The organism is Bartonella machadoae (assembly GCF_022559585.1).
Classification (GTDB): domain Bacteria; phylum Pseudomonadota; class Alphaproteobacteria; order Rhizobiales; family Rhizobiaceae; genus Bartonella; species Bartonella machadoae.
In genome coordinates this window covers 281,579-742,951 of record NZ_CP087114.1, presented here as the reverse complement: position 1 = coordinate 742,951, position 461,373 = coordinate 281,579, and the positions used below count along the sequence as shown (strand labels likewise).

Below are 461,373 nucleotides of genomic sequence, written 5' to 3'. Positions count from 1 at the left end.
CATATTATGGTTGATTATTTACGGATCAACAAAGATAGGATAGAACCGTGCCAATTAATTTTGGCACGGTTTTATTTTATGCAATTGCACAATAAAAAAGGCAACGTTATAAAAACGCCGCCTAAATAGAGCCTTGCCTTATCAAACAGACAAAATCATTTTGAGTTTCGCAGTTTTTAAATAGCATCATTTTAATCAAAACACAACATCATAATGATGAGATACAAAAAAGCCCTGTCATGTAAAAACATAACAAGGCTAGTCAATTTCTTAATGTTTTCACGATATCACACTCTTTTTAAAAGTACAATATGATAAGAATAAACTTGTTTTTTATCCACAATTTAGTTATATAATTAGGGAACCAACATGTATTGCAAAAGAAAGCCGTGTCAAAACTAATTGGCACGGCTTCATTCTTAAAGGGGATAGTATTTTAACCTAAAGAGCGGCTAAAAATGCAACGCTATAAACGTTGCGAATTAACAGTAGCATAATTCATTTTGAGATACAAATTGATAAAAACAATATTGCGTTTTTACACAAAATATGTAATTTGTTTGTGGTCATTGTTATTTTTCTTGTGTAAAATGGTTTTTGCAGAAATGCCGTATCAATTCATTTTGGTACGGTTTTTTTGTTCTAGACTCTTGAATCTTTTATGCATTTTGTGTATAAACTGATTATAGTTTTTTTCTCTTTTTTTTATACCTCCTTTTTCTTAAACTTAAAGCCGCGTCGTTATATGACACGGCTTTTTTTTGCACTAAGAAAGGCGCCCCCCGCGCCGTTATTTATGCTGCTTTGTTTATATGGTGTACATTATCATCACTGATATCAGGGCTATAAACTTTCAACAATTTAGCTATTGATTGCATTGGTTCAGATTTACCAAACTCTGTAATAATTGCTAAGACTTTTGCAACATTTGGAATTTCGTTTTGTAATTTTAAAACCAAAACTTTTTCAATATCAGACATAAGTTCTACTAAAGCATCGCTATATTGATCTTCAGTATAATTACTGTTAACTTCCTTAAACACAGCCATCCATAGATTGCATAAAAAATCAGTTGTTATATTGAATTCGTTGTTTTCCATTGGAAAAACCTTTCTTGTAAAATGCGTTTTTGATTTAAAACCCTATAAGGGCATCGGGCGCTCAAAAACACGGTCACAAGTCCGTCGTTATGCTTTCCCCATGAAAGGGTATTGTATGGCATAACCACACCCGATGTAACCAATATATGCTAATAATAGCATAAAAGACAATCAGTATTTTAAAAGCAGGGGAATAATCTTATCGTGATTAACCCGCTTGTGATTTTCGTGTTTTTGAAGCACTTGTGATTCTGTTAACATAAGGGGTTGTTAATGTCAATATGAGTTTTTAAAAATTATTGCGATTTTCCGTAAAGTTCTTCTCTTAAGCAAGCCAATCCTTTTGACGTTATTTTAGTTGATGGTAGCAACTTTTCTGTACCATCTGGCTTTTGAATCATGATGGTCGTGCAATCCATCAGACCTTTTTGGATTTTATCTTGATAAGGTAATAATGGGCTGCCTGGTCCCCTTCTATAAGCCCATCCATATCTTCTTAAGTAATCACTTAAGTCCTTAGGTTTTACTTCTAATACTTTAGCTGCCTCTATAATACCAAATAAGCCATCTGAACGTTGCAAGTGTTCAAGAGCCATTGCCTTTGGTTCTAATTCTGCAATCACGTTATCTTTTTGATCTATTTGCCCTTGTAAATAATTCAAAAATCCCATCATTGCTTGTGGACTAGAGTAATCGATTTGCGGTGCTGCTACTTGCTGTTCTAATTGTTGCCATCGGTCAATTATCTTTGCTCTTAATGCTGTGCTATAACCTGAGACAAGAATTAAACACTCACGCTTTGGAAGGTAATAACAAGGGCGTGGTTTCTTTTGTTCATCAATATAACTGCCTAAAAAATCCGCCACCCCAAATTTGGGGGCGCTAAGTTCTTCAAGCATTTTCTTGATATCACGCATAACATGGTCATGCCGTTTACCACACAATTCTGCAATTTCAATACTCGACATGGTTTGAACTGTTGAATCGTTAAATTTGTTTTGATTATCAATTTGATTGTTATTGAAGTAAATTAAATTAGTCATAATTTCACCTTGCGATATTAATTGTTTTTGATTAACACTCTCAAAGAATGCCGGGCGCTCCAAAACACACAGCGGAACGTGCATTGTTATGCTTTCCCCTCGAAAGGGTCTTGTATGACATAAACACACCCGGCAATCCCCTCATCATATGCTACAAGCACATTATGAGAAAAACACTTTACAATTTGCGGTAAAAAGATTATTGATGAGAATCATACTTTCCCGCTTTTAAAGTGTTTTTGGAATGTATGATTCGCAAATATCCTATTCGTGTTTTATTGTCAACACGTTTTTTTCATTTTGTTTTTTACCCAATTGAATATCAAGCGCTTTTTCCAGTTCCTTATCGATATCATAAGCATGTGAATGTGAATAACTTACCTCACCATCATCTGTAATTTTACAAACCAATGGTTCATAACCTTGCTTCGGTATCGTTTTGTTTATTTCGTCTATCAATGCTTCGTAATTCAATACTGATGTTGGTATGTTACCACCGTATAGCCATGCTTTCACTTGCGCTTTGGTACTGTAATCTGCATTTTGAGGTATCTCGTGATATTGTCCACCTTGCAATTCCTCATATTCTCTAGAGCCATCCTCATACTCGTAAAGATTGTAAAAACATTCACTAACTCCTAATCCCCATGGGGCATGCCCTCTTGCCGTTGCAATAAACTTTTTCTGCGGTTTTTTACGTTTTGTTAAGAACAGATCTCTAAAAATTGCCATGCTTTTAGTCCATAATTTTACCTATTGGTCTATTTGCCTCAAAAATGACTGTACAAAGCGTTTTTAAATTTTTATGTGGTTTGTATCAAAAAATCTTTAAATCGCTTTGTACGGTCTCTTTTTGTCGATTTAAACACATATCAAATTGCAAAATGATCAGCATTTTTCACTATTTTGCTATCTCGTCTTCAAGACCCTTTAAAACTTCACTCAGCTCTTTTTGAAGCTTTTCTAAGCGCTCTGGTGCTAAAGGTGTCTCCTTTCCTTTGTCCTGTCTCTCAGGTTTTTCAAGGCTCCTAACGATGTAATCGATATTCTCGCGTATGTTGCTTTCAAGCTTTTCACAGTAACGATAAAAATCGGCTGTTGATGGCATAAAAGTTGCGTTTAAACCTTCTGCTTTGCCTCTCAAAGCGTCCTTTGTTGCCGTTTGCAATGCCCAGCTGCTTATACCGTCAAGGGTATAAAAATACGCAAGTGCTGTTGCTTTTTCATCATATTCTGATGGGCTTTTGAGACCATTTGATAACACAAGATACGTTGTTTGGATTTCCTCTTCAGTTGCTTTGTTTTCAAGTTTTTTCAACGCATCATTGGCTAGTGAGGTAATTCGCTCCGCTTCTGCAATCGAGGGTTTTTGTCCCTGTAACCAAAGGAATGGTGGTTCTTTCATCGTCCTCGAATAAAAACTTGTACGCACTGTCTGAATTTTTGATATCGGACATGTATTGTGCAACTCGATAAGATTTGCCACGCTGTTGTTCTGTTTGTGCAATATTGGGTTTTCCATAATTTCTTCCTTTCGTTAAATCATCAATAGCCCTTCGCACCCAATTGCGCCATGTTGCTTGCCAATTGGTTTTGGTTGCATTGGCTCCGGTTTTTGAACACCAGTAATCTCGGAATTTTGCGATTTCGACTTTCACACGTTCTGGAGGCAATCCCTCTGCAATTGCGAAATCGTAATCCGGTTCAAAATCGTCCGGTAATCGACAGCCGCGGTCAGTTCTAGACGGCTTGGCTTTTTTGGGAATGTTTTCTTGCTCGTGAATAGCAGGTTGATCCTCTGCTACCGTTTCGATTGCATCTGCTAGCTTTTCGCAATCATGATCTTCTGATGGTTCATAAGCCTCATCAACAAATTCGCTATTTTCAAAATCGCAATCGTTTTCTTTTTTTGATAACACGATAGTGTTATTTTTTTTATTATATATGTTAATGTTATTGTTATGTGCATCGCCAAGCATAAAATTTTCTGCACGAGCATCATTTTTTGATGCATATGCATCATTCGATTGTGCACATGCATTTTTTGATGTGTGATTTTTATGCTCATGCATTTTTTGTGTGTTATTTTTCTCCTCATCCCATCTTGCTTTTGCTGCTTTTGCTGCTTTTACTGAGGCCTTGCTTAAATTTTCATTGGAATTATTGAGTTCTTCTTCAACTTCTAAACTCCACAAACGTCCATCTTCTAAACGTATGATTTTTTTAGTACAGAGCAAAGCAGTAAGTGCTTTATTGAAAGCCTTTTCTGAACAGCCAACATAACGAGATAATAAGAAAGTATCCTCGTCAAGAGGTTCATGTGTTTTGCGCATAAATAAACTGAGAGTAAGATAAACAGCTTTTTCCATCGGTTTCATACAAGAAACATCGATTATCCATTGATCAGTATTAAGTCTTGTCCAAGCCAACTTAGTTGACATATTTCACCTCCATTTCTTCATTATTATTAAAGGCAAAACTGTCTAACTCTTCACTGAGGCTATTCAGTTCCTCTTCAACTTGTAAACTCCATAATCGACCATCTTCTAAACGTATTAGCCTCTCATCACTTAATAAAAAATCTAGCGCTTTATTAAAGGCTTTTACTGAGCAACCAGAAATACGTGCTAATACAGAGACATTCTCACGAATTGGCTCTTTCTTCTTATACATAAGTAACACCAACATCATATAAGTTGATATTTGATGTGACGTCATTCCACTAGCATCAGATATCCAATCTGAAGGAAAACAACGAACCCAAGCTAACTTAGTTGACATACTTTCCCCCCTTGGCTCCAATATTAAGGGAATACTTACCTAGCTCTTCACTAAGCGATTCAAGTTCCTCTCCAACTTTAAAACTCCACAAATGACCATCATCTTGAAGAATGAGGTGTCCAGTTTCCAATAAATACTCTAGCGCCTTTTCAAATCTTTTTACGGAACAACCAGTAAAATGAGACAATGCTCGTGTATCATTCAAAATAGGTTCACCAACATAAAGCATTTGCAACCGCAATTTGAGATAAATAGCGCATTCAATCGCTGGTAAACAAGCAATATCAAGAAGCCATTTATCTGCAAAAAGACGCGTCCATGGAAATTTAGTTAACATGCATTTCTCCTGTTTTATGCTTATGCCATCTCGCTATCGCTGCTTTCGAAGCGCGCTCGGTAAATCTATTATAACCATGTTCAAAAGAGGCGGACCCATGCCATAAATCGCCATTCTCTAAACAAGCGATATGATCCGTGCTTATTAAAACATCTAATGCCTTTTTAAACGTTCTTACTGAACACCCACACCAGCCTGCTAAATAAGACGCATTATTTACAAGAGGCGCTTGCTTTTCTGTCATAAGCAACACTAATGTTGTGTAAACGCCTTTCTCCGTTGCTTGTAAACCTGTAAGCTCTTTTAAAAACTGATTGGAATAAAATCTTACGCAAGGAACTCTACTAATAGACATTACCGTCCTCCTTTCCTTTCACTAAATATAAAATTGCTAAAGCATCCGCTTCATTATCATCCTTAGGCTCGTGTCCTTTGATACACATTGCCTTAATCATCTCTTCTTTTGAGGCATTCCCCTTTCCCGTCGTTGCCTTCTTTATCGTACTAACAGGGATGCCTTCATAAGCTATCTGATGATGCTCGCACCATGTTGCTAATGTTGCTAACAAACCACCGTAAACATGCGCCGCATCTGTACCAACATGACGCCTCACCTCTTCAAAATACACGGCATCAATATCACCAGCTGTTGATTTCATTTCTGTAAGCCATTGCTTAAAGCGCAAATAACGCATCCCACCGCCTTCAAAACGGCGTGATTGAAAATTGACCGTGCCACTAAAGATGTGACCATCCACACCACGTATTGCCCACCCCGTTTTGGTACCTAGATCAAGACAAAGAATTGTGTTATTCATCACCGATATTCAATCAAAATGTATTTTATGAAATTATTTTTCAAAAAACGAAGAAAGAGATAAAATTAACTTCAATGAGCTAAAGACATAGAAAAATCTTTTTGGAACTTCTAATTAAATAGTCTGTATTGCTGTTCAAGCCCTTCTAATTTTTTATGTAAAATTGTAAGCTGCTCTTCCATTAAAGTTTTCTGTTTATCTATTAATTTCTCTTGATCTTTAATTATTGTATCCTTGGCATTAATCATTTCATCATTGTGCTCTATCTGTTCTTGTAGATCAGAAGCTTTAAAACGATAGTATACAGCCAACATTGTAACCACAATAATTGGAATGTTTCTTATGATATGACCTATAATAAATGATGCTATATCTTCCATCTCTACCTCCTCACTTTTTCTTCTTATGGGATGGCGCTTTAATTGCTTTATCTTTTGAATTTCGTACTTCACTCTTAAGACGGTCATCATGCCCTATCTGTTTTGCTTCGCATTCCATTAAGAAAACAAGACAACACACCGCATGTGCCAAGTGTGATAAATCACTCTCGCCATCCTTCGTTTCTCCACCAAACCATGCGAATAAATGACGCAAAGCAGCGCCGTAAAACCGGCTCCACGCCATGCCATTACGCCAGTTGTTTGCTCCGTATTTCTTTGCTCCGAATTCTAAAACTTTACCGATTTCAATCAGTGTTGACGGGGGGATAAGGTCTAAACGTGCCTTGCCATCATCTGCCTTATGCGCTTCGTTTGTGCTCTGTGAAACGTGTTTACGCATGTAAACTTCTTCACTATCGCGAAAATCTTCATAGTCACAAACGTCCGCATTACCGTAAATCTTGGCATTCTCTCTAATCTTGGCATGCCCGTAAACTAACGCATTGTCATAAACTTTAGAATTCTCAAAAACATGAGCATTGCCATAAACCTTGGCTTGTCCGTAAACGCGTGCTTTGTTGTAAACCTTAGCATCCCCATAAATGCGAGAATTGCCGTAAACTTCTGCTTGTCCTTTTACTACTGCATTGTCATAAATTTGCGCTTGACCATGAACATGCGTATCATAATTATAAATCTCTGCATTACCGTAAATCTTTGCATGATCATAAACAGACGCACGGGAGGAAATTCGTGCATTTTCGTATACTTGTGCATTCCCAAAAACACGAGCCATACTACAAACACGTGCATCTCCAAAAACACGTGCATTACCATAAACAAAGCCACCATCAAAAGGTTTATCGGAACCAGCTACCCAGCAATTGCCATCATGTGATAAGTTGCCCTCATGCTCTATAAAGCCACCTAGGTCACCTTTCTTGACGTCACCAAAATCCCTTAATGCTTTAATACGGTAGATAATTCGACCACCAACTGCGATTTCTTCATTAGTAAGTTCATATTTTTTTTCTACAGCCATCATTCTCTCCTTAAGACTGCAAAGCGTCGCCATGTTCACGAGTGCCATTAGCACTGGAACTTTTTACAAATTCAGTCATTGGGGGGGTTGTTTCTCTTGCATTAATAACTGCAAGCGTTCTGGATAAAAAAAATCTTCAGGGCGTAAATCTATGTTGTTTCTACGAGCATAGTCTAAAAGTATCACTTGATACTTCGCCGGAATAATACCACCTTTACCTTCTCTTTTTCCGAAAGGGTAAGTCCATTTATAAACAGCCGATACATGGCGTTTAACAAGCAACGACACATGCTTAGCGCCACCTAAGTATTTTATAATCGTAACTGCTGTAGTAGCCATGTAATTACAAAATTCCTTCATATATTTACGTTTAACGAAAATATAAACAAAGTTTTCGCAAAACGCAACATTGATTATTTAATAATTTTAAGAGAGAAAAATATTATGAGTTTTCAAAAGCTAATAAAAATATGGATAAATGAGAAATTAAACGAAATGGGACATGGCAGTCGTAAGGCTTTAGGAAAGCACTTAGGATTAGGTCCATCGTCTATTACACGTTTATTATCTGTTGATGACTCTGATCCTAAAGCTTACCGAGACATTAGCGCAGAAGAGCTAGTAAAACTACATAGCTTCTTCAAGGAGTATCCTCCGTATCCGGCTTTAAGTACAATAGATCAAGATTTTTATGATCTATATTCATCTTGTAGTGAAGAAGAGCGGAGGGCAACTTTAGCTTTCCTTCATACTTTAATCGAATCAAAAAAGCGATAGTTGCTATTTTTTCTTCATTTGACAATTGTAAAAATTTTCTTTTAGCAGCTTTATAACCTTTCATAAAATCTCCAAATATTTACAAAAAACAAACTAAAATAAATAGATTTTCATAAAATAATTTTCGTTATACGGTATTTTTCATATTGACATTACCGTAAATCGAAAATATACATGTCTCCATACCTTAGAAATTATTAGTTGCCAATAGGCAGTATGGAGGCTGTTGTGAACAAACCAGTTTTTATAAATCCAGACGAAATCCTCTTAGTGATGAGTTCTGATGATAGAGATAACATTGCGCAATCCGGTCCTTTTTACGAAGAAACCGATATCATAAAATTTATCGATAATTCTTATAATGCCGTGAAAATCTTGAGAGTAGAACCAGCAACTAATCGTTGCGAAGATATCTCTGAAGATATCGCAGAGTTCTACATTAAAGAACGTGAACAACAATGCTTTGATGGCGTCATAAATCACGACTTTATTAAAAACAGCGCTGCATACGGTTTTTTTTTAGACGATATCAAACAGCTTGAATATGAAGATAAAATGTACGGGTCTTATGAAAAACAGCACCGTTTGCGCTTTTGTGATGTTCTTTAAAACTATGAGGGGCGTTTTTAAGACGCCCCCTTTCATAAAAATCATAACAAAAGACAAAGCATGCATTAAAAGGATTTCAATATGAATAATTCCCCCTTAACAACAATGGCAAATAAATACGGTTTCTCTCATGATGAATTTCGAAAAACTATCGTCAAAACTTGTATCAGTTACAATTTCTCTGATGAAGAATTCGCTGCCTTTATTTCTGTTGCTAACACTTATGGTCTCAATCCTTTAACTAAGGAAATCTACGCTCTCCCTAAAAGAGGTGGTGGCATTATTCCCGTGGTTTCTATCGACGGGTGGATTAAGATCATTAAATCTAATCCAAAATTTGATGGTATGACCTTTCAAGATCAACTTGATAAAGATGGTAATCTCATTGCTATCAAATGTGCTATTCGTCTCAAAGGCATTAAAGACCCTATAGAGGTCACTGAATATCTAGCAGAATGCAAACAAAAATCAGACACTTGGCAAAAATATCCAGCTCGCATGTTGCGTCATAAAGCTACCATACAATGTGCTCGCTATGCTTTCGGATTTTCAGGCATTTATGAAGAAGATGAAGCTGCTCGTATGAATAACACCATACAAGCTCCTTTGGTATCTCACGAGATGCTTATGCAAATCAGACAATTAATGGAACAAACTCTAACAGAAGAAAAAAAAGTGCTCTCTTTTGTAAAAGCAAACAGCCTTGCCGATATGTCTGAAGAACAAGCGCAAACAGTTTTAAACGGTTTGAAGAAAAAACAGAACTTACAAATCATTGAAACGCAGAAATTACCATCTCAAGAACAAAACGACGTTCCTATTCAAGATGCAGAATATATTCATATCCAAGATATCGAATATGCACAAACCAACCAAGAACAGACAGCGGCGGTGTGAGATGGAACAAAGATCTGCACAATGGTTTCAAGCACGATTAGGAAAAGTTACCGCTTCTAATGTGTACAACATCCTCAGTAAAACAGCTAAAGGATTACCAACAAGCAAATATGAAGATTACAAAATCAAACTCATTACAGAGCGTTTAACAGGTGAAATAAGCCCCCATTATGAAACAGAAGATATGAGATGGGGCATTGAACATGAGGATGATGCCTTGCAAGAATATGGCTTCATTTATGATGCCAATATCATAAAATGCGGCTTTATACCTCATCCTAGCATAGAAATGGCGGGGGCTAGTCCTGATGGGCTTATTGGAGAAGATGGTCTAATCGAAATCAAATGCCCACGTTCCGCAACCCATATGCGCTTTTGTATTGATGAAGAAATCAAACCTGAATATCTCGCACAAATGCAATTCCAAATGGCTTGTACAGGGCGACAATGGTGTGATTTTGTAAGCTATGACCCACGCTTTACACATCAATCATCTCACCTGCGTATGAAAGTCAAACGTGTCCACCGTGATGATGAACAAATTAACAGCATTAACCAAGCTGTTGAAGCCTTTTTAACTCAGATAGAGCAAGAGATACAAAAGATCTCGACAAAAGCTGCTTAACCTTATGGGGGTGCTTCTCTACAGCCTCCAAGCACCCCCACCCTCTCATAACAACTTTCAAGAAATGCGTGATTCACGCCATAGGCAAATTGTATCTAAGAAAGGAGGACAAACATGGCACCACGTCCCGCTGCTATAACACAACCAGCGATTGCTCGCGCCTTAAGAGAAGCGAAAAAACAAGGATGCGAATTAATAGAAATCAAACCTACTGGTGAACTTCTGATCTATCTGAAATCCGATATCCCAATACCAAAAGCCGCCGTGCATCCAAACAAATTATTAGATTTGTCAAAGAATGAATACTACGAAAATGCGCTCTCTAAGATGTGAAATTGCCATGCCAAAACCACGCCCCCCTCATCTTGTTAAACAAATTACCAAATATGGTAAAATCGTATGGTATGTGCGTATTGGTCATGGAAAACGTATTAGAGTACGAGGGACCTATGGCACTCAAGAGTTTGTTGACAATTACAAAAATGCACTTGCCGAATTACAAGGCTTCATCCCCCCTAAACCTAAAGTAGGTAAACTTGTTGAAGGTTCATTTGCATGGCTGCTTAAACAGTATTTTAACAGCGTTCATTGGCATAGCCTTGCTAAAGCTACGAAAAGACAAAGAGAACTCATCCTTATGAAGGTATGTGATGCCATAGGCAATATTCCATACAGAGAAATAAAAAAGTCACATATTACAGCGGGCGTTGAACGCCGCAAAGAAAAACCAACAGCCGCCCATAATTTTTTAAAAGCCCTTAATGGTCTTTTTAATTGGGCAATTGATCAAGGGCTTTTAGAAAACAATCCAACAGCAGGAGTAAGAAGACCAACTTACAACAACAAAGATGGATTTGCTGTTTGGACAGAAGAAGATGTCGAGGAATATTATAAACAATGGGCTTTAGGAACGCATGAACGCGTCTGGATTGATGTTCTTCTTTATACGGGTTTGCGTCGTGGTGATGCTGTTCGCATTGGTTGGAAAGACGTGAAAGATAATATCATTCATCTTAAGACAGAGAAAAGTAAATTCCAAACAGATGTTTTTCTACCCATTTTGCCTGAATTAGCAGCAACTCTTAAAATTGGTCCTATTGGAGAAAAAACATTCATTGTTGGGAAAAACGGAAATAAGCTCGTTAAAGAAAGTTTTGGCAATCTCTTTCGTGAAGCTTGCAACATAGCGGGAATTAAAAAATCGGCACATGGCTTAAGAAAATTAGCAGCAACGCGTGCCGCTAATTCCGGTGCAACAGTTTCACAACTCAAAGCACTTTTTGGATGGACAGAAGATAAGATGGCATCTCTCTATACCAAGAGCGCAGACCGCAAAAGGCTAGCTATAGAAGCTATAAAAAAGCTTCAAAAAAATGAGGGGTAACGCTACAAAAAACATAATAGAATCAATAGTCATAAGTTTCCCTCATATAGTAATAATTCATTCATTTTTATTGTAAATTATTGAACTCTTCAGGGCACCAGAGAAGCACCGTTAACAGTCTTATAACCAGTATTTTCTTTGTAACTCCCTACAGAATGGAAAATGTGCTTAGTCTTTTCTACCAAGATATCAATATGGCATTATACTAATACATTTTTGTATTATAGAACCTGATATCTTTTTAAGAGCATTTAATACTCTTTTCAATTTTTACATAATATGATCCAAATTGAAGATACTTGATCTATGGGGGTTATTACAATCGGGTATGTCGTGCGGTTCTTGAAGACATCTTCTTTTATGTATTACACGGGTTGAACACATTTTCTAGTTTTTTGATTTACTCCGCCATCATCGCCTTGTTTCTAGATCTTAGTGTTTTCTCTGAGCTTAGCTTTGGTTCTTATTTGAAAAATTTAAGATAATATGCACTTGAAACTACACACTCTTTCATAGCAACAATGTATGTAAGCCTAAATCCATCAGTAATTTAAACTGCTAAACTCTTTAAAACTTCATTTTCCATATCATTAATCTGGATACAGTTTTTTTGAGGAGCGTCATAAGTTTGATGGTAACGTTCTTGAATTATAAGATATTCTCCGATTAGGTGAATATGTCTCTTTATTATATCTTTTACTGCTGCCTTCATCCGCGCGCTCATTACAAGGATTACTGGAAAATCAAACCTTTTGCTTTGCCCATAGTTTCCTCATCCACCAAGTGAAACCCGTTTTTTCATTAAAGTTCTGAAAAATTGCCAAGCAATAACGACGCAGATTACCGTTGAGAGCCAATAATAATATATTAAACTTGAATATGGATTTAGTAATGCTGTTACAGTTATACCCGCACCTACCAATGAGGGTGCAAAGGAGATTATAGTTATCAAACTCACCATACCAAATAGATGTGGTGGCAATAGATTGAGTTTAAACATCTCGCTATGTATATATTCAACTGGAAGATATTTCTGGCTTAAAAGTGAAATAGAATGCAGAAGCGTTATAAAAGCCAGATTGGAAATGACTGTAAAAAGAACTGTCAAAAAGGTAACTGTTATAGACAGCAAAGTGAAATCCAGTTTAGGCATATTATATAATGCACCTAGAACCAGTAAACCCAACAGTATTAGCAAGTTATTATTATTCGCCCATCGCAATAACATATGATAAACGAGTGGAACTGGCTGCATTAAGAGCGGCTCTAATTTTCCTGAAAGAAGCGTATAAAAAAGTTATTTATCGACGAGGCAAAAGTGTTTAGCAATAAGGATACCACTAACATAAAAAAAATAAGGCCGTCAAATTCTTCTAGCGTCCATCCTTTCAATGAATTCGTATTTTGATAGATGGAATCAGCGTAGAATAATCTAATAAGGGTTACGATAAATGTTAAGCCAATGTACCCTACGAGATTGGCTTTATAAGCGCTGGAGTTTTTTAAACTATTTGAAACATAAGCTAGAAATTTTTCCATAATTTTAACCTCCCGCTGTTTCATATTGATTCACAGCAACTTTCCAATAAATTGCGCAAAGAATAATGAATAAAAACAGATACAAATTTAATTGAAGAGAATATGAGATTAAATTGCCAATATTGGGGTCAACAATCAATTCAGCGGGAGCGGCAATGATAAATCTGAACGGATTATAAAACATGATAGGCGCTATAGTTTCAGGCCAAAAGCTTGGGGGTAACATGGTCCCGCCTAATATACCTTGCAGCGCAGATAGCAATGCTAAAAGAAAATCAGGACGAACAAATTTAAATGTGCTAACAGCTATAAAAAGGCCAATTAAATAACATAACATTTGTGTCTCTATGATATAGATAATCGTCCAGAACCAATAGAAGGAGCTTACAGTTTTGACTTCAAAAAGAAAAAAACAAACAGCTACAATGATAACAATTGGCCATGCATAGATAACTGCACCACCCAAAAAATCCCAAAACCTTTGAACCGGAATAGGTATAGGCCAAAGTAAACGGGGCTCAAGTTCGCCAGCTTGAATGTTTCGTGCAAAATATTCAATCACACTGTAAGAATTATTAAGCCGCCAGAATGCTATAGAAATTGCAAAATAGAACATTAATTGCTGAAAATTATACCCGCTTACAATGCCCTCTGCATTGCCTACGTAAATATAGTGCCAAATAATATATTGCGTGATAAAAGGGATACTCGTTGCTAGTAAGAGATCAATTACGAGCATATATTTGTCAATAAGGATTTCCTTAACGGCTATAAAAGCAAACAGCTTTGCACAAGCAAAATACCGCCTCACTGCCTTTAGCATCAGAAAAGATTTTAAACGCATTCTTACTTATCCCCGTCCTTAAACTGTTTTAAATAGATATCTTCAAGAGAAGGCGGAGAAAATTGAATTGCAATATTTGGCTGATCAATAATAAGTTTTTGTAAACATTCAAACATTTTATCTTTGATATTTGCATCAATTAACCATTCCATTTTTGATTGTGTCATGGTTTTTGAAATTATTTCACCTTGGATTGAAAGCTGATCAACAGCCGCTTTGACTTGTTCAATAAAATCATCCGAAAATAGGTGTTCTTGTACAACAAGTGAGCTTGTGACAAAGCTTCCAACTTTTTCTGATACCGAATGAACAGAACCATCAAAAATAATTGTACCTTCCTTGAGAAGGACAATCCTAGAAGCACAATGTTCTATATCCGCCATATCATGGCTCGTTATGATAACTCCTTTATTTTGCTGCTTAACAAGACTGTAAAGATATTTGCGCAACTCATATTTAGAGAGGATATCCAACCCAACAGTCGGTTCATCTAATATCAGTAAGTCAGGGTCATGAATAAGGGCAGCAACAACTTCACATTTAACCCTTTCCCCAAGGCTTAAATTTCGAACCCGTCTATTGAGTATTGAGGACAGGCCCAAAGCTTGCGTAAGCTCTTCCAGCTTTAGCGTGAAATTTTTGCGATCTATGTCATATATTTTCTGTAATACAGTATAACTGTCTTTAACAGGCAAATCCCACCATAAGCTAGACTTATGTCCAAAAACAACACCGATTCTTCTTAAGAAATCATAATTACGATGTGAAGGGGAATAACCCAATACCTGAACTTTGCCACAATCAGCTTTTTGTAAACCGCAAATTGTTTTGACTAATGTAGATTTTCCTGCTCCATTTGGGCCCAAAAGTCCTAAACACTCTCCAGCTTTTAACTGCAGTGTTACGTTTTTTAATGCATATTTATCGTTATTTTCTTCTCTCTTTGAGGAACGAAAATAATCCCAAAAGTTTTTTTGACTTTTATAAACCTTTGAGATGTCCCTTACATCAACGAAAGTTTGTTGATTATTCCCCTTAACCATCAAACGACCTTTCGAGCTTTATTCATTAACAATTCTGCAATCGCGTTTGAAAATTCAAATCGATCCATAAAATATTAGGCTTGGGTTAATTTTAATAAGGAAAAAAGCCCCCTGCCCTTTCTATTATATTTATTCTATCTACTCTTACAATATCAAATCCACGAGTATTAACGGCATAAAGAGCCAAGGCAGTGGCCAAATTATCAAATCTCTCTGAAGGAAAAGTCCAACGTGTCCTCCATGTGGACCATTGCAAATTAGGTATGATGCACCAGAATTAAAAGCATATCTTCTATTATAAACCTTAACTTTTCCACCAACAATATCACATAATATCACATCGCTAAATAAATCTATCCAGATTTTCAAGTAAGAAACTGAACTATAAATTAGTCATCACGGTTTAACCATTTCTTTATTTCATTTAGAAATGTTTTTTACCACAAATATCTGTACTTTATTCGAGTAAAAATCCATTGTTGATTGCGCTACTAAAACTATATCTTTATTTAATAAAAACATGTTAAATTGGTTTAAGCTTTGGAAGGTATGAGTTTCTGGAATTAGAAAATTAAACTTATCCAATCGAATTATCGTAAGAATTTTATCGTGAGATCATTGATAAGAAAATATTTTTAATTATTGCGTCGTTATCTGAAGGTAGATTTGCAAGATGTATAAAGATAGAGGTAAATTCTTCAGTATTGTGTTTGACGCTTATTATTTACCGTATAATTTTGATATACGGAAAGGGATAGTGATGGCGATTGTGAGCCGTAAAACATAAAAGCTTAAAATTATTTTATATGACTGGCTTTATAAAAGCTATCCAATCGGTTCACAAAAAAGTTACATGTTATCTTAACCGCTTTAACAAATGCTATACGTGCTGAAATATTGGAAGCATCGGCCTCTAAAACGCACTCTCTTAAAGACGGACTTGCAGAATACTACTTTATACTATGTCAACATAATATGTTCCCACGATAAGTAGCGTGTTACCTTTCGCTTTATCGCGAATAGACGTTGATCTTGTTGATTATCAAGATTACCATTGCTTAAAGGAATTTAAAACGATGCGTAACCTCGCATATCCAAGTGAAGTACCTAAAATAGTTTTTTTGAAGAAATGGGGTTAATAACACAGAAATTAGCTGTCCATCTTCATGTAACAAAACTTCTCTATCAAGAGTTATTAATGAGCCTGCCTCTTTATGAGTACCGAGCTTGCCATTAAATTAGAGTTTGCTTGTTTTAGTAAAGAAAAGTTTTGGTTAGATATGCAAATGAACTATAATTTGTGGTAGACAATATAACAGGTACAGCCTTCTATTTGTCCTCTGGTTTCTGATTTTACTTAAACGCCTCTTTAATTTTATCAATGATTTTTATCGAACCTTGGCTTGTTTTAAAAGCTACAGCCTCGTTATTCTAACTTTTTTGAAGTTTTCTGATAGCTTCTACTGTTAATCATTTTTTATCAACCGTTTTAGTATAGAATGCCAACCATAAACAGACTCACTCTTTAAGCTATAAAAAGCTCCCAACATGTGAGGAATAGAATCAATAACTCTAAATTCCCTCTTTATTTATTAACGCATTAATTTTTGTTATTAAAAATCATTAACCTTGGGTAGTAAAACTTTTGCATACAGTCCCCCCAAATCAGAACGCGACAACACAAAGCTTCCACCGTATTCATTGACCATATCTGAAACAATGGCTAATCCTAAACCTGTTCCCAGCTTGCTCTCATCAAACCGCCAACCTCTTTTTAAAGCTTCACCAATTTGCTCTTCTGTTAAACCAGAACCATCATCTTCTACGAGGATACTAAAGAATTCTGCTTCTTCAATATTTTCTTCTAAGTGACAAGAGATGAGAACTTTTGTATGAGACCACTGAGCAGCGTTATCAATCAGATTCCCTACAATTTCCTCTAAATCTTCCCTTTCACCAGAAAAAATAATATCCTCAACATCCATAACAAATTGAAACTGTTTTTCAGGGTTAAGCTTTTCCATAACTCGCATCAAACGATCAATCACTGTACGAACTGACGTGTGATAAACAACACTGTCGCATTGTGCAGCAATTCGAGCACGCTGTAAGTAATGGTTTATTTGAGACTGCATCATGTGCGTTTGTTCTCTCAATAAAACTGCCTGCTCTCCACTCATCCTATCAACCTCATTCATAATAACTGACAAAGGTGTCTTCAATGAATGCGCAAGATTACCAACCTGTGTGCGAAACCGTTCAATAATACGTTGATTATTAGTGATGAGAGCATTCATCTCCTTTGCTAACGGCATAACTTCACTGACTAAATCCGTATTTACGTAATGAACCCTGCCTTCACGAATATCATTCAACGCTTGTCGGATCAGTTTTAATGGTTGAAAACTAAAGAAGATGATAGCAATGTTAATAAGAACACTTCCTATCCCAAAGCTCCAGAGAAAAATTTGTAAAGTCCGCTTAAACTCCTTCACTTGCGCATGTGCTTCATCAATATTTCCAACAAGGCGAAAACGCGCAACATGATCTTGATTATCAAGAACAACATCACTCTCAATGACTTGTAACTTTTGACCATTGTTGCCCTTTATTCGATAAGAGCGAAAGAATTTGTTGTTAAAAGGCACATTAACATCGCTCCGCGAAAATATTCTTTCTGTTCCCAATGATGGGGATGTCAATCTTCCTTTTAGATTATGTGATAGAGCAACAACTTCCCAATACCACCCCGATGTTGGATCTGAATAACGAATATCATCAATTCCCACACTCCCCCTTAAATTTCCTTGTGGTGAAACTGTAACTGTTGCAATAAGGCTATAAAGATGAGCCGAAAGAACACGCTCTAAACTTTGTTCACTTGAACGCTGATAAAACAAAATACTCACTGCAGAAATCGATGAAAGCGAAATAATAATCCATAATGTTGATAATATCATAACGCGTAAACTCAAAGATCTATTAACGAAAAAAAAGAACCTCCTAAACCCGTTATTCTTTTTTACAATATTCATTGATCACCTAGCGTTCTCACGCGATACCCCATCCCCCGAATAGTCTCAATCAAATCGACTCCAAGCTTTTTACGTAATCGACCAACAAAAACTTCCACCGTATTTGAATCCTTATCAAAATCTTGATTATAAAGGTGTTCCGTAAGTTCTGTTCTTGAAACAATCCTATCACGATGATGCATAAGATATGAAAGAAGTCTGAATTCATAAGATGTTAGTTTAATAAATTGACCATCAACGAAAACACGAGACGTTTTCGTATCCAACAAAACACTACCACAGCATAATGTGCTTACTGCATGACCAGTTGTTCGACGAATTAACGCCCGCAACCGTGCCATGACTTCTTCTAGGTGAAATGGCTTAACAACATAATCATCTGCACCTGCATCAATACCACGCACTTTATCAGACCAGCGATCTCGCGCGGTTAGCATTAAAACAGGCATGGAATATCCTTCTTGACGCCATTTTTCAATGATACGAATTCCATCCATATAGGGCAAACCTATATCGAGAATGACAGCATCATAAGACTCTGTACTTCCTAAAAAATAAGCCTCTTCACCATCGAAAGCACTATCCGAAACATACCCTGCACTTTTTACGGCTTCCGCTAATTGATGATTGAGATTCCGGTCATCTTCAACAATCAAAATACGCATTACAACACCTGCTAAGCTTTAATTAGCAGGGACAGTGACTTCAATACGACGTAACTTTTTATCTTCACGAGCAGGCGATACAACCACAATCACACACATATCTCTTCCATCCTTAACAACAGGTGTTGAACGCATTAAAACACCATTCTCTTGGTTAGCAACTTTCCTACCTACTTCGACACAACTCGCAGCTAGAACAGAGTTTGCTCCGAAAAAGACTGTTATCATTAAAAATAAAAAAACTTTTTCCATCATAGATATTTTATAATCTCTTTTCCCTGAATATAAAATGAACAATATTTTTTATTTATTAAACTTATGTATAAAGGACAATAATCCTTCTGTGTAATAAAAGAAGGGTTGGACAGTATCTCCAATTTTAATCATTTTAAAAATAACGTCTTCAGTACAGATTACACAATAATTGAAATAAAAAAATTTAACACAAGAAAAAACGAGATATATAATCCACGGTTGACTTCTTATCGTAATCTTAAAATATGCTCTTTCTCTCTTAAAACTATAGCAAAAAAATACTCTTACTCCATATAAAATATTACAGATTTGTTTGGTTGTATTATTTTGTTATAGGCTTTCTTCATATGTTTTATTTTTTTAAAAAAAAGAAAGAAAAACATAATAAATCATTTCGCAGTCCTAGATTCATTGAATTAGATGCGCTGTTTGATACAGCACTTTATCGTATCCGTTCTGCTAACCGTTTCTTTTGGAAAAAAGCAAAAATCGCCTCACAATGTTTTCATATCCGAGGAGGGAAACGTTTTATCATAGAAATTCTTGATGAAACACTAACATTAGGATTGATTGGTTTTACACTTTTTACCATTGTAGGCATTCCAGTTTTTGAATTAACCAAAAAAGATTGGTATTCTTTCAAAAAATTTTCCATTCTTTTTTTAGACCGATATGGAAATCCCATCGGTCATCGTGGCACGTTACCAGCTGCATCCATTCCTGTGGAAGAAATGCCCGATTCTGTTATTAAAGCTGTTCTTGCAACGGAGGACAGACATTTTTTTGATCACTGGGGTATTGATTTGCAAGGTCTCACCCGAGCAATCACACAAAATATGCAAGCTAAGAGTGTCGTTCAGGGTGGTTCAACCCTTACACAACAACTTGCTAAAAATTTGTTTTTAACAAATGAAAGAACCATAACACGTAAAATCAAAGAAGCTTATCTCGCCCTCTGGTTAGAAGCAAACTTCAGCAAACGACAAATTTTGCAACTTTATCTTGACCGTGCATATATGGGAGGAAATAATTTTGGTATTGCCGCTGCGGCAAAATTTTATTTTGACAAAAACATAGACAATCTTTCCCTTAGTGAATCTGCTATGTTAGCAGGATTGTTCAAAGCCCCAAGCAAATATGCTCCTCATAAACATCTCTTTGCTGCTCAAACACGTGCCAACGTGGTACTTTCTAATCTTGTTAATAGTGGGTTTATGACAGCAAGCCAAATTATCAATGCTCATCGCCATCCTGCAAGAGCATTTACAAAAATAAAAACTACTCAACCTGATTATTTTCTTGATTGGGTATTTGGCGAAGTCAAAAAAATAAGTAGCGAACTTCCAAGTTATAGTTTGATTATTCAAACGACTCTCGATCCGGATATTCAAAGAACAGCAGAAGAAGCTATCACGTATCATTTACAGCAATATGGTCAACAATACCGCGTAACACAAGCCGCAACAGTCATCCTTGACAATAACGGTGCTGTCTGTGCAATCGTTGGAGGAGTGGATTATAGTAAAAGTCAGTTTAACAGAGCAACACAAGGAGGCAGACAACCTGGTTCTTCATTCAAACCTTATGTTTACGCAACCGCAATGGAACATGGTCTGTCTCCTTCATCAATCGTCTTAGATGCTCCCATCAGTTGGGGTGGCTGGTCACCCAAAAATAATTCTGGTCATTATCTTGGCAAAATTGATCTCGCAACCGCTTTGGCTTTTTCCATCAATACCGTGCCTGTCTATCTTACCTATCACTACCTTAACCGCGATACCCAACCCATCATAGATCTAATCAAAAATATGGGAATCCATGCACATATCTTATCACACAAAACTATGGTTTTAGGCACATCTAATATGACACCTATGGATCAAGCAATTGGTTTTAATGTCTTTGCAAATGGGGGTATAGCCGGAAATCTCCATGGGTTTACACAAATCCGCACAACAGATGGACATATCGTATGGGACTTAGAACATAATGGTAATAAACTTCATCGTGTCCTCAGTGAACAAACTACCGCCTCTATAAACCAAATGATGGTGGGCGTTACAACACGAGGATCTGGTAAACGCGCAGCCCTCCCCATGACACTTGTTGCTGGAAAAACTGGAACATCACAATCCTATCGCGATGCATGGTTTGTTGGCTTTACTGGTAATTATACGGGTGCTGTATGGATGGGAAATGATAACTTTTCATCAATGAATCGCGCCTTTGGTGGTGGTGTTCCTGCCATGATATGGCATAGCATTATGCTTTCTGCACATCAAAATATTATGCTCAAGCAACTCTATGGTGTTAAAGACTCCCTTCTTCCTTATCAACCACCGACATCCCCTTCTCACAATGTTTCCAACCTTACAGTCCCAATATCCCATACGCTCTCACATGAAACATCAAATATTATACATCTGATTAATAATAGTCTGAAAAAGCCGCCTGTAACCTCTTTGAAAGGGGAAAATATAGGCACTTCAAGATTTTGAATTCGAGATCTCTTAGAATGTTTGTCAAGATTATGTCTCCCTTTTTCATTTTTGCTTTTTCCATTTTATGCGGGATATTGAGTGTTGATTATGCACTCAATTCCTTTCATCATTTTGGACGCTTTACAATTGGACAATGGAGTGCTTACCCTCAAGTTGGAACATCCAACAGTGATCCCTATACGCGCGCGCGCTGCCAAACGAGGTGATGTTTCAATTGGGCACACAGAAGGTCTCATTTTCCAAATTTGGCAAGATAACCACGGGCGTCCACTCCAACCAAATTGCCATTATTTAATAAAAGGTTATATCCCTGAAGCACGCTTTTTTACCCTTTATACAGCGGATAGATCACTCAAACCGTATACTTCATCTCAAGAAATACCTTTCGAACTCTATACCAACAATATTACCTATGAGAGCGATGGTTCATTTCTTATCAATATTTCACAAAAGCCGTCCTCAGGCAATTGGCTTGCAACGATTAGCCAAAGAGAATTTGGTCTTATTCTTACCTTATATGATACCTCAATCATCTCCGCAACGGCATTGCAAAAACTTACGATGCCATCCGTGGAACGAATTCCATCAGGACAAATAAACTGTGATTAAATTCATTTACATCGGACTTCTTTCAATCATTGGCGCTGTCATTGTCCATATTTGCGTTCTCTTTCTCATACCCTATTGGGCGCAGAATAATATATGGACAGAACTGAAAAAGTCCGGTTCCCCTTATCAATTTGTTGACTTAAATACTCAAAATCCTATTCAACAATCTACTGATCCATTTTTTCTTCTTAAAGTCTGCCGGTTTAATCTGGAAAATGGTCCTGTTCATTTAAAGGCTTTGAAAACAACACAATTTTGGTCACTTGCAGCCTACACATATGATGGAATTATTTTCTATAGCCTTAATGATCGCACCGCTCCTGACGCTACACTCGATCTCATCATTGGAAAACCAATACAAATTATAGAGCTTAAACAATCAAAGCCTAAAAACAATATCAATTCAGTTTTGGTCGCTAAAAATTTGAATAAAGGTTTTGTACTCTTACGCATTTTTGCTCCCTCTTTTCTTGCTAAGAAAGAAAGTGAAACCTTCTTTTCATCTGCAACTTGTCACATGTTAAATGAATAAAAACATATCAAAATGATTATTTGCAACCTTTATCAATTGAATACCATCATGAAGATACCATTCTTATGCAAAATTTAAAAAACTGATTTTTTATCGAAGTAAAAAATCATTCATCATGATTTCCATAACAATCACCTCTTGAAATATAAATTTTGCATATAAGGATATAAAAAATAGTATATTCATTATAAATATGCAAAAAAAGATGATCTCTTTTGCAAATAATCATCTCTTCTTCGATACAAAATATCTCTTTGCAAAAAAACAATAAAGATAGCTAAAAGTTCTGTAAAAACAGAATTTTATAAACCTGACGGTTTGGCTTCTCATTTTATTTCTATGTGATTATAAATTTTTCTCATAAAATCAGATTAACACGATAATAAACTATAAAAAGAATGATTATTATTTACCCTTTATGAATTTGCTGAAAATTTGATGAATACAACGATCCTTGACCTCAAAAACAACTGCTTTACTTTTGTTGTATGACTAGGAAAATTTTAAGATAAGGAATCTGAAAAAGCTTTTCTTAAGGGACACTGTTGAGGAGAAAAAAGTTTCATGAAAAAAAAATACGTTCGGTTCGTTTCAAGGGCCGCAGTGTGGTCTCCCCGTTTTAGTGGGTTGGCGTTTTTTATTTTATTATTTTCAGTGTTTCTACAGCGTTTTTCTGTCATCCATGTCGTTGACTTTATAATTTTAACTGTCATTTCTGCTTGCTGTATTATTGTTTCTCTTTTTCTTGCATTCAAAGCACTTTACAGTTTATGGGTGTTTGGCGCTCTGGGGGGAATGAAAGCTTTAAAAGGGATTATTTATTCATTAATTACTGGTACGCCATTAATGTTATTTTTTGGATTTTGGTTTGCTTTACCAGCTCTTCATGATGTCTCTACTGACACACAAAGACCTCCAGCTTTTTTTCGTACAACACGCCCCAATGATGCTTTACCGCTTAAGAGTGTTTTAACCGAACAAACAGCCTTACAGATGTTACAATGGCCGGAAATGTCAGGACGCCGTTATGACGGATCCCCTGAGCGTATTCGTAAATTAGTTCTCAATGTGTTAGAAACTTATGACTGGCCTATTGTGGCTCAAAGAGAGTTTACAGGCAAGGAAAATGAGATTTATATTGAAACGATGGCAAAAACTTTTTACCTCGGCTTCATTTCAGATATTGTCATCCGTTTAACTGATGAAGGGGATACAACTTTCGTTGATATGCGCTCCGCTTCTCGTTATTTGCTAAGAGATTTGGGGACAAATGCTGCTTTTATTATCGATTTTATGGATGCACTTGATACAGAAGTCGCTTCCCTCCCGCTTTCTCAAGATGATGAGTAGAGACTTAACAATAGATATTTTTTTAATAAACAGCTTATTTCTCAATGAAGTTCAATACGGACGAGAGTGAATAGATCAGCTCTAAATTTTCAATACTTACTCTATATATTGACGCGCTCTTGATTACTCTAATAGCAATTTACAGATCTCTGTCGTTGTGAGTTTAATGACTTTATTTCATTTTACTCTCTGTGCTTTTAGAAAATAAAATATCAAAATACTAAAATAAATAACAAGATATAACTATAATTAATTACAATAATTCAAAAATTTTATTTATTTACATATGTTTTAAGATATATATGAATATATTGCAGTAAAGTATAATATAAAAAGGAAAATTATCTAAAATAATTCTTATTTTATACTTTTAAAAGTTTTATATTTAAATACATAAGAAAAAATTTTAAAAATAACATTAATATATATTAAAATAAATGCTATTTTAACACTATATAAAATATATATCATAATATCATATTAAATAATATTATTAACTTAAATTAATTATATTGTAATTCTAAATTTAAATATAAATAATTATTATAAAATTCCTATATATTCAATTAATAAATTTGCAGCATAATATAATATAAAAAACACAATTGTTGATAATATTGCCCTTTTTATACTCCAGTTCTTACCTTTAAATCTTTTGAAAAAAAACGTTAAAATTCCAAATCCAATTGCTGTTACTAAGGAGCTAGTAAAAGTACTCATAACAAAAATATCCAAAATAAAATATCTATTATCATACACCAAAATATCCCTGAAATCAGTTTAGCCATAGCTTTAAAGTATGTTTGCAATATTACTGATCTCAGAAATATCTATCATAATATCATTTAAATAATATTATTAATTTAAATTAATTATATTGTAATTCTAAATTTTAAAGTTAAATAATTATTATAAAATTCCCATATATTTAACTAATAATTTTCCAGAATAATATAATATAAAAAATATAATTGTTGATAATATTGTCCTTTTTATACTCCAGTTCTCACCTTTAAATCTATTGAAAAAAAACATTAAAATTCCGAATACAATTGCTGTTACTAAGGAGCTAGTAAAAGTACTCATAACAAAAATATCCAAAATAAAATATCTATTATTATACACCAAAATATCCCTGAAATCAGTTTAACCATAGCTTTAAAGTATGTTTGCAATATTACTGATCTCAGAAATATCTTTATAGCTATTTTCTAAATAAATTAGAAACAGTGTCCCTCCATTTTACGGATGACATTGATTGTACTTATCCATAAAACCGTAAGCAGCTCCCAGTGCTCCACCTCCGGCTGCTCCTTCCGGACCAGCTAAGAAACCAATTCCTGCTCCTACGCCTCCCTTTATGAGTACTGATTTGGCATAAGCGCTTGCTTGACAACTTGGATCCGGATGGCATTGATTGTACTTATCTATCAAACCGTCAGCAGCTCCTCCTAATCCGCCTACTAGTGCTCCCGGACCGAATACTGCACCAGCTGCTGTTCCTATGCCTCCGTGTATGGCAGCTGTTTTAAAATAATCGCTTGTTTCACAACTTGGTGCCGTATAGCATTTATTGTATTTATCTACCACGGCATCACCAGCTCCTGATAGTCCACCTCCTATTGCTCCATTGACAAAGCCATTACTGACACCTTTCGGTCTAGCAAAAATACCTCCGATTGCACCAGCAACACCTCCTATTGCTGTTCCGACGAGGCCGCCCGCGCCTGCTGCTTGGGAATGAGCGCCTGCACTACAATCACTTTCTTCTGGAAAAAGCCAACTTTTTGTATGTGAGTTACTACTTGAATCATGTGATGAGCTTGAACTACCCATTTAAATCCTCCTTTTTTATTTATTAGAAACAACTGTATCATAATGATAATGTGGTAAATTCTCTACTGTTCATTTTAGAAAAAGTCAAATTATAATTTGAAAAATAATAATAAAAATAATGTATAAACAATAAATACAATATGTTTATATTATATTCATACAAAATGTATATTTTGTTGAGTAATAATACTATTTACAATACTGTTTAAATATGCGACATCTATCGCTCTTCCTCTTAAACAAAATTATAAATTCAAATGAGTCCTTCACAAGAAAAACCAGTATCGTTCTCTTGGTTTACAAAAACAACAAAGAAATATATTTATTATGTCATCGAACTCAGTTGCGTTGCTGTTGTTTTACGTTTGCTGGGCTTAGTCAATCCTTTTATTTTTCAAGCGATTATCGACCGTATTCTTCCTTTTCAGCGCATTGAAAGCCTCTATGCTATCGTTATCCTTATGATTGCTATCATGCTGTTTAGCACAGCTCTTAGCTCCCTCTCTGGCTATTTAGGGGCTTATTTAGCCAATCGACTGACATTAGAGTTTGGACGTCGCATCTACACCCATGTGTTAAGCCTCTCATTACCTGTCTTATCCACTTGGCAAGTAGGGGAACTATTCACACGAATCGGAGAGGTTGATACAATTCGTGGTTTTTTAACAGGAACCATTGCGACAACCGTCCTGAATGTTCTTTTTGCCATTATTTATATTGCTGCACTCTTTTCCATTAGTCCACAACTCACTTTTATCGTTCTTATCATCTTGCCCTTACAAATGGGCTCTTTAGCGTTGGTCGGTCCCTTCTTGCGCCGCCAATTACGCCGTACTTTCACTCTGCAAGCTGCTCATAAATCGCGCCTTATTGAAAGTTTTACCAATCTTGAAGCCATTAAAGCACACGTAAAAGAAGCTGCTCATACGATACGCATGCAAGAAACTTTAGCCCGTAGTTTAGATCAAAGCCTAACAACCAGTAAATTGCATCTTCTCAATGGAGCCATGAGTCATATTTTTGGCGATCTTTTCACTATCTTTATTATCTTCTTTGGTGCTCAAGCTGTTCTTCAAAACCAAATCACATTAGGGCAACTTATTGCCTTTCATCTCCTTGCTGGTAATGTTTCTGGTCCTATCTTAAGCCTTGCCTCTTTATGGGAAGAATGGCAGCACTTAAAAATCTCTCGCCTTCGTTTGGGTGATATTCTTAATACTCCATCAGAATGGGAAGTAGAAAAACCTCCTCTTCAGCTCACTACAACACCCCTTCTTGAAGCCAACGATCTTTGTTTTTCTTATGAAGAGAAACCTATTATCAGCCACCTTAATGTCTGTTTACAAACTGGAAAACCGATTATGTTGCTTGGTCCTTCAGGATGTGGAAAAACAACCTTGGCTAAGCTCCTTTGTGGTCTCTACCCGCCAACAAGTGGAAAGATATTCCTTAACAACCAACCTTTACAGAATTTTGATATCCGTAGCGTGCGTGAAACAATTGCCTATTTTCCCCAAAATCCTTGCCTTTTTTCTGGAACCATTCTTGAAAATATGCTTCTCGCCAAACCAGATGCCACATCAGATGAAATCAACGCTGCATTATATGCTAGCGCTTGTCACGATTTGATTGCTCAGTTGCCTCAAGGACTAGAAACACAAGTGGGAGAGCAAGGTGGATTTTTATCAGGTGGTCAGCGCCAACGCTTGGCTTTGGCTTGTTTTTTTCTCATAAACCCAAGCCTTCTTATTTTGGATGAGCCAACCTCCGCATTAGATGATATTGTCAGTGCACAAATTGTTGAGCATTTATATAAACTTTCGCAAGAACGCATCGTTCTCGTTATTACCCACAAACGTGATCTTTTTCCTCAGCACGCAACTGTCTTAAACTTTGCTGATCTGGAGATGAAAAATGGCGGATAAAACACCTCGTTTACGCCCTTTGTCACCAACGCTTCATATGGTGGTTATCGTTTTGGTCACCTTATTCCTCTTTATTGTGATTGGTAGCTTTGTCACAAAAACAGAAATCGTTGCACGAGGACAAGGAACGGTCATTCCCACCGCCTATGTTCAACTCGTACAAGCACAAAATACAGGTCGTATTGAGAAAATTCTGGTAAAAGAAGGACAATTTGTTCATCAAGGGGATCTCCTTATCCAATTGGATCAACGCGAAGCCATCAATGAACGCGCACGCGTTCAAGCCGATATTGCGCAACAAAATCTTCAAGCACAAATCGCAACAGCTATTTTAACAGCTTTACGTGAAAGTGATCCTTTAGATAAAGATTTTGTGACCAAAGGTCTTGCCTATCTACAAGTTGTCCCTTTTTCTGGAAACAAAACTGCAAGAATGGAAGGGGAAAAACTTATTAGCGCTACCCTTCAATCTCTACAAGATAAATTAAGGGCGCTAAAAGCACAAGAAAACCGTATTGAGCGCAGTGGTGCAACACAACATGCGCAATTAGATAGGTTAGAGGATGATCGTCAATTAATTCAAGAAAAACTAAAAGCTGCAAAAAGCCTTATGGAAACAAAAGTTATCAGCCAAGCAATGTATCTAGAACGTTTACACGATTTCAAAAATGTGGAACATGAAATTTTAACCAATCAAAAGCGTCTAGAAGAAAACACCGCCGAAATAGATACCCTCCGCCAACAACGACAAAGCCTCATTTCCGATGAAATTGCCCGCTATCGCCAGCTTTCTCGTGAAACAGAATTAAATCTTCAAGGGTTAAAAGCAAAACTTGATAGCACTCAATATCGTCTTGACCACTTATCACTCTACGCCCCCGTTGATGGTCGCATTGATGATTTAAGTATCCACACTTTGGGCGGATTTATCGAGGCTGGTAAAACTCTCATGCGTATTGTCCCTGTCACGGGCGGGCTCATTGTCGAAGCATTTTTTGATAACCGAGATATTGGCTTTTTAGAAAAAAACCAACGTGCTTATGTAAAGTTTTCCGCCTTTCCTCCTGAACGTTTCGGCGTTATTTACGGTACAGTTGTTAATGTAGGCGCAACAGCGCGCTATAATAAAGAAATTAATGGGGCTTATGCAGTTTTAATCAAAATTGACCAAGATCATCTCAATTTGAATGGTAAACAGCTTAAATTTATCCCCGGAATGACCGTGACAGCTGATGTCATTACAGCAAAACGGCGTTTAATTTCCTACTTCTTTGAACCTATCACTAAAATTTTAGAACAATCTCTACAGGAAAGATAAAGATAATGTCTGTAAATGAAAACCCTCCACCATCGCTCATAGATCCCCTCACAGCTTTAGGAGCTATGGTGGTTTTAATGCTTCAATCCCCCTTACACCGCCGTTGGAGAATTTGGGATATCGAATTCAATATAGGACCAGCCTTACGTACTGGACAGTATAGGCTCTATAAAAATGAACGTGGAGAATTTTGTGCGTTTATCACTTGGGCTTTTTTAGATGAAAAAAATCATCAATCTATGCTTGAAAAAGGAGAGCTTTTGCCTCATGCTAATTGGCAAGGTGGAGAATATATGTGGTTCATTGATTATGTCGCACCACACGGTAATACTGCTGGTATTGTACGCGATATGCAACGGCATGTGTTTCCTTATCAAAAATATTGCTATGCCGTCCGACGGAATGAAAACGGTGGAATACGGAAAGTTACCCGCTGGTGTTGCTATAGAGCACAAAATCCATCACTGTAGATTTCATATTCTAAGTTGATAGAATCCTTTATCCCTTCCCTCTCATACTCCTCTATGAATTAAAACTCCCAAAAATCAATTTTCTGAAAATTATTTATCTCTCGTAAGCGCAGGCGCTCTTAGTTTCAGCTCCCCATCCGTGATATTCTTTACTCAAAGACGAGAGAAATACTTATAGATAGATAATGTAAGCACTTAGCTATACCTTCACGAACTCGCTAGAGGCTTGCTCTCAAATTTCTACTTTAAAACTGATTTTATAGATGTGGCTGGGGTACCTGGATTCGAACCAGGGAATGCCGGTACCAAAAACCGGTGCCTTACCGCTTGGCTATACCCCAAAGAAAAATATCCTTACAGCGATTCTCGGACTTTATAACGATTCCTGGGAGCAGACGCAATATCTGAAAATCAAAGCTCTTATTTTTTTATCATAAAGTTTTGAAATCTTATTACTGTTGCTTTGATATAAAATTCATAAAAAACTCTGCACCGATTTACTCTCTTAACATTAAGGAAAAGCTATCAATCCATCTGTTATTTTATATTTTTTGTATTTCCTTTTATGGTAACAGAAAATGCAAATTATTGATATTATAAATTAGAATGAATTTATGTTTTCTTGATGCTTTCAAATCCTAATTCTTTCAATCAGATAGAAAAACAGAGCAACCTTGTGTGTTTAGGATTTTTTGTCTTTTTAATCGTATTCCCGATTTTTGGTTGTTCAAAGTACAACAATTTATCTTCGCCTATTGAGAAATTTGGTTAAACATGCATGGCGAACATCATTTATTGATTAAAAATAAGCGCATTGGAAATCAATATATCTAAGCTGTCATTGGGCTTGTTAAAATTTTGCCAAGATCTGTATGAAAATCAATAGTGTCTGTAAATACAACCGATAGCATTTCGTATGGTATTTGAGGGAACATTTTAGACAACAAAACAAAAGCTAATAACACTCTTTTATGGCTCTTAATGAAGTGGCATATTCTTCTTGAAAATGATCACTGCATTTTTTGTTAGGTTACAGATAGAAAAAATTTTCAAAGGAAGTATTTATAAATCAATGATATTTTAATTGTTTAGACGTATATATCCAGAAGTCTCTTTACGAAGAGATGATAATCAAATTTTAATACAAATAGATATTCAATATTTGCTTTTAGGAACAGTAAATGGCAAATTAAGTTTTTGAAATGAGCTTAACAAATAGAATCGAGGAGATTTTAAAAATGGCTTTTGAATTGGCCGCGTTGCCTTATGATTATGATGCCCTTTCGCCCTATATGTCACGCGAGACACTTGAATACCACCATGATAAGCATCATCTCGCTTATCTTACCAATACCAACAACTTTGTAAAAGATGAAGGTTTAGAAAACGAAAGCCTTGAAAATATTGTGAAAAAAAGTTTTGGCAAAAATGTTGGTTTATTTAATAATGCAGCGCAATATTACAATCATAACCATTTTTGGCATTGGATGAAAAAAGGTGGAGGTGGTCAAAAGCTTCCTGAAAAATTAGCAAAAGCTATTGAAGCTGATCTAGGTGGTTATGACAAATTCCGTACAGATTTTATTGCTGCTGCCAGTGCCCAGTTTGGTTCTGGATGGGCATGGCTTGCTGTTAAAGATGGTAAGCTTGAAATTATGAAAACACCTAATGGGGAAAATCCTTTAGTTCATGGTGCTCAACCTATTTTGGGTGTCGATGTGTGGGAACATTCCTATTACATTGATTACCGCAATGCGCGCCCAAAATATCTCGAAGCTTTCGTAGATCATTTAATTAATTGGGATTATGTTTTGAAACTTTATGAAGATTGTGGATTTTAAGCTCTCTAAATAATTTTTTACTAAAGGCTCTATAATCTAATGGGTTATCGAGCCTTTCGAAAAGATAAAGATATTTTCAATTAACAGCAGTTTTTTCCTATTATTTTTAAAATATACGCATAAATATACGCAACCTCTTCTAGCTTCGAAAATCGTCCAGCCGCACCTGCATGACCTGAATCCATATTAATGCGCAATAAAATCGCATTATCATCTGTTTTTAAGTCTCGTAATTTTGCTACCCATTTTGTAGGCTCCCAGTAGGTGACACGAGGATCAGTTAGCCCTGCCGTCACAAGCATCGGAGGATATTCTTGAGCTTTAATATTATCGTAGGGAGAATAAGATGCGATAAGATTATAATCTTCTTCTGATTCAAGTGGATTTCCCCATTCGGGCCATTCCGGAGGTGTGAGTGGAAGCGAAGTGTCTAACATGGTGTTTAAAACATCAACAAAAGGCACATTTGCTACGATTCCAGCAAAATCTTGTGGAGCTATATTAGCAATAGCTCCCATTAACATCCCTCCTGCTGAACCACCTTGAGCAATGAGACGGTCATGAGAAGTGAAGTTGTTTTCTACAAGATAGCGCCCACAAGAAATAAAATCTGTAAATGTATTGTATTTAAAGAGATGTTTTCCCTTTTCATACCATTCAACTCCTTTTTCTTTTCCTCCACGAATATGGGCAATGGCATAAATAAAACCTCTATTAACTAAAGAAAGTGCATTGCTATTGAAACTTGCAGGAATGGAGATTCCATAAGCTCCATAACCGTAAAGTAAACAGGGGGCACGACCATTTAGAACAGTAGTTTTGTGATAAAAAACTGAGATAGGAATTTTTTCACCATCATCTGCCGTTGCCGTAATACGTCGCGTTATATACTCATCCTGATTATGCCCAGAGGGAATTATTTGCGTTTTTAAAAGCGTGCGTTTGCGATTTTTCACCTCATAATCAAACACTTGATCCGGTGTTGTCATAGATGAATAGGAAAAGCGAATAGTTGGACTGTTATATTCTGCTGCGCCTTGTAGACCTAAAGAGTAAGCTTCTTCAGTAAAAGCAATGGAATGAATTTGTTGAGTGGTACGCTCCATTATTTTTATACGTGGAAGCCCTTCAAAACGTTCAATCCAGATAAGAAAATCTTGATATGCATCATGAGATAATATGAAACAACCAAGCTGATGTGGTACAAGTTCAGACCAGTTTTCTGATTGTGGAGATGCAAACGGCGTGACCATAATTTTGAAGTCTTTTGCATTATCCAAATTGGTCAGAATATAAAAAACATCACCACCTTCTGTTAGTGAATATTCAATACCTTTTTGTCGCTTCCGTACACATTGAGGAACAGTGAGTGGCGCTTCAGCTGGAATCAACCAAATCTCTGACGTTTCATGATCATGAATATTAATATAAATAATGTCATTAAGTTTAGAACCACTCACATGTAAAAAAAATCCTGGATTATCTTCACGAAAAATAAGCTTATCTTGCGATTGGTCGGTATTTAATCGGTGATAATAGAGCTCTGAAGGGCGGTGGTTTTCATCCATCTTGGTATAGAAAAAACCTTCGGATTTAGCATCCCACACAATTTGTCCCGATGTATCTGTAATGATATCCATACTATCAGACAATGTTTCTAAATTACGAATTTTAGCGGTGTAGAATTCTGAGCCTTTGTCATCATAAGTCCATACAACATGTGTATGGTCAGGAGATTCTTCAACTGAACCAAAATTAAAATATTCTTTCCCTTCAGCCAAAGCATCACCATTAAGGTAAACATTTTTTTCTCCTCCATCTCTTGGCGTACGAAAATAATGGGGTTGTTGACCTCCTGTAACATAAGAAAATCCATAAGCAAAAGGACCACGTTTTATAGGAACAGAACTATCATTCTCTTGGATGCGGTTTTTCATTTCTGCAAAAAGTGAATCTTGTAATGGTTTCGTATCAGCCATCTGCAAAGCTTGGTAAGCATTTTCCTTTTCAAGATGTTTTCTAATATTTTTATCAAGACAGCTCGGTTTTTTAAAAACATCTTGCCAATTAGAGGCACGTAACCAATGATAAGGATCTGCACGATCAATACCATGATGTCTTTCTCTATGTGCAATTTTTAATGCTTTTGGGGGGGGAAGCAAAGAGCTGTTCATGCATGATCCTATCTTAAAAGAGATTGATGATTTTACTTATATGTTAGAATCATATCATTTATGCAAGTGCATAAAAGCTGTCAGCTCTGCACACTTAACAAAAGCAAGCTGTAATAATTGTACAATGACACCATGTCCTGCTATTTATAATATACAACAGGTAACGTCTTCTATGAGAAGAATACGACTTTCATAAAAATGCTAGATTAAAAAAATAAGGCTATTTTGTAGCAGAATTAATTTTTACTTTTAAAAAGATAAATGTATTTTTAATATATAAAATACATTTTATTTTAAATAATATATAGAAAAATACAGTTTTTTATATAAAAAATTTTTATATATCGTATTGATTTGTGATTTTATTATTAGTAATAATTAAACGTTAAATTAAAATTATTTATATATTAAATATAATATTTTTCAATTATGTGATATATATACAATAAATATCTTTATTATATATTTTATTTATGATATTTTATAATAAAATCTGTTTTCTAAGAGATTAATAGTTTTATTTTTCTTATTGAAGATTATGTCTAAAAATAGGTTTTTATTTGATTTTTTTGTGTTTTAGCAATTTTATAGAATAATTGAATTGACAAAAAAGATTTTTGTACAATATGAAGCCTATGTACATTGGATCTCTTACATGAGTATATGTACTGTATCTCGATCTTAAATTACTTGATTTTAAATAAAGGAAACAAGAATGGAACATCATCCAGTCTTAGAGACTGAAAGCAATTTAGTTATTACATTGGTTGCTGATATCGTTGCTGCCTACGTAAGTAATAATTCTATTCGACCGACTGAAGTACCAAGTTTAATTGCTGATGTTCATGCCGCTTTTCGTAAAGCGGGGAATGTAGAATCAACAGAAGTCGAAGTTGAAAAACAAAGGCCAGCCGTTAACCCAAAACGTTCAATCTTTCCAGATTATCTCATTTGCCTTGAAGACGGAAAAAAGTTTAAATCTTTAAAGCGTCATCTCATGACACATTATGGAATGTTGCCTGAAGAATATCGTGAAAAATGGCAATTGGATAGTTCTTATCCTATGGTGGCTCCTAATTACGCGAAAGCACGTTCTGCTCTGGCAAAAGAAATGGGGCTTGGACGCAAAAGCAAACGAAAGAAAAACAAGTAATTGCGTTTTCTAAAAAATTAGGTATCTGTAGTCCATAAGTATATTTTTTGTCAGGTATGTTTTCTATAGTATTGTTTACTATGAGATATTTGTTTTATGCATAACTTTCGTTACGAATTCGTTCAATCATTGATTTAAGACCATTTGATCGTTGTGGTGTTAAATTTTCGTTTAAACCAAGTGTTTTAAAGAGTCCTTCAGCATCAGCATTACGAATTTCAGAGGCTTTTTTACCTGAATAGAAAGCGAGAAGAATGTAGATAAGACCGCGCACAATATGGGCGTCAGAATCACCTTGAAATGTTAATATTGGATTTTCTGAATTATTGCGTGAAGCCAAAAGCCACACTTGGCTAACGCAGCCTGGTACTTTATGAGCATCGTTTCGAGCACTTTCTGGAAAAGGTGGCAATTCACGACCAAGTTCAATCACGTAGCGATAACGATCTTCCCAATTCTCTAGAAAAGAAAAATTTTTTATAATATCATCGATCGTTTCTACCATAATCTCCATCCTGTTTATGTGATGATCATGTTAAATGCAATGGGTTGACAGATAAATACTTATTTTTCTTAGTATAACATTGTTAGGGAGCACTAAAAATTTTTATTTCAAGATAACATCATATGCTTTTTGTTTTTATGTAGATTCTTCTGTTTCTCTCTTAAATATAATATCTGGAGAAGATTTTATATTTTGACTATCCAATATACGTCCAAAATATTTGTATGCTGCTCTTGCACCATAATATGCACGTTCGCCAAGTGAACTAAAAAAAGACCTTCCGGTTTTGCAGGCTTCTATATTACGGTCACAGAATGTTCGTAAATCTTTTAAAGCTTCCTTAAAAGCAATAACTACATCACTCATTATTGTCTCATTTTCTCTTTGGATAGGGGAATGATCATTATTCGGCTTTTCTACAAAAAACGAAATAATGACAAAAACAAAAAACAAAAATAATAATAATTTGATCAAAAAACGTATCATGGGCAATCAATGCACCGTAGCTGTAAATGAAACAAAATAGCAACGTATACGCTTCTCCTTTATAAAAAATTTATAAAATGATCCTTTTATCAAATTAAGCATTTGTTTATCAGATTTACAGAATTAACTATGTTATAATAGGATATGAAGTAGCTGTGAAAAAATGAGAGGTATTATCTTTTCATTAAAAAATTAACATAAAAATTGCGCTATAAAAATAAGAATATTAAAAATATGTATGCTCGCCTTCTTCATTACATATAACAAGAGTAAAATAATGCAACGAAAGAAACTATGTATCATAAGCATAACAACATATGATGATTACAGTCCTTCATGTTTGCGATTTTCTTTTTTATAAAAAGAGCATGATATTAAATTGTAAGGACTAAACAGCTCGCTTATTTTTCACAGATATTTTTTTAGTCATTTTCATTGATATTTATGAAATATTAGGAGAATGAATTTATATGAGAACATAGATGGTATTGAAAGATAACGATGCCCATTAACATTGGGTGGAAACATAAATTATGGACATGTAAATATTTGCAAGAGCTATATCCTACTATCAGCTCGGGAGCGTGATAAGTAAATGTGTTTCAATTTCGCTTTCAAAGACTACAAAATATATAGGCAAAAAAATAAAGAAGTAACGTAGCACTTTTAATTTGAGAATGATATGCGACGCTGTCACTTACAAATGTAAATTGGTGTCATAGGGTTGTAAAATTTTTATATACACTCAAAAATGCTCTATAATATGAAATTAAGAAATTTGAATGAGAATAATTGTTGTTTTATCAGCTTATAGGTTTACACAACAGGTTTCTTTATTTTTACAATTTGAAAGAGAAAACAACAATACAAATCTCTCTCTCTTTCTGGGAGTGATAATAATTTATAAGAATATTATTGGAAATAAAAAATAAAAATAATGGTAAAAAAGCAAAAAAAACGCAGAATAAAAAACGTAAAACAGCGTAAATACTATAGTAGTATTGTTATAACATTTTTTCTTATAATCGGATATTTTCTTTTTTGGATAGCAAAAACACTTTGTTTTTATACAAGGAAAAATACTTCATTGTTTGCTGGGTTAATTCTTTTTACTATTAGTTTTGGATTTGTTTCATTTAATGCTTTATTTTCACAAATGATAATGCATCAAGATGCCTTTACTAAAATGAAGAGCGCATTTGATGCAGATATAGAACGAAACTCCCCTTTTCCTGAAAAAGAAGAAAAATTTCGCGCAGTTTCTCAAGAAACTTCTGGTCCATTTCTAAACCCTTTACAGAAAAATTCATCTGTTCCTGCTTTATCAGAAAACATACTAAAAATGCAAAAAAAGTTAGCAAAGCTAGGATTTTATGATGGTCCTTTAGATGGAAGAGAGGGACCTAAAACGCGTCGTGCCATAGCACTTTGGAAAGAACAAACAGCTCACAAAATACAAAAAAATATTTTACCTAAAACCGCAACAGATGAAATTGCCATATTAATTAAACGTAGTGAAAAAGAAATGATAAATGAAACAATAGAAACAAAAGATATGCCACGCTTCAAAGAGACTGTTTCAGAACCTCTTGTTGCAGATATTATACAAGTGCAAAAAGCTTTACGCATTTTTGGTCATCACGAGGTGGTTGTCACGGGTATAGAAGATCAGAAAACAATCGAAGCCTTAAAACAGTTTCAAAAAATGTTTGATCTTCCTATAACAGGTAAAATGGATCACACAGTCTTGGTAAAAATGTATGAAGTTGGTTTGTTAAACTGAAAGATGCATTCATCTGAGAGATGTAAGCACTGAAAATTTTACGATAATATATCCCCGTGCCTTATACTTTTTTATAAATACATCAGAGACATACTGTTTTCCCTTATCCCTACAGCTTATGGTAGATCTTCATTTTTTCTTTTAGTCAAGAAAATGAAAAATGCAGGTAAGTTATTTACCATAACACAAGCAAAATATTGATTTACAATGAGTATTCATCGTTTCTACCACTTAAAAGAAAGCAACCAATACAGAAAATTTCTTTCATTTTAACTCTTTTTATCATAAATCATGAAAGTGCGTTTTCTTTCATATTTTCAGCAGGGATGGTCCATATATCATCTTCAACTTGATCTTTATGGATTAACACAAAGGATATGTGTGCGCGCCTGTCAGAATAAGCAGACGCAAAGCCAAATGCGTCATGGTTGGGTGTTTTGCAGAGTGTCTGATAAAAAGACGAGACATCTTGCCAATCCATAGCAGGTATATTCTTAACTTTATGGCGTTGTTTACTTAAGAGATTTTGCTTTTTCTGTTGTCTGTAAATCAATATCCAAACCCAATGCAGCAGCATGTTTAAGACAAATATTAAGGCGGTTTAGGCTTTTTTAGCTGTCTCAGCTTTTGTATGCCAGATGGGAGCGAGTGTATTGCGTATATCTGTTCGTGTAATCTCTGAAACCGGTAAACAGCCTAATTTAGGGAGAATATGAAGTTTTAAAGATGAAAAACACTCACCATTTTTATCATTTCCTTTTAATTCTGCTTTACAACTTTTAAAAGCATCGAGAGCGATATCTTTTAGATAATGCAGATTACGCATTGCCTCACACTTTTGCTTGTCATGTTCTTTAATGGAGTCATGACCCTCACGAAGAACAAAACGCCTTTTTTGGGTTGCACATTCACAAGCTTGCTTTACAGAGACATCTCTTAAGGCACCTAAGCCCATTTCACGCACGATGGCGTCTGTGAATGGTATAGCGTAAAACCATTATGCACCACCATCTTTACGCTTATGAAGTAACAAGCCAGCCCCCCATCATACTATTTTTGCCAGCCTCATCATACTATTTGCCATCCCCCAATGTTGCGACGGCCTTTGGTATTTGGACGATTCATAAGAGGCATTTTTACTCCTTTCTTTAGAATTTTCACCCACACTAGCCCCGCTTATGATGTGCAAGTAAGTAACTTTAATTGATCAACATAAGGGGATTTGAGATGAGAGCATCTTACGATATTCGGGAGTCTCATCCAACATGCAAAATAAAAATTATCATTATAAATCAATGCATTAACTTGCATATTACAAGAGACATTTGCGTCGAAAAAAACACTTAAATAGAAATCAACATACCTCTTATAAGCCGCCTAAACACACAAATAGTTGCTTACTATACAATGAAAAAACTCAAAATCTTTTTATATTTTTATTGCAAGAGCCGATTGTGCTGCTGCTAAACGTGCAATTGGCACCCGAAAAGGAGAACATGAAACATAATCAAGACCATTTTCTTCACATAAGGCAATAGACGCAGGGTCACCTCCGTGTTCACCACAAATTCCCAGTTTAATTTTTTCCCGTCGTGAACGCCCCCGCTGTGCAGCAATAGAAACGAGTTCCCCTACTCCATCACGGTCAATCGATACGAAAGGATCTTGTTCTAAAAGTCCTTTTTGAAAATAGGTTGCTAAAAAGGGAGCAGCATCATCACGTGAAATTCCAAAAGTCGTTTGCGTCAAATCGTTTGTTCCAAATGAAAAAAATTCAGCTGTTTCGGCAATTTCATCCGCTCGAAGAGCAGCCCTTGGAAGCTCAATCATCGTTCCAACCATGTACTGAATATTCTGACCCTTTTCCTTGATCACTTCATTAGCAACCTTATCAATATGGGCTTTTACAAAATCAAGTTCAGATTTCAGCGCAATAAGTGGCACCATAATTTCAAGCATAACAGGAGAGCCGGATTTTTGAGCAGCTTCTGCTGCTGCTTCAAAAATAGCCCGCGCCTGCATTTCTGCGATTTCGGGATAAGTAATAGCTAAACGACATCCCCTTAATCCAAGCATAGGGTTAAATTCGTGTAATTGCTGTGCACGTGCAGAAAGCGCATCTACTGAGACACCCATAGCCGTTGCAACTTCAAAGATTTCTGCGTCTGTTTTTGGCAAAAATTCATGTAATGGTGGATCTAGTAAACGGATAGTAACAGGCAAACCACACATAATTTCAAATAATTCACTAAAGTCCGAGCGCTGCATTGGCAAAAGCTTATCCAATGCTTTACGACGTCCACTTTCATCATTACTTAAAATCATTTCACGCATGGCCACAATACGTTCACCAGAAAAAAACATATGTTCCGTGCGGCAAAGTCCAATACCTTCAGCTCCAAAGGAACGCCCCATACGTGCATCAGAGGGTGTTTCAGCATTGGCGCGAACTCTTATACGCCGTATCCCATCAGCCCACTCCATCAATTTTGCAAAATCTCCACAAAGCTCAGGTTGCAACATCGCAACTTTCCCTTTGAAAATTTCTCCACTCCCACCATCAATGGTAATAACATCACCCTCTTTAAAATTTTGCCCTGAAGCAAACATTGTCTTTGTGTTATAATCAATGCGTACATTACCAGCACCAGAAATACATGGTTTCCCCATACCACGCGCGACCACAGCAGCATGACTTGTCATACCACCACGCGTCGTCAAAATCCCTTCCGCAGCATGCATACCGTGAATATCTTCTGGGCTTGTCTCTACACGCACCAAAATAACTTTACGACCTTCCGTGGAGGCAGTTTCTGCCTCTTCTGAAGTAAAAACAATTTCACCCGTTGCTGCTCCTGGAGAAGCAGGTAACCCACGTGCAATAACAAAACGCTCTGCTTTAGGATCAAGTGTTGGATGGAGAAGTTGATCGAGTGACTTTGCATCTATTCGCAACACCGCTTCTTCACGACTGATTAATCCTTCTTCCACCATTTCAGTTGCCATTTTTAGAGCAGCACGTGCGGTTCGCTTTCCCGAACGAGTCTGTAACATCCACAATTTACCTTTTTCAATGGTGAATTCGAGATCCTGCATATCGCGATAATGCTGCTCAAGCTTCTGTGCGATCTGACACAACTTCAAAAAAGCTTCGGGCATGATTTTTTCCAAGGATGGTTTATTTGAGCCCGCAACAATACGTGCATTTTCTGTAATATTTTGGGGTGTTCGAATGCCTGCGACAACATCTTCACCCTGCGCATTCACTAAAAATTCACCGTAAAGCTCTTTCTCACCTGTTGATGGATTGCGGGTAAAAGCAACACCCGTTGCCGAATCTTCACCCATATTACCAAACACCATCGCCTGTACATTTACTGCTGTTCCCCAACTTTCAGGAATATTATGTAAACGACGATAAGTAATTGCACGTGCTGTCATCCAACTTGAAAAAACTGCTCCAATTGCTCCCCACAATTGTTGTTCAGGATCTTGTGGAAAAGGTTTCCCTAACTTCTCTTCAACATATGCTTTATAAGAAACAATGACATCTTTCCAATCAGCCGCTGTCATCTCTGTATCGACAGCATAACCATTGCGTATTTTTGCATCATCAAGAATTTCTTCAAAATGAGAATGATCTAATCCCAAAACAACATGAGAATACATTTGGATAAAACGGCGATAACTGTCATAAGCAAAGCGTTCATTATTGGTTTGTAAAGCAATTGCTTGTACAGTCTTATCATTCATTCCAAGATTAAGTACCGTATCCATCATTCCTGGCATAGAAGCACGGGCTCCAGAGCGAACAGACAGCAAAAGCGGCTTTTCTTCGTTACCAAATTCACGTCCTGTTTGTTCACCAATGCCTTTAAGCGCTTGTGTAACAGCTTCCTGTAATTCTTGTGGATATGACTTATCATGGGCATAATAAAAATTACAAACTTCTGTCGTAAGAGTAAATCCAGGAGGTACAGGCAAACCAAGATGACTCATTTCAGCTAAATTCGCCCCTTTACCGCCGAGAAGATTGCGCTCACTTGCGCTTCCTTCTGTATGGCCATCACCAAAACTATAAACCCATTTTGTCATCATAAAAATCCTCCCATAGCAGCATCAAAATAATTATTTGATTGGAGCCCATTAAAAAAATGCTTCAGTTTTAAATTGGCTAAATTAAAGAAAATATTGCCTCACAAATGCGTAAAACCAATCCTTCCAAAAGAGAAACGACGAAAACTATCAATATCCCATCTTTTGGAAAGAAGATTTAGTTTTTAAGAAAACTATCAATGACCGAAAAGAAAGATTCTACTGACATAACACCTTCATACTTATTACCGTTAATAAAGAATGTAGGTGTTGCAGTAACACCAAGCTCTTTACCACGCTCAAAAGATGCATTCACTTCATCTAAAAGTGACTGATTTTTTAGACAAGCATTAAAACTTTCGTCTGTAAAACCAGCCATTAAGCCAATTTTTCTCAATGGTGTTAAAGCATCTTTTTCCCAAACCCATTCCTGCTGTTTTTGAAATAAAACTTCGATCAAAGGGAAATAGCGGTCTTCTGGTGCACATCGTGCCAACATAAAACCCGCCGTTGCTCTAGGATCAAAAGCATAATCTCGAAAAATAAGTTTTACTTTTCCCGTTTTAATATATTTTTTACGAATTTGCGGAAGGACATTATTATAAAAATCTGCACAATGAATACATGTCAATGAAGCATATTCAACAATTGTTACGGGTGCATTCTTGTCCCCCTCAAACCTATCCTTAACCTTACCCGATTGAAGAAGTTCAACCATATCAACAGTCGCAACTGGCTTAATATCCCTAGCAGCTGCCCCCGCTACACTGATTTGGATAGCCGTTATTAAAAGAAAAATTATCCTGAAAGACAACAAAGAACGAAATTTTAGCATAAATAATACTTTTCTGTTGTTATTGAACAATAAAAAACTTAACATTTTTTACATATTAAAGGAAAAGATGTAAAATTTCTTTCTATTTATTATTTTTTTCTGCAAAAATGCAACAGCCAAGTTCATAAAGTGATTGGCGTAGACTTTCATCTTCAACCTCTTTAAGCATATTTTCTATACGTTTTTTGTCTTTTTCATTCGGACCAGACTTCATCGGTAAGTGATTTTTTAAAACAGATATACACCTTTGTTCAATCTTAATACGATCAATAGCAATATATCCAAAAAAAACATTAATTCTACGAAGCAATTCATCTGTTTCATGCATCAATTTTAAAGCAGAGAAACCTTCACATGTGACAACAAGTGTTGCTGGTTGAAAAACGTCATCTTGATGAGCGCGACATTTCCAAATAATTTTAAGCGGCATTGTATGCACAGCTATATCATGACCTGCAATCTGTGGCCAATGCTCTATAAGAGCCATGTTAAGCCCTGTCCGTTTACATAAAACCGGATCAAGCATACGAGATACTGTCTCAGAAAGAGAATAAAAATGGCGCTTTTTAAATTGTTTGCTCATTTCTCAATTTTTCAATCAACATTCAGTCATGAACTCAATTATTAAAATTTCTTTCATCTAAAGAACTCTTCCTCCAAATATCTCATTAAATATCAACAAAGTCTAATTCTCAGCTAAGCAAAATTTTTATCATAGGAGGAAAAAGAAAAATATGATTTGTAAAACAAATATTTTTTTCTTTTGCATTTTATATCTTCCTATGCTTCAAAACTATCATGTACGAAATTTCTTCGCGCCTCCTATCTTGGTACGATCAAAAGCACCGACATTTACCATGGCGGATTACCCCCAAAGAACAAAAACAAGGTATCCACCCTGATCCCTACCAAGTTTGGCTTTCTGAAATTATGCTTCAACAAACAACTGTCGAAGCCGTGAAACCTTATTTTCAAAAATTTCTAAAACTTTGGCCTGACCTTTCCTCTTTAGCAAAAGCCCCACAAGAGGATATTATGAAAGCATGGGCTGGACTTGGCTATTATTCACGCGCACGCAATCTTATAAATTGTGCTAAGCAGCTTATTGAAAACTACGAAGGACAATTTCCGCAATCCGTAAAAATATTGCAAACTCTTCCTGGTATTGGAGACTACACCGCTGCTGCCATTGCCGCAATTGCTTTTAACCACCCTGTAGCAGTGATTGATAGTAATGTTGAACGTGTTGTTACCCGCTTATTTGCTATTGCTGCAGTCTTGCCAAAAGCAAAAGCTGAAATCAGAGAAAAAACACAAAAAATTACCTCTTTAAATCGCCCTGGAGACTTTGCTCAAGCAATGATGGATCTAGGAGCAACTCTTTGCACACCACGCAATCCATCTTGTTACCTCTGCCCTCTTCAAAAGCTGTGTAGAGCAGAAAAGATGAAAAGACCGGAATCTTTTCCAGTTAAAGCACCTAAAAAAGAACGCCCTTCAAAAAATGGCGTTGCCTTTGTCGTTCTTAATGAAAAGGAACAAATTTATTTAGAAAAACGACAAGGTAAAAAACTTCTCGGTGGAATGACGCAAATTCCTAACAATATTGGAATAAACAACGAAAACAGTCTTCAAAACGCGCCCTTTATCGCCAATTGGCAATTCAAAGGGCAAGTTACACATGTTTTTACCCACTTCTCTCTAAAACTCGATGTTTATTATACTCAAAGTGTTCACGAAATGAATCGTGAAGATGGTTGGTGGTGCGATATCCAGAATCTTGCTGACGAAGCACTGCCTACTGTTATGAAAAAAGCTATTTCTGTAGCTATTCCCAATTCTTTTCGGTTGAAATAAATCTTAATATAAATAAGATATTGATTTATAACTATAATTAATCGTTTTGCATATTGAATGATACCCCCGAACATTGTAAGTTTCTCTTATTTTGAATCAATAAAAACCATACGTCTGCGCATCACAAATGAGACTGACATGTGGGTAAAAAACTCTAAAGAAAGGAGGAAAAATGCCTCTTATGAATCGTCTAAATAGCAAGGTTCATCGCAATATTGGGGGCCGGTAGATAGTATGATGGGACCGGCTTGTATCTTTTATAAGCGTAAAGGTGTGGGTGTTCAATGGCTTTATCGCTATACCATTCACGGGCGCCGTCATGAAATAGGCTTGGGTGCTTTAAGAAATGTCCTTTAAAAAAGCCCGTAAATGTGCAATACTGAGAAATATTTTTTAGTTGCATGCACAATATTTCATTCTTCATAAAAATATTTATTTATAATGAGAGTTCACATTGTACAGTTTGAATGTAAGCCTAGAATACAGCGGATTTTCTCATTTAAAATCCTCTTAATTATGCATTATAAATAAAACGTTTTCTTGCACATTATAAGCGGGGAATGATATGTGAATAACAAACACTTAGGAAGAAAACAAATATATCAAATCGTCTCAATATTAAGAACACAATATTGAAGCTCACCTAACAGATAATGATAGCACCAGCTTGCCTCTTCATAGGACGCCGTTTTTTAACATCTGAGAACGTATTATCATTCTTAGGTCATCTATTGATTTCAATCGTCCATTTTCCTCATAATACCAGAAAGTCCAACCATTACAGCTTTGTGAATCTTGAGCCTTTCGTCCCATTGCATGAATAGAACCGGCTTCACCACCATGCATAACCGTACCATCAGCCCTTACAATAGCAGATACTTGCTTCTTGCGATCATAAAGAACTTCTCCAGGATGAAGCAAACCTGCTTCAAGTAAACTATTGAATGCTACACGCGGTTCTGCTTTTTTCTTATCCAAAATTGCTAATTCCGGTTTATTTAAAGGTTTAACCGCAGCAATTCTTTCACATGCCGCATCAATGTAGTCTTGTTCACGTTCAATACCTACAAAATCACGCCCTAAAAGTTTTGCAACAGCACCTGTCGTCCCCGAACCAAAAAACGGATCAAGAATAACATCACCAGGCTTACTAGAAGCCATAATAATACGGGCTAATAATGCTTGTGGCTTTTGTGTTGGATGTAATTTGCGCCCTGCCTCATCTTTTAAACGTTCAGAACCTGTACACAGAGGGAAAAGCCAATCTGAACGCATTTGTAGATCTTCATTCGCAGCTTTTAAAGCATCATAATTAAATGTATATTTTTTATCCTTTTGATCTCGAACAGCCCAAATAAGCGTCTCATGAGCATTTTGAAAGCGGCGTCCTCGAAAATTAGGCATAGGATTATTTTTACGCCAAACGATATCATTGAGCATCCAAAAACCTAAATCTTGCAACGCCGTACCAACGCGAAAAATATTATGGTAAGATCCTATAACCCAAATTGTCCCATTGGGTTTTAAGACACGACGACAAGCAAGCAACCATGCCCGTGTAAAAGCGTCATAAGCAGCAAAACTCTCAAACTGATCCCATGCATCATCAACCGCGTCAACAAGCGAATGATCTGGACGATATAAAGCACCATCCAATTGCAAATTATAAGGAGGATCAGCAAAAATCATATCAACTGAATGTTTGGGAAGTTTTTCCAATACAGCAACACAATCTCCTTTGAAAATTTTATTGCGCCATGGTCCCCGTGAAAAAGTGTGAACAAAATCTTTTTGAAGCTGAATAACTGTCATGAAAAACCCAACAAAATGAACTGAATTTGCCCTATAATCAATCAAAATAGTTTATAGGCCCGCATTACCAATTCATATTTACAAAATAGAGTAAACGTATTGTTAAAATCCTGTAAAATTGACAGATATTTTTGCTATTTTAAGAAAAATAAAGAATTTCATACGGATAAATCCTTACTTTCTTTCCTTCAACGCACGCTTTTCGTCTCTTCATTTCGTCAAATGAATAAGAATTCACTTTAAAAGCATATTTTTATGAAATAAAATCGTCTCAATGACATTTCTATAAAAGTTTTCAAGCTATAAATAATATGTAAAGGAATATTTCATGCCTCAAATAGATCTCATTATTTTTGATTGTGATGGCGTTTTAGTCGACTCTGAATATCTCGCAGCAAAAATTGGATCTCAATTACTTAAACAAATAGGATATGAAATATCACCTGAAGAATTGGCAGAACGCTACGCAGGACTGATTTTTCGAGATATTCTTAAAAAAGTTGAACAAGAAACAGGAAAACCAGTCTCTGCTCATCTCATAACTCAAATGTCAAATCTCTTTCGAGCACAAATAACAACTGATTTACGTGCCCTTGATGGTATAAGAGAAGCTATAAAGATCGTTCAAACGCGTTATCCCTATTGTATTTGCTCTAATGCAAAAAGTGACAATGTAAAAGAGATGCTCTCTGCCGTTAATCTTTATGATCTTTTTGATGGTAAAAATAAAATATTTTCTGCACCTGAAGTTGGAACGAAAAGAACAAAACCAGCACCTGATGTTTTTCTTTTTGCAACACAACAGTTGCGTGCAAATCCCAAAAATACTATTGTTATAGAAGATTCAGTTCACGGCGTACATGCGGCTACTGCTGCAGGTATGCGTGTTATCGGCTTTACTGGAGGATCACATAGCTACCCTGGTCACTCTAGTGCACTTGCAGAAGCTGGAGCTGAAACAGTTATCGCCAAACATGATTATTTACTAGAAGTTTTAGAGGCAATGGCAGTATGGCAAGAACTATCATGAAAAACCGTCTTAGAGATCTAGCAATTCATACCCTCCATTTAGAAACATTCTTAAGACTTTAACCTCATTTAAATATACTAACTAGGGAGAAAATATAACTGCATTAGCTCGGTATTATAAACAATAGATATATAGCAATTGTTATAACCCATGAAATGTTTATCTCTTCTGAACTTATATTAACTTATGGTAAAATGATAACTTTTCCTTCTGATCATAATAAAATACAAAATTGATATACTTATAACTGAAATACGATCTGTTCTTTAATATATAAAAACAATGTAAATATAAAATTTGAACATAATAATATAGATTTTATAGCATATAATCTATAAAACTCATCACTATAAATAATAATCAACAAATATCTCTTGGTTTTAAAAACTTAAAAAATACTTTCATATAGATAATAATATTTTTTTCATTATTCAATGATGTATGATATTTTAACGCTAATTCGTACTCATACGATATATGATGTCTTTTAATTTATAGAGTGAAAAAATATTTTAAATGTGTAGTACAAAAATAACAAAAAAATACTTCTTCTTCTCTGATAACAGCTTCTCTCCTACAAACTCATATAGACATCAATTTAAAAATAAGTCTTTTTAGTAAATCATACCATTTTTAATACATAAATATCTTTAGTAATTTTTTTAAAATACCTATAGAAAGTAAAGTAAAATTTATATATCCGTTATATGTATTTTAATAAAATACGTAGTGCAAATATTACTTTATTGACTATTAATTCATAATGTAGTATACATGTGCATTATATGTAATATGATATATAGTTTTTGTTTGTTTCCTAGGTATATATAATAAAAATTATCTATTACATAATAACAAAAATTAGATAATATTTTGAGGTAAAATTATGGTTAAATTGTTTAATAAATATTCATTAAGTGTTTTTATAGCAACTGCTTTTTTTCTTTCACAAGTTGTAAATGTTCATGCAAATTACTTAAGCAACAGTTCTCAAAAAGAAGATACTGATTGCGTGATAGAACAAGTGACAAATGTAACATATACAACAGTTGATACAACTTCTCTCTCTGTTCCAGCAGTAAGTTATGAAACAACAAATGAAGCCGCTCTTGAAGGAAAATTTGAAAAGGTAGTGGACCCTATTACGGTAGGAGTAGGCGTTTTGGTCTTTGGATATGCATTCAGTTTCATCATCGGATTGATAAAAGACATCGTATCAATATTTAAATAAACCATTCAACACAAAATACTAAGAAGTAGATTATGTGTTTTATTATATTTATTTAAATCCATAATAAAACAGTTTTCTACTTCTAAGACAGCAAATCTATTTTATATATTCCACTTATTATACTTATGTATTCAATACATTAGAGTTGAAAGTAGAAATTATTTGAGGTAAAATTATGGCGAAATTATTTAGAAATTATCTATTCAATATTTTTATAGCGACTGTTTTTTTTCTTTCACAAATTGTAAATGTTCATGCAAATTCTTTGAGCAATGTTGTACAACAAGAAGAGGTTTCTGTAATAGAGCAGGTAAAAGAGAAGGTAACCCATATTACGGCTTTCTATGCTCCCAGTTTAAATTATGAAGCAATAAATGATACTACTGCTGAAGGAAAAGTTGAAAAAGTGATTGAACCCATCACACTTACGCTAGGAACCTTTGGTATTGCAGCGCTAGCTGGGTATGCAACAACTATAGTAGGCATGCTCTTAGGGTGGATGGTAAAGGGATTAATGAGATACTTCCAACCTAGCAAATAAACTTTTGAATATTTAATTCAAAAGTTTGCAATATAGCATTCTAAGTATAACCGAAGTATTTGGTCACTATATTACTGTATTACTCTTATCATGAGAACTGATAACACCTCATATATCTATCATGTTTATCGGTAATACTAATAGATTGCTTTGTTAGATTTTAAAAAATATTTGAGGTAAAATTATGATTAAAATGCTTAAAAATCATACGTTAAGTATTTTTATAGCAATTGCTTTCACTTTTTTACAAGTTGTAAATGCGCATGCAAATCATTTAAGCAGTAATGCACAACAAAAAGATATTTCTGTAATGAAGGAAATAAAAAAGAAAGCAGTTAATATCGCTACTTTTTATGTTCCAATTTTAAAACATGGGGTTGAAAATGAAGATACAATTGAAGGAGAATTTCAGAAAGTATTTGAACCCATTACAATAGGAACTTTTACGACATTAGGAGCTATGATTTTTGGTTATTTCACTGGGCTTTTTATGTCTCTATTTAGTGGATTATTAGGAATAGGAATAGGAAAAGCATAATAATTTAACTTATCTGTTTGTTTTTTCTAAAAGAAATCTTTAAATTAAATTGCAGCCTGCCTCAAATAATTGGGGCAGGCTCTTTATGCTTTATGGATGATTTTTTTATTACCTATTATACCGTGTAGTACCAAGTCGACACCATCATATTTACCGGCCCCCAATGTTGCGACAGCCCGTGCTATTTAGACGATTCATAAGAGGCATTTTTGCTCCTTTCTTTAGAGTTTTTTACCCACACATCAGCCCTGCTTATGACGTGCCAAAATATAGTTTTGATGATTGATTAAACATAAGAGGATGGGAGATGGGAGATGGGAGATGGGAGATGGGAGATGGGAGATGGGAGATGGGAGATGGGAGATGGGAGATGGGAGATGGGAGATGGGAGATGGGAGATGGGAGATGGGAGATGGGAGAATCTTACAATATTCGGGGGTCTAATTCAACATGAAAAATACTAAATTATCGGTATAAATCAATGCATTGTAGTATCAATATAGCAACTTATTAGCATAAAAACTGATCATTTAAACGGAATAAAGGTCTTTTCCAATCTACAATTTTACGTACAAATGCTATAAATTATTTCGTAAACACCTCAGGGCAAATCATAATATACGATTTTATAAAAATTCATTATTGTACACGTTATTAATTATACGAGATTAAGAAAAAATAAACGCACCAGTAAGTAAGTTTCATAAAAAAATTATCCGGTAATTGTTCGTATACCAACCATGATAGACAATAAACAATTCAAATTATAAAATAATGAAAAACAGCTTTGACATTTTATAATGTCAAAAAAACTTAATATTCAATATATTATATAAAACATCCCAAACTTATAATGTTCCTGTTTCTGTTGTCACTGATTTTTCATTATTGATAAATATAAGCAAACAAACTTTCATGCATTTAATAATTTGAATATTATAAAAAACATGAAATATATAATGTATCATTTTACTGAAAATAAATGAAAGAAAAGATTCATGAAATATATTAGCACAAGAGGTGAAGCCCCTATCCTAGGCTTTACTGAAACGATTATGACTGGTCTCGCACATGATGGTGGGCTTTATCTGCCAGAAAAATTTCCTCAATTATCACCCAATGCACTACGAGCACTACGCGGTCAATCCTACACAACAATTGCTAAAACAATTCTCTGGCCCTTTGTGAATGAGGAAATCGAATATACCTCTTTTGAAAAAATGATTGCTGAATCTTATGCCACTTTCCATCATCCAGCAATCTGTCCATTACTCCAAACTGGAGCAGACGAATTTATCCTTGAACTTTTTCATGGCCCCACCTTGGCATTTAAAGATGTTGCAATGCAATTTCTTTCCAGATTGATAGATCACGTTCTCACTAAAAAAAATAAACGGGCAACGATTATTGCTGCTACATCAGGTGATACTGGTGGTGCCGCAATACAAGCCTTTGCTGAAAGAAAACATGTAGATATTTTCATTTTGTTTCCTAAAGGACGCGTATCACCTATTCAACAACGACAAATGACGACGAACCAAAGCAGTAATGTTCATGCCATTGCTATTGATGGAAACTTTGATGATTGCCAAGCGCTTGTCAAAGCAATGTTTAACGATCATAACTTTCGACAAAAAACAGCGCTTTCCGGTGTTAATTCTATAAACTGGGCACGTATCATGGCGCAGATTGTTTATTATTTTTCATCTGCACTCTCTCTCGGTGCTCCTGATAGAGCTGTCTCATTTACTGTTCCTACTGGAAATTTTGGTGATATTTTTGCAGGTTATGTTGCTGCTCGTATGGGTTTACCGATCGCACAGCTCATCATTGCAACAAATGATAATGACATCCTCGTACGTACCTTAACGAGCGGTATTTATGAAACACAACCGATAACCCATACAACATCACCATCTATGGACATTCAAGTCTCTTCTAATTTTGAACGTTTACTCTTTGAAAGTAATGATCGTGACCCAGTATGGATTCGCAATGCAATGGAAAACTTGAGAAAATCAGGATCTTTCCATCTTAATGAAAAACAACTTAAGAATATTCGTTCTTTATTTTCTGCTGGGAAAAGTAATATAGCTGAAACAGCACAAACGATTGACCATGTTTATAAAGAAAGCGGTTATCTTGCTGATCCACACACAGCTGTTGCTCTTAAAGTAGCGCGCGAAAATAAACAACCACATATTCCAATGATAGTCCTTGCTACCGCTCATCCTGCCAAATTTCCTGATGCTATCAGAAATGCTTGTGGAATTAATGCTCCCTGTCCTTCTGCTTTGAACACTTTAATGGAATACGAAGAACGTTTTATAAGTCTTGCTAATAATGAAAAAATAGTAAAAGATTATATTTCTTTAAAATCATGCGCATCTTATTGAAGTTAGCTGCATTGAGTCAAATCAACAATCTTCCAATTGCCCTTAATATAAGGTATTTGGCTTATTTAATGGAGTCATAAAAACATGCGTGTAGATATCAGTCGCCTTAGTAATGGTATGACGATTGCCACACATACAATGCAACAAATTGAAAGTGTAGCGCTTGGAATATGGGTTAAAGTTGGCTCACGCAATGAAACCTGTGCACAACACGGAATTGCTCATCTTCTTGAACATATGGCTTTCAAAGGAACGGAAAACCGTACAGCCTTTCAGATTGCGACGGATATTGAAGATGTTGGCGGTGAAATCAATGCTACGACCAGTACTGAAACAACTGCTTATTTTGCACGCGTACTTAAAAATGATGTACCGCTTGCCATTGATATTCTCGCTGATATTTTGATGTGTTCAAAATTTGATGAAAATGAATTAGAACGAGAAAAACAAGTGGTTTTTCAAGAAATTGGTGCTGCTCATGATGTTCCTGATGATGTTGTTTTTGATCATTTTACTGAAACAGCTTTTCGTCACCAAGCTCTTGGTCGCTCTATTTTAGGAACTCCCCAAACAATTCAATCCTTTACATCTGCTGATCTCCATAATTTCATGAATCAGCAATATAGTGCAGATCGTATGATCGTCGTTGCTGCAGGAGCGGTACAACACAAAGACTTCTTGCGAGAGGTTGAAAGCCGCCTTAGCACTTTTCGCCCCCATGCAACAGCACCACTCACCAATCTTGCTAATTATGTTGGTGGAGATTTTCGTGAATATCGTGATTTAATGGACACACAAGTTGTTTTAGGGTTTGAAGGACGTGCTTATCACGCACGTGACTTTTATACTGCGCAAATTCTTTCCATTATACTTGGCGGCGGTATGTCATCACGCCTCTTCCAAGAAGTGAGAGAAAAGCGTGGATTATGCTATTCTATTTATGCTTTTCATTGGGTTTTTTCAGATACTGGGCTTTTTGGGATTCATGCTGCGACTGGACAAGAAGGGCTAAAGGAACTCCTTCCAGTGGTTCTTGATGAGCTCTCTAAGGCTAGCAAAAATATTCATGCCACTGAACTTCAACGAGCACAAGCACAATATCGTGCGAATCTTACAATGTCACAAGAGAACCCCTCTAGTCAAGCACATCTCATTGCTCGCCAAATGCTTCTTTACGGTCGTCCCATTCCCATATCTGAAATAATGGAACGCTTAGATCTCATTACCCCGACAAGATTAACTGATTTAGCACATCGTCTTTGTATCAATTCCACTCCAACATTAGCTGCTATTGGACCTGTTGGTCCTCTCATGAATTTTGATGATTTAACATCAATCCTTTCATACAAAAAGTAAGATTAAACTCAACTTTTCAAAATGCTTTCGTGCATATTAGAGATATATTTTTTTATAAAGTAACTCCCATAATATCTACAGATTTTATAATAAAATTTACCACAAAAGTTCTTTTCACTAAATAAGTTTGGGAAATATTTATCAAAGGACTGTACAAAACTACCAAACGCCTCCTTCATGTGATAAAGTAAATGGTAAGCGAAGTTGTTTCTATGAAATGTGAAAACTCATGGTTTGATTTTGCCCTACAAAAATATAAAACTCTATCAGCTTCAAACTTCACGAAAGTAAATGAGGGGTTAATCTGTTTTTGTATAAAATCTTACGACTTTTCAAAAGAAAACAATAACCGCTTGTCATGTAGATCAAAGGATAAAAGGTGGACGTTTTTTCTCGAAAATCTAAATTAAAATTAAATATCCTATAATATTGAGAGTGGGACATTGTGAAGAGTTTGCGTAAAATCATTGACATCATTTTTATTATCCTTGTCAGTTCTTTTATCCACCTTACGCCAGCACAGGCAATTGAACCAGTTAAGATTTCTTCTCAAGATGCGGCTCTTGATCTTTCAAGAGCAATAGAAATTCATCATACAAACAACTCTATCTTTCAAACAAGTACAGCTCCAGGACCAGATGGTATTGTATGGCGCATTGAGGTCCAAGCCAAAAGTGAAAATTTTTCTGGAAACTGGGCCGTGTTTTCTCTTGCAAACCCAACAGACGAACAAATCGATCGTCTTATCGTTGCCCCCCATTATCGTATGGCTCATTCAGGATTTCTTTGGCCAGATCTCGGATCAGCACGGATTCAATCCATTACTCCAAGTGAAGGCTTTTCTCTCGACCGTCAAGCAAGTACGAACTCTGATATCTTTCGTATTACGTTGAATCCTGGTGCTGTTGTTACATTTGTTGCTGAACTCAATTCTGCAAATCTACCACAAATCTATTTATGGCAACCTGAAGCCTATAAGGATGCCATCAATTCTTATACACTTTATCATGGTATCCTTCTTGGGATATCAGGTCTTTTAGCACTCTTATTAACCGTTCTTTTTGTTGTTCGTGGAACAGGACTCTTTCCTGCAACAGCGGCTATCGCTTGGGCAGTACTCTTTTACATCGGTATTGACTTTAATTTTTTAAATAAATTTTTTGCAATTACTTTAACAACGCAACCAATCTGGCGTGCTGGAACAGAAGTAGCACTTGCTGCTACACTTTTCATTTTTCTTTTTACCTACCTACGCCTTAACAGTTGGCATTATCACTTCAGTTATGGTGCAATCATATGGACCATCGCTCTTTGTGGTCTTGGAACATTTGCTGTTTATGATCCAACCAGAGCAGCTGGTATTGCCCGTCTGTCCTTTGGGCTTACTGCCATACTTGGTATAATTCTCATCAGCTATTTTTCCATTCGAAACTATGACCGAGCAATCATGATTATTCCAACATGGCTGCTCATTAGTTTCTGGTGTGTTGGAGCCTATGCATGCATAGCAGGGTCTTTAAATAATGACATTATTCAGCCAGCATTAGCAGGGGGATTAGTCCTTATTGTTCTTCTTATTAGCTTTACCGTTATGCAGCAAACTTTTTCCAGTGATGCTTTTCATGAAGGAATATTTTCCGATCTTGAACAACAAGTACTTGCCGCAAAGGGTGCTGGAAACATTATTTGGGATTGGGATGTTGAGCGTGACCGCATCATTGTACATCCAAACATGGCAACCCTTTTTGGTACTGAACCCCATAAACTCAATGGTTCTATGCGCAACTGGATTTCAGCCTTACACTACGATGATCGTGAACGCTTTCAAGCCATTTTAGATATTATTCTTAAAAACAAAAAAGGACGTATTGATCAAGTTTTTCGGTTGTCTTCTGGTGGTGGTTATTATCATTGGTTCTCCCTTCGTGCACGACCGGCTATGCAAAAAGATGGCAAAATTACGCGTGTTATTGGAACCATTGTCAATATTACCAACCATAAAAAAGCTGAAGAACGTTTATTGCACGATTCTATTCACGACAGCTTAACAGGACTTCCTAACCAACAAGTTTTCCTCGACAGACTACAAAACTATACTTCTTTGGCTAAAGCGAATATCAAAATTAAACCCACTGTCTTTATGATTGACTTTGATAATTTCCGTCAAATTAATCGCAAATTAGGAATCGCTGTTGGTGACACTGTATTGCTCATCATAGCACGTCGGTTAAGCCGCCTTATTAACTTTCAAGATACCTTATCACGTCTTTCCGCAGACCGTTTTGCAATTATTTTACTCAGTGAAACTGAACCACAGAAAATTGCAGCATTTGCTGATCATCTGCACAAAACAATCTCAGCGCCTATTTCACTTACAGAAAAAAAAATAACGCTTTCCACATCCATTGGACTCGTCACATGGAGTGAAAGTAGAGCCACCGCTAAAGATATTTTAAATGATAGTGAACTCGCAATGATCCGCGCCAAACAAAAGGGGGGCAACCATATTGAACCTTTTCGCCCCAATTTTCGTACCTTAGGCATTGAACATAATACTATGGGAAAAGATATTCATTACGCTATAAAACGTAATGAAATAAAAATCCTCTACCATCCTATCCTTAATTTGTCGGATGGACACATTATTGGTTTTGAAACAATTGTAGAATGGCATCATCCAAATTATGGAAATTTAAATGTTTCTGATTTTATCAAGATCGTAGAAAACGAACAAATGGTTATGGATTTATCCCAATTCATCATCGATAATGCCGTCCTTGATCTTACCAATGTACAAGAAAAATTTTCCCAACAATCTTTCTTTATTTCCATTAATTTACCAAGTGTGGAAATGGTTCATCCGCGCTTTATCAGTCAATTGCGCTCCACTTTATTGCGCCATCCGCTTAATAAAGGCGGATTGATGATAGAAATATCCGAGTTCGTCTTAAGAAAAAATCCTGAACAATCAGCCCATTTTCTTGAACAAATTAAAGCCCTTGGCATGAATCTTGCTCTTGATAATTTTGGAACAGGTTATTCGTCACTGGCTTATCTTGTGCGTTATCCATTCGACATGGTCAAATTAGATCGTTCGCTTATCTCAATCGACTCTCTCAAGAAAAAGCTTGTTCTTAAGTCCATTATTAATATGGCAACCGATCTTAATTTGCAAATCATCGCAGAAGGCGTTGAAAATGAAAAAGAAGCAATCTTCCTCCGTCAAGAAGGCTGTAAATATGTTCAAAGTACACTTGTCACGAAGCCAATTGCTATCGAAGAATTAATCACTCTTGTTCAAAATCATTTTCCTTATATAAGGAAAACATCATGAATAGACTATTCTATAAAATCAAAAACACTTGAAAAAGAATGAAACTCTACGCGTGCCCCATTTCAGAAGCGAGATAAGTTGGGTTGATTCCCATGCGAATTAAACTCTCATCATATTTGCGGCTTAAATTGCTTTCAAAAAGAAAACTAGGCGATGTGGAGCTAATTAACCAACCATTCGTAGAAATTTCTGCCTCGAGTTGCCCAGCTTTCCATCCAGCATAGCCTAACGCAATCAATGCATATTGTGGACCTTGTTCACAACTCATCGCTTTTAAGATATCAATCGTCGCAGTAAAACAGATTTTATCTGCAATAAGAACGGTTTCTTTACAAGCATAATCATCTGAATGCAGGACAAAACCCCGTGAAGGATCTACAGGCCCACCATAGCGTACTGGAAACTTTTTTATCGGTTCAGAAAGGCATTTTTTTTTGTCACTGTCTATGACGCCAAGGTGAAGCAAAAGTTCTGGAAAATCAATATGGTGCAGTTGATTGAGAATAATCCCCATAGCACCAGCATCAGAATGCGCGCAAATATAAATAACAGAACGCATAAAGCGTTTGTCATTCATTCCGGGCATTGCTATGAGCAACTGTCCCCCCAAAAAACCATTACACTGCTTCATCAATCTGTTATTCTCCGTAATTTACATGATAAAATTCACTTTAGTTAGTACAACAGGAAAATAAAGTTCCAATGAAAAAAATCCAAACATTTATAAGTTCACAAAATAGCGTAATTGCTCTTTATAAAAGACTGTTAGTTACTGTAAGTTTAACATTCATCATTTTAGAATTACTTAATTTCTCTGTCAGCGCTCAAACAAAACCAAACTCAGATCTTTTTGCAACATCTTGGTATGAATCAGAGGGTGGACGTATCAGATTGGCTCTTACCGAACCATCTCCCTCTGGAATAAGAGAGGGTATGATTGAAATTGTTCTTAAACCAAACTGGAAGACCTATTGGCGCAATCCAGGGTATTCAGGCATAGCAGCATTTTTTAACTTCAATCAACAAGTCTCTTATGAAATCTTTTATCCTACACCACAACTCTATGAAACAGAAAATGATTGGTCTTTTGGCTACAAAGATAAAGTCGTATTACCCTTTACTCTTTCCGGTTTAACTAACAATTTAAGTGGCACTTTAACTGTTGGATTGTGTTACAAAATCTGCCTGCCATTTACTGTTAACTTTGATTTTTCTCCATCCATTCAAAAAAAACAGCGTCTTCCTTTGTCCTTGTTAAAGGCAGCTCAAGATGCCTTACCCCGTACAACGCATCATGAAATAAAAATAAGCGCTGAAAAAAAGATAAATACCCTCTTTATCAAAATACAAAATAACGATGCAACTCCCCTTCACTCTCTCTTTTTAGATGGAGGAGACATGCAAATTGGACCAGCAAAAAAAGTACGTGAGAGCGCCAACTATATACTCTTTAGTGCTCCAATTTATTTCATACCAAATGAAGAAAACCATACTATTTTTTATACAGTTTCCTTTAAAAGCCATGCTTTAAGTGGTACATTTACACTTTATCAATAACCATCTCTTCTGATAATCCCGTAACAAAAGAGAAAGATTTATAAAAAGGATTATTTTTCAAAACATCCATTTTGGCGATATTCAGTAATTGCTTTCCGAGCGAGAGCATCTGCCCGTTCATTATCGGGGTGTCCTGCGTGTCCTTTTACCCAATGCCATCTGACGGTATGATGAGAACAAGCCTCTTCAAGAGCCTGCCATAATTCTCTATTTTTTACAGGACTTTTTGACGCAGTACACCAATTATTCTTTTTCCATCTTGCAAGCCACATAGAGATTCCGTTGCGGACATAACCTGAGTCCGTATAAAGATCGACAGAACACGATTCTTTAAGCGCCTTCAGCGCATAAATGGCTGCCATCAGTTCCATTTGATTGTTGGTTGTTTGCACTTCTCCACCATAAAGTTCACGTTCATGACCATTCCAGCGTAAAATTGCTCCCCACCCTCCAACCCCAGGATTACCAGAACAGGCACCATCTGTATAAATTTCAACGACTTTTTGTTGATTTAACATACAATTTACAAACCTAGTTCATCCAGAGAACCTACATTACTGAAAAAACAAAGCTTATGCCAATATTCCCATGGATCTTTTTTTACAACTAAGCTCTCTGACGGTGTATTAAACCAATCATAAAGGCGTGTGAGTAAAAAACGTAAAGAAGCACCACGCGCTAATAAAATCATAGCTTTCATTTCTAAAGGTATTAAGGATCTTATTTTTTGATAATTCTCCAATAAGCTCCGTGCTTTGAAAATATTATAGGAATGGTCCTGTTCAAAACACCAAGCATTTAAACAGATAGCTAAATCATAAGCCAAAAAATCATTGCACGCAAAATAGAAGTCTATAATACCAGAAAGATGATGATTTAAAAAAAATACATTATCATTAAATAAATCAGCGTGAATAATCCCTGTTGGTAAATTTGATGGCCAATTTTCTTGTAAAAAAGACAATTCTCTATTAATTTTTTGCTCAAATTCTTTTAACAACTTATCTTTGCTCTTTTTGCACTGCTCCCATAATAGTGTCCAATCCATAATAGAAAGAGTATTTTTACGGCTCATGGTAAAACTCTGTCCTGCTAAATGCAATTGTGCTAAACGCGTTCCTACCTCGCCACAATGACATATATCGGGCTGACGAATCCACATTCCCTCCAAAAATGTAATAATAGCAGCAGGGCGCCCTGCTAATTCACCAATCATTGTACCATCATTTTGCACAACGGGTTGAGGGCAAGAAATTCCACACTTCCTTAAATGCTGCATAAGACTGCAAAAAAAAGGCAAATCATCTCTTGAAATACGTTTTTCATAAAGTGTTAGAACAAACCTCCCTTCTGTCGTATACAGCATGAAATTAGAATTTTCGATCCCTTCCGCAATACCTTGATAGGATAAAAGTGAACCTATCGAATAGCGTGACAAAAATGCCTTTAAATCATCGGGATGAATATTTGTATAAACTGCCATTATTCTACTTTCGTTATAGGCGTATTCTCATTGCCATTTTTCGGTGTCTCAGCTCGGCCATTAACAAAAGCCAGATCTTGAGGTGTTAAAATGACATCACGTAATTCGCGACTCACCAAAAATTTTTCCGTTTCCACCACTGTTTCAGCCAATTCTATCGTAACATTATAGCGTGCACGAAAGGCTGAAATGATTTCATCAATAATAATTTCAGGGGCAGAAGCTCCTGCTGAAAGACTTACAACAGAAAGAGCACCCAAATGATCAAAATCAATTTCATCAACCCGCTGAACCAAAACAGCTTTCTGCGCACCAAACCTTTCAGCAACCTCGACTAAGCGTCGCGAATTAGAGGAATTTGGTGCGCCAACGATCAAAAATAAATCGCTTCCCATTGCCGCTGCCTTAACTGCATCTTGTCGATTCGTTGTAGCATAACAAATTGATTCAGCCGCTGGAGCTTCTAACGCAGGAAAACGTCGTTGTAGCACATCCAAAATCTCTGCCGTATCTCCAACAGAAAGTGTTGTTTGCGTCACAAATCCTAATTTATCCGGATCCTTTGGCTGATAATGTAAAGCATCTTCAATTGTTTCAATTAATGTTACAGCTCCCTCTTCAAGCTGTCCCATTGTTCCTATCACCTCAGGATGACCCGAATGACCAATTAATATAACATGACGGCCATGCCGTTGATGCCGTATCGCCTGCTTATGAACCTTAGAAACCAACGGGCATGTTGCATCGAGATAAAACAAATTATAGCGTCGTGCCTCTTCTGATACGGATTTTGGCACACCATGGGCAGAAAATACAACGGGTTGATGTCGATGTTTTTCTGGAATCTCATCAAGTTCTTCAACAAAAACAGCTCCCCGTTGCTGCAATCCTTCAACGACGTGGCGGTTGTGAACAATTTCATGACGAACATACACTGGAGCACCATATTTTTTTAACGCAAGAAGAACAATTTGAATAGCACGATCAACCCCTGCGCAAAATCCACGTGGACCACAAAGACGTATTGTTAAAGGAGGAAGTAAAGACATAAACCATCCTTAATATCTATAATTTTACCACAGTTTCAAACAGGTTATCGCATAGACTATTGTTATATACGATATAAACGGTATAAAGAAAAAAATGGAGAAAGACTACCTTCTCTTAGGATAGCACTTATATCTGATGCTCTTTTATCATATATTTTTTAGGCAAAGTTGTTTTTTATTCACTTTTTTCATTTTGCTCTTCTAGAAGGCAAAAAAATGCCAAACTAAGGTTTCAATTAAAAGAATTCCGAATATAGCGGCCAAATAAAATAACGAAAAGAAAAATGTTTTTCTTGCCATCAAAATCGTTGCATCATGTGTACCAGCTTTCCACAATTGATAAGAAAAATAAATAAAAATAATGCTCAAAACTGTTGAAAAAATACCATAGAAAATTCCTGCAAAACCAATAATAAAAGGTCCCGCTGCGCATATTGCCATCAAAATAGTATAAAACAAGATCTGTTTTTTTGTTGCATACACGCCCCGTACATTAGGCATCATAGGAATACCCGCTACATCATAATCAAGAGATGAAAATAGAGAAAGAGACCAAAAATGTGGCGGAGTCCACATAAAAATGATTAAAAATAAAACAAAACTCTCAATACTCACTGTACCCGTTGTTGCAGCCCATCCAATCATTGGTGGGAAAGCACCTGATGCTCCACCAATCACAATATTTTGTGGTGTTATCCGCTTTAGCCAAATTGTATAGATAACGACATAAAAGAAAATCGTGAACGCAAGAAAAAGTGCTGCAAACCAATTAATGAAAATTCCCATAATCACTACAGAAAGCACAGAAAGGGTCATACCAAAAATAAATGCCTTCTTGGCGCTGATTTTACCGGTAGGAATAGGACGACTTTTGGTGCGTTCCATTACTGCATCAATATCAGCATCATACCACATATTAAGCGCTCCCGCACTTCCTCCCCCTACGGCGATACACAAAATTGCTAAAAAACCACACAATGGACTAATCGAAACTGGCGATACAACCAGTCCAACGAGAGCGGTAAATACGACAAGTGACATAACCCGTGGTTTTAATAACGTAATATAATCACCAATACTGGGTTTGGGCGGGATTGATTTACCACTTGCCGCCGATAATTCTCTTGAAACAGACATTCCAATCAAAAACCTTTTCCATTTTTGTCATCCACAAACAAATATTGTCTTGTATAAGGGAAAAACCAGCGAATAGCACATCATTTTTGAAAACATATACAATACCTCTCCACCTCTCCTCTTCCCAAAAAACAGCTTGCAATATTTGTAATATTTTTTTGCAACACATTATTTCTCACACAATTAATACACTATATACATATACCAAACATCATAAAGCAAACGCTAAAAGCCTTGTCCTCTATGATACACTCTTTTTTCTACTTTTGTTTTGTTGATATAAATTAATCTGTTTGGGAAGATAATGGTTTGTGTTATAATTTTGGCTTGAGAATTCTTTTTTATACAAAGCTACGCATATTAATGAGATAGTTAGGATTTTCTGTGATACTTTATAAATTGATAAAAAAAACTCTCTTTGTTCGTATTATTCTCTATACACTTTGCAATATTTCTGCCCATTATGCACTGGCGCAGGCGTCTCATGTGCAAAATGTTCCTGCTCCACAAACTTATGGTGCATGGACGAAGGTGTGTTCTTTACCACTAGGTACACCTAATATACAGTGTGAAGTTGTACAAAATGTACACACACAAAGTCGCCATGACATTACTCTGCGTGTTACCTTTTATAAACTCCCTAAAAATCAAGGAGCTTTAATGCGCGTTTTTGTTCCAATCCGCGTTGAGTTACCTCCAGGTGTTGGACTTAAAATTGATGATAAAAATATGGGAAGAGTAGAATATCGCCGCTGTCTTGGTGATACTTGTATCGCTGAAGCCGTTCTTAAAGAAGACATATTACAGCTCTTTTTAAAAGGTAAAATGGCAACCTATTTTATTTTTACAACTCCTGAACAAGCTGTGGGAGGTACCTTTGATCTTCAAGGTCTTCGTGAAGCCTATATAACTTTACCAACGCAATAAAATTTACGCACATTGAAAAATTGAATTTCTGTAGCCCACTCTACAACCTCTAAAAAGAAATGGATGGAAACCTTCCAAGTATTCTGAAAATAGGATAAGCAATTATGAAATCACTCATTGACCATTTTGATGTCTCTTCCTCTAAAGTACAATCCCTTGTACAAGAAACGCTTCATCATGCTGATGATGGTGAACTTTACCTAGAATATACAGAAAGCGAAAGTCTTTTGTTTGATAATGGACAGCTTAAAAATGGTTCATTTCATCAGGATATGGGATTTGGTCTGCGCGTTGTTGCAGGAGAAACGACTGGATATGCACACTCTAGTGAATTATCCGCTGCAGCACTCAAACGTGCCAGTGAAGCAACAAAAGCTGTTACCTATCATAATCAGGCAGGACCTTATAGCGCAGCACCTCAACAAACAAATAAAAAACTTTATCAACCACATAACCCCCTTGATACTCCGTCATTTGAAGAAAAAAGCATGCTTTTACAAGAAATTGATGCCTATTTACGTGCAAAAAATAATAAATTGCATCAGGTTACAGTTTCTCTTTCTGGATCATTGCAGCATGTTGAAATCTTACGTGCTGATGGCCATCTGATTCGCGATACGCGTCCTCTTGTTCGACTTTCGATATCTGTCGTTACTGCTGAAGGAAATCGGCGTGAAAATGGCTTCTATGGATGTGGTGGACGACAAGCATTTAGCCAATTCATTCATGAAGAAAATTGGAAAAGAGCTGCCGATGAAGCGTTGCGTATGGCTCTCATAAACTTAGAAGCAGAAGCAGCACCAGCTGGAACATTCGATGTTGTCTTAGCTAATGGATGGCCAGGTGTTATGCTTCATGAAGCTGTAGGACATGGATTGGAAGGCGATTTTAACCGCAAAAAAACCTCTGCTTTTGCCGGACTTTTGGGCCAACAAGTTGCTGCAAAGGGCGTTACAGTTGTTGATGATGGTACAATTCCCCAATGCCGTGGTTCACTTACAGTCGATGATGAAGGAACCCCTTCAGGATGTAACGTACTTATTGAAGATGGAAAACTTATTGGTTTTATGCAAGACAGGCTAAATGCCAGACTTATGGGTGTTCATCCAACTGGAAATGGACGGCGTGAATCCTATGCACATGCACCAATGCCGCGGATGACCAATACAATCATGCTAGGAGGTGATAAAACACCTGAAGAAATTCTGTCCTCATTAAAAAATGGTATTTACGCTGTTTCATTTGGTGGAGGACAAGTTGATATCACTTCTGGAAAATTCGTCTTTGAATGCACTGAGGCGTATAAAGTAGAAAATGGCAAGATTGTAACACCTATTAAAGGAGCAACCCTTATCGGAAATGGACCAGATGCCATGAAACGTATCACAATGATTGGCAATGATAGTAAACTTGATAATGGTATTGGTATGTGCGGAAAAGCTGGGCAAAATGTTCCTGTTGGCGTCGGGCAACCTCATCTACGTATTAATAATATGACAATTGGTGGAACAGCACTTTCATAAAATATGCTCAATCAACTTCATTGAAAAAATCTCAACAAAATACAAAAGAGTTTTTCGATTTTGTTTAAAGTTTCCAATTTGTTTTTGCTCTGCGTTTACTCAAAACAGCAACAATTTCAACATGTTGTGACCGTAAAAATTGATCAATCGATACACTTTGTTCTCTTGTATAACCACCTGCAATATTATACATCTGAATATTAAAAATTCAACCTATTTAAAAGTGTCATGTTGCTGTGACTATGCGCGTAAAGTTCTAACCCATTGTTACCGTAGCCATACAGCAGATCCTGAACTTCTTTTACTGAATTAGCTAAATCCAAAAAGCCATTTTCCAAAAGCTTTTGATACCCTGTAACCAGTAGCTATGTTAATGACACTCAGAGAGTTCTGGAGGCTAAAAAAACACAGCAACAATCTCGCCGTTATGCTTTCCCCATGAAAGGATATTGTGTGGCATAACCACACCCGACAAAATTATTATACGCATACAGCATTATACTTTTCTTTACCGCATGTGATTTTTTATTTTTTCTAACATGCTCAAACATGCAGGATGTGTAAATAAAAGTAACGGAATAGAATTTCCAAAATTCGTTTTGGCAACCTTAAGGATAAGTGCTATTAATCATTGTACCAAAACTATAACACTCTTTTTGTATTCTACAGTTATATCACAAAATAAAATATCTGAACCATCAAAAAATTTAAAATAAATTCTTTTATACTCTACCAATTAAATATAGATAATATGGAATTGTATAAATATAAAAATAAATCATAATATACACGTATTACTTTATGAAATATTGATACTATACTGTTCCCAGAATTATTATGATTAACTGAATAATCGGATCTAACAGTTCTATTGAATAAAGAATTTACCTGATCATCATAAAATGTATTTGTCGAAAAAATAGTAGAAACAATAATAATAGATTCTTTTTTCTGAAAACCTGTTTGCTCAGACGCTTTTGCAACAGATGATAAACATAAAATAAGAGCGCATAAAGCAAAATAGTATCTTATATTCATAGTTTTTTTATCCTTATCTTATTTAATAAAAATACATAATATAATAATATTTAATACATATATTGCAATTGTTATAACTCAAAAAACAAAAATATACAATTTTTTGATAGAAAAATTTACGATTTGTATTTTACAAAATAATTAAAAATAGTGAAATAAAATTTATTTCAAATAAAAAAAATCAAATAAACTCTTCTTATCATCAGAAATAGCGCGTCATTTCTATATCTCTTAAATAATATTCTCTATAGATTTTGTATTATCCATTTTTTATACTCTCATTTAGATAGCAACATAATGAGAGTATTCTATCTTCCCTTATTTTTCTCTTCTTTATCCTAGATATATCGTAATATAAAACCTTCTTTCACAGCAAAATCTATCCTTTCTTTGGTACAATGAGAGGTGTAGTTTTTTTAACTGTAAGTGCAACAAAGGATGCAATAAATACCTTTAGAAAATCGCCAATTAGAAAACCTGATGTACTTATTAAAGCTGTTAGTAAAGGAGTCTGAGTAACATAAGCCATCCATGGGACTCCAAAAAGATAAACAATCCCAATTCCACCGACAGCATTTATCAAAAACAATATTATAAAATTTAGTCGGCGCCAAAACAACTCAACCATAAAACCAATAAAAAATGCAGCAACTGCAAAACCTATCAGATAACCACTCGTTGCTCCGAAAAAAACACCGATTCCTCCATGTCCACCAGCCAATAAAGGTAATCCAATAGCGACCAGTACAAGAAAAAGAAGAGAGGCTAAGCCTCCTCTTTTCGCTCCGAGAATAGACCCTGCTAACATCGGGCCCATTGACTGAGCAGTAATAGGAACACCAAGCAAGAAAGGAAGAGAAATAGGAGGGAAAAGTCCTAAAATTGCGTAAATGGCTGCAAATAAAGCAATATAAGTTAGATCTTTTGTATTCATTGAATTATCCCCTCACTATGAATAACTTTATCATCATCAGATATTTTATCATCAGAATGAGCATCATAAGAACGTGCTTCTAGGGCTTCAGCAACTTCTGAAGCCATCCTTATTGTTCGTATAATTAATGGCGTTGCAAGAGCAGTAATGTTCGTTTCAAATCCGCGTACCCGCTGTGTTTCACACACTTCATTGAATTTTTCACTAACAATATATAAAAATATGATTTGTTTTTAATAAAACAAATAGAATATAATAAGGATATTTTTCCTAAGTGTATCTCATTTCATTATAGCGTAAAAATAAAACAAGAAAAACTTAGCATATTTTCTTTTTATCTTCATATAGACCGCATTCCAATACCTCAATTCTAAATAAAAATTACCTTTTTTTGGGCGTAATGAGAGGCATCGTTTTTTTAACTGTAAGCGCAACAAGAGATGCAATAAACACTTTCAGAAAACCGCCGATTAGAAAACCTGATGAACTTATTAAAGCTGTTAGTAAAGGAGTCTGAGTAACATAAGCCATCCATGGGACTCCAAAAAGATAAACAATCCCAATTCCACCGACAGCATTTATCAAAAACAATATTATAAAATTTAGTCGGCGCCAAAACAACTCAACCATAAAACCAATAAAAAATGCAGCAACTGCAAAACCTATCAGATAACCACTCGTTGCTCCGAAAAAAACACCGATTCCTCCATGTCCACCAGCCAATAAAGGTAATCCAATAGCGACCAGTACAAGAAAAAGAAGAGAGGCTAAGCCTCCTCTTTTCGCTCCGAGAATAGACCCTGCTAACATCGGGCCCATTGACTGAGCAGTAATAGGAACACCAAGCAAGAAAGGAAGAGAAATAGGAGGGAAAAGTCCTAAAATTGCGTAAATGGCTGCAAATAAAGCAATATAAGTTAGATCTTTTGTATTCATTGAATTATCCCCTCACTATGAATAACTTTATCATCATCAGATATTTTATCATCAGAATGAGCATCATAAGAACGTGCTTCTAGGGCTTCAGCAACTTCTGAAGCCATCCTTATTGTTCGTATAATTAATGGCGTTGCAAGAGCAGTAATGTTCGTTTCAAATCCGCGTGCCCGCTGTGCTTCACGCACTTCATTGAATTTTTCACTAACAACCGGAATAAACCTGATTGCCATAGACAAAACCATACTAAATTTTGATGGATTTATACCAAAACATCGCAAGGGTTGAATCCATGTTTCAATTGTACTCACCATATCTGAAACTTTAGTTGTGAAAGACACAAGAGATGCCAAAAAAACAAGAAAAATTAAACGTAATATAACCTCAAAACCTGTAAGCCAGCTTTTAAAAATAACTTGAAATACAAAGATAAGTAGTAAAAATAAACTCATAGATTTAAGCTGTTTTAAAACCTTGTTGAAAGGTATCTTCGCAATTCTATACAACAAAGCTACAAACAATAAAAACAACGAGAGAACAGATATAGATGAAACCATAAATATAATAGTTCCACATAAAGTCAGAAACACCAGCTTAATCTCTGGTTTAAGCCGATGAATAAGTGTATCCCTAGGAAGGTATAAGCCGATCACGACATTCTTCTCATATATTCTTTAATAGCAACACGAGGTACATCATCAACAGCTATTTCTCCCTTATCAAAAACGAGTACTCTATCAAAGTTTCTGAGAAATTCCAAATCATGTGATACAACAATCGCTGTTTGCGACAATTCTTCTATAACTTGTGTAATACGACGCTTATTTTGCAAATCAAGTAATGTCGTTGGCTCATCAAAAATAATATAATCAGGTTTCATCGCCACTACACCCGAAATGGCAACCAACTGTTTTTGTCCACCACTTAATAAATGAACCGCATGATTTCTGAAAGCTTGGAGATCATAACGCTGTAAAATTTCATCTACACACTTCTGAATTTCACCTTTACTAAGTTTTAGATTTTTGAGACCAAAAGCTAAATCTTCTTCTACTAATGGTAAAACAATTTGATTATCAGGATTTTGAAAAACAAATCCTATTTTACGCTTCACTGCCTTTGCATCGTGCTTTGTATCAAGCCCATCAACGCTTACAAAACCATGAGATGGTAACTGCAACCCATTGATAAGACGAACAAATGTACTTTTTCCAGAACCATTTGCACCAATAATAGCGATTCGTCTTTCTGTAAGCTCTACAGTGATATCTCTTAAAACGCACAAATCACCAAAAATTTGTGTAACATTATTAAATTTTATGATCCCCAAGACTTTTCTTCCAATCACTCCCCTTATATTACACTAATGCTGCCTCTTAAGCTTATAGCCTAAAAGCAAAAGCAAACACCACAGAGGAATGATAATAACCGACAAGCTCATATCAGGCATCTGCGCAGGAATATATGATTCAACAAAGGTCGCTTTAATTCCTAACATATCGAAAATTTGAGCCATTAACCCATCTTTTCCAAAGCCACTTAAAAACATAATGCAAAATAATAAGGCAAGAAAGAACAGGCAAAGATAATTAGCGTAAGGATATAGACCAAACGCATAAATAAATGATCCTTCTTTGTCCTTATGTGCTCTTCTAAACTTTAAATGAACAATAACAATAATAGCCCAAGTAATAACTGCTGCCGCGGTCGCAAGAGCCATAATTCGCATAAAACTATTATCGGGAACAAGAATATTAACAATAACAATTATCGCAGTACATAATGATGAAAAAAGGATCGAAACATAAGGAATATGAGCAGCATTAAGCTTACTAAAAATACGTGGTGCATTTTTTTGTATTGCTAAACTATAAAGCATGCGACCATTGGAATAAACACCACTATTATAAACCGAAATAGCGGCCATAATCACCACAAAATTCAAAATATGTCCAGCTGCGGGAATCCCAACAGTTGTAAAAATAGTGACAAAAGGACTACCATCTTTTCCAATCATATTCCACGGACTTATCATCATAATGACACTGATAGAACCAACATAAAAAATGATAATTCTCCACATTACTTTACGGATAGCAGTGGGTATTGTCTTGCGTGGATTTGATACTTCCCCAGCAGCAACACCAATTAATTCTGTTCCTCCAAAAGAAAACATCACTACGCATGTAGCTAAAATGACTCCTGTTGCCCCATAAGGAAAAAAACCGCCATGGGTCCAAAGATGATGAATGCCTACTTGATATCCATCTATTCCGGTGAGAATGAGAAAAATTCCAAAAATAATCATACCAACAACGGCAACCACTTTAATCAAAGCTAGGAAAAATTCAAATTCACCATAAAAACGAACATTCAACAAATTAATCAAGGTTACAAGCAAAAGAACAATAAGAGATGACTTCCAATGATCAATCAAAATCCAATGATCAAGGTAAAATCCCACAACTGTAAGTTCAGTCATACTAACAAGAATATAAAGAAACCAATAATTCCAACCTGTTATGAAACCAGCTAAACTCCCCCAATATTTATAGGCAAAGAAACTAAAGGCACCCGATGTTGGCTCTTCTACTGACATCTCACCAAGCATTCGCATGATGAAATAGATAATAAGTCCTCCAAAGAGATATGCTAGAATAGCTGAAGGACCAGCTAATTTTATAGACTCTGTTGACCCATAAAAAAGACCTGTTCCAATAACCCCGCCTAAAGCAATCATTTGAATATGACGATTTTGAAGATTACGCTTCAACTCATTGTGCTTTTCCTCGAACATCATTCCTCCCTCATTATCTTTATCTTTGCTAAATGCAATCTAAATTTTAAGATAAAATAATCCCCTTGTTTATGCATCTTTTTCAAAAAATACAAAAAGAACGTAAACCTTCTTTTGATCATTTTTTTGATCATAATGCAACCCCTTATTCTCGTATGCATTATGTAAATATTCCGTTAAAATTATAGGAAGAAATATGCTCCGTCCTTTATTCAAATTAATGGCTTTCGTTTTCTTTACACTAACAATTATAATATTCGTGATTGATAGTGTACACTCTGTGAAAACATTACATTGGATTACAACCCCTTTCAATAAAGTGCTAGCCAACCTTCTGCAAACAGACATCCATCGTTTTAACCAATCTCTATATAATACCATACCAACTTTCTTATCCTCAATTTGCATTACTCTTACTTGTTTACCAGCGTGGTCTATCTTGGGTGCTTTCGCAACAATATGTTGTATCTTGAGTAACGAACAACAAAAATACTTTCATAAAATATTATATACAGAAGAATATATTTGATTTTTGTAAGTTTCTTCTAGAATCTCCATTCCATGCACACTCAATACATTTTAGAAAACTTAATCCTACAAGATAGCTCTAAGAGTTATTTTGTTAAGGAAAGCAGATGTATTGCCCATAATTGCTAATTGAGCTTTCTGAAAGATTTTTTTGTTTTTCAGCATCTAAGTCATATATAGAGCTTGTTTTCTCATAACATCCGTCCCTTATAAGATTTAATTTTTTGAAAAAATGAAGGAAAATTCAATCTTATAAAAGCTGTGCTTCATATCTAAAAGAGTAGACAGTAAATGACTATAAATAAAAAATTTGAAAGCTTCCAACAAATACCTAATCTCTCCTATTGATGAAGAGATGATAAAACATCTTCGGAAACACTCTGTTCTTCTAAATCTGAAAACCTCCTCATTAAAATATTAAGTTGTTTAGATATCTCATTTAAACTTTTCCATTGATCAGTTACCACGCAAGAGAGCTCATCAATCAGTTTTTCTTGATATGCTAGCTTTGTTTCTAATTCTATCAGCCTCTTTTCAACAGACATGACTCTTACTCCATTTTAAATAGAAAAATGTATTTAATTCATTACACCACTGCTTTTATTATCATTTCTATAAAAATGAAAAATAATTTTTCTACTTATTTTGCTGATCTTATCTTCATCTCATAAAGATTGATGATGTCTTTTATTCCCTCAATTTTTTGCGCAATAAACTTCTTCATTTCCATAGAAGGAAACAAATATTTTTATCTTTATGAAGAAATATTGATATCTTTTTTTCTCCAAAGATGCATTTTAATAATATTTTTAGTTTGAGAGTGGTCTTAAATTGCAAAGCATTTTAAGAGCATCAAGATCAAAAAATACTGTTCTGCGCTTGCCCTTTTCGCCCCCCTCCTCCTACCTCAAATATTAAAGCATCTTAGTAAATTATTGAGAAAATGCATACTTGCTTTTGCGCAAACTTTTGGCTAATGAATACACAAATATGCCGTATTAGCTCAGTTGGTAGAGCACATCATTCGTAATGATGGGGTCGCTGGTTCGAATCCGGCATACGGCACCATATTATTATCATAACATATTGAAATATATAATTTTTTCTTAAAAAGCTGATTTCAAACCACCTTTTAGACCACCTTCTACAGTTTATACAACTTTACCTCATTTGTTGTTATTTGCTCCTTATTTTTCTTCGGGGTAAAGGCCAAGATTTCTTTTTTCCTCCACCTCACGCTCTCCCTAGCTTATAGGGTTCAGGAAACACCCCTTGAATCACCCAATTGCGAATCGTTGTGGTTGATATGCTAAAAGTTGTGCACATTCGCGTGTTGTTACGTATCTATCACCATCATCCAATATCATCTCATTACTTTTCACTCTTGTATGTTATATAAATGGGCGGGGGTGCTGGGAGGAGAGAGCTCCCTCATGGGTTAAGCAGCTTTTGTCAAGATCTGCTCCATGTCTTGCTCTATTTCTGCTAAAAAGACTTCGACTGCTTTAGTAAGCTGTTCAATTTGTTCATCATCACGGTGGATGCGTTTGACTTTCATTCTCAAACCAGTAGATCTGCCTACAAATTGTGGATTATAGCTAATGAAATGACACCATTTGCGCCCTGTACAAGCCATTTGGAATTGCATCTGCGCTATGTATTCAGGTTTAATCTCGTCATACATAAAAAAACGAAGATGCGTTGTTGACTGTGGACATTTGACTTCAACTAAACCGTCTTCTCCAATCAAGCCATCAGGACTAGCCCCTGCCATCTCTATGGTAGGATGTGGTATAAAACCGCATTTTATGACATCGGCATCATAAATGAATTCATATTCTTTCAGGGCGTCCTCTTCATGTTCAATCCCCCATTGCATAGATGGTGTTATATAAGATTGGCTTATTTCCCCTGTTAAGCGTTCTGTCATGAGTTTGATTTTGTAGTCTTCATATTTGCTTGTCGGCAATCCTTTGGCTGTTCTACTGAGGATATTGTAAACATTAGAGGCTGTGACTTTTCCTAATCTTGCTTGAAACCATTCTGCTGTTCTTTGGTCCATATCACGCACCTAATCTTTGTTGTGCTTCAGAAGCTTGACGGTTTTGTTTCTTATACAAATTATTCAGGACGGTTTGCGCTTGTTCAAAAGTCATTTCGGAAATGCTATTTACGTTTACAGAAGCCAACATTTTTGTTTCGTTTGCATTTGTTTTTTAGACTAATCGTTTAATGTCTGCCATTTGTTGAGGCGAAGCTGGTCCTGAGAGTTTTGTTTTGTTACCATCTGTATCATCTTCTTTGCTTGCGACATTGAGAAGCATGCCTAACAAATAGCGGCGCGCATAAGTGATGGTTGATCCTATGGATTGAATATCTGTTTTATTGCCCTTCCCATCAAGAGGGAATGTTCCTTCTGTAGAGATTTTATTTCCTGATGGATGAACCAAAGTCATCTCTATAGTAACTTGTGCATGAGTTTGATTTTTAATACAGGAAAACAAAGCAAAATGACGTTCTTTTAGTGCCTCCTTGATACTCTCGATATAACAGTCGAGAGTAGCGTATTTGCTTAAGGTATAGGCGTTTGTAGATTTTGCTGTGATTTCCTTATATTTGGATTGCATATCTGAAAGATCGGAAACAAAACTTTTATAAAGCTGTCTATTGATTTCTTTTTCTCTCAAGGAGATAAACCGTTCGAGGCGATTCATATCAACATCATTTTTAATGCCCTTGTTAAAATGAAATCCATAGCTGTTGGCTTGACTTCTAAATTTGGAGTTTCTTTAACTTCTGTTAGGTTAGTGTTTTGTTCATTCATTATGTTTTCCTCCATTGCGCGCAATTCACCCGTTGCGTGAATCACGCTTTTGTTAAAAGGGTTATTTGTTGTTAAATTTTTATATCTTCAGGAATTCTCGTATTGCCGCGAATGTAAGCCAATCCACAAACCTTAGCATTTCTAAAAATCTTGACTTCATCACGGATATAAGCACTATCATAAACTTGTGCATCTCCAAGAATCTCAACACTTTTCAAAAAAGCGCCTACTACAGTAGCATGATCATAAACTTGTGCATTTTGATAAATGCGCACACTATCATAAAACCTCAGCATTGCCATAAACATAGGCATCGCCATAAATCTGAGCATCTCCCAAAACACGAGCATCACCATAAACCTTAGCATCGCCTCCAACCCAACAATTACCTTCGTGACTGAGGTTCTTTTCCCTTTCTATCCAACCCGCCTAAATCACTTTTTTTACATCACCAAAATCTCTTAAAGCACGGATACGGTATAAATAATGATCATCTATTAATTCACAATCATCAATAAATTCATATTTTTTTGCAGGTTCTTGTTTTGCAAGGGATATAGTGTCATTTGCATTGGAAACGATAACGGGAGTGTTTTTTTCTATAGATTTCATAATTAAATCTTTCTAACGGTTAAAATTTGAATTGATACCCCTATAAGGGGGCATCGGGTGCTTCAAAACACGGCCGTTAGTCCGTTGCTATGCCTTCCCCTCATGAGGGTATTGTATAGCATAGCTACACCCGACATAAATCAATATACGCTCTCAAAAGCATAAAAGAAAGTCAGTGGTGTCATATCTGATAATGCGCAAGTTTCCAATTATGCTAGCGTTTTCGATAATGCAAAGGTTTGTGATAATGCAAAGGTTTTTGATTGTGCAAAAATTTATGACAATGCCCATATTTCCAATAAAGCATGGGGTTATCATAAGGCGCGGGTTTATGGTAATGCAAAAGTATCAGGTAGTGCCCGTATTAAAGTAAAGGCAAAAGTTTATGAGAATGCCGTTGTTAATGGGGCTGCAAAAATCTATGGCTCTGTTTATGGCAATGCGAGCGTGGGTTGCCATACTGAGGTTTATGGTTTTGTATATGGTAATGCAAAAGTGATTGGTTATCACATCATTAGAGGTTTGGTACATGGCAATGCAATATTAAAAAGAGATGGTTGCTCATATATCAAGCAAAATCCTTACTATGCATATGGGATTCCTAAGGATTGTGAAATTTATGAAGGCGATAACGTTGTAAAGATTGTTGAAAATCAAGTAGCATAAATAACACCGCGGGCGTGGCGGGGGCGCCCCTCTTTAAAAGAACATTTCATTCAAAATTTATTAAATATTTAGATTGGGTTTTCTCATGACTAGTACAGTTGTAACTAAAAAATATGAATTAACAAATGAAACGCGTCTCTTTGGTAATCGCATATTGTATCGCATTCAGGCTTTAAAAAGCTTTTCCGATGTCAAGGCTGGTCAACTCGGTGGTTTTATCGAAAATGAAAATAACCTCTCTCATGATGGCAATTGCTGGGTTTATGGTAATGCTCTGGTTTTAAACTCCGGTCGTGTTTATGAGAATGCTAGGGTCTATCATAACGCTATTATCGCTGGTTATGTCTATGGCAATGCAATCGTTCTTGGTAAATCGATCATTTATGACCATGCTCATGTCTATGGTAATGCACAAATTTATGATCACGCCCGTGTCGTCAATTATGTTCATATTTGTGAAAATGCTAATAGTCACGGCATTGTTATGATTTTAGAAAAGACGCGCGATGATATTGAAACAAGGTCTTATATCGAATTGCTTTCCAATAATGAATTAAAAATCATCTGGCTGCGTAATAAAGCCTTTTTAAATCTTTAAAGCGCGGCGGTCATTCCCTTTTTCCAACATTTTCCATGCAACTTTTTTCACAAGAGAGATTGTGAGGGCTCTTATGATGTCTAAAAAATACAAACGAACCAATGAAACAAAACAACTGAAAGATAAAATTACACAAAAAATTACAACGCTTTATCGCATTCAGGCTTTAAAAAGCTTTTCTGATGTCAAGGCTGGTCAATTGGGTGGTTTTATTGAAAAGGAAGAAAATCTTTCTCATAACGGTCTTTGCTGGGTTTATGATAATGCATTGGTTTATAAACATGCCCGTGTCTATGACAATGCAAAAATACGAGGCAATGCGCAAATTTGTGGTCTTGTCTATGGCAATGCTCAGGTGCATGATAAGGTGTTCATTTCTCAATATGCAAAAGTTTATGACAATGCATTTGTTTATGATAGTGCGCATGTGGCTGGCTATGTTTATGGCAAGGCTCGTGTCTATGGCAATAGTCGCGTTTCAATTGAAGCCCATGTTTATGGCAATGCGCATCTTTCTCATCATAGTTATCTTTTTGAATATGCAAGGCTTTATGGCAACGCTAGAGTGTTAGGCTCTGCTTGTCTTTTTAGCACTGCGCATGTTTATGGCTATGCTGTTGTTAATAGCCGTGCAAAGATTTATGGCAAGGTTTATGATTATGCAAAAGTGAGTGGCTGTGCGCAAATTTATGGCTCTGTTTATGGAAAAGCTCAGGTTTCTCATACTATCAAGGTCTTTGGTCGTGCTTGTGGGCGTGCAAAACTCAATCGAAGAAGTGAGATAAGAGAGGTTCCAAAAAATAAGGAGGTTAATAAGAGCGATATTCTTATAGAGATTGTTGATACTGAAGAATAAATACCAAATGCGGGGGGCGTTGGTTTGATGCCATCTCAAAAGACAAGAGTGCAAAAAAGAAAGCCGTGCCATTTTACGTGACGCGGCTTTATGAAAATATATTAAGGAACTCTATAAAAGAAATTGATAGCAAGTGGCTATATACAAAACGTATTATATTGCAAGCTTTGTATTCGCTTTATAAAAACTTATCCAAAATAATATAAAGGAATGATTATGAAAGCGTTCTTTTAGATTATCACATTTGAATGAAAAAACATGTTAGCTCTGTAATGATTTAAAACCTATTTATACAATGCCCTCATTTTTGAGGCGGTCAATTTGAAAGAAAGCACCTTCTCAAAACGCCTCTTTAAAAGGTATTAAGCTCATTTTTTGAATTAGCAAAATTAACCACTCCAAATTTGGATGTGTTCTCTTTCTATAGCTCTCTTTAAACATCTGCGTTTAATGATGTTATCTCTCAACTTCTCTCTGCTTATGAAAAAAGATGCCCTCATTTTTGAGGAGTCCTTAATCACTCAATCCAAATTTGGATTAACCCCTTTCAAAAAAACGTTTTAAATATCTGCGTTTAAAGACACTATAATTATCTTAAAGAGGTGTCCCCAAATTTGGGGAGTCCCCTAATCACTCAATCCAAATTGCGTTTATTACTTTAAACCTATTATCAAAAAAGCTTTTGATACGTGTTTTGTGTTTATCATTAAAAGCATATCGTTTTAACAATGCGATTTATTATGATAAAAACGTCTTGTAAAATTTATGAGATGTTATGAATGATAGCTGCTTTGCATTTCATTTGAATACTCTCATGTGTTATAACATTGGCATCATGATTTGCTTTTTATGCTCTGTTTATAGATGGCTATTGTTTGTAAAAAATGGTCAATTAAATTGTGCATAAAAGTGTGGATTCATAGGTGGATTCATATAAAATAAATGCACATAATATATTGATTTTATTGTATTTTTTAACATTATACGTTGTCGCTCCAAGATTTAAACGCCATCAGTTCAAACTTAGCAAGAGAGATCTTAAAGCATAACAAGCAAGGTGAATATTTATGTGGGTGGAAACATGGCTAGAAAAAACACTAAAAAAACCACCGCGCTTACAGAAGCAGAAAAAGAAATGCTTCAAGAAATAATCATCACTTATCAAAATGTAAAAATGATGTCTCGCTTGATGAAGTGGATAGCCTTTTTTCTCTTTTTACTCATCCTTGACTTTGCTCGGATTATGGATGCAATAGACAATGTTTTTGCCCATTTAAAACAATGGTTTTCAAAGAGTTAGCTCCTCCACATCTCTCTTAAAATAGTTTCCCTTTGAAAAGAAATCTTTCCTAATAATTGAGAGAAATAATTTTTAAATATGCTAGAATCAGGGTGAATGTTCATTTGTTTCATAGGATTTTTTAGATGATTACACCCTTTGGTAAAACCTTACGCAAACTTCGCATAGATCACTCTGAACGTCTGTTAGATATGGCTAAAAAATTAGACATCTCGGTCCCATTTTTATCATCCGTAGAAATTGGCAAAAAATCTGTACCTGTTGGCATGGAAGAAAAGATCATAGAGGTTTACGCTTTAAATCAAGAGGCAGCCGCCCGTCTAAGGAGAGAATCGGATGCTTGTCGCAGCAGTTTTACCATCAAGTCGTCTGATCCCTTGTGTCGTGAAACCGTTTGTATGTTTACAAGACTTTTAAAGGTTTTTTCACAACAGGATTTGGAATCCTTCAAAGGAATATTAGAAACGATTAGAGAAGAGAAAAGCCAAAAAAATGTTCGTGTTGCGGAGGAATGTTAGAAAACCCTATTCCCTAACCTTTATTCATGTATCCCGCACCTTAAAAAAACATATGGAAAATCAATAAGTTATTTACATTTAAAGATTGAGTGGCGGAGAGGAAGAGATTCGAACTCTCGAGAGCCTTTTGAGCCCTACTCCCTTAGCAGGGGAGCGCCTTCGACCACTCGGCCACCTCTCCAAGACTGTGCATAAATGGTATCAACAGAAAGTTCAAGACCTTTTCGATTTTTTTCAAAAATATCTAAAATTTTTCTTTTTTAGTGATCTTAGAAGATAAAAAGTTAACAAAACAAAAATTGTGCCTTTTTTACCACATTCCCCTGAATAGTATATGAATATCTTGAAAAAAAGCGTTTTCATATTTGTATCTTTTTAAAAGATCAGTATAGCTAAAATGTAGGTATTGCGTATTTTTGCTTTTATGAGTTGAGCAAATTATATTCCCTAACGAAGATTAAACTACCTTTCATTGGAGATCCTTTATGAATATTAAATCCCTCTTTTTAAGTTCTACCGCAGCTTTTTTTGCAATTTCTGGAGCACAAGCAGCTCCAAAAGCGATAGCAGAACCGGAGCCTGTAGAATATATTCGTGTTTGCGATGCATATGGGAAAGGGTATTTCTATATCCCTGGAACAGAAACATGCATGCGTTTGTCAGGAAATGTTCGCGCTGATTTTATAGGCGGTGATAATATAGATGCAATAACTGACGCTCAACTATCTAAGAAAAGAAAAACCTATGGTGCATCATCACGGTTAACTCTTGTTTTTCAAGCCGCTTCTGAAACAGAATTAGGAACACTTCGTTCCTATGCACGTATCTTCTCCAACTGGGGTAATGGTAAGGACAGTGCTGGTGCAAAACTCTCAGCCGCTTATATTGAATTGGGTGGTTTCCGTGTAGGTCTTGATGATACAATTTTTAATAGTTGGACTGGTGGCTATGGGAACGTTTTTAACGATGATAGCATAGCACCAGCGGGTGTTACACGTACCAATTTCGTTTCTTATACCTTCAGTGGTGACAGTGGATTTTCTGCTATTATCGGAGCTGAACTGGGGAATGCTGATAGTCCTTACGATGACGAGAATCCTGAAAATATATACTATTACATAGATAAAGATGATAAAATTGCTAACGTTGCTGCAGATAGTCTTCCAAGTAAAAGAATAAAAAAATACACTCCTAATATAGTTTTGGGTATGAAATTTATGCAAAAATGGGGTGGTTTTTCAGCAGTTACAGCATACGATGCTTATTATAAAAAGTGGGCTGCTAAAGTACGCATGGATTTCAATGTCAATGATCGGTTAAATCTATGGATAATGGGCGGTTATAAGAACAATGTTGATTACTACACAGTAGATGAAAATGTGCTGTCACGGCAAAATACGACAATCTATGCAAACTGGGGTGGAAAATGGGCTGCTTGGGCTGGTGCAACTTACAAACTTACTCCAAAAGCAAAGTTAAATGCTCAGGTTTCCTATAGTGCTGTAAAAACCTTTGCAACTTCTGTAAATATTGCCTATACGCTGGTTCCAGGATTCGTCATTACACCTGAATTAACTTATGTTTCTTGGAATGATGATCGCACTCACAAAGGCGCAAATGGTGATACATATACACATGCTCTAAAAGGAAAAAGCGCTTTGCAAGGTATGATCCGTTTCCAGCGTTCATTCTAATTCTGTTGGATTATTTTTCTAAAAACTGGCAACATATGTTGCCAGTTTTTTAATTTTTAAAGCTCCATATAATACTCACAATACTCTCTTCAATAAAAACATTTTCCTTTTTGAGAATATTACGAGAAAGGGGACTAGATGAGTAATGATTCCCTCATAGATCTTGTATAATAATTCCAATACTGTAGATTTTGATTCAAAATGACTTTTTATAAAATTTATCTAGATATCCTCAAAATTAATCAAAAACAAACGAGATATATATTTAAATTGTCAAGCAGTGAATCGTAGAAATATTCTACGTAAAAAGAATAGAAATAAATAGCGAAATTCTTTATAAGATATATATATCTTTTTGTTGAGATATATTAAAAATATTCATTTAAGAATAACAATGATATATAGTTTTAAACTCTAAAAATGTTGCGTATATATTTTTTGCAGCGTACAATTTCTCCTTTTTTCTTCTTTAAAGTATTGTTAAATGCTATCGTGCATGCCAAATATAGAATTTATGCTTTTAGCACAAAAAATATGAGCTTCTGTTAAGCATCATTATCTTTACGCTTATAAAAATATAAAACAAATATCATTTTCCTGTTTAGCAACTTCCAATATTGCTTAACAATTCTTGCATCAAAACGATTCATAAAAGGCTTGTTACTCCTTTTAAAAACGTTCTTTATCCACACATCACTTTCACTTACGACATACAATTAGAAATCACCACATATGACGCATAACGCCTAATAATGACAATGCTTTGATTTATAATGATAATTTATTATTTTGCATGTTGAATGAGACCCCAGAATATTGTAAGATACTCTCATCTCAAATCCTCTTATGTTGAATAAATCATTATCATTTATTTGCACATCATAAGCGGGACTGGCGTGTGGATAAAAAACTCTAAAGAAAGGAGTAAAAAGGCCTCTTGTGAATCGTATTAATGCAAGAGCTGTCACAACATTGGGGGCCGGTAAATATAATGATAAAGCGATAGTATAAAATCCTCCAGAGATTCCTTTATGTTATGGCAATTTAACAAGCAAACGAACAATGCATATTTTTGATAGACTTCTTGCAGATATATTTTTCAACAAAATTAAAAAAAATTCAGCATTGTAAAGAATTGAGACATCACATTGTCTTGTAGTAGAAAGATTTTCTTTATTGCCCCTCTTAACAACGGATCTCTCTTCTTTCAATCAAAATGCACCGAGATTTTTTCTTCTAAACAGAATAAAACAATTTTGATTTTATTGTATGATAAAAATCCCCTATAATGCATGTTTTTTAAGACTAAACTGTATCAATATTTTTTGCAAAATGCGTTAATATAGAATTCTAACCTCAATAATAGCCTCAACAAAATTTTAAAGACAATAGCTGCGTTTTCTATGCATTCATTTAGAATAAAATATTTTCCTATTTGCTCGTTATTTAAAACTCCTCAGCTGTTATCTGATGACTAAAATCTACTAGCAAATACAAACACTCTATAGCATAAAAACGACACCGCCTTTAACCAAAACTATAATAATAATAACTAGGGAAGTCTTTCTATAACTCCTCAGAATTTCATTTTTAAGTTTCTACTTGCAAATACCTTTTTAAAACTAACCAAGCAGCATATTCCTGTAAGACGACACCTAACAGCGGTCGCGTATAGGGAAACATAATATGATCATCACCAAACCCTTCAATTCGTACAGTCATTGTTGCATGCCCAAGGCTTTCTTTTTGGTTTTCTAAACCTTCTAAAGAAGGCGATAAGCTAACCTTAACCTCGAGCTGTGGAAGAGCTTTCGCATTTTTTTCCGTTTGTTGAAAATATTTTAAAAGCATGGGATCACTTGCTGACCAATGTACTTCTGCATACCTCGCTAATTGCTGACAAGCAGTAGTAATTTCTGCACCAACCAAATATGGACGAAAATGATCTTCAAACTCTTCGATTAAATGCTGTGCTAAGGGTGTTGATGAATTACCAATCAGTTGTACAAGGACATAAGGACTTTTCCATAAAAAATGCCGCTCAAACGGTTCATTGGCAAAATGGCTATCAACCCAATGCGCAATAGTACTTTCATCAATTCCAATCAAAGTCCACGCATATTGAGCACGCGGTACAGTAAAATATTTTTTCTCACCGTGTTCTAAATAATGTTCTAACAATGACAGAGCCTGGGTGGGCGGACCAGGCAAGACCACAAGAGAACTCCCACTACAAGAGAGGGTGAAACCAGGTGCTGTCCCCGTAGGGTTATCAAGAACTTGTGCCGTCTCAGGAAACAACGCTTGACGGGCATTATTGGTATCCGGCGCAATCCCTAACCGTTGCAATTGACCTTTGATTGTTTGCCATACCTCTTCATGATGGACTAAGGGCTTTTGCACAGCTTGTGCAATCGCATCACGGGTTTTATCATCAGACGTTGGTCCTAATCCTCCACTGATAATGATGAGATTTTCTTGTCCAAGACAAGCAATCACTGTCTCACTGATTTGCTGTAATTGATCAGCACAAACAAAATGGCGGGTAACTTGGATGTTTCTCTTGTTCAGGCTTTGACTCAAATCCTGCAAATTTGTATTCAAATACTGTCCTGAAAGAAGTTCATCACCGACCGTAATAATCGCCGCTCGACAAATAGGGATAGGATTTACAAGAGAGTTCGTAACAGCTTCAACCATTTGACGTGTCGTGGCTACCCCCCCTAAGTCATAGGTCACCGTTTTTCCAACACGAATAACCTGATCAACACTCTCCGACAATTGTTGCGCCACCTCTTTAAAACCTAAATGATCCAAGAGTAAAGCTGTGGTATAGAGCATAGCAGAAGGATTTGCTTTATTTTGTCCAGCAATGCGCGGTGCACTGCCATGAACGGGTTCAAAATAAGCAATTTTGCTTCCCACATTTGCACTAGGCGCCAGTCCCAATCCACCCATCACTCCAGCACCAAGACCAGAGAGAATATCACCAAACATATTTTCAGCAACAATCACACCAAACTGTTCTGGTTTTGTTACAATCCATAAAGCAACCGCATCAACATTGTGAATATCTGCTTCAATCTCCGGATAATTTTGAGCAACTTTCTCAAAAATTTCTTGAGCAAATGGGCTACTTTCTCGCATGATATTTGGCTTATCAGCAAAAGTAACCCGTTTGAAACCATGTTCTCGTGCATAAGAAAAAGCATATTCAAAGATCCGCTCTAAACCAAAGCGTGTCTGCAACCGTACTGTCCATGCGGCATCTTCAAGGCTATATTTTTCTAAATTGGGATGTTTTAACCATGTTGCTTTTTCAGGAGATATACTACGAAAATCAAGCCCCGCATAGAGACCCTCGCTATTCTCTCTGATAACACAAAAATGAAAAGGCTTTCTTGGACCAATAATGTATCTTATAGGACGTATATTGGCAAATAAGCCTAACTTTTGGCGAAGTTGAATGACAGGTGAAATATAGGTCCGTTGCCTTTCTTGTAAATGTGGCGCAAGTTCCTTTAAAGCAACCTCTTTCTCTTTACTGGTCACAGCACCAAGTAAAATGGCATCACTCTCCGTTATTTTTTGCCAAGTCGCTTGAGGAATAGAATCCCCTTCCTGTTTCCAACATTCCCAACCAATAGCGCCATAGATTAATTCAATCGGCAAATTCAATTGCTCTAAGACCATTAGCGCAGCATCACAGACTTCTGGTCCTATCCCATCACCAGGAAATACAAGAACTTTCTTTTTCATAATTCACACATCCATTCAGAAAGAATTCTATTCGTCATAACGGGATTATCATCCCATAAACGCGTACCAGCATTAGCAACAATCTTATATTCATGATTCACACAATGACTTCGTGTTTGATTATCTACAGTTGCAAGTTGCGATTTTTCACCTATCAAAGCTAAAAACTTTCCAGTGTACTTGATAATCTCGTCCCTTGCATCCATTTCTAAAAGGAGTTGAAATCCCTTTTGCATACGCTCAATAGCTATGTTCTTTTTGTCAGTAGGAACCTCCAATAAAGCTCTTTTTTTTATAACTCCACGAGAGTGCATAAAAGCATTCAGTGCTTCTAGCGCTCCTGACAAATCTTTATTTTTCAAGAAATTAAGAATATGTCCAATACGCCGTTGCAAAAGCGTATCTGGATAGCCTGGCGCATTTACAGCTAGGACGGCTCGAACATTTGAAAGCCGCGCAGCTAGTATTTGTACTAATGTTCCAGCCATAGAAAAACCCACGAGAACGGAAGGCTCTTTAAAATGTCTTTCCAGTTTTTCTGTAATAAAAGACAAAATTTCTAGGGCGGAGTTATTACAAAAAGAAGAGTCACGCGGAAAAAGGGACATTGTATCGCATAGCGTAATTTGGAATCCTTTTGCTAAACATAGCTTTGTAAATGAAGAACAAAAAACGCCGTCATCCCAAATTGGCATCACAGGAGACAGAATGACAACACGAAGGTTCATTATTTATCTCCTGCATCCCTTCTCCCAGAAGATCGCCTTCTCTCAGAAGATCGATTGGAGCCAAAACTTTCCAACTGAAGATAACGATTAAAACGCAGACATTTCAGAACTCTAACACGCATAAAATCCCCTCCCTGTAAAACTGTCAAGAATAACCAATTGTATCAAAATTCAATTAAACGACGAAAAATTTTAAATATGTACAATGCAATGCGCTTAATGAGAATCCATTCTCAGCTATGGCAATCTCCATTTAAGGAAAATAACAGCAAAATGTTTACACATGACGTGCTCTTTTTTATCTCTCTCAATTATTTTCTGAATGCATAAAATCATACGCTTTGAAGATATAAATCATAAAACCCAACAGACAACACACTGCTAATAAAGCTGCCATTGTCTGCGGATTGTGCCCAGATATCTTTCCAATAACCGCAGCACTCAACGCAGCGCTCCCCAATTGTAAAGCTCCCATCATACCGGAAGCTGCTCCAGCAGCTTGTGGATGCGAAGAAATAGCCAACGCTGTCCCTAAAGGCAATAAAAAACCATTCCCAAAAGTGAGAACAGCAATAGCCATAAAACTCGTCACAAGCGGCCATGGGCTTACATACATTTGTAGAGCAAATAACAATCCACCCACAACAAAAATAATATACCCTCGCCATACGGTTCTTTCCATAGATTCTCGCTTAAAAAACCACCGTGCTACAAGATTTCCTATAATATATGGAAGAGAAACACCAATATAGCTATAACCAATATATATTACTGGCAAACCTAAAGTTGTAAGTAAAAAGGGCGATTCTACAGTATAAGCGAAATATGCCGCATAAGAAAAACACGGAATAAGCGCATAAAAAATAAATTGTTTATTTCTAAGAACGCCTAAACATCCTTTTATAAATCCTACTGAAGAAAAACGTTGACGTTTTTGAGGTGGCAAGGTTTCTGTGAGCACAAAATAACAGAGCAAAATGGTTAGAAATATAAACAAGCTTAAAAAGATAAAGGTAGCTTGCCAATTAAAAACTTGTAATAAGAGCCCTCCCACTAAAGGAGCAAGTGCTGGTGACATGCCAATAAAGGGAAAAACAATCAAGTAAAGTTTTCCGGCCGCTTTTTTATCCAATAAATCATTGATAATAGCACGGCTTAAAACAATTCCTGCACAAGCTCCAAGTCCTTGTAAAAAACGCAATCCAAGGAAAGCATGAATATTAACAGTATAAATTACACTGAGCGTGGTCAATAACCATAAAAACAAGCCAAACAGAAGTGTTTTTTTACGCCCAAAATTATCACTCAGTGGACCATAAATGAGCTGTCCAAGAGCCAATGCAAAAAGAAAAATCGCTACAGCACTCTGAATCTGAGATTCAGTAACATGGTAATATTGATGCATTTCTCCAAGTGCCGGAAGAAAAATGTCTGTAGAAATCAGACCTCCCGTTGATAAGCATACGATAAGTATAATGAATGGTAATGTATATTTATAACTCATGAGGGAAAACACAATTTGCAACTTAAAAATGAATGTTGATTAATATAACACTCTTTTTTATTTATGAACATAAATAAAAAATCTTTATTATCATATTTTTACTTTTTCTTTATTCCCCTTGAAAGTATTTATCACTTATAAAACATACCTTCTCAATCAACGGGTATGAAACGAAAGTTCCCTAAAAAAATGTTTTATTCTCATCCTTGTAATAGTCAGTATCTGTTTTCAGTGTTTTCTGCCCTTTTTAGCGCATATCTTATCACTTTTGGAACATAATTGCTAACGGGGCATTTTATCTCCAGCATCATTTGAGGAGATAAAAATATGGAAACCCGCATTCCTGAGGATACACCCTTCGATAGCCACTTTCTAGGAGAAACATCGCTAGAGACAGATTATCCCTTTTTTCAAACACCAATTTCATGGTCAGCAATCTTTGCTGGACTGATCACAGCCCTTGCCACTTCAATCTGCTTATCTTTTCTGGTTGCAGCGTTAGGGTTCAACCAAATGGACTTCACCTCTTCAACACCTTTTGCAGGAAGCTTTCTTTCCTTTGGGATTGGCTCTCTTATCGTTATGCTTATCAGCCTTGCTTTAGGAAGCTTTGTTGCTGGGCGCTTTGCTGAATCATCCGGCACACTTCATGGCTTTCTCACTTGGGCTCTGTTAACCCTTATCATGACCCTTCAAGCCGTCCACATGGTTTCAAGTACAGCAAAAATAGGCGCGAAAGCTGTTGGAGAAAGCACATCGGCACTCCAACAAACTGGAGACAACCTCAAAACAAATCTTGTCCCCTTCTTTTCACAAGCAAATGATGACAATTTTGCCAACTTTTTTCGTGAAATAAAGGACAATGGCGTTGATTTTGATAAATTGCGCAGTGAATTACGCACACTTCTCAAGAAAAGCGATATCCCTGCTCTCAATCCTGATCGTTTAAAGCAATCCTATCAAGCCGCTCTTAAAGAGATCAGTTCTGCGATAACGGCTTTTAAGGAAGATCCTTCTCACTACCGCACCACTCTGAAAGACCTCCATGATCATCTTTCTGATCGTATCGAAGATATCACAGAAGACATCAATCAAAATGATATCGTTAAAGCCCTGATGAACAATGGCATGACACGTGCGGATGCACAAAAAACCGCTAACAATGCGCTTGATCTTTATCAAACAGCAGAAGAAAAAACCGAACAGGCACTTAAAGACCTTGAAGCGCAGGCCCATACACTTTCTCAAAAGCTAGACAAAACGATGAAAGAAGCACGTCATAGTGCAGACAAAGTTGCAACGACAGCCTCTTACATGGGATGGTGGGGCTTTTTAGGAGGCTTGATTGGTGCCTTGCTTTCCAGTGTTTGTGGTTATTATGGCTATCGAAGCCATAAGGACACCTTCATGCTATAAATATACTATAAAACTGACAGGGACATAAGGCATAATACTAGAAAAAAGCTGTACAGACTGTACGGCTTTTTATTACAAACTACTCTTAATTGCTTTTTTTACTCTCTCCTGTTTATAAGATAATTTCTATCATATGCTTCGATATTCTGCATTCATTTTCATGTTGAAAGCGATATTTGTAAGAAGCCTCTATCTACCTAAAACAATGCACATTCTTATAGACATTGTTCTAGTATATAGAACAAGAACCTTACACTGTAAAAGCATTCATGAAACAATACCAATACAAAATATCTTGTCATTCTCATTTTTTTAACAAAATACGAAGGATGGAAAGAGCTATTAATTTCATAAAATCAATATCTTGAGGAACAAAATTGCGTTTGCAAAAAACATTTAGCCTCTATAAAAACAAGCGATATTTTCAATGAACATACTATTTGACAAAAAATAAAATCTCTGCTAACTTTGGTTGTCAATAACTTATTTTGGTTATCATCAATTTTTTATCAACTATCTAAGGGGGGAAATATGAATATCTCACTTCATGAATTAGAAAATATCTCTGAATTGGCTGTCGATGATGTTGCGCCACCTTTGAGCAGCACTAAATACGCTCAACGTATCGATTCTCAAGTTTTCAAAGAAGACTGCGATGTGAATGTGTTACATGAAGTTCAATAATGTATTATGGGTGCAAACCTGTATGCGTTTAGCGTATTCAGTGTAAGAAAGCTTAGCATATTTCATCGTCATGTTTAAATTGTTTTCTGAGGGCTTTTCTCAAGAAGTTTGGGCTAAGAAAGCAGCTGAATTGTCAATTACAAACATCCCTTTTCATGAAAGGGATGTTTTGCGTGCTTTAAAGCAATACGCAGAAAATCCAAATAAACTTTTAGCGCTTAACTCTCAATCTGAGGCAGTAACAGTTATTAATGGAATGCGCACCCCACGCCCTCTTCCAAACTTTCTCGTTTCGGACACTGATCAAACTATAGATGAATATATAACCCGCGTTGATCACTGTGCTGAGGGAAAAGAATGGGGAGTCATGTATTATGGGCTATACGCGGCCACCCCAATTATGTGGGATGTGGCAAAAAGATTTGCAGATCGGTTAGCACACTCTTTGGGCTTTCGACCAGGCGGACGAGTAGATATTGATTGTTTCATCGGTCGATATTCTTCTACCCATGTTGGTGTCCACGTGGATCATGCTCATAATTTCGGCTTCACTCTACGGGATGGGAAAACAATGTTCACATGGCCCAGTACACGAGATGACCTCCAAGGGCTAAGATACCCCGAATATGAATCGTATAAATCAACAGCGATCGCACTACAAAATCGTACTGATCGTGTTGCATACTTTCCTCATGATGCTTTCCATGTTGCCGAAACTGGAAAAAATATTGCCGTAAATGTCAATATTGCCTTTTGGGAAACAGCAAGTGATGCTCACAAATATAAAGAGTATATTTCTCATCTCCTCCATATTGATGAGCGGTCACGACATGATATTCGAACATCGGGTAGAGCAAGTTTAAACCCTGAGAACACTTTTCAGCTATCCGCTCTAAGCTCGGAAATTGCGAATAGTTCCCTAAAACGCCGTATGCTTATTACCCAATTAATTTGCGACACAAGTTCGCGTTTATGCGTCGGCCGCCCTCTTGTTGATGTATCTGAAATTGAGAGTGAAATTATGCTTCGCCCCTCTGCTACCCTCCAATGGGTTTTCTTACCTGAAACAAAAGAACTGCTTATTGCCGCAAATGGGCATTGTGCCAGTTTTAAATATAGCGCTCATCTAGAGAGCTTCCTGTCTCAACTTTCAGCAGGAAAGAAAATCGACTTAGCAAAACTCAATGATAAATCATACACACCTGTCATGCGGGAAGAAGTCTTAAAAACCGTAAAAGCTTTAGCATCTTGGGGAACGCTTTGATAAAGAAAAAATCCATTATTCTTGCCCAAATTTGCTTTTTTCTTGTTTTAGCTTTAAGCAGCTTTACCGATGAAACAGCGCAAGTTACATTTGCTCTCCACTTAGCAAAAAGCACAGCTTCTATTTCAATGCTCTTGCTCGCCGGACTTATCGGTGCAATTTGCGCTGGACCAGTTGCACCACGGCTCTTATATCTTCTCAGCCCCACCTATACAGTGCCTGCTGTTTTATTGTTTCAAGCAATATTTATAGCCATAGCTGCAATCGTAAACCAATTTTGGGCATACATTTCCATTTCTTTTGCACTAGGATGTGCTGGATCACTCTTTTGGTCTGCAATCCTCGTTTCTGTCCCTGAATTTGTCAAGAATGATCACCAGTTAGACTTCATCAATCGTATCATCCAAACAGTTCGCAACCTTGGTTATATTGGAGGCCCCCTCTTAGGGGGTCTGTTATACAGTTTATCAAACGGACAAAAAGGGTTGTTTGTGCTTTCAGTCATCGTTCTTTGTGCAACCTTTATCACCACATTCTGTGTTAAAATATTAAAAATACATTCAGAAAAGATCAACACATCCGAGCAAACCAAAAAAGGACTAGATGTAAGAGGATTATTGCGTAAAAAAAATGTTCTCTATGCTCTTACGCCACTCATTATCACCATCATACTCACCTCTGCTCTCAACGTTTTATCTATTGTCCGTATCCGTACCAATCTTCATTTAAGCGCGCAAACATATGGAATGATCGCAAGCATGGTAAGTCTAGGATTAGTGGTTGGTCCACTCTGCTTCTCTAGCCTTTTTAATCGCTTTGGCAATGCCGCTGGAGCATCTTTGTCCGCAACAATCATCGGCTTTGGAGTTTTCTGTTTTTCCTTAACAGATTTTGTTTGGTTGATGATGGTTTCATTTTTTATCCTTGGAGCAGCCAATGGCGTGCAAAATGCCCTCATGGCAAGCTTTATGATGAAAGCCATTGCGAAAGAACATAGAAACAATCAAATGCCAGCTTATGTCTTTATTCTACAAACATCTGTGTGTATTGGTTTTATCGGAGCAGGCTTTATTCGTGTGCATGATACCCAAAACACTCTCCTTGCAATCGGCATCGCCACAATGGTCGTAGGCACTTTAGGTTTTGTGTTAAATAGCACTGTACAAAAAAGGGAAGTTTATGATGGTTCGTAGAAAGCTGCGTTTTTTTCTAAAGTAAACAATGCAACAAGCTAAAAGGTGCACCAACTACTCGATAGAATTGTTGATTTTGAAATAATATAAACCTCTTATGAGTCAATCTTATTTCATGTCCTAAAATATATATGAACGAACAAACTTTTCAAAAGCTTTAAACCTTGAAAGAGTCCAATAAGTCGATTTAACATTATGCAACAAGACCCGATAGGTTTAAATTTTTACAATGGAACAGGCGGTTATGTATGGCAACTTGCAGACTATATGCAACATGATTGCCATGAGTACGTCCATTCCCTTGAATTGCAAAAACCTACTCCGCCGATAGCGATAAATTCTTTAGCTGTTTATTCACGTGAATTAAATCCTTTGGCACGTGTTCAATGGGCAAAGGATGTACAGATACAGAAGGAGAAGCCTGCTTTAATTGGAAAACGCCAAATTCAACCTATCACTGCTATTTTTCCGACAGGAGCAGCATTTGGTGGATTTGATTTCCAAACATCTGAAGCGCTTCGTGAAGGATGTGTTATACAATCATTGAAAAAAATACAACTTAATGGTTCTCTTTTCTCTGCTGGAATTCTTTTAATATCATTGGTACGACATGGAATCATTGAAACAGATCAAAAAGCCCTTTCAGAGGATAATATAACAGCTCTTTTACGAGAACCAACATGCTTTATCACTCACTCCCCCATCGGCTACCTTGCCATCAACCAGCTTAATAGGCGCACAATTCGGCTTAATGAAAAAACCAAGCATTTCTTAAAAAGAACTGCAACACCGATACCTATTCAACCCCCTGTAGACAATTCAATAAAGCTTTTTGTTAAAGCAGGAATGTTGCGATTTCTTCTCTTATAAGGATAAAAAGATGCCACTGATAAAACCTAGAATGGGAACAGAAAAGAGTGCTGAACTTATTGGTACACTTATTCAAATGGCAAGACCACGCACAGTTATTGAAATCGGTGCTGGCGATAGTACATGCTTTATTGCTCAAGCCCTTCAAAAAGCTAAATTATCATGGCAACAAGATAAAAGGCTTCTCGAATCCTCTCATTGGGAGGAGTGCACAGCTCTGCTTGACCCCTCAGGAATTCCAGACACTTATGAACCACGACTTATCACAATTGATGATTTTACAGCAGAAGGTCAATCTGCAGAAGAAGCATGGCAAAAACTTCTCAATGCCAATATTGAAAAAAACACTGTAACATTTATCAATGAAAATTTTTTCTCCCTCGATGAAAATACACTCAAATCTTGGGGACCAATAGATTTTGCTTGGATTGATGCTGGAACTCCAGCAGACGATGTGCGATTTATTATAACACTTTGGGAACATATCACCCCTGGTGGTTATCTCTGTCTTCACGAACCAATAATGACGACAGTCGTCACCCTTAATGGCGAACAACGGTGTACAACGCATTGATTTATAATGATAATTTACTGTTTTGCATGTTGAATTAGACCCCCGAATATTGTAAGATTCTCTCAATTCAAATCATATTATGTTCAATCAATTAAAGTCACTTATTTGCACGTCATAAGTGGGGTTGGTGTGTGGGTAAAAAACAGTTTAGAAAAGAACAAAAATGCCTTTAATGAATCGTCTTAATGCAAGGGCTGTCGCAACATTGGGGGCTGGCAAATATAATGATGGTGCCGGCTTGCTACTTCATAAGCGTAAAGATGGTGGTGCTCAATGGCTTTTACGCTATACCATCCACGGGCGGCGTCGCGAAATGGGCTTGGGTGCTTTAAGAAATGTCTCTTTAAAAAAAGCTCGTGAATTGGCAACCCAATGGCGTTTTGTTCTTCGTGATGGTCGTGACCCCATTAAAGAACGTGACAAACAAAAGCGTGAGGCAATGCGTAATCTGCATTATCTAAAAGATATCGCTTTAGATACTTTTGAAACTCGTAAAGCAGAATTAAAAAATGATGCTAAAGATGGGCGTTGGTTTTCACCTTTACAACTTCATATTCTCCCTAAGTTAGGTTGTATGCCGGTTTCAGAAATTACTCAAACCGATATACGCAATGTCCTCGCTCCCATCTGGCATACAAAAGCTGGAACAGCAGAGAAAGCTCTCATTCGTCTTAATATTTGTCTCAAACATGCTGCTGCAATGGGATTGGATGTTGATTTACAGGCTACAGAAAAAGCAAAGGCTCTTTTAGGCAAACAACGTCATAAAATCAAAAATAGACCAGCAATGGATTGGAAAGATATACCGGCTTTTTATAAAATACTTTGCAAAACACCAACTCTAACACAACTGGCTTTGCGTTTGCTTATTTTGACAGGTGTTCGTACCTATCCTTTGCGTCATATCCATAAAGATCAAGTTGAAGATGATATATGGACCATCCCTGCTGAAAATATGAAAGGAAAACGTGATGCTACAACAGAGTTTCGTGTGCCTTTATCAAATGAAGCATTAGAAATTTTGAAACAAGCGCGTCCTCTCTCTCGTAATGATTTCTTTTTTTCTGCAACTGGTCGTGGTCCTCTTGCTGATACTTGTATGTCACAATATATGAAAAAAATTGGACTTGAAGCCTGCCCGCATGGTTTTCGGTCTAGTTTACGCGATTGGCTAGCAGAAACAACCGATGCCCCTTTTGAGGTCGCAGAAACCATTCTAGGTCATGTGGTCGGGGGTAAAGTGGAGCGTGCCTACCGTCGTACTGACTATTTAGAACAGCGCCGTGTTTTATATGGATAAATGGGCGGCTTATGTCACGGGGCAATCTTAAAAGATGGGGTCTTGTACCCCATTTTTATTCCATTATCTGTGGATAACTTTCTCTCTTCGTTTGCTCACTATGACTCAATAAGACTCATAAATTATCAAATGAGAAAATACATCATAAGGTACTGTTTTTTATGATTAAACTTACTTTCAAATCTCAGTAAAATATGGTTAATAAATACTTATGATTTGTTACTCTTTTTAGATTGAAAGGATTTAGTTATGACTGAAAATGATGTGCTTCTTACAGACCGTGAAAGTGCAAAATTATTGCATATAAGCGTTTCAACATTCCGTCGCCATGTCACCAATGGAGCTTTACCAAAGCCCTTAAAGTTTGGTTCTTTATCGCGTTGGTTAAAATCGGATCTGTTGAATGTGATTGAAAAAGCCAAAACGCAACGTCAACATCTCAGTGATGTGGCATAAAAAAACCTTGTCACGTAAGGACGGACAAGGCTTTCTCTTATGAACCGATAAGAAAATAGCAAAAACCGTCCTGTGACGCAACGTCTAAGGATGAGAAAATGTATCATTTTATAAATGCTCGGGGCATTACAAATGCCTTGCGGGGTATCTGGCATGGTGCTTATGGACTAGCCCGCTGCCCTGCTCATGATGATCAAGTGCCTAGTTTATCCCTTGCCAATGGAAATGACGGGCGTCTCTTGCTTTATTGTTATGCCGGATGCTCTTTTAAAGAGATCTTACAAGCTCTTAAGAGCATTGGTCTTATCAATACACAAACATGTTTTGATAAAACTTATGATTATAGGTTTTCTCTCTCAAAACAGTTTTGTTGTGAAGATAACAAGGCAAAACAGAAAGCAGAGAGAGCACAAAAGATTTGGAAGCAAAGTCAACCGATTAAAGAGACCATAGCAGAGCTTTATTTATGCAAGCGTGGGATCACTTGTAACTTGCCTCCCTAGTTTACGTTTTCATAGCAAATGCCCCTATCCTTCTGGGAAAAATATCCCCGCGTTGGTTGCTCGTGTTGAGGGTGGTGGCTCCTTTGCAATCCATAGAACCTTTTTACAAGACAATGGATGCAAAACAGAACAGTTACCAAAAAAAGCCATGCTGGGCTCTGTTAAGGGCGGTGCTGTGCATTTATGCCAAGCTAATTCTCAACATCTGGTCATTTGTGAAGGAATTGAAACAGGTCTTTCTCTGCTGTCTGGTCTGTTATCGCAGCCTGTGACTTTATGGGCATCCCTTTCAACCAGTGGCATGGTGCATGTGAATTTACCCCATATCAAATCAAAAACCCATCTCACCATAGCTATGGATGGCGATGATGCGGGTCGTAAAGCAGGTTTTGCCCTTGCTGCCCGTGCTTATCGCCAAGGCTTCAATGTCTTGATGATGCAAGCTCCCGAAGGAGCTGATTTTAATGATTTTTTACCCTTTGAAAGGAATATCTTATGGACCACAAAAATAAAACTGATTTAACCAATAAAAATGGCAATACTTCTTTAAATGATACTGATAACGATAACACCCCTGTCTCTTTAAAGGAGCATCCCTGTTTACAAGCCATCCCTTATGAACAGGCTTTGCAACAAATGGGCTGGGGTGAATTAAAACCGATTAACACCGCTCTTTTACCGGTCGAGCCTTTTCATGCTACACAAGTTCCATTGGTCTTGGGAAGGTATATTTATGATATTGCTAACCATCAACAATCCCCTGTCGATTTTGTGGCTGTCTCTGCTATCTGTGCTTTAGCAGCTGTGATTGGCAATGGGGTTCGTATCGCTCCAAAACAACATAGTAATAATTGGAAGATTGTTCCTAATCTATGGGGGATGATTATTGGTCAACCTTCTGCACGAAAAACACCTGCCATGCAAGCCGCTTTAACACCTATCGCTCACCTGCAAAAAGAATGGTATCAAGAATGGAAAAAACAAAAAAAACGTGCAAAAATTAAAGAAATCCTTGAGGAGCTCAATCAGAAAGAAAAGAGAAAACAAGCTTCTAAAGCTCTTAAAAAAGGAGATTCTGAGGCTGCCAATGCTCTTTTGTCGGAAACCCTTTCTAAAGACAATGAAAAAGATGATTGCCTCTCTCGCTTTATTGTCAATGATGTGACCGTCGAAAAGCTTGGGGAATTACTCAATGAAAACCCGCGAGGATTATTGATGGTTCGTGATGAACTTTCTGGTTTTTTAGCAAACTTGGAACTTAAGGAATATCAAACAGACCGTGGGTTTTATTTACAAGTTTTTAATGGGGATCAACTCTATACCTATGACCGTATTGGACGTGGAACGATTCATATTCCCAATGTAATGCTTTCAATGATTGGGGGAATACAACCTTCTCGGATTATTCCTATCATTCAGGCAATGCTTTCTGGAAAAGCAGATGACGGTTTATTGCAACGGTTTCAAATGATGGTGTGGCCGGATGAAAACCAAGAGTGGGAATGGAAAGATAAAAATCCCAATCAAGAAGCCTATCAAGAATATGAAAAGGTGCTTCGTTCTTTTTATGACAAACCCTTGGGATCACCTAAGCACCCACGGATCATGCGCTTTGCTGCTAATGCTCAAGAATTGTTTCGTGAATGGTGGGAAAATCATCATAAAGAAATCAAGGAAAGCAAAGTTTCTGTCTCTTACCAAGCGCATCTTTTAAAAATGCCAAAAACCATAGCAAGCCTTGCCCTCATTATCGAACTTGTTGAGGATGGGCGTTTTGAGATCACTTTGCCTTCTCTCTCAACAGCCTTGCGTTGGTCAAACTATCTGTTAAGCCATGCGAAACGGTTTTATACTGCGGGCGATATCTTGGTAAAGGAGCGTGCAAATTTGATTATAGAACGTTGTAATTGCTTACCTGAGGTTTTTACTGCTCGTGATATCTACAGACGCTGCTGGGCGCATTTAAAAGACAAGGAAGCGGTCAAACAAGCTTTAGAGCTTTTATGCCATACAAACCACATTCGCAAAAAGTTTATAACCCATCAGACAAGTAAATCGAGTACCTACTATGAATGGCATCCTTTGGTAAAAAACGAGAATGCAAGGCAATAAAGCGAATGAACAAAAGATGATTTTAAAGAGTGCTGGCAAAAGAGAAAGATATGACCTGAATGAATAACCATAACTCAGGTCATATTCTTGTCGGTCGTTGTCGGTTGATTTACCCCCCTCATTTTAAAAAACACCTTTTAGCAAAAAGTAAAAAACATTACATTTCAATATGTTATGATATTTTTACAAAAAAACCATCCCAATAAGATGATCTGTATAGAGAATTAATGGGAATAATTGATCAAAACTTGTCTGTATTTGTCTAAAAATTGAACTGACACCATTTATGATTTTTGTGATCATAAAACACTTCAAACTATTTATTTTGATCTCTTAAAATACATATCGAATTTGTTTTTATTAACACAAAAACGAATAGTAAATTTTACTACTTTGCTGTTTATAGGCTGTTTATAATTGCAACTTGTTAAATTTTTTTGACGCATTTGATAGGTTTTCGCGCCATTTTGGTTTATTGGGTACTCGATATTTGTTCTAAATGTATTTATGAAACGCCATTGTGATTCTTACACTGTTAATGAGTCAATGTCATAAGGTATGGAGTTTCTCTATAATGTCTCAAACCATCAATTCTGATAACAAACAATCCTCTTTACGCGCTCTCTTACAGTCTTATCGCCAACAGGCAACCTCAAATGCAAAAAAAGGAAAAATCTTTGAAAGTTTTGTTACTAAATACCTTATGCATGACCCTCTTCATTATGGGCGATATGAAAAGGTTCAAAGCTATTACGAGTGGGCTAAAGAGCGTGAAGGTTGGAATAAAAATGATATCGGCATTGATTTGGTTGCTAAACTGCGTAATCGAGATGGGTATGTTGCTATTCAATGCAAATTTTATGAAGCAGACCATCAGATCAGTAAAAAGGATATTGATAGCTTTATTGCTGCCTCTGGGAAAGATATCTTCAAATATCGCCTTCTGGTTGATAGCACTGAAGTGAATTTAAGTGACAATGTGAATGCAATGATTAAAGGACAAGCGATACCGGTTTATCGCATTGACCTTCGTCATATGGAAAACAGTCGTATAGACTGGCAAATCTTTGCAACAAAAGAAGAAGTTGTCCTTAAATCGACAAAAGAACCACGCCCTCATCAGATAGAAGCAATTCAGAAAGTCTGTGATGGTTTAAAAGAAGCTAACCGTGGCAAGCTGATTATGGCTTGTGGAACAGGTAAAACATTTACAAGTCTTAAGATAGCAGAAACTCTTGCTGGTCAAGGCAAGCGTGTTTTGTTTTTAGTGCCTTCTCTTGCATTAGTCTCACAAACCATAAGGGAATGGACAGCGGATGCACAAATTCCATTGCATTCCTTTGCTGTTTGTTCGGATACAAAAGTTGGCAAGCGTCGTAAAAATCAAGAGGATATTCTTGGAATGGAAACATCCGATCTTGCATTGCCTGCTACAACGGATGCACAAGCACTTGCCAAAGAAGCTCGTGAAAACCAAGCAGATGCAATGACGGTGGTGTTTTCGACTTATCATTCGATACAAGTGATATCGGATGCACAAAAAGATCATGGTTTACCCGAATTTGATCTGATCATTTGTGATGAAGCTCACCGTACAACGGGTGCTGTGTTGGGATCAGATAAAAGTGAATCTGAGTTTGTCAAAGTGCATGATAACAGCATTATACAGGGTAAAAAACGTCTCTATATGACCGCAACCCCAAAAATCTTTACGGATAGGTTAAAAAGGAAAGCTGACTTATCTGATACTGTTCTTGCCTCTATGGATGATGAAACACTTTATGGGAAACAACTCTATCATTACACATTTGCAGAAGCTCTAGAACATAAACTGTTATCACCTTGTAAAGTGATCATATTAGTTGTCAACGAAACAGAAGTAAGCAAATCTATTCAACGTCTTATTACAGATAAAAATTATGAACTCATTCTTGATTATAGAACCAAAATCCATGGTTGTTATCGAGCCCTGACCAAAATGGATCTAAAAATTGATCTTGGCGATGACCCCAACCCTATGCGTCGCGCTTTGGCTTTTTGTAAAGATATCAAGACCTCTAAACGCATCTGTAAAAGATTCAATTCTAAAAAAATGAAAGAAAATTTGCTTGCTCTTCATGAAAGCCATAAAGAAACGCCTCCTCTTGACTGTACATTTGCCCATATTGACGGAACTGTTAGTGCTAAGGACCGTAATAAATTGCTTGATTGGTTAAAGGAAGACACTGGGGAAAATACCTGCCGTGTGTTAAGCAATGTTCGTTGTCTTTCTGAAGGTGTGGATGTTCCCGCTCTTGATGCGATACTGTTTTTACACCCGCGCAAAAGTCAAATCGAGATCATTCAAGCAATAGGACGCGTCATGCGTCGAGCAGAGGGTAAAAAAAGAGGCTACATCATTTTACCCGTTGGAATACCGGCTGGCATTCCACCAGTAAAAGCCTTGGAAAATAATCCGAAATATGATGTCATCTGGCAAGTCGTCAATGCTTTGCGTGCCCATGATGATGGTTTTAATAAAATCATTCACCATATGTCCATAAAACAAGACGTAAGCTATGCTCTTGACATTGTTGTTCCTTCTCAAAAGGCTACCTCAGAAGATACAACTGTGGTTATTGATGACTTACCGATACACTCAAAAGCAGAATATTCAGGACTGGATATTGGGTCACCAACTTATGAATCCTTTCACGCCTATAAACCAGAAGAAGAACTTGACTTATTCTCTCAATGTGCGGAGCTCATTAGAGCGGCTATTGTTAAGAAAAATTACGACCCTAGCTATTGGAAAAGATGGGCAACGAATGTTGCTGATCTTGCTCAAAATCATATCACACGCTTAACTGAAGTTTTGACGCAATCAGAAACGGAAACGCGGCGGGTGTTTAATGATTTTATGACAGAATTGCGTAGCAATTTAAACGCAACCATCTCCGAAGAAAATGCGATTGAAATGCTTGCACAACACCTTGCAACGCGTCCTGTCTTTGATGCTTTGTTTGAGGGGCATCAGTTTGTTCAAGAAAATCCCGTCTCTTGTGCTTTACAACGTGTACTCAATATCCTTGATAAAGTTACTCTTAACGAAGAATCTCAAGATTACAGAACTCTCTCTAGGAGTGTACAGTTTTACACACGAGGAATTACGAGTCTTGAAGCACAACAAAACTTAATTGTAGAGCTTTATAATGAATTTTTCCGTTATGCCTTTCCGCGTACGGTAGAAAAATTAGGCATTGTTTATACCCCTATTGAAATTGTGGATTTTATTATTCATTCCGTTGATGATGTTTTACGCAAGGAATTTGGCAAGAGCTTAGGCTCCCGTGGTGTTTCTATTCTTGACCCCTTTACGGGAACTGGTACCTTTATCACGCGGCTTTTACATTCTAATCTGATAAAACCGGAAGATATGGAATATAAATACCGTTACGATATCCATGCCAATGAGATTGTTTTATTAGCCTATTACATTGCTGCCATCAATATTGAAGCAACCTATCATGGTCTTACGAAAAGTAATTATATCCCCTTCAAACATATCGGATTAACCGATACGTTTCAGATGGTTGAAAAGCAAGATCTGATGGAGGGTTTATTAGAGGAAAACAGTGCATATTTAGAGCTTCAGAAAAAGCTGAATATTGAAGTTATCTTTGGTAATCCTCCTTATTCAACAGGGCAAAAAAGCGAAAATGACAATGCAAAAAATACCCCTTATCCCATATTAAATGACCGTATTGGTGAAACTTACGCTGCTCAGTCAAATGCAACTAATGTGCAAGCACTTTATGATAGTTATATTCGTGCCATCCGCTGGGCTAGTGACCGTATAAAAGACCGTGGTGTTATTGGTTTTGTGACAAATGCAAGTTTTGTAGATACTAAATCTATGGATGGCTTACGTAAATGCCTTGTTGAGGAATTTAGCAGCCTTTATATTTTCCACTTACGTGGTAATCAACGAACCTCTGGAGAGCTTTCTCGAAAAGAAGGTGGAAAGATTTTTGGTTCTGGATCACGAGCACCTATTGCAATCTCCATTCTCGTAAAAAATCCAGAATCCAAACAGCGCGGTAAAATATATTTCTATGATATTGGAGATTATCTCACAAGAGAAAAAAAGCTTAAGTCAATTAAGGACTTTGGTAGTGTTGATGGTATTACACGGAGTGAACACGGTTGGAAAATCATTACACCAGATAAACATGGTGATTGGGTAAATCAACGTGATGACAGTTTTAAGACATTTCTAGTCTTAGGGTATAGAAAAGGACATGATAAAAAGCTGTTTGAAATTTACTCTTGTGGTGTACAAACTAGTCGTGATGCTTGGGTATATAATTCAAGTCGTGAATCTCTAGCAAACAACATGAAGAATACGATTACGTTCTATAATAGTGAAGTAGGACGTTTTAATAATACTTATCCCCATGCTGACCGTAAAGCACGTACAAAGACTGTAGACAATTTCGTCAATTCTGACGAAAAGAAGATAAGTTGGAGTAGTAGTCTAAAACAAGAATTTGTAAGAGGCAAATGCTCTGAATTTGAAGAAAGCCGCTTTGTGCAAAGTCTTTATCGTCCCTTTACAAAACAATGGCTATATTACAATCGTATTTTTAACCATAGAGTTTTTCAAATGCCGCATATATTTCCTATGGAACAAGCAGTTGATAATAGAGTAATACAAGTTACCGGAATAGGAGCAATGAAAGGCTTTTCTGTTTTGATGAGTAAAGTTTTGCCTGATATTCATGCACTAGATACTAGTCAATGTTTTCCTCGGTATTTTTACGAAGATACTGGAACTTCAAAAGATAAAAATTCTGACCAATCTCATTTATTTGCAAATTCTACAGAAGAAACCAAAGCTGCTGGTTTACAACGTCGTGATGCCATTACTGATGAAGGATTAGCACATTTTAAAACAGCTTATCCGAATGAGACCATCACTAAAGATGATATCTTCTATTACGTATACGGTCTCTTGCATTCAGAAGATTACCGTGCTCGCTATGCTGATAATCTCTCTAAAGAATTGCCTCGCATCCCTTGCGTAAAGAGTGCTGAAGATTTCTGGGCATTTGTTAATGCGGGGCGTGAATTAGGCAATTTACACGTCAATTATGAAACGGTAGAGCCTTATCCAGTGACCTTTAAAAAAGGTGACCCTAAACTTACAAATATTCCTAATCCTGAGAAATTCTATTACGTTACAGAAATAAAATTTGCTGGGAATGGTCAAGAAAAGGATAAAACCACTGTTTTTTATAACAGTAATATCACAATAACAGATATACCTAAGGAAGCTTATGAGTATATCGTAAATGGTAAACCCGCTCTTGAATGGGTTATGGAACGTCAATGTGTAAAGACTGATAAAAAGAGTGGCATTGTTAATGATGCCAATCGCTATGCACTTGAGACCATTGGAAACCCTGCTTATCCATTGGAATTATTCCAAAGGGTTATTACGGTAAGTTTAGAAACAATGAAGATTGTTAAGAACTTACCAAATCTAGAATTAAGAGAAGCTGAATAGATTTATGAAGCATGCCAATCTCATAAGGGGTATAGATCTTATAACCATAATCTATACTCTCTTATTAGGTTGCTTACCTATAATCTTAAAAGGAATGATTTACTATGCGCTATTCTAAAAAGAGAAGCCTTGCACTTTTAGACACTCTTATTTGGATTGCTTTAAGGTTTTTAAGAAATCCCATCTTAAATAGAATGAGATTTTTTTACATTGCCTTTAAAAGATTATATCGCAATCTCAAATGATGCTATCATATCTCTCATAAGCTCTCTTTAAAGAGAATTATGCGTATTAATAGGTTGTATTTATCAAGAGAGATTGTTTTTTGAAGCATTGATAAGACTTAATATATTGAAATATAATACTTTTTATCTTTTTAGTGTTTTTTTCTTTAAAACACAAAGTTTCAAAACTCAAAACCCCCTTTAAATTGATAAGTTACTCTTTATAACACGCCTCATAACCATCTCTTGTCTTTTGAAAGGCATTTAAAGAGCCATATTTCCTCTCATAAAACATGATTTAAACACGCACTCTAATCATAACAATTGTCTTTTAAAATTTACTGACAAAATTTGACAAAACAGACAAAATGCGTGTCATTAATTGTCTATATTACTCACATTGCTTTTATACGTGATGTTTTAAAATTTTGAAAAATACTAACCTATTGAAATATAATGTTTTTATTTTATCTCAATTTTTTTAAATAAAAGGGGGGGGGTAAATTAACTGACAAAACAAACAAAAGAGACAAAAGCCCATAAAAAGGCATTTTGATAAGGATACAAGAATTCAAAATGTTTTTATAAAAATCAAAACCGCATGATCATATTATCCTTTTTATGAGAATGATGCGGTGGCTATAGAGAATGAATCAAAACAATAGATTTGAATCAAAAGCGCTGGTTATAAAGACGCGGTCTCTATAAAGCTGTTTAAATTACAAACCTCTTATAAAAAATTCACAAAAATATTCACAAGTTATCTCATAAAAATAATGATGCGTTATAAAGTTAAAAATAGGCATTATGAGAGCGTTTTTAGTTATTATGATGTTTAAAAGAGAAAAATAACGCAATTGCGTAATATAGAGTCAAATAGATGCAATAAAACAGAAACTATTCATAAGCATATGACGCATATTTATACATAATGGTATAAAAAATAATTATAAAAAACACAAAAAAGAATAAAAGATAGTTGACAATAAATACGTAATTTGTTATATAAATACTCAAGTGATCAAAACACTAATCTACAAGCGGATGGGTTACGATAAACCTAATCCCTAATCTAAAAAAACTGGCTGTCTTTTATGCTCTTGTTAGTATATTAAGATTCTGTCGGGTGTAGTTACGCCATACAATACCTTTTCGAAGGAAAAGCGTAACAACGGACTTGTAGCCGTGTTTTGAGCGCCCGATGCCCTTATAGGGTGTCAATTCAAAACTTTTATTACTACAAGGAGACACTAGCCATGAATGCTACTGTTAAAAATAGAAAATCATCCAAAAAATATGAATTAACCACTGAAAACTTCACTTTTGATGGGATTACTTTACACCGCATTCGCGCATTAAGAGATTTTGATGATGTAAAGGCTGGTCAATTGGGTGGCTTTATTGAAAACGAAGATAACCTCTCTCATGATGGCAATTGTTGGATTTATGATAATGCCGCGGTTTTTTTGGATGCCAAGCTTTATGAGAATGCTAAAATTTATCAAGAAGCTAAAGTTTTTAGACAAGCCAAGGTTTATGGAAATGCTACTGTAAATGGCAAGGCATGGGTGTTTGATTATAAAGCTCATGTTTATGAAAATGCAAAAATTAACGATAACGCTAGGGTCTGTGGTCATGTCTCTGGCAATGCCGTTGTAAGTGATAACGCTACTATTGCTGATGGTGCCAAGGTTTATGATAACGCACGGGTTTATGAGAGGGCACATATTTGTGGCTATGTTTTTGGAAATGCCCATGTTTATGGTAAATCACGTATTTATGTATGGGCACATATTTATGATAATGCCCATGTCTTTTGCAATGCCTGGATTAAGGATTATGCAAGTGTCTATGGCAATGCAAAAGTCTCTGGCTCGGCGCGCGTTGGTTGCTTGGCAAGAATTTATGATAATGCCAAGGTTTATGGTAAATCAAATATCGATCATCATGTAAAAATTTATGGCAATGCCGTGGTTAATAGCCATATAAAAATTCGTGATGATATTTGTACTAACGATCAGTCTCTTAAAGATGCTGCGTAAATAACACCGTGGGCGCGGCGGGGGCGCCCCTCTCTAAATTTCATTCAAAATTTTACTAACTATAGATTAGGAGCTCCCTATGACCACTATAAATGTATCTAAAATTGTATCCAAAAAATATGAAATTACAAATGAAACCCGTGTTTTTGATAATCATACCCTTTATCGCATTCGTGCTTTGAGAGACTTTGATGATGTTAAGGCTGGTCAATTGGGGGGCTTTATTGAAGATGAGAGTAATCTCTCTCATGAGGGCAATTGCTGGGTTGCTGATGATGCGTATGTTTTAAAACCCGGTCGTGTTTATGAGAATGCTAGGGTTTATGGCAATGCTGCGGTTGGTGGTTTTGTTTATGGCAATGCGCATGTTTATGATTTTGCCAAGGTTTTTGCCAATGCCCATGTCTATGATAACGCACGGGTTTTTGATAGTGCAAAAATTATCAGTAATGTCCATATTTATGAAAATGCAAGTGCCTATGGCATGGCTATTGTTACTAAAAATGCCTATAGCAATACAAGAGAGAATGTTTATACAGAACGGCTCTCTCCTTATGGCGAGATTTCCTTTGTAATGTGTCGTCCATAAAAAGCAGCATAAATAACACCGCGGGCGCGGCGGGGGCGCCCCCTTCTTAAGAACATTTCATTCAAATTTTATCGATTATTTAGATTGGGTTTTCTCATGATTAGTACAGTTGTAACTAAAAAATATGAATTAACAAATGAAATCAAAGAAATTTACCAAAATAAGGATGGTAAATTTGTGCCTATAAATCTTTATCGCATTCGTGCTTTAAGAGATTTTGATGATGTCAAGGCTGGTCAATTGGGTGGTTTTATTGAAAATGAAGATAACCTCTCTCATGATGGTAATTGCTGGGTTTATGATGAGGCGTGGGTTGCTGACAATGGCGTCGTGTCTGAAAATGCAAAACTTCGTAATGAAGCTGTTGTTGCTAAACATGCTAAAGCTTATGGGAATGCTGTTATTAGTGATCATGCTAAAGTTTATGGTCATGATACCCATGTTTATGACAATGCCAAGGTTTATGATCATGCTAGTATCTCAGGGAATATGTGGTTTCGAGACAAGGGATGGGTTTATGGCAAGTGCGTGGTTAATGGGAATGCCAAGGTTTGTGGTCAAGTTTATGACAATGCCGTGGTTTATGGAAAAGCCTTTATTACTATAGAGGCAAAAATATATGACAATGCAAAAGTTTTGCATAGTGCTTATGTGAATGGCTCTGTTTATGGCAATGCAAAAGTATCGGGCTCTGCTTATGTAAGTGAGGGTGCTCATATTTTTGAAAATGCTAGGGTTTATGGAAAAGCGGTTATTGAAAAAAATATCAAGATTTATGGCAATGCAAAAATATTTGGAAATGCGTATGTTCGTAATGAAGTAAGTGATGATGTTATAATCAATAATCGTGAAAAAATTATCGAAAATGAAGCAACGTAAATAACAGGCGTTGCGGGGGCGCCTGCTTTCCAAATTCTTTCATTTCAAATTTCATTCTATAAGGATTGTTCCTATGCAAAAGAAATTTGCACTTACAAATGAAACGCGTCTCTTTGGTAATCGCATATTGTATCGCATTCAGGCTTTAAAAAGCTTTTCTGATGTCAAGGCTGGTCAACTCGGTGGTTTTATCGAAAATGAAAATAACCTCTCCCATGATGGCAATTGCTGGGTTTATGGTAATGCTCTGGTTTTAAACTCAGGTCGGGTTTCTGAAAATGCTAGGGTCTATCATAACGCTATTATCGCTGGTTATGTCTATGGCAATGCAATCGTTCTTGGTAAATCGATCATTTATGACCATGCTCATGTCTATGGTAATGCACAAATTTATGATCACGCCCGTGTCGTCAATTATGTTCATATTTGTGAAAATGCTCATAGTCACGGCATTGTTATGATTTTAGAAAAGACTCGTGATGATATTGAAACAAGGTCTTATATCGAATTGCTTTCCAATAATGAAATAAAAATCATCTGGCTGCGTAATAAAGCCTTTTTAAATCTTTAAAGCGCGGCGGTCACTCCATTTTTCCAACATTTTCCATGCAACTTTTTTCACAAGAGAGATTGTGAGGGGTCTTATGATGTCCAAAAAATACAAACTAACTAATGAAACAAAACAACTGAAAGATAAAATTACACAAAAAATTACAACGCTTTATCGCATTCAGGCTTTAAAAAGCTTTTCTGATGTCAAGGCTGGTCAACTCGGTGGCTTTATTGAAAAGGAAGAAAATCTTTCTCATAACGGTCTTTGCTGGGTTTATGATAATGCATTGGTTTATAAACATGCCCGTGTCTATGAGAATGCAAAAATACGAGGCAATGCGCAAATTTGTGGTCTTGTCTATGGCAATGCTCAGGTGCATGATAAGGTGTTTATTTCTCAATATGCAAAAATTTATGACAATGCATTTGTTTATGATAGTGCGCATGTGGCTGGCTATGTTTATGGCAAGGCTCGTGTCTATGGCAATAGTCGCGTTTCAATTGAAGCCCATGTTTATGGCAATGCGCATCTTTTTCATAATAGTTATCTTTTTGAATATGCAAGGCTTTATGGCAACGCTAGAGTGTTAGGCTCTGCTTGTCTTTTTAGCACTGCGCATGTTTATGGCTATGCTGTTGTTAATAGCCGTGCCAAAATTTATGGCAAGGTTTATGACTATGCAAAAGTGAGTGGCTGTGCGCAAATTTATGGCTCTGTTTATGGTAAAGCTCAGGTTTCTCATACTATCAAGGTCTTTGGTCGTGCTTGTGGGCGTGCAAAACTGAATCGAAAAAGTGAGATAAGAGAGGTTCCCAAAAATAAGGAGGTTAATAAGAGCGATATTCTTATAGAGATTATTGATACTGAAGAATAAACAATAAATGCGGGGGGCGTTGGTTTTATACCATTTCAAAAGACAAGAGTGCAAAAAAGAAAGCCGTGCCATTTTACGTGACGCGGCTTTCATGTCTCAACTCTAATGGAGTAATAAATGCATATATACAAAACGTATTATATTACAAGCTTTGTATTCGCTTTATAAAAACTTATCCAAAATAATATAAAGGAATGATTATGAAAGCGTTCTTTTAGATCATCACATTTGAATGAGAAAAGCCTATTAGCTCTGTGATGATTTAAACCTATTCATAACAATGCCCTCATATTTGAGGTGGTCAATTTGAAAGAAAGCACCTTCTCAAAACGCTTTGTAAAGTTATATCAACTCTCAACTTCTCTCTGCTTATGAAAAAAGATGCCCTCATTTTTGAGAAGTCCTTAATCACTCAATCCAAATTTGGATTAACTCCTTTCAAAAAAACGTTTCAAACATCTGCATTTAAACAAGCCCTCATATTCAATTGCGTTTTAACAATGCGATTTATTATGATAAAAACGTCTTGTAAAATTTATGGGATGTTATGAATGATAACTGCTTTGCATTTCATTTGAATGCTCTCATGTGTTATAATATTGGCATCATGATTTGCTTTTTATGCTCTGTTTATAGATGGCTATTGTTTGTAAAAAATGGTCAATTGAATCGTGCATAAAAGTATGGATTCTGATGGGGATTTATATAAAATAAATACACCCAATATACTGATTTTATTGTGTTTTTCTTTGAAATGTGCCGGTAACGTGTTCGACGCATAAGAACCCCTCTATGGGAAGAAATCCTCTATCGACTCGATCGCTCCTATGAAGCTTTAACACTGCCCGAAAACCACAAATATCGCCAAAGTGGTCTCGGTATCATCCGTAAACGCACTAGTATTGAACAAATTGTGCGCTCACAATCATTACAATCAGAATTGAGAGAGATCAATGAACTGCCTATTCGCAATGATCTTTTACCCATGGGAAAAGAAGCACTTCATAAACGCAATACACGCAATTCTTTGATTTCTGCAATGACCTCACCTACCTTACGTGCTGTTTATGCAACAATTATACTTGGCGCTAAAAATCTTTCTGATATTCTCAAGCATGTCGATTCAGATGCCAAAAGCATTCATAAATCCATTAATCGCCTTTTGAATCTTGGTCTTATTCAAAACACAAAAGAGGGATTTCAAGTCGTAGATACATTATGGCAAGCACTAGAAGATAAAAACGTACGAAATATGGAGAATTTAGGTGACCGTTCCCTAGAAACTGAAGATATGCTTACAAAAATTAGTGAGGCATTTCAAATGGAAAAAATCTATAGCGAAACTGAAATCTCAAAGATATGCAGCCTCTTTACTGTAGATTTTGCACGTTTAAGGCGCACCTTGGTTGAAAGAGGATTTTTAAAACGGTACGCAAGCAAATATCAACGCGTGCGCTAAAAAAGAAAAAAGAGAGTGCGCCTTTCAATCGAATTTAAAAAGCAAAGTGCTTAAAGGGAGAGCTAGCGATAAACATTTTTTATGGCATAAAAAAATCTCGCGGCCTTTTTCACCAAATCATTCCAATAAAGATAGATAGAAAAAAATTGTCTTGGTTGAATCCTTAATATTGCTAAAGTTTATGGTGAGGATTATGTTCATAACCGTTGGCTTGGATAGGATTGTTAAAGCAGCGCAAATACTCAATATTCAATGATATCTCCTCAAAAATTTCTGTTTTTATGTACTCAATTCTATAAAAGCAAATACATGAGTATTATTGAATGCGAAACATTTAATCATGCGAAAATTATAACTTACTGCACAAATTGGGATAAACTTACAAAAGGTAAGCGTACTAGGTTCTAATAAAGCCACTGATGGGTTTATTATGCGCACACGTCATCAGCGCAAATTAAAAAAACTTTTGTAATATTCTTAATCTTACAGATCCTTGGGCAATAATTGTCCAATAAGATCTCTACCCATTTAGAATATAAAATCTCAAATGCCCACACGATAAATATCTGTCGAGATAAAGCATATTTAAAACAAACCTTCTCTGAAAAAAAGTCTGATAAAAAGAAAAGTGAATCTTATTGAACCTGATGTGTTCTAAGCCACACATGTCCTCTTTTATCCTGTTATTCTTAAAAGCCCAAATGAAACAGGGTAAAAAACGTATGATTTGCAAATAATCCAACAGAATTTATCACGATACAGAATTGAAAATATGAAATTAAGCATATCTAAAAAATAAACGTACAATTTTTTTTTAAATGGGAAAGTTCCATATGCTTCCCAGCCCCCCCTCTCATAACAACTTTCAAGAAATGCGTACTGCATACCACAGGCAAATTGTATCTAAGAAAGGAGAATTAAATATGATACCACGCCCTGCCACTATATACAACCCGCTATTGCACGCATCTTAAGAGAAGCAAAAAAACAAGGATGTAAATTAAGAGAAATAAAACATACGTATGAACTCCTTCTTTCTCTTAAATCCGATATTCCAATACCAAATTTAGCCACACAGCCTGTGATAACATTTGGAATTCATTAAATGATAAATACGACCTTGATATCATCTTATAAGCCCGTTCCATGTAAAAACACGCTCCCCCCTCATCTTGTCAAAGAAATCACACACCATGGTAAAATTATATGGTATGTGCGGATTGGTCATGAGCAACGTATTAGAGTACGAGGAACCTATGGAACACAAGAATTTGTTGACAATTACAAAAACGCACTTGCCCAATTACAAAGGCTGATATTTCCTAAATCCAAACCAGGAAAACTTGTTGAGGGTTCCTTTGCATGGCTGTTTTGACAATATTGTAACAGCTCAAATTAGCATAGCTTTGCTGAAGCTACAAAAAAATTCATTCTTATGAAGGCATGCGATTTAATAGGAAATATTCCATACAAAAATATTGAGAAGAAATAGTTTATAGCTGGTGTTGAACGACGTAAAGAACCACCTAGAATGGCTAGAGAGCTTTTAAAAGTACTGAATAATCCTTTTAAATGGGCAATTGATCAAGGTCTTTTAGAAGATAATCCAACTTTAGGTGTCAAAAGGCCTCCGCTCAAAAAAACAGGAGGGATTGCTGTTTGAACAGAAAAAGATGTGGAGAAATATTATAAAACATGGGCTTTAGGAACATATGAACGTGTTTGGATTGATGTTCTTTTGTACACGGGTTTGCGTCCTTTACATGGGGTTGCCGTCGTGGTGATGCTGTTCGCATTGGTTGGAAAGATGTCAAAAAGAATATCATTCATTTCAAGACTGAGAAAAGTAAATACTAAACGGATGTTTTTCCTCCTATTTTACCGTAATTAGCAGCAACTCTTAAAATTGGTCCTATTGGAGAGAAAACGTTCATTTATAGGAAACGGAGAAAAAACTCCTCAAAGAAAATTTTGATATTCTATTTTATAAAGCATGCAATTAAGCCGGTATAAAAAATCAGTGCATCGTTTGAGAAAATGAGCAGCAACATACGCTGCTAACTCAAGCGTAACAGTCTTACAACTTTACGCAATCTTTGGATGGACAGATGATAACATGGCATCCTTCTATATAAAGAGCACCAACCACAAAACACACTCAAACACAAAACATCATAGAATCAATACACATCGAATTCCTTGCTTTTAATATGGCTTATTGATTTTTATGTCTTTTCTTAATTAATAGCGGAGTTTGGTATAGAAACTTAGGAAAATATGGCGCTATAAACTGAATAACACTCCAGCTTATAAGACCGCCTAAAATTGTACCAGCCAAAACATCAAAAGGATAATGCACACCAACAAAGATACGCCCCCAAGAGATCAAACATAAAAATACCGTTGCAAACTGAGAAGCGACTTTATATCTATAAAAATAAAGACTTGCTGTATAAGATGCAATAGTCAAAGCATGATTACTAGGAAAAGAAGCTGTTGCTTTATGCTTAATCAGTGGTATTGACAATCCCGTAACAAATGGACGTGGATGAAAATAAATAAGAGAAATGAGATAACCTATAAAAAGAGACACACAAATACTCATAACAATGCTTAGTGCTACGCGTCGCTCCTTCTCTTTACCACAAAACCACAACACACAAAGATGTAATGGAATAATATAAATCAAAAATTTCGCACAAAAAATACTAAACAAAACTAAAACCGACCAAGATTGATGATTACCAGCTAGCATTTCAAAGAGTGCAACATCAATCCGGTTTAAATAATCCATTCTTCTTTTTTCCTTTATATTTATAGTTTTACAGTATCATCTTTTTATAAAAAAAGTGAATTGTATAAAAAATATATCAAAATTTAATAAATCGATTTTTTTATGCACATAAGCTTGCTATTTTCAAAGATAAGTTGTAAACGTGAAATGTTTGTTACCGGCGTTTAGCTGGAGGTTGAACGGAGGACTGAAGAGTTATCAGTAGGAAATGCAATGTTTCCGACCTCCTGTGTCTCCGCTCTCGGATGTCTCAAATTGTAAGCGCGTCCTTTCTTCTTTGGATTTCCAAAAAAGGCAAGTCGCAGAGGCTTTGCGCTAAAACCGGTAAAGTTTAATTGAAGAAAGGCAAAGCAATGGCTCTTTATGAACATATATTTCTTGCTCGACAAGACATTGCACCGCAGCAAATTGATGAACTATTAAATACCTATAAAGGGGTCATTGAAGCGCACGGTGGGAAAGTTGGGCGTACAGAAAATTGGGGTCTTCGCCCTCTCGCTTATCGTATTCGTAAAAATCGTAAAGCTTATTATGTACTGGTTAATATCGATGCACCAGCGGCGGCAATTGCTGAAGTTGAACGTCAAATGCGTATTAATGAGGATATTTTACGTTATATGACCATTCGCGTGGAAAAACACGAAAAAGAAAAATCTCCTATATTTTCACGTGTTGATCGTAATGATCACATTGGTCATGATGAAGAGCACTATCGTTCCCCGCGTCGCCAACGTGAAGATGTCATAGAAGGAGTAGAATGATGACCGATATGAATCAAACTGCAGCACGTCGTCCTTTTCATCGTCGTCGTAAAACATGTCCGTTTTTAGGTGCTAATGCTCCTAAAATTGATTATAAAGATGTCAAATTGTTGCAACGTTATATTTCAGAACGGGGGAAAATCGTTCCTTCGCGTATTACAGCCGTCAGTCAGAAAAAACAACGTGAGTTAGCGAATGCTATTAAACGTGCTCGTTTTCTAGGATTACTCCCATACGTTATAAAGTAAGATATTCATACGTTACGCAACTGGGGAAGCACCCCAGTTGCTTTTCCTATCTGATTTAACAAAAACTGATTATGGATTGTACGAAGAGTATAAAAATGCCATAAGTTGAGGTATTGTAATGCCCCTAACTGCAAACAGCAGGACAGCGATAAATGAAAAATCTTCATGTTTATAAAATTATGACCGGTATTTTGGCCGGCCTTTTTGCTGTTGTAATAGGGATGGCACTTATTAGCGTTGCAAATATTGCACCCCATTTTTCTCTTCTCCTTGGTTGCTTTCTTTCCTTGCCAATTTTTATTGTTGCATTTGGTCAAGGAACTTTAGCTAGCCTCGTTGCTCTCATAAGTGCGACGATTGTTCTTATCATAACCACTAATATCTATATTGCTCTTAGCTTTATGCTGTTATTTTTTCTTCCTGCTGTCTATGCTTCTTGGCTCCTTGGGCTTGCACGACCAGACCATAAGAAAAACACACTGATATGGTATCCATTATCATCAGTTATTTTTCATTTAACGAACTTTATCGCTCTTATAGCAACCTTCATCGGAGTTTATATTCAAACCCGTTCATCCACACCCATTATTGTACAAAAAGTCACAGCAAACGTAGCACAAGCTCTGCAACAATCGCAGTCACTCAGGGAAACTGATATCCGCGCTTTTAGCGATTTTATCATGGCAAATACAGCAACTTTAACAGCTATTGCTCTCACAGTTTATAGTTTACTTTTTCTCATTGGTAATCTTTATTTTTCGATAATAACAGCTCAACATATGAAGTGGCTGAAAAGACCTCGAGATGATTGGAGTAAAACTCTCCGTTTTCCAATTTCTGGAATTATTATTTTTATCGTTGTTTGCCTCGTATCAATGGCTGAATTGAGTGCACCTCTTAATTTGAGCACGCGTGTCTTTAGCACTGCCTATACTGTTATTATCTCGATTAGTGGTTTAGCATATCTCCATAATATTACCCAAGGAATCAATGGCCGAATTATTATACTTTCTCTTGTTTATATTGCCATTTTAACTGTTGTTTTTGCTCCACCTATTTCTTTCATGATGCTCTTGATGGGAATTTGGGGAGCGATTCAATACAACTTTCAATCACGCAAAAAACTTCACTAGATTTATTTGTTCGAAAGGAAAAACTATGGATATTATTCTACTTGAACGCATTCCTCGTCTTGGTCAAATGGGGGATGTTGTCTCCGTTAAGGATGGTTATGCACGTAACTTTCTCTTACCGCAAGGCAAAGCTTTACGTGCTAATGACGTTAATAAAAGACATTTTGAAATACAACGTGCTCAACTTGAAGCGCGTAATCTTGAACGCAAAAGCGAAGCACAAAAAATCGCTGAAAAACTTGACGGAAAATCATTTGTTGCCGTTCGTTCAGCAGGTGAAACAGGGCAACTTTATGGATCAGTATCAACACGTGATATTGCCGAAATTATAACGAATGAGGGTTTTTCTATTGAACGCAATCAGATTGAGCTGAATCATCCAATAAAAACTATTGGCCTCCATACTATCACTCTTAGTCTTCACCCTGAAGTGCAAATTTCTGTAATCATTAATGTTGCACGTTCAGCTAATGAAGCACAACGTCAAGCAGAAGGTGAAACTCTAACTTCTGCTGAAGCAATCTATGATACTCAAAAAGAATCCGTAGAAGAAAATCAGGAAGAGCCATCAGTAGAAGAAATGAACGATAATGATGTAGAGAGCATTGATCAAGAAGCTTAACTGCCATTTTTATTACCTGTCTTGCATTTTCTGTTTTTCTATCGTCTCATAATAGTGATACACAACAGAGCATTTACCCTAAAAGGCTATATGTTCTGTTGTGTTATCGTGAAACATGAATTTTTATGGCAACAATATCCATCAGTATTGTATAGAAAATTGCATACTAAAAAAACATAGTAAGCAGAAATGTTCCCATACTTTCTTCAAATAAAAACCAGAATTTCTAAACCTCTGCTTTTAAAAGAATAATTTTCTCCTAAAGGGGTACATTGGTTGTAGCATCTCCTCTCATTTAAAATATTGTCACTATAAAAAAGTAATTTACTTATAGCACTCTTAAAACCCTAGTATCCTATACCCTCAAAACATCAGAGACAGAGCATTCTGTTTTTTAGGCATTGTGTTTTTTAGAACACCAAAAGTGCAATCTAGAAAATTTACATATTTTCTAAAATTTTTATATTATGAAAATAAAATGTAAAGGAATAAGCTCCAGTAATACACAAAGGATGAATCAGAAATTGGAGAGCGCTAAAAAAGAATTGAAAAGAAGATTTGAACTTAAAATCAAGATTCTGTCTCCTTCTTCTTTCATATAAAGTGCTCGATTGATTGCCTAAACGTGAAATTTTGATGAGAAAAACTGTTATGGAAGAAACCAGCATCATTAATTTTAGCTCTTCACAAAAAGAAGATCCCTCTTCTTTTCAACAACTCCCACATAATATTGAAGCTGAACAAGCCTTGCTTGGAGCGCTTCTCATCAACAACGATGCCCATGACCGCGTTGCAGATTTTTTGAAGCCCGAACATTTTTTTGAGCCTCTCCATCAAAAAATCTATGCTGTTTTATCTCATCTTATCGAAAAAGGAAAAATTGCCGATCCAGTTACTATAAAACCCTTCATTCCAGCAGAAGAAAAAATTGCCGATATTACTGTATATAATTATGTTGTTCGTTTAACCAAAGAAGCCGTAACAATCATCAATACTGAAGATTATGGACGGGTCATCTACGATCTTTTTCTCCGACGCTCCTTGATTAATATTGGAACTCAAGTTGTCAACACAGCCTTTGATGCTCCTGTAGAACTCACACCCTCTAGGCAAATTGAAACTGTTGAGCAACATTTATTTGAACTCGCAGAAAAGGGAAAATATGGAGGGGGATTTGAAAACTTTAATGATGCTGTCAAAAAAGCACTTGAAATGGCAAGTGCGGCTAAAAAGCGTTCCTCACACTTATCAGGGATAGCAACTCACATTAAAACACTTGATGAAAAAATGGGAGGATTACAAAAATCTGATCTTATTATCCTCGCCGGGCGCCCTGGAATGGGAAAAACTTCACTTGCAACCAATATTGCTTTTAATATTGCCAATGCTTGCAATCGTGATGGAAAAACACGAGAGAATGAAGGCGGCATCGTTGGATTTTTCTCGCTGGAAATGTCATCAGAACAACTGGCAACCCGTATTATTTCTGAACAAACCGAAGTTTCTTCTTCTGATATCCGCCGTGGAAATATCTCAGAAGAGCAATTTGCAAAAATTATCCGTGCTATGAATCGTTTACAAAAAGCACCGCTTTATATCGATCAAACGGGGGGTATATCAATCACACAATTGGCAGCACGCGCACGTCGTCTCAAGCGGCAACATGGTTTAGATGTTTTGATTATTGACTATATTCAGTTAATGACAAGCAATTCAAAGCGTTCATCTGAAAACCGTGTTCAGGAAATTACAGAGATTACCACAGGATTAAAAGCATTGGCAAAAGAATTGAATATTCCCATCATTGCTCTTTCACAACTTTCTCGACAAGTTGAAAATCGAACAGATAAACGCCCACAACTCTCCGATTTGCGTGAATCTGGTTCCATTGAACAAGACGCTGACATCGTGCTGTTTGTCTATCGTGAAGAATATTATCTCAAAAATGAAGAACCAAAGATAGGCACTCTTGAATATGAAAGATGGCAGAATACAATGGACAAAGCTTTTGGAAAAGCTGACGTTATTGTTGCAAAACAACGCCATGGACCAACAGGAACCGTTCATCTTGCCTTTCAGTCTGACTACACACGTTTCAGTGATTTGGCAGATAGTAATTATCTTCCAGAGCAAATTGGTTAAATCATCATGGCACGTCACCGTCTCCAATTTATTTGCCAAAATTGTGGAACTGTTCATTCACGCTGGTCTGGGAAATGTAATTCCTGTGGCGAATGGAATTCCCTTATCGAAGAAAATGAAAATAGTGGTATTGGTGGCGGCCCTACGCAAAATATCCGTAAAGGACGTATAGTTGCCCTTACGTCTCTTTCTGGAGATCTTCAAGATGCTCCTCGTATTCATTCTGGCATCGATGAGCTTGATCGTGTTACAGGTGGGGGATTTGTTCGTGGATCGGCATTGCTTGTTGGTGGAGACCCAGGTATTGGAAAATCAACATTGCTGACACAAACAGCGGCTGCTTTATCACGCAAGGGACATAATGTCATCTATGTTTCAGGAGAAGAAGCACTTGCACAAATATGCCTTCGTGCTCAAAGACTTGGAGCTGCAAATACAGAGGTAAAACTTGCTGCTGAAACAAATGTTGAAGATATTCTTGCAACCTTAAAGGAGCATAAAAATATCGATATGGTTATTATCGATTCCATTCAAACTTTATGGTCAGATGCCGCGGATTCAGCACCGGGTACAGTCACACAAGTGCGTATTGGTGCTCAAGCAATGATCCGCTTTGCAAAAAAAACAGGAGCAGCTGTTGTTCTTGTTGGTCATGTTACAAAAGATGGGCAAATTGCCGGTCCCCGTGTTGTAGAACATATGGTTGATGCTGTTCTCTATTTTGAAGGTGAAGGGGGACATCATTATCGAATCCTTAGAACTGTAAAAAATCGCTTTGGACCAACGGATGAAATTGGTGTTTTTGAAATGTCTGATAAAGGATTACGGGAAGTCATAAATCCATCCGAACTTTTTTTAGGCGAACGAAATGAAAAAGCACCAGGTGCAGCTGTCTTTGCAGGAATGGAGGGAACGCGTCCCATACTCGTAGAAATTCAAGCGCTTGTGGCTCCTTCTTCACTTGGAACACCACGACGTGCTGTTGTAGGATGGGATGGCAATCGTCTTTCAATGATTCTTGCTGTTTTAGAGGCTTATTGTGGTGTTCGTTTTGGACAACATGATGTCTATCTTAATGTGGCAGGAGGATATCGCATATCCGAACCAGCCGCTGATTTAGCTGTCGCAGCCGCTTTGGTCTCTTCACTTGCAAATATTCCTCTTCCAACTGATCATGTCTATTTTGGTGAAATCAGCCTTTCAGGAGCCATCCGCGCTGTTGCACATTCAGCACAACGCATCAATGAAGCCAAAAAACTTGGCTTTCAAGGGGCTGTTCAACCTATTACAACAACTGAAACAACGAAAGCGTGCAATTTTCAACAAAAAACATTCTCTGACCTTCCTGTGCTGGTTGCTGCTATTACTACAGGTAAAAAATGATCTGCGCCGCACATATGATAAGAGAGAAAAAATCCTACAAAATATAAAATATCCCTGCTATAAGAACAAAAATAGCATAACTAGAAATGCATTTTTATACGAACCTAAAAGAACACAACTCTATGTATAAGGAACAAACAAATGATCATAACAGTCCTTGATGGAATTGTCGTAGTCGTCATCCTGTTGTCCGCTTTTCTCGCTATGCTCCGAGGGTTTTCACGTGAGGTGCTATCGTTAGTTTCTTGGGCAGTCGCAGCTGTTGCTACACTGTTTTTATTTAAACCTTTCTTGCCCTTTTTTGAGCAATATCTCTCTAACAAAATGATTGCATTGATCACAACATTGGTTACAATTTTTATTATTGTTCTTATTATTACTTCAATTATTACAATGAAAATCTCTGATTTTATTATTGATAGTCGCATTGGTATCCTTGACCGCACTATTGGTTTTGTTTTTGGGGCATTTCGTGGTTTATTTATTATGGTTATTGGTATGCTTCTTATTAATGCCCTTATTAAACCCGAAAACCAAGCTCACTGGTTAAAAGATGCGAAAACAAAGCCCATCTTAGATTCATTGGGACAAAAAATTTGGGACGTCCTTCCTCAAGACCTCGATACTGTTCTCGAAAAAACAGAAAATTTTTTTAAAAGAGACAGTGATAATATACAGAATAAACATCCTCATGAAAAAGAAACTCAGCAAAATAGAAAATAATTTTTCATGGGTGAAAAGTTATAAATAACATGTGATATAAATAACTTGTGGAGTATGGAATAATCATCCCCCCTATTACAACTGAAAGAATATGATGAAAAAAAACGATGTTTCCTATCAGGATTTTGCATTGGATGGCGATACTCTTCATGAAGAATGTGGGGTTTTTGGTATTCTTGGTCATGAAGATGCAGCAACATTAACAGCTCTTGGCCTCCATGCACTTCAGCATCGTGGGCAAGAAGCAGCCGGTATTGTCTCTTACCATCATAAAATGTTTCATCAAGAGAAGTATCTCGGTCTTGTCGGTGATCACTATACAAATCCTGCAACATTGGCTCGTTTACCAGGAAATCGTGCTATCGGACATACCCGTTATTCAACAACTGGAGAAATAGCATTACGCAATGTTCAACCTCTTTTCGCTGAATTAAAAGCTGGAGGAATTGCTATTGCCCATAATGGTAATCTCACCAATGGTCTAACATTACGCCGTGAACTCATTGCCTCGGGTGCTATTTGCCAATCGACATCAGATTCAGAAGTTTTTCTTCATCTTATTGCGCGATCACGTTATGAATCGTCCTCTGATCGTTTTGTTGATGCTATTCGTCAAGTAGAAGGTGGATATGCCATGTTGGCACTCACTCGTACAAAGCTTATTGCAGCACGTGACCCAACAGGAATTAGACCTCTCGTGATGGGTGAACTTGATGGTAAACCAATCTTTTGTTCTGAAACCTGTGCTCTTGATATTATTGGAGCAAAATATGTGCGCGATGTCAAAAATGGGGAAATCATTATATGTGAAATACAGAAAAATGGGGAAATTACTAAAAAAATTATAGAACCAGAAAATCAGAAACCAGAAAAACTTTGCCTTTTTGAATATGTTTATTTTGCGCGTCCGGATTCAATTGTTGGAGGACGCAGTGTTTACACGGTACGTAAAAATATGGGAATTCGTTTAGCCCAAGAAGCACCCTGTGAAGGCGATGTCGTGGTTCCCGTTCCTGATGGTGGAACACCCGCAGCAATTGGTTATGCACAAGAAATTGGCATTCCCTTTGAGCTTGGTATTATTCGTAACCACTATGTTGGTCGCACATTTATTGAACCAACACAACAAATTCGTGCTTTTGGAGTAAAATTAAAGCATTCTGCAAATCGTTCTGTCATCCAAGGAAAACGTGTTATTTTGGTTGATGATTCCATTGTACGGGGTACAACATCCCTCAAAATTGTACGAATGCTCCGTGATGCAGGAGCAAAAGAAGTGCATATGCGCATTTCTAGCCCTATGATTTTCTATCCCGATTTCTATGGCATTGATACACCTAAAGTTGAAAGCTTGTTGGCTAATCAATATCCAGACTTAAAATCCATGTGCAATTTTGTTGGTGCTGATTCATTAGAGTTTCTCTCAACTGATGGTCTCTATCTTGCTGTAGCAGGAGAAAGGCGAAATAATACTGATCCACAATTTACTGACCATTATTTTACTGGGCATTACCCTACACAGCTCGTTGATCAAGAAAGTATTCCTCAAATCCATCAATCATCTGTTCTCAAAACAAGAGATTAATGATGACAAAACTTGATTTTAGTCTCTTTGGTCGTGTTGCACTTGTTACCGGTGCTTCAAGGGGGATTGGTTACCATTTAGCATTAGAACTTGCAAAACGGGGTGCTCATATTATCGCTCTTGCACGAACAATGAGTGGGCTTACTGAACTTGACAATAAAATTCGAGAAACAGGCGCACATGTAACACTTGTTCCACTTGACTTACATCATATGGAAAATATTGACACTCTTAGTGTTTCAATTGCAAAACGCTGGGAAAAGCTTGATATTATGATCGCTAATGCGGGAATCCTCGGAACACTCTCACCTGTAGCGCATACTGAGAATATCGTATTTGAAGATGTTTTACAGATAAACCTTATCAGCCAATGGCGCTTAATGAAAGCTGTAGAACCTTTATTGCGTAAATCTGATGCTGGACGAGCAATTTTGTTATCCTCAAGCGTTGCTCATGTTGCACGCCCTTTCTGGGGGCCTTATGCTGCCTCTAAAGCTGCTTTAGAAATCATTGCAAGATGCTGGGCAGAAGAACTCAAACAAACCCCTATCAAAATCAACTGTGTTGATCCCGGTGCAACACGCACTGCCATGCGTGCGCAAGCCATGCCTGGTGAGGATCCTCAAACACTCCCTTCACCACAAGAAGTTGCAACAAAGATAATACATTTAGCCTCACCTCATTTAAAAGAAACAGGAAAACTTTTTAATGTCCGTAAAAATAGATTCATGGATTATCATGTCCCTGATTAGCTATAGACATAGAATAAAAATAACAAATCTAAATTGAACTTCGTCCTATCGCTGCTTTTCTTTGCAAACAATATAAAGTTCTATGATTTGGGGAGAGTTTTCGTGCTACTCTTTTTTTCTTCCAAAAGAGCGCGTTTATGATAAGCCACAAAACTACAGGGAAGAAAAATCATATAGCAAACAGCTGTAATGAGTAAGGTGTGCCATGTGTAAGTGGCAAGAAAACCTACATAAATCACAACGCCCAACATGCACGGTACAACAATATCACGCCTCAAATTTTGGTCGATTGTCTTTGCATTCCACACCGGTAAACGGCTAACCAACAGAAAAGCAATAATGACAGTATAAAGACTAAAAAATAATGCCCAACTCCAACTCGGCATCAAACCAAGAGCCCCTAGATACATAGGCAAAAGAAGCAATAATGCTCCTGCTGGTGCAGGAACACCAACAAAATAATTGCCCTGCCATTTTGGTGTATCCTTATTATCTAACATCACATTAAAACGCGCTAACCGCAAACAACAAGCAACACAATAAACAAGTGCTGCTACCCAACCAACTTGGTGTGCTTGAGCTAAAACAAAGGAGTAAACAATAAGCGCAGGTGCAACACCAAAATTAATGACATCAGCAAGAGAATCCATCTGTGCTCCAAAAGATGAACTGCCATCCATCAAACGAGCGATACGTCCATCAGCGCCATCTAAGATTGCTGCTAAAAGCACCATTAAAATAGCAGCCTCATAACGGTGCTCGAAAGCCAAACGAACACTGCTCATCCCTGCGCAAATCGCCAAAATAGTGATAACATTGGGAATGACATACCGCATTGGTGTAGGTGAACGCCAGCGATTGGCACCATCATCATGCTGCCCTTCAGGATTAAATGAAGAAAAGAACGAAAAGTTTTTCATTTTTTATCCTAATCAAATCTGAAATCCGTTGTAGCACTCTTATCATCAAAAGAACCTAAAACTGTTTCTCCTGCAATTGCCGTCTGACCAACTGCAACACGCAAGTTTACTTCTCTTGGGATATAAATATCAAGGCGAGAACCAAAACGAATCAATCCAAATCGCTCTCCGGTAATGACGGAATCATTTTCTTTTGACCAGCAAACAATCCGGCGAGCAACCATTCCAGCTATTTGCACCATACCAATTTTACCATGTTTGCTATCAATAACCATCCCATTGCGCTCATTAAACTGACTAGCCTTATCAAGCTCTGCATTGGCAAACTGTCCTGGACGATAAACTATAGATTCTATTGTACCACTTATGGGAATGCGATTAATATGGCACGAAAAAATATTCATAAATACGGAAATTCTGATCATTTCTTCTTTGCCTAATCCCAATTCCTCAGGTGGAATACACGGTTCAGCAAACGAGACACGCCCATCCGCAGGCGAGATAATCCAATTTGAATTTAAAGGAATGACACGATTTGGATCACGGAAAAAAAATATACACCACACCGTGAGAACAAGACCGCACCAAAATAGCGGGCTCCATATACAACCAAGAATGAGCGAAACAACAAAAAAGATGACAATGAAAGGGTAACCTTCTTTATGAATTGGCACAAAACCATTATGGATAGATTGTAAAACACTCATATAATTTCCTATTCATAATCATTTCAATAAGTCATAAACCTCTTGGTTTTTCCTTATCCTCTTGTGTATTTAACGTATATTCCCTATAAAGTTATCGGTCACATTTACATAGCTTATTTTTTACGATTAACAACGCCTATCTCATCTTCTTCACGAATTTTACGTAATTTTTCTTCAGCTTGCGATGCTTCAAGCTGCTTATTCCACATTGAAGCATAGAGACCTTTCTTATGTAAGAGCTGTGCATGCGTACCATTTTCAATAATACGTCCATTTTTAAGAACCAAAATTTCATCAGCATTAATAACAGTAGACAAACGATGCGCAATGATTAAGGTGGTCCGCCCACGGCTGACGATATCTAGGGCTTGTTGAATTTCCTGTTCTGTTGCCGTATCAAGAGCCGCTGTTGCTTCATCTAGAATAAGAAGGGGGGGAGCTTTCAACAATGTCCGTGCAATAGCGACACGCTGTTTTTCGCCTCCTGATAGCTTAAGCCCACGTTCACCTACCATAGACTGAAAACCTTCTGGAAGCATCTCGATAAATTTTGATATCTGTGCCATTTCAGCCGCTTTGCGCATCTCTTCCTCTGTAGCAGTTGGACGCCCATAGTAAATATTATATGCAATTGTATCATTAAATAATACCGTATCCTGCGGTACCATACCAATAGCTTCACGCAAACTTTTTTGCGTTACATCACGAATATCTTGTCCATCAATTGTAATGGAGCCTGAATCAACATCATAAAAACGAAAAAGTAATCGAGAAATAGTCGATTTACCAGCACCTGATGGACCAACAATTGCAACTGTTTTACCTCCAGGAACCTCAAAATCAATATCTTTGAGAATCTGGCGCGTTTGATCATAGGAAAATTTTACCTGATGAAACCGAATAGCTCCGCAACTCACTGTCAATGGTTTTGCATCTGATTTATCAACGATTTCCTGCTGAACATCTAAAAGATCAAACATGGCTTCAATATCCGTTAATCCTTGTCGAACATCACGATAAATTGAGCCAATAAAATTTAATGGAATAGAAAGCTGTATTAAAAGCGCATTAATAAAAACGAAATCTCCTAAAGTTTGTGTCTCATGAAAAACTTCATAAGCCGACATCACCATCAGAATAGCCATTCCAATACCAAAAATGAGCGCCTGACCAAAATTAAGCCAGCTCAATGATGTCCAAATTTTTGTAGCGGCTTTTTCGTAATTTTCCATAGAAGAATCAAATCGACGTGCTTCCAGAGTTTCATTGCAAAAATATTTGACCGTTTCAAAATTCAAAAGAGAATCAACAGCACGTGTATTGGCCTCAGTATCTGCCATATTCATTTCTTGCCGAATACGAATACGCCAATCGCTCGCCTTAATTGTAAACCAAGTATAAAGGCAAACCATTATGACAACTATCAGCAGATAATGCCATCCATAACCTATGTAAAAGACAAGTGCTGTCAAAATAAATTCTAAAACCGTTGGTACGGTATTGAGAATTGAAAATCTAACAATCGCTTCAATTCCTTTTGTACCACGCTCAATGACGCGAGAAAGCCCACCCGTTCGCTTTTCCAAATGAAAGCGCAAAGACAATCCATGAATATGTATAAAGGTTTTATAGGCTAACTGGCGGATGGCATGTTGACCAACGGTTGCAAACAAAGAGTCGCGCAACTGATTTAATGCAGCTTGAACAATCCGTGCAACATTATATGCCAAAACAAGCATGAGAGGAACAATATAACTGGACGATCCCCACGTAGAGGTGCTTGCATCAAGAGTATCTGTAGCATATTTAAAGAAATACGGTACAGATATGAGAATAAGCTTGGCTAAAACAAGATAAAATATCGCCCATAAAACACGCGTTTTTAGATCACGCCGATCTGCTGGCCACATATAAGGCCATAAATTATAAAGTGTGCGGAAAGTCTGACCTGTATCTGACGATACGGTTTTTGTCATTTTATTCTGTTTCATAAAACTCTTATTTCTCTATCATCCACTTAACAAGCATGGTAATGCCTCCCCTCTTGCCATTTACAGCTCATCTTTATACGCTTTTAGTAAGCATAAGCATTGGTGGCTAGGTTAGACTGTTTTTGAAAAAGGGACAAGAAATAATCCACCATAAGGTTTATTATTTTGATCTGTATTCTCATACCATTCTGCTACAAATAAAGTCTCAAGCTTTACACGCTTTTTTTTCAATTCTGCTTGAAGCCATGTTTTTGATTTACCAATCTCTTGAAGTCCATCATCTATAATTTCACCATTTTCTACTAAAATGACAGACTTCTTCCCTTCTTCCTTTTTAACGACCGAACAATCACCACTGGTTTCTAAATGAACAAAAGCAGCTTCATGTAAACTACAACCTTTAATTCGCAGCATTGTAGTCAAATTATTTACACTGATATTCAATTTTTTAATCTTATCTATTTGAAAGACACCATCTAAAACCAATGCTGTCTTTTGTCCAGTAATTAGACGACGAAAAAAAACTGAATAACGTGCTAAAAAATTAAGAGATACAATCAAAGTTTGCCAAATGAATAAAACAAGCAACAATTGAATAGTAGTAATATTGGGATTATAAACAACGCCTCCAAGAATACCCCCCATGACAAAATTGCTTACCAAATCAACGGGTGTCATTTGACTCAGACTTCCACGCCCTGTTGTTCTTAAAATCAAGAGGAAAGCGATAAGTCCTACAACCAACTTAAGTGTGACATAACCGTAATGATATAAAAATTCCATCAAACTGTCTCCCTTGTTATGGAAACTGCTAGAGTACCCGACTTATAAGTGTTGTATATCCCATACAGTTATACGCTCGCCAGTTTGTGGGTCTTTTTCATCTCTTAAAACAATCCCCCTTGCTGCAAGCTCATCACGAATACTATCCGCAGCTGTCCACTCTTTATTATGGATAAGTTGTAGCCTTTCGGCAATGCGCTGTTCGATAAATTTCGAATCAAGACGTGTTTTTTTCATAAATAATGGACACTCTGCATCCATAACCCATTCTTGACACAAGAGCCCAAATAAACGCATCGCATTTGCGAGAGCAACAGCATTACCGGTTTTATAAAATTGTCGTAAAAGAGCAAATGCATTTGGGGTATTAAGATCATCACTTAATGTGTTTATCAAAGAGTCATCAAGAAATTCCGTCTTCTCTACACATCCTTTTTCACGACGCAGCAATTCATACCAACGATACAGTTCTCTACTAGAATGCACTAAACGCTGCATTGTCCAATTTAATGGTTCTCGATAATGTGTTTGTAACATTGAAAAACGTGCGGACAAACCAGCCCAATTTTGTTTCATTTCTTTTGTTAAAATATCATTAAATTCAAACACATCATTCTCTAAAATAGAACGTATAGTAATAAAATTGCCAAGGCTTTTAGACATCTTTTGACCTTCAACCTGCAAAAAACCATTATGCATCCAAAAATTAGCCATTCGCTCCGTTCCAAAAGCTGAACAACTTTGTGCAATCTCATTTTCATGATGAGGAAAAATCAAATCAATACCACCACCATGAATATCAAAAATATTGGCTGTTGGATTATCACAAGTTAAACCACCACCATAGGGTTTTAAAAGTTTTGCCATTGACATTGCTGAACATTCAATATGCCACCCTGGGCGACCTAAAACAGGAATTCCTGCCGGCGATGCCCAACCTGGTTCTCCCTCTAGAGAGGGTTTCCATAAAACAAAATCCATCTCCTCCCTTTTATAAGCAGCAACATCAACACGTGCCCCTGCCCTCATTTCTTCCAAAGAGCGCTTTGCAAATTCCCCATAATGAGGATGATTTTTTACGCTGCTTACAGAAAATAATATATGATTTTCCGCTATATAAGCATGCCCTTTTTCAAGCAACCGTTCAATCAAACAGCGCATTTCTTCTAAATGATCCGTTGCACGGGGTTGACTAGTTGGCAACAAACAACCAAGTGCTATCGTGTCTTGTTGAAATTGAGAATAGGTTTGCTCCGTTAATCGACGAATAGCCTCATTAAGTGCTAACTCTGGATATTCGCAAGCTGCTCGTGCATTAATTTTATCATCTACATCTGTAATATTACGTGCGTATATAACGTGCTCTTTACCATAGATATGACGCAATAAACGGAACAACATATCAAAAACAATGACTGGGCGTGCATTGCCTATATGCGCATAATCATAAACCGTTGGACCACAAACATAAAGGCGTACTCTCGTTGCATCTATTGGTGTAAAAATTTCTTTTTTACGTGTAAGCGTGTTATAAAATCGCAATTCTCTCATCATTACACTCCGTTAGCGATATTACACACCGCTTTTCAAGATGAATTTTATTCCAAATCATTGCATTATGCAGTTTTAAATGAAAAACTTTTCTCTTATATAAAATTTTTAATAATTACCCCATTCCTAAGCTGTATTTATTGTTTTTCACAAAAAAACTCACTTTATTTGATTGGATAAAAGTATTCTCCTTATAAAAAGCATATTTTTTCTTTGATGAAAAAGCGCCTCAAGAAGAAATCTGCAAGACGCTCGATAAATTCATACAAACAACAGTTTGCATACGGAAAGTTTGAAGTTTTTAATCACATAAAACTTTGTAAAATCTTCAATAAATTCCCTCTCTAACGCTTTCCTTACCCTCTTTTGCGCCCTAAGTTTTATAATGCATCCGTTACTGGTAATAATATGCGGATCATTTTTGTCTTAACCTTTAACACCTGCTCTATCACAAAGCCATTTCATCTGCGATTACAATTTACCAAGTTTCATTAAAGAGGGGCAATAAAAATGCGTAACATATTGATAAAAATTCATTTTTTTATATTTTTTTTAGCTACAACTCCAACCTTTACACAACAATTACCACCCTATGAGGAAAAACTATTGCGACTAGCAGAAGTTTTGGGGTCCCTTCACTATTTACAAAATCTTTGCAGCACTCCAACAAACCAATGGTATAACTATATGAGTGCACTCATTGAAGCAGAACAGCCAGCACCACAAAGACGCGCTTATTTTTACCAAGCGTTTAATGGAGCATATCGTGCTTTCTCAGAAAATTATCATCATTGTACACAATCAGCAATTATAGCAAATCAAAGATATATTCAGGAAGGAAGGGCTTTATCTGAAAGTCTTCTCACCTATTATAACAATCAACCTGTACAAAAGTTATCACCCCCTCAGTTTGATCTATCCCACTGATAATAATCTAAAAAATGAGTAGGTCAATAAGCTTACTTTGCTATAAATTATGCTAATTTTGCAGAATGCAGAATAACACCTTAATGTGCTTTTTCCTTTGTATCATAACATCACCATAAGCATCTTTTCACCAATAAGATTATTTTACAAAATCCATTAAGTTTGTGTGCTTATGCCAAAGCTTCCATAAATTTAATAGGTTCACCTTGTGAAGGTGTAATAATTTCCCCTTCCCACATAATACGCCTACCCCGAATAATAGTCCCAACAGGCCAACCTTTAACCTTTTTACCATCATAAGGTGTCCACCCTGCGCGCGAACCAATCAATGTATTTGTAAGCACTTCTTCCCGTTTAAGATCAACAATGGTTAAGTCCGCATCATATCCAACAGCAAGGCGCCCTTTACAGCTTATACCAAAAACGCGACTAGGACCATGCGACGTGAGATCAACAAAACGTTCAAGAGATATCTTCCCTGCATTGACATGGGTTAGCATAATTGCTGCTGTTGTTTGCACACCTGTCATCCCTGAAGGTGAAGCAGGATAGGACTTGCTCTTTTCTTCAAGTGTATGAGGAGCGTGATCAGAACCTAACACATCAACGATACCCTGCTGAACACCGTACCAAAGAGATTCACGATGGTGGCTCTCACGAATTGGTGGATTCATTTGAATCAATGTCCCAAATCGTTGGTAATCATCTGCCGTTAAAGTCAAATGATGCTGTGTTACTTCAATCGTTGCCACATCTTTATGATGTTTCAAAAACGCAATTTCTTCTGCTGTAGAAAGGTGCAACACATGGATACGTGACTTTGTTTCATGGGCAATTTTTACTAAACGTTGGGTACATTTTAATGCTGCAATCTCATCACGCCAAATCGGATGTGATGATGCATCTCCTTCAACACGCAACATTTTGCGCTCTCTAAGCCTTGCCTCATCTTCAGAATGAAAAGCCACACGACGACGTGTGTTTTGCAAAATAAGACGCACACTTTCATCATCATCTACCAAAAGATCGCCGGTAGAAGACCCCATGAAGACTTTAATCCCAGCAGCACCAGGAAGTTTCTCTAACTCAGCCAATTGATGTGCATTCTCACGCGTTCCTCCAACCCAAAATGCAAAATCACAATGCATCCTATGAAATCCACGTTTCATCTTATCGGATAATGCTGCTTCTGATGTGGTTAATGGATTGGTATTAGGCATTTCAAATATCGCTGTCACCCCACCCAACACCGCAGAATAGGAGCCACTTTCTAAATCTTCCTTATGTTCATTGCCCGGCTCGCGAAAATGAACTTGACTGTCGATAATTCCTGGCAAAATATGGAGCCCTGTACAATCAATGACTTCACCAGCAGAGGCACATGTAAGATCACCAATTTCAGCAATACGACCATTGGTAATACCAATATCGCGCTTACTACTGCCATCATGATTCACAACTGTTGCACCTTTAAAAATTGTATCAAATGTTTTAAACATAGCTGAGCTCCTTACATATCCTTTCTTTATCGATTATGTAACTTTGGGTAGAAAGGCAAGAACCATGATTGAAAAACAAAATGCCATTCTCTTTAAAAACCGTAGAATTATTAAAGTTACTGGCGAAGAAGCAACGGATTTTTTACAAGTTCTTATCACGACAGATATGACAAAAATCGGTGCACAAGAAATTTTTCCTGGAGCTCTTTTATCACCACAAGGAAAAGTTATTGCTGATTTTCTTATCGGTAGAAGAAATGATGGTTATTTTATTGATATCATTGCCTCTTTAGCTGATATCTTCTATAAACGCCTGCTCCTCTATAGACTTCATAAAAAAGTGGAAATTACACAACCATTACAAGAACTTATTACAGTTTTTTGGAACAATGAATCAGAGACTTTAGATTTTGATTCAAGTTTTATGGATAAACGATTTCCACAAAAAGAAAAAGTAATCCGAATCTATGGGGAAAGCCCCTTTTCTGCTCCCGAAGACCATGACAATTGGAAGCAATTGCGTATCCGTTATGCCATTGCTGAAAGCGATCAAGACTATGAAATAGGAAAAGTCTTTCCTCATGATATTAACTACGATCAAATTGGTGGATTAGCCTTTGATAAAGGCTGTTATATAGGGCAAGAAATTGTTTCACGGATGCATCACCGTCGCGCAGCACGTCGCCGTGTTCTCATCATCAAAAGCCAGCATGAATTAACCGCAGGTTCTAGCATTGTAGCTGGAACAAAAGTCCTTGGTTTTTTGGGAACATGTGTTGCAAATGAAGCGCTCGCTTTAATGCGTATTGACCACGTCAAAGATGCTATGGACAAAGCTCTTCCATTGACAGTAGGAAATGTTCCCGTCACCGTAAGCATTGCTGAAAATATGAACTTTACCTTTCCTGAAAATCCTACGGAAACACAATAATGGCTAAAGCTGAATTATCACGACAGGGACAAGCGCGGGCTTGGCAAAGAATGCTTTCTGGCCGACGGCTTGATTTGCTAAACCCTTCTCCTTTTGATGTTGAAATTGAAGATATTGCCCATGGGCTTGCCCGCGTTGCACGTTGGAATGGCCAAACACGAGGAGACCATGCCTATTCTGTTGCACAACATTCACTTTTGGTAGAACAAATATTCCAGAAGCTTTTTCCGCAATCGCATAATGATGAACGCTTGTGCGCTCTTCTGCATGATGCACCGGAATATGTCATCGGTGACATGATTTCACCCTTTAAAGCTGTCATAGGAAAACAATATGAAATCATCGAAAAACGTATACAAGATGCTATCCACATGCGCTTTTCTCTCCCTGTCGACCCTTCTCAAAAACTTTTAAAAAAAATCAAACAAGCTGACCGTATCGCGGCATTCTACGAAGCTATCACGCTTGCTGGATTTCATAGAGAAGAAGCTCTTCGCTATTTTGGCTCTCCAAATAATATTTTATCCGATGACCTCAATTTGCAACCATGCTCTACACAACAAATTGAAAACAACTTTTTAATCCGTTTTCGCAACCTTGATACTCAGAGATCATGCTAATATTCCCCTTGCATCATTCTTCTTTTATGGCTCCCATTTTAAAAAATGAATGGAGCAAACTTCTTTTCCTTATTCCTAACTTGAATACAATCACAAAAAAATAAATCTCTTCCTTCTCTCCATTGCCCCATAAATATCTGATATTCTAAATTTTTGCTTTTATAATAACTTGTAGCTTTATGAAGTAATAAGCCGGCCCCATCTATACTCTTTACCGCCCCCCAATGTTGCAACAGCCCTTGGTATTTAGACGATTCATTAAAGGCATTTTTGCTCCTTTCTAAACGGTTTTCACCCCACACACCAACCCCGCTTATGATGTGCAGAAACATCGTTTCACTTGATTCAACATAAGGGGATTTGAGACGAGAGAATCTTACAATATTCGGGGGTCTCATTCAACAGGCAAAACGATAAATTATCATTATAAATCAATTGGTTGATTCTTTATAACAAAAAAAGCGACTGTTATTAAATGCTAAGATTTTCTGCAAAATACTATCAGTAAGAGTCTAGAAAACTTAAAAAGTGATTTGTTTCTTATAATATTAATACATAACAAGCAAAAAATCAGAGTTTAAATTGAATACGCGTAAAGGACTTATGAGAGAATACGCAATCAATTTTATCAAAGTTTCAATAATAAACTCTTTTCCGTAAAGCTTTTGTATGAACCCAAGATTTTATTTAAGTTTATAAACTTCCTTATCCGCTGGAAAAGCACGAGATGTCACATCCTCTGCATAATTCTTAATTGCGGTCTCCATTGCTTGTTCAAGAGTACCATAACGGCGTACAAATTTAGGGACAAAAGTGCCATAGCCCAACATATCTTCCATCACCAATATTTGCCCATCACATTGACGAGATGCTCCAATGCCAATGGTAGGGATAGAAAGCATCTCTGTAAGCTTTACTGCTAATGGTTCGATAACCGCTTCCACAACAACAGCAAAAGCCCCTGCCTTTTCAATCGCTATCGCGTCTTCTTCAATTTGCCGCCAATTGCTTTCATCACGCCCTTGCGTCTTAAAACCACCAAAACGATTGACAGCCTGTGGTGTAAGACCGATATGGCCCATAACCGGAATGCCACGTTTACACAAAAAATCAATTGTTTCTGCTATATAAATACCCCCTTCAAGCTTAATTGCACCACACCCTGTTTCTGCAACAATCCGTGAGGCATTAGAAAAAGCTTGTTGTGGACTTTCTTCATAAGAACCAAAAGGCATATCCACAACAACAAGAGCTTTTTGAGAGCCACGCATAACTGCCTGCCCATGCAAAATCATCATATCAACACTCACAGGGAGGGTTGTTTCAAACCCATGTACAACCATACCAACACTATCACCAACCAAAAGAAAATCACAATATGGGTCAGCAATCCGTGCACTATAAGCCTGATAAGTCGCTAAAGACACAATTGGTTCTTTTCCTTTTCTCGCTCTTATTTCAGAAGCGGTCATTCGCTTTATGGTTTTCTGTACACTCATTTTAAGCCCTTCATTGCAAAATATATTGATCAATAAGCCTAACCTCACCAAAGCGGACAGTGAGTAATAAAACGGCAGGTTTCTCTAACATCTCCTTCACTACAGATAAAGTTTCCATATCTCGTAAATCTATTGATTCTATGACCGCGCGGGATTCTTGTTGTAAAATATCGCGAACAATTTTGCATAGCTTAACAACCGATCGTTCCCCTTGGTTATAAAGCTCTTTAGCGGCTTTACCACTTTCAGGAATAATTTTTGCCGCTTTGCGATCTTCTAATGTTAAAAGTTGATTACGTGAAGAGCTTGCCACACCATCTGCTTCGCGTAAAATAGGTACTCCAACAATTTCAACAGGAAAAGCCAAATCTTCAACCATACGACGAATAATCAAAATTTGTTGAAAATCTTTTTCTCCAAAAAAAGCCTTCTCTGGTTGAACAATATTAAAAAGCTTAGCAACAACACTGGTCACACCGCAAAAATGTCCTGGACGCAATTTTCCCATCAAAATACGTGATAGTTTTTTCACCTCTACAATTGTATCATTGCCCTGGGGCCACATTTCTTCTACCGAGGGTGCAAAAATATACTCAACACCTGCGTTCTTTAACAAAGCGCAATCGCCTCTCAAATCTCTTGGATATTTATCAAAATCTTCATGGGGACCAAACTGCTTTGGATTGACAAAAATAGACACTACCACGCTCTCACACATGGCCCTTGCTTGCTGTACCAATGCAAGGTGCCCTTCATGCAATGCCCCCATGGTTGGCACAAAACCAATAGAACGTCCTAAACGTCTCTCTTCTTTGAGAGAGTGGCGTACCTCGGCAATTGTTTTCAAGATTCGCATCTTCATATTCTCTTCATTTTTATCGAATTAACAAACTAATTTTTGCCTATGGAATCGACGTTCAAATAATTCTATCAAATGAGTACGGGCGGAGGGCTGTTTTATATCCCGTGGCTCCCAAACATGACGTGTTAAAAAGAAACCTGTTAGAACAAAACCATTTATTATATCTTTAAAATCAACAGGACGGACAGTCCTTTGTACCAGAAATTGTGGTAAACGTAAAAGCTTCTCTCTCCAAGGATGCCCCGCTTCTTCACAGACAGCTCGTCCCGATTTTGGAGATACATAACAAAGCTTTTCTGAACTCCCTGTCGCTGCACAACGAGATAAATCAAGACCAAAGCCCAATTCCTCAAGAAGTCGCATTTCAAAACGCACAAGCAATTCTGCAATGACAGACGGTTCCTCAAAATTGCGCATAAAAAGATGCAACAGATCATATAATACAGGATGTGGATCACGCTCAGGAAGAAGACGCAAATGAAACGCCATCAACTGCAAAGCATAGAGCGCCTCTGGTAAGAGTATTAATCGTGCCGCATATAGATCAAGTGCTTCAAGCCTAAAAAGTCCTAAATGTTCCTCTAAACGCGCCCACCATTCAGCTTCAACCAAATTCCCAGGTTGAAGAAGAGCTGCCATGCGACGCGAACGTCCCCCTTTTACCACTCCCATATAGCGGCCATGCTGACGCGTCATAATCTCAAGAATAACACTCGTTTCACCATATTGGCGTGTCGCAAGAATAATGGCTTGTTCTTTCCATTTCATGTTATTGTAAACAATCCAACCCCATTTCACGATAACGCTCTGGATCAGTATCCCAATTATTACGCACTTTCACAAAGAGAAAAAGATGAACCTTCTGATCCATAATTTCCATTAATTCCTTACGTGCTGCCTGACCAATCGCTTTAATTGTATCGCCTTTTGCTCCTAAAACAATTTTTTTCTGACTATCACGCTCGACATAAATCACTTGGTTAATTTTAACGGAACCATCTGGACGCTCTTCCCAGTTTTCTGTTTCAACTGTTGAAGAATAAGGCAACTCATCATGAAGGCGGAGAAAAAGTTTTTCACGGGTAATTTCAGCAGCAAGATGACGCATGGGCATATCTGAAATTTGATCTTCTGGATAATACCATGGCCCCTCCTGCATCATGTTACTCAACCCATGAAGCAAATCCTTGCAACCAGACCCAGTAAGAGCCGAAATCATAAATGTCTGCACAAACTGCACATGTTCATTAATTTTAGTGGTTAACGCTAAAAGGGATGATTTAACAACTGTATCAACCTTATTCAGAACGAGAATCTTATCCTGTTTAATAGTTTTGACAATATCTAACATCGTATAAACATCATCTGAAAGACCATTTTGTGCATCAATTAAAACCAAAAGAATATCAGCACTCTTAGCACTCCCCCACGCAGCAGACACCATTGCACGTTCTAACCGCTTATGAGGACGAAAAACACCTGGTGTGTCAATTAATACAATTTGCGTCTTATCATGAATGACAATACCACGGATTAAAGTTCGTGTTGTTTGTACCTTATGTGTTACAATTGAAACCTTCGTTCCAACTAACTGATTAACCAATGTCGATTTTCCAGCATTCGGCATCCCAATAAGCACAACAAAACCAGAACGCGTTTTCATAGCGTCATCCATGATTATTTTTTCCCATTTTTCCCCATATACCCTCCCGTTGTAAAATTTTTTCAGCTGCCATTCTTTCAGCATAGCGTTTAGAGTTGCCCTGCCCAATCTCTGGGGCAAACCCCAAAATACTTACTTCTACCATAAAAACAGGATCATGATCTGGACCAGAACGTTTTATAACTCTATAATGTGGTTGTGCATTCCCTTGCATGTGCGCCCATTCCTGTAATTGTGTCTTGGCATCACGTCGCCCTGCGTCCATTTGTTTTGCTCGACTTTGCCAATATCTTTGGATAAAGGGGCGAACGCTCTCCAATCCTCCTTCTAGATACATCACAGCTATTAAAGCTTCTATCACATCAGCATGCATATTGATGAGTCGGCGTCCTTCAAAGTTTTTCATTTCAAAACCAACATGAATCATTTCAGGTAAACCCATCTCTCGCGCAATATCGGCACATGTCTGCGCATTGACCAAACCGTTTAAACGTACAGATAACTCCCCTTCGCTTGCCTGCGGAAAAAACTGATAGAGCATTTCGGCAATCAAAAGCCCTAGAACCCGATCACCTAAAAATTCCAGTCTTTCATAATTGCCCTGTTCCGAATCTTGCACACTAGAATGGGTTAATGCCCTTTTTAACCTCTTTTCATCTTGAAAACGATGCCCTGTCAGCTTTTCAAGCTGATCAATGATTGGACGCTTCATCGTTGATTCCTTGCTTGACAAGTGGCAAATCATGAACAGTATTGATCAAAGAAAATAAACGACTCCAACGCACATCAAACGGCCAACGCCAAATTTGCCAAGCACTTGAGCCATTGCTGATAGAGAAAAAAATCACACTTGCGCGTCCAATAAGATTCTCTTCTGGAACATAGCCTACATCCAGACGACTATCGTCTGAATTATCGCGGTTATCCCCCATCATAAAATAATGCCCCTGTGGAACTTCGAAGACTTTCGTATCATCAACTTGTGGAATGAAAGCTAAATCAAGTGTATCGTAGCTCACACCATTCGGCATCGTCTCACGATAAACGTCAACAGGGGAATTAACCTCTGTTATATCAGAATTATTTATCTTCCCCATGAAATGGCGCGAAACAGCCTGATCATTAATATAAAGAACACTTTGACGAACTTGTATACGATCACCCGGTAACCCAACAATACGTTTTATATAATCAATACTAGGATTACTTGGTAAGCGAAAAACCACAACATCTCCACGCTGAGGCTGAGATGCCCAAATACGCCCCGAAAAAAGAGGGGGAGAAAAAGGGATAGAAAAACGAGAATATCCATATGCATATTTAGAAACAAACAGATAATCACCCACAAGAAGAGTAGGACGCATTGAACCAGAAGGAATACTAAAAGGCTGGAAAAAAAGTGTACGAATAACCGCTGCTAAAAATAGAGCCTGTATCAAAACCCAAATAAATTCAAGAATTCCACCTTTTTCTTTCTTTTTATACATTTGTTCTTTCTGCATCATTACAGATTACCTTCCCATCACAGATATAATTCATTTTTTATCATAATATTCAAATAACAAAAGCACAATCTCCAACCAATCTCTATCCACGTGGAAGTGCTTCGATAATAATAAATGCCTGCGCCCAAGGAAAATCATCTGTCATACTCAGATGAATGACAGCTTCGCAATCGGGAGGCAATAATTTTTGCAATTGCATTTGTGCACGATCTGTAAGTGTCATAATCGGTTTACCGGAGGGCAAATTGATCACTCCCATATCTTTCCACCCTACACCACAAGCAATTCCTGTCCCTAGAGCCTTAGCACATGCTTCTTTAGCGGCAAATCTTTTGGCATAAGAAGAAGATCTCTTTTGAAGATTTTCAGACTTTTTCTGTTCAATATCAGTAAAAATACGTTGAATGAAACGATCACCATAACGAATCAACATTCTGTCAATACGTCTGATATCAATGAGATCATTTCCAAGTCCAATAATCATCAAATATTACTCGAATTCTTTTGATACAAGTGCTTTTTCATAAGCTTTTGATATCGCCTTTGTTGAAAGCGGGCAATTGCTCTATAAACACCTATGTAAGAGAGAGCACCCAAAAGAATACCTAAAAGAGTACCACCTATAATCATTGGCCTCATAATGGAATTCCAAGCGCCCTTAAAAAGCAAAGGGACATTTGAGAGTGTTAAATCATTAAACAAAAGGCGAATTTGAGAAAGAGAAATCTCGTTTACATCGCTAAAAAGTGATAAACAGAAATAACCTATCTTATAGTCGGCCATGACAATCAATAAAAATGTAAGTGGATTAGAAAAAACCGTTCCAATAATTGCTGCCGCAAAGTTTCCACGCAAAATCCAAGAAAAAAATATTGCCAAAATAATATGCATCCCAAACAGAGGTGAACAAGCTAAAAAAATGCCAATAGAAAACCCCAACGCAACTTTATGCGGTGTTGCTGATATACGCAAAATACGTTTGCGTATATAACAAAATGAACGAGAGAATGAACGACGCGGCCATAACCAAAGTCGAATACGCTTTACAAAATCTATTGGTTCTCTACGACGAAAAAGCATATCATTCCCAATACACATCTTGTGACAAGAAAATAACCCATATGTTGCAAATTCACTCCTTCAGGCCTTTGCACAAAAAAAGTGAAAGGCAATTAAATATTTCTACTTCCTGGCTTAATGGCTGGCAGCACAGCGAGTTCAGCAGGAAGTGCATCACTCGCATAAGATGCTATCTCATATTCAGCAAGTGCAATCAATGGAACTCCAACATCAACCTTACCAGCAGAACGATCAAGGATACATGCACTCGCCAATACATCTGCTCCTGCTGCTACCAGAGCCTCAACCGTTTCACGAATGGAAAGACCTGTTGTAACAATATCTTCAACAATCACAACGCGTGCACCCTTCTTAATTTCAAAACGACGCAATTCAAAGACACCATTTACGCGTTCTACCCAAAGAGAAGGTACACCAAGGTGACGTGATGTTTCGTAAGAAGGAATAAGACCACCAATTGCAGGACCAACCACATAATCTATCTTTTCTTTAATCAATTTTTTGATTTTTTCAGCCAAACCACGACATAACTTCTCTGTCAAATCAGCATGCATAAAGACTTTCGCCTTTTGCATATAAGTAGCACTATGACGACCTGATGTTAAAATGAAATGCCCTTCCAAAATAGCATCTGCTTGTTTAAATATATCAATGACCTCTTGTGTATCCATTGCAAAACCTCGCTTCTTATCCATGAACGCGCCGCACTGCACTCACTGAACCGGCTTCTTTTAACTGAGAAAAAATACGATTCAAATGTTTTAAATCCCAAACTTCCAAATCAATCATAATTTCTGTGAAATCTGGTGCTTTGTGGATCAAAGATAAATTTTGGATGTTAGCATCATGAGCGGAAATCACTTGGGTAATTTCAGCCAAAGAACCTGGACTATTAACAGCTAAAATATTCACGCGAGCAGGAAAACGTTCATTCATTTGAGCATCAATATCCCAGCGGACATCAATCCACCGCTCTGGTTGATCATCATACGCCATCAAAGCCGAAGACTGTATCGGATAAATAACAATCCCCGACCCTGGCTGCATAATGCCAACAATCCGGTCTCCTGGCACTGCTCCTTCAGGAGAAAAACGGACAGGAATATCTCCACGGGTTCCTCGAATAGGTAATGCTTTAGACTGGTGTTGCTCCGCAGTTGCATCCTTTTCATTTTCTGGAACTTTAAAAATCATCCCTTGAGCATTTTCAATGTTAAACCAACCTTCTTCCCCTGGCCTAAAAGATGACTTTTGTACAACACGGTGATCTTGATAATCAGGATAAATTGCTTTAACCACATCAGCAGAAAGTAATTCTCCACGCCCAACTGCAGCCAATACATCTTCGACATCTTTGCGTGCCAAACGAGGCAAAACTTGTTTCAGAACATCTTTTGAAAATTGTTTTCCCATATGTTCAAACGAACGCTCAAGTATACGGTATCCCAAACCTGAATATTGCTTACGTACCGCTGCGCGGGTTGCTCGGCGAATAGCTGAACGTGCTTTTCCTGTTACAACAAGAAACTCCCATGCTGCTGGTGGAATTTGTGCTTGTGAACGTATAATATCAACCTCATCACCATTTTTCAATTTGGTCATTAAAGGCATAATACGACCATTGATTTTGACTCCCACACAAGAATTACCAATGTCTGTATGAACGGCGTAAGCAAAATCAATCGGAGTAGCACCTTTTGGAAAAGCAATCAATCGGCCTTTCGGAGTAAAACAAAAAACTTGATCTTGAAAAAGCTCAAGCTTTGTGTGCTCTAAAAACTCTTCTGGATTATCCCCATCTGACAAAGACTGAATCGTTTGACGCAACCATGCATACGCATTTGTTTCATTTGATAACCTTGAAGCTGAATAATGAGAACCTTGCTCTTTATAAATAGAATGTGCTGCAACACCGTACTCAGCAACTTCATCCATAGCAGCAGTTCTAATCTGCAGTTCTACACGTTGCCTCGAAGGACCCACAATCGTTGTATGAATGGAACGATAATCATTTTGCTTGGGGATAGAAATATAATCTTTAAAACGACCAGGCACCATTGGCCACGTCGTATGGATAACACCAAGAGCGCGATAACAATCATTTACTGTTTCAACAATCACTCGAAATCCAAAAATATCTGATAATTGTTCAAAAGATAATGCTTTACTTTCCATTTTGCGAAAAACGGAATAAGATTTTTTCTGACGGCTTTTAACATCGGCTTTAATACCATACTCGAAAAAAAGTTTTGCCAACTCGTTTTCAATCCTAGAAAGCAAATCACGATTGCGCTTTGATAATTCAGAAAGTCGATTGGTTATCGTACGATAACCTTCTGGATTTAAATAAAAGAAAGAAAGATCTTCTAGCTCCTCGCGCATATCTTGCATCCCCATACGACCTGCAAGCGGCGCATAAATATCCATCGTCTCCTCGGCAATTCGCCGACGCTTCTCATCACGCATAACACCAAGGGTGCGCATATTATGAAGACGATCTGCAAGTTTGACTAAAAGAACACGAACATCATCAGAAATAGCAATAAGAAGTTTACGAAGATTCTCTGCCTGTACGGCCTTTTTCGAGACAAGATCAAGTTTATTAAGTTTTGTAAGCCCTTCAACCAACTTACCAATTTCAGAGCCAAAAAGTTGATCAATTTCTGCTCGTGTCGCACTTGTATCTTCAATTGTATCATGCAAAAGAGCAACGGCAATTGTTGCTTCATCCAACCGCATATCTGTCAAAATAGCGGCAACTTCTAAAGGATGAGAAAAATAAAGATCACCCGAAGCACGCTTTTGATGACCATGCTTTTGCATTGCATAATCATAAGCTTTCTTTAACAAAACCTCATCCACGTCAGACTTGTAACGTTGAACACGCCCAACAAGCTCACACTGACGCATCATACGAGCACATCCTTTATCTCTTTACAATTCAATCCTTACTGAACATGAATATATCCAGTCAAAAGTACAAGAGAAAAAACGACCGTTACTCCATAATAACCTATATACGCTTCCGTAACTATACATCACCGCAATCAATAATCGTCACTCTTCTCCGGAACAACCAAACCTTCAATCCCTGCTAAAAGCTCTTCTTCTGACATATGATCAAATGAAATTCCCCCTTCTTCTGATGAGGATCTAAACACATCTTCAGCTTCACCTAAATGCGTAATCAATTCATTTTCTGCTTCTGGTTCATCCACTTCCACATGCTTTTGCAACGAATGAATAAGATCTTCTTTTAAATCAGCAGGCGATAATGTTTCTTCTGCTATTTCACGCAAAGCAACAACTGGATTTTTATCATTATCACGATCAATCGTAATCTGTGCACCCTGAGAAATCTGTCGTGCTCGATGCCCCGCTAAAAGTACCAACTCAAAGCGATTATCGACTTTATCAATACAATCTTCTACTGTTACGCGAGCCATTTATATCTCTTTCTTAAAGCTTAAAAAATTTCATAACAATTATTAGAGTATATACAATAATCAAAATAAAACACAAGAAAAACAACTCAAGATTTATTTTTTGCTCAAAAAGCTTATTAAAAATTTGAACGCTTTATCAAAGTGCATAGTTCCCTCAAATCTGTTATCAGGACTATTCATAATAGAAAAATCTAAGCGCTGGATTCAAAATAGAAAGTTCTCTATTATCTGTTCAAACTCCTCTTTACCTTTTAAAATTTATCCTTTAAATTGTACCAACCATTTAAATTTATTAAAAATCTTTTACAAGAGCAATAGTTTCGCACATTTTATGATAATATCTTCTTTGAGGATAATAAAATTTTACAAATTAAACAAGATATTGATTTATAATGATAATTTACTGTTTTGCCTGTTGAATGAGACCCCGAATATTGTAAGATTCTCTCATCTCAAATCCCCTTATGTTGAATCAAGTGAAACTATGTTTCTGCACGTCATAAGCGGGGTTTGTGTGTGGGGAGAAAACCGTTTAGAAAGGAGCAAAAATGCCTCTTATGAATCGTTTTAATGCAAGAGTGGTGGCAACATTGGGGGGGCGGTAAAGAGTATGATGGTGCCGGCTTGCACCTTCATAAGCGTAAAGATGGTGGTGCTCAGTGGCTTTTACGCTATACCATTCACGAGCAGCGTCGTGAAATGGGCTTGAGTGCTCTTTAAGAGATGTCTCTTTAAAACAAGCACGTAGAATGTGCAACCCAATGGCGTTTTGTTCCCAATGGCATTTTGTTCTTCGTGAGGGTTGTGACCACATTAGATAACACGTTGATTTATAAAGATAATTTATCGTTTTGCATGTTGAATGAGACTCCCGAATATTGTAAGATTCTCTCATTTCAAACCTGCTTATCTTGAATCAATAAAAACCATCCCTTTGCACATCAAAAGTGGGATTAACGTGTGGATAGAAAACATTTAGAAAGGAGTAAAAATGCCTTTAATGAATCGTCTTAATGCAAGAGCTGTCGCAACATTGGGGGCTGGCAAATATAATGATGGTGCCGGCTTGGTACTTCATAAGCGTAAAGATGGGGGTGCTCAATGGATTTATCGATATACCATTCACGGGCGGCGTCGTGAGATGGGCTTGGGTGCTTTAAGAGATGTCTCTTTAAAACAAGCCCGTGAATTGGCAACCCAATGGCGTTTTGTTATTCGTGATGGTCGTGACCCCATTAAAGAACGTGAGAAACAAAAGCGTGAGGCAATGCGCAATCTCCATTATTTAAAAGATATTGCTTTAGACACTTTCGAAACTCGTAAAGCTGAACTAAAAAATGATGCTAAAGATGGGCGTTGGTTTTCACCTTTACAACTTCATATTCTCCCCCAATTAGGCTGCCTCCCCGTTTCAGAAATTACACAAAATGATATACGTAATGTGCTTGCTCCTATCTGGCATACAAAAGCTGCAACAGCTTATAGAGCACTAAATCGCCTTAATATTTGTCTCAAACATGCTGCTGCATTGGGTTTGGATGTTGATTTGCAAGCAACAGAAAAAGCACGCGCCCTCTTTAGGCAAACAACGCCATAAAACGCAAAACGTACCGGCTATGGATTGGAAAGATATACCGGCTTTTTATAAACACTCTGCAACACAACAACCATGACACATTTGGCTTTGCGTTTGCTTATCCTTACAGGCGTTCGTACCTATCCTTTGCGTCATATCCATAAAGATCAAGTTGATGGTGATATATGGACCATCCCTGCTGAGAATATGAAAGGAAGGCGTGATGCTACAACAGAATTTCGCGTGCCTTTATCATCAGAGGCATTAGAAATTTTGAAACAAGCACGCCTGCTTTCTCGCAATGATTTCTTTTTCTCTGCAACCGGTCGGGGTCCCCTTGGTATAAATTGTATGACTCAATATATGCAAAAAACTGGACTTGATGCTTGTCCGCATGGTTTTCGCTCTAGTTTACGTGATTGGTTAGCTGAAACAACAGATGCTCCTTTTGAGGTAGCTGAAACCATTCTAGGTCATGTGGTCGGGGGTAAAGTAGAGCGTGCCTACCGTCGTACTGACTATTTAGAGCAGCGTCGTGTTTATATGGATAAATGGGCTGCCTATGTCACGAGCAAATCTTAAAAGATGGGGGCTTGTACCCCATTTTTATTCCATTATCTGTGGATAACTTTCTCTCTTCGTTCTCTCATTCCGTTTCAATAAGACTCATAAATTATCAAATGAGAAAATACATCATAAAGTACTGTTTTTTATGATTAAACTTACTTTCAAATCTCAATAAAATATGGTTAATAAATACTTATGATTTGTTACTATTTTTAGATTGAAAGGATTTAGTTATGACTGAAAATGATGTTCTTCTTACAGACCGCGAAAGTGCAAAATTATTGCATATAAGCGTTTCAACATTCCGTCGCCATGTCACCAATGGATCTTTACCAAAGCCCTTAAAATTGGGTTCTTTATCGCGTTGGTTAAAATCGGATCTGTTGAATGTGATTGAAAAAGCCAAAACGCAACGTCAACATCTCAGTGATGTGGCATAAAAAAACCTTGTCACGTAAGGGCGGACAAGGCTTTCTCAAATTATCGTAAATTGAAAATAGCAAAACCCGTCCTGTGACGCAACGTCTAAGGACAAGAGAAATGTATCATTTTATAAATGCTCGGGGCATTACAAATGCCTTGCGGGGTGTCTGGCATGGTGCTTATGGACTAGCCCGCTGCCCTGCCCATGATGATAGGTCACCTAGTTTAGCTCTATATTCTTTTAAAGAGACCATAGCAGAGCTTCATTTACGCAAGCGTGGGATCACTTGTAACTTGCCCCCCTAGTTTACGCTTTCATAGCAAATGCCCCCATCCCTCTGGCAAAACCATCCCCGCGTTGGTTGCTCTTGTTGAGGGTGGTGGCTCCTTTGCAATCCATAGAACCTTTTTACAAGACAATGGATGCTTGCTGCCCGTGCTTATCGCCAAGGCTTTGAAGTCTTGATGATGCAAGCTCCCCATGGCTCTGACTTCAACATTTTATTATTAAATTATGAAAGCGAAAAACAATGACAAAAAATATTCTAGAAAACAATGAAAATAGTTCTGTAAATGATACTGATAACGATAACACCCCTGTCTCTTTAAAGGAGCATCCCTGTTTACAAGCCATCCCTTATGAACAGGCTTTGCAACAAATGGGATGGGGTGAATTAAAACCGATAAACAAAGCGCTTTTACCGGTTGAACCTTTTCACCCCGAACAAATGCCTTCAACTTTACGAGACTATATTTATGACGTGGCTGAATGCCAACAATCTTCTCTCGATTTTATTGCTGTCTCGGCTCTGTGTGGGTTAGCTGCCCTGATTGGTAATGGAATTCGCATTGCTCCAAAACAAAATACGCACAATTGGAAAATTGTCCCTAATCTATGGGGCGCCATTATCGGGCGATCTGCAACTCTCAAAACACCTGATATGCAAGCCGCTCTCGCTCCTCTTTATTCCTTTCAAAATGAATGGTATCAACAGTGGCGTAAACAGAAAAAACAGAAAGAGACAAAAAATCTTCTCATTGAATTAGAGAGACAAGAAAAGAAAAAACAAGCCCGAAAAGCTTTTAAAAATAAAAATAAGCAACAAGCTATCGCTCTTCTTAATGAACCTCTTGAAGATCAAGAAAGTGAGGATGAAACTCTTGTTAAACGACGTCTTCTCGTCAATGATGCAACGGTTGAAAAGCTTGGAGAATTACTGAGAGAAAACCCGCGCGGGTTATTAATGGTCCGCGATGAACTTTCTGGTTTTTTAGCTAATATGGAAAGAAAGGAATATCAGACTGACCGTTCTTTTTATCTAACGGCTTTTAATGGAAATTCTCCTTATACCTATGACCGTATAGAACGTGGAACAATTTATATTCCCAATGCAACACTTTCCATTATAGGAGGCATTCAACCTTCTCGGATTATTCCTATTGTACAAGCGATAAACCGTGGGATAAACGATGATGGTTTATTGCAACGGTTTCAACTGATGGTATGGCCCGATAACAATAAAGAGAGAGAATGGAGGGATGAATATCCCAATCAAAAGGCATGGGAAGCTTATGAAAAAGTGTTTCGTTCTCTTTATGATAAACCGGTAGGATCTTCTCAACATCCAACGACCATGCGTTTTTCTCCCGATGCACAAGAGATGTTTAGTGAGTGGTGGGAAAATCATCAGAAAGCGATCAGAAGGGATGATCTCTCTGAAGCTTTGCAATCCCATTGTGCAAAAATGGACAAAACCATCGTAAGTCTTGCTTTGATTTTTGAACTTGTCGAAGGTGGTCGTTTTGAAATCAATAAAGAAGCCCTTCAAACAGCCTTGCGTTGGGAAAACTATTTGTTAAGTCATGCGAAACGTCTTTATGCGGCGGATGATAGCTTAACAACAGAGCGTGCAAATTTGATTATAGAGCGTTGTGAATGCTTACCTGAGGTTTTTACTGCTCGTGATATCTACAGGCGCTGTTGGACGCATTTAAAAGACAAAGAAGCCGTTAAAACAGCTTTAGATGTTTTATGCCGTTGCAACTATCTTCGTAAAATCTGTGATGACAAGGAGCAAAAAGGCGGTCGTTCTAGCATACGCTATGAATGGCATCCTTTGGTAAAAAATCAGAGTATTAAGCAATGAAGAAAGCTCTTTTAAAGCTTCTCAAAACAATTTTGCAAAACTCTTTTCAATGGCATTCTGTTAGGTAACCTTCTGCAAAGGAAATGATCAGAATTCTTTTGTAAAAAGAGTTTTGTCTCTTTTGACAGTTTTGTCTGTTGATTTACCCCCCCTCCCATTAAAAAAAATTGAGAGAGAAAATAAAAACATTCTATTTCAATAGGTTAGCATTATACAAATTTTTGCAATCCAATGCATAAAAGCCATGTGAGTAAGAGAGACAATCAGTGACTTGAGTTTTGTCTGTTTTGTCAAATTTTGTCGGTAAATTTTAATAGACAATTGTTATGATATTTTGAGATCATAAAACACTTCGAAACAATCATTTTGATCTCTTAAAATACATATCGAATTTGTTTTTATTAACACAAAAACGAATAGTAAATTTTACTACTTTGCTGTTTTAGGCTGTTTATAATTGCAACTTGTTAAATTTTTTTGACGGATTTGAGTGGTTTTCACGCCATTTTGGTTTATTGGGTACTCGATATTTGTTCTAAATGTATTTATGAAACGCCATTGTGATTTTTTGAGTCTCATAAGGCAATGGAGTTTATTGAATAATGTCTCAATCTCTCAATTCTGATAATAAACAATCTTCTTTACGCTCTCTCTTACAATCTTATCGTAATAAAGCACAATCGCCCCGTGAATTAGGTACTCTTTTCGAAAACCTTGTCATGGTTTACTTGACCCATGACCCGCTGCAATGCCAAGAATACGAAAAGGTTCAAACCTATTGCGATTGGGCGAAAGAGCGTGGTGAAGATGGTCGGGATATTGGCATTGATTTAGTCGCTAAAATCCGTGATCAAGAAAGCTATGCTGCCATCCAATGCAAATGCTATGACGCCTCTTATTGCATTAAAAAAGAAGATATTGATAGCTTTATTGCTGCCTCTGGAAAAAAGATCTTCTCCCGTCGCATTCTTATTGACAGCACTGAAAGTGATTGGAGTGATAATGCTTCTCATACCTGTGAAGGACAAGAAATCCGTATTCAACAGATTAATCTGTTTGATCTCGAAAACAGTCAAATCGATTGGAGTGCCTTTGAAGAAAAAGGGGATGTTGTTCTTAAAGAGCAAAAGAAGAAAAAGCTTTTAGATCATCAGATAGAAGCACTGGACGCTGTTTGTGAGGGTTTAAAAGAAGCAGACCGTGGCAAGCTGATTATGGCTTGTGGAACAGGTAAAACATTTACAAGTCTTAAGATAGCAGAAACTCTTGCTGGTCAAGGCAAGCGTGTTTTGTTTTTGGTACCTTCTCTTGCTCTTATGTCACAAACCATCAGAGAATGGACAAGCGATACACAAGTTCCGTTGCGTTCCTTTGCTGTGTGTTCTGATACACAAGTTGGCAAGCGGCGTAAAAACCAAGAGGATGCTGCTGATTTTAACGCATCCGATCTTGTCCTGCCTGCTACAACAGATGCAAAAGAACTTGCTAGCAAAGCCAATAAAATTTTACCTGATGTGATGACTGTGGTGTTTTCGACTTATCATTCGATACAAGTGATATCCGATGCGCAAAAGAACTATGCGTTACCTGAATTTGATCTGATCATTTGCGATGAAGCGCACCGTACAACAGGTGCTGTGTTAGGTACAGACAACAGTGAATCGGAATTTGTTAAGGTTCATGACAACAGCATTGTTCAGGGAAAAAAACGCCTCTACATGACAGCAACTCCAAAGATCTTTACTGATAATGCCAAGAAACAAGCCAATGAGATTAATGCCGTGCTGGCGTCCATGGATGATGAAGAGCTCTATGGAAAAACCCTTTACACTTATACCTTCTCAAAAGCCGTTCAGAATGATCTTTTAGCACCTTATAAGATTATTGTCTTGGGTGTGAATGAAGAAGCAGTGGCTCAATCCATTCAACATCTTATGACCGATGATAATTATGAACTTATTCTTGATGATAAGACCAAAATTGTAGGCTGTTATCAAGCTCTCAGTAAAATCGATTTGAAGGTTGATTTAAGCGATGACCCCAACCCTATGCGAAGGGCATTGGCTTTTTGTAAAGATATTAAAACCTCGCAACGCATTCGTGATACCTTCAATTCTGAAGAAATTCAGGATGAATTACGGACTCTTTATGAAAGCTATAAAAAGACCTCCCCTCTTCATTGTAAGTTTGAACATATTGACGGAAAACAAAGTGCAAAAAAACGCAATCAAGCCCTTGATTGGTTAAAGGAAGATGCGGGGGAAAATACCTGCCGTGTGTTAAGCAATGTTCGTTGTCTCTCAGAAGGAGTGGATGTTCCTGCTCTTGATGCGGTGATGTTTTTACACCCGCGCAAAAGTCATGTCGATGTCATACAAGCGGTGGGGCGTATCATGCGTCGCGCCAAGGGGAAAAAAAGAGGTTATATCATTCTACCCGTTGGGGTTCCTGCGGGGATTTCTGCTGAACAGGCTTTAAGACACAACAAGAGATACAAGGTTGTCTGGCAAGTCATCAATGCTCTGCTTGCCCATGATGAGAATTTTGAGATAACCCTGAACCAGATGATTTTAGGACAAGATGTAAGTCATACCCTAGAGATTCTTGCCTTAGACAGCATGACTGCGGTTGAGGATAAAATCTCAATCTATGAAAAATCAGAAAGTGTGGGATTAAAGATAGGAAAACCCGCCTATGAACCTGCTCAAAGTGTTGGAGTACAAACAAGATTACCCTTTTTTAAAGAGTTCCGTAATGCTCTGATAACCCTTCTAACGAAGAAATTTGCCATTACGGATTATTGGGAAAACTGGGCTGGCAATGTTGCTGAGATTGCACAAAACCATATCAACCGCCTGCAAAACATGCTTGCTGATGAAAAGAGTGAAGCCTTTCATGCTTTTGAGAGCTTTTATCTCGAACTAAAGAACAATTTAAACAGTGATATCAAGCAAGAAGAAGCCATTGAGATGCTCGCACAGCATCTTGTGACGCGTCCTGTGTTTGAAGCTTTGTTTGATGGCAATCAATTTGTTCAAAACAATACCATCTCGCAAGCGATGGAAAAGATCTTAGCTGTGTTGGATGAGACCAATATTGAAGAAGAGTCAAAAGAACTTAAAGAATTCTATGATAGTGTAAAATTACGTGCTTCTGGGATTACCACCCCGCAAGCAAGACAAAACCTCATCATCACTCTTTATGAAAGTTTTTTTGCCAAGGCGTTCAAAAAGACCACGGATAGACTTGGTATTGTTTATACCCCTGTTGAGGTTGTAGATTTTATTATTCATTCCGTTGATGATGTTTTACGCAAGGAATTTGGCAAGAGCTTGGGCTCCCGTGGTGTTTCTATTCTTGACCCCTTTACGGGAACAGGTACTTTTATCACGCGGCTTTTGCAATCTGATCTCATTAAACCAGAAGATATGGAATATAAGTTCCGTCATGATATCCATGCCAATGAGATTGTCTTGCTTGCTTATTACATAGCAGCGATTAATATTGAATCGACCTATCATAGTCTTATGAAAGGAGATTATATTCCCTTCAAACATATTGGTTTAACCGATACGTTTCAAATGGTTGAAAAGCAAGATCTGATGAAGGGCTTACTAGAGGAAAACAGTGCCTATTTAGAACTTCAGAAAAAACTCAATATTGAAGTGATTTTTGGTAACCCTCCTTATTCAACAGGGCAAAAAAGTGCAAATGACAATGCCAAGAATACCCCATATCCACTCTTAGATAACCGCATTCGTGAAACCTATGCCGCTCAATCGAATGCAAGTCTTATCCGAAATTTGTATGATAGTTATATTCGTGCTATTCGCTGGGCTAGTGACCGTATTGAAAATGCTGGGATCATTGGCTTTGTTTCTGGTTCTGGTTACATAGAAAAGCCAACAATGGACAGTTTACGCAAATCTTTAGCCAAGGAATTTACCAGTATTTATGCACTCAATTTACGAGGAGATCTTCGTAAAAACATGTTAAGTGGTGGTAGAGCTCAAGAAGGAGAAAATGTTTTTGGTAATGGTAGTATGACTGGTATTGCTGTAACATTATTTATCAAAAATCCTAATGTTTCTGGAAATTGTAAAATTTATTATCATGATATTGGCAATAATCTTACGACAAAAGAAAAACTCGCGGCTCTTGAATACCTTAATAGTGTTGATGGTATTGCGGATAAATCAAGTTGGAAAATTATTACACCAGATGAGCATGGTGATTGGATCAATCAACGTGATAACAGTTTTAAAACATTTATAGCCTTAGGTGATAAAAATAATAATAAAAAGCTATTTGAGGCTTATTCCTGTGGTATCGTAACCAGCCGTGATGCTTGGGCATACAATTCAAGCCGTAAAGATTTAGCAAAAAATATGAATAATATGATTGCCTTCTATAATTGCGAAGTAAAACGTTTTAATGATGCCTATCCACATGCTGACCGTAAAATACGTATCAAAGCTGTAGATAATTTCGTAAATTCAGATGCAAGAAAAATTAGCTGGAGTCTTAATCTTAAACAACATTTAACTAGAGAAAAAGTTTTTGAATTTGAAGAAACTTGCCTTGCGCAAAGTTTATATCGTCCTTTTACACAACAATGGTTCTATTATAATCGTATTTTTAACGAAGCCATCTCTCAAATACCGCGGATATTCCCTATGAGAAAAACGGTTGATAATAGGGTGATACAAGTTACAGGCGTAGGAGCAAGATCTGGTTTTTCTGTTTTGATGACTAAAGATGTACCTAATTATCACGCGATGGATACTGGACAATGCTTTCCACGTTATTTTTATGAAGATGTTATATCTTTAAAAGATAAAAATGATAATCAATCTCATTTATTTACAAGTTCTATAGAAGAAAGAAAAACAGATGGTTTACAACGCCGTGATGCCATTACTGACGAAGGTTTAGCACATTTTAAGGCTGCTTATCCTAATGAGAACATCACTAAAGATGATATCTTCTATTATGTTTACGGGATCTTGCATTCAGAAGATTACCGTGCTCGCTATGCTGATAATTTATGTAAAGAACTCCCTCGCATCCCTTGCGTAAAGAGCACTGAAGATTTCTGGGCATTTGTTAATGCGGGTCGTGAATTAGGCAATTTGCACGTTAATTATGAAACCGTAGAGCCTTATCCCGTGACCTTTAAAAAAGGCAATCCAAAACTGAAAGATATCTCTAATCCCGAAAAGTTTTATTACGTTACAGAAATGAAATTCGCAAAAATCAAAAATAGTAAGGAAAAGGATAAGTCTACAGTTATTTACAATAGCAATATCATAATAACAGATATACCTAAGGAAGCTTATGAGTATATCGTAAATGGTAAATCTGCTCTTGAATGGGTTATGGGGCGGCAATGTGTAAAGACTGATAAAAAGAGTGGCATTGTTAATGATGCCAATCGCTATGCACTTGAGACCGTTGTAAACCCTGCTTATCCATTGGAATTGTTCCAAAGGGTTATTACAGTAAGTTTAGAAACAATGAAGATTGTTAAGAACTTACCAAATCTAGAATTAAGAGAAACTGAGTAGATTTATGAATCATGCCAATCTTATAAGGGGTATAGATCTTATAACCATCATCTATACTCTCTTATTAAGTTGCTTACCTATAATCTTAAAAGGAATGATTTACCATGTGCTATTCTAAAAAGAGATGATAAGATTTTTTACATTGCCTTTAAAAGATTAACTCGCAATCTAAAATGAGAGCATCATATCTTTCAAAAGCTCTCTTTAAAGACAAATATGCGTATTAATAGGTTGTATTTATCAAGAGAGATTGTTTTTTGAAGCATTGATAAAACTTAATATACTGAAATATAATGTTTTTTGTCTTTTTAGTGTTTTTTCTTTAAAACACAAAGTTTCAAAACTCAAAACCCTCTTTAAATCTATAAGTTACTCTTTATAACACGCCTCATAACCACCTTTTATCTTTTGAAAGGCTTTAAAGGATTATACTCCCTCTCATAAAACATGGTTTAAACACGCATTCTAATCATAACAATTGTTTGTTAAAATTTACTGACAAAATTTGACAAAACAGACAAAATGCGTGTCATTAATTCTCTATATTACTCACATTGCTTTTATACGTGATGTTTTAAAATTTTGAAAAATACTAACCTATTGAAATATAATGTTTTTATTTTATCTCAATTTTTTTAAATAAAAGGGGGGCTAGATTAACTGACAAAACAAACAAAAGAGACAAAAGCCCATAAAAAGGCATTTTGATAAGGATATAAGAATTCAAAATGTTTTCATAGCAAATCAAAACCGCATGATCATATTTATCATTTTGTTTTATGAGAATGATGCGGTGGCTATAGAGAATGAATCAAAGCAATAGATTTGAATCAAAAGCGCTGATTATAAGGAGGCGGTCTCTATAAAGCTGTTTAAATTACAAACCTCTTATAAAAAATTCACAAAAATATTCACAAGTTATCTCGTAAAAATAATGATGCGTTATAAAGTTAAAAATGGGCATCATAAGAGCGTTTTTAGTTATTATGATGTTTAAAAGAGAAAAATAACGCAATTGCGTAATATAGAGTCAAATAGAGACAATAAAACAGAAAATATTCATAAGCATATGACGCATATTTATACATAATGGTATAAAAAATAATTATAAAAAACACAAAAAATAATAAAAGATAGTTGACAATAAATACGTAATTTGTTATATAAATACTCAAGTGATCAAAACACTTACGAATAGCGGATAGGTTACGAAACAACCTTTCCCATGTCTTTGAAAATACTGACTGTCTTTTGTGCTCTTGTTAGTATATTAAGATTCTGTCGGGTGTGGTTACACCATACAATACCCTTATGGGGAAAGTGTAACAACGGACTATTCGCCGTGTTTTGAGCGCCCGATGCCCTTTATAAGGGTGTAAATTCAAAATAACCTAACGAATAGAAAGGATTTCAAATGAAATCTACAGTTAAAAACACCCCTGTTATCTCATCCAAAAAATATGAATTCACATATGATATGCAATGCGTCAATGGTCACTTATTATACCGTATCCGTGCTTTAAAAGACTTTGCTGATGTCAAAAAAGGTGACCTTGGGGGGTATATCGAAAAGGAAAGCAACCTCTCTCATGATGGGGACTGCTGGGTTTATGATCAGGCTCGTGTCTTTGAAAAAGCTCGTGTCTTTGGGAATGCAAAAATCAAAGGTTATTTTGTCGACGTTTATGGCAAGGCAAAAATTTATGGAAATGCTATTTTTGAAGGTCGTACAATAAAAGGCAATGCAAAACTTTATGGCAATGCCCATGTGCAAAATGCTGTTGCAATTGAAGGGAATGCAAAAATTTATGATAACGCCTCTGTAACGAATTATGCTCATATTTCTGATGATGCTGTGATTTGTGATGATGCCCATGTCGGGGGCAATGCAAAAATAAGTGGCGCTGCTCATATTTGTGATCATTCTCAAGTTTGTGATGATGCCGTGGTTTGTGGGGCTCTTATCTCAGGCAATTCTTATGTACATAGTGCTGCCTCTTTAACTGCTGATGATCATATTTGGGACGAGGCATATCCGGAATTGGGTAGTGAAGATGATTATTATCGTCACGAATATTATGATGATTATGGTTATGATGATGATTACCAATATGATTGCAATTCTGAAGATGCCAATCAAGCAGCGTAAATAACACCACGGGCGCTGCGGGGGTGCCCCTCTTTAAACTTCATTCAAATTTTATCGATTATTAGATTAGGAGCTCCCTATGACCACTAAAACTGTATCTAAAATTGTATCCAAAAAATATGAATTAACAAATGAAACGCATGTCGTTGGTAATCGTACCCTTTATCGCATTCGTGCTTTAAGAGATTTTTCTGATGTCAAGGCTGGTCAATTGGGTGGTTTTATTGAGAATGAAAATAATCTCTCTCATGATGGTAACTGCTGGGTTTATGATGATGCGTGGGTTGCTGACAATGGCGTCGTGTCTGATAATGCGCAAATTTTCAATTATGCTAGCGTTTTCGATAATGCAACGGTTTGTGACAATGCAAAGGTTTTTGATTGTGCAAAAATTTATGACAATGCAAAAATTGCTGATAATGCTAGGGTTTTGGGAAGGGCTTTTGTTTACAATCATGCCTGTGTTTTGAATAATTCTGAAGTTTCTGACAGGGCTGTTATAAAAGGCAATGCAAAAATTTATGAGAACGCTTTACTAACTGGCTATGCGCAAGCTTATGGGAATGCAAAGATTTTTGGTAACGCACAAGTTTGGTTTTTTGCTGTGGTTTGTGATGATGCTTGTATTTATGACAATGCTAAAATTACAGGTGGTACATACATTTGCAATAAAGTGAGTGTTTTTGGTAATTCATATATAGATACAAAAAAATTGAATGGTAAAATCAAAATTTGTGATCAAATCATAAATCAAGCAGCATAAATAACACCACGGGCGCGGCGGGGGCGCCCCTCTTTAAACTTCATTAAAATTTAATCCATTATTTAGATTGGGAACTTACCTATGACCACTATAAATGTATCTAAAATTGTATCCAAAAAATATGAATTAACAAATGAAACCCGTGTATTGGATGATTATACACTTTATCGCATTCGCGCATTAAGAGATTTTGATGATGTAAAGGCTGGTCAATTGGGGGGCTTTATTGAAAATGAAGATAACCTCTCTCATGATGGCAACTGCTGGGTATATGATAATGCATGGGTTTATGGTCATGCCCGTGTTTATGACAATGCAAAAATACGAGGCAATTCGCAAGTTTGTGGTCATGTCTATGGCAATGCCCATGTCTGCGACAAAACCCGCGTTTATCCTCATGCCCATGTTTATGACAATGCCAATATTTCCAATAAAGCATGGGTTTATCATAAGGCGCGGGTTTATGGTAATGCAAAAGTATCAGGTAGTGCTCGTATTAAAGTAAAGGCAAAAGTTTATGAGAATGCCGTTGTTAATGGGGCTGCAAAAATTTATGGCTCTGTTTATGGCAATGCGAGCGTGGGTTGCCATACTGAGGTTCATGGTTCTGTTTATGGCAATGCGAGGGTCTCTGGTTATTTCCTGATTAGAGGTAGGGTCTATGGCAATGCAATATTAAAAAGAGATGGTTGCTCATATATCAAGCAAAATCCTTACTATGCATATGGGATTCCTAAGGATTGTGAAATTTATGAAGGCGATAACGTTGTAAAGATTGTTGAAAATCAAGTAGCATAAATAACACCGCGGGCGTGGCGGGGGCGCCCCTCTTTAAAAGAACATTTCATTCAAAATTTATTAAATATTTAGATTGGGTTTTCTCATGACTAGTACAGTTGTAACTAAAAAATATGAATTAACAAATGAAACGCGTCTCTTTGGTAATCGCATATTGTATCGCATTCAGGCTTTAAAAAGCTTTTCCGATGTCAAGGCTGGTCAACTCGGTGGTTTTATCGAAAATGAAAATAACCTCTCTCATGATGGCAATTGCTGGGTTTATGGTAATGCTCTGGTTTTAAACTCCGGTCGTGTTTATGAGAATGCTAGGGTCTATCATAACGCTATTATCGCTGGTTATGTCTATGGCAATGCAATCGTTCTTGGTAAATCGATCATTTATGACCATGCTCATGTCTATGGTAATGCACAAATTTATGATCACGCCCGTGTCGTCAATTATGTTCATTTATTTATGAGAATGCTCATAGTCACGGCATTGTTATGATTTTAGAAAAGACGCGCGATGATATTGAAACAAGGTCTTATATCGAATTGCTTTCCAATAATGAATTAAAAATCATCTGGCTGCGTAATAAAGCCTTTTTAAATCTTTAAAGCGCCGTGGGGGTGCCCCCTTTTTCCAACATTTTCCATGCAACTTTTTTCACAAAAGAGATTGTGAGGGGTTTTATGATGTCCAAAAAATACAAACTAACTAATGAAACAAAACAACTGAAAGATAAAATTACACAAAAAATTACAACGCTTTATCGCATTCAGGCTTTAAAAAGCTTTTCTGATGTCAAGGCTGGTCAACTCGGCGGTTTTATTGAAAAGGAAGAAAATCTTTCTCATAACGGTCTTTGCTGGGTTTATGATAATGCATTGGTTTATAAACATGCCCGTGTCTATGAGAATGCAAAAATACGAGGCAATGCGCAAATTTGTGGTCTTGTCTATGGCAATGCTCAGGTGCATGATAAGGTGTTTATTTCTCAATATGCAAAAATTTATGACAATGCATTTGTTTATGACAGTGCGCATGTGGCTGGCTATGTTTATGGCAAGGCTCGTGTCGTATGGCAATAGTCGTGTTTCAATTGAAGCCCATGTTTATGGCAATGCGCATCTTTTTCATAATAGTTATCTTTTTGAATATGCAAGGCTTTATGGCAACGCTAGAGTGTTAGGCTCTGCTTGTCTTTTTAGCACTGCGCGTGTTTATGGCTATGCTGTTGTTAATAGCCGTGCAAAGATTTATGGCAAGGTTTATGACTATGCAAAAGTAAGTGGCTGTGCGCAAATTTATGGCTCTGTTTATGGTAAAGCTCAGGTTTCCCATACTATCAAGGTTTTTGGTCGTGCTTGTGGGCGTGCAAAACTCAATCGAAAAAGTGAGATAAGAGAGGTTCCCAAAAATAAGGAGGTTAATAAGAGCGATATTCTTATAGAGATTATTGATACTGAAGAATAAACAATAAATGCGGGGGGCGTTGGTTTCATGCCATTTCAAAAGACAAGAGTGCAAAAAAGAAAGCCGTGCCATTTTTACGTGACGCGGCTTTCATGTCTCAACTCTCAATGGAGTTATAAGTACATATATACAAAATGTATTATATTGCAAGCTTTGTATTCGCTTTATAAAAACTTATCCCAAATAATATAAAGGAATGGTTATGAAAGCGTTCTTTTAGATCATTACGTTTGAATGAAAAAAACTATTAGCTCTATGATGATTTAAAACCTATTTATACAATGCCTTCATTTTTAAAGCGGTTAATTGAAAGAAAGCACGTTCTCAAAACGCTTTGAAAGCTATATCAAGTCAATCAAAAGCAAGCGTTGGTTTTGAAAGCAATCTCTTAATAAAATAAAAAACAGCTCTTTTAAAATCAACCGGTCCAAATTTGGGCTGGTTTGGGTTGGTTAAAATTACTCACCCCAATTTTGGGGGAAGTATCTTTCTAACTTCTCTCTAACTATCTTAAAGAGGTGCCCTCATTTTTGAGGTAACTAAAATCACTCAATCCAAATTTGAATTAACCCCTTTCAAAAAAAAGTTTCAAATATTTGCATTTAAACAAGCCCTCATATTCAATTGCGTTCTAACAATGCGATTTAATTATGATAAAAACGTCTTGTACAATTTATGACATGTTATGAATGATAACTGCTTTGCATTTCATTTGAATGCTCTCATGTGTTATAACATTGGCATCATGATTTGCTTTTTATGCTCTGTTTATAGATGGCTATTGTTTGTAAAAAATGGTCAATTAAATTGTGTATAAAAGTGTGGATTCAAAGGTGGATTCATATAAAATAAATGCACTTAATCTATTGACTTTATTGTGTTTTTTTTGTATAATGTGGTTTCTTCATTAATCATCATCCATTCCTCTCTTAATTCATGAAACAAATCACTAAATGTCAGTAGTTCTTTGAAAAAGAATAAACAATGGCTTTATGTGAAACCTTATTATTACTGTTATTAAATAGTTCATTTGTATTCATTGTAATTGTTTACCAAGATATAATCCGTCATAAACCCTATAAACAGCCTAATATAATTTTTATAAGAAATGATAAATACCACCTCATGAATAGCCAATTAACATCTCTTTGCCCAGAACCGCCGAAAAATTGTAACCTATGCCCCCGCTTACACAAGTTTATCTCTGAGTGGCGTATGAAAGAACCGAACTGGCATAACGCACCAGTACGCCCATTCTTTCCTTATAAGGGTGCAGACACAACACGCCTTCTCATTGTTGGTCTTGCCCCTGGACTACGCGGAGCAAATCGAACTGGGCGCCCATTTACTGGCGATTATGCTGGGCACTTACTTTATTCCACTTTAAAAAAATTTGGTTTTGCTCAAGGCGCCTTTGAAGAAAGAGCGGACGACACTCTTCAATTGATTGATACAGCAATTGTTAACTCAGTTCGTTGTGTTCCACCAGAAAACAAACCCACGGGTGCAGAAATTAACACTTGCCGGTATTTCTTTTCTCCTCTTCTCACAAATCTTCCCAAGCTTAAAGCTGTTATCACCCTCGGCACTATAGCACACCATTCAACACTGCGTGCTCTCAATGCAAAAATTTTAGCCTATCCTTTTGGACATGGAAAAATAAACAACATTGGTAGATTACGCATTTTTTCAAGCTACCACTGTTCACGCTACAATACCAACACTGGGCGTTTAACAGACGCTATGTTTCATCAAATTTTTGAAGCAGTAAAAACATATCTGGATCAATGCTAAAATAGCTACAACATATTGATTTATAACAATAATTTACTGTCTTGCATATTGAATGAGACCCCCGAATATTGTAAGATTCTCTCAATTCAAATCCCCTTATGTTGAATCAAGTGAAACTATGTTTCTACACGTCATAAGCGGGGTTGATATGTGGGTAGAAAACCGTTTAGAAAGGAGCAAAAATGCCTCTTATGAATCGTCTCAATACCAAGGGCTGTTGCAAAATTGGAGGGCGGTAAATAGTATGATGGCGCCGGCTTGCACCTTTATAAGCTTAGAGTTATAAAAAAGAGAGACAAACTTACTTTCTCATCCATATCTCTTTAAAAGCCTTGCTTTTTCACGCCCCCAATCACGTTTCTTTTCTGTTTCACGCTTATCATGAAGCTTTTTTCCACGTGCTAGAGCAATTTCCAACTTGGCGCGCCCTCTTTCATTAAAATAAAGTTTGAGAGGAACAAGTGTCATTCCTTCACGAGAAATCGCATTAAAAAATCGTGCCATCTCACGTTTTGAAATTAATAATTTACGCAAACGACGTGGCTCATGATTAAAACGATTAGCTTGCGTATATTCAGGAATATAGCTATTGATGAGCCATAATTCCCCATTTTCAAAGCTGGCATAGCTTTCAGCAATATTTGCCTGATTGGAACGCAAAGACTTCACTTCCGCTCCCTGAAGTACAACACCGGCTTCAAGATTATCAAGAATTTCATAATTAAAACGGGCTTTACGATTGTCCGCAATTATTTTTCGTATTGGCGCGTTCTTTTTTTTGTTCATGGCTACACAATATCATTTTACTCTTTAAGCAGACCTGCATGGCGCAAAGCCGCATCAATCATTTCTTTTGTACTGTCTTTTAGTGGAACAATCGGAGAACGAACATAACTCCTACAAATCCCTAATCTCTCAGCAGCATATTTAATACCCGCAGGACTTGGTTCAATAAATACTGCACGATTGAGAGGCATCAAACGGTCATTTAATTCGAGAGCCGTTTTATAGTCACCACGCAAACAAGCCGCTTGAAGTTCTGCACAGAGTTTTGGAGCAACATTGGATGAAACCGAAATACACCCAACACCTCCATGGGCATTAAAACCTAATGCTGTACAATCATCACCGGAAAGCTGCACAAAATCTGCACCACACTTTTCACGTTGTTCACTCACACGCTCAATTTTGCTGGTCGCATCCTTAACACCAATGATATTTTTAAAATCTCGGCACAGATCTCTCATCGTTTCTACAGCTATATCAATAACAGAACGACCAGGAATATTATAAATGATCATAGGGATAGAAATAGCTTTCGCAATAGAAGAAAAATGCGTGTATAAACCAGACTGATTAGGCCTATTATAATAGGGTGTGACAACCAAAACTGCATCTGCACCAGCCTTTTGCGCATGCTGCGCAAGCTCCACTGCTTCACTTGTACTGTTTGAACCTGCTCCAGCGACAACAGGAACACGCTTAGCAACTTGCTTAACACATAATTCTATAACCCTCTTATGTTCTTCGTGACTTAAAGTGGGTGATTCACCTGTTGTCCCAACAGGGCTTACACCATTAATACCTTGTGCTATCTGCCACTCAACAAAATGACAAAATGCTTTCTCATCAATAGCACCTTCACCATCAAATGGTGTAATAAGCGCGGTTATAGCTCCCTTGAGCATGATAAACTCCCTATAATGTTCTCTTTATTTTTTTAGCCTTTAAAATTACTCGTGATAGAGCATAATCTTGCTCTCTCATTGAAGCAAGATGTATTTCATAACAGCTTTCACAATATTGAATATGGATCTCCTTCAATTTCGAATATTTTTTAACAGTCTCCGCCTCCATTAACGCGTTTTTTATGTTTGTGTTCTAAAGTCTCTTGAATATTTCCCAAAAGCAAGGTCTCAAAGTTTTTCTCTATGCGTGCACTTTCAACCCCTTTTTTTGTACAAGCCCTTACTGCACTTATACTGGAAGCAACAATTTTATTTTCAAGTGTATGTGCACAAACACGCCTTTTACATGGGAACACACCAATCCCTCTGACACGCCCTACCCCCTTTGTCATAAAAAAAGAGATTCAGAAACCTCTTAAACAGTTCTATATCTCCCCCCATGACACCCCTCTATCGATGAATAATGCCACTCTCATACAACTTAAAACGGGTTTAGATGCACTTCTAAATAACAATGTCGCAAAAACAATAAGCCTTCGTAACTCAATGGAAAAAGACAGCCTTGATCGTCATATTTTGACATGGGCAATCGGTATATCAAACCAAGCCAATGTGCCAAGTTCTGAAATATTTCATGCAATCAAAGAGCTAAAAGGATGGCCTGGCATAGACATTATGCAACGTAATGCTGAACGTGCTTTTATCAATGAAACCAATTCCGCACATCTCATCATCCAAAAATTTTCTCATCATCCCCCTCTTACAGCACAAGGTATGGCTCTATTTGCTAAAGCACTTATCGCAACGGGGCAAACCACCCGTGCTCGACAAATCATTGCGCCGTGGTGGCATAAAGAAAAGCTTAATGCAAAAGAAGAAGAGCTTATTCTTAAAAATGCAAATGCTGCGTTAAAACCTATTGATCACCTGAAACGCATGCAATTTATGCTTTATGCACATCGCTTCGATTCTGCTGAGCGCGTTGCAAAATTAGCCCATGCTCAATCCCTTTTTAATGCTTTTGTTGCCGTTGAAAAGAATGATCCTAAAGCTGCACAAAAATTACGTGCTGTGGAGCGGTCATGGCAAAACGACCCTCTCTTACAATTTGCTCGAATGCGCCATCTTCGGCGAACAGGGCAATATAATGCCGCTGCATCACTCATGATGAAAACACCAAGCGGTGTATTAAAACTTATGGATCCTTACGCATTGTGGAAAGAGCAACGTGCCCTTTCTCGCGAGATGCTTGATTTAAACAAACCTAAAATTGCTTATCAACTGGTTACCACACACCATGGTATGACATCCTCGTTGGCAATTGATGCTGAATTTCATGCAGGATGGTATGCACTACGGTTTCTTCATAATCCTCAATTAGCAATGCATCATTTTTCGCGTATTCCTCAGTTATCTTCTGCACCTCTTTCTACATCCCGTGGATATTATTGGATGGGACGAACAGCAGAAACTTTAGGTGAACATAAAAATGCCCAAAAATATTTTCATTTTGCTGCCCGTTTCGCTACAACTTATTATGGTCAATTAGCGGCAGAACGTCTTAACAAAAAAAACATCGAAATTCCTTTTCCTAAACCAACAACAAATGAGCGACAGCGCTTTAATACACGCAATACCATTAAAGCAATTCGACGCCTCGAAGCCGTTGATTATGCATATTTAGCTAAAATTTTTTATAGAGAACTTAGTAAAAAAATAGAAAGCCCTGGTGAATTAGCCCTCCTAGCTGTAATGGCAGAAAAAAATGGAGACTATTATACCAGTCTTAAAATCGGGAAAGCTGCTGCTTTTCAAGGGAAAAATGTTGGTGCACTTTCACACCCAATAGGTGCTATACCAGCCTCTGCCAATGTTTCTGCCGCAGGACAAGCGCTTGTGTATGCTATTGCACGCCAAGAAAGTGAATTTAATCCAACAGCAATATCAAGAGCAGGTGCACGAGGCATTCTCCAATTATTACCGACAACAGCAAAAACACTTGCAAAAAAATATTCAGTCACATGGTCACCCAAAAAACTGAGCAGTGATGCCAGTTATAATGCTACATTAGGAGCCTATTTTCTTAGCGAACAATTGGAACGCTTTAATGGATCTTATATATTGACTCTTATTGGTTATAATGCTGGCCCCCGTCGTGTTGACGAGTGGATAGAACGTTATGGCGATCCTCGAGGACAACCCCTTGATAAAGTCGTAGACTGGATTGAACGTATCCCTTATACAGAAACACGTCATTACGTAATGCGTGTCATGGAAAATTATGAGGTTTATAAAGCAAGGTTGGCGGGGAAAATAGACATAAAAGCGGACCTTCTTTCTGGGCGATTAAAATGATATCACTTAGTTTATCTCAAGATCATTTATTCTTGTTTCTAATTGGGGGAGAATATGAAGTTGTAAAGGTAAAAACCAACGCCCATCTTTAGCATCATTTTTTAGTTCAGCTTTACGCGTTTCGAAAGTGTCTAGAGCAATATCTTTTAAATAATGCAGATTACGCATTGCCTCACGCTTTTGTTTATCACGTTCTTTAATGGGGGCACGACCCTCATGAAGAACAAAACGCCACCCAGTTGCCAATTCACGGGCTTGTTTTAAAGAGACATCTCTTAAAGCACCCAAGCCCATTTCACGACGCTGCCCATGGATGGTATATCGATAAATCCACTGAGCACCACCATCTTTACGCTTATGAAGGTGCAAGCCGGCACAATCATACTATTTGCCAGCCCCAAATGTTGCGACAGCTCTTGCATTGAGACGATTCATAAGAGGCATTTTTACTCCTTTCTTCTCTATTTTTTATCCACACGTTAATCCTACTTGTGACGTGCAAGGGGATGATTTTGATCGATTCAACATAAGCAGGTTTGAAATGAGAGAATCTTAGAATACTCGGGGGTCTAATTCAATATGCAAAACAGCAGATTATCATTATAAATCAATGTGTTATCTTAATACACAAACCACATCATTACAGCAATGATAAAATCAGATATATGAAAACGAAACAAAAAGCCTGTAAAAATTAGCTAAATATCAATGATACTCTGATAATTTTGTTTACTTTTGATGATGGGGGAGGAGGAAAAGATCCAACCCGATGAAGGGCTGTCATAGCTAATCGATCAAGTTCCGCATCACTTGAAGAGATGACAACACGTCTAGCAAAAATATTCCCCTGCTCGCTTACTCTAAACTCTAACTTGACCGTTCCTTTTGCACGACTGACACGCTGTTTTACAACATATTCTTTTTGCATTTCTAATTGCGCCTGCACTTTTGCCAACCATTCTACTAACAAAGCATCTTCAAGTGCTGCTGTATCACCACCATAACTACTCGTAGATGAACGAACTGCCTTCACAGGGGGGCGGTTTACCATAGTTTTTCGCATTGGTATCGGTTTTTTATCGAGGACTCTATGCTCTGCTTTTTGAGGAAGAGGTTTTTCTAAAGATTTAAGAACTGCAAAATCATCCTTTTCCACAATATCCTGAGGCGCCTCAGGTTGAAGCTTATCCATTGCTTCCAATGTCTCTGATTCTTGCTCTAAAGGATCAGACTGCAACAATTCTGACTCTGTACGCACATTCGATAAATCTGTATCAATATCGGAAGAATCCGTGTCAACATCTGGATCTCCAGTCTCTTGCACAAAAGACAACATAATTGTAGACGAATGTATGCCATTGCTTACACCAGTACTGCAAGAGTAAAATTGTGCTCCCAATGCTATATGCAAAGAAAAAGCGCAAATAAACGCACCAATCCAAAGAATGAATAACCGCCTCGTATTTGTAAAAATCATCGTTTTTTCAACTACTCTTCTGAAGCACAATATTAATGTTCAAGTTTTATTAAAACAGGCTCTTTTGAAATTGCAACTTTTTTCTTGACTGATTTTATCATGTTTAATATGGTTTCCGCGTGGTTTTTTGCTGAATTAATCACTTTTGCTTGACTGCTAGTGTGTCGTCGATAAGTCAAGCGTTTTTGATATAAGTTTCAAGCGAGAGAGGGGATGTTTAAGATAAAGGTTATGATGTGTTATGCGAATAAGACGAGAGAATATTCATAAAAGCTGCGTATTTTTAAGTGCGCTGTCTGTCTTTATACCTTCATTTGTTTTTGCTCAAAGCAATGAAACAGGTTCTGTAGAACTCAAGCCAATTGTGATTAAAGGAAAAAGAATAGAGGGGAATTCAGGCTCAGTAACCATTCTAACCAATCGTAAAACTTCTAAGGATCTTGAGGAAAAGCAAATCAGCGATGTCCATGAAGTTAGCCGTCTAGATCCGTCTGTTGCCTATAACTCAGAAAAAAAGAGTTTTGTAATTCGCGGTTTAAATGGAGATCGTGTTCTCACAACAATGGATGGCATTGTTCTTCCATGGGTTAATGATATATTGCGTGGTAACAGTGGAAATGCAACTTTTGATTTTAGTGCTATTTCCACACTTGATGTTATTCATGGATCAGATTCTAGTCTTTATGGGTCTGGTGCACTGGGGGGAGTCGTCGCTTTGCGTACTCTTAATCCCGAAGACCTTATTTCTGAGGAGAAGAATTGGGGTAGCCTTATAAAAGGTGGTTATCATTCTGTTAATAACAGTTGGCGTATAGACCAAGCTTTTGCTGTACGTGCTCAACAAACATTCTTGCTCTTCCAAGGATCTCATGAGCAAGGAAATGAACGTAAGAATATGGGGACCATAGAAGGGTATTATGAAGAACGTACCCGTAAAAACCCTGCTCATTTTGATCAGAATAATTTGCTTTTTAAAGTCCATCAGTATTTCAATGACAAACATCGGCTTGGTTTTACAGCGGAACGCTTTGATCATAGTAGAAATACGCATTTGTTAAATGCGAGCAAAAGATACTCTCCTGGTTCTGTTTATGATCAAGAAAATAAACGCCGTGAACGTCTTTCTCTTTCTTATGATTATAACGGTAATGGAGATGCGCTTTTTGATACATTTCATGGGCAAGTTTATTGGCTAAAGCAATCAAATAATGATATTATGAGCGGATTTCGTGTTAGAGCACCAAAAGGAGATTATTTGAGGGATAATCTTGTGCGTCATACCAATTATGGTTTAAATGCTCATGCTTCCAAAAAAGTGAACATTGGTACTGTAAACCATACATTAAGGTTTGCCACTGATGTTGCGTCATCTCAATTTCACCATTATTTGTTAGGAAGAGATAATTGTCATTTGAAGGAAAATGCACAAGGATGTCTGTTTGTTCCTGCTAATCGATCCGATTCCCCAGATGCAAATAGCTACAATTTTGGTTTGGTTTTTGAAGATGAGATTAGCTTTTCCCATGGTCGTTTCCGTGTAACGCCTGGTGTTCGTTATGATTGGTATAAGAATGTCCCTCAGAAAACCTCCGCTTATGAGAAAGCTTTGATTTCTGATAAATTCCCTCCAGAAAAAAATGGTTCACATGTTTCTCCTAAATTACGGATGGAGTGGGATGTTCGTAATCAAATAACGCTTTACGCTCAATGGGCACAAGCTTTTCGCGCACCACGTGTTTCAGAGCTTTACGTCTCTTATATCAAACCCTCTGCCTATTATGTGAAAGGAAATCCTGATCTTAAAGCAGAAATAAGTAATGGATATGATGTTGGCATAAAATATGGGGATAAAAATTTCGGTGGTTCATTTAATGGGTTTGTCAATCAATATAAAAACTTCATAGATACCATAGATAAAGGGCCGTCAGAAGAGTTTCGTTTTGCCCGTCGGCATTATGTGAATCGTTCAAATGTACGTATTTTTGGTGTTGAAGCAAAAGGGCATTGGGTACTTAAGAGTGGATTCCATAGCAATTTTTCCCTTGTTTATTCACAAGGAAAAGATCTTGATAAAAATGAATCCCTAAGCTCCATTGCACCTTTGAAAACAGTTATTGGATTAGGATATGCAAAAGAAACTTGGGGGGCGGATGTTGTCCTCACTTCATCTGCAAAACGTGATAAAGAGACTAAAGAATCTAGCTATCCAGAAATTCCAGGATATAACGTTGTTGATATGACTGGGTGGTGGAAACCATTTGGTGAAAAAGGGTTTGTTATAAGAGCTGGTGTCTATAATCTCTTCAATACGAAATATTGGAATGTATCTGATCTTCCTTCCAGTAAAAGTGCAACACCAGATGATTATTATAGTCAACCTGGGCGTAATTTTAAGGTGTCGTTCGTTCAAAAATTTTAGTCAATTTTGTTAACTGTGAGATCAATAGAGAATTTTATCAATAAAAGGATGAATTATTGTGTTTTTGTTATCGTTGTTCTTTAAATTACAAAGACTTAAAAGAAAAGCGTTTATTCTTCCTCATTGATCGGTTTTTAGTTGTTCTGTTGTTAGGAATAGCAGCTTTATTTTGTGAAAGGTTGAGTCATTCGTTGAGAGTGATTCAACCTCATGCCTTAGAATGGTAACATTTTGAAAATTAACTCTCTAAAGTAACATAAGGAAAGGCCATGTCACCCTATACAGCCGAAATGATTCTTCGCTTGCGTGAAGAAAAAAAAGAAATACGAAATCGTGATTTTGCAGTTTCTATTGGGATATCTGAGGCGGAGCTTATTGCTGCCTATTGTACCATCGGGAAAGCTAAAAGACTAAAAGCTGATGTCGCTATATTCTTGGAAAGCGCTCCTAAACTTGGAACAGTTATGGCATTAACACGTAATGAGTATGCTGTTCACGAAATAACAGGACGTTTTGAAGAGATTGTTCAAAGCCAACATATTCCAATCACACTTGGTGAAATCGATTTGCGTATTTTTCCAAAACAATGGAAATTTGGTTTCGAATATGACATGATTGTTCTTGGAAAACCTACGAAAAGTTTGCAATTTTTTGATCAAAGTGGTGTTGCTATTTTTAAACTCTATCCTACGGATACAACAGATATGGAAGAGTGGAGTAAACTTGTTGATAAGCTTTTTCATGAAAATCAGTCCCCTGTTCTCGATATTCTTCCTGCGCCAGATTCAACTCAATGTGATATAACAGAGCTGGATGTTGAAAAATTTCGTGATCGTTGGCGGCAAATGACGGACGTACATCAGCTTCATAAAATTATTTCTGAACTGAAAATTAATCGACATGATGCTGTTAAACATATCGGTAGCGAATTTGCCGATGAATTAGCAATAGAAGCTATTGAAATTATGCTAAACAAAGCTGCACAACAAGAGATTCCCATTATGTGCTTTATTGGCAACAGGGGCTGTATTCAAATTTTTAGTGGAAAAATAAAAAATATTAAGCAAATGGGGCCTTGGATTAATATTCTTGATCATAAATTCGACATGCATTTATTGCTTTCTGGAGTTGATAAAGTATGGCATGTTCGCAAACCTACCAGTGATGGTTATGTCAGTTCTCTTGAAGTGTTTGATAAAGAAAGTGAGATGATTATTCAATTCTTTGGTTTGCGAAAAGAAGGCCAAAAAGAACGTGAGGATTGGCGCTCTTTATTAAACAGTTTGCCCTCGTACAGAGAAACGGCAATCGCTTAGATCAAGGTAAAGCCACATGCTTACATTTTTTTTTGCATAGACTGCTAAAAACTTTCTTTATTTTTATACTGTTTTCTCTTTCCATCTTTTCTCAACCCGTCATTGCTGAGCCTACAACGCAATTTTCTAAAAATGCGCGTATTGTCTCTATTGGCGGCTCTCTTACAGAAATTGTTTATGCTTTGGGAGCACAAGATCAACTTGTCGCCCGTGATAGTACGAGCGTTTATCCGCAAGAAGCGCTTAAACTTCCTGTCTTGGGCTATATGCGTGCTCTTTCACCTGAAGGTGTTTTGTCACTTGCTCCAGAAGGTATATTATTGGTTGAAGGGAGTGGACCACCTTCAACAATAGAAATTCTAAAAAAGGCATCAATCCCTCTCGTGATTATACCAGAAAACTACTCCCGTGAAAGTGTTATAGAAAAGATCCGTCTCGTTGGCAAAGCGCTTCATCGTGAGGCAGAAGCAGCAGCATTAATTAAAAAAGTAAGTGGTGACTTTGTGGACAATGATGCTCTTTTGGCAAAAGTAACAAAACCAAAGCGTGTTCTTTTTGTCTTCTCCATACAAAATGGGCGCGTTATGGCGTCTGGAACAGATACAGCGGCAGATAGTATGATAAAACTTTCAGGTGGTATCAATGCCATAAGCGATTACAAAGGATATAAGTTACTCAACAGTGAAGCGTTATTGAAATCAAACCCTGATGTTATTTTGTTTGTGACACATCGAGGGAAATCAACGAACCTTGAAAAGATTTTAGCGATACCAGCAGTTCAAGCAACCAATGCAGCGAAAAATAATGCTATTAAACAAATGGAAGTTATGTATCTTTTAGGATTTGGCCCACGCACTGCGGATGCATCAAGAGAGCTTATTAATATATTTTATGGTGCAAGCCAAAATGGTAAGAGCTGATAGAAATGGTCGAATCCATAATGTATGCACCAGAAACAAAAGAGAATAAAAACATAGACCGTGCGAATTTGAGAAAAATTGCATTATTAGGTCTTGTTATTTTCCTCATCTTCAGCATTTTTGTCGCGGTTTTGAATGGTCCTTCAAAGGTTTCATTGTTTGATTTTCTTCATGGAATGCTTACGCAAGATTTTTCAGTAACTAGTAAAACGCGTGATTATCTCGTACTTATCGATATTAGACTTCCCCGTGTTATGTTAGGATTATTGATTGGATCAGCTCTCGCTGTCTCTGGTGTTCTTATGCAAGGGCTTTTCCGTAATCCTCTTGCCGATCCTGGGATTGTAGGCGTATCAGCAGGAGCAGGTCTTGGTGCTGTTTTGACCATTGTTATCGGCATTGCCTTTCCTGCTTCATTAGCACCTTTTTTAGAACCCTACAAAGTTATCATAGGCGCTTTTTTTGGTGGTCTTCTTTCAACAATTGTTCTTTATACAATAGCAACGCACCATAGTTTTACTTCTATTGCAACAATGCTTCTTGCCGGTATTGCTCTTGGTGCTTTGAGCAGTGCTGTTATGGGAATACTTATTTTTATTGCAAACGATCAACAACTGCGTGATATTACTTTTTGGAATCTTGGCTCTCTCGCAGGTGCCACATGGTTAAAAGTTTGGCTTATTCTGCCTTTTATCTGTGTTGGCCTTCTTTTTTCACCCCTTTTATCGCGAGCACTTAATGCTCTTGCTCTTGGAGAAGCCGTTGCTGGTCATATTGGTTTTAATATTCAATGGGTTAAAAATATTTCTATTCTCCTTGTTGCCCTTATGTGTGGTAGTGCAGTTGCTATGAGTGGAGGCATTGGTTTTATTGGTATTGTTGTTCCCCATATCTTGCGTCAACTCATTGGTCCAGACCACCGTTATCTCATCCCCTGCTCTGCCCTGTTGGGAGCAGCGTTACTTATTTTTGCTGATACTTTTGCACGCTTAATTGTTGCTCCAGCAGAATTACCAATTGGCATCGTGACAGCGCTTTTTGGTGCTCCTTTTTTCCTGTGGATTCTTATATGCAAACGAGGAACAGAATTTTCATGATTGAGGCAACAAATATTTGCGTTCAACGCGGAAAAAAACAAATTCTCAACCATATAAACATTCAAGCAAATTGTGGTGATCTTACCATCATTATCGGTCCTAATGGATCTGGAAAAAGCACTTTCATTAAAGCACTGAGTGGAGAGCTTTCCTTTAGTGGCAAAATAACCTTAAACGGTTATGATGTTCGTCAGACAAAAACTTGTGAAATGGCGCAAATGCGCGCAGTTCTTCCACAATCAACAATATTGGCATTCCCATTCTTAGTTCATGAAGTTGTAGAACTTGGTCTTTCTGTAAACAAATTGGCCATTGCAAAAATTAAATTACAAAATCTTATCCAAAAAGCTTTAGAACGAGTCGGACTTGCTGACTATAGCAAGCAATATTATCATAAATTATCAGGGGGAGAACAAGCTAGGGTGCAACTTGCTCGTGTGCTTTGCCAAGTTTGGGAACCCATTGTGAATGGGGTTTCTTGTTGGATGATCTTAGATGAACCTATTGCTAGCCTTGATATTCAACATCAACTCGTTGTAATGGATATTGCTAAAAATTTTGCTCGTTGCGGTGGAGGTGTTCTTGCTGTTCTCCATGATCTCAATCTTGCCTCACATTATGCAGATAAAATGATATTGCTAAAGCAAGGAAAGGTTTATTGTGAAGGAAATGCCTCGACCGTTTTGACAACGCAAAATCTACGTGATGTGTATCACTGTCCTTTAATTGTTTCTGAGTTACCTAAAGCAGATATTCCATTTATATTACCACAAACAGCATCCTGCCTATAAGATCACCGATTTGTTTTGAATTCTGTTTTTTCATCAAAGAATTCAATGATCGAGCAAAGTAAAATGTAAAAATACGTTTAGATGTCATTTTTTCATGAATACTTTTCTGTATAGTAGATATGCTATTTTAAAAGAAGATCATGATCTTCTTTCCACCAAAATACTGTGGAAAAAAATGCGCCTTTTCAACAGTCTTCAAAATTTTCCTTAATGAAAACACTTGAAACTTTGATACGATGGCGTATTTTCTTTTTCTCACATCAATAAAAACTGTCTCTCTCTTTTTACACTCTGATCTTTATAAAATAACCTCAAGGATCCATGAGAGTGCTTTTGTAACTAATAAAGATTTGTTAAGAGAGATGTGTTATTGTTTGCTCATTTTCTATGCAATGATAGATTTACAAAAAAATTCATAACTTTCTTTACCATTCACGAGCGGCGTCGTGAGATAAGCTTGTTTTTTTCTTGTTAATCAATTGTTTTTTAAACTCTGTATCTCTTTGAAATTTCTTCCAACATATTCCAAAAGTGTTTTTTAAATACTTTCAAATATTCTTGTTCATTGAGAGATAAACCTTTTATTCCTTGCATAAAAAATAACGCGAAATGGCTCCGCGTTAATAAAAGCATCAAAAAGAGTGAAATTATTTGTCACCTGATAGTCTTCATGATTTTATAGCGTAAACAACCGTTGTATTAACAGGTCGTGTTTCGCTTTCACCTGTTGTGGAAAGTGTCGCTTTGTGCGTGTGCACGCCAGCAGGTTTTGTCGTTCCTGCCATGACGCTATAGTGATAACTTGGGTTCCTTCTACCAATATCATTGGCACTCCATCCAACTCCATCATACTGAAAATCATGCGTATGCTCACCAGCCTTTTCGATAGTGCAATCATGCGTATGTGTTTTAAAGCTATCTTGCTGTTTATCTGCAAATTTTCGACCTCTGTCTAAACCGCGACCATTATCAAAGCCACGCAAAAACATCCCTCTAAAATCAGGAACTTTAAAGGTTGTCTCACTGTCTTTTCCCCATTGATCACCTATGGCTTTGAATAGCTGCGGATAATCTTTGCGTTTATAAGTAGTACCATCACATAAAAGCCAACCATTTGGTACTTCTTGCATGGCAAATGTAGCAATAAACCCTGAAGGAAAGATTTCTACTTTTGGTGGCGGAAGAGGTGTAGGATTTAAGAGATACCAACCATCATAATCTTCCATTGAAAGATCGGTATTATATACCATTTCATAAATACCACCTGTTTGTAACTCTCCGCCTTCTAATGGTATAATACCCGTATTGGTTGCTTTATAGAGTGGTTTCTCCCCTATATTGTTAATGGCTATCGTTGTCGTACCAAGGTTTACACCACGAGACTTAAAACGTATGATCATATCATTTTTGTATTTCTCTATAGGTGAAGCTGTCTTCAACGTGATAAATGTTGTTTTATCTTCCACATTCACCATAAAACTTGAGTTAATAGAGCCACCACTATCTGCAAGATATTCACGCACACGCTGCATCATCGCTCGTGCACTATCATTGACAGAACTAGGCGGCTGCCCTTCCGCCCAATTAATGATACTATCTGAATTAGCGTTTTCATCAGCCTTTAACGACCAATCGTAAATATTAGACATTCTTCCCCCTTCATAATTCTTCTCGATTTTTTTTCTTTTTGTTAATCTCTATGAAGAAACGATTCCCCACAACAGATTCATCAATTAACAGTGATAAAATTGTAGATACATGCAAAAATATAGAAAAACGCCATCATTAGTCGATACATTATTTCTGCTCTACCCATCTCTTGCTATGATTTGTTTTTCTCTTGATCCCCCCCAATTCAATAAATTCAATTCACTATATTTTTTTATAAAAACGGCATTCCAGCCTTTGTGATTTGCAATGCAATCACTTCATTTGATAATATGCGTCTATTATTCTCTCGCTGTCATTATGCAATTCTACTTTGAAATCTTCTGTTTTCTTATAAATTTTATCAATATTATTCATAAGATTCTTTGCCATTGATCTAACATGGCTAAAGTTGAATGTGATGAACTATCGATCAAATAAAAACAAATTGATACGCTTGCATACTTTAATAAATCGTGCTGCATTTCATAGCACTCTCGCTCATTTTCAATGATTTCGTCTACAATATCTTATTCACTACCAATTATTTTGCATATGATTATGAGAGCTTTTGTAAAGAACAGCACTTTCTCAATCTGTATTGGCAAAATTTACATCGCTTATTTTACCTCATTATTGCAAAGAGATTATGATTGCTATTGTCTTTTTTCCGTATGACACAAGATAAAAGGTTTTCTTTCCGCCCTCTGCTTTCTCTACCGCATTTTTATTGCATGCAAAAACCTTTTTAAACATAAATTATTTGTCAATTTGCCCTGAGAACTGTTTTTACTGGAATAGACCAACGCTCTTATTGAGCGCTTCTTCTTTCCAGTCTAACGAACCAAAGAGGATGTATTCAATACAGACAATCATCCTACACTTCAATTTAACAACTTATGGATATCTCCTAAAGGCGCTAAAAAGTGCATCCCATATTTTCTATATATGAAAAATGCATACAATTTCTTCAGGTGAATTAAGAATTGTGAATTTACCTCCCCTGTAAAAACACGGCAATCCCCCCTACAAACCCCTTACTGTAACCGTTTCCCCCATTAACACCTCATACAGGCACCTTTTCATGTATTTTATTATATATGTTTTTTTTTTGCAAGAATAATAAATTCTAAGAAATATCAAAGTCCGTATTTGCCAAACTATTCTGTTAACTGATCCTACCTCATAAAAGCAACATCCTCATTATCCTGAAAATAAAATAACTATTGGGATAAAAGTCACTCAATATCGCTCAAAAAAGTATTTCTAAGCTTATGACTAGGACAATAAAAAATGAGCATACAACTTAAAAAAATATACAACAAACAATAGGTATAAGTCTTATCATTTTGGTAATAAATTTTTGCTCTTACCGCTCTTTATAAAAAAAAACTTTAGCATTTAAAGTTTTTCTTCATAATACCTGTTTTTATTTCTAACGAGTCTATAAAAATCGTTAAAAACATATCTTTGCGATTGACAAGACAAGTATTTAAGCCAACCATGTTCTTTCAAGTAAAAGTTTTTAAATGGGGGGTACGGATATTGCCATCAATTTTTCAATAAAGTTTCTTGGCTTTTCTCTAAGGTGTCTTGGTATAAAAGCGATATTCTATACACCGCTTCATTCAAACACATGTGATTGATAATTTGAATATATCTCCCCTTAACCTCATAACCTGTTTTTGAACTCTCTGTTTATAAGGAAAAAATTTATGCAGAAAAATATTCCATCAATCAGTTGTAGTCCTTTTCCCTCCTCACGTAAAATTTACCAACAAAGTTCTATCTTTTCTAATGTACGTGTCCCATTGCGTGAGATTTTATTGACTGATGGTAGCAGTGAGGAACCTGTAAACATCTACGATACTTCTGGACCATATACTGATAAAGATATGGTGATTGATATTACACAAGGTTTGCCCGCAATTGGCTTACCTTGGCTCTCTAAACGCGCTGATACGGAATCTTATCCTGCGCGCCCTGTTAAACCTGAAGATAATGGGGTAACCTATGATAGTTCCCCTATACCAACCTTTGAGCAAAAGCGTCCTATTTTGCGAGCAAAAAAGGACAAAGCAATTACACAAATGGCTTATGCGCGCGCAGGTATTATTACTGAAGAAATGGAATATGTCGCTATACGAGAAAATGAAGGACTTGTAAAACAAGATAAGCAAAAAGCGCAATCAAATGAAAATTTTCATGGTTCAATACCAGAAGTTTATACGGCTGAGTTTGTTCGCAATGAAATTGCCTGTGGACGCGCTATTATTCCTCAAAACATCAATCACCCAGAATGCGAACCAATGATTATTGGACGCAATTTCCGTGTTAAAATTAATGCCAATATTGGTAATTCAGCCGTTACTTCATCTATGGCCGAAGAAGTCGATAAAATGGTTTGGGCTATTCGTTGGGGAGCCGATACAGTTATGGATCTCTCAACAGGGCGGAATATTCACAATATTCGTGAATGGATTATTAGAAATTCTCCAGTACCAATTGGAACAGTTCCTCTTTATCAAGCACTCGAAAAAGTCCAAGGTATTGCGGAAAATTTAACATGGGATATTTTTCGTGATACACTCATTGAACAAGCAGAACAGGGCGTTGATTATTTTACCATTCACGCGGGATTACGATTACCTTTTATTCCTCTGACGGTTGATCGGGTAACGGGTATTGTTTCACGTGGTGGCTCTATTATGGCAAAATGGTGTCTTCATCATCACAAAGAAAGTTTTCTCTATGAACATTTTGATGAAATTTGTGATATTGCACGTACCTATGATATCTCTCTTTCCTTAGGAGATGGACTGCGCCCTGGCTCTATCGCTGATGCCAATGATGAAGCACAATTTGCTGAGCTTAAGACTCTAGGAGAATTAACAAAAATGGCTTGGGAAAAAGATGTACAAGTTATGATTGAAGGTCCTGGACATGTTCCAATGCACAAAATTAAAGAAAATATGGAGCAACAGTTAGAGCTCTGTCATGAAGCACCTTTTTATACTTTGGGTCCGCTTACCACTGATATTGCTCCTGGTTATGATCATATTACATCCGCAATTGGTGCCGCTATGATTGGATGGTTTGGAACAGCCATGTTGTGTTATGTAACACCTAAAGAACACTTAGGACTTCCCGATAAAAATGATGTTAAAACGGGTGTGATCACTTATAAAATTGCTGCGCATGCTGCTGATCTTGCTAAAGGTTTGCCTAGAGCACAATTGCGCGATAATGCTCTTTCACGTGCGCGGTTTGATTTTAGATGGCATGATCAATTCAATCTTTCTCTTGATCCAGAAACGGCCTGTGCTTTCCATGATGAAACAATGCCTAAAGAAGCGCATAAATTGGTACATTTTTGTTCCATGTGTGGACCAAAGTTTTGTTCCATGCGTATTTCTCATGATATTCGTGACGCAGCCGCAATGCAAAAAACAAAAGATGAAGGTATGATTGTTATGTCTGAGAAATATCAAAAGAATGGTGATCTTTATATAGATGCTATTCCTGCTCAAAAAAAGAGTGTTAACAGTTGAAAAATATTCTTATCAAAGGTGCCGGTGTAGGGGGATTAACAGTTGCCCTCATGTTACAGCAAAAAGGCGTTTCTGTTACTCTATCGGCTCCCCCTCATTCTCCTATAGGGTCTGCGAGTTGGTATGCGGGAGGAATGCTTGCACCTTACTGTGAAAGAGAAAGTGCTGAACAAATTGTTGAAGACCTTGGCATACAGGCTATAGATTGGTGGAATAAAACGCTTCCCAATCTTGTCATAAAAAAGGGAACTCTCGTTGTTGCGCCTATCCGCGATAGAGTAGAACTTGAACGATTTGCAATGCGCACACACAATCATAAAACGATAAATGCTGCTGAAATAGCTCTGCTTGAACCTGATCTTGCCGAACGTTTTAACTGTGCACTTTTCTATGAAAATGAAGCACATTTTGATCCTCGCCAAGCCCTTATGGCGTTAAAAGAAAACCTTATCAACAATGGAGCATGTTTTGTTGATAGAGAAAACTCTGAAACAAATTTTGATATTGTTATTGATGCAACGGGAATAGCACGTTTAGGAAAAGACAAAAATATACGCGGTGTACGTGGCGAAATGCTTCTTGTACGCAGCACAGATATTAAATTATCTCGACCAATTCGTCTCCTTCATCCACGCATTCCTCTCTACATTGTTCCTCGCCAAGATAATATTTTTATGATTGGCGCAACAATGATTGAGAGTGACTTTGATGGAGGCATCTCAGTGCGGTCAATGATGGAATTGCTCAACGCAGCTTATACCTTGCATCCAGCTTTTGCCGAAGCAGAAATTATTGAATCTGGCGTTGGTATACGACCATGCTATCCTGATAACTTCCCTTCTGTATATAAACATGGTAATCATATTTTTATTAATGGATTTTATAGACATGGTTTCCTTTTATCTCCAGAAATGGCAAAACGCGCAATGAAATTGGCATTGGAGTAAAACATGCAAATATTTGTCAATGGTGAAATAATCCAAACAGAAGTTATCACCCTCAGTCTATTGCTTGAAGAATTGGGGTATGAAGGCAATTGGCTTGCAACCGCGGTTAATGCTGAAGTTGTTCCCGTAGAGGAACGAAACCAATTTATTTTGCATGAAGGAGATAAAATTGAAATTTTAAGCCCAATGCAAGGAGGCTAAAACTATGCTGAATCTTTATGGACGTCAATTTTCTTCTCGTCTTATGTTAGGTACAGCGCAATATCCCTCACCAGCAATCCTTCGTGAGGCTATTCATAAAGCAAATACAGAAATTGTAACCGTTTCATTACGTCGAGAAACCGCTGGTGGAAAACAAAGCGGGCAATTCTGGCAATTTCTTAAAGAACTTGATGTCACCGTGCTTCCCAATACCGCAGGTTGCTACACTGTTAAAGAAGCTGTTATAACGGCTCAACTCGCAAGGGATCTCTTTAAAACATCTTGGATTAAACTTGAAATCATTGGTAATCCAGATACTTTACAACCAAATGTTTTTTCCTTAATCGAAGCAGCGCAAATCTTAAACAGTGAAGGTTTTCAAATTTTTGCCTATACAACAGATGATCTCATTGTTGCTGAAAAACTCCTAGACGTTGGATGCCGTGTCATTATGCCTTGGTGTGCGCCTATTGGTTCTGCCAAAGGTCCTCATAATACTGATGGATTACGTTCTATCCGCGCTTACCTTCCTGATGTAACTCTTGTTATTGACGCTGGAATTGGGCGCCCATCCCATGCTGCTGTTGCTATGGAACTGGGATATGATGCTGTCCTTCTTAACACTGCTGTTGCTAAAGCAGGTGACCCTGTCTTAATGGCTGAAGCCTTCTCTCAAGCCGTGCAGGCAGGGCGTATGGGCTATAAAGCAGGACTTCTCGAAGCACGTGACACAGCAATTCCATCAACACCAGTCATTGGAAAAGCCGTATTTTCATGAAACTGGATCCTTTTTATCTTATCGTTGACAGTGCTGATTGGGTTGAACGCTTGGTTCCTCTTGGAATCAAACTCATACAATTGCGGATGAAAAATGAAGACTCAAAAACGATTAGCCAACATATTAAACGCGCAAAAAATCTATGCGATAAATTGGGAGCACAATTAATTATTAATGATCATTGGTCATTAGCAATTGATGAGAAATGCAATTTTATTCATCTTGGACAAGAAGACTTAAACAATGCTGATCTTCCTGCTATTCGTAAAAACGGCATAAGACTTGGACTGAGTACACACGATGAACATGAGCTCGATATTGCAATGTCTGTTCATCCTGAATATATCGCCCTTGGGCCTATTTATCCAACAATCTTAAAAGAGATGAAGTGGAAACCTCAAGGATTAGAAAAAATCAAACAATGGAGAAAACGGATTGGTTCTCTTCCTTTAGTAGGCATTGGTGGCTTAACACCAAAACGCGCAATTGGTGTTCTAAAAGCAGGTGCGAACAGTGCTGCTGTTGTAACCGATATTATTCTTCATGAAAAACCTGAACAGCGTGCCCAACAGTGGATAAAGGCAACACAACAATGGCGTTAATTCCTTCTATTCTTATTGTTGCAGGAACAGATCCAACAGGGGGGGCTGGTATTGTTCGTGACATAGAAACAGCAGCACATTTTCAAATAAAAGCAAATCTCGCTCTTACATGCGTTAATGTACAAGATGATCACCACGTTACTGAAATTGTTCCTATGGCTGGCAAACTTATCGCCGCGCAAATGCGCTGTGCCTTAGAGGCTAATCCCATAAGCGCAATAAAAATCGGGATGACAGGTACACAAGCAATTATAGCAGCAATCTGTGATGTCTTAGAAGACTATCCCCATGTTCCCGTTATTCTAGATCCTGTACTTGTTGCGTCATCAGGAGGAAAATTAACAACGGAAACAATCATCGAAAGTATGATAAATAAACTTCTTCCTCATGTTGATCTTTTAACGCCAAATAGAGGAGAACTTGCTCTTCTTAGCCAAAGTTCATTGGCATCTGATGATGAGCAAGCAATACAACAAGCAAAAAAACTTCTTTCTTTTGGTCCACGCTCTATCTTAATAAAAGGTGGACATGCAGAAGGTCATCTCGCAACTGATAGCTTCATGAACAAAACTGAGATAATAAAGATTTCCACTCCACGTTTAAAGGGAACAATGCGAGGAACAGGTTGTATCCTTTCAACGGCTATTGCTGCACATTTGGCATTAAATGAATCTCTTATTGAAGCCGTCAAAAAAGCAAAAACATATATCCACACATTGCTGTTAAACAATAATTCAAAAAATTATTAAAACATTAATTATACTCTTATTAAATATTATTAATGCAATTTTCAGCGTGTGTATTCATTGTATTAAGTTTAGTATAATATATAAAAAATAATTATTTATTTTATTAAAAATGATAAATAAAATATACTCTTATAAAATTATATCTCACTCTTTTATAAACATATAAAATTATTATAATGTATACATATTGCATTCATTGCATAATCTTTTATTATAGAGGGGTTCAATAGGTTCTAAAAGATAAAAATAACCCATTGAAAATTGTAAACGAGTCTATTTTATAGTTTTTTTGTCAAAAAAAGAAGCTATCATTGTGTCAGATAGAAATCACGAATAAACATATCAGAAAGCCTGAAGGATAATGCAGTCTGATCTATTCATAGTCTATAGATCATTAGAAAAATAAAATGTTAAATCAAATATCGTACGCAATCTCATATGAAGAACTTTTAAACTTTTATAAAGAAAGTGGTGTGGATGCTGTTCTAACAGACTTGCCTATTGATCGTTTTAGTCAATCTGCCACTTTAGAGAAAAAATCAACACAAACTGTAAACACCTCTCATAATCAACCGATATCACCAACCATCAAGTCACATAATCATCCGCTCCCTCACCAAGATAGAGTGCAGAGTGAACCTTCCACTATAGAAATAGCAAAAAATGCTCACACACTCGATGAATTAAAGTCTGCCCTTCTCGCTTTTAATGGCTGCTCTTTAAAACTGACAGCAAAAAATACTTGTTTTTCAGATGGAACAGCAGGAAGTCCGCTCATGCTCATAGGAGAAGCACCAGGACGAGAAGAAGATATACAAGGCGTTCCTTTTGTGGGAAAAGCAGGAATGTTACTTAATAAAATCCTCGCATCCATTGGTTTAGAAAGAAAGGATGTTTACATAGCCAATACTATTCCTTGGCGCCCACCAGGAAACCGTACACCAACGCCAAGAGAAGTTGCATTGTGCCGTCCCTTCATTGAACGACAAATTTATTTAGCTAATCCGCGTGTTCTTATAGCGTTGGGAGGAATTGCTGCGCAATTTCTTACCGGATCTCAAAATGGAATTATTCGGACGCGAGGTAAATGGTTTACCTATGAAAGTGAAAATAATATCAAAATACCTGTTATGCCAACCTTTCATCCTGCTTACCTTCTTCGAACGCCCAGTCAAAAAAAGCTTACATGGATGGATTTTTTGGAAGTAAAAAATCGCTTAAACAATCTCTCGTAATTCCTTAAGCCTCCTTTACACCAAACTATAAATACCCTTTCACTCATTCACACTCTTAAATACAGACAGGAAAAAATTATGGAACAACCAAAAACGCTCCTTTATCGTTTGGAAGATTACCAACCAACGCCCTATGCTATCCCAAAAACACAGCTTTGCTTTTGTTTAGAACCTCAAAAAACCTTTGTAACAGCAATATTATGCATTGAAGCGCGCCAAAATACAAAAAAAGGAACGCCTCTTGTGCTTTCTGGAGATGATCTTACATTAATTTCCGTTGCTATTAATGGTACAAAATTGTCGGAAGATGCTTATAAAGTATCTCCTTCATATTTAGAAATTACCACCCCACCGGCAACTCCCTTTACATTACAATTGGTCACAGAACTGAATCCTGAAAAAAACCGCCAACTCATGGGGCTTTATCTTTCCAATGGTGTTTATTGTACACAATGCGAAGCGGAAGGATTTCGTCGTATTACTTATTTTTATGATCGCCCAGATGTTCTTTCTACCTATACAGTAAAAATTGAAGCAGATTCTCAGAAAATTCCTATCTTGCTTTCCAATGGTAATCTTGTAGAAACAGGAACTCTTGAAGGTAACCGTCATTTTGCTCTTTGGGAAGATCCTTATCCTAAACCATCTTATCTCTTCGCTTTAGTTGGTGGTGATCTTGATAAGTTAGAAGACAATTTTACCACTGTATCTGGTAGGCATATCAAACTTGGTATCTATGTCGAAAAAGGAAAAACAAAACGTGCAACTTATGCAATGGATGCGCTCAAACGCTCTATGCGTTGGGATGAGAAGTATTTCGGGCGCGAATATGATCTTGATGTGTTCAATATTGTTGCTGTTTCCGACTTTAATATGGGGGCAATGGAAAACAAAGGGCTTAATATCTTTAATGATAAATATGTTCTCGCAGATCCTGAAACAGCAACCGATCAGGATTATAGAAATATCGAACGTATCATTGCTCATGAATATTTTCATAATTGGACCGGTAATCGTATTACCTGTCGTGATTGGTTTCAACTCTGTTTAAAAGAAGGCTTAACGGTTTACCGTGATCAGGAATTTTCCTCAGATCAAAATGTACGCAGCTTACAGCGAATTGAAAATATAAAAATATTGAAAGCGAAACAGTTTACGGAAGATTCTGGTCCCCTTGCTCATTGTGTACGTCCTCGTCAATATAGCCAAATCAACAATTTTTACACCGCAACCGTCTATGAAAAAGGTGCTGAAGTTGTGCGTATGGTGCATACTCTTTTAGGCTCCTCTCTCTTTCGTAAAGGGATGGATCTCTATTTTCAACGCCATGATGGGCAAGCTTGCACAATTGAAGATTTTATTGCCTGTTTTGCCGAAGTTTCCCAGCAAGATTTTTCACAATTCATGTTGTGGTATGAACAAGCCGGCACACCTCATGTGACAATCGATACGCATTATAATGATGGTGTTCTAACAATTCATGCAAAGCAACATATTCCAGCAACTCCGCAACAAAACATAAAAAAACCTATGCTTATCCCTATCGCTTTTGGTTTGTTAGGACATAATGGGGAATCTCTCACATATGAATCTGATGCCGATATTCAATCAGATGTTATGCTGCTCTCCAAAGAAAACCAAACATTCACATTAAGAGGACTACGCGAAAAACCTGTTTTATCACTGCTTAGAGATTTCTCTGCACCTATCAATCTCCAAACTCCATTCAATGAAAGCGAACTCATCTTTCTTGCACAAAATGACAGCAATCAACTTAATCGTTGGCAGTCGCTTAACCAGTTGATGATGCAAGCTCTTATTGAAGCTATTCAGGATAAAACACAAGTAAAAGAGAATATACCCTCTGCTTTGCTAAAATTGATTGAAAACATCATTAAAGATGAAAGCCTTGAACCAGAATTTCGCGCATTTTGTTTAAGTTTACCAAGCGAAATTGAACTTGCCCATACCATTGGTAAAAATGTTAATCCAGAGCGTATTCACCACGTGCGCAATCAATTTTTAGCTTCACTTGCACAGACACATCAAGAACTCTTTACAAAAGTTTATAGGAAAATGGAGACCAATGAGCCCTATTCACCAAACACTGTACAAGCTGGAAAACGAGCATTACGCAATATTATGCTAGATTATCTTTCTATTGCAGAAGCCCAACCAAATCGTGCTGCTAGACAATATGCAACAGCGGATAATATGACTGATCGTATAGCTAGTCTCACCATTTTAGTGCGGCATTTTACCGAAAGTGAGCAAACACAAAATGCCTTAAATGACTTTGAAAGCCGCTATCGGCAAGACCCTTTGGTCATGGATAAATGGTTTTCCATTCAAGCAATGGTTGCAGAAGCATCAACACTTGACCATGTTCAAAAACTCATGCAGCATCCGCTTTTTTCAAAAGATAATCCCAATCGTGTACGCGCCTTGATTGGTGTGTTTGCCTCTCATAATCTAACCGGTTTTAACAGAACTGATGGTGCATCCTATCATTTCCTTTGCCAAATCATTTTAGAAATTGACAAAAAAAATCCACAGCTCGCTTCATGGTTATTAACAACAATGCGCTCTTGGAAACAATTAGAACCTGTTCGGCAACAAAAACTTGAAACTGCATTAAAAAGGATTGCAGAGGCTCCTCAATTATCAAGTGATGTCGCTGATATCATCAATCGTCTCCTTGCTTGAAATAAAAACATTTATAATCAATATGTTATGATATGTTTTAAAATCATATTAACGCACGAGATGCGAACATCTGCGCTTATAAACAGGAAATTTAAACCTGTTTATAGGTTATGTTAGGATTTCTTTTTTCTTCCATAATCCACATCAATAAAAGTAAAATTATTTTTTCTAAAAAAAGACTGGACAGAGGACTCCTGTTTTGATTCACTGCACTCCTGTGGTGTTGTTATGAATATCGAAGCAGTTTTTAAAATACATTATTGCGGAATTAAAGGAATGAGAAATGGCTAAATTGGACGCATATAATGCGCCAACAGAGGGGTATGCTGGTTCAAAATTAGACGCTCAAAACCACAAAGCACAAAAAGAGCATATTCCTCTGTTTTCTGGCTCAGTCTATCAAAAACTTCTTTTTATCGAACCTTGGCTGCGGCGTTCCATCCCATTTGTCATTCTTGCTTTTCTTGTTGTGCTGGCTGCAATTCGTTTCGTATCAATCTATGATTGGCGCCATGCGATTGATAAAAACACACGTTCTACTCTCACTCTTTTAGCCTCTCATATTACCAATATAATTGATCGGGATTTACTTTCTGCTACACAAAAAGGCAAAGTTGCTCCCCTTTCTCATAATCATTTGCAAAATATCCTCATCAATTTTAGTAATCAAAAACTTGTCAATCCCAACATTGTTATTGCCATAGTTGATCAAAAAGGCAATGTCTTAGCTTCATCAAGTTCCGAGATTATTTTAGGAAAATCCTTACAGAATTTTACCCCTGAAAGCATTGCTTTACAATCTCTGGGAAAACATGCTGGAGTTATGAAAATTACGATAGGGAAAGACGTCCCTGCTCTTGCTTCCTTTCAGCAAACAGAAAATGGACAATATGGTGTTTTCATCAGCGAAACAACGCAACATATCTCTATGGAATGGCGAAAAATTTTTTCGTTAAATATGACCCTGTTCATAGGAACAAGCGCTGTTATTTTAGCCCTCCTCTACGCCTATTATAATCAGATTATAAGGGCACGCAAGACAGATTTGATTTCAGAAAAAATTCAAAACCGTATTGATATGGCCATGATGCGTGGACGTTGTGGTCTATGGGATTGGAATATGGCTAGCGGACGTGTTTACTGGTCACGGGCAATTTATGAAATGCTCGGGTATGTGCCTCAAGATGCCCTGCTTTCAATTTCGCAAATTACCGCTATTATCAACCCAAACGATGCTAATTTTTTCGATCTTGCTCAAGAATTAATGAGTGGTCAAAAAAAGCATATTGATATTAATATCCCCATGCGTCATGCCGATGGACATTGTATATGGATGCGCATTCGTGCTGAAGTGACGGATGAAGAAGAACCCCATTTAGTTGGTATTGCCTTCGATATTAGTGAACAACGGCAACTCGCAGAAGAAACAGCACAAGCTGATCTTCGGATTCGCGACGCAATTGAAAATATTTCAGAATCTTTTGTCTTATGGGATTCCGAAGGACGTTTGGTTATGTCCAACAGCAAATTTTGCGAATATGCTGCTATCCCTAAACAGGTTTTACAATCAGGAATCCAGCGTGCAACCGTCGAAGCTATGGCGCGCCCTGCAATTAGCGAATATCCCCTCAAAGATGATGGTGATGGTAACTTAACCAGTATTCGCCAAACGGCAGATGGTTGTTGGCTTAAAATTAATGAACGCCGTACACAAGATGGAGGGCTTGTTTGCATCGGTACAGATATTTCCGAGCTTAAACAGCAGCAAGAAAAATTTGAAGATAGTGAAAGACGCCTTTTTTCTTTTATTCAAGAACTCAAACGCACTCGAGGAAGTGCGCAACAACGTGCAACTGAAGTTGAAAAACTTAATAAAAGTCTGAAAGCTGAAAAAGAGCGTGCTGAAAGTGCGAATAAAGCTAAATCAGAGTTTTTAGCCAATATGTCCCATGAATTGCGCACTCCACTTAATGCTATTCTCGGCTTTTCGGATATCATGTTACAATCTACCTTTGGTCCTCTTGGCTCACAACGTTATAAAGAATATATGCGTGATATTTACAATTCAGGAACACATCTTCTCACTCTTATTAATGATATCCTTGATATGTCCAAAATCGAAGCAGGTAGATTTTCTCTTGATTGTAAAAATATCAATCTTGAACCAATCATTAGTGAAGCGGCACGAACACTTACACCACAAGCTCAAGAAAAAAATATTTCCGTTACAACAAATATTGCTCCAGAACTGCACGCAGAAGTTGATGGCCGTGCCATGAAACAGATCTTTCTTAATCTCATCTCTAATGCGGTTAAATTCACACCTTCTGGAGGACGTATTGATATCTGTGCTTTTAAGAAAAAAAATAACCTTATTTGTAGCATTAAAGATACGGGAGTTGGGATTCCTCAATCAGCAATTCAAAAACTTGGACAACCTTTTGAACAAGTGGAAAATCAACTCACGAAAACCCATACTGGCTCAGGTCTTGGGTTAGCCATTTCGCGCTCTCTTTTAGAACTCCATAAAGGGAAACTTGAAATTTTCTCTAAAGAAATGAAGGGAACAACTGTAACAATTACAATGCCAATCAAACAAAGTTAAATCCCTCCTTTTGTTCCCGTTGTAGCAAAATCTGTTTCCGCCAAACACCCCAACGATATCCAGAAATAAAACCATTCTTGCGTATCACGCGGTGGCAAGGAATGATTAATGCTAATTCGTTACATGCACATGCATTCGCGACAGCACGAAAAGCTTTGGGCATACCAATACGTTTCGCTAATGCTTCATATGAAATTGTTGAACCACACGGCACATTACATAACGCTGTCCATACTTTCTGTTGAAAGACTGTCCCCTTTATATCTAAGGAAAAATTATATTTTCTTACCAACTGAGGCGTTTCTATCATTGCTACAATATGTGCAATTTCCCTCTGCAATCTATCATCATTTTCTACCTGTTTCGCATCACTAAAACGTACCATAAATTCTTGTAATAATTGTTCTGTAGTCTCTCCCAATGCTATATTACAAATCCCTTTTTGAGACTTTGCTACCAAAAGCTCTCCTATTGAGGTGTTTTTCAAACAAAATATTCTTTGTTGGGGAACGTTTAGCATTTTGGCTTTTTCCATATTTTAAAAAGATTTCAACATCATAAATCAACGAAAATTGTCTTACCATAGTTTTTACAAGGCAAAACAAAATCACCCTAAAAATTCATTTCCTTAATCATTTACCTAAAATCATCCTTTCCCAATTTATAGAATAATTAAGAGAACAATGAGAGGTTCTGATATCCTTACATTTGAAACTTAAACGATAAAAAATTAAACAGAATGCCTTTTAAGTTCTAAGTTTCTAGCATAATCATACTATTTACCGCCCGCCAATGTTGTAACAGCCCTTGCATTGAGATGATTCATTAAAAGAAAGGCATTTATACTCCTTTCTTTAGAATTTTTTTATCAACACGCTAATCCCATTTGTGATGTGCAAGGGAATGGTTTTGATTGATTCAACATAAGCAGAATTAAAATGAGAGAACCTGAGGATATTCGGGGCTCTTATTCAGCATGAATAAAAAATGAATTGTTTATATAAATCAATGTATTATCTAGCATATATACAAAAAATAAAAGCCCCCTTGAAAAGAGGACTTTGAAACCTTTTCATTCTGCTATACTTTAAAATTTGTATGCTACACCAACACGAAAATCATTTGTTTTGTAACCAATTTCAATTTTCTCATTTGCAAATTTCTTCCTACCATAATCTGAATAACGATATTCCGCACGCATAATAACATTATCGGTCATCGCAAAATCAATACCACCTCCAAAGGTATAACCAATCATTGTCTTTTTTTCATCATGTAAAAAATCAGACAAATTCATTGCTTTGTTTGTTGTATCTGCTGCCTTTGCAAAAACATTTTGAAGCTGCGCATAAGCAATCCTTCCTGCAAAATAAGGCATCATATGATCCACAGGAAAACCAACGCGTACTCGTGTGGCACCAGTCCATTTTTGTTTCAAAATATACTGCACAGCTTTAGTACCTGCAGCATTAGGATCATGTTGATGTGTTGTTGATCGACTCCTTTTCTCTAATGCTGCTCTATCCAGATTTTCTTGTGGCGAATGAATATTTTGTGGACTTATGTCTTTTGTATTCTTTTTACCAGTCCAAATCACATCTGTATCGATACCTACGATAAAGCCATTGTCAATACCAACATTGGAACCCGCATAGATACCACCTACCAACCCAGAAAGTTTAGGCAGAAACTCTTTGTTAAATGAAATCCATTTTCCTGAATTATCACCTCTTAAATAACTTGCACTGGTTTTACTTGAAAAATTACCAATTTGACCTCCAAGGTAAAGTCCTGTCCAAGAAAACGCAGGAACAGCAACAACAGGTACTGGTTGCTCAGGAATTATAACATCTGATGCCTGCACGACAGAAATTAAAGTTAAAGAAAAAAGAAAAGTTGTGATGAAGTATTTTGTGGTCATAATGCTCACCCAAAAGCTAATGTGACACATAATGGCTTAATATTTTCATATTTTTTTCAAAAAATCTATAGTAAAAATAATACAGATATAAAAAATTTAAATAATAACTATAAATAAAATGAAAAACTATGCTATAATTTACAATAGTTTTTATTAATTATCATTTATTATAATATTTTATTATTCTTATATTATTATATCATCAATATGCATGTGATGATAATATCAATTTCTAAAAAGAAAGTGAGATTTTCTTACATCATGAGTGAAAGCTTTTGTACTTAGTTGTTTAATATATCTCAATTATGTATATTATAAAAATATACATAACTATGATTTCTATGATATTTTATCCAATATGTTCAATAAAGAGATTCTTATATTCTGATAAAAAATTTATAATAGCATTTATATCATAAAGTAAGGAATATTGTATTATAAATCTACCTTAACTAGGCAAAATTATAAATAATATTAGCTAGTAAAATGTAAAAATACTTTTCAATTTTTTATATAAACAACAAATACTTAAAATAAGATGCTTTATTGCAAAAAGTTATCATAAACGCGTATGAGAGAAAAAATTAAAACAATTTCTGTTAATGTTTCTCTTAAAAATTATATTTTAACAACTATAAAGAAACAGTATATAGACAAAAAACGATGATAAGCCAATAATCATAATTTTTCCTTATAAAAATTATTAAAAACGAAGTAAATTATAGCATCATATAAATTTATATAAAGCAATATTAGTAAAAAATTACTTACTGTCTATTATTTAAGCATTCCCTGTTATCTATTATTTATAGATAAACTTTTTATATTTTCTATAACAATCACACATAATGATTTCCTAAGTTATTATAAGACGCATTCAATATTTCATTACACGTGTAAAAATGGAACAAACTGACTGCCCAGTTTCTTCAAGTAATTTTTCAACACGAAGCAAATCAGGCTCTCCAACACTCTTTAATAAAAGGTCGCTTAGTCCAGGCGGCATGTCATGGGAATCGAAAGAAGTATTTAAGCAAAGTCGTATCATTTGGCTTAAATTTGTATAGAGGCTATAGGCATGATGTAAATCAAAGATCAATGACTGATGAAGAAAATTGTTCGGTAACTGAGCTAAAATATCTGCTGTCGTCGCTCCAATTTTGAATGTACTCACATGTGTAATAAGAGCAAATTGAGCAATAAACTCTAAATCCATAATACCACCAGGCATCGTTTTTAAATCCCATCGATTTTCTGGCGGTTTTTCTTTTTCAATCAAAGTGCGCATTTCACATACAGCTTTTGCTACATCTTTCTTATGACGAGGAAAAGAAATAATTTCACATATTTCATTTTCTAACTTTTGTAAAAAATCAGGATCCCCAGCAATACCCCGTGCTCGGGTTAAAGCAAGATGTTCCCATATCCATGCCTCTTTGCGATAATATTTTTTAAAAAATGGAAAAGAAACAGCAACGGGCCCTTTATTTCCTAATGGCCGTAATCTTAAATCAACAGTATAAAGAATTCCTTGGCTTGTAAGAGTAGATAAAGCTGCAACTAAACGCTGTGTCAAACGGGTATAATATTGAGGAATATAAAGCGGCTTTTCTCCATCAGACATTTCCGCATCCTCATCATGCTCGTAAAGCAAAATAAGATCAATATCTGATCCCGCAGTCAATTCATAACTTCCAAGCTTCCCCATACCCAGTATGCCAACGCGTCCCCCTTTAATCTGACCATGAAGGTTTGAAAATTCTTTTTGAACCACGGCAAATGTTTTGGCAATCATAGTATCAGCAAGCGCGGTAAATGCAAAACCAGCTTTCTCTCCTGTAATGGTACCATTTAAAATGCAAATACCAATCAAAAAACGTTGCTCATCAGCAAAAATCCTTAAGTGATCAAGGGTTTCTTCATACGAAGTTATACGTTCAAGAAAACACTCAAGCCGTTTTTCTAGATAATCTTTTGTTGGCAATTCTGAAAAAAGAATTGGCTCTAACATTCCATCAAAAACATGTGGCCTACGGGTAATAATTTCGGCAAGACGTGGCGCAGCTCCCATGATAAGAACCAACATATCCAAAAGAGAAGGATTAGATTGTAATAAACTAAAAAGCTGGATTCCTGAAGGTAAACCTTGCAAAAAACTATCAAAACATAACATCACTTCATCAGCGCGTTTTGTCGCACCAAACGCTTTTAAAAGTGCTGGAGTTAATTCCGTTAATCTCTCACGTGCTTCCGCAGATTGCGTTGCTTTATAACGTCCACAATGAAGTGTGCGCATAATACGACAAATATCACTTGCTCTTTCAAAACCTAAACGATTTAATGTTACTAATGTCTCTGGATCATCTTCTTCACCCGTAAAAACTAAATTACCAATTTCTAAACCAAGTTCTTGTTCATTCTCAAACAGCGCAGCATAATGCTTTTCAACAACCCGAAGTGTTTCTAATAAATCACGGATAAAGCTGCTACTCTCTTGATAGCCCATCAAATGGGCTACACTCGTAAACTGAGAAATATCATTTGGAAGAAGATGCGTTTGTTCATCTGCAAGCATCTGAATACGATGTTCTACATTTCGTAAAAAAGCATAACTTTTTACGAGATTCTCTTTCGTTTTTTCATTAATCCAACCAAGCGTGTGAAGTTCTGCCAACATTGCAACTGTTTGACGTCCTCGTAATTGAGGAAAACGACCACCAGCAATGAGCTGTTGTGTTTGAACAAAAAATTCAATCTCACGAATTCCCCCTCGCCCTAATTTTATATTATGGCCATAAGCAGCAATTTGACCATAATTTTTATAGGCATGAATTTGACGTTTGATCGAATGAATATCAGCAATAGCAGCATAATCTAAATATTTCCGCCATACATAAGGAAAAAGCTCTTTGAGAAAGTGAAAGCCTGCCTTTTTATCGCCAGCGACTGGGCGTGCTTTAATCATAGCTGCTCGCTCCCAATTTTGCCCGCGCCCCTCGTAATAACGCAATGCAGTCCTTACTGGTAAAGCTAAAGGCGTTGAGCTTGGATCGGGTCGAAGACGAAAATCAAGACGAAAGACATACCCATCCGCAGTGCGTTCTTGAAGAATCCGAATGAGTCGGCGTACCATTTTAGAGAATACATCGATACTCTCAGAAAGATTACCAATATGCGCTGATGTTTCATCAATGAAAACAATAAGATCAATATCAGAAGAATAATTAAGTTCTCCTGCCCCCAATTTTCCCATCCCTAAAATGATTAAACCACAATCCTTTTCCGGGTCATCACGACTCGACAAACTTATCTTACCATGATCATGAGCCTCTCTTAAAAGAAAACGGAGAGCTACACTTAATGCAAACTCTCCCAAACGGGTTAACCAAGTGCATGAAATTTCGTAAGTAAAAACACCACTTAAATCAGCTAAAGCAATGAGAACATGTGCTTCCCGCTTTTTGCACCTTAAAGCAGCCATTAACGAAGTTTCCTGTATAACTTCATTCTTATCAATTGCTGCAATATCGTCTATAATTTCACCCAGTCTCGTTTCTATATCAACATTTAATAAGGGACTAAGATAAGATGGATGGGCAATTAAAACCTCACGCAAAAAAGGAGATAAGGTCATAACCGCGCTTATAAACTCAATTTGCTTTCCCTTATTTGCAATATAAGAAACCAGCGATTCTAAATTTTCCTTTTTTGCTTGTTCTTCAAGATCTTTCAGCCATTGTAAACCTCTCTCATCAAGGGGGTATAATGAGAGAAGCTGTGTTTTTAAAAAAGCACTTTTCATTTGTCCTCCCTTGAAAGATATTTCTTCTCTTTTCTTTGCAGTATAATGCAAAGAAAAAAGTGAGAGATATTAAAATAATGAAAGAGATATACCTTTAAGGAAATAATAAAACAGCCCTAAGCCCTGGATTTGCATTTTCAAGTAACAGTTCTCCACCATGAAGTTTCATAACAGCTTTTGCTATACTCAAACCAATCCCAAAACCGGGTTGTGTGCGACTTTCTTCAAGGCGAAAAAAACGTTCTGTTACTTTTTCACGTTTATCCGCTGCAATGCCTGGACCATTATCGCTAACAACAACCAATAAATGTTCACCACGATATTCCATAGATAAGCAAACCTGTGCTTTCCTTCCCTCTTTCGGTGCATATTTAATTGCGTTATCGATGAGATTAAAAATTGATTGGGCAACCAGTTCACGATTTAACTTAAGCTCTTTATCAAATGTATCTCCTAACCGAAGCAAAACACCCGATTCTTCAGCAAAAGGTTCATAAAGTTCAACGGCATCTTCAAGGATGAGTTTCATATTCATAACCTCAAGATGTTCAATCGCACTGCTCGCTTCAATGCGTGAAATCATTAAAATAGCATTAAAAGTACGAATAAGTTGATCTGATTCAGAAATGACCCCATCAAGTGCCTGACGATATTCAGATTTCGTCTTTTGTCCAGAAAGCGCTTCTTCAGCACGATTTCTAAGGCGTGTCAGAGGTGTTTTCAGATCATGAGCAATATTGTCCGATACTTGACGCAAACCAACATTTAATTCTTCAATGCGGTCTAACATAACATTAAGATTAACGGACAATCGGTCAAATTCGTCCCCTGCTCCAGAAATCGGCAAACGCCCACTGAAATCACCATCCATCAAGCGCTGCGACGCAGCTGTCACATGATCAATCCTTTGTAAAGCACGTCTACCAACAAAAAACCATATGAGCAAAGCACCTCCAAGCATTGCGACAAGAGCAAATATTACTGCTTTACGAATAACCGCTGCAAAACGTTCTGATTCATCTAAATCTCGCCCGATAAGAACTTTCATCGCATTGGGTAAATCAACAACAATGGCTAAAGCGCGATGTTCACTTGTTTTGCCATGTTCTCCAAAACGTGAATACAAAAAAGAATTTGCAATAAAACCATTATGATTTAAAAGACCTAACTCAATACGCGCAACATTGCCTGCTAAAATGCGTCCCATAGGGTCGGCAACAAGATAAAGAAAAGCGCCCGGTTGTCGTGAACGATAATCTATAGTGCGCATTAATAAAGGAAGCCCACCATAATTATAAGCATTTTCAATATACCTCAATTCTTCATGTAAAGCCTGCTCAGTTTGTTCCATTAACAATGAAGCAGAAAATGACGTCATATAAATGGAAAGCCCTGTTGCAACGAGCCCAAACAATAAAATATAAAGTGCGGAAAGCCTGAAAGCAGTCGTACGGATTATATTGATCAGACGATTCATCTTTTATTATCTGGTGCTTTCAGCATATATCCAGCTCCACGTACCGTATGGAGAAGTGGAACATCAAAATCTTTTTCAATTTTTGCTCTTAAACGGGATATATGAACATCAATAACATTTGTTTGCGGATCAAAATGGTAATCCCAAACATTTTCTAAAAGCATAGTGCGTGTAACAACCTGACCAGCATAGCGCATCAAATATTCAAGTAAACGAAATTCTCGTGGTTGCAATATGATATTTTTTTCCCCTCGTTTTACTGTATGTGCTAACCGATCAAGTTCAAGATTGCCTACGCAATAAACAGTTTCTGCCTCTTTAGGATTTTTTCGCCGTTGTAACACTTCAACACGAGCAAGAAGCTCAGAAAAAGCATAGGGTTTTGTCAAATAATCATCACCCCCAGCACGCAAACCAGTCACACGATCATTTACTTGTCCTAAAGCTGAAAGAATGAGAACTGGTGTTTCATTGCCCTTAGCACGTAATTCAGAAATAATAGAAAGACCATCACGATGCAAAAGCATTCTATCAATAACCATAACGTCATAACTTTCCGTATCAGCTAAAGTATATCCCGTGTCCCCATCATAGGCAACATCAACAGAATGTCCCGCCTCCAAGAAAGCTTTTTCGAGATAACGACCCGTCTCACAATCATCTTCGATAACGAGTATCTTCATAAAACGCATCTCCGTTATTTGAACAAATCGCGTAGTAGGACAGAAATTTCAAAAATCTCTGTCCTATATCAACAAAGTGTTATTTTTTTAAAATTGGAAGAGCGACAAAACGGTTTTGACCATTTGTTCGCACTTGTAGGAGTACTGCTTTTCGTCCTAACTTCTGAGCATTCTTGATTTCATCGACAATATCAGAAACTTTTTTAACAGCTTTATTATTCACTGTCACAATCACATCACCAGGACGTATGCCTTTATCTGATGCATCTGAATCCGAATCCACATCCGTTACGACCAATCCTACACCATCATCAGAAGGAGCTACAATCAAACCATAATCATCCAATGTTTCATCTGAATCACTGCGTTCATTTGAATGTTTTAATCCCCCTTTCTTTCCTTCATCTTCAGGCATTGAAGCAAGTTTTACTTTTATATTTTCTTCCTTACCAGATCTCCAAACCCCCAACGTTACTGTTTCATCTGGTCTAATATTTGCTATACGCTTTGCTAAATCACGAGCATCATTAACTTTTTCACCATTTACCGAAATAATGACATCCCCTGCCTTGATACCAGCTTTTTCTGCTGGTCCTTTTAATGGATCAGTGATTAAAGCACCTTTGTCTTCTTTCAAACCTATCGAATCTGAAATATCCTTCGTGACTGGTTGAATCTGAACCCCCAACCAACCGCGTTGAACGGAACCCTTTTCGATAAGTTGTTGCACAACCTGTTTTGCTGTTGCTGCCGGAATAGCAAAAGCAATCCCAACATTTCCTCCAGAAGGAGAAAAAATTGCCGTATTCACTCCAACAACCTTTCCATTGAGATCAAAAGTTGGACCACCAGAATTTCCTCTATTAACGGCAGCATCAATTTGAATAAAATCATCATAGACACCGGTACCAATATCACGTCCACGCGCTGAAACAATCCCCGCTGTCACAGTTCCACCAAGGCCAAATGGATTGCCAATCGCAACAACCCAATCACCAACACGAAGTTTTAAATCATCCCCAAAATCAACATAGGAGAATTTTCTTTTGTCGTTTACCTTCAAGACTGCAAGATCCGTTCGTGGATCTGATCCTATGAGCTTGGCATTTAATTCTGTACCATCATCAAGAACAACAGAATAACTCGTACCATCAGAAATCACATGATTATTGGTCACAATATAACCATCAGAGGAGATAAAAAAGCCAGAACCAAAAGCTATAGGACGGAGTCTAGGTGAACGTGATGGAAACTTGTTTTTAGGCTTATCCAACTCATAGAACTCTTTAAAAAATCGTTTTAAAGGATGTTGATCTGGTAGTTGGTCAATCCCTGGTCCACTAAAAAAATTGCTAAAAAACCATTCTTCTTTCTTTTTATCGCTCTTCACTTGCACTGAAACGACCGCAGGTTTTACTTGAGAAACAATATCTGCAAATCCCGGCTGTTGCACTGATGAAGAAAATATAGAACTAGCGTGAGCCGTTGTCGTCCACAAACTTGCCCCACATCCACTAAAAAACAATGCACTTTCCAACGCAGTAGAAAAGCTTACTGCGACTAATGTTTTAAAGAAAGTTCTTTTAACCATTTGGTATACGCTCCTATTCAATTTATATTTTTATCAAGACCGTTTATAAAGCAGCAGACCTTACCGTTTTCTGTCTAAATTGTTAAAGTTTTGTAAGGTTTAAAGTCATAATAACGCATCATTATCAATAAGGTTAGATACATATAAAAACCAATTTTTCCCTACCATACCTCTTCTAACATAGTAGTATTTTTGACTTTTTTTCTTCAACAACACTTAAAATCATTATTTTCACTGCTTGCGTCCTTTTATCCGAAACAATATGGCACCTGCACCAATAAAGAGAATTATTAAAGGGGACAACCATAAAAACCAAGTTGTTTTATTAAATGGCGGCTTTAAAAGAATAAATTCACCATATCGTTCAACAAGAAAATCAATCACTTCTTGATTTGTATAACCCATTTTTAACCGTTCCCGAATTAACAACCGTAAATCACGTGCGAGAGAGGAATCTGAATCATCAATTGATTGGCTTTGGCAAATCGGACAACGCAAATATGAGGAAATCTCACGTGCACGTAACTCAAGAGCTGTATCCTTTAAAACTTCATCTGGCTCCACTGCCATTGCTAACGACAGAGAAAAAAGAGAGACAAAAAAAAGCCAAAGCCACAACAGACTCTTTTTCATCTCAACGCCTTTTTAAAAAATTTAAAGCGGAAAGCTATATTTTTATATAACCGAATACGGAACCAATAACCCAAAAGAGAAAGGCATCCCCCCATAGCCATCATCAATCCCCCTAACCAAACACAAATTATATAAGGTTTCCACCATATATGGACAGCAAGCCCTTGATCATCTATACGCCTCGGCACAATATATAACTGAGATAAGCCATGATTTTGAATACCAACTTCTGTTGTTGATGTGTTTTGACTTGAATAAAAACGTTTTGATGCTGTTACACTGCGGACTGCATTTTTATTTTCATATATTGTAAAATGAAATTCCATTGTAGAATAATTTGGACCAGCACCATCGTGAACTCCATCAAAATGAAGTGTTTTGCCTGCTATTGTCACCATATCTCCTCTATGCATGGTGAGAATACGCTCTTGCGAAAAAGTTGCAGCATAGACAATACCGAACAATGTGATACCTAATCCCATATGTGCTATTGCCGCACCAAAAACGGACCATGGTAATCCAATAAATCTCTTAATTCGTACCGACAATGCTATCTTTCGCTGTCCACTCTTTTTCCAAAGATCAACCAAACTGCTCAAAAAAACAAAGGCTGCAAGCCCAACTCCTAAAGTAGCAAAAATATCACGCAAAGATGCTGTATAAAATGTTATAAAACAGATTATAAAAACGAATATAAAAATAAACCACAAACGCTCAACAACGGCAAGAAAATCACCACGTTTCCATGCCATCATCGGTCCAAACGGAACCAGCACCAACAATAACAGCATTAAAGGACCACAGGTAAGATTAAAAAAGGCAGCACCTACAGAAATTTTTTGACCAGTTAATGCTTCAATCAAATAAGGATAGAGTGTACCGATTAATATTGTTGCTGTTATTGTTGTGAGCAATAAATTATTTAAAACAATCAAACCTTCACGCGAAATTGGCTGAAAAAATTTCCCTGTTTTCAAAACAGGTACACGGAAGGCAAAAAGAACAAAAGCGCCTCCTGTGAAGAAAAATAAAAGTGCAAGTATTGCTCGTCCCCGTGCGGGATCAACCGCAAAACTATGAACAGACGTTAAAAGACCAGAACGAACAAGAAAAGTTCCCATAAGAGAAAGGGAAAAAGTCAGGAGGGCTAAAAATAAAGTCCAACTTTTTAATGTTTCCCGCTTTTCAAGAACAAGAGCTGAATGCAAAAATGCTGTTCCTGAAAGCCAAGGCATAAACGAAACATTTTCAACGGGATCCCAAAACCAATAACCACCCCATCCTAGCTCATAATAAGCCCAATAGGAGCCAACCATAATACCCAAAGTCAAAAAGCACCAAGCAAGGAGAAGCCAAGGACGAACCAAACGCGCCCAAAGCCTATCAACATGTCCCATAATCAATGCTGCTATTGCAAAAGAAAAACAAAGTGAAAAACCAACATAGCCTAAATAAAGAAGTGGTGGATGAATTGCTAATGCGATATCTTGTAAAAGAGGATTGAGATCTTTTCCCTGTAATGCCGGTGGGCTAACACGTAAAAAAGGATTCGACATAAAAAGAATAAATAAAAGAAAAGCACTTGTAATCCAACTTTGACATATTAAAATAAGCGCCTTAAACTGTTCTGGTAAATGTTGGCGAGATGATGCCATTAATGTGCTAAAAAAAACCAGACTTAAAACCCATAAAAACATAGATCCTTCATGGTTTCCCCAAACACCCGTGATTTTATAGAGCATCGGTTTTTCCGAATGGGAGTTCTCAACAACATTCAAAACAGAAAAATCAGATACAATATAGGCGTAAACGATAATCAAAAAAGATAACAACAATAATGTAAAAGTAATATATGTTAGAGGAACTCCTGTTTGCATCAACAAACGCTCTTTCCACCAAACACCCAAAGTGGGTAAAAACGCCCCTAATAAACTTACAGCAAACGCTGCGGCTAAAAAAATATGACCCAGTTCAACGAGCACGATTGAATGATTTCTCCACACTGTGACGTTTGTTCAAGCGATCAGCTGTTTCTTTAGACATATAAGTCTCATCATGTTTTGCTAAAACACGCTTACCAATAAAAAGCCCCCGTTTATCAAAATACCCTTCCACAATAACGCCCTGCCCTTCACGAAAAAGATCTGGTAAGGTGCCATTAAAAAATATTTTTTCGTGTTTTGTATGATCCGTTACAAAAAAGATAACACCCCTCTCTCCAACATATTCAACAGTCCCCTTTTCAACAAAACCACCTAAACGTAAAGGACGCCCCGTTAGAATATCTTCCCTTGTAATTTCAGATGGCATTCGAAAAAAACTCATTGTATTATGCATGACGTAGATGATAAGACTTGCCGCAATTCCTACAATAAAGAAGCACAAAAAAAACAGCAGCAATCGCTTTTTTTTTCGCTGCTTTAAGATGACTCTCAATGAAGGAGAGTTATGAAATGATTGACTGTTTATAGACACTCTACAATTCTCTTTATAAACACCGTTATAAGAGCTTCGCATATCTTATAGAGAGGTGCAACTTTTTAGTCCAACACCTTTCCCCACCCCAAAAACCTCTTCAGCATTCGCTTTTCTCTAGCATTCGCTTCTCTCTTTTATATCAAAGAGTTACTTTTTCTCCCTACTTGCCCCTTAGTATATACCTTAACTAACCTGTATCACACTCCTTTAAAGAGACATTTCTTAAAGCCCCCAAGCCCATTTCACAACGGCGCCCGTGGATGGTATAACGGTAAAGCCATTGAGCACCACCATCTTTATACTTATGAAGCAACAAGCCGGCACCATCATACTCTTTACCAGCCCCCAATGTTGCGACAGCCCTTGGTATCGAGACGATTCATAACAGGCATTTATGCTCCTTTCTAAACTGTTTTCTCCCCACACGCCAGCCCCGCTTATGATGTGCAAATAAATGATAATGACTGATTCAACATAAGGGGATTTGAGATGAGCAAATTTTACAATATTCGGGGGTACAACTCAACAGGCAAAACAGTAAATTATCGTTACAAATCAATGCATTGTCTTTATTATTAAACTTAAATGCTTCAATCTCCTCATCACGTGCATAAAACTCTTCTCGTATTACCATCAAATCCCTTGTCTGAATATCTTTTCATATTGCCTCTATTTTAATAATTTAAACTCACTACAATCACTTTTTCAATATTTTAATCGGATATATCACGTAACTGAATGATCATCGTTTCAACACGTGATCGTCCGACAAAGTCTTCAGGCATTGTATCAAGAAAATTTTGTAAAAACTGCACCGCCTGCGTAGACTTTCCTGCCTGATGAAGTGCTTCAGCGAGTAATAAACGAGGATAAAAATCTTTTGGCGCTAAATTCACTGCTTTTTGAAACGCATTTTGTGCTTCTTGCGTAATCATTCCCCCCTCATACCCCACCAATGCCAACCCATATCCAACAAGTCTTGGAGCAGACTCTCCATTCAAGCGAAGAGCATCTAAATAAATGTTTACTGCATTCTGAAATTGGCCTTCTTCTAGGTATCCTACTGCTAACGCATCTGCTAACGTGCCATCACGAGGTGCACGAAAAAAAAGCACTTGTAAACGAACAAGCTGTTCATGCTTACTAAGCTTCTTTGGATCCTTATCCATTAACTCGTTAAAAAAATAACTTTTAACTTCTGGACTCCCTGTAAGACCATAAATACTCCAAGTCATCAGAAGAACAAATAAAACACTAAGCGCGTTAAAAGTATGTCTGTTTTTATGATGCATACAAGTCTTATCAAAATCAACCGAAGACATACGACACCTATAACTATCAATGATATAAGCTCTCCCTTCTTTTTTCATTCACAGTTATGGAACAAAAAAAGAATATTTGCGAGAAAAATAAGAAAAAATGCTGCCAAAACTTGTAATAGCATCTCATTTTGATACCAATTCGAAAATCAAAAAACGTAACCAATTTATACTCTTCCCTTATTCACAAAAACTCTGATGTGAAATGATAGACTCCTACTTTAACTTATGGATAGCATCGTAAAGTTTACCATTTATTTTTCTCATAAGTGTCAAGAACATAAAAACAAATTTTCATTTCTCGATTTTAATTACAAACAGATGTTATCTCTCAAAATTACAAAAGAATACCTTCCCCTTTATATTTTATAAAAATACTGTTGTATATTTACAGATTGCCCCTCATCAGAAATGAAAGAAATTATTCTCCTAGCTTTACGCCTCTATATTCTCCCCAAATGCAGCTGTTTATCCGTTTCAGAAATTACGCAAACAGATATATACACAATACACTCGCTCCTATCTGGCATACAAAAGCTGCAACAGCAGAGAGAGCACTTATCCACCTTAATCTCTGTCTCAAACGTGCTGCTGCATTGGGATTGGATGTTGATTTACAAGCAAACAGAAAAAGCACGCGTCCTCTTCAAAAAACAACTATGACACAACTGGCTTTGCGTCTGCTTATTCTTACAGGAGTTCATACATATCCTTTGCACCATATTCATAAGGATCAAGTTGAAGATGATATATAGATCATCCCCGCTGAAAATACTGAAAGGAAAGCGCAATGCTACAAAAGAATTTTGCGTGTCTTCATCATCAGAAGCATTAGAAATTTTGAAACAAGCGCGCCCCCTATCTCGCAATGATTTCTTTTTCTCCGCAACCGGTCGTAGTCCCCTTTCTGAAAGGTGCATGTCAAAATATATGAAATAAATTGGACTAAAATCCTACCTGCATGGTTTTCGCTCTCGTTTATGGGGTCGGCTAACAGAAACAACTGATATCCCCTATGAGGTAGTAAAACCATTCTAAAGCATGACGTGAAAACAAAGTAGAGCGTGCCTACCGTCGTACTGACTATCTAGAACAGCGCCGTGTTTTTATGGATAAATGAATGATTATATCACGAACAAATCTTAAAAGATGGGGGGTTGTACCTCATTTTACTCCATTATCTGTGGATAACTTTCTCTCTTCGTTCTCTCATTCCGTTTCAATAAGACTCATAAATTATCAAATGAGAAAATACATCATAACTAACTGTTTTTTTTTATGATTAAACTTATTTTTTAGATTGAAAGGATTTAGTTATGACTGAAAATGATATTTTTCTTACAGAACCGTGCCTGAATGCAAACCTTAAATAAAGTGCGAAATTATTGCATATGAGTGTTTCGACCTTTCATCAGCACGTGACCAATGGATCTAAAACTCTTAAAGTTTGGTTCTTTATCGCGTTGGTTACAATCGGATTTTATGGATGTGATTGAAAAAGCCAAAACGCAACGTTAACATCTCAGTAATGTAGCATAAAAAACTTGTCACGTAAGGACGGGCAAGGCTTTCTCAAATGATCGCAAATTTAAGGGTGCAAAAACCGCCCTATGACGCATTATCATAGGATGAGAATATACTATACTCAAAAAACTCCCTACAATCATATTGCTTAATAGACAGAGGAAAAAATTAAGGCTTGCATTCAGATGCGTTTTTATACCTTTTACAAAACGGGCTGTTTAAGCGCTTTTCGATACTTCGTTTTGGGATGACAGCACCACGCTGACAAATGGGGAGGTTTTTATAATTATAACACCAATATGGACCGCCATATCTATCACGAAAACCTGCTTGAATCATACAAGCATCAATGGATGCCATTTGATTCAAACTGAGTTTTCTATTTTCTGAATCAGTATCAATAAGGCTCGGCATTCCACATTCTAATAAGGCTTTTCCTATCTCAGTAAAATCTGCTCCTGGCTTTATCCATCCATGGACTTCCCCTGGAGTAGGTTTGTCGATGTTTTCAATGTCACATCCAGAAATATTTAACAGAACTATCCCACTTAATAATTTAAACAGTGTATTCATTTTTTGCTCGCTGTTCTCGTTGAATGAACGTTTTTACGATGTGGTGAACCATAATGCGATGTACACTTATCACCCACGTTACTATAACAACCATGGGGACTGGGATAACAAAATACCACTTTTCCTGCCTCTTTCATTGCGTTACTACCAAGGGGACTCTGGTCAAAAGTAGCGGGATTTCCACCAAATACTACACCAACAAAATCATCAGCGTGGTTTTCCAAGTTCACATAAGTTTGCTTGCAATTACTTAAGATATATAACGTATTTGCCATCTTTTGAGCGTTATAAGCTGGACCAAAAAGATTAATACTTGTGCTTTCTGCCATATCGTGGATGCTACGCTGCTCAAAATCACGCATCCGTTACCTACTGTCAAGCTACCACGGCTATGCGCATCAACATGCAATCCTGTATTGCCATAAAGAGACATTGTATTCTGGAATTTCTTGGTTGAATTGGTCAATCCAAAAAAAGTTTACTTTCGATAAACTTCTGAAAAACTGCTACCCCAAACTCTACGATCTTGTCTTCAGCTTGAGGGAAATGTGTAAAATAAAGCGGCTCATGATCATTATCAGCTAACTGGACCGCATTACGCGCTGCGTCATCTGGTGTGTTATAAATGCCATTGTAGAACATACGCCTGATGCCATCAGAACCGGCTTTTAAATGCTGCTCTTCTTCGGGTGTTAAATAATGATACAGAGGTATTTTTCTTCCATAGCTGTCTTTTATATACTCTCCATTTTCATTGATTGCATAGACTACATTGCCATTTTCATCATGCAAAACCTCACCCTCAAAATGCTCTTTGACATATGAGATTTTATAAATTTTACCCAAATATCCAAACAACTCATTCGATAAATCATTGATCATATCTAAGCGACTATGCACTGCCCCCTCAAGCAATGTGACATCTATCGGTGCCACAGTTTGGTTGGCTGCTGCGGTGTTGCGGTTGAGAGCATCAATGATTTGTCCAGCGTCTTGCCCCATCACCCTTTGGTTTGGTTGACCGGTTACAATGATAGTACCCTCACTGATAGCGGATTTGGTTTCCCCTTCCGCTGCATCCTTGGCTTTTCCATGATCTAAAGCATTTTTGGCAAGATTTTTGAGGACACCATATGTGCCCTGTTGTAAAACACCGCCACCAGAAACACTAACCCCATGACTGCTCGCTTTTGCATGGGCACTGTTGGTAATGTCTGTGGCTGTGATGCTTCCAGTGGTCAAACTGTTTTTTTCTGCCGGTGCACTGCTGGCAATAATGCCCCCTGTCAGGGTTGTGTTATCTTTAACGTTGATATCAAAACCGCCATCACCCGCTTTGATGCCTGATTGTTCCACAACACTGTGATAATCGCTGGAGGACTGATCCTTTTGTAAGGAGAGGCTTGTTGAGCCTGCATCGAAACTTTTGCTCCCACTAAAACCAACAGAAGCAGTCTTCTGCTTGTTGGAAGTTTGTCCACTATCACTGCGACTGGTAATGGTCAAGCTTTCCCCCACATCCACTTTGACCTGATTTCTAGAAACTACAGCGCCTGCCAATGTGGTATTCCCCCCCACTGCTGGTGTGAACAGTGCCCGTGCCTATAATATGGCTGTTTTTATGTTGAACGGCAACACATTGATTTATAAAGATAATTTACTGTTTTGCATATTGAATTAGACCCCCGAATATTGTAAGATTTTCTCATCTCAAATCATTCCATTTTGTATCAATTAAAGTCACTTATTTGCACGTCACAAGCGGGGCTGATGTGTGGGTAAAAACAGTTTAGAAAGGAGCAAAAATGCCTTTAATGAATCGTCTTAATGCAAGGGCTGTTGCAACATTGGGGGCTGGCAAATATAATGATGGTGCCGGCTTGTTACTTCCTCACTAGAACCTTCCCCTTGGCTAAAAGAAGCATTGCCTGTCCCCCCTGCGCCACCAGTGCCATAGCTGTATCCAACATTGACCGAAGCGCTTTGCATATAACCTTTGCATATAACTTTGTGTGTCTTGGGTGTTTTTGGCACTTTCAAAGATGATATGCTGATCTCATGCTAGGAAGCTAACAACCATCAAAAAAAGATAAGAGGGACGATTATGACTTCGTCCTCCTTTTTCCATTCGTGTTTTTTATCTCATTACCTTTTAAGGATGAGCCTATCGATGTTGATGATTTCTTTTTAAGGGGTGCTTTGTTTGTTTGCTTCTCTTCTCATTTTCAAGTTTTTTCATCAAAGCACGCTCCTGTTCAGTTGCATTGGTCACACCAAAGGTATCATTATCAAAAAACTGCTGATATCCAGCTATCATGAGATTGGTTAGAAACGAGTCACTTTTTGGAGGTTGTGTAAAATAAATCCCTTTTGAATCTTGCAATTTGTACCGATAACCTGCTTTTTTCATGCACTCATAAACTGAGGCAAATTCACTCACACGCCCATCCATATTATCAGGAGAAGCATAAACTGGTTTCCAACCACATTGTGAAAGTGCTTTTTGGATCGCAGGCTGACTAGCACCAGGCTTTTCCCATAATGCTAAAGTTGATGGGGGTGGTTGGTTAATACATCCTGTTGTGCTTAAGAGCACTATACCGCTTAATAATTTTAAAATTTTCTTCATTTTTTCCTCCTTTAAGGGATTTGCACTAAATAAAATGGGCACAGCACCTTGTACCCGCATTTACAAAACACGTATGGACGGTATAAGAATCTGTAAATATTTTCCACATTTCTTTCCAATCATTGCTGCCAATAGGCACTGTCTTGTAAGCTATCGTCATGACCACTGGTCCATGTTCACAAAATCATCTTTATGCCCATAAAAACTGACTGTGGTTTGTTTGTCTCCACTCACATATGCTAACAGACCAGCTGTAGCTGCGGCATTGGATGCTGGGGCATAAAGATTTATCTTGGTGTTTCCTGCTCTATCTTGCACACCTTGACGTTTTAAAGAACTCAACGTGTTATAAATTGTCATAGCACAGCGACTATGAGCGTAAAGTTCCACCCCACTGCCGTGTCTATACAGCAGATCCTGTGCTTCTTGTGTTGAATTGGTCAAACCCAAAAAATTATTTTCTAAAAGCTTTTGATACCCTGCGACCAGCAGCTCTAATATGGTTGAGTCTGCTTGAGGAAAGTCAACAAAATAAAGTCGATCAGTTTGATTGTTGGCATGTTGAACCGTATAAACAGCAAGCTCTTCGGGCGATGTAAAAATCTCATTGGAAAAGACATGAACCCTGCCATCAGAGCCTTTCTGTAAAGGATCATTCTCCTCATCAGTTAAAGGATGCAATTGGGGAATTGGTTGTCCACAACTGTCTTCTAGAAGATCCCAATTTGCATCAATAAGACATTGATTTATAATAATAATTCACTGTTTTGCATGTTGAATGAGACCCCCGAATATTCTAAGATTCTCTCATCTCAAACCTGCTTATGCTGAATCAATCAAAATCATCCCCTTGCACGTCACAAGTGGGATTAACGTGTGGATAAAAAACCATTTAGAAAGGAGTAAAAATGCCTTTAATGAATCGTCTTAATGCAAGGGCTGTCGCAACATTGGGGGCTGGCAAATATAATGATGGTGCCGGCTTGTTACTTCATAAGCGTAAAGATGGGGGTGCTCAATGGATTTACCGATATACCATCCACGGGCGCCGTCGTGAAATGGGATTGGGTGCTTTAAGAAATGTCTCTTTAAAAAAAGCTCGTGAATTGGCAACTGGGTGGCGTTCTGTTTTGCATGAGGGGCGTGACCCCATTAAAGAACGTGACAAACAAAAACGTGAGGCAATGCGTAATCTCCATTATTTAAAAGATATTGCTTTGGATGCTTTTGAAAGTCGTAAAGCAGAATTAAAAGGAGATGGTAAAAATGGTGAGTGGTTTTCACCTTTAAAACTCCATATTCTCCCTAAATTAGGTTGTCTGCCGGTTTCAGAGATTACACAAACTGATATACGCAATACACTTGCTCCCATCTGGCATACAAAAGCTGGGACAGCTAATATAGCACTGATGCGTCTCAATCTTTGTTTTAAACATGCTGCTGCAATGGGATTAGATGTTGATTTACAAGCAACAGAAAAAGCACGCGCCCTCTTAGGCAAACAACGCCATAAAACGCAAAACGTACCGGCTATGGATTGGAAAGATATACCGGCTTTTTATAAAACACTCTGCAACACAACAACCATGACACATTTGGCTTTGCGTTTGCTTATCCTTACAGGCGTTCGTACCTATCCTTTGCGTCATATCCATAAAGATCAAGTTGATGGTGATATATGGACCATCCCTGCTGAGAATATGAAAGGAAGGCGTGATGCTACAACAGAATTTCGCGTGCCTTTATCATCAGAGGCATTAGAAATTTTGAAACAAGCACACTTGCTTTCTCGCAATGATTTCTTTTTTTCTACAACCGGTCGTGGTCCTCTTGCAAAAAATTGCATGTCACTCTACATGCAAAAAACTGGTCTTGATGCCTGCCCTCATGGTTTTCGGTCTAGTTTACGCGATTGGTTAGCAGAAAAAACAGATGCCCCTTTTGAGGTAGCTGAAACCATTCTAAGTCATACCGTCGGGGGTAAAGTAGAACGTGCTTATCGTCGTACTGACTATTTAGAGCAGCGCCGTGTTTATATGGATAAATGGGCGGCTTATGTCACGAGCAAATCTTAAAAGATGGGGTCTTGTACCCCATTTTTACTCCATTATCTGTGGATAACTTTCTCTCTTCGTTCTCTCATTCCGTTTCAATAAGACTCATAAATTATCAAATGAGAAAATACATCATAAAGTACTGTTTTTTATGATTAAACTTACTTTCAAATCTCAATAAAATATGGTTAATAAATACTTATGATTTGTTACTCTTTTTAGATTGAAAGGATTTAGTTATGACTGAAAATGATGTTCTTCTTACAGACCGTGAAAGTGCAAAATTATTGCATATAAGCGTTTCAACATTCCGTCGCCATGTCACCAATGGAGCTTTACCAAAGCCCTTAAAGTTTGGTTCTTTATCGCGTTGGTTAAAATCGGATCTGTTGAATGTGATTGAAAAAGCCAAAACGCAACGTCAACATCTCAGTGATGTGGCATAAAAAAACCTTGTCACGTAAGGACGGACAAGGCTTTCTCAAATTATCGTAAATTGAAAATAGCAAAAACCGTCCTGTGACGCAACGTCTAAGGATGAGAAAAATGTATGATTTTATAAATGCTCGGGGCATTACAAATGCCTTGCGGGGTGTCTGGCATGGTGCTTATGGACTAGCTCGTTGCCCTGCCCATGATGATCAAGTGCCTAGTTTAGCTCTTGCTAATGGAAATGATGGGCGTCTCTTGCTTTATTGTTATGCCGGCTGCTCTTTTAGAGAGATCTTACAAGCTCTTAAGAGCATTGGTCTTATCAATACACAAACATGTTTTGATAAAACTTATGATTATAGGTTTTCTCTCTCAAAACAGTTTTGTTGTGAAGATAACAAGGCAAAACAGAAAGCAGAGAGAGCTCAAAAGATTTGGAAGCAAAGTCAACCAATTAAAGAGACCTTAGCAGAGCTTTATTTACGCAAGCGTGGGATCACTTGTAACTTGCCCCCCTAGTTTACGCTTTCATAGCAAAGCCCCCATCCCTCTGGCAAAACCATCCCCGCGTTGGTTGCTCTTGTTGAGGGTGGTGGCTCCTTTGCAATCCATAGAACCTTTTAACAAGACAATGGATGCTTGCTGCCCGTGCTTATCGCCAAGGCTTCAATGTCTTGATGATGCAAGCTCCCGAAGGAGCTGATTTTAATGATTTTTTACCCTTTGAAAGGAATATCTTATGGACCACAAAAATAAAACTGATTTAACCAATAACAATGGCAATACTTCTTTAAATGATACTGATAACGATAACAACCCTGTCTCTTTAAAGGAGCATCCCTGTTTACAAGCCATCCCTTATGAACAGGCTTTGCAACAAATGGGCTGGGGTGAAATACAACCAATTAGCAATGCTCTTTTACCGGTCGAGCCTTTTCATGCTACACAAGTTCCATTGGTCTTGGGAAGGTATATTTATGATATTGCTGACCATCAACAATCCCCTGTCGATTTTGTGGCTGTCTCTGCTATCTGTGCTTTAGCAGCTGTGATTGGCAATGGGGTTCGTATCGCTCCAAAACAACATAGTAATAATTGGAAGATTGTTCCTAATCTGTGGGGGATGATTATTGGTCAACCTTCTGCACGAAAAACACCTGCCATGCAAGCCGCTTTAACACCTATCGCTCACCTGCAAAAAGAATGGTATCAAGAATGGAAAAAACAAAAAAAACGTGCAAAAATTAAAGAAATTCTTGAGGAGCTCAATCAGAAAGAAAAGAGAAAACAAGCTTCTAAAGCTCTTAAAAAAGGAGATTCTGAGGCTGCCAATGCTCTTTTGTCGGAAACCCTTTCTAAAGACAATGAAAAAGATGATTGCCTCTCTCGCTTTATTGTCAATGATGTGACCGTCGAAAAGCTTGGGGAATTACTCAATGAAAACCCGCGGGGATTATTGATGGTTCGTGATGAACTTTCTGGTTTTTTAGCAAACTTGGAACTTAAGGAATATCAAACAGACCGTGGGTTTTATTTACAAGTTTTTAATGGGGATCAACTCTATACCTATGACCGTATTGGGCGTGGAACGATTCATATTCCCAATGCAACCCTTTCCATTATTGGGGGAATACAACCTTCTCGGATTATTCCTATCATTCAGGCAATGCTTTCTGGAAAAGCAGATGATGGTTTATTGCAACGGTTTCAAATGATGGTATGGCCCGATAAGATAAAAAAATGTACATGGATTGATAGAGACCCCTTAAAAGATGCCTATAAAGACTATGAAGAGGTGTTTCGTTCTTTTCGCGATAAACCCTTGGGATCACCTGAACACCCGATTGTGATGCGTTTTTCTCCCGATGCACAAGAGATGTTTAGTGAGTGGTGGGAAAATCATCAGAAAGAGATCAGAAGAGATGATCTCTCTGAACCCTTACAAGCGCATTTAGCAAAAATGGACAAAACCATACCAAGCCTTGCCCTGATTTTTGAACTTGTTGAAGGGGGTCGTTTTGAAATCACTCTCCCTTCTCTTTCCATGGCTTTGCGTTGGGAAAACTATCTGTTAAGTCATGTAAAAAGGCTTTATGCTGCTGCGGATATACTGATAAAAGAGCGTGCAAATTTGATTATAGAGCGCTGTGAATGCTTACCTGAGGTTTTTACTGCTCGTGATATCTACAGACGCTGCTGGACGCATTTAAAGGACAAGGAAGCGGTCAAACAAGCTTTAGAGCTTTTATGCCATACAAACCACATTCGCAAAAAGTTCATAACCCATCAGACAAGTAAATCGAGTACCTATTATGAATGGCATCCTTTGGTAAAAAACGAGAATGCAAGGCAATAAAGCGAATGAACAGAAGATGATTTTAAAGAGTGCTGGCAAAAGAGAAAGATATGATCTGAATGGATAGTCATAACTCAGGTCATATTCTTGTCAGTCGTTGTCGGTTGATTTACCCCCTCATTTTTAAAAAAACTTTTCGATAAAAATAAAAAACATTATATTTCAATATGTTAGTAAGTTTTGAGAAAAAAAACATCCCAATAAGATGATTTATATAGACAATTAATGATATCAATTGAATAAAACCTGTCAGTATCTGTCTAAAAATTGAACTGACAGCAATTATGATATTTTGAGATCATAAAACACTTCAAAATAACTATTTTGATCTCTTAAAACACGGTTCGAATTTGTTTTTATTTCCGTAAAATGAATAGTAAATTTTACTACTTTGCTGTTTATAATTGCAACTTGTTAAATTTTTTTGAGGGAATTGATAGGTTTTCGCGCCATTTTGGTTTATTGGGTACTCGATATTTGTTCTAAATGTATTTATGAAACGCCATTGTGATTCTTACACTGTTAATGAGTCAATGTCATAAGGTATGGAGTTTCTCTATAATGTCTCAAACCATCAATTTTGATAACAAACAATCCTCTTTACGCTCTCTCTTACAATCCTATCGTGAAAAATCAATCTCAGATCAAGAAAAGCAAAAGGCTTTCGAAAAGTTTGTAATTGCTTATCTCACGCAAGACCCTCTCCAATGCCAAGAATATGAAACGGTCCAAAGCTATAGAGACGTGGCTGATGTGCATGGATGGAAAGGAAGCGATGAAGATACGGATATTGATCTGGTGGCAAAAATCCGTGATTGCAATGAGTATGTCGCCATTCAATGTAAATTTTATGAGAAAAATTATCAGATCACGCAAGAAAACATTGAAAGCTTTATCGCCATCTCAGGTAAAAATCGTTTTAAATATCGCCTTCTTATTGACAGCACGCAAGGGGAATTAAGCGAAAACGCCAATACCATGATTGAAGGACAAGCGGTTCCGGTTTATCGCATTAATCTCTTCAATATGGAAAACAGTGCAATCGATTGGGGGATTTTTGAAACAGAAGGGAAAATTGTTCTTAAAGATAAGAAACAAAAGTTGCCTTTTACTCATCAGAAAGAAGCCATTGAAGCTGTCTGTGAGGGTTTAAAAGAAGCAGACCGTGGCAAGCTGATTATGGCTTGTGGAACAGGTAAAACCTTTACGAGCCTTAAAATAGCAGAAACTCTTGCGGGTCAAGGCAAGCGTGTTTTGTTTTTGGTGCCTTCTCTTGCTCTTATGTCACAAACAATACGAGAATGGACAGCGGATGCACAAATCCCGTTGCGTTCCTTTGCTGTGTGTTCGGATAAGCAAATAGGCAAGCGGCGTTTCAATAATGATGATGATGCTGAACTGAGTGCTTCAGATCTTGCCTTGCCTGTCACAACCGATGCGCAAATGCTTGGAGAGAAAGGAAATCAAGTTTCTCCCCATGTTATGAATGTTGTTTTTGCTACTTACCAATCAATCCAAGTGATTGCTGATGCACAAAAGAACCATGATTTACCTGAATTTGATCTGATCATTTGCGATGAAGCCCATAGAACAACGGGGGCGGCTTTGGGAACGGATAAAAGTGAATCTGATTTTATCAAGGTTCATGATAACAGCATTATTCAGGGCAAAAAACGTCTTTACATGACCGCAACCCCGCGCATCTTTAGTGACAATGCAAAAAGGCGTGCGGATGAACTTGATGCCGTGCTGGCTTCTATGGATAATGAGACAATCTATGGAAAACAGCTCTATTTTTATAGTTTCTCCGATGCCGTCAAGAATGACCTCTTAACGCCTTATAAGATTATTGTCTTAGGTGTGGATGAGAGCATGGTGCATGATACAATGGACATTCCTACCAACCATAAGAATTATGAACTTCTTCTTGATGATAGAACAAAGATCTTAGGCTGCTACCAAGCTCTTAGCAAAATCGATCTGAAAGTTGATCTTGGCGATGACCCTAACCCCATGCGTCGTGCTTTAGCTTTCTGTAAAGATATTAAAACCTCGCAACGCATTCGCGATACCTTTGAAGGCAAGGGTGTTAAGAGAGCTTTCCGTAAAATCCATAAAGAACACAAAGATACCCCCCCTCTGATCTGTGAGGTACAACATATTGATGGGAAAGATGGTGCCAAGAAACGAACGGAATTGCTTGATTGGTTGGAAGATGATGCGGGGGAAAATACCTGTCGTATCTTAACCAATGTTCGTTGTCTCTCTGAAGGTGTGGATGTCCCTGCTCTTGATGCGGTGATGTTTCTCCACCCGCGCAAAAGCCAAGTGGATGTGATACAAGCGGTGGGGCGTGTGATGCGTCGGGCTCCCAATAAGAAAAGAGGTTATATCATTTTACCGGTTGGCGTGCCGGCTGGGATCTCCCCCGAATTGGCTTTAAAAAACAATAAGAAATACAGTGTTGTTTGGCAAGTTCTCAATGCTTTGCTTTCGCATGATGAGAATTTTAGCAAAACCCTTAATCAAATGAACTTAGGGCAAGATGTAAGTTCTATTATCGATATTGTCACGGTTTCTCAAAAGATGGAGATAGAAAATGTGACAACCGTTGTTGATGATGTGCCCTTACAAGCGAAAACAGAAAGTGCACATGCTTCTTTTGCTACGACTGTCCGTAAATCCCTTTCTCATCATAATGGGCAAGGACAATTGCTTCTATATAAGGCATTTCCCAATGCTTTTAGGGCATTTCTTGTCAAAAGATCTACTATGAGTGACTATTGGGAAAATTGGGCTGGCAATGTTGCTGAGATTGCGCAAAACCATATCAACCGCCTACAAAATATGCTTGCTGATGAGACAAGTGAAGCACGCCGTGCGTTTGATGCGTTTCTCAAAGAATTACAAAACAACTTAAACAGTGATATCAAGCAAGAAGAAGCTGTTGAGATGTTAGCGCAGCATCTTGTCACGCGTCCTGTGTTTGAAGCTTTATTTGATGGCAATCAATTTGTTCAAAACAATGCCATCTCACAAGCAATGGAAAAGATTTTAAAGGAATTAGACAAGACAAATATTGAAGAAGAGTCAAAAGAGCTTAAAGAATTCTATGACAGTGTCAAATTCCGTGCCTCTGGGATTACCGAACCCCATGCAAGACAAAATCTGATTATCAAACTTTATGAAAGCTTTTTTGCCAAGGCTTTTAAAAGAACCACCGATAAGCTTGGGATTGTTTACACCCCTGTTGAGGTTGTGGATTTTATTATTCATTCGGTTGATGATGTTTTACGGAAGGAATTTGGCAAGAGCCTTGGTTCACGAGGTGTCTCTATTCTTGACCCCTTTACGGGAACAGGTACTTTCATCACAAGGCTCTTGCAATCCGATCTCATTAAACCAGAGGATATGGAATATAAGTTCCGTCATGATATCCATGCCAATGAGATTGTCTTGCTTGCTTATTACATAGCAGCGATTAATATTGAATCGACTTATCATAGTCTTATGAAAGGAGATTATATTCCCTTTAAACATATTGGTTTAACCGATACGTTTCAAATGGTTGAAAAGCAAGATCTGATGAAGGGCTTACTAGAGGAAAACAGCGCCTATTTAGAACTTCAGAAAAATCTAAATATTGAAGTGATTATTGGTAATCCTCCTTATTCAACAGGTCAAAAAAGCGAAAATGACAACGCAAAAAACACCTCTTACCCCATATTAGATAAACATATCAGTGAGACTTACGCTGCTCAATCGAATGCAATTCTTCTGCGCAATCTTTATGATAGCTATATACGAGCAATTCGCTGGGCAAGTGACCGTATAAAAGACTGTGGTGTTATTGGTTTTGTTAGTAATGCAAGTTTTATAGATGCAAATTCTATGGATGGTGTGCGTAAATGCCTTGTTGAGGAATTTAGCAGCCTTTATATTTTCCACTTACGTGGTAATCAACGAACCTCTGGAGAGCTTTCTCGAAAAGAAGGTGGAAAGATTTTTGGTTCTGGATCACGAGCACCTATTGCAATCTCCATTCTCGTAAAAAATCCAGAATCCAAACAGCGTGGTAAAATATATTTCCATAATATTGGAGATTATCTCACAAGAGAAAAAAAACTCACAATAATCGAAACTTTTGGTAGTATTGATGGCATTACACGGAGTGAACACGGTTGGAAAATTATTACACCAGATAAGCATGGCGATTGGATAAAGCAACGTGATGACAGTTTTAAAGCATTCCTATCCTTAGGGTATAAAAAAGGACATGATAAGAAACTCTTTGAAACGTTTTCTCTTGGGGTTGTAACCAATCGTGATGCGTGGGCATATAACTCAAGCCGTGGGAATCTAGCAAAAAATATGAGTAATATGATTACTTTCTATAATAACGAGGTAGAACGTTTTAATAATGCTTATCCACATGCCGACCGTAAAACACATATCAATGCTGTAAACAATTTCGTTAATTCCGATGAAAAGAAGATAAGTTGGAGCCATAGTATTAAACAAGAGTTAGTAAAAAGGAAGTTTTTTGACTTTGAAATTTCATGTTTCACACAAAGCCTTTATCGCCCTTTTACTCAACAGTGGCTCTATTATAATCGCACCTTTAACGAAGCAATTTATCAAATGCCGCGTATATTCCCTATAGGAAAAGCGGTTGAAAATAAGGTAATACAACTTACGGGTATAGGAGCAAAAAAAGACTTTTCTGTACTTATGACTAAGGATTTGCCTAATCTAGATACAATAGAAAAAGGTCAATGCTTTCCACGCTATATTTACGAAGATGCTGCGATTTCAAAAGGTAAAAATGAGAAACAATCTCATTTATTTACAAATTCTACAGAAGAAAGCAAAACAACTGGTTTACAACGCCGTGATGCCATTACTGATGAGGGATTAGCACATTTTAAAGCTGCTTATCCTCATGAGAACATCACGAAAGATGATATCTTCTATTATGTTTACGGTCTCTTGCATTCAGAAGATTACCGTGCTCGCTATGCTGATAATCTCTCTAAAGAACTCCCTCGCATCCCTTGCGTAAAGAGCACTGAAGATTTCTGGGCATTTGTTAATGCGGGTCGTGAATTAGGTAATTTGCACGTCAATTATGAAACGGTAGAGCCTTATCCCGTGACCTTTAAAAAAGGCAATCCAAAACTTACAGAGATCTCTAATCCTGAGAAATTTTATTACGTTACAGAAATGAAATTCGCAAAAATCAAAAATAGTAAGGAAAAGGATAAAACCACTGTTTTTTATAACAGTAATATCACGATAACAGATATTCCTCTCGAAGCTTATGAGTATATCGTAAATGGTAAACCCGCTCTTGAATGGGTTATGGAACGGCAATGTGTAAAAACTGATAAAAAGAGTGGCATTGTTAATGATGCCAATCGCTATGCACTTGAGACCATTGGCAACCCTGCTTATCCATTGGAATTGTTCCAAAGGGTTATTACGGTAAGTTTAGAAACAATGAAGATTGTTAAAAACCTGCCAAATTTGGAATTAAGAGAAACTGAATAGATTTATGAATCATGCCAATCTCATAAGAGGTATAGATCTTATAACCATAATCTATACTCTCTTATTAGGTTGCTTACCTATAATCTTAAAAGGAATGATTTACCATGCGATACTCTAAAAAGAGAAGCCTTGCACTTTTAGACACTCTTATTTGGATTGCTTTAAGGATTTTAAGAAATCCCATCTTAAATAGAATGAGATTTTTTTACATTGCCTTTAAAAGATTATATCGCAATCTCAAATGATGCCTTTCATATCTTTCATAAGCTCTCTTTAAAGAGAATTATACGTATTAATAGGTTGTATTATCAAGAGAGATTGTTTTTTGAAGCATTGATAAAACTTAATATATTGAAATATAATATTTTTTGTCTTTTTAGTGTTTTTTCTTTAAAATACAAAGTTTCAAAACTCAAAACCCCGCTCAAATTGATAAGTTACTCTTTATAACACGCCTCATAACCATCTCTTGTCTTTTGAGAGGCATTTAAGAGCCATATGCCCTCTCATAAAACATGGTTTAAACACGCATTCTAATCATAACAATTGTCTTTTAAAATTTACTGACAAAATTTGACAAAACAGACAAAATGCGTGTCATTAATTCTCTATATTACTCACATTGCTTTTATACGTGATGTTTTAAAATTTTGAAAAATACTAACCTATTGAAATATAATGTTTTTATTTTATCTCAATTTTTTTAAATAAAAGGGGGGCTAGATTAACTGACAAAACAAACAAAAGAGACAAAAGCCTATTTAAAAGGCATTTTGATAAGGATATAAGAATTCAAAATGTTTTTATAAAAATCAAAACCGCATGATCATATTATCGTTTGTTTTATGAGAATGATGCGGTGGCTATAGAGAATGAATCAAAACAATAGATTTGAATCAAAAGCGCTGGTTATAAAGACGCGGTCTCTATAAAGCTGTTTAAATTACAAACCTCTTATAAAAAATTCACAAAAATATTCACAAGTTATCTCATAAAAATAATGATGCGTTATAAAGTTAAAAATAGGCATTATGAGAGCGTTTTTAGTTATTATGATGTTTAAAAGAGAAAAATAACGCAATTGCGTAATATAGAGTCAAATAGAGACAATAAAACAGAAAATATTCATAAGCATATGACGCATATTTATACATAATGGTATAAAAAATAATTATAAAAAACACAAAAAATAATAAAAGATAGTTGACAATAAATACGTAATTTGTTATATAAATACTCAAGTGATCAAAACACTTACGAATAGCGGATAGGTTACGAAACAACCTTTCCCATGTCTTTGAAAATACTGACTGTCTTTTGTGCTCTTGTTAGTATATTAAGATTCTGTCGGGTGTGGTTACACCATACAATACCCTTATGGGGAAAGTGTAACAACGGACTATTCGCCGTGTTTTGAGCGCCCGATGCCCTTTATAAGGGTGTAAATTCAAAATAACCTAACGAATAGAAAGGATTTCAAATGAAATCTACAGTTAAAAACACCCCTGTTATCTCATCCAAAAAATATGAATTCACATATGATATGCAATGCGTCAATGGTCACTTATTATACCGTATCCGTGCTTTAAAAGACTTTGCTGATGTCAAAAAAGGTGACCTTGGGGGGTATATCGAAAAGGAAAGCAACCTCTCTCATGATGGGGACTGCTGGGTTTATGATCAGGCTCGTGTCTTTGAAAAAGCTCGTGTCTTTGGGAATGCAAAAATCAAAGGTTATTTTGTCGACGTTTATGGCAAGGCAAAAATTTATGGCAATGCCCATGTGCAAAATGCTGTTGCAATTGAAGGGAATGCAAAAATTTATGATAACGCCTCTGTAACGAATTATGCTCATATTTCTGATGATGCTGTGATTTGTGATGATGCCCATGTCGGGGGCAATGCAAAAATAAGTGGCGCTGCTCATATTTGTGATCATTCTCAAGTTTGTGATGATGCCGTGGTTTGTGGGGCTCTTATCTCAGGCAATTCTTATGTACATAGTGCTGCCTCTTTAACTGCTGATGATCATATTTGGGACGAGGCATATCCGGAATTGGGTAGTGAAGATGATTATTATCGTCACGAATATTATGATGATTATGGTTATGATGATGATTACCAATATGATTGCAATTCTGAAGATGCCAATCAAGCAGCGTAAATAACACCACGGGCGCTGCGGGGGTGCCCCTCTTTAAACTTCATTCAAATTTTATCGATTATTAGATTAGGAGCTCCCTATGACCACTATAAATGTATCTAAAATTGTATCCAAAAAATATGAATTAACAAATGAAACCCGTGTATGTGCTAATAGCACCCTTTATCGCATTCGTGCTTTGAGAGACTTTGATGATGTTAAGGCTGGTCAATTGGGGGGCTTTATTGAAGATGAGAGTAATCTCTCTCATGAGGGCAATTGCTGGGTTGCTGATGATGCGTATGTTTTAAAACCCGGTCGTGTTTATGAGAATGCTAGGGTTTATGGCAATGCTGCGGTTGGTGGTTTTGTTTATGGCAATGCGCATGTTTATGATTTTGCCAAGGTTTTTGCCAATGCCCATGTCTATGATAACGCACGGGTTTTTGATAGTGCAAAAATTATCAGTAATGTCCATATTTATGAAAATGCAAGTGCCTATGGCATGGCTATTGTTACTAAAAATGCCTATGGCAATACAAGAGAGAATGTTTATACAGAACGGCTCTCTCCTTATGGCGAGATTTCCTTTGTAATGTGTCGTCCATAAAAAGCAGCATAAATAACACCGCGGGCGCGGCGGGGGCGCCCCCTTCTTAAGAACATTTCATTCAAAATTTATTAAATATTTAGATTGGGTTTTCTCATGATTAAGTACAGTTGTAACTAAAAAATATGAATTAACAAATGAAATCAAAGAAATTTACCAAAATAAGGATGGTAAATTTGTGCCTATAAATCTTTATCGCATTCGCGCATTAAGGGATTTTGATGATGTAAAGGCTGGTCAATTGGGTGGCTTTATTGAAAATGAAGATAATCTCTCCCATGATGGCAATTGCTGGATTTATGATCAGGCGTGGGTTGCTGACAATGGCGTCGTGTCTGAAAATGCAAAACTTCGTAATGAAGCCGTTGTTGCTAAACATGCTAAAGCTTATGGGAATGCGGTTATTAGTGATCATGCTAAAGTTTATGGTCATGATACCCATGTTTATGGCAATGCCAAGGTTTATGATCATGCTAGTATCTCAGGGAATATGTGGTTTCGAGACAAGGGATGGGTTTATGGCAAGTGCGTGGTTAATGGGAATGCCAAGGTTTATGGTCATGCCAAGGTTTGTGGTCAAGTTTATGACAATGCCGTGGTTTATGGAAAAGCCTTTATTACTATAGAGGCAAAAATATATGACAATGCAAAAGTTTTGCATAGTGCTTATGTGAATGGCTCTGTTTATGGCAATGCAAAAGTATCGGGCTCTGCTTATGTAAGTGAGGGTGCTCATATTTTTGAAAATGCTAGGGTTTATGGAAAAGCGGTTATTGAAAAAAATATCAAGATTTATGGCAATGCAAAAATATTTGGAAATGCGTATGTTCGTAATGAAGTAAGTGATGATGTTATAATCAATAATCGTGAAAAAATTATCGAAAATGAAGCAGCATAAATAACGGCGCGGGGGGCGCCTGCTTTCCAAATCTTTCATTTCAAATCTCATTCTATAAGGATTGTTCCTATGCAAAAGAAATTTGCACTTACAAATGAAACGCGTCTCTTTGGTAATCGCATATTGTATCGCATTCAGGCTTTAAAAAGCTTTTCTGATGTCAAGGCTGGTCAACTCGGTGGTTTTATCGAAAATGAAAGCAACCTCTCCCATGATAGCAATTGCTGGGTTTATGGTAATGCTCTGGTTTTAAACTCAGGTCGGGTTTCTGAAAATGCTAGGGTCTATCATAACGCTATTATCGCTGGTTATGTCTATGGAAATGCTATCGTTCTTGGTAAATCGATCATTTATGACCATGCTCATGTCTATGGTAATGCACAAATTTATGATCACGCCCGCGTCGTCAATTATGTTCATATTTGTGAAAATGCTCATAGTCACGGCATTGTTATGATTTTAGAAAAGACGCGCGATGATATTGAAACAAGGTCTTATATCGAATTGCTTTCCAATAATGAAATAAAAATCATCTGGCTGCGTAATAAAGCCTTTTTAAATCTTTAAAGCGCGGCGGTCATTCCCTTTTTCCAACATTTTCCATGCAACTTTTTTCACAAGAGAGATTGTGAGAGCTCTTATGATGTCTAAAAAATACAAACGAACCAATGAAACAAAACAACTGAAAGATAAAATTACACAAAAAATTACAACGCTTTATCGCATTCAGGCTTTAAAAAGCTTTTCTGATGTCAAGGCTGGTCAACTCGGTGGCTTTATTGAAAAGGAAGAAAATCTTTCTCATAACGGTCTTTGCTGGGTTTATGATAATGCATTGGTTTATAAACATGCCCGTGTTTATGAGAATGCAAAAATACGAGGCAATGCGCAAATTTGTGGTCTTGTCTATGGCAATGCTCAGGTGCATGATAAGGTGTTTATTTCTCAATATGCAAAAATTTATGACAATGCATTTGTTTATGATAGTGCGCATGTGGCTGGCTATGTTTATGGCAAGGCTCGTGTCTATGGCAATAGTCGCGTTTCAATTGAAGCCCATGTTTATGGCAATGCGCATCTTTTTCATAATAGTTATCTTTTTGAATATGCAAGGCTTTATGGCAACGCTAGAGTGTTAGGCTCTGCTTGTCTTTTTAGCACTGCGCATGTTTATGGCTATGCTGTTGTTAATAGCCGTGCAAAGATTTATGGCAAGGTTTATGATTATGCAAAAGTGAGTGGCTGTGCGCAAATTTATGGCTCTGTTTATGGAAAAGCTCAGGTTTCTCATACTATCAAGGTCTTTGGTCGTGCTTGTGGGCGTGCAAAACTGAATCGAAAAAGTGAGATAAGAGAGGTTCCAAAAAATAAGGAGGTTAATAAGAGCGATATTCTTATAGAGATTATTGATACTGAAGAATAAATACCAAATGCGGGGGGCGTTGGTTTTATACCATTTCAAAAGACAAGAGTGCAAAAAAGAAAGCCGTGCCATTTTACGTGACGCGGCTTTATGAAAATATATTAAGGAACTCTATAAAAGAAATTGATAGCAAGTGGCTATATACAAAACGTATTATATTGCAAGCTTTGTATTCGCTTTATAAAAACTTATCCAAAATAATATAAAGGAATGATTATGAAAGCGTTCTTTTAGATTATCACATTTGAATGAAAAACATGTTAGCTCTGTAATGATTTAAAACCTATTTATACAATGCCCTCATTTTTGAGGCGGTCAATTTGAAAGAAAGCACCTTCTCAAAACGCCTCTTTAAAAGGTATTAAGCTCATTTTTTGAATTAGCAAAATTAACCACTCCAAATTTGGATGCGTTCTCTTTCTATAGCTCTCTTTAAACATCTGCGTTTAATGATGTTATCTCTCAACTTCTTTCTGTTTATAAAAAAGGTGCCCTCATTTTTGAGGTGACTAAAATCGCTCAATCCAAATTTGAATTAACCCCTTTCAAAAAAAAGTTTCAAATATTTGCATTTAAACAAGCCCTCATATTCAATTGCGTTCTAACAATGCGATTTAATTATGATAAAAACGTCTTGTACAATTTATGACATGTTATGAATGATAACTGCTTTGCATTTCATTTGAATGCTCTCATCTGTTATAATATTGGCATCATGATTTGCTTTTTATGCTCTGTTTATAGATGGCTATTGTTTGTAAAAAATGTTCAATTGAATCGTGCATAAAAGTATGGATTCTTATGGGGATTCAAATAAAATAATTACACTCAAGCTATTGACTTTATTGTATTTTTTGTTACAATATCTTATTTTGCATCTTTGCGATAGATGATCTTGCCATCTTTATCATGATCCATAACAACGATTGAATGCTTTTTGATACGCATCATTTTGGAAGATTCATCGCTGTATTTAAAGCATTCTTTCAACAATTGGGTTGTCATTTCACGGTTTTCATGCACGATCTGTTCCAGCTTATGGATATCTAGTAGTTGTTCAGCTTGATGCGCTGTAGCAGTGTCGCAATTGAGGGAAGCGATTGTTTTTTCAGCTTCTTGCCCAGTCAATGCCTTTAGCTCTGTCTCATTAGTAATGATGAGAGCGCCATTATTGCTAGCTTGAGTACTTGCACTGTTGATGAGGTCCGTAGTTGTGACACTTTCTGTTGTGAGACTGTTTTTTTCAGCAGATGCCGTGCTGACAATAATGCCTCCAGTCAACATCGCTTTCTCTTTTATAATGATATCAAAACATTCCACCTCTGCCCCCTTACCCCCTGATTTCTCCATAACATTGATATAATCACTGGAGAATTTACCCTTTTATAAAGAACTCCTAAAACAAAAGGAAAATAAAAAGATCCCCTAGTCTATAAGGATAATGACGTCTTTTTCCCATAAAAGTATCGGCTATTTTTCCTAACTTAACTCTTATTCGTATTTTATTGCAACTTGCTTTTTCTTCAAATTATAAAGTTTAAGTGCATAAAAACAAATAACAAGCCAAATAATCCAACTTACACCGACAATCAAAACGGGCCGCGTATCGTCAAAAAAACACAACAAAATAAAAATAAAAATCATAAACAAAATAGAAAAAATCGGTCCTACAGGCCAAAATGGAATTGGAAATTTTAAACCACTTTGCACTTCTTTAGACATTTTAAGACGCATACAAATTTGCGAAAGTAAAATCATCATCCAAACAAAAACTGTTGCAAATGTTGCCATTGCTGCAATGAGAAAAAAGAGCCCCTCGTGATAAAAATAATTAAGGACAACACCAAGAAGAAAAATAATGAAGATTAGTAAAATAACAAAAATCGGTATACCATTTTTTGATAAATATTGAAATCTTTTCAAAGCATACCCTTCTTGCGATAACCCATGTATCATGCGACAAGCACCATACATCCCACTATTCATCGCTGAAATAGCCGCTGTAACAACAACTATATTCAGAATGTTCGCTGCATATGAAATCCCAAGATTTTCGAAAATTGAAACAAAAGGGCTGTTCATAAGACCAATTTTATTCCAAGGATAAAGGGACATTAAAATAGCTAAAGTCATAACATAAAATAATAAAATACGTACTGGAGTAGAGTTAATTGCTTTTGAAATTGTTTGATAAGGATTTTGTACTTCCATCACTGCCATCCCAATGATTTCTATACCTCCAAAAGCAAAGACCACAACACTAAAACAAGCTAAAAAACCAAACCAACCATTGGGAAAAATACCACCATTTTTCCACAAATTATGGATACTAACAGCAGAGGAATTTACACCTGTATTCCAACCAAACAAAATAATTGCTATTCCCAAAACAATCATTACAATGATTGCAATAATTTTAACAGAAGACAACCAAAACTCTAGTTCACCGTATACTTCTACCGCTGCCAAATTAATCCCTGTAATGAGGAGTGTAATGCTAAGCGCCCATATCCAAGGTGCAACATTAGGGTACCAAAACCCCATATAAGTCGCAAAAGCCGTGATATCAGCTAAACCAACAAGAATCATTTCGAATACGTATGTCCACCCCGTTAAAAAACCAGCCAATGGTGATATGTAATTTGCAGCATAACGAGCAAAAGAACCTGGTAATGGATTATGAATGATCATCTCACCGAGGGCTCGCACAACCATAAAAATTGCTAAACCGGAAATGCAATAAGCAATCAAAACACTTGGACCAGCAAGCTTAATCGCTTGCGCTGACCCATAAAAAAGTCCTGTTCCAATAGCAGAGCCAAGAGCTAAAAAAATAACTTGGCGCTTATTCATCCCTCGTTTCAGTTCATTCGTTACCATTTGTTTCCTTCTTCACTGAAATTTTGACTAAAATTCATACCACAAACATTCACTTTGTATAAATAAAGCTTCATGTTTTTCTCACGAATATATTTTTTAAAAATATTGAACAATAGCTAATCACACATTCCATCATTGGAAATGAAAAAATAATTTTATTTTGAATTTTTTAGCTTATAAGTTGACGTAATAAGCCAACACTATCATTACATTTATTAATTCCCAATTTTGCGATAGTTTTTACATCGAGACAGTAAAGCATCCTTATTCCTTTATCAGCAAGCCAATCCTATGTATAATAGCAAAAGGAATGGTTTTGATTATTTCAATATGAACAAATTTAAAATGAAAGAATCACATGATAACCGGTAGCTATCATGAAGATGCAAAATAATAAATTCCCTTTAAAAATCAAAGCGCTTTTACAATCATGATTTTTCTCATGTATTTTCACATGCTTTTGTTACAGAAAAAATATTGGAATGCGTACAATATCAACCTTTATGTTTTTCATTCCACTTATTCAAATAAAAGCTTTAAAATTTTACTGCACTATTTTGAATAGTGAATACGCTAATTATTATGATCTTAAGCAAATTCTCTATCATTATTTTACTCATAATACACAAGAATTATATACAACAATGCACAAAATAACCTTTAACACCTTAAACAATCTCATCAATGATAAAGTGAATCTCGCCAATTTTCAAAGGTTTGAGAAAATTTAGCTCCAACCCATTTCTTCAAAACTCTAACAGTTTTGAGCACGTAATTTCTTAAAAAAAGAACTATTGCAGTAAAAGTATCCTTCTTTTGCTCGATAATACATCTATTCTTTTCTATATTGTTTTGACCTGAAATATTAAAAATATTTATATTGTTTTTCTGAATTGTATCTTTCTCTTGGGCAATCATAGCAATGAAAAGATCTTCTTTAGATCTGTCTTTCCAGAGACTCGCATTAATTTCCATATTTGTGAAAAAAATAAATGTTATTAAAATATAGAATTTACTCTTCTTAAACATTCATTTCTCCTTTATTTTTATTAAAATAAATTATAAAATTTAGATATTTAAAAAAAATAATAAAATATTAAACTTATTAATATGATATACTTTGTGTAATGACAAAAAATATAAATAAAATATATTAAAATAACAATATATAATCTTTTAATATATCTGTTATGCAATAAAAATGCAAAAATTATCTTCTGCAATGTTATCTTTCATAAATCTGTACCGATAAATAAAATTACCATGAAACATAACATGAGGAAGACAATTGGATAAAAGTACCCAAAACATATCAGAAAGTAAATGAGCCTATATTTATTTAAAATTTTGAATATATTATATATTCTATAAATTTCTCTAGAACAATCTAAGAATCAAACGTCACTTCTTCTTTATTGATCTCAAAACAAATATTATTTCGGTTCTAAGTGAGGAAAAATTGTTTTTGGTAAAACAGATAATAAGCACCCCTCACGCACAAGAATGTGCCCCTTATGAAGATCTGGTGCTAGATAACGATCCTCCTTAAGAGAAGCAACCTTTGTGCGTAGATACTCCATAACAGCTTGCAAGAAAGAGCTTGTTTTTAAAGGCGCACGATATTCAATTCCTTGTGCTGCAATAAGCGTTTCAATGCCAATAATAGTAAAAAGATTTTCACTCATTGCTAATAATCGACGAGCACCATGGCAAGCCATTGAAACATGATCTTCCTGATTTGCTGAAGTTGGTGTTGAATCAACCGAAGCAGGATGTGCCATTTGTTTATTTTCAGACATTAAAGCAGCCGCTGTTACTTCAGCAATCATAAAACCTGAATTAAGCCCCGCATTTTGCGCTAAAAAGGCTGGAAGTCCATGGGAAACTGCTGGATCAACCATAAGAGCAATACGTCTTTGAGAAATAGAGCCTATTTCACATAACGCAAGAGCGATCTGGTCAGCAGCAAATGCTACAGGTTCAGCGTGAAAATTTCCACCCGAGACAACCTGACCACTGCTTAAAATTAATGGATTATCTGTCACTGCATTTGCTTCAATAATGAGTGTTTTTGCCGCTGCGATAAGAAGATCAAAACATGCCCCCATAACCTGTGGTTGACAACGTACACAGTAAGGATCCTGTACACGATTATCATCATGCAAATGTGCAATCCGAATTTCTGAATCCTCTAAAAGCTTTTCTAATGTTTGTGATACAGAAATCTGTCCATAATGACCTCGTAAAATATGGATATCAGGATGAAAGGGTGCTGTTGATCCCATGATAGCATCTGTTGTCAATGCCCCAGCAAGAAGACCACTACACAATGCCCTGTGACTATGAAAGAGACCTGCAAGAGCGAGTGCTGTTGATGTTTGCGTACCATTGATAAGAGCGAGACCTTCTTTTGCTTCTAAAATGATAGGGGACAACCCTGCTTCTTTTAAAGCAGATGCTCCACTCATACGAGTCTTTTGAAAGAATGCTTCTCCCTCTCCCATCATAACAGCAGCCATATGAGCAAGTGGTGCAAGATCACCTGAGGCACCAACAGATCCCTTTTCAGGAATGACAGGAATAACACCTTTTGCAAGCATATTTTCTAGTAAATGTACCAACTCTAAACGAACACCAGAAGCACCTCGCCCTAAAGAAAGAAGCTTTAAAGACATTATCAAACGCACAATATTTTCAGCTAAAGGTTCTCCTACACCGCAACAATGTGATAAAATAAGATTTCTTTGCAAAAGCGCTACATCGTTTGCATCAATTTTAATCGAAGCCAATTTGCCAAAACCAGTATTGATCCCATAAACTGGTTCACTACCAGCAGCAATTTCAGCAATGCGCTCTGCTCCCTTTCTGATAGCTGAGTGCGTATCACTGTGAAGCTTGCTCACTTCACCATTGAAATAAATAGCCTCAAGATCGCTAAGCGTTACTTTACCAGGATTTAGTAAAATAGTCATAATTCACTTTCTTAATTTACTTACATTATAATACTTACTTATATCATAGCGCTTAGCATTGTTGGATTTTCTATCAAACAAAAAAGGTATAGCTTTTCTTTAGAAAGATTAAAAATCTACCAAATGAACAAATTCTGCATATTCTTTAACTTATGAATAGCAAGATTAACTATTGCCTTTTTAAGTGCTATTTTATTAGGAAACTCTTACACATCCTTTTCTAGGATTAAGGTGGAATCCGTTTTATTCACTGTTAGAGAATTTGGTTGTGGATTTTTTGTATCATACATCCCCCCTTCAAAATAATAAAAAGAGTTAGTTTCCTTTAAAAAGCTCAATAGAAAACCTCTGCTATATTATACATAATACACATATTATTTAAAATATAATTAAATATTAATTTAAAATAATAAAAAATATTTAAATAATAGATATAAATTACTCAAATAAATTTTTTTAATCAGTAATAGATAGTCAAATTTATATATTATCTCAATAAGCAGTTATGATAAGGAAAATAACACCTACGGTATGTATTGGAGTCTTGATATCCTTTTTTCTGTATCTATCAATGTTCTTGAGGTGCATGATAATAGATAAGTAAGCTAAACGCGTACAATAGATTTTATAAAAAATATGTAAATGAAAATTACAAAGATTTATAACACCACATAAATAAGAAAAACATATAGATTTTTTAATATAATTTTTTACAATATGATTACTATTGTCAGTATTTTAATGAACTCATGAAAAATAATAATATAAAGTGTATAACATAATGCTTCTTTATAAACATTTTCTATGAAATATTCTCTTAATATAGTAATAAAAATATCTCTCATTCATTTATAGAAAGAAGACATCGTTTTTAAATTTTAATCTCTTTCCCTAGCAATATGATAAAAGAACTTTATGCGATAAACTCTTCCATTGCACATCCTTCTCTCTTAATATTAAAATTACTCAACAAAGGATGAACAAATAGAAAACAACTTTATTTTCCTAAAATTATTTGATTATTCTGTCCATAACTCACAAGAATCTCCAATCACCATTTAATAAAAATAATTTCATCTTTGTTAGACAATATTGTTATAAAAATCATGGAGATGCGATTGATAAAGTTTGGTGCACCCGACAGAATTCGAATCTGTGACCTCTGCCTTCGGAGGGCAGCGCTCTATCCAACTGAGCTACGGGTGCTTAAAACTAAATAAGTAACCTTTTAACTGATCATACTCTCAGCTTCAACAATGAATTACCATTCTTAAAAAAACACCTGTTGATGATTTATATCACTCTATAATCTTTTCGTCATATCTGCCCTATATTTATCTTAAACAGATTACTTTTCATATATAATCCTTTTTCTTATAAAAACAGTTTTTATATACAACTTCAAAACTCCCTTGAAATAAGCTAAAAAATAAATTGTGAATATCGGGATAATTTTTAATGATGACATTACCAAAGCGCTTCCATTTTATTTCTTCTGAAACTGAGGAAGCCATCAAAGCTACTCATAAATTAATTTCTGTTTACGGTCATTTTTCTCTAGAAGAAGCTGACGTTGTTGTTGCAATCGGCGGAGACGGAACAATGTTGCAAACAGTACGGGACGTTATGAATACCGGAAAACCTATCTACGGTATGCATCAAGGCTCCGTAGGATTTCTTATGAATGAATTCCATGAGAAAAAATTGCCAAATCGTATTGCTGCCGCACATAAAAAGGAAATTCATCCCCTACGTATGATTGCAAAAGATGAATGTCAAGGAACTATTGAAGCACTCGCAATCAATGAAGTTTCCCTTTTTCGTCAATCTTATCAAGCAGCGAAAATTCGTATTAGTATTGATAACCATGTACGTATGGAACAATTAAGTTGCGATGGTGTCCTCGTTGCTACACCAGCAGGATCTACTGCCTATAATTTATCAGCACAAGGGCCTATTTTACCTCTTATGGCGCCACTTATGGCACTTACTCCCGTTAGTCCCTTTCGTCCTCGACGCTGGCACGGAGCACTGCTGCCAAATACAGTAATAATACGCTTTGATATGCTCGAACCAGAGAAACGCCCTGTAAACGCTGCTGCCGATAATGTTGAAGTTAAATCTGTCCATTCAGTCACTATTTCAACAGCAACAGAAGTAACAGCCTCAATCCTGTTTGACTCTAACCATTCATGGGATGAACGGATTTTATCAGAACAATTTCGCTATTAATTATTGTATTATGCCTCCTATAGGGATATGACTGTTATAGTTGACTTTTTTTGAAGGTACCTTAGCTCTCTAAAAGAGTATAAAATACTTAATCTCACGAATAGTTTGAATAGCAAAACTAAAATAGCAGAGCAATTGATAGAAAAAATGATACCACCTTTAAACAGTTTTGATGATTTAGGTCTTTCCGCAAAAGTTATTAAAGCAGTAAAATCCGCAGGATATACAGTTCCAACACCTATTCAGAGTGGAACAATCCCCCATGTCCTTCAAAGAAAGGATGTTTTAGGAATCGCTCAAACAGGTACGGGAAAAACAGCTTCTTTCGTTTTACCTATGCTCACACTCCTTGAAAAAGGTCGTGCAAGAGCACGGATGCCTCGTACTCTCATATTAGAACCGACACGAGAACTGGCAGCCCAAGTTGAAGAAAATTTCGATAAATACGGTATAAACCATCGTTTAAATGTTGCACTTTTGATTGGTGGGGTTTCTTTTGAACTCCAAGACCGTAAACTTGAACGAGGAGCTGATGTTCTTATAGCAACACCAGGGCGCCTACTTGATCATTTTGAACGCGGCAAATTGCTGATGATGGGTGTTGAAATTCTTGTTATTGATGAAGCTGATCGCATGTTGGATATGGGATTTATTCCTGATATTGAACGTATCTGTAAACTCACCCCTTTTACGCGCCAAACTTTGTTCTTTTCCGCAACAATGGCACCAGAAATTACCAAGCTCACAAAGCAATTTCTCCACTCTCCTGTCTCTGTTGAAGTGACGAAAGCATCCTCAACAGCAACCACAATTACACAGCGACTCGTCAAATCGGGAAATAAGTCATGGGATAAAAGAGCGGTTTTACGAGAACTTATTCACAATGAAGGCGATGCGCTTAAAAATGCTATTATTTTTTGCAATCGAAAAAAAGACATTTCTGAACTGTTTAGATCTCTCGTCAAACATAATTTTAGTGTAGGCGCACTGCATGGTGATATGGATCAACATTCACGTACGAACACACTCAATGATTTTAAAAATAATAGAATCAAACTTCTTGTTGCTTCTGATGTTGCTGCCCGTGGACTCGATATTCCAGCAGTAAGCCATGTGTTCAACTATGACGTTCCTACACATGCCGAAGACTATATTCATCGGATTGGTCGTACAGGACGTGCAAATCGCAGCGGAAAAGCTTTCACAATTGTCACAAAAGATGACCAAAAATATATCAGTGCTATTGAGGAAATGAGCAATGAAAAAATTGAATGGTTTAATGGCGATCTCTCTACTTTAACGACCGATGATCAAGAAGACAAAATCATTTTAAAGAAAAAATCTTCAAAATTAACAAAGAAAACGGCTTCCAAAGAGCGTACTGTTCAAACGAAAAAATCCCTGCAAGACGATAAGCTAGATTACATCCAAACTGCAAATAATACAGCAAAACAATCTGTACAACAGCGCCCTCGAAAAAACAAAGACTCCTCTTTGCTTGGATTTGGTGATGATATCCCAGCATTTATGCTCATAAAAATTCGTCATTAAACGGGAATTTTCACTCTCTTGACAGTACGCAGAACAAATAAAATGCTCTGAAATGCTGTTTTACTCTCCTTGATGTATCAGTCTTTCTATGATCTTCTCACGTCCCAAGAGCGGTAAAAACTTCCCCATTTCAGGTCCATGGTCCATACCGGTAAGAGCTTGACGCAATGGCATAAACAGAGCTTTCCCGCTACGTCCTGTTTTTTCTTTTAATACGCTTGTCCAAACTTTCCAACTTTCATCATTCAATGTACCTTTAGGCAAAAAATCAAGTGCCTGATGAACAAATGCGCGATCCTCTGGAGTTATCATATCAAAGCTTTGCTCATCATGAATTATTTTCCACCATAAAACAGCATCATTTACTTTGTTAATATTGCCTCTTATCGCCTTCCAAAAACATTCTGCCTTTTCTCCATCAATAGAAAGACTTTGAAGACGCGTTTTAACCTCCTCATAGGTCAATTCATGCACAAGATGACTATTCAAAGTCAAAAGATCAGCAATATCAAATTTAGCGACCGATCGTGATGTTTCTTGAAGATTAAAATGCTCTAAAAGCGCTGCTTGATGAGGATAGGGATATACATTTTGCGATGTCCCAATCAAAACAGCAAGGCATTGAACAACTATAGATTCAAATCCTTCTTCTCGTAGAGAACGAATAGAAAGATCATTATCCCGTTTTGAAAATCCTTTTCCTAAAATTGTAGCCAATAAATTAATATGGCTGAAAACTGGTAATTCTGCACCCAGAGCTTTAAAAAGAGCAATCTGAGCACCTGTATTTGTAATATGATCATCTCCACGAATAATATGTGTCACAGCCATATCTATATCATCTACGACAGAGGGTAATGTATAAAGGTAACTTCCATCTTCACGAATTAAAACAGGATCTGAAAGAGAGGATAAGTCAATTATCTGCTTTCCTTTTACTGCATCATCCCAGCAAATTTCTGTTCGCTTTGTTTGTAAAGGATTATTTTCAAAATTAGGGAGAAGAAAACGCCAATGCGGCTTACGGCCTTGCGATTCAAATGCTTCTTTATCTTCTGCTGTCAATTTCAATGCAGCACGATCGTAAACAGGAGGCAATTTGCGTGAAAGTTGGATTTTACGACGCCGATCTAATTCTTCAGCAGTCTCATAACAGGGATAAAGAAGACCACGTTGTTTGAGCGTTTCTGCAACTTCATCATATCGGCTAAACCTCTTGGATTGATAATAAATTTCATCTGGTTGAATACCAAGCCATTCAAGATCAACGGCAATAGCATCAATATATTCCTGTTTAGAACGTTCAACATCTGTATCATCATAACGCAAAATAAAGGTTCCTTTATGCGCCTGCGCATAAAGCCAGTTGAACAAGGCAGTACGAATATTACCAATGTGAATATAACCTGTTGGAGAGGGTGCAAAACGAACTTTTATCATAAAAAATGCTCAATTTCTATCGCGAAAACGATTGACAATAGGATAACGACGATCACGACCGAAGTTCTTGTGACTAATTTTTACACCGGGAGCCGATTGTCGTCTTTTGTATTCTGCACCATAAAGAAGCTGTTCAATTTTTTCAACTGTTTCCCGTAAATAGCCTCGTTTTACAATATCACAAACACTCATGTCATTTTCTACAAGAGATTGCAAGATATCATCTAGAACAGGATATGGAGGAAGAGAATCTTCATCTTTTTGATTTTCCCGAAGTTCTGCGGAAGGCGCCTTTTCTATAACATTGAGGGGAATGACAACGCCTTCAGGTCCTTCAAAATTTTGCAAATGGTTTTTATTGCGCCATTCTGCTAGTGCATAAACTTGCATTTTATAAATATCCTTAAGAGGATTAAATCCCCCATTCATATCACCATAAAGTGTTGCATATCCCACAGCCATTTCTGACTTATTGCCTGTTGTTACCACCATGGAGCCAAATTTATTGGAAAGCGCCATCAAGATGGTGCCGCGTACACGACTTTGAAGATTTTCTTCTGTAACATCCGGAGGTAGTCCTACAAAAACAGGCGCCATTGTCTTCAAAAAAGCTTCAACAGGTTGCACAATCGGAACTACTTCATAATGGCATCCTAAAAGACGCGCACACTCCTTAGCATCCTTCAATGACTCTTGTGAAGTATAATGATAGGGCATCATTACAGTGCGAACTCTTTCAGCACCGAGAGCATCCACCGCTATCGCTGTACAAAGAGCTGAATCAATCCCTCCCGAAAGACCAAGAATAACATCCTTAAAGCGGTTTTTATGAACATAATCTCTCACACCCAAAACACAGGCTTGATAATCAGCAGCTAACCCACTGAGAAGATTTTCACTTGGACCAGAAATACATTGCCATTCTGTCGTTTTCCGTTGCCAATGCGTTAAAGCAATTTGGCTTTCAAAATGTTTCATTTGAAAAACCATTTTTCCTTGCTCATTTAACGCAAAAGAGCCGCCATCAAAAACGAGTTCATCTTGACCCCCAACTTGATTAGCGTAAATAACAGGTCTACCAGATTGAAGCACTTGCGCACGAACAACCTCTATTCGTTTTAATGTTTTATCACGAGAATAGGGAGAGCCATTAAGGGCAAGAATAATCTCAGCTCCTTTATTAGCAAGCTCTGTACATAGAGAGGGATCATTCCAAATATCCTCACAAATCACTATTCCTAGTCTTATCCCGCGATAGAGAATTGGCTCAGGGCGTGGACCGGGAGAAAAGAGGCGCTTTTCATCAAATTCAGCATAATTAGGTAAATCAAACTTATAGCTTTCAGCAATGATTTTCCCTTCATCAAGAAGCATAGCACCATTGTAAATGGTATTATGACGCCTGAGAGGAAGACCAATTATAATTCCTGGTCCCCCTATTGTCACTTGTGCTAATTTTTCAACAGCATCTTCACATGTTTTTATAAAAGCAGCTTTGAGAACAAGATCTTCCGGCGGATAAGCACTGATAAAAAGCTCCGTGAATAAAACAAGATCAGCGCCCTCTTCCTTTGCTTTTTGATGCGCCATTACAGCGAGAGAAAAATTTCCTTCAATATCACCAACGACAGGATTTAATTGGGCAATTGCTACCCGAAAATCATTTTTCATAAGCCTTTGTATCATTTCATCAGTTTTGTAAGCATAACTCTGCTCTCATTATCGAAAATATTTCTTTTCTAAAAAACGCTCTTTCATAAACAGCTAAAACAAAAAATATCTGCGATTTTTTGTCTAACTATTTGCTACAAGAGCGAATGAATCAGCATGACGATTTTTTTTAAGAAGTTCAGCAACAAGAAAAGCTAATTCTAATGCTTGATCTGCATTTAACCGTGGATCACACTGTGTGTGATAGCGATCAGATAAATTTTCTACAGAAATGGCGTGTGCTCCACCTGTGCATTCTGTAACATCACGACCCGTCATTTCAATATGAATGCCCCCTGGATAAGTTCCCTCCCCATAATGCACTGAAAAAAACTTTTCTACTTCCTTTAAAACATAATCAAAGGGACGTGTTTTATAGCCATTTACAGTAACCGTATTACCATGCATGGGATCACACGACCATATCACCTTACGCTGTTCACGCTCAACGGCATGAATCAATTTAGGCAGGTATTGTTCAACCTTATCATGACCAAAACGTGTAATAAGTGTCAATCGCCCCAGTTCGTTTTCAGGATTTAAAATATCGATTAACCTCAAAAGTTCATCAGCTTCAAGAGAAGGACCACACTTCAATCCAAGTGGATTTTCAATACCGCGGCAATATTCAACATGAGCATGATCAATCTGGCGTGTACGATCACCAATCCATAACATATGCCCAGAGGTTGCGTACCAATTTCCAGAAGTTGAATCAATCCGCGTCAAAGCCTCTTCATAACCAAGCAAAAGCGCTTCATGGCTGGTATAAAAAGATGTTTCTCGTAATGAAAAGTTTGTTTTTGACGTAATCCCTATAGAACGCATGAAATCAATGGCTTCCGAAATACGCTCTGCCAACAACTCATAACGCGCGCCCTGTGGACTATTAGAGACAAAACTTAACATCCATGCATGAACATTTTCTAAATTGGCATATCCTCCTTGTGAAAAAGCGCGCAACAGATTCAATGTTGCCGCAGATTGGCGATAAGCCATAGACATTCGTTGTGGATCAGGAATACGAGAATCCGCTTCAAATTCAATGCCATTAATAATATCCCCCCGATAAGAAGGAAGTTCAATCCCTCCTTTACTTTCTGTATCACAAGAGCGTGGCTTAGCAAATTGACCAGCAATACGACCTATTTTAACAACGGGTTTAGAATTACCGAAAGTTAAAACAATCGCCATTTGCAAGAATACACGAAAAAAATCACGAATATTATCAGCTTCATGTTCTGCAAAGCTTTCTGCGCAATCTCCACCCTGCAATAAAAAAGCTTGGCCTTGTGCAACAGCTGCTAATTCATTTTTTAAATCACGCGCTTCACCAGCAAAAACTAAAGGAGGATAGCTGCGCAGTTTTCGTTCAACATCTGCTAGCACAGATTTATCTGGATAATTCGGTACTTGTTTAATTGGCCTTGCTCGCCAAGAGTTAGGCGCCCATTCTTTTCTCATTATACTCTCTCCAGAGCTTAAATTCACTGTTTGTTATCTCGAAAACTTTATCAGTTTTCCCAATATGTCTGTTTAATTTTCTATTTTTTTTCCATTTTTATAGATATAACTTGGTTTATACATCGTTACCAGCTCTTCTGCCATCGTTGGATGTACTGCCATCGTTTCATCAAAGACATCCTTCGTCAACTTGCCCTTGAGAGATATCCCTATGAGCTGTGCCATCTCACCAGCGTTCTCCCCTAAAATATGAGCACCTATAACAATCCGGCTTTCACCATCGACAATAAGCTTCATAAACATTTTTTCTAAGCTTCCGGAAAGAACATTGCGCATAGGACGGAAAGCTGTACGATAAATCTCAAGATGCTTATAACGATGGCGTGCATCTTCTTCTGAAAGACCAACTGTTCCAATCTCTGGCTGTGAGAAAACCGCTGTCGTGATCAGATCATAATCAGGTGCAGTAGGGATATTTTCAAACGCAGTCTTCACAAAACACATTGCATCATGAATCGCAACAGGTGTCAATTGAATATGACCTGTGACATCACCAACAGCCCAAATGTGTGGTATGTTTGTTGTCATTCTTTCATCAACAATAACAGCACCCAATTCATTCAATTTAACACCGGCCCGTTCAAGCCCTAAGCCTGTTGTATTTGGTATACGCCCTGTCGCCAACATAATCTGATCGGCACTGATGATTTGCCCATTTGATAAAACAGCATCATAACTATTCTCTCTCGCTTGTACTTTAGAAACTGTTGCCCCATAAACAATAGAAATCCCTTTTTCAGTCATTGCATCATTGAGCAACTGTCGCAAATCATCATCAAAGTTACGAAGGATTAAATCACCACGATGGAGGAGTGTTGTTTTGACACCTAATTCATGAAAAATGTTAGCAAATTCAACACCAATATACCCACCACCAACAATGACTATTGATTTTGGAAGCTCTTCAAGATCAAAAATTTCATTAGAAGTAAGACAAAAATCTTGCCCCCTTATTGTCGTGTTTGGTGCAACTTTTGCCCCCGTCGCGATTAAAATTTTTTCTGCGCTAATCCGCTCACCTGTTGCTGAAAGCTCTAATGTATGATCATCCACAAAAACTGCACGGCTTTCATAAATATGAACATTGTTATTTTGCAACCCCTTGCGATAAAGCCCTTCTAATCTTGTTATTTCTTTATTTTTAGCTGCAACTAATTTTTTCCAGCGAAAAACTGGGTTAGTATATTCCCATCCAAAACCAACGCTTTTACGGAACTCTTTTGCATATTGTGAAGCATAAACATATAATTTTTTGGGAACACAACCACGAATAACACACGTTCCTCCTATACGATATTCTTCTGCAATAGCAACACGCTTACCAAGTCCTCCAGCAAGACGTGCCGCACGCACTCCACCAGAACCACTGCCAATAACAAATAAATCAAAATCAAAAGATCCCACGAACTTTTCCTTCTCATCCGTCTACAATAATAGGCTATGATTATTTATTATCAAATGAAAGTCTTTGTTTATTTTCAAGCACTCTTTTCTGTAAAGCAACTTCCTGCAAAGAACTCATTTTATTAAAAACGGCGGAAAACCGCCGTTTTTTGAAACAAAAATCCACATTCATTGGAATCAAATCAATCAAACTATTTTTGATTTTCTGAAGTATTCGATTTCACAGGCGTATCTGAAGTACTCGATTTCATGGGCGTAATAGAGTCATTCAAATTAAGCGTTTCAGACATCTCTTTTTTTACATTTTTTATAAGATCCTGCATAAGAGAAGAACGCCATGTATCAAATGTAGAATAAGCATCACGCGCAATATTTGGAACTTCTGTTAAAAACTTTTTACCGGTATCAGAACTATAAAATTCTGTAATGGCATCAAGTTCTTTTTGCGTAAAATATTTCGCATATACGTTGGCAATCTCTTTTTCTAAATCAGAGCGCCGTTTAACCAAAGCAAGCGCTTGTTTGTCAACAATATCAGAAATAGCCGTTGCTAAATTAGGATCATCGCTGATGAGTTCATTTTTAAGATCATATGCCGCATTCGGTAAAAAATTATCAAATTGATCAGTTGCGTGAATAGCACGTATAGCCTTTCTTGCTGAATCTAAATGTTGATCACTTACACCTTGTGCATAACCCATGGCAATATTCATAAGTAAAACGGCAACTGCACAAAAATATACAATAAAACGCTGACAAGAAAATATTTTTTTCATTTAATGATTACCCCGATAATTAATTATAATTCAAATTCGTATTTTATTCAAAATTTCTCACTTTTATTGTGCTAACAGATCACCATGTGTAAACTGTTTTCTTTAAAAATTAAAGGATTCTAAAACTTTTATTTGACCATCAGCCATCGCTACAATTGCACGCGAAGCTAATCCCAAGAAAAGACCATGCTCGATAACGCCAGGAATTGCAAGGAGTGCATTCGATAGTAATTGAGGCTGCAAAATATGCCCCCAAAATGCATCAAAAATAAAGTGTCCACCATCTGTTTTAAAAGGATTCTCTCCATTCATTCGTAAAACAATTTCTCCAGAAAGCCCTAAATCATTAGCGACTTTTCCGATAGCTTTGCGTGTCACATGCAGACCAAATGGATCGACTTCAATAGGCAAAGCAAAAGCACCAAGCGTTTTTACTATCTTTGTTTCATCAGCAATGACAAGCATTGTACGGGATGCAGACGCAACAATTTTTTCACGCAACAATGCCCCACCACCCCCTTTAATGAGAGACATCTCTGGTCCAATTTCATCTGCTCCATCAATATCGAGATCAAGTTCAGGCATTTGTTCTAACGAAGTAACTGGAACCCCAAACTTATGGCAAAGTTGCTCAGAATACAATGAGGTAGCAACACCTGTCACCCGTAGACCACCAGCAACCCGCTCACCAAGAAGGCGAATAAATTCATTTACTGTCGAACCAGAGCCTATACCAAGCCGCATATCATCTTGAACAAACTCAAGCGCTTTAGCGGCCGCCATTTTTTTTAACTGCTGAACATCCATCAATCACTTTACCTTTGTACCAATCTAATGATGTTTATTACAGATTGATAAAAAAGGAGCTTGTTGCATCAATCTGCCGTAAATTTATTCGCCACCTTTCGGTTGAAAAACCGTTAATTATTATAAAATATATGATAAAAATAAAATAGAATAATTAACAATTTTATCTCTTTTCCATAGACAATAAATTTAAAATTTATCCTTGTTGATAAGGCGTACTCAATGTTGTCATAAAATTATCCATTGTCTCGATATTCAAAAGGTTGTCTGCTTTTTTTGAAAAACCGTAAATCATCAATGAAACGGATAACTCCATAATAAAAATTAGCAAAACATCATCAAAAAAATGACCTATCATTTTCTATTCTGTTATTATCCGGATTAAAGAAGAGTATGATAGTTATATAATTTTTGTGAATATTGCCTATGCATATTCCACGGTCTATAAAATCCCTTTGAAGACCAAGTGATATCTCCATTTTTGCTCATCATCATGCTCCCTCGTGACAAAAAATGTTGGAGAGTAAATATTCTTTTTGCTTTTTTGTTGCATGCCTGATCATCTATTGCAAATGCCGTAATCATAATGTCTGCATCTATGCATCGATCTGTTTTTTCACGCAACACAATCACTCTTAAACCATTTTCTAATAAAGATGCACACATAGAATGATTACAAATGAATTGTCCCTTAAAGGAAGGACCATATTTTGTTGGTTTGATAATCTCATTTGTACGAAATGATTTCTCCCATATAGACGTTGTGAACTTAGAAATATGGTAATGATCAATATATAATTTCTTTTCATTGATAACACCCACAAGTCTCATACTGTCTGCTACAATAAGTTGTACTGGGGAATGCATTAAGCAAACATAAACACCAGCTAAAATAAAAAAACTAAAAAAGAATTTGATAGATGTTTTACAAAAAATCAGTCCAACCAAACCTATACTCAATAAAGCAAATGCAGACAACGGCATCAATCCAGGATTTAAATCAGGAGAAAGATCCTTTATAGTGTGAGCAATTTTTATCACAAGACCAACACCAAACCCCATAATTTGAAGCGGCAGCCATTCAAGACTCCAAAACATGGCAAGGACGGATATTAATCCAAAGGGTATGATGAGGATTGAGACTATCGGCAAAGCTAAAGCGTTGCTGATAATGCTGTAAAATGCGATATTAGAAAAATGATACGCAGCATAAATTCCGCTAGCAGTTCCTGCTATAAAAGAAGATGCACATATCGAAAATATCGATAAAAATGCAAAATGAATCACTCCACCTCCCACATAAGAAGGTGTTGTTTTTCTTTTACGAAAAAAGGATCTTTCACTCCACCAATCAAAAAATGCAATCAAAGCTGCTGTTGCAGAAAAAGACATTTGAAAGCTAGGACCTAATATTTCATGCGGTTTAATAGCCAAAGTTATCAAACCAGCAATAGAAACATTACGCATTGTTACAGCGGAACGATTACACAATACAGCAACTAACATAACAGCAATCATCACAAAACTTCTCTGTGCTGATATAGCCATGCCAGAAAGTAACAAATAAAAAGCTGTCATCATTAATGCAACAATAGCTGCAAATTTTTTGGCGGAATAATAGGATGAAAACACTGGGAAAAGTGCCAAAAAGCTACGGATACTTATAAGTACTATGCCACTTAACAAAGCCATATGCAAACCTGATATTGATAAAATATGTGCTAATCCAGCCGTGCGCAATGCTTCGTTTGTCTCATTTGAAATACTACCTCGCTGTCCCGTTATCAGAGCAGCTGCGACGCTCCCCTTCTCTTGCTCAATTGCACTACGGATTCTTTTTGTCATGTTGGTCCGTAAATTTTCAATTTTTTGCAGAAGTATACTTAATATTCCATTGGGTTGTGAAACTGGTATTTTCATTGGTTTTCCCAAGTAAATTCCTTGGGCACCAATTCCTTTAAAATAATTATGGAAACTAAAATCATAGCTTCCTGGACGCACCGGACCAGATAATGCACGAAATTTGACTTTTCCATAGAGTCCATCACCAATTGCAAGGCTATAGGGTAAATGCCGCACGGATAAATGAACACGATAAGGAACATGATGTAATACCGGTTTTTCTGTTTTCAAAACATCTAAAACTAAACGCGTTTGCCCTTTTGGCCTTGTCTCAATAGACACAACTCTTCCTGTTAAGGTAGTAATGATGTCTCTACTCAACATTGGTGTAGAGATACGCCACGTTTCTATCTTTGCAATAAAAGCGCCCAAGACAACACAAAACAGAAATCCGGTAATAATCCATATTTTCCGATAAAAACGAAAAATATAGAGCATTCCAAGAAAGAGACTCATCAGTACACCAAATTGCCCCCAACTTGGTTCTTGCTCTAAATTAAAATAAAAAAGAATCCCTGTAGAAAAAAAGACTAAAATTAATGAAAAAAGAATTCCCAAAGAAATTTCTTTGTTTATGCAATCGACAAACCACTTCCAGAAAAAAGTTATTGCTTCTTTGAAAGGTGTGAATAAAAAAATCTTTTGTTGATTACAGCCGTTGCTATTTGCACGATAAGGATAAAGGAAAGAAAAAGTATTTTCCCAGAGGAGAGTTAATTTCTTTCTTTTTGACACATCCCTTGTGAATAAAGCATTCTTAACTTTATTGTGATTAAACATCTGCAAATCCCCCACTTTAACTTGCAATGCTGCTATTGCACACCCTACCACCTATGCTAACATAATCTTTCCATAAAGTTCTATAAATAACATTTCAATTTTAAAGGAAGATATCCGTGTCCGTTATTACCCGCTTTGCTCCCTCACCAACAGGCTTTCTTCATATCGGAGGTGCTCGTACTGCTCTGTTTAATTGGCTTTATGCAAAACATACTGGTGGCAAAATGCTTCTACGAATTGAAGATACCGATCGAGAACGTTCAACAGAAGCGGCTGTCAAAGCTATTATAGAGAGCTTGCATTGGATGGAACTGAACTATGACGGTGTTCCTATTTCACAATTTGAACGCGCAGACCGCCATCGCCAAGTCGCTGAACAATTGGTAGAAGATGGCAAAGCCTATTATTGCTATGCTTCTCCTGAAGAATTAGCTGAAATGCGTGAAAATGCTCGCGCAGAAGGTCGCCCTCCGCGTTATGATGGACGTTGGCGAGAGCGTGATATTTCTCAAGCTCCTAAAGGTATCAAACCTGTTATTCGTATCAAAGCACCCCAAGATGGAGAAACAATTGTTCACGACCGCGTTCAAGGTGATGTCCACTTTCCTAATAAGGATTTGGATGACTTTATTATTTTGCGCTCAGATGGTTCCCCTACCTATATGCATGCCGTCGTTGTTGACGATCATGATATGGGAGTAACACATATCATACGTGGTGATGATCATCTCACAAATGCAGCCCGCCAAATAATTATCTTCAATGCAATGGGGTGGGATATTCCTGTTATGGCACATATTCCACTTATCCATGGTGAAAATGGCGCCAAATTGTCAAAACGGCATGGTGCATTAAGTGTCGATGCCTATCGCACAATGGGGTACCTTCCTGCTGCTTTGCGCAATTATCTCGTCCGTCTAGGTTGGAGCCATGGCGATGATGAACTCATGTCAATCGAAGATATGATCTCTTGGTTTGATATCGATGATATCAATAAAGGTGCTGCGCGTTTTGATTTCAAAAAACTCGATGCTATCAATGGACACTATATACGCACCAGCAATGATCAAGACCTTTTTAAAGCTGCTCTTGAGATTTTACCAGAAATTGAAGGGGGTGTACAAATAATGGAAAGATTTGACGAACGTCTCCGTGCTCAATTTTTAAAAGCTATACCAAGTTTAAAAGAACGTTCGAAAACTCTGTGCGAACTCATTGACAATGCCTCTTTCATCTTTACACAACGACCATTACAGCTTGACGAAAAAGCGCAAACATTCCTAGACAAGAATGGTCAAGCCATTTTAAATGACGTTTATCTTGTTCTGAAAGCATGTCCCTCTTGGGATATAGAAACGCTAGATACAGCTCTTCGAACTTATGCACAAACACAGAATCTCAAATTTGGATCTCTTGCCCAACCCGTTCGAGCCGCTCTTACAGGACGCGCGATATCGCCTGGAGTTTTTGATGTCCTTATTCTATTGGGACGCGATGAATCTCTTAACCGCATCAATGACCAACTTGACAAAACAACATATACATAATTTATTAACTAAATGAGTATGCACATGTAAACGCTTCCATAAAAACTGAGAGTTGTCTTCTTTCTCAAATCATTGAAAGATGTATTTGCTAAAATTGCAAATAAAAATACTTTTTAGATTGCACGAGCAAACTTTTAGAGTAAATCTACTTTTCAATAAGATAGGAGGAATTTCAATTATATAGCTTCCTATCGGGTGAAGCGAAATCTTGATTTTAGAAGCGAGGGATCTGAAAGGAATGTCTGATGTCTGAGAATACAGCACACATTATAATAAATGATAAAAAAATAGAACTTCCAATGCGTAAAGGCACCATTGGTCCTGATGTTATTGAGATTGCTTCTCTCTATAAAAAAGCTGAAACCTTTACATATGATCCAGGTTTTACCTCAACTGCTTCTTGTGAATCAAAAATCACTTATATTGATGGGAATGCAGGGGTATTGCTTTATCGTGGTTATCCTATCGACCAACTGGCTGAAAAAGGTGACTTTCTCGAAAGCTGCTATCTTTTGCTTTATGGTGAACTTCCAACAAAACAAGAGAAAAATGACTTTGACCGTTGTATTATGCAACACACAATGGTGCACGAACAGTTTGCGCGTTTTTTTCATGGATTTCGTCGCGACTCGCACCCTATGGCTGTCATGGTTGCATGCCTTGGAGCTATGTCTGCATTTTATCACGACTCTATTGATATTACAGATCCTCAACAGAGAATGATTGCTTCTGTTCGTCTCATCTCAAAGGTTCCAACTCTTGCCGCAATGGCCTATAAATATAGTATCGGGCAAGCTTTTGTTTATCCGCGTAATGATCTTAGTTATGCCGCGAATTTCCTCCGTATGTGCTTTTCTGTCCCTTGTGAAGAATACAAAACCAATCCTGTACTCACTCGAGCAATGGATCGAATCTTTATCCTTCATGCAGATCATGAACAAAACGCTTCTACATCTACTGTACGCCTTGCTGGATCATCAGGGGCTAATCCATTTGCATGTATTGCTGCAGGTGTTGCCTGCCTTTGGGGTCCTGCACATGGTGGCGCCAATGAAGCATGCCTAAAGATGCTACAAGAAATAGGTTCCGTTGAAAGAATTCCTGAATTTATTGCCCGTGCTAAAGATAAAAATGATCCTTTCCGCCTGATGGGATTTGGTCATCGTGTCTATAAAAATTATGATCCACGCGCGAAAATCATGCAAAAAACCTGCCATGAAGTTTTAAAAGAACTGAATATTCAAGATGATCCGCTGCTTGATATCGCTATAGAACTTGAAAAAATCGCCTTAAATGACGAATATTTCGTTGAAAAAAAGCTCTACCCAAATGTTGATTTCTACTCTGGAATTACATTAAAAGCTTTAGGTTTTCCAACCGAAATGTTTACTGTTCTTTTTGCATTAGCACGTAGTGTCGGTTGGGTTGCGCAATGGAAAGAAATGATTGAGGATCCGGCACAAAAGATTGGTCGTCCTCGTCAACTCTATACAGGTTATACCATGCGTGAATATGTCCCTATAGATAAACGTATAAATTAAACAAAATCACCAAACCAACAAAGCTCCGATTTATTGGAGTTTTGTTGTCGGTGAGCAAGTGCTACAATCTAAAAATATTTTTACACAGTTTGATTTTGAAATACTTTTTGCAAATAATACTATTATTAAGAATTATGCAGAAAACTTCAACTTATGCTTCTTGTTCTCAATTGGATATATCCCCTGCTCTTCCCTATACAGATATATCAGAATGATCGCGTATTAAAAAATATTAAGAATTTTGCTGGCTTTCTCTCAAAATAATCTTTCAAAAAACGCGCAAAACGCTGTTGATGACCATATGCTGAACATTTTCTTATCTCTTTGCAGAAAATTGGTACAAAATAAAACGCGCTCTAAAAGTTTTCCTACATAAAAAACGCTTCACCAGCAGTTACGGTACCCCTTGGTATTGAGACGATCCATTAAAGGCATTTTGATTCCTTTCTTCTCTCTTTTTTTATCCACGCGATAATCCCACTTGTGATGTGCAAGGGGATGGTTTTGATTGCTTCAACATGAAGCAGGTTTGTAATGAGAGAATCTTAGGATTTTCGTGTCTTTCATTCAACATGAAAAACGATAAATTATCGTTATCAACCAATATGATAATCTAATAAAGCGCTATAACAAGCATTATTGTATAACGACTATCGCACTTCAAGAATGACTCTTAAAATCATCTGTTAGGTAACATACTTTTTAAAAAGAAAAACGTTCACTCTGCTCAAAAAATCAATTTTTCTATCTCTTGTTGGATATCTCAGAATTTCACAATACCAATGATGACAATGACGTTTTACTTGTGTTTTTCTCATATCCAAAATTTTCTTTATCTTTAAATTGGGGAATTTTTCTTGAAAGTTAAATTCCGTATTTTAGAAATTAATAAATTGTTTATCGAGAATAATATCCATGAGAATAATAGCAAAATAAAACACGCATAAATTTTTGAATTGCTCCAGAAGAGCTTACAGATTATAAAAATTGATGACAATCTCATATTAGCTCGTTAGCTCGCTTATCAATAGGAAAACAGAATGAAATTATTAACTATAGCTCTTATAATAAGCGCAACTCTATTCAATCAATCTGCCAATGCTCAGACGCTGAAAATTGCCAGTGATGCTTCCTACCCTCCATTTAGCTACATTGATTCAAATAACAAGCTTCAAGGTTTTGATATTGATATCTCTTATGCACTGTGTAAAAAAATGAACGTTGAATGCACACTCATTACACAAAACTTTGAAGGGATGATTCCTGGTCTTCTGGCTAAAAAATACGATGCTATTATCTCTTCTCTTGCTCCTACACAAGAGCGCTTACAAAAAATTGACTTTACAGATCCCTATTATCATACAGCATTGGCTATCATTGTGAGTAAAGATTCAGAAATGAAAGAGATCTCTGCTGCAGCCTTTAAAGGAAAAAATCTTGGTGTGCAATCAAATACAACACAAGCTGCGTATGCAGAAGATCATTATGCTCCTGAAGGAGCAAATATTAAGCTCTACCCTACAGTAATAGAAGTCAATCGTGATCTTTTAAGCCGTCGGCTTGATGTCATGATTGTCGATAAAATACAAGCTCTAAATTGGCTTGAAAATGAAGGAAAAGATTGCTGCAAACTTCTAGGGACTCTGGAAGAAATAAAATTTCCCATTGCAATTGCACTACGTCAGAACAACAATGACCTTAAAAACAAACTTAATAAAGCGATAAAAGAAATTCGCTTGGATGGAACCTATGATAACATTATGAAAAAATATTTTACAGTTGATATTTATTAAATATCAATTGAAAGAAAATTAAATGAATCATTTATTTCTAACATATTCACATTTATCAAAAATTTCATTCTTGTATGCTCTTCAAGATCTATAGCTTTTTATAAGAACAATAATGATAGCAATCGTTTATTTTTAACTTCCTAATCTTTAAAATATGCTTCACTCTGCAATTGAATAGTCTTTTTAAAAGCTATATTTTTGGTTGTTGTGAAAAAATAGTAAAGTCAAATCATTTCATGAAAAGGAAGCTGTCATATAAACAATCAGAGAGCTATTCTGTTGCGATATTTATCATAGCTATATTATAAAAAGATGTTCATCGTCATGGTATCAAATAACCACTCATACATTTTTTCATTGCGAGCAAAAGAAATTACAGACTATAAAAAACTTGTAACAATCTCATATTAGCCCGCTTATCCAATAGGAGAACAGAATGAAATTATTAAAAATAGTTCTTATAATAAGCGCAACACTGTTCACTCAATCTGCTAATGCTCAGACGTTGAAAATTGCAACTGAGGGTTCTTATCCTCCATTTAGCTACATTGATTCAAATAACAAACTTCAAGGTTTTGATGTTGATATATCTCACGCACTTTGTGAAAAAATGAACATTGAATGCATTATTAATACCCAAGACTTTGAAGGAATGATTCCTGGACTTCTCTCAAAAAAATATGACGCCATTGTTGCTTCCCTTGCTCTCACACAAGAACGCTTACAAAAAATTGACTTTACAGTTCCCTATTATCATACAGCATTAGCTGTCATTGTGAGCAAAGATTCAGAAATTAAAGAAATCTCAGCTGAAGCCTTTAAAGATAAAAATCTTGGCGTGCAATCAAATACAACACAAGCCGCCTATGCAGAAGATCATTATGCTTCTGAAAGAGTGAATATTAAACTCTATCCTTCAACAATAGAAGTCAATCGTGACCTTTTAAGTCGTCGACTTGATGCCATCATTGTTGATAAACTACAAGCATCAAACTGGCTTAAAAATGAAGGAAAAGATTGCTGCAAGCTTCTAGGAACTCTGGAAGAGACAAATCTTCCTATTGCTATTGCACTGCGTCAAAATAACAATGACCTTAAAAACAAATTTAATCAGGCGATAAAAGAAATCCATTTGGATGGAACTTATAAAAAAATTATGAAAAAATATTTTACAGATGATATTGATTAAATATCCGTTTGACTAAAATTAAACAAACTCTTTATTTCTTAAAATACTGTCTAACTCTTTGTGAGGAGAGCAAGCATGATTGAAAATTTAGCATTGCTATCATTTAGCAATGGTGGATGGGGTATGGTTATACTTTCTAGTGCGGGTATGACATTATCGTTGGCTTTATGCTGTGGGCTGTTAGGGCTTCCTCTCGGTCTCCTAGGTGCTGTGATGATTCGCTCTAATATTAAAATTGCTAAAATTGTAGCAACTCTTTTTTCATCGGTATTTCGCGGTTTACCAGAACTTTTAACCTTATTTTTAGTGTATTATGGCTTGCAAAATATTATTCAAATTGTTCTTGATTATTTTAATATTGAAATAATATTCAGTATCAACGCTTTTATCGCCGGTGTTCTCGCACTTAGCATGGTTTTGGCTGCCTTTTCTTGTGAAGTTTGGCTTGGAGCATTTAACATTTTTGATAAAGGGCAATATGAAGCGGCTAAAGCTTTAGGACTTTCAAGTTCAACCACGTTTTTTCATATTGTCTTTCCTCAACTCATCCGAAATGCTTTGCCAGGACTTTCTAATAATTGGCTTACTTTACTCAAAGATACATCACTTGTATCAACTATTTCACTTGTTGATCTCATGCGACAAACAAATTTAGCAGTTGCTGCTACCGATAAACCTATGCTGTTTTACCTTGTCGCATGCTTACTTTATTTATTATTTTCAGCATTTTTTTCTACAATCCTGCGCTATCTGAAAATATACACTCAAGCAGGATATAGAAAGGTTTAAGCGGATGATTCCTGAATGGCTTCATTTCCTTTGTAATCCTACTCTTTTAAGCCGTTATGGTCCAAAATTTATTGATGGCTTCGTGGTTACTTTTGAGCTTGTTGTTATTGCTTGCTCCATTGGTTTTTTTATCGGTATGCTTATCGCATTTTTACGTTTATCAAATAATAAGTTTTTACGCTATCTTGCAGAAATTTATGTTTATTTTTTTCGTGGCTCTCCTTTATTAGCTCAACTGTTCCTGTTTTATTACGGCCTTGGTTCAATGAATAACTTCTGGCAACAGGTTGGTTTATGGTGGTTCTTTCAAAATGCATGGTATTGTTGTCTTTTTGTTTTTTCACTCAATTCTGCTGCTTATCAATCTGAAATCTTTAAAGGAAGTTTTCTCTCTGTAACAACTGGACAACGTGAAGCATCAAAAGCTTTAGGATTAAGCAGTTCGGTCACATTCTTTAAAGTTATTCTTCCGCAAGCCATGGTCGTAGCGTTACGCCCTTTAGGAAATGAAGTTATTTTAATGATTAAATCCAGTGCCATTGCCTCACTCATTACTGTTTATGATTTAATGGGAATTGCCAAACTCACTTATTCACGGACATTTGATTTTCAAGTGTACGTTTGGGCTGCTCTTATCTATCTTCTGACCGTTGAACTTATTCATCGTTTTATTGTTTTTATCGAATATCGTTTAACCCGATATTTACGGTAAATAAAATGCACAAAAAACTCTACAAAATCAAAATATTAAATTAATTTATTTATCAATGAAAGAATACAACAAGATGCGTTTTGAAAATAATAAATCTGGCTATACCAGTGAAAAATCTATCATTTCTATTCAGAATTTAAATAAATGGTACGGAGATTTTCAAGTCCTTTACGATATTAATTTCGAAGTTAAAACTGGTGAACGCATCGTTATCTGTGGACCTTCTGGATCAGGAAAATCAACTTTGATTCGTTGTATTAATCAATTGGAAAAAGCACAAAAAGGTTCGATTTGCATCCATAATATTGATATTCACACTGCTCCTTTATGCCAACAAAAAAACGTCCTGCGTAAAATAGGAATGGTCTTTCAAAACTTTAATTTATTTCCCCATATGAGCGTTATACAAAATTGTATTTTAGCACCTATGGCCGTTCAAGGACTTTCTAAACAACAAGCAAAAGAACGGGCAATTCGTTATCTTACGGATGTTGGCATTGAACAACACTGTGAAAAATATCCTTTACAACTTTCTGGTGGACAACAACAGCGTGTTGCAATTGCCCGTGCACTTTGTATGGAACCTGAAGTGATGCTTTTTGATGAACCAACATCGGCTCTTGATCCAGAAAGTGTTGGAGAGGTTTTAGAAGTTATGGTTCAATTGGCGAATACAGGTATAACAATGCTCTGTGTTACTCACGAAATGGGTTTCGCACGTAAAGTCTCAGAAAGAATACTCTTTCTAGAAAATGGAAAAATTATTGAAGATACAGCATCTGATAAATTTTTTACCAATCCTAAAAGCCAGCGTGCTTGTGATTTTCTTTCTAAAATTAAACACTAATCATTAGTACTATTTTGTCGATACAATCTTAGCTCTCTCTTTTAGAAGAGTGTTAATTGTCTGTGCACCAACAACTCCTGATGGTAACTCCGTTTTCATCTTCTGTTCCATCATCTCAAAGGCGTCGAGTTGTGCTTGTCGCACTAAAGGATTATATAAAAGCTGTTCTATCTGCCTTGCTAGCATACCAGGACGTAAAAATTCATTAAAATATTCTGGAACAATAGGTTGATCGGAAATAATATTGGGAAGAGCTGCTGTCCAGAGTGCTAGTTTGGGAAAAATGAATAATTTAGAAAAATAATCAAGTTTATAGCAAAGAATCATGGGAATTTTTGCTAATGCTAATTCCAATGAAACCGTGCCAAGTGCTGCAAGTGCAACATCTGCTTGCACAAAAGCACGCCATTTTGCATCTTCACCAACAACAACTTCTACTTTACTTTTCCAGCTCTTTACAAAATCACGAATTTCATCCACCAAATGTGGTAGTGTTGGTAAAATGATCTGTAGATGCGGGTTACGTTGTACAAGAATTTCTACGACTTCTCGAAAAATCGGCATTAAAGAGCGAATTTCTAAATTGCGCGATCCTGGCAAAATAACCAATGTAGGTGATGCGGTTTGTGCACCGCACAAATGTTCTTTTTTTGATTGGCGCTTTTTTTCTGATTGAACAGTCAAGAGTGGAGGATACATTAAAAGATGATGCCCAACATAAGTAGTAGCAGGCCCTCCCAAGTCCTGCATAATTTTTTCCTCAAAAGGAAAAATTGCTAAAACATGGTCAACAAATGTGCGCATAGCTTTAGCGCGCTTTGGACGCCATGCCCAAACAGTTGGCGCAACATACTTAATGATAGGAATAGAAGGTGTTAAAATACGCACCTTTTTCGCAACACGATGGGTAAAATCAGGACTATCAATAAGAATGAGACAATCAGGTTGCTCTTGCGCAATAAATTGAGATAAATTACGAATATGCATCAATAATGAAGGCAATTTTTTTAATACTGCACCTAAACCTATTAAAGCGATGTCATGAGAGTCAAAAAAGCTTTCTAAACCTAATTTCTGTAAATGCCTTCCACCAACACCAATCAAACGAATGGCGCACCCTGTCTGTTGTGATAAACAGGAAATTAAATCAGCACCAAGAAAGTCACCGGATTCCTCACCTGCAACAACAGCAATTTTTAAGAAACCATCACTCATGACCAGATCTTTCAAAGGTTTCAATAAAAAGTGAATGTTTATTCGCTTTTTCTATTGTTGCTTTTGCTGCTAATATTAAGCTTCTATTCGCTTCCACAGCAATACCAGACAACCCACTCTTTGCAGCATTCACCACCGTCGAAGGTCCAATTGATGGCAAATCAACACGATGATCTTGTTGTGGTTTTGCACATTTAACAAGGACACCACCTTTAGGCGGAATTTGCTGCCTTTCTCGCATTTCACAAATCCGCCACAGCATACTATCAGTCCCCTCTGCTCCCTCTACTGCAACCACCCTTCCATTGACAGCTACAGCTGCTTGCCCAATATCTAAACGACCTAAAAGCTTTGCTGCTTCAGCTGCTAAAAAAATATCTTTTTGCTCTTCTAACTCAGCACGCCGCACTGTTAAATCAAATTCCATGGGAGCTAAGAGATCTGGTACTATCTCGTGGACACCAAGAACACAAAAACCATACCCTTCAACAATCCGTATAAAAGCCTTCAATAAAGCATCATCACCTCTTGTTAAGGCTCTTAATATTTTAGGTAAAGCTAAAAAGGTTGTCCAATCGAGTTGAAACTGCCTAAGAAGCGGCCGTTTCTTAACACCACCCGCTAAAACAATATTATGAATTTGCGCTGCTTTTAAGATTTTAATGAGTCTGGATAACTCTACAATTGATAACTCACAATGCTCATAACGATAAAGCACCGTATCTGCCTCATCACGCAAAAGTACGAGAAAAGGATTCTGTCCACTCTTCTCAAGAGCTTGAGCAACAGTGACAGGCAGAACACCATTCCCTGCTATAATAGCAGTACGACCGGAAAGAAAACTCCTTGCATGAGAATGAGGCATTTTTAATTCTTATTTTCTTTTTAGTCTATCATCTTCAAATTTTGGTGTACAATAAAAACGCTTCCCTTCTTCCTTAATAAAATTGACAACATCAACAACAGACTGAGAGGTAGAATAGACAGAAGCAACATCGCTAACACGCTCTTTAAAAGGCTTACTGCGATCAAAAAGCATGGCAAACGCATGACGTAGTGCATGAATGTCTTTGCGCTCCAGCCCTGCACGTTTCATACCAATAATATTTAAACCAACCAATTTTGCCTGCACACCAACAGCTGTCCCATAGGGAATGAGATCACCAACCAAGGCAGATACACCACCGATGAATGCATGATGCCCAACACGAACAAATTGATGAACAGCAGCACCACCACCAATAATAACATAGTCACCAACCGTAACATGACCAGCTAACATACTATTATTTGCAAATGTTACATGATTTCCTACATGGCAATCGTGAGCAATATGCGCATAACAAAAAAATTGACAATCATCACCAACAACCGTCATTCCCACACTTGAATCGGAACCTCTATGCATTGTTACGCCTTCACGAATCGTACAATTTTTACCAATAGAAAGAGTCGTATCCCCTCCCTTATGTTTATTATTTTGCGGATCCGCCCCCAAAACTGCATGCGAAAACACTTTACTATTAGCTCCTAAGCTCGTCTTCCCCATTATCACAACATGACTCATCAAACTGCATCCATCACCAATAACAGCCTCTGAGCTAATATGACAAAATGGCCCAATTTGCACATTCTCACCAAGCTGTGCTCCCTTTTCCACAAGAGCAGTTGGATGGATTTTCGCACCAAACATTTTTATATCCCCATCAATCTTATTTATTCTTCTTCGATAATCATCGCAGCAATTTCTGCTTCAGCAACGCGAACATCCTCTACTTTTGCAATACACGAAAAACGCCGCATACCAGACCTTTTTTTTAAAAGATGAACATGAATCTTTAGCTGATCACCAGGAACAACCGGCTTGCGAAATTTCGCATTATCAACAGTCATAAGATAAACTAAATTTGTTTGCTTATTTCCTAATTGTAAAAGTGAAATTGCCCCAGCTGTTTGAGCCATCGCCTCTAAAATTAATACTCCAGGCATAACCGGTTTTGCAGGAAAATGTCCCGTAAAATGTGGTTCATTAATCGTTATATTTTTAATACCAATGGCTTCTTGCTCACCATCAATTTCAATGATGCGATCAATCAATAAAAATGGATAACGATGTGGTAATATTGACAGCAATTTTTCAATATCTACAGCTTCTAAATTCTTTGTTTCCTCGGGGTTGATCATATTAGCGTTTCTCCTTTTTAACTTTGCCAATACTGCGCAACGCCGCTACTTCACGAAACCACTGTTTAAATGGTCGCGCCGGACTCCCTCCCCATTTTTCTCCATCAGGAATGTCATTCATCACACCACTCCTAGCAGCAATCTGAACACATTTACCTATTACGATATGGTCTGCTACCCCCACGCTCCCGCCAAGTTGAGACATATCGCCTATTGATGTACTCCCTGCTACTCCGCATTGCGCGGCAATAAGGCAATAGCGACCAATCTTTACATTGTGGGCAATCTGTACAAGATTATCGATCTTGCTTCCTTCACCAATAATGGTATCTTCAAACGTACCACGATCAATCGTCGTATTCGCGCCAATTTCTACATCATCTTCGATGATAACACGGCCAAGCTGTGGAATTTTTTCAATTCCAGAAAGACTCCCAACATAACCAAAACCATCTTGCCCAATGCAAACACCAGGATAAATTTGAACTCTATTGCCTATTAAACTACACTGAATTGTTACCTTAGGAGCAATATAACAGTCATGTCCAACACGACAATTTTCACCAATGACAGCAGTCGACGAAATAAGAGTACCCTCACCAATCTCAACATTTCGACCAATAACAGCTCCTGCTTCAACACAGACATCATGTGCCAATTTAGCCGTTGGATGAATATACGCATGGGGTGAAATTTCTCTCTCTCCAAACCAAGACACTGGTTTGACAGAATCAGGAAATAAGATGCGACCAATCTGAGCAAAATCACGCTGGGGCGTAGACGTTACCAGAATTGCCATAGTTTCAGGAACCTTGAAGACAACTTCATTTGTACAAAAAACAGCCGCAGCAGAACTGCCAATGAGAGCATCAGAAAACTTCCGATGCTCCACAAATACAAGAGAACCTTCTACCGCACTCTCAAGTGAAGAAAGAGTTTTGATAGCTCTGTCAGAAAATTCTGGATTAAGAAGTTTAGCACCGGTCAACTCCGCAACATTAGCAACTGTCAATCGCCGGGACGGCGTAAAAAAAATGTATCCGCCATCAAAACACTTTCTCTTCCAGCCTAACCCATTTTTTTCTCTAAAGAAAACGCAAATCAGAATTTCGTAGAAATACCAAAGTTTAATTTCTGCAGACGATCACCCTCCTGCTTTGTTATTGGCCAAGCATAATCAAAACGGAGTGGACCAAATGGTGAATTCCACATCAGACTTAAACCAGCAGACGAACGCCAAGCGATTTTTGTATGTGTAACAGGCGTTTCACCCTGAAAAACAGGTTGATACTTATTCCCATAGAGTGTCGCAACATCTGCAAATACAGCACCGCGTAACCCTAACCCTTCAGGTACGATAGGAATAGGAAATTGCATTTCAGCAGTTGCACTCATATATGTCGTTCCACCTAAGAAATAAACTTCACCTTTATTAGAAACCTGACGTGGACCTATTCCATTATATTTGAATCCTCGAAGCATATCGGTATTTATTTTAAACATATCGAAGATACGAACACCATCTTTCCCTGTTCCATGGATATATCCACCTCCAAAGGAAAGCAAACCAACAAGATCCATTTGTTCAGAAAGCGTTTTATACATCATCGCTTTACCCGTTGTCTTCAAGAACTTTGCGCTTCCACCAAGCCCTGCATATTCTTGAAGAATACGTACATACCACCCATCATGTGGATTCCTCATATCGTCGATAGTATTATAGGTCAAACCATAACTAATTGAGGAACGTTTCCAAGGGCTATGCTGTGCTGCTTGAACAATCGCACCAGAATATTTCCCATATAACACTCTTATATCAGACTCTTTGGTTAAATCATACTCTTTACCAAAATCATATTCTTCTTGCACATAGGAATACGCTACATTAGCAGATAATTGATCGTTGATAGGCAGCGCAAACCGAACAGAGCCACCTGTTTGTCGTACATCATATGCTTTATCAGCACGATAGGTACTGCGAAAAATATCAATACCAGCGGACAAACGATAACCTAGGAAATAAGGATCAACAAACGACAGATTATAATTACGAGATTTTTCTTGCCCTGCACCTAACCCTAAACGAACATATTGGCCGCGTCCTCCAAGATTATGTTCGGTAACAGAGACCTCAAATGACATACCAGGGCTTGTACCACCCGTTGTATATCCTCCAGACAAAGCAAGGTCTCCTGTTGGAGCCTCAACGACATCTATAACCAAAGTAACCTGATCAGACTGATCCGTTGGAACCATTGAAATATTAACGGCTTTAAAAAAACCTAAACTTTCTAGACGACGTTTCGCGCGTTGCACTAAAGTTTGATTGTAAGCATCCCCTTCATTTAAATCAAGCTCACGGCGAATGACATAATCACGTGTCTTTTCATTGCCGCGTATCTCAATACGTTGAATATAAGCTCGCGTCCCTTGTTCAATATCATATAAAATTGAAATTGTATGATTTGCTAGATTACGATTTCCCCGTGGTTCAACTTTAGCAAAAGCATATCCCGAATCAGCAACCTTATTATTGATAAGCACCACAGACTGTTCGATGTCCTCCGCACTATAAATGTCTCCCGGCTGTGTTTTAAGAATGTTTTTTACAGATTGAATGTCAATCCCATCAACATCGCTCTCAACCTGAATATCACTGATTCTATAGCGTACGCCCTCATCAAGAACAAAATAAATCTTATATGTATTACTCGCTTCATCAAAAGTCGCTTTAGAGGAAACAACACGAAAATCCGCATAACCACGATTATAATAAAAGCGGCGTAAAGCTTCTTCATCAGCGGCTAAACGCTCTTCACTATAAACATCCCCCCCCAACAGTAAGGAGAACATGCCTGAAGGTTTCGTTGAAATGACATCTCGCAAACGACGACTTCCAAACGCGTGATTTCCCTTAAAAATAATATCACGAATCTTTGTCTTTCGCCCTTCAGTAATATTAAATACTATATTTACGCGTCCTTTTCCCAAGTTAATGGTCTGCACTCTTACAGCAACATTATTACGACCAACTGTCTTATAAGCTTCACGAATTGTATTAACATCAGCCGAAAGCTTAGCAGAATTAAATGGTTCATTTGGTTTTAAAGAAATAAACCGCTTAAGATCAGGATCTTTAAGCGTTTTATTGCCCTGAAATAACACTTGATTGACCACTTCATATTCTTTGACGAACACGACAAGCTTATCACCAACCTGATTTATTTTAACTTCGTAAAATAAGCCTAACTTAAAGAGACGTTTTACCGCAGCATCGACATCAGCACTGGAAAAACTCTGTCCAACCCGAATGCCCATATTATCTCGAACTGCCTGAGCACTTACAAATTTATTCCCACGAACTTCAATAGAACGGACCACCGATGCCTGCGCTTCTCCAACCATTGCAACAGACACCAAGGTTGTTGTTGGAGCAATTACTCCCATACTTAAGACAAACACAGACACTGCATTTAAAAACTTTGAATTTGTAGTCATTGGCTCTTTTTACCTTACTCTTACATTCTCTGGACATAACGTCCCAAAACTCTGGACATAACGTCTCAAAAGCTAACTGCCATAACAATTCTTTTTATATAGCTTTATACAGCTTTATACAGCAAAATTTACCACCCCTTAATTTATTACAACGCACTATACCACAACATTTTATGGATATGGTAAACGACCTTTCACCTATTTTTTCCATTATTACCCAATTTGTAAAATGTTTTCTATCATTTATTAGCTAAACCAACAAAAATAATCATTAAAAAGAGCAAAAAACATAAAGAGGAGAACCACAAAAAAACCTAAGCGAAAAACAATCTGCCGAATGGGAGAAGAGACCTGCCTCCCCGTAAAAGCCTCAATAACGTGGAATAATAAATGCCCACCATCAAGAGGCGGAAATGGAAAAAGATTAATAAGCCCAACGCTTATCGAAAGAAAAGCTGTAAAATTCAGCAAAGAAACAAAACCTCTTTCACTTACTTTCCAAGCAATTTTAACGGTTTTAGAAGGCCCGCTTATCTGGCAATAATCTTCTTTGCCCTTTATTAAACGACCAATAAAAAGAATTGTTTGGTTAATAATAAATGTAGTGCGTTCTATCGCTTCTCCTACAGCTCTTACAAAACCGTAACGAATATGCTTTACATAAGATGGGTCTAAACGTACAGGATTGTTTGGATCAACAGGAACACCCACACCTATCATGCCACTTCGAACCAAATTACCAAATCCATCATTTCGTTCGACTACCTTTGGTGTAATCACCGTAGTAAACATCTGTCCCATACGTTCTATTTTAAACTCTATAGGATCCTCACCATGTAAAGTCACATAATTCATCAAACTGTCAAAACTTTCAACCTGTCGACCATCCATTTCAATAAAACGATCACCTACTTCCAAACCAGACTGAGCCGCAGGATAATCTTTTACCAAAGAACCCACAACCGGCTCGATAGTTACACGACCATAAACAAAGAAAAAAAATGTTAAAATAATAATAGTAAAAAGAGCATTGAATAAGGGACCAGCAAAAACAGTTAGTGCTTTTTTCCAAGCATGCGCATTAACAAATGAACCCTCAACAACCGAAGAAGACTGAAAGGATGTTACATCTTCTCCATCCCCAACAAACTTTACATACCCTCCTAAGGGAATAAGCGCTAACCGCCACTGTGTATCATTCTTATCTGTATATCCTATTATTTGTGGCCCAAACCCAAGTGAAAAAACAGAGGCCTTAATACCACACCATCGCCCAATGAGATAATGCCCAATCTCATGCACAAAAATAATAACCATAACGACGAAAAAAATACTCAAACCTCTTAAAAGTAAACTGCTTCCAGTCATCATATGATTTAAAAATTCCAAAATATTTTCTCCTCATTAAACCATAAAAAAGAGGGTAAAAGGTGTATCCATATCAGACATAAATGCACCCATTATATAAAGGAAAAAAGCTGCTCCTACCAACCCATCCATCCGGTCCATAAAGCCTCCGTGTCCAGGCAATAAAGAACTAGAATCTTTAACAGAAAATTGCCTTTTCAGCCATGATTGCCCTAAATCACTCAACTGCGAAACAATTGACAAAATAAGAGCAAGCAGTGGTACAAAAAAACTGGTTAAATTTATGTCAAAAAAATGATAAGCGATCAATAGACCGCCAGAAACTCCAACAAATGTACCACCAATCGCTCCTGCCCATGTTTTATTAGGAGAAAATTGCGGTGCTAATTTAGGACCACCGAATGCTCGTCCACTAAAATAGCCAGCAATATCTGTTCCCCATACTATCGTAAATAAGAAAATAACAACTTGAAATCCCAACGTTTCATAGCCTCGTAAAAAGCATAAAGCGATAACTGGAAAAGACACATATAAAAAACCTAAAAAAACCCAAGCGCTCTTTTTTATAGAACCAATAGCCAAAAACACTGCTGAGATTATCACAACACAAAAAATAAATGAAGCAGATACACCCGATAGTAAAAAAGAACCAAAAACCAAATAAAAAACACTTGCTAATATTTTTTGCGAAACACGCCATTTCTCTTTCGTGATAAGAATCCATTCATAAAGAATAAAACCACCAATAACCCACACAAAGAAAGAAAAGAAAACGCCTCCCAACCATGTTAAAGACAAAGCAATAATGCCAAAAACAACAGAAGTCAGAATACGATAAGTAAGATTAGACAAAATAACATCCAAACAATAAAAATAGACAAAGACAAACTCAAAAATTGGCACAGGAAAAAAAGCTTTACTACACTGTTTCTGTGCAAATACTTTCGCAAACCTTTCTTACATTCAATCCTCTATGACTTGGTAGACTAAGATGGCGTTTATAAGACCAATAATCCCTGTAAAAAGCATTAAAAGCTTCCCTCTTAAGTTAATTCTAAAATATATTTTCAATACTCTCTCAACACGAAGCAATGGAGCTGCTGTTTACTCCTTCCGTGAATTTGAAATCTCAATCTGATATTCCGCCTCATGTAACAACATTTTGTAGCAAATGATAAATCATTTGAAAAAATTATGCAAAATGGAAATTATTTGGCTTACTCCACTGCATTTCTCATTATAGAAAAGAATAGCAAGGTTAAAAGTTATTCTTTGTGTTACACTCCCTTCACAGTCCACCATAGAAGATTTCAACACTCTTCAATAATGAAAAACACTTTTATCATGCAACTTAACAAAAACATGTTACATGAAAATCTTTTATTTTCCTGTTAGAACACTTTTCCAAGAAACAACCTCTTTCGAAATATGAATATAGACCTTTAAAAGATATCTGCCACTTTAAATCACTCTTTTTATAGTATAAAAAGCATTGTGATGATGACACAATGCTTTTATTTTCATCCTATGATCTTCTGTTAACAGCACCCACCTTTTCGTATTTTCATCCCTAAAAAGATTCTATACGGTAGAGATCCAGTATCTTCTGGCTAAAATCGCCTTAAACATGCATAATTTCGGATTCTTTCACAGCCAAAATTTTATCAATATCAGCAATCGTCTCATCTGTAAGTTTCTGAACTTTCTCAGAGAAACCATGCGCTTCATCTTGACTCATTTCACCTTCTTTTTCTAATTTTTTCAAATTATCCATACCATCACGACGAACATGCCGCGTAGCAACACGCGCTTGCTCTGCATAGTGATGTGCAATTTTTACCAACTCTTTTCGGCGCTCTTCATTTAATTCAGGTAAAGGAATACGTAAGTTCATGCCATCAGTGATAGGATTTAAACCAAGACTAGAATCACGAATAGCACGCTCTACAGCTCCTACCATAGCCTTATCCCACACAGAAACCAAAATCATCCGCGGTTCTGGAACAGAAATATTCGCAACCTGATTCATATGTACAACAGAACCATAGGCCTCAACTGTTAATGGCTCTAATAAACTCGCCGAAGCGCGTCCAGTTCGTAAACCACCTAACTCATGTTTAAAAGCCGAAATAGCTCCAGCCATGCGACGTTTCAGATCATCCATAATTGATGTAACATTCATATTTCTCTCTCCTTCAATATATTTTGAAGATTATATTTCATTCCGATACTATCGTAAATCGTCCTGTTCCATTTAACACTTTAGCTAAACCACCCTTTTCATGAATGGAATACACAATGATTGGCACATTATTCTCTCGTGCTAAAGTAACCGCTGTTGTATCCATCACAGATAATCCCAACTGTAAAATCTCAACATGTGTTAATTGATCAAAACGCTTAGCTGTAGGATCTATCTTTGGATCTGCAGAATAAATCCCATCCACTTGTGTTCCTTTTAAAAGAACATCTGCACCAATTTCTGCTGCACGTAAAGTAGCAGCAGAATCAGTGGTAAAAAATGGATTCCCCGTACCTCCTGCAAAAATAACGACTTTTCCTTGATTCATATAACCTATTGCTTTACGCTGTGAAAAACTCTCACAAATTTGTGGCATAGCAATCGCAGACAAGACAACTGCTTCAACCCCTAATTTTGATAATGATGTTCGCAATGCTAAAGAATTAATCGCAGTTGCAAGCATGCCCATATGATCTCCTGTCACACGATCCACACCATGCGAAGCAACAGCAACTCCACGAAAAATATTCCCCCCACCGATAACAATAGCAACCTCCACTCCCATCGCTCGCACTTCAGCAATATCAGCTGCAATACGATCTACCACGGAAACATCAATTCCAAAGCTCTGCCCTCCCATGAGAGCTTCACCAGAAGCTTTTAAAAGAATACGTTTATACTGTAGCGCTAATGTCATTGATAATCTCCCCAAAAGCACCGTTAATTTCTGCTTTCGACACTACTAAGGGCACCACTTTATCACGTGACGCCCTCTTAATAATCATATTTCCTCTATTCGTGATTTTATAATCAAAGATATAAAATTTCAAATCTCTGAAAATAATTTACAAATCACTACCCTTTTGCCGCTGCTGCAACCTCTGCAGCAAAATCAGACACCTCTTTCTCTACACCTTCTCCTAGTGCAAAACGAATAAAACCTGTAATTTTTGCTGGAGCACCAATAGATTTTTCAGCATCCTTTAAAGCTGCTTCAACACTCATATCAGGATTCATAACAAAAGCTTGAGAAAGCAACACAACCTCTTCAAAAAATTTACGCATACGCCCTTCCACCATTTTTTCAATGATATTTTCAGGCTTTCCAGACTGACGTGCTTGATCTGAAAAAATCGCTTTCTCACGCTCAATAGCACCGGAATCAACATCTTCCGACGTTAACGCTAACGGATTCGTTGCGGCAATATGCATCGCAACTTGCCGACCAAAAGCAGCAGCAGCCTCCTTATTTCCTGTTGTTTCAACAGCAACCAAAACACCAAGCTTACCAAGTCCATCAGCCACACTATTGTGTATATAAGTAGCAACGACACCATCCTCAACAGAGAGTTTAGCAGAACGCCTAAATGCCATATTCTCTCCAATGGTACCAATTGCATCTTTAATTGTAGCCTCTACAGTCTTCTCAGAACTAGGGTAAAGAGATGCCGAAACAGCATCAACATTCCCCTGTGTGCCCAAAGCAGCTGTTGCCACATTGCGCACAATGTCTTGGAACAGATCGTTGCGCGCAACAAAATCTGTTTCAGAATTAATTTCAACTAAAACCGCACTTGAACCGTTTGATGCGACTCCGATGAGTCCCTCAGCTGCTGTACGACCTGCCTTTTTATCTGCTTTAGCGATCCCTTTTTTACGAAGCCAATCAACCGCGGCTTCCATGTCACCGTTGGTCTCTGCCAGTGCTGCTTTACAATCCATCATACCAGCACCTGACAATTCCCGAAGTTCTTTTACTTGTGTAGCAGTAATGCTCATATTTGCCTCTTTATTCTGTAACGGTACAAGCATGCAAGAAGAAAACCCTATACATGCCTACCACCTTTTCTTTAGAAAACAAGTACCCTAACGGGCACCTTTAATATTACTCAGAAACTGGAATTGCATCTTCCAATACAGGCTCTACAGGTGCATCATCCAAAATAGGTTCTAAGGGTGCATCAACCTGAGCTCCTAAATCAACACCCATTGCACCTTGTTGACGAGCAATACCGTCAAGAGCCGCACGAGCAAAAAGATCACAATAAAGAGAAATTGCACGTGATGCATCATCATTACCTGGAATTGGGTGCGTCACATTATCAGGATCACAATTGGTATCAATAATAGCAATAACTGGGATCCCCAAACGTTTTGCTTCTTGGATAGCAATATTTTCTTTGTTTGTATCAATAACAAAGATAAGATCTGGAACAGACCCCATGTCCTTAATACCACCAAGCGCACGATTAAGCTTTTCACGATCACGCTCAAGATTTAAACGTTCCTTTTTAGTAAACCCCTGTGCTTCAGCAGCAAGAATTTTGTCTAGCTTACGCAGACGGTGAATCGAATGGGAAATCGTTTTCCAATTCGTAAGCATGCCGCCAAGCCAACGCGCATTAACATAATATTGTGCCGAACGATTCGCTGCATCAGCAATAATATCAGATGCCTGCCGTTTTGTACCGACAAAGAGAATGCGTCCACCACGCGCAACCGTATCTGAAACAAGTTTAAGCGCTTGATGTAAAAGAGGAACAGTCTGAGCAAGATCAATAATATGGATATTGTTACGCTCCCCGTAAATATAGGGAGTCATTTTTGGATTCCAGCGATGTGTCTGGTGACCAAAATGTACACCTGCCTCTAATAGCTGATGCATAGTAAAATCTGGTAGTGCCATAGTTTATCCTTTCCGGTTTAACCTCCGCGGAAAAAGCAGGTTAACCTACTACCGGGGGATATTTGCTCACCTTTTGCAAACACCCAAATTCCGCGTGTGGAATAGCGCTACCATACTAATATTTGATTCTTTTTCAAGTTATTTTCTATAACCATTTAATATTCACATTGATTCATATCTTTTTCAGACTCAAGAAATTCAAGACTGTTCAATTTTGCACGCACTGAAAAAGTTCCATAATCAACGTGAAGGTCACGCATAACACCATTTTCATATAAGAGAAAACTGGTACGATAAACTGGCAAGCCATCTTTCTTTTCTATATCATCAAAATAAGAAATCGTAACAGGCCAATATTCCTCTTCGCCTAATTTTCCCATTTTTTTTGCTTCATTATCAGAGAGCCGCGTCTTCTTTTCCCCAATGACTATACTTTCTTTTATGACTTTGTCTGCTTTATCTGTTCCATCAAATACATTGACATGGTAAAAGTGACTGCCCGCTTTTGCATGACGGATGATATTCTTTAGCTGCATAATTGGGAACTCAGCTATTGCGAGCTTGTATTCTTTTTCCTTGGGTTTTTTTAATTTAACGATAATGCCATCTTGAATACGCTCCGCTACTCCTTCAGCACGATGTGTGACCTCTTCCCCAACCTGATCTATAACATTAAAGTGAAATGTGCGACTATCCCCTGTTTCATAACTCGTTGTCTGTTGATCAGTCAAACGCACTGGCATATCTTCACTATGGATACGGCTAATAAAACGAAAACGTGTGGTATAACCCTGACATGACGAACCGGTTAACTCGTAAACCATTCGCCCAGACATTCCCGAAATGGTCATTTCATGAGAAACACTATCAAGCCGAAAATCATAAATTGCTCGATGAGGTGCAATAAAAATACTTTCTTCAGCTTTGGCAGTATCAAAACAAGCAATATATAAAATTATTATCAATAATAATCTCATCATTCCCAACTTCCCATTCTATTGCCGTTCCATAACATCATATAATCAGGCAAAAAAGGAGTGTTCTTAATTAACCACACATTTCCTTAAATCAAAAAATAGTTTATGCAATAGATGTATTGTAGAAAAGCTATGGAGTTTAAATTATGACCGATTTTATCGAAAATCATCTAAAAAAATTGGGAGTTGCTCTTCCTGAAGCAATGCAACCTGTCGCTAATTATGTAACAGCTTCACAAAGCGGAAACCAACTTTTTATTTCCGGACAACTCCCTTTTTCCGATGGCAAGCCCGTAGCGACCGGTAAGGTTGGCACAACCGTTAGTGCCAAACAAGCAAAAAAAGCAGCCGAAGTCTGTGCGCTTAACATTTTTGCACAAATCAAGGCAGCTCTTGGTGATCTCAATAGAATAAAACGCGTATTGAAAATCACTGTTTTTGTTGCTGTAGATCCCAATTTTACCGATATTCCTCTTGTTGCCAATGGTGCTTCTGACTTGTTCGTCAATATTCTTGGTGAAGCTGGAAAACATGCCCGTTCTGCTGTCGGTGTTGCTTCTCTTCCTATGGATGTTCCAGTAGAAGTTGAAGCCATCATAGAAGTTTAGACCTCTACAAACGGTGTCACATCTACATAAAACGATCATAAAATGCGAAATCTTTCTTCTTACCTTATAGTAACCTTCGCATCCTTTAATCTTGAAATTAAAGTTCTCAATTAAAATGCATAAAAGGAAATATTTGTATGAAACAAACTTATGATAATAACAATGTTTTTGCTAAATTGATTCGCAATGAAATTCCTTCTGTTCGTGTTTATGAAGATGATGATGTCATTGCATTCATGGATATTATGCCACAAGCACCAGGACATACACTGGTTATTCCCAGAAAAGGTTCTAGAAATCTCCTTGATGCTGACCCTGAAACATTGTTTCCCGTTATTAAAGCTGTTCAAAAAATCGCCAAAGCTGTTAAAAAAGCTTTTCAAGCAGATGGTATAACAGTCATGCAATTTAATGAAGCAGCAAGTCAACAAACCGTCTATCATCTCCATTTCCATATCATACCACGTATGGAGGGGATAGAGCTTTCTCCTCATAATGGTATTATAACACCAACAGAGGTACTTGAAGAAAACGCAAAAAAAATCCGTGCAGTCCTTTAAAGGACTGCTTTAAGTTGTTGAGCTTTTTTTCTTCACATGTTTTTTTGTAAAATGTGTTACTTTTCTGTCCTTTGAGCCAACAGCCATATCAGAAGATAAAACTTTTAACTGCAACTTCTCTCTTTCCCCGTTTAATTTTTGTGTCATCACACGCACCGTGCCACCATTACGTAACTTCCCAAATAAAATTTCGTCAGCTAATGGTTTCTTAATATATTCCTGTATAACACGGCTCAATGGACGTGCCCCCATCTGAGAATCGTATCCTTTATTGGCAAGCCAAGCCATGGCAGAAGAACTTAATTCAAAGCAAATTCCTCGATCAACTAATTGTGCCTCAAGCTGAAAAATAAATTTTTGCACAATCTGATTTATGGTTAACTGAGATAAAGGTGCAAACGGAATAATTGCATCTAACCGATTGCGAAATTCTGGTGTAAAGAGTCGATTAATTGCTTCAATATCATTACCATCGCGATAAACTTTGCCAAATCCAATAGCTGACTTTGCCAACTCTGAAGCACCAGCATTCGTCGTCATAATTAAAATGATATTGCAGAAATCAATTTTTCTACCACTATGATCTGTTAACTTACCGTAATCCATCACCTGTAATAAAATATTAAACAATTCTGGATGCGCTTTTTCAATCTCATCCAATAATAAAACTGCATGCGGTTTTTGATCAACTGCATCTGTAAGAAGCCCCCCTTGATCAAACCCTATATAACCTGGAGGCGCCCCAATTAAACGTGCCACTGTATGCCGCTCCATATATTCTGACATATCAAAACGTAACAGTTCAATACCTAAAGAAGATGCAAGCTGTTTTGCAACTTCAGTTTTTCCAACACCTGTTGGTCCTGAAAACAAATAACTTCCTATTGGTTTATCTGCTTCGCGCAATCCTGCTCGCGCCAATTTAATTGACGACACTAATGCAGAAATTGCCTGATCTTGTCCATACACGACATGCTTGAGTTCTCTTTCAAGCTTGCCAAGCATTTTCTGATCATCACCAGAAACTGTTTTTGGCGGAATCCTTGCCATAGTTGCAACAGTTGCTTCAATTTCTTTAACACCTATACTTTTTTTCCGTTGTTTTTCTGGTAAAAGCTTTTGTGCTGCACCACTTTCATCAACAACATCAATTGCTTTATCAGGCAATCGACGATCAAACATATAACGTGATGATAATTCTACGGATGCTTTCATCGCCTGATCCGTATATTTAATTTGATGAAAATCTTCAAAATAAGGTTTTAGCCCCTGCAAAATCTTAATAGCATCGTCAACAGAAGGCTCGTTAACATCAATTTTCTGAAAACGGCGTTCTAAAGCACGATCTTGTTCAAAGATTTTGCGATATTCTTTGTAAGTCGTCGAACCAATACATCGAATTGTCCCTGAAGATAATGCAGGTTTTAAAAGATTTGCGGCATCCATATTTCCCCCCAATGTAGCCCCTGCTCCAATTAAAGTATGGATTTCATCAATAAATAAAACAGCATCTGGGTACTGCTCAAATTCTTTAATGACGTGCTTTAATCGTTCTTCAAAATCACCGCGATAACGTGTACCAGCAACAAGTCCTCCCATATCAAGAGAAAATATTGTTACATTTGATAAAACTTCAGGCACTTGTCCATCAACAATACGTTTTGCTAATCCTTCAATTATAGCGGTTTTTCCGACCCCAGGATCACCAACCAAAAGCGGATTGTTTTTTAACCTTCTACATAAAATCTGAATCATGCGTGAAATTTCTACTTCACGACCAATTAATAAATCAATTTTTCCATTGCGTGCTTTACAATTGAGATCGACACAATAAGCAGATAGTGCACTTGTTGCTTTTTCACAATCATCTGAAATTTGCTGATCTAATTGTTCTTCAAGCCCCTCAAGTAACATGGATAATCCTTCATCACGCGTAATACCATGGGAAATGAAACGTACAGCATCATAACGTGTCATTCCCATTTCTTGGAGAAAATATGCTGCATGACTTTCTCGTTCAGAAAAAATTGCAACGAGAACATTGGCTCCCGATACTTCATCCTTTCCGGCTGATTGAGCATGAATGACTGCTCGTTGAATAACACGCTGGAAAAACATTGTCGGTTTGGTATCTTCATCAGCTCTAATCTGTCCATCCAATTCTGACTGGATATAGTGTGTTAAACGCTCTCGCAATTCTTCTACATCTACCTGACAAGCCTGAATGACTGAATTTGCATCAGCATCATCCAGTAAAGCGAGCAGAAGATGTTCTAATGTCGCGTATTCATGTCGCGCTTGCGTAGCAATTGTTAATGCGCGATGCAAAACTTCTTCAAGACTAGGTGTAAAAGATGGCATAATCCCTCACTTCCATTTCATTATACATTGCAATGGATATTCATTTTGACGTGCACACTCCCTAACTTGTATCACCTTCATTTCAGCGACTTCATAACTATAAGCTCCGCATTCGCCTATCCCATTTTGGTGAATATGTAACATAATAGAGGTTGCTTCTTCGAAACTTTTTTTAAAAAAGTTTTTCAAAATAAAAACAACAAAATCCATAGGCGTGTAATCATCATTAAGCAAAAGAACACGATACAACTTAGGATTTTGAAGTCTTGATCTCATTTTGATAATGGCATCATGCCTGCTTTCATCCAAATTTTTGCCCTTTTCATTGTGCATAATAAAGACTATAGGATTTACTGCGCGTTTTTGTCCCATTCTTTTTTTTCCGTGCATCACATTTCTTATTAATTTTAAGTTCTTTCATCACTATTGCAACACTCGATTTATTGAAAAAAAATTTCGTTTATGGTTAGCTTTAAGGCAAATATGAAAACTTACAAAATAATTTTTGTAAATAAATTAGTAATATCATTCATCTAGAGTGTATCAATAAACTGCAGAAATAAAGGGGCTTTAGAGAGCTTTCGGAGTAAACAAAGAAATAGGGTACCGCGTGTGAATATTAATTGTCAAAAAATTGTGCGTTGTTATCAAAAGATAGCAATTGCTTTTGTTGTTTTAGCTCTTTCTTACTCTTTTGCATCCGCTACACCTCAAGGTGCTTATCCTGATAAATATGCTGCTATCGTTATAGATGCTAATACAGGGAAAACTTTATTTCAAGCCAATGCAACCCTGAAACGTTATCCTGCTTCTTTAACAAAAATGATAACGCTATACTGCCTCTTTGAAGCTATGAAGATGCGCCGTGTGACACCAAATACACCAATTCCTATCTCACATTATGCAGCAACACAACCGCCAACAAAAATCGGACTTAGAGCAGGCCAAACAATTTCTGCAGAAGCTGCTGCCAAGGCTCTCATTACAAGATCGGCAAATGACGTGGCAACTGCAATTGCAGAGTACCTCGGTGGCACTGAAAAAAAATTCGCGCGAATGATGACAGCTAAAGCCCGCCAACTTGGCATGACACAGACGCATTTTGCCAATGCTTCAGGACTTCCAGATAGCCATAACTATTCCACAGCACGGGATATGGCAACTTTGTCATTAGCATTACGAAAAAATTTTCCGCAACAGTATAAATTGTTCAAAATAAAAAGTTTTACTTTCCGTGGACATACAATTAACACCCATAATAAACTGGTGAAAATAATGAAAGGCGTTGATGGAATTAAAACCGGCTACACACAAATGTCAGGTTATAATTTGGCGACATCAATGCAACATGAGGGGCGCTCCATCATTGCTGTCGTTATGGGAGGTAAATCATCTACCGCACGTGATCAACATATGGCCAATTTATTGAGCCAATATTTGCCAAAAGCAAGCCTCATGAAAAGTAAGGAACACTTAATGGCTTCAGCACACTACAAATTACCTACAGGCGCAAATACTCCTATACCTACCGTAAAAGCTGAGCCAACCAATTTCGATGACGAAATTTCTACTATGTTAACAGCATTTGCAGAGCAACCTAGAAATTCTAACACGGCTATAGCTGCTGTCAATCAAGCAATTATACCAATCCCTAATCCTCAAAAAGCGATACCCATTGAGACACATAAAATTGTTACAGCTTCTTTGTCTACAAATGCCGGATGGGCCATCCAAATTGGTTCTCTCCCTAGTAAAGAACAGGCAAACACTCTGCTTTTAAAAGCAAAAAATACAGCTTATTCTGCTTTAAAAAGCGCATCATCACATATGCAACTTTTTGAAAAAAGTGGGCGTCGCTATTATCGTGCGCGTTTTACAGGTTTTCAATCAAAAAAAGCTGCATTTAATGCTTGTTCTACGTTAAAGAAAGCAAATTTTAACTGCTATACTGTAGCTTACTAAAAGTTTTTGAATTCTGCATTAAGGATAGTGTCATGATACATAATGCTCTTGCTTCATCCTCTGAAAAAGAAAATTTATTGAAGCAATCATCTTTTCTTTCATTGCGTTCTCTTCACGATGCGGCAACAAAACTGGCGAATTTAAAATATACTCCAGCAACCTTAAACACGAAGTCTCTTGTTAAACTTCTTATTTGTCAAACAACGCGAAATCGTCGTCTCTCAATGCCTCATGTACGCATTCATTTACGCGTTGCAAGCCAAACTGGTAATGTACCTATTAAAATCCATCTCGGTGCAACAAATGGTTCATTTTATAGGTAATTTTTGCAAGAATGTTTTTTTAATCAGAATATTCTCATGTCACTTAAAGCGTTTTTAAAGATTCTTTAATGTGTGCACATCTTCCTTTAAGTTTATGTGAGATTATAAATTGCAATCCAACCATTTGATTAATTTTTTATGAAACTATCCATTCAATATATTGATTTATAACGATAATTTATCGTTTACATATTGAATGAGAACCGCGAATATCCTAAGATTCTCTCATTCCAAGCTTTCTTATGTAGAATCAATCAAAACCATCCCCTTGTACATCACAAGTGGTATTATTATGTGGATCAAAAACTCTAAAGAAAGGCGTAAAAAGGCCTGTTATGAATCTTCTAAATACCAAGGGCTGTCGGCAACATTGGGAGGCAGTAAAGAGTATGATGATACCGGTTTGCACCTTCATAAACGTAAAGACAGTGGTGCACAATGGCTTTACCGCTATACTATCTCCACGGGCGGTGTCGTGAAATGGGCTTGGGTGCTCTTTAAGAGATGTTTCTTTAAAACAAGCCCGTGAATGTGCAACCCAATAGCGTTTTGTTCTTCGTGAAGGTTAAAGAACGTGAAAAGCAAAAACGTGAGGAAATGCGTAAGCTGCATTATTTAAAAGATATTGCTTTAGATACTTTTGAAAGTCGCAAAGCAGAATTAAAAAATGACGGTAAAGCCGGAAGATGGTTTGCACCTTTGCAACTTTATATTCTCCCCCAGTTAGGTTCTCTACCGGTTTCAGAGATTACCCAAACCGATATACGTAATACACTCGCCCCTATTTGGTATAGCAAAAGCTGATACAGTTATGAAAGCTCTCAATCGCCTTAATATTTGCTTCAAACAAAGCACCAACCGCGATTAAGCCATAAAAGGTATAAAAATATCAAATGTTTGTTTATCTTTGCATTTAATATCAAAAATTATCCTTGATATTTTTTCGTAAGAAACAAGTGCTCCCATTGAATACCAGCTTTTCTCATTGTTTGGATACTGTTATCATTAATTTCATTGAGGAAAAGCTTCCCAATAATTTATAAATCCACTTCAAAATATAAACGATATACGAAATTACCTAAACTCTTTTGCTAAACTCATGATGTTCTTTTCGAAATGTAAGGAAATTTAAAAAAGCGACTTTTTATTGAACAATATATTTTGAGATAACATATCCTTTTACATTTTGAATAAGAATCCTTGATATAGGAATATGCTCTCATTTGAACCCCATACAAAGTAAAACAATAAAATTCTCTTGCGTGTACATCATAAGGAGATATTGGTGTATAAATAGAAAATGTTTAAGAAAGCACTCAAGATACCTCTTTTATAAAGTCTTGTAATAACAAAAGAGGTTAGCAAGATTAGAGGCATTCAATAAAAAATAGAATAATGAAGTCCACTTGTATCTTTACAAGCCTACATATCCCATAAAGAATTTACCAGATTAAATACTGTTACTTTAACAGGATATTGCATTGACTGCGAGACCAGCTTTACTGGTTTCTTTATAGCGTTCACTCATATCGTGTCCGGTCTGGCGCATTGTTTTTATACAAGCATCAAGAGAAACAAAATGCTCTCCATTACCATGTAAGGCAAGAGAGGAAGCTGTTACTGCCTTAACCGCTCCCATAGCATTGCGTTCAATACAAGGAACTTGTACAAGACCAGCCACAGGATCACATGTCATCCCTAAATGATGCTCAAGCGCAATCTCTGCGGCATTTTCAATTTGAGCTGGTGTTCCACCCAATGCCGCTGTCAATCCTGCAGCTGCCATTGAAGATGCCGCCCCAACCTCACCTTGACAACCAACTTCTGCACCAGAAATAGAAGCATTATGTTTGATGACACCACCAATAGCTGCTGCCGTTAATAAAAAATTATGGATTCCCTTTCGATCCAAATCATCATGAAACTGAAGATAGTAACGTAAAACCGCAGGCACAACACCAGCTGCCCCATTTGTTGGTGCTGTCACAACACGACCACCTGCAGCATTTTCCTCATTTACTGCTATAGCATAGACTGAAAGCCAATCATTTGCCCAAAGCGGGTAATTGTGATTTTTTTTTCGATTTTCTAAAAGCTTTTCATACAGCTTTTTCGCACGCCTTGGAACATGCAATCCCCCTGGCAACTCACCTTCTTGTGCAAGACCTCTATCAATACAGTTTGTCATGGCAGAGAAAATTTCATCAAGCCCTGTATCGAGAGCAGAACGCTCTATCTTCGTTTCTTCATTGAGACGCTTCATTTCAGCAATAGAAAGCCCCGAACTTTCAGCCATTGATAACATTTCAGATGCAGTATCAAAAGGATATGGCACCTCCGTCGTTTCCTGTGGTGTATTACCATTCATACGGCTTAATTCATCCTCAGTCACAACAAAACCACCACCGATAGAATAATAAATCTGCCGCAAAAGGATATTTCCATTCCTATCAAGCCCTTCAAATGCAAGTCCATTAGTATGTCCCAGTAGGACTTTTTTGCGTTCAAAAATAAGATCATTTTGCAAATCAAATTGATAAGCGGGATGACCTTTTGGTTGCACTTTTTTCTCACGTGTAACCTTTTCTAAAAGGAAACCCATGCAATCAGGATTAACAGTAGACGCTTTTTCTCCCAAAAGCCCTAAAACAATAGCTCTATCTGTCGCATGACCAATCCCCGTAAAAGCCAAAGACCCATAAAGATAAACACGTATGCGAAAAACTTTAGAATCAAATGATTGAGAAAAATCCCGTGCAAGAATCTCTTGCAAAAACATATTAGCTGCCGTCATTGGCCCCATGGTATGGGAACTAGAAGGACCAATACCGATTTTAAAAAGTTCAAAAACAGATAAAAACACACATCACCCCAAAACTCTATACAGTTTGAGTATACATATTTCTATCACATTTGTCCCATTTAAAATCAAATTGCAAGATAAGCTAAAAAAATGATTGCAATAAATATAACCGTCGCCCGTCTTGCTACTAACCAACACTTTCCTTCTATAGCGCTTTCCATAGCTAACCTTCAAAATAGATGATGATCCAGAGTAACTACTCTTTCGATTTCTCAAATCGTAGTAAAATAAATGTTAACATGCAATATTAAAATTAAGCAAGAATGAGAAGTTCTCACCAAAATATTATTATAATGCCTCGAGCTCTTCAAAAATGACGCTCACTTACATAAAAATATTTCCATAGATATGATTAAATAAAACGTACAAAGTTCTCTATTGATTCACGTTCTGTCACAAAATTATTTTCTGGAGCACTCTCATCGCGATAACCAAGTGCCATACCACAAACGATGCGCCGATCAGAAGGAACGGATAAAAGTGTACGAATTTGTTTATGATAATCAGCAAATGCTGCTTGGGGACATGTATCTAATCCAAATCCACGTGCAGCTAACATAATTGTTTGCATAAACATCCCCAAATCAAGCCAGCTCCCCATTTCCATGTCGTAATCCATAGTAAATAAAAGTCCTACAGGCGCACCAAAAAATGAAAAATTCCGCGCTTTCTGGTGACAGATTTTTTCCTGTTCATCTTTTTGAATTCCAAGGCTCTTATAAAGATCCAAACCAACTTTTCGACGCCTTGAAAGATAAGGCTCACGCCATTGACGTGGATAATAATGAACTTCACGTTCCCCTTTTATACCTGTGAGTGCGAGTTGTGAAAGTTCTTGTCCTACTTTCTGCAATATATTCCCTGTAAGAACAATGACTTGCCATGGTTGCGTATTTGTTCCAGATGGCGCCCGAGCCGCAAGTTTTAAAATTTCTTTGATCGTCTCCTGTGAGACTTGTTGATGCGTAAAGGCTCGTATCGACTTACGTGACAAAATAGACTGAAAAATATCAATAGAAGAATCGACTGTCATTGTTTTTACTTTCTCTTTTAAAAATAACTTTAAATATTGCTATTTTCTCATTCATAGCTAAACGTGTCGCACACACCTGCAACTCTTTTTCATTTACTCTCTTTTTTTGAAAAACTGACGATATCCGATGCCCTATCAGCGCCTATTATAAAAAATATAGCCTTCTCTCTTAATAGAAAAAAATCATCAAAAATGCATGTGAAATAAATTTTATACCCAATAACGCACTCCTCATTTAGCTAAAATCTTAAAAAGTTTTCTCTATGCATTCTAAATCATGTAAGGGGTTATCAATATCGCGCTGCATCTGCTGTCAATAACCCCATTTTATTAATCCTTGCAATTAATTCTTTCAGCTGTTTCTCAACATCAAGTCATTTTCCCATTATAGCTAACATAGCAAAGACTTCAGCCAAAGAAAATTGAACTCTTTTAGCACGCAATATTTTATATATGGTGGTCTGTTTGCGCATAAAGCCGTGTGCTTTCACGAAGAAAAAACACAAGAAACCCTACTATTTTGAGTAATAATACAAAGTCTGAATGGTTACTGAAAATTCATGTGCCAATTCACAAATTGAGTCATATTCACACATTTTATCATTCTATTTTTATAGGATAAGATATCTGCTTTTGATAAAATTTTAATGAGCACTTTATCCTCTACTTTCCTCAATTTATTCGATACAATAAAATAAAGCATTTTCTTATCATACAAGAATTTTAAAGAAGAAAATCAATTACTGTTCGGATTATACAAAAAAACTTTTAATCCATTCATTGTGATGACTTTTTCAGCTTTATACTGCATAAAATATTGATTTATAAGGATAATTTATGATATTCAACGTATCATAATCTCAAATATTGTAAGATGCTCTTATCTTAAATCATTTCATTTTGGATCAAGTAAAGTTATGTGCCTGCATATCACAAAGGGGCTAGCGTGTGAGTAAAAACTTTAAAGAAAAGCGTAAAAATGCCTCAATCGTCTTCATGCAAGGACTGTTATAACATTAGGAACTGGTAAAGAAAACGATGGTGTCGGTTTGTTTCTTCACAAACGTAAAAATAATGGCGTTCAATGGATTTACCAGTATATCATCTATAGATGGCGTCGTGAAATGGGCTTAGGTGCTTTAAGAAATGTCTCCTTAAAAAAGCTTGTGAATTGGCTACACAATGGTGTTCTTTTTTAAAGGCGTTCTATTTTGTATGAGGGGCGTCCTCCTATTAAAAAACGTGGCAAACATAAAAGCATAACGTGGCAAATAAAAGTATGAGGCAATGCGTAATTTTCATTATCTCAAAGACATTGCTTTAGATACTTTTGAAAGTCACAAAGCTGAACTAAAAAACAATGACAATGATAGAAACTGGTTTCTCCCTTTAAAATTTCATATTCTTCCAAAATAAGGTAGCCTTTCCGTTTCAGAGATTGCACAAACAAATATACGCAATACTCTTGCCCCTATTGGGTATAAAAAATGCAATAGTGAATAGAGTTTTTACCCGTCTCAATATTTGTCTCAAACATATTGCTGCTTGAAGTTAGATATTGATTTACAGGCAACAGAAAAAGTACACACGCTGTTAGGTAAACAACGTCATAAAACCATTAATAAATCGGCAATGAATTGGAAAGATATACCAGCTTTTTTAAAACACTTTGCCAAACAATATCTCTAACATAATTGGCTCTGCGTTTGTTACTCTTACAGGTGTTCGTACAAACCCTTCGTGTTATATCCATAAAGATCAGATTAAAGATGATATATGGATCACCCCTGCTGAGAATATGAAAGAAAAAGGCATAATACTACAACAGAGTTTCGCGTACCTTTATTACTTTATAAAAGATATCAATCATAACAATCTCACACTCTTCAAAACCATTAGCTAACGCATTTTCAGGTAGGCACCCCTTTCGATATGTCAACCTATCACTTTAGGCACTTTTGTGCCTTTGAATATAAAAGATAAGAATTTTATAAAATAAAGCGAGAGAAAATATAAATATCATTATAAGACAATGTAATAAACTAGAAAGAATGCTTAAAATAATAATCACCTTAGAGCTCTTAAATCATATTAAAAAATATGGAAATTCTCTATTCTGAAATCTATAAAAAACGCCCGAACTTCATATTCGGGCGTTCCTTTGTCCATTTTCTAATATGTCTGCCAATTACTCAGCAACTGCTTCAGTTGTCATATTTGTCAACATAGCCTTAGCCATCTCGTTATTGCTAGATTTACGCCGCTCATCGATAATCAAATCATCACGAACTGTCGCAATACGGCGAATTTGAGCAATCGTACCACCTGTACCCGCAGGAATAAGGCGACCAACAATAACATTCTCCTTAAGACCTTGCAAAGTATCAATTTTACCAGAAACTGCTGCTTCAGTAAGGACTCTCGTTGTTTCCTGAAATGATGCTGCCGAAATAAATGATGGCGTTTGAAGAGATGCTTTTGTAATACCAAGAAGAATGGGAGTACCCGATGCAGGTCTCTTCCCTTCTGCTATCAAATTATCATTGATTTCATCAAGCTCAATACGATCAACATTATCTCCCGCGATATATCCTGAATCTCCAGATTCAGTAATCTCAACTTTTTGCAACATCTGACGAACAATCACTTCAATATGTTTGTCATTAATTAACACACCTTGCAAACGATAAACTTCTTGAATTTCATTAACGAGATAAGATGCTAAAGCCTCAACACCCTTAATCGCCAAGATATCATGAGGGGCCGGATTACCATCGAGGATATAATCTCCTTTTTCAATTTGATCACCCTCTTGGAAGTGAAACAGTTTACCTTTTGGAATCAAATATTCTACCGGTTCAAGAGTTGCATCATTTGGTTCAATGATAACACGACGTTTATTCTTATAACCACGACCAAAACGAATTGTACCACTCACTTCAGCAATAATAGCATGATCTTTTGGACGCCGTGCTTCAAAAAGCTCAGCCACACGTGGTAGACCACCTGTAATATCCTTTGTCTTGGCACTTTCCATTGGCAAGCGAGCAATAACATCGCCAGCCTTAACATGGGAACCCAGTTCAACAGAAAGAATAGTTTCCACTGACATCATATAACGGGCTTCACCTCCCTTATACAATTTAGCAATGGTTTCACCCTTTTTATCTGTGTGGATGATAATAGCTGGTTTTAGATCAGCACCTCGAGGATTCGCACGCCAATCAATGACCAAACGCTTCGTAATACCGGTAGATTCATCAGCTGTTTCAGTAACTGACAAACCGTCAATCATATCCTCAAAACCTATATAACCTTCAACTTCAGTTAAAATTGGACGTGTATAAGGATCCCATTCTGCTATACGTTGCCCACGCTTAACCACGTCACCATCATCAACAAAAATATGTGCTCCATAGCTAATACGATGCACGACACGCTCTTTTCCAGACTCATCCTTAATAAGGATAGCCATATTACGTCCCATAACCACCAACTGACCTTCAGAATTGCGAACGATATTGCGATTGCGAATTTCTACTATACCTTCATAAGAGGCTTCTAAATGAGACGAGTCTACAACCTGTGCCGTTCCTCCTAAGTGGAAAGTCCGCATAGTAAGCTGCGTTCCTGGTTCACCAATAGACTGAGCAGCAATAACACCAACTGCTTCACCTTGATTCACTGGCGTTCCACGTGCCAAATCACGACCATAGCATTTGGCACAAACACCAAGACGCGTTTCACATGTTAAAGCAGAGCGGATTTGCACAGACTGGATCCCAGCTTCTTCAATCTTAGCAATATCAGCTTCCTCAATCATCGCACCACCCTCAAGGAGAACTTCTCCAGAAACTGGGTGTAAAATATCGACAAGTGCTGTACGTCCAAGAATCCTTTGCCCAAGAGATGCAACAATTTGTCCTGCATCAACAATAGGCTGCATCGTAAGCCCCTTTGTCGTACCACAATCAACTGCTGAAATAATAGCATCCTGAGCAACATCAACGAGGCGTCGTGTTAGATAACCAGAGTTGGCTGTTTTTAGCGCAGTATCGGCAAGCCCTTTACGTGCTCCGTGCGTTGAATTGAAGTACTCGTTAACGGTTAGACCTTCCTTAAAGTTCGAAATAATTGGTGTTTCAATAATTTCACCCGATGGTTTTGCCATTAATCCACGCATACCAGCCAACTGCTTCATCTGGTTGGCAGAGCCACGCGCCCCAGAATGTGACATCATATAGATTGAATTCATTGGTCGCTGACGACCTGTTTTAGGATCGAATTCAACCGCCTGAATACGTTTCATCATCTCATCAGCAACGCGATCCGTACATTTACCCCATGCATCCACGACTTTGTTATATTTCTCACCTTGTGTAATGAGACCGTCATTGTATTGCTGTTCATATTCTTTAGCTAAAGATTCCGTTTCTGCAACCAAACGCGATTTGCTATCAGGGATAACCATATCATCCTTACCAAACGAAATTCCTGCACGACAAGCATAAGAAAAGCCAAGTTGCATAATACGATCGCAAAAAATAACTGTCTCTTTTTGTCCACAGTGCCGATAAACCTGATCAATCAATTTAGAGATATTCTTTTTAGTCATTTCTTGATTGACAATATCAAACGAGATATTTGGATTTTTTGGCAAAAGTTCTCCAATAATCAAACGTCCAGGCGTTGTATCGTAAAGTTTGGCAATTTCTTTTCCATCTTTTCCTATATTTTTAACGCGACCTTTGATCTTCGTGTGAAGCGTTATAACCTTATTTTCCAAAGCATGATGAAGTTCGCCTATATCAGAAAAAGCCATTCCTTCACCTGGTTCTTTTTCAGAAACAATCGAAAGATAATAAAGTCCAAGAACCATATCTTGTGATGGAACAATAATCGGCGCACCATTGGCTGGATGAAGAATATTATTGGTTGACATCATCAAGACACGTGCTTCAAGCTGTGCTTCGAGAGAAAGTGGAACGTGAACAGCCATCTGATCACCATCAAAATCTGCATTAAAAGCAGTACACACCAACGGATGAAGCTGTATCGCCTTTCCTTCAATCAAGACGGGTTCGAAAGCCTGAATACCCAAACGGTGCAATGTTGGCGCACGATTCAGCAAAACAGGATGTTCACGAATAACCTCGTCTAAGATATCCCATACTTCCGGATGCTCTTTCTCTACAAGTTTTTTTGCCTGTTTTACAGTTGATGAATACCCCTTCGCATCAAGCCGTGCGTAAATAAATGGCTTAAATAACTCAAGAGCCATCTTTTTTGGAAGACCACATTGATGCAATTTCAACTCAGGACCTGTCACGATAACAGAACGACCTGAATAATCAACACGCTTTCCAAGCAAATTTTGGCGGAAACGCCCTTGCTTTCCCTTTAGCATATCCGAAAGAGACTTAAGCGGACGCTTATTTGCTCCTGTAATCACACGCCCGCGTCGACCATTATCAAACAATGCATCAACAGCTTCTTGCACCATACGTTTTTCATTGCGGACAATAATTCCAGGAGCACGCAATTCAATCAATCGTTTCAAACGATTATTACGGTTTATGACACGTCGATAAAGATCATTTAAATCTGATGTCGCAAAACGCCCACCATCAAGTGGAACCAATGGACGTAAATCAGGTGGAATGACTGGAATCGTCTTCATAATCATCCATTCTGGTTTATTGCCAGATTCAAGAAAATTTTCAACGATCTTAAGCCGTTTAATCAGCTTTTTTTGCTTTAATTCTGACGTTGTCTCAGACAATTCAACACGCAAATCATTAGCAAGTTTTTCTAATTCCATGCTGGCTAGAAGCTCATAAATAGCCTCAGCACCAATCATAGCTGTAAATTGATCTTCCCCAAACTCATCAATAGCAAGCATATACTCTTCTTCAGAAAGAAGCTGATGGAGTTTAAGGGATGTCAACCCTGGTTCTGTTATAATATAATTCTCAAAATAGAGAACACGCTCAATATCTTTCAAAGTTAAATCTAAAAGTGTAGAAATGCGACCTGGTAACGATTTAAGGAACCAAATATGCGCAACAGGTGCCGCAAGCTCAATATGCCCCATACGCTCACGACGTACGCGCGAAAGTGTTACCTCTACACCACATTTCTCACAGATAATGCCCTTATACTTCATGCGTTTATATTTACCGCATAGACATTCATAGTCCTTAATAGGGCCAAAGATACGTGCACAAAAAAGACCATCACGCTCTGGCTTAAAAGTCCTATAATTAATAGTCTCAGGCTTCTTGATCTCACCATACGACCAAGACAAAATCTTCTCAGGGCTCGCAATGGAAATACGAATAGAGTCAAATGTCTGCGCTGGCGCCTGAGGATTGAAAAGATTCATGACCTCGTGGTTCATGCCGTTCTCCTTCAAAGATTCTTAGAACCTGTTATTACATCTCATTAATTTTATCACAGAGTTCATTTAAAACCATTTCTACTTTTTAAAACTGTCTGCGCTCTCTTAACAAAAGCTTCTTATTTAGCCTCTCAAAACAATAAGAGCGCACTCGCGCGCTCCTTAAATTATTATTCCGTTGTATCAGATAAGGCTCGCTGTGCAATAAGCTCGCGCGCATCATCAAGTTCTACATTCAGAGCGAGTGAACGCATTTCTTTTACCAATACATTAAAGCTTTCCGGTATCCCCGCCTCAAATGTATCATCACCACGCACGATTGCTTCATAGACTTTGGTCCGACCAGCCACATCATCCGATTTCACAGTCAACATTTCCTGTAAAGTATATGCAGCACCATAAGCCTCAAGTGCCCAAACCTCCATTTCACCAAAACGCTGACCACCAAATTGTGCCTTACCTCCTAACGGCTGTTGAGTCACAAGCGAATATGGTCCAATCGAACGTGCATGAATCTTATCATCAACAAGGTGATGCAATTTCAACATGTAAATATATCCAACTGTCACCGGACGATCAAAAGGCTCTCCAGTACGACCATCATAAAGTGTGACTTGTCCTGAACTATCCAAGCCTGCTTCTTCCAACATCATGTTGATATCAGATTCATGGGCTCCATCAAAAACAGGTGTTGCGATTGAAACGCCTTTCTTCATCTGTAGTGCTAATTTATAAAGACTCTCATTATCATAACGACGTACTGGTTCATTATGATCATTATCAGGCATCAGATTTTCAATACGCTGACGCAAAGGAAGGATATCCCCAGTCTCTTGATATAATTCTACCAAATCACCAATCTTCTTGCCCATACCAGCACACGCCCAACCAAGATGGGTCTCAAGAATTTGCCCAACATTCATACGGCTAGGCACACCAAGCGGATTTAAGACGATATCAGCATGCGTTCCATCTTCAAGAAATGGCATATCCTCTACAGGAAGAATACGCGACACAACCCCCTTATTACCATGACGTCCTGCCATCTTATCCCCTGGTTGGATTTTGCGTTTTACAGCGACAAAAACCTTCACCATTTTCATGACACCAGGAGGCATTTCATCGCCTCTTTGAACCTTCTCAACTTTATCCATAAAGCGACGTTGCAATGCTTCTTTTGATTCATCATATTGCTTACGCAAAGCCTCAATTTCGTTCTGAAGCTTTTCATCCTCAACAGCAAAGTGCCACCACTGTGAGCGCGGGTAGTGAGCCATCACCGTATTGTCAAGCTTCTTGCTCCCCGAAAAACCTTTTGGACCTTCCACTGCAACTTTGCCTGTCAACATATCAGAAAGACGTGCATAAACATTACGATCAAGAATTGACTGTTCATCATCACGGTCTTTCGCTAAACGCTCAATTTCCTCACGTTCAATTGCCATTGCACGTTCATCTTTTTCCACACCGTGGCGGTTAAATACGCGAACTTCAACAACAGTGCCGAAAGTTCCAGGAGGCATTCGCATAGAAGTATCTCGAACATCTGACGCTTTTTCACCAAAAATGGCACGCAAAAGCTTCTCTTCTGGCGTCATGGGGCTTTCACCCTTTGGGGTAATTTTGCCAACCAAAATATCACCAGGCTGAACTTCAGCACCAATATAAATAATACCAGCTTCATCAAGATTTCTTAACGCTTCTTCTGCAACGTTAGGAATATCACGCGTTATTTCTTCAGGCCCAAGTTTTGTATCACGCGCAGCAACTTCAAATTCCTCAATGTGAATAGAAGTAAAAACATCATCGGCAACAATGCGCTCAGATAATAAAATGGAATCTTCATAATTATATCCATTCCAAGGCATAAAGGCCACAAGAACATTCCGCCCCAGCGCTAAATCACCAAGATCCGTAGAGGGACCATCGGCAATAATATCACCCTTCTCTATCCGATCCCCTACATGCACAAGAGGGCGCTGATTAATACAAGTGGATTGATTGGAACGTTGAAATTTCTGTAAACGATAAATATCAACACCAGACTTTGAAGGATCCAAATCCTCTGTTGCACGAATCACAATACGCGTTGCATCAACTTGATCAACAATACCACCACGCTTTGCACTAACCGCTGCCCCTGAATCACGTGCAACAACGGATTCCATCCCTGTTCCAACAAATGGTGCTTCAGCACGTACAAGCGGAACTGCTTGACGCTGCATGTTTGAACCCATCAACGCACGATTCGCATCATCATTTTCCAAAAATGGAATAAGAGCTGCCGCTACTGAAACCAACTGTTTTGGTGAAACATCCATCAAATCCACGTGATCACGCGGGGCCATCAAAACTTCACCAGCATGACGACAAACAACGAATTCTTCTGTAAAGTGCCCTTCAGCATCTAATGAAGAATTGGCTTGAGCGACATAATGCTTTGATTCTTCCATAGCAGACAGATAAACGACTTCTGTTGTCACTCTACCATCAATAATCTTGCGATATGGGCTCTCAATAAAACCATATTTATTAACGCGCGCAAATGTCGCTAAGGAGTTAATCAAACCAATATTGGGACCTTCCGGTGTTTCAATCGGACAAATGCGACCATAATGCGTAGGATGGACGTCACGAACTTCAAAACCTGCACGTTCACGGGTCAAACCTCCCGGACCAAGCGCGGAAAGACGACGCTTGTGGGTAATTTCTGACAAGGGGTTGGTTTGGTCCATAAACTGCGATAATTGTGAAGATCCAAAAAACTCCCGCACCGCCGCCGCTGCAGGCTTTGCATTTATCAAATCCTGAGGCATGACTGTGTCAATTTCAACCGATGACATACGTTCTTTTATCGCACGTTCCATACGAAGTAAACCAATGCGATATTGATTTTCCATCAACTCTCCAACGGAACGAACACGACGATTACCAAGATTATCAATATCATCAATCTCACCACGGCCATCACGCAATTCAACCAGCATTTTGACAACAGCAAGAATATCCTCTTGGCGTAAAATGCGAACTGTATCTGGGCAATCAAGATCCATACGCAAATTCATCTTAACACGCCCTACAGCGGAAAGATCATAACGCTCTGGATCGAAAAATAATGAATGGAACATCGCTTCCGCTGTATCCATTGTTGGTGGTTCACCAGGACGCATAACCCGATAAATATCAAATAATGCATCCTGCCGACTCTCGTTTTTATCTACTTTTAAAGTATTACGGATATATGCACCAATATTCATATGATCGATATCAAGGATATTAATTTGATCTGCATTTACATCAAACAAAACCTTCAATATCTTTTCGTCAATTTCATCACCTGCTTCAAGGTAAATCTCACCTGTTTGATAATTAACGATATCTTCCGCAAGATAACATCCTAATAAGTCATCCTCACTCACCTTAACCGCTTTGAGACCCTTCTCGGCTAAAGATTTTGCAACACGAAGCGTTAGCTTTTTACCAGCCTCAGCAACAACTTCACCACTATCTGCATCGACAAGATCAGAAATAAGCTTCATGCCTTTAAAGCGATCAACAGAATAAGGAGTACGCCATCCATCTCTATCTCGCTCATAAGATACTTTATTATAAAAGGTTGACAAAATATCTGATGCATCCATACCCAATGCCATCAGGAGACTCGTAACAGGAACCTTGCGCCGACGATCAATACGAGCATAAATGATATCTTTAGCATCAAACTCAATATCAAGCCAAGAACCACGATAAGGAATAACACGAGCAGCAAAAAGAAACTTTCCCGAGGAATGCGACTTTCCTTTATCATGATCAAAAAAGACACCAGGAGAGCGATGCATCTGTGAAACAATAACACGCTCCGTACCATTAACAATAAAAGTGCCATTCGTCGTCATTAAAGGCATATCGCCCATATAAACACCTTGCTCTTTAATGTCTTTGATCTCTTTTGATCCTGTATCCTCATCAATATCAAAAACAATTAAACGCAATATCACCTTTAAGGGCGCTGCATAAGTCAAATCACGCTGACGGCATTCTTCAACATCAAATTTTGGTAAATCAAACTCATAACCAACAAACTCAAGCATAGCTGTACCGGAAAAGTCCGAAATAGGAAAGACCGATTTAAAAACAGCTTGCAAACCTTCATCTGGTCGTCCACCTTCCGGTTCCTCAACCATGAGAAACTGATCATATGACGCTTTTTGAACCTCAATAAGATTCGGCATCTCTGCCACTTCAGGAATCTTACCGAAAAATTTGCGTACGCGCTTACGACCATTGAATTGAGACATCATCGCTAGGGTCTGAGCCATTGTTGCTCCTTGATTTTTACTCTCCAAGGTAGACGAAACCTTGAAAGCTTTATGTCATTAACCTGCACATGCAGACCAGTTTACCTAATACCCGATAATGGATATCACTCATTTTCCCCCTTAACATAAGCCATCTATTTACTTGGCCCTATGATAAAGGAACAAGAAATAAAACCCATTCCCATTACAATTTTTCAACACTTGGGAAAAGGTTTTCATTAATCATCTCCCTTCTTTCCAAGAGAAAGAAAATCGGCGAACATAAAAGCCCGCCGATGAAATGAGATTTACTTAAGCTCAACTTTAGCACCAGCAGCTTCAAGTTGAGATTTAATTTTCTCTGCTTCGTCTTTAGAAGCGCCTTCTTTAATAGGCTTAGGAGCCCCCTCAACAAGATCTTTCGCTTCTTTAAGACCGAGACCCGTAAGAGCGCGAACTTCCTTAATAACATTAATTTTTTGCGCACCACCCTCAACAAGAATAACATCAAATTCTGTTTTTTCTTCAGCAGCCGGAGCAGCTCCACCAGCAACAGCAGCGACAGCTACAGGAGCAGCAGCTGAAACACCCCATTTTTCTTCAAGCAACTTAGAAAGCTCAGCAGCCTCTAAAAGTGTTAGATTAGAAAGGTCTTCTACGATCTTTGCTAGATCAGCCATTTTTACATTCCTTCAATTAAAAGATTTGAACCATTATTTAAACTTATTCAAAAAAAACAGAAAAGCTTCAAAGCTCTTCTATCAATATGAATACAAAACAGCCTTAAGCCGCCTTATCCTCCTGAGCATATGCTCCAATGACACGCGCAACCTGACCACCAGGTGCATTAATAACTTGGGCAATACGGGTTGCAGGAGTAGAAATCATACCCACAAGTTTTGCTCGCAATTCGTTTAGTGAAGGCAATGAAGCTAAAGACTTCACAGCATCTACACTCAAACTTGTTGCACCCATTGAACCACCAAGGATAACAAATTTGTCATTGTTTTTCGCAAAATCAACAGCAACTTTCGGTGCTGTAATCGGATCTTCTGAATAAGCAATAAGTGTTTGTCCCACAAACAAGTCTACTATCGATTCAGATTCCGTGCCCTGAAGAGCGATTTTAGCAAGACGGTTTTTGGCGACTTTAACGGCACCGCCAGCTTCACTCATTTTAGAACGAAGATCGTTCATCTGCGAAACTGTCAGACCGGAATAATGTGCAACAATAACAGAACCAGACTTTTGAAAAGCCTCGTTAAGCCATGTAACAAATTCGCGTTTTTCCGCTCTATTCACTGTCTCTCTCCATTTAACAGTTTTTTTTAAAAACTGTTGGTTACCTTTGATAGCATAAAATACTCCATGCCATCGATGAGGATCCTGTCCCCTTTTTCACGCAAAGCGATCAAAGGCAACCTTGGCTCAAACCCTTTAAGTCTTTTAACTCTCAGTTTTTACCCCAGTCTCATGCGGGTTTTTTTCGATTAAGATACTTCAAACAGTATCACCCACAATCTCGGACAGGATATTTCGGAATTTCTTCCGATATAACCTAAGCCCGTTAAAGCTTAGATAGCTCAATGCCAATAAAAATCGACATCTTAAAACATAATCTCGTTATTCACATACCCCAAAACAAAATTAGTAAATCTGCTTAAACCTACTCTGAACGAACAGTTGTTGGATCCACTTTAACTCCAATCCCCATAGTCGAAGAAACGGCAACGCGTTTAACATATTCACCTTTTGCCCCTTGTGGCTTCGCTTTAATAACAGCACTCGCAAAAGCTTTAATATTTTCTACTATCTTCTCAACGCCAAAAGAAGCCTTACCTATCCCAGCATGAACAATACCCGCTTTCTCAACGCGAAATTCAACAGCACCACCTTTAGAAGCCTTAACAGCACTCGCAACATCAAGCGTCACAGTCCCTACTTTAGGATTTGGCATCAGACTGCGTGGACCAAGAATTTTACCAAGACGACCAACAAGAGGCATCATATCAGGCGTTGCAATACAACGATCAAAATCAATCATTCCACCATTAATACGCTCAAATAAATCTTCAGCTCCGACAATATCAGCACCAGCATTCTTCGCTTCTTCAGCCTTGTCCCCACGTGCAAAAACGGCAACACGAATATTCCGCCCTGTCCCATTAGGCAAATGTGCAACACCACGAACCATTTGATCTGCATGACGAGGATCAACACCTAAGTTCATTGAAATCTCAATTGTTTCATCAAATTTAGCAACTGCACGCTCTTTAACCATCGAAACTGCATCTTTTAAAGCGTAAAGCTCGTTAAAGTTAACATCTTTTCGGATATTTTTTATTCTCTTTGCTACTTTTGCCATAACATTAGCCCACCACTTCTAAGCCCATAGAGCGAGCCGAACCTTCAACCATACGCATCGCTGACTCAATGTCATTTGCGTTAAGATCTTTCATTTTTGCTTGTGCAATTGACCGAATCTTATCACGAGAAATGCTTCCTACCGATACTTTACCAGGTTCTTTTGAACCAGATTTCAAATTCGCTTCCTTCTTCAAGAAAAACGATACAGGAGGTGTCTTTAGAGAAAATGTGAAAGACTTATCTTGGTAATAAGTGATGACGACTGGAATCGGTGCACCTTTTTCCATTTCCTGCGTAGCCGCATTAAAAGCTTTACAGAATTCCATAATATTAATACCACGCTGACCAAGAGCAGGGCCAATCGGTGGAGACGGAGTAGCCGCACCTGCAGGAACCTGCAACTTGAGCTGTCCTATACTTTTCTTTGCCATAACAATCTGCCTTCAATTTAATTGGTATGCCGACAATGCTTCTTGCCCGCTACCCTCCGCAGTTAAGTGGTCCGGATCATTAAGCCGACAAAAGCCAAAAATCACCTCCCACCATTTACTCATAGTGATAAAATCACTCTCAGTTCATCAGAGTTTTTCAACCTGACCAAACTCTAAATCAACAGGCGTAGGACGCCCGAAAATTAATACCTCCACCTTAAGACGCGAACGTTCCTCTTCAACCTCTTGAACAATTCCATTAAATGAAACAAAAGGCCCATCAGCAACACGAACCTGCTCTCCAACCTCAAATAATACAGAAGATTTTGGAGACTCAACACCTTCCTGAACTTGTTTTAGAATTTGTTCAACCTCTCGATCAGAAATGGGAATAGGACGTGAGTCCGATCCCAAAAAGCCTGTTACTTTAGGAGTATTTTTAATAAGATGATAAACCTCATCTGTCAGCTCTGCACGAACAAGAACATAACCAGGGAAAAACTTCCGCTCAGTATCAACTTTACGACCACGACGAACTTCTACAACACGCTCTGTGGGAACAAAAATCTTCTCAAAAAGATGATCAAGCCCTTTTTGTTTGGCCTCCTTGTCAATAGCTTCTGCTACTTTCTTTTCAAAATTCGAATATGCTTGAACAATATACCAACGAGCAGCCACAGTCACACTTCCTTGCACTCTCAACTAAAAAGATATTTTAGAAGATCAATACCCCGCCAAACACTAAAATGCATAACTTGATCGACAATAAAAAAGAAAACTGAAGCAAATGCCGTAACCAACAAAACCATAACAGTAGAAATCATAGTTTCACGGCGCGTAGGCCATTTTACCTTAGCCGTTTCTGCATAGACTTGTTTTAAAAAGGTTATTGGGTTTGTTTTAGATGCCATCAGTCACACTATATTCTTTCTAGCCTTATTACTCTTTCTAGCCTTATTATGCTTATACAACAAAATAAACTACGATAAAAATGCGAAAAGCCAACCTTCAGCCTTATGCAACTTCTCATTTTCTACTCAATACCGATTCATAAACAAAAAAACAAGCCCCATAGAAAAAAAAGCAAAGCAGGTAGTTTAAAACCTACCTCCTCACAGCTAAAATGCTACTCCCATTTGGCAGGGGCAGCAGGGCTTGAACCCGCGACCTGCGGTTTTGGAGACCGCCGCTCTACCAACTGAGCTATACCCCTAACTCTCAAGATTAAAACGCCTGTTAATAACAAGGCGTTTTTTTACAACCACTTTTTACTCAATGATCTTAGAAACGATACCAGCACCAACAGTACGACCGCCTTCACGAATAGCAAAACGAAGCTTCTCTTCCATCGCAATGGGAACAATCAAAGAAACATCCATCGCAACATTGTCACCAGGCATAACCATCTCTGTTCCTTCTGGAAGCGTCACTATTCCCGTAACATCCGTCGTACGGAAGTAAAATTGCGGACGATAATTCGTGAAAAACGGAGTATGACGTCCACCTTCATCTTTCGTCAAAATATAAGCCTCTGCTTTAAAACGCGTATGCGGTGTAACTGAACCAGGTTTTGCCAAAACCTGACCACGTTCAATCCCTTCTCGATCAACACCACGAAGCAGTGCACCAATATTATCACCTGCTTGTCCTTGATCCAAAAGCTTACGGAACATTTCAACACCTGTAACCGTCGTCTTAGACGTAGGACGAATCCCTATTATTTCGATTTCTTCTCCAACCTTAATAACACCACGCTCAACACGACCAGTAACAACCGTACCACGACCTGAAATCGAAAAAACATCCTCAATTGGCATCAAAAATGGCTGATCAACAGGACGCTCTGGTGTAGGGATATAATTATCAACTTCGCTCATCAAAAGACGAACCGCATCTTCACCAATGCTTTTATCTTTATCTTCAAGGGCAGCTAACGCAGAACCTTTCACAATTGGGATCTCATCTCCTGGAAAATCATATTTTGATAACAGCTCACGGACCTCAAGTTCAACAAGCTCCAAAAGCTCAGCGTCATCAACTTGATCAACCTTATTCAGAAAAACCACAATTGCTGGAACACCAACTTGGCGCGCAAGAAGAATATGTTCACGTGTCTGAGGCATAGGACCATCAGCAGCAGAAACAACCAAAATCGCTCCATCCATCTGTGCTGCTCCCGTGATCATGTTTTTCACATAATCTGCGTGACCAGGACAATCAACATGCGCATAGTGCCTTTTCTCTGTTTCATACTCAACATGTGCTGTAGAAATGGTAATTCCACGGGCACGTTCCTCTGGTGCAGCATCAATTTGGTCATATGCTTTAAATTCACCAAAATATTTCGTAATTGCTGCTGTCAATGACGTCTTTCCATGGTCAACATGACCAATCGTACCAATATTAACATGCGGCTTCGTACGTTCAAATTTGCTCTTTGCCATCGCTCAATCTCTTATTTTGTTCTCTTGCTTTATTAGCACCTATTTTATTAGCACCTAGAAACAGTCTTATGAAACTGAATTAAACCAGATTGCCACATAAATCTGACCACTACAACCCTTAGACGGAAAAAACCGCCAAATCTATGATGGAAAGAGCTCCCATCATAATCACTCGCCCAATCATCAGCAACTGCCTAGCATCAACGATTGTTTGGCATCAGCAATTGTTTGGAGCGGGTAGCGGGAATCGAACCCGCGTATTCAGCTTGGAAGGCTGCTGCTCTACCATTGAGCTATACCCGCATACCACGTACGTACTAACTCTCCTTCAATGGATGGTGGAGGGGGTTGGATTCGAACCAACGTAGCATACGCAACGGATTTACAGTCCGCCCCCTTTAACCACTCGGGCACCCCTCCATACACTCCATTACACCGGCAAAGTTGCGCGATGAGGCATCACTACAACCAAAATCGATTACCCATTCAATTGAAACTGGTTGCGAGGCGGTTATGACGATTACCATCGTATCTGTCAACAGAATAAATATGATTCTTTACAAATTTTCTGCTAATAATTTTTTAATAACAGTTTTTTCCTATCTTTTTCTGCTGTTAAAAGGCTATAAAAAACTATGAAAGAAAAAATATCAAAGAATTCTCATTATGCTCGTCTACGTCGCCAATATCGCGATAAAAAAGCCTTCTCTTCTCGATCTACCTCGCACCAAAAAAAGGAAGCAGCCCCCTTACAAGATGGGAAAATTCGCCTTTATGGTCTCCATTCGGTTCATGCCGCTTTAAAAAATCCAAAAAGAACTTTTGGTGGTCTCTATGTTACACCAAATGCCCTAAAACGATTAAATATACCCGAATCAGATTTACCTTGCCCTATTACATTATGTTCCCCCAAACAACTTGACGCACTTGTTGGAAGTGATGCAGTGCATCAAGGTATTGTTGTGGAAACTGCCCCACTCAAGCCATGCCAATTGTCTGAACTCACGAATACCGATCTTGTCATTGTAATGGATCAAATTACTGATCCCCATAATGTTGGTGCTATTATGCGCTCTGCTGTTGCCTTTAAAGCGCAAGCCCTTATCACAACTTGTCGTCACTCCCCCCAAGAAAGTGGAGTTCTTGCTAAAGCCGCATCAGGTGCTTTAGAGATGATTAATTATATCACGGTAGGAAATCTCGCCGAAGCACTACAAGAACTTCATAAAGCAGGCTTTAGCAGTTTTGGACTCGATTCAGAAGGCAACTATCCTCTAGAAACAACATTAACAGGAAATAAAATTGCTCTTGTTTTAGGAGCAGAAGGAAAAGGTTTACGTAAAAAAACACGCGAAACCGTTTACGCATTAACGCGTCTTGATATGCCTGGAAATATTAAATCATTAAATGTTTCAAACGCAGCAACAATCGCACTTTATGCGGCTCATAAGTATCTTAGACCATAATGTTTCATTTTTTTCGTGAAATATCAAAAAAACCAATCAACAAAAATCCTGAAATAAAACCGCCAATATGCGCTTCCCATGCTACTGAAATACCCTCTTCTTCAAACAAAAAAGAAGAAATACCTATGATAAAATCAACACTCAACCATATACTCATATAAACAAGCACATCCCTTGAACAGAGTGCTTGTTTGATAGACAATAAAGGACCTAAAAATCTTTCATTCTGCATCCTGTCTCCCCAATAACCCTGAGGAAAACCGTAACGGGCAAATGCGCCCATCATTCCAGAAACTACACCCGATGCACCAACAAGTGATATCGCACTGTCTGGATGAACGACAAAATAAGTCAACACAGAGAGAATTGCTGTTACTCCCCAAAAAATCAAAAAACGTAAATTACCGAAATATTTTACTAAAGGAGATCCAAAAACCAAAAGCCAAACCATATTAATAGTAACATGTTTTAAACTACCATGCATGAAAGAATAACTAATAACAGTATAACAAAATTTTAAAGGATCAATCTTGAAGAAACTTGGTGTAAATGAAAAAAATTCAAGACTTTCGATATAGAGCCTCTCAGACAAAAAATACTCTTGAACAAAATAAATACCAAAACAAAGTGCTATCAAAACGACTATTATAAATGGAACATTCAACAATGGCTCTCTAGGTTGTTTTAGTAAAAACAAAACATTCTTATCTTGGTGATCAATATCTTTCATTATAAAAATCCATCATATAATGGAGATTACGCACAACCTCACACTTTTATTTGTCACGTTCTTTAATGGGGCTATACCCTACATGTAAAACAAAGCACTATTGTCTTGCATATTCACAAACCTTTTTAAAAGAGATACTTTTTAATGCCCCCCAATTCCATTTTATGACGGTTCCCGTAAACGATATATCGATAAAGCCATTGAGCACCAACATCTTTATGCTTGTAAAGGTACAAGATGGCACCATCATACTCTTTACCATCCCTCAATGTTGCAACAAATTTTGCATTGAGACGATTCATGGGCTGTCTTTTCCCTCCTTTTTAAAGTTTTTCCCTACACACCCTCTGCTTATGATGTGCAAGTACGTGAGATGAGATGAGATGAGATGAGATGAGATGAGATGAGATGAGATGAGATGAGATGAGATGAGATGAGATGAGATGAGATGAGATGAGATGAGATGAGAGAACTTTACAATATTCAGAGATATAACACAAGTTACAAATTATTGTTTATCTTTATAAATCAATATGTTGTATAAAAAAATACTTTCTAGAAGATTCAGCGCTTTGTTCAAAATATTGGTTTAACAAGTGAAGAACCTTTAAACTTAATATCCCTTTCATTTCCTTCTCTTAAACTCAAAATATTTCACCGTGAAAATACCTATACCTTATACAAAGTAATAAAAAAACAGGTATGAAGGAAACCATCCACGAAACACTCTACTAAATTTCAATGAAAATCATTCAAGTCAGCTAAAATCTCTAGATATTAATAACCATATCATAATTACTCATTCATTTAATTCTTCTCCTAAAGATTTCATTTTCATGAAATAAAACCCTCCCTATGCATTGGTTTTTCTTTGTATAAAATAATAGTATTTATAGTTCATCAATCCGATAGCTGGCATCCTCACGAAAATTCATATAAATGTAAAATAAACAACTTATTCATAAGGAAGTGAAAAAATAAAAAATCCTTACTGTAATATCCCCCCTACAGTTTTAAAAGCTGTCTTTAGCGAATATCGATAACAAACAATAAATCCATTTTTACTGTATCATTTCATACAAAAGATTATTTGAATAGCAGCTTCTAAGAATCCTGCTTACAATCCTTTAACCACACATCGTAAATAGGATGTTCTACAGCATTTAACCCAGGACTATCTGCAAACATCCACCCTGTAAAAATACGCCGCACTTTTTTATCAAGTGTTACTTCATTGACTTCAACAAAACCTGTTGTGCGGGTGGGTTCATCCTTAGAACTCGTATAACATGCGCGTGGAATAACTTGTAAAGCACCATATTGATAAACTTTACCGAGAAAAACTTCAAAACGCGTAGTCCGACCCGTAATTTTATCAAGACCTGCAAAAACAGCAATGCCATTGCTAATACGCTCAGCTCGCACCACACCAACAGGGGACATAACCACTACAATTTGCATGAGAAAAAAACAAAAAAAACGCCTCAACCCTAACACAAAAAAGCTCTCTTCATATCAAATAAACCGCAGATAAAACACAATTCTTACTAATAAGATATAGCAAAATAAGAAAAATACAGACACATTAAAATATTTTATCTCTCAGGCAACCATGCATCATAATCCTCAGGCTCATAAGAGCGCTCACCACCGTAAGGGATAGCCCCCTTTGGACGATAAGCATCACTTGTCCCTGTCATATTAGCGATATGAGGCTTTTCCCATTCATGAGGCTGATAATCCTCTTGTGTCGGAGGATTATCACAGCGATGATGAATCCAACCATGCCAACCTGGTGGAATAGTAGAAGCTTCAGAATAACCTTTATAGATTACCCAACGCCGCGAATAACCATCTTTATGCATGCCTCCCTCATAATAAATATTGCCAAACTGATCTTCCCCGACGCGTTTACCTTTGCGCCACGTAAAAAAGCGTGTGTTTACAGTATTTCCACTCCACCACGTGAAGATTTGCTTCAAAAAACTAGCCATCTTCTCTTTCATTTCTTCTCATATCGTTACAAAATTAATCGTCAGAATAAATATATCGTAACATTTTCAATGGTTGAAAACAAACCTTACTTACAGAAAACCTACCACAGCTTCATTTGAAATGCCAATTTATAGCTTTCAACTATAAGACATTGTATTTACAGATCTTTCTCTATTCCATAAAGTTTAATCTTCTAACCCAAGTTTTTTCTTAACCTGTTCATTAACAGTTTGAGGGTTTGCTTTCCCTCCTGTTGCCTTCATAACTTGCCCAACAAACCAACCAACTAAAGCAGGCTTTTGTTTTGCTTGTGTAACTTTATCAGAGTTCTTGGCAATAATCTCATCAACAGCTTTCTCAATAGCCTTTGAGTCTGTTACCTGTTTCATATTGCGCTCTTCTACAATCTGACGCGGATCGCCCCCCTCATTCCAAATAATCTCAAAGAGATCTTTAGCGATTTTTCCAGAAATTGTTCCTTCTTTGATAAGATCAATAATAGCACCTAATTGCTTTGGTGTTACTGGTGTCTCTTCAATCCCACGATTATCTTTATTTAAAGCACCTAAAAGATCATTAATCACCCAATTGGCAACGATCTTACCATCACGCCCATATGCTACTTCTTCAAAATAATCAGCAATAGCTTTTTCTGTCACAAGAATAGAAGCATCATACGCAGTTAACCCCATTTCATTGATAAAACGTGCTTTTATATCGTCTGGTAATTCCGGTAATTCCGCTGCTAAAGAATCAACAAACGCTTGATCAAATTCTAATGGTAAAAGATCTGGATCAGGAAAATAACGATAATCATGTGCTTCTTCCTTTGATCGCATAGATCGTGTCTCACCTTTAGCTGCATCAAAAAGCCGCGTTTCCTGATCTATGACACCCCCATCTTCTAAAATTGCAATCTGACGACGCGCTTCATACTCAATCGCTTGCCCAATGAAGCGAACAGAATTAACATTTTTAATTTCACAGCGTGTTCCAAAACCCTCACCAGGACGACGAACTGATACGTTCACATCAGCACGCATGGAACCTTCATCCATATTGCCATCGCAGGTTCCCAAATAACGGACAATCGTACGTAATTTGGTCATATAAGCTTTAGCTTCATCTGATGAACGCATATCCGGTTTGGAAACAATTTCCATAAGAGCGATACCAGAACGATTAAGATCTACAAAAGACATCGTTGGATGTTGATCATGCATCGATTTTCCTGCATCCTGCTCAAGATGTAATCTTTCAATGCCAATTTCAATGTCTTCAAACTGACCATTCGAATCTGGACCAACCGATATAATAATTTTTCCCTCTCCTACAATCGGAGAACGAAATTGAGAAATTTGATATCCTTGTGGTAAATCTGGATAGAAATAATTCTTACGATCAAAAACAGACTTTAGATTAATCTTCGCCTTTAATCCCAAACCCGTTCGAACTGCTTGACGCACACATTCCTGATTAAGTACAGGTAACATACCAGGCATAGCCGCATCAATAAATGATACGTGATTATTTGGTTCAGCACCAAACTTTGTCGACGCTCCTGAAAAAAGTTTTGAATTTGATATGATTTGCGCATGAACTTCCATGCCAATGATGACTTCCCAATCACCTGTAGCTCCAGAAATGAAACGTTTAGAATCAGGAGTGCGCGTATCAACGATGCCCATTGTTAATCCACTATCAATTTTTCTTAATATACTTGATGACTAATCTAAAACAACTCTAACCGCAAGCCTAGAATATAAATCTCATAAAAAAGCCCGATTTCATCGGGCTGTTCTGTTCACCTCAATACTAACCCTTTTTCGTCGTTTTTTTCTTAGCTGAAACTTTCTCTGTGGTTTTTTCCTTTACTGCAGATTTCTTCTTTTCTGGCTTTGTTTCTATTAAATCTGTGTCGTCATACTCTTTCATCAGCTCTTCAACTGACACTTCTTTATCTGTGACTTTTATCCTTGCCAACAAATGATCAATGACTTTTTCTTCAAAAATTGGAGCACGTAAATTTGCAACAGCTTCTGGAGTCTTGCGGAAAAAATCCATAATCTCCTTCTCTTGTCCAGGATACTGACGAACCTGATCAAAGACAGCTGCTTTTAATTCATCTTCACTTACTTTAACACCAACTTTCATTCCAATTTCAGAAAGTACCAAACCAAGACGAACACGGCGCTGTGCAAGTACACGGTACTCCTCTCGTGCCTGTTCTTCTGTAACACCTTCATCCTCAAAACTGCGTCCAGCTTTTTTTAAATCATCATTAACTTGAGTCCATATATTGTTAAATTCAATTTCCAAAAGCCCTTCAGGAATCTCAAAATTATAATCAGCATCTAAAGCATCAAGGATTTGACGTTTAATTTTTTGACGTGTCATTGAGCCATACTGACTTTCAATCTGTCCACGAACAACTTCACGTAAGCGACTAAGCGATTCTAACCCAACTTTTTGCGCTGCCTCATCATCAATCTTTAACGCATCCGGCTTAGAGACAGCTTTAACCGTGATATCAAATTCTGCATCTTTGCCAGCCAAATGCATCGCATTGTAATTATCAGGAAATTTAACAGAAATCGTTTTTGTATCACCCGCTTTTACACCAACTAATTGTTCCTCAAAACCAGGAATAAACTGTTTTGACCCAAGAACCAATTGTGCATCACTACCCGCCCCACCATCAAATGGAACACCCTCAAGCTTACCAAGATAATCTATTGTAACACGATCACCTTCTTCAGAAAGACCATCTTTTAGTGAGTAACTCCGTGTAGAAGAAAGAACTTTCTTTACTTGATCATCAATCTCTTGTTCGGGAATGGTAGCAATTTCACGGGTAATTTCAATATTTTCAAAATCTTTAATTTCAAATTTTGGTAAGACTTCGTATTTTAAATTAAAAACAAAATCAGCTTTACCATCCAGAATTTGTTCATTTTCATCTATATCAATTTGCGGTTGCAATGCTGAACGTTCGTTGCGATCAGCTAAAATAGAATGCGGCGCATCACTGACTATCTCATTGAGAATTTCCGCCATAAAAGACTTACCATACATCTTCTTTAAGTATCCAGCCGGCACCTTACCAGGACGAAAACCATTAAGTTTGATCTTACCTTTGGTATCATTCAACCGTTCATTTAATTTTTCTTCTAAATCTCGCGCCGGAACCACAATCTTAATCTCGCGCTTCAATCCTTCATTAAGCGTCTCGGTAACCTGCATTAAATAACCTCTATCTTTCTCGAGGAGACGGGATCAACCCACTCTGATAATAATACCACATTCTAACACTTAAGTGTTAAATCAACCATAAAATGGAATTCTCTACACATCGAAATCTTGAGTGCTCAAGAATTCCTTTGGTGCGGATGGAGGGACTCGAACCCCCACGGTCTCCCGCCAGAACCTAAATCTGGTGCGTCTACCAATTTCGCCACATCCGCTCAAACTGAAAAGCCAATAACCTTATACAGGAGGCGTTTCTATAGCATTAATTCAAGAAAAAAAGCAAACAAATATATTAAAAAAAACAAATGTATCTCATTCTTACAAATTATAAAAAAAATCTATGCTTTTCATACAGAACTGCTTCCGTTAAAAGTATGTTATGTTAAATATATCCAATACTCCAATCCATATCATCGGTGGCGGTCTAGCAGGTAGTGAAGCGTGCTGGCAAATTGCTCAATCAGGAATCCCTGTTGTTTTGCATGAAATGCGGCCTCATAAGAAATCTGATGCCCATAAAACTGATCAACTTGCCGAACTGGTTTGTTCAAATTCTTTTCGTTCTGACGATGCATCTACAAATGCTGTAGGACTTTTACACGCTGAAATGCGATTGGCAAAATCCCTCATCATGAAGGCTGCTGATGCCAATAAAGTACCAGCTGGAAGTGCTCTTGCCGTGGATCGCGATGGATTTTCTAAAACTGTTACAGAATCACTTGAAAATCACCCTCTTATAAAAATAGAACGTGAGGAAATCCAAAAGCTTCCTGAGGATTGGCTGCATATTATCATTGCAACAGGTCCCCTTACCTCGCCGACTCTTGCTCAAGCAATACAAGAAATAACCGGAACAGAAGCACTTTCCTTTTTTGATGCTATTGCTCCTATTATCTATACTGATAGTATTGATATGGATGTCTGTTGGTATCAATCTCGCTATGACAAAATCGGTCCTGAGGGAACAGGAAAGGATTATCTTAATTGTCCCCTTGATAAAGAACAATATAACGCTTTTGTTCAAGCATTAAAAAGTGCAGAAAAAATAGAATTCCGCGACTTTGAAAAAACTCCCTATTTTGATGGATGTCTACCAATTGAAGTTATGGCTGAACGCGGGCTTGAAACCCTCAGACATGGTCCGATGAAACCTATGGGATTAACCAATACTCATAATCCTACAATTAAACCCTACGCCGTCGTCCAATTACGCCAAGATAACAAGCTTGGAACCCTCTATAATATGGTTGGTTTTCAAACGAAACTGAAATATGGAGAACAAGTTCGTATTTTTAGAATGATTCCTGGTCTTGAAAACGCTGAATTTGCACGCCTTGGTGGACTCCATCGCAATACCTATCTCAATTCACCAATCATTCTTGATCAAACTCTTCGTTTAAAACAAAAACCCCAACTGCGTTTTGCTGGACAAATTACGGGATGTGAAGGTTATGTCGAATCATCCGCCATAGGGCTTCTTTCTGGGCGTTTTGCCGCTGCGGAATACCACAATAAATGCCCTTGCCTACCACCATTAACCACAGCATTTGGAGCCCTTTTGAACCATATTACAGGAGGACATATCGTAGACAACGAAGAAAAAAGGCAATCCTTCCAACCAATGAATATTAATTTTGGACTTTTTCCTCCTATCAATCCTCTTGAGCTCTCAGGAAAACACTTGTCAAGCAAAGAAAAAAAAATAGCAAAAAAACAAGCCCTAACGGCTCGAGCTCTTAATGATTGTCTTCAATGGTTAGCAGACAAAGAACAAAAGAGCTCCTTTTTATAAAAGACACTCTCTAGTCAAACAAATCTCGATGTTTTTTGTGTGAAATTGTCTTCAATTCTTTTGATAAGACTGACTACTATAACTTATGAAGACCGCACTCTTTTATTAAATAGCATGAGAAACTTAAAAGACTTTTTTCATTATAAGTGATCTCTAACTCTCACCGTAGAAATTGTAAATATATTTCAATTCTTGAAAATAAATAATGCCATAAAATACGTTATAGTAATGAGAAAAAATCGAACATGTGCCATACCTTACTATAATGGCTTTTCTATTACTGCATAACCTTTTGCTCTATGAAAATATCTTGTGTCGACATAACAAAATAAAAGGCAATCTTTATAATTCATAAGAATGTCTACTAGAAAGCCTTTTATTGAAAAGGCAAAAACAACACATATCAAAGCACTTCACGCAAAAAGCGAAAATAGAACATAAAAAAAACCCGTTTATAAATAAAATCGGGTTTTTTAGTGTTGCTCAAATTACTTGTTATTAACAGCTTCTTTAAGACTTTTTCCTGCGGAAAATTTTGGCACAGAACGTGCTGGAATATCAATTTCAGCACCCGTTGAAGGATTGCGCCCCTTTGTAGCGGCACGATGAGAAACTTCAAAAGAACCAAAACCTGGAAGACGAACATCTCCCCCCGAAGCCAAAGCTTCTGTTACAGAAGCGATAAAAGCATCAACAACAGAACCAGCTTGCGCCTTTGAAACACCTGCTTTTTCAGCAACGGAGCTAACCAATTCACTTTTATTCATGGAATATTTCCTTTCCCTATATTAGCTGATAACACAACTTAACCGTGTTATCGACAGTTTATTGAAAAGTACAGCAAACAGAAGCCTTATTTTTATTCAAAACATTGTTTTTTTAGCAATAATCAAAGTTATTCACGGAATTTTTTACTTTTTTGCAAAATAAATAAAAAATAAACATGAAAACACCCTCTGCTGCTTCAGAAAATGCCATTGCAAATAAAGACTCATGAATCAATGTGCAATCTGTACTCCTTCACTATCGCTCTCTGTTCTGATAGGTATAGGAAGCGTAGGAGGTTCTGTCCATTCAATAGGCTCAGGGGAATGAACCAAAGCATGTTTAAGAACTTCACTCACATGATTTACTGGAATAATTTCCATATTGTTTTTGACATCATCGGGAATATCAACCAAGTCTTTTGCATTCTCTTCAGGGATAAGCACTTTTTTTATCCCTCCTCGAAGAGCTGCCAACAGTTTTTCCTTCAATCCACCAATCGGTAAAACACGACCACGCAAAGTAATTTCACCAGTCATTGCTATATCCTTATGAACCGCTATTCCTGTGAGGACTGAAACAATTGCTGTTACCATGGCAATTCCTGCTGATGGACCATCTTTAGGTGTAGCACCCTCTGGAACATGAACATGTATATCACGTTTATCAAAAAGTGGAGGTTCAATGCCAAAATCAACAGCACGAAAACGCACATAAGATGCTGCCGCTGAAATTGATTCTTTCATGATATCACGCAAATTTCCAGTTACGGTCATCTTGCCTTTACCTGACATCATCACCCCTTCAATGGTTAATAGCTCTCCACCAACCTCTGTCCAAGCAAGCCCCGTCACAACACCAATCTGATTTTCTCCCTCAATCTGGTTATAATGGTAACGTTTAACACCCAAGAAATCATCAATATTATTTTCTGTGATCTTTACGGATTTTTGATGTGTTTTAAGAATTTTTGTAACTGATTTACGTGCTACCTTCATTAATTCACGTTCAAGGTTACGAACGCCCGCTTCACGCGTATAATATTGAATAATCGATCTTACCGCACCATCAGAAACACTGAACTCTTTTTTAGATAAACAATGGTCTTTCAAGGCTTTCGGTAAAAGATGCTGCTTAACAATCTCCATTTTCTCACATTCAGTGTAACCAGCAATACGAATAACTTCCATTCGATCCATTAATGGCCCTGGAATATTAAGCGTATTAGCCGTTGTAATAAACATGACATCAGAAAGATCATATTCAACTTCTAAATAATGATCAATAAAGGTACCATTCTGCTCAGGGTCGAGTACCTCTAACAAAGCCGATGAAGGATCTCCACGAAAATCCTGCCCCATTTTATCAATTTCATCGAGTAAGAAAAGCGGATTAGATTTTTTAGCCTTTTTCATAGACTGAATAATTTTTCCAGGCATAGAACCAATATATGTTCTGCGATGTCCACGAATTTCTGCTTCATCCCGCACTCCCCCTAATGAAATACGAACATATTCACGCCCAGTTGCTTTTGCGATAGAGCGCGCGAGTGATGTTTTCCCTACACCGGGAGGTCCTAATAAGCAAATAATGGGACCTTTTATTTTTGAAGCGCGACTTTGTACTGCTAAATATTCAATAATTCGCTCTTTGACTTTCTCAAGACCAAAATGCTCATTATTCATAACCTTTTCAGCAAAGTCTAAATTGTTTTTAATCTTCGATTTTTTTCCCCAAGGCATTGCTAATAACCAATCAAGATAGTTACGCACAACTGTTGCCTCTGCAGACATAGGGGACATATTTCGTAACTTTCTTAATTCTGCCTCCGCTTTCTCATTTGCTTCTTTCGAAAGTTTTGTCTTCTTAATACGCTCTTCCAATTCAGAAAGTTCATCTCGGCTATCATCACCCGCTCCTAACTCTTTTTGAATAGCTTTCATCTGCTCATTGAGATAATATTCTCGCTGGTTCTTTTCCATTTGCCGTTTCACATGCGAACGAATACGCTTTTCAACCTGCAAAACAGAAATTTCTCCTTCCATGAAAGAAAGAACACGTCTAAGACGATCACGTATAGGTAAGAGCTCTAATATTTCCTGCTTTTCTGAAAGCTTAATCATCAAATGGGAAGCAATAGTATCGGCAAGCTTAGAAGGATTATCAATTTGTCCAATCGCATTGACAACTTCAGGAGAAATTTTTTTATTCAGTTTTACATAATTTTCAAAATAAGCAATGACTGATCTTGAAAGAGCTTCAATCTCAACATCATCCTCTCTCAGCTCTTCTGTGACAGTTGCATAAGCCTGATGATAATCTTCACTCAAAGCAAATTGGCTAATTTTTGCACGTGCAGTACCCTCAACCAAAACCTTTACAGTTCCATCAGGAAGCTTTAAAAGTTGAAGAATATTAGCAAACGTACCAATATCATAGATATCTTCTGGTTTTGGATCATCATCGGAAGCATTTTTTTGCGTAACCAACAATATCTGTTTATCAACAGCCATTGTTTCTTCAAGAGCACGGATTGATTTTTCTCGTCCTACAAAAAGCGGAACAATCATATGGGGGAAGACAACAATATCACGAAGAGGCAAAACAGCGTAAAACCCCTCTCTTACTTCACCTGTCTGTTCATCAATATATCGCATAACTCTCCTTTCTGGAGCCTATAATCTATCCACTACACACGCCCACCCCTAGAAGACCTCTCGTTCTAAAATGCATGAGATGGTAACTGTGAACATATAAATCAAGCATTGTGTTTATAATATCCCAAAAGTTCCATCCTCAAATGATATTACGACTTCCCATATCGCACAACATCATGCCGATACATTTTCTTTATCTTCTGCACGTTCTGAATAAATATAAAGGGGACGCGCTTTCCCATCAACGACATCACTTGAGATAACGACTTTTTGAACACCTTCAAGGGATGGCAGCTCAAACATCGTTTCAAGAAGAATCTTTTCCATAATAGAGCGTAAGCCACGCGCACCGGTTTTTCGTTCAATTGCCTTTTTAGCAATAACCCGTAAAGCATCTTCATGAAATGCTAGCTCAACATTTTCCATCTCAAAAAGACGTTGATATTGCTTCACCAACGCATTTTTTGGTTGTGATAAAATTTGTACAAGAGCGTTAGTATCTAAATCTTCTAAAGTGGCGACAATAGGAAGACGGCCAATAAACTCTGGTATCAAACCAAATTTTATAAGATCTTCAGGCTCTAAATCGCGAAAAATTTCACCAACACAACGTTCATCAGGCGCTTTAACCGTAGCAGAAAAGCCAATAGAAGTTTTTTCACCACGTCCTGAAATGATCCGTTCCAAACCAGCAAAAGCACCCCCACAAATAAATAAAATATTTGTTGTATCAACTTGTAGAAACTCTTGTTGTGGATGCTTACGACCACCTTGAGGGGGAACAGAAGCAATCGTTCCTTCCATAATTTTTAACAACGCTTGCTGAACACCTTCTCCTGAAACATCCCTTGTAATAGAAGGATTTTCAGCTTTACGAGAAATCTTATCAACCTCATCAATATAAACAATACCACGTTGTGCACGTTCAACATTATAATCAGCAGCTTGAAGAAGCTTTAGAATAATATTTTCTACATCTTCACCCACATAACCTGCTTCAGTCAAAGTGGTAGCATCTGCCATCGTAAAAGGCACATCAATAATACGCGCCAATGTCTGCGCTAAATAAGTCTTACCACATCCTGTTGGACCAACAAGAAGAATATTCGACTTTGCCAATTCGATATCATTGCTCTTAGACTGATGCGCAAGCCGCTTATAATGATTATGGACAGCAACAGAAAGAACACGCTTTGCATGTTGTTGACCAATGACGTAATCATCAAGAACTTTTATAATTTCCTGTGGAGTAGGAACACCATCACGCGCCTTAATCCCAGAAGATTTATTTTCTTCACGAATAATATCCATGCAAAGCTCTACGCATTCATCACAAATGAACACAGTCGGACCCGCGATGAGCTTACGCACCTCATGCTGACTTTTGCCGCAGAACGAGCAATAGAGAGTATTTTTCGATTCGCTCCCGCTATTGCCAATTTTGCTCATTTTTCTTTCCTTTCACCACGGTATATGAATACTTCGCTTTTCAAAGGAAGTGTTTCATAACAAAAATTATAAAGACATATAAAAACTGCATATCATAATATTTTTAGGGATTTCCCTCGCATTTGCGCAATATTTTTACAAAAATCTCTCTTTAAAGTAATTCTTTTTTCTATAAAAATCCTTAATCTTTCTCAGTTTCTGCTCGATACTCTATAACATCATCAACGAGACCAAATTGCTTGGCTTCTTCTGCTGTCATAAAATGATCACGATCAAGTGTTCTTTCAATGACCTCATAGTCTTGGCCTGTATGCTGAACATAAATTTCATTTAAACGACGTTTCATCTTTATAATATCTTGCGCATGTCGTTCAATATCTGATGCTTGACCTTGAAAACCTCCAGAGGGTTGATGCACCATAATACGAGCATTAGGTAATGTAAAACGGTGCCCTTTTGCTCCAGCTGTTAGAAGTAACGACCCCATAGAAGCAGCCTGCCCCATACAAAGCGTGGAAACCGGAGGGCGAATAAACTGCATAGTATCATAAATTGCCATACCAGACGTTACAACACCACCAGGCGAATTAATATAAAGGCTAATTTCTTTCTTAGGGTTTTCCGCTTCCAAAAACAGCAATTGCGCACAAACAAGCATCGCCATACCATCTTCAACCGGACCATTAATAAAAATAATCCGCTCTTTTAAAAGACGAGAAAAAATATCATAGGCCCGCTCACCACGATTTGTTTGTTCAATAACCATAGGCACAAGGCTTAATGCTGTTTTCATTCGATCACTCATGTTTTTACTTTCTTCTTCATATAACAATCGCTCTTTACGCATTCAATGCTTTTCATAGGCTAACATTACTCCTTTACGCAAGCTACAATAACGCTCTTTAAGTAAGTTTAAAATCCCAGTGGTTAAAATAGCAATAATCATTCTACCCAAACAAATGATCTGCATCAGGAATGCGAGACACAGCCCAATGGTAAAAACTTCCTTCCTGAGGTCGTTGAGTGGTCTTTGCCTTTCTGTGAATATGAAACCCTATCAAACGTGTGTCTGCAAGCGGTTCAATACCAAAAGCTGGATCAAAGATGTAGTCAGCTTTTCTTCCTGTCCAATAATAAAAAGTTTCCTTTGCCTTTGCCTCATGAAAAAAACCATGACGTTTAGCTAATCGCGAAATACCATCATTACCAAATATCGTAACACCAAGGTTCCCTGGTAAAATCGGCATTTTTTTCCTCTTTAACCAAAATGGCCTCCAAACACGACGTTTAAATCCGAGCCAATGAGGAACCATCTTGGTGCCTGCCCAATACTCTTCAAACGCTTTTATAATAGGGTTATTGGGCGGAAAATAAAGTGCCGAAACGCCCACTCTTACAGCATTTTCTCTAGCAAACCAAACCTTATCCGCATCTGGATGAAATTGTTTAACCAAATAAACATCTGTATCTAACCAAACACCTTGCTGATGCTTCATCAACATAACACGAAAAAAATCCGAAAACTGAACAATTGTACACCTCGGTTTATCATCAGAAAAATGAGGATCAAGACGGTAAATAGCCGAATGCGGTAGAATTGATTCGGCTTCACACAATTCAACACCAAAAGGGAGATTATCTATTTTTTTATCATAGCTAAAAAGTTTAACATGTTGACCAGTTTTAACCATTGAGGACAAACATAGTCTATCAACCAATCTTAATCGTCCCTTATACCAAAAAGTACAAATATCCATAAGCACATATATCAAAAATATTCTAAACTGACACGAAACAGCTGCTCAACATCACGAACATGCTCAGAAAGAGCAAAAATGACGATCCGATCACCAGATAAAATACGCGTATCTGCCGAAAGCTGTATGATTGTTTTATTGCGATAAATGGCACCAATTCTCAAACCATTTGATAAACCTAGTTCTGATAATGACTTCCCAACCAATGAAGATGTTTGCATTACTTCAGCCTCAATAATTTCTGCTCGCCCATTAAAAACCGAATGAACAGCACGAATACGGCCCCGGCGCATTTGTTGTAAGATTCTTGATATCGTCACACTATGTGGATTAAGATATGCATCTACACCAACTGTGCGACTAAATTCTTGGTAAGCAACATTATTGATCAAAACCATATTGGCTTTGCACCCCAATCTTTTAGCAATAATAGCGCTTAAGAGGTTGACTTGATCTTGATTGGTCAATGTGATCATTAAATCGGCTTGATTAATTCCAGCATCTTGAAGGATTACTGGGTCCAACACATTGCCATATAAAACGGTGGTTTTTTCAAGCTGATCAGCAATTGTTAACGCTCTCTCTCTATGCGATTCTATAATCTTCAATTTTAACTTATGAAGGCGCTTTTCAATAGCCTGTGCAACATAAAGACCAATATGACCACCTCCGGCAATAATCATGCGATGAGCATCTTGTTCTTTATGACCAAAAAGCCCAACGGCCCGACGCATCTGATCACGAGCAACGACAAGATAGGTCACATCGCCAACGCGTAATTGCGTTTGTGAGTGTGCAACCAATAATTCTGACCCACGTTTAATAGCAGTAACTGTCGTGCGAAGATCTGGAAAAAGCTCGGTTAATTGACGCAAAGGTGTATTAATAACCGGACAATCTTCCATACATTCCAAAGCTAACGCAACAATATCATCATTACAAAAATAAAGAACATCTATTGCCCCAGGTAAAGCAATACGACGTAAAACCATTTCCCCAACTTCAACTTCTGGTGAAATGACCACATCAATGGGAATATTCTCTCTAGCAAAAAGTGTTTTATAGCGCGGTTCTAAATAAGATTGTGAGCGAATACGTGCTATTTTTGTTGGAACATTAAATAATGAGTGCGCTACTTGGCAAGCAACCATATTGACCTCATCAAATAAAGTGACTGCAATCAACATATCCGCTTTGTCGGCATCGGCTGCCAAAAGGACTTCAGGCCGTGAACCATGACCAACAAAACCTCTCACATCTAATGTATCGCGAATTTTTTCAATCAATCTCGTTTCAATATCAATAACGGTAACATCGTGATTGTCCGCAGAAAGGCGCTCTGCTATTCCATAACCAACCTGTCCTGCTCCACAAATAATAACACGCATAATCTTAAGAAACTCCAAGCGCTTTAAGCTTACGATGCAGAGCTGAACGCTCCATACCTATAAATTCGGCTGTCCGTGATATATTTCCACCCAAGCGTCCAATTTGCGCCTCTAAATACCTCTTTTCAAATAATTCCCGTGCTTCACGTAATGGTAAATCCATTATACTTCCATCTGTATCCATTTGAACGCGCGGCAAAGAATCACTCACTTCACTAGGAAGAAATTCTGCTGTTATTGGACCATCCCCATCACGCACAAGAATGAGAAGGCGCTCAATATTATTGCGTAATTGCCGAACATTCCCCGGCCAAGCATGTGTTTGTAAAATAGCGATAACATCATCACTGATTTCACGAGGTTTAATACCAACCTGCTGTGATATTGTTTTAACAAAATGCCGCACAAGTTCTGGAATGTCTTCACGACGCGCTGACAGTGGTGGAACCGCAATAGGAACAACCGAAAGGCGGTGAAAAAGATCTTCCCTAAAACATCCGTCAGAAATGAGGTTTTCAAGATTTTGTGCTGTTGAGGAAATAATACGAACATCTACCTTGACTCGTTTTGTACCACCAACTCTCTCAAATGTTTGTCCCGTCAATACGCGAAGAATTTTACCTTGAGTCTCACGTGGCATATCAGCAATTTCATCAAGATATAATATTCCACCATGCGCTTCTTCTAATGCACCAATCTTACGCTCTCCCCCCTCCATTTCGCTGCCAAACAATTCTATTTCCATTCTTTCCGGAGTGATCGTTGCAGCATTGATTGTCACAAATGGCCCACTCGAACGTGTTGAAAGTGCGTGAATAGCGCGTGCAACCATTTCTTTTCCCGCTCCTGAGGGACCTGTAATCATGATGCGACTATTGGTTGGTGCAACTTTTTCGATGATTTGCTGCAAATGTTTTATCGCTGTCGATTTTCCCAGCAGTTCTAATGTTTCATTTGAGCGTTTTCGTAATTCTGAAAGTTCACGTTTTAAATTTGAATTTTCAAGAGTCCGTTCTGCAACCAATACCAGTCGATCCGCTTTAAAAGGCTTTTCAATGAAATCATACGCCCCTCGTTTTATAGCAGAAACAGCCGTCTCAATATTACCATGACCAGAAATCATAACGACTGGAAGAGAAGGATAACGCGTTTTAATTTCATCAAGGAGAGCCAAACCATCAAGACGACTTCCTTGTAACCAAATATCTAAAAAAATAAGCTTTGGAATACGTTCACCAATTTGCGCTAAGGCTTCGTCCGAGTTACAAGCAACACGGGTCTCATAACCTTCATCATCCAAAATACCAGCAACAAGCTCACGAATATCTGCTTCATCATCAACAATTAAGATATCTGACACCATCCTATTCCCCTATCTTACGACTTGTAGCTTGTGTGACATTTTCCTGCTTACCCTCATCTGCTGGAAATATCAAACGGATCATTGCACCTCGACCTTCATAAAAATTCTCCGGTGCATCATGCAACTCCATGGAACCACCATGATCTTCTATAACTTTGCGCACAATAGCTAACCCGAGACCTGTTCCCTTTTCCCGCGTTGTGATATAGGGTTCTAATATTTTTTGTCTCTGCTCTTTAGGAAGCCCTTTACCATTATCAATAACATCTACAACCACACATCCGTCTTTAAAATAAGAACGTATAAGAATATGGCCGTGAATATTTTTTTCTCGTGTAACCGAATCTATAGATTCGCTTGCGTTTTTGATAACATTGCAAAAAGCTTGTACAATCAAACGACTATCAAAGGCACCTACCAGCGGTACACTTCCTAAATCCTGCTCGAAATGAATATCATGTCGCGTAACTTCTATCAAGAAACATGCTTCACGCAGCAACCCGCGTATATCTAAAAGATTTATTTGCGGTTTAGGCATACGCGCAAAAGAAGAAAACTCATCAACCATACGCCCAATATCTCCAACCTGTCGAATAATCGTATCAATACACCGCTCAAAAACCTCTCGATCTTGCGTAATTACTTTGTTGTAACGTTTACGAATACGTTCCGCTGATAATTGAATAGGTGTAAGCGGATTCTTGATTTCGTGCGCAATACGTCGCGCAATATCTGCCCACGCTGATGTCCGTTGTGCTGCTACGAGATCTGTAATATCATCAATCGTTAAAACCCAAGATTGTCCCTGCCCATCATCTTCTTCCATTGTAATTTGTATATTATAAACGCGTTCTTGCCCAGCTACGTTTAAAGTAACCTGCTCTCGATGATTCTTACGATCTAGGGAGCGCGCAGACTGAAAAACCTGCCAGATTTCACCACTTAACGATAACAGACTGTACCCAATAACGTGTTTAGAGCGAATACCAAACATCGTTTCCATAGATCGATTGATAATTGTAATATCACCATTATCATCAATGCCAGCGACTCCTGCTGTTACACCGGATAAAACTGCTTCAGAAAAGCGTCGTCTCTCATCAATTTGATCACGAACTGCAATTAACTCATTGCGCCGATTTTTCAATTCATTGACCATATAATTAAAAGTTTTCGATAATTGTCCAATATCCCCATCTTTTGCCCGTACTGGCACAAAAACTTCCATATTTCCTAAAGCGACATCATCAGCCGCACTAATGAGACGACGAATAGGACGTACCAAACGATCCGCAACCGCAATACCAGCCCAAATGGCTGATAAGAATAAACTAAAAAAAAGACACAGATAAAGCATACCAAATGCTATTTGCGTGAGGAGGCGATTTTCATTTAAATCGCGATAACGATCCGTATTGATTTCCGTCAAACGTAAGGCAGAAAGAACCTCTTTATCAACATCGCGCACCAAATACAAAAATGTGTTTGGAATATTGGTAAATTTTAAAACAATGCCAAAATAATCATGAACTCCCGGTTGAAAAGAAAACGGCCTCGCACTGGTTGCACGTGCAATAAGATTGGAAGGAGGAATCGGAAGTTTATCTTCATCACCAAGATCACTTGATATAAAAACAGTTCCGCTAGAACTTAATAAAAATGCACCACGTAGATTGCGTCCTATGGCGTGACGTGTCAATTGCATCCTATATTCAGATGGATTACGTTCTAAAAGCCTCTTATTATCAAGTGCAAATGCCATAGCATAGGATAAATTTTTCAAATTTTGTAGCATTTCATCTGCATAAGCATTTGCTAAATCGATAGAAGAACCTACAATTTGCCGTGTTGTTGTATCAAACCATCGATCAAGTCCTAAATTCAGTGCAGGCCCCGATACAAGAGCAACCGCAACAGCAGGCATTGTTGCGACAAGTGCAAACAATGAAATCAAGCGAACATGAAGACGAGAACCGGCACGCCTTGAGCGCCACGCACGAATGATGGGAATCATCTCATAAAAAACGATGATCACCAATCCTAAAATCCAAACACTATTAATCCCTATAAGTATAAGAGTGACAGCTCTACTAGGAACAACAGGTGTTAATCCAATAAGAATGATAAATGAAACAGACGCTGTTAGCAAAGCCAATACAATAATTGTGATCCCTAAAAAGATATACATCTTACTTAGGTGATACAACTCATCACTAGAGGTATTTTGATCTATATCTTGGAGACTCGTTACAGATGTTGTCTTCATCATGCGCTTACATACCCTTATCCCATTGCTCCATATAACCTCTTGTGACAAAAGTTGACAATAGCAATGCCACATTTAAAATGGAGCAATCTAGCAAATAAAGAAAGAACTTCTACATTTTGAAAATATCTTTAAAATAAAACACCCGTGGTGATAAGTTTATAAGGAGATGAAATGCGGTTAACCAAACAGACAAATTATGCGCTTCGGATGCTTATGTATTGTGCAGATAATCAAGAGAATCTCAGTCGTGTTCCAGAAATAGCCAAAGCATATGCCGTGTCCGAGCTTTTTTTATTTAAAATACTCCAACCACTTGTTGAAGCAGGTTTTGTTCAAACAGTACGTGGACGCAATGGAGGCGTTAAATTGGCTAAACCCGCAACAGAAATTTCAATCGCTGATGTCGTGAAAGTAACAGAAGATAATTTCTCTATGGCAGAATGCTTTGATACCGCAGAATCGAATTGCCCATTGATCGATTTTTGTGGTTTAAATACTGCCCTTCAAAAAGCATTAAATGCTTTTTTTGATGTCTTATCCGTGATATCTCTTGCTGATCTAAAACGAAAAAAATTCCAAAATCAATTTAAATTGGATGCTCATAAAATAGTGAATTAAAGCAATATAAAAGGAGATGAAATATTTCTATTGCAGCGATAATATTAGCCGCTGGACGTGGCGAAAGAGCAGGATCTCCACAACAAATTCCCAAACAATATCGCCTTCTAGGACAAGAGCCGGTTATTTGCCATACCGTGCGTTGTTTTGTACAAAATCCAGTAATTACCACTATTGTTCTTGTTATTCATCCAGAAGATCACCAAATCTGTAAGCAAGCCATCGCCGATTTTAAAGACCATCTCATTCTTGTTGAAGGAGGGAATACGCGTCAAATATCCACCTTACATGGACTTTACGCACTTAAAAAGTTTAAGCCCCAATATGTTCATATTCATGATGGTGCCCGCCCTTTTATCGACAATCAACTCCTCGAGAAAATTCATATTACTCTCAGTCCTCAAGAAGGTGTTCTTCCCGTTCTTCCCGTATCTGATACCCTCAAACGTGTAAAGAGCACAGGTCATGTTTTGGAAACAATTGCACGCACCCATCTTTATATGGCCCAAACTCCACAATGTTTTCCCTTTGAAGACATCTTAGCTGCTCATGAAAAAGCACAGCAAACTTGCAAACAAGAATTTACCGATGACTGTGCAATTGCCGAATGGTTTGGGATACCTATACGAACTGTTCCAGGGGATGCTAACAACATAAAAATTACATGGCACGAAGATTTTAAAACTGCACATTTATATCTCCAAAAAAAATGCAAATGTTTCCTGATATCCGCACTGGCAATGGTTATGATGTTCACTCCTTCGAAGAAGGATCTTCTCTCATATTATGTGGCATCAAAATTCCTTTTCATAAAAAACTTAGTGGGCATTCCGATGCTGATGTTGCTTTTCATGCCTTAACCGATGCTCTTCTCGCTACTCAAGGAGCAGGAGACATCGGCACACATTTTCCCCCCTCTGATCCTCAATGGAAAAATGCCTCTTCAGAAATTTTTCTGCGTTATGCTCTTGATATTGTTAGAAAAGCAGGAGGACGCATTGCCAATGTTGATATCACACTGATCGCCGAAGAACCTAAAATCGGCCCCCATCGTCATCAAATGATAGAAAATCTTATGAAAATACTTACAATTTCATCTGATCGAATTTCTATCAAAGCAACAACAAACGAAAAACTCGGATTTATTGGTCGTGGTGAAGGCATTGCGGCTTTAGCAACAATAAGCGTTCTTTATCCAGGAGAAATTCCAAAATGACAGATTCTTGTGAAAAACAAGCACGTAACGTTCTGACAGCTTGTCGGCAAAAAAGTTTACTCTTAACAACTGTCGAATCTTGTACAGGGGGCCTCATTGCTGCAAATCTTACCAATATTGCAGGATCATCAGATGTTCTCGATTGTGGATTTGTTGTTTATTCAAACGAGGCTAAAACACGCCTCGTTGGTGTATGTGCTGAACTTATAAAAACGTACGGTGCTGTTTCAAAGGAAGTTGCTCTTGCAATGGCTGAGGGTGGATTAAAATATTCACATGCTGGAATTGCCGTTTCTGTAACAGGAATTGCTGGACCAGGAGGAGCATGTCTCAATAAACCTGTAGGACTTGTGCATTTTGCTGTGGCTTACAAAAATCATAAAACCCTGCATAAAGAGATGCATTTTGGAAATCTTGATCGTAAAGCTATCCGCTATGCAGCTGTGGAAAATGCTTTGAAAATGATCTTGCAATCTCTTGGATAACATTCTCTCTATCCGATTTTCACAATTTCATGTCATCACAATGATAGTCTGCGACTTCCGATAGATGTCGTGTAAAAACATCAACTTCATAAATTATGTTGATGGATATCCATAAATTTGATGCGCACGCATTTCAAAAGCATCTGTAAACTTATGAAAAGCAATATCAAACATCGAGCCCATCACTAAACCAAGCATTTTGCTTTTAAATTCATAATCAATAAAAAACTCTACCCTACATCCATTGGTATTCTCAATATTATGAAAAGCCCAACGGTTTTCAAGATATTTGAATGGGCCATCAATATATTGAACCTCTATAAGATTTTTTTCTGGCTGAAGAAAAACTTGGGTTGTAAAAGTTTCTCGGATAACCTTATAGCCAACTGTCATATCAGCAATAAGTAAGATCTTTTCTCCATATTCTTGGCGAGAGCGTATTATTAACCCTTCACACATTGGTAAAAACTCAGGATAACGCTCAATATCTGAAACAAGATCAAACATCTCACTGGCACTATGGGCAATCTGCCGCTGTATGGCAAAAGTCGGCATCATTATCTCTGTAAAGCAAATTTTTCATCACGCGCTTTTTGTAAAATTGCAAAATCATCACCCGCATGATGAGATGAACGCGTCAGAGGATTAGAAGCCATATGTAAAAAACCTTTCACTTTACCAATTTTAGCAAAAGACTCAAATTCTTCAGGAGGAACAAAACGAATAACTGGATGATGCTTGCGCGTAGGCTGCAAATATTGCCCTATTGTCATAAAGTCAACATCAGCAGAACGCAAATCATCCATTAATTGAAGAATTTCATTTCGCTCTTCCCCAAGACCAACCATAATTCCTGATTTTGTAAAGATTGTTGGATCAAGTTCTTTAACGCGTTGTAATAGCCGAACTGAATGAAAATAACGTGCTCCTGGACGAACCTTTAAATATTTAGAAGGAACTGTTTCTAAATTATGATTAAAAACATCAGGCTTAGCAGCAACAACAATTTCTAAAGCACCATCTTTATGGCGAAAATCCGGTGTAAGAACTTCAATTGTTGTCTTGGGCGCTTTTCGACGAATCGCATAAATAACTTTTGCAAAATGTTCAGCACCACCATCGGCAAGATCATCCCGATCCACTGATGTAATGACAACATGTTTTAGAGCCATCTGTGCGACAGCATCCGCTACACGTTCCGGCTCATTATCATCAACGGCAAGGGGAATACCTGTTGCAACATTGCAAAACGCACAAGCACGCGTACATATTTCACCTAAAATCATGAAACTGGCATGCCGCTGGCTCCAACATTCACCAACATTTGGACATCCTGCTTCTTCACAGACGGTCACTAATTTATGAGCACGCACAATACCATGCGTTTCTTTATAGACCTGTGATGTTGGCGCTTTTACGCGAATCCAATCCGGTTTTTTTTGAATGCTTGTATCCGGACGGTGTGCTTTTTCAGGATGACGCAAACGTCTATTCGTAACTCTATCAACAACCGTAACCATTTAAGCCTTTGCCCCATCAATATAGAAGGATGATGAAAAATTATATACACAATCTTTCATACACTCTCGTCATCAAGCATTTAAAACTTGACCATATGCATCCAAGACACTTTCTTTCATCATTTCCGATAATGTCGGATGTGGAAAGACAGTATGCATCAATTCTTGCTCAGTTGTTTCAAGATTCATGGCAATGACAAAACCTTGAATCAGTTCTGTGACCTCTGCTCCTACCATATGTGCACCAAGAAGCTGTCCCGTTTTTTTATCAAAAATAGTTTTTACTAATCCTTGATCTTCACCCAAAGCAATCGCTTTGCCATTTGCTGAAAAGGAATAACGGCCAATACGGATATCGTAACCTGCTGCTTTTGCAGCAGCTTCTGAAAGCCCTACAGAGGCAACTTGCGGTGTGCAATATGTGCACCCTGGAATTTTCTTCTTATCAAGTGGATGAACATTCTCCAAACCGGCAAGATGTTCAATGCATATTACGCCCTCTTCTTCTGCTTTATGTGCCAACATAGGAGGACCAGCAACATCACCAATAGCATAGATACCCTCTATACCTGTCCAACTCCATTCATCGGTTACAATGCACCCACGATCGGTCTTGATACCTAATGCTTCTAACCCCAGATTTTCAATATTACCTTGAACCCCAACAGCTGAAATCAGTCGATCCGCTGTAATGGTCTCTGTCTTGCCCTTCACATCAATATGTGCAGTAACAGAATCAGAGTTTTTTTCAACCTTGGTTACTTTTGCCTGTGTAAGAATACGAAGTCCTTTTTTCTCCAACTGTTTACGAGCAAAGGTTGAAATTTCAACATCTTCAGCTGGCATAATATGAGGCATCATTTCAACAACTGTAACCTTCGCTCCCATATCATGATAGAAAGAAGCAAATTCAATGCCAATGGCCCCAGATCCCATGACCAAAAGTGACTTCGGCATTGTTTGTGGAATCATCGCTTCAAAATACGTCCAAATAAGCTTCCCGTCTGGCTCAATACTAGGAAGAGAGCGAGGACGTGCTCCAGTTGCAATAATGATGTGCTTTGCTTGATAAGTCCCCTCTCCTAATGTTCCTTTAGGGACTGGATTTTGCGGTTGCATAACCGGTTTAGATGATGAGGAAACTATAATTTCTGCAAGCTGGTTTCCTTTAGCCCCCTTAGTAAGCTTTGCTTCACCCCAAATAATGTCAATTTTGTTTTTTTTCATTAAAAAACCGACACCAGCATTTAAACGCGCCGAAACTCCACGCGAACGTGCCACAACATCTTTAATATCTGCTTCAATCGTACCATTAAGCTTTAAACCATAATCCTTCACATGTTCAGAAAAATGCTTCATTTCTGCTGAACGCAAAAGCGCCTTTGTTGGAATACAACCCCAATTTAAACAAATTCCACCTAGATGTTCACGTTCAACAATCGCAGTCTTAAAACCGCATTGCGCCGCACGAATCGCAGTTACATATCCACCAGGACCTGATCCAATCACAATTACATCATAAAGACTCGCCACAGTAATCCCTCCATGGACACACATAAAATAGATAGGCACTTTCTACGTTTAAAATGAAAAAACAATATGACAAAGTTTTTTTGTGTCTTTCATTTCAAAGCTTCCCATAAAATACCTTCGCTCACTTAAACAATACAACAATATTGCTCTTCAAATTCTTTAAATTCGCTTCCACTCTCTCAATATACCATGTTTATACATCAATTGACGTGAAGCATTTTTAAACAACTCAAATGAGCATTGCTAATGGATTTTCAATCATCTTCTTAAAAGTCTGAACAAGCTCTGCTGCTAGAGCACCATCAACAGCACGATGATCCGCAGAAAGTGTAACTGACATGACTGTCGCAATCCCTAATGCACCATTTTTAACAACAGCACGTTGTTCCCCTGCACCAATCGCAAAAATCGTCGCATGTGGCGGGTTCAGAATAGCAGAAAAGCTTTTCACACCATACATTCCCATATTTGATACCGCTGTTGTCCCCCCTTGGTATTCTTCCATTTTTAACTTACGTTCCCGTGCTCGCTTGACAAAATCCTTCATCTCATGAGAAATAATTGACAGAGATTTTTCCTCTGCATGGCGAACAATAGGGGTAATTAACCCATCTGGAACAGAAACAGCCACCCCAACATCGCAATGTTTGTGATGAAGTATTCCGTCTTCAAGCCAAGAGACATTCGCATCGGGAACCGCCTTCAAAGAAAGTGCCACAGCTTTAATAATCATATCGTTAACAGAAAGCTTGTAAGCGGGTTTAGCCCCCTCTTGCGTTTTAATCATGGGCGCAGCAGCATTTAATTGCGTGCGAAGTTCCAATAACGCATCGAGTTCACAATCGAGCGTTACATAGAAATGTGGTACTGTCTGCTTTGATTCAACCAAACGCTTAGCAATCGTTTTACGCATATTATTATGGGGAGTGAATGTATATTCATCCTCTTTAAATAGCTTTAATATCTGTCCGTCAGATGCACCTGCACCTATCGGTTGTCTTATTTGTGATGAACCAGCAGCTTCAACAGCACCACTCTTCATCGCTTGTTCTACATCACGCTTGATAATACGCCCATGGGGACCACTTCCAGAAATAAGAGATAAATCGAGACCATTCTGAGATGCCAATCGTCGCGCTAAGGGAGAAGAAAAAAGACGCATATCCTTTTTGTCTCGCTGTACGCCTTGTGGAACGGATGATACATGAGACACTTGTTCTGTCGTTGAATCTGTCTGTTTTATTTCCTCCGTCTCTTTAACCGCAAAAGAAGAAGGCGTTTCTTGCGCAACCTTTGCAGCCTCAGCTAAATCTTCCCCCTCTTCTGCTAAAACAACAATTAAACTATTCACTTTAACGCCTTGCGTACCGGCAGGAACAACGATCTTAGCAACCGTTCCCTCATCAATAGCCTCTACTTCCATTGTCGCCTTATCTGTTTCAATTTCAGCAATAACATCACCAGCAGAAACTTTATCCCCTACCTTAACATTCCATTTTGCCAAATTCCCTTCTTCCATCGTTGGCGAAAGCGCGGGCATTGTAATTTTAATAGGCATCGTGCTTTCCTCCGTTACGCTCTATAAGTCACAGCCTTAACGGCTTCAACAATTTCAGAAACGTTGGGCAAAGCCAACTTTTCAAGATTGGCTGCATAAGGCATTGGAACATCTTTACCAGAAATTGTTGCAACTGGTGCATCAAGATAGTCAAAAGCCTGCTGCATAACACGTGTTGCTATTTCAGTTCCAACAGATGACTGCGGATATCCTTCTTCAATTGTTACCAAACGACCGGTTTTTTTAACTGAAGAGACAATTGTTGGAAGATCCATTGGACGAATGGTCCGTAAATCAATCAATTCAACATCGATACCAAGCTTTTCAATTTCTGGCAATGCTTGAACAGCATAATGCATTCCAATTCCACAAGCAACAATCGTAACATCTTGTCCAGATTTATGAATACGTGCCTTACCAATAGGTAAAACAAAATCATCTATTTGAGGAACATCAAATTGATGACCATATAAAATCTCGTTTTCAAGGAAAATGACAGGATTGTCATCACGAATAGCAGCCTTTAGCAAACCTTTTGCATCCGCCGCACTATAAGGCATGACAACCTTAAGACCTGGTATATGACCATACCATGCCGCATAGCACTGAGAATGCTGGGCACCAACACGTGCAGCAGCACCATTTGGTCCACGAAAAACCATCGGAGCAGTCATTTGTCCACCAGACATATAACGGGTTTTCGCCGCAGAGTTAATAATCTGATCAATTGCCTGCATAGCAAAATTAAATGTCATAAACTCGACAATAGGACGCAACCCTCCAAAAGCAGCACCAACTGCTAATCCTGCAAAACCATGCTCTGTAATTGGTGTATCAATAACGCGACGTTCTCCAAATTCTTCCAATAAACCTTGGCTTACTTTATAAGCACCTTGATATTGTGCGACTTCTTCTCCCAATAAGAAAACCATCTCATCACGCCGCATCTCTTCGGCCATAGCTTGATTAAGCGCTTCACGCACTGTCATGGTAACCATTGTTGTCCCCGCTGGAATATCTAAATCAGAACGCGTTTCAAAAGCAGAAGACGCAGGTACTGCCGAAGGAAGAGACTGAGATTCTTGTTTGGATTTTTGATGCAAATTCAAAGAACTGTCAGTCTGTGAAAGATCCTCAACACTTTCACCTTCTTCTAACAATACCGCAATAACAGTATTAATCTTTACACCTTCAGAACCCTCACGAACACAAATTTTACCAAGTGTACCTTCATCAACAGCTTCTATTTCCATCATTGCTTTATCGGTCTCAATTTCGGCAATTACATCACCAGAACGAACTTTATCACCTTCTTTCTTGAGCCATTTAGATAACTTACCTTCTTCCATCGTTGGAGAAAGCGCAGGCATCAAAATATTAATAGACATACTCGCTTCCCTCGCATCAAACTAAAATATCTGTATAGAGCTCAGAAACATCTGGCTCTTGATCCTTTTGCGCAAAATCTGCTGCATCTGCAACAATCGCACGAACTTCTTTATCGACAGATTTCAAATCGTCTTCACTCGCCCAACCTTTTTCTAGAATCCGCTTTTTCACCTGATCAATTGGATCGTGCTCTTCTTTTACCTTCTGAACTTCTTCCTTGGAGCGATATTTTGCTGGATCAGACATCGAGTGACCACGATAGCGATAGGTCTGCATATCAAGAATGAACGGCCCTTTACCAGAACGCGTCCACGAAATTGCTTCATCAGCAGCTCCTTTTACTGCGCGAACATCCATACCATCAACAACAATACCTGGAATTTCAAAAGAAAGACCACGACGAGAAAAATCCGTCTCCGCTGAAGCACGCACAACAGATGTTCCCATCGCATATTGATTGTTTTCAATAATATAAATAACAGGAAGCTTCCACAGAGAAGCCATATTAAAACTTTCGTAAACCTGCCCCTGGTTAGCAGCGCCATCACCAAAATACACCAATGTTACATTATCTTTACCAAGATATTGATTCGAAAATGCTAAACCAGAGCCAATCGGAACTTGCGCACCAACAATACCGTGCCCACCATAAAAATTCTTTTCTTTAGAAAACATATGCATTGACCCCCCTTTCCCTTTGGAAAATCCGCCTTGACGCCCCGTTAGTTCGGCCATAACACCACGCGGACTCATACCAACCGCCAACATATGTCCATGATCACGGTAAGAGGTAATAACCTGATCACCTTCTTTTGCTGCCTTTAGTGTTCCAGTAACAATAGCTTCCTGTCCAATATAGAGATGACAAAAACCACCAATAAGCCCCATACCATAAAGTTGGCCTGCTTTTTCTTCAAAACGGCGAATTAAAAGCATCTTACGATAAGCATCAATCTCTTCTTCTTTTGTAAAAATAGCTAATGGCGCTTTCTTGGTGGTGTTTGATAATGCATTATGCACCACCGACGCAGAACCTTTTTTAGACCTTTCTGCCATATTAAACTCCCTTTTGTAATTCTCTAGGAATAACCTTTACGAACAAAAGTTACAAGCATTATCAATAAGCTTAGAGAATATCACAGGTGATTATGTTAAAATATTTCTTGAATTAAAGCGCGTTTCATTAACTTTTAATATCATTGAAGGGAATGAGTATTGTTAATTCATTTGGCTTGGAAAAATTTAAATTCTTCCGGATATACTCATCCAACATATCTCTTTCGATATGCCCGTTGCGTAAAAGAGAAATACGCTTTTCAATAAATACCCGCTTAGATTTTACTCTATGAAGTTCCTCTTCTAATGCGACAATCTGTTGATTAACTTCACTTCGTGAATATAACCCATACTCACCATGATAAATATGATAACTGAAATAGCTTAAAACTCCCATAGTCATCAATGGAAGTACAAAGCGCACCTTTACCGATCTGCGTTTTTGCTTTGTCCACATAAAATAGCACAGTCTTTATAGCACAATTCTCTTAATATTTCGCTCAACTATGCATGATTTTCATTAATAGCCCATTACCAAATTCCTACTCACAAAAAATTGTGCATTATATGCTGAATAACTCCGCTATAAGGAAATTATGTGATCTCTTTTTATATTACAATTCTTGGCGTTTACTAGTTTGTAATTCTATATCCATTTTTGTCAGTAAATTTGCCCGTTACAATGAATATAAAATCAACAGTTCTCCAAATTAAAGACACAATCAATCCAATCATTGATAAAGACAGAACAAGCATTAAAATGCCCGTTCCAATTTTACCAACTATAAAGCGATGGATTCCTAATAAACCTAAAAACCAACAAACAACCCCAGCCACCACTTGTGAGTGTTCTGACACTTGTTGCACTAAAAGAGGAACAACAGATTTAATGGTATCCCCTTCACACACAAAATCAACGGCATCCCCCACCTGCGGTGGATTCTTTCCTAACCAATCCCAATTTGAGAATTGATAGCGCTTACCATCATCACCCAAAACCAAGTAAACTTGTTGATCCTGACTAATAATTCTACCTCTCATCTTTACCACCTATAAAATCGTTACTCACATGTTATTATAAATTATTACAAAGAAATTTCTTCTATTTTGATACTATACCGATCAGCCTCACTTCGTGAATACAATCCATATTCTTCGTGATAAATGCGATATTTTAAATAGATTAAAACTCCCCCAATATTCTAGAATTCTCTACCGACATAAGTGCCGATACAAATCACACTTTAACCGCTTTACATTGCTATTCTAACGATAGAGAATAGTACTATCTTTTTCAATACTTTTAATCAACCACGCATTGTTTTCATTAATATTTTATCATAAAATACTTACATAGAAGTAATTTTTTTGAATATATCTACCATAACAAAAATAGACAGCCTGCTCTTGCACCCTTATATTACCCCATACAACTTCTACCAGCGTGTAATTTGTTTCCCATCTTTGTCTCTGAACTTTCCTGCTGCAATAGTTATAAAATCAACAATCGCCCAAATCCCTGTAATTAACAAGCCGACAATGGATAAAGATAAAATAAGCATTAAAGCGCCAGTCCAAACTTTACCAATCATAAAGCGATGAACACCAAATATGCCAGTAAACCAACAAATGAGTGTAAGCATCGGTCTTGTCGGATCTGAATCTTGTTGCAACAATGGGAAAATAGATTTAGCATTACCTTCTTCACACACAAAATCAACGGCATCACCTAACCTAGGTGGATTTTTTCCTAACCAATCCAAAGTTGCAAATTGATAACGCTTACCATCATCACCGGAGATAAGATAAACCCCTTGTTCTTGATTGATAATTATACCTCTCATCTTTAGCACCTATAAAATCGTTGCATATATATCTGACCGTAAAATGAATGTTATAATTGCAATGAGATCACAATTTAAAATCTTAAACTCATCATACAACGCTCCATATTACCCGCATAACATGCCTGTTCTCCTAGCATTTCTTCAATACGAATGAGCTGATTATACTTTGCTAATCTATCTGAGCGCGCAAGAGAGCCGGTTTTAATCTGCCCACAATTCGTTGCAACCGCGAGATCTGCAATGAAAGAATCTTCCGTCTCACCTGAGCGATGCGATATGATCGCATGATAGCCTGCTTTATGGGCTGTCTCTATAGCATCAAGCGTTTCACTCAAAGTACCAATCTGGTTCACTTTTATAAGAATAGAATTGGCAGCACCCATTTTGATACCATCGCGCAAACGCGCAGAATTTGTGACAAACAAATCATCGCCAACAAGCTGACATTTGTTACCAATCGAATTCGTAAGTAACTTCCACCCTTCCCAATCATCTTCAGCCATCCCATCCTCAATTGAAATAATGGGATAAGTTTCAACAAGTTGCGCTAAATAATCCACCTGCTCTTGAATACCACGGCATTTACCTTCACCTTTATAAAAATATGAACCATCTTTATAAAACTCTGTTGATGCACAATCTAAACCAAGAGCAATTTGCTCTCCTAGTTTATATCCAGATGCTATTATGGCTTCTATAATAAACTCTATTGCCTGCTCCGCATTTTTAAATTGGGGTGCAAAACCACCTTCATCACCAACATTGGTATTATAACCTGCATCTTTTAAACGTTTTTTTAATGTATGAAAAACTTCAGCCCCATAGCGAACTGCCTCTTTGAGTGTGGGTGCACCAACAGGAATAATCATAAATTCTTGAAAATCAATTGGGTTATCAGCATGAACACCACCATTGATAATATTCATCATTGGTGTGGGCAGAATATGTGCTTGTGTACCACCGATATAACGATATAAAGGTAAATTTAATGATTCTGCTGCTGCTTTTGCAACAGCTAATGAAACACCGAGAATGGCATTCGCACCAAGACGTGCTTTGTTTGGTGTTCCATCCAAAGCAATCATTGCTTGATCGATAGCAATTTGATTTCTTGCATCTCGCCCACCAAGTTCCTCAAGAATTTCGCCATTGACTGCTGCAACCGCTTTTTCAACACCTTTCCCTTGATAGCGCACTCCACCATCACGAAGCTCGATAGCTTCATGGGCTCCTGTCGAAGCCCCTGAGGGCACAAGAGCGCGACCAAAAGCTCCATTCTCCAAATGAACATCAACCTCTACCGTTGGATTACCGCGGCTATCGAGCACTTCACGTCCAATGATATCAACAATTATAGTCATGTGCGTTTCCTTATCCAACAAAAGTCTTGATTCATTTTAACCGTCATAATGATCAAATATCGTCTCTATTCAATTCATTTTCTTCGACAGATAATCAAATTCCATTAAAGTCTCAAGAAGTCTTTGTAAATGATCAATCCTAATCATATTAGGTCCATCAGAAGGTGCATTATCCGGATCTTGATGCGTTTCTAAAAAAAGACCTGCTACCCCAACAGAAACAGCTGCACGCGCCAAAACTTCAACAAATTGACGCTGTCCACCAGATGAATTGCCTTGACCACCGGGCTCCTGAACAGAATGCGTTGCATCAAAAATAACAGGAGCACCAAATGAACGTAAAATAGGCAATGAACGCATATCAGAAATAAGCCGGTTATAACCAAATGAAGTTCCTCGTTCACAAAGCATAACATTTAAATTCCCGCTTTTTATGACTTTTTTTAAAACATTCTCCATATCCCACGGAGCTAAAAACTGACCTTTTTTAATATTGATAACACGTCCCGTTTTAGCAGCCGCTATCAAAAGATCGGTTTGACGGCATAGGAAAGCCGGAATTTGCAAAATATCTACCGTAGAAGCAACAACCGTGCATTGCTCTTCTGTATGTACATCAGTCAAAACCGGACAACCAAACTCCTTCTTCAAATCAGAAAAAATAGCCATTGCTTTTTCAAGACCAATACCACGTGCCGCCCCTAAGGATGTCCTGTTGGCTTTATCGTAACTTGATTTATAAACAAACCCAATGCCAACTTGATCTGTAATCGTCTTAATTCGGCCTACCATTTCAAAAGCATGCTCTCGACTTTCCATCTGACATGGTCCAGCAATTAATGAAAAAGGAGCATCATTTGAGAATACAACATTCCCAACTTGTACAATGGTGTTTGGTTCAGACATTTTATCCCTCAAAAAGCAAAAAACTGATTTATGAACTAAACCAATCGACTTTGTTCTATAGTGGCTTCAATAAAAGAAGAAAAAAGTGGATGTGGATCAAAGGGACGTGATTTCAACTCTGGATGATATTGAACACCGATAAACCATGGATGATCGGCATATTCTATTGCTTCTGGTAAAATACCATCGGGAGACATACCAGAAAAAATTAAACCACACTGTTCCAGCTCGTCTTTATAATCGATATTGACCTCATAACGATGACGATGTCGCTCGCTAATCCTTGTCATCCCATAAATCTTGGCAATATGGCTGTTTTCTTTTAATTCAGCGGGAAAAGCTCCAAGACGCATTGACCCACCAAGATTACTACATTGTGTCCGTTTCTCAAGAATATCTCCTTTAAGCCATTCTCTCATCAAACCTACAATTGGATTGTTGGTTTCGCAAAATTCACTTGATGATGCATTTTCAATCTGAGCAATATTACGCGCAGCTTCTATACAAGCCAATTGCATCCCGAAACAAATACCTAAAAATGGAACTTTACGTTCCCGTGCAAATTGAATTGCTCGAATCTTACCTTCTGCACCACGTGCTCCAAAAGCACCAGGTACCAAAATTCCATGAACTTTTTGTAAAGTCGATGCTGGATCTTCTCTTTCAAAAAGCTCTGCATCAATCCATTCAATATTAACCTTCACTTTATTGGCTAAACCACCATGGGCAATAGCCTCGGTGAGAGATTTATAAGCATCCTTTAATCCGGTATATTTTCCAACAACAGCAATGATCACTTCTCCTTCAGGATGGTGAATTCGATGTGTAATCTCTTCCCAACGGTTCATTTGCGGCTTAGGAGTCGTATGCATTCCAAAAGCAGAAAGAACTGCTGAATCTAGCCCCTCTTTGTGATATGCCATAGGAACATCATAAATCGTTGGCATATCCAATGCCTGAATCACCGCATTTGAATGAACATTACAAAAAAGTGATAATTTGCTCCGCTCTGTTTCCGGAATAGACCGATCTGCCCGTACTAACAAAATATCGGGCGCAATCCCAATGGATTGCAACTCTTTAACAGAATGTTGTGTTGGTTTGGTTTTTAATTCTCCCGCCGAAGGAATATAAGGCATTAATGTGAGATGTACATAAACAACATTTTGTCTTGGTAATTCATTATGAAGCTGACGAATCGCTTCTAGAAAAGGCATTGCTTCAATATCACCAACCGTCCCACCTATTTCACACAACACAAAATCAAAGTCTTCATTTCCGGTGGTAATGAACTTTTTAATTTCATCAGTGACATGAGGAATTACTTGGACTGTTGCCCCCAAATAATCACCACGTCGTTCGCGTTCAATGATATTTTGATAAATGCGCCCTGTCGTAATATTGTCTTGGCTATTTGCAGAGCATCCAGTAAAACGCTCATAATGACCAAGATCAAGATCCGTTTCTGCACCATCATCGGTTACAAAAACCTCACCATGTTGATAAGGAGACATCGTCCCTGGATCAATATTTAAATAAGGATCAAGCTTGCGAAGCCGTACACGATATCCGCGCGCCTGCAATAATGCAGCTAATGCCGCTGCTGCAATGCCTTTTCCAAGAGAGGAAACCACACCACCAGTAATAAAAACATAACGTGCCATGGGCTTATGGTGATAAGCATTTTATAACAATTTTTCCAGCAAAAAATGCAAAAAAAAACAACTTTTCTTCTATAAAATAAAAAAGGCGAAAAAATCACCTTTTTTAAAATCCATATTTTTCTAATTATTTTGTACTGTTATCCGGAACTGGATTTTCATGAACCGTTGGAACTGGATTTTCAGCTTCAGGAACTGTAGATTTTTTCTGTTCCTGAGGAGATGTTGAATCGCCCCCTAGCTGTTCAAGAATAGAAGGTTGAGCCTTACCATCCGATGAGGGAATCCCTTCAGTCCCTTTATTTGTATTTTGTTCTGAGTTAACTGGAATACGCTTGAGAATATCAGAACTCGAGTTTGATATGCTCCCCACAACGGTAAGTCCTATAGACACTGCAAAAAAACACCCTGCTAAAATAGCGGTTAAACGTGTTAGTGGATTTTTGGTCCCACGCGTTTTCATCAATCCAGAACCACTACTCGCACCAAGCCCGCCACCTTCCGAAGGCTGAATTAAGATCACACCAACTAAAGTAATAACAACCAAAAAATGGATAACAATAAGTACTGTTTGCATAAACCCTGCTCTTTAAATAACTCTTCATGGCTCTTTACACAGAAATAGCACATATTCCAAGGGAAAACCAAGATTCCTTGTTATAATTTACGATAAACATCGCAAATAGTTAAAAAATCCGTTGCTTTCAAGCTTGCTCCACCTATCAGAGCCCCATTAACATGGTCAGTACTCAAAAGCTCAAATGCATTGGATGGCTTTACTGATCCACCATAAAGCAAACGTATCTTGTTTCCTTCATCACCAAAACGAGAGCGCATCTCATCACGTATAAAATGATGTACTTCTGCTACATCTGCTGAAGTCGCCGTATTGCCTGTTCCTATAGCCCATACTGGTTCATAAGCAATAATCATATTCTCTGCTGTTACGCCATCTGGCAAAGACCCCTCAAGCTGTCTTTCAAGCACATCCAGTACTTTATGACTTTTTCGCTCCTCTAATGTTTCACCAATACAAACAAGAGCAACAAGACCTGCTCGCCATGCTGCTCGCACTTTAGCACAAACAATCGCATCATTTTCCTGATAAAGTGTACGGCGCTCTGAGTGGCCAATAATGACATGGCTCGCCCCTGCTTCTTTAAGCATAAAAGCTGAAATATCTCCAGTATAAGGGCCATGATCATCAAAATGACAATTTTGCCCTCCTAACAAAAGGTTCTCACCACCTAACGTATCAGAAGCCCGCGATAAAAGTGTTGCTGGAACACAAATAAGCGCCTCAAATAAACGGCCTAAATCAGAGCTCACACCAGCAGCAATGGCACGCAATTCTCCAAGCGATTCACCAGTTCCATTCATTTTCCAATTTCCAGCAATAAAAGGCCGAATATTTGGAGACATATTTCCACCTCAAAAATTATCACAACATACTCTTCGTCTCATAGGTATCAAATTATAAAGTGAAAGCAAGTCTTTAAGCTTGCATCTTTCGTATCTTTATTGCAAATTCTATTATTGCTTTGATAATAATGCATGTGAAAAATGGAATTGAATAATGCTTGATATCATGAGAAATGCTACGAATTCTTGGGTTGCCAAGATTTTTCTTGCTATTTTGCTCTTATGCTTCATCCTTTTATGGGGAATACCACAGTTACGCACAAAAGGTGAAAGAGACCTGATTACCTCTGGAAAGTCTACAATAACTGTCGATGGTTATCGCCTCGCACTTGCTGATCAAAGCGCACGTTTAGCACTCGCATCTCATCTTGGGCGAATGTTCACACCAAACGAAATGCAACAATACAAAATCCCCGCTTTTGTTTTTAATCAATTACAACAAAATGTCCTGTTTGATGAACAAGCGCGTAAAATGAAAATTAGTCTCTCAAAAGATGCAATAGCTCGTATTCTTGGGGCTGATAATATGTTTCAAATGAATGGAGCCTTTGATCACAATTTGCTTCGTAACTATCTGCAGCATCTACAGATCAACGAAAATAATTTTCTTGATTATTATGCCCAAAAAGAAAGGCGTAACCAGCTCATTTCCGCTCCACTAGCCGGTATGAAAGCACCAGATCTTTTTTATAAAGCATTCGCTCTTTATCAAAAAGAAGCCCGCATCGCTGATTATCTCGTTATTGATCTCAAAGAGAAGGAAATAAATTCCAACCCTGATCAAGAAACACTGCAAAAATGGTTTGAAGCACATAAAAGTGAACTTCGTGCTCCAGAGTACCGTACTGTTTCTTTGTTATCGATGACCGCAGATGAGATTGTAAAACCCGAAGATATTTCAGCAGATGAAGCGAGAGTTTATTATACACAAAATACCTCACGTTTTATGAATCCTGAAAAACGCACCATTGAAGAATTGCGATTCTCTACACGTGAAGCTGCCGATAATGCAGCAAAAAAAATAGCCGGTGGATTGAGTTTTGATGAACTGGTTAAAGCGGAAAATAAAACTCTCAATGAGATAAAAAAGGGGCCTCTGACCGAAAGCGAACTTCCTAGTCATCTCGCATCTGAAATCTTTGAACTCAAACAAGGACAAGTCAGTACTGTCATCAATGATTTACAAGGTCCTGTTATCATTCGCTTAACACATATTGAACCTTCAGCCCCTCTTCCCTTTGAAAAAGTGGAAGAAAATATTCGCCAAACACTTGCTCAAAATCGTGCTGTAGATGCTATACGTAACAATTATACAGCAATCGAAAACGCCCGTTTTGAGGGAGCTTCTCTCAAAGAAATTGCTGAGCAATATAAATTACCTCTGCGTACAATGACTATTGATAAGACAGGCAAAACAGTTGAAGGTGAAACACTCACAGACTTACCCCAGAAAGATATTTTATTGAATGCACTCTATCAAGCAAATGAAGGAGTCGATCTTGATCCTCTTACCCTTCAAAAAGGCGGATATCTCTGGTATAAGGTCGATAAAATTATTCCAGAACGCGATAGAACACTTGAAGAAGCTAAGCAAGAAGCGCTTTCTCAATGGAGAAATGAGGAAATTCAGCGACTTCTTGATGAAAAAGCCCAAAATGCTCTCAAACAACTCGCTGAAGGGAAAAGTTTGATTTCTCTTGCCCATACACTTGATGTTAAAAAACAAACAACACAAACCATACATCGTCAGGATTCATCTGAAATCTTTGGAGTTGAAGGTGTTAGAGCATTATTTTCTGGTCCGAAAGGTCATTATGGCATGGTAAAAGGCCCAGTTGCGACAAATCGTATTGTTTATCAAATAAAGACCGTAACCATGCCTACCGACATCACCCCTCATACCCTTTCACCTGATATCCGTACCAAGATAGATAGTGTAATAAGAGAAGATCTAAGACTAGAAATGCTGCAAGTTGCCAATGAAGAACATCCTTTGGAAATTAACAGCACTCTTTATAATCAGATCTTTAACACTTTCCCGTAAAAATACTGTAACTGATTTGTGGTCTTTAGAAGAACAATTGTAACCAGAGCTTTTCCTATAATTAAAAAACGAAAGAGATTTCTTTTCTCTTGGTATCAGGATAAGTAAAAGCTACATAAATAATAAGATTTTTTGCAAATTTTCTGGTCTATAGAAAAAGAATAAAGCTAAAGTAGAAAGGAGTTTTGTGGTGTAATAAATGCTCCCCATCAAGCTAAGATTGTAGATATTGTCGTGATAATAAGCATCCATTGCGGTTTTATGACTTTTCTATAGCTAAATATTTCCCTGTAGGCTAGAAAGATTTCTTTCATAATAGAAATGACATTTCATCAGAAGATGATACATTCCTTTATTTAAGTCCCTCAATATCACCAGAAAACCAGCCTATATATTTTTAAACTTGAGCTTACGTTTTACACTCTCTCAATCATTTATCATTGCACAGCATGAAACAAAAGAAATATATGATATCTCACCAAATCCAATTTTAACCGTTCGACCATCCTTATATCAATGCATTCGTAGTGCTTCCTAAAAGGGGTTCACTGTTATAATATTGCACTTCTTTCTAATGCATTTACTTGACTCTCCTGTTCCTGATAACAGGCTTTTATCCTTATAATGCTCTTGGAAAATTACCGCTTATTGCTGCTTTCGTTATCAACCAATAACGACGAATCAATGGTAAAACTGCACTTTCTTGAAAAACTCCAGCTCCTAATTGTACCGCTTTTTGAAGAGATGCTGGTACAATTGCCAATGGAAGAAATGCTGGTTTAAGTATTCTCGGCAAAGTCTTAGAATACTCGTAAAACTTGGCATAATGACTTCGCGTTACGGCTACCATAGCTTCAACAATACAGCATTTTTGCTCGTCATTGACACGGTTGCCCTCTAAATCCTTCCTATCCACTCCCACAGCCTTTAGCATATCAGTCGGTAAATAATATTGATATCGTGATTGCATAAATGATAAAAGGCGTAACACACCACTGAAGCCTTGAGCAATTCCACCATACTTATAGACATCCGTAAAATCTGGTGCCACATTGGGATCTAATATCTGACAAGAAAGTTGTAAAATGATATTTGCTGTTTCACAACAATAAGATTCTAGATCATGAAGCGTTTCTATTGGATTGTGGTAAAGATCTAAAATTTGCGCGTCACAATAACGTAAAAAAGCCGTCTTCGGTAAATTAAAAACAGTTATTGCTGTCAATAAATCATTTAAAATTGGGTTATTTTTATTCTCTTGCATTTCACCATTAGCAATAGAATCATACCACCAACGTAATCGTATCTCACCTATAAGTGGATCATGCACAGTTTCGCGAATACGAGCAATTTCCACATTAAAAGCGTAAAGAGCAGCTAATGCTCTACGCTTTTTTTTAGGAGCAAATAAAACTGATATATAGCGATCACGATCAGCAGCACGCAAAATATCAAAACAATAAGGAAGAGAATTTATCATTCTATGACACCGTTTAACTGCCTTTTTAGGTATTAATCCTCTCTTTTGATTCATCTTTTAAACTTAAGAGATGAGAAAATACAGCAAAGAGAATAAGATTTGCAAATACATCTCATGTATTACGAATGAAGATTGCTTTTCTAGGTATTTTTTAACAACACCTAACAGACATATTTTTACTGCTAAAAAGTGACGTGAAGTTGTAATCTACCAATGAGAATGAAATTTCACAAATAGGAAAATGCGCAAAAAATCTTATCTGTTATGTTAGCATTTCTTCCAAAATAAAACACCAAGTAATAATCACTTTAGGATATAGAGGCTTAATTGCATCAGATCTTATTTGTATCCTATTTTTACATGTAAGAGAAGAAAACGATTTACCTTTTAATATTAGCATATATCCAATAGCATCACGTGTGAAGCTAGAAAGAAAATATGCAAATATTCATTTATAATGATCATTCATCGTTTTGCATATTCAATGAGAACCCTAAATATCGTAAAATTCTTTCACTGCAAATCTATGTATGCTGACCAATCCTCCCTCTTTACACGTTGCAAACAGGAAGTGCGTGTGGATAAAAATTGTTTAGAAAGAAGTAAAAATGTTATGAAGCATTTTCATGCTAAAGTTTTCGAAACATTGAGCGATGGCAAACATCATGATGATACTCAGTTACTACTTTATAAGTGTAAAGACGATGATATTCAATAGGATGGCCATTACAGTTCTCTATAGACAATAGAAAAAGTGCACCTGAAAGGTTTTAAAATGTCTTCTAAAAGAAACATGTAAATGATTCATACACAACAAAAATAAAACTAACCTACCTTACAAAGGAATCTCTCCCCTAAAAGGAAATTCTCCCTTTAAAATTAGCTCTTTGAACACTTTAGCTTTCTTAATTAAGAGATGTTTTCATTTTAGTAAGAGTCTCTTCACAAAAAGACTCCTTGATGAGTTCATGGGCTTTATGAGAATCTAACTCTTTTGTAATAAGTATACGAGCAGTGGAAATCGCCAAATCGATAGCAGATGAGGAAACCATACGTATTGCATCAGCTTCTGCTTGAGCAATTTTTTGCTCCGCCAATTTATTACGATTCTTTACATATTCTTCCGCTTTTGTATGAGCCTGTGCAATAATAGCTGCAACTTCATGCTTAGCTGCGGCAATAATTTCTTGTGCATCCTTCTCTGCTTCTACGTGTTTACGCTGATATTCAGCTAACACCTCTTGAGCCTCTTCGCGCAGACGAAGAGCTTCATCAAGTTCATCTTTTATACGCTTTGCTCGCGCATCAAGATGGCGTACAGCCATCTGCGGAACTTTAAAATAAACCAAAAGAGCAAAAAAAAGGAGTAACCCCACAAAAGCCCAAAAAGTATCAGTCATTCTCGTATCCTTCAGTAATCCGCAACTTTAATAACTGAACGAACAGTCTCTTTACTGACATTAACATCTGCCAATTTATGTACAATTTCAAGAGCTAGCTCTTCAGCGATAGAACCAACATTTTGCATAGCCTTATCGCGAATTTTTATTATCTGTTTTTCAGCATCGGCTAGTTTTTTCTCTAAATTTTCCTCAATTTCTTTGCGTTCAAACTCAACCTTTTCTTTCAATTCTTCACTAGCTGCTTGTGCTATGACATGAGCCTGAAAACGAGCTTCAGCTAATTTTCGCTCATAAGTTTCAACGACAATATCTGCTTCCTGTTTCATACGCATTGCTTGATCTAAATCAGATGCAATGCGATCTCGACGTGTTTCAATAACACCGCCAATACGAGGGACAATGACACGAGAAATAAAAAGATAAAAAAGACCAAAAGAAATTGCTAACCAAAAAAAATGCGAACCAAAATGCACAAAATCAAAAGGCGGAAACACACGATCGGCATGCTCTGTTACATTCTTAATATGTTCTATCGGCTTTTCAGTGGTTTGTGCATAAACGCTGGAAATAAACATCTTCTCCATCCTTCAACAACTTAATCCCCCTATAACCGATAACAACTCGCTAACATTCTTTTCATTAAGAAATAAAGGGCACACCTGCCTCTCATGAGAAAATAGGTACACCCTCTTTATAGTAATTAAACCGCAAAAAGAAGCAATAAAGCAATAAGCAATGAAAAAATACCCAAAGCTTCTGTCACAGCAAAACCAAAGACGAGACGACCAAATTGACTATCTGCTGCTGATGGATTGCGTAATGCACCAGAAAGATAGCTACCAAAAATATTTCCAAGGCCCAAAGCCGTCCCTGCCATACCAAAGCAAGCAAGCCCAGCGCCAATATATTTTGCTGCAAGCACTAATTCCATATTATTCTCCTTTAAATTTAAAGCGAAATTGCACCATTCGACGAAAAACCGCCAGTTCTATTAATGTCCTGGATGAACTGCATCATTAAGATACATACATGTTAAAACTGTAAAGACGTAAGCTTGAAGAAATGCTACCAAAAATTCAAGAGCAGTAATCGCTACAGTCATAATAAGTGGCAAAATTGAACCACCGATTCCTACAATCCCTACCCCAATCATTGAAACAATGAAACCAGAAAATACTTTGAGGGTAATATGACCCGCAAGCATATTCGCAAAAAGACGTAGCGAAAGGCTAATAGGACGAGAAAGAAAAGAAATAACCTCAATCATCGTCACAAGAGGCAAAACAACAACAGGCACACCACTGGGAACAAACAGTTTCAAAAAACGAATCCCATGCTTATAAAAACCATAACCTATCACCGTTAAAATCACCAACATCGCCAACGAAAATGTGATCATAATCTGAGAAGTAATTGTATAAAAGTAAGGGAAAAGACCAATAAAATTCGCGACTAAAATAAAAGTAAATAGGGAAAAAACTAAAGGAAAAAATTGCATTCCCTGTACACCAGAGGATTCTCGCAGAGTTGATGCTACAAATTCATATGCCATCTCTGAAAGAGACTGCATTCGCGTTGGGACTAATCCACGACTTGATGATGAAAAAAAGAGAAAAACTGAAGTTACAAAAACTGTAGCTACGATAAAAAACGATACGTTCGTAAAGGAAAAATCCATATTTCCTACGGAAATCTTAATCAACCGTGAAATCTCAAATTGATGAATAGGATCTGGAGCGTGCGATGTCACTTCAACCTCATTTATCGGACCTTTTATCGGCCCCTTTATCTTGGCGCAATACGCCTTTCTGCCTTAATGGACTGGAAGCAACATACCCCACAGACCGAAGAATACTCAATACACCTGCAGCAAATCCAAGAAAAAGAAAAAATACCAACCCCCATGGCAATGAACCTGCTAATTTATCAAAACCCAACCCCAAAACAGCACCTACAATAATACTCGCCAAAAACTCACTAGAAAGCTTAACCGCTTGGGCTATCTTCCCTCGTGACTCTTCTCCCTCCTTATCAGTTTTTCGCTCTTCTAATGCTCCTTTATGCATTAAAGCTCTTGCTAAGTTTTCTCTACGACATTCCAAATCCTCTGACTGATAGCATTCCTCCTGTTCCTTTCCTTCGGATTCCCGCAGCGGTACACTCGGCTCACTGCTCTTCACCATGTTTGGCTCCTTAATCCAAAAGCAAAGTATAAGGTTGTCTTATCAAAAACGTGCGTATCATATTGCTCTCAAATTTGTTCGTCAAGACGCTAAAAAAAACTATCACAATTATCGCATATTAGTTTGATAAATCTTGTCACTCAAACAGCTTTATATCACCATTCTCAGCTGCATATATTCCTTATTATCTTTAGAAAATGATGTTTGATATCTTATCTTTAAACATATTGATAAAATATTCTTTGAAAAATAAAATCTTGTACCCTTCATCCATTGTCAAATTTTAATATGATAAAATTTTAAAATGTATCGGTAAAACCTCTCTCTTTTTAATGTACAACATAGAACTATAATTTATAGACGTTATGCAAATAAATCTATGGAAACAAGACCTTAAACATAAAGAATCTAATATTTTGTATTCCTGTAATCCACATCCTGAGTTTTTGTCCTTATAATTTCATATTGATCGTATAAAAAATATTTTTGTTTCTATAAACTGCTACAAATTAAAATTTTTATCTAACAATTAAAAAATGCTTTTTTTAGCAGTATAATTCCTTTCTCCTGCTTACATTTGTTACATTTCTCTGCATTAAGATCCTTTATTAAAAAGATTGTTTTCTTTTTAATCAGTTTTAATCTGTGTGTTGGTTATCCTCACAGCATATGAATAAATGATTTTTTATTTTGATTCAGAAAGTTTGAAATACAGAGAGTCTAGAGTCTTAAGAAAACCCATTATCATTCACTATAATGATAAATTATTCTTATAAAGTAATATATCGATTAATAAGAATATTCCTCTTTTCTTGAAGGCAATGCCACAATCATTCTGAAGTAATGAACGCATTTTCTATATTAAAATGTAACAATTTATAAAAATGCTTATAGAAAAACTTGTTTTATCATAAATACAGACTTCATTCGCTTTAAAGAGAGAGAAGAATTATTTCTTTTTTGAATGTGGTGCAAAAGGATTATCAGATGCGCGTAATGATATGCGAATTGGTACACCAAGCATATCAAACGTATCACGTAATCCATTAGAAAGATAACGTAAATATGATTGTGGCATTACCTTTGGTCGAGAACAAGAAATTACAAATCCAGGAGGACGCGTTTTAACTTGTGTTATATATTTAACCTTAAGACGGCGCCCTGAAATTGCAGGTGGTGGATGATGCGCAACGACAGTTTCAAGCCATCTATTCAATTTTCCTGTAGAAATACGGCGATTCCACACACGATGCAGCATCGTGACATTTTCCATTAGTTTATCAATCCCTTGACCGTATTGACCCGATAAAGGGATGGCTCTTAAACCACGAACCTGAGGAAGAAGGCGACTACATTTTTCATGCAAATCAATCAATGTTTCTTGGCTATTTTCAATAAGATCCCATTTATTAAAAGCAATAAGGGGAACACGCCCTTCCCGAATCACAAGATCAACAATTTGTAAATCCTGTTTTTCAAAAGGTATCGTTGCATCAAAAACAATTACGACCACCTCTGCAAAACGAATTGCACGCAAAGTATCCGCAACGGAAAGTTTCTCTAATTTTTCTTGGATTTTTGATTTTCGACGCAAACCTGCGGTATCAAAAAGTTTAATATGACGACCACGCCATTCCCAATCTACAGAAATAGAATCACGTGTAAGTCCCGCTTCAGGACCTGTTAACAACCGATCTTGTTGCAGCATACTATTGATGAGAGTTGATTTTCCTGTATTTGGACGCCCCGCAATGGCGATACGAATGGGTTTACTTTCATCGTAAACAAATCCTTCCTCTTCTAAATCATCTCTATCATCACCAACAGCTACAGGTTGTACAGCAATATATGCTTCTTCTTTGTTGTTTTCAAAAGTGTGTGTGCTCCCAACAGCTCCTACAATTGCATCACGAAGATCTGTAAGACCCAACCCATGTTCAGCAGAGATCAGGCAAGGCTCTCCCAAACCTAATGACCATGCTTCATACTCTCTCCCTGTGGCTGCCTTTGACTCAGACTTATTCGCAACAAGCACAATCGGTTTGCCTGATTTACGAACCAATGAAGCAAAATTTAAATCACTCGGCGTTATTCCGCTCTTCGCATCAAACACAAATAAAATCAGATCTGCTTCATCAATAGCAACTTTTGTATGGGAACGCATACGGCCTTCAAGTGTATGATCACCAGCTTCTTCTAACCCAGCCGTATCAATCACATCAAAACGCAAATCTTGAAGTTTTGCCGCATGAATACGCCGATCCCGCGTAACGCCTGGCTTGTCATCAACCAAAGCTAATTTTTGCCCAACCAAACGATTAAAGAGTGTTGACTTCCCAACATTGGGACGACCAACTATAGCAATGGTAAGGCTCATAAACTCATTCCTTATTTGCCTTGCCTTCAGCTTGTATCAGCTCAAGCATCATTCGAGCCCGATCTTTTATTTTTAATCCTAGAGACTCCTCTTCAGAAATCTTTCGAAAATAAGCAACAGCCTCATCCATTTTACCTGCTTTATAAGCTGCCAGGCCTAAAGCCTCTCTTGCCGACATACGCATAGGATCAATATCATTTGCCATCTCTTCGACACGCTTTTTGACGTCATCAAAGTTCCCGCTATCAACCAAAATATAAGCCGCTCGAATTTTTGCAACTTTTCGTAAAATTTGCGGTGCTACTTTATCATCTGCAACAGAATCAAAGATCTCCACCGATTTAACAACATCACCTTGTTCCATAAATAAAGACGCTTCACGCAAACGCGCTAGAAAAGGATAGCCACCAAAATTCGAGGCTTTAACATTTTCTAATTGCTTCATCGCTTCATCAAAGTGACCTGTATCTGCAAGTTCAAGGCTTTTTAAAAATGCATCACCAACATGACCCGCTTTTTTTATTTGCTCATGATGATAAATTTGATAAGTAACAATCATCAGAATGAAAACAATAATTGCAACAATCACTGAAAAACCATAACGTCTCCAAAAAGCAAGAGCTTTTTCCTGACGAACCTCTGCATTAACTTCAGCAATAAAACTATCATATGACATATAATGTACCTTGGAAAAATTACTTTCTATGCTTGTACGCATAAATGAACAAAGATGGTAGCCCCCATGAACTAAAAACTTAAAATTTCTAACTTATTAATTTTGCATCAATGTATAAAAGTTGCTTGGACTTTTGCAACCGCATCAATCAAAAATGATATAACTGCCTTTTTATTTATATTAAAGTTTTTATAGCCTTTCTTACAAAAAAGCTATCATAGCTCTCATATTCACTTTTACTATGCAAATTAAAAGCTATTTGTAGCCCCTGCTTCGTTCCTCGTTCTCTATACTGGAATCACTCCTATAAATTTTCAAAATAATATTTTTTATCATTCTTTCTAAAATCTGTTATTGTAGAATGGTTATGATCCATTAGAAAGTTTTTAATAAAAAGATATGATCATATTTTTATAATTGAAAATACTTGGAATCAAATAAACAAGTCTTATTATCCAAAATAAAAAAATGCCAAAACGCCAAAACACTACGATAAAACTCTATTGCTAATCAAAACTACGAATATACCTCTTCGCACAAAGTGTCTCTTTTAAATTGATTTTTATCGAATGGACGACCTTTTGTGACTGAAACTTACGATTTCTAAAATACTCTACTGTAATGGCCAAATCCACATGAGCATTGGAATAGCAACTATGACTATCAATACTGCCAACGGCGCTCCAAAACGTGGATAATCACTAAAACGGTATCCTCCTGGCGCCATTACAAGCATATTACTTTGATGTCCAATAGGTGTGAGAAATTCACATCCCGCACCAATTGCAACAGCCATCAGAAAAGCCTCAGGTTTATAATGGAGGGAATGGGCGAAACTCGATGCGATTGGTGCGACCATCATAACTGTTGCTGCATTATTCAAAAATGGCGTTACCAACATGGCTGTAACCAGCATAAGTGCTAACGCACCAGATGGTGGGAAAAATACCGCTAATTGGCTGAGCCATTGACCTATAAGATCTGTACATCCTGTCTTCTCTAGCGCTTCACTCACAGGAATAAGAGTTGCTAATAAAACCAATATTTGACCATCTAATGCTTGATACAAGTCACGTGCTGGCAAAACGCGAAAGATAACCATCGCTGCTGCTGCTGAAAAAAAAGAAAAGGCAACTGGAACAATATGAAAAGCTGTCAAAATAATTGCTATAAAAAGAATGGCTAACGAGACAAAACCATGCCGTAAATTACCAAATACAATATTACGCTTAGCTAATGGCAAACATTTCAGTTCTCGTAATAAATTTGGCAGAACCGTATCTTGACCCTGTAAAACGATCACATCTCCAAGATGGAAAACAATATCACCAAGCCTCCCTCGTACTCTTTCATGTTGACGACTTAATGCAAGCAAATTTACAACATAGCGATCAAACAATGAGAAGTCTTTTGCATTGATACCAATAAGAGGTGAATTATGCGTGATAACGGCCTCAATAATATCAACATCGCTGTCCTTATCACCCGTGGGAATGATTCGACCAGAGAAAAATTCTAAACGCGCTGAATTCATTACACTGTCTAGTCCCGTATGCGAACCTTCTAGCAAAATAATATCGTTTTCAGACAGAACAAAATCTGGCAATGGTGAAATAGATACTTTGTTTCTGATAACTTGAAGCACCATAACATCACCACCTGATGGTTTAACGAGATCAACAATCGTTTTTCCCACAATCGGTGAATTTGCTGGAATATGTACTTCTGAAACATAGTTACGAATATCAATAGCATCATCAAACGACACACCGGAACGCACACGGACAGGTAAACGCCAAGCAAAAAAGACCAAATAGAGTACACCAACAGTAGCAACAGCTGCACCAACTGGTGTAAAATCAAACATGGTAAAAGAGACACCCGTTAAACGTTCTTGCATCGCTGAAATAACAACATTAGGAGAAGTCCCTATTTGTGTCATAAGACCACCAAGTAAAGAACCAAATGCCATAGGCATCAAAAAGACAGAAGGTGAAACCTGAGAACGCCGTGCAAATTGAAAAGCAATAGGAAGCATAATAGCCAAAGCGCCAATGTTTTTAACAAACATTGATAAAAATACGACAGAAATAACCAAAAAAGCCAATTGAAGGCGCACTGATTTTACATCTGGCCATACCCGTTGTATAATAAACTCCATGATACCAGAACGCGATACAGCCGTACTGACAACAAATACACTTCCCACAATAATAACAATATCATTGCTAAAACCACTAAAAGCCTCCTTCGGACTAACAAGGCCAACGATACAAGAAACCAATAATGTGCAAATAGCGATAAGATCATAACGGAATCGATCCCAAATAAAAACAACCATCATGAGACCAATGATAGAAAAAGCCATTATTTGATTTTCTGTCATAATACCCATCTCTCCCCATTAGACTATAATAAACACATAATATGTTTTAACTGTTCCTATAAACAGTAACAAGACAAAAGCAGCTATGGATACACTTTAGAGCGTTTCAAAGCGATAAAAAATTATAAATAGTCTATACTTTCCTTCTCTCCACTGTATAAATACTTTTTTATAAAATGCCGTAAGCAAAGAAAATTGGTAACAATTAGTAAAGGTGTATTGCAAAAAAGATGGAAATAACTCTAGATGTAAAGAGTGGGTAAAAAGAGATAATAGATACTGTTGAAACTGATATACGCTATATCTTAATCTTTATCATTGCTTAAAGAAATCTATCTCTGCTCTCATGAGAGAGTTATAAAATTGAAAGAAGAAATGATGAACAATCTTAATAACGGATATAGGAGTAATCTCACATACTGGCTCACATGTATTATTGGATTTGTTGCTATCTTAGCAATTATAGTTGTCGGTAGTTTTTATATAGCAAAGCCCTATCTTGACAGTTTTGTAAGACGAGAAATAGCCCGCCGTTCCATAAAAGCAGAAACATCTGAAGTCAGTATCATAGGAAGAGTCAATTTGACAAATGTTACACTCCCTGTCCCTACTGGCACATCACTTAAAATTGGTGCTATTTCTGCCCGCCCTCCTATTTCCTTTATTCCTGGAACTTTCACACTGTACAATGTTGATTTAAAACATAATAATATTCACGTACAAATTCCCCAAATCTCTCTTAACAGTGTATCATTAAAGGGAAAAGATACCGCGATTACATCACGTCTTTTGCAATCAATTATGCGTATTGAACTTGCATCAATTGTTGCTCCAGATATACAGTTTTCTATAGAAAATAAAAATAAATTGACCCAAACAGTTGAAGTTAAAAATTTTCGGCTTTCTGGTTTAAAAAATGGTCATATTCGTTCTGTTAGCATCAAAAACATGGACCTTACAACAATAGCCGGAAATGGTGCTGAACAAATGCATCTTACAGCCAAAAGCGATACCATAAAAGCGCATGACATTGATATTAATTATGCCTATTCTATCATTTTTGGAAAAAACAATGCTTTCAATCAAGGGAAAACTGTTACCGGACCTATTTCTCTCAATAATATCATAGTCAATCTTTTTAAAGAAACAGAAAAAAATACGTCTTTCTCTCTTGGCCAATTTAAAACATCCGGTCTAAAAATGAAACCGCTTGAACAGACACCTGAAAAATTGATCAAAGCTTATCTTAATGCCAAAAAGGAAAATAATCAGGTCGCTGAAAAGACAATGCGAAATGATATTCTTCTAAATACATTGCTCGCCATTACTTCAGCTGATGCCCAAATTGATAATGTCACCATTGATACCCCACAATTGAAAGCAACACTTCAATCATTTGAATTCAAACCCAGTTTGTGGAAACAGCCTATACCTAAAAAAATTCTTCTTTCTCTCGATAACTTTTCAATTTTACCAAAAAAAATAGAAGAAAAAGACTTAGATTTCTTCAAAAAAATGAACCTTGAACGCTTTGATATTTCAGGAAAACTTGATGCTGCCTATGATGAAGAAAAGCGTATGATTTTTCTTAATGCAATGGCTTTTAACATCAAAGATATTGGTTCTGGAAAGATATCAGCTAAAGTTATTGATGTTGATAAAACACTCTTTTCTGGTCAAAAAAACATAATGATTGCTGCTTCTCAAAACCTTGGAATTAACCAAATTGATGTTCGCTATACGGATGCTGGTTTTATTGATAAGCTTTTTTCTTATCTTGCACAAAATCTAAATGACAGCAAATATGATCTCAAAAAAGAACTCTATGACGATTTCTATCTGATGATGACGCAAAGTCCAAAAATATTTCTAAAAGATTATGATCAAGCCGAAAATATTTCAAAGTCTTTTGGTGACTTTGCTAAAAATCCTCAAACATTGACCATTAAAATTAAAGCAAAAGACAACAAAGGTCTCACAATAACTGATCTTGAAAACGCACTACAAAGTGATTTGTCTACAGCTTTGAACAAAGTAGATCTTATGATTAAAAATGAAGCATCACCTTAAAAAATATCCGTTCAGCTTTGAACATGATAAACTTGTCTATAAAGTTAAGAACTTTATTCCTCTTTTTTCTTTTCTATGATATAGAAGGGCATTCTATAGCTTAGTTTGCATAAAAAAATTATATTAATAAAATTGTCGATACTTGGAGTTGTTCATGTCTGATTTATCTTCAAATCGCTTGCCTAATCGCGCTTCTCGTGTCACAAATCAAGCACTTTCTGCTCTTGAGCGTTTTCTCCATATTGAAGCTCTTAGCGGTGTCGTTCTTTTATTAGCTGCTGCTGCTGCGCTCATTTTTGCTAATTCTCAATATGCTTCTCTCTATGAATCCTTCTGGCATACTCCTTTTGGCTTTAACTTCGGCCATTTTACCCTCTCATGGGATTTACATTTCTGGGTTAACGATGCTCTCATGACTGTTTTCTTCCTTGTCGCAGGAATGGAAATTCGACGTGAAATTCATGAAGGCGCTCTCGCTGATTTTAAACAAGCAATTTTGCCAATTGTTGCCGCAATAGGTGGGGTTTGTCTCCCTGCAATTATTTATCTCAGCTTTAACTTTAATGGGGGGCATACGCATGGTTGGGCTGTACCAACAGCAACAGATATTGCCTTTGCTCTGGGTATTCTAGCTCTTCTTGGCAAAAACATTCCTTCTAACCTTCACATTATTCTCTTATCTCTAGCAATTATTGATGATATCATTGCTGTTCTCATTATTGCTTTCTTCTACTCCACAAATATTGATCCTAGTGGTTTAATCATCGCCGCAGCAGGAATTGCCTTAGTGTTGTTTTTTCAATGGATTGGTCTTGCTTCAGCATGGCTTTACGTTCTGCCTGGTGCAATCATCTGGTGGGGCTTAATGGTAACAGGTGTTCACCCATCACTTGCTGGTGTAATCTTAGGTATGATGACCCCAGTTTTTCCTACCCGAACTTTAGTAGCACCACTCACCATGCTAAGCAACGCGATGCAAATCCTCCAAGAAAAAAATGTCAAAACAGATTTGCATCATATCTCAACTGCACTGAAAAAAATGCGCAAAGGACAACGCGATATGATTGCACCAGTGACGCGTGTACAGAAAACTTTGCATCCATGGGTTGCCTATGGTGTTATGCCAATTTTTGCCTTTGCAAATGCTGGTGTTAGTTTTGAAAATTTTGATCTTTCTTCTTATGAATCATTCTTGATCGTCTTCGGTGTTGTTATTGGTCTTTTTGTTGGTAAGCCCTTAGGAATTATTTTTGCTAGTTATTTAGCTGTAAAAACAGGACTATGTCGCCTACCTCCTCAAATGACTTGGACTGGTGTTTTGCTCATTGGATTTTTAGCGGGAATTGGCTTTACAATGTCTATCTTTGTTTCAATGCTTGCTTTTAAAGATATTACCTTACTTGATTCTGCAAAAATTGGTGTCCTTTGTGGATCTGGTTTGTCTGCTCTTGTCGGCCTTGGATATGGAGTTATTTACATAAAGCGCAATAAAAAGAATCTTCGTAGTTCTTAATCATTCAAAAGAACAGTGCTGTTTATCATCACTTTAAGCGGTTTTGATTTATTTTTTGAACCGTGATTGAGTTATAATTGTGGAAACGGATAAGGAAAAAAATCTCACTTGCTTTATTTTCCTACGACTACACAAAAGAAGAATCTTATCCTCTTTGAAACTTCTTTCAATTTGCTAGTAAAATCTCTCAAAAAAAATCATAAAAAATGACCTGTGATTTTCATCACAGGAATGCGTCTTCATCTCATCTCCAACATTCATTGAAAGCTTAACGAACTAATGAAAAATGATGATGTCTGTCGAGATAATCTACAAACAAAAAATATAAAACAGATATTTGATTGCAAACCTTTGTAGCAAACGAGATAGATTTCAGACATCTCAACGCATTATTCCTATAACTGTGCAAACTATGGTTTTTATAACAATGTGCGTATCAGTTGATTTATTGGCAATTATGGAAAAAATTGTTATGTTTGATGTAAATGGCTTCGTCTCTAAAGCTAAAAAGAAGACAAATCAAAAATCTTAAATTGATATACTTAAGAGAAAAGAAGGCTTTTGTGCTTTTCTTAAATTGAAGATACTTTTTTACAAGTCATTATGGCACAAACCTTCACTCTAGATTTTTATTCACTCTCATGGATGAATAATAACCTTCTTTTTATACATATAGCTTATTGATTTTTATATTCTTTTTTAAGATTCGGGATGCATAAATACATGTATGGGAATAGAATTTTCTAACATTTCTTTCAATTATTGCAAATCAACAGTTCTTTTTAGAGTGTCTAACTTTTGCTTATCCATCTTTTGAAATGCGTGAAGATATTATCGAGCGCATCCATAAGGCGGGCAAAATCGATAACAAACATAAAGACAAAAAACATGATCCACCTTCATAAGCGTAAAGATGGTGGTGCTCAGTGGATTTTACGCCATACCATTCATGGACGCCGTCGCGAAATGAGCTTAGGTGCTCTTTAAGAAATGTCTCTTAAAAAAAAGCACGTGAATTGGCAACTGGGTGGCGTTCTGTTTTACACGAGGGACGTGCCCCCATTAAAGAACGTGAAAAAAAAGCGTGAGGCAATGCGCAATCTTCATTCTCTCAAAGACATTGAACTCAACATTCACAAAAATTCCTATGCGCGTCTTTGAACGAGGAATACCTCCCTCCTCCTAAATAGTCAGGATGGGGACCAGAACTCCCTCCATACATCAATACTTCAGATTATTGAGAAACCTTTTTAAAGCTAAAGAATGTTTAGCCCTTATCAAGCCCATAAACAGCATGTAATGTTCTCACTGCAAGCTCAGTATAAGCGCTGTCAATTAAAATAGAAATCTTAATCTCGGAAGTTGTGATTGCTTGAATATTAATACCTTTTTCCGCCAAAGCATGAAATGCCGTAGCCGCAACACCTGCATGACTGCGCATGCCAATACCAATAACAGATACCTTGGCAAGATCGCTTTCAAATTGGATAACATCAAATCCAATTTCTTTATGGTTTTTCTTAAGAAGGGCGACCGCCTTCTCTACATCTGCAGACGGTACCGTAAAAGTCATATCGGTTTTTGAACCATCTTCAGAAATATTTTGTACAATCATATCGACATTAATGCGCGCTTCGGCTAAAGGTCCAAAAATTGCTGCGGAAATCCCCGGGCGATCTGAAAGTCTACGGAGAGAGACTTGTGCTTCATCCTTAGCAAAAGCAATACCAGTAACATTTTGTTGTTCCACAATTTCATCCTCATCGCAAATAAGTGTTCCAGAAGAATTTATCGAATCCCCCATGCCTAATGCATCGGGATCCTCAAAACTTGAACGCACAAAGGTACGAACTTTATGAACCATTGCCAATTCAACAGAACGAACCTGTAAAACTTTTGCCCCAAGAGAAGCCATTTCTAACATTTCTTCAAAAGCAACCTTTGGTAAACGACGTGCCTTAGGTTCTATACGTGGATCGGTTGTATAAACGCCATCCACATCTGTATAAATATCACAGCGGTCAGCTTGTATAGCTGCCGCTATAGCAACAGCACTCGTATCTGATCCACCACGCCCTAAAGTAGAAATCCGATTATCCGGAGCTAACCCTTGAAAACCCGCAATGACAGCTACCTGACCTTCCTGAAAACGTTCTATTAAAAAAGAACCATCAATATCTGTAATGCGTGCACGACTATGCGCGCTATCCGTATGAATAGGGATTTGCCAACCAAGCCATGAACGCGCATTTATGCCCATTTCTTGGAGTGTAAGAGCCAATAAACCCGCCGTTACCTGCTCACCAGAAGCAACAACGACATCATATTCACAAGCATCTTTATGTCTTGGCGAAGCATCACATGTCCACTGAACGAGCTCATTGGTTTTTCCAGCCATCGCGGATACAACAACGGCAACCTCATTACCAGCATCTACTTCTCTTTTAACATGCCGTGCAACATTGTGAATACATTCAATGTCTGCTACAGATGTTCCGCCAAATTTCATGACAATCCGCGCCATCAATAACACTCTTACCTTTATATTTCTTATCTCAAATGGCTGTAAAAATAAGAACTTACTCTCGTATCAACAAACCATCTTTTCACATATAGAATATCTATCATTTGTGCAAGTTCAGTTATATTTATATTATTTTCTCTTGACTTTATAATAAAATCTATCTGACTTGATCATGAAAAAGAAAAAGGAGAACAACATGAAGAATGAAATGCGTACCACTATCGATCAAAATGAAATTGATCATTTTTCACGTATTTCTGCCGAATGGTGGAATCCACAGGGAAAGTTTCGCCCACTTCATCAGTTCAATCCAGCACGTCTTGCTTATATTAGAGAAAAAATCTGTTTAGAATTTCATCGCGATCCTGTTTCACTTATGCCCTTTGAAAATTTGAGAATTCTTGATATTGGCTGTGGGGGTGGTTTGTTATGTGAACCAATGGCACGTCTTGGTGCTATGGTCGTAGGAGCTGATGCGGCACAAACCAACATTGAAGTTGCAAAAATCCATGCAACCCAAAGTGGTCTTTCAATTGACTACCGCACGACTACTGCCGAAACATTAGCCAATCAAGGAGAGAAATTTGATATCATCCTTAATATGGAGGTTGTTGAACATGTCGCTGATGTTAACCTCTTTATGGCAGCTACAGCAAAAATGCTTAAACCACAAGGGCTGATGTTTGTTTCAACACTCAACCGTACATGGAAAGCATGGGGACTAGCAATTATAGGTGCTGAATATATTTTACGTTGGCTCCCAAAAGGAACCCATGACTATAAAAAGTTCCTAAAGCCTCAGGAACTTAATAATCTCTTATCAAAAAATTCTCTCACTGTTATCGATAAAATCGGTATTACTTATAACCCCTTAAACGACAGCTGGAATCGGTCAAAAGACATGGATGTTAACTATATGCTTCTTGCAAAAAAGTTCTAGATGAAACAATTCATGAAGCCTATGTGTCTTGCAACAAAGAATTGAGCTTTCCCTCATCTTCTAAGGCGTAAAGATCATCACAACCGCCAACATGGTAATCACCTATAAAAATTTGTGGAAATGTGTTGCGCCCATTTGCTCGCTGTACCATTTCTTCGCGACGAGATGTTGATGCGTCAATATCTGTATATTTTACTCCTTTTTTATCAAGCAAATCACGTGCCCTCGTGCAGTAAGGACAGTTAGGGCGAGTATAAATTGTTATCTGTTTCATAGTTATTCTCCCATGTTTTTTTCTAAGTTAATTTTAAGATTCCCTCAAGAACTAGGAAGTATAGAGGCTTCTTTTAGGACACGCGAAAATGTTAGCACATCAACCTGTCGTGCACCTGCGCGTTTCAATGTTACAGCCGCTGCTGTAACAGTCGCGCCTGTTGTGAAAACATCATCAATCAACAAAATAGAACGTCCCTTTAAATATTTTTTAACTTTGTGTGGCACCTCAAAAGCATTCAACACATTTATTTTTCGCTCTCTCGCAGATAAATTCACCTGCGGACGGGTATGTCGACAACGGACAAGCCAGCCGGGCTTAAAAACTTTTTTCTGCGCCATTGCAATATAACGAGCAAGCTCTGCAGATTGATTATAACGTCGTTTCAAAAAACGACGAAAATGCAAGGGAATGGAAATAATAACATCACAATCATTAATAATCTCACGTCCAGCAGATATCATCCAATTGGCCATAAAAGATGCCAATTCTATATGATCACTATATTTCAATCGTGTTACCAAAGCTTGCGCTATCCCTTTATGAACAATAGCCGAACGAACACGCGAAAAAGGAAGAGAACTTTTGAGAGCTTCACCACTGAGAAAACCTTCCCCCATATCACAAACAAAAGGAATTCCCATAACAGGACAATAAGGTTTTGTAATAAACTGAAGACCTTTCCAACACTCAGAGCAAATCGTACCATAGGCAGAAACGCTTTGCTTACACCCAGGACAAATCGGCGGATACAAAATTGTTAGCAAGCGTTCAATCAACTTGCTTAATATATTTCCGCTATTTAAAGCCATTCCTTGAAAGCATAACATTATTAATTCAGGCTTTTACAGCTTCCCTGTATGAAAAAATCTTTTCTCTTTTTTAATTTTAATTCCTTTAAAATCTCTTACCTTTTATAAATTTGTTTTTCTTTCACATCATAAGCTTGACAGATCTTGCGCAAAGTGAACCTTTGTAAAATATACTTTTAATAATAGAGTGAAAGTCTTTAACAGTATGTCGCATCCTTTAATTTTTGATCATGATCGTATTGAGCAATTCCGCAAACGTGCTTTCAAAAAAGCAAAAGAAGGATGTGACTTTTTATTGTCCTATATGACCGAAGACCTTTGTAAACGTCTCAGTACTATTGATCGTTTTTTTCCATTAGCGCTAGATTTACACAGCCATACAGATCTGGTAGCGCAAACTTTACTGCACTCTAAAAAAGTTCATTCCGTAGAACGCGTTGAAACCGATATACTTTATCAAAGTCGTGACAAAAATTTTCATTTGCGTCCTCGAGAATTCCTTAACTTTCCTCAAAACTATTGTGACCTTATCGTTTCAATTCTTTCCTTACAATTGACCAATGATACCCCTGGTGTTTTGAGTCAGATAAAAAATATTTTAAAACCAGACGGCTTATTCCTAGCTGTTATGGCTGGAGCTGGTACACTTGTAGAATTACGTGAATGTCTCCTCCAAGCTGAAATTGAAATCTATGGCGGTGCAAGCCCTCGAATTTATCCTTTTGCCGATATTCGTGAGGTCGGTGCTCTTTTACAGCGTGTAGGTTTTGCTCTACCTGTTGCAGATATTGAAAACCTCACTATACGCTATAATACAATGTTTGATCTTATGCATGATCTTAAAGCGATGGGAATGCAAAATGCGCTTATCAAGCGCTCACGACGGCCTGTATCGAAGCGCTTTTTTCTTCGTGCAGCAGAAATCTATGCACAACGATTTAGCGATCCGGATGGGCGCATTCGCGCCCAGTTTTCTTTCATATGGCTCTCTGGGTGGACTCCTCACCCAAATCAGCAAAAACCTATTCCACCTGGTTCGGCACAAATATCTCTTGCAGATGTTTTAGGACAAAAATCCAAAAAACCTTAGATTTTACATGAAAATTATTTTTCAAAGATGCTTTTATCCGTTACCCGTAACATTTGACTTGTCATCGTTCCAGCCAACATTGAATCACTTACATTGAGAGCTGTACGCCCCATATCAATTAAAGGTTCGATAGACATAAGTACAGCAACCAAAGAAACGGGTAGCCCCATTATTGGCAATACAATCAATGCTGCAAAAATAGCACCACCACCAACGCCCGCAACACCAATAGAACTCAACGTTACAACACCAACAAGAGTAACAATCCAAGTAGGATCAAGGGGATTAATCCCCACAGAGGGTGCTATCATAGTTGCAAGCATCGCTGGATAAATACCTGCACAACCATTTTGCCCAATTGTTGCTCCAAAAGAAGCCGCAAAACTCGCAATTGATTGTGGAACACCAATCCATTGCGTTTGCGCCTCAATATTCAAAGGAATACTTGCCGCACTTGAACGGCTGCTAAAAGCAAATGTTAAGACAGGCAAAACCTTTTTGAAAAAACGAAACGGATTAATTCCTGATATGCCAAGCAACACGCCATGAATTCCAAACATAAAAATAATACTAACATAGGAAGCGATAATAAAAATCAATAAATCTAAAATGTCCGCAACACGTGAAGTCGCTCCTACCTTCGTCATAAGTGCAAAAATACCATAAGGTGTTAAAGAAATTACTATACGGACTAACCGCGTAATCCAAGCTTGAGCCACTTGAATGAATAAAAGCGCTTGTTCCCCTTTTTCTGAATCATCTTTCTTTAAAAGAAGAACCGCAGCTCCCAAAAAGGATGCAAAAATAACGACACTGATAATTGATGTACGCCTAGCTCCACTTAATTCAGCAAATGGATTTTTAGGAATCAAAGATAAAATCATCTTCGGTATATTCATATCTCCAAGTTGAGAAATACGTTCACCCAGAAGAGCAGAAATATCTTGCCCTTCATGCACCAAACCGTTCGCTGTTAATCCAAAAAAATTAACCACAAAAATACCGACCAACGCTGAAAGAGCCGTTGTAAAAAGCAATATTGAAATGGTCATTATACTCATTTTACCAACAGCATAAACAGAATGCAACTGAGCAACGGCTGAGACGATAGAGACAAAAATCAATGGCATAACAATCATTTGTAGTAATAAGATATAGCCATTACCAACAATGTTAAACCACTCAACGGATTTCAACAAAGTGACTTCACCTTCTCCATAAATAATCTGTAAAACACTTCCAAAAATCATACCAAGAATAAGACCCAACATAACCCGTAATGAAAGGCTCCATTTCATCCTGTTACTTTGAGCAATCCATAACAAGAGAATAACAAATAGAAATAAATTGATGAAAAAATTAAATGCCATTGTTTATGCCCACTATTGTTATGCTTGAGATTGAATAATACGCATAGCGCAAAATTAATGCATGCTATTCGAACATAAAATATAAATCTTACAATGCTTTTACAAAATCATTATTTTTAATTTATAGGCTAGAAGAGAATTTTTTGCCTCTTAATAGTTATCTAAAGGAAATAAAAAATTAAATGATGCATTTATTTCCCGATTATTTATAAAATTTTATTCTCAAGAAAAATATTTCTAACAAGGAATCAAAATATCAACATCTTCCATTGAATTTCAATCATAAAAGAACAGCTTCAACATGCATTACCATTTAAATAATGCCATCGTTCTTTCTTACTGTTTTGGCGTCATAAAATTCTTACAAAAATAATAAATAGAGTGCTAAAATAATTGTATAGCTCGTTTTTCTAAAAGTACGATAATATATTATTATGTAAATTTATTTTTTATGGAAGAATTGCCTATTTTTGGCAAGAAAATAAAGAAATGTCAGAGCTAGATCGAACAAATAAAAAATAAAATTAAGCCCTTTGGCGTTAACCAAAATGAGCAAATTACAAATGCGAATTCTATAGCTCATTTTTAAAATACAGCTCCTGTTCACACTCTTAATATACAGATATAGCATATCATGGATATGAAAGTAGAAATAAGATCACTCGTCATTATCATTCAAAAAATAAAAATATGTCTCGTAAACAACAAAGATCATTTGTAGATGCACCAAAAACAGAATAGGATGCGGATAAAACCATTTGAGAAAAAACCAAATATGTCTCTTATAAATCATCTTAACGCAAGCTAAATAGAACTTAAATTATGAAAATCATGATGATCTTGATCTTTTTTCTTGCATAAGTCAAAGATAAACGCACTGATAAATATCTATATAATCGTTTGATTTATAAGAATAATTTATTGTAAGTTGAATTGTAAGTTGAATGGAATCCGCCAATATCCTAAGATTCTCTTATTTCAAACCTATTTATGTTGAATCAAACCATCCCTTTGCACGTCATAAGTGGGATTATCGTGGGGATAAAAACCCGTTAGGAAAAGCATAAATGTCTTTCATGAATCGTCTTAGCAAGGGCTGTTGCAATATTGGGGTCTGGTACAGAGTATGATGATTCCGGCAATGCATTGTCTCCTTCATAAAGAATATCAAGTGAGGACGATTGAAAATAAAAAAGCTCTCTCAAGAAATTATATAAAAGAGTAACAGTGATCATATGCACTTATTCGGAAATAGAATGTGGTGTTTTTTTCTTTAAAATTTAATAGGCACATTCTAAAAATACAGGTTCCACAGCCCTATTCCAAATAGAATGATAAAGAGACAACAACCTATCAGCATCTGTTTGACCCAATGCAATTACCTCTTCTAAAGGAACCAGAAAATTTGTCTCATCTAAACCATCCGCATCACACTGTCTGCGATTTTTTAACCCCTTGCGCGAAATAGCAACAACTTGACGAGCTATTTCTAAAATTATGGTGTGACGAAAAGGTGTTCTTAATCCTTCTTTAGGAACGCGGTTACGCATATCCAAAACTTCTTCAAAACACCAATCTTTTGTTAAAGCCTCTGCTTCATTGAGTGCTTCACTATCATAAAGAATCCCAACCCAAAAAGCCGACAACGCACAAATATGCTGCCAAGAACCACAATCAGCACCTCTCATTTCTAAAAATCGTTTTAAGCGTACTTCGGGAAACAAAGTTGATAGATGATTAATCCAATCTCCCATATTGGGTATTGAATTTGCAACTTTCCCCCTTAATGCTCCCTTCATAAATTGACGAAAAGTTATATGTGTACAATCATAATAACGACCATCACGCACAACAAAATACATTGGTACATCAAGCGCCCATTCAACGTAATCTGCAAAACCAAAACGTTCAGAAAATACAAAGGGAAGAACTCCGGACCTCTGATTATCAGTATCGCACCAAATTTCAGAGCGCCAAGATAAAAAACCGTTCGGACTCCCCTCTGTAAAAGGTGAACTCGCAAATAATGCTGTTGCAATGGATTGTAACTTCATTGACACTTGCATTTTTCGCCGCATATCACTTTCAGAAGAAAAATCGAGGTTAACCTGAACGGTTGATGTGCGATACATCATATCAAGACCGCTTGTGCCAACTTTCGGCATATAATCGGTCATAATTTGATAACGTGACTTAGGCATCCGCGGAGTTTCAGCTAATGTCCACTTTGGGCTAGCACCCATACCGAGAAAACCAATACCCAATGGCTCTGAAATTTTCTTGAGAAGCGTTAAATGCTCCATCACCTCGCAATAAGTATGACCAACTGTCTCCAACGGTGCACCAGATAATTCAAATTGCCCCCCAGGTTCTAAAGAGATAGCACCTTGATTAACCGATCCTACGAGTCCGATAATATTGCCTTCATCTAAAATGGGGGTCCATCCTAAAGCTTCTTGCATTCCTTCTAGAAGTGCACGAATCCCCTTTGTGCCATTATAGGGAACAGGACGGAAACCATCTCTATAGAATGGAAATTTTTCATGTTCTGTACCAATACGCCAATCATTTTCTGCTTTACACCCCCCCTGGAAATAACTAACCAGGGAATCTAAGTTATAAATTTCACTTTCATCAGTTATATCAAGCGCCATAACTTATTCTATCCTATCATGAGTTCTATCATTTTAAATGAGCTGATGAGAATGATTTTACAAACTTCTCAATGAATTGACCAATCCCCCACGCTAGCATTAAGAAGAGCCAAAGCAGCAACAGCAGCAGTATCAGCACGTAAAATACGTGGTCCTAAAGATATCGGAATTACAAAAGGATGTTTTTTTAACAAGTTCCGCTCTTCTTCACTAAACCCACCTTCTGGTCCAATGAGGACACCAAACGTTGTAATCGCTTCGTACTTTTTTAAAAGATATAATGGATTATGTGATTTGTGTGCTTCATCACAAAAGAACAAAGGGCATGTCTCATCCCAACCTGCTAAAAATTCTGTTAACAAAACAGGAGAGACACATTTAGGCAAAGATAAAATGCCACACTGTTCAGAAGCTTCAATGACATTCGCTTCCATACGCGCCATATTGATACGTGTAACTTGTGTATGATGCGTTATAACAGGTTGCAAAATAGATACCCCCATTTCAACAGCTTTCTGAACCATATAATCCAAACGTGCATTTTTGAGTGGAGCAAAGCAGTAAATGCAATTCGAATGCGTCGTTTGTAATCTTTCTTGATGGATAAGCTGAACCACAACACTTTTTTTCTTAATAGCGATCAGTTTAGCAAGCCACTCGCCATCCTGTCCATTGAAAAGTAAAATTTCGGCTCCTTCTTTCATCCGCAAAACATGGATAAGATAAGAAGCTTGCGCCCCCTCTATCTTTATTTCTTCATTCAAAATAAGTGGCTGACGAATAAATAATCTTTTCAGTTTATAATTTATACGCATTAAAAATTGTGCCAAATCTAACTATAATGATCGAGAAAAGATGTATAACAAAAAGAAAAAAATATATCTATAGAACTATCACATATAAAGAATTATAGAGTTTTTTAGCTTTATGAGATAAGAGTGGGAACAAATGGGATACTCATTGATTCTACTCTCTACAATACAATTGTATCAAAATACACTATTTACCCTTGCATTCAGTCATTGATTGCATAGACGGAGGAAAGATATGTCTGCTAAAAAAGCAACAATTATTACTATCACTTCCCTTTTTGCTTTTATTCTCATTACTGTGGGAATTGGCTCTGTTGGAGCAGATGGGAAGCATACAGTCACCAAAGATGGTTATGGAATTTCTGCTGAGATTCAAGCTGAGACTCAATAAGCAATGGCTCGTTTACCCTTAATTTTTATAAAAAGATGATGTTTTTTAGCCTTATTCTAAAGTTCTTGCCAATACAAAATGAAAAATAGCGATCAATCTGTATCGATATCTTTTTTTACCCAAAAATTATCACCTTCCTGTCCTTTAGAGCGAAAAGAAAAAGTAAAGGGTCGCATGAGACTGTTTGCAAGGCATTGGATATCTCTACAAAGAGTCTCTGAGCTGTGGCTTTTTTGCAATTGTGCTTGCAATGTAAATCCATTCTGTTGATCTTGCATAATAGCAGAAGAAATCATTCCCCACACGGACAAATTCCAATCTGCAGTATGCATCAGTGATTCTGTTATCCTTATTGTACCATTTAAAAAATGTGTTTGAATATTCCAGAAATCAAAAGTTGTTGCAAGAACATCGCTCTTTGTTAAAAGAAATTGTTCCTTTTCTGAAAGCCTTGTCTGTAAATCATTCAAATCATATCCTAATAATCGACCAGAAGACAGTTTCAGTGTTAATTCACCCTGCATTTTCGCAAAAATTTCTGACCAAGAATTAGCAAGTGTTTGTACCGTCGTGGTAAAGTCTGCTTTGCTTTGTACAAATGGTGTCATTCCCAGTGCTTCTGAAGCCGTTTGTGTATCAATGGAAGTCCCTGAAGCATGTCCTTTAATCCGCATGTTTTTATTATCTGATGCAATTTCAATACTGCTTTGAAGAGATCCACCAAAAACGTTTGCATGTCCAAGATCAAAAATGCCATGTCCTTTTCTTATTTGCATAGCAGCAGCTAAATTCGTAAGCGCAATATTTCCTACTTTTGCTTGTGGCGAAGAAAGCCGAAGATCCACTCCGATACGATCAAAAATTGTCGTATCAAGAAATGCGTCCTGCTCTTTAATTGAAAAAAATATTGATCCAAAAATGTTAAAGTCTAGATTATCAAATGCTAAAGATCCAATAACAATTGGTACATCGTCCTGAAAATCAACTTCTAAAGCGCCACGCGCATTTGCTGTCCCCATTGTAAATGTAACATTATTCATTTTGATGTGCATTGGCTGCGCTAAAAAATGAGACTCCCATACAATCGGTGTTTTTAATCCATATCCCCAAAAATGATTGCCTCCAATCCATACCAATGTCTGGTTCCACCCTGGAGAACGCATCGATACTTTCCCATCAAAAATATAATATTTAGATAACCGTGCCTGCCCTATAAAAGTTATACCACCACGTAGAGAATTGAGACTTGCCTTAACTTTGCTTTTCCCTCCTGCTAAGAGCAATAATGCTTGATCGGCATCAATTGATAGTTTTGTAAACTCTCCACGCCAACGCGCATCTGCGTGAAACTGTACTTTCTGCGTCGATTCGGGCCAATCTAAAGTTGCATTTAACCCCGTTATTTTTTCTGATACATCGGAAATACTATCATGATAAACGAATGTGCCATTTTCAATCACAATCCGTCCAAAAGGTTGCTTTAAAAGATGCTCTATATCTGGATGATCAGGATTATGCTTCAGTATTTCACGGGCATTACGTATCGCTAATCCTAATGCACCTTGTGACCGCGAAAATCTATCAAAAAAATCCACGACTGTTTTAATAGGCTTTTCCATAACAAATTGGGGACGCACAATCCGCGTCTCTGAAAAGGAAACATGTCCCCAAAGAAGATCTACCAAGGAAAGATCAACTTCTATTGATTCAGCTTCCATCAACGGTGCAACATCATTCATTTTTGATGTTAGGGTAACGCCAGAAAGAAATGCTTTAGGATAAGGAAAAAGATTCAACCGTGGAGGATCACGTAATTGCACATTATAACCCGTCCACGCACTCAAATCTTGTGCCAAACGAACGCGAATCGTATCAGTTGACACAAGGTAAGGTAAAACGAGAATACCAACTCCAAACAGAAAAATAATTGCAACAAAAAAACTGATTAAAAATTTTATTATTCTGGCGCGCACAATATTCCTCTATATTTTCGCCCCTAATAACAGATTAAAAACAAACATAAATGATCATTAAAAAATTCTTATCATTCTAAAATCCGTTATATCTTATTTAAATAATTTTATTATTGTTGTTTTTATCCAAAGTTTATTGGAACATCAATATTGCTGCTTTCTAATAAAACAATTATCTTTAAAACTTTCAAAAATTATAAAATACGTAATATGATCGAATTGTTTTTATCGCTCTCATATGAATATTGCTATTAAACACTATTGTATTGGCCGCAAATGCTTTACAAAAGAATAAACAGCTCTCTACTGAAAGGATCTCTCTCAATGAATAATATTATCGATGGAAAAAAGCTTGCTGAAGAGATTATTGTAAAAGTGAAGGCTGAAACAGAAAAACTCCGCAACAATTATAATATACAACCTGGTATTGCTGTTGTCATTGTCGGAGATGACCCTGCAAGTCAAGTGTATGTTGCATCGAAAAGTAAAAAAGCCGAAGAATGTGGTTTTTTTTCCATTAAACATATGGTTTCAAAAGAAACGCAAGAACAAGAACTCCTCCAACACATTGCTGCATTAAATTCTGACCCTAAAATCCACGGCATTTTAGTGCAACTTCCCTTACCACCTCATATTAATACAAACCGCATAACACAAGCCGTTGCATTCCAAAAAGATGTTGATGGCTTTCATTATATCAATGTAGGAAAACTTGCGGCTAATGACCTTGAAGATGCTATCATTCCCTGTACACCAGCTGGTGCCATGATGATGATTGAACAACAATGTGGACAAGATTTATCTGGTCTTGATGCCGTTGTTATTGGACGCTCTAATATTGTTGGAAAACCTATGGCCTCCCTTTTAACAGCAGCCAATGCTACTGTGACAATTGCTCATAGCCGTACCCGTGATCTTGATGATGTATGTCGTAGTGCCGATATTTTAGTCGCAGCTGTAGGTCGCCCACAAATGGTTAAAAAAGATTGGGTTAAAAATGGTGCGATTATTATTGATGTTGGCATTAATCGCATTGCAGCTCCAGAAAAAGGTGAAAACAAGACGCGCCTTGTTGGTGATGTCGATTTTGAAGAAGTAAAAGGCAAAGCTTCCGCAATAACCCCTGTTCCAGGAGGAGTTGGACCTATGACAATTGCCATGCTCATGGTTAATACACTTAAGGCTGCCGCTCGAGCTCATAATCTTCCTGTACCAAAATTCTAAAACATTTGCTGCCTTTATTACTATACAAATATCATTTTACTCACGCCATAAGGACAGATGCCCCTTGATCTGCACGATTAACTGATTGGCGAAAAAGATGAAAAAGCTCACGCCCAACACCATATTCATTTTTTGAAAGGTCAGGAGAAATAATTGTTCGTGCATTAAATTTTGATAGATCTTCCAAAATAGTTAATTTACCCACATGCGCATCAAGACAAACAATATCACCATCTTGCAAACGCGCAATGGGACCGTTATCCAAAGCTTCTGGTGTTACATGAATTGCAGCAGGAATTTTTCCTGATGCACCTGACATACGTCCATCTGTTACCAATGCGACCTTTTGACCTCGATCTTGTAAAAGACCTAAAATTGTCGTTAATTTATGAAGCTCTGGCATACCATTTGCTTTTGGTCCTTGATAGCGAATAACAGCGATAAAGTCTTTGTCATTTAATGCTCCAGATTTAAAAGTCTCTTGTAGTCTCTCTTGATCATTAAAAACGAAGACGGGTGCTTCAATTCGCCAATGCTCAGATTTAACAGAAGATACTTTAATAATAGCTGTGCCCAAATCTCCCGATAAAACGCGAATACCTCCATTAGCTTGAAACGGTTTTTTCCATCCCACTAATACCTTATCGTTACCACTTTCATTGCAAGCAGGTTCACGCACCACACTACCATCAGCACCAAGCTTTGCTTCAATTGCATAAGCATTGAGATCTTTACCAAAAACTGTACGAACATCCTCATGCACTAACCCTGCCTCAATGAGTTCTCGAATAATAAATCCCATCCCACCAGCAGCATGGAAATGATTTATATCAGCCAAACCATTAGGATAAATTCGCACTAAAAGAGGTACCACTGACGAAATTTCTGCAATATCATGCCATGTTAATTGAATACCGCAAGCAGCAGCCATAGCAATTAAATGAATCGCATGATTGGTAGATCCTCCTGTCGCATTTAACCCTACAATAGCATTTACGAAGGAACGCTCATCGACTATCATGCCAAGTGGTTTATAATCCTCGCCAAGCGCTGTCATTTCAAGTACACGCTTCGTAGCTTCCCGTGTTAAAGCATCACGCAATGGTGTATTGGCATTGATGAAAGAGCTTCCCGGCATATGAATCCCCATCATCTCCAGTATCGCCTGATTTGAGTTAGCTGTCCCATAAAATGTGCATGTTCCAGGTCCATGATAAGAGCGGGATTCTGATTCTAGCAATGTTTGACGATCTATCTTATTTTCTGCATAAAGCTGGCGTATCTTTGCTTTTTCATCATTGCCTTGACCACTTGTCATGGGACCTGCTGGGACAAAAATTCCTGGTAAATGACCAAATGTTAGCGCTCCGATCACTAAACCGGGCACAATCTTATCGCACACTCCAAGATATAGTGCAGCGTCAAACATATCGTGCGATAAACTTATAGCCGTCGCCATTGCAATGACATCACGTGAAAAAAGAGAAAGCTCCATCCCCGTATTTCCTTGTGTTATACCATCACACATCGCAGGAACACCACCTGCAACTTGTGCTACACCACCAAACATACGAGCAGCCTCTTTAATTAAGTGAGGAAAAGATTCAAAAGGTTGATGTGCCGAAAGCATATCATTATACGCAGTAATAATACCAATATTGCCAACAATATTATGCTTCAAACGCTCTTTGTCTCTTTGACCACAAGCCGCAAAACCGTGCGCTTGATTGGCACATCCCAAAAAACTTCTCTTGGGACGCTTTTCTTGCACCCGAGCAATACGATCTAAATAAATATCTCGCGTTGGAAGAGAACGTTCATAAATTCTTCGTGTAACGGTAGCAATTGTTTTGGAAAATGCCATCTTTCTTTCCCCCTTTCATTTATGCTTCTCACTTTTAACGCAGAGATTGCGTATCACCTACATTTGTATCATGTTTCCGCTTCACTTATTTCATTTTCACTCGGAGACCAATAAACCTGAACAAGGTGATGTGCATTGCGTAAAACCGCGCGAATTGGCATTTCCATTTCAGAGCCCTCTTGACAAACGACTTCAAAACAATCGCGTTTCTGCAAGCCTTCAAAATGGAGAAGTATGCAACGAGATTGCATGATGACTGGCAAAGTCAGTGTAAGTCTTGGCTCCTGAGCACTTTTTGCATGAAGTGGTAAAACAAGTGCCTGAGTGTGAAGATCAAGCGCTTGCCTCAAACGATCTGCATCAGAAAAAAAGGACGCTGTATGCCCATCATTTCCCATTCCTAAAACAACAACATCAAAGGGTTTAGGCAAAGTATTAATACGACTAGCTGCCGAAAAAGCAGCAAGTTCAACAGTAATTGCTTTATGATAAAGTCCTACAAAATGTGCTTTAGACGCAAAGTTTTGTAATAAATGACAGCGTACCATGTGTTCATTTGAACGCTCATCATGCGTGGGAACAAAGCGTTCATCGACTAACGTGATGATAATATTTTGCCAATCAATATCAGCTTTTGATAAATAATGAAAAAATAATTCCGGTGTCTTACCACCAGAGACTGCTAAAATCGCGCGCTTTCTCTCAAGAACAGCAACACTAAGCTCTGCTGCAACACGATCAGCCAATGCTAACGCTAAATCCGTGGGTGTTTCAAAATTTAAACGATCAATATTCATTCCATACACACTTTTGCTCTAAACTAAATTGTTCCATATACGCCCATCACGTTCCATCAAAAATGTTGAAGCAGATGGCCCCCATGAACCAGCTTTATATCCATGAATCGGCTGCTTTATTGCTTGCCATCCCTCAAGAATAGGATCAATCCAACGCCAAGCCGCCTCAACTTCATCACGACGCATAAACAGAGTTTGATCTCCACGTATCACATCCATTAAGAGGCGTTCATATGCATCAGGATTCCGTTGAGAAAACGCAGATGCAAAACACATATCCAATGGAATATGACGAAATCGCATGCCACCGGGACCTGGATCCTTAATCATCAACCATTGCTTGACCCCCTCATCAGGCTGGAGACGAATAACAAGCCGGTTAGAAAAAATCTCATCTGAACTCGATTCAAAAATATTATGAGGAATGGGTTTAAAAACTATAACAATTTCAGACATCCGCGTGGACATGCGCTTACCTGTTCGTAAATAAAAAGGTGTATCCGCCCAACGCCAATTATTAATCCGAACCTTAAGCGCTACAAATGTTTCGCTCTCACTTACTGTTTTTCCCAAATCCTCACAATAAGATCTTACAGAGACACCATTTAAGAGACCAGAACGATATTGCCCCCGTACAGTATATTTCCCTACATTATGCACATCAAGAGGCATTAAAGAATGCAAAACTTTCAGTTTTTCATCACGTACAGCATTTGCCCTATTGGTAAAGGGTATTTCCATAGCAACCAAACAAAGCAGTTGTAGCATATGGTTTTGTACCATATCGCGTAGCGCACCTGTACTTTCGTAATATTCTGCACGCCCTTCCAATCCTAACGATTCAGCAACCGTTATCTGAACATGATCAATATAATTGGAATTCCATAACGGTTCATAAAGTGTATTCACAAACCGCAAAGCCATTAAATTTTGCACTGTTTCCTTGCCAAGATAATGATCAATACGAAAAATTTGCTCTTCATCAAATGCTCTTGCAAAAATATCATTGAGTTCAGCTGCTGTTTTTGCATCATGACCAATAGGTTTTTCAATGATAATCCGTGTTTGCTGCGTTACTAAATCATTTTGCCCTAATCTCATCGCGATATCACCAAAAAGTGGCGAACCAACCGCTAAATAAAAGGCCCGAATATCAACAGAATCTTTTGATAGAACAAGAGTAAGATCTTTCCACCCCTGATTTGATGTAATATCAACAGAAACATAGGTTAAACGTGCAAGAAAACGGTCCACTTCAATTTGGTTGAGATCTTTTGGTTGAACATGTTTCTCTAGGGAAGCACGAACAAAATTTTGATACTCTTCACGACTTAATGAAGAGCGTGAAACCCCAATAATACGCGTTGGGTCACTCAATTGCCCAACACACTGACAATGGTAAAGAGCAGGTATAAGTTTGCGTGATGCTAAATCGCCATTGCCGCCAAAAACAATACAGTCAAAGGGAGAGACTGGAATAATTTTACTCACCATGAACTTGTCTCTCTTCCCTGTTCATTATAACAGTTTTTAAAATTTATAGAAATTCCAATCATTAAAACAGATAGATATTAAATAAGCTCTTAATTTTTGTTATTTCAAACAGTGCTTAGTTAAAAATGATCCATCAAAGAAAACCAGTGCATTGCCAAAAATACCAGCGGATAACGTAAAATTTTTCCACCTGGAAAAGGTGAAATCTTTAAGTCTTGAAAAGATGCAAAACGCTCACGTTTCCCTGTTAACCATTCAGAATATAATTTTCCTATAAAAGGAGCAAGCATAACCCCATGCCCCGAATAACCACCACAATAAGTGATCCCGGGGGAAAGTTGACGAACATAAGGCATACGTTCAACCGTGATAGCAACCGTCGCCCCCCAATGATGGGTTAGATTTAGAGAGTGTAAATGAGGATAAATTTCAAAAATCTGCCGTCTTATACGTTCATCTAAATTTGCAGGATATTGATTATCGTAACTTTCTACCCCACCGAATAATAAGCGATTATCCGTAGTTTTGCGAAAATAGCGGACCATAAAACGAGAATCATCTACCGATTCGCCCCCCTGAAGAATCGGGCGCTCTTTTGATAAAGGTTCTGTTGCTCCAATATAAGAACGAAGAGAAAAAATATTTTTCTCAACAAAATGTTGAAGTCCAAGTTTATACGCATTCGTTGCTAATAAAACATGCTCAGTCCTTATATTCCCCCGTTCTGTTGTCACGCTATAATGGCTACCATTGCGCTCTATCGCAGTTACTTGTGTCTTCTCATAAAGTGTAGCTCCAGCATTTTTGGCGTTTTGGCCAACCCAATAACGAGCTTTAAGGGATTGATATGACCCGTCTCCGCATCATAGATACCACCATGATAAAAAGAAGAACCAAGCCGTTTCACTGTTTCATCTCTGTCCATAAAAGTGAGACCGGAATAGCCATAACGCTGCATCGCTTCAATATGCCGTTGATAAGATGCTAATTCGCGTTTTTTATGGGTAACAGAAAGATGCCCTGCCATAAAATCACACTGACAATCAGGCATCGCACACCAAGATAAAACGTCTCTTTTGGCTTCTTCAGCTAAATCAAACAATGTCTTGCTTCGCGCAAAACCATATTTCTTCTCTAATGATTCTACCCATTGTCTTAGTCCTGTTCCCAACTGCCCGCCATTGCGCCCTGAAGCACCATCACCAAACCGTGAAGCTTCAAACAAAACAACATGCACTCCAGCCTTAGCCAAATGATAAGCCGCTGAAAGTCCAGTAAACCCACCTCCGATAATAACCACATCACACTGTATCTGGTCGCTAAAAAACGGATAAGAGGGGCGCTCGTCTAAAGTATCCTCATACCAAGAAATTCCTGGAGAAATCGGATTATAATCAATCATCGTGATAAACCTCAAACATTAAGCAAGAGATATTCGCGCTCCCACGGACTGATGACTTCCATAAAAGTTTCAAACTCTTGTCGTTTGATTGCAGCATAGGTACTTACAAAAACATCTCCTAGAATGGCACGTATTGCCGTATCTTGTTCAAATAAATTAACCGCCTCAATGAGACCACGTGGTAATTCAATGCTATCAGCATTCACATTACTTGTTGTTGGCTCATCAGGTTCAAGCTTTTGCTGTAATCCAATAAGACCGCAAGCCAAAGAAGCTGCAAGAGCTAAATAAGGATTAGCATCTGATGAAGGAAGTCTATTCTCAACGCGCCGTCCCTGTGGAGCAGAGCGAGGAACACGAAAAGCTGTCGTACGATTATCATAGCCCCATCGCAAATTAACAGGCGCAGAAATATCAGGCATAAGACGCCGATAAGAATTCACATAAGGTGCAAGCATTACAAGCCCTCCCGCCATATGCCTTTGTAATCCACCAATAAAATGGCGAAAAAAAACACTTTCCTCTCCATCTTCTTGTGTAAAAATATTCATACCTGTCTTTTTATCAACAACCGATTGGTGAATATGCATAGCAGAACCTGGTTGCCCTTGAATAGGCTTAGCCATAAAAGTGGCATACATATCATGCTTAAGTGCTGCTTCACGAATTGTGCGTTTAAACATAAAAACTTGATCAGCTAATTCAATCGGATCACCGTGACGTAAATTAATTTCAAATTGACCAGCTCCTTCTTCATGAATGAGCGTGTCAATTTCCAACCCCTGCGCCTCTGAAAAATGATAAATATCATCTATAAACTCATCAAATTCATTGACACCCGCAATCGAATACCCCTGTCCCCCACCAATTGAACGTCCAGAACGACCAACGGGAGGAACTAAAGGATAGTCGGGATCAGGATTTTTCTGTACTAAATAAAACTCAATTTCTGGTGAAACAACCGGCTTTAAACCCATTTCCGTATAAAAACCAAGAACTGTTCGCAAAACATTTCGTGGTGTATAATCTACAACCTGCCCATTTTGATAGACAAGATCACAAATCACTTGTGCGGTAGGAGCCTCTTCCCATGGCACAATGCTCAACGTAGAAAGATCAGGCTCAAGACGCAGATCTCCATCTGTTTTAGGATATTCAAAACCATGACCATCTTCAGGATAATCTCCTGAAATTGTTGCCATAAAAACGGCTGAAGGCAATGCCAATGATGTTTCCGAGGTAAATTTTTTAGAAAGCATCATCTTGCCACGCGGTACACCTGCTTGATCAGGTGTAATACATTCAATATCTTCTACATTACGGGACGCAAGCCACTGCGAAACTTGATTCCAATTCTTGACACCACGTAAATTTTTGAGAAAACCAGAAACAGGTTTAGAACCCTTATTTTTTATTTGTTTACCATTTTTTACAGCCATAATACACCAACTCAAGAAAACATTTAAGCCTCACCCTTATGGTATTACCTCATATATGAACGTTACGAAAAAACTCTATCAACTCCACTTTTAAAGAATGACACAAATCCCATCAAAGTAAAAGAAACCTTGCGATTATTATAAGCTGCTTACCATATCAAATATAGTGCAAAAAAATTGGTACTGCACACGATACATCGGTGCTAACGTTCTCTTTAAAAACACACAAATAATTACAACCAGCTTCAAAAAACAGCCTTACCAATGAAGTACTATAAAGGGTCGCGTGCACAACGCAATAATGACACACCGATTCCCGCAAGCGTGTTTCACATATTGCATGTGCAGCCTATACGGAGTCTACCGCTCCTAAATAGAGGCATGCTTTTTCTAGTCATTTTTTTAAGTATTAAACTATTCCAATTTACCCAAATGACTCCTAATTGAAGTCCAATTATTTTAATAAACTCGTATTATTCAAAATAAATAATTAAGCAAGTTTGTAACCTATATTGTTATCTCCATAGAAGCAAAACAGCCTATATGGATGGTGAGAAGTATACTTCCTAGTACTTTACAAGTGCTTTTATAACACTCCTCCAGACCCAAACATAGGATTGCGTTTTATTAAATAACCTACGCGCATATAATTAAAAATAGAAACGATTAAGCTTGCACCAATCATGCCAAACCAATAGCCAATAAAGCCATATTCAAAAAAATGCGCCATGAGCACCCCCAAAAATAGGCCTACCCCCCAATAGCTTATTGTTACAACAATTGTTGACCAAAACGTATCAAGCAAGCCCACAAGTATACCATTGAGCACAACTCCTAAAGTGCCAAAAGCAAAAGACAATAAGATAAACGGAAGCAACTCCCAAGAAAAAACAACGACGCGATCTGAAGAAATATCAAAGATAGTTGTAAGAATAAATTCATAAAAGAGATAAACAACCCCTGATAAAAACAAGACGTAAGCTATAGCAAAAACTGTAACACTCATACGCAACTGCTTTAGAGCTATATTATTTCCATCTGCTCTATACCACGCTGCTATCGTCGCAGCTGCACTGGATATCCCCAAAGCTACCACAGAAATAAGCATATCGAGACGCATCCCAATCGTATGCGCAGCCAAAGCTTGAACCCCATAAGCTGTAATCATGAATACAATGACAGAAGGAAAGCCCTCCGCAATAAGAATACGTATACCAATGGGTAGCCCTATCCGCAGCAATGTTATTATTCGTGAAATTTCTAACTTTGGTCTCAAATAATTTAAGGAAAAGGAATGAAAAGCGGAATTGCGGGCCAGAATTATTGCCGCCGCAATAACAATCAAAACACGGATCAAACTACTCGCAATTCCAGCACCAAAGACACCCAATCCGCTTACAGGACCTATACCAAAAATAAGCGGCCAAGAGAGAAGAAAATTCACAAGGATAGCCGCAAGCATCACCCATGTTAAGGGCCTTGGATTACCGATCGCTGACAGTAATCCGCGGCTATTCACATAAAGATAAAAAAACACTACTCCTATAGCAGCGCCACTATTATATTCCTGCGCTATATTGGCAACTGCCTCATCTTGGCCGAAAAGACATAAAATACTCCTTGTATTGAATAAAATGATCGCACTCATTATTCCAATCAAAAGGGAAAGCCATATTCCTTGATCAAACCATGCCCTTAATGCATATTTATCTTGTCTGCGAAAGCTTTCCGCAAGTTTTGGTGCAACCGCGGTAATAATACCTAGCCCCAACAACATAACAAAACTAAACATACTCAGAGCCAACATTGTACCACTCAAGGCTTGAACGCCTAAATGTGCCACAAGTGCTGCATCTGTAAAGGAAATCGTCATCTGAGAGATAAACCCAACAGCCAGTGGCATGCCAAGAGATAGCAATTGCTTCATCACAACAAACATTGTGAGAGATCCTTCCATATTGAAGAATGTATTAAGTATTAAGCTCGGATTTTTTAAACAAAACTCATTAATTTTTTCCGTAAAGTTTTTCCATCGCAAGTCTTGCGTAAAGGATGCATAATGAGAACTCATTAAGCTAAGAGGAAATGTCCAATTTTTAAAGGAAAAACGCAATGCGCCTTTATTCGTTTTTTGGACTTCATGCCATGCGTTTTTTTGTACAACATTATGCCCCCAACCAACGACAATCATTGATACAATATAATATCCTTAGCAAGCGTTTGCTCGTCTTGCATATCCATTTTCAGTATTTTTAATAAAATTTCTTGGTACAAGACTTGATATGCTCCTCCTAAAAAACGAATTCTTGGCAACAAAGAACCACTTAAAAATATAAAAAATAAACTAGAGATTAGTCGTCCTGTTTGAAGATTTTGCACAATGGAATCAGTTTCAAAATTGATACGTAATCCAAAATGATCTGAATATAAAACGCCATCTCTTAACTGGGAGAGCGTACACATCCCTCAATCGATAGCCAAAATAGATCTGTGGCAGTGAGTATGAAATTTTTCCATAGTCCTTGTGATTCTAGTTAAAAAAATTCAACTAGTTTTGCTAATCACCCATCGTCCATAATACGTCGCATAAAACTAAACTGTTTCAATAATTCTATCGCATATAACGCAAAAAATGATTCTCGTAATGTGATAGTAGAAATATTATGGCCCTGTCTAAAGTGCTCGAATATGTATTCATTAAGATTATAAATATGCGTTACAATAGATCTTTTAGTATTTAGTAAATATTCTGGAAACACTGCTTTCAGAAATTGCCTACGCAGCCAAGATCAAACTTCTGGCGATAAAACAAACGTCATCTTGGTATTCACTAACACTTTTCCTAGCCAATTGTCGCCGAGGCATCTCAAAGATTCTATAGGGTTTATCATCCATTCGAAGCCAAGCTAGACCGCGACGAGCCTGTTCTTCTAGAGTTACAGTTGAACAAGTAAACATTCTATTGGTTACATTTCCCATAAGTTCGTGACCACGGGTCGAAAATACCATTGTAGAACTAAAATCACTATCAAACATCAAGCGATAATGAGGATCTGTCTGGATTACTGGATTCTGTAGAATTTCATCATGTGCTTGTTGTACCCTCTGTGATCCCCAGCGTTGTTTGACTTCAGAATATAGACATTCAGCCTGTTGACGCATTGCCAAGCTAAGAGTTTTCTTACCCACCTACGCCAATGAGACCATCACTATCCTCTTTTTGAATCGTAAAACAAAATGATTTACCATGAGCGATCAACCATCTGTTCAAAGTCCAGCTAGCTTAAACTTATAGCATTCTAAACCTTTAGGCTCGCTCTGCCCCCAAGGGGAGCATAATCAGATATATCACTTCCGTCACCTATTCACGCGCTGGAACAAAAAAATCTGAAACTATGAGGCAACGCTGCGTTTGTATACAGCATTGTTGTTAGGGATAAACTTCTATTGAGATAGTTCTGATGGGAGGAACCCACAGCTAATGATATAGGGATTAATTTGGATTCTTTCGAAATGTTATATATAAATTTAATGCTCCGCCCCACAACACACCACCAGTGAACCCACTTAAAAGACCAAAAAGAAGGTTAAAATCAAATGCATATTTCAAATCAGCTTTAACATGGAGAAAAGCAATCAATGTGAATTTAATAACAAAAGTGATAAGAATAAATAGCAGCGTCAACGGTGTACCAGGCCGAATAATTAAATCCGTTCCCTCTTTGATTTTTAAACGCGGAGTGGCACGCCAGAGCAACCAGCCAACGCCAACGCCGATCATCAGCCCCGCCAACATTGTGATTGCTCCCCAGAGCGGGAACGCCAACTTGTTAATCACATCGCTTCCGCCCAAAAAAAGAAAGATTAACGGCAATAGAAAAAGTCGGTTAACCTTCATTTCCCTATCTTTCAATGCGCTTATTCCCCTCGTAATGAGAAAGATAAGCAAAATCCAGACCCATAAAGGGGTTCCGGTCAGAATGTTCAACAATGACATATTATGCTCCATAGCGTTTGACTCGATAAAGATATAGCATGATGTTAGGAAGATATTTAGAAAAAAGAATACCTGCACAAATTAAACCGATAATGCCCCACCAAATATGGGGGATCCATGCAAAAAAAGCCGCTAGAAGACCATTGGCAAAAAAGATGATTACCCAAATCCATGGAATATATTTATTGATGAGATAAAATAGGATATGTTTGCGTTTTTCTTCAGAAACACCAGCATTGGCATAAAAAATGGTAAAGGGTTTCTTTACCAGCAAGCTCATCAATGAAACCAGAACAAGTGGCAGATAGCAAAAAACTGTGGGGTAGTTCAATAAAAGTGTAGACCATCCAGCGAAATAATTAACAAACAGGACAATAACTGTCAGAATGTTAGTCATCATCACGGGTTCTCCCTGTCGGACAATTTTAATATTCACAGCAATAATGGACAATAAAATCACAGTTAAGATGAAAGAGCGTTCGATCTGAGTTAAAACGTTTCCATTGATAACCTAGGAGTAAATACTCCACGGAATAAAAGAGATTATTATGTTAAACATGGTGCATCCTCCTTTTTATATTTGATAGAAAACTTACCGCAAATGCTTCGTTTTTTAGTTTTCGTATGAATAAAACACCACCTAGTTCATACTCTGTATCCTGTTTAATGGTCAACTGATAGGTATCTCCCAGAGAAACTGCTTCAATGAACTTTTCCATTCAAACTTAAACTTCTCAAAATCATTGTCGATATATTCACCGCATAGGTTTAAAAGCTGATCTATATCCAGCTTGTCCTCCCGAAAATATTGCGGAAAGGCGGCTTTTAACTTATCTATGTCTTGCTCTTGTGTACTTTGGCTCAAACCCTCTATCTTCTTCTCATCCGCTATAATCGTCATATCGGTACTCCCCTACGCTAGAATAAATATAAGATGCTATATTCTGCCGTAATGACAAATTTATGCATAATAAACAATGGGTTATATGCAACTTATTGTGTCTTCTCAATGAAGTTCGTCAGTTTATATCTTGTTTGCACCCATGAGGTGCATTCGAACTTCAGAAAATGCTATTTTTATAACAGCTTGAAAAACAAGGGGAAAATGAGTCGAGACCTTCTGCAACAAAGTCTCCGCTCTTTAGACAAATTAGCCATTTTTGGCAAAAAACGCATAAAATTACCCGCGCAAGGTCTTTGCTGCGTGATGGCTCAAAGGCAAAAAAGACCGATAACTGCGGCTTTTAACCACAGCAAAAATCGCACTAAATAAGAATTAGAAAAGCTGTAACAAGATAAATGGTACGGTTGGTGGGATTTGAACCTACGACCTCTGGTGCCACAAACCAGCGCTCTAACCAGCTGAGCTACAACCGCCTAAAAAATAAATATATCATAACTGTTTACTATTTCATAAACACTTATTCTCTGTCTGTGTGACATAAGGAAGATCAAAAGAGTTTGCAAGCCCCTTTAAAAAAATCTTGCATTTTTTATCAAAAAAAAATTCTCTACAAAGGAAGAGCACGCTTTGCCCAATGTTCAACACAGTGATCACGATAAGCTCTTATATTCTCAACCCCATCTTGTTGCATCAATTGCATAATCTCTTTCAGAATCGCTATAACAAGGTCAGGCCCTTCATAAATCATTCCACTGTATAACTGAACTAAATCTGCACCAGCTTTCACTTTTTCCAAAGCCGTTTGTGCATCCTTTACACCACCAACACCAATGATTGCCATCTCCTTACCTAATTTTTGACGCATTTTTGCAAGCACAATAGTAGAGCGTTCAAAAAGTGGACGCCCAGAAAGTCCTCCCTCCTCACCACTTAGTAGACTATTTTTGAGTCCTTGGCGTGAAAGAGTGGTATTGGAAACAATGAGACCATCAAAATCAGAAAGCTTCATCTCTTCAGCGATATCATCCAATTCTTTTTCTGATAAATCAGGGGCGATTTTTAAAAAAATAGGAACGGAAAATCCGTGCTTTTTCTTTTGTTCATTGCGCGCCTGTGAAATCGCTTCCATCAAGAAATGTAAGCTTTCACGAGCTTGTAAAGCACGTAAACCTGGTGTGTTAGGAGAGGAAATGTTAATCGTAAAATAATCAGAAACATCATAAAAATGGGCAACACCAGCGGTATAATCGTTAATCTTATCAACCGTATCCTTATTGGCACCAATATTGATTCCTACAATACCCCTCTTTTTATACGTTCGGAGTCTATCATATACAATTTTATGCCCATCATTGTTAAAACCCATTCTATTAATAATCGCTTCATCTTCTGTTAAGCGAAAAAGCCGCGGTTTAGGATTTCCCTCTTGAGGCTTTGGTGTAACGGTACCAATTTCAGTAAAACCAAATCCTAAGCGAAAAACAGCATCAACAACTTCTGCATTCTTATCAAAACCCGCAGCAAGACCGATAAAATTTTCAAATTTAAGACCTGCAATAGTCACACACAAACGCTTATCAACAACCTTTTGACAACTGCTTAATCCACTTTTTAACCCCATAATCGCTAAACGGTGCGCATGTTCTGGATCTAACATAAATAAAGCAGAACGACCAATACAACGAAAGAAACTCATCAATCCTTCTCCAAAATAAAACTCATCCGCTGCGCCTCACATAAATCTCTTAACACAAAAGATCACCAATAAAGAGAACACATCATCTTAATAAGAATGCCTCTCCTATAACAAGCAAATTTATTAATATCTTCGCCATTATGCTTATTTTTACGTACATTGAGCAAAAAAGAGTCTTTTGGTCTTTGAAAAAAATTTCTTACTCTCTCAAAATTGTTCAAACATTAAAATCTGTAAAAAAACAAAGATCTTGCAAAATAGATCTCTTTTTCAATATGTTGTCATAAAAAATTTATAACATTTTTATCAATCAAGAATGGTTTCCTCCTTCTGTTAAAAAAAGAGTTAAAACTTCTTTGCGAGAAACGCACCATCACTTTAAGCTCTATGAGATACTCTTAATTTTAAAGTCAAACAGAACCCATGCAATAGACTTTCTAACATGCCAGAATACTTTTGGACAAGAATTTTAATCTTTGTAAGATAATGCTTAGCAAGAAAATAAAAATCACTCTTTTCTTTTTTATCAAAAGCGGTAATTAAAATTATCATATGTCTTTATGTATGAAGGGGAAGACGCAATGCTTAAAGAATTTAAAGAATTTGCCCTAAAAGGTAATATGATTGATCTTGCCATCGGTGTGATTATCGGAGGAGCATTTGGTAGTTTAGTCAACTCAATTGTCAATGATATTTTTATGCCAATCATTGGACTTATTACAGGTGGAATCGACTTTTCGAACATGTTTATCCAACTTGCCGGTGAAAAACAAGCGACATTAAGTGCTGCTAAAGCAGCGGGAGCAACCATTAGCTACGGCAACTTTATTACTTTGCTGATCAATTTCCTTATTATCGCTTGGGTCCTTTTTCTGTTTGTTAAAGGCATGAATAAAATACGCCGAAAACAAGAAGAAGAAGAAAGTTCAAAAAAAATGTCTCTAGAAGAACAGCTTCTATCAGAAATCAGAGATCTTTTAGCCAAGAAAAAATGAATTTATTCATGAATCTCCTCATGGAACACAGGAAAAAACATTTCCACAGTTGTTCCATGATTGGGTTTTGAAAATAATAAAAATTGACCACCACTTTCTTCTACCATTGCCTTGCACATCGGAAGTCCTAAACCTGTTCCCATAAAGGCGCTATCACCAGAGCGTCCGTCTTTGCGCTTTACCTGACCATACGGTTGCAATGCTTGCATCATTTCTTCATCACTCATTCCTATACCGTTATCACTCACTGAAATCTTTACACGTTGTTTTTTTCCATAAGAAACGTGAACAATAATTTGCCCACCCGATGGGGTAAAACGAATGGCATTGGATAGAAGATTCCATATAATTTGCCGAAATGTCTGTTGTGATACACCAATAAATGGCACATGAATCGGAGCAGCAATACGCATGATAATGCCATTATGATTAGCCTGTGTTTCAAGAAAAGCCATACTCGTCCGTAAACATGCTATTACATCAAATGCTTCAGCTGTAAAAGGCGTCTTCTTCCGCTTATTTAAACCAGAATAATTTGCTTTTGAGCATTCAAGTAACTGATTAACCAGCGATAATATATGTTTTCCAGATGAGATAATATCGCACAAATATCCACGATAACGTTCATTGTCTATCGTACCAAAACGGCCATCTCTCATAATTTCGGCAAAACCAATAAGAGCATTTAAAGGCGTTCGCATTTCATGAACAATTCCAACCCTTTCATTCTCTTCTGTTTTTGTATCCACTGGTAGAATTGTTCGTACCAAATTATGCACTATAACAGCGTAATTGTCTTGCCGTGCCAAAGGTACAACCGTTATAGAGACCGTTATATTTTTCTGACTTTTCGTCACTAACTCAACTGTCTCTCCACGATTAAAAATCGGATCTTTTCCTTCCACACGGATTAATTTAAAATACTTCTCAATTAAAGATCGATTTTGCAAATTCAATAATGATGAGAATGGTTGTGCCTGTAATTCTTTGATCTCATAACCTGTCAATGTCAAAGCTGTTTTACTGACCGCCTGAATGAAACCCCGTCCATCTAACCAAAATATACCATCGGCCGCTGTATCCAGTAATGATAAAACAACTGCGGGCTCTTTTATAAGCGTTTGTTCTATAGTATTTTCCGTCAAAGCCTGCGTATTTGGCAAGAACTCTATCGCTTTTTTATCAAAAGGCGCACATTCTAAAGATAAATGTAATTCTCCACGCAATCGCTGTGCAATTTCATGAAAAGCTGAACGCTCTATCTCTGAAAGGCTTGATCTGTTTGCGTCTGAATCTTCATCTTTTTTCTCTTGTTCTTTTTCTTGCATCTTTAAAACACCAAAGCCATGAAATCTCTTAAGCGATATGCTTTCATCAAAAATTGGCACAGCAGATTATTCAACATTTAAACCATTCTGGATATCATCAACACTCCACTAAGCGTCCTATTTCCTCCAAAGTAAAGCGTCTTCAATAAAACTGCCTATATTTTAACACCATTCATCATTAAATCTCATGGTAAGCTTACCAAAACTAAATCAATAAAAGCCTACTTTTCAGGTCATCCTTTAGAAACAACCCTAAATGAAACATTTTCATCTGTTTTCCAAGTAAAACCGTTGTAGCAAACGTTTTGGCATAAAATAAAAAAGTTTCTTTTTACTCTTCAACTGATCTGCTGCTAATGCCATGTACAAAACCCAAAAATGACTGATTTTGTTTCTAAACGAATAACACCAATCTCTGTATACATATCTGCTATGTATAAAATGTTTTGACTGGTACCTTACTATCAACAGTCTGTAGCAGAATTTTGACCGTTTTACCAAGAAAAGAAAGAGGAGAAGAAACCTTCAAAACTATTGCATATTCATTAATTATTGCACGGACATTCTTTTCTTATCGAAGCTAGCGATAAGAGAAATCTCTTTCCAGAAAACTTCCAATAAAAAGACCTCAACTAATAATATAAGAGGGGATACAGAAATACGCCCCTAAACCATCCAATGCAATAAAACTTGCACTTCCCGTCTTCTTCACTCTCTTGTGAGACTTTATTTGATCTGAAAAACTTCTTTTCTTCATATCTGTAACAGAAAAAAGCTCAAAATATACCCTCTCTCAACAAAAGAATATTTCTATAATTAGAGAAACAACACAAAGCTCTCTCTCAATTATACGAAGTTTTTTTTAATTTCTTTATATTTCAGATAATCCAAAAATGTAAAAGATATTTTCATCCCTTCTTTGCATCATTTTCTCTTACATATCAGTAGCCTTCATACGAAATATTGCTTCTATTTTGTCACTTCTCATTCATATTTTAATATTTCGTCGTTTGCAAACAAGTACAAAACAACACGCACTTTCATAAAACAAAGCAAACACTAGCTCTTCAAATAACGATCATAAGATATTTTAAAAATCACGCATTTTGAAAAATGTCTTCCTTATTATTCTACTTAAGTAACTAGAATTTCACGTTTCCCAACATGGTTAGCAGCTCCAACAATACCTCTTTCTTCCATGCGTTCCACGAGAGAAGCAGCCTTATTATAACCGATTGCAAGACGACGTTGAATATAAGATGTCGAGCATTTTTTATCACGCATAACAATTTTCACAGCTTGCGTATAAAGTTCTTCACCATCTTCACCAAGGTTTTCTTCTCTCGAAATTCCAGAAACTGTATCAGCAGCTCCATCCTCTTTATTCTCATCTTCACCATCTGTTACTGTTGCTAAATATTCAGGTTTTCCTTGCCTTTTAAGATGTGCAACAATGGATTCAACTTCTTCGTCAGAAACAAAAGGACCATGAACACGGACAATACGCCCACCACCAGCCATATGAAGCATATCGCCTTGACCCAAAAGTGTTTCAGCACCTTGTTCTCCTAGAATTGTACGGCTATCTATTTTCGATGTTACCTGAAAAGAAATACGGGTAGGAAAATTTGCTTTAATCGTACCTGTGATAACATCAACAGAAGGACGCTGAGTGGCCATAATAAGGTGAATACCTGCGGCACGAGCCATTTGTGCTAAACGCTGAATGGCATTTTCAATTTCTTTCCCTGCTACCATCATGAGATCAGCCATCTCATCAACAATGACAACGATATAAGGCAGTTGTGTTAGATCCATTGCTTCTTCATGATAAAGCATTTCCCCACTTTCTTTATCAAAACCTGACTGTACAGTGCACATGATCGTTTCGCCTTTTTGTGCTGCAAGAGCAACGCGTGCATTAAAACCATCAATATTACGTACACCTAATTTAGCCATTTTACGATAACGCTCTTCCATTTCACGAACCGCCCATTTTAAAGCCGTTACAGCTTTTTGGGGATCTGTTACAACAGGTGTTAAAAGATGTGGAATACCATCATAAACAGAGAGTTCTAGCATTTTAGGATCAACCATGATCAAACGGCATTGTTTGGGAGTCATGCGATAAAGAATCGATAAAATCATTGTATTAATCGCAACAGATTTTCCCGATCCCGTTGTTCCCGCAACCAATAAATGAGGCATTTTTGCTAATTCTGCGATGACAGGTTCACCATTAATCCCCTTCCCCAAGGCAAGAGCAAGTTTAAACTGACTTTCACGAAAAGAGCTTGTTTGGATCAATTCCCGTAAATAAACAGTTTCACGAACTGCATTTGGCAACTCAATCCCAATTACATTGCGTCCAGGAATCACAGCAACACGTGTAGAAATAGCAGACATAGAACGTGCAATATCGTCAGAGAGATTAATAACCCGTGATGATTTCACGCCAGCGGCAGGTTCAAATTCATACATTGTCACCACTGGTCCTGGATGAACATGGATAACTTCACCCTTAATACCAAAATCTTCCAAAACACTTTCCAAGAGTCCAGCACCGCGCTCTAATGTTTCTTGCGATATCAGCCTCTCTTCATGCAAAACAGGTTCCTGTAATAAATTTATCGGAGGGAATTCATAAGTACCTTCATCAAAAGATTGCATGTTTGATGTAAAAGCAGAATCATAGTGGCATAATGATGCACGAGCAGATCGAAAAACTTGCCCTTTAAGTTGCATTATAGAAAAGTCTTTTGAATTTTTGGCAAGGCTTTCTGTTGTACAATCAACAATCTCATTGGCAACAATCTCATTGGTACTTTGTCTTTTTATAGGGGCTTCAATATTGTTTAACTTATCAGCAGAATCTTCAACCATAAGCTCGGAATGCCATTTTTGATTCTCTTTAGCAGTATCATTCTTTGCATGACTTAAATGAGAAATTTGTTCCATTTCCTGGATCTTTTCCGTTGGCAATTCTGATGTAATGGAATCGTAAAATTGTGGAAAACGGTATTCAAGAACACGGTAAAGAGCAGTAATAGAATCATCAAAAGTGGTAGTTGTATCGGGGATAATCTCATTACTGATACAATCAATGGGTATTGCATCCTCTCCTGAAATTTTAGCATCAACTTGTTCTAATATAAAGGATCCACACTCAAAAAATGCGTCATCAGAAAGATGAAAAACAGGCTTTATCTTTTGCACCATGTTTTCTACTTGTAATTTATGTTTTCCAGCGCTCTCCTCAAATGGTTTACAAACAGCTTGTTGTGACAATTCTTTCAAAACAGTTGCATGACAAACGGACGCTTTATTTGCTAACGATTGAGAATTAATAACCCTCTTTGTTGAGTGGGAATTTATTGTACCTTTATTGTGTACAATATTTGTAAGATTCTTTTGCTCTTTCTTCGGAACAAATTGAAACTGCTTGGCAAAAACGGGATCTGTTTCTATACGACGACGTAAAATCTCAACCTCTGGTGTTCGCGTAAAACGCACGTTTTTTCCGAGAGTGAATGCCTTTTTCCATACTTCCGGATAAGAAAATATTTTAGCAATCTTGGTAGATAAATCTTCTTCTGATGTGCTTTGTGTACTCTTACCAGAAGAAGAAAACGTCGAAAGAGATTTTGTTTTCAAATTATGCATGGTATCCAACAAACTTATAGAAATGGAAAAAATCGCTTTTTCAAAAAGAATGTATGAAGACTATACTATGAAGGTTAATAACCTTTTGCTAACTGTCATTTTTTAACAAAAAATAATGCCGTCATTTCTCGCATAGAGATTTTCTCCATCAATATTGGATAACATGTAAAATCATGATTTTATGCAGGCTATACGTCATTTTTCGTGAAAAAAACTCTATAATAAAAAATTACGAAAAATTGTCCGTACTTCTCTTTCAAGCCTCTTTCTAAGCACAATAATATAAACGGTTATTCTTATATGAGCTCTTTTAATTCTTCATGTTTAATTCTCCATGCCTTTTTGTCATACAATAAATCAATTGCTTATTTTTAATAAAATTATCCTTGTTATTCCGATTCAAAAAGGTTCAAATAGGGTAAAATTTAATAACATACAGAGAAATAAAGGGAGCTCATTATGTTTTATAAACAGAAATTTTATATCAATGGTCTATGGGACGATCCAAGCACTCCTCATGATTTCCATGTTATTGATCCATCAACAGAAGAAGCTTGTGCTGTTATTAGCCTTGGTAGCAAACAAGATGCTGATAAAGCAATCAATGCGGCTAAAATAGCTTTTCAAACTTGGCAAACAACTCAACCTAGTGAACGCCTTAAGTTCGTTGAAAAAATTTTAGAAATCTATGAAAAACGCTCAGAAGAGATGGCAAAAACCATTTCAATGGAAATGGGAGCACCGATTGATATGGCTCTCAATGCACAGACAGCAGCAGGCGCTTCCCATATTCGCAACTTTATCAAAGCTTACAAAGAGTTTTCATTTCAAGAGATTTTAGTAGAAGGAAATGAACAAGCAATTCTTCATTATGACCCTATCGGTGTTGTAGGATTGATTACTCCATGGAATTGGCCCATGAATCAAGTAACTCTTAAAGTTATCCCTGCTCTCTTAGCTGGCTGCACGATGGTGTTAAAACCCTCTGAAATTGCTCCTCTTTCTGCTATGCTCTTTGCTGAAATTTTAGATGAAGCTGCTTTGCCTGCCGGTGTTTTTAATTTAATCAATGGTGATGGTGCCAACGTTGGCTCTTACCTTTCTGCTCATCCAGAGCTAGAAATGATTAGTTTTACCGGATCTACGAGAGCAGGAAAAGATATTTCTAAAAATGCGAGCAATACTTTAAAACGGGTTTGTCTGGAACTTGGAGGTAAAGGAGCGAATATCGTCTTTGCCGATGCTGATACAGAGGCTGTTCAGCGTGGTGTACAACATTGCTTTTATAACAGTGGACAAAGTTGTAATGCACCAACGCGTATGCTTGTAGAACACACTCTCTATGAAAAAGCCATTCAAACAGCGAAAAATATTGCCGAACAAACAAAAGTGGGACCAAACCATCAAACAGGGAATCATATTGGTCCAGTCGTTTCAAAACAGCAATATGATAAAATTCAAGATCTTATCCAATCTGGAATTGATGAAGGGGCAACTCTTGTTGCAGGTGGCGTTGGTTTACCAGTGGGAATGGAACGCGGTTATTATGTACGTCCAACCGTTTTTGCCGATGTAAAACCTCATATGCGTATTTTTCAAGAAGAAATCTTTGGTCCAGTCCTCTCCATTATTCCCTTTAAAACAGAAGAAGAAGCCGTTGCTTTAGCTAATGATACAAAATATGGCCTTACAAATTATATACAATCACAAGATCGTAGCAAATGTCGCCGTATCGCAGCGCAAATACGGTCTGGTATGGTGGAAGTTAATGGATATGGATTACCGAGTGGTAGTTACTTTGGAGGCGTAAAATTTTCTGGACGTGCGCGTGAAGGCGGTCACTGGGGAATTAAAGAGTTTCTTGATACCAAAGCAATTTCATACTGGTAAAAGGGATATTACAACTTAATAGGAATTGTATGATAACACAGCGAATAACGGATGAGAGTGCTCTTGGGAAACGACTCGATCAGTGGCTTGCTCAACAATACCACGATACGTTGTCACGCTCACGTCTGCAAACTCTCATCCGTGAAGGCTATCTTAAAGTTGATGGTCAACTCATAAAGGAACCAAAAACAAAACTAAAACCTCATCAAATTATTGAATTCACAATGCCACTCCCCCGTGATGCAGAACCTAGCGGTGAAGCCATTGCATTAGACATTCTCTTTGAAGATGATCACGTTATTGTCATTAATAAGCCTGCTGGTCTTGTTGTTCATCCCAGCAATGGTCATTGGACCGGAACATTGGTGAATGCTCTTATCCATCACTGTGGGAATAGTTTATCTGGTATCGGCGGTGTTAAGCGCCCTGGTATTGTCCATCGTCTCGATAAAAATACCACTGGTGTCATGGTTGTCGCTAAAAATGACTTTGCTCACAAAAGCCTCAGTAGCCAATTTTCCGACCATGGACGTACCTGCGCATTAGATCGGCGTTATCACGCCTTGATTTGGGGGGCCCCTAGTCGTAATGTTTGGACAATTGATACACACCTTGGTCGTTCCCCCCATAATCGGATAAAACAAGCTGTTATCCATAACAAAAGCACTCATGCACGTCATGCTGTTACACATTTTTCTCTCCTTGAAAAATATCAAACCTGCATAGATACAACACCCTTTGCCAGTCTTCTGGAATGTCGTCTGGAAACTGGACGCACGCATCAAATTCGTGTTCATATGGCTTATATTGGGCATCCACTCATAGGTGATACCGTTTATGGAGGTGCTTTTAAAACAAAATCAAATACGCTTAATCCCACTCTTAAAAATGTAATCGATCAATTTAACCGACAAGCACTTCACGCAGCGAGCCTTACTTTTGAACATCCCACGACAGGTCAAATTATGTCTTTTTCTTCACCACTTCCTCAAGATATGGCTGAACTTATTAAGAATTTTAAAAAATAAATTGAAACTTTTAACCTGTTCAGGATTTCACAATTAGAATATCAGAAACTCTTTTTGAATAAAATGAAAAATTATGCTAGTACAAAGTGAGAGGGATGTTTATAATATCTACAAATGGAATTTGCCTTATCAGGGAATTCATACAAAAGGAGGGTGCTCTATGGCCCACGTGAATCTACTATCCATAACGACAGGTGACGGAGGATTAAATCGTTACCTAGAAGAAGTACGGCGTTTTCCAATGCTTGAGCCCAAAGAAGAATATATGCTGGCTCAGCGTTATCGTGAACATAATGATCTCAAAGCTGCACATAGGCTGGTCACCAGTCATTTGCGTCTCGTAGCCAAAATCGCAATGAGTTATCGGGGCTATGGGTTGCCTATTGGGGAGGTTATTTCAGAAGGCAATATTGGCCTTATGCAGGCTGTTAAACGTTTCGATCCTGAACGTGGTTTCCGCCTTGCAACCTATGCAATATGGTGGATTAAAGCGTCAATCCAAGAATATGTATTGCGATCTTGGAGTTTGGTGAAAATGGGGACAACCGCTAATCAAAAGCGTCTGTTTTTCAATCTTCGTAAATTAAAGAGTAGACTCCAAGCACTTGACAGTGGTGATCTTAATGCAGAACACGTAAAAGAAATTGCAACAAAATTGAATGTCACAGAAGATGAAGTTATTTCAATGAATCGCCGACTTGGCGGTGATACTTCACTCAATGCGCCTCTTCGCACAAAAGAAGGTGAAAATGGTGAATGGCAAGATTGGTTGGTCGATGACTCCAATAATCAGGAACAGATGTTACTAGAACAAAGTGAATTGGAAAATCGTCGTTCTATGCTCGTAAATGCTATGGATAATCTCAATGAACGTGAAAAGCGTATATTCAAAGCACGTCGTTTAAACGAGAAACCTTTAACATTAGAAGAACTCTCTAATGAATTTAATATTAGTCGAGAACGTGTAAGACAAATTGAAATGCGTGCATTTGAAAAAGTACAAAATTCTATCAAAGCTTCTGTCTTATCCCAGAATCAAATAGAGAGCCTTTAAAATTAAATATAAATCCAATTTATTTGTGTATTCTTAAAAAGGGGCAACAAGAATTTGCTTGCCCCATATTTTTTAAATTGAAACACAAAACCCTTTTTATGGAAGAAAGCCTCAGCATAGCATTTTGTCTTCCAATGCATTGATGTTTTATTTTTCCGGATCAGGAATTGTTCGCTTATCTTGTTGTGTAAGCCATTGTCCAATGACTTCATTAAAAATAGACTTTCCTATTTGTCCTTTTGTAAAGGTTAATTCGCTTATACGTCCATTTTTATCAGTTAACACCACACGTACCCAATCCAATTCTCGCATTAATTGTAAATTTCGCTCAAGAAATGGTTGATTGCCGCTTAAAGCAACAAGAAAGAGATTATCGTCAATCTTTGCAGCAATAGCTCTTGTGAGTGCCTGTCCAATGGATTGCTCACTTGCTTTAAAAGTAAACGCTTGAACTTTGCTTATCGCTTGACCTGAAAATTTATCAGAAGAAATAAAAATAAGATCCATAATGTATGCAGCAGGAAAAGATATATCGGTATTACGACGTAAAATTAATCGTAATGATAACCCTTCATCTGGAATTGTTATATCGCCTTGTATAGCCGATTCCTCTCCCCCCTCCTTCTCACGCGCTTCCTTTATAAGTGTCCAATGAGTACTCCCTGTCGCCACTTTTTCTGCTTCGTAATTTGTCCGCGCTTGATAAAAAATAGCTTCACCTCGTTTTTCAAACGGTTGCAAACTACTGGAAACAACTGTTGAAGTTCCTTCTTTATGCGATAAATCTGCTGTTTGATTTAAGCCAACATCAACTTCTCTCCCATCCTCTAATAAACGTTTCGTTAACTTTTGGTTAACTGAAAATGCCTTTGGTAACGGATGAGAAACTTGCTGATTTTCTTCAGTCAACAGATGATCATCTAAGACAAACATACGGACACTAACGAAATAGAGACCAATCGTTAAGATGACAAGACTAGCAACAACAGCAGTCGTTATCACAATACGTTTTTGCATTGACGACCGATTCGCACGACGCAAAGCCTGAGAAAAAATATGTGAAACAATGTACGGATTATCTTCTTTCGAAACAGAAGCTAAAGGAGAAGCTTTTAATATATTGTCGTCAATACACTGAGAAGCTGAATACCCCTCCATATTGACAGGTTCTGCATCTGGAGTAACTGATAAATAAGATTTATCAAGTGCTTTGTTGTCTCTTGAACTTGTAACAACATCTTGCCTTTGTTCTGTTTTCATCTCTGAAAACGTGTTATCTTGCTGTAAAATAGAACAGTTTTGTGTGTACTTATCAACTTTAGCACTCTTTGTAGGATTCCATCCCATAACTGAAGAAAGTAAGTTCTTTTCAAGAGCTAAATATTCCTCTTCAACAGTTGCAATAGCACTTTGTAAACTCTTCCTTTGTCCATCTGCTATTGCTTGGGGTACTTTTGCTGTTACAAACTGATGTTCTAATGTTTCGATAGCCCGCTTATAAATCCGCTTACGCACTTGTAGTGTAACATTACTTTGCGCATTGATTGCCCTTTTTAAGATTCCAACGAAATCTACCATATCCTCTATAATCTTTCTCAAACTGAGAAAAAATCTCAGCTCTCAGGCCAAAAATACCTTTATTTTAGCCTTTTCAATTGATTGCCATTTACATGATATAACACTCATAATAGTCTAAAATGAATATGAAAAATAAACAATGCTCTTCTGTACCTTTCTCTCATTCATTCTCAAGCCTTTCTTTATAAAAAAGCACAGAGAAAAATCTAGACCCGATACAGAAATTTCAAAATAATAATTAATTTGCAAAAGGATCCGTAATCAGGATGGTATCTTCACGTTCAGGGCTAGTGGATAATAAAGCCACGCGTGTATTGGTCAATTTTTCAATATAGCGTATATATTTGACAGCCTGAACCGGTAAATCTTCCCATCTTAACGCATGCGCTGTTGCGTCCTTCCAACCTTCTAACGTTTCATAAATGGGCTTCACACGCGCTTGCGCGCCCATAGAAGAGGGTAAATAATCAATTCTTTTACCATCAAGCTCATAACCAACACAGATTTTAATTTCTTCCAAACCATCTAAAACATCCAGTTTTGTCAGTGCTATTCCTTGAACACCACAAATCGTTACCATTTGACGTACTAAGACTGCATCAAACCAACCACATCGACGTTTTCGCCCCGTTACAACGCCAAATTCATGCCCACGCATTCCTAAGAATTCGCCAATATCATTTATTTGCTCTGTCGGAAATGGTCCTTCTCCAACACGTGTTGTATAAGCTTTTGCAATACCCAAAACATAATGAATCGCGCAAGGTCCCATACCCGAACCGGTACATGCCTGCCCTGCAACTGTATTGGATGATGTCACATAAGGATAAGTCCCAAAATCATTATCTAATAAAGCACCTTGTGCACCTTCAAAGAGAATATGTTTTCCCATCCGATAGTTTTCATCTAAAAGGTGCCACGTACAATCCATAAAGGGTAAAATTTCATCCGCTACTTGCATCAACTCATCATAAAGTGCTTGAGAATCAATCTCTGCAACCCCCATCCCTCGACGCAAAGCATTATGATGGCGCAAAAGTCGTTCGATTTTAGCCATAAGCGTATCCGCTTCTGCTAAATCCATCACGCGGATAGCACGACGCCCCACCTTATCCTCATAAGCTGGACCAATACCACGCCTTGTTGTACCAATTTTTAAACCCGATAAACCACTTTCACGAATTGCATCCAAATCACGATGCAAAGAAAGAATTAAGGGAGCATTTTCAGCAATACGTAAAATATCCGGTGTAATTTTCACCCCTTGCTCACGTAGTTTTTTTAATTCTGCTACAAAATGATGGGGATCAACAACAACCCCATTACCAATAATGGATAACTTTCCACGAACTAAACCAGATGGTAAAAGCGATAATTTATAACTAACTCTATCAACAACCAATGTGTGACCTGCATTATGCCCCCCCTGATATCTTACCACAACATCTGCACGCTCAGATAACCAATCTACAATTTTTCCTTTGCCTTCATCACCCCATTGTGTACCAACAACTACTACATTGGTCATAATTTTCTCCGTCGTGTTTTGTCAAATAAAATCAGCATTCAAAAACAAACGCTTCTTTATAACGAAACCTTAGAGCAAGTGCGACTCTTCATTTTAGCTTTTTCCAATCTTGGTTATTAAATTTTCAAATTCATGATAATCAATAAAAAAATATCAAAATATATCTTCATTTTAAATTTGTCATTTTCCCGTAAAGATAGAAACATTCGGAGTTTTTGATTGTTCTCTTAGCCAACATCTGAAAATCATTCATACTCCTCTCATAATCTTTGATAATCTATGTGGCACTTATAGTTTATTATCTCATACAAGAATACGAGAGATCATCATCTCTCGTATTCTTCTTTTGGGAAAAAACACGTTATAAAAATTGCTAATCGTTAGTTAAAGACGCGCTTTTTCGACCTGAAATGCCCATTCAAGCCATTGTGTTAAAACTTCTAGATCGGAAGCCTCAATTGTTATACCTGTCCAAATCCGAAATCCTGGAGGCGCGTCTCGATAAGATCCAATATCATAAGCTGCCCCTTCCTCATCAAGACGATTCACTACTGCTTTTATAAAAGATACCCGCTCTTCAGTACTTAAAGAAGTAATCACTGGGTCAACAATATCTAAACAAATAGATGTATTAGAACGTACTTGAGGGTCTTTTGCCAAATAATCTAACCACGGTGTTTTGCGAACAAAATCATCGAGTACAGCAAAATTTTTCTCAACACGCGCCATTAATGCCTGCAAACCACCCTGCGCCTTTGCCCACCTCAATCCATCAAGAAAATCCTCAACACAAAGCAGAGAAGGCGTATTGATGGTTACTCCTCTAAAAATATTTTCAGTTAACTTTCCATCTTTTGTCATACAGAAAATTTGCGGCATTGGCCAAGATGGCACATAACTCTCAAGTCGTTCAACAGCACGAGGACTTAAAATCAACATACCATGAGCGGCCTCTCCTCCGAGAACTTTTTGCCATGAAAAAGTAACAACATCTAATTTTGAAAAATCAAGATTTTGCGCAAAAGCTGCTGATGTTGCATCACAAATTGTTAGCCCTGCTCTCTTGTCTGGAATGAAATCGGCATTAGGAATACGTACACCTGAAGTCGTTCCGTTCCATGTAAAAACAACATCACGATCAAAGTCAATTTGTGTTAAGTCTGGTAGTTCACCATAAGGCGCTTCAAAAAGACGCACATCAGTAAGCTTTAATTGCTCAACAACATCTGCAATCCACCCCGACCCGAAACTTTCCCACGCTGCCATATCAACGCCGCGCTCCCCTAAGAGAGACCATAGAGACATTTCAACAGCACCGGTATCTGAAGCCGGCACAATTCCTATACGATAATCAGAAGGAACTTCAAGAATCTCACGTGTTAAATCAACAATTTCAGCAAGTTTTAATTCTGCTTCTCTAGATCGATGTGAACGCCCAACCAATGCATTTTTAAGAACTTCAACAGTCCAGCCAGGCCGTTTACTACAAGGACCTGAAGAAAAATTAGGATTATTCGGACGACAATTTGGTTTTTGAAACATTATCATTATTTCTCCCCTTTCAGATGGCTTGCCTTTCTTTAAAGAAAAGCTAATTATTATAAAGACTGTGCCAATAAGTCCCCTTAAACAGAAGTTTAAAATATTCCCTATTTATTTCATCAACTTAAAATACGTGGAAATCTTGTAAAAAATATCACTCTCAATTATCCTTCAAGGTTTTTTCTTAAAAAAGATCTCCTCACGCTTTCATCACGATAAGATAACATTCTGATGAGAACACACTAACGTATCATAATATACCTATCAAGTTGATTTTACAAAAAGAGCCATTATAATTGCTAGAATACGGAAATAAACTTATAAAAAATCAATTATTTTTTTTTGATGGCTAGACAGAGAAAATTTTAATGTTATAACCGCACATGTTTTGTGAAATGTGCCCAGATAGCTCAGTTGGTAGAGCAGCGGACTGAAAATCCGCGTGTCCGTGGTTCGATTCCGCGTCTGGGCACCACCTTTTATCTTTAACATATTGAAATATATAATCTTTTTATTTTAAAAACTGATTTCAGACCACCTTTTAGACCACCTTCTACAGTTTATACAACTTTACCTAATTTGTTATTATTTGCTCCTTATTTTTCTTCGGGGTAAAGGCTAAGATCTCTTTTTTTCTCCATCTCACCGCTCTCCCTAGCTTATAAGGCTCAGGAAACACCCCTTGAATCACCCAATTGCGAATCGTTGTGGTTGATACGCTAAAAAGTTGTGCACATTCGCGTGTTGTCACATATCTATCACCATCATCAAATATCATCTCATTACCTTTCACTCTTTTATTATATAAATGGGCGGGGGTGCTGGGAGGAGAGAGCACCCCCATAGGGTTAAGCAGCTTTTGTCAAGATCTGCTCCATGTCTTGCTCTATTTCTGCTAAAAAGACCTCGACTGCTTTAGTAATCTGTTCAATTTGTTCATCATCACGGTGGATGCGTTTGACTTTCATCCTCAAACCAGTAGATCTGCCTACAAATTGTGGATTATAGCTAATGAAATGACTCCATTTGCGTCCTGTACAAGCCATTTGGAATTGCATCTGCGCTATATATTCAGGTTTAATCTCGTCATACATAAAAAAACGAAGATGCGTCGTTGACTGTGGACATTTGACTTCAACTAAACCGTCTTCTCCAATCAAGCCATCAGGACTAGCCCCTGCCGTCTCTATGGTAGGATGTGGTATAAAACCGCATTTTATGACATCGGCATCATAAATGAATTCATATTCTTTCAGGGCGTCCTCTTCATGTTCAATACCCCATTGCATAGATGGTGTTATATAAGATTGGCTTATTTCCCCTGTTAAGCGTTCTGTCATGAGTTTGATTTTGTAGTCTTCGTATTTGCTTGTCGGCAATCCTTTGGCTGTTCTACTGAAGACATTGTAAACATTAGACGCGGTAACTTTCCCTAATCTTGCTTGAAACCATTGTGCAGATCTTTGGTCCATATCACGCACCTAATCTTTGTTGTGCTTCAAAAGCTTGACGGTTTTGTTTCTTATACAAATTATTCAGGACGGTTTGCGCTTGTTCAAAAGTCATTTCGGAAATGCTATTTACGTTTACAGAAGCCAACATTTTTGTTTCGTTTGCATTTGTTTTTTAGACTAATCGTTTAATGTCTGCCATTTGTTGAGGCGAAGCTGGTCCTGAGAGTTTTGTTTTGTTACCATCTGTATCATCTTCTTTGCTTGCGACATTGTACAACACATTACGCTGTAAATACCGCAGCAAAACAAGTGGAGCGCTTTGCCGAAAAGAAAATTTCTAAGCTTACATCAGCAAAATCAAAGCGTATCAAGAAAGGTGTTTATATTAAAGGCAAGGCTACAGCACAGCTTCTCGAGACAGATATCATTGGTTCTGGAACACCAATACCTCTTAAATTTTTTAAAACAAGAGAAACAAAACATGGTGTGACCTACACAATGTTTGGCAAAAAAGAAATCTTACCCCATGCTTTTATTCGAGGTGGGAGTTTTCCAAAGCGTGTTGAATTAAAAATGGGTAACAATGTTTTTCAAAGAGCCGATGGTGATCAATTCCCTATTGCAAAACAAGAAGGACCATCAATTGCTAGAGTAATGTCCAAGCCAGAAATTGCAAATACTATTACACAATATGCCAATGAGAGATTAATCAAAAATATCCAGAGACAACTTGATCGTCAAAAATATGCCGCTAATAAGAAAAAGAAATAATGTTCTTAAGCTATGTAAACACACTACTCACTTTAATTGTAATTTTTAAAGCAAATTATCACTTATATTTTGGCTTTTTCCAGAAAAAATGCAATAAAATCAATGCAAAAGGTACTTTCCAGCGGGTTGGGAGTGTTGCGGGGCAGGACAGCGCGAACTATCGCTAGCGTTAGAACTTTTCAAATTGACTGTACATTGTACACATAACTTATTGATAAATAATGATTTCAATATGTGTACTGTACAATATATGAAATGTTTCCTTATCCGTTGATAGCTTGTTTTTCAGTTTGTGACGTAAAACTCTCTTTATCCTGATACGCCGTCTTACTTCTTAGAGCATAGAAGAAGGCAAGGAGAAATTTTGAATGAACAAAAAGCATCGTGAGGGTCTCTCGGTTCGCGCTTTTGCCAAGAAGATGGGTGTGTCGCATAATGCGGTAGTTTCTCGAATTAAAACAGGCAAATTTGATGCTGCTCTTTTTGAAGATGGTTCTGTCAATGAAGCTCTTGCAACAGCGATATGGAACCAAAATCCTACTAAGAAAACTCATCAGAAATCTACACAAATTAAACAGGATTCCGCAAAAGCAGCCAATGAATTTGAGATCAAATTGGAGCGAATACAAGTTGCGCTTGAAAGAGAGAAGATTGCTCTGGAAAAGTTACGCGAAACAACGGTTGACCGTGAAGAAATGAAAAAGGCGGCGCGTGAATTTGGAAGAGCACACCGTGATGCCATGTTGAAGTTTCCTCACCGTTTCGGTGCAAGCATTGCAGCACAAGTGGGATGTGATGCTGCGAGCCTTATTGGTGCCATTGATTATTATATGAGAACAGCTTTGCTTGAGGCGGTTAACATTCCAGTGCCTTTTCATGATCCTCATTCTCCGGAGTTAGAAATCTTGCAAGAAACGAATAATGGATGAAAATGCAATCGAAGAATTTTTCGCCAATGCCAATGACGCACGACAACCAGATCCACCGTACACGGTTTCGCAATGGGCGGATAAGAATAGATACCTTAGCACCGTAGCAAGTGCAGAGCCTAGATTGTGGAGAACAAAGCGTACCCCTTATTTGCGCGAAATCATGGATAACCTTTCTTCTTATGTGCCAATTGAAACAACAATTGTCATGAAAGGAGCGCAAATTGGAATGTCTGAAGCAGGATTGAACTTCTGCGGTTATGCTATTCACTATAGTCCGGGACCCGCTCTTTATGTAATGCCTACTGTCGAGACCGCGAAGAAACTGTCAAAAACGCGTCTTGATCCAATGATTATGGCAAGCCCTGTTTTAAGTGAACGCATTGCCCCTGCCCGTGCACGTGACAGCGGAAATACAATGTTTTCGAAAGAATTTGATGGGGGAGCATTGATGCTTACAGGAGCAAACAGTGCTGCTGGTTTGCGTTCCATGCCTATTCGTTATCTGATTTTGGATGAAGTTGATGCCTATCCTCTCAGTGTGGATAACGAAGGTGATCCTGTGATGATTGCCGAAAAGCGTACCTCAACCTTTGTGCAGAGAAAGATTTTTAAATTGTCCACGCCAACACACCGTGACACAAGCCGTATTGCCAAAGATTTCGTGCTTGGTGATCAAAGATATTACAATGTCCCTTGTGATAAGTGTGGGGTTCTACAGCCCATTGTTTGGTCGCAAATCAAGTGGCCGAAAGGAGCCCCCGAAAAAGCTGTTTTTGTTTGTGCCCATTGTGGTCATGAACATGCCGAGCACAGAAAAACCGATCTTATGAGTGAGGAAAGAGGCGCGTGCTGGGTTCCTACGAGTGAATCAACGAGACCGAATTTACGCTCTTATCATATTTCGGCACTCTATTCACCTTGGCTAACGTGGGGAGAATGCGCAAGAGAGTTTTTAGAAGCGAAAGATGATCCAGCGCTTTTGCAACCTTTTGTTAATACAGTGCTTGGAGAGCCATGGGAGGACAGAACAGGTGAAGTTGTTGATCCTGATAGCCTCTATGCAAAACGCGAAGATTATCCCATTGCACCGCCGCAAGCCGTGTTATTGACCGCCGGCATCGATGTGCAAAACGACCGCTTAGAGCTTGAAGTGGTTGGATGGGGGCGTGGTGAAGAAAGCTGGCACATTGATTATCACATCATTCCTGGTGATCCGTCTTCTTTTGAAGTCTGGGACCAACTGGATGAATATCTGGCAAGACGTTGGTCACACCCTGGTTACAAAGATGGCATCAGAATAACAGCGGCTTGTATTGATACCGGTGGTGGACATACACAAGCCGTTTACAATTATGTACGCCCCCGTGAAGGACGACGCATCTGGGGGATTAAGGGACAGGCGGGATGGCGTGCGGTATGGCCACGCCGTCCAAGCAGAAACAATAAAGGACAGATTAATCTCTATATTGTTGGTGTTGATGCGGCAAAAGATATTATCACGGCACGATTAAAAAAATCCGGTCCTGAAGCATCGGGGGCTGGTGCAACACACTTTCATAAAAGCCTTGATCGAGAATATTTTGACCAGCTCACGGCTGAAAGAAAAGTCATCAAATATTTTAAAGGCTTCAAGCGCATTGAATGGCAAAAAAGTGAGAAAGCAAGAAACGAGGCTTTGGATTGTAGGGTTTATGCTTATGCCGCTTTACAGGGGCTAATTTCGGCAGGAATAAACCTTAACCTGGAAGTCGATATCTTAGAAGAGCGTTTGGAAAAACTTAAAGTTGACGCTTCTTTAGAGCAGCCAACATCAGGGATTTCTTCATCCACTTCTCCCAAAAGAACGCAGACAGCACAACCTCAAAGGAAGCAATTCAGAACGATAATAAATCCTTATATGCGAGGAGATTGGAGGTAATTTGTGGATGAAGAATTGAAGCAAATAAACAGCAAAACTGAGAGACTTGAAAGTTTAAAAAGGCGACGCGAACAAATTGAAGAGGCTCTTTATTCGGGAGCGCAATCCGTGCGCCATGGCGATAAGCAAGTAAGCAACCGTTCTGTTGAGGAACTTCGCAGAGCACTTGAGATGCTGAACACACAAATAGAGAACCTTGAAGGACGCAAGCGTTCACGTGTTTTCTATTTTAATATATCACGAGGCTATTAATGGCTGGCTTTATCAATAAACTCACGGGCTTTTTTACAATTTCTCGTCAACACAATCCGCCTCTTGAAGCTGCAAGCAAAAGCCGTCGCATGGGTGGGTTTGATCCCGCAAAAAAACACATCAATAAAGCAATTGAAGAATGCGGCGAAACCATTACTGCTCGTTCAAGATGGCTTTATGACAATGAATCTCTTTATGGCTCGGCAACAGAAGAATGGGTTTCCGCAGCTGTGAGTGATGGGATTAAACCTTATCCTCGTATTGAAGGATTTCAAGAAGAAAAGAAAAAGCTTTTAGACTTATGGTGGCAATGGGTTGATGAGGCGGATTATGATGAAGATGCGAGCTTTTATGGTTTGCAAGCAACAATTGCACGAGAAGTCTTTTTAACCGGCGAATGTTTTGTAAGACTGCATTATGTTGACCTTTATGGACGCTCTGGGGTGCCTCTTCAATTACAAATCTATCCAACCGAAATGCTGGACCTCACTTACAATGGACCTGCGGAAATTGAAGGCAATTACATTCGTATGGGTATTGAATTTGATGCCAGTGGCAAGCGTGTTGCTTATCATTTCTGGGAACACCACCCCTATGATGATTGCCCTGCAAACAGTGCATTTAAGAGCCAAGAACGCGTGCGTATCCCCGCAAGAATGGTCCTTCATATCAAAGAGCGCCGTATTGCCGGACAATTGCGCGGTTCTCCAAAAATAACGCGCAGTATGACAAAGATCTTTCAATTGGAATCCTATGATGATGCGAAACTTGATCGAAAAAGAACAGCAGCTCTTTTCGCGGTGTTTATCTCAGGAAATTCCCCAAACGACGCCAAATTACTTGATAATCGTAACGAAAAAGACGAAGAAGAAGAATCCGAATTACCTGTCATTGAACCAGGTGGATCATTTTATTTAGGAGAAAATAAAGAGATAAAATTCTCAAATCCTGTTGAGGTTGGTGGTTCTTATGAAGCCTTTCAATTTCGCAATATTTTAAAAATTTGCTCGGCTCTCAATATGCCTTATGCCGTTGTCACTGAAGACGTTACGCGGGGTAATTTTTCCAATGTACGCACCTCCATTATTCAGTTTAGACGTCACGTCAAACAATGGCGCGAACATATCATTGCCTTTCAATTCAACCGCATTGTCTGGGAGCGCTTTGTGGAAATGTCCGTGCTTGCTGGATGCGTAGAATTACCAGGATGGGAAGAAAATCCCTTGCCATGGCTTCAATGTGAAAGCTTTGCGCCCCCGCTTGAAATGATTGATCCAAACAAAGATATCTCGGCAGAAAAAGAAGAAATTCGCGCCGGTTTAAAAACACGAAGAATGGCACTTGCCGAACGGGGTTTTGATATCGACAGCATCCATGCCGAACTCGAAGAAGAACACACCGATGCTCGTGCCCGTGGTTTATCTTTTGATACCGATATGGCGGCACCCTCTGGTGAAAATCAAACGACGAATTTCACAGATTCAGATCCTTCTGAGACTTATGAAAGCAACCAAGGCAGTGAGGCGCATAAAAATGACTAATAATCTTGACATGCCGTTTTTAGTATCACGGCTTTTTGGTGTTCCACATATGCTTGCCTCGACAAAGCTTGATGTCATTCTTAACGCTCTTGCACCGCGTCTTTTTGCAGGAGAAAAGTTTGCCCCTCAGGCTTTTTTGCAAGGGGATAGCGCATCTTTCAAACCACCTGAGAGTTACGTGGTGCGCAATAATGTTGCCATCCTACCGGTTCATGGCACACTGGTGCGCCGCGGTGCATGGCTTGGTGCCCTTTCAGGATTAACCTCTTATGAAGGCTTAAGCGCCTCTTTTCGTGAAGCCATTAAACAGCCTGATGTCCGAGCTGTTTTGCTCGATATTGACAGTGGTGGTGGAGAAGCCGGCGGAGTGTTTGATTTGGTTGAAGAATTCCAAGCACTCTCAAAACAGCATCAAAAACCAATTTGGGCGCATGCCAATGAGTTTGCCTGTTCTGCTGCTTATGCCATTGCCTGTTCTGCTTCGCAAATCTGGGTAGCTCGCACAGGCGTTGTCGGCTCAATTGGGGTGGTTTGTGCGCATCTTGACCAATCAAGCGCAGATGAAAAACAAGGGTTTAAATGGACCTTTGTCTTTGAAGGTGATCACAAGGTTCATGGTAATCCTCACGAGCCATTGGCTGATATTGCGCTTAACAAAATGCAAGCAGATTGCGCCCTGCTCTACGAGATGTTTGTCGATTGGGTAGCACAAAACAGACCAATGAATGCGGACGCAATTCGTGACACACAGGCAGAAACTTTTATAGGCATCCAAGCTATCACGCTTGGATTAGCAGATGCGCAAGGCACGCTTGCGCAAGCTTTGGAATCCTTAACGGATTTCATCTCACAAACCCCAACTGTAACAGCAAAAGAAGGACAAAACACATGGCACGCACACAATACCGCGCCCAACAAGAAGAAGATGAAGAGATTGTCGACATCCGCGATGAAGAAGAGGATGAAAATGATCACAACAGCGATAAAAACGCCGAAATCTTTGACGACAACGAAGACGAAGAGGAGGATGAAGACAATGAGGACAAACGCGAAAACCTAAAAGCCATCCTTGAACAAGAAAGAAAGCGCGCTCAAGCACTGACAACCCTTGAAAGGCAAGCAAAGCGCTTAGGGGTTTCTTTTGATGCCGCAAAGGCTATTCAAAACGGTATGAGTATCGAGAAAGCACGCCAGTGCGTCTTGACGGAGGCTAGCTCGCAAAGCGCCTCTTTAAAACTATCGCCTTATGTTCCTCATACTGATGGAGAAAGCAAGGCAAAAATTCATGCAAAATGGCAATCAATTTGGAAGGCAATAAAATGAGTCATATTATTTATGAAGATGTTCGCAATGGCGCTTATCTTGGGCGCTACGACCCTGACATGTCAAATGAACAAGTGGTGTTTGCATCAGGAGCCTTCATTGAGGCTGGGACTGTCATGGGAAAGATAACAAAAACGGGAAAATATGTCCCTCTTAATCCGGCAGCATCTGATGGCAGTGCGGTGCCCGCAGGGATTTCTTATGCCACTGTTGATGCAACAGGTGAAGAACAACGTGCCGTCATTACAGCGCGTTTGAGTACTGTAAAAGCTTCGGAACTGATATGGCCCGATGCAATACTGGAGCAAGAAAAAATGGCAGCTATCCAGTCTTTAGAAGACAACAATAAAATTCTGTTGCGATAGGAGAATACGCACATGGATATGAATTTTTTTAAACATGATGCTTTCTCAAGCATTACAATGATGAAAGCCATTGAAAACTATGAGTTTCAACCGGGTCTTGTAAGCTCTCTCAATCTTTTTGAAGAAGTTGAAACCAGCACCACAGTGGTTGGTATTGAACGGCGTGATAATACATTTTCGCTTATTCAAACCAGCGAACGCGGAGCCCCTTTAGCAGAAGGTGACAGAGACAGTCGTAATCTTCGGTTTTTCAAAACAACCCGTATTGCCAAAAGTGATACTGTGAAATCAGAAGAAATCCAAAACCGGCGTGAATTTGGCACAGAAGATCAGTTAGAGACGGCAATGAAATATATTGCCAGAAAACAAAAGAAACTGATTTCTGAAATCGAATTGACATGGGAAAACATGCAGCTTGGTGCTGTTCAAGGTGTTGTCCTTGATGCTGATGGTTCGGTGATTGTCGATTGGTATAAGGAATGGGAAATTACCCCACCAAAGCCAATTGACTTTAAACTGGAGAATGAAACAACCAATGTTGCTGATAATGTTGATCAGGTCATTATGCGAATGATTGAAGCTTCAAAAGGAGCATTCTCTGACCGTTCACGGATTATTGGACTTTGTGGGAATGAATTCTTTTCCAAACTAAAAAACCATAAAACCATTCGTGAAACCTATTTAAACACAGCCTTAGCTCAGACACTCAATAGCGCAGGAGGCGTTGCAACACCAAGTGCTCTTGGCTCAGGGAGCTTTGGTAGTTTTGACTTTGCGGGTGTGACCTTTATCAATTATCGCAGTATTCATAACTATAATGTGAGTGCAAAGGCTGGAACAAAGCGTGCGATAGGAATTAAGCCTGATGAATGTCAATTCTTTCCTGTTAATGCGCCTGGTGTATTCCAGAAAACCTTTGCACCTGGTGAAAGCTTAGATTTTGCCAACACGGTGGGAAAACCTCTCTACACGATGCTAATCGTCGATCATGACCGTAATGCATGGGTAAAGCCTGAAGTTTACAGCTATCCGCTTTACATTTGCACACGTCCTGAAATGCTGTTCAAAGCCGTCATTGGAGGGAAATAACATGCTATGGCACGGGCTGCTTAACAAAATGGTAAAAGAGGTACGCAACACCTTTGGGCAGCCCGTCATCTATACGCGAAAGGACAATCAACAATCTTTTCGGATTACAGCAATTTACGGCATCAAACATTCGGAATCGGATGCTGGTGGTAGAATACCAACAACAATTCCAAGAAAAGAACTTGATCTTTGTATCAATGATATTGGCGGATTGCCACCAAAAGCTGAGGATAATGTCGTGGTGCTCGCCCCTGAAAACACTGAAGAGACAACTCAAGAGCGCTTCATTGTCACAGATGTCCAAGCCTCTGAATCCGGTATGTATAAGCTTATTTTAAGGGAGGTAAAATAAAGAACCCTCTTATCATTTTTAAAAAATCTTATATTACTGCTTGACAAGATTATGGGAATATGAATAATCGAATCAGGTGCCTAACAAACACCTTAAATACACAGCGGATGGATTGCCGAAACAATCTTTTCTCCGCCAATTAAAAGCTTTGACTCGTTATATGTTGCACGCATATAATGGCTTGTCGGGTGTAGTTATGCTATACAATACCCTTGCGGGGAAAGCATAACGACGGACTGTGTACCGTGTTTGTTAGCGCCCGGCATTCTTTTAGAGTGTCATTAACAAACGTCTAATTACACAGGAGCCAAATCATGGTACAATATTTAATAGACATACATCAAACCACTATTAATGGTGATATTGTTCAGACAGTAAATGCACGTGAGTTACATGCGTTTTTGGAAGTAGGTAAAAAGTTTGCGGATTGGATTACTGAACGTATCAACAAATATAATTTAGTAGAAAATCAAGACTTTGTTTGCTTCCCAATTTTGGGAAGCAAAGGCAGGGGAGGACATAATCGTAAAGATTATCATTTGACTCTAAGTGTCGCAAAAGAACTTTCTATGCTTGAGAACAATAAGAAAGGTAGAGAAGCTCGTTTGTACTTTATTGAGTGTGAAAAACTTGCAAAGCAAGTAGCAACACCACAGATTGATTATTCAAGTCCACAAGCAATGATTGGTTTCTTGAATCACTTACAAAGCCAAATCGAGCAGAAAGACCATGTGATTGCCGAGTTAGAGCCTAAAGCCAAGGCACTTGATGGCTTGAAACGCTCTGATGGTCTGTTTGGTCTTATTGAATCTGCAAAAATGTTAGAAATACGACCAAAGGACTTAACCGATTATTTGCGTAAACATGATTGGGTCTATCGACGGGCTCCGAGTGCTCCTTTATTACCTTATCAAGATAAAATCAAAAAAGGTTTGATGGATTGCCCTGCTATTACTATTCAAAGACCGGATGGTACAGAAAAGGTGCTCCCTTCAACAAAAATCACATCTAGAGGATTGGCTTGCTTAAGAGAACAAATCCATGGAGGTGTACAATGAAAGTAGATACCAATTTTTTATGTGATTTGTGGATAGCGTTGTCTCAATTTTCTAACCATAAAGGCATTGGAGATAAAGATTGTAAGGCACTGGTTGAGGTTATGGGCATTGTAGAAAAAGCTTTGATTTTGAAACTTCAAGATGACGTGCCAAATATTACAAAGATTCTAGCAGTTCTTACAGATTTTGGAGCTTCAGAGTTTCCCGCAACGATAGATCCTTTTTTAAAAGCTTACCAGCCGAATTTGGAAAACCCTATTAAAAAGGTTGCCTAAGTAAAAATATATCCCTCCCCGTTCTCAAAAATGGGGAGGTGGTTAAGAGGCTTCTTTAGGTAAAAATTCAAAATGAACGGGTTTAAAACCAGTTAAGTCATAATCCGTGAGATCAGCAGTATCAACAAAGTTTTCTGCTTCTTCATCTGTCTTAAACACCGGCATTTGTTTTAATTGAGAGGTTTTCATAAACTTAACTTTTCTTTTAGTGTATATAGATTAAAATTTTAAAGTTTAGAGGAAATATATCTGTTTAAACTTACACCATTTTCAGCAGCTTGAATTGCGAGCTTCCTATGGAGTTCTGGTGGTATTCTTAATTGGAACTTACCACTATATTTACCATGTGACAAAGGCACAGGAATTTCTTCTCCATTGTGTTGCATGTCCTCAATAACTTCTGAAACGAGATCCATAATACCTTTTAAAGCTTTCTCTGCTTGAACATCTAACCATGAAAGGGATGGGAATTCTGCACACAAACCAACATATTCCTTATCTTCTTGCGACCACAAAACACGATATGTATAATGATTATTGTTCATGTTTTATCCTTTCTATCGCTTGTAAGACTTGCTTGACCTGATAAGCTTTTGCTTTGTTGCCAGTATCTTTTTGAATATTCACACGGGGGTCCCCAAGCCACGGCGTTTTAAAAACAAAGTGACTTGTACCATTGTTCCGCGGTTCTCCAAAAAAATGCACACACACAGCTAACAAATCTGAAAACTTGATGTTCTTTGGTGAGGCTTTCATCAAGCTGATTATTTTTTCAACTTTATTGTTCATAACCGATAATAGTATCATTATTAATCCTAGTCAACCATTTTTAAAATAAAAATGGCATCAATTAAACAGGAACTTTTATGCATCCGAGAGAGACGATAAGAGAAAGCTTTGTTGCATTGATCAAAGCAGCAAAGACAACGGCTGGTGACAATGTGTTTAATATGCGTGATTTCAACTTTTCCGCTGAGAACACACCGGCAATTAATATCTCAACACAAAGCGAAACAATTGAAGATGGCTATGATAATGCAGTAAGGCGGCGTGTCTTAACCGTAGATGTTGAATGTTATGCGACACAAGAAGATGGTGCGCGTTTTGTCGACCAATTAGCATGGGAAGTTGAAGAGATCTTCTACGCCAATCCCAATCTCAATAACACCGTAGAAACATGCCACCTGCAAAATATCGCTTTTGCCTTTGGCGATAATGGTGCTCTAGCACTCCATGGGGCAATTTTAACCTTTGAGGTCACTTATGTGACCAATATCCCCTCCCCTGAAACACAAGAAGATGGTGCAAGCGCAAAACCTATTGAACCTTTCTTGAGGATTACACCACAAACAGGCGTGGGCAATGAAGACAAATATCATAAAATCGAGGTCCCCCATGCTTGAGCGGCGCGATAAAGACATCACCGATTTAAAAAGACGTCTCGCAAATATGGTTATGGTGGGCACAATTAGCCATGTCGACCATAAAAATGCACGCTATCGGGTAAAAAGCGGCAATCTTATCAGTGACTGGATTCCAGATACCCAAGCCCGCGCCGGTAAAACATGCTCTTATGAAGGACGGGATGTTGGAGAACAAGTGGTGGTGGTTGCATCATCAGGGGATTTAGCGCAAGGGGTGATTGTTGGTTCTATCCATACCGATGCTAATCAAGCAGCCGATAAAGGCAATATTCATAGAACAATTTATCCCGATGGCACCATCCTTGAATATGATGATGAACAAAACAGCTATAGCATGCAGATCAAATCAGGCGGAAAATTCATTCTCACAATTGCGGATGGCGTGTCTCTTAAAGGTGATGGTGGCAAGCTAGAACTTACCGCACCAGAAGGTATAAAAATTGTTTCACAAAGCGATATCAATTTCAATGCAAAGGGCAACATCTCTTTGCAGGCTGGTGGTGATGTTTCACTTCATTCCAATGAGAGTCTCTCTCTTCATTCTGCTCGCAATGTTGCCATGAATTCAAGTGGTTTGACCCATAACGGCACCAATGTAGGAGCAACCCATGTTCACGGTGGTGTTGTTCTTGGTGGCTCCATGACAGGAGGTCCCAATTGAACATAGGAATGAACCGTAGCACAGGAAAACCCTTGACTGGCATTGAACATTTGCGTCAATCCATCCTTGATATTTTATCAACACGCATTGGTACGCGTGTGATGCGTCGTGATTATGGTTCACACGTTGCAGATATCATTGATGCACCGGTCAATGACGCCTTTGCTGTTCGTATTTATGCCGCTATTGCCGAGGCTTTAGACAAGTGGGAACCACGTTTTAAACTGAACAAGATTGATTGTAAATGGAATGAGAATGGGCAAGTTTCCTTGTGTCCTTTGAAGGTCTTTATTTGCCTTCAGGCAAGCCCATCACCATGGAAGGATTGCTGATAAAATGAATGAAGCACTTGCAAAACCAGAAATCATTACAGAAATTTCCTTTGAAGAAATACGAGCAGCAGCTCTTGACCACTTAAAAGAACTGTTGCCCGGATATAGTGTTCTTGAAAGTGATCCAGCCGTAAAAGTCATTGAAGCCTTTAGCTATCGAGAACTGCTTTTAAGGCAACGTATTAACGAAGCCGCTCGCAACAATATTCTTGATTTTGCAACCGGTGAATCTCTTGACGCTTTGGGTAACTGGCATGGAATTGCCCGCATGGAGGGTGAAAGTGACGAGAGATATCGCGAACGCATAAGACTTCATGCCCGTGGTGGCAAGGGAAGCGGAACAGAACCCTATTACAAACTTATAGCCATGTCCGCAGATAGCCGTGTTAAGGATGCCATTATTTATCGCAAAGGCAAAGATCCAACCATCTATGTTGCGCTTTTTGGCAATAATGAAGAAGGCACAGCTTCTGAAGATCTCATACAAACAGTCTCACAAGCCCTTCACAGAAAGAATATCATCATGACCAATGATACAATCATTGTGCACGCTGCTGTCAAAAAAGTGGTGGATTTACAAGCCGATGTTTGGCTGTTACCCGAAACTTCTTTGAAAATTCTCACGACAATGGAAACAAATTTAAGAACAGCATGGCGAAAAGAACACGCCATTGGTCGTGAATTAAGCCTTTCATGGTGGGTTTCTAAACTGATGATTGCGGGTGTCCAGAAAGTGATTGCCATTACACCAACACAAGACAGAGCCGTTGGTGATGAAGAGGTTTTAGCGATTGGTAAGGTCACCTTAAACTTCAAAGGACGGGCACGCTAATGGTTGGTGCCCTCCTCCCAAACAATGCAACAGAATTTGAAAGGCGCCTTGCCGATGCTTGCGACTTTCATCAAGATGTTGATGGCGCTGTTTTGGGGATTTCACGCTCTAAGCTTATCACCCGCCCTCCTCGCTTCTTGCCGTGGTTGATTGAAGAATATGGGCTTGGAGAGCTTACGCCTTATGTTCCAAACCTCTATGATTTGATTGACCAAGGGCTCCAATGGCAGCGTTTGCGCGGTTCTTTAGCGGCCATTGATAGAGGGCTTGAATGGCTTCAGATTACAGCACGCTTGACACCAGCATGGTCGGGGCGTGCGTGGTGGAATTCCTTTCAACTTTACTTTGATCAATTGCCTGAACAAAGTGCTCTTGAAGCCATTGAAGCCATCACAGAACTTTCCAAAAGCTTACGCTCTGATTTTCGCCGTAGTGTCAATGAAAAAATTATCGAAAATAAAGCAGCATAAATAACGGCGCGACGGGGGACGCTTGCTTTCCAAATTCTTTCCATTTAAAAATCTCATTCTATAAGGATTGTTTCTATGCAAAAAAAATTTGCACTTACAAATGAAACGCGTCTCTTTGGTAATCGCATATTTTATCGCATTCAGACTTTAAAAAGCTTTTCTGATGTCAAGGTCGGTCAATTGGGTGGTTTTATCGAAAATGAAGATAACCTCTCTCATGATGGTAATTGCCGGGTTTATGGTAATGCTCTGGTTTTAAACTCAGGTCGTGTTTCTGAAAATGCTAGGGTCTATAATAATGCTATTATCGCTGGGTATGTCTATGGAAATGCAATCGTTCTTGGTAAATCGATCATTTATGATCATGCTCATGTCTATGGAAAGGCACAAGTTTATGATCACGCCCGTGTCGTCAATCATGTCCATATTTCTGAAAATGCTCATAGTCACGGCATTGTTCTCATTATTGAAAATAATTGATAACAATTGAGACAAGATCTTGTATCGAACTGCTTTCCAATAATGAATTAAAAATCATCTGGCTGCGTAATAAAGCCTTTTTAAACCTTTAAGGCAAAGCACATCTTTCTCATAATAGCTGTCTTTTTGAATATGCAAGGCTTTATGGTAGCGCTAGGGTATCAGGCTCTGCTTGTCTTTTTAGCACTGCACATGTTTATGGCTATGCTGTTGTTCATAGCCGTGCAAAGATTTATGGCAAGGTTTATGACTATGCAAAAGTGAGTGGCTGTGCGCAAATTTATGGCTCTGTTTATGGCAAGGCTCAGGTTTCTCATACTATCAGGGTTTTTGGTCGGGTTTGTGGGCGTGCAAAACTCAATCGAAGAAGTGAGATAAGAGAGGTTCCAAAAAATAAGGAGGTTAATAAGAGCGATATTCTTATCGAGATTGTTGATACTGAAGAATAAATACCAAATGCGGGGGGCGTTGGTTTTATACCATTTCAAAAGACAAGAGAGCAAAAAAGAAAGCCGTGCCATTTTTACGTGACGCGGCTTTCATGTCTCAACTCTAATGGAGTAATAAATGCATATATACAAAACGTATTATATTGCAAGCTTTCTAGTTTCTTTATAAAAACTTATCCAAAATAATATAAAGGAATGATTATGAAAGCGTTCTTTGAGATCATCACATTTGAATGAGAAAAGCCTATTAGCTCTGCGATGGTTATAAACTCTTTTTTGAAACGTATTCATAACAGTGCCCTCATTTTTGAGGTAACTAAAATCACTCAATCCAAATTTAGATTCTTATTTTTAAACCGTAATTATCAAAACAGCTTTTGATACGTGCTTTTCGTTTTAACAATACGATTTAATTATGATAAAAACGTCTTGTAAAATTTATGTGCTGTTATGAATGATAACCGCTTTGCATTTCATCTGAATGCTCTCATATGTTATAACATTGGCATCATGATTTGCTTTTTATGCTCTGTTTATATATGGCTATTGTTTGTAAAAAATGGTCAATTGAATCATGCATAAAAGTATGGATTTTTAAGTGGATTCATATAAAATAAATGCATATAAAGTATTGTTTTTATTATGTTTTTTTCGTATAGTGCCATTTCTTTAGCTGAAGAGTCATCGTTGATGGTAGTTTAGAACTGTTAGGGGTGAGTCCATTCAGTATCAAATATAATGATGAAAAAATAATAAGTTTAAGTCCAATTTTGGAAAGCATGCTTAAAGGACCGCTTAAAGTTGATGGTGATCTTGTTTATACCAAATCGCAAATGGATGCAGCCATCTTGGCGGAAAGAGAAAAAATTAAAAAAGATTTCATTGAGAATATTATTAATTGGCCGGCGCTTGCCGATGCTGAATTGCTCTATAACAAGATGGAAAAATTATATGGCCCGATTGGGTAACGGATAGAACCAAAGTTGAAATCCAAGCTTGGGGTGGCGGCGGTAGTGGCGGTGGAGCTGACACACCAGGCTTAGAAGGAAGTGGTGGCGGCTGCGGTTGCTCAGTGTGGTATGGCTATAAAGCAAGCTTAAACGGACATGAAGATATCGTAATTGGTTTAGGAGGAGCTCCTGTAGCAGGTTGGAGAACATCAGGTAATTCTGGAGGAACAACTATTATTGGCAAGAATTTTATTACCGCTGCAGGAAGGAGAGGCAGAAACTATAGTAACCTGAGCGATGGAGGAGTTGGCGGAAATTTTGGCTTGGCAACAGATGATCACCCGGGTTTTGCTAAAGGTGGGAATGGACATGCTGGAACAGAAGGAATCAAAGGTAAGAGCAGTGGAAATGGTGGTGATGCTGGAGGTGATACATCAAGGGGTGGTGACGGAGGACTGGGACAAGGTTCTTATGCTTCAGGAAAAGCAGGGCGTGGTTTTGGAGGTGGTGGTGCGGGTGCTCATGCGGATAGGTATTACAGTGGTGCTGAAGCTGATGGCGCTGTTCTCATAAGATTGTGGAAAGAATAAATGCTTATGATAAACCGCAAGAGAAAGATTGACCAAATCTAATCTATAGCAAGCAAAGTCATTCTTTGTCTTTAGAGGGGTATCCCGAAATCATAGCGAGTCACCCCATTTTTTACTCCAAAGATTTCGTGCAGAGATAAACAGCTTATAGGCAAGCAGCTCTAGTTCCCCATCACTGTAAAAAACCAAGCCGATATATCACAGAAATCACTCTATAAGCACCAAACAAAGGAAAACAAAGCATAAAAATAGAGGCTGGGCTGGTAGTCCAGCCAACGGGACAAATTTTGCGACAGACCCGCCCGATGTAAGCGCACTTAACATCGCAGCCACTTCTTATCACTTGAAGCAATGAGAAGATGGCTAATATAGATGAAAGAGTGTTAAAAAATTATGGATACACTTTACAAGGAAACATTAAAATCTATTGATCCAGTCACACCAGTTGCTGCTTATATTGGTGGGAAAAGCAGGTTAGCAAAAACCATTATCAAAATCATAGAAGGCATTCCTCATAAAATTTATGCTGAACCCTTTGTTGGCATGGGAGGAATATTCTTTAGGAGGAAATTGATCCCATCCACTGAAATTATCAATGATCGTTTGGGTGATGTGGTAAATTTTTTTCGGATGTTACAACGCCATTATCACCCTTTTATGGATTTGTTGAAGTTCCAGATTAGCAGCCGTGAAGCGTTTCAATGTTTCACTTTGCAAGACCCAAAGACCCTCACCGATTTAGAACGGGCTTTGCGATTTTTATATCTGCAACGTTTGAGTTTTAGCGGAAAGGTGGCAAATCGTATGATTGGAGTTGAAACAGATCGCAGTGCACGGTTTAATACATTCAAACTTGAAGCATTGTTAAAGCTTATTTACCAGCGTTTAGCAGGTGTTACCATTGAACATTTAGATTGGTCTGATTTTATCCTTCGCTATGACCGGACAAACACCTTGTTTTACCTTGATCCACCTTATTGGGGTGTTGAGGACTACTATGGAAAGGATTTGTTTAAGCGAGAGGATTACCAGACAATGTCTACACTGCCTGCACAATTAAAGGGGAAGTTTCTTCTCTCTCTCAATGATGTACTAGAGATCCGAGAAATCTTTAGTCAATTTAAGATAAAAGAGGTGAAAACACTTTATTCGTATAACGCCTCAAATAATGCGATTCCGGCTAAAGAGTTGATTATCTCAAATTGCGATTTTTAGGAAAAAAAGATTCATTAAAAGGGCTTTAAATGACCTCTGAAGACCCTTTAAAAAGTAAATTACTACAAAATCTAGTGTCACAGTTTGATCTCTCCTCTGCCTTTTTAATAAAACCTAAGCTATCAAGCTTTCCAATGGGATATTAAATTGTTGATGCAAATTTCTAATCATGCGCAGTGTTAATTTTCTTTTGCCACTCAAGATTTCATAAACGCGATTTAAATGACCAATCGCTGGAACGAGATCTTTAGCACTTAAGTTCATTTGTTCCATTCTAAATTTAATAGCTTCAATCGGATGAGGAGGAGAAACAGGGTAGTGTTCTGCTTCATATGCTTCAATCAACAACACAAGAATCTCCATTTGATCAAATTCTGGAGTATTCTCTTTTGGCTGATTGTCAAACATCGCAGACACAATTTCTAATGCTTCTTGGTAATCTTTCTCTGTACGAATAGGCTTAATATTCATTTCTTAAATTCCTTTAGTTCTACAGTATTAGCATCAATTGCATCATACTGTTTGTGTGTCCCTATAAATTTTATATAAAGCCAGCCTGCTGGATAAAAGATTGAAACAATTAAACGATAATCATTGCCTCTAATATTAAAAACAACACGATTATTCTTTAATATGCTTGCATTTTTATATTTCTCTTTAATGTCATGAGGTGAACGCCATTGTGCATTTTTAGCTTCATCTATCCATGCTTTTAAGGGTTGTTCTGCGTCGGGATATTTATCCCAAAAAATTTGCAGTGTGGAGATTTTAACAATTTTCATAAGTGTATCCTGACTGTTATTAACTTTAGTACCATTTTGGGACTATGTCAAGATATTTGTAAAAAAGTATTGCTTGAAAACAAACTGTTCTCAAGAACGTCTGTTTGTCTCTCATTTTTCCCATTCGTTTTCATTCACCAATCATACAAAGGAGCATCATAATGACAACAGGTTTTTTACACGGTGTTGAAGTTGTCGAGGTGGACGATGGCACACGTCCCCTTCGTGCGGTTCAATCGGCAGTTATCGGCATTGTCGGTACAGCACCCGATGCCGATGAACAGGCTTTTCCCCTTAATACGCCGGTGTTGGTTACCGGTTCACTTTCACAAGCAGCAAAACTGGATAAAACAGGAAAACGTCAAGGTACCCTACCCAATGCTCTTGATCTCATTTTTAAGCAAGTGGGTGCTATTGTTGTTGTCGTGCGTGTGCAAGAAGGCAACAATGAAAATGCTACATTGACCAATGTTTTAGGCGGTGTGAACGCCAATGGTGCTTATGAAGGTGTGCATGCTTTGATTGGAGCGCAATCCCTTCTTGGACAAACACCACGCATTCTGATTGCTCCAGGCTTTACCCATAAACGCCCTGTTAGCATTAGCAAGATTGAGGTCACCAACAAAGGCAGTGGTTATACCCAAGCAACTGTTAAAATTGCCGGCGGTGCAAAAGCAGAAGCAATCCTAGATAATGGACAAGTAACCTCGATTATTCTCAAGGACAATGGTTTTGATTATCAAACCGCCCCCGATGTAGTGATTGAAGGTGATGGCACTGGTGCAACAGCAAAAGCCGAAATCAGTGCAACTTCTAATCCTGTAGCAGCAGAGTTGATTGGTATTGCCGAGCGGCTACGCGCTATTGTGGTTATTGACGCACCAAACACAACCGATGAAGCAGCTCTTGATGCAGCAAAGGATTTTGATTCAAAACGCGCGCTTATTGTTGATCCTTTTGTAAAGGTAAATCGTAATGGAGAAATCCTAGAACAGCCGGCAAGTGCAGCGGTTGCTGGTGTCATTGCCAAAACAGATTTCACACATGGTTTTTGGCATTCCCCTTCAAACAAAGTGATCAATGGCATTGTAGGAGTTGCCCGCCCGATTGATTTTTCCATTGGTGATAGATCAAGCCGTGCCAACCTTCTCAATGAACAAAACATCACAACAATTATTCGTGAGAATGGTTATCGTCTTTGGGGCAATCGCACCCTTTCAAGCGATACAAAATTCGCTTTCTTATCCGTTGTGAGAACCGCGGATATGATCAATGACGCCATCTTGCGTGGGCACATGTGGGCGGTCGACCGCAATATCAAAAAAACCTACATGAGTGATGTGAGTGAAAGCGTCAATGCCTATTTGCGTGATTTAAAAGCGCAAGGTGCCATTCTCGGTGGGCAGTGCACGCCTGATCCAGAGTTGAATACAGCAAGCGCTATTGAGAGCGGCAGAGTCTATTTCAATGTCGAATTTACACCAACAACACCAGCAGAACATATCACATTCCGTTCACGCATTATCAATGATTACCTAGAGGAGATCTTTTAATGACTGTACCCGTTTTACCGAGAGTTCTAAAATATTTTAACATTTTTGTTGATGGTATTCCCTATCAGGCAAAATGCGAAAGCGTGACGCTGCCAAATTTAAGTTTGGTTGTTGAAAGTTATCGCGGTGGTGGCATGGATAGCTCTCTTGAGATTGATCTTGGGCTTGAAACACTCATCCTTACTATGACCATTTCTGATTGCTCTCCAGAACTGATGGCACTGTTAGGGCGCTCTGATGTGAACATTTCATTACGAAGTTCAATGCAAGCACAAGGCACACCAGCAGAAGGTGTTGTCATCACTATGAGGGGACTTTGCAAAGGCTTTGAAATGGCAGAATGGCAACCGGGAAGCAAAGCAACATCCACTGCTACATTCACATTGCAGTATTTCAAATATGTTCAGAAGGATGTTGAAATTGTTGAGATAGATGTCCTCAACTTAGTGAGAAAATTCAACGGTGTTAACCAATTAGCAGAACATAAAAACTTTTTAGGAATATAAAAATGACCGTACAATCAAGCATAACGCATCAATTGCTTATCCCTGTGACCTTTGAAGGAAAAGAGCATACTACAATCACCTTACAGCGCCCCAAAACGAAAGATGTGCAAGCAATTGACAAAAAGGAAGGTGTTGAACAAACAATTGCTATGGTTGCACGCCTTTCTGGATGGCCCCATGAAGCTGTTGGAGAACTCGATATTAGTGACTTATCGAGCATTGGAGAAATTTTAGAGTCTTTTATCAAGCGGCGGGATACCTCGACTGGGAAACCGCCGCTAAACTGATAGCGGATATTGCCATTGTTTTTCATTGGTCCCTTGCAGACATGATGGAAATGGAACCGCAAGAATTAATCTTCTGGCGAAAACAAGCAGCAGAAAGGTATAAATCAAAATGAGTGAAAAAGTTGCTGATGCAAAGGTAAAATTGTCTCTTGAAGACAAACTTACCGCGCCTCTTAAACATCTTCAAAAAAGATTTGATACATTGTCAAAGACACTCTCCCATAGATTGAGTATCCCTCGCTTTTCTGCTGCGGTAAAAAATATGACATCACGTTTGCAAGGCGTTCAAAGTGCCCTTGGCACAGCGGCAAGCCGTGCTTCGCTCTTTACCGATGCTTTAGGACTTGCCGGTGGAGGTCTTATCGCAAGTGTCACCGCCGTCACCATGAAAACTATGCATCTTGGGGATAGTCTTCATCACGCATCACGGCATTTGGGGATGAGTGTCACAGCGCTTCAGTTATGGGGTGATGCGGCAGACAATTCAGGATACTCTTCTGAACTTTTTCAACAATCCTTAGCAACTTTAAATAGGCGTTCGGCACAAGCATATGCCGGACAAAAAAGAGGCATTATGGGTTTTGAGGCGCTTGGCATTTCTGTCAAAGATGCCTCTGGAAAACTCAAATCAAACTCTACCTTGTTAGAAGAAATTACCGACAAGATGAGTAAGATGAACAATCAAGCGCAAAGACAGCATATTGCTGCTTTGCTGTTTGGTGGCGATGGCAAGGAAATGGCAGCCATGCTTGCGCAAGGGATGGCTCCCATCAAAGAGCTGTTTGCAAAAGCACGGAAAGGAAAATGGTTAATTGGTGCCGATGTCGCACGATATGCCGCAGATTTAAGTGATAAGCTTGGTGCTTTTAAGAAAAAAATAGGCGGTATAGCGAGCTTTATTGGCGCACGCTTTATGCCTATTCTCAACGATATGATTGACGCTTTTGAAAAATTAATTGACGAAAACCGTGATCTCATAAAAACAACCGTTGCTGGATGGGCAAAAACCTTAAAAAAAGTCTTTCATGATTTGCTTGATCCTACCTCTGATTTAAGAAAAGGCATCAGTGATCTTACCGAGAGAATTAAAGGCTGGTTTTTCTGGATGAAACCGCTTGTTGGTGAAATAACCCTGTTAAAAGTAGGTCTTATAGCGCTTGGTTCCTTTATTTTTGGTCCACTCATTGCTGCATTAGCCGCAGTGAGTGCAGCTTTTGTCACGCTTGGCTATACAATCATGACAACACCTATTGGTTGGCTCATTGGTGGTATTGCGGCACTTGTTGCACTCTATAAATATTGGGACAAACTCAATGGTTGGGTCGCAGCATCTTTAGCCGCAGTTGGTGCAGTTCTTACCGGAGCATTCATTGCGGCAATGGCACCAGCGGCTTCAACCGTTGCCGGTCTTGCTGTAACTCTTGTCACTTCACTTATTCCAGCAATAACTGCCGTTGGTTCTGCTTTTATATCACTTGGTGTCGCAATCATGACCACTCCTATCGGTTGGATAATCGGAGGCATTGCGGCGCTTGTCACAGCTGGATATCTGCTCTACAAAAACTGGAATACAGTCGTAAATTTCATAAGCAAGTTATGGGATTCTTTTGCCAGTTTGTTCAGTAACACTTTCAGTAAACTCTTTACTCTCTTTAAAAAGTTTTCACCACTCTACTGGATAGCAAAAAAAATCAACGCATTGATTGATTGGTTGTTTGGCGTCAATTTAATGGATGCAGGGGCTAATCTCATTGGCAGCTTGTGGGACGGCATCAAAAGCCAATGGACCGCTCTATGCAATTGGTTTAGCGGCATGATAAGCAAATTAACCAGTTGGATGCCTAACTGGATGAAAGAAAAACTTGGTTTCAATGTTTCAATCAACAAAACTTCAACAGAAACGATTAAAACCTTTGCCGATGAAACCAATGCACGTGCGAAAAGAATGATGGATACAGCGGTCGTACCCAAAAGCCCATCTGGAAAAAGCAACAGTGGTTTTAATACAGGGGCAATTGCAACAAAGCATATGGAAACTCCCAATGCAAAAGCAGATGCCTTCAAAGCTCCCAAACCAATTGCAATTCATAAACCTGTTGAAGTAGATGCCCGTATAACCATTACAAATCTAAATATTTCAGTGCCAAATGGTCTCAAAGATGAAATCAGAGATGCTGTCAATCAAGCCCTTGAACGCTATGCAAAACAGCAACGTTTGGCGATAGCCTCTAGCCTTTCGGATTAAAGACCATGATGCTTGCTTTGGGTGGTTTTATTTTTTCGATTGAAACGGCAGCCTATCAAACTCTTGATCTGTCTTATGGTATACCATGGGTCGAGCAAGGACGATTGGGACGAAAAGCTGCTCTTCAATTGCCTGCTGTTGCAAATGCAGAATTTTCCTTAACGGGTGTGATTTATCCAGATTTCAAAGGTGGGCATGGACAACTCGAATATTTGCGGCAAATCGCCCATCAGGGACCTCACATTCTTGTAACAGGGCAAGGCAAAATTTTAGGCAAATTTGTCATCCTTTCCGTGGAGGAAAAGCAAAGTGTTTTTCATTATAATGGTGCCCCCAAAAAACAAGAATTTACAGTAAAACTGAGAGAATATGGTGAAGACCTATGAGTGATCTTTATAGGACAAAACAAGGCGATATGGTTGATGCCATTTGCTGGAAATATTATGCCAAAGGTCAACAATCGCTTGCTGTCGAACGTGTCTATGCGGCAAATTTAGGGCTTGCAGACTATGGACCTATTTTGACAGCAGGCATAACAATCATTTTGCCATCCCTCCCCTATCCCAAAGCCACACCCGTGATTAGAATTTGGGGCAGCAAATCATGAAACCTTTTTGCATGGTTATGGCAAATGGACAAGACATTACCAAAACGCTCATGGATTATGTTTTATCAATTGAAATAACCGATGAGGCAGAAGACAAAAGCGACCGTATCACCATAGAGCTTGATGACCGTGCACGCAACAGTGATAATGGCTTTCTTGATATACCCCTTATCGGAACAGTTCTTTCCGTAACACTTGGCTATGAGGGCGACAAAATACGCGATATGGGAGCCTATCTGATAGACGAGATCTCTGTAAGCAGTCCACCACAAAGCTTAACCGTTACAGGGCGTGCTGCGGCGATGAACACGTCTTATAGAACACCCAAAAGCCAATCTTATCACCAGCAAACACTTGGCCATATTGTTCAAGAAATCGCACAGCGTAATGGTTATACCGCAAAGGTTGACCCTTCTCTTGCAAAAATTGTTGTGCGTCATATTGATCAAACATCTGAAAGTGATATGGCTTTTGCCGCTCGCCTTGCAGAGGAATATGATGCGGTAGCAAAGCCTGTTGATGGTAAGCTAGTCCTTGCCAAACGGGGAGAAGGCAAAGCTATCACCGGTGAGACACTTCCCATAGTGGTTCTTCATGAGGAACAGTGCACATGTTGGGATTTTAAATACAGTGCACGGGATGAAGCAGGTGCAGCCAATGGTCTAGAAACCGATGGTGGTGAGGACCAAAAAGCCGCAGCAGATGCACGTGCACCAGAAGAGATAGAGGAGGATGAAAACACCATCCATATGGATGAAAATGATCTACCAGAACCATCTGAATCAGAGAGAGGAGAAAAAACAGAAAAAGAAGCGGAGAAGCAAGAACAAGAGAAAAAAGGCGGCGTTATCGCAACCTATTATGATCTGCGCAGTGGTGAAAAGAAAGAAGTCAAATCCGGTCATTCACCGTTTCATGAACTCAAATATACCTATCATAATCAATCAGAAGCTGTTGCGGCTATTGCTGCTTATCGTAACAAATCATCACGGGGTAAATCTTCTTTCTCCTGTGATATTGGTGGTGATCCCTTTGTGCAAGCAGAAGCAAAGCTTGTTCAAGAGCCCCCTTTCCGTCCTTATATACCAGCAGAATGGCGCATCAAAAGCGTCAAGCACAAGCTTGATAAAACGGGTGGTTACACCACAAAAATAGAGTGCGAACTTTTTGATGAAGGACAAGAAGACGCCGCTGGAAATGTTGCAAACACAACACCAGATAAGGATGACACTCTTGATTCAAATGCTCCACAAAATGCATATGATGAAGGTGAAGGCGTCATCCATATGGATGAGGAGGATACATAATAAGCTACCATGTTTTGCTATAAAACACTGTTGTTTAAGAAGACAATTAATACACTCAATACAACAGATTAAACGTGTGGAACTGGTCGTTCAAGAGGCTGTACAGCTAAGCGAAATCCCATGGTACGCAGTAAAGCATTCAGGCTGCGAAACTCTGGATTGCCTTTTTCTGAAAGTGTACGGTAAAGCTGTGTGGGATTCAAGTTGGCTGCTTTAGCTACAGCTTGAACACCACCATAAGCTTTAGCCATTTGGCGAAGTGTTACAAGCAATTCACCTTGATCACCATCTGCTAGGATTGCATCAAGGGTAGCTGCTGCTATCTTAGGGTCATCATAGAAAATTTCCGCCATTGCATCATCATGGTTACAGTCTTTCATTTTTGCACTCCTTTAATCTTCACGGTTTTGCCAATCACGCCAACAAGCACATGCGCGAGTGATATCAGTATCTTGTGTTTTTTTGCTACCGCCGCATAATAGCAACAATACGGTCTTTCCAGACTGTGCATAATAAACTCGGTAGCCAGGACCAATATTAATACGCAGTTCATGAACACCATCACGAAGCGGCTAAAATCACCAAAGTTTCCTTGCTCTAAGCGATTAAGGCGGCGAATAATAGCAGTTTTAGCCTGTACATCACGGAGCTTTCGCAGCCAATCAGTTATCAAGTTTTTGCCATCAGAGGTAAGGTAGTGACGTATTTCAAACATGATATATATTCGTTTATAAACGAATATTTGTCAAGAGGAAAATGAAAAGTTGAGAAAAATATTCTTATGTTTCAGTGAAAAAACTACATAAGTTTTAATAAGCCATCTTTTCGAAGAGACAAGAGATTCACTTTTAAATCCAGCTCTGCCTTGTGCGGAGCTTTTTTTATGGAGAAACCTATGAGAAAAATATCATCAGAAGGATTAGCACTTATTAAACAATGGGAAGGCTTGCGTCTCAACGCCTATAAAGATGCCATTGGTATATGGACCATTGGTTATGGACATACAAATTCTGCTGGAAAACCCTTTGTTCATAAGGGCATGATAATCACTGAAGAACAAGCAGAAGAGTTTCTTTGCCATGATTTGCAACAATTTGAGAATGCTGTTGAACACGCTGTTCAAGTTTCCTTAACAGACGAACAATTCGCAGCACTCGTGTCCTTTTGTTATAATGTAGGAACAGCAGCCTTTTGCAATTCGACACTGTTAAAAAAACTCAATCAAGGTGAATATGAAACCGTGCCCTCTGAATTACAGAAATGGACCAAAGCGGGTGGAAAACGTTTGCAAGGTCTTGTACACCGGCGTACAGCAGAAGCAGGCTTATGGGCAAAAGGCGCTTATGTTTCCTCCAATTATCAACCAGTAGAAACCAAACAGCCAATGGGAATTTTCAAAGCAGAGACAACGCATTGATTTATAATGATAATTTACTGTTTTGCATATTGAATGAGACCCCCAAATATTGTAAGATTTTCTCATCTCAAATCATATTATGTTCAATCAATTAAAGTCACTTATTTGCACGTCATAAGTGGGGTTGGTGTGTGGGTAGAAAATCGTTTAGAAAGGAAGAAAAATGCCTTTAATGAATCGTCTTAATGCAAGGGCTGTCGCAACATTGGGGGCTGGCAAATATAATGATGGTGCTCGGCTTGTTACTTCATAAGCGTAAAGATGGGGGTGCTCAATGGCTTTTACGCTATACCATCCACGGGCGGCGTCGTGAAATGGGATTGGGTGCCTTAAGAGATGTTTCTTTAAAGCAAGCTCGTGAATGTGCAACCCAATGGCGTTCTGTTTTACGTGAGGGTCGTGACCCCATTAAAGAACGTGAGAAACAAAAACGTGAGGCAATGCGTAATCTGCATTATCTCAAAGATATTGCCGTGGATGCTTTTGAAAGTCGTAAAGCTGAACTCAAAAATGATGGTAAAAATGGAGATTGGTTTTCATCTTTACAACTTCATATTCTCCCTAAGTTAGGTTGTATGCCGGTTTCAGAAATTACCCAAACAGATATACGCAATACCCTTGCTCCCATCTGGCATACTAAAGCTAGAACAGCAGAAAAAGCTCTCATTCGTCTTAATCTTTGTTTTAAACATGCTGCTGCATTGGGTTTGGACGTTGATCTACAAGCAACAGAAAAAGCAAAAGCTCTTTTAGGCAAACAACGCCATAAAATGCAAAATAGACCAGCAATGGATTGGAGAGATGTTCCGTTTTTTTATAAAACACTTTGCAAAACACCAACCCTAACACAATTGGCTTTGCGTCTGCTTATTCTGACAGGCGTTCGTACCTATCCTTTGCGTCATATCCATAAAGATCAGATTGAAGATGATATATGGACTATCCCAGCTGAAAATATGAAAGGAAGGCGTGATACAACAAAAGAATTTCGCGTGCCTCTATCAACAGAGGCATTGGAAATTTTGAAACAAGCGCGCTTGTTGTCGCGTAATGATTTCTTTTTCTCTGCAACCGGTCGCGGTCCCCTTGCTGTTAAGTGCATGTCACATTACATGCAAAGAACTGGACTTGATGCCTGCCCTCATGGATTTCGATCTAGTTTACGAGATTGGCTAGCAGAAACAACCGATGCCCCTTTTGAGGTAGCAGAAACCATTCTAGGTCATGTGGTCGGTGGACAAGTAGAGCGTGCTTACCGTCGTACTGATTATTTAGAACAGCGCCGTGTTTATATGGATAAATGGGCGGCTTATGTCACGGGGCAATCTTAAAATATGGGGTCTTGTACCCCATTTTTACTTCATTATCTGTGGATAACTTTCTCTCTTCGTTTACTCATTTTTGCTCAATAAGATTCATAAATTATCAAATGAGAAAATACATCATAAAGTACTGTTTTTTATGATTAAACTTACTTTCAAATCTCAATAAAATATGGTTAATAAATACTTATGATTTGTTACTATTTTTAGATTGAAAGGATTTAGTTATGACTGAACATGATGTTCTTCTTACAGACCGTGAAAGTGCAAAATTATTGCATATAAGCGTTTCAACATTCCGTCGCCATGTCACCAATGGAGCTTTACCAAAGCCCTTAAAATTTGGTTCTTTATCACGTTGGTTAAAATCGGATCTGTTGAATGTGATTGAAAAAGCCAAAACGCAACGTCAACATCTCAGTGATGTGGCATAAAAAAACCTTGTCACGTAAGGACGGACAAGGCTTTCTCAAATTATCGTAAATTGAAAATAGCAAAAACCGTCCTGTGACGCAACGTCTAAGGATGCGAAAATGTATCATTTTATAAATGCTCGGGGCATTACAAATGCCTTGCGGGGTGTCTGGTATGGTGCTTATGGACTTGCTCGCTGCCCTGCTCATGATGATCAAGTGCCTAGCTTATCTCTTGCCAATGGAAATGATGGGCGGCTCTTGCTTTATTGTTATGCCGGCTGTTCTTTTAAAGAGATCTTACAAGCTCTTAAGAGCATTGGTCTTATCGATATACAAACATGTTTTGATAAAACTTATGATTATAGGTTGTCTCTCTCAAAACAGTTTTGTTGTGAAGATAACAAGGCAAAACAGAAAGCAGAGAGAGCACAAAAGATTTGGAAGCAAAGTCAACCAATTAAAGGGACCATAGCAGAGCTTTATTTACGCAAGCGTGGTATCACTTGTAACTTGCCCCCCTAGTTTACGCTTTCATAGCAAATGCCCTCATCCCTCTGGGAAAACCATCCCCGCATTGGTTGCTCTTGTTGAGGGTGGTGGCTCCTTTGCAATCCATAGAACCTTTTTACAAGACAATGGATGCAAAACAGAACAGTTACCAAAAAAAGCGATGCTGGGCTCTGTTAAGGGCGGTGCTGTGCATTTATGCCAAACTAATTCTCAACATCTGGTCATTTGTGAGGGAATTGAAACAGGTCTTTCTCTGCTGTCTGCTCTGTTATCGGAGCCTGTGACTTTATGGGCATCCCTTTCAACCAGTGGCATGGTGCATGTGAATTTACCCCAATGCCAAGCCCATCTCACCATAGCTATGGATGGCGATGAGGCGGGTCGTAAAGCAGGTTTCGCCCTTGCTGCCCGTGCGCAATGCCAAGGCTTCAATGTCTTGATGATGCAAGCCCCCCATGGTTCTGACTTCAACATTTTATTATTAAATTATGAAAGTGAAAAACAATGACAAAACATAGTCTTGATAACAACGAAAATAGTTCTGTAAATAATACTGCTAACGATAACACCCCTGCCTCTTTAAAGTAGCATCCCTGTTTACAAGCCATCCCTTATGAACAGGCTTTGCAACAAATGGGATGGGGCGAATTAAAACCGATAAACAAAGCGCTTTTACCGGTTGAACCTTTTCACGCTAAACAAGTTCCATTGGTATTGGGAAGGTATATTTATGATATTGCTGACCGTCAACAATCCCCTATCGATTTTGTGGCTGTCTCTACTGTCTGTGCTTTAGCCTCCGTGATTGGCAATGGTGTGCGTATCGCTCCAAAACAGCATGATAATTGGTACATTGTTCCTAAACTGTAGGGGGCTATTTATCACCGTATTTGTTAGCGTCCGATGCCTTGATGGGTATCAAAAATAACAGACAACATTAATAAAGAGAGACTAGCTATGAATGCTACTGTTAATAAGAAAACATCATCCCAAAAATATGAGTTCACATATGATATGCAATGCGTAGATATACCGTATTAGAGCTTTAAGAAACTTTGGTGATGTAAAAAAGGTGATCTCGGGGGGAGATATCGAAAAGGAAAGTAACCTATCCCATAGAAAGGAACTCTATAAAAGAAATTGATAGCAAGCGATTATATACAAAATGTATTATATTACAAGCTCTCTAGTCTCTTTATAAAAACTTATCCAAAATAATATAAAGGAATGATTATAAAAGCGTTCTTTTAGATCATCACATTTGAATGTGAAAAAACCTATTAGCTCTGTGATGATTTAAAACCTATTCATAACAATGCCCTTATTTTTAAGGCGGTCAATTTGAAAGAAAGCACCTTCTCAAAACGTTTTGTAAAATTATATCAAGTCAATCAAAAGCAAGCGTTGGTTTTTAAAGCAATCTCTCATAAAACAAAAAACAGCTGTAAAGCTCTCTTTAAACATTTGCGTTTAATGATGTTATCTCTCAACTTCTCTCTGCTTATGAAAAAAAGTGCCCTTTAAGACTAGGAAAAGCACCACACACAATATTGTTATGAGCAGAGGCCGGCAAACTATTATAATAGATCTCTGAAAGCCGCCCCTCATCAACAATAAATTTGAGAGTTTTGCTGCTTTTGATACCCTGATCGGGAATAAAAACGCGCCGTCACATAGCCTTTCTCTAAATAAAGTTTGGTAAGCTGTCTCATCAATGTCTGGATATCAAAAAGCCCGAGACATCGCCCAGCATAAGGATCCGTCACGGTTGTGATGCTATGCTTTTTGAGATGATGCATACCCTCAACAGCAATATGGTGAATGGCAAAACACGGTCCACCACCCAACAGCGCGCCTTGCTCTCTTTCAGGAGAAGGGTTCATTCCTTTGGACGTTAAAGCCCGCAAACTCTCTATCTTCTCTAATCTTTGCTGCTCAGCCTGTTGACGCGAAAAAACATCTGCTGGAGACTGAAAAACAGCCGAAGAGCGCGCCAAAATTCCTCTTACACCACAAAACATGCAAAAGAAGATAAAAAGGGTTAGAAAAAGCCTTAAGCGATAAGCTTGACACAAATATGCAAAAAACAATGAAAGACGCCCCCCACTTTTGGTCATCCAATGAAGCGCTCTTTTTAAAACGCTTCATAAACATTTGAAGATTTTGAGCAAAAAAGTACATGCGTTCGCATCCAGACACTCTCGCATCTCAATACAATTAGCACCAAAACCTTGTTTGATTTTAATTTTGTGAAAATCTCCCCCCACGCTTTTATCATGCACTTTCTAGCCAAAACTGTTTGGAGTGTTAATCTTTAAGACCAACTATCCCCATCAATGAGAAAACGCGCGCTTTTAAAGCTCTTCAAAACAATTTTGCAAAACGCTTTCCAATAGCACTTCAATAGCATTCTGTTCGCTTACCTCTCCTCTGCAAAGCGAATGATCACAATTCTATTGAAACAAAAGTTTTGTTTCTTTTGACAGTTATGTCTGTTCTCTTCTGATTATCCTTTTATTTCATCGAGCGGCTCTAGCGCTAAATAAAATTGTTCCTTCGTGTATTTTTAATTTTCATTCAATAATTGTTTAGATGATTTTCTCATTGAGAGATCATAGCTTATAATAAAAACTCTAGCTTCTTTTTATCTATACAATTATTATTAATGATACATCGACAACTCACAGATTTAATATATTAAATGTATATTGATGTCTTCCAGCACAGAAAGCCCACCTTTGTTACTGGATAACTTTAAAAGAGAAATTTCATTTCGTTTAGAAAACATTGCTTACTTTGTTAAAGAGTGAATAATTGAAAGAGATAATATGAAACATTGGATCGCTGTAATTTCTCGAACTCATGCACGCTTGGCGGCTGAATTTGGCTTTCTTCAAGTCTGTCACGGAAAAGCCAGTCCCCTTCAGAAAACATCTAAGGGAGATGAAGTTTTCATTTACTGCCCACGCAATGAAATGGGTACAGGACAAATTCTTCAAACAATAGAGTTTCAGTGCGTGTTTAAAGATAATCATATTTATCAAGTAGAGCAAGCTCCTCATTTTATACCATTTCGAAAAGATGTCATTTTTAATAAACAAGCACAACCTGTTGTTTTAAAAGAAATTGAAGGGCTTAAACTTCTGAAAAAACCTCATTGGGGAATGTTAGCACGACGAGGTTTTTTTGAAATTACAGCTTATGATGCAAATAAAATTCGTGAAGCAATGGGGATTTATGACGGTTAATTATTCAATTATTTTGGTTATTTTTGATAAAATATCTGAAGGAGATTTCTTTGAGAAATTGAATAACTTTATCTCACTAAGGCATAATTAATAAGTAAATTGTTATCTATTCACTCTTCATTATGATAATACTGTTTAGAGCAGTACTAGAAGAAGGAATAACTTAAATTTAAAAGTTTATTTTAGCTTGAATATTTCTATGTTTAATCTATTAACATGGAATTTTTTTGTAAAATAAAGAGAACTCAAATGTTTAAATGGTCACATAGTGAAGAGATTAATACAGAAGCAAGTGCTGAGCAAATTTGGGCTATGTGGGAAAATGTGGCAACATGGCCTTGTTGGGATCACGAGCTTGAGTGGGTAGAACTTTCTGGTGCTTTTAAAGCAGGAGCTGTAGGAAAAATGAAGCCTAAAAAAGGACCGAAAGTAACTTTTACACTTGATAAAGTTATAAAAAATGTTTGCTTTTCTGATTATGCTAAACTTCCTTTTACCCGCATGACTTTCGATCATGAGTATATTCGTTCAACAAAGTCTTGTTCTTCAAATAATAAAATTCGTCATACTGTAACTATGTCGGGTTTACTTGCTCCCTTATTTGGAGTCATGATTGGATCAAAAATTAAATTGCACCTTCGTGATGCTATGATTGAAATGAATCGTCGTGCTCTTAATGGGAATAAAACTGTTTCGTAGTGATGCTTAACACATGAAGAAAATTAATATTTTCTCGAAAAGAAATGACGTAAGCATTCCCGTTCAAGCGAAAATAAAATCTTTGGATTATAGATATTCCCCCCTCCACGAAGCATTTTGGTATTATGTGTTTAAATCTAATCAAACTCTTATGTAAAATCGATTCTACACGAAAGCTTTTATTAAAAATTACTTTATTCTACTTTATCATAAAAAATCTATAAAATGTTTCTTTTGTTGACAATAAGAACGTTGTTGCTGTTAACTGTTGTTCTTCTTTAAAAAGCATAAAAATAGCTTATTTCTTTTTTACTAGCTCTTTTATATGGTACCGTTTGAAAGCATAAGGCCATAAAATAAGTGCAATATCTACTCTATAAAAATTGACCTCACTTTATTAGGCTCTCTCTTTAAAAAAAGTGAGATCTTTTTATGTGTAAAGACCATTTCATTACTGACGAGATCTTTAATCTGCTAAAATGATTATAACCTATAGTTTTGCCAAAATTTATTTCATGTATGCTGATTTCCAAACTAAAAATTGAGGCATGGATGTAGAAAAAGTCAAGCAGCTTTTTTGCTTTAATAACATAGTTGCCAATGAATTACGACGCATAAGAAATAACAAGATGCTATCATCATTTTACCCTCAGTATCTGCGGAAAAGAATGTTATGATTATAACTTATTTTCGACAAAAAATAATGGAGAGTTTAGGCTGACATCGAACACAGGATTAAGAAAATATATAAATGCTGATGTTGGTAAAATTATAACGAAAGAAGTTACCTTTTATACTTTCTATAGTTTTTGTTTCATTGGTAAGATTACTGTGTTCATGAGGAAAGAGCACATAAACATTAAGAAGGAATATTATAGTAAGATATCTCTTAATACTTGCATAAGAATTAAAGAACGGTATAGGCGATATAATATGGAGATTGGTTTATAGCACTTAGTGGCCAAGAGTATATGGTTTAGAATATCTACCAATTATCGTAACACTTAAACATTTGAACTTAAAGCCAAATATCATCGTATGACCTCCTCTTTTTAGAATTATAAATGGGGATTTAGCTTGTGTCATGATATGAAATGTATCGGAATGGTAAAATCTGAAAAAATTGAGAACATATTGCACCTTTTTGAAAAGACGCTAAAAGAGAAATTGCTCAATTTGCTAAAGGAAAAAAATGCGTTAATGACGCATAATTTTTATTGATAAGCATAAAAGACCTACAGTTTGTGTAAACTTACCAAATGGCTTAACCATATAAATCTTTAAGGAGTCCATGATGACTGATAAAAACCAGATTGATAAGGCTGCTTCACTCATTGAATCAGCAAAACGTTCTGGAGCCGATGCTGCTGATGCTATTATCGTTCATACGCATTCTACCAATATATCGGTTCGCTTTGGAAAAGTCGAATCGACAGAATCTTCAGAAAGCAACGATTTCACATTAAGGGTTTTTGTCGGCAAAAAAGTAGCAAGTGTTTCTGCTAATTTAGCGGCTTATCCGCAAGAACTGGCACAACGCGCTGTTGCAATGGCGAAAGCTTCTCCTGACAATTTATTTGAAAGTTTGGCAGATAAAGATTCTTTGGTCAAACATCCTAAAAATCTTGATCTTTTTGATGATTTTGTTCCACATAGTCGTTTTTTAACAGAAGATGCTTTAAAAACAGAAGCAGCAGCGCTTGATGTTAAAGGAGTAAGCAATTCTGGTGGGGCCGCAACAGCTTATGGCCGTAGTGGATTTATTCTTGTAACGAGCGATGGTTTTTGTGGAACCTATCAATCCAGTTATTTTTCACGTTCTTGTAGTGCTGTAGCCGGTGATGGTACAGCAATGGAGCGGGATTATGATTATACAACTGCCTTACATTTTTCTGATTTGGAAGCAGCAGAAACTGTGGGAAAAAATGCAGGAACAAGGGCAGTTCGACGTTTAGGAGCAGTTCGTGCTTCTACAGGAAACGTCGATGTGATTTTTGATCCGCGGACAGCCCGTGGAATTGCTGGACATATCGCTTCTATGGTAAATGGAGCATCTGTAGCTCGCAAAACAAGTCTTTTACAAAATCTTTTGGGAAAAGCAGTAATGAAACCGGATGTTCACGTAACAGATCAACCTCTACGATTGCGTGGAAATGCTTCTCGTCCTTTTGATGGAGAGGGAGTCGAGGGGCAACCATTGAATATTATTGAAAATGGTGTTTTAAAAAACTGGCTTCTTTCATCATCTGTAGCACGTGAATTAGGGCTTAAAACCAATGGTCGTGGCATGCGTTCAGCATCATTGGTTCAACCAACAAGTACCAATTTTGCTATTGAACCGGGTTTCATATCACCTCACGATATGATAAAAAATTTGCGACGTGGTTTTTATGTTACAGAATTATTTGGACATGGTATTGATTTTGTTACAGGTCAGTACAGTCGGGGTGCTTCTGGTTTTTGGATTGAAAATGGTGAAATCGCTCATCCAGTAAGTGGTGAGATAACTTTAGGTTCTGATTTGCTCCATATGTTAGCGCATTTAACGCCTGCAAATGATATTGATCGGCGTTATAGTACAGCAGCTCCAACATTATTAATTGAAGGGATGACACTTGCAGGGAAATAACACACATCATATTTCTGATTTACACCTCTTACTTGATGCTGGTCGAGAAGCAGGGGATTTAGCAATGCAGTATTTTGGATGTGCGTTGGATGTTTGGATAAAAGATGGTAATTCACCCGTCAGTGAAGCAGATTTTGCCGTTGATCGCTTTTTGAAAAAAAAACTTCTTGAAGCGCGCCCAAATTATGGATGGATTTCAGAAGAAACAAAAGATGATCGAGGGCAAGGAACTTATGAGCGTTACTTTGTAGTTGATCCTATTGATGGAACGCGTGGTTTTCTTTCTGGAAGCACCTATTGGTGTGTTTCGATAGCTATTATTGAGAATGGACGTCCTATCGTGGGAGTCTTGCAGTGTGCTGCACAAGGAGATGTTTATGCTGCTGTTATTGGCGGAGGGGCTACATTAAATAGTAGAGAGCTTCCTCTTTTACAATCGCAAATGAATCGCAAATATAAAGTCTCACTTGATAAATCGCTTGCTCAAAAACTGCCAAATGATTTTCTCAATAAAGTTAGTCTTTATCGTTACATCCCTTCTCTCGCATACCGCATTGCTCTTGTTGCTCAAAATGAAATTGATATTGTGTTAGTTCGTCCGAATTGTCATGCATGGGATATTGCCGCGGCGGACCTCATTTTACAAGAATGTGGGGGTTGTTTTCTATCGCTTGATGCATCTTTCATATCTTACGGAATTGAACCTTATCAATATGGGATTTTAGTTGCTGGAAAAAATAATTGCTGTCAAGAGATGATAGATGTTGTTCGTAAAGCAAAGTTAGTTTAATCACGTACAAAAATACGCTAAAATTTCTTAATGATATGGAGGCACATATGACTGAACACATTGAAAAAAAACAATATTTGCATCTTGTATTTGGTGGGGAATTGAAAAATCTTAATAGTAATCAATTCAAGAATCTTGATGATTTAGATGTGGTTGGTATCTTTCCAGATTATCAATCAGCTCAAGAAGCATGGCAAGCAAAAGCACAAAGCAGTGTCGATAATGCATTACAACGTTATTACATCGTAGATTTGCATCGCTTTCTTGATAGTGAAATGAGTGATGCGTAAAAAGTTGAACTCTTGATTAGTATTTTCCTCATTATATGCGTCCGGAAAAATTAAATTTTTTTAAATTTAATACGAGGATGAACGAAAAAATCAGAAAAAGAAATCTTGTCTTTTAAGATGCTTTTGGTACGTAAATCAGTATTTACTGATAGAAGTGTGATTCAGACAATTTTCTGTTGTGAGTTCAAAAGTAAATGTATCGTTTGAAAAAAGTAAAAGATTAAATTTATTCATAATTTGAAAACATAAATGAAAACGCCTTATATTTATAAGCATGGATGTGGGGCGTTCAAGTCTACAATGCTCTTAAATCTGATGAAAAATACCATAATTGTGGATATAAAGTCCTTGAAACTAGAAAAAAGATTATTTTATTAGCAAAATTCTTTACCTGTCCTATCATACTTTGTGTATATGCATTTTTACAGGAGAAGATTCTTTAAACAATAGGGTAGAATTACAATTCTGCTTTTCAAAACATTCTCATGAAGAAAGCGTTTTTGTTACTTAAAATACGAAGAATATTTATATTTAGCGACTTGTTAAAAAAATAATGCAATCAACAGAGGTGATAAATCGTTTGATGAAAAAAGCTTATAAACATCTCAAAACAAATAAATGAGGTAGTTTTAATGATCGAACTCAAGGCACGTACGGCTCTTTCAATCTATCGGATGATTGGTTTTTGCTTACGTCCCATTGTACCTTTCTATTTGTTTCTTCGTGCTGTCCGTGGAAAAGAAGAATGGAGGCGCCAAAAAGAGCGTTTAGGTAAAAACCATAAAGCACGTCCTCAAAGCCCTTTAATTTGGTTACATGCGGCTAGTGTTGGAGAAACGTTAGCTCTTTTTCCACTTATTAATTATATTTTATCATTGAAAATCAATGTATTATTAACAACCGGCACTGTAACATCTTCTTCTCTTGTGAAAAAGCTGTTTGGTAATCGACTCATTCATCAATATGCTCCATTGGATTTAGATTTGGCTGTGCGTCGCTTTATTAGCCATTGGAAGCCTGATTTAGCGTTGGTTTGTGAATCGGAGATTTGGCCTCTCCGCATTAAAGAACTTGCCAAAATGCACATTCCACAAATTTTAGTTAATGCTCATATGTCTGAACGTTCTTTTAGAGCTTGGCAAAAACGACCTGTTCTTGCTAAACATATTTTTAAGCATATCGACTTAGCTATTGGTCAAAACGAAAGGGATGTTGCTTGTTATCAAGCGCTTGGGGTAAAATCTGTAGCATTTTCTGGTAATCTTAAGGCTGATGTTTTGCCGCTAGAAAATCAAGATTTGCTTGCGCATTATCGTAATGCTATTGGCAATCGCCCAGTTTGGGCAGCTATTTCAACCCATGAAGGGGAAGAAGAAATTGCTTTTGAGGTTCATAAAATTCTTAGAAATTATTTGCCAGACTTATTAACAATTATTGTGCCTCGTCATCCTGAACGTTTAGAAAATCTTATGCGAAATTGTGACAATAAGAACTTGCGTTTTATCCGTAGAAGTCACAATACTGTTCCAGATGCAAATACAGACATTTTGTGGGGAGATACGATTGGAGAAATGGGACTGTTTCTTCGCTTATCGAAAGTTTCTTTCATTGGAAAGTCGTTATGTGGAGATGGGGGACACAATCCATTGGAGTTAGCTTTGCTTGGTTCGGCTATTCTCACTGGGCCTCATGTTGCAAATTTTCAAGAAATGTTTGAGAAATTTTTGGCGCGTGATGCAGCATATATGATTCAAGATGCAAAACAGCTTGCTATTCAGGTCTATAAGCTTTTAACAAATGAAGTCTTACGACAAGAAATGGTTGATAAAGCTTATGAAGTCGCAACCAGCATGGCGGGTGCACTCGAGCGCACATTAAAGCTTCTTGAACCATTTTTGCAACCTCTTGTGATACAAACAGGTCTAAGTCAACATCAGGGTAAGCATGCACATTAAGACACCTGATTTTTGGTGGAAAGATAAAAGTTTTTTACGTCTTTTATTTGCTCCAATTTCTTGGGTGTATGGTTATTTTTCACGCCGCCGTATAGCAAAACAGCCTCCTATTATCGATCTTCCAGTTTTATGTATTGGTAATTTTACATGTGGTGGTACTGGTAAAACACCTGTTGTCATTGCTTTTGCAAAAGCCGCAAAAGAGCTTGGTTTCATACCTGGTGTTGTATCGCGTGGTTATGGTGGCGCATTTAAAGGAGTACATCTTGTAAATGAAAAATATGATGATGCGCGCAATGTTGGGGATGAAGCTCTTTTACTTGTTCAACATGCTTTTGTCGCGATATCTGTCGATCGTTATGCAGCAGCACAACGACTCAAGCAAGAAGGATGTAATCTTATTCTAATGGATGATGGGTTTCAAAGCCGCCGTCTTTACATGGATTATGCATTACTCGTTGTAGATGCGATGCGTGGTTTTGGAAATGGAGCTGTTTTTCCAGCAGGACCTTTGCGTGTGCCATTAAAAACACAGCTTTCTTTAACAGACAGTGTTTTATTGATTGGTCATTCGGATGAGCATGATAAGACTGCTTTTCTTGTCACGCGTGCTGGAAAATCTTTGCATTATGCTTCCCTTAAATCTTTAGCATCTGATAAGGTTGCAGGAAAATCATTTTTGGCATTTGCCGGCATTGGCAATCCAGATAAATTTTTTAAATCCATTAAAGAACTGTCTGGCCATGTCGTGCAAACTTATTCTTACCCTGACCACTATTTCTTTACAAACGCAGATTTAAAAAATCTTGCACAAAAAGCTAAAAAGCAAAATTTATGGCTGGCGACAACGGCTAAGGATTACGTGCGAATACAAACAAACAGTGGACAAAAAGACTTAAAAAATCTCATTATCTTTGATGTTGAAGTTCATTTTTCTCAAAAAGATTTCTGCTGTATGCTGCTTGAAGAGGTTATAGCCCGTTTTAGAAAACGCAAACATTCCCTTTAATTTACCCTTTTGAAGGAAAAGATCAATTTAGAGTTTTCAACTGGTTACTTTTTTTGTACTTCTAACAATTGACGAAGATAGGGATTGCATTCAAGTTCACGATGATAGGAAATTTCACAACTCGCATATGCCTCTTGACGATGATGATTCCAATATTTTAAATCATCTATTGGAATTTTTTCTCCGCTAACAGCACAACGCGTATAGGTTCCATATTCTACAATTTTATACCCATTATTGGTATAATGGATCTTTGCTTCACGTTCATCACTGGAAAACATTCTCTATAATTCCTTCCTATTTTATGAGAAGTTATACAAATACAGTGCCATAAAATGCCTTATAAAGTCGAGAATGATTTAAAAAATCTCTTTCTAAAGGAGTGAATGAAAACTTATTTTCTACCAAAAAGCCTTTCTATATCCGCCAATTTGAGTTCAATGTAAGTAGGACGTCCGTGATTACACGTTCCTGTATGAGGCGTTGCTTCTATTTGTCGTAACAGTGCGTTCATTTCTTCAGGGCGTAAAATCCGCCCTGACCGTATTGAACCATGACAAGCCATGGTTGCGGCAATATAATCAAGCTTTGCTTTTAAATTGTCTGTCGTGTCATATTCAGCAGCCTCATCTGCAAGATCTTTAATGAGCGCTTGTATGTTGATCTCTCCTAACATAGAAGGTGTTTCACGCACAACGATTGCACCAGGACCAAATGGCTCTATTCCCAAACCAAACTTCTGCAAAGTCTCTTTGTGCGTTAAAAGGCATGTTGCATCTTCTTCAGAGAGTTCTACAATTTCAGGGATAAGTAGTATTTGTGAGGGAAGCGGTTTAGAATAAAGTGCATTCTTGAGCGCTTCATAAATCAATCGTTCATGCGCTGCATGTTGATCGACAATGATCAAACTATCTTGGGTTTGAGCGATAATATAGTTCTTATGGATTTGGGCTCTCGCGGCTCCTAATGGATAAGATAATTCTTCTGATGATGGTGCTATGCTAGAAATAGAAGCATCACCACTTGGCGCATCTAAGCCCTCCATAAGAGGAGACATCTCTTCTTTTAAACCAAAAGAGCTGGTAATATCTAATGGTTTATGAACCATTGATGCAGATGCAAAATGATGATGCTGTGGGTTGTACGAAGAAGATTGATGAGTGCTTTTAAAAGGCTTCAAGGACTGTTGTGTCTGAAAGGCTGTTAACATTGCTTCAGAACGCGTTGTCGTAGGACGAACACCAATTTGATGCAATGCTTCACGAATTGCTCCAACGATTAAACCGCGAATGAAACCTGAATCGCGGAAGCGCACATCTGCTTTGGCTGGATGAACGTTAACGTCTACATCAGCGGGTGGCAAATCAATAAAAAGAATCGATACAGGATAACGATCCCGTGTCATAACATCAGCGTAAGCTCCTCGAATTGCACCAAAAAGAAATTTGTCTCGTACTGGACGCCCATTAACATAAGCAAATTGATGAAGGCTATTACCGCGGTTAAAGGATGGCAAACAAGCAAACCCTGTTAAACGCACGGTTTCGCGTTCAGCATTAAGTGCAATGCTGTTTTGAGCAAATTCTTTACCCATGATCTGCGTGATACGCTGTAACTGCCCTTGCGTGTTATTTTCTGTAGCAGGGAGTTCCAGAGACGTTCTGTCTGGACCTGAAAGAGAAAAACGAATCTGTGGAAATGCGATCGCAATTCGTTTAATCATATCGCTAATGGCATTCGCTTCAGCACGATCAGTTTTCATGAACTTTAGCCGTGCGGGTGTCACAAAGAAAAGGTCACGAACTTCAACAATCGTTCCAAGATTGCCAGAAGCAGGCTTTGGTCCAATCATTTTCCCTGCTGTAACAATCATTTCAAAAGCACTATCAGAATCTTGTGTTCGTGAGGTTAATTTCAGTTTTGCAACAGAACCAATTGAAGGTAAAGCTTCTCCTCGAAACCCAAGAAAACAGATATTGTGCACATCATCCGTAATTTTTGAAGTACAATGGCGAGAAACTGCTAGCGTTAACTGATCTGCTGGAATACCACAGCCATTATCGCTCACCTTTATAAAACTTTTTCCTCCATTTGCCGTGACAATTTCGATTCGCGTAGCTCCCGCATCAATAGCATTTTCAACAAGTTCTTTGACAACATTTGCTGGCCGTTCAATCACCTCACCGGCAGCAATTTGATTAATAATATTTTCGCTAAGATGACGTATGATCATAATAAATTCTAACAGGATTCCCATGGATTCTATAATAGAAACTCTGAGTTATGATAGCATCATTTGTACAACATTCAAGAATGAGAGTCTGTAAAAGATATTATGCACATAATTTACTTTCAAAAAATATTGTATCAAATATTGTTTTATTGCTTGTAGCATTCTTGTATGAATTGTAGCAACGAATTGATTGGCAAAACCTGAGGGAAATAATTTTATCGTCTTAAAATAGCTTGTGCCAATCAATTATCTGAGCCAAAAAGAAATGACGTAAAAATGGAAGGCACAACATATGACGCGTGTAAGCGGTATTTTGGCAGACAATGATATACAAACTTTGATTGATAATGAAATTCTCAAAGCTCTGTGTCCATTTGACAAAACCCAAATACAACCTGCAAGTCTTGATCTTCGGTTAGGGGAAAAAGCCTACCGTATCCGTGCTTCCTTTATGCCAGGAGCCAACGGAAAAGTTTTCAATAAACTGGAACAGTTAAAGTTGCACGAATTTGCTTTGCAAGACGGAGCCGTGTTAGAAACAGGTTGTGTTTATATTGTTCCTCTTTTAGAAAGCTTGGCTTTACCAGAAACTTTATCAGCCGTTGCTAATCCTAAAAGTTCTACTGGGCGATTAGACATTTTTACCCGTGTAATTACAGATAATGCACAAGAGTTCGATAAAATTCGTGACGGCTATCATGGTCCCCTTTATCTTGAAATAAGTCCTCGGACATTTCCCATTTTGGTACGTACCGGATCACGTTTATCGCAACTTCGATTTCGCAAAGGATACAGCTCTTTAAATGAAATTGAACTCCATGCTTTGCATAGAGATGAAACGCTGATATCAGATGATTTGCCTAATATTAGTGCTGGTGGCATTGCACTTTCCATTAATTTGAAAGGGGACAAAAATGGGCTTGTGGGCTATCGTGGTAAGCGCCACACAAGTGTTATTGATATCGATAAACGTGCTGCTGCTGATATTCTCGATTTTTGGGAACCACTCTTTGATCGTGGTCAAAGGGAACTGATTCTTGATCCTGATGAATTTTATATTTTGGTTTCACGAGAAGCTGTCCATGTTCCTCCACTTTATGCCGCGGAAATGACCCCTTTTGACCCCTTAGTTGGTGAATTTAGGGTGCATTATGCAGGTTTTTTTGACCCAGGATTTGGGCATATGGAAGTAGGTGGGAAAGGAGCAAAAGCGGTTTTGGAAGTGCGTAGCCATGAGGTTCCATTTATCTTAGAACATGGTCAAATTATTGGTCGCTTAGTCTATGAACATATGCTTCATCGACCGTTAGCACTTTATGGGCAGGATACTGGATCACATTACCAAGCACAGGGATTAAAATTATCTAAACATTTTAAATGATTGTAAAAACATAGACTTTGGTAAACTCTGTACAGAAAGTGTATCTCATTGAAGAAATATTTTGATCTCTCATAGATGTGGAGCACTCTTTAACTATACACAATGGTTGTTACCACAACTCTTTTTGGGAATTTAAATAAATATATTCACTGTTTTTACTACCAGTCCAGAAGAAACTTATTATTCTATAATACAATAATATTGAATATTGTTTTAAAAAATGAAAATTTTACTCAATTAAACAATATCTTGATGACCTTGTTTAAATTACTTCTTTTCTCTATAATTATGACCAGAAAATTGCTTGATAGAAAAAGATTTTTTCGTCAAGATGTATTAATATACAAAATCTCTGAAATTTCTTCATATGAATCATGAAAAATACTTTGATGAATTTCAATACAAACGAAGCCTAGCTTCATTCTAGGGCTTCTAATATGAGAAGATTATGAGATGCATACAACGGCTTGGTTTTCAATTTTAACAAAGGCTTTTTTGACTTTATGTGCTAATAAAATATAATTGACTTTATTACTTATAAACTAAAATATAAGGAATATTTTTGGACATGTTTTATAAATTACAATAAATGACTGAAAAAATATCTCTTAAAGGAGCATTAATTATAAGGGAGAACCTCTAAATTTTAAAGAACTCTATTCACAAGGTATAAATGCACAAATTATTGCTCAAGGATAAATACTAGGGAGCTTTCATAAATCTGGATAAAAGAAATATCATTTTTATAAATGTATTTTTTGAGTTGCAATCTTTATACCCTGCCTCTACTGAATGAAATGATTTGAGAAAACCTTTAAATAAGAGGCGTGTAGATGAGTCTTTATTTGTTTTAGAGTGTTTTCACTTTTCATTCAAAAATCAATGGCACTATTATGATTATTTCTTCAACATTTGATTACCGCAAAGCAGCAAAACGTCGACTTCCTCCTTTCCTTTTTCACTATATTGATGGTGGTGCTTATGCTGAGGAAACGCTACGACGTAACTGTACCGATCTTCAAGAACTTGCACTCCGTCAAAGGATTCTAAAGCAAATTGGTGACGTTGATCTTTCAACTAAGGTTTTTGATCAAACACTTCACTTACCAATTATACTTGCACCCGTTGGATTAACGGGCATGTATGCACGCCGTGGTGAAGTACAAGCTGCACGTGCAGCCGTTACAAAAGGTATTCCCTTTACCCTATCCTCCGTTTCAGTTTGCCCCATTGCCGAAGTCCAGAAGGCCGTTGGAAGTACATTTTGGTTTCAACTTTATGTTCTTAAAGATCGTGGATTTATGCGTGATGTCTTAGAGCGGGCTTGGGAAGCTGGTGTACAAACCTTGGTGTTTACAGTCGATATGCCGGTTCCTGGTGCACGTTATCGTGATGCGCATTCGGGAATGTCTGGACCATATGCTGGATTGCGCCGTATTTTTCAAGCTTTTACCCATCCTCATTGGGCTTGGAATGTTGGTATTATGGGGCATCCCCATGATCTTGGAAATGTTTCTACCTACTTGAAAAAGAAGATTGCATTAGACGATTATGTTGGTTGGATTGGGGCAAATTTTGATCCATCACTTGGTTGGCGTGATCTGCAATGGATTCGAGATTTTTGGAAGGGAAAAATGATTTTGAAAGGTATTCTTGATCCAGAAGATGCACGAGAAGCCGTGCAATTTGGTGCTGATGGTATTGTTGTTTCCAATCATGGAGGGCGCCAACTTGATGGTGTCTTATCAACTGTACGTGCATTGCCAACAATTGCAGAAGCAGTAAAAGATGATCTGACGATTTTAGTAGATTCTGGTGTTCGTTCTGGCCTTGATGTTGTACGCATGATAGCGCAAGGTGCGGATGCTGTTATGATTGGTCGTGCTTTTGTTTATGCGCTTGCAACAGCAGGTGAGAAAGGTGTTGCGCATCTGCTTGATCTTTTTGCAAATGAAATGCGCGTAGCGATGACATTGACCGGTGCACAAACGATTAAAGACATTACCAATGAAAGCTTAGTAAATATAGATGCTTTTAAACAATGAGAAAGCTGTCTTATACTCTCTTTAGCAAAAGAGCGTTTTTTATTAAAAGCAGGAAAAGTGTGGTTTCTTACGCCCGACTGTCTTATTTTTTCCATTCTTAGTGATTAACATTCCTTGTTAACGAGTGCGTATATTGAGATGTAATGCAAGATTCTTCTCTATTATTGCATTGCTAATATCGTTTTCGTTATATTATCTTGACTGATCCCATAATGGGCTAAAACGTCCAATTGGCTCCCATTACAGATCGGTTCATCCGGTATTCCTAACGATACAAATTTACAGGTAATGCCCTGTTCCATAAGTAATCTCGCAATCGCATCTCCAAGTCCTCCATTTACACTATGTTCTTCACAGACAAGAACAGATCTGTGAAGTTTGCATAATTCTCGTACAGAGACATCATCTAAAGGTCGAATTGTTGGTATACTGACAACTGTTGGTATAATTTGATACTTTTGGAGTTCTTCAGCAGCATCGAGACAAATCTTAACGGTCTCTCCAATGGCAAGCAAGAGGGTATCTTTGCCCTTTTTTATAACAGAAACTTTACGAATATCGATTTTTGAAGCGTCACTATGAATATTTTCTACTGCACGCTTTCCTAAACGTATATAAACAGGCATAGGGTCATTTAGGGTAGAGAGTATCGCAGCTTCTGTTTCTTTATTATCAGCAGGAGCAATAATGCGTATGTTAGGAATAGCGCGAAGCGAAGCAAAATCGGAAATGGCATGATGTGTCGCTCCAAGTGGTCCATAGCTAATTCCAGCACTAATCCCAATCAATCGAACAGGATTTTCGCAATAAGCAACATCTACCTTTATTTGTTCAAGTGCACGCGTTGTCAAAAAACAAGCTTGTGAAACAATAAATGGCTTTTTTCCAATGAAGCAAGTCCCGCAGCAACGCCTACCAAATTTTGTTCAGCAATACCAACTTCTACCATACGTTCTGGATAAAGCTTTGCGAATTGATCAATCTTTCCAGATATGCGTGAATCAGCTGTTAAAACAATAATATCTTTATCAAATCGCGCTATATTTATAAGCGTTTTATTCACGATCTCGAGATTTGACAATTTCACAGCAGTCTGCGTTTCCTGATGAGAAATATCCACATTCATTCTCCCATTAATTGAATTTTGCTCTGAATTTCATTAACCGCAATATTGTATTCCTCATCTGTTGGAACTTTATGGTGCCAGCGTATGTCGTTTTCCATAATGGAAATTCCACTCCCCTTTATGGTGTTCATCAGTATTGCTGTTGGTTTTTCCTTATGCGATGAAAGTGATCTCAACGATTTCTTCAATTGTGTTATATCGTGACCATCCATTTCCATAACATGCCATCCAAAACTTATAAATTTATCTGCTAAGCGCTCTGTTTTCATTAAAACATCAGTCGTATCAGTAATTTGTAGCCTATTTCTATCAATAACCGCGATAAGATTGCTAAGTTTATAGTGTGCCGCAAAGAGTACAGCCTCCCAAACGGATCCTTCTGCCATTTCGCCATCACCAAGAAGCACAAAAACACGGTAAGATTGAGAATTAAGCTGTCCAGAAAGAGCCATACCGGCCCCAAGAGACAAACCATGACCAAGAGAACCTGTACTTTGCTCAATACCTAGAACTTTTTTGCTTACATGGCCAATAAAATGAGAACCAAATTTTAGATAAGTCTCGAGCAGTTGAGGATCAAAATATCCCATTTCTGATAAAACAATATACAACGCCTCAACCGCATGTCCCTTACTTTGAACATATCGATCGCGATTGGGATCATGAATACGAGTTGGATTTATTCGTAGAATATATCTGTATAAGATATAAATGAAATCAATGCAGGAAAGACTGCCAGCTGTGTGTCCAGACTTTGCTTTTCTAATGAGATCAAGTGTTTTAAGACGCAAACGCAGAGCGTAAATTGCATCGCAGATATCTGCTTTGTTGGTCGCATAAGCCATACTTCCCCCCCTAGAAGATTTATTAAAGGAATACTTTAAATCGTGATTTTATACGTTACTTATCTTTTATTTTTAGCGGATAAAGTAATTCCCATAGTAAAAAATACTGTACCTGATAAAAATTGTATAGAGCGTATGTCAAGGATGCAAAAATGACCAATTTATTTTAAAAATATTTTTATGTATTTCATCAATATTTTTACAAAACATAATAAAAAGATACTGAAAAATCGATTTTAAGAGGAGCATTTTATAACACTCGCAAAAATTTTGTAAGTGTACAGCAACATTGCAAAGGCAATGATACCGCTTATACTGCTCGTATTGCCTGCCTGAAATGAGCGTATTGTAATAATCATGAGAAGAGCACTCAAACCACCATATACACTGAGGTATATTACGTTAAAAATAAGAAATTATATGTTGATGATAAAAATAGACGTATACAATTTTCTATCTTTGATTGATTTTAAAAACGACTCTTCATAAATGAAGTAACCCCTTCATAAAAAAATGCCCTGAAAAAGATCTATACAATACTCTCTCTCATCCTATCAGATAAAAACAAGGACTTTCTCAAATCTAAAGTTATGGGTATAGTTTATAAAACCGTATTGCTGTTTCTCCATAAAAACGCTCATCATCGAGATAAAATCTATCAGGTAAATGAATAATTGCATCTTTCTTTTCTTCAAGCACAAAGAGCGTATCAGCTTTTGCCCACCCTCCCCTTAAAGCTTCCACAAAAGCACGCTCACCTAAACTATGACCATAGGGAGGATCTGCACAAATAACATCAAATGGAAGCATTGTCCCAATATTACCTAATTTTGTTGCATCACGACGCAAAATACGCCCTATAGACTGTAAGTCAAAAGCTTCAATATTCTTTTGAAGCAGCCCACGCCCTTCAACTGAATTTTCAACAAAAACTGCGGCTTTTGCACCACGCGATAGAGCCTCTATGCCTAAAGCACCAGTTCCTGCAAAAAGGTCAAGAATGCGTTTATTGGTCCAAAATTGTTCTTCTCGGTTAGCAAGAATATTGAAAAGGCTTTCGCGCGTACGATCACTGGTTGGACGAATCGACTGTCCTACAGGAGCAAATAAAACACGCCCAGCAAATCTACCGCCGACGACCCGCACGTGGTCCTCCAAATTTTTTTGCTGTCTTTGCATCACTGCTATATGCCTTAGATTTTTTCATGGCACTCTCAAATGATTTCGCCCTTCGTTTGCTCTCAAAAGAAAGCTCATCATTATTACCCTTCATACCCTTTTCTTTTTTCTTTAAAAAACGCTCCTTCTTGTCACTAAAACGCGTTTTACCAAAAGATTTTTTACTCTGTCTTTGCTCAAACCGATTGTCTCGTTCATCCCACAACTGAACTTCTGATGGCTTTTCCTTACCCCTATGAAAAGATTTTTTGCCAACCAAATTACTTTTATAATCATGAGAGCTATCCTCACTATAGGAAGCTCTCTTACGCGCACTGTGTGGACGTGCACCAGGCGCCATCCAAACATTAGAACGGCGCAAACGAGGGTAAATACGCTCTGCTTTCCCTTCTTCACTCTTATCCTTACGGATCAATTTCTCATCCGTTTTTTTACTCAATCGAGATTGACTATGCTTAGCAGAACCACCTCGCTGTCTGTGTTGCACATCTCTTCCACTCGAAAAAATCCAGTTATCATTGGTGAGAGCAAAATTTTTATCACTTTGTTTTTCTGCAACAACCGCAGAATTTGAAAATGGCTTAAGAATAGGAGAGTCAAAATCTGCATTGGCTTGCATAATTAAACGCTCACCCAATTGATCACGCAACATCCGCCCTTTTATTTCACGAACGGCTCCCTCTTCCAAATCAGAAAGCTGAAATGGACCATAAGAGATACGAATTAAACGATTAACCGATAATCCTAATGCACCAAGAACATTTTTTATTTCACGATTTTTTCCTTCACGCAAAGCTACAGAAATCCATAGATTTGTCCCTTGTTCACGTTCAATCGATGCCTCAATCGAACCATAGAAAATACCATCAATCGCGATGCCATTTTTAAGATTATCAAGTGCACTCTGTTTTACTCTTCCATGCGCACGAACCCGATATTTACGCACCCACCCCGTTACAGGAAGCTCTAATATACGTGCTAAACCACCATCATTGGTTAACAACAAAAGCCCTTCCGTATTAATATCAAGCCTCCCTACAGAAAGAACACGAGGCATTCCTTTCGGCAAATGACTAAAAACTGTTGGTCTCCCTTCAGGATCACGGTGCGTGGTAACAAGACCCGCTGGCTTATGGTAAAGCCATAATCGCGTTCTTTCTATAGGAGACAAAGGTTTGCCATCAACTTTAATAATATCAGAGCGCGTAACATTAAAAGCAGGTGTTGTCACAACTTTACCATTAACAACAATACGGCCCGCAGAAATCATCATTTCTGCGTCACGACGTGAAGCAACCCCTGCACGCGCTAACCTTTTGGCAATCCGTTCACTTTCATTTTCATTCATTTGCTCTGCATACCAATCTCTTTTCGTCCGTTTAGCAAATCATCTTCCTAGACTATACCGCTTATTCTGAAAAGGGGAAGTAACACAATCATTTGTCATTTTCTATCCTTTAGCAGCAATAATGCACCTGTTTACTTTCAAGTTGCTTTTAAATATTAAAAATCAAAATCCCTTCGTTACAAAGGGTCAGAACGCATTTATTTTACAGGACTCTTCTTTATGGAAAAATCTTCTTGATTCCCTATATTACAGCAGAAAGAATACGATGACCTTAACACCGATGGAAATAGCTCTCTTAGAAGCGCAAGAGGCGAAAAAAAAAGGCGAAGTCCCTGTAGGCGCCATTATCACACGCGGAAAAACAATCATTGCACGCGCTGGTAACTCCATAAAAGCTCCCTATGACCCTACAGGACACGCAGAAATGCGCGTAATCCGTATGGCTTGTGAAAGACTCCAAAGCGAAAGACTTCCTGATTGCGACTTATATGTAACACTCGAACCTTGTGCTATGTGTGCCGCAGCCATTTCATTTGCACGGATACGGCGTCTCTATTACGCAACAAACGATCCAAAAGGAGGCGCGATTGAACACGGTCCACGCTTTTATCAGCAACCAACCTGTCACCATAAACCTGAAATCTATTCTGGTTTCAAAGAAAAAGAAGCTGCCCAACTCCTTAAAGACTTCTTCGCACAAAAGCGGTGTTAAAAATAACCCATCATCTTAACACCAAGTTATCTCTAAAAATGCTAAAACTCTCTGGTCATAGCTGTTATTTTCATCAAAACCTGTCTTTTGAGCAGCTCTTTATCTTACTTTTTTAACGCTTCGTCTTTCCCTCTGATCGACCAGCAGGTGCGATCTTTGCCGGCTGACGATAACTTAAAGGTGGCTCAGTGAGATAACGACGATATTTCGGGCTTCCAACTTGTGCTCTTTGACGGCGTAAATATTCCTGCCGTTGTTTAGCATTTACCCGTGAAATACTTTCTGAACCAACACTACCAGCCTGTTCATCAACTGATGAAGCTTTTTTGGAGAAAACACCACCTCGACTTTCACCACGGGATTGCTTCGATGTTGCTGCTCTCTCAGAAGAACTATCCTGCTGTGGCAATGGTAGAAATCTGCGCGAACCGAGTTCAGGAATTACAAGTTTTGGATGAGGCTTCATAACAAGCTGGCTATTATCATTTTTCGGTGTTAACGAAGCAAGATTAGCAACATCTTCAAAAAACTGTACTGAAACCGGCTTATCTGTACCATAGGTAGGAGCGGATAGACCGCACCCTGTTAAAATAAAGCACATGCTCAAAATACTTATTGGCAATATTCTTATTTCACGTTTTTTCACTGCTTATCTCATTTTCCTAAGTATATGATACACTGGTCTTCCCGTGATTTACTGGAGATCTGATCTACACATACCCCCCCTCACGAAAAATGACGGATTTCACTTTTATCATAAAAGACTCTATGCATCAATGACAGAATTTAAACCGTAATAGTGCTCTTTATAACCTCGCATTTCTATTTCTTGGTCTTGAAATCTTAAACCTTGCCAAGCACTTGTAATTCCCGCAACGCTGCCGCATCGCGAGCAGATACATCAGGATAAGCTGGATCACTTCCAACATCTTGTGTATAACGCCAAGATCTAGCACATTTTCTCCCCTGTGCCTTTTCTGGATACACACCAACACCTTCAACATCACTTAGAGTAAAAGCATCCACAGGTGGTACATCCTGTCTCATTGTTAAAGCACTTGTGATACAAATTTCTGCCATATCTAAATTCTCTAACGCCTCTAGTAAAGCTGGATTAGAAATAAAAACAACAGGCGCCGCTTCTAAGGATGAGCCTATGTGTTTGTTGGCGCGTTCAAGCTCTAAAGCACCCGTTACAACTTTACGAACCTGTCGAATTTTTTTCCAACGTTCAGCCAAAGATTCGTTCTGCCATTCCTCTTGTACAGAATAAAACTGTTCTAAATGCACTGATTGGCTTTCTGGATAATACTCCAGCCAAGCTTCTTCCATGGTAAAAGGCAACATAGGAGCAAGCCATGTTACCATGCGCTTAAAAACTTCACGAACAACCTGCAAAGAAGCTTTACGTTTTGGTGATGAAGGAGCATCGCAATAAAGAGAATCTTTACGGATATCAAAATAAAATGCTGATAATTCAGTAATTGAAAAATCTAATAATGCACGCATAATCTTTTTGAAATCAAATTCATCATAAGCGCGATTAATCAATTGATCGAGTTCAAAAAGCCGATGCAATATAAGTTTTTCAAGATCCGGCAATGCACAATGAGGTATTTCTTCTCCTCCATCATGCGCCAATGTCCCAAGCATCCAACGAATTGCATTGCGTAATTTACGATAGGAATCCACATTCGTTTGCAGAATTTTTTTGCCTAAACGTTGATCTTCCCAATAATCCGTCGTCATGACCCAAAGACGAAAAATATCCGCACCAGATGTTTTAATGATCTCTTGTGGAACAACTGTATTGCCTAAGGATTTAGACATTTTCTTGCCATTCTCATCCAAAGTAAAACCGTGTGTGACCACCGTCTTATAAGGAGAACAGGTGCGCGTACCACAGCTTTCCAAAAGAGAAGATTGAAACCATCCTCGATGTTGATCAGACCCTTCAAAATAAACATCAGCAGGCCATTTCAAATCATCCCGATCTTCTAACACAAAACTATGACTTGCTCCAGAATCAAACCAAACATCAAGAATATCATAAACCTGAACCCAAGGCTCATGGGCACGATCCCCTAAAAAACGCTCACGCGCTCCCTCAGAAAACCATGCATCTGCCCCTTCCGCTTCAAAAGCCTGTAAAATACGTTCATTGACGCACTCATCTTTCAGAACGACACCCTCTTCATTGGCAAAAATACAAATAGGAACACCCCAAGAGCGCTGGCGCGAAAGAACCCAATCCGGACGATCTGCTATCATAGAAGCTAAACGGTTTTGACCAGAAGAAGGAACAAAACGCGTCATCGAAACAGCTTCTAAAGCACGGCTACGTAACGTTGATCCATCTCCAAGATCTTTATCCATTGAAATAAACCATTGTGGCGTATTACGAAAAATAACAGGCTTTTTTGAACGCCAACTATGAGGGTAAGAATGTTTTAAACGACCACGTGCAAACAACCGATCCGCTTTAATTAACGCATCAATAACCTCTCTATTGGCATCACCCATTTTTCCATTATCATCAATAACGCGTGCAGCCCCCCCTTCACGATCCGGGCCCAAACCAGGAACATCCTTCGTATAAAAACCAGCATCATCAACAGGAAAGGGGATAGACGAATCAATCCCCACCTGCTCCAATAAAGGCTTATAAGCATTCCAAATTTCAAAATCTTCACGCCCATGGCTTGGCGCTGTATGAACAAAACCTGTACCAGCGCTCTCTGTTACGTGCGAACCATCAAGCAGTGGAATCTGATAATGATATCCTCCAGCCAAACCTTTGAGTGGATGAGAAAGAACAAGCGTTTTAAGTTCATCCGCACAAACACTGCGTAAACGCTTCAAAACAAGTTTTGCTTTTTCTGCACAGCTCAGTGCCAACGCATCGGCAAAAAGAAGTTTTTCTCCAGACTGAGGACCAAAATCATTTTCTGCACTTTCAACTTCATAAACACCATAAGAAATTTGCGACGAATAACTCACCGCACGGTTACCAGGAATGGTCCACGGAGTTGTCGTCCAAATCACGACATAAGCCCCATATAAATCACGAGAATCTGTTTTAAGAACAGGAAACTTAACCCAAATAACCTCTGACTCATGATCGTGATATTCAATCTCTGCCTCTGCCAAAGCTGTACGCTCTACAACAGACCACATCACAGGCTTTGAGCCACGATAAATCTGATCTGACAGAGCAAATTTCATCAACTCGCTAGCAATACGTGCTTCTGCATGAAAAGCCATTGTGGTATAGGGCGTCTTAAAATCTCCAATAACGCCAAGGCGTTTAAATTCTTCACTTTGAACAGTTATCCAATGTTGTGCAAATTCACGGCACTCTTGACGAAACTCATTCAGAGGTACCTCATCTTTATTTTTCCCTTGTGCACGATATTTCTCTTCAATCTTCCATTCTATGGGAAGTCCATGGCAATCCCAACCAGGAACATAATTTGCATTAAAACCGCGCATTTGAAATGAACGAACAATCACATCCTTTAAAACTTTATTCAAAGCATGACCAATATGAATATGCCCATTTGCATAAGGCGGACCATCATGAAGAATGTAAAGTGGGCGGTCTTTTGCTTGTTGACGCAATTGCGTATAAAGTCCCATATTTTCCCACCGCTCTATCAATTCAAGCTCTTTTTGCGGCAACCCTGCACGCATAGGAAAGTTTGTTTGCGGTAAATAAAGAGTTTTCGAATAATCTATTGTTTCATTTTTCACAGTCATTGTGAAATATCCCTGTCCACTTTTACGAATTCATTTTTGCATAACTTCCCTGAACCCTGCAACTCTGGTTTTTATAGGGAAAGCCGAGCTAATCTTTCGTATGAAGCAGTGATCAAGAAGATATATCATTACGCTCTCAGGCTTTATCATGAAACGATCAAGAAAGAAAACCCAAAAATACTCTTCTTAAAAAGACAAAGGCCCCACTATCAGTGGAGCCTCTTGAAAATTCACTCTTATAAAAAATTAGAATTTATAAGCGACACCAACCCTGAAATCATTGGTTTTGTAACTTATTTCGAGTGCTTCATTCGCAAATTTCTTTTTACCAAAATCTGAGTAACGATATTCTGCCCGCACAATAACATTGTCCAGAATTGCAAAATCAACTCCACCAGCAAGAGTATAACCAATCATCGTCTTTTTTTCATCGGTCTTAGAAGAAATGCCGCTTCCATACTCTAATATTGATGTAGTGTCTTGAAGCTGTGTATAAGCAATACCACCTGCAACATAAGGCATAAAGCGATCAGCAGCAAAACCGATACGTACCCGTGTCGCACCAGCCCAATTCTGTTTTAAAGTATGACTTATAGTCAGCTCTTCACCGTTTCGCCCCCAACCAAGTGCTGAAACTCTTTTCTTAATTTGCTCTATACCATACACACTGCTACTGTTTTCATTCACAGCTTGCGTAGCTTGTGCACTGTGGCCACTCCCCCTCTTTCCACCATGGGGATTAGAAGCATGAGGATTGGCAGAACTATGTGGATTAGCAGAAACGCCGTGATGTGCACCACCGTGCGCATGTGAACCGCTACTCACACCATGAGAACCATGTCCACCACTATTCTGCGCACCATGAGAATTAGAACCACTCTTGGCTGACACACCGTTAGATGCTCTTGAAGCTTTATTTACAGAAGATTCTGAACTCCTTCCCAGCTCTTGTAGTTGCTTACTTAGAGAATTTACTTCCTGTTGAGTATGTTGAGTATTTTGTCCTTGTGTAGACGATACTACCGGTTTTGCAGGCGCGGCTGCCGGTTGTGCTGGTGCCGGTTTTGCGGGCGTGGCTGCCGGTTGTGCTGGTGCCGGTTTTGCGGGCGCGGCTGCCGGTTGTGCTGGTGCCGGTTTTGCGGGCGCTGCTGCCGGTTGTGCTGGTGCTGGTTTTGCGGGCGCGGCTGCCGGTTGTGCTGGTGCTGGTTTTGCGGGCGCGGCTGCCGGTTGTGCTGGTGCTGGTTTTGCGGGCGCGGCTGCCGGTTGTGCTGGTGCCGGTTTTGCGGGCGCTGCTGCCGGTTGTGCTGGTGCTGGTTTTGCGGGCGCGGCTGCCGGTTGTGCTGGTGCCGGTTTTGCGGGCGCGGCTGCCGGTTGTGCTGATTCTGACCGTAATTCTGATGATCTGCGAGACCTTGATACTATATCGTCTACCCCATCATTATTAGATGCGCCTAGAGTGATAGACTTTGTGTGCTTTTGACCAGACCATATGAAATCCGTATCGATACCAAAAACGAAGTTATCACCAAGATCAATATTAGAACCTGCATAAATCCCCCCTTCAAAACCTGAAAGCTTAGGGGATAAATCTTTACTTAGCGGTGTGGTTTTGTGCTCGCCAATAATACTCATATCAATACTCATATCCGTTTTACTGGAAAAACCACCAACTTGTCCACCCAAGTAAAAACCCGACCATGTAAAAGTAGGAACAACTAAAGCTGGCGAAGAAACTGGCGTTGACTGATGAGGAATCATCACATCAGCTGCCTGCGTTGTAGAAGCTGAAATTAAAGCAAAAACAGATGCCGTTATTAAACGTTTCGTATTCATAAAATATCTCCAAATATCCAAAACGGATTGTATATAGTGTATCTGTTTTGAAATATCTGTAGCAAAAATGTCACATTCACAAAAAAATAAAAGCCCATCTTTGACAGGATCTTTAGGCAATTAATTTTGTATTAATAGTTGAGCTTTGTGCTTAATTAAAACTTGTAAGCGATACCAAGACGGAAATCATTGGTTTTATAGCTAAATTTTGTCAGTATCCTTCTCGAAGGCATTTTTACCAAAATCTGAATAACGGTATTCTGCACGTAATAAAACATTATCTGTCATAGCAAAATCAACACCTCCACTAAAATGGTATAACCAACAAATGTTTTTGTTTTACTAGCCACTTTAGCAGTAGCAATCTCTGCACCACCATCCGCTTCTGTTGATTTAACCGAATCGATAGTCTCCAACTGTGCATAAGCAATACTACCAGCAACATAAGGCATAATACGATCAGTAGGCTGCAAAACCAAGACGCATCCGCGTAGCACAAGACCATTTTTCTTTATAAGTATAACTGCCCTTGGCTGTATTAGCTGCTACTCTGTTCATTCTGAGAGACCTCTCATTGAAGACGTAGCAATACCTTGCACCTGCGCATAAGCAATACCACTAGCAACATAAGGCATAAAGCGATCAGCAGCTGCAAAACCAATACGTACCCACGTAGCACCAGACCATTTTTCTTTAAAAGTATAACTGCCCTTGGCTGCATTAGCTACTACTCTGTTCATTCTCAGAGATCTCTCAACGACAACATTGTCAGTGTTAGTGTCCATCCCATATGTTTCAGGCTTCGCGTTAGGGTTTGTAACACCTGCATCAGTTTTTTTATTAGGTCCGTGCTAGGAGTCGTAGGAGCATTATCACTAAAAGGAATTGATTTTGTGTCTCCTTGGTCAGTCTAAACTGCATCGGTTTCAACACCTAAAATGATGTTATTTCCAAGATCAAAGTTGAAACCCGCATAAAGACCACCTATGAAACCAGAAGGCTTCGGTGTACCTTCTTTAGTGTAAAGTTTCTTATTTTTCTTCGGATCCGTTATTTCAACCTTACTCGAAAACCCACCAAGCTGGGCACCAAAAAAAATCCTTCCCAAGAGAATGTAGGGGCTGCAACAACTGGTGTGGCTTCATGAGAAATGACGACATCCGTAGCCTATGGCGGCAGAAGTTGAAACCAAAGCGATAATGGAAGTCATCATTAAAGATTTTACATGCATAAATTTTGCTTCTAATTTATTTTTATGAAACATATCCCACAGGACTACGTAAAAAATCTATAGAAAAAATATTACTGTCATAGAAATAAAAGCCCCGTCAAAGACGGAGCCTCTTAGTAATCTCGTTTTGTACGAGTAGTTTAGCTTTGTGCTCAATTAGAACTTGTAAGCGACACCAACACGGAAATCATTGGTTTTATAACTAATTTTGTTAGCATCTTTCACGAAAGCTTTTTTACCGAAATCTGAAAAACGGTATTCCGCACGTAACAAAACATTATCTGTCATAGCGAAATCAACACCCCCGCCAATGGTATAACCAACCATTGTCATCGTTCTATCAGCTTTTTTAGATATCTTTTTACCAGATGCATCTGCTATTGAAAACGTATTAATACCTTGAACCTGTGCATAAGCAATACCGCCAGCAACATAAGGCATGATACGATCAGCAGCTGCATAACCAATACGTACCCGCGTAGCACCAGACCATTTTTCTTTTAAAGTCAAACTGTCCTTGAGCTCGATCTTGTCAGCTGCATCAACTGCTGCCCTGTTCATTCCTACAGTTTGCGAACTCGCAGGTTTATCTTCACTAGGTTTCTTATCATCTGTACCAGGTTTCTTATCATCTGTACCAGGTTTCTTATCATCTGTACCAGGTTTCTTATCATCTGTACCAGGTTTATCAGTTTCAGTATTGCCTGTGTTAGGGGTCGCAGGAGCTCCAAGACTAAAAGAAATTGATTTTGTATCCTTTTGGTCAGCCCAAACTGCATCAGTTTCAACACCTAAAATGAAATTGTTTCCAAGATCAAAGTTGGAACCGGCATAAATACCACCCATGAAACCAGAAGGCTTCGGTGTTTCTTCTTTAGTGAAAATTTTCTCTTTGCCCTGCGGATCCATTAAGTTGACCTTACTCGCAAAACCACCAATCTGAGCACCAATATAAAAGCCTGTCCAAGAAAATGTGGGGGCGGCTACAACAACTGGTGCAGCTTCATGAGGGATGACAACATCAGCAGCCTGTGCAGCAGAAGCTGATGCCAAAGCGATAACGGAAGTCGTTATTAAAGATTTTACATTCATAAATTTTGCTCCTAATTTATTTATGGAGCGTATCATATAGGACTAGATAAAGAAAATCTGTAGCAAAAATATCACTGTCATAGAAATAAAGGCCCCTTTTAGAAACGGGACCCCTTAGAGATTTCTTTTATAGAAAAGATTTTATACTAAAAAGTTTGTAACTTATTGAAATTAAATACGAAATAATATGTGTCGTCTTTACATTCCTTGTTACTAAAATAAAGACTTAACGACTTTCAACATACGCAATAATATGTGTTATGTAGCAATATAGTCACAAAAAACAATCGAAAATCCGCGAAAATACAGAATTTCTTCGTCACTTAATCTTAGAGTACGTTAAAATTTGTAAGCGATACCAACACGGAAATCATTCGTTTTATAGTTAAATTCTGCGTCATCATCTTTGAATTTCTTTTTACCAAAATCTGAGTAACGATATTCCGCACGCAATAAAACATGGTCTGTCACTGAAAAATCAATACCACCACCAAGGGTAAAACCAACCATTGTTTTTGTTTGATCACCTACCGTTCCAGAAACTGTTTTACTTGGTTTATTTTCTGCTGGTTTCTTTGTTCCCGAAACCATAGAGATACCCTGCATCTGTGCATAAGCAATACCACCAGCAAAATAAGGCATAATGCGTTCGGTAGCAGCAAAACCAACACGAACCCGTGTAGAACCAGTCCACTTTTCTTTATAAGTAAAAATATATGATCCGGTATCGCCTGCTACAAATTTTTCGGCATCACTCAATTTAATACCTGCCTCTGTAAAGGCTGCATTAAAATCATCAACATCATCATCCTCAAGCTCTTTTGTAGAGAGTGTTTTTGTATCTCCTCGATCAACCCAAACTGCATCTGTTTCAACCCCTAGAATAAAACCATTCCCAAGATCCATATTGGAACCAACATAAATGCCCCCCATAAAACCTGAAGGTTTCGGAGCATTATCTTTACTGAAAAATTTATTGTTTGTGTCCGTATCAGTTATCTCGACCTTACTTGAAAAATTCCCAACTTGAGCACCAGTATAAAAACCCGTCCAAGAAAATGTAGAGGGAGGAACAATGGAAGGAACACGATAAGATGGTTCTTCATGGGACACAACGATATCAGCAGCCTGTGCCGTAGAAGCTGAAATCAAAGCGATAAGAGAGGTCATCACTAAACATTTTGTATTCATAAATTTTTCTCCTAAATAATGCAATTGCTGCGCAGCCATGCAAAAAATCTATAATAAAATGATACGGTTACACAAAATAGAGGCTCTCTCCAAAGGTAGAACGACTGCATAAATTTGCTGTGCATTCTGTTCTATCAATTATATATACAGACCTTATTGATGTTGTAAGAAGCTTCACTTTTGTCATTGTGAAAAGTTTTCCAAAACAATGCGTAACGATATTTTGCATGCGCTATGAGGGATGTAATCATACAGTTACAGAAAACAACAGAGATTCCATCAAAGACAGAACCCCTGCACAATTTGGCTTACAAATACATTAAAATTTATAAGCTACACCAACGCGAAAATCATTGGTTTTGTAAGAAACTTCATATTTATCTTTTGCGTATTTCTTTTTACCAAAATCTGAGTAACGATATTCTGCACGAACAATAACATTATTGGTCACAGCTAAATCAACACCAGCACCAAGAGTATAGCCAACAAACGTTTTTTTCTCATCAGAGAGGTTACCAGAAACTTTTACTTTACCTGTATCCTTTCCTATTATTGATATTGATGTGATATCTTGAAGCTGTGTGTAGGCGATACCACCAGCAATATAAGGCATAATGCGTTCAGCAGCAAAACCAATCCGTACCCGTGTAGCACCAGCCCATTTTTCCTTAAAAGTATAACTGCTAGAGCGTTTATCACCTGCTTCGATATCGTCATCACCAATCTTAATGCCAGCCTCATTCAAGATCTTAGTCACATATTTTTCTTGATTTGGACCAATCACAAACTCTTTTCCCGTCTTCGTATCACTTTTGTCAGTCCACATAATATCTGTATCGACACCTAAAATAAGACCGTTGCCGAGATCAATATTGGAACCCGCATAAAGACCACCCATAAAACCTGATAATTTAGGTAAAAAATCATTATCTACAGGAATAGTTTTTCCATTACTGAAAATATCCATCTTTGTTTTGCTTGAAAAACCACCAATCTGACCACCAACATAAAAACCCGTCCAAGAAAATGTAGGAGCAACAATAACCGGTGCAACAGGTGTAGGATTAGGGGGAACAATAACATCTGCTGCCTGCGCCGCTGAAGCTGAAACAAAAGCGAAAGCAGAAGCTGTTATTAACCATTTCATATTCATAATTTCTCTCCATAGCTGAATATTTGAACACACAATCCCATATAGAGCCCCCTTTATAGATATCTGTAGTAAAAATGATACACCCATAGAAAAAACAAAGAACTTAACTCCCCTCCCTCCTTTAGCCATTTGATCTATCATGAATGAAAACTTGTAAACTATAGCACTGTAGAAACTAATCCTTTCAATCAAACTCACTGCCGTTCTTTATGTATTTTCTCCAAAGTCTGAACAACATTCTCTATGAAAATGATACGCTGATGGTTATTGTAATAATGAAATATTCTCAAAAAATATACAAACAACATCTTCGAATTTAACTACCAAAATACTCTCTGTAATAGTCTATAATAGGTTGGCCTCTTAGCTTTTTCTTTCAACTAAAAAGAAAGTCCCCTCATTTCTTTTATAATAAAAAAATCTCAAAGTAAGCAAAATCACGAACACTCTAACTCTCTATTGCTCTCATGCCTTTCTTTCCTGTTATCTCAATCAAAATACGCACATTGAAATAACACATTCTCCAACCACAAAACCGGCATCACACCTAAAAACGCAAATAAATACTTGCCTCCCTTTAAGCTATACCCCCTTAATCCCCTCCGCTTACCCAGAGCAAAATGATGCCTCTTAACTGTTATTCTTCGCTTATTAAAAACTCATCGGACCTCTAAACAAACTTGGCCGACCTCCTTTTCTGCCAGATCTTGGACCTTTTCTTTTCGCTGATGAGGATACTGGTACCAACTTAACAGCCTGTTGTTGCTGATCATTATCAAGACAAGAAAACTTCGCTTGAAAAGCTTTAGACAAACTGTAGCTCCCTTGTTCATTTGGAAAAACAGAAGAAGGTATTCCCTCTACTCGCTTTTGAACAGCCTTAAGACTACCTCCCTGAGCTACAGAAATTGAAAAAAAAGTAGCAAAAGTTGTAATAAAATATTTCGGATTCATCAATCTAACTCCTTATAAATATCCATAATGAATTTTACTTAGTGTTATCATTTCAAATTTCCATAAAAAACGATATGCTTAACAGAGAGAAGAAAAAAATCTAAAAGTGGTGTTTGAGAGCAGTTTTATTAAAAAATGCAATTTTTTAAGCTATGGTAATGTAGAAATTGCTGGCTTTGTAATAAATGAAAATATAATCTGCCCACACAAATAGACCATAAAAAAATGGGCATTTATCAATGCCTTTCTCTATCAAGATGTTTCATCTCGCATGTACAATACAAACCCGATAGCATTTGTATAGAAAACTGTCTACGTAATACTGATTACCCCTATTTTCTACTCTCGCCCCTTCCCATGAATTTTTGTAAACCGCACAATAAAAACAAAAGCAGAAAAATTGGCTTCATAAATATATTTTATTGTATAATCTTCAAAAGCAACAGCAGTCTCTCTATTAAAATTATACCATAAAATTTTATCATAAAAAATATGAGAAAACAAAATGCCCATAGTATATGGGCATTTTGTTCTGTAGCATCAATAACTTTTATTATTCCGTTTAAAAATGCATTTCTAAACTGAACCATGCGCGAAGATATCAACCTCTGACCATCCCAAAAGATCAAGTTTTGCCCTCACTGGCAAAAATTGAAAACATGCCTTTGCAACATGTTCGCGCTCTTCACGTCTTAAACGTTCTTCAAAGATATCTCTTAAACGATGCAAATATAAAACATCCGATGCAGCATATTCAATTTGCGCACGTGATAAAGTTTCTGCTGCCCAATCTGAAGATTGCTGCTGTTTAGAAATATTTATATTGAGTAATTCGCTACAAATTTCCTTTAATCCATGACGATCCGTGTAGGTACGTGTGAGTTTCGAAGCAATTTTTGTGCAAAAAACCACCTCAGGCATAACGCCAAATGTATGTGCTAAAATAGCAAGATCAAAACGCCCAAAATGAAATATCTTGGTGATGGCCTTATCTTCAAGTAATTTAACCAAATTGGGAGCACTCTTCTGCCCTTTCGCAATCTGTATAATGTCAGCAGTACCATCTCCAGAAGAAAGCTGAACTACACACAAACGATCTCGGTATGGTTGTAATCCCAGAGTTTCAGTATCAATCGCAACAGAATCTCTTTGATAATTCTCTAAATTTGGTAAATCACCTTGATGGACGCGGATCTCAGTCATTTACCCTCCTATTTGCTAAAGATGCAAGAATACGTGCCCAAGACCGCTGCCCTTTATGAAACGATGTGAGATTATATTTTTCATTAGGTGAATGAATACGATCATCAGACAGAGCAAAGCCAACCAAAAGGCTTTCCATGCCAAGGATTGACTGAAAATCCGCGACAACGGGAATCGAACCACCCATACCTGTTAATACAGCGGAAACTTCCCACTCTTGCGATAAAGCATCCTTTGCTGCCTTGATAAAGGATGAATCACTGGGAAGCTGCATTGCTGGAGAAGAACCGTGGTTCTTAAATGTCACCGTACAGTCAGCAGGTATCGCGCTGCGGACATAATCACGAAAAGCTTGACGTATTTTCTCTGGATCTTGTTTATGGACTAAACGACATGATATTTTTGCACTTGCCTGAGACGCAATAACCGTTTTCATCCCTTCCCCTTCATAGCCTCCACTAATCCCATTCATTTCTGCTGTAGGACGCGCCCAGAGAAGCTCCAAAAGACCGCGTCCTTTTTCCCCAAAAGGAATGGAAAGTCCTATAGGACCAAGAAAGCTGTCAGCACTACAATCAAGCGCATTCCAAGATTGCAAAATATGTGCAGGCGTTTCTTCTACGCCATCATAAAAACCAGGAATTGTGACCCTATTATTTTCATCATGAAGCCCTGCTAAAATCTTCGTTAAAATACGAATGGGATTGGCGGCTACACCTCCAAAAGCACCAGAATGCAAATCACGATTAGCTGCTGTAATGGTGATCTCTTCTGCCATAATACCCCGAAGAGAAAGAGCAATAGAGGGTGTCTTTGCATCCCACATCGACGTATCACAAACCAATGCGCAATCAGCTTTAAGTTCATCTTTATTTGCTCTTAAAAAAGGTGCAAGAGAAGGAGACGCACTTTCTTCTTCACCTTCACATAAAATAGTAACTTTAACAGGAAGCTGTCCTGTTTCTTTCTTATAAGCACGACATGCCTCAATAAATGTCATAACTTGACCTTTGTCATCTGAAGCTCCACGAGCACAAATAACTTTCTTTCCATCCCGCTCTTTTAAAGAAGGTGCAAATGGATCATCTTCCCATAAATTTAGCGGATCAACAGGTTGAACATCATAATGTCCGTAAAACAAAACATGTAAACAATCATCTGAAGGCCCTGGATGATGCCCAACAACCACGGGATGCCCCGGTGTATCTCGACGTGAAGCCTCAAAACCTATCGTTTTTAAATCTTCTACCAGCCAGTCAGCTGCTTTACGACACTCATCCTTATAAGCCGAATCCGTTGAAATCGATTGAAAACGTAAAAGAGAAAAAAGGCGTTCAAGGCTCTTTTCTATATTATCATCAATATGTGTTAGTACTTTATTCAGCATAAAAAAACCTCTCAAACCTTATTAATTATCAGTACGACTTTAAGCCTCTCGTAGAATTTTGCAAGAGACCTCTGTCATTTTTGACACTGTGAACAGTAAAAACTTGAACGTCCCAGCTGCAAAATGCGTATAATAGGCGTTGCACATCGCAAACATGCTTTTCCTTCGCGTCCATAAACCGAAAAAGCATGTTGAAAATAACCAAGAGAACCATCTACTTGTACATAATCACGTAAAGAAGAGCCACCAGACAAAATGGCTTCAGAAATCACAGCGCGTATATTCTGTGCTAAAGAATCTGCCAATTCGCGTGCACGAACAGTTTTCAACGCTAATGTAAATGCACCACGTTGTGGAGATAAACGACTACGCCATAGCGCTTCGCAAACATAAATATTTCCAAGACCCGCAACAATAGACTGATCAAGCAAAACGCCTTTAAGGGATGTTTTTTTATTAACAAAAACCTTTTGTAAATAACGACCAGAAAACGCATTGCTCATCGGCTCGAGCCCTAACTTCTTTAAAAGCGGATGCGCATAAAGCCTGCCCGTCTCAACTAAAAGCATAAACCCAAAACGACGCGGATCATTATAGACAAGATGATAAACTTTACCTTCTTTTGCCTGAATATCCATGACAAAGTGGTCATGTTTAACAAATTTGCTTGGAACAGAAGATGTTGTTCCTAAAAGATCATCCTCTATACGCCATGATCCTGACATGCCTAAATGACTTAAAATCGTTTCATTGTGCGAAAGATGAAACAACAAATATTTTGCACGTCTACCAAGTTCCAGAATTGTCCTTCCCATAAGCTGTTTAGAAAACGCCTCAGGGAAAGGAAACCGTAAATCCTTTCGGTGAAGTGTGACAGAGATAATCTTCGCACCCGTTACAACGGGCTCCAACCCACGACGAACGGTTTCTACTTCAGGAAGCTCGGGCATTACTCTTTTTAAAGTTATATATTTTCTAACAAAGTACCATTGAAAACAATAATATTAAGCCCACTCACCTTTACGAAATACAGGAACTTTTGTGCCATTCTGCGCAATGCCATCTATATCGATTTCACCAGATCCAATCATCCAGTCAATATGAATCATACTTTTATTACCACCACGCGCTGCAATCTCCTCCGCCGTCAATGAGGCTCCATCTAAAAAGCATTTGGAATAACATTGACCTAAAGCAATATGACAGGCTGCATTTTCATCAAATAATGTATTGTAAAAAAGAAGGTCGCTCTTAGAAATTGGTGAAGAATGTGGAACAAGAGCAACTTCTCCTAATCGACTCGCTCCCTCATCACTTTGTAAAATATTTTGCAAAACCTCTTGGCCTGCTGAAGCACGTGCATCAACAATACGCCCTGCTTCAAACCGTACTTCAATATTATCAATAAGCGCTCCTTGATAAGAAAGGGGCTTTGTCGAACGAACAAAACCCTCAACCTTACGTGCATGAGGAGTGGTAAAGACTTCTTCTGTTGGAATATTAGGGTTACAAACAACACCATTTTGCGCAGCAGATGCACCACCATGCCATTCATGATCATCTGCCAAACCAACTCTTAAATCCGTCCCTGGCCCTGTAAAATGTAAAGCAGAAAAACGCTGCTCATTGAGCCAAGATGAACGTTTCTTCAAAGTTGCATTATGCGTAACCCACGCATGCACAGAATCCTCTTCTGTAACACGTGAAGCAGCAAAAATTGCATCCGCTAATTTCTTAATCGCCTCATTAAGTGGTAAAGAAGGAAATATCGCCTCAGCCCATCCTGCTGTTGGATAAGCAACAATTGACCAGTTCATGGCAAAATTCGATATTTTTTTGAGAGCAGGCTGATAAGCTATTGACGTAGCCTTGTTTAAACGGGCAATCTTATCAAAATCTTGATTGGAAAGCAGCAAAGGATTATCACCAACAATAGCCAAACGCGCAGCTCCATTTCCAAAACCCTTTGCCATTCCCTCATATAGCCAAGAAGGTGCACAATCAAAACTAGCAGTATGTGCATTTTCAAAACGTGTAAGCGATAATATATCATCACTAAAAAGTGGTGTAATCACACCAGCACCAACCTTATAAGCATGATATGCAATACGCCGAACAAGTGGTAATGCTGAAACAGGAGCTGTCAAAATAAGATCTTGCCCCTCTTGTAAATTCAACCCAACTTTTACTGTAACTTCTGCAAGACGATTCAGTTTTTCAGGCGAAATCGCCTCATGCATATCAAACTCCATTACCAATATCCTTACTTTGGCTGTGAAAAAACTATCTGTTTATGTACCGTTTTTCTAACATTGTAACAATTGCATTTAACTGATCTGATGAGGGCATAGTATAAGCTACTATTGATTTGCTTTCTCCTTCCTGCCCTACACGATGCGGTGCATCTGTGGGAATAGGAACTTTATTAAGTTGTACTGTGACAAAAGACGTCGCACGCACTTTATTCACCTGAGCGACCTCTATCGAAGAAGACACATTGTGTTCTTCCTCTGCTTGTATTTCTTTACTTGCTAAGTTTGCATGCATGATACTCGGTATATTGCCAGAACGTTCTTGGGCAAAAGCATAAGCAACATCATAAGGACGATCGTTAGAAGGAACCTGTAACAATCCGTTACGTGAACGCTTTTCATAAAAAGCATTACCCCCCGCAACACGAACATAATGCATGTTTTTATAAGGGAAGGATAAACCTGCTGTATGAAAAAACTTAGCGTTTTTAAGTTTTTTATCGCGTTCGCCGCGTAAAACAGCATCAGCTGCTTTTTTAGCAAGAGCAACAGAGGCAGATTCTTTCATAGGGCGCGTTAAAACACCAGGAGCAAATTGTTTATATTGACCAACAACACCACAAATCGTTTTTGGATAAGCACTTGAATTAACACGGTTCATAACAACTGTTCCAACAGCAATCATCCCTTCAAAGCTTGTACGATTTGATTCAAAATACATTGCACGCATAAGGCATTGACGCTCTGTCAATGGATACATTACTGTCTTCGTCTTCTCATTTTCATTCACTTTACCAGCACAAAAATGATTCGTCGCACATCCCACAATAATAAATGGCGCTAGAAAACAGGTAAAAAAAACAGTCCAATAATTTTTCTTCATTTTATATAACACAATTTTTACGTCTTTAAAGCATTCAAAATTTGAATAGATTGTCTCTGTTGTATAGGTATCTTCAAAGAAAGTATACCGTTAATTGTTACAACTTAGTAAAATTTTAATACAAGGAGTCATTCAGAGCTATTTATGCTAAGTAAAAAATAAAAAATTGTTAATCAATCGATATTGTTATTATTGTGAAAATAGCCATGCAATATTAACCCTCATGTTTTAAGGGCGATAAAATATTATTTCTCTAAAAAATTCTCAATAATTTTATATACACAAAAGTTATGAACCTAAAACTGTCTGCATTTAAAAAACAAATACGCATATCCTCTTCAATATAAATTTAAGAAAATCATTAGAAAGAAGTTTTTCCTCCGTTCCAAACTAAACGGATGATAATATTTCTCTGAATAAAATATACCAAAAGAGAACTGCAAAACCCACAATATTGCTTGTAAATTTCTACACTTTTTCTTGCGTTTACCTATAATACACTTTGCATACTTTACCTACATCTATACTGTAGGAAAGTCGTCAGCAAGTACCTCAATGGTTTTTATCTTTCATAAAAAAAGCTTATTTTAATAACTAAGAGAAAGTTTAATCTCTTTTTTTCTCCCCAACTCCAACTTTATAGGTAAGATCATCGCGAGGACGATCAGAAGACATATGGTAACCTGTTATGATATAATGCAGCATTTCCGCAATATTGGTAACATGATCACCAATCCGTTCAATATTTTTTAAACAAAAAAGTAAATGCGTACAAACCGTAATATTGCGCGCATCTTCCATCATATACGTTAAAAGCTCACGAAAAAGAGAGGTATATAAAGCATCAATTTTACCATCACGCTCACGTACCGCATCAACACGTTCCAATAAACGACTCGTGTAAGCGCTCAATACTTCCTTTAACTGATTGAGGGCTAAAGCTGTAATTGTTTCAAGCCCATGATAAAAAGCCGCCGATTGACGTGTTTCTGAAAGTGCTACCGTTCGCTTAGCAATATTTTTGGCCATATCCCCAATCCGCTCAAGATCAGCAGAAATACGAATGGCGCCAATGATCTCACGTAGATCAACCGCCATTGGTTGACGTTTGCAAATAATGGTAATCGCTTTTTCATCAATGTCACGTTCTGCTTCATCTAAAAACAAATCATCCGCAATAACTTCCGTCGCAAGTTGAAGATCACTACAGACAATTGATGCAACAGAACGTTCAATCATTCGTTCTGCATGGCTCCCCATTGCTGTAATCCTTGCTTTCAAATATTTTAGTTCTGCATCATAAGAACGGACCGTATGGTTCTTAGACATATCTTATACTCCTCAATTTACCTATCCAAAACGCCCCGTGATATAATCTTGTGTACGTTGTTCTTTTGGTGAGGTAAAAATCATTTCAGTTGCACCAACTTCTACCAAATGCCCCAAATGAAACATGGCCGTATATTGAGAAACACGTGCCGCCTGTTGCATAGAATGTGTTACAATAACAATGGTATAATTTTTTCGTAACGCATCGATAAGTTCTTCAATACGTGCCGTGGCAATTGGATCTAGCGCTGAACAGGGCTCATCCATCAAAATAACTTCAGGACTCACTGCAATGGCACGCGCAATACATAAACGCTGTTGTTGTCCTCCTGATAAACTTGTTCCTGCCTCATGAAGACGATCTTTTACTTCTTCAAATAACCCTGCCTGCCGCAAACTTCTTTCAACAACATCATGCAATTCGGCACGCGATTTGACCAGACCATGAATGCGTGGTCCATAGGCAACATTCTCAAATATAGATTTTGGAAAAGGACTAGGCTTTTGAAAAACCATACCAACACGAGCACGCAATTCTACAACATCAATCCTCTGGTCATAAATATTTTTTCCATCTAAGGTAATAAGACCCGTTATTTTCGCACCTTCAATCGTATCATTCATACGATTAAAACAGCGCAAAAAAGTCGACTTGCCGCAACCTGAAGGGCCTATCAAAGCTGTAACCTGATGTTCTGGAATATCAAGAGTAATACCATGAAGTGCGGCTTTCTCCCCATAAAAAACTTTTACATCCTGACCACGCATTTTAATTTTCATTACAAAAACTCACCTTACTTTAAAACATAAACTCTATCGAAGTGACTGCTTTATTAGAGTTATCTGCGCCGCTCAAATCGTCGACGTAAAAAAACAGCAGAAATATTCATGATTGCAAGAAAAATCATTAATACAATAATAGCACCCGAGGTTTTTTCAACAAAAGCACGTTCTGCTTCACCTGCCCACATAAAAATTTGAACAGGCAAAGCTGTCGCTGGATCCATCGGAGTCGCAGGAATATTTACAACAAACGCAACCATGCCAATCAAAAGCAATGGAGCTGTTTCACCAAGAGCTTGAGCGACACCAATAATCGTGCCTGTCAAAATACCAGGGGCGGCTAGAGGGACAACATGATGAAAAACCATTTGTGTTTTTGATGCCCCCAGTCCTAAAGCTGCCGCGCGAATAGAAAGAGGAACCGCCCGCAAAGCAGAACGTGTTGCAATAATAATGGTGGGGAGAGTCATAAGAGCCAAGATAAGCCCACCGACAAAAGAAGCTGAACGTGGTAAGCCAAAAAAATTAACAAAAACAGCAAGTCCTAAAAGACCAAAAACAATCGAAGGAACAGCAGCAAGATTATTAATATTAACTTCAATCAAATCCGTAAATTTAGTTTTACGTGCATATTCTTCCAAATAAAGAGCTGTTGCTATCCCTATTGGAAGAGAAATCACTAAAACTATAGCCATCATGTACAGAGAACCAATGATCGCAACTCCTAATCCCGCAGTTTCAGCGCGGCTTGAAGCCCCAAATGTAAAAAAACCAAAATTAAATGTTTTATAAAGCGTGCCATCATGCGCTAAACATTTTATCCATTCTACTTGGCGATTAGAAACTTTGCGGTTTTTTTCCGCTACATGCAAGTCAATCTGTCCTTTATAAGCAGAATCGATATCTGCTGCCGCTAAAACTTTGATTTTTTGTGTTGTTCCAATCAGTTTTGGATTTTTTGTCACCATTTCACGGAGTTGAACACGGACACCATTTGAAAACATACGATTAACATCTCGCAATGCGTTGCGATCATTTTGATCTATATCAAGCTTTTTTACCAAAGCATTCCGTACGAGCAGAGGATAATTGGCAGTGATAAGGACTTGTGAATTTGTCTCACGCTGACCATTGGGATCAATGACCTGCTCATCCAAATAAATCGATAATGTCATTTCACTTTGAAAAAAAGCTGTATAGCCTTGACTAATGATAGACCACAAAAGTGCAAATAAAAAAAAGAGACCAATAAAAATAGCAATCAAACCATATGCTCGAAAACGACGCTCAGCCCAATATCGGCGTTTGAGGCCAATATTGCGACGAGAAACAAGAAAATCTTCATTCATTCATATTGTTCCCGATATTTACGCACAATGTAAAGAGCAAGAATATTCATCAAAAGAGTCATAATAAAGAGTGTCATCCCTAATGCAAAAGCAACAAGAGTTTGTGGAGAATTAAACTCAAAATCACCTGTTAATTGATTCACAATCTTAACAGTCATCGTGGTCATTGCTTCAAATGGATTAAGTGTTAAGTTCGCGGCAACACCTGCTGCTAGAACCACAATCATTGTCTCGCCAATTGCACGTGATGCTGTCAACAAAATTGCTCCCATAATTCCTGGAAGCGCCGCTGGTATAACCACTTTCTTAATCGTCTCAGATTGCGTTGCTCCTAAACCATAAGATCCTTCGCGTAAAATGCGTGGAACAGCTGTTATAACATCATCCGACAAAGAGGAGACAAAAGGTATCAACATAATTCCCATCACAACTCCAGCTGTTAAAACACTTTGGGCCATAATAAAACCAACACCACCAGAAAGAGAAATAGAGAGATCTCGTAAAAAAGGCCCTACCACCTTCAAAGCAAAAAAACCATAAACAATGGTTGGAATACCAGCAAGCACTTCTAACAATGGCTTTACTATTGATCGTAATCGAGTAGAAGCATATTCAGCCATATAAAGAGCCGAAAATAACCCTATAGGAACAGCAAAAAGCATTGCCACAAGCGCGATATAAAGCGTACCAGCAAGGAGTGGTATGAGACCAAATTGCCCTACTGTATTGCTCGAACCACTCGCTGAAAAACGCGGATCCCAAACCGTTCCAAAAAAGAAATTGGACAAGGGGACAGATTGAAAAAAACTAATCGTTTGAAAAAACATGGAAAGCGCTATGGCTGCTGTTGTTAAGACCGCAACTATAGATGCGCAAACCAACCCGACAACAATCAAACATTCAACCTTATTACGCGCACGCTGACGTGGAGCAATTTGTATTATTCCAAAGATAAAGCCAAAGAACGCAATAACAAAAAGAAAACCATAGCCAATGAACTGTAACTTTTCAGAAGAAGAAACCCATGACTGTGCTCTTCTTAACAGATCTTCTGATGCCCCATGAGGTAAAACAAACCCTTTGGCAAATAATTGTGTCCGCACTTCTTCATACGAAGCCGTAGCAAGATCGCCATCAAAGTGATGAACCATTTTAATTAGATTTCGAATAGTCTCTAAAATAAGATCATGATTCACAAGCCCCGTTATATGGGAACTATACGCCTCAACTTCTCGAGAGAGACTATACTCTAAATAAATTGCACTCCCACCATCCCAAAAAATTAAGAAAATAAGAGGTGGAATCACGGTCATTAAAAATGTCCACCACGCATGATAATACGCACGAGAATGCATCTTGTATTGTGCGTATTCAAGAGAACGCGCTCGCATATAAGAAATACAAAAGCCAACAAATCCAAGAAAAAATAGAAGAAAAAGAATAACGGAAATGTGCATATTGTCTTTCAATTTTTACAAAAAAACACCATAGAAAACTTCTATACTGCAAATTTAGCAAATTATTTCAAACGCATGACTCTACCAGCAGAAAAAGCAGAACGCTGCGCTTGGCGCTCCTTTTCAGAAGCAACAATCAAACCATATTCAGCCAAAGGGCTATCTGGACCAATCATTTGATCAGAAAGAAAAAAGTCAATATATTCCCGCAAACCTGAAACAATATCTAGATGTGCTTTCTTAACGTAGAAAAAAAGTGGACGTGAAACTGGATATTCGCCACTTATAATTGTTTCAACGGTTGGCGCAAAACCATTAATATGGGCAACCTTTAACTTATCAGCATTATTTTCATAATAAGACAACCCAAAAACCCCAACTGCTGTTCTATTAGAAGTCAAACGCGCAAAGGTTTCAGAATAATCACCATCAATATCAATAGCCTTTCCATCCTTACGTACAGCAACACAAGCAGCGTGAATTGCTTTATCATCCATTCCCAAAGATTTCATCGCATCAACTGCTCCACTTTCTTTACAGCCTACAGAAAGCAATTTTTCTTCAAAAACTTCACGTGTTCCATGCTTTTCTCCAGGAATGTAAACTGCTATCGTCCACGCAGGAAGAGCACTGTTGACTGCATTCCACTGCGAAATCTTATTTGGCTGTAATTTTCCGTCTACCATAACCTGAGCAGCAAGTGCCTTATACACATCCACTGCCTGCAATTTCCAATCAGGACCATTGATATCTGTTGCAAAGACAATACCATCATATCCAATACGTATTTCCTCTACATCTTTTACTCCTGCATCAAAACAAGATTGCAATTCGCTTGGCTTCATCGGCCGTGAAGCATTAACAATATCGATTGTATTCTCTCCAATACCACGGCAAAATTCTTTAATACCAGCCCCTGTTCCACCCGATTCAATAACTGGGACTTTAAAATGAGGATACGTTTCTCCAAATATCTCAGCAACAATCTTTTGATAAGGTAAAACTGTAGATGAACCCGCTATCTGTATTTGATCACGCGCATTACTAACATTCGTCAATATAATTGCCAAAATCAGTCCCATCCCAACTGATAACACTTTGCTCATCTATACACTCCTTAGAAGAGAAATTAAAATCTTTTGACCATATTATATAATATCTCAATTGTAATTCACATTTGCATTATAACAAATATAAAAAAGGAACATTCATAATTTTTCTAAAAAAATAATATTCTCTCTTCAAATAAATTTAATTTGAACGTTTGGATTCCACAACATCCCAAAAAAGATGGGCAACATCTGCACCACCAAAGCGTTTGATTTCACGAATACCCGTAGGAGACGTCACATTAATTTCTGTTATATAATCTCCAATCACATCAATCCCTACAAGAAGAAGACCACGTTCCTTTAAAGCTGGACCAATGCGTTCACAAATTTCATAATCACGTTTTGTAAAATCAATCTTTTCCGCACGTCCTCCAACATGCATATTAGAGCGTGAATCTGTTTCTACTGGGACACGATTAATCGCCCCAACAGGAGCACCATCAAGCAAAATAATCCGTTTATCTCCTTTTCGCACTGCATCTAAATAACGCTGAACAATAAAAGGTTCACGATAAATTTGTGCAAACATTTCCAAAAGTGAAGCTAAATTGCGATCATCCTTTTTTAAATGGAAAATACCCGCTCCTCCATTGCCATAAAGTGGTTTCAGAATGATATCACCAAATGTCGCTCTAAAATCGCTTATTTCTTCAATATCTTTTGTAATTAATGTTTCTGGCATCAAATCAGGAAATTCAGTAACAAAAATTTTTTCTGGACTATTGCGCACCCATGCTGGATCATTTACCACAAGTGTCTTAGGATGAATGCGTTCTAACAAATGCGTCGTGGTAATATAATTGAGATCGAAGGGCGGATCTTGACGTAAAAGGACTACGTCCATATCCATTAACTCTGTACGTACAGATTCCCCTAATTCATAATGATTTCCTTCCTCATCATGGACCGTCAATGGTTCTAATTGTGCAATTATACAACCATCGCGCATCGATAAATGGTCTGGTGTATAATGAAAAAGTAAATGCCCACGTTCTTGTGCTGCTAAAGCAAGTGCAAATGTTGTATCTCCTTGAATCCGAATCGTTGAAATATGATCCATCTGAATGGCAATTTTCATAAATAAAACCTCCCTATACAAAAACTAGACTAGTCTATGTGCTATAAACTTAGTAAACAATAAAAGAACTATGACAAGAGAAAGCACATGATACAAGAAGCGGATACAAAATTAAGCCATGAGGAAATCGAACGCTATGCACGTCACATCATTATGCCTGAAATTGGTGGTGCGGGGCAGCAAAAACTAAAAGCTGCACGCATTCTTGTTGTGGGAGCGGGAGGACTTGGTGCTCCTGTTCTCATCTATTTGGCTGCTGCAGGCGTTGGTACACTCGGTATTATCGATGACGATATCGTTTCGCTTTCCAATTTACAACGCCAAGTGATACACAAAACAAACATGATTAACCAAAAAAAAACTGAGAGTGCAAAAACCACTTTAAAAGAAATAAATCCTCATGTTGTGGTCGAAAAACACAATCTACGCTTAGATAAAAGTAATGTGGATAAACTGTTAAACACCTACGACATCATCATTGACGGCAGTGATAATTTTACCACACGCTACCTGCTTGCTGATCATGCTGCCCAATGTGAAAAACCTTTAATCAGTGGTGCTGTAGAACGTTTCAATGGTTCAGTAACGGTGCTCATGCCGTATAAAGACAATAATCCTCACTATCGAGATCTCTTCCCCAATCCACCAGCTCTAGGAACTCTCCCAACATGTGCTGAAAACGGAATTATCGGTATTATACCAGGGGTCATCGGAACACTCCAAGCCATGGAAGCCATTAAACTTATCACAAATATTGGTGAACCATTAGTAGGGAAAATGCTCCTCTATAATGGGCTCTTAGCACAATTTAATGTCTTGACCTATAAACGATCAGACTCCAGTACAAATGTGCAAAATACCAAGGTTTGCCTGTAAAGAGTTTGGGGACAAAAAATACAATTATTAGCAGATATTAGCAGAGCCATATTTAACTGTCCCTTTATCGTACTTAACAATCACTTCATGTATCAAGACTTTAAGAATCTTCAAATCATGACTTATAAACAAAATGACATTCATTCGCAATGAGTTCTCCATTGCGCTATAGAGTGCCAGCTTAAAAAAATTTTACATCAGGCAGATCCATTGTTGCAGCTTTTTCATGTAAATGGGGGCTAGCACATTGCGTATATCGGTTTGCATAATATCTAAAGCAAATCAATAACCTCATTTAGGGAGAATATGAAGTTGTCAATGAAAATCAATTTCCACCTTTACCATTTTTTAATGCAACTCTACGGCTCTCAAAAGCATCTAAAACATTTTATATAATGGAGATTGTGTACCTCTTCACACTTTTGTTTGTTACGTTCTTCAATGGGGGGACGGCCCTCATATGAAACAAAACACTATTGCGTTGCCAATTTCACAGGCTTTTTAAAGAGACCTTTCTAAGAAACCTAAGCCCACTTCACGACGATGCTCCTAGAGGGTATAGCGTAAAAACCTTTGAGTCCCATCCTCTTTCTACTTGTGAAGAAGCAAACCTGCACTATCATTCTATTTACCAGCCCCCAGTGTTGCGATAGCTCTTTCATTAAGACTTTCATGAGAGGCATTTTGACTTTTTTAGAGTTTTTATCCACACAACATCCCTGCTTGTGACGTGCAAACAAATAATTTTATTTGATTCAAAATGAGAGGATTTAAGATAAGAAAATCTTACAATATTCAGGGAATAATTTAACATACGTAATGATAAATTATCATTATAAATCAATTTATTATTTGTTATATTTTATGCAAAAGATTAACAATTTATCTCCGTATACTTCTATCAAGAGAAGATGTTGGTTCATCATATATGATAAAGTATTGCTTGAGACTTATTGCGCAAGCGAGAGTCATTTTCTACTTTTGTCAACAAGAAGAAACATATGGATAATATAGCGGAAAAAAGAACCACCAATCGTATGTAAAATTTCAATAAACCAATAATCTCCTCTTTTTTACTATCCTCACTTCTTTTGAAAAAATTCTTTTCTTTACATTCTTAAATAAAAAAAGTTGCCGTTTTTCAAAAAATTTTAAAACTGTGTTTGATGGAACAAACCAGATTTAGTAATGTAAGACACTGTATGCTTTCAATGTGCTTCATAATTTATGACATAGAAAAATTTTTGGTAACAGCTTATCAATTTTCCATTCGTATCATGCACTATAATCGTTTTTCTGATTTATCAGACTTCAGAAATAATCACTTTTTCAACTGTATTTTATATCGTTTTTTGCAAAATAGATTTACCAGAGAACGTCATCCACTTGATGATGACCAAGCCACATATGAAAAAAGTTAAAGTTGGTAATACAAGGTAATAAGACGGTGGAATTGTTGCAGGAAGAAATGAAATAACGCTTAATGCTGCTATTGAAAATATTCTTCCGCTAAAAGATGTCGCTCCGACAATGCCAGAAATATGTCGCGTTTGTTGTTGGTTAAGCTCTGAAAAAAACAAACTCTTTGCTCCTATCGGTACAGTGCAAATAAAGCCATGAATTAACGAAAATGCAATAACTGACGCAGCAATTTGACTGCTATGGACAAAAAAATAAAGCGCCATACACATCAGAGCAGAAAAGAATGAGAAATACTTTATAGAGTTTTTATATTTTTTATCGAGTACATGATATTTAGACATTAGTGCATTGGAAAAATATTGAGCAGAAAAGGCGCCAATATGGCAGAACATGAGTACCAATAACTGCGAATTATTGAGATGGTCGATTTTTCTACCTGAAAGCATTATCGGTTGCCAGAAGTGATAAATAACCTGAATGCCAGCGCTAAACAGGCACATCAACAAAATAAACCACGCTCCTCCTACAGTGTTTTGAAATATCCAGAGCGTTTCCTTAGCATTTTGCAAAATCGTCTTTGTTTTTGTTCCGTTCCCCACAAATGCCTTTTTTTCAGGAACAATAAGAAATATACAGAAAATTATTCCCATCATTAAACTTGAGATAATATATCCCATAAAATATTGCCCAGAATAATAGATTGTTGCAATTCCTATCATACCACTGATAATGCTACCAAAAGAGTTTATCTGGTGAGAGAGATGTGCATAATACGAAAAGCGGTCTTGTTTATGGTCTAGAGAATGGTAAATCCAACCATCAACGGCACTGGTAATGAAGCAAATTCCCGCTGCATAGAGAATTTGTGCAATCATAAGCACTGTTATATTGGGGGCTTGAAGACAGAGAAGATAAAACACTCCCGTCATAAAAACTCCAGCAGTAACGGAATATTTACGTCGATATCTGTCCGCTAAAACAGCACAAGGAAAATCAAAAAGCAAAACAGTTATTGAAAAGGCAATTTGCAGCAGGGCCAATTGAGACAGAGT

The 461,373-nt window shown here is 37.8% G+C and carries 380 protein-coding genes, 10 tRNA genes and 34 pseudogenes (1 of these 424 running past the window's edge); 188 read left to right on the top strand and 236 right to left on the bottom strand.

All coding sequences use genetic code 11. The features are described 5' to 3' along the window. Window positions 1-794: 794 nt before the first annotated feature. The 12 genes from LNM86_RS03500 to LNM86_RS03445 all read right to left on the bottom strand — a co-directional run bounded on the left by LNM86_RS03500 (window position 795) and on the right by LNM86_RS03445 (window position 7,840). On the bottom strand, window positions 795-1,100 hold the full coding sequence (locus tag LNM86_RS03500) for a hypothetical protein (protein WP_241438459.1): 306 nt from the start codon (window positions 1,098-1,100) through the stop codon (window positions 795-797). Window positions 1,101-1,396: 296 nt separating this feature from the next. Further along, window positions 1,397-2,143 carry a phage regulatory protein/antirepressor Ant gene (locus LNM86_RS03495; protein WP_256460923.1) on the bottom strand — a complete coding sequence of 249 codons (747 nt, stop codon included), beginning with the start codon at window positions 2,141-2,143 and terminating at the stop codon, window positions 1,397-1,399. A 264-nt stretch (window positions 2,144-2,407) separates the two neighbouring features. After that, a complete protein-coding gene (locus LNM86_RS03490) occupies window positions 2,408-2,875 on the bottom strand; it encodes a hypothetical protein (protein ID WP_241438458.1) in 468 nt (155 codons plus the stop codon). Window positions 2,876-3,044: 169 nt separating this feature from the next. Next, window positions 3,045-3,548, bottom strand: coding sequence for a hypothetical protein (locus LNM86_RS03485; protein WP_241438457.1), 504 nt, complete (start codon window positions 3,546-3,548; stop codon window positions 3,045-3,047). After that, entirely contained in the window at window positions 3,466-4,584 is a 1,119-nt protein-coding gene (locus LNM86_RS03480; protein ID WP_241438456.1) for a DUF1376 domain-containing protein, read from the bottom strand. The genes LNM86_RS03485 and LNM86_RS03480 overlap by 83 nt, the downstream gene beginning before the upstream one ends. Next, window positions 4,574-4,924, bottom strand: coding sequence for a DUF1376 domain-containing protein (locus LNM86_RS03475; RefSeq protein ID WP_241438455.1), 351 nt, complete (start codon window positions 4,922-4,924; stop codon window positions 4,574-4,576). Before LNM86_RS03475 ends, LNM86_RS03480 begins: the two co-directional genes overlap by 11 nt. Continuing rightward, window positions 4,914-5,261 (bottom strand): DUF1376 domain-containing protein, encoded by a 348-nt coding sequence (locus tag LNM86_RS03470; protein WP_241438454.1) that lies wholly within the window; start codon window positions 5,259-5,261, stop codon window positions 4,914-4,916. Before LNM86_RS03470 ends, LNM86_RS03475 begins: the two co-directional genes overlap by 11 nt. After that, complete coding sequence (locus LNM86_RS03465) at window positions 5,251-5,616, bottom strand: DUF1376 domain-containing protein (protein WP_241438453.1); 366 nt, start codon at window positions 5,614-5,616, stop codon at window positions 5,251-5,253. Before LNM86_RS03465 ends, LNM86_RS03470 begins: the two co-directional genes overlap by 11 nt. Beyond that, window positions 5,606-6,079, bottom strand: a complete 474-nt coding sequence (locus LNM86_RS03460; protein ID WP_241438452.1) for a crossover junction endodeoxyribonuclease RuvC — start codon at window positions 6,077-6,079, stop codon at window positions 5,606-5,608. The genes LNM86_RS03465 and LNM86_RS03460 overlap by 11 nt, the downstream gene beginning before the upstream one ends. 110 nt (window positions 6,080-6,189) lie before the next feature. Beyond that, on the bottom strand, window positions 6,190-6,459 hold the full coding sequence (locus LNM86_RS03455) for a hypothetical protein (RefSeq protein ID WP_241438451.1): 270 nt from the start codon (window positions 6,457-6,459) through the stop codon (window positions 6,190-6,192). A gap of 10 nt (window positions 6,460-6,469) precedes the next feature. Further along, window positions 6,470-7,501, bottom strand: a complete 1,032-nt coding sequence (locus LNM86_RS03450; RefSeq protein WP_241438450.1) for a dATP/dGTP diphosphohydrolase domain-containing protein — start codon at window positions 7,499-7,501, stop codon at window positions 6,470-6,472. A gap of 75 nt (window positions 7,502-7,576) precedes the next feature. Further along, window positions 7,577-7,840 carry a hypothetical protein gene (locus LNM86_RS03445; protein WP_241438449.1) on the bottom strand — a complete coding sequence of 88 codons (264 nt, stop codon included), beginning with the start codon at window positions 7,838-7,840 and terminating at the stop codon, window positions 7,577-7,579. 105 nt (window positions 7,841-7,945) lie between these two features. Here LNM86_RS03445 and LNM86_RS03440 point away from each other — a divergent pair, with 105 nt between their 5' ends. The 6 genes from LNM86_RS03440 to LNM86_RS03415 all read left to right on the top strand — a co-directional run bounded on the left by LNM86_RS03440 (window position 7,946) and on the right by LNM86_RS03415 (window position 11,793). Next, window positions 7,946-8,278: a hypothetical protein gene (locus LNM86_RS03440; protein WP_241438448.1), complete on the top strand. Its 333-nt coding sequence runs from the start codon at window positions 7,946-7,948 to the stop codon at window positions 8,276-8,278. Window positions 8,279-8,506: 228 nt separating this feature from the next. Continuing rightward, on the top strand, window positions 8,507-8,887 hold the full coding sequence (locus LNM86_RS03435; RefSeq protein WP_241438447.1) for a hypothetical protein: 381 nt from the start codon (window positions 8,507-8,509) through the stop codon (window positions 8,885-8,887). Window positions 8,888-8,968: 81 nt separating this feature from the next. Then, window positions 8,969-9,784 (top strand): phage recombination protein Bet, encoded by an 816-nt coding sequence (bet, locus tag LNM86_RS03430; RefSeq protein ID WP_241438446.1) that lies wholly within the window; start codon window positions 8,969-8,971, stop codon window positions 9,782-9,784. A 1-nt stretch (window position 9,785) separates the two neighbouring features. Then, window positions 9,786-10,409, top strand: coding sequence for a lambda exonuclease family protein (locus tag LNM86_RS03425; RefSeq protein ID WP_241438445.1), 624 nt, complete (start codon window positions 9,786-9,788; stop codon window positions 10,407-10,409). 114 nt (window positions 10,410-10,523) lie between these two features. Beyond that, the gene (locus LNM86_RS03420; RefSeq protein ID WP_241438444.1) at window positions 10,524-10,742 is read left to right on the top strand and encodes a hypothetical protein; all 219 of its coding nucleotides are present in this window, start codon (window positions 10,524-10,526) and stop codon (window positions 10,740-10,742) included. Between the two features lie 7 nt (window positions 10,743-10,749). After that, on the top strand, window positions 10,750-11,793 hold the full coding sequence (locus LNM86_RS03415) for a tyrosine-type recombinase/integrase (protein ID WP_241438900.1): 1,044 nt from the start codon (window positions 10,750-10,752) through the stop codon (window positions 11,791-11,793). Window positions 11,794-12,343: 550 nt separating this feature from the next. On the opposite strand, the gene LNM86_RS03410 is transcribed toward LNM86_RS03415, so the two are convergent. From LNM86_RS03410 to LNM86_RS03380, 7 genes are all read right to left on the bottom strand, one after another. Next, the gene (locus LNM86_RS03410; protein ID WP_241438443.1) at window positions 12,344-12,505 is read right to left on the bottom strand and encodes a glycogen/starch/alpha-glucan phosphorylase; all 162 of its coding nucleotides are present in this window, start codon (window positions 12,503-12,505) and stop codon (window positions 12,344-12,346) included. A gap of 60 nt (window positions 12,506-12,565) precedes the next feature. Continuing rightward, the gene (locus LNM86_RS03405) at window positions 12,566-13,048 is read right to left on the bottom strand and encodes a hypothetical protein (protein WP_241438442.1); all 483 of its coding nucleotides are present in this window, start codon (window positions 13,046-13,048) and stop codon (window positions 12,566-12,568) included. A gap of 288 nt (window positions 13,049-13,336) precedes the next feature. Then, window positions 13,337-14,176 carry a hypothetical protein gene (locus LNM86_RS03400; RefSeq protein WP_241438441.1) on the bottom strand — a complete coding sequence of 280 codons (840 nt, stop codon included), beginning with the start codon at window positions 14,174-14,176 and terminating at the stop codon, window positions 13,337-13,339. Between the two features lie 2 nt (window positions 14,177-14,178). Beyond that, window positions 14,179-15,219: an ATP-binding cassette domain-containing protein gene (locus LNM86_RS03395; protein ID WP_241438440.1), complete on the bottom strand. Its 1,041-nt coding sequence runs from the start codon at window positions 15,217-15,219 to the stop codon at window positions 14,179-14,181. A gap of 1,613 nt (window positions 15,220-16,832) precedes the next feature. After that, on the bottom strand, window positions 16,833-18,254 hold the full coding sequence (locus tag LNM86_RS03390; RefSeq protein ID WP_241438439.1) for a sensor histidine kinase: 1,422 nt from the start codon (window positions 18,252-18,254) through the stop codon (window positions 16,833-16,835). Next, window positions 18,251-18,919: a response regulator transcription factor gene (locus LNM86_RS03385; protein WP_241438438.1), complete on the bottom strand. Its 669-nt coding sequence runs from the start codon at window positions 18,917-18,919 to the stop codon at window positions 18,251-18,253. The genes LNM86_RS03390 and LNM86_RS03385 overlap by 4 nt, the downstream gene beginning before the upstream one ends. A gap of 18 nt (window positions 18,920-18,937) precedes the next feature. Next, on the bottom strand, window positions 18,938-19,174 hold the full coding sequence (locus LNM86_RS03380) for a hypothetical protein (protein ID WP_241438437.1): 237 nt from the start codon (window positions 19,172-19,174) through the stop codon (window positions 18,938-18,940). Between the two features lie 347 nt (window positions 19,175-19,521). Between LNM86_RS03380 and LNM86_RS03375 the strand changes: the two genes are divergently transcribed. From LNM86_RS03375 to LNM86_RS03360, 4 genes and pseudogenes are all read left to right on the top strand, one after another. After that, on the top strand, window positions 19,522-21,672 hold the full coding sequence (locus LNM86_RS03375; protein WP_241438436.1) for a transglycosylase domain-containing protein: 2,151 nt from the start codon (window positions 19,522-19,524) through the stop codon (window positions 21,670-21,672). A gap of 17 nt (window positions 21,673-21,689) precedes the next feature. Continuing rightward, window positions 21,690-22,284 (top strand): annotated as a pseudogene (locus LNM86_RS03370) (DUF1214 domain-containing protein). Beyond that, window positions 22,277-22,816 carry a DUF1254 domain-containing protein gene (locus LNM86_RS03365; protein WP_241438435.1) on the top strand — a complete coding sequence of 180 codons (540 nt, stop codon included), beginning with the start codon at window positions 22,277-22,279 and terminating at the stop codon, window positions 22,814-22,816. Before LNM86_RS03370 ends, LNM86_RS03365 begins: the two are co-directional and overlap by 8 nt. Before the next feature lie 564 nt (window positions 22,817-23,380). Next, window positions 23,381-24,166, top strand: coding sequence for a DUF1499 domain-containing protein (locus LNM86_RS03360; protein WP_241438434.1), 786 nt, complete (start codon window positions 23,381-23,383; stop codon window positions 24,164-24,166). Window positions 24,167-25,408: 1,242 nt separating this feature from the next. Here LNM86_RS03360 and LNM86_RS03355 read toward each other — a convergent pair. Next, on the bottom strand, window positions 25,409-26,002 hold the full coding sequence (locus LNM86_RS03355) for a hypothetical protein (RefSeq protein ID WP_241438433.1): 594 nt from the start codon (window positions 26,000-26,002) through the stop codon (window positions 25,409-25,411). Between the two features lie 257 nt (window positions 26,003-26,259). On the opposite strand from LNM86_RS03355, the gene LNM86_RS03350 reads away from it, so the two are divergent. Genes LNM86_RS03350 through LNM86_RS03340 form a run of 3 tightly spaced genes read left to right on the top strand, consistent with a single transcriptional unit; the run spans window position 26,260 to window position 29,715 of the window. Continuing rightward, entirely contained in the window at window positions 26,260-27,927 is a 1,668-nt protein-coding gene (locus LNM86_RS03350; RefSeq protein ID WP_241438432.1) for a peptidase domain-containing ABC transporter, read from the top strand. Further along, window positions 27,917-29,245 (top strand): HlyD family type I secretion periplasmic adaptor subunit, encoded by a 1,329-nt coding sequence (locus LNM86_RS03345; protein WP_241438431.1) that lies wholly within the window; start codon window positions 27,917-27,919, stop codon window positions 29,243-29,245. The genes LNM86_RS03350 and LNM86_RS03345 overlap by 11 nt, the downstream gene beginning before the upstream one ends. A 5-nt stretch (window positions 29,246-29,250) precedes the next feature. Further along, window positions 29,251-29,715 (top strand): toxin-activating lysine-acyltransferase, encoded by a 465-nt coding sequence (locus tag LNM86_RS03340; protein ID WP_241438430.1) that lies wholly within the window; start codon window positions 29,251-29,253, stop codon window positions 29,713-29,715. Window positions 29,716-29,981: 266 nt separating this feature from the next. On the opposite strand, the gene LNM86_RS03335 is transcribed toward LNM86_RS03340, so the two are convergent. Then, window positions 29,982-30,056 (bottom strand) — tRNA-Gln (locus LNM86_RS03335). 897 nt (window positions 30,057-30,953) lie between these two features. On the opposite strand from LNM86_RS03335, the gene LNM86_RS03330 reads away from it, so the two are divergent. Next, on the top strand, window positions 30,954-31,556 hold the full coding sequence (locus tag LNM86_RS03330) for a superoxide dismutase (RefSeq protein ID WP_241438429.1): 603 nt from the start codon (window positions 30,954-30,956) through the stop codon (window positions 31,554-31,556). 80 nt (window positions 31,557-31,636) lie between these two features. Here the strand turns inward: LNM86_RS03330 and LNM86_RS03325 are convergent, their stop codons facing one another. Continuing rightward, complete coding sequence (locus LNM86_RS03325; RefSeq protein ID WP_241438428.1) at window positions 31,637-33,730, bottom strand: S9 family peptidase; 2,094 nt, start codon at window positions 33,728-33,730, stop codon at window positions 31,637-31,639. 715 nt (window positions 33,731-34,445) lie between these two features. On the opposite strand from LNM86_RS03325, the gene LNM86_RS03320 reads away from it, so the two are divergent. Beyond that, the gene (locus LNM86_RS03320) at window positions 34,446-34,883 is read left to right on the top strand and encodes a Ros/MucR family transcriptional regulator (protein WP_241438427.1); all 438 of its coding nucleotides are present in this window, start codon (window positions 34,446-34,448) and stop codon (window positions 34,881-34,883) included. 94 nt (window positions 34,884-34,977) lie between these two features. Here the strand turns inward: LNM86_RS03320 and LNM86_RS03315 are convergent, their stop codons facing one another. Together LNM86_RS03315 and LNM86_RS03310 are read right to left on the bottom strand one after the other, a co-directional pair. After that, window positions 34,978-35,388, bottom strand: coding sequence for a SufE family protein (locus LNM86_RS03315; RefSeq protein WP_241438426.1), 411 nt, complete (start codon window positions 35,386-35,388; stop codon window positions 34,978-34,980). Between the two features lie 135 nt (window positions 35,389-35,523). Then, complete coding sequence (locus LNM86_RS03310) at window positions 35,524-35,874, bottom strand: DUF5330 domain-containing protein (RefSeq protein WP_241438425.1); 351 nt, start codon at window positions 35,872-35,874, stop codon at window positions 35,524-35,526. 937 nt (window positions 35,875-36,811) lie between these two features. Here LNM86_RS03310 and LNM86_RS03305 point away from each other — a divergent pair. Next, window positions 36,812-37,657 (top strand): peptidoglycan-binding domain-containing protein, encoded by an 846-nt coding sequence (locus LNM86_RS03305; protein WP_241438424.1) that lies wholly within the window; start codon window positions 36,812-36,814, stop codon window positions 37,655-37,657. A gap of 307 nt (window positions 37,658-37,964) precedes the next feature. Here LNM86_RS03305 and LNM86_RS03300 read toward each other — a convergent pair. The 4 genes and pseudogenes from LNM86_RS03300 to LNM86_RS03285 form a co-directional block, all read right to left on the bottom strand. Beyond that, a pseudogene (locus tag LNM86_RS03300) lies at window positions 37,965-38,690 on the bottom strand (tyrosine-type recombinase/integrase); the annotation flags it as partial. A gap of 395 nt (window positions 38,691-39,085) precedes the next feature. After that, window positions 39,086-41,752: a pyruvate, phosphate dikinase gene (gene ppdK, locus LNM86_RS03295; RefSeq protein ID WP_241438899.1), complete on the bottom strand. Its 2,667-nt coding sequence runs from the start codon at window positions 41,750-41,752 to the stop codon at window positions 39,086-39,088. A 178-nt stretch (window positions 41,753-41,930) separates the two neighbouring features. Beyond that, window positions 41,931-42,587, bottom strand: a complete 657-nt coding sequence (locus tag LNM86_RS03290) for a DsbA family protein (RefSeq protein ID WP_241438898.1) — start codon at window positions 42,585-42,587, stop codon at window positions 41,931-41,933. 82 nt (window positions 42,588-42,669) lie between these two features. Beyond that, window positions 42,670-43,170 (bottom strand): DUF721 domain-containing protein, encoded by a 501-nt coding sequence (locus LNM86_RS03285; RefSeq protein ID WP_241438423.1) that lies wholly within the window; start codon window positions 43,168-43,170, stop codon window positions 42,670-42,672. A gap of 215 nt (window positions 43,171-43,385) precedes the next feature. Here LNM86_RS03285 and mutY point away from each other — a divergent pair, with 215 nt between their 5' ends. Both mutY and LNM86_RS03275 read left to right on the top strand, forming a co-directional pair. After that, entirely contained in the window at window positions 43,386-44,444 is a 1,059-nt protein-coding gene (gene mutY / locus LNM86_RS03280) for an A/G-specific adenine glycosylase (protein ID WP_241438422.1), read from the top strand. A 234-nt stretch (window positions 44,445-44,678) separates the two neighbouring features. After that, entirely contained in the window at window positions 44,679-44,801 is a 123-nt protein-coding gene (locus LNM86_RS03275; RefSeq protein WP_372712447.1) for a hypothetical protein, read from the top strand. Between the two features lie 318 nt (window positions 44,802-45,119). Here LNM86_RS03275 and LNM86_RS03270 read toward each other — a convergent pair whose 3' ends face one another. Next, window positions 45,120-46,256: a site-specific DNA-methyltransferase gene (locus tag LNM86_RS03270; RefSeq protein WP_241438421.1), complete on the bottom strand. Its 1,137-nt coding sequence runs from the start codon at window positions 46,254-46,256 to the stop codon at window positions 45,120-45,122. Window positions 46,257-46,584: 328 nt separating this feature from the next. On the opposite strand from LNM86_RS03270, the gene LNM86_RS03265 reads away from it, so the two are divergent. The 7 genes from LNM86_RS03265 (at window position 46,585) to LNM86_RS03235 (ending at window position 56,682) form a co-directional block, all read left to right on the top strand. Further along, window positions 46,585-47,286 carry an HAD family hydrolase gene (locus LNM86_RS03265; protein ID WP_241438420.1) on the top strand — a complete coding sequence of 234 codons (702 nt, stop codon included), beginning with the start codon at window positions 46,585-46,587 and terminating at the stop codon, window positions 47,284-47,286. An 886-nt stretch (window positions 47,287-48,172) separates the two neighbouring features. Beyond that, complete coding sequence (locus LNM86_RS03260; protein ID WP_241438419.1) at window positions 48,173-48,517, top strand: hypothetical protein; 345 nt, start codon at window positions 48,173-48,175, stop codon at window positions 48,515-48,517. A gap of 175 nt (window positions 48,518-48,692) precedes the next feature. Then, window positions 48,693-49,058: a hypothetical protein gene (locus LNM86_RS03255; protein WP_241438418.1), complete on the top strand. Its 366-nt coding sequence runs from the start codon at window positions 48,693-48,695 to the stop codon at window positions 49,056-49,058. Between the two features lie 184 nt (window positions 49,059-49,242). Then, window positions 49,243-49,596 (top strand): hypothetical protein, encoded by a 354-nt coding sequence (locus tag LNM86_RS03250; RefSeq protein ID WP_241438417.1) that lies wholly within the window; start codon window positions 49,243-49,245, stop codon window positions 49,594-49,596. Between the two features lie 998 nt (window positions 49,597-50,594). After that, window positions 50,595-51,992 (top strand): threonine synthase, encoded by a 1,398-nt coding sequence (thrC, locus tag LNM86_RS03245; protein ID WP_241438416.1) that lies wholly within the window; start codon window positions 50,595-50,597, stop codon window positions 51,990-51,992. Window positions 51,993-52,076: 84 nt separating this feature from the next. Next, window positions 52,077-53,348 carry a M16 family metallopeptidase gene (locus LNM86_RS03240; protein WP_241438415.1) on the top strand — a complete coding sequence of 424 codons (1,272 nt, stop codon included), beginning with the start codon at window positions 52,077-52,079 and terminating at the stop codon, window positions 53,346-53,348. Window positions 53,349-53,793: 445 nt separating this feature from the next. Next, window positions 53,794-56,682: an EAL domain-containing protein gene (locus LNM86_RS03235; protein ID WP_241438414.1), complete on the top strand. Its 2,889-nt coding sequence runs from the start codon at window positions 53,794-53,796 to the stop codon at window positions 56,680-56,682. A gap of 46 nt (window positions 56,683-56,728) precedes the next feature. On the opposite strand, the gene LNM86_RS03230 is transcribed toward LNM86_RS03235, so the two are convergent. Further along, complete coding sequence (locus LNM86_RS03230) at window positions 56,729-57,313, bottom strand: YqgE/AlgH family protein (RefSeq protein WP_241438413.1); 585 nt, start codon at window positions 57,311-57,313, stop codon at window positions 56,729-56,731. A 71-nt stretch (window positions 57,314-57,384) separates the two neighbouring features. Between LNM86_RS03230 and LNM86_RS03225 the strand changes: the two genes are divergently transcribed. Then, complete coding sequence (locus LNM86_RS03225) at window positions 57,385-58,239, top strand: protein-disulfide reductase DsbD domain-containing protein (protein WP_241438412.1); 855 nt, start codon at window positions 57,385-57,387, stop codon at window positions 58,237-58,239. 50 nt (window positions 58,240-58,289) lie between these two features. On the opposite strand, the gene rnhA is transcribed toward LNM86_RS03225, so the two are convergent. The 4 genes from rnhA to cyoE all read right to left on the bottom strand — a co-directional run bounded on the left by rnhA (window position 58,290) and on the right by cyoE (window position 61,908). After that, window positions 58,290-58,757 (bottom strand): ribonuclease HI, encoded by a 468-nt coding sequence (gene rnhA / locus LNM86_RS03220; protein ID WP_241438411.1) that lies wholly within the window; start codon window positions 58,755-58,757, stop codon window positions 58,290-58,292. 5 nt (window positions 58,758-58,762) lie between these two features. Then, a complete protein-coding gene (locus LNM86_RS03215; RefSeq protein ID WP_241438410.1) occupies window positions 58,763-59,722 on the bottom strand; it encodes a homoserine kinase in 960 nt (319 codons plus the stop codon). After that, a complete protein-coding gene (gene ispH, locus LNM86_RS03210; RefSeq protein WP_241438409.1) occupies window positions 59,722-60,771 on the bottom strand; it encodes a 4-hydroxy-3-methylbut-2-enyl diphosphate reductase in 1,050 nt (349 codons plus the stop codon). Before ispH ends, LNM86_RS03215 begins: the two co-directional genes overlap by 1 nt. A gap of 201 nt (window positions 60,772-60,972) precedes the next feature. Further along, window positions 60,973-61,908, bottom strand: a complete 936-nt coding sequence (gene cyoE / locus LNM86_RS03205; RefSeq protein WP_241438408.1) for a heme o synthase — start codon at window positions 61,906-61,908, stop codon at window positions 60,973-60,975. Window positions 61,909-62,292: 384 nt separating this feature from the next. Between cyoE and LNM86_RS03200 the strand changes: the two genes are divergently transcribed. Both LNM86_RS03200 and tldD read left to right on the top strand, forming a co-directional pair. Further along, window positions 62,293-62,835, top strand: coding sequence for an invasion associated locus B family protein (locus LNM86_RS03200; RefSeq protein ID WP_241438407.1), 543 nt, complete (start codon window positions 62,293-62,295; stop codon window positions 62,833-62,835). Between the two features lie 104 nt (window positions 62,836-62,939). After that, the gene (gene tldD / locus LNM86_RS03195; RefSeq protein ID WP_241438406.1) at window positions 62,940-64,358 is read left to right on the top strand and encodes a metalloprotease TldD; all 1,419 of its coding nucleotides are present in this window, start codon (window positions 62,940-62,942) and stop codon (window positions 64,356-64,358) included. Between the two features lie 1,417 nt (window positions 64,359-65,775). Here tldD and LNM86_RS03190 read toward each other — a convergent pair. The 7 genes and pseudogenes from LNM86_RS03190 to LNM86_RS03155 all read right to left on the bottom strand — a co-directional run bounded on the left by LNM86_RS03190 (window position 65,776) and on the right by LNM86_RS03155 (window position 71,136). Continuing rightward, a complete protein-coding gene (locus tag LNM86_RS03190; protein WP_241438405.1) occupies window positions 65,776-66,330 on the bottom strand; it encodes a biotin transporter BioY in 555 nt (184 codons plus the stop codon). Further along, window positions 66,327-66,557, bottom strand: a pseudogene (locus LNM86_RS03185) (CbiQ family ECF transporter T component); the annotation flags it as partial. The pseudogene LNM86_RS03185 and the gene LNM86_RS03190, both read right to left, overlap by 4 nt. Window positions 66,558-66,711: 154 nt before the next feature. Further along, the gene (locus LNM86_RS03180; protein WP_241438404.1) at window positions 66,712-67,266 is read right to left on the bottom strand and encodes a biotin transporter BioY; all 555 of its coding nucleotides are present in this window, start codon (window positions 67,264-67,266) and stop codon (window positions 66,712-66,714) included. Further along, window positions 67,263-67,919: an energy-coupling factor transporter transmembrane component T family protein gene (locus tag LNM86_RS03175; protein ID WP_241438403.1), complete on the bottom strand. Its 657-nt coding sequence runs from the start codon at window positions 67,917-67,919 to the stop codon at window positions 67,263-67,265. Before LNM86_RS03175 ends, LNM86_RS03180 begins: the two co-directional genes overlap by 4 nt. Then, on the bottom strand, window positions 67,916-68,596 hold the full coding sequence (locus LNM86_RS03170) for an energy-coupling factor ABC transporter ATP-binding protein (RefSeq protein ID WP_241438897.1): 681 nt from the start codon (window positions 68,594-68,596) through the stop codon (window positions 67,916-67,918). The genes LNM86_RS03175 and LNM86_RS03170 overlap by 4 nt, the downstream gene beginning before the upstream one ends. Before the next feature lie 33 nt (window positions 68,597-68,629). After that, window positions 68,630-70,066, bottom strand: a complete 1,437-nt coding sequence (locus tag LNM86_RS03165; protein ID WP_372712446.1) for an amino acid permease — start codon at window positions 70,064-70,066, stop codon at window positions 68,630-68,632. 866 nt (window positions 70,067-70,932) lie between these two features. Then, entirely contained in the window at window positions 70,933-71,136 is a 204-nt protein-coding gene (locus LNM86_RS03155) for a SlyX family protein (RefSeq protein WP_241438400.1), read from the bottom strand. A gap of 447 nt (window positions 71,137-71,583) precedes the next feature. On the opposite strand from LNM86_RS03155, the gene LNM86_RS03150 reads away from it, so the two are divergent. Then, window positions 71,584-71,659: transfer RNA gene (locus tag LNM86_RS03150), tRNA-Thr, on the top strand. A 76-nt stretch (window positions 71,660-71,735) separates the two neighbouring features. Here the strand turns inward: LNM86_RS03150 and LNM86_RS03145 are convergent. From LNM86_RS03145 to LNM86_RS03125, 5 genes and pseudogenes are all read right to left on the bottom strand, one after another. Then, window positions 71,736-71,958 (bottom strand): annotated as a pseudogene (locus LNM86_RS03145) (helix-turn-helix transcriptional regulator). A gap of 71 nt (window positions 71,959-72,029) precedes the next feature. Then, window positions 72,030-72,653: a lambda exonuclease family protein gene (locus tag LNM86_RS03140; protein ID WP_241438399.1), complete on the bottom strand. Its 624-nt coding sequence runs from the start codon at window positions 72,651-72,653 to the stop codon at window positions 72,030-72,032. 1 nt (window position 72,654) lies between these two features. After that, window positions 72,655-73,415, bottom strand: a pseudogene (locus LNM86_RS03135) (ERF family protein). 279 nt (window positions 73,416-73,694) lie between these two features. Next, window positions 73,695-73,754 carry a hypothetical protein gene (locus LNM86_RS12935; protein ID WP_372712455.1) on the bottom strand — a complete coding sequence of 20 codons (60 nt, stop codon included), beginning with the start codon at window positions 73,752-73,754 and terminating at the stop codon, window positions 73,695-73,697. Window positions 73,755-73,844: 90 nt separating this feature from the next. Continuing rightward, window positions 73,845-74,027 (bottom strand): hypothetical protein, encoded by a 183-nt coding sequence (locus tag LNM86_RS03125; RefSeq protein ID WP_241438397.1) that lies wholly within the window; start codon window positions 74,025-74,027, stop codon window positions 73,845-73,847. 447 nt (window positions 74,028-74,474) lie between these two features. Between LNM86_RS03125 and LNM86_RS12805 the strand changes: the two genes are divergently transcribed. The 5 genes from LNM86_RS12805 to LNM86_RS03100 all read left to right on the top strand — a co-directional run bounded on the left by LNM86_RS12805 (window position 74,475) and on the right by LNM86_RS03100 (window position 77,965). After that, complete coding sequence (locus tag LNM86_RS12805; protein WP_308219222.1) at window positions 74,475-74,693, top strand: hypothetical protein; 219 nt, start codon at window positions 74,475-74,477, stop codon at window positions 74,691-74,693. Between the two features lie 85 nt (window positions 74,694-74,778). Further along, window positions 74,779-75,291: a hypothetical protein gene (locus tag LNM86_RS03115; protein WP_241438396.1), complete on the top strand. Its 513-nt coding sequence runs from the start codon at window positions 74,779-74,781 to the stop codon at window positions 75,289-75,291. A gap of 76 nt (window positions 75,292-75,367) precedes the next feature. Beyond that, the gene (locus LNM86_RS03110; RefSeq protein WP_241438896.1) at window positions 75,368-76,147 is read left to right on the top strand and encodes a hypothetical protein; all 780 of its coding nucleotides are present in this window, start codon (window positions 75,368-75,370) and stop codon (window positions 76,145-76,147) included. Between the two features lie 1,081 nt (window positions 76,148-77,228). Continuing rightward, complete coding sequence (locus tag LNM86_RS03105; RefSeq protein WP_241438395.1) at window positions 77,229-77,447, top strand: hypothetical protein; 219 nt, start codon at window positions 77,229-77,231, stop codon at window positions 77,445-77,447. 125 nt (window positions 77,448-77,572) lie between these two features. Beyond that, a complete protein-coding gene (locus LNM86_RS03100) occupies window positions 77,573-77,965 on the top strand; it encodes a helix-turn-helix domain-containing protein (RefSeq protein ID WP_241438394.1) in 393 nt (130 codons plus the stop codon). Between the two features lie 90 nt (window positions 77,966-78,055). On the opposite strand, the gene LNM86_RS03095 is transcribed toward LNM86_RS03100, so the two are convergent. Continuing rightward, window positions 78,056-78,146, bottom strand: a tRNA-Ser gene (locus LNM86_RS03095). Between the two features lie 304 nt (window positions 78,147-78,450). Between LNM86_RS03095 and LNM86_RS03090 the strand changes: the two genes are divergently transcribed. Continuing rightward, window positions 78,451-79,659, top strand: coding sequence for a porin (locus LNM86_RS03090; protein ID WP_241438393.1), 1,209 nt, complete (start codon window positions 78,451-78,453; stop codon window positions 79,657-79,659). Window positions 79,660-81,249: 1,590 nt separating this feature from the next. Here LNM86_RS03090 and LNM86_RS03085 read toward each other — a convergent pair. The 4 genes from LNM86_RS03085 to LNM86_RS03075 all read right to left on the bottom strand — a co-directional run bounded on the left by LNM86_RS03085 (window position 81,250) and on the right by LNM86_RS03075 (window position 85,650). Continuing rightward, window positions 81,250-83,418 (bottom strand): isocitrate/isopropylmalate dehydrogenase family protein, encoded by a 2,169-nt coding sequence (locus LNM86_RS03085; protein ID WP_241438392.1) that lies wholly within the window; start codon window positions 83,416-83,418, stop codon window positions 81,250-81,252. Next, a complete protein-coding gene (locus LNM86_RS03080; RefSeq protein ID WP_241438391.1) occupies window positions 83,415-84,146 on the bottom strand; it encodes an alpha/beta fold hydrolase in 732 nt (243 codons plus the stop codon). Before LNM86_RS03080 ends, LNM86_RS03085 begins: the two co-directional genes overlap by 4 nt. Continuing rightward, a complete protein-coding gene (locus tag LNM86_RS12735) occupies window positions 84,146-84,268 on the bottom strand; it encodes a hypothetical protein (protein WP_256460917.1) in 123 nt (40 codons plus the stop codon). Before LNM86_RS12735 ends, LNM86_RS03080 begins: the two co-directional genes overlap by 1 nt. A gap of 185 nt (window positions 84,269-84,453) precedes the next feature. After that, entirely contained in the window at window positions 84,454-85,650 is a 1,197-nt protein-coding gene (locus tag LNM86_RS03075; RefSeq protein ID WP_241438390.1) for a multidrug effflux MFS transporter, read from the bottom strand. A 327-nt stretch (window positions 85,651-85,977) separates the two neighbouring features. On the opposite strand from LNM86_RS03075, the gene LNM86_RS03070 reads away from it, so the two are divergent. The 19 genes and pseudogenes from LNM86_RS03070 to LNM86_RS02985 all read left to right on the top strand — a co-directional run bounded on the left by LNM86_RS03070 (window position 85,978) and on the right by LNM86_RS02985 (window position 110,399). Then, window positions 85,978-87,066: a TIGR04086 family membrane protein gene (locus LNM86_RS03070; RefSeq protein ID WP_241438389.1), complete on the top strand. Its 1,089-nt coding sequence runs from the start codon at window positions 85,978-85,980 to the stop codon at window positions 87,064-87,066. Window positions 87,067-87,597: 531 nt separating this feature from the next. Further along, window positions 87,598-87,750, top strand: a complete 153-nt coding sequence (locus LNM86_RS03065; protein WP_241438388.1) for a hypothetical protein — start codon at window positions 87,598-87,600, stop codon at window positions 87,748-87,750. 70 nt (window positions 87,751-87,820) lie between these two features. After that, complete coding sequence (locus tag LNM86_RS03060; RefSeq protein ID WP_241438387.1) at window positions 87,821-89,014, top strand: hypothetical protein; 1,194 nt, start codon at window positions 87,821-87,823, stop codon at window positions 89,012-89,014. Further along, window positions 89,011-90,207, top strand: a complete 1,197-nt coding sequence (locus tag LNM86_RS03055) for an MFS transporter (RefSeq protein ID WP_241438386.1) — start codon at window positions 89,011-89,013, stop codon at window positions 90,205-90,207. The genes LNM86_RS03060 and LNM86_RS03055 overlap by 4 nt, the downstream gene beginning before the upstream one ends. 195 nt (window positions 90,208-90,402) lie before the next feature. After that, window positions 90,403-91,077, top strand: coding sequence for a hypothetical protein (locus LNM86_RS03050; RefSeq protein WP_241438385.1), 675 nt, complete (start codon window positions 90,403-90,405; stop codon window positions 91,075-91,077). Between the two features lie 10 nt (window positions 91,078-91,087). Beyond that, window positions 91,088-91,651, top strand: a complete 564-nt coding sequence (locus tag LNM86_RS03045; protein WP_241438384.1) for a class I SAM-dependent methyltransferase — start codon at window positions 91,088-91,090, stop codon at window positions 91,649-91,651. Between the two features lie 163 nt (window positions 91,652-91,814). Further along, window positions 91,815-92,982, top strand: a pseudogene (locus LNM86_RS03040) (tyrosine-type recombinase/integrase). A gap of 218 nt (window positions 92,983-93,200) precedes the next feature. Then, window positions 93,201-93,407 (top strand): helix-turn-helix transcriptional regulator, encoded by a 207-nt coding sequence (locus LNM86_RS03035; protein ID WP_241437301.1) that lies wholly within the window; start codon window positions 93,201-93,203, stop codon window positions 93,405-93,407. Between the two features lie 98 nt (window positions 93,408-93,505). Next, window positions 93,506-94,433, top strand: a pseudogene (locus tag LNM86_RS03030) (DUF7146 domain-containing protein). Beyond that, window positions 94,406-96,022 (top strand): YfjI family protein, encoded by a 1,617-nt coding sequence (locus tag LNM86_RS03025; RefSeq protein WP_241438383.1) that lies wholly within the window; start codon window positions 94,406-94,408, stop codon window positions 96,020-96,022. Before LNM86_RS03030 ends, LNM86_RS03025 begins: the two are co-directional and overlap by 28 nt. A 574-nt stretch (window positions 96,023-96,596) precedes the next feature. After that, the gene (locus LNM86_RS03020) at window positions 96,597-101,570 is read left to right on the top strand and encodes a DEAD/DEAH box helicase (RefSeq protein WP_241438382.1); all 4,974 of its coding nucleotides are present in this window, start codon (window positions 96,597-96,599) and stop codon (window positions 101,568-101,570) included. Between the two features lie 1,480 nt (window positions 101,571-103,050). Beyond that, entirely contained in the window at window positions 103,051-103,836 is a 786-nt protein-coding gene (locus tag LNM86_RS03015; protein ID WP_241437370.1) for a hypothetical protein, read from the top strand. A 79-nt stretch (window positions 103,837-103,915) separates the two neighbouring features. Next, the gene (locus LNM86_RS03010; protein ID WP_241437305.1) at window positions 103,916-104,425 is read left to right on the top strand and encodes a hypothetical protein; all 510 of its coding nucleotides are present in this window, start codon (window positions 103,916-103,918) and stop codon (window positions 104,423-104,425) included. A gap of 96 nt (window positions 104,426-104,521) precedes the next feature. Then, a complete protein-coding gene (locus tag LNM86_RS03005; protein WP_241437306.1) occupies window positions 104,522-105,304 on the top strand; it encodes a hypothetical protein in 783 nt (260 codons plus the stop codon). A 73-nt stretch (window positions 105,305-105,377) separates the two neighbouring features. Next, on the top strand, window positions 105,378-105,875 hold the full coding sequence (locus LNM86_RS03000) for a hypothetical protein (protein ID WP_241437307.1): 498 nt from the start codon (window positions 105,378-105,380) through the stop codon (window positions 105,873-105,875). Window positions 105,876-105,951: 76 nt separating this feature from the next. Beyond that, complete coding sequence (locus LNM86_RS02995) at window positions 105,952-106,731, top strand: hypothetical protein (RefSeq protein ID WP_241438895.1); 780 nt, start codon at window positions 105,952-105,954, stop codon at window positions 106,729-106,731. 913 nt (window positions 106,732-107,644) lie between these two features. Beyond that, window positions 107,645-108,190 (top strand): DUF2087 domain-containing protein, encoded by a 546-nt coding sequence (locus LNM86_RS02990; RefSeq protein ID WP_241438381.1) that lies wholly within the window; start codon window positions 107,645-107,647, stop codon window positions 108,188-108,190. 923 nt (window positions 108,191-109,113) lie between these two features. Continuing rightward, window positions 109,114-109,327, top strand: a pseudogene (locus LNM86_RS12800) (hypothetical protein). Next, window positions 109,296-110,399 (top strand): annotated as a pseudogene (locus tag LNM86_RS02985) (tyrosine-type recombinase/integrase). Before LNM86_RS12800 ends, LNM86_RS02985 begins: the two co-directional pseudogenes overlap by 32 nt. Window positions 110,400-110,405: 6 nt before the next feature. On the opposite strand, the gene LNM86_RS02980 reads toward LNM86_RS02985, so the two are convergent. Next, window positions 110,406-110,984, bottom strand: a complete 579-nt coding sequence (locus tag LNM86_RS02980; RefSeq protein ID WP_241438380.1) for an undecaprenyl-diphosphatase — start codon at window positions 110,982-110,984, stop codon at window positions 110,406-110,408. A 353-nt stretch (window positions 110,985-111,337) separates the two neighbouring features. Here LNM86_RS02980 and rpsF point away from each other — a divergent pair, with 353 nt between their 5' ends. From rpsF to LNM86_RS02935, 9 genes are all read left to right on the top strand, one after another. Then, a complete protein-coding gene (gene rpsF, locus LNM86_RS02975; protein WP_241438894.1) occupies window positions 111,338-111,745 on the top strand; it encodes a 30S ribosomal protein S6 in 408 nt (135 codons plus the stop codon). After that, window positions 111,745-111,993, top strand: coding sequence for a 30S ribosomal protein S18 (gene rpsR, locus LNM86_RS02970; RefSeq protein WP_241438379.1), 249 nt, complete (start codon window positions 111,745-111,747; stop codon window positions 111,991-111,993). The genes rpsF and rpsR overlap by 1 nt, the downstream gene beginning before the upstream one ends. 152 nt (window positions 111,994-112,145) lie before the next feature. Further along, complete coding sequence (locus LNM86_RS02965; RefSeq protein ID WP_241438378.1) at window positions 112,146-113,126, top strand: hypothetical protein; 981 nt, start codon at window positions 112,146-112,148, stop codon at window positions 113,124-113,126. Between the two features lie 25 nt (window positions 113,127-113,151). Continuing rightward, window positions 113,152-113,748, top strand: a complete 597-nt coding sequence (gene rplI, locus LNM86_RS02960; protein ID WP_241438377.1) for a 50S ribosomal protein L9 — start codon at window positions 113,152-113,154, stop codon at window positions 113,746-113,748. A gap of 651 nt (window positions 113,749-114,399) precedes the next feature. Continuing rightward, window positions 114,400-115,890 (top strand): replicative DNA helicase, encoded by a 1,491-nt coding sequence (locus tag LNM86_RS02955; RefSeq protein WP_241438376.1) that lies wholly within the window; start codon window positions 114,400-114,402, stop codon window positions 115,888-115,890. Window positions 115,891-115,896: 6 nt separating this feature from the next. Continuing rightward, window positions 115,897-117,273: a DNA repair protein RadA gene (gene radA, locus LNM86_RS02950; RefSeq protein ID WP_241438375.1), complete on the top strand. Its 1,377-nt coding sequence runs from the start codon at window positions 115,897-115,899 to the stop codon at window positions 117,271-117,273. Between the two features lie 141 nt (window positions 117,274-117,414). Continuing rightward, on the top strand, window positions 117,415-117,996 hold the full coding sequence (locus LNM86_RS02945) for a CvpA family protein (RefSeq protein WP_241438374.1): 582 nt from the start codon (window positions 117,415-117,417) through the stop codon (window positions 117,994-117,996). 91 nt (window positions 117,997-118,087) lie between these two features. After that, window positions 118,088-119,581, top strand: a complete 1,494-nt coding sequence (purF, locus tag LNM86_RS02940) for an amidophosphoribosyltransferase (protein WP_241438373.1) — start codon at window positions 118,088-118,090, stop codon at window positions 119,579-119,581. A gap of 2 nt (window positions 119,582-119,583) precedes the next feature. Then, the gene (locus LNM86_RS02935) at window positions 119,584-120,333 is read left to right on the top strand and encodes an SDR family NAD(P)-dependent oxidoreductase (protein ID WP_241438372.1); all 750 of its coding nucleotides are present in this window, start codon (window positions 119,584-119,586) and stop codon (window positions 120,331-120,333) included. 80 nt (window positions 120,334-120,413) lie between these two features. Here LNM86_RS02935 and pssA read toward each other — a convergent pair whose 3' ends face one another. From pssA to cysS, 5 genes are all read right to left on the bottom strand, one after another. Continuing rightward, window positions 120,414-121,253: a CDP-diacylglycerol--serine O-phosphatidyltransferase gene (pssA, locus tag LNM86_RS02930; RefSeq protein WP_241438371.1), complete on the bottom strand. Its 840-nt coding sequence runs from the start codon at window positions 121,251-121,253 to the stop codon at window positions 120,414-120,416. Window positions 121,254-121,261: 8 nt separating this feature from the next. Further along, window positions 121,262-121,960 (bottom strand): phosphatidylserine decarboxylase, encoded by a 699-nt coding sequence (locus LNM86_RS02925; protein ID WP_241438370.1) that lies wholly within the window; start codon window positions 121,958-121,960, stop codon window positions 121,262-121,264. Between the two features lie 113 nt (window positions 121,961-122,073). Beyond that, window positions 122,074-123,951, bottom strand: a complete 1,878-nt coding sequence (locus tag LNM86_RS02920; protein ID WP_241438369.1) for an ABCB family ABC transporter ATP-binding protein/permease — start codon at window positions 123,949-123,951, stop codon at window positions 122,074-122,076. A gap of 111 nt (window positions 123,952-124,062) precedes the next feature. Beyond that, window positions 124,063-124,734, bottom strand: a complete 672-nt coding sequence (locus LNM86_RS02915) for a DUF421 domain-containing protein (protein WP_241438368.1) — start codon at window positions 124,732-124,734, stop codon at window positions 124,063-124,065. A gap of 42 nt (window positions 124,735-124,776) precedes the next feature. Next, window positions 124,777-126,285, bottom strand: a complete 1,509-nt coding sequence (gene cysS, locus LNM86_RS02910) for a cysteine--tRNA ligase (protein ID WP_241438893.1) — start codon at window positions 126,283-126,285, stop codon at window positions 124,777-124,779. Window positions 126,286-126,795: 510 nt separating this feature from the next. Between cysS and LNM86_RS02905 the strand changes: the two genes are divergently transcribed. Beyond that, window positions 126,796-127,212 (top strand): TIGR02301 family protein, encoded by a 417-nt coding sequence (locus LNM86_RS02905; protein ID WP_241438367.1) that lies wholly within the window; start codon window positions 126,796-126,798, stop codon window positions 127,210-127,212. 170 nt (window positions 127,213-127,382) lie between these two features. Here LNM86_RS02905 and LNM86_RS02900 read toward each other — a convergent pair whose 3' ends face one another. Then, window positions 127,383-128,711, bottom strand: coding sequence for a dihydroorotase (locus LNM86_RS02900; protein WP_241438366.1), 1,329 nt, complete (start codon window positions 128,709-128,711; stop codon window positions 127,383-127,385). Between the two features lie 64 nt (window positions 128,712-128,775). On the opposite strand from LNM86_RS02900, the gene ygfZ reads away from it, so the two are divergent. Then, window positions 128,776-129,642, top strand: a complete 867-nt coding sequence (gene ygfZ, locus LNM86_RS02895; RefSeq protein ID WP_241438365.1) for a CAF17-like 4Fe-4S cluster assembly/insertion protein YgfZ — start codon at window positions 128,776-128,778, stop codon at window positions 129,640-129,642. Continuing rightward, the gene (locus tag LNM86_RS02890) at window positions 129,642-130,262 is read left to right on the top strand and encodes a YfbR-like 5'-deoxynucleotidase (RefSeq protein ID WP_241438364.1); all 621 of its coding nucleotides are present in this window, start codon (window positions 129,642-129,644) and stop codon (window positions 130,260-130,262) included. Before ygfZ ends, LNM86_RS02890 begins: the two co-directional genes overlap by 1 nt. Window positions 130,263-130,300: 38 nt before the next feature. Here the strand turns inward: LNM86_RS02890 and LNM86_RS02885 are convergent, their stop codons facing one another. From LNM86_RS02885 to rpoZ, 12 genes are all read right to left on the bottom strand, one after another. Continuing rightward, window positions 130,301-130,564, bottom strand: a complete 264-nt coding sequence (locus LNM86_RS02885; RefSeq protein ID WP_241438363.1) for a hypothetical protein — start codon at window positions 130,562-130,564, stop codon at window positions 130,301-130,303. A 381-nt stretch (window positions 130,565-130,945) separates the two neighbouring features. After that, on the bottom strand, window positions 130,946-131,761 hold the full coding sequence (panB, locus tag LNM86_RS02880) for a 3-methyl-2-oxobutanoate hydroxymethyltransferase (protein ID WP_241438362.1): 816 nt from the start codon (window positions 131,759-131,761) through the stop codon (window positions 130,946-130,948). Window positions 131,762-131,771: 10 nt separating this feature from the next. Next, the gene (gene panC / locus LNM86_RS02875; RefSeq protein WP_241438361.1) at window positions 131,772-132,623 is read right to left on the bottom strand and encodes a pantoate--beta-alanine ligase; all 852 of its coding nucleotides are present in this window, start codon (window positions 132,621-132,623) and stop codon (window positions 131,772-131,774) included. Window positions 132,624-132,644: 21 nt separating this feature from the next. Continuing rightward, window positions 132,645-133,391, bottom strand: a complete 747-nt coding sequence (gene recO, locus LNM86_RS02870; protein WP_241438360.1) for a DNA repair protein RecO — start codon at window positions 133,389-133,391, stop codon at window positions 132,645-132,647. Window position 133,392: 1 nt separating this feature from the next. Then, window positions 133,393-134,298: a GTPase Era gene (era, locus tag LNM86_RS02865; protein WP_241438359.1), complete on the bottom strand. Its 906-nt coding sequence runs from the start codon at window positions 134,296-134,298 to the stop codon at window positions 133,393-133,395. Then, window positions 134,291-134,998 carry a ribonuclease III gene (gene rnc / locus LNM86_RS02860; RefSeq protein ID WP_241438358.1) on the bottom strand — a complete coding sequence of 236 codons (708 nt, stop codon included), beginning with the start codon at window positions 134,996-134,998 and terminating at the stop codon, window positions 134,291-134,293. Before rnc ends, era begins: the two co-directional genes overlap by 8 nt. Next, window positions 134,979-135,791 (bottom strand): signal peptidase I, encoded by an 813-nt coding sequence (gene lepB / locus LNM86_RS02855; RefSeq protein WP_241438357.1) that lies wholly within the window; start codon window positions 135,789-135,791, stop codon window positions 134,979-134,981. Before lepB ends, rnc begins: the two co-directional genes overlap by 20 nt. Before the next feature lie 82 nt (window positions 135,792-135,873). Continuing rightward, entirely contained in the window at window positions 135,874-136,275 is a 402-nt protein-coding gene (gene acpS / locus LNM86_RS02850) for a holo-ACP synthase (RefSeq protein ID WP_241438356.1), read from the bottom strand. Further along, a complete protein-coding gene (locus LNM86_RS02845; RefSeq protein WP_241438892.1) occupies window positions 136,275-136,871 on the bottom strand; it encodes a DUF2062 domain-containing protein in 597 nt (198 codons plus the stop codon). Before LNM86_RS02845 ends, acpS begins: the two co-directional genes overlap by 1 nt. Window positions 136,872-136,963: 92 nt before the next feature. Further along, on the bottom strand, window positions 136,964-137,542 hold the full coding sequence (gene pyrE / locus LNM86_RS02840; protein ID WP_241438891.1) for an orotate phosphoribosyltransferase: 579 nt from the start codon (window positions 137,540-137,542) through the stop codon (window positions 136,964-136,966). Between the two features lie 16 nt (window positions 137,543-137,558). Next, complete coding sequence (locus tag LNM86_RS02835) at window positions 137,559-139,784, bottom strand: RelA/SpoT family protein (protein ID WP_241438355.1); 2,226 nt, start codon at window positions 139,782-139,784, stop codon at window positions 137,559-137,561. Between the two features lie 134 nt (window positions 139,785-139,918). After that, a complete protein-coding gene (gene rpoZ, locus LNM86_RS02830) occupies window positions 139,919-140,317 on the bottom strand; it encodes a DNA-directed RNA polymerase subunit omega (protein WP_241438354.1) in 399 nt (132 codons plus the stop codon). Between the two features lie 548 nt (window positions 140,318-140,865). Between rpoZ and LNM86_RS02825 the strand changes: the two are divergent. From LNM86_RS02825 to LNM86_RS02770, 12 genes and pseudogenes are all read left to right on the top strand, one after another. Further along, window positions 140,866-141,135 (top strand): annotated as a pseudogene (locus LNM86_RS02825) (Arm DNA-binding domain-containing protein); the annotation flags it as partial. Window positions 141,136-141,308: 173 nt separating this feature from the next. Then, window positions 141,309-142,475: pseudogene (locus tag LNM86_RS02820) on the top strand (tyrosine-type recombinase/integrase). A gap of 218 nt (window positions 142,476-142,693) precedes the next feature. Continuing rightward, entirely contained in the window at window positions 142,694-142,900 is a 207-nt protein-coding gene (locus LNM86_RS02815; RefSeq protein WP_241438353.1) for a helix-turn-helix transcriptional regulator, read from the top strand. A gap of 100 nt (window positions 142,901-143,000) precedes the next feature. After that, a pseudogene (locus LNM86_RS02810) lies at window positions 143,001-143,340 on the top strand (DUF7146 domain-containing protein); the annotation flags it as partial. 73 nt (window positions 143,341-143,413) lie between these two features. Further along, on the top strand, window positions 143,414-145,030 hold the full coding sequence (locus LNM86_RS02805) for a YfjI family protein (RefSeq protein WP_241438352.1): 1,617 nt from the start codon (window positions 143,414-143,416) through the stop codon (window positions 145,028-145,030). Between the two features lie 602 nt (window positions 145,031-145,632). Continuing rightward, entirely contained in the window at window positions 145,633-150,597 is a 4,965-nt protein-coding gene (locus LNM86_RS02800) for a DEAD/DEAH box helicase (RefSeq protein ID WP_241438351.1), read from the top strand. Window positions 150,598-152,011: 1,414 nt separating this feature from the next. Further along, entirely contained in the window at window positions 152,012-152,746 is a 735-nt protein-coding gene (locus LNM86_RS02795; protein WP_241438350.1) for a hypothetical protein, read from the top strand. Window positions 152,747-152,825: 79 nt separating this feature from the next. Beyond that, window positions 152,826-153,509, top strand: coding sequence for an LbetaH domain-containing protein (locus LNM86_RS02790; protein WP_241438349.1), 684 nt, complete (start codon window positions 152,826-152,828; stop codon window positions 153,507-153,509). A gap of 81 nt (window positions 153,510-153,590) precedes the next feature. Then, window positions 153,591-154,307 (top strand): hypothetical protein, encoded by a 717-nt coding sequence (locus LNM86_RS02785; protein WP_241438348.1) that lies wholly within the window; start codon window positions 153,591-153,593, stop codon window positions 154,305-154,307. Between the two features lie 85 nt (window positions 154,308-154,392). Beyond that, window positions 154,393-154,907 (top strand): annotated as a pseudogene (locus LNM86_RS02780) (hypothetical protein). A 78-nt stretch (window positions 154,908-154,985) separates the two neighbouring features. Then, window positions 154,986-155,766: pseudogene (locus LNM86_RS02775) on the top strand (hypothetical protein). Between the two features lie 1,125 nt (window positions 155,767-156,891). After that, entirely contained in the window at window positions 156,892-157,560 is a 669-nt protein-coding gene (locus LNM86_RS02770; RefSeq protein WP_241438347.1) for a uracil-DNA glycosylase, read from the top strand. A 309-nt stretch (window positions 157,561-157,869) separates the two neighbouring features. Here LNM86_RS02770 and smpB read toward each other — a convergent pair whose 3' ends face one another. After that, window positions 157,870-158,346, bottom strand: coding sequence for an SsrA-binding protein SmpB (gene smpB, locus LNM86_RS02765; RefSeq protein ID WP_241438346.1), 477 nt, complete (start codon window positions 158,344-158,346; stop codon window positions 157,870-157,872). Between the two features lie 17 nt (window positions 158,347-158,363). Then, window positions 158,364-159,248, bottom strand: a complete 885-nt coding sequence (gene dapA, locus LNM86_RS02760; protein ID WP_241438345.1) for a 4-hydroxy-tetrahydrodipicolinate synthase — start codon at window positions 159,246-159,248, stop codon at window positions 158,364-158,366. Between the two features lie 243 nt (window positions 159,249-159,491). On the opposite strand from dapA, the gene LNM86_RS02755 reads away from it, so the two are divergent. Further along, complete coding sequence (locus tag LNM86_RS02755) at window positions 159,492-161,603, top strand: lytic transglycosylase domain-containing protein (protein ID WP_241438344.1); 2,112 nt, start codon at window positions 159,492-159,494, stop codon at window positions 161,601-161,603. 39 nt (window positions 161,604-161,642) lie between these two features. Here the strand turns inward: LNM86_RS02755 and LNM86_RS02750 are convergent. Both LNM86_RS02750 and LNM86_RS02745 read right to left on the bottom strand, forming a co-directional pair. Further along, a pseudogene (locus LNM86_RS02750) lies at window positions 161,643-162,047 on the bottom strand (Arm DNA-binding domain-containing protein); the annotation flags it as partial. Between the two features lie 250 nt (window positions 162,048-162,297). Next, entirely contained in the window at window positions 162,298-163,080 is a 783-nt protein-coding gene (locus tag LNM86_RS02745; protein WP_241438343.1) for an energy transducer TonB family protein, read from the bottom strand. A gap of 241 nt (window positions 163,081-163,321) precedes the next feature. On the opposite strand from LNM86_RS02745, the gene LNM86_RS02740 reads away from it, so the two are divergent. The 5 genes from LNM86_RS02740 (at window position 163,322) to LNM86_RS02720 (ending at window position 169,623) form a co-directional block, all read left to right on the top strand. Further along, a complete protein-coding gene (locus LNM86_RS02740) occupies window positions 163,322-165,499 on the top strand; it encodes a TonB-dependent hemoglobin/transferrin/lactoferrin family receptor (protein WP_241438342.1) in 2,178 nt (725 codons plus the stop codon). Between the two features lie 269 nt (window positions 165,500-165,768). Continuing rightward, window positions 165,769-166,815: a hemin-degrading factor gene (locus LNM86_RS02735; protein ID WP_241438341.1), complete on the top strand. Its 1,047-nt coding sequence runs from the start codon at window positions 165,769-165,771 to the stop codon at window positions 166,813-166,815. 32 nt (window positions 166,816-166,847) lie between these two features. Continuing rightward, window positions 166,848-167,735 (top strand): heme/hemin ABC transporter substrate-binding protein, encoded by an 888-nt coding sequence (locus LNM86_RS02730; protein WP_241438340.1) that lies wholly within the window; start codon window positions 166,848-166,850, stop codon window positions 167,733-167,735. A gap of 20 nt (window positions 167,736-167,755) precedes the next feature. Beyond that, a complete protein-coding gene (locus LNM86_RS02725) occupies window positions 167,756-168,832 on the top strand; it encodes a FecCD family ABC transporter permease (RefSeq protein WP_372712454.1) in 1,077 nt (358 codons plus the stop codon). Further along, window positions 168,829-169,623, top strand: a complete 795-nt coding sequence (locus tag LNM86_RS02720; protein WP_241438338.1) for a heme ABC transporter ATP-binding protein — start codon at window positions 168,829-168,831, stop codon at window positions 169,621-169,623. Before LNM86_RS02725 ends, LNM86_RS02720 begins: the two co-directional genes overlap by 4 nt. A 668-nt stretch (window positions 169,624-170,291) precedes the next feature. On the opposite strand, the gene bgtC is transcribed toward LNM86_RS02720, so the two are convergent. Next, on the bottom strand, window positions 170,292-171,272 hold the full coding sequence (gene bgtC, locus LNM86_RS02715) for a gene transfer agent tail collar protein BgtC (protein ID WP_241438337.1): 981 nt from the start codon (window positions 171,270-171,272) through the stop codon (window positions 170,292-170,294). A gap of 1,713 nt (window positions 171,273-172,985) precedes the next feature. Between bgtC and thiC the strand changes: the two genes are divergently transcribed. The 9 genes from thiC (at window position 172,986) to LNM86_RS02670 (ending at window position 184,644) form a co-directional block, all read left to right on the top strand. Further along, entirely contained in the window at window positions 172,986-174,821 is a 1,836-nt protein-coding gene (gene thiC / locus LNM86_RS02710; RefSeq protein WP_241438336.1) for a phosphomethylpyrimidine synthase ThiC, read from the top strand. Beyond that, window positions 174,818-175,768, top strand: a complete 951-nt coding sequence (locus LNM86_RS02705) for an FAD-dependent oxidoreductase (protein ID WP_241438335.1) — start codon at window positions 174,818-174,820, stop codon at window positions 175,766-175,768. Before thiC ends, LNM86_RS02705 begins: the two co-directional genes overlap by 4 nt. 3 nt (window positions 175,769-175,771) lie before the next feature. After that, window positions 175,772-175,969 carry a sulfur carrier protein ThiS gene (thiS, locus tag LNM86_RS02700; protein WP_241438334.1) on the top strand — a complete coding sequence of 66 codons (198 nt, stop codon included), beginning with the start codon at window positions 175,772-175,774 and terminating at the stop codon, window positions 175,967-175,969. Between the two features lie 4 nt (window positions 175,970-175,973). Then, on the top strand, window positions 175,974-176,747 hold the full coding sequence (locus LNM86_RS02695) for a thiazole synthase (protein ID WP_241438333.1): 774 nt from the start codon (window positions 175,974-175,976) through the stop codon (window positions 176,745-176,747). Continuing rightward, complete coding sequence (locus tag LNM86_RS02690) at window positions 176,744-177,349, top strand: thiamine phosphate synthase (protein ID WP_241438332.1); 606 nt, start codon at window positions 176,744-176,746, stop codon at window positions 177,347-177,349. Before LNM86_RS02695 ends, LNM86_RS02690 begins: the two co-directional genes overlap by 4 nt. Beyond that, window positions 177,340-178,098 (top strand): hydroxymethylpyrimidine/phosphomethylpyrimidine kinase, encoded by a 759-nt coding sequence (locus LNM86_RS02685; protein WP_241438331.1) that lies wholly within the window; start codon window positions 177,340-177,342, stop codon window positions 178,096-178,098. Before LNM86_RS02690 ends, LNM86_RS02685 begins: the two co-directional genes overlap by 10 nt. Window positions 178,099-178,505: 407 nt before the next feature. Continuing rightward, window positions 178,506-179,333, top strand: a complete 828-nt coding sequence (locus tag LNM86_RS02680; RefSeq protein ID WP_241438330.1) for a uracil-DNA glycosylase — start codon at window positions 178,506-178,508, stop codon at window positions 179,331-179,333. Between the two features lie 78 nt (window positions 179,334-179,411). Further along, the gene (gene pepN, locus LNM86_RS02675) at window positions 179,412-182,039 is read left to right on the top strand and encodes an aminopeptidase N (RefSeq protein ID WP_241438329.1); all 2,628 of its coding nucleotides are present in this window, start codon (window positions 179,412-179,414) and stop codon (window positions 182,037-182,039) included. A 283-nt stretch (window positions 182,040-182,322) separates the two neighbouring features. After that, the gene (locus LNM86_RS02670; protein ID WP_241438328.1) at window positions 182,323-184,644 is read left to right on the top strand and encodes a sensor histidine kinase; all 2,322 of its coding nucleotides are present in this window, start codon (window positions 182,323-182,325) and stop codon (window positions 184,642-184,644) included. Here the strand turns inward: LNM86_RS02670 and LNM86_RS02665 are convergent. The 11 genes and pseudogenes from LNM86_RS02665 to LNM86_RS02615 form a co-directional block, all read right to left on the bottom strand. Continuing rightward, window positions 184,631-185,164, bottom strand: a complete 534-nt coding sequence (locus LNM86_RS02665; RefSeq protein WP_241438327.1) for a methylated-DNA--[protein]-cysteine S-methyltransferase — start codon at window positions 185,162-185,164, stop codon at window positions 184,631-184,633. The two genes, LNM86_RS02670 and LNM86_RS02665, sit on opposite strands and share 14 nt — an antisense overlap. A 567-nt stretch (window positions 185,165-185,731) precedes the next feature. Beyond that, window positions 185,732-186,565, bottom strand: coding sequence for an outer membrane protein (locus tag LNM86_RS02660; RefSeq protein WP_241438326.1), 834 nt, complete (start codon window positions 186,563-186,565; stop codon window positions 185,732-185,734). Between the two features lie 877 nt (window positions 186,566-187,442). Further along, window positions 187,443-190,367 (bottom strand): bifunctional [glutamine synthetase] adenylyltransferase/[glutamine synthetase]-adenylyl-L-tyrosine phosphorylase, encoded by a 2,925-nt coding sequence (locus tag LNM86_RS02655; RefSeq protein ID WP_241438325.1) that lies wholly within the window; start codon window positions 190,365-190,367, stop codon window positions 187,443-187,445. Window positions 190,368-190,461: 94 nt separating this feature from the next. After that, window positions 190,462-191,844, bottom strand: a complete 1,383-nt coding sequence (locus LNM86_RS02650; protein WP_241438324.1) for a sensor histidine kinase — start codon at window positions 191,842-191,844, stop codon at window positions 190,462-190,464. Continuing rightward, window positions 191,841-192,527 (bottom strand): response regulator transcription factor, encoded by a 687-nt coding sequence (locus tag LNM86_RS02645; RefSeq protein ID WP_241438323.1) that lies wholly within the window; start codon window positions 192,525-192,527, stop codon window positions 191,841-191,843. The genes LNM86_RS02650 and LNM86_RS02645 overlap by 4 nt, the downstream gene beginning before the upstream one ends. 79 nt (window positions 192,528-192,606) lie before the next feature. Beyond that, on the bottom strand, window positions 192,607-194,118 hold the full coding sequence (locus tag LNM86_RS02640; protein WP_241438322.1) for a Do family serine endopeptidase: 1,512 nt from the start codon (window positions 194,116-194,118) through the stop codon (window positions 192,607-192,609). A 175-nt stretch (window positions 194,119-194,293) separates the two neighbouring features. Then, a pseudogene (locus LNM86_RS02635) lies at window positions 194,294-194,751 on the bottom strand (cytochrome c-type biogenesis protein). Further along, window positions 194,748-196,733: a heme lyase CcmF/NrfE family subunit gene (locus LNM86_RS02630; protein WP_241438321.1), complete on the bottom strand. Its 1,986-nt coding sequence runs from the start codon at window positions 196,731-196,733 to the stop codon at window positions 194,748-194,750. The pseudogene LNM86_RS02635 and the gene LNM86_RS02630 overlap by 4 nt, the downstream one beginning before the upstream one ends. Beyond that, window positions 196,723-197,220, bottom strand: a complete 498-nt coding sequence (gene ccmE / locus LNM86_RS02625; protein ID WP_241438890.1) for a cytochrome c maturation protein CcmE — start codon at window positions 197,218-197,220, stop codon at window positions 196,723-196,725. The genes LNM86_RS02630 and ccmE overlap by 11 nt, the downstream gene beginning before the upstream one ends. Window positions 197,221-197,431: 211 nt before the next feature. Continuing rightward, window positions 197,432-197,621, bottom strand: a pseudogene (locus tag LNM86_RS02620) (Arm DNA-binding domain-containing protein); the annotation flags it as partial. A 321-nt stretch (window positions 197,622-197,942) separates the two neighbouring features. Continuing rightward, on the bottom strand, window positions 197,943-198,521 hold the full coding sequence (locus LNM86_RS02615; protein WP_372712453.1) for a tetratricopeptide repeat protein: 579 nt from the start codon (window positions 198,519-198,521) through the stop codon (window positions 197,943-197,945). 462 nt (window positions 198,522-198,983) lie between these two features. Here LNM86_RS02615 and LNM86_RS02610 point away from each other — a divergent pair. Together LNM86_RS02610 and LNM86_RS02605 are read left to right on the top strand one after the other, a co-directional pair. Then, window positions 198,984-199,668, top strand: a pseudogene (locus tag LNM86_RS02610) (tyrosine-type recombinase/integrase); the annotation flags it as partial. A 196-nt stretch (window positions 199,669-199,864) separates the two neighbouring features. Beyond that, window positions 199,865-200,066, top strand: a pseudogene (locus LNM86_RS02605) (helix-turn-helix transcriptional regulator). A 174-nt stretch (window positions 200,067-200,240) separates the two neighbouring features. Here LNM86_RS02605 and LNM86_RS02600 read toward each other — a convergent pair. From LNM86_RS02600 to LNM86_RS02580, 5 genes are all read right to left on the bottom strand, one after another. Next, a complete protein-coding gene (locus tag LNM86_RS02600; RefSeq protein ID WP_241438319.1) occupies window positions 200,241-200,645 on the bottom strand; it encodes a hypothetical protein in 405 nt (134 codons plus the stop codon). Continuing rightward, the gene (locus LNM86_RS02595; protein WP_241438318.1) at window positions 200,642-201,007 is read right to left on the bottom strand and encodes a hypothetical protein; all 366 of its coding nucleotides are present in this window, start codon (window positions 201,005-201,007) and stop codon (window positions 200,642-200,644) included. Before LNM86_RS02595 ends, LNM86_RS02600 begins: the two co-directional genes overlap by 4 nt. Window positions 201,008-201,107: 100 nt before the next feature. After that, window positions 201,108-202,205, bottom strand: coding sequence for a hypothetical protein (locus LNM86_RS02590; RefSeq protein ID WP_241438317.1), 1,098 nt, complete (start codon window positions 202,203-202,205; stop codon window positions 201,108-201,110). Window positions 202,206-202,809: 604 nt separating this feature from the next. Beyond that, window positions 202,810-203,274 (bottom strand): hypothetical protein, encoded by a 465-nt coding sequence (locus LNM86_RS02585; protein ID WP_241438316.1) that lies wholly within the window; start codon window positions 203,272-203,274, stop codon window positions 202,810-202,812. A gap of 156 nt (window positions 203,275-203,430) precedes the next feature. Then, window positions 203,431-203,955, bottom strand: a complete 525-nt coding sequence (locus LNM86_RS02580) for a hypothetical protein (protein WP_241438315.1) — start codon at window positions 203,953-203,955, stop codon at window positions 203,431-203,433. A 227-nt stretch (window positions 203,956-204,182) separates the two neighbouring features. On the opposite strand from LNM86_RS02580, the gene LNM86_RS02575 reads away from it, so the two are divergent. From LNM86_RS02575 to LNM86_RS02530, 11 genes and pseudogenes are all read left to right on the top strand, one after another. Beyond that, the gene (locus LNM86_RS02575) at window positions 204,183-205,349 is read left to right on the top strand and encodes a tyrosine-type recombinase/integrase (RefSeq protein ID WP_241438314.1); all 1,167 of its coding nucleotides are present in this window, start codon (window positions 204,183-204,185) and stop codon (window positions 205,347-205,349) included. Window positions 205,350-205,567: 218 nt separating this feature from the next. Beyond that, window positions 205,568-205,774, top strand: a complete 207-nt coding sequence (locus LNM86_RS02570) for a helix-turn-helix transcriptional regulator (RefSeq protein ID WP_241437301.1) — start codon at window positions 205,568-205,570, stop codon at window positions 205,772-205,774. A gap of 91 nt (window positions 205,775-205,865) precedes the next feature. After that, window positions 205,866-206,381: pseudogene (locus LNM86_RS02565) on the top strand (DUF7146 domain-containing protein); the annotation flags it as partial. Window positions 206,382-206,395: 14 nt separating this feature from the next. Next, window positions 206,396-206,527 (top strand): hypothetical protein, encoded by a 132-nt coding sequence (locus LNM86_RS12930; protein WP_372712435.1) that lies wholly within the window; start codon window positions 206,396-206,398, stop codon window positions 206,525-206,527. Next, on the top strand, window positions 206,500-208,116 hold the full coding sequence (locus LNM86_RS02560) for a YfjI family protein (RefSeq protein ID WP_241438313.1): 1,617 nt from the start codon (window positions 206,500-206,502) through the stop codon (window positions 208,114-208,116). The genes LNM86_RS12930 and LNM86_RS02560 overlap by 28 nt, the downstream gene beginning before the upstream one ends. A gap of 561 nt (window positions 208,117-208,677) precedes the next feature. Continuing rightward, window positions 208,678-213,666 (top strand): DEAD/DEAH box helicase, encoded by a 4,989-nt coding sequence (locus LNM86_RS02555; RefSeq protein ID WP_241438312.1) that lies wholly within the window; start codon window positions 208,678-208,680, stop codon window positions 213,664-213,666. Between the two features lie 1,480 nt (window positions 213,667-215,146). Further along, on the top strand, window positions 215,147-215,830 hold the full coding sequence (locus tag LNM86_RS02550; protein ID WP_241438311.1) for an LbetaH domain-containing protein: 684 nt from the start codon (window positions 215,147-215,149) through the stop codon (window positions 215,828-215,830). 79 nt (window positions 215,831-215,909) lie between these two features. Next, a complete protein-coding gene (locus LNM86_RS02545) occupies window positions 215,910-216,419 on the top strand; it encodes a hypothetical protein (RefSeq protein WP_241438310.1) in 510 nt (169 codons plus the stop codon). A 178-nt stretch (window positions 216,420-216,597) separates the two neighbouring features. Next, on the top strand, window positions 216,598-217,317 hold the full coding sequence (locus LNM86_RS02540) for a hypothetical protein (RefSeq protein ID WP_241438309.1): 720 nt from the start codon (window positions 216,598-216,600) through the stop codon (window positions 217,315-217,317). 69 nt (window positions 217,318-217,386) lie between these two features. Beyond that, on the top strand, window positions 217,387-217,884 hold the full coding sequence (locus LNM86_RS02535; RefSeq protein WP_241438308.1) for a hypothetical protein: 498 nt from the start codon (window positions 217,387-217,389) through the stop codon (window positions 217,882-217,884). A 76-nt stretch (window positions 217,885-217,960) separates the two neighbouring features. After that, complete coding sequence (locus tag LNM86_RS02530; protein WP_241438889.1) at window positions 217,961-218,740, top strand: hypothetical protein; 780 nt, start codon at window positions 217,961-217,963, stop codon at window positions 218,738-218,740. Window positions 218,741-219,607: 867 nt separating this feature from the next. On the opposite strand, the gene LNM86_RS02525 is transcribed toward LNM86_RS02530, so the two are convergent. The 5 genes from LNM86_RS02525 to LNM86_RS02505 form a co-directional block, all read right to left on the bottom strand. After that, complete coding sequence (locus tag LNM86_RS02525) at window positions 219,608-220,060, bottom strand: hypothetical protein (RefSeq protein ID WP_241438307.1); 453 nt, start codon at window positions 220,058-220,060, stop codon at window positions 219,608-219,610. A 171-nt stretch (window positions 220,061-220,231) separates the two neighbouring features. Further along, a complete protein-coding gene (locus LNM86_RS02520; protein ID WP_241438306.1) occupies window positions 220,232-221,620 on the bottom strand; it encodes an amino acid permease in 1,389 nt (462 codons plus the stop codon). Window positions 221,621-222,301: 681 nt separating this feature from the next. After that, window positions 222,302-222,649 carry a hypothetical protein gene (locus tag LNM86_RS02515; protein WP_241438305.1) on the bottom strand — a complete coding sequence of 116 codons (348 nt, stop codon included), beginning with the start codon at window positions 222,647-222,649 and terminating at the stop codon, window positions 222,302-222,304. 404 nt (window positions 222,650-223,053) lie between these two features. Then, the gene (gene hutH / locus LNM86_RS02510) at window positions 223,054-224,592 is read right to left on the bottom strand and encodes a histidine ammonia-lyase (RefSeq protein WP_241438304.1); all 1,539 of its coding nucleotides are present in this window, start codon (window positions 224,590-224,592) and stop codon (window positions 223,054-223,056) included. A gap of 1,129 nt (window positions 224,593-225,721) precedes the next feature. Beyond that, window positions 225,722-225,798, bottom strand: a tRNA-Arg gene (locus LNM86_RS02505). Window positions 225,799-226,050: 252 nt separating this feature from the next. On the opposite strand from LNM86_RS02505, the gene LNM86_RS02500 reads away from it, so the two are divergent. Continuing rightward, complete coding sequence (locus tag LNM86_RS02500; protein WP_241438303.1) at window positions 226,051-226,824, top strand: NAD kinase; 774 nt, start codon at window positions 226,051-226,053, stop codon at window positions 226,822-226,824. 147 nt (window positions 226,825-226,971) lie between these two features. Beyond that, entirely contained in the window at window positions 226,972-228,375 is a 1,404-nt protein-coding gene (locus tag LNM86_RS02495; protein WP_241438302.1) for a DEAD/DEAH box helicase, read from the top strand. Window positions 228,376-228,435: 60 nt separating this feature from the next. Here LNM86_RS02495 and gltX (LNM86_RS02490) read toward each other — a convergent pair whose 3' ends face one another. The 8 genes from gltX (LNM86_RS02490) to LNM86_RS02455 all read right to left on the bottom strand — a co-directional run bounded on the left by gltX (LNM86_RS02490) (window position 228,436) and on the right by LNM86_RS02455 (window position 238,718). Next, a complete protein-coding gene (gene gltX, locus LNM86_RS02490; RefSeq protein WP_241438301.1) occupies window positions 228,436-229,815 on the bottom strand; it encodes a glutamate--tRNA ligase in 1,380 nt (459 codons plus the stop codon). A gap of 9 nt (window positions 229,816-229,824) precedes the next feature. Next, a complete protein-coding gene (locus LNM86_RS02485) occupies window positions 229,825-231,486 on the bottom strand; it encodes an NAD+ synthase (RefSeq protein WP_241438300.1) in 1,662 nt (553 codons plus the stop codon). A 123-nt stretch (window positions 231,487-231,609) separates the two neighbouring features. Continuing rightward, window positions 231,610-232,989 (bottom strand): class II 3-deoxy-7-phosphoheptulonate synthase, encoded by a 1,380-nt coding sequence (locus LNM86_RS02480; protein WP_241438299.1) that lies wholly within the window; start codon window positions 232,987-232,989, stop codon window positions 231,610-231,612. 72 nt (window positions 232,990-233,061) lie between these two features. After that, window positions 233,062-234,453 carry a glutathione-disulfide reductase gene (gene gor / locus LNM86_RS02475; RefSeq protein WP_241438298.1) on the bottom strand — a complete coding sequence of 464 codons (1,392 nt, stop codon included), beginning with the start codon at window positions 234,451-234,453 and terminating at the stop codon, window positions 233,062-233,064. Window positions 234,454-234,644: 191 nt separating this feature from the next. Continuing rightward, window positions 234,645-235,229, bottom strand: coding sequence for a DUF2059 domain-containing protein (locus LNM86_RS02470; protein WP_241438297.1), 585 nt, complete (start codon window positions 235,227-235,229; stop codon window positions 234,645-234,647). Window positions 235,230-235,331: 102 nt separating this feature from the next. Further along, window positions 235,332-236,036 carry a ribose-5-phosphate isomerase RpiA gene (gene rpiA, locus LNM86_RS02465; RefSeq protein WP_241438296.1) on the bottom strand — a complete coding sequence of 235 codons (705 nt, stop codon included), beginning with the start codon at window positions 236,034-236,036 and terminating at the stop codon, window positions 235,332-235,334. 196 nt (window positions 236,037-236,232) lie between these two features. Beyond that, window positions 236,233-236,394, bottom strand: a complete 162-nt coding sequence (locus tag LNM86_RS02460; protein WP_241438295.1) for a hypothetical protein — start codon at window positions 236,392-236,394, stop codon at window positions 236,233-236,235. A gap of 23 nt (window positions 236,395-236,417) precedes the next feature. Continuing rightward, window positions 236,418-238,718, bottom strand: coding sequence for a ComEC/Rec2 family competence protein (locus LNM86_RS02455; RefSeq protein ID WP_241438887.1), 2,301 nt, complete (start codon window positions 238,716-238,718; stop codon window positions 236,418-236,420). Between the two features lie 116 nt (window positions 238,719-238,834). Here LNM86_RS02455 and gltX (LNM86_RS02450) point away from each other — a divergent pair, with 116 nt between their 5' ends. The 7 genes from gltX (LNM86_RS02450) (at window position 238,835) to LNM86_RS02420 (ending at window position 247,136) form a co-directional block, all read left to right on the top strand. Further along, window positions 238,835-240,265 (top strand): glutamate--tRNA ligase, encoded by a 1,431-nt coding sequence (gene gltX, locus LNM86_RS02450; protein ID WP_241438294.1) that lies wholly within the window; start codon window positions 238,835-238,837, stop codon window positions 240,263-240,265. A 245-nt stretch (window positions 240,266-240,510) separates the two neighbouring features. Further along, window positions 240,511-241,806 carry a citrate synthase gene (gltA, locus tag LNM86_RS02445; RefSeq protein ID WP_241438293.1) on the top strand — a complete coding sequence of 432 codons (1,296 nt, stop codon included), beginning with the start codon at window positions 240,511-240,513 and terminating at the stop codon, window positions 241,804-241,806. A gap of 1,040 nt (window positions 241,807-242,846) precedes the next feature. Continuing rightward, the gene (locus LNM86_RS02440; RefSeq protein WP_241438292.1) at window positions 242,847-243,599 is read left to right on the top strand and encodes a transporter substrate-binding domain-containing protein; all 753 of its coding nucleotides are present in this window, start codon (window positions 242,847-242,849) and stop codon (window positions 243,597-243,599) included. 436 nt (window positions 243,600-244,035) lie between these two features. Continuing rightward, window positions 244,036-244,788, top strand: coding sequence for a transporter substrate-binding domain-containing protein (locus tag LNM86_RS02435; protein WP_241438291.1), 753 nt, complete (start codon window positions 244,036-244,038; stop codon window positions 244,786-244,788). A gap of 75 nt (window positions 244,789-244,863) precedes the next feature. Further along, window positions 244,864-245,577: an ABC transporter permease gene (locus LNM86_RS02430; protein WP_241438290.1), complete on the top strand. Its 714-nt coding sequence runs from the start codon at window positions 244,864-244,866 to the stop codon at window positions 245,575-245,577. A gap of 4 nt (window positions 245,578-245,581) precedes the next feature. Then, a complete protein-coding gene (locus LNM86_RS02425) occupies window positions 245,582-246,289 on the top strand; it encodes an ABC transporter permease (protein WP_241438289.1) in 708 nt (235 codons plus the stop codon). Window positions 246,290-246,362: 73 nt separating this feature from the next. Beyond that, window positions 246,363-247,136, top strand: coding sequence for an amino acid ABC transporter ATP-binding protein (locus LNM86_RS02420; protein ID WP_308219237.1), 774 nt, complete (start codon window positions 246,363-246,365; stop codon window positions 247,134-247,136). A 9-nt stretch (window positions 247,137-247,145) separates the two neighbouring features. Here LNM86_RS02420 and lpxB read toward each other — a convergent pair whose 3' ends face one another. The 13 genes and pseudogenes from lpxB to LNM86_RS02355 form a co-directional block, all read right to left on the bottom strand. Further along, a complete protein-coding gene (lpxB, locus tag LNM86_RS02415) occupies window positions 247,146-248,351 on the bottom strand; it encodes a lipid-A-disaccharide synthase (RefSeq protein WP_241438288.1) in 1,206 nt (401 codons plus the stop codon). Then, window positions 248,344-249,216 (bottom strand): LpxI family protein, encoded by an 873-nt coding sequence (locus LNM86_RS02410; protein WP_241438287.1) that lies wholly within the window; start codon window positions 249,214-249,216, stop codon window positions 248,344-248,346. Before LNM86_RS02410 ends, lpxB begins: the two co-directional genes overlap by 8 nt. A gap of 9 nt (window positions 249,217-249,225) precedes the next feature. Continuing rightward, window positions 249,226-250,044 (bottom strand): acyl-ACP--UDP-N-acetylglucosamine O-acyltransferase, encoded by an 819-nt coding sequence (lpxA, locus tag LNM86_RS02405; protein WP_241438286.1) that lies wholly within the window; start codon window positions 250,042-250,044, stop codon window positions 249,226-249,228. Between the two features lie 23 nt (window positions 250,045-250,067). Further along, window positions 250,068-250,535, bottom strand: coding sequence for a 3-hydroxyacyl-ACP dehydratase FabZ (gene fabZ / locus LNM86_RS02400; protein ID WP_241438285.1), 468 nt, complete (start codon window positions 250,533-250,535; stop codon window positions 250,068-250,070). 1 nt (window position 250,536) lies between these two features. Next, window positions 250,537-251,582, bottom strand: a pseudogene (lpxD, locus tag LNM86_RS02395) (UDP-3-O-(3-hydroxymyristoyl)glucosamine N-acyltransferase). Window positions 251,583-251,636: 54 nt separating this feature from the next. Beyond that, window positions 251,637-254,033 (bottom strand): outer membrane protein assembly factor BamA, encoded by a 2,397-nt coding sequence (gene bamA / locus LNM86_RS02390; RefSeq protein WP_241438284.1) that lies wholly within the window; start codon window positions 254,031-254,033, stop codon window positions 251,637-251,639. Between the two features lie 246 nt (window positions 254,034-254,279). Then, entirely contained in the window at window positions 254,280-255,422 is a 1,143-nt protein-coding gene (rseP, locus tag LNM86_RS02385; protein WP_241438283.1) for an RIP metalloprotease RseP, read from the bottom strand. Window positions 255,423-255,437: 15 nt separating this feature from the next. Continuing rightward, window positions 255,438-256,253, bottom strand: coding sequence for a phosphatidate cytidylyltransferase (locus LNM86_RS02380; RefSeq protein ID WP_241438282.1), 816 nt, complete (start codon window positions 256,251-256,253; stop codon window positions 255,438-255,440). A 769-nt stretch (window positions 256,254-257,022) separates the two neighbouring features. Continuing rightward, window positions 257,023-257,583 (bottom strand): ribosome recycling factor, encoded by a 561-nt coding sequence (frr, locus tag LNM86_RS02375; protein WP_241438281.1) that lies wholly within the window; start codon window positions 257,581-257,583, stop codon window positions 257,023-257,025. Window positions 257,584-257,620: 37 nt separating this feature from the next. Then, window positions 257,621-258,340, bottom strand: coding sequence for a UMP kinase (pyrH, locus tag LNM86_RS02370; protein ID WP_241438280.1), 720 nt, complete (start codon window positions 258,338-258,340; stop codon window positions 257,621-257,623). Window positions 258,341-258,498: 158 nt separating this feature from the next. Continuing rightward, window positions 258,499-259,422, bottom strand: coding sequence for a translation elongation factor Ts (gene tsf / locus LNM86_RS02365; RefSeq protein WP_241438279.1), 924 nt, complete (start codon window positions 259,420-259,422; stop codon window positions 258,499-258,501). Between the two features lie 106 nt (window positions 259,423-259,528). Next, the gene (gene rpsB / locus LNM86_RS02360; protein WP_241438278.1) at window positions 259,529-260,329 is read right to left on the bottom strand and encodes a 30S ribosomal protein S2; all 801 of its coding nucleotides are present in this window, start codon (window positions 260,327-260,329) and stop codon (window positions 259,529-259,531) included. A gap of 155 nt (window positions 260,330-260,484) precedes the next feature. Continuing rightward, window positions 260,485-261,309: a cell envelope integrity EipB family protein gene (locus LNM86_RS02355; RefSeq protein WP_241438277.1), complete on the bottom strand. Its 825-nt coding sequence runs from the start codon at window positions 261,307-261,309 to the stop codon at window positions 260,485-260,487. 143 nt (window positions 261,310-261,452) lie between these two features. Here LNM86_RS02355 and LNM86_RS02350 point away from each other — a divergent pair, with 143 nt between their 5' ends. Continuing rightward, complete coding sequence (locus LNM86_RS02350; protein ID WP_241438276.1) at window positions 261,453-261,914, top strand: RidA family protein; 462 nt, start codon at window positions 261,453-261,455, stop codon at window positions 261,912-261,914. Window positions 261,915-262,051: 137 nt separating this feature from the next. Next, window positions 262,052-262,474, top strand: coding sequence for an HIT family protein (locus LNM86_RS02345; protein WP_241438275.1), 423 nt, complete (start codon window positions 262,052-262,054; stop codon window positions 262,472-262,474). A gap of 9 nt (window positions 262,475-262,483) precedes the next feature. On the opposite strand, the gene clpA is transcribed toward LNM86_RS02345, so the two are convergent. Next, the gene (gene clpA / locus LNM86_RS02340; protein WP_241438274.1) at window positions 262,484-264,835 is read right to left on the bottom strand and encodes an ATP-dependent Clp protease ATP-binding subunit ClpA; all 2,352 of its coding nucleotides are present in this window, start codon (window positions 264,833-264,835) and stop codon (window positions 262,484-262,486) included. Between the two features lie 6 nt (window positions 264,836-264,841). Continuing rightward, window positions 264,842-265,207, bottom strand: coding sequence for an ATP-dependent Clp protease adapter ClpS (clpS, locus tag LNM86_RS02335; RefSeq protein WP_241438883.1), 366 nt, complete (start codon window positions 265,205-265,207; stop codon window positions 264,842-264,844). 240 nt (window positions 265,208-265,447) lie between these two features. Here clpS and LNM86_RS02330 point away from each other — a divergent pair, with 240 nt between their 5' ends. The 4 genes from LNM86_RS02330 (at window position 265,448) to LNM86_RS12920 (ending at window position 267,924) form a co-directional block, all read left to right on the top strand. Further along, entirely contained in the window at window positions 265,448-266,797 is a 1,350-nt protein-coding gene (locus LNM86_RS02330) for a D-alanyl-D-alanine carboxypeptidase (protein ID WP_241438273.1), read from the top strand. Between the two features lie 32 nt (window positions 266,798-266,829). Then, a complete protein-coding gene (locus LNM86_RS02325) occupies window positions 266,830-267,120 on the top strand; it encodes a hypothetical protein (protein ID WP_241438272.1) in 291 nt (96 codons plus the stop codon). Between the two features lie 292 nt (window positions 267,121-267,412). Further along, window positions 267,413-267,649, top strand: a complete 237-nt coding sequence (locus LNM86_RS12925) for a hypothetical protein (protein WP_372712445.1) — start codon at window positions 267,413-267,415, stop codon at window positions 267,647-267,649. A 29-nt stretch (window positions 267,650-267,678) separates the two neighbouring features. Further along, window positions 267,679-267,924, top strand: a complete 246-nt coding sequence (locus LNM86_RS12920) for a phage integrase central domain-containing protein (protein WP_372712444.1) — start codon at window positions 267,679-267,681, stop codon at window positions 267,922-267,924. 661 nt (window positions 267,925-268,585) lie between these two features. Here the strand turns inward: LNM86_RS12920 and LNM86_RS02315 are convergent. Then, window positions 268,586-269,983, bottom strand: coding sequence for an L-serine ammonia-lyase (locus tag LNM86_RS02315; protein ID WP_241438271.1), 1,398 nt, complete (start codon window positions 269,981-269,983; stop codon window positions 268,586-268,588). Between the two features lie 352 nt (window positions 269,984-270,335). Then, a complete protein-coding gene (locus tag LNM86_RS02310; protein ID WP_241438270.1) occupies window positions 270,336-271,016 on the bottom strand; it encodes a nitroreductase in 681 nt (226 codons plus the stop codon). Between the two features lie 1,124 nt (window positions 271,017-272,140). On the opposite strand from LNM86_RS02310, the pseudogene LNM86_RS02305 reads away from it, so the two are divergent. Beyond that, a pseudogene (locus tag LNM86_RS02305) lies at window positions 272,141-272,861 on the top strand (integrase); the annotation flags it as partial. 343 nt (window positions 272,862-273,204) lie between these two features. On the opposite strand, the gene rpoC reads toward LNM86_RS02305, so the two are convergent. From rpoC to LNM86_RS02245, 12 genes are all read right to left on the bottom strand, one after another. After that, on the bottom strand, window positions 273,205-277,416 hold the full coding sequence (rpoC, locus tag LNM86_RS02300; protein ID WP_241438269.1) for a DNA-directed RNA polymerase subunit beta': 4,212 nt from the start codon (window positions 277,414-277,416) through the stop codon (window positions 273,205-273,207). 170 nt (window positions 277,417-277,586) lie between these two features. Beyond that, a complete protein-coding gene (gene rpoB / locus LNM86_RS02295) occupies window positions 277,587-281,735 on the bottom strand; it encodes a DNA-directed RNA polymerase subunit beta (RefSeq protein ID WP_241438268.1) in 4,149 nt (1,382 codons plus the stop codon). Between the two features lie 287 nt (window positions 281,736-282,022). Beyond that, window positions 282,023-282,394, bottom strand: coding sequence for a 50S ribosomal protein L7/L12 (gene rplL, locus LNM86_RS02290; RefSeq protein ID WP_241438267.1), 372 nt, complete (start codon window positions 282,392-282,394; stop codon window positions 282,023-282,025). A gap of 103 nt (window positions 282,395-282,497) precedes the next feature. Continuing rightward, window positions 282,498-283,016: a 50S ribosomal protein L10 gene (rplJ, locus tag LNM86_RS02285; protein ID WP_241438266.1), complete on the bottom strand. Its 519-nt coding sequence runs from the start codon at window positions 283,014-283,016 to the stop codon at window positions 282,498-282,500. Window positions 283,017-283,380: 364 nt separating this feature from the next. Then, window positions 283,381-284,079 carry a 50S ribosomal protein L1 gene (rplA, locus tag LNM86_RS02280; RefSeq protein WP_241438265.1) on the bottom strand — a complete coding sequence of 233 codons (699 nt, stop codon included), beginning with the start codon at window positions 284,077-284,079 and terminating at the stop codon, window positions 283,381-283,383. A gap of 4 nt (window positions 284,080-284,083) precedes the next feature. Next, window positions 284,084-284,512 carry a 50S ribosomal protein L11 gene (gene rplK, locus LNM86_RS02275; RefSeq protein WP_241438264.1) on the bottom strand — a complete coding sequence of 143 codons (429 nt, stop codon included), beginning with the start codon at window positions 284,510-284,512 and terminating at the stop codon, window positions 284,084-284,086. Between the two features lie 147 nt (window positions 284,513-284,659). Further along, entirely contained in the window at window positions 284,660-285,190 is a 531-nt protein-coding gene (nusG, locus tag LNM86_RS02270; protein WP_241438882.1) for a transcription termination/antitermination protein NusG, read from the bottom strand. A gap of 20 nt (window positions 285,191-285,210) precedes the next feature. Then, window positions 285,211-285,423 (bottom strand): preprotein translocase subunit SecE, encoded by a 213-nt coding sequence (gene secE, locus LNM86_RS02265; RefSeq protein ID WP_241438263.1) that lies wholly within the window; start codon window positions 285,421-285,423, stop codon window positions 285,211-285,213. Between the two features lie 226 nt (window positions 285,424-285,649). Then, window positions 285,650-285,725: transfer RNA gene (locus tag LNM86_RS02260), tRNA-Trp, on the bottom strand. A 55-nt stretch (window positions 285,726-285,780) separates the two neighbouring features. Then, entirely contained in the window at window positions 285,781-286,956 is a 1,176-nt protein-coding gene (gene tuf, locus LNM86_RS02255; RefSeq protein WP_144756285.1) for an elongation factor Tu, read from the bottom strand. Between the two features lie 229 nt (window positions 286,957-287,185). Then, window positions 287,186-287,259 (bottom strand) — tRNA-Gly (locus LNM86_RS02250). A 33-nt stretch (window positions 287,260-287,292) separates the two neighbouring features. Then, window positions 287,293-287,376 (bottom strand) — tRNA-Tyr (locus tag LNM86_RS02245). Window positions 287,377-287,591: 215 nt separating this feature from the next. Between LNM86_RS02245 and LNM86_RS02240 the strand changes: the two genes are divergently transcribed. Continuing rightward, window positions 287,592-288,422, top strand: a complete 831-nt coding sequence (locus tag LNM86_RS02240; RefSeq protein WP_241438262.1) for a TrmH family RNA methyltransferase — start codon at window positions 287,592-287,594, stop codon at window positions 288,420-288,422. 4 nt (window positions 288,423-288,426) lie between these two features. Here LNM86_RS02240 and LNM86_RS02235 read toward each other — a convergent pair whose 3' ends face one another. From LNM86_RS02235 to LNM86_RS02205, 7 genes are all read right to left on the bottom strand, one after another. Further along, complete coding sequence (locus LNM86_RS02235) at window positions 288,427-289,152, bottom strand: rhomboid family intramembrane serine protease (protein WP_241438261.1); 726 nt, start codon at window positions 289,150-289,152, stop codon at window positions 288,427-288,429. 125 nt (window positions 289,153-289,277) lie between these two features. Next, window positions 289,278-289,454 (bottom strand): DUF4102 domain-containing protein, encoded by a 177-nt coding sequence (locus LNM86_RS02230; RefSeq protein WP_241438260.1) that lies wholly within the window; start codon window positions 289,452-289,454, stop codon window positions 289,278-289,280. Between the two features lie 802 nt (window positions 289,455-290,256). Then, on the bottom strand, window positions 290,257-290,613 hold the full coding sequence (locus LNM86_RS02225) for a DUF2155 domain-containing protein (protein ID WP_241438259.1): 357 nt from the start codon (window positions 290,611-290,613) through the stop codon (window positions 290,257-290,259). Between the two features lie 134 nt (window positions 290,614-290,747). Further along, window positions 290,748-291,146: an NADH:ubiquinone oxidoreductase subunit NDUFA12 gene (locus LNM86_RS02220; RefSeq protein WP_241438258.1), complete on the bottom strand. Its 399-nt coding sequence runs from the start codon at window positions 291,144-291,146 to the stop codon at window positions 290,748-290,750. Window positions 291,147-291,332: 186 nt separating this feature from the next. Then, window positions 291,333-292,835 (bottom strand): Asp-tRNA(Asn)/Glu-tRNA(Gln) amidotransferase subunit GatB, encoded by a 1,503-nt coding sequence (gene gatB, locus LNM86_RS02215; RefSeq protein WP_241438257.1) that lies wholly within the window; start codon window positions 292,833-292,835, stop codon window positions 291,333-291,335. A 127-nt stretch (window positions 292,836-292,962) separates the two neighbouring features. Further along, on the bottom strand, window positions 292,963-294,390 hold the full coding sequence (tig, locus tag LNM86_RS02210) for a trigger factor (protein ID WP_241438256.1): 1,428 nt from the start codon (window positions 294,388-294,390) through the stop codon (window positions 292,963-292,965). Window positions 294,391-294,528: 138 nt separating this feature from the next. Further along, window positions 294,529-294,611 (bottom strand) — tRNA-Leu (locus LNM86_RS02205). A gap of 164 nt (window positions 294,612-294,775) precedes the next feature. Between LNM86_RS02205 and trmFO the strand changes: the two genes are divergently transcribed. Then, window positions 294,776-296,188 (top strand): methylenetetrahydrofolate--tRNA-(uracil(54)-C(5))-methyltransferase (FADH(2)-oxidizing) TrmFO, encoded by a 1,413-nt coding sequence (trmFO, locus tag LNM86_RS02200; RefSeq protein ID WP_241438255.1) that lies wholly within the window; start codon window positions 294,776-294,778, stop codon window positions 296,186-296,188. 488 nt (window positions 296,189-296,676) lie between these two features. Here trmFO and LNM86_RS02195 read toward each other — a convergent pair whose 3' ends face one another. The 8 genes from LNM86_RS02195 to LNM86_RS02160 form a co-directional block, all read right to left on the bottom strand. Beyond that, a complete protein-coding gene (locus tag LNM86_RS02195) occupies window positions 296,677-296,955 on the bottom strand; it encodes an HU family DNA-binding protein (protein WP_241438254.1) in 279 nt (92 codons plus the stop codon). A 231-nt stretch (window positions 296,956-297,186) separates the two neighbouring features. Next, window positions 297,187-299,610: an endopeptidase La gene (gene lon, locus LNM86_RS02190; protein ID WP_241438253.1), complete on the bottom strand. Its 2,424-nt coding sequence runs from the start codon at window positions 299,608-299,610 to the stop codon at window positions 297,187-297,189. A gap of 174 nt (window positions 299,611-299,784) precedes the next feature. Continuing rightward, window positions 299,785-301,059: an ATP-dependent Clp protease ATP-binding subunit ClpX gene (gene clpX / locus LNM86_RS02185; RefSeq protein WP_241438252.1), complete on the bottom strand. Its 1,275-nt coding sequence runs from the start codon at window positions 301,057-301,059 to the stop codon at window positions 299,785-299,787. A gap of 181 nt (window positions 301,060-301,240) precedes the next feature. Continuing rightward, window positions 301,241-301,864: an ATP-dependent Clp endopeptidase proteolytic subunit ClpP gene (clpP, locus tag LNM86_RS02180; RefSeq protein ID WP_241438251.1), complete on the bottom strand. Its 624-nt coding sequence runs from the start codon at window positions 301,862-301,864 to the stop codon at window positions 301,241-301,243. A gap of 142 nt (window positions 301,865-302,006) precedes the next feature. Then, entirely contained in the window at window positions 302,007-302,816 is an 810-nt protein-coding gene (locus LNM86_RS02175; protein WP_241438250.1) for a glycosyltransferase family 32 protein, read from the bottom strand. An 11-nt stretch (window positions 302,817-302,827) separates the two neighbouring features. Continuing rightward, window positions 302,828-304,204 (bottom strand): Trk system potassium transporter TrkA, encoded by a 1,377-nt coding sequence (gene trkA / locus LNM86_RS02170; protein WP_241438249.1) that lies wholly within the window; start codon window positions 304,202-304,204, stop codon window positions 302,828-302,830. 4 nt (window positions 304,205-304,208) lie between these two features. Then, on the bottom strand, window positions 304,209-305,567 hold the full coding sequence (gene ntrX, locus LNM86_RS02165; protein WP_241438248.1) for a nitrogen assimilation response regulator NtrX: 1,359 nt from the start codon (window positions 305,565-305,567) through the stop codon (window positions 304,209-304,211). A gap of 1 nt (window position 305,568) precedes the next feature. Continuing rightward, on the bottom strand, window positions 305,569-307,833 hold the full coding sequence (locus tag LNM86_RS02160) for a sensor histidine kinase NtrY-like (RefSeq protein ID WP_241438881.1): 2,265 nt from the start codon (window positions 307,831-307,833) through the stop codon (window positions 305,569-305,571). A 174-nt stretch (window positions 307,834-308,007) separates the two neighbouring features. Between LNM86_RS02160 and rirA the strand changes: the two genes are divergently transcribed. From rirA to LNM86_RS02145, 3 genes and pseudogenes are all read left to right on the top strand, one after another. After that, window positions 308,008-308,454: an iron-responsive transcriptional regulator RirA gene (gene rirA / locus LNM86_RS02155; RefSeq protein ID WP_241438247.1), complete on the top strand. Its 447-nt coding sequence runs from the start codon at window positions 308,008-308,010 to the stop codon at window positions 308,452-308,454. 23 nt (window positions 308,455-308,477) lie between these two features. Then, window positions 308,478-309,670: pseudogene (locus tag LNM86_RS02150) on the top strand (bifunctional 2-C-methyl-D-erythritol 4-phosphate cytidylyltransferase/2-C-methyl-D-erythritol 2,4-cyclodiphosphate synthase). Beyond that, the gene (locus LNM86_RS02145; RefSeq protein WP_241438246.1) at window positions 309,667-310,155 is read left to right on the top strand and encodes a CinA family protein; all 489 of its coding nucleotides are present in this window, start codon (window positions 309,667-309,669) and stop codon (window positions 310,153-310,155) included. Before LNM86_RS02150 ends, LNM86_RS02145 begins: the two are co-directional and overlap by 4 nt. Before the next feature lie 93 nt (window positions 310,156-310,248). Here LNM86_RS02145 and LNM86_RS02140 read toward each other — a convergent pair whose 3' ends face one another. The 14 genes from LNM86_RS02140 to tpiA form a co-directional block, all read right to left on the bottom strand. Then, window positions 310,249-310,710 carry a type II toxin-antitoxin system RatA family toxin gene (locus LNM86_RS02140; protein WP_241438880.1) on the bottom strand — a complete coding sequence of 154 codons (462 nt, stop codon included), beginning with the start codon at window positions 310,708-310,710 and terminating at the stop codon, window positions 310,249-310,251. 2 nt (window positions 310,711-310,712) lie between these two features. Further along, complete coding sequence (gene lipA, locus LNM86_RS02135) at window positions 310,713-311,675, bottom strand: lipoyl synthase (RefSeq protein ID WP_241438245.1); 963 nt, start codon at window positions 311,673-311,675, stop codon at window positions 310,713-310,715. A gap of 72 nt (window positions 311,676-311,747) precedes the next feature. Continuing rightward, window positions 311,748-313,208, bottom strand: a complete 1,461-nt coding sequence (gene lpdA, locus LNM86_RS02130; RefSeq protein WP_241438244.1) for a dihydrolipoyl dehydrogenase — start codon at window positions 313,206-313,208, stop codon at window positions 311,748-311,750. Window positions 313,209-313,437: 229 nt separating this feature from the next. Further along, window positions 313,438-314,766, bottom strand: a complete 1,329-nt coding sequence (locus LNM86_RS02125) for a pyruvate dehydrogenase complex dihydrolipoamide acetyltransferase (protein ID WP_241438243.1) — start codon at window positions 314,764-314,766, stop codon at window positions 313,438-313,440. A gap of 14 nt (window positions 314,767-314,780) precedes the next feature. Beyond that, window positions 314,781-316,154, bottom strand: coding sequence for a pyruvate dehydrogenase complex E1 component subunit beta (locus LNM86_RS02120; RefSeq protein WP_241438242.1), 1,374 nt, complete (start codon window positions 316,152-316,154; stop codon window positions 314,781-314,783). Window positions 316,155-316,170: 16 nt separating this feature from the next. Further along, window positions 316,171-317,211 (bottom strand): pyruvate dehydrogenase (acetyl-transferring) E1 component subunit alpha, encoded by a 1,041-nt coding sequence (gene pdhA / locus LNM86_RS02115; RefSeq protein WP_241438241.1) that lies wholly within the window; start codon window positions 317,209-317,211, stop codon window positions 316,171-316,173. A gap of 127 nt (window positions 317,212-317,338) precedes the next feature. Continuing rightward, window positions 317,339-317,668, bottom strand: a complete 330-nt coding sequence (locus LNM86_RS02110) for an FtsB family cell division protein (RefSeq protein ID WP_241438240.1) — start codon at window positions 317,666-317,668, stop codon at window positions 317,339-317,341. Window positions 317,669-317,844: 176 nt separating this feature from the next. After that, window positions 317,845-318,252, bottom strand: a complete 408-nt coding sequence (locus LNM86_RS02105; protein WP_241438239.1) for a TM2 domain-containing protein — start codon at window positions 318,250-318,252, stop codon at window positions 317,845-317,847. Window positions 318,253-318,647: 395 nt separating this feature from the next. Continuing rightward, complete coding sequence (locus LNM86_RS02100) at window positions 318,648-319,055, bottom strand: TM2 domain-containing protein (RefSeq protein ID WP_241438238.1); 408 nt, start codon at window positions 319,053-319,055, stop codon at window positions 318,648-318,650. Window positions 319,056-319,129: 74 nt separating this feature from the next. After that, window positions 319,130-320,419, bottom strand: coding sequence for a phosphopyruvate hydratase (gene eno / locus LNM86_RS02095; protein ID WP_241438237.1), 1,290 nt, complete (start codon window positions 320,417-320,419; stop codon window positions 319,130-319,132). Between the two features lie 69 nt (window positions 320,420-320,488). Then, complete coding sequence (gene kdsA / locus LNM86_RS02090) at window positions 320,489-321,325, bottom strand: 3-deoxy-8-phosphooctulonate synthase (protein WP_241438236.1); 837 nt, start codon at window positions 321,323-321,325, stop codon at window positions 320,489-320,491. Window positions 321,326-321,360: 35 nt separating this feature from the next. After that, on the bottom strand, window positions 321,361-322,989 hold the full coding sequence (pyrG, locus tag LNM86_RS02085; RefSeq protein ID WP_241438235.1) for a CTP synthase: 1,629 nt from the start codon (window positions 322,987-322,989) through the stop codon (window positions 321,361-321,363). Window positions 322,990-323,113: 124 nt separating this feature from the next. Beyond that, on the bottom strand, window positions 323,114-323,563 hold the full coding sequence (gene secG / locus LNM86_RS02080; protein ID WP_241438234.1) for a preprotein translocase subunit SecG: 450 nt from the start codon (window positions 323,561-323,563) through the stop codon (window positions 323,114-323,116). An 80-nt stretch (window positions 323,564-323,643) separates the two neighbouring features. Then, window positions 323,644-324,408, bottom strand: coding sequence for a triose-phosphate isomerase (tpiA, locus tag LNM86_RS02075; RefSeq protein ID WP_241438233.1), 765 nt, complete (start codon window positions 324,406-324,408; stop codon window positions 323,644-323,646). A gap of 154 nt (window positions 324,409-324,562) precedes the next feature. Here tpiA and LNM86_RS02070 point away from each other — a divergent pair, with 154 nt between their 5' ends. Further along, on the top strand, window positions 324,563-326,452 hold the full coding sequence (locus LNM86_RS02070) for a peptidyl-prolyl cis-trans isomerase (RefSeq protein ID WP_241438232.1): 1,890 nt from the start codon (window positions 324,563-324,565) through the stop codon (window positions 326,450-326,452). Window positions 326,453-327,071: 619 nt separating this feature from the next. On the opposite strand, the gene LNM86_RS02065 is transcribed toward LNM86_RS02070, so the two are convergent. After that, window positions 327,072-327,932: a phytoene/squalene synthase family protein gene (locus LNM86_RS02065; protein ID WP_241438231.1), complete on the bottom strand. Its 861-nt coding sequence runs from the start codon at window positions 327,930-327,932 to the stop codon at window positions 327,072-327,074. Between the two features lie 457 nt (window positions 327,933-328,389). Here LNM86_RS02065 and LNM86_RS02060 point away from each other — a divergent pair, with 457 nt between their 5' ends. Continuing rightward, entirely contained in the window at window positions 328,390-328,650 is a 261-nt protein-coding gene (locus LNM86_RS02060) for a hypothetical protein (protein WP_241438230.1), read from the top strand. 187 nt (window positions 328,651-328,837) lie between these two features. Here LNM86_RS02060 and LNM86_RS02055 read toward each other — a convergent pair whose 3' ends face one another. The 8 genes from LNM86_RS02055 to LNM86_RS02020 form a co-directional block, all read right to left on the bottom strand. Then, window positions 328,838-329,332, bottom strand: a complete 495-nt coding sequence (locus LNM86_RS02055; RefSeq protein WP_241438229.1) for a F0F1 ATP synthase subunit B — start codon at window positions 329,330-329,332, stop codon at window positions 328,838-328,840. An 11-nt stretch (window positions 329,333-329,343) separates the two neighbouring features. After that, entirely contained in the window at window positions 329,344-329,910 is a 567-nt protein-coding gene (locus LNM86_RS02050) for a F0F1 ATP synthase subunit B (protein ID WP_241438228.1), read from the bottom strand. A 125-nt stretch (window positions 329,911-330,035) separates the two neighbouring features. Beyond that, window positions 330,036-330,266, bottom strand: a complete 231-nt coding sequence (locus LNM86_RS02045) for a F0F1 ATP synthase subunit C (protein ID WP_006589457.1) — start codon at window positions 330,264-330,266, stop codon at window positions 330,036-330,038. A 60-nt stretch (window positions 330,267-330,326) separates the two neighbouring features. Next, a complete protein-coding gene (locus LNM86_RS02040; protein ID WP_241438227.1) occupies window positions 330,327-331,085 on the bottom strand; it encodes a F0F1 ATP synthase subunit A in 759 nt (252 codons plus the stop codon). A gap of 7 nt (window positions 331,086-331,092) precedes the next feature. Next, a complete protein-coding gene (locus LNM86_RS02035) occupies window positions 331,093-331,518 on the bottom strand; it encodes an AtpZ/AtpI family protein (RefSeq protein WP_241438226.1) in 426 nt (141 codons plus the stop codon). Between the two features lie 949 nt (window positions 331,519-332,467). Continuing rightward, window positions 332,468-333,895 carry a ribosome biogenesis GTPase Der gene (der, locus tag LNM86_RS02030; RefSeq protein ID WP_241438225.1) on the bottom strand — a complete coding sequence of 476 codons (1,428 nt, stop codon included), beginning with the start codon at window positions 333,893-333,895 and terminating at the stop codon, window positions 332,468-332,470. Window positions 333,896-333,899: 4 nt separating this feature from the next. After that, a complete protein-coding gene (locus tag LNM86_RS02025) occupies window positions 333,900-334,571 on the bottom strand; it encodes a tetratricopeptide repeat protein (RefSeq protein WP_241438224.1) in 672 nt (223 codons plus the stop codon). Window positions 334,572-335,184: 613 nt separating this feature from the next. Next, the gene (locus tag LNM86_RS02020) at window positions 335,185-336,957 is read right to left on the bottom strand and encodes an SLC13 family permease (RefSeq protein ID WP_241438223.1); all 1,773 of its coding nucleotides are present in this window, start codon (window positions 336,955-336,957) and stop codon (window positions 335,185-335,187) included. Between the two features lie 378 nt (window positions 336,958-337,335). Here LNM86_RS02020 and LNM86_RS02015 point away from each other — a divergent pair, with 378 nt between their 5' ends. The 3 genes and pseudogenes from LNM86_RS02015 to LNM86_RS02005 form a co-directional block, all read left to right on the top strand. Beyond that, a complete protein-coding gene (locus tag LNM86_RS02015) occupies window positions 337,336-339,027 on the top strand; it encodes an aq_1923 C-terminal domain (protein ID WP_241438222.1) in 1,692 nt (563 codons plus the stop codon). 154 nt (window positions 339,028-339,181) lie between these two features. Then, entirely contained in the window at window positions 339,182-340,540 is a 1,359-nt protein-coding gene (gene nhaA / locus LNM86_RS02010) for a Na+/H+ antiporter NhaA (protein ID WP_241438221.1), read from the top strand. A gap of 897 nt (window positions 340,541-341,437) precedes the next feature. Continuing rightward, a pseudogene (locus LNM86_RS02005) lies at window positions 341,438-341,698 on the top strand (Arm DNA-binding domain-containing protein); the annotation flags it as partial. Window positions 341,699-341,807: 109 nt separating this feature from the next. On the opposite strand, the gene LNM86_RS02000 reads toward LNM86_RS02005, so the two are convergent. Beyond that, window positions 341,808-343,064, bottom strand: a complete 1,257-nt coding sequence (locus LNM86_RS02000; protein ID WP_241438879.1) for an aspartate kinase — start codon at window positions 343,062-343,064, stop codon at window positions 341,808-341,810. Between the two features lie 196 nt (window positions 343,065-343,260). Between LNM86_RS02000 and ubiG the strand changes: the two genes are divergently transcribed. Then, entirely contained in the window at window positions 343,261-344,004 is a 744-nt protein-coding gene (gene ubiG / locus LNM86_RS01995; RefSeq protein WP_241438220.1) for a bifunctional 2-polyprenyl-6-hydroxyphenol methylase/3-demethylubiquinol 3-O-methyltransferase UbiG, read from the top strand. 19 nt (window positions 344,005-344,023) lie between these two features. Here the strand turns inward: ubiG and grxC are convergent, their stop codons facing one another. Further along, the gene (gene grxC / locus LNM86_RS01990; protein WP_241438219.1) at window positions 344,024-344,278 is read right to left on the bottom strand and encodes a glutaredoxin 3; all 255 of its coding nucleotides are present in this window, start codon (window positions 344,276-344,278) and stop codon (window positions 344,024-344,026) included. 44 nt (window positions 344,279-344,322) lie between these two features. Continuing rightward, the gene (locus LNM86_RS01985) at window positions 344,323-345,108 is read right to left on the bottom strand and encodes a ComF family protein (protein ID WP_241438218.1); all 786 of its coding nucleotides are present in this window, start codon (window positions 345,106-345,108) and stop codon (window positions 344,323-344,325) included. 187 nt (window positions 345,109-345,295) lie between these two features. Between LNM86_RS01985 and LNM86_RS01980 the strand changes: the two genes are divergently transcribed. Beyond that, window positions 345,296-346,180, top strand: a complete 885-nt coding sequence (locus LNM86_RS01980) for a methyltransferase domain-containing protein (protein ID WP_241438217.1) — start codon at window positions 345,296-345,298, stop codon at window positions 346,178-346,180. 14 nt (window positions 346,181-346,194) lie between these two features. Here the strand turns inward: LNM86_RS01980 and LNM86_RS01975 are convergent, their stop codons facing one another. From LNM86_RS01975 to LNM86_RS01965, 3 genes are all read right to left on the bottom strand, one after another. Beyond that, window positions 346,195-347,550, bottom strand: coding sequence for an L-cystine transporter (locus tag LNM86_RS01975; RefSeq protein ID WP_241438216.1), 1,356 nt, complete (start codon window positions 347,548-347,550; stop codon window positions 346,195-346,197). Between the two features lie 1,280 nt (window positions 347,551-348,830). Then, window positions 348,831-350,204 (bottom strand): glutamate--cysteine ligase, encoded by a 1,374-nt coding sequence (locus LNM86_RS01970; protein WP_241438215.1) that lies wholly within the window; start codon window positions 350,202-350,204, stop codon window positions 348,831-348,833. A 68-nt stretch (window positions 350,205-350,272) separates the two neighbouring features. Beyond that, window positions 350,273-351,019: a 16S rRNA (uracil(1498)-N(3))-methyltransferase gene (locus LNM86_RS01965; protein WP_241438214.1), complete on the bottom strand. Its 747-nt coding sequence runs from the start codon at window positions 351,017-351,019 to the stop codon at window positions 350,273-350,275. Between the two features lie 232 nt (window positions 351,020-351,251). Here LNM86_RS01965 and LNM86_RS01960 point away from each other — a divergent pair, with 232 nt between their 5' ends. Continuing rightward, entirely contained in the window at window positions 351,252-351,407 is a 156-nt protein-coding gene (locus tag LNM86_RS01960; RefSeq protein ID WP_241438213.1) for a hypothetical protein, read from the top strand. 92 nt (window positions 351,408-351,499) lie between these two features. On the opposite strand, the gene LNM86_RS01955 is transcribed toward LNM86_RS01960, so the two are convergent. Then, window positions 351,500-353,380, bottom strand: coding sequence for an AsmA family protein (locus tag LNM86_RS01955; protein ID WP_241438212.1), 1,881 nt, complete (start codon window positions 353,378-353,380; stop codon window positions 351,500-351,502). 324 nt (window positions 353,381-353,704) lie between these two features. On the opposite strand from LNM86_RS01955, the gene folD reads away from it, so the two are divergent. Then, on the top strand, window positions 353,705-354,604 hold the full coding sequence (gene folD, locus LNM86_RS01950; protein ID WP_241438211.1) for a bifunctional methylenetetrahydrofolate dehydrogenase/methenyltetrahydrofolate cyclohydrolase FolD: 900 nt from the start codon (window positions 353,705-353,707) through the stop codon (window positions 354,602-354,604). Between the two features lie 40 nt (window positions 354,605-354,644). Here folD and edd read toward each other — a convergent pair whose 3' ends face one another. From edd to LNM86_RS01920, 6 genes and pseudogenes are all read right to left on the bottom strand, one after another. Continuing rightward, a complete protein-coding gene (gene edd / locus LNM86_RS01945; RefSeq protein ID WP_241438210.1) occupies window positions 354,645-356,468 on the bottom strand; it encodes a phosphogluconate dehydratase in 1,824 nt (607 codons plus the stop codon). A 68-nt stretch (window positions 356,469-356,536) separates the two neighbouring features. Further along, window positions 356,537-357,274 carry a 6-phosphogluconolactonase gene (pgl, locus tag LNM86_RS01940; protein WP_241438209.1) on the bottom strand — a complete coding sequence of 246 codons (738 nt, stop codon included), beginning with the start codon at window positions 357,272-357,274 and terminating at the stop codon, window positions 356,537-356,539. 9 nt (window positions 357,275-357,283) lie between these two features. Beyond that, entirely contained in the window at window positions 357,284-358,759 is a 1,476-nt protein-coding gene (zwf, locus tag LNM86_RS01935) for a glucose-6-phosphate dehydrogenase (protein ID WP_241438208.1), read from the bottom strand. A 119-nt stretch (window positions 358,760-358,878) separates the two neighbouring features. Beyond that, window positions 358,879-360,161, bottom strand: a pseudogene (locus tag LNM86_RS01930) (NAD(P)/FAD-dependent oxidoreductase). Window positions 360,162-360,172: 11 nt separating this feature from the next. Further along, window positions 360,173-361,600, bottom strand: a complete 1,428-nt coding sequence (locus tag LNM86_RS01925; RefSeq protein ID WP_241438207.1) for a glutamine synthetase family protein — start codon at window positions 361,598-361,600, stop codon at window positions 360,173-360,175. A gap of 586 nt (window positions 361,601-362,186) precedes the next feature. Continuing rightward, window positions 362,187-363,539 (bottom strand): MATE family efflux transporter, encoded by a 1,353-nt coding sequence (locus tag LNM86_RS01920; protein ID WP_241438206.1) that lies wholly within the window; start codon window positions 363,537-363,539, stop codon window positions 362,187-362,189. A 173-nt stretch (window positions 363,540-363,712) separates the two neighbouring features. Between LNM86_RS01920 and LNM86_RS01915 the strand changes: the two genes are divergently transcribed. After that, window positions 363,713-363,856, top strand: coding sequence for a hypothetical protein (locus tag LNM86_RS01915; protein ID WP_241438205.1), 144 nt, complete (start codon window positions 363,713-363,715; stop codon window positions 363,854-363,856). 519 nt (window positions 363,857-364,375) lie between these two features. On the opposite strand, the gene LNM86_RS01910 is transcribed toward LNM86_RS01915, so the two are convergent. The 6 genes from LNM86_RS01910 to LNM86_RS01885 all read right to left on the bottom strand — a co-directional run bounded on the left by LNM86_RS01910 (window position 364,376) and on the right by LNM86_RS01885 (window position 368,197). Beyond that, window positions 364,376-364,789 (bottom strand): hypothetical protein, encoded by a 414-nt coding sequence (locus LNM86_RS01910; protein WP_241438204.1) that lies wholly within the window; start codon window positions 364,787-364,789, stop codon window positions 364,376-364,378. Between the two features lie 304 nt (window positions 364,790-365,093). Next, the gene (locus LNM86_RS01905) at window positions 365,094-365,498 is read right to left on the bottom strand and encodes a hypothetical protein (protein WP_241438203.1); all 405 of its coding nucleotides are present in this window, start codon (window positions 365,496-365,498) and stop codon (window positions 365,094-365,096) included. 100 nt (window positions 365,499-365,598) lie between these two features. Next, window positions 365,599-365,997, bottom strand: a complete 399-nt coding sequence (locus LNM86_RS01900; RefSeq protein WP_241438202.1) for a hypothetical protein — start codon at window positions 365,995-365,997, stop codon at window positions 365,599-365,601. Between the two features lie 270 nt (window positions 365,998-366,267). Further along, complete coding sequence (locus LNM86_RS01895; protein WP_241438201.1) at window positions 366,268-366,498, bottom strand: hypothetical protein; 231 nt, start codon at window positions 366,496-366,498, stop codon at window positions 366,268-366,270. Window positions 366,499-366,897: 399 nt separating this feature from the next. Further along, window positions 366,898-366,974, bottom strand: a tRNA-His gene (locus LNM86_RS01890). A 134-nt stretch (window positions 366,975-367,108) separates the two neighbouring features. Next, window positions 367,109-368,197: a quinone-dependent dihydroorotate dehydrogenase gene (locus tag LNM86_RS01885; protein ID WP_241438200.1), complete on the bottom strand. Its 1,089-nt coding sequence runs from the start codon at window positions 368,195-368,197 to the stop codon at window positions 367,109-367,111. 581 nt (window positions 368,198-368,778) lie between these two features. Between LNM86_RS01885 and mscL the strand changes: the two genes are divergently transcribed. Beyond that, on the top strand, window positions 368,779-369,192 hold the full coding sequence (gene mscL / locus LNM86_RS01880) for a large conductance mechanosensitive channel protein MscL (protein WP_241438199.1): 414 nt from the start codon (window positions 368,779-368,781) through the stop codon (window positions 369,190-369,192). Between the two features lie 2 nt (window positions 369,193-369,194). On the opposite strand, the gene LNM86_RS01875 is transcribed toward mscL, so the two are convergent. Beyond that, the gene (locus tag LNM86_RS01875; protein WP_241438198.1) at window positions 369,195-370,520 is read right to left on the bottom strand and encodes a sensor histidine kinase; all 1,326 of its coding nucleotides are present in this window, start codon (window positions 370,518-370,520) and stop codon (window positions 369,195-369,197) included. Between the two features lie 1,134 nt (window positions 370,521-371,654). Further along, complete coding sequence (locus tag LNM86_RS01870; protein ID WP_241438197.1) at window positions 371,655-374,183, bottom strand: DNA translocase FtsK; 2,529 nt, start codon at window positions 374,181-374,183, stop codon at window positions 371,655-371,657. Window positions 374,184-374,642: 459 nt separating this feature from the next. Here LNM86_RS01870 and LNM86_RS01865 point away from each other — a divergent pair, with 459 nt between their 5' ends. The 3 genes from LNM86_RS01865 (at window position 374,643) to rpoH (ending at window position 378,155) form a co-directional block, all read left to right on the top strand. Further along, window positions 374,643-376,073: an aldehyde dehydrogenase family protein gene (locus LNM86_RS01865; RefSeq protein WP_241438196.1), complete on the top strand. Its 1,431-nt coding sequence runs from the start codon at window positions 374,643-374,645 to the stop codon at window positions 376,071-376,073. A gap of 29 nt (window positions 376,074-376,102) precedes the next feature. Beyond that, window positions 376,103-377,101, top strand: a complete 999-nt coding sequence (locus tag LNM86_RS01860) for an RluA family pseudouridine synthase (protein WP_241438195.1) — start codon at window positions 376,103-376,105, stop codon at window positions 377,099-377,101. 160 nt (window positions 377,102-377,261) lie between these two features. After that, window positions 377,262-378,155 (top strand): RNA polymerase sigma factor RpoH, encoded by an 894-nt coding sequence (rpoH, locus tag LNM86_RS01855; RefSeq protein WP_241438194.1) that lies wholly within the window; start codon window positions 377,262-377,264, stop codon window positions 378,153-378,155. Window positions 378,156-378,302: 147 nt separating this feature from the next. On the opposite strand, the gene LNM86_RS01850 is transcribed toward rpoH, so the two are convergent. From LNM86_RS01850 to LNM86_RS01840, 3 genes are all read right to left on the bottom strand, one after another. Next, entirely contained in the window at window positions 378,303-379,733 is a 1,431-nt protein-coding gene (locus LNM86_RS01850; RefSeq protein ID WP_241438193.1) for a hypothetical protein, read from the bottom strand. Window positions 379,734-379,971: 238 nt separating this feature from the next. Beyond that, on the bottom strand, window positions 379,972-381,261 hold the full coding sequence (locus LNM86_RS01845; protein ID WP_241438192.1) for an adenylosuccinate synthase: 1,290 nt from the start codon (window positions 381,259-381,261) through the stop codon (window positions 379,972-379,974). Between the two features lie 384 nt (window positions 381,262-381,645). Continuing rightward, complete coding sequence (locus LNM86_RS01840) at window positions 381,646-382,809, bottom strand: phosphoserine transaminase (protein ID WP_241438191.1); 1,164 nt, start codon at window positions 382,807-382,809, stop codon at window positions 381,646-381,648. Window positions 382,810-383,202: 393 nt separating this feature from the next. On the opposite strand from LNM86_RS01840, the gene LNM86_RS01835 reads away from it, so the two are divergent. Beyond that, window positions 383,203-383,278: transfer RNA gene (locus tag LNM86_RS01835), tRNA-Phe, on the top strand. Window positions 383,279-383,377: 99 nt separating this feature from the next. Here the strand turns inward: LNM86_RS01835 and LNM86_RS01830 are convergent. The 3 genes from LNM86_RS01830 to LNM86_RS12730 all read right to left on the bottom strand — a co-directional run bounded on the left by LNM86_RS01830 (window position 383,378) and on the right by LNM86_RS12730 (window position 384,405). Continuing rightward, window positions 383,378-383,581, bottom strand: coding sequence for a helix-turn-helix transcriptional regulator (locus LNM86_RS01830; protein WP_241438190.1), 204 nt, complete (start codon window positions 383,579-383,581; stop codon window positions 383,378-383,380). A gap of 70 nt (window positions 383,582-383,651) precedes the next feature. Further along, window positions 383,652-384,275 carry a lambda exonuclease family protein gene (locus LNM86_RS01825; protein WP_241438189.1) on the bottom strand — a complete coding sequence of 208 codons (624 nt, stop codon included), beginning with the start codon at window positions 384,273-384,275 and terminating at the stop codon, window positions 383,652-383,654. A gap of 1 nt (window position 384,276) precedes the next feature. Further along, window positions 384,277-384,405 carry a hypothetical protein gene (locus LNM86_RS12730; RefSeq protein ID WP_256460916.1) on the bottom strand — a complete coding sequence of 43 codons (129 nt, stop codon included), beginning with the start codon at window positions 384,403-384,405 and terminating at the stop codon, window positions 384,277-384,279. A gap of 113 nt (window positions 384,406-384,518) precedes the next feature. Between LNM86_RS12730 and LNM86_RS01820 the strand changes: the two genes are divergently transcribed. From LNM86_RS01820 to LNM86_RS01765, 12 genes are all read left to right on the top strand, one after another. Next, window positions 384,519-385,028 carry a hypothetical protein gene (locus tag LNM86_RS01820; RefSeq protein ID WP_241438188.1) on the top strand — a complete coding sequence of 170 codons (510 nt, stop codon included), beginning with the start codon at window positions 384,519-384,521 and terminating at the stop codon, window positions 385,026-385,028. 368 nt (window positions 385,029-385,396) lie between these two features. Continuing rightward, the gene (locus LNM86_RS01815) at window positions 385,397-385,957 is read left to right on the top strand and encodes a hypothetical protein (protein WP_241438187.1); all 561 of its coding nucleotides are present in this window, start codon (window positions 385,397-385,399) and stop codon (window positions 385,955-385,957) included. Continuing rightward, complete coding sequence (locus LNM86_RS01810; RefSeq protein ID WP_241438186.1) at window positions 385,950-387,878, top strand: phage terminase large subunit family protein; 1,929 nt, start codon at window positions 385,950-385,952, stop codon at window positions 387,876-387,878. Before LNM86_RS01815 ends, LNM86_RS01810 begins: the two co-directional genes overlap by 8 nt. Before the next feature lie 3 nt (window positions 387,879-387,881). Next, window positions 387,882-388,130 carry a phage head-tail joining protein gene (locus tag LNM86_RS01805; RefSeq protein WP_241438023.1) on the top strand — a complete coding sequence of 83 codons (249 nt, stop codon included), beginning with the start codon at window positions 387,882-387,884 and terminating at the stop codon, window positions 388,128-388,130. Continuing rightward, on the top strand, window positions 388,130-389,671 hold the full coding sequence (locus LNM86_RS01800; RefSeq protein WP_241438185.1) for a phage portal protein: 1,542 nt from the start codon (window positions 388,130-388,132) through the stop codon (window positions 389,669-389,671). The genes LNM86_RS01805 and LNM86_RS01800 overlap by 1 nt, the downstream gene beginning before the upstream one ends. Further along, window positions 389,664-390,731, top strand: coding sequence for a S49 family peptidase (locus LNM86_RS01795; protein WP_241438184.1), 1,068 nt, complete (start codon window positions 389,664-389,666; stop codon window positions 390,729-390,731). Before LNM86_RS01800 ends, LNM86_RS01795 begins: the two co-directional genes overlap by 8 nt. Continuing rightward, the gene (locus LNM86_RS01790; protein WP_241438878.1) at window positions 390,614-390,994 is read left to right on the top strand and encodes a hypothetical protein; all 381 of its coding nucleotides are present in this window, start codon (window positions 390,614-390,616) and stop codon (window positions 390,992-390,994) included. Before LNM86_RS01795 ends, LNM86_RS01790 begins: the two co-directional genes overlap by 118 nt. After that, window positions 390,991-391,359 (top strand): head decoration protein, encoded by a 369-nt coding sequence (locus tag LNM86_RS01785; RefSeq protein WP_241438183.1) that lies wholly within the window; start codon window positions 390,991-390,993, stop codon window positions 391,357-391,359. Before LNM86_RS01790 ends, LNM86_RS01785 begins: the two co-directional genes overlap by 4 nt. A gap of 12 nt (window positions 391,360-391,371) precedes the next feature. Then, window positions 391,372-392,448: a major capsid protein gene (locus LNM86_RS01780; protein WP_241438020.1), complete on the top strand. Its 1,077-nt coding sequence runs from the start codon at window positions 391,372-391,374 to the stop codon at window positions 392,446-392,448. A gap of 1 nt (window position 392,449) precedes the next feature. Then, window positions 392,450-392,800, top strand: a complete 351-nt coding sequence (locus LNM86_RS01775) for a head-tail joining protein (protein WP_241438182.1) — start codon at window positions 392,450-392,452, stop codon at window positions 392,798-392,800. Between the two features lie 314 nt (window positions 392,801-393,114). Further along, complete coding sequence (locus tag LNM86_RS01770) at window positions 393,115-393,858, top strand: antA/AntB antirepressor family protein (protein ID WP_241438181.1); 744 nt, start codon at window positions 393,115-393,117, stop codon at window positions 393,856-393,858. Beyond that, window positions 393,855-394,133 carry a hypothetical protein gene (locus LNM86_RS01765; RefSeq protein ID WP_241438180.1) on the top strand — a complete coding sequence of 93 codons (279 nt, stop codon included), beginning with the start codon at window positions 393,855-393,857 and terminating at the stop codon, window positions 394,131-394,133. The genes LNM86_RS01770 and LNM86_RS01765 overlap by 4 nt, the downstream gene beginning before the upstream one ends. A gap of 42 nt (window positions 394,134-394,175) precedes the next feature. Here the strand turns inward: LNM86_RS01765 and LNM86_RS01760 are convergent, their stop codons facing one another. Genes LNM86_RS01760 through LNM86_RS01750 form a run of 3 tightly spaced genes read right to left on the bottom strand, consistent with a single transcriptional unit; the run spans window position 394,176 to window position 394,940 of the window. Continuing rightward, complete coding sequence (locus tag LNM86_RS01760) at window positions 394,176-394,322, bottom strand: CopG family antitoxin (RefSeq protein ID WP_241438179.1); 147 nt, start codon at window positions 394,320-394,322, stop codon at window positions 394,176-394,178. Between the two features lie 38 nt (window positions 394,323-394,360). Further along, window positions 394,361-394,678: a type II toxin-antitoxin system HicB family antitoxin gene (locus LNM86_RS01755; protein WP_241438015.1), complete on the bottom strand. Its 318-nt coding sequence runs from the start codon at window positions 394,676-394,678 to the stop codon at window positions 394,361-394,363. Further along, entirely contained in the window at window positions 394,668-394,940 is a 273-nt protein-coding gene (locus LNM86_RS01750) for a toxin HicA (protein ID WP_241438014.1), read from the bottom strand. The genes LNM86_RS01755 and LNM86_RS01750 overlap by 11 nt, the downstream gene beginning before the upstream one ends. Before the next feature lie 59 nt (window positions 394,941-394,999). On the opposite strand from LNM86_RS01750, the gene LNM86_RS01745 reads away from it, so the two are divergent. The 10 genes and pseudogenes from LNM86_RS01745 to LNM86_RS01700 all read left to right on the top strand — a co-directional run bounded on the left by LNM86_RS01745 (window position 395,000) and on the right by LNM86_RS01700 (window position 401,536). Continuing rightward, entirely contained in the window at window positions 395,000-395,536 is a 537-nt protein-coding gene (locus LNM86_RS01745; protein WP_241438178.1) for a hypothetical protein, read from the top strand. Continuing rightward, the gene (locus LNM86_RS01740; protein WP_241438876.1) at window positions 395,529-396,218 is read left to right on the top strand and encodes a phage baseplate assembly protein V; all 690 of its coding nucleotides are present in this window, start codon (window positions 395,529-395,531) and stop codon (window positions 396,216-396,218) included. Before LNM86_RS01745 ends, LNM86_RS01740 begins: the two co-directional genes overlap by 8 nt. Continuing rightward, window positions 396,215-396,558 (top strand): annotated as a pseudogene (locus tag LNM86_RS01735) (GPW/gp25 family protein). Before LNM86_RS01740 ends, LNM86_RS01735 begins: the two are co-directional and overlap by 4 nt. Further along, on the top strand, window positions 396,555-397,382 hold the full coding sequence (locus LNM86_RS01730; RefSeq protein ID WP_241437298.1) for a baseplate J/gp47 family protein: 828 nt from the start codon (window positions 396,555-396,557) through the stop codon (window positions 397,380-397,382). The pseudogene LNM86_RS01735 and the gene LNM86_RS01730 overlap by 4 nt, the downstream one beginning before the upstream one ends. After that, window positions 397,382-397,819, top strand: a pseudogene (locus LNM86_RS01725) (phage tail protein); the annotation flags it as partial. The gene LNM86_RS01730 and the pseudogene LNM86_RS01725, both read left to right, overlap by 1 nt. 108 nt (window positions 397,820-397,927) lie before the next feature. Beyond that, window positions 397,928-398,424, top strand: a pseudogene (locus tag LNM86_RS01720) (hypothetical protein). 168 nt (window positions 398,425-398,592) lie between these two features. Next, a complete protein-coding gene (locus LNM86_RS01715; RefSeq protein WP_241438177.1) occupies window positions 398,593-398,781 on the top strand; it encodes a hypothetical protein in 189 nt (62 codons plus the stop codon). A 779-nt stretch (window positions 398,782-399,560) separates the two neighbouring features. Then, window positions 399,561-399,749: a hypothetical protein gene (locus tag LNM86_RS01710; protein WP_241438176.1), complete on the top strand. Its 189-nt coding sequence runs from the start codon at window positions 399,561-399,563 to the stop codon at window positions 399,747-399,749. After that, entirely contained in the window at window positions 399,728-400,321 is a 594-nt protein-coding gene (locus LNM86_RS01705) for a glycine-rich domain-containing protein (protein ID WP_443984238.1), read from the top strand. The genes LNM86_RS01710 and LNM86_RS01705 overlap by 22 nt, the downstream gene beginning before the upstream one ends. 393 nt (window positions 400,322-400,714) lie before the next feature. Further along, complete coding sequence (locus LNM86_RS01700; RefSeq protein WP_241438174.1) at window positions 400,715-401,536, top strand: DNA adenine methylase; 822 nt, start codon at window positions 400,715-400,717, stop codon at window positions 401,534-401,536. Between the two features lie 114 nt (window positions 401,537-401,650). Here LNM86_RS01700 and LNM86_RS01695 read toward each other — a convergent pair whose 3' ends face one another. Together LNM86_RS01695 and LNM86_RS01690 are read right to left on the bottom strand one after the other, a co-directional pair. Beyond that, window positions 401,651-402,007 (bottom strand): helix-turn-helix domain-containing protein, encoded by a 357-nt coding sequence (locus LNM86_RS01695; protein ID WP_241438173.1) that lies wholly within the window; start codon window positions 402,005-402,007, stop codon window positions 401,651-401,653. After that, on the bottom strand, window positions 402,004-402,318 hold the full coding sequence (locus LNM86_RS01690) for a type II toxin-antitoxin system HigB family toxin (protein WP_241438172.1): 315 nt from the start codon (window positions 402,316-402,318) through the stop codon (window positions 402,004-402,006). Before LNM86_RS01690 ends, LNM86_RS01695 begins: the two co-directional genes overlap by 4 nt. A gap of 161 nt (window positions 402,319-402,479) precedes the next feature. Here LNM86_RS01690 and LNM86_RS01685 point away from each other — a divergent pair, with 161 nt between their 5' ends. The 8 genes from LNM86_RS01685 to LNM86_RS01650 are packed head-to-tail and all read left to right on the top strand — an operon-like array spanning window position 402,480 to window position 408,823. After that, a complete protein-coding gene (locus LNM86_RS01685) occupies window positions 402,480-403,871 on the top strand; it encodes a phage tail sheath subtilisin-like domain-containing protein (protein ID WP_241438171.1) in 1,392 nt (463 codons plus the stop codon). Continuing rightward, window positions 403,871-404,377, top strand: coding sequence for a phage major tail tube protein (locus tag LNM86_RS01680; protein ID WP_241438170.1), 507 nt, complete (start codon window positions 403,871-403,873; stop codon window positions 404,375-404,377). Before LNM86_RS01685 ends, LNM86_RS01680 begins: the two co-directional genes overlap by 1 nt. A gap of 2 nt (window positions 404,378-404,379) precedes the next feature. Then, a complete protein-coding gene (locus tag LNM86_RS01675; RefSeq protein WP_241438169.1) occupies window positions 404,380-404,664 on the top strand; it encodes a phage tail assembly protein in 285 nt (94 codons plus the stop codon). Next, a complete protein-coding gene (locus LNM86_RS12915) occupies window positions 404,589-404,777 on the top strand; it encodes a GpE family phage tail protein (RefSeq protein ID WP_372712451.1) in 189 nt (62 codons plus the stop codon). Before LNM86_RS01675 ends, LNM86_RS12915 begins: the two co-directional genes overlap by 76 nt. Beyond that, window positions 404,774-406,909, top strand: coding sequence for a phage tail tape measure protein (locus LNM86_RS01665; RefSeq protein WP_241438168.1), 2,136 nt, complete (start codon window positions 404,774-404,776; stop codon window positions 406,907-406,909). Before LNM86_RS12915 ends, LNM86_RS01665 begins: the two co-directional genes overlap by 4 nt. A gap of 5 nt (window positions 406,910-406,914) precedes the next feature. Further along, window positions 406,915-407,295 (top strand): phage tail protein, encoded by a 381-nt coding sequence (locus tag LNM86_RS01660; RefSeq protein WP_241438167.1) that lies wholly within the window; start codon window positions 406,915-406,917, stop codon window positions 407,293-407,295. Next, window positions 407,292-407,516, top strand: coding sequence for a tail protein X (locus LNM86_RS01655; RefSeq protein ID WP_241438166.1), 225 nt, complete (start codon window positions 407,292-407,294; stop codon window positions 407,514-407,516). The genes LNM86_RS01660 and LNM86_RS01655 overlap by 4 nt, the downstream gene beginning before the upstream one ends. Next, window positions 407,513-408,823 (top strand): contractile injection system protein, VgrG/Pvc8 family, encoded by a 1,311-nt coding sequence (locus tag LNM86_RS01650; RefSeq protein WP_241438165.1) that lies wholly within the window; start codon window positions 407,513-407,515, stop codon window positions 408,821-408,823. Before LNM86_RS01655 ends, LNM86_RS01650 begins: the two co-directional genes overlap by 4 nt. A 68-nt stretch (window positions 408,824-408,891) precedes the next feature. On the opposite strand, the gene LNM86_RS01645 is transcribed toward LNM86_RS01650, so the two are convergent. Both LNM86_RS01645 and LNM86_RS01640 read right to left on the bottom strand, forming a co-directional pair. Beyond that, entirely contained in the window at window positions 408,892-409,203 is a 312-nt protein-coding gene (locus LNM86_RS01645) for a helix-turn-helix domain-containing transcriptional regulator (protein WP_241437610.1), read from the bottom strand. A gap of 12 nt (window positions 409,204-409,215) precedes the next feature. Continuing rightward, window positions 409,216-409,538 (bottom strand): annotated as a pseudogene (locus LNM86_RS01640) (type II toxin-antitoxin system RelE/ParE family toxin). Between the two features lie 180 nt (window positions 409,539-409,718). Between LNM86_RS01640 and bgtA the strand changes: the two are divergent. The 5 genes and pseudogenes from bgtA to LNM86_RS12910 form a co-directional block, all read left to right on the top strand. Continuing rightward, window positions 409,719-410,228, top strand: a pseudogene (gene bgtA / locus LNM86_RS01635) (gene transfer agent endolysin BgtA); the annotation flags it as partial. 175 nt (window positions 410,229-410,403) lie between these two features. Further along, window positions 410,404-411,571, top strand: a pseudogene (locus LNM86_RS01630) (tyrosine-type recombinase/integrase). Between the two features lie 218 nt (window positions 411,572-411,789). Continuing rightward, window positions 411,790-411,996 (top strand): helix-turn-helix transcriptional regulator, encoded by a 207-nt coding sequence (locus tag LNM86_RS01625; RefSeq protein ID WP_241438164.1) that lies wholly within the window; start codon window positions 411,790-411,792, stop codon window positions 411,994-411,996. A 99-nt stretch (window positions 411,997-412,095) separates the two neighbouring features. Further along, window positions 412,096-412,996, top strand: a pseudogene (locus LNM86_RS01620) (DUF7146 domain-containing protein). Further along, a pseudogene (locus LNM86_RS12910) lies at window positions 412,993-413,355 on the top strand (DUF3987 domain-containing protein); the annotation flags it as partial. The pseudogenes LNM86_RS01620 and LNM86_RS12910, both read left to right, overlap by 4 nt. Window positions 413,356-414,095: 740 nt before the next feature. Here LNM86_RS12910 and LNM86_RS01610 read toward each other — a convergent pair. Continuing rightward, entirely contained in the window at window positions 414,096-414,605 is a 510-nt protein-coding gene (locus LNM86_RS01610; protein WP_241438163.1) for a POTRA domain-containing protein, read from the bottom strand. Window positions 414,606-415,316: 711 nt separating this feature from the next. Here LNM86_RS01610 and LNM86_RS01605 point away from each other — a divergent pair. The 7 genes from LNM86_RS01605 (at window position 415,317) to lpxK (ending at window position 423,108) form a co-directional block, all read left to right on the top strand. After that, window positions 415,317-415,736, top strand: a complete 420-nt coding sequence (locus tag LNM86_RS01605; RefSeq protein ID WP_241438162.1) for an EVE domain-containing protein — start codon at window positions 415,317-415,319, stop codon at window positions 415,734-415,736. A gap of 249 nt (window positions 415,737-415,985) precedes the next feature. Continuing rightward, window positions 415,986-416,435 (top strand): SRPBCC family protein, encoded by a 450-nt coding sequence (locus tag LNM86_RS01600; protein WP_241438161.1) that lies wholly within the window; start codon window positions 415,986-415,988, stop codon window positions 416,433-416,435. 1,294 nt (window positions 416,436-417,729) lie between these two features. Then, window positions 417,730-419,064 carry a TldD/PmbA family protein gene (locus tag LNM86_RS01595; protein ID WP_241438160.1) on the top strand — a complete coding sequence of 445 codons (1,335 nt, stop codon included), beginning with the start codon at window positions 417,730-417,732 and terminating at the stop codon, window positions 419,062-419,064. Continuing rightward, window positions 419,051-419,854, top strand: coding sequence for a 3'(2'),5'-bisphosphate nucleotidase CysQ (locus tag LNM86_RS01590; protein WP_241438159.1), 804 nt, complete (start codon window positions 419,051-419,053; stop codon window positions 419,852-419,854). Before LNM86_RS01595 ends, LNM86_RS01590 begins: the two co-directional genes overlap by 14 nt. A 47-nt stretch (window positions 419,855-419,901) precedes the next feature. Further along, window positions 419,902-420,144, top strand: a complete 243-nt coding sequence (locus tag LNM86_RS01585) for a DUF4170 domain-containing protein (RefSeq protein WP_241438158.1) — start codon at window positions 419,902-419,904, stop codon at window positions 420,142-420,144. A 632-nt stretch (window positions 420,145-420,776) separates the two neighbouring features. After that, entirely contained in the window at window positions 420,777-422,099 is a 1,323-nt protein-coding gene (waaA, locus tag LNM86_RS01580) for a lipid IV(A) 3-deoxy-D-manno-octulosonic acid transferase (RefSeq protein ID WP_241438157.1), read from the top strand. Then, a complete protein-coding gene (gene lpxK, locus LNM86_RS01575) occupies window positions 422,089-423,108 on the top strand; it encodes a tetraacyldisaccharide 4'-kinase (RefSeq protein ID WP_241438156.1) in 1,020 nt (339 codons plus the stop codon). The genes waaA and lpxK overlap by 11 nt, the downstream gene beginning before the upstream one ends. 44 nt (window positions 423,109-423,152) lie before the next feature. Here the strand turns inward: lpxK and LNM86_RS01570 are convergent, their stop codons facing one another. Both LNM86_RS01570 and mutL read right to left on the bottom strand, forming a co-directional pair. After that, complete coding sequence (locus LNM86_RS01570) at window positions 423,153-423,389, bottom strand: DUF2093 domain-containing protein (RefSeq protein ID WP_241438155.1); 237 nt, start codon at window positions 423,387-423,389, stop codon at window positions 423,153-423,155. A 113-nt stretch (window positions 423,390-423,502) separates the two neighbouring features. After that, complete coding sequence (mutL, locus tag LNM86_RS01565; RefSeq protein WP_241438874.1) at window positions 423,503-425,341, bottom strand: DNA mismatch repair endonuclease MutL; 1,839 nt, start codon at window positions 425,339-425,341, stop codon at window positions 423,503-423,505. 292 nt (window positions 425,342-425,633) lie between these two features. Here mutL and LNM86_RS01560 point away from each other — a divergent pair, with 292 nt between their 5' ends. After that, complete coding sequence (locus LNM86_RS01560) at window positions 425,634-426,722, top strand: 2'-deoxycytidine 5'-triphosphate deaminase (protein WP_241438154.1); 1,089 nt, start codon at window positions 425,634-425,636, stop codon at window positions 426,720-426,722. 893 nt (window positions 426,723-427,615) lie between these two features. Further along, complete coding sequence (lldD, locus tag LNM86_RS01555) at window positions 427,616-428,767, top strand: FMN-dependent L-lactate dehydrogenase LldD (RefSeq protein WP_241438153.1); 1,152 nt, start codon at window positions 427,616-427,618, stop codon at window positions 428,765-428,767. Window positions 428,768-428,928: 161 nt separating this feature from the next. Here the strand turns inward: lldD and LNM86_RS01550 are convergent, their stop codons facing one another. The 5 genes from LNM86_RS01550 to LNM86_RS01530 all read right to left on the bottom strand — a co-directional run bounded on the left by LNM86_RS01550 (window position 428,929) and on the right by LNM86_RS01530 (window position 433,265). Continuing rightward, window positions 428,929-429,618 carry a transketolase family protein gene (locus tag LNM86_RS01550; protein ID WP_256460915.1) on the bottom strand — a complete coding sequence of 230 codons (690 nt, stop codon included), beginning with the start codon at window positions 429,616-429,618 and terminating at the stop codon, window positions 428,929-428,931. Next, window positions 429,615-429,893: a hypothetical protein gene (locus tag LNM86_RS12725; RefSeq protein ID WP_256460914.1), complete on the bottom strand. Its 279-nt coding sequence runs from the start codon at window positions 429,891-429,893 to the stop codon at window positions 429,615-429,617. The genes LNM86_RS01550 and LNM86_RS12725 overlap by 4 nt, the downstream gene beginning before the upstream one ends. Continuing rightward, window positions 429,890-430,738: a transketolase gene (locus LNM86_RS01540; RefSeq protein WP_241438152.1), complete on the bottom strand. Its 849-nt coding sequence runs from the start codon at window positions 430,736-430,738 to the stop codon at window positions 429,890-429,892. Before LNM86_RS01540 ends, LNM86_RS12725 begins: the two co-directional genes overlap by 4 nt. Before the next feature lie 588 nt (window positions 430,739-431,326). After that, entirely contained in the window at window positions 431,327-431,884 is a 558-nt protein-coding gene (rsmD, locus tag LNM86_RS01535; protein WP_241438151.1) for a 16S rRNA (guanine(966)-N(2))-methyltransferase RsmD, read from the bottom strand. Next, the gene (locus LNM86_RS01530; RefSeq protein WP_241438150.1) at window positions 431,865-433,265 is read right to left on the bottom strand and encodes a pseudouridine synthase; all 1,401 of its coding nucleotides are present in this window, start codon (window positions 433,263-433,265) and stop codon (window positions 431,865-431,867) included. The genes rsmD and LNM86_RS01530 overlap by 20 nt, the downstream gene beginning before the upstream one ends. 265 nt (window positions 433,266-433,530) lie before the next feature. On the opposite strand from LNM86_RS01530, the gene LNM86_RS01525 reads away from it, so the two are divergent. After that, window positions 433,531-433,977, top strand: coding sequence for a nucleoside deaminase (locus LNM86_RS01525; RefSeq protein ID WP_241438149.1), 447 nt, complete (start codon window positions 433,531-433,533; stop codon window positions 433,975-433,977). Window positions 433,978-434,089: 112 nt separating this feature from the next. Here LNM86_RS01525 and LNM86_RS01520 read toward each other — a convergent pair whose 3' ends face one another. From LNM86_RS01520 to gshB, 22 genes and pseudogenes are all read right to left on the bottom strand, one after another. Beyond that, window positions 434,090-434,623 (bottom strand): hypothetical protein, encoded by a 534-nt coding sequence (locus LNM86_RS01520; RefSeq protein ID WP_241438148.1) that lies wholly within the window; start codon window positions 434,621-434,623, stop codon window positions 434,090-434,092. A 197-nt stretch (window positions 434,624-434,820) separates the two neighbouring features. Beyond that, window positions 434,821-437,736, bottom strand: coding sequence for an isoleucine--tRNA ligase (ileS, locus tag LNM86_RS01515; RefSeq protein ID WP_241438147.1), 2,916 nt, complete (start codon window positions 437,734-437,736; stop codon window positions 434,821-434,823). 246 nt (window positions 437,737-437,982) lie between these two features. Next, window positions 437,983-439,569, bottom strand: a complete 1,587-nt coding sequence (locus tag LNM86_RS01510) for an outer membrane protein (protein ID WP_241438146.1) — start codon at window positions 439,567-439,569, stop codon at window positions 437,983-437,985. Between the two features lie 155 nt (window positions 439,570-439,724). Then, window positions 439,725-440,094: pseudogene (locus LNM86_RS01505) on the bottom strand (outer membrane protein); the annotation flags it as partial. Window positions 440,095-440,123: 29 nt separating this feature from the next. Further along, window positions 440,124-440,309 carry a hypothetical protein gene (locus LNM86_RS01500; protein ID WP_372712443.1) on the bottom strand — a complete coding sequence of 62 codons (186 nt, stop codon included), beginning with the start codon at window positions 440,307-440,309 and terminating at the stop codon, window positions 440,124-440,126. Between the two features lie 170 nt (window positions 440,310-440,479). After that, a complete protein-coding gene (locus LNM86_RS01495; protein WP_241438145.1) occupies window positions 440,480-440,677 on the bottom strand; it encodes a hypothetical protein in 198 nt (65 codons plus the stop codon). Window positions 440,678-440,956: 279 nt separating this feature from the next. Continuing rightward, complete coding sequence (locus tag LNM86_RS01490; RefSeq protein WP_241438872.1) at window positions 440,957-441,892, bottom strand: outer membrane protein; 936 nt, start codon at window positions 441,890-441,892, stop codon at window positions 440,957-440,959. A gap of 339 nt (window positions 441,893-442,231) precedes the next feature. Continuing rightward, window positions 442,232-443,083 carry an outer membrane protein gene (locus LNM86_RS01485; RefSeq protein ID WP_241438144.1) on the bottom strand — a complete coding sequence of 284 codons (852 nt, stop codon included), beginning with the start codon at window positions 443,081-443,083 and terminating at the stop codon, window positions 442,232-442,234. 319 nt (window positions 443,084-443,402) lie between these two features. Further along, window positions 443,403-444,236, bottom strand: a complete 834-nt coding sequence (locus LNM86_RS01480) for an outer membrane protein (RefSeq protein ID WP_241438143.1) — start codon at window positions 444,234-444,236, stop codon at window positions 443,403-443,405. Between the two features lie 651 nt (window positions 444,237-444,887). Continuing rightward, entirely contained in the window at window positions 444,888-445,190 is a 303-nt protein-coding gene (locus tag LNM86_RS01475; protein WP_241438142.1) for a hypothetical protein, read from the bottom strand. 339 nt (window positions 445,191-445,529) lie between these two features. Beyond that, window positions 445,530-445,703: a hypothetical protein gene (locus LNM86_RS01470; protein WP_241438141.1), complete on the bottom strand. Its 174-nt coding sequence runs from the start codon at window positions 445,701-445,703 to the stop codon at window positions 445,530-445,532. A gap of 63 nt (window positions 445,704-445,766) precedes the next feature. After that, complete coding sequence (locus LNM86_RS01465; RefSeq protein WP_241438140.1) at window positions 445,767-446,393, bottom strand: ribonuclease D; 627 nt, start codon at window positions 446,391-446,393, stop codon at window positions 445,767-445,769. Continuing rightward, window positions 446,386-447,780 (bottom strand): dipeptidase, encoded by a 1,395-nt coding sequence (locus tag LNM86_RS01460; protein ID WP_241438139.1) that lies wholly within the window; start codon window positions 447,778-447,780, stop codon window positions 446,386-446,388. Before LNM86_RS01460 ends, LNM86_RS01465 begins: the two co-directional genes overlap by 8 nt. A 74-nt stretch (window positions 447,781-447,854) precedes the next feature. After that, window positions 447,855-448,730 carry a bifunctional DNA-formamidopyrimidine glycosylase/DNA-(apurinic or apyrimidinic site) lyase gene (gene mutM / locus LNM86_RS01455; protein ID WP_241438138.1) on the bottom strand — a complete coding sequence of 292 codons (876 nt, stop codon included), beginning with the start codon at window positions 448,728-448,730 and terminating at the stop codon, window positions 447,855-447,857. Window positions 448,731-448,784: 54 nt separating this feature from the next. After that, window positions 448,785-450,032, bottom strand: coding sequence for an aminopeptidase (locus LNM86_RS01450; protein ID WP_241438137.1), 1,248 nt, complete (start codon window positions 450,030-450,032; stop codon window positions 448,785-448,787). Between the two features lie 31 nt (window positions 450,033-450,063). Beyond that, window positions 450,064-450,915, bottom strand: a complete 852-nt coding sequence (locus tag LNM86_RS01445) for a cell wall hydrolase (RefSeq protein WP_241438136.1) — start codon at window positions 450,913-450,915, stop codon at window positions 450,064-450,066. Window positions 450,916-451,521: 606 nt separating this feature from the next. Continuing rightward, a complete protein-coding gene (gene phoU, locus LNM86_RS01440; protein WP_241438135.1) occupies window positions 451,522-452,244 on the bottom strand; it encodes a phosphate signaling complex protein PhoU in 723 nt (240 codons plus the stop codon). A gap of 21 nt (window positions 452,245-452,265) precedes the next feature. Then, the gene (gene pstB, locus LNM86_RS01435) at window positions 452,266-453,024 is read right to left on the bottom strand and encodes a phosphate ABC transporter ATP-binding protein PstB (protein ID WP_241438134.1); all 759 of its coding nucleotides are present in this window, start codon (window positions 453,022-453,024) and stop codon (window positions 452,266-452,268) included. A 59-nt stretch (window positions 453,025-453,083) separates the two neighbouring features. Further along, the gene (gene pstA / locus LNM86_RS01430; RefSeq protein WP_241438133.1) at window positions 453,084-454,376 is read right to left on the bottom strand and encodes a phosphate ABC transporter permease PstA; all 1,293 of its coding nucleotides are present in this window, start codon (window positions 454,374-454,376) and stop codon (window positions 453,084-453,086) included. Next, the gene (pstC, locus tag LNM86_RS01425) at window positions 454,373-455,833 is read right to left on the bottom strand and encodes a phosphate ABC transporter permease subunit PstC (RefSeq protein ID WP_241438132.1); all 1,461 of its coding nucleotides are present in this window, start codon (window positions 455,831-455,833) and stop codon (window positions 454,373-454,375) included. The genes pstA and pstC overlap by 4 nt, the downstream gene beginning before the upstream one ends. 62 nt (window positions 455,834-455,895) lie before the next feature. Then, window positions 455,896-456,939: a substrate-binding domain-containing protein gene (locus tag LNM86_RS01420; RefSeq protein ID WP_241438131.1), complete on the bottom strand. Its 1,044-nt coding sequence runs from the start codon at window positions 456,937-456,939 to the stop codon at window positions 455,896-455,898. 145 nt (window positions 456,940-457,084) lie between these two features. After that, entirely contained in the window at window positions 457,085-458,023 is a 939-nt protein-coding gene (gshB, locus tag LNM86_RS01415; RefSeq protein ID WP_241438130.1) for a glutathione synthase, read from the bottom strand. An 87-nt stretch (window positions 458,024-458,110) separates the two neighbouring features. Here gshB and LNM86_RS01410 point away from each other — a divergent pair, with 87 nt between their 5' ends. Then, window positions 458,111-458,899, top strand: a complete 789-nt coding sequence (locus tag LNM86_RS01410; protein ID WP_241438129.1) for a molybdopterin-synthase adenylyltransferase MoeB — start codon at window positions 458,111-458,113, stop codon at window positions 458,897-458,899. Between the two features lie 1,340 nt (window positions 458,900-460,239). Here LNM86_RS01410 and LNM86_RS01405 read toward each other — a convergent pair. After that, window positions 460,240-461,373, bottom strand: partial view of an MFS transporter gene (locus tag LNM86_RS01405; protein WP_241438871.1) — the 3' portion only. The gene runs 102 nt beyond the window's last position; 1,134 of the gene's 1,236 nt are visible here — the last part of the coding sequence; its start codon lies beyond the right edge, outside the window; its stop codon occupies window positions 460,240-460,242.

Excerpts from the sequence above, each read along its gene's own strand:
- LNM86_RS03500 (WP_241438459.1), bottom strand. The coding sequence starts at position 1,100 with ATGGAAAACAACGAATTCAATATAACAACTGATTTTTTATGCAATCTA.
- LNM86_RS03495 (WP_256460923.1), bottom strand. The coding sequence starts at position 2,143 with ATGACTAATTTAATTTACTTCAATAACAATCAAATTGATAATCAAAAC.
- LNM86_RS03490 (WP_241438458.1), bottom strand. The coding sequence starts at position 2,875 with ATGGCAATTTTTAGAGATCTGTTCTTAACAAAACGTAAAAAACCGCAG.
- LNM86_RS03485 (WP_241438457.1), bottom strand. The coding sequence starts at position 3,548 with ATGAAAGAACCACCATTCCTTTGGTTACAGGGACAAAAACCCTCGATT.
- LNM86_RS03480 (WP_241438456.1), bottom strand. The coding sequence starts at position 4,584 with ATGTCAACTAAGTTGGCTTGGACAAGACTTAATACTGATCAATGGATA.
- LNM86_RS03475 (WP_241438455.1), bottom strand. The coding sequence starts at position 4,924 with ATGTCAACTAAGTTAGCTTGGGTTCGTTGTTTTCCTTCAGATTGGATA.
- LNM86_RS03470 (WP_241438454.1), bottom strand. The coding sequence starts at position 5,261 with ATGTTAACTAAATTTCCATGGACGCGTCTTTTTGCAGATAAATGGCTT.
- LNM86_RS03465 (WP_241438453.1), bottom strand. The coding sequence starts at position 5,616 with ATGTCTATTAGTAGAGTTCCTTGCGTAAGATTTTATTCCAATCAGTTT.
- LNM86_RS03460 (WP_241438452.1), bottom strand. The coding sequence starts at position 6,079 with ATGAATAACACAATTCTTTGTCTTGATCTAGGTACCAAAACGGGGTGG.
- LNM86_RS03455 (WP_241438451.1), bottom strand. The coding sequence starts at position 6,459 with ATGGAAGATATAGCATCATTTATTATAGGTCATATCATAAGAAACATT.
- LNM86_RS03450 (WP_241438450.1), bottom strand. The coding sequence starts at position 7,501 with ATGGCTGTAGAAAAAAAATATGAACTTACTAATGAAGAAATCGCAGTT.
- LNM86_RS03445 (WP_241438449.1), bottom strand. The coding sequence starts at position 7,840 with ATGGCTACTACAGCAGTTACGATTATAAAATACTTAGGTGGCGCTAAG.
- LNM86_RS03440 (WP_241438448.1), top strand. The coding sequence starts at position 7,946 with ATGAGTTTTCAAAAGCTAATAAAAATATGGATAAATGAGAAATTAAAC.
- bet (WP_241438446.1), top strand. The coding sequence starts at position 8,969 with ATGAATAATTCCCCCTTAACAACAATGGCAAATAAATACGGTTTCTCT.
- LNM86_RS03425 (WP_241438445.1), top strand. The coding sequence starts at position 9,786 with ATGGAACAAAGATCTGCACAATGGTTTCAAGCACGATTAGGAAAAGTT.
- LNM86_RS03420 (WP_241438444.1), top strand. The coding sequence starts at position 10,524 with ATGGCACCACGTCCCGCTGCTATAACACAACCAGCGATTGCTCGCGCC.
- LNM86_RS03415 (WP_241438900.1), top strand. The coding sequence starts at position 10,750 with ATGCCAAAACCACGCCCCCCTCATCTTGTTAAACAAATTACCAAATAT.
- LNM86_RS03410 (WP_241438443.1), bottom strand. The coding sequence starts at position 12,505 with ATGAAGGCAGCAGTAAAAGATATAATAAAGAGACATATTCACCTAATC.
- LNM86_RS03405 (WP_241438442.1), bottom strand. The coding sequence starts at position 13,048 with ATGCAGCCAGTTCCACTCGTTTATCATATGTTATTGCGATGGGCGAAT.
- LNM86_RS03400 (WP_241438441.1), bottom strand. The coding sequence starts at position 14,176 with ATGCGTTTAAAATCTTTTCTGATGCTAAAGGCAGTGAGGCGGTATTTT.
- LNM86_RS03395 (WP_241438440.1), bottom strand. The coding sequence starts at position 15,219 with ATGGTTAAGGGGAATAATCAACAAACTTTCGTTGATGTAAGGGACATC.
- LNM86_RS03390 (WP_241438439.1), bottom strand. The coding sequence starts at position 18,254 with ATGAATATTGTAAAAAAGAATAACGGGTTTAGGAGGTTCTTTTTTTTC.
- LNM86_RS03385 (WP_241438438.1), bottom strand. The coding sequence starts at position 18,919 with ATGCGTATTTTGATTGTTGAAGATGACCGGAATCTCAATCATCAATTA.
- LNM86_RS03380 (WP_241438437.1), bottom strand. The coding sequence starts at position 19,174 with ATGATGGAAAAAGTTTTTTTATTTTTAATGATAACAGTCTTTTTCGGA.
- LNM86_RS03375 (WP_241438436.1), top strand. The coding sequence starts at position 19,522 with ATGTTTTATTTTTTTAAAAAAAAGAAAGAAAAACATAATAAATCATTT.
- LNM86_RS03360 (WP_241438434.1), top strand. The coding sequence starts at position 23,381 with ATGAAAAAAAAATACGTTCGGTTCGTTTCAAGGGCCGCAGTGTGGTCT.
- LNM86_RS03355 (WP_241438433.1), bottom strand. The coding sequence starts at position 26,002 with ATGGGTAGTTCAAGCTCATCACATGATTCAAGTAGTAACTCACATACA.
- LNM86_RS03350 (WP_241438432.1), top strand. The coding sequence starts at position 26,260 with ATGAGTCCTTCACAAGAAAAACCAGTATCGTTCTCTTGGTTTACAAAA.
- LNM86_RS03345 (WP_241438431.1), top strand. The coding sequence starts at position 27,917 with ATGGCGGATAAAACACCTCGTTTACGCCCTTTGTCACCAACGCTTCAT.
- LNM86_RS03340 (WP_241438430.1), top strand. The coding sequence starts at position 29,251 with ATGTCTGTAAATGAAAACCCTCCACCATCGCTCATAGATCCCCTCACA.
- LNM86_RS03330 (WP_241438429.1), top strand. The coding sequence starts at position 30,954 with ATGGCTTTTGAATTGGCCGCGTTGCCTTATGATTATGATGCCCTTTCG.
- LNM86_RS03325 (WP_241438428.1), bottom strand. The coding sequence starts at position 33,730 with ATGAACAGCTCTTTGCTTCCCCCCCCAAAAGCATTAAAAATTGCACAT.
- LNM86_RS03320 (WP_241438427.1), top strand. The coding sequence starts at position 34,446 with ATGGAACATCATCCAGTCTTAGAGACTGAAAGCAATTTAGTTATTACA.
- LNM86_RS03315 (WP_241438426.1), bottom strand. The coding sequence starts at position 35,388 with ATGGTAGAAACGATCGATGATATTATAAAAAATTTTTCTTTTCTAGAG.
- LNM86_RS03310 (WP_241438425.1), bottom strand. The coding sequence starts at position 35,874 with ATGATACGTTTTTTGATCAAATTATTATTATTTTTGTTTTTTGTTTTT.
- LNM86_RS03305 (WP_241438424.1), top strand. The coding sequence starts at position 36,812 with ATGGTAAAAAAGCAAAAAAAACGCAGAATAAAAAACGTAAAACAGCGT.
- ppdK (WP_241438899.1), bottom strand. The coding sequence starts at position 41,752 with ATGACAAAATGGGTTTATAGTTTTGGTGATGGCCATACAGAAGGAAGC.
- LNM86_RS03290 (WP_241438898.1), bottom strand. The coding sequence starts at position 42,587 with ATGCTAAAATTTCGTTCTTTGTTGTCTTTCAGGATAATTTTTCTTTTA.
- LNM86_RS03285 (WP_241438423.1), bottom strand. The coding sequence starts at position 43,170 with ATGAGCAAACAATTTAAAAAGCGCCATTTTTATTCTCTTTCTGAGACA.
- mutY (WP_241438422.1), top strand. The coding sequence starts at position 43,386 with ATGTACGAAATTTCTTCGCGCCTCCTATCTTGGTACGATCAAAAGCAC.
- LNM86_RS03275 (WP_372712447.1), top strand. The coding sequence starts at position 44,679 with ATGATGGGACCGGCTTGTATCTTTTATAAGCGTAAAGGTGTGGGTGTT.
- LNM86_RS03270 (WP_241438421.1), bottom strand. The coding sequence starts at position 46,256 with ATGACAGTTATTCAGCTTCAAAAAGATTTTGTTCACACTTTTTCACGG.
- LNM86_RS03265 (WP_241438420.1), top strand. The coding sequence starts at position 46,585 with ATGCCTCAAATAGATCTCATTATTTTTGATTGTGATGGCGTTTTAGTC.
- LNM86_RS03260 (WP_241438419.1), top strand. The coding sequence starts at position 48,173 with ATGGTTAAATTGTTTAATAAATATTCATTAAGTGTTTTTATAGCAACT.
- LNM86_RS03255 (WP_241438418.1), top strand. The coding sequence starts at position 48,693 with ATGGCGAAATTATTTAGAAATTATCTATTCAATATTTTTATAGCGACT.
- LNM86_RS03250 (WP_241438417.1), top strand. The coding sequence starts at position 49,243 with ATGATTAAAATGCTTAAAAATCATACGTTAAGTATTTTTATAGCAATT.
- thrC (WP_241438416.1), top strand. The coding sequence starts at position 50,595 with ATGAAATATATTAGCACAAGAGGTGAAGCCCCTATCCTAGGCTTTACT.
- LNM86_RS03240 (WP_241438415.1), top strand. The coding sequence starts at position 52,077 with ATGCGTGTAGATATCAGTCGCCTTAGTAATGGTATGACGATTGCCACA.
- LNM86_RS03230 (WP_241438413.1), bottom strand. The coding sequence starts at position 57,313 with ATGAAGCAGTGTAATGGTTTTTTGGGGGGACAGTTGCTCATAGCAATG.
- LNM86_RS03225 (WP_241438412.1), top strand. The coding sequence starts at position 57,385 with ATGAAAAAAATCCAAACATTTATAAGTTCACAAAATAGCGTAATTGCT.
- rnhA (WP_241438411.1), bottom strand. The coding sequence starts at position 58,757 with ATGTTAAATCAACAAAAAGTCGTTGAAATTTATACAGATGGTGCCTGT.
- LNM86_RS03215 (WP_241438410.1), bottom strand. The coding sequence starts at position 59,722 with ATGGCAGTTTATACAAATATTCATCCCGATGATTTAAAGGCATTTTTG.
- ispH (WP_241438409.1), bottom strand. The coding sequence starts at position 60,771 with ATGTCTTTACTTCCTCCTTTAACAATACGTCTTTGTGGTCCACGTGGA.
- cyoE (WP_241438408.1), bottom strand. The coding sequence starts at position 61,908 with ATGTCTGTTTCAAGAGAATTATCGGCGGCAAGTGGTAAATCAATCCCG.
- tldD (WP_241438406.1), top strand. The coding sequence starts at position 62,940 with ATGAAATCACTCATTGACCATTTTGATGTCTCTTCCTCTAAAGTACAA.
- LNM86_RS03190 (WP_241438405.1), bottom strand. The coding sequence starts at position 66,330 with ATGAATACAAAAGATCTAACTTATATTGCTTTATTTGCAGCCATTTAC.
- LNM86_RS03180 (WP_241438404.1), bottom strand. The coding sequence starts at position 67,266 with ATGAATACAAAAGATCTAACTTATATTGCTTTATTTGCAGCCATTTAC.
- LNM86_RS03165 (WP_372712446.1), bottom strand. The coding sequence starts at position 70,066 with ATGATGTTCGAGGAAAAGCACAATGAGTTGAAGCGTAATCTTCAAAAT.
- LNM86_RS03155 (WP_241438400.1), bottom strand. The coding sequence starts at position 71,136 with ATGTCTGTTGAAAAGAGGCTGATAGAATTAGAAACAAAGCTAGCATAT.
- LNM86_RS03140 (WP_241438399.1), bottom strand. The coding sequence starts at position 72,653 with ATGGACCAAAGAACAGCAGAATGGTTTCAAGCAAGATTAGGAAAAGTC.
- LNM86_RS03125 (WP_241438397.1), bottom strand. The coding sequence starts at position 74,027 with ATGAAATCTATAGAAAAAAACACTCCCGTTATCGTTTCCAATGCAAAT.
- LNM86_RS03115 (WP_241438396.1), top strand. The coding sequence starts at position 74,779 with ATGACTAGTACAGTTGTAACTAAAAAATATGAATTAACAAATGAAACG.
- LNM86_RS03110 (WP_241438896.1), top strand. The coding sequence starts at position 75,368 with ATGTCTAAAAAATACAAACGAACCAATGAAACAAAACAACTGAAAGAT.
- LNM86_RS03105 (WP_241438395.1), top strand. The coding sequence starts at position 77,229 with ATGGCTAGAAAAAACACTAAAAAAACCACCGCGCTTACAGAAGCAGAA.
- LNM86_RS03100 (WP_241438394.1), top strand. The coding sequence starts at position 77,573 with ATGATTACACCCTTTGGTAAAACCTTACGCAAACTTCGCATAGATCAC.
- LNM86_RS03090 (WP_241438393.1), top strand. The coding sequence starts at position 78,451 with ATGAATATTAAATCCCTCTTTTTAAGTTCTACCGCAGCTTTTTTTGCA.
- LNM86_RS03085 (WP_241438392.1), bottom strand. The coding sequence starts at position 83,418 with ATGAAAAAGAAAGTTCTTGTATTTCCTGGTGATGGGATAGGACCAGAA.
- LNM86_RS03080 (WP_241438391.1), bottom strand. The coding sequence starts at position 84,146 with ATGAACCTTCGTGTTGTCATTCTGTCTCCTGTGATGCCAATTTGGGAT.
- LNM86_RS12735 (WP_256460917.1), bottom strand. The coding sequence starts at position 84,268 with ATGCGTGTTAGAGTTCTGAAATGTCTGCGTTTTAATCGTTATCTTCAG.
- LNM86_RS03075 (WP_241438390.1), bottom strand. The coding sequence starts at position 85,650 with ATGAGTTATAAATATACATTACCATTCATTATACTTATCGTATGCTTA.
- LNM86_RS03070 (WP_241438389.1), top strand. The coding sequence starts at position 85,978 with ATGGAAACCCGCATTCCTGAGGATACACCCTTCGATAGCCACTTTCTA.
- LNM86_RS03065 (WP_241438388.1), top strand. The coding sequence starts at position 87,598 with ATGAATATCTCACTTCATGAATTAGAAAATATCTCTGAATTGGCTGTC.
- LNM86_RS03060 (WP_241438387.1), top strand. The coding sequence starts at position 87,821 with ATGTTTAAATTGTTTTCTGAGGGCTTTTCTCAAGAAGTTTGGGCTAAG.
- LNM86_RS03050 (WP_241438385.1), top strand. The coding sequence starts at position 90,403 with ATGCAACAAGACCCGATAGGTTTAAATTTTTACAATGGAACAGGCGGT.
- LNM86_RS03045 (WP_241438384.1), top strand. The coding sequence starts at position 91,088 with ATGCCACTGATAAAACCTAGAATGGGAACAGAAAAGAGTGCTGAACTT.
- LNM86_RS03035 (WP_241437301.1), top strand. The coding sequence starts at position 93,201 with ATGACTGAAAATGATGTGCTTCTTACAGACCGTGAAAGTGCAAAATTA.
- LNM86_RS03025 (WP_241438383.1), top strand. The coding sequence starts at position 94,406 with ATGGACCACAAAAATAAAACTGATTTAACCAATAAAAATGGCAATACT.
- LNM86_RS03020 (WP_241438382.1), top strand. The coding sequence starts at position 96,597 with ATGTCTCAAACCATCAATTCTGATAACAAACAATCCTCTTTACGCGCT.
- LNM86_RS03015 (WP_241437370.1), top strand. The coding sequence starts at position 103,051 with ATGAATGCTACTGTTAAAAATAGAAAATCATCCAAAAAATATGAATTA.
- LNM86_RS03010 (WP_241437305.1), top strand. The coding sequence starts at position 103,916 with ATGACCACTATAAATGTATCTAAAATTGTATCCAAAAAATATGAAATT.
- LNM86_RS03005 (WP_241437306.1), top strand. The coding sequence starts at position 104,522 with ATGATTAGTACAGTTGTAACTAAAAAATATGAATTAACAAATGAAATC.
- LNM86_RS03000 (WP_241437307.1), top strand. The coding sequence starts at position 105,378 with ATGCAAAAGAAATTTGCACTTACAAATGAAACGCGTCTCTTTGGTAAT.
- LNM86_RS02995 (WP_241438895.1), top strand. The coding sequence starts at position 105,952 with ATGTCCAAAAAATACAAACTAACTAATGAAACAAAACAACTGAAAGAT.
- LNM86_RS02980 (WP_241438380.1), bottom strand. The coding sequence starts at position 110,984 with ATGGATTATTTAAACCGGATTGATGTTGCACTCTTTGAAATGCTAGCT.
- rpsF (WP_241438894.1), top strand. The coding sequence starts at position 111,338 with ATGGCTCTTTATGAACATATATTTCTTGCTCGACAAGACATTGCACCG.
- rpsR (WP_241438379.1), top strand. The coding sequence starts at position 111,745 with ATGACCGATATGAATCAAACTGCAGCACGTCGTCCTTTTCATCGTCGT.
- LNM86_RS02965 (WP_241438378.1), top strand. The coding sequence starts at position 112,146 with ATGAAAAATCTTCATGTTTATAAAATTATGACCGGTATTTTGGCCGGC.
- rplI (WP_241438377.1), top strand. The coding sequence starts at position 113,152 with ATGGATATTATTCTACTTGAACGCATTCCTCGTCTTGGTCAAATGGGG.
- LNM86_RS02955 (WP_241438376.1), top strand. The coding sequence starts at position 114,400 with ATGGAAGAAACCAGCATCATTAATTTTAGCTCTTCACAAAAAGAAGAT.
- radA (WP_241438375.1), top strand. The coding sequence starts at position 115,897 with ATGGCACGTCACCGTCTCCAATTTATTTGCCAAAATTGTGGAACTGTT.
- LNM86_RS02945 (WP_241438374.1), top strand. The coding sequence starts at position 117,415 with ATGATCATAACAGTCCTTGATGGAATTGTCGTAGTCGTCATCCTGTTG.
- purF (WP_241438373.1), top strand. The coding sequence starts at position 118,088 with ATGATGAAAAAAAACGATGTTTCCTATCAGGATTTTGCATTGGATGGC.
- LNM86_RS02935 (WP_241438372.1), top strand. The coding sequence starts at position 119,584 with ATGACAAAACTTGATTTTAGTCTCTTTGGTCGTGTTGCACTTGTTACC.
- pssA (WP_241438371.1), bottom strand. The coding sequence starts at position 121,253 with ATGAAAAACTTTTCGTTCTTTTCTTCATTTAATCCTGAAGGGCAGCAT.
- LNM86_RS02925 (WP_241438370.1), bottom strand. The coding sequence starts at position 121,960 with ATGAGTGTTTTACAATCTATCCATAATGGTTTTGTGCCAATTCATAAA.
- LNM86_RS02920 (WP_241438369.1), bottom strand. The coding sequence starts at position 123,951 with ATGAAACAGAATAAAATGACAAAAACCGTATCGTCAGATACAGGTCAG.
- LNM86_RS02915 (WP_241438368.1), bottom strand. The coding sequence starts at position 124,734 with ATGGAATTTTTATATCATTACGGTTATGTCACACTTAAGTTGGTTGTA.
- cysS (WP_241438893.1), bottom strand. The coding sequence starts at position 126,285 with ATGAGAGAATTGCGATTTTATAACACGCTTACACGTAAAAAAGAAATT.
- LNM86_RS02905 (WP_241438367.1), top strand. The coding sequence starts at position 126,796 with ATGCGTAACATATTGATAAAAATTCATTTTTTTATATTTTTTTTAGCT.
- LNM86_RS02900 (WP_241438366.1), bottom strand. The coding sequence starts at position 128,711 with ATGTTTAAAACATTTGATACAATTTTTAAAGGTGCAACAGTTGTGAAT.
- ygfZ (WP_241438365.1), top strand. The coding sequence starts at position 128,776 with ATGATTGAAAAACAAAATGCCATTCTCTTTAAAAACCGTAGAATTATT.
- LNM86_RS02890 (WP_241438364.1), top strand. The coding sequence starts at position 129,642 with ATGGCTAAAGCTGAATTATCACGACAGGGACAAGCGCGGGCTTGGCAA.
- panB (WP_241438362.1), bottom strand. The coding sequence starts at position 131,761 with ATGAGTGTACAGAAAACCATAAAGCGAATGACCGCTTCTGAAATAAGA.
- panC (WP_241438361.1), bottom strand. The coding sequence starts at position 132,623 with ATGAAGATGCGAATCTTGAAAACAATTGCCGAGGTACGCCACTCTCTC.
- recO (WP_241438360.1), bottom strand. The coding sequence starts at position 133,391 with ATGAAATGGAAAGAACAAGCCATTATTCTTGCGACACGCCAATATGGT.
- era (WP_241438359.1), bottom strand. The coding sequence starts at position 134,298 with ATGGATGACGCTATGAAAACGCGTTCTGGTTTTGTTGTGCTTATTGGG.
- rnc (WP_241438358.1), bottom strand. The coding sequence starts at position 134,998 with ATGAAGCGTCCAATCATTGATCAGCTTGAAAAGCTGACAGGGCATCGT.
- lepB (WP_241438357.1), bottom strand. The coding sequence starts at position 135,791 with ATGATGCAGAAAGAACAAATGTATAAAAAGAAAGAAAAAGGTGGAATT.
- acpS (WP_241438356.1), bottom strand. The coding sequence starts at position 136,275 with ATGATTATTGGACTTGGAAATGATCTCATTGATATCAGACGTATTGAC.
- LNM86_RS02845 (WP_241438892.1), bottom strand. The coding sequence starts at position 136,871 with ATGCTTTTTCGTCGTAGAGAACCAATAGATTTTGTAAAGCGTATTCGA.
- pyrE (WP_241438891.1), bottom strand. The coding sequence starts at position 137,542 with ATGGATACACAAGAGGTCATTGATATATTTAAACAAGCAGATGCTATT.
- LNM86_RS02835 (WP_241438355.1), bottom strand. The coding sequence starts at position 139,784 with ATGATGCGTCAGTGTGAGCTTGTTGGGCGTGTTCAACGTTACAAGTCT.
- rpoZ (WP_241438354.1), bottom strand. The coding sequence starts at position 140,317 with ATGGCTCGCGTAACAGTAGAAGATTGTATTGATAAAGTCGATAATCGC.
- LNM86_RS02815 (WP_241438353.1), top strand. The coding sequence starts at position 142,694 with ATGACTGAAAATGATGTTCTTCTTACAGACCGCGAAAGTGCAAAATTA.
- LNM86_RS02805 (WP_241438352.1), top strand. The coding sequence starts at position 143,414 with ATGACAAAAAATATTCTAGAAAACAATGAAAATAGTTCTGTAAATGAT.
- LNM86_RS02800 (WP_241438351.1), top strand. The coding sequence starts at position 145,633 with ATGTCTCAATCTCTCAATTCTGATAATAAACAATCTTCTTTACGCTCT.
- LNM86_RS02795 (WP_241438350.1), top strand. The coding sequence starts at position 152,012 with ATGAAATCTACAGTTAAAAACACCCCTGTTATCTCATCCAAAAAATAT.
- LNM86_RS02790 (WP_241438349.1), top strand. The coding sequence starts at position 152,826 with ATGACCACTAAAACTGTATCTAAAATTGTATCCAAAAAATATGAATTA.
- LNM86_RS02785 (WP_241438348.1), top strand. The coding sequence starts at position 153,591 with ATGACCACTATAAATGTATCTAAAATTGTATCCAAAAAATATGAATTA.
- LNM86_RS02770 (WP_241438347.1), top strand. The coding sequence starts at position 156,892 with ATGAATAGCCAATTAACATCTCTTTGCCCAGAACCGCCGAAAAATTGT.
- smpB (WP_241438346.1), bottom strand. The coding sequence starts at position 158,346 with ATGAACAAAAAAAAGAACGCGCCAATACGAAAAATAATTGCGGACAAT.
- dapA (WP_241438345.1), bottom strand. The coding sequence starts at position 159,248 with ATGCTCAAGGGAGCTATAACCGCGCTTATTACACCATTTGATGGTGAA.
- LNM86_RS02755 (WP_241438344.1), top strand. The coding sequence starts at position 159,492 with ATGCGTGCACTTTCAACCCCTTTTTTTGTACAAGCCCTTACTGCACTT.
- LNM86_RS02745 (WP_241438343.1), bottom strand. The coding sequence starts at position 163,080 with ATGATTTTTACAAATACGAGGCGGTTATTCATTCTTTGGATTGGTGCG.
- LNM86_RS02740 (WP_241438342.1), top strand. The coding sequence starts at position 163,322 with ATGCGAATAAGACGAGAGAATATTCATAAAAGCTGCGTATTTTTAAGT.
- LNM86_RS02735 (WP_241438341.1), top strand. The coding sequence starts at position 165,769 with ATGTCACCCTATACAGCCGAAATGATTCTTCGCTTGCGTGAAGAAAAA.
- LNM86_RS02725 (WP_372712454.1), top strand. The coding sequence starts at position 167,756 with ATGTATGCACCAGAAACAAAAGAGAATAAAAACATAGACCGTGCGAAT.
- LNM86_RS02720 (WP_241438338.1), top strand. The coding sequence starts at position 168,829 with ATGATTGAGGCAACAAATATTTGCGTTCAACGCGGAAAAAAACAAATT.
- bgtC (WP_241438337.1), bottom strand. The coding sequence starts at position 171,272 with ATGTCTAATATTTACGATTGGTCGTTAAAGGCTGATGAAAACGCTAAT.
- thiC (WP_241438336.1), top strand. The coding sequence starts at position 172,986 with ATGCAGAAAAATATTCCATCAATCAGTTGTAGTCCTTTTCCCTCCTCA.
- thiS (WP_241438334.1), top strand. The coding sequence starts at position 175,772 with ATGCAAATATTTGTCAATGGTGAAATAATCCAAACAGAAGTTATCACC.
- LNM86_RS02695 (WP_241438333.1), top strand. The coding sequence starts at position 175,974 with ATGCTGAATCTTTATGGACGTCAATTTTCTTCTCGTCTTATGTTAGGT.
- LNM86_RS02690 (WP_241438332.1), top strand. The coding sequence starts at position 176,744 with ATGAAACTGGATCCTTTTTATCTTATCGTTGACAGTGCTGATTGGGTT.
- LNM86_RS02685 (WP_241438331.1), top strand. The coding sequence starts at position 177,340 with ATGGCGTTAATTCCTTCTATTCTTATTGTTGCAGGAACAGATCCAACA.
- LNM86_RS02680 (WP_241438330.1), top strand. The coding sequence starts at position 178,506 with ATGTTAAATCAAATATCGTACGCAATCTCATATGAAGAACTTTTAAAC.
- pepN (WP_241438329.1), top strand. The coding sequence starts at position 179,412 with ATGGAACAACCAAAAACGCTCCTTTATCGTTTGGAAGATTACCAACCA.
- LNM86_RS02670 (WP_241438328.1), top strand. The coding sequence starts at position 182,323 with ATGGCTAAATTGGACGCATATAATGCGCCAACAGAGGGGTATGCTGGT.
- LNM86_RS02665 (WP_241438327.1), bottom strand. The coding sequence starts at position 185,164 with ATGCTAAACGTTCCCCAACAAAGAATATTTTGTTTGAAAAACACCTCA.
- LNM86_RS02660 (WP_241438326.1), bottom strand. The coding sequence starts at position 186,565 with ATGACCACAAAATACTTCATCACAACTTTTCTTTTTTCTTTAACTTTA.
- LNM86_RS02655 (WP_241438325.1), bottom strand. The coding sequence starts at position 190,367 with ATGAAAAGTGCTTTTTTAAAAACACAGCTTCTCTCATTATACCCCCTT.
- LNM86_RS02650 (WP_241438324.1), bottom strand. The coding sequence starts at position 191,844 with ATGAATCGTCTGATCAATATAATCCGTACGACTGCTTTCAGGCTTTCC.
- LNM86_RS02645 (WP_241438323.1), bottom strand. The coding sequence starts at position 192,527 with ATGAAGATACTCGTTATCGAAGATGATTGTGAGACGGGTCGTTATCTC.
- LNM86_RS02640 (WP_241438322.1), bottom strand. The coding sequence starts at position 194,118 with ATGGTTAAAAGAACTTTCTTTAAAACATTAGTCGCAGTAAGCTTTTCT.
- LNM86_RS02615 (WP_372712453.1), bottom strand. The coding sequence starts at position 198,521 with ATGCATCATAAAAACAGACATACTTTTAACGCGCTTAGTGTTTTATTT.
- LNM86_RS02600 (WP_241438319.1), bottom strand. The coding sequence starts at position 200,645 with ATGAATACACTGTTTAAATTATTAAGTGGGATAGTTCTGTTAAATATT.
- LNM86_RS02595 (WP_241438318.1), bottom strand. The coding sequence starts at position 201,007 with ATGCGTGATTTTGAGCAGCGTAGCATCCACGATATGGCAGAAAGCACA.
- LNM86_RS02585 (WP_241438316.1), bottom strand. The coding sequence starts at position 203,274 with ATGAAGAAAATTTTAAAATTATTAAGCGGTATAGTGCTCTTAAGCACA.
- LNM86_RS02575 (WP_241438314.1), top strand. The coding sequence starts at position 204,183 with ATGCCTTTAATGAATCGTCTTAATGCAAGGGCTGTCGCAACATTGGGG.
- LNM86_RS02570 (WP_241437301.1), top strand. The coding sequence starts at position 205,568 with ATGACTGAAAATGATGTTCTTCTTACAGACCGTGAAAGTGCAAAATTA.
- LNM86_RS12930 (WP_372712435.1), top strand. The coding sequence starts at position 206,396 with ATGCTTGCTGCCCGTGCTTATCGCCAAGGCTTCAATGTCTTGATGATG.
- LNM86_RS02560 (WP_241438313.1), top strand. The coding sequence starts at position 206,500 with ATGGACCACAAAAATAAAACTGATTTAACCAATAACAATGGCAATACT.
- LNM86_RS02555 (WP_241438312.1), top strand. The coding sequence starts at position 208,678 with ATGTCTCAAACCATCAATTTTGATAACAAACAATCCTCTTTACGCTCT.
- LNM86_RS02550 (WP_241438311.1), top strand. The coding sequence starts at position 215,147 with ATGAAATCTACAGTTAAAAACACCCCTGTTATCTCATCCAAAAAATAT.
- LNM86_RS02545 (WP_241438310.1), top strand. The coding sequence starts at position 215,910 with ATGACCACTATAAATGTATCTAAAATTGTATCCAAAAAATATGAATTA.
- LNM86_RS02535 (WP_241438308.1), top strand. The coding sequence starts at position 217,387 with ATGCAAAAGAAATTTGCACTTACAAATGAAACGCGTCTCTTTGGTAAT.
- LNM86_RS02530 (WP_241438889.1), top strand. The coding sequence starts at position 217,961 with ATGTCTAAAAAATACAAACGAACCAATGAAACAAAACAACTGAAAGAT.
- LNM86_RS02520 (WP_241438306.1), bottom strand. The coding sequence starts at position 221,620 with ATGGTAACGAATGAACTGAAACGAGGGATGAATAAGCGCCAAGTTATT.
- LNM86_RS02515 (WP_241438305.1), bottom strand. The coding sequence starts at position 222,649 with ATGTTTAAGAAGAGTAAATTCTATATTTTAATAACATTTATTTTTTTC.
- hutH (WP_241438304.1), bottom strand. The coding sequence starts at position 224,592 with ATGACTATTTTACTAAATCCTGGTAAAGTAACGCTTAGCGATCTTGAG.
- LNM86_RS02500 (WP_241438303.1), top strand. The coding sequence starts at position 226,051 with ATGATGACATTACCAAAGCGCTTCCATTTTATTTCTTCTGAAACTGAG.
- LNM86_RS02495 (WP_241438302.1), top strand. The coding sequence starts at position 226,972 with ATGATACCACCTTTAAACAGTTTTGATGATTTAGGTCTTTCCGCAAAA.
- gltX (WP_241438301.1), bottom strand. The coding sequence starts at position 229,815 with ATGATAAAAGTTCGTTTTGCACCCTCTCCAACAGGTTATATTCACATT.
- LNM86_RS02485 (WP_241438300.1), bottom strand. The coding sequence starts at position 231,486 with ATGAAAAATGATTTTCGGGTAGCAATTGCCCAATTAAATCCTGTCGTT.
- LNM86_RS02480 (WP_241438299.1), bottom strand. The coding sequence starts at position 232,989 with ATGAGAAAAGAATGGGCGCCTAACTCTTGGCGAGCAAGGCCAATTAAA.
- LNM86_RS02470 (WP_241438297.1), bottom strand. The coding sequence starts at position 235,229 with ATGAAAAAAATATTTTCTTGTCAGCGTTTTATTGTATATTTTTGTGCA.
- rpiA (WP_241438296.1), bottom strand. The coding sequence starts at position 236,036 with ATGGATGTTCAGCAGTTAAAAAAAATGGCGGCCGCTAAAGCGCTTGAG.
- LNM86_RS02460 (WP_241438295.1), bottom strand. The coding sequence starts at position 236,394 with ATGATAGGTCATTTTTTTGATGATGTTTTGCTAATTTTTATTATGGAG.
- LNM86_RS02455 (WP_241438887.1), bottom strand. The coding sequence starts at position 238,718 with ATGTTTAATCACAATAAAGTTAAGAATGCTTTATTCACAAGGGATGTG.
- gltA (WP_241438293.1), top strand. The coding sequence starts at position 240,511 with ATGTCTGAGAATACAGCACACATTATAATAAATGATAAAAAAATAGAA.
- LNM86_RS02440 (WP_241438292.1), top strand. The coding sequence starts at position 242,847 with ATGAAATTATTAACTATAGCTCTTATAATAAGCGCAACTCTATTCAAT.
- LNM86_RS02435 (WP_241438291.1), top strand. The coding sequence starts at position 244,036 with ATGAAATTATTAAAAATAGTTCTTATAATAAGCGCAACACTGTTCACT.
- LNM86_RS02430 (WP_241438290.1), top strand. The coding sequence starts at position 244,864 with ATGATTGAAAATTTAGCATTGCTATCATTTAGCAATGGTGGATGGGGT.
- LNM86_RS02425 (WP_241438289.1), top strand. The coding sequence starts at position 245,582 with ATGATTCCTGAATGGCTTCATTTCCTTTGTAATCCTACTCTTTTAAGC.
- LNM86_RS02420 (WP_308219237.1), top strand. The coding sequence starts at position 246,363 with ATGCGTTTTGAAAATAATAAATCTGGCTATACCAGTGAAAAATCTATC.
- lpxB (WP_241438288.1), bottom strand. The coding sequence starts at position 248,351 with ATGAGTGATGGTTTCTTAAAAATTGCTGTTGTTGCAGGTGAGGAATCC.
- LNM86_RS02410 (WP_241438287.1), bottom strand. The coding sequence starts at position 249,216 with ATGCCTCATTCTCATGCAAGGAGTTTTCTTTCCGGTCGTACTGCTATT.
- lpxA (WP_241438286.1), bottom strand. The coding sequence starts at position 250,044 with ATGTTTGGTGCGAAAATCCATCCAACTGCTCTTGTGGAAAAGGGAGCA.
- fabZ (WP_241438285.1), bottom strand. The coding sequence starts at position 250,535 with ATGATCAACCCCGAGGAAACAAAGAATTTAGAAGCTGTAGATATTGAA.
- bamA (WP_241438284.1), bottom strand. The coding sequence starts at position 254,033 with ATGACTACAAATTCAAAGTTTTTAAATGCAGTGTCTGTGTTTGTCTTA.
- frr (WP_241438281.1), bottom strand. The coding sequence starts at position 257,583 with ATGAATGTTACATCAATTATGGATGATCTGAAACGTCGCATGGCTGGA.
- pyrH (WP_241438280.1), bottom strand. The coding sequence starts at position 258,340 with ATGACATTAGCGCTACAGTATAAACGTATTCTTTTAAAAGCTTCTGGT.
- tsf (WP_241438279.1), bottom strand. The coding sequence starts at position 259,422 with ATGAGCATTACTGCTACACAAGTAAAAGAACTTCGGGAATTGTCAGGT.
- rpsB (WP_241438278.1), bottom strand. The coding sequence starts at position 260,329 with ATGGCACTACCAGATTTTACTATGCATCAGCTATTAGAGGCAGGTGTA.
- LNM86_RS02355 (WP_241438277.1), bottom strand. The coding sequence starts at position 261,309 with ATGATGAGATTATTATTGATAATAATTTTATATATTGCTTGTTTTGAT.
- LNM86_RS02350 (WP_241438276.1), top strand. The coding sequence starts at position 261,453 with ATGACCGATTTTATCGAAAATCATCTAAAAAAATTGGGAGTTGCTCTT.
- LNM86_RS02345 (WP_241438275.1), top strand. The coding sequence starts at position 262,052 with ATGAAACAAACTTATGATAATAACAATGTTTTTGCTAAATTGATTCGC.
- clpA (WP_241438274.1), bottom strand. The coding sequence starts at position 264,835 with ATGCCATCTTTTACACCTAGTCTTGAAGAAGTTTTGCATCGCGCATTA.
- clpS (WP_241438883.1), bottom strand. The coding sequence starts at position 265,207 with ATGGGACAAAAACGCGCAGTAAATCCTATAGTCTTTATTATGCACAAT.
- LNM86_RS02325 (WP_241438272.1), top strand. The coding sequence starts at position 266,830 with ATGATACATAATGCTCTTGCTTCATCCTCTGAAAAAGAAAATTTATTG.
- LNM86_RS12925 (WP_372712445.1), top strand. The coding sequence starts at position 267,413 with ATGTGGATCAAAAACTCTAAAGAAAGGCGTAAAAAGGCCTGTTATGAA.
- LNM86_RS02310 (WP_241438270.1), bottom strand. The coding sequence starts at position 271,016 with ATGACAGTCGATTCTTCTATTGATATTTTTCAGTCTATTTTGTCACGT.
- rpoC (WP_241438269.1), bottom strand. The coding sequence starts at position 277,416 with ATGAACCACGAGGTCATGAATCTTTTCAATCCTCAGGCGCCAGCGCAG.
- rpoB (WP_241438268.1), bottom strand. The coding sequence starts at position 281,735 with ATGGCTCAGACCCTAGCGATGATGTCTCAATTCAATGGTCGTAAGCGC.
- rplL (WP_241438267.1), bottom strand. The coding sequence starts at position 282,394 with ATGGCTGATCTAGCAAAGATCGTAGAAGACCTTTCTAATCTAACACTT.
- rplA (WP_241438265.1), bottom strand. The coding sequence starts at position 284,079 with ATGGCAAAAGTAGCAAAGAGAATAAAAAATATCCGAAAAGATGTTAAC.
- rplK (WP_241438264.1), bottom strand. The coding sequence starts at position 284,512 with ATGGCAAAGAAAAGTATAGGACAGCTCAAGTTGCAGGTTCCTGCAGGT.
- secE (WP_241438263.1), bottom strand. The coding sequence starts at position 285,423 with ATGGCATCTAAAACAAACCCAATAACCTTTTTAAAACAAGTCTATGCA.
- tuf (WP_144756285.1), bottom strand. The coding sequence starts at position 286,956 with ATGGCAAAGAGCAAATTTGAACGTACGAAGCCGCATGTTAATATTGGT.
- LNM86_RS02240 (WP_241438262.1), top strand. The coding sequence starts at position 287,592 with ATGAAAGAAAAAATATCAAAGAATTCTCATTATGCTCGTCTACGTCGC.
- LNM86_RS02235 (WP_241438261.1), bottom strand. The coding sequence starts at position 289,152 with ATGAAAGATATTGATCACCAAGATAAGAATGTTTTGTTTTTACTAAAA.
- LNM86_RS02230 (WP_241438260.1), bottom strand. The coding sequence starts at position 289,454 with ATGAATCGTCTCAATGCAAAATTTGTTGCAACATTGAGGGATGGTAAA.
- LNM86_RS02225 (WP_241438259.1), bottom strand. The coding sequence starts at position 290,613 with ATGCAAATTGTAGTGGTTATGTCCCCTGTTGGTGTGGTGCGAGCTGAG.
- LNM86_RS02220 (WP_241438258.1), bottom strand. The coding sequence starts at position 291,146 with ATGGCTAGTTTTTTGAAGCAAATCTTCACGTGGTGGAGTGGAAATACT.
- gatB (WP_241438257.1), bottom strand. The coding sequence starts at position 292,835 with ATGGGCATCGTTGATACGCGCACTCCTGATTCTAAACGTTTCATTTCT.
- tig (WP_241438256.1), bottom strand. The coding sequence starts at position 294,390 with ATGCAGGTTACCGAGACGCTTAATGAAGGATTGAAGCGCGAGATTAAG.
- trmFO (WP_241438255.1), top strand. The coding sequence starts at position 294,776 with ATGTTAAATATATCCAATACTCCAATCCATATCATCGGTGGCGGTCTA.
- LNM86_RS02195 (WP_241438254.1), bottom strand. The coding sequence starts at position 296,955 with ATGAATAAAAGTGAATTGGTTAGCTCCGTTGCTGAAAAAGCAGGTGTT.
- lon (WP_241438253.1), bottom strand. The coding sequence starts at position 299,610 with ATGCGATATATTGATGAACAGACAGGTGAAGTAAGAGAGGGGTTTTAC.
- clpX (WP_241438252.1), bottom strand. The coding sequence starts at position 301,059 with ATGAGCAAAATTGGCAATAGCGGGAGCGAATCGAAAAATACTCTCTAT.
- clpP (WP_241438251.1), bottom strand. The coding sequence starts at position 301,864 with ATGAGTGATCGAATGAAAACAGCATTAAGCCTTGTGCCTATGGTTATT.
- LNM86_RS02175 (WP_241438250.1), bottom strand. The coding sequence starts at position 302,816 with ATGGATATTTGTACTTTTTGGTATAAGGGACGATTAAGATTGGTTGAT.
- trkA (WP_241438249.1), bottom strand. The coding sequence starts at position 304,204 with ATGCGTGTTATTATTTGTGGAGCAGGACAGGTTGGTTATGGAATAGCA.
- ntrX (WP_241438248.1), bottom strand. The coding sequence starts at position 305,567 with ATGGTGTCAGATATCTTAATTGTTGATGATGAAGCAGATATTCGTGAG.
- LNM86_RS02160 (WP_241438881.1), bottom strand. The coding sequence starts at position 307,833 with ATGAAGACAACATCTGTAACGAGTCTCCAAGATATAGATCAAAATACC.
- rirA (WP_241438247.1), top strand. The coding sequence starts at position 308,008 with ATGCGGTTAACCAAACAGACAAATTATGCGCTTCGGATGCTTATGTAT.
- LNM86_RS02145 (WP_241438246.1), top strand. The coding sequence starts at position 309,667 with ATGACAGATTCTTGTGAAAAACAAGCACGTAACGTTCTGACAGCTTGT.
- LNM86_RS02140 (WP_241438880.1), bottom strand. The coding sequence starts at position 310,710 with ATGCCGACTTTTGCCATACAGCGGCAGATTGCCCATAGTGCCAGTGAG.
- lipA (WP_241438245.1), bottom strand. The coding sequence starts at position 311,675 with ATGGTTACGGTTGTTGATAGAGTTACGAATAGACGTTTGCGTCATCCT.
- LNM86_RS02125 (WP_241438243.1), bottom strand. The coding sequence starts at position 314,766 with ATGCCTATTAAAATTACAATGCCCGCGCTTTCGCCAACGATGGAAGAA.
- LNM86_RS02120 (WP_241438242.1), bottom strand. The coding sequence starts at position 316,154 with ATGTCTATTAATATTTTGATGCCTGCGCTTTCTCCAACGATGGAAGAA.
- pdhA (WP_241438241.1), bottom strand. The coding sequence starts at position 317,211 with ATGGCAGAAAGGTCTAAAAAAGGTTCTGCGTCGGTGGTGCATAATGCA.
- LNM86_RS02110 (WP_241438240.1), bottom strand. The coding sequence starts at position 317,668 with ATGTGGACAAAGCAAAAACGCAGATCGGTAAAGGTGCGCTTTGTACTT.
- LNM86_RS02105 (WP_241438239.1), bottom strand. The coding sequence starts at position 318,252 with ATGAGAGGTAGAATTATTAGTCAGGATCAACAAGTTTACTTGGTTTTG.
- LNM86_RS02100 (WP_241438238.1), bottom strand. The coding sequence starts at position 319,055 with ATGAGAGGTATAATTATCAATCAAGAACAAGGGGTTTATCTTATCTCC.
- eno (WP_241438237.1), bottom strand. The coding sequence starts at position 320,419 with ATGACTATAATTGTTGATATCATTGGACGTGAAGTGCTCGATAGCCGC.
- kdsA (WP_241438236.1), bottom strand. The coding sequence starts at position 321,325 with ATGTCTGAACCAAACACCATTGTACAAGTTGGGAATGTTGTATTCTCA.
- pyrG (WP_241438235.1), bottom strand. The coding sequence starts at position 322,989 with ATGGCACGTTATGTTTTTATTACTGGTGGTGTGGTTTCCTCTCTTGGA.
- secG (WP_241438234.1), bottom strand. The coding sequence starts at position 323,563 with ATGCAAACAGTACTTATTGTTATCCATTTTTTGGTTGTTATTACTTTA.
- tpiA (WP_241438233.1), bottom strand. The coding sequence starts at position 324,408 with ATGTCTCCAAATATTCGGCCTTTTATTGCTGGAAATTGGAAAATGAAT.
- LNM86_RS02070 (WP_241438232.1), top strand. The coding sequence starts at position 324,563 with ATGCTTGATATCATGAGAAATGCTACGAATTCTTGGGTTGCCAAGATT.
- LNM86_RS02065 (WP_241438231.1), bottom strand. The coding sequence starts at position 327,932 with ATGATAAATTCTCTTCCTTATTGTTTTGATATTTTGCGTGCTGCTGAT.
- LNM86_RS02060 (WP_241438230.1), top strand. The coding sequence starts at position 328,390 with ATGATCATTCATCGTTTTGCATATTCAATGAGAACCCTAAATATCGTA.
- LNM86_RS02055 (WP_241438229.1), bottom strand. The coding sequence starts at position 329,332 with ATGACTGATACTTTTTGGGCTTTTGTGGGGTTACTCCTTTTTTTTGCT.
- LNM86_RS02050 (WP_241438228.1), bottom strand. The coding sequence starts at position 329,910 with ATGTTTATTTCCAGCGTTTATGCACAAACCACTGAAAAGCCGATAGAA.
- LNM86_RS02045 (WP_006589457.1), bottom strand. The coding sequence starts at position 330,266 with ATGGAATTAGTGCTTGCAGCAAAATATATTGGCGCTGGGCTTGCTTGC.
- LNM86_RS02035 (WP_241438226.1), bottom strand. The coding sequence starts at position 331,518 with ATGGTGAAGAGCAGTGAGCCGAGTGTACCGCTGCGGGAATCCGAAGGA.
- der (WP_241438225.1), bottom strand. The coding sequence starts at position 333,895 with ATGAGCCTTACCATTGCTATAGTTGGTCGTCCCAATGTTGGGAAGTCA.
- LNM86_RS02025 (WP_241438224.1), bottom strand. The coding sequence starts at position 334,571 with ATGTCATATGATAGTTTTATTGCTGAAGTTAATGCAGAGGTTCGTCAG.
- LNM86_RS02020 (WP_241438223.1), bottom strand. The coding sequence starts at position 336,957 with ATGACAGAAAATCAAATAATGGCTTTTTCTATCATTGGTCTCATGATG.
- LNM86_RS02015 (WP_241438222.1), top strand. The coding sequence starts at position 337,336 with ATGAACAATCTTAATAACGGATATAGGAGTAATCTCACATACTGGCTC.
- nhaA (WP_241438221.1), top strand. The coding sequence starts at position 339,182 with ATGTCTGATTTATCTTCAAATCGCTTGCCTAATCGCGCTTCTCGTGTC.
- LNM86_RS02000 (WP_241438879.1), bottom strand. The coding sequence starts at position 343,064 with ATGGCGCGGATTGTCATGAAATTTGGCGGAACATCTGTAGCAGACATT.
- ubiG (WP_241438220.1), top strand. The coding sequence starts at position 343,261 with ATGAAGAATGAAATGCGTACCACTATCGATCAAAATGAAATTGATCAT.
- grxC (WP_241438219.1), bottom strand. The coding sequence starts at position 344,278 with ATGAAACAGATAACAATTTATACTCGCCCTAACTGTCCTTACTGCACG.
- LNM86_RS01985 (WP_241438218.1), bottom strand. The coding sequence starts at position 345,108 with ATGTTATGCTTTCAAGGAATGGCTTTAAATAGCGGAAATATATTAAGC.
- LNM86_RS01980 (WP_241438217.1), top strand. The coding sequence starts at position 345,296 with ATGTCGCATCCTTTAATTTTTGATCATGATCGTATTGAGCAATTCCGC.
- LNM86_RS01975 (WP_241438216.1), bottom strand. The coding sequence starts at position 347,550 with ATGGCATTTAATTTTTTCATCAATTTATTTCTATTTGTTATTCTCTTG.
- LNM86_RS01970 (WP_241438215.1), bottom strand. The coding sequence starts at position 350,204 with ATGGCGCTTGATATAACTGATGAAAGTGAAATTTATAACTTAGATTCC.
- LNM86_RS01965 (WP_241438214.1), bottom strand. The coding sequence starts at position 351,019 with ATGCGTATAAATTATAAACTGAAAAGATTATTTATTCGTCAGCCACTT.
- LNM86_RS01960 (WP_241438213.1), top strand. The coding sequence starts at position 351,252 with ATGTCTGCTAAAAAAGCAACAATTATTACTATCACTTCCCTTTTTGCT.
- folD (WP_241438211.1), top strand. The coding sequence starts at position 353,705 with ATGAATAATATTATCGATGGAAAAAAGCTTGCTGAAGAGATTATTGTA.
- edd (WP_241438210.1), bottom strand. The coding sequence starts at position 356,468 with ATGGCATTTTCCAAAACAATTGCTACCGTTACACGAAGAATTTATGAA.
- zwf (WP_241438208.1), bottom strand. The coding sequence starts at position 358,759 with ATGGTGAGTAAAATTATTCCAGTCTCTCCCTTTGACTGTATTGTTTTT.
- LNM86_RS01925 (WP_241438207.1), bottom strand. The coding sequence starts at position 361,600 with ATGGCTGTAAAAAATGGTAAACAAATAAAAAATAAGGGTTCTAAACCT.
- LNM86_RS01920 (WP_241438206.1), bottom strand. The coding sequence starts at position 363,539 with ATGTTTGTTGTGATGAAGCAATTGCTATCTCTTGGCATGCCACTGGCT.
- LNM86_RS01915 (WP_241438205.1), top strand. The coding sequence starts at position 363,713 with ATGCGCCTTTATTCGTTTTTTGGACTTCATGCCATGCGTTTTTTTGTA.
- LNM86_RS01905 (WP_241438203.1), bottom strand. The coding sequence starts at position 365,498 with ATGAAGGTTAACCGACTTTTTCTATTGCCGTTAATCTTTCTTTTTTTG.
- LNM86_RS01900 (WP_241438202.1), bottom strand. The coding sequence starts at position 365,997 with ATGATGACTAACATTCTGACAGTTATTGTCCTGTTTGTTAATTATTTC.
- LNM86_RS01895 (WP_241438201.1), bottom strand. The coding sequence starts at position 366,498 with ATGACGATTATAGCGGATGAGAAGAAGATAGAGGGTTTGAGCCAAAGT.
- LNM86_RS01885 (WP_241438200.1), bottom strand. The coding sequence starts at position 368,197 with ATGAGTTTCTTTCGTTGTATTGGTCGTTCTGCTTTATTTATGTTAGAT.
- mscL (WP_241438199.1), top strand. The coding sequence starts at position 368,779 with ATGCTTAAAGAATTTAAAGAATTTGCCCTAAAAGGTAATATGATTGAT.
- LNM86_RS01875 (WP_241438198.1), bottom strand. The coding sequence starts at position 370,520 with ATGCAAGAAAAAGAACAAGAGAAAAAAGATGAAGATTCAGACGCAAAC.
- LNM86_RS01870 (WP_241438197.1), bottom strand. The coding sequence starts at position 374,183 with ATGCATAATTTGAAAACAAAATCTCTTTCGACGTTTTCTTCTTCTGGT.
- LNM86_RS01865 (WP_241438196.1), top strand. The coding sequence starts at position 374,643 with ATGTTTTATAAACAGAAATTTTATATCAATGGTCTATGGGACGATCCA.
- LNM86_RS01860 (WP_241438195.1), top strand. The coding sequence starts at position 376,103 with ATGATAACACAGCGAATAACGGATGAGAGTGCTCTTGGGAAACGACTC.
- rpoH (WP_241438194.1), top strand. The coding sequence starts at position 377,262 with ATGGCCCACGTGAATCTACTATCCATAACGACAGGTGACGGAGGATTA.
- LNM86_RS01850 (WP_241438193.1), bottom strand. The coding sequence starts at position 379,733 with ATGGTAGATTTCGTTGGAATCTTAAAAAGGGCAATCAATGCGCAAAGT.
- LNM86_RS01845 (WP_241438192.1), bottom strand. The coding sequence starts at position 381,261 with ATGACCAATGTAGTAGTTGTTGGTACACAATGGGGTGATGAAGGCAAA.
- LNM86_RS01840 (WP_241438191.1), bottom strand. The coding sequence starts at position 382,809 with ATGATAATGTTTCAAAAACCAAATTGTCGTCCGAATAATCCTAATTTT.
- LNM86_RS01830 (WP_241438190.1), bottom strand. The coding sequence starts at position 383,581 with ATGATATTTGATGATGGTGATAGATATGTGACAACACGCGAATGTGCA.
- LNM86_RS01825 (WP_241438189.1), bottom strand. The coding sequence starts at position 384,275 with ATGGACCAAAGATCTGCACAATGGTTTCAAGCAAGATTAGGGAAAGTT.
- LNM86_RS12730 (WP_256460916.1), bottom strand. The coding sequence starts at position 384,405 with ATGTTGGCTTCTGTAAACGTAAATAGCATTTCCGAAATGACTTTTGAA.
- LNM86_RS01815 (WP_241438187.1), top strand. The coding sequence starts at position 385,397 with ATGAACAAAAAGCATCGTGAGGGTCTCTCGGTTCGCGCTTTTGCCAAG.
- LNM86_RS01810 (WP_241438186.1), top strand. The coding sequence starts at position 385,950 with ATGGATGAAAATGCAATCGAAGAATTTTTCGCCAATGCCAATGACGCA.
- LNM86_RS01800 (WP_241438185.1), top strand. The coding sequence starts at position 388,130 with ATGGCTGGCTTTATCAATAAACTCACGGGCTTTTTTACAATTTCTCGT.
- LNM86_RS01795 (WP_241438184.1), top strand. The coding sequence starts at position 389,664 with ATGACTAATAATCTTGACATGCCGTTTTTAGTATCACGGCTTTTTGGT.
- LNM86_RS01785 (WP_241438183.1), top strand. The coding sequence starts at position 390,991 with ATGAGTCATATTATTTATGAAGATGTTCGCAATGGCGCTTATCTTGGG.
- LNM86_RS01780 (WP_241438020.1), top strand. The coding sequence starts at position 391,372 with ATGGATATGAATTTTTTTAAACATGATGCTTTCTCAAGCATTACAATG.
- LNM86_RS01775 (WP_241438182.1), top strand. The coding sequence starts at position 392,450 with ATGCTATGGCACGGGCTGCTTAACAAAATGGTAAAAGAGGTACGCAAC.
- LNM86_RS01770 (WP_241438181.1), top strand. The coding sequence starts at position 393,115 with ATGGTACAATATTTAATAGACATACATCAAACCACTATTAATGGTGAT.
- LNM86_RS01765 (WP_241438180.1), top strand. The coding sequence starts at position 393,855 with ATGAAAGTAGATACCAATTTTTTATGTGATTTGTGGATAGCGTTGTCT.
- LNM86_RS01760 (WP_241438179.1), bottom strand. The coding sequence starts at position 394,322 with ATGAAAACCTCTCAATTAAAACAAATGCCGGTGTTTAAGACAGATGAA.
- LNM86_RS01755 (WP_241438015.1), bottom strand. The coding sequence starts at position 394,678 with ATGAACAATAATCATTATACATATCGTGTTTTGTGGTCGCAAGAAGAT.
- LNM86_RS01750 (WP_241438014.1), bottom strand. The coding sequence starts at position 394,940 with ATGATACTATTATCGGTTATGAACAATAAAGTTGAAAAAATAATCAGC.
- LNM86_RS01745 (WP_241438178.1), top strand. The coding sequence starts at position 395,000 with ATGCATCCGAGAGAGACGATAAGAGAAAGCTTTGTTGCATTGATCAAA.
- LNM86_RS01740 (WP_241438876.1), top strand. The coding sequence starts at position 395,529 with ATGCTTGAGCGGCGCGATAAAGACATCACCGATTTAAAAAGACGTCTC.
- LNM86_RS01730 (WP_241437298.1), top strand. The coding sequence starts at position 396,555 with ATGAATGAAGCACTTGCAAAACCAGAAATCATTACAGAAATTTCCTTT.
- LNM86_RS01710 (WP_241438176.1), top strand. The coding sequence starts at position 399,561 with ATGCTTAAAGGACCGCTTAAAGTTGATGGTGATCTTGTTTATACCAAA.
- LNM86_RS01700 (WP_241438174.1), top strand. The coding sequence starts at position 400,715 with ATGGATACACTTTACAAGGAAACATTAAAATCTATTGATCCAGTCACA.
- LNM86_RS01695 (WP_241438173.1), bottom strand. The coding sequence starts at position 402,007 with ATGAATATTAAGCCTATTCGTACAGAGAAAGATTACCAAGAAGCATTA.
- LNM86_RS01690 (WP_241438172.1), bottom strand. The coding sequence starts at position 402,318 with ATGAAAATTGTTAAAATCTCCACACTGCAAATTTTTTGGGATAAATAT.
- LNM86_RS01685 (WP_241438171.1), top strand. The coding sequence starts at position 402,480 with ATGACAACAGGTTTTTTACACGGTGTTGAAGTTGTCGAGGTGGACGAT.
- LNM86_RS01680 (WP_241438170.1), top strand. The coding sequence starts at position 403,871 with ATGACTGTACCCGTTTTACCGAGAGTTCTAAAATATTTTAACATTTTT.
- LNM86_RS01675 (WP_241438169.1), top strand. The coding sequence starts at position 404,380 with ATGACCGTACAATCAAGCATAACGCATCAATTGCTTATCCCTGTGACC.
- LNM86_RS01665 (WP_241438168.1), top strand. The coding sequence starts at position 404,774 with ATGAGTGAAAAAGTTGCTGATGCAAAGGTAAAATTGTCTCTTGAAGAC.
- LNM86_RS01660 (WP_241438167.1), top strand. The coding sequence starts at position 406,915 with ATGATGCTTGCTTTGGGTGGTTTTATTTTTTCGATTGAAACGGCAGCC.
- LNM86_RS01655 (WP_241438166.1), top strand. The coding sequence starts at position 407,292 with ATGAGTGATCTTTATAGGACAAAACAAGGCGATATGGTTGATGCCATT.
- LNM86_RS01650 (WP_241438165.1), top strand. The coding sequence starts at position 407,513 with ATGAAACCTTTTTGCATGGTTATGGCAAATGGACAAGACATTACCAAA.
- LNM86_RS01645 (WP_241437610.1), bottom strand. The coding sequence starts at position 409,203 with ATGAAAGACTGTAACCATGATGATGCAATGGCGGAAATTTTCTATGAT.
- LNM86_RS01625 (WP_241438164.1), top strand. The coding sequence starts at position 411,790 with ATGACTGAACATGATGTTCTTCTTACAGACCGTGAAAGTGCAAAATTA.
- LNM86_RS01610 (WP_241438163.1), bottom strand. The coding sequence starts at position 414,605 with ATGACCAAAAGTGGGGGGCGTCTTTCATTGTTTTTTGCATATTTGTGT.
- LNM86_RS01605 (WP_241438162.1), top strand. The coding sequence starts at position 415,317 with ATGAAACATTGGATCGCTGTAATTTCTCGAACTCATGCACGCTTGGCG.
- LNM86_RS01600 (WP_241438161.1), top strand. The coding sequence starts at position 415,986 with ATGTTTAAATGGTCACATAGTGAAGAGATTAATACAGAAGCAAGTGCT.
- LNM86_RS01595 (WP_241438160.1), top strand. The coding sequence starts at position 417,730 with ATGACTGATAAAAACCAGATTGATAAGGCTGCTTCACTCATTGAATCA.
- LNM86_RS01585 (WP_241438158.1), top strand. The coding sequence starts at position 419,902 with ATGACTGAACACATTGAAAAAAAACAATATTTGCATCTTGTATTTGGT.
- waaA (WP_241438157.1), top strand. The coding sequence starts at position 420,777 with ATGATCGAACTCAAGGCACGTACGGCTCTTTCAATCTATCGGATGATT.
- lpxK (WP_241438156.1), top strand. The coding sequence starts at position 422,089 with ATGCACATTAAGACACCTGATTTTTGGTGGAAAGATAAAAGTTTTTTA.
- LNM86_RS01570 (WP_241438155.1), bottom strand. The coding sequence starts at position 423,389 with ATGTTTTCCAGTGATGAACGTGAAGCAAAGATCCATTATACCAATAAT.
- mutL (WP_241438874.1), bottom strand. The coding sequence starts at position 425,341 with ATGATCATACGTCATCTTAGCGAAAATATTATTAATCAAATTGCTGCC.
- LNM86_RS01560 (WP_241438154.1), top strand. The coding sequence starts at position 425,634 with ATGACGCGTGTAAGCGGTATTTTGGCAGACAATGATATACAAACTTTG.
- lldD (WP_241438153.1), top strand. The coding sequence starts at position 427,616 with ATGATTATTTCTTCAACATTTGATTACCGCAAAGCAGCAAAACGTCGA.
- LNM86_RS12725 (WP_256460914.1), bottom strand. The coding sequence starts at position 429,893 with ATGAATGTGGATATTTCTCATCAGGAAACGCAGACTGCTGTGAAATTG.
- LNM86_RS01540 (WP_241438152.1), bottom strand. The coding sequence starts at position 430,738 with ATGGCTTATGCGACCAACAAAGCAGATATCTGCGATGCAATTTACGCT.
- LNM86_RS01530 (WP_241438150.1), bottom strand. The coding sequence starts at position 433,265 with ATGAATGAAAATGAAAGTGAACGGATTGCCAAAAGGTTAGCGCGTGCA.
- LNM86_RS01525 (WP_241438149.1), top strand. The coding sequence starts at position 433,531 with ATGACCTTAACACCGATGGAAATAGCTCTCTTAGAAGCGCAAGAGGCG.
- ileS (WP_241438147.1), bottom strand. The coding sequence starts at position 437,736 with ATGACTGTGAAAAATGAAACAATAGATTATTCGAAAACTCTTTATTTA.
- LNM86_RS01510 (WP_241438146.1), bottom strand. The coding sequence starts at position 439,569 with ATGAATACGAAACGTTTAATAACGGCATCTGTTTTTGCTTTAATTTCA.
- LNM86_RS01500 (WP_372712443.1), bottom strand. The coding sequence starts at position 440,309 with ATGAACAGAGTAGTAGCTAATGCAGCCAAGGGCAGTTATACTTTTAAA.
- LNM86_RS01490 (WP_241438872.1), bottom strand. The coding sequence starts at position 441,892 with ATGAATGTAAAATCTTTAATAACGACTTCCGTTATCGCTTTGGCATCA.
- LNM86_RS01485 (WP_241438144.1), bottom strand. The coding sequence starts at position 443,083 with ATGAATACAAAATGTTTAGTGATGACCTCTCTTATCGCTTTGATTTCA.
- LNM86_RS01480 (WP_241438143.1), bottom strand. The coding sequence starts at position 444,236 with ATGAATATGAAATGGTTAATAACAGCTTCTGCTTTCGCTTTTGTTTCA.
- LNM86_RS01475 (WP_241438142.1), bottom strand. The coding sequence starts at position 445,190 with ATGAATCCGAAATATTTTATTACAACTTTTGCTACTTTTTTTTCAATT.
- LNM86_RS01470 (WP_241438141.1), bottom strand. The coding sequence starts at position 445,703 with ATGGGCATTTTGTTTTCTCATATTTTTTATGATAAAATTTTATGGTAT.
- LNM86_RS01465 (WP_241438140.1), bottom strand. The coding sequence starts at position 446,393 with ATGACTGAGATCCGCGTCCATCAAGGTGATTTACCAAATTTAGAGAAT.
- LNM86_RS01460 (WP_241438139.1), bottom strand. The coding sequence starts at position 447,780 with ATGCTGAATAAAGTACTAACACATATTGATGATAATATAGAAAAGAGC.
- mutM (WP_241438138.1), bottom strand. The coding sequence starts at position 448,730 with ATGCCCGAGCTTCCTGAAGTAGAAACCGTTCGTCGTGGGTTGGAGCCC.
- LNM86_RS01450 (WP_241438137.1), bottom strand. The coding sequence starts at position 450,032 with ATGGAGTTTGATATGCATGAGGCGATTTCGCCTGAAAAACTGAATCGT.
- LNM86_RS01445 (WP_241438136.1), bottom strand. The coding sequence starts at position 450,915 with ATGAAGAAAAATTATTGGACTGTTTTTTTTACCTGTTTTCTAGCGCCA.
- phoU (WP_241438135.1), bottom strand. The coding sequence starts at position 452,244 with ATGTCTAAGAACCATACGGTCCGTTCTTATGATGCAGAACTAAAATAT.
- pstB (WP_241438134.1), bottom strand. The coding sequence starts at position 453,024 with ATGAAAATTAAAATGCGTGGTCAGGATGTAAAAGTTTTTTATGGGGAG.
- pstA (WP_241438133.1), bottom strand. The coding sequence starts at position 454,376 with ATGAATGAAGATTTTCTTGTTTCTCGTCGCAATATTGGCCTCAAACGC.
- pstC (WP_241438132.1), bottom strand. The coding sequence starts at position 455,833 with ATGCACATTTCCGTTATTCTTTTTCTTCTATTTTTTCTTGGATTTGTT.
- LNM86_RS01420 (WP_241438131.1), bottom strand. The coding sequence starts at position 456,939 with ATGAGCAAAGTGTTATCAGTTGGGATGGGACTGATTTTGGCAATTATA.
- gshB (WP_241438130.1), bottom strand. The coding sequence starts at position 458,023 with ATGAAAATTGCCATTCAGATGGATCATATTTCAACGATTCGGATTCAA.
- LNM86_RS01410 (WP_241438129.1), top strand. The coding sequence starts at position 458,111 with ATGATACAAGAAGCGGATACAAAATTAAGCCATGAGGAAATCGAACGC.